We start from the raw sequence: 461,373 nt of genomic DNA, 5'->3' as shown, positions 1-461,373 counted from the left end.
TGGGGATTTTTTTATGTGGGACCTTGAGGGAACACAGATTGCTTTTCGTTTGTACATGGGGGATCTGTATGTAGCTATTTCTAACGAAGCTATTGTACCCAAAATGATTGAGATTGCAACGGATCTACGTGCAGACATCGTTGAAGGATAAGAAGTAGAGAACTAGGGTTTGATAAAAATGTAATCATGTTAGTTGTAGTATACTTTAGACATTCCTGTAAAAATGAGACTAAAGGTTCATTTATATTCCATATGTTAGATTGTAATATATGGAATATAAAACATTTTACAGGAGAGTGAATGAAGTGAAAAAGACCAAATTAATACTTGTTGCATTCATGAGTATGATCCTTGCCTTATCAATAACTGGAATAGGATCGAGTTCAAAGGCTTCTGCAGCTACGGCACGTACACCCATTGTATTGGTACATGGATTGACTGGTTCAGATAGCAATTTTACAGCAATTGAGAGTTATTTGCGTAGCCAAGGGTGGACAAGAGACGAATTATTCGCGATTGACCTTCCTAGCAAACAAGGAAACCAGCTGTTGAACTCCGCAGCAATTAGTCGATTCGTAGATGATGTTCTGCGCGAAACGGGTCATACAAAAGTCAATATTATAGCTCATAGCATGGGTGGAGCGAATAGTCTCTATTACATACTTAACCGTGGAGGCGCTTCCAAAGTGGATAAGTTGATTACCCTTGGCGGGGCTAATCGATTGACCACAACGACAGCTCCGAGTGGAATAAAGGTGACTTCGATCTATTCCACCAGTGACACGATTGTGTCCCCGGTACTTTCCCGGTTGAACGGGGCGAACAACGTTTCGGTTTCCCTCGTATCCCATATCGGTCTGCTGTTTAACTCACGGGTGAATGCCCTGATCAAAACTGCGTTGAATGAGTAGCTAACATTGTAAAATGGCAAACAAATGTGCATTTTTTCATAATATACTGAATGATTGACTTGAACACGACTGGCCATTTATAGGCAGTCGTGTTTTCGTATGATCCGGAAATGGCTCGCTGAGGTAAGATTCAAAAATAGGTACATTCATTCTATAATTAGAAATCAGAATAAAAATGGAACAAGCTAAAGGAGTCTGGATGCATGCAATCTCAACCGAATGATCGAATTAAAGTTCACCCAGGCTTTTGGGCCGGATTACATCAAATAGGGATTGGTGCAGAAGACATCGCTCGCACAGCACAATTATCTCTTGAGACAATAAATAAACCTGTAGTTACCCAATCTCAGTACTTTGCAATCTGGCAGGCCTACTCTGATCTCATTGGGGACACCGCTGAGGGCATCATCAAACTTGCAACCGGATATGAGATATCCAAGTATCCTCCGCCTGTGCTGGCGATGTACCATGCTCGTGATTATCGTGATGCGTTGAATCGAATGGTCCGTTACAAGCAGATGTGTCCTCCCGAGAGTTTGCAGATTACCGAAGCAGGGGAGGAGTGTATCATTGAACTCGAATGGTTACATAAGGAGCTACCAGGTCCGCCATTACTGGTCGGTATTACACTGGCATTTTTGCTTGAACTTGGACGGAGGGGTACAGTCCAGCCTTTGATGGCCAAAAGGGTCGAGTTCACCCAACCGATGGGCAACGTATATACCCTTGAAGCTTACTTCGGCTGTCGAGTCGATACGAATTCTAACCATAATCGGCTGACGCTAGAGCGAAAAGATCTGAATCTTCCATTTCTCTCATATAACGAGGAGTTACTGGAGATCCTGACCCCGGCTCTGGATCGGTCGCTGGACGAACAGAAGAACAGTCGTTCCGTTACTGAAGTGGTCAAATGGATCTTGAAACGTAACCTCACAGGAAAGCGCCCTGACATCCAGACGGTCGCCAAAGAGCTTTGTATGAGTGATCGTACCTTGCAACGGCGACTGACGGAAGAGAACACAAACTTCAAGCAATTATTAACCGAAGCCAGACGTGAGCAGGCCCGGGAGTACCTGGCAGATCCTTCGCTCGATATCAAAGAGGTAGCATTCCTGGTTGGATATGAAGACCAGAATTCGTTCTATCGTGCGTTCCGGACCTGGGAAGGAGATACTCCTTCGAATTGGCGTGTCAGGCATTAACTCTGGCGCAAGATGCTAGTTACTGAGCCCTTCAGACTTCGTAATATTATATCTATCCGGAGTATGAAGCTGTTGGCAATGTTCAAGAAATAGCTGCCGGATAGTTGTAATCAAGAAGGAGAAATGCAGGATGGATATGGGACTAAAAGAGAAAACAGCCTTAGTTACAGGATCAACAAAAGGAATCGGCAAAGCGATTGCTATAGAACTCGCTCGAGAAGGTGTTCATGTTCTGATTAATGGACGCAATGATGAAGAGGTGGAACGAACAGTTCGCGAAATCAAGTCCACTTTTCCGGAGACCTCTCCGCAAAAGGCTACCGCTGATCTTGTGGATCTGGCGCAACGCCAAGCTTTATTCGAGGAATTTCCTGAGGTCGATATATTAATTAATAGCATGGGTATATATGAAATCATGAGTTATGAAGACATAAATGATGAAGTGTGGGAGAAATATTTCCGTACCAATGTGTTGGCTGCCAATGGCTTGTCTCAATTTTATTTACCTAAAATGGTGAAGAACAATGACGGGCGTATTATTTTCATCGCAAGTGAAGAAGCCCTTATGCCTTCAGGTCAGATGCCCCAGTATTGCATGACCAAGTCAATGCTGCTGTCATTATCCAAAAGTTTGTCCAAACTGACAGCAGGGACCGAGGTTACGATCAATACGATCCTGCCAGGTCCAACACTGTCCGAAAACGTACAAAAAATCATTGAGGGCATATACCCTGATAAGACGTTGAATTTCGAAGAAAAAGAGAAAGACTTTATGAAGAGTAATCTGCCACAGTCCGAATTACAGCGATTCATCAAGCCAAGTGAAATAGGCAGACTTGCTGCATTTGTATGCAGCCCATATGCTTCAGCCTTCAGAGGCTCTCCCATCCGGATGGACGGGGGCATGGTTCCCACCATATTTTAAAATTGTTCAGGATACAGGAGATGTATCCATAAGGTGTCGCCAGTATTGGCGACTTTTTTATTTGTAAATGATCTATGCGAGGGGCGTCAATCGAGTTTATAATACAGGTATGATTTCCGAAAACGATTTCTGTTCATTGGAAGCGATTACTTTTATTGATTATATGAATCTAAAAGGGGACACTATCATGATAGCTGCAATAAATCTGGAAGGCATATGGAAACTCCAACTCGATGAACATAAGGTGGAACGTGGTCTGAATTTCTCAGACGATATTACATTGCCAAATACTACATCTCATGCGGCCAAGGGCAAGAAAAACGAGAATGTGTTAATCGGTGCGCTGACGGATGAGTACTTATTTGAGGGTTATGCCTGGTTTTCACGAGAGATTGAAATTCCCGAACACTTGGCTGGCAAATGTTGCTTCTTGCATCTGGAACGAACACGAGTAACCACAGTTTGGATCGATGGGGTGGAATGCGGAACACAAAACAGTCTGAACACACCTCACCGTTACGAGATTGAGGCAGGGCTAACCGCTGGGACTCATACAATTACCATTCGAGTGGACAATACCAATTATCCAACCAAAGGTGGTCACCTTACATCCGAAGACACGCAGACGAATTGGAACGGCATCACCGGGAAATTGGAACTTCAATTTTTCGAGCGTGTTTTCCTGGATAATGTTCAGGTCTACCCCGATCTTGCGACTCGATCTTTCGAGATCAAGGCAGCACTTGTTGGTGCCCCGCAAGAAGTACGAATCGTGGTTTCGGCTGTTGCAGTCAGTGCTGATCCGGTGTATACGACCGAGGAACAGATTTTCGCCCCGGATTCGCAGGAAATCCAGCTGACGTACAAGATTGGCGAAGATGCGATGTTATGGAGTGATGATGAACCTAACCTGTACCAACTTCATATTCATCTACAAGATCAGGACGGCGAAGTGCTGGATTCCACCGAAGTATGGACGGGATTACGGGAATTCCGGGCTGCTGGAGACAAATTCACCATTAATGGTCGCAAAACGTTTCTTCGAGGCAAACATGACGGGCTGATCTTTCCGCTCACGGGATACGCGCCAACAGATGTGGATGAATGGGTTCGTATTCTTGCTATCTCCAAGTCCTACGGTATTAATCACTACCGTTTCCATACCTGTTGTCCTCCGGAGGCTGCTTTTATTGCAGCGGATCTGCTCGGCATCTACATGGAGCCTGAGCTTCCGTTCTGGGGAACCATTACGGACGAATCTTCGGATGGGCATAATCAAGCCGAGCAGGATTACTTGATTAGCGAAGGATTTGCGATGCTGCGTGCTTTTGGTAATCATCCTTCGTTTGTCATGATGTCCATGGGGAATGAACTATGGGGAAGCAAGGACAGATTGAATTCGATCCTGAAGGCATACAAAGCATATGATCATCGTCATCTATACACCGAAGGTTCGAATAACTTTCAGTTTGTGCCAGACATTCTGGAGGAAAGTGAATTCTTCTGCGGGGTTCGTTTCTCCAAAGAGCGCCTGTTCAGAGGTTCATATGCGATGTGTGATGCTCCGCTCGGTCACGTGCAGACCGACCTGCCAAATACATTGAAAGATTACGATTCAAACATTGTACCTGAGCAAGGCAGCGATGCTGACCCTTCTGGTCAGACTGGGGACAAAGAGATTCAGATTCAGTATGGGACAGGTTCCAAAACAGTGCAGGCCGAAGCTGGAAGTGACCAACTTGTCTCACACGTACCAATCATCTCGCATGAAATTGGACAGTACGCCACGTTTCCTAATTTCGAGGAGATCAACAAGTATACGGGTTCTCTCAAAGCCAAGAATTTCGAAGTGTTTCGAGAGCGTCTGAATGCCAAAGGGCTGGGACATCTGGCGGAAGCCTACTTCAGAGCCTCTGGTAAACTCGCGGTCGCATGTTACAAGGAAGAACTGGAAGCTGCTTTTCGTTCGCAGCAACTAGCCGGGTTCCAGCTGCTGGATCTTCAGGATTTCAGTGGTCAGGGAACAGCGCTGGTGGGTGTACTGGACGCATTCATGGATTCCAAGGGCATGATTACACCGGAGGAGTGGAGAACGTTTTGTTCCGACGCTGTGTTGTTAGCGAGATTCCCCAAATATAATTATCAAGCGGGTGAATTGTTCGAAGCACGCATTGAACTAAGTTACTTCCGGAGACAAGCATTGGATGGACTTCAATTGAAGTGGGAAATTCAAAGCGAGCAGATCGAAGGAAGCGTCCTATTGGAAGGGAAAACAGACCTGCCAGCGACCCATGGAGAACATTATGTGAATGTCGCGGATCTCAGCATTCGTATTCCTGAAGTCTCCAATATGACCAAAGTGGAGCTTAGACTGTCCATTCCGGGCACGGATATCCGTAAGTCTTACGACCTGTGGATCTACCCGAGTCAGGAGGAAGTGGACCTGAGCGGTTTGAATCTATTTACCGAACTCTCGGAACAGGCGTTGGCGCTGCTTGAGCAGGGCGAGGATATTTTACTTTTCCCGAATCCCAATCAGCTTCAACACGCGATTCAAGGTTTCTATAGCACCGATTTCTGGTCTTACCCTATGTTCCGATCCATCTCGGAGAATATGAAAAGAGAAGTTCCTGTGGGCACAATGGGCTTGTTAATTCAACAGGATCATCCGGCCTTCGAACATTTTGTCACAGAGGAGCACTCAACTTATCCGTGGTGGAGCATCGTGTCCGAGTCGTCATCGATCATCTTGGATGAGTTGGATAAAGACTTGAATCCGATCGTGCAGACCATTGACAATTTTGAGCGAAACCACAAGCTCGGCCTTTTGATGGAGTGTCGGGTCCGGAAGGGGAGAGTGCTGATGGGAGCGCTGAATCTGGAGCGTCTGATGACTACATTGGAGGGCAGACAGTTGTTATACAGCTTCCAGCGTTATGTACAAAGTTCCGCTTACCAGCCCGTTGCACGTCTGGAAGTAGAGGAACTTCGCAAGTTGTTTAACTAAGATATAGGGAGAAGAAGTGTCAGGTTTCCCTTAATTATGCCAATGAGCCCCTTCCGCGAATGGAAGGGGCTATAAGACACGCAGATTGAATCGGTTCATTCTCCCATTAAGCGTTAGATGAACCTGCACTTTTTAGGATTACATTCCAATCTTTTTCTTCAAAAAGTATGTTGTCTTTATCCTCTGTTACTCCGATCCGGACCTCAAGGATCACCATCCTGGTTTCAGCCAGAATAGAAAAGAGACTCTCCTTGGTAATCGCGAACTGAGTGCCCATACTCAATTGCATGACCTTTCCGTTGACAAGCACTTGCCCACTGCCTGCAAGCACGGTCCATGCTCTACACCCAGTTCTATGCCAGTTCAACCCGATATGTTTGCCCGGTAGAACCGTTATGTTTAATGTGGTTACAGTTGTATTCTCATCTTCTAACGAACTCTCAATGACACGATAACTTCCCCAGGTTGCTTCCCCATACATCGGTTTTAATGGCAAGTTACCCAATTGCGCTTTAATTTCATTTGAATTATTTTTGTTGGCAATGAGAATGCCATCCGGACTTGCGGCAGCGATAATACCTGGCACGCCAATGACTTGGATGGGGTAGGGAAGCTCGTTAATAATATAGGAATCGGAGGAAGAACCCGAGATTCCACCGTGTCCGATTACATGGGTATCTAACTGTGCGCACAGCGTATCCCAGCTTCCGATATCCTGCCATACTCCCTTATAAGGCAGGACTACGGCCCGCTGCGCCTTTTCTGCAACATGTTTGTCAAAACTGCGTTCAGGCAACGCTTCATACAGGGACGACAATTGATCATAATGAACCGGAAGCCCCATTTTTTTAATATGGGATATCATAAACGCGACGGTGAATGCATACACACCGCAGTTCCATAGTGCCCCACGTTGTAGCAGAGTTTCAGCAATGGTGGCTTCGGGTTTTTCTATAAATTGTGTTATGGGCGCATAAGCTTTACGTTCTTCTCCACCGGACAGGATGTATCCATACTGTTCTGAAGCATGTGTAGGCCTTGTCCCAATTAAAGCGATATCGGCTTGAGAATGTTTCAATATGTCCGGCAGTAATTGGAAGTTGTTAAAAAAATCTTCACCTGCAAACACATCAGCTGGCGCGATACAGATCACATCGTCATCCTTGGCCATTCGGAAGGATTGCAGATATAACGTCGCTAAGGCCGCCGCAGTAAAAGTGCCTCGTTTATAAGGTTCCCCAATGACTGGTATTTTGCCTTGAGTATGTCGTGCCGTAATATTAGCCTGATCCTGATGTGAAATAATGAGTGTTGAATCCGTTAGGGATGAACTGTCAAGCTGGCGGCATACTCTGCTGATCATGGATTCCCTACCTCCAGCGGGTGATGGAAGTATATCGATGAACAGCTTGGAGCGAAGCTCATTGGATAAAGGCCAGAGCCTTTTGCCAGAGCCGCCGCACAGCAGTACGATATGCATGGGCTTCCTCCTTAAGCTCAGGGAGCTTTACTATAGATTTTCCGTTTATGAAAGGAAAGAGAACGATATTTAAGAGCCAGATTGCGGATTTGTTGCTCTTTTAACGAAGAAGCGTTCACATTCAGACTTTTATTCTTGGAACTTCTAAGGATCATGCTGCCTGGGTTTTTCGTATACATAAAATTGGCATACGTTTCATACTCGGAGAAACCAAACTGTTTCTTCTTATTGATATTGGAGATGATCGCTTTGTACCATGTCAGCTTATGAACCGCTTCAATTTTCTGTTTTAAGGCAGCGAGTTTCGATTTGTCGAACAGCATATAATGGGTGACAAAAGAGCGGGGACGCGGAGCTTTCATGCCTAACAACTTGCGGTAGGTATTGAAATATTCCGGTTGGCTCCAGTCACGGCAGTAAAAGACTGTTTTTCCTTCTACAAGAAATGAATGAGGTTTAATCAGTACGGTATCTGCATCCATGACTAGAAAGTACTTTGCCTTCACAATGGAATCTCCGTTCATTTTGAGCAGCTGCTGATATAACCAGCCTGACCGATTCCATCGGGAGGACTGGTAGTGTATGTCGTTTTTGGTTATAGGCAGGACGGATCGCTCATTAACAAAAATGCAGTTTTTAAGGGAACAAAGTTTTCTGATTTTGGTGCTGACCGGAGAAACAATATATATGCTTCCAATGGGATGTTTTACATAACGGCGAATGTTATCGATGACGAGGGGAAGAGTAGCCAAATCTTTCTCGATCACTGGTATAAGAACATCAATCTTAGGTGCATTATTCAACCGGATTCCAGGCTGTACGGACATCTTCTCAACTCCTTGCACAAATCGTGATGAATCATTATATGGTATGTGTGCAAAAGTGTTTTGGTCAGGGCATGTGCAAATATACATTTTTATGAATAGGGGCTTTTGTTGAGGGCTCCTCTATCGGTATTACATATAATGCATGCAGGATCTTGATCAAACAGCGGGCTATGATGCGGTTGCTGAAGGGAGAGTTTACGACATGGGAGTTGATAAATTGCAGCCGTTAAGAAGCAAGTGGTTAAAAACAAAATTGATCATTAATAATGAATTAATTAAACCGTTTATCCCCGACACACAGAAATATAACAAAACGAATCTGAAATCCATGATCAGCAAATATGGAATGGTCTATGTCAAACCCGAGAGAGGTACTTTCGGGATGGGCGTTATTAAGGCCGAGATGGAAAGTCATCAACATTTTGTCTATCAGATAGAGCAAAAACGTCTGACGTTTGACAGCTTTGAATCGTTTTATAGCAGTCTGACTCGCTTGGTGAATAAAAGAAGTTATCTGATTCAGAGAGGAATCCATCTTCTTAAGCACAATAACAGACGTTTTGACATCCGAGTCATGATACAGCTAAGCCCGACCAAACATTGGGAAGCTACCGGAATCATCGGCCGACTGGGTCATCCAAAGAAAATCGTAACCAATTATCATAGTGGTGGTACACCGATGGATATTCACAAGCTGCTACAATCACATGCATCCACAAAACGCAGGAATGAACTGGTTCAGGAGATGAATGAGCTTAGCCTGCGCATAGCTCGTCATATGAAAAAAAAGTACCCGTATCTAAAGCAAATCGGTGTGGATATCGGCCTTGACCACAGTCTGAAACCCTGGATTATTGAAGTGAATGTCAAACCTGACCCATATATATTTAATCAATTAAAGGACAAGACGATGTATCGCAAGGTCATACGATATTACCGCCATGCTGTGCCCAAAAAAACAGAATAACAGACCGGACTTTTCATAGAAATGGCTGGAGAAGGTTTCAAGCTCAAGAGTCGTCAATGTGGCGACTTTTTTTGTTGATCTGCATTTTAGGGTCGGAATAATGCATTTCATCCCAATTCGACTCCGAAACCTATGCTAAAATAGTATATTCGAGAGTGAAATTCTGAGTCGATGTCGATGAAAGGCGGATGTTCCCCCATGTTCAATATTGCAATCTGTGATGATGAGGAGCAGCAACGAGAACGTGTGAAAACGATGCTGGTCTCCTTATCTCTAAAAACCAATTTTGATTTTCAAATTAGCCTATTCACATCTGGTGAACAACTGCTCTCGCACTACAGAGAGGTTGGGGATACATTTCATATTCTCATCTTGGATGTGGAGATGGGCGGAATGAACGGGATTCAGACCGCTAAAGAGATCAGGAACATGAAGTTTCTGGATGTACAGATTATGTTCCTGACCAGTTACCCGGAATATATGGTGGAGAGTTTTGATGTCATCACCTTTCAATATCTGATCAAGCCAATCCAGCCGCAAGTTTTCGAGGAAAAGATGGTTAAGCTGTGTCAATATTTTCAGGCATTGGACAAAAAGTATGTACTGATCAAGTCAGACTATGATGAACTGTTGCTGAAATATGATGATATTCTCTGGATTGAGGTCGTCAAAAGTTTAACAATCAAGAACAAGTTGAATTTTGTGACACAGGAAAATGTACATGAGACCAAAGGCATTTTATCCAGCTACGCTACCGGTTTGAAAGACCATGGTTTCTTGCAGATTCATCGCTCGATTATTATCAACCTGATGCATGTTCAGAAGTTTTCCGGTACCCAAGTCGTCATGTTGAATGGAATGGAACTGCCCATAGGCCGATCCAAAGTCAAAGAAGTCAAAGATGCCTACACCAAATATATGATCATGAGGATTCAATGATATGGATGCCTATATGATCTTTTCCATCATTTTTGTGACCTTACTTATGGCATTTCAGGCGAATTTTTATTTTGATTCTGTGCTGGGCAAGTCCAAGCGGAAGACACAGAGAGCACTCTATTTCGTAGTATTTGTTATGCTGGGTTATTTTTATTTGGCATCTTCCTTCTCCGATTTTGTTTCGACTGCTGTTGCTCTGCTATTAATCTTCAGTCTGGCGCAATCCTATGAAGTGGAGTTCAAAATCAAGCTTGTTTTTACCATCCTGTATGCAGTCCTGATTACTATGGCGAATACGATAGCTGTATATATTCTCGGAGTTTTGGAATCCACAGATTTCATCTCATGGGAACAGTTCAACGGAGATGACCACTGGATTCTCTCCAAGGTGATGCTGCTTGGTTGCAGCATCATGTTCATTGTTATTCAAGTTGTCCGTCTAGTCGCCAAACGTAGAAGTTTTGCCGTTCATTATCGTTATTATTTGCTGTTTCTTATCGTACCCATTATTACAATCTATCAGATCAATGTGGCCTCCATCTATAGTGAAAAAAACATATTCTATGTCTTTTCTGTACTAGGCTCTCTTTTTCTCAATGTGTTCATTGTTTATGTATTCGATAATATGGTGGAAAAGGTACAGCTCGCGCATGAAAATGCCGACTTGCAACGTCAGATGGATTACCAGGATGCCAACTATGAGAAGACCGTTCACAGTTTCAAAAACATTAAATCCATCATCCATGATATCAATCAGCAATTTCTGTATATTGATGAATGTATCCAACGTAACGAACTGGCGGCAGCAGGTGACCATATCAAGTCTACGTTAAATACGATTGAAGGTGCATACCAGCGGGTGAACTCCGGCAATCTGGTCATTGATGCTCTCGTTACGAATACCCTGGCTATGGGGCAGGCAAACGGAATCAAAATCGACACCAAAATCCAGCTTCACTCGCAACATATCCAGATCGATCGATATGATCTGTGTGTGGTGCTTGGTAACATGCTTGATAACGCAATTGAAGCCTCCAAGAAGGTCAGACAGGCGGAGGATCGATATATCCTCATTGCCATTCATTCCACGGCATCTGCTCTCGTCATCCAGATTATGAATCATGTGGAGCAACCGATTGTTGACTTGAAAAGTGACAAGCCCAATCCGGAGTACCATGGGATCGGTCTAACCAATATATCGAGAATGTGTGAGAAATATGGTGGCCATATGAGTATTGAGCATCAGCATCGAAAGTTTAACAACATGGTTGTGCTTCCATTTCACACTGACAATCCCTGAACATACCGTTCGGGGATTGTTTTTTTCCATTCAGGGTCCGTTTGCGTTCGATCAGCCTCTTACCAGATATGATGAATTCATTCATAAGAACATTTGAGGGAGGACATGGGATGAAGAAATTAATTAGTCTTTTATGTACAGCGGTGCTTGTAATTACACCGCTGGCAGATGTCAGCGCAGAGGCGAATAACAGCGGTACGATCGAGGTACGGGCGGAGCAGATTGCCAAGGAAATGGTGAAAAATTACGGTGTCACGAGTGTGCAATATGCGATCATGGATGAAGGGGAATACATTTTATCAGATAGTGTCGGGCTGCACGATAAGGCCTCACAGAAGCCAGTGGACAAGGATAGCATGTATGGCATAGGCTCGGTTAGCAAAATGGTTGTTACGGCAGCCGCCATGAAGCTGGTCGATTCCGGTAAAGTAGATCTGGATGAGCCGCTTACTTCGTATATCAAGGACTTTAAGATGGCAGATGCGCGATATACTCAAATCACACCGCGTATGTTGATGAATCATTCATCCGGTCTTTACGGTACACATTATGGAAACAGCATGTTGTTTGACGATAATGACACCCGCAATCATGATGAACTATTGCTCAAACTTCAGTCCGAAAAACTGAAATCAAAGCCGGGTACCTATTCCGTCTACTGCAATGATGGCTTCCAGTTGCTGGAGCTTATGGTGGAACGGGTGAGTGGGTTAAGCTACAGCGAATATATCGCCAAGTACATCAGCGAGCCGTTGAAGTTGGAATCAACGAAGACACCCTTGGATTCCTTTGACAGAGCGCAGTTATCCGAAACCTATTGGCCTACACTTGAGATGAAGATGCCTACCGAAAATGCAAACATTATCGGCACAGGCGGAGTGTACTCCACCGCAGAAGAATTGAGTCAATTCGGAGAGGTTTTAATGGGGAACAGACCGGATATTCTGTCCGAATCTGCAGTGAAGGCCATGCAATCTCATGAGTATCGTAAGGGCATATGGGTATCTGATGAGCAAAATACGATCAATTATGGCTTGGGGTGGGACGCGGTTGACCTTGCACCTTTCAGCGATTATGGGATTACCGCGCTTGCCAAAGGTGGGGATACCATGTTGTACCATGCCGTGTTAATCACTATACCCGAACATGATATTTCAATGGCGGTTCTATCATCTGGTGGATCTTCCGTCTACAATCAGATGTTTGCCAGTAAAGTGCTGCTGGACGTTCTCGAGGATCAGGGCATCATCGACGATGTTCAGCCTGATCAGAAATTCTCACCACCTGTCAAAGTGAAGATGCCAACAGAATTAAATTCGTACTCCGGTCTCTATGGTACGGTAGGAGAGACATTGGATATAGCGATTAAGGATGGTGAGATGCAACTGCCTGCTTTGCTGGGAGGAATTATTCCTGAGCAGAACTATGTGTACACAGGCGACGAACATTTTACAAGTGCGGATGGCAGTGTGAAAGCTAGTTTTGTGAAGGAACGTAATGACAAGGTGTATGTTAAAGTTCAAGGCATGATAACGTTACCCGGCATAGGCCAAACGGTAATGAACACGTATGATTATCAAAAACTGGATCATAATGCGCTTGACGCAGCAACCAAAGAGAAGTGGACAACTCGTGACGGCTCGAAATATTACGCGTTGGATGAAAAAATAACATCGATCTTTTATCTGCTTCCATCGATGCTGATTAAGAATCTATCCGTTGATGCAGAAAATGGTTACGCCAATGGTACGCAAATCAAGGATACGAACAACGCAGAGAATGTCGCCCAGATTCCTGTGATGAACGGAAGAGACGCGTTTGATCTGCAATTTTACGCGAAGCATGGCGCTGAGATTTTGATTCAGGATGGACAGGAATACATTGCAGAGGATGCAATTACTCCAATCTTTGGTGGGAAAAAAGGAATTACGACTATTCCGGCAAACGGTCAAGCCCGGTGGTATGCGATCAACGCCCGATCGGGTAACAAATCCATCACGGTGGATTCTCCGAAGACCGGAGGTTATGCAGTGTATAATGATAAAGGGGAAATGGTTGACTTCTCTGTAGCAACCAATCCGGAATCGACGAAGCTCCCGAAAAGTGGTTTTATCGTTTTTGGTGGGGACGCTGGTGATGTATTCCAGATTGAATTAAAGTAAAGTAGGGAGTGCGTTACAAAATCACATTCGCAATTTGTCACATAAATAATGTCGTATTCAGGAAGTCGCCTTTATGGCGGCTTTTTTGATTTTTTTATTAGAATAATTTAACAATCTGGTAACTTTTCGGCCTCACTGCTCGTTATATTTTATGTAGTTATATATTAGGCTCATTTTTCACAGGAGGAATCACTTTCTATGATCAATCGACATAAACGTCACACAATGAAGCATATCAAAAGAAGAGCAGGCAGACCCATCGTTGCAGGCCTTACTGCCGGAATATTAATGGTTCACGGAGTCATTGGCGTGTTGCCATCTCAGGTACATGCTGAAGCATCGGATGTATCCATCCGTAACTGGTACTCGTATCAGCGCATCACAGTGCCTGAACTGAAACCTACTTGGACAGCGAAAGTAGATAACCATTTGAATATGAACGAGACGTACATCGGAGCTAATGCCATTGCAGAAGAAGGCAAAGTATTCACGTTTGCTGGATCGAAGTTGGTTGCACTTGATGCGACAACAGGTAAACGGTTGTGGACTTACGGCAAAGAACTGACACCTTATATTACTTATCAAGGCGGCGTCCTCTACGGACTTACCAGTGATCACAAGCCATATGCCTTGAATGCAAAGACAGGCAAAGCCAAATGGCAGTCAGGAACATCCACCTGGATTGATACGGTTCAACGTACGGAAGTGCTGATTCCAACGGTGGATACCCTCTACGTGATTAAGGGGAGTACAACGTTTGCACTGGATATGCAGTCAGGCAAACTGCGCTGGAAGGCAGATGAGCCATTAGGCGAAGGTCACGGTACTGAATATCTTGAAGAGTCTAATGGTATTGTACTGAGAACCTTTTTTGTCCAAGGGGCACTTACATCCGTTCAACTTAATGCGTATGACAAGAAAACGGGAAAGAAGTTATGGGGTCATTTTGGTCAGGGGGAAGGTATTCAGATCAAAGACGGTCTTGTGTATTCGGTGGATTTTTATTCTCCAATGTTGGAAGATGATGAGTCTTCACCTGAACGCAAATGGAAAGTTAATGCGTACAACCTGAAGACCGGTGTGTTGAAAGGAAGTCAGGAGTACAGGTGGACCATGCCGGGTGACCCACCGTATATGAATGGTAGAGGAGGTATACTTGTCAATAAAGACAAACTGTACATTGCGCAGGGGGACAACATAGCGGAGTATTCGTTGAATACAACCAAGTCGGCAACTACGCCAATTCGAACGTTTCACCAACCTTACGGGGACAAAATGGAGTTACTTGGCATTGTACAGCAACGGCTGGTGTACAAAAACCTCGAGACAGGTGAACTTAAAGGCATTAAGCTGGCTAATGGTCAGGAGGTTCAGTGGCATGGTGATGCCCCGGTTTCTCAGATTGATGTTTACGGTAAAGGAATGTATCGAGCGCAACGTAACGGCACCCTGCTTGCCCTCAACATGATGACGGGTCAGCCAGCTTTTCGAGTCGCTACCGGGGGAGATCTGCACAACACGACATTGAAGACAAACGGAATGATCATCATCCAAGCCGAAGGCAAACTTCTCGGCGTTAAGCTGCCAGCATCGCTGAAATAAGTGATTTAGAATGAAAAATATGTGAGAAGACTGGATTACGGCATAGCTTGCTCATAATCCGGTCTTTTTTTATTTTTGCGCATAAAACACTGCAAAGTCCAAATACTTGTACATGCAATCTGCCACACGAAACCCCGCTTCCTCCAACCACTTCAATTGATCCTCCAGCGTGGCATTGATATCCACCTTGCGTCTTTCGATCGAAGCCGAGATGGCTTCCTCAGACAAACCACTTTGTTGAATCGCTTCTAACCAGCGCTGGCGGTAATAGGTGTCCGTATCGAGGGTTCTTCCCTGAACCTGATCTGCGTTGATGAAGCATCCACCTGGTTCTAACAGCTTATGTACAGAGTCAAACACCTTTTTCTTGTCAGCGTTGGTCAGATGGTGAATAGACAGGGAGGAAATAATCATGTCGTAGGAACTGGTGAAATCGTACTTGGAGTAATCCCCGACCACATACTGCACTTGGTTCGCATCAGCAAATCTTCGACGTGCTCCTTCGAGCATATGATCACTAATATCGATCAGGGTTAATCGCGCGTTGGGATACTTTTGCAGGACCAATCCGGAGAGCAGTCCCGTTCCTGCACCCAGATCAAGAATACGTGGAGAATCGATCGGGCTTTCCATTAGATCCAGAGCCATTCCATAAAAATCATCAAAACAAGGGATAAGCTGCTTTCGCTGCACATCATAATCTTGGGCTACCTTATCAAACAGCTGCTTTACTGAGAATTCCATGTGCTCATCACTCCTTGAGGTTTTCTCCATATTTTACAAACTGGAAGGGATCAAGGGAAATACTGATTATGGATAAACTCATAGGTTGGACCTATGGGTTCCGAGTCTCTGCCATGGGTAATAACATGTAAGCGCAGAATATAGACAGGGAGGAATGAACCTGATGTTTCAACCACGTTCTATTATGATGAGTATCTCGTTAATCGTTATAGTTCTAACACTTACAGCTTGCTCTGGTAGTAATGAACCTTCGGCTATCCCTGAACCATCAATGCCAGTAGGTGAATCTGCTCCAGCACCTTCAACAGGAAATGAAACCAAGCGTCAACAGACCGAAAGTTTTGAAATGTTGACGGCAGATGGCAATCAATCACTAGAAGCGACTTTGCAACAAGGAGAAGGATTTTCCTTGTACGTATTCGAGAAATTCACATTTGATGCTGCTCAAGGCCGTCTGTCACTGACTAGTAATGCTGACTATTATGTGGATATTGAACCACTGCCTTCGGATTATAATCTGGCAGAACTGGAGACAGCGGGTAAAGAAGAATTAGAAAAAGCCGGTAAGGTATCCGATTATAGTGGAGAACTGGTAGAACACCCGCTTGGTTATGCCGAGCTCTATCTTCAGGCCTCTGGTGAAGAAGGAATTAGCGATTATATGGTCTGGAAATCAGAAGAAGGGGACGCATTTTTATTCCGTCTTCATAATCCAAAAGGAGAAGAGGCCTCTGATTTCGCCAGCCCGGTCCTTGTTTCGTTATCCACCGTTCAGGGTGATTCGTAACCTAGATGACTATAATCTTTTCAACGAAAGTCGCCAACTGGCGACTTTTTTACTTTTGCAGATTTCACGGAGAAGTTGCGAGGTGATGTATTCACTTCCATTTGACTTAGAGTACGCTCTAGGGTGTAGACTTTGAAGAAGAAGAAGAAATATTGCCAAGGAGATGAACAGAATGACACAGGAAAATAATTTTAGAACTTTACAACATAAAATAGGCTCTGGCTTCAACCATAACAGTACAGCGGAGGATGTATTGAAAGATCTGGACTTGTCAGGACAGCTTGCTATTGTAACGGGTGGATATTCCGGCCTCGGGTTGGAGACGACACGTGCGCTTGTTAATGCGGGAGCCCGTGTAGTGGTGACTGCACGTCGTCCAGCGGTTGCGAAGGAAGCACTTTCTGGTCTGGATGGTGTTGAAATAGATGCATTGGACCTCGCTGATTTATCCAGCGTTCGTGCTTTTGCCGAGCGGTTTCTGGCGAGTGATCGCAACATCGACATGCTGATTCTTAATGCGGGCATCATGGCTTGCCCGGAGACGCGGGTTGGTCCTGGCTGGGAAGCTCAATTTGCAACAAATCATCTGGGTCACTTTGCCCTGACTAATCTGTTATGGCCAGCACTCGCTAGTCAAGGGGGAGCACGTGTTGTTTCCTTGGCATCAGCGGGACATCATTTCTCACCTATTCGTTGGGATGACATCCAATTTGAACATGGCTATGAGAAATTCCCTGCCTATGGACAGTCCAAAACAGCAACTATTTTATTCAGCGTTGAGTTGGATCGTCGAGGTGCAGAGCATGGAGTACGGGCTTTCTCCGTTCATCCAGGCGGAATTATGACACCACTACAGCGTCATATGCCCAAAGAGGAAATGATTGCGCTGGGCTGGATTGATGAATCTGGACAAGTGGCCAACCCTGCGTTCAAAACACCTGAGCAGGGGGCAGCGACGCAAGTCTGGGCAGCAACTTCACCTCAGCTTGAGGGAAAAGGCGGTGTCTACTGCGAGGATTGTGACATCAGTGAAATGGCTCCAGAGGATGGAGGTTTCTACGGGGTCAAGAAGTATGCTATCGACCCTGAGCAAGCTCTTCGTCTATGGAAACTGTCCGTGGAGCTGACGGATACGGATATCCCAACCACGTAAACCCTTGATTTACACAACAATTAAATTGAGATACACACTAAACGCTACTGAAGTTGTCCGTAGCGTTTTTTTATATTTTTGCTCATACGAATTGAGAAAGTAACATCCCGCATGGTTAGGTGAATATCATATATCAGAATAGAGGGAAGAAAGGATACATTATACGGCTCAGTGAAGTGAAATAACTGTGACGGATTGTAATATGAGTGCTTTTCCATTTAAAATAGAGGAATCATGTTCTTTTTGAGAACGCAGGGAGAGAAAATCATGAATATTTTTGAGCAACACATACCTTTGGAAAAAGTGAAATTTAATGAACCGCTAAAAAATCACACGTTTATTAAAATTGGTGGTAAAGCAGATATCCTCATCCATCCAACAACGATAGACGAAATCACTAAAATCGTAGAGATTGCCAACATACATCAATTGCCGCTGACGGTTATTGGCAAAGGCTCCAACGTCATCATTAAAGATGGAGGCATCCGTGGTGTAACCATTTCCCTTAGTCATTTCGATCAAATTAAAGTGAGTGAGGACAGCATGATTGCCCAAAGCGGTGTTGATATCATTGATGTATCCAGACTTGCTTTGGAGCATAGCTTAACTGGTTTGGAGTTTGCTTGCGGTATTCCCGGCAGCACGGGGGGCGCACTTTACATGAATGCGGGTGCCTATGGCGGTCAGATCGCAGATGTTGTTGAACGTGCGACTGTGATCACCAAAGACGGTGCAGTGTTGGAGATTCCGCGAGAAGAGATGAAGTTTGGTTATCGAAATAGTCTCTTCAAGATGGATCACTATATCATACTGGAGGCCGAATTCGGGCTCAAAAAAGGAAACAAGGAAGATATTGCAAGCAAAATGAAGGAATTAACGTTCCTGAGAGAATCCAAGCAGCCGCTTGAATTCCCGTCTTGTGGAAGTGTATTTAAACGACCGGAAGGACACTTTGCTGGTAAACTGATTCAGGATTGTAACTTGCAGGGCACTCGCATCGGGGGCGCTGAAATTTCCATGAAGCATGCAGGTTTTATCGTAAATGTGGATCATGCTACTGCCCAGGATTATATGGATCTGATCCAATTTATTCAGAAGAAAGTATATGATACGTTCCAAGTTGAATTGGAAACCGAAGTCATCTTTCTGGGAGAATAGCTTCGATGAATACTTAAAAGGTCGCCATTGGTGACCTTTTTTGATTGGACGAATTGGACTCGGACAAGAATCCATATGCTAATTATGGTAATATCAGAGTGATTGTATTTAATATTTCATCGTGATTATAAGGAGTGCACTTGGAGATGTTCAAACGTAACAGGAGAATCCTGCTAATCGCGGCTATGGTAATTTTACTGTCGCCCTTGTCAGTCCTGACATATATGTATATGAATGAACGTGCAGGCGGCCTAGCCGATCAACGGATATCTAAAGTTTGGGGATTAAGTGAACCTATACAGATTCCTATAGCGAACAGTCCTGAGAGGGCAGTTCAGGAATTTAGAGGTGAGTTTTATACCTCCCAATTTATTCATCAGGAGGCTGTAGACGGAGGCATGATTTTGTTCACACAAAAAAAGGGGCGGGAAAACAACAGTAATCTTCAAATGGAGTATACCCGCAAGAACATGTTTGGATGGAAATGGGTATGGGGTGGAGGTTATTCCATAAGTGAGGGTCAACACACCAAGTTTGCTTTGGATTATATGAGTATACCGAAGTTGGATAAAGTTTCGGCCCCGTTTCCGATGTTATTTGGTAATATTAAAGATTCATCCATTAGACGTTTATATGTAGAGACCAAGGACGATGGAAAAGTGATTGAAACCGAAGCGAAACTGGTTGAGGTGAGTCCGGGACATCTAATCTGGTATGTGTTCCTTCCTCCTTCAGCGGCTATCCCATATGTAATGAAGGGATTTAACGAAGAAGGGAAACTCATTACCCATGAACAAATTAAAGATGCCAATGACAGCGGGTCGTTAACTCTGGGGAAATGATCTCGTGGACTATCTAGATACATATGGTAAAGGACAACAAACATTGATTCTTAAGAGGTCGCCTTATGGCGGCTTTTTTTGTTGCCAATGTAGTACCAACCATTCCGCCAGTGAATGAACCGATCCTGCAAACCCGCGTAACGCAAGCGATTGGCTCATGCTATGGCTGATTGAACGATTGTTGTTGACCCCGCTCTCGCTTAACATGTGAACAGAGGAGCCTGCTCGTCATTCACCATCATTCTGTCAAAGGGGGCCCGCGATCGTATGGCTGAGCTGTCGGAAACATCAACGTTGCAACCCGGGGTTACAGTCAACAAACCCGTCAAACCAAGTTATCTGCGTAACATTCGAAAACACTGGATGTTGTATGTCATGATCCTGCCCGGCATTTTGTTCTATATTATTTTCAAGTACATTCCACTTGGCGGAAGCGTGATTGCATTTCAGAATTTTCAGATTATGAAAGGCATATGGAGCAGTCCATGGGTTGGCCTGGATAACTTCAAGTTTATTTTTACGTATCAGGACTTCTATCATGTGCTTCGGAACACAGCTCTGATTGCCTTATACAAACTGGTGATCGGATTTCCTGCTCCGATCCTGCTAGCGCTATTGTTCAACGAAGTGAGAAAAATGCTTGCCAAACGCTTTTTGCAGAGTCTGTTTTATCTGCCTCATTTTCTCTCCTGGGTTGTTGTCGGGGGGATCGTGTTTGAGGTGCTAGCCTCGGGTGGTTTTGTAAACGCTGTCCGTGGATGGTTCGGGTTCGAGCCGATCCTGTATATGCAGCAGGAGCAATATTTCCGACCTATTGTTGTCTTGTCCTCCATCTGGAAAGAGGTAGGGTGGGGAACGATTATATATCTCGCTGCGGTAAGTGGCATTGATCCCACGCAATATGAAGCGGCAGTGATGGACGGAGCGAACCGCTGGAAGCAAACGATCTACATTACATTGCCTGCGTTGTTCCCGACGATCTTAACCCTGTTCCTGCTGAATATCGGCAATTTCCTGGAACTTGGCTTTGATCAGATCTATAACCTGCTGACACCGATGACCTACTCGGTAGGGGATATCATTGAAACGTACGTATACCGCTCTGGTGTCCTGCAAGGGCAATATAGCGTAACAACAGCGATTGGTCTATTTCAGTCGGTGATTGGCTTCATCCTGCTCTGGGTCTTCAATCGGCTAGCGAGAAAATCAGGAGAGGGGTTGTGGTAATGATCAAGCAGACGATTGGAGAAAAGCTGTTCCAAACCGCCAACTACATTTTCCTGACACTTGCGGCCTTTACGATGCTCCTTCCGTTGCTACATCTGCTTGCGGTTTCCCTGAGTTCGCCGGTTGCGGCAGACTCCAAAGAAGTATTTCTGTGGCCCGTTGGCTTTACTTTCGCGTCATGGAAACACATTCTACAAAGCTCGGGCTTATGGCAATCGTTCGGTGTAACCGTATTCATTACGGTAGTGGGTACTGCGCTTAGTATGTTATTTTCAGTGTTGACCGCTTTTCCGTTATCGCGCAGAGAATTCATGATTCGCAAACAAGTGATGCTGGGCATTGTAATTACGATGATTTTCAATGCCCCGATGATTCCATTCTTTCTGACGGTAAGGGAGCTGGGCATGATGAATTCCATCTGGTCCCTGATTATTCCTGGTGTAATTGGCACATTTAATATGGTCATTCTGCGTACCTTTTTCATGAGCTTGCCCAAAGAACTTGATGACACGGCCCGAATCGACGGTTGCCATGACTTCCGGATTCTGTTTCAGATTTATTTGCCGCTATCCAAGCCGGTTCTGGCTACGGTCAGTCTGTTCTATGCGGTGGGATACTGGAACACGTTCCAGCGGGCGGTACTGTTTCTACGTGATCCAGGGCTCTGGCCTCTGCAGATGAAGCTGCGAGCGTATTTAACCAGCCCGGAGGAACTGGCCCAGGTAAATATGTTTCTTGGGGATTACAACTTCAATACAACCACGTTAAAGGCAGCGACGATACTTTTTGCAAGCGTTCCCATTATTTTGGTGTATCCTTATCTACAGAAGTATTTTGTGAAAGGTTCATTGCTCGGATCACTGAAAGAATAAACCATGTTCAGGGGGATGATTTCATGAGAAAACAACTGACCCGCAAGATGATGCCGCTAATGCTCAGTCTAGCCATGCTGTTGGTCGCTGGTTGTGGATCAGCGACTACAAATTCCGGAAATGACGTTGGTAACGGCGAAGGCAGTGGTGGAGCTGCAAAAGTCAAAGTATTCAAAAGCCATATGGGCGTTGGCAGCTTGCCAACTGCGGATAATCCACATGTGAAATACATTGCTGAACAGACGGGAGTCCAGTATGAGCTCATTACAACGCCTCCCGGTTCGGAGCCATCCGAATACTTGAACCTGATGATTGCCTCCGATGAACTGCCAGATATCCTGCGTCCGATTGGAGGCATTGAGCAGACACTGATTCAGCAGGGAGGCGCGTTACCACTGGATGAACTCCTGCCTGAATATGCACCCCATGTGTGGGAGAGTATTCCTCAGGAAGCTTGGGATATCGTTCGCTCTGCTTCCCCTGATGGCAAAATCTATTATGTACCCAAGGTATTCCTTGTGCCTGAACGTGCACCGTTAATTCGTCAGGATTGGGTGGATAAGGTGGGCATGGAGATGCCAAAGACCACTGATGATTATGTCGAGCTGCTCACAGCTTTCCGTGACAAGGACCCGAATGGCAACGGCAAACCGGATGAACTGCCAACAAGCGGCAGGGAATTCGGCAGATGGATGGACCATTTGTTTGCGATGTACGGGGTAGCGATGTGGGAAGGTTATCCCGAATGGGATGAATACGATGGAAAAATCCAGTACGCAGGGACTACCGACAATATGCGGGAAGCAATCAAGTTCATTCGCATGTTATATGTGGAAAAACTGCTGGACAATGAAACCTTCCTTAACAAAGGGGAAGTGTGGCAGGCCAAAATCAATAATAACCTCGTAGGCAGCTGGTACCATTTGCCTGCAAATGTGCGAGATCGGTACAATGCGATGCTGACCCAGGCTCCAGATGCCTACATTGCAGCAATGCCGTTGCCCAAAGCCGAAGGGTTTGAAGCTTTTGTCACCCAGAAAAGCATGGGTGAACCGGAATGGATGATCCCAGCCACCAAACAGGATAATGCGCCAAATGCGCTGAAGCTGCTGGACTTCTTCTATAATCCTGAAAATGATGAGTTTGGTCGCTTCGGTCTTGAGGGTGAGCAGCATGAAGTCAAGGATGGACGCAAAGTCATTCTTCCACCTGCTGACAACAAACCGCTTGCCTTGGGTATGAAGAATCTGACCACAGCAGAAGACATGAACAAGCGGATTGAAGAGACATATCCGGAAGATCAGCAGCAAATGGTCAAAGACATGTTCAAAGTCAGCACTGCCGATGCGCGGCAAATTGCCGGTGACGGTCTGCCAGCCTCTGTGTATGAAGGTTTTCCTGATATCCAGTCTCACAAGTTGTTTCAAGAGGTATTGACCAAGATTGTCATCGGCGAGCTGCCGATCGAGGCTTATGATGAATATGTGAAAAAATGGAATGCTTCCGGGGGCGAAGTGGTCACCCAGCGTGTACAGGAATGGTATGAGAAGGTGAGAAAATGAAAAAGAGATATGCCCTATGCGGGGTCAGCGGCAGAGCATTGGGACAATTTGCAAAACCAATTCATGAGCTGTTCTCTCATAATTCAGAGGTTGTCTCTTTGCTGGATACCGATCCTGCACGATTTGAAGTCTATCGCGCCCGTTTTCCTGAGCACACAGAAGTAGCAGTATATGGAGCTTCGGATTTCGGGGTTATGGTCGATGAGACGCGGCCTGACTGTATCATCGTGGCTGGCAGGGACGATACTCATGCCCACTATATTGTTGCCGCGTTGGAGCGGGATCTCGATGTTATCACCGAAAAGCCGATGACGACTACTGGAGCTGATGCCAGACGCATTCTGGAAGCAGAAGCAAGAAGTAAAGGCAACGTTATCGTAACGTTCAATTATCGGTATATGCCGATCCACATGCGCATCAAGGAATTGATTCAGGAGGGGAAACTCGGTCGCGTCACTTCCATCGACCTTAACTGGTATATCGATACCCATCACGGCTCCAGTTATTTTAAACGGTGGAACCGTGAACGGGCATTCTCGGGCGGTCTGTCTGTCCATAAAAGTACCCACCACTTTGATCTGGTCCAGTGGTGGATCAATCAAAAGCCAGTTGAAGTTTTTGCCTATGGAGCACTGAACTATTACGGGGCTGAAGGTGAATGGAATCCGGCACAGGAGGACGGAAGACATTGCCGTACATGCCATGTCTCAGAAGATTGCGCCTATTATTCCCGCTGGACGTCCCGCAGTCGTCAGATCCGGGTACCGGATGACCATCTGAACCAGCTCGGTACAGCAAGCCAGCAGGAGTTTCCATACACTTCATACCGCCCCGACCAGTGTATCTTTGATTCCACCATTGAGATTGAAGACACGTATGCCGCAACCGTGAAATATAGTGGCGGCGCGCTGATGAGTTATTCGGTCAATTTCTCACTTCCTTACGAAGGGTACCGTTTGGCGATAAATGGCACGAAGGGCAGGCTAGAAACATTGGAGTATCATATGCCGGCCCGGACGCCTTTTCCCACACCCGTCCAGACAATCGATTACTTTCCGCTCTTTGGTTCAAAAGAAACGATCCATGTTGTTCATCGTGAAGGCGGACATGGAGGAGGAGATCCACTGCTGCTGGAGGATATTTTCCTCGGCGAAGATAAGAGACGCCCTTACCGAATTCTGTCTGGCGCTGAAGACGGCGCTTATTCCGTTGCCGCTGGAGAAGCAGTGTGGCGATCTGTGGAAGAGCATCGGCCTATTTCCATAGACGAAGTGCTGGGTGGTTGGAACAGCAGAGTGCCCACACACAAAGGGAGGGAGAAGTGACATGAGCAGACCTGTGTATTTTGAACCGGAGGAGAGTATGGCTTATCACAGTGGTGAAGACGTTATGCACGCCCTGATGAGCATTGCGGGAAGGTATATTGGCGCCAATCCTCCGCATCCCCCGGTCTACAGGGTAAGTAGATCAGGACTTGTGCGCAAGTCCGATGATCACCGCTATGATTTTCCATTGGAGGGTCTATTCCCCGACATGCAGAGAGGACAACTGGTCTATGCATGGGCCAAACTGTGGAGTGACAGTGATCAGGAATTTATTTTTCATATCACCTGCTTCGGACCTGTTAGGCTATATCATAATGGCGTGCTGATCTATGGTTCTGCACCTGAAGAGGAATATCCAGCGATTCCTGTTCTGAAACTGAAATGTGGACTGGTCAGAGGCTGGAATCATTTCGTTCTTGAATTCAAATTAGGGGAAAAGGGGGGAGGTGGCCAGTTTGGCACTGGCTCCCGGAAGAACAAACCACTTCACTTCATTGTGCCTTCGCTCGAACGAGATGGGGAAGAAGGCTGGCTCTACAGCGAGCCTTTGGATTTTCCGTTGTCGGAAATTCCTTCTGGCCCCATGCGAGAGAAGGCCACTGGCGTTAACTGGTTGCCTCGGGAGGAAGACCCCGAGAAGGCATCGCCTTATGGACAGTTGGCACGGATGTATGGACTGACCAGCGGCATGTCTGCGTATGCATGGACGAAGATAGGTGGTACGAAATGTGGCAAGGAGACTGTGCTAATCTCTGGTGAGGCCTACAGCCCGATTGAATTCTCGGTGGAGGGCAAGGTGGTATTCCATCAAGAGCATGCCGGACGCTTTCGCTTCGAACTGCCATTGTCAGCTGACGTGCAAGATCTGACAGCGAACTGTGTAGGTGGAGACCGGGATTGGGGATTCCGTATGGATGCAACTACAAATGAGATGTTGACACCCGCACTGGATGTGAAGGGGCACAGAGGCAAGTGGCTGTACCTGGGTCCTTTTCAAGCGGAACAGGAGATTGATCTGGCTTCCTGCCAGAAGATGAAGCGGACTGCTCGTAGCGGAACAGGTGAAAGCGTATACTGGCGAACAGAGCTGCCAGACGGAGAGGTACGTCCATTTCTGGAAAATGAATGGTTCGGCCGATGGAACTATCCCCTGGGCGTCACGTTATACGGATTGCTTCAGCTTGGCAAAGCGGGTCAACGATCGGATATTCGAGATTACGTGCTGAATCACATTGAATTTGCCTCTTCACGTTTCAGCTACTCCTTATGGGACAGAGAACGTTATGGTGCAGCTGGGCTGAATAATCAGCTCTCCCATATCGACAGCCTGGACGACTGTGGATCTTTCGGCGCCACCATGCTGCTTGCCGATCGGGAACGCAAGTTGGACGGCGTTTCAGAGACGGCAGCTCATATCGCTGACTATATTTTGCATCAACAGTCCCGTCTGGAAGATGGCACTTTGTACCGCAAGATTGGTGTCTCCAGATCAATGGATAACACGATGTGGTGTGATGATCTGTATATGAGCATCCCGTTCCTGTGTAGATACGCCGAATGGTCGGGTGACGATAAGCTGCTGGATGAAGCGGCAAGACAGGTTCTTTTGTATAAAAAGTATCTGTATATTCCAGAGCGTCAAATCATGTCCCATGTATTCGATGTGGAGCGAGGTGAGCCAACACGGACCCCTTGGGGCCGAGGCAACGGCTGGGTACTGTTCTCCATATCGGAGCTGCTCACGGCCCTTCCTCAACAGCATTCATCCTATATAGTTCTCATTCAGTTCTACAGGGAATTATGTGAAGGGTACTTGACATTGCAGGGCAGAAACGGACTGTGGCATCAGGTATTAACGGACCCGGAGTCGTATGAGGAAACATCCTGTACTTCCATGTTTATCTATGCGTATGCCCGAGGGGTGCGAAAGGGTTGGCTTTTAGATCCAAAACCCTATGCACAAGCGGCGTATCAAGGGTGGAAGGGGCTATCGGAGCGCACAATTGATAAAAGAGGCAATGTATACGGCGTATGTCGTGGCTCCAGCTACTCCTTCACGAATCACTATTACAAGCATGAACTGGGTTGGAATCTGAATGATACCCATGGGATCGGCATTGTACTTCTTGCTGGGCTTGAAACTATTGCCATGCAAGAATGGCAGACAAACACGCCGGTTTTCGCTGCGGAAAGGGTCGGAACACCGGAGAAATTGGAGAAATCATCTTTTTAGAGGGAGAAAATAGGCTGTTGGGCCGGGTCGTATTGGGCATATGGGAACGGTATAATATCGGTATATTGCATATGAGGTGGGATAATTGTGACCCTTTCCTTCTTAAAGTGGCTAAAATTCAATTTCACCAATACCCAGACCCGGCTGCTGCTGATTCTGACTGTTGTTGTCTTCATGATTATTATTGCGGTGGGGATGACGACGTATTATTCTTCCAAATCGGTGTTACAGCAGGAATTAAGTGAGCCGCAACACCAGATGCTGCGTATCAGCATGAATGATATTGATGAAGTGATCCGGGAAAGTGACCAGATTGCGGTGAAAATTGCACTGAACAGTAATGTATACCGATTTCTCACCAATGAAGTACAGGGATCATACCGCATCATTACGGAACTGGTACAATTTCTGGAAACCTTAATCAGTAGTACGTCTTTTATTAAGAGCGCTTACATTTTTGATATGAATCGGGAGAGCATTGTTGCCTTCCCACAAGGCTACAGCTCCAGCAAAGTTAATTTCCCGGATTCGGATTGGGTTAGCGTTGCCGATGAACTTGAAGATCGTCCCATGCTGGTCAAGCAACGTGAGATTTCCACATCTTCTGGTGTGTCCATGCCGCAAATTACACTTTACCGAAAAATAATGATCGCTGGCGAGTTGAAAGGGATTATCGCAGTTAATTTCAAGACAGAGAAGATGTTCGAGCACATGCTGCTCTCATCCGTCTCCGACCTTGACAGCCATCGGTTCATCCTCGACACCAACAACCAGCCTTTATATGATCTCGGCAATTATGCCGTCGGAGAGGATGCGGTCAGTCATGTACTCACCCAATTGGATGGTGAAAAGCTTGGTGAGTTTAAACATGAAGGTAAGCTTTTACTGGCTTCACAGACCATTTCACCGTACACCGGATGGCGTTATCTGTCCGTGATATCACAAGACAGTCTCCTGGCTAATGCACAGAAGATCCGCAATATTGTTTTTGTCGTATCTTTGTTGGCTCTTGTAGCAGGAGCGGTTACGATCACAGTTTACAATGCAGCTGCTTTTAGACCGGTAAGACGCATGAGACAACTGCTCAGCGGTTACGACCAGGAGAGAATCCATCCGGAGCAGATTGATCTGGAGAAAATAACGGGGCAACTGCTAACGGATCATGCTCAGCAGGCCATCAATCTCAGGCAGACCCTTCCGGAAGCTTCATCCAAATTTCTGACGGATATCTATAACGGACATATGACAGGAAGTCGGGAAATTAGCGAGAAATGGTGCCGTTATTTCAAGGATTGGAGCGATGAGCCACTCTCTGTTGCCTTGTTGTCGATTGATAATTATAAGGCCTGGTGTGAGCGCTTTACGAAGTCAGATCACTCCCTGCTGAAATTTGCCATTGGTAATATCATAGCTGAACTGTTGTCTGGACAATGGCGGGTGTTATCAGCCGATCTGGGCAGAGACCGGATGCTCGTGATGCTGCAACCGATTCATTCTGGCGGTAGCAAGAGCGTAGCGACAGCAATACGAGAGACGATTGGCATGATTCCTCGCTTGCTCAAGTTTCAGGTGTCGAGCGGTGTAAGCGGGGGGCACGACGGATTCATGCGACTTCAGCGAGCCATGCATGAGGCAGAAAGTGCGCTGGATTACAGATTCTACCTGGGGTATGAACGAGTTATTTCGTTTGAAGAGATCTCGGGTCTGCAACCAACCGAGAACACATTGGAAGAACTTGAATTCATGACTCAACTGACGGAGACCGTCGAAGCAGGCAGGGGTGAAGAAGCCCTGAGGACTTTTGACAAGATAGTTGGTCGAATGACCCACGAGCAATGGCATCCTTCATCAGCGCTGGCCTTTCTTGAAGCTGTTGCAGCTACACTTGAACGAATTCGCCTGAAGCGCGAGACAGAAGGTTTCGGACTCGAAATGGTGGATATGCAGACCATGCATCTGGAGGCTGTCTGTGAAGTGCTGCGAAGCCAGATCGAAGGTTTGGCAGAATGGTTCGGTAGTCTTATGCTCAGCAAGGATTTCATACTGTGTCAACTGATGATTGCATTTATGAATAACCACCTGGAAGACCCGGTAAGCATTCAGGAGATTGCCGAGCATGCCGGGATCGGAAGCAGTTTGGCAAGTCAGTTGTTCAAGCAGGAAATGGGTGATACCATCCACGGATATTTCACTAAGCTTCGCATGGAACGTGCCTGTGAACTATTGCTGGATACGGATTATAGAATTTCCGAGATCGCAACGATGGTGGGTTATCAGCATGAGAACAGCTTTATTCGTGTGTATCGAAAATACAAAGACATTACACCGGGCAAGTACAGGGAGGTAATGCGAAGCCGCAGGGGTGTACTACGGGAATCATGACCCATACTTGAACCCATAGAATGACAAGGAGGCAGAGCCATTGATGGATCGACAATCGGTCGTCACCAGGAATCATCCCGTATTAACGCAACTTGAGCCCAGATCGCCTTTATCTGTAGGTAATGGAGAATTTGCATTCAGTGCTGATTTTACGGGACTTCAGACGTATCCAGAACTGTATGAACTACCTCTTGGTACACAATCCAACTGGGGTTGGCATTATACGGGCGGTCATCATGTATTCGGAGATGAGGATATTATCTATCAGGCATTTGAGACATATGGCCGCAAAGTGCCATACCCCATGAAGCCCGAAGACAAGGAAGAAGCCTATCATTGGCTTAGGCAGAACCCGCATCGAGTTCAGCTTGGACGCATTTCATTTCGTTTGCTAGGAGAAGATGGTCAGGAGACGGACGTCACCCATGTCGTTCCGGTACGTCAGGAATTGAATCTATGGACCGGAATTCTGCACAGTGAATTTACCGTACAGGGGGAAGAAGTGCGTGTAGAGACAGCCTGTGACCCACGGCTCGATTGTATCGCCATTTGTGTACAATCCGAATTAATCCGTAAGCAGCGTCTGCAACTTTTTGTTCTATTTCCAGCGCCCGATATGACACACCGGAGCTGGTCAAAATCAGTATTCCCCGACTGGAAGCAAAATGACAGACATTCTACTGTGCTGACATCGTTCACTTCGACTTCCGCATCGTTGAAACGTGTGCTGGATGAAGATGAGTATGCATTGGAATGGATCTGGGACGCAGGCCAACTGGAACAGACGGGAACTCATGAATTCACACTATCTCCCAAGGCCGTACCAGACTCGGACATTTGGTCGTGCAGTGTATCTTTTGCTGCACATAAGCCGGAAACCTTGCCAGCAGATACAGTGTTGCGATCAAGCTCGGTCCACTGGAATCAGTTCTGGAACGATGGCGGAGTGATTGATTTTGAAGGCAGTTCAGATCCGCGTGCCGCTGAACTGGAGCGTAGAGTAGTCCTGTCCCAGTTCCTGAGTGCGGTGCACAGTGGTGGGTCCATACCACCACAAGAGACCGGATATATGTATAACAGCTGGTTCGGAAAAATGCATCTGGAGATGCATTGGTGGCATGCAGCGCATTTTCCACTCTGGAATCGGACCGATCTGTTGTGCAAGAGTCTGGACTGGTACCTGACCATCCTGCCAGAAGCACACGAACTGGCACGCTCTCAAGGTTATGTCGGTGCGCGATGGCCCAAAATGGTGGGTTATAACGGGCATCAGACTCCGTCGCCGGTAGCTCCGGGATTGATCTGGCAGCAACCACATCCCATGGCACTAGCTGAGATGTGTTATTTGTCCCGGCCTGACCCTGCTATGTTAACAAGGTATAGGGATATCGTATTTGAAGCAGCTGACTTTATGGTGTCCTATGCCCATTGGGATGGGAAAAGGCAAGCGTATGTGTTAGGTCCGCCGCTTATTCCTGCGCAGGAGAATCACGCCATGACCGATAGTTTGAATCCGCCCTATGAACTGGAGTACTGGAAATTCGGTTTGGAGATAGCCATCCTTTGGGCAGAGCGTTTAAATCATCCAGCCAATCCAGACTGGCGAAGAGTGGCTTCGCACATGGCTAAACCTCGACATGAGAACGGAGTTTATCTCGCACACGAGAATTGTCCGGACACTTACACTGTTAAAAACCATGATCATCCCTCGATGGTTGGAGCACTTGGACTATTGCCAGGTTCATTAATCGATCCGGAGATCATGAGAAATACGTTGCTCAAGGTCAAAGAATGCTGGGACTGGGAATCCGCCTGGGGTTGGGATTTTCCGATGTGCGCGATGACAGCGGCCAGATTGAATGAACCAGAGCTTGCAGTGGATTTTCTGATGATGGATGCCACGAAGAACACGTATTTGCCTAATGGACACAACTATCAGAGAGCAGGGTTGTGGGCATATCTTCCCGGGAACGGTGGTCTCCTAACCGCTGTCGCCATGATGGCCGCCGGCTGGACAGGGGCAGGAGAAAAAGCGAATCCGGGATTTCCACGGGATGGTAGCTGGACTGTGAAGTGGGAAGGTCTTCATCCTTTGATGTAATCATCAAAACGTTAAATCCCGAATGAACGGTACAGATGGCATAATCCATCAGAAGGAGGATTTCGATATGGTTGGAACTTCGACAAAGTCAGTGACACAAGAACGGAGAATGTCTGTCAAAATAGCAGATACCTTGCTTTCCGAATGCCAGAATGGCAATCATCCCAAGATTGCAGGCAAATGGGGCTATGTGGGCGGGATGACTCTGATGGCACTGGAACGCGCCGCCGAATGGAATCAAGAATCCCGCTACGCGGAACTTGTCCAGCGTCACATGGATGACCTCATCGAGAATGACGGCACCATTCGGACCTACCAGTTGAATGATTACAACCTGGATATGATCAATGAAGGCAAAAATCTGTTCAACCAGTGGAAGAATTCCGGCAATGACAAATATGCTAAGGCAATTTTGCACCTGGTTGACCAGCTTAAAGGACAGCCACGGACAAGTGAAGGTGGATTCTGGCATAAGAAAATATATCCGTTTCAGATGTGGCTGGATGGCATTTATATGTCTTCACCCTTTCTGGCGGAATATGCAAGCACCTTCGATCATCCCGAGAGCTTCGATGAAGTGGCACGACAGATTTTGTTGATCGAGCGAAAGACCCGTAATCCGCGTAATGGCCTACTCCACCATGCCTGGGATGAGAGCAGGGAACAACGCTGGTGCGCTCAAGATACTGGCCGATCCGTTCATGTTTGGGGCCGGGCCATGGGATGGTATGCAATGGCCGTGGTAGATGCACTGGAGCACTTTCCCGTGGATCACCCACAGCGAGGACAGATTATGGGCATATTTGAACGAATGGCATACGCGATTGCTCATGCTCAGGATCATGATAGTGGACTCTGGTACCAAGTGATGGATCAGAACGGAAGAGCCGGCAATTATCTGGAAGCCTCTGCTTCCTGTATGCTGACCTATGCACTCGCGAAAGGCCTTCGGTTACATTATCTGGCTGAACTGGACCGTGAAGTCGTTGATCATGCCTATGCTGGAATATTGAAGCAGTTAGTCACTGAAGATGAAAAAGGGGTTCATCTGCACCACATCTGTCATGGTGCCGGACTCGGTGGGAAGAAGTATCGGGACGGTTCTTATGAATATTACATCAGTGAACAGGTCGTTAGCGATGTGCAGATGGGCGTAGCCCCATTCTTGCTAGCCAGTATTGAGATGGAGAGACTTGGGGCGGAAAAAGCGTGAACCAACACACTGATCGCACAGACACTACAGGCATACGGCCGGACAGGAACAAGTTGTTGCTAAAATATCCTTCTTCCTGGTGGCAAGGGTTGTGGCGAGAAGCGCTTCCTTCCGGAAACGGTAAGCTTGGTGCTTCAGTGCAAGGCGGAATTCAGACGGAAACTGTGCTCTTGCAGCACAGTGAATTATGGCATTGGGGGCGCAAAGATGAACTGCCCGATGTCAGTCATACCTTATCAGAAACCCGTAAGTTAATGGATGAGGAACGATATTTGGAGGCAAGCTGGCATCTGACCCGTACACTGCAAGCAGAAGGTTACGCGTCCAAGTTGTCTTCCCGATATCCACTGGCTACAATGACGGTGGAAATGAAGTGTAATAACGCTTTTCGCAAATATCGGCGGGAACTGGATATGGACACAGGGGAAGTTCAGGTGCGCTGGCAGGACGGAAGAGACAACTATACAAGAAGTCTGTTCGTCTCGCGTGCAGACGATTGTGTTGTCTATGAGATCGAGACTCATAGAGTGAAAGATGGAACAAGTGCGCAGGGAAAAGGTTCGGCTGAGCATTCATTGCTGTCGGGGACGATAGGCCTGCATTTCCCGCAGGGCGACCGGGTAAGAGAAGATGAGGAGTTCAACGCACTAAAGTCGTCTATAACGATAAGAATTGATCGGGATGATAGTGGAGACTATCTGTGCTATGGCGGGCAAAATGACGATGGACAGGACTACGGAGCGGTGCTGCGACTGATCCAATTGAACGAAATACCTGGTGCGAGTCATGATCAACAAAAGGAAAGCGAACCTAACGAAGATATGCTTAGCAGGCAACTTCATTTCCCGACCTCTGGAAAAGTGCTTGTGCTTGTTAAAATGTTTGCTACGGGCAGACGAGCGCAGGAATGGACACGGTTGAAGCAGGAACTCGCATCGCTTGAGAGCGACTACAATACGTTGCTGGATCGGCATATCTCACTGCATCAACCGTTGTTTCGGTCCGCTGAGCTTGATCTGGGTGATAAAACGGATGACGGGCGCTGTAATGAAGACTTACTTCTGGAAGCCTATGAAGGTGAAGCACCTACAGGGTTTGTGCGCAAGATGTGGGCCTATGGTCGATATCTATTTATCAGCGGAACCTCTGAACATAGCGGATTGCCATTTGGATTATACGGCTTGTGGGGTGGTGATTATCGCTTGATCTGGGGTCACAATATGGCGAATGAGAATGTGCAAATGATGTATTGGCACACTGACGTAGGTGGTTTATCCCATCTGAATCGTTCGTTGTTCCGCTATTACAACGGATTAATGGATGACTTTCGCGACAATGCTCGCAAGTTATATGGCTGCCGAGGGATTTACATTCCCGCTGGAACAACACCGGGTATCGGTGTGCCTAACCAGATTGTTCCGGTAATTATGAACTGGACCGGAGCAGCAGGATGGATCGCCAGACATTATTATGCACATTATCAGTTCACTGGAGATAAGCAGTTTCTGCTCGAGGAAGCCCTGCCCTTCATGAAGGAGGCCCTTCAGTTCTATGAAGATTTTCTGGTGCTGGGTGAAGACGGAAAATACAAGATATACCCGTCTGTTTCGCCAGAGAATACACCTGAGAATTTTATGCCTAAGCAGGGACAGCCACTGGCACATCCTATGCCTACAGCCATTAATGCCACCATGGACATTGCTATTATTAAAGAACTGCTACAGCATGTCATTGCAGCCAGTCGACTAACTGGAGTGCATACGACTAAGATTCCGTGCTGGGAAGCCATGCTGGAGCATATGCCCGACTATCTAATTGAAGCGGAGGGAGCTGTGAAAGAATGGCTGCATCCTGCGTTTGAAGATCGACGTGATCATCGTCATCTTTCACACCTGTATCCTGTTTTTCCAGGACAGGAGGTCACCCGTGAAGAACAGCCAGAGCTGTTCCAAGCGTTCGAGAGAGCAGTTGTTCAGCGAAGGCTTGGTGCTCAGAGTGGTTGGTCCCTTACACATATGTCGTCCATATATGCTCGACTTGGCAATGGTGAGCGGGCGCTGGAAAGTCTCGATATTCTTGCGCGCTCCTGTGTTCTGAGTAATGGGTATACCTTGCATAATGACTGGCGCAATATGGGAATATGTATGTCCATGCCCGCAGCTCCGATTCAGCTGGATGCCAATATGGGCTGGGTTAATGTAGTACAGGAAATGCTGCTCTATGTGTCAGAACATCGCATCAAGCTGCTGCCGGCATTGCCAGAACGGTGGGTACGAGGTTCCATTCATGACTGGTGCATACCAGGAGGTAGGATGTCCTGTACATGGAATCGGAGCTCAGGTTTGTTCCGGGCAGAAATCATCGCCTGTCGCCGGATCAAGACGAGGCTTCATATTCCTGAATGGGTGAACGGATGCGTGATGCTCAGCAAAAGTGCCTGCTTATGTGAACTTGATGATAATGGCATCTATGAGCTTGAAATTGAAGTTGGTGGGGAACTAGTGCTGGAGCAGATAGCATCTGGACATATGCAATAAAAAGTCAACATTAGGCGCCTTTTCACGTAGCAATTATCAGTTGATGCGAATACTTTCAAAGTACTGAACAGTCTGAAGAGCAAAACAGCGGCACTCAAAGACTTATTTTCCAGTCTAGAAGTGCTGCTGTTTTTGTGATAAGGGGATGTAATGGCTCGTCAGGTTATGATTCATCTGCGGTTCGATTGGCTTTCACATATTTGAGCTGCGCAACGATGATGACGCTGATGATGACCAGCAGAAACCACGAACTAATTTTGCTAAAGCTAACCAGTTGCCAGGCATCATGCTGATCAGGATATTTCCAGGCATTGAAGAAGGTAGCGATGTTCTCAGCAGTCCAGATGAAGAAACCAACAATGATAAAAGCAAGCGATAAGGGCATTCGATAGGTCGTTGCTCGTACCCGGTAAATAATCCAGGTTTTCCAGAAGACAATAAATACAAGCGCCGTCAGCCACCAGCGAAAATCGGGAATAAAATGATGAGTGAAAAAGTTAATATAGATGGCTGCTCCCAGCAGCATGGAAGGTGCAAAACCAGGCCATCCGGTCATGTCCATTCGCAGTCTTCGCCACACCTGACACATAAAACTGGCTACACTTGCATACATGAATCCGCTATACAGAGGGACACCCAGGATTTTGGTGTAAGCTGGCTCAGGGTAAGACCAAGATCCCATCCATACTTTATAAATCTCCAGCACCAGGCCTATAATGTGAAATACACAGATGACCTTGATTTCATCCCGGGTTTCCAAGCCGCTTCGATACATCAGGTACTGCACAGCAAGTAATACGAGCAGAATGGCATCATACCGATGAAGGAAAGGAATAGGAACTACGCTGGACAGGGCCAGTGTACCAAAGATCGCTACGGGAAATATGCAGCTCATGGCCTGATGATAGCCAAAATGAAGTAGTTGTATTAGAGATTTCAAGTCGAGTTAAACTCCTTTCCAAACATGTTGGAGCAAGATTCATTTAAGATTTAAGGTTCTTCATCACGGGCATTTTTGCCTACACTTTATAATATAGATATGATCCATGAATAAAAAGAGAAAAAACCACGCAAATCTGTTCTTGTTTTCAAACTGGAATCATCATGAGAACGCTCTATAAGAGGCGATAGGGTCACTCCATGTATATTCTCTTCTGGTTATGTTAAAATGAAATTCGTACAATTACATTAGACAAGGAGGCCGCTATGCAACCGATTAAACCTCAAGATATTCAGCTCCGGATTAATGAACTTGTAGATCAGGACTTATACGTACACCTCGAACTCACGTCTGGAGCGTATGCGCATCACTATGACAGTTCGAAGCACCCAGCATCGGCATTCATTACTAATGCGGCCATACGATATACGCAGGGGTCCATTTCAGGTACGGGTCCATACCGGGTTGGTCTGAAAACCACTCAGGGATGGATTTACGCCGAGGGCCTTACACATATTGACGAACAGGACCAAGAAAGACTGATTCTGGCTGGTCACGATACCCAAGGTAAACTAGTTGTGGCGTTACAATTAAGCCGAGAGATGTTCTGATGAAAGCGGAGGATTGAATAACCATGAATACTATACACAATGAGCATGAACGAATCTTGGTGGTGTATCCACATCCGGATGATGAAGCTTTCTCAGTGTCCGGAACATTAGCCAAGTACATAGAAGGTGGCTCTCACGTTACCTATGCTTGTCTAACACTGGGCGAGATGGGACGCAACATGGGGATTCCTCCTTTTGCTAACCGCGTCACATTGCCTCAGATCCGCAAACAAGAACTGATTGAAGCTTCAGCAGCCATTGGAATTCAGGATTTAAGAATGCTTGGTTTCCACGATAAAATGATCGAATTCGAAGACCCGCAACTACTCGACGATAGCATCATGGCACTGATCAAGGAACTGAATCCATCCCTTGTGATTACCTTCTATCCAGGGTTCAGTGTACATCCCGATCATGATGCGACGGGAGAGGCCGTCATTCGGACGATTAGTCGTCTTCCTGTAGGAGAGCGTCCATTGGTTCATTGCGTTGCATTTGCCCACAACCAGGAACAATTCATTGGTAAAGCGGATGTAATCGTTGATGTATCCGGATTTTTGAAACAAAAAATGGCGTCGATCCGCGCCCACCGTTCACAGTTTCAGGCAGCCGAGCTTGTCGGGGATCGAGAGTTGAATTCAGAAGAGATCCAAGCTCGTTTTGGCAGAGAAACATTCTGGACCTACCCATTTGCCTAACACCATTACGCAGAAGTCGCCAATTTGGCGGCTTTTTTTGTTTACATCACAATATCGACACAAAAATGTAGTGTCTATAGCCTAATTGAGCTATATGGAATAAATATCATTTTAAGTACACTGTGATCAGGATTGTGATAACGCTTCATTTATTACGTTGCTTCAATGAATGAGTAACATGGAGAGTTGATTTTGAGTGAAATGGAGGGATGGTGTGTACAACCAACGTATATTTTGGATTAACGTAAGACCCGTTGAATACATTGCCACAGCAATAAGCAACTGTAACAAGAAGCCGGAATTTGCGCGGTTTGAATCATGAGTTATCCTTGGGCAGGATTGGGTGCATTCAACAGTTGTAAGAAGAGTCGGGTTACGGGTTTCATTTTTCTAATCGGAATGATGATGCTCCTACTATCCCTTCCGCACGGTGCAGTCATGGCCTCCTCCGGACAACGTGAGCTTATTCCCCTTCAGCCTATGATTGACCGTTCTGCACCTGGAGAAGTCATTGAACTTACATCAGGTCGTTATTCTGGACCCGTGACGATTGACAAAAACATCACCATTCAGGGTGATCCTGCGGTCATAGTTGTTAATGCGGAAGCCACCTCTACGATAATGATTCGCTCGGATGGAGTGAAATTGAGAGGTTTTACAATTGAACATGTTACGAATGAACAGACTGCAGCGATTCAGGTTGAAGGGAAAAACAGTGAAATCACGGATCTGCATATTCAGACCCAGGGGTATGGGATGATCATCCGGAATTCGAGTCATGCAACGATTCAGCGGAACAACATTACTTGGATTGGGGCTGATTCTGCTTCCAGTGGCCAGAAGGGCAATGGCATTGATCTGTACAACTCCCATGATAGCTATATTGAAGCCAATGAGATCAACGGCATGAGGGATGGAATCTATCTGGAGAACAGTCGCAAGTCAACGGTACAAAATAATAGGCTGTTACATACAAGGTACGGCATCCACTGTATGTACATTGACGGTTCTTCTGTCATGGACAATACCGGAGAGGAGAACATGACAGGTGCCATGATCATGGGCGTCAAGAATACGGTTATATCGGGCAATTCTTTTCGCAAACAAAGTACCAATGTTCATTCCCAAGGGATTCTGTTGTATGACGTACATCAATCCTCTGTTCACAACAATGTAGTGGAAGGTAATCGTGTCGGCATGAATATTGCAGAATCCTCAGGCAATGAGATACATGAGAATGCGGTGCTTCGGAATTTTGTTGGCATCCAGCTTGTTCTGGCAGAAGCTAATGAGTTTACACGTAACCGAATGGTGTCTAATGTCATTGAAGCTTCGGCACTGGATAGCCCGAATAATGTCCTGATGGAGAATTACTGGGACTCCTTTCAGGGGCTTGATCTGAATCAGGATGGAATCAGTGAAATTTCCTATGCCATCAATCCTTTTTATGAGCAACTGGTCAGTCGAAATTCTGCGTATCAGCTCTTTTTTCAATCACCGGGTATGGTCTTTCTGAGTGACTTGTTTACAGAAGGCAGAGAACAGTGGACTACCGACAAATCGCCACGAATGAGTATGGATACGGAATCTGATCTGCACATGTCAGTGGAAAGGGCAGCAGGTTCCAATCTGGTGTGGATGTTCGGGTTAGTTCTGTTGGGTATGGCAACTTTTATAATCATCTATATGGGGGTATTACGAAAATGAACAAAAGTTCGAACAGAAGATGGTCCATCGTTATGGTACTTATGTTTGGCATGGTATTGTTAACCGCTTGCGGAACAAAATACGCGGCATTGCCGATTAATGAAGAAGTGGATATCTGTGCGATCTGTAAAATGCAAGTGAAGGACGATGCATATGCAACACAGCTCACTACGAAAGACGGCCAAAATTACAAGTTCGATGATATCGGCTGCATGAACCAGTGGAAAACAGAAAATGGCACAGATAACATCGGCATGGACTATGTACGTGATTACAATGACAAGGAATGGATTGAATACAGCAAAGCCACGTATGTATACGACGCTTCATTGCGTACGCCTATGGCCTATGGAATTCTTAACTTTAAGGACAAGCCCTCGGCTGAAGCTTTCATTGCAGAGCAAGGTGTTGGAACCATTATGACCGCTGAGGATCTTGCCTCTCATGACTGGAAACAGAACACTGAGAATATGGACATGATGGGTGAACATGGGCATGATGAGCACGGACATGGTGAAGAAGGAGATGGTAATGAGATGCATCAGGAAGGTGAGATGAAAGAAGAGTCAGGCCACTAAGTATGACAATAGAAAATGGTGATCAATGATGTCAGATATGATACAGATTGCAAGACGAGAAGTGAAAATGGGATTTCGCAATCCTTGGGCGTATTCGTTTCTGATCCTTTTTTGCACCTTTAGCTTAAGCTTGTTACTCCTGAATTCGCAGAATTTGGTTCAAGGATATTCGGGCACAACAGGTTCGATGTTGAATCTTATTCTCTACCTTTTGCCACTAATGACGCTGTTCCTCGGTTCCTTCTCATTAACATCCGAAAAGGAAGATGGAAGTTGGCAATTGCTGGCGACATATCCCATCGGTACGATGTCCTTTATTGTGGGCAAGTATGTTGGGCTGTCGATTGTATTGATCACCATTGTTGCGTTTGGATACGGCCTGATGGGAGTCATTAGCGGAGTAATCGGGAATCCACTGGATGTCATGACATATCTTCTCTTTCTGGCATTCTCGTGTGGACTGGTGTTGTTATTCCTGACGCTGGCTCTATTTATCGGTTCGTTGTCGCGTAATCGGTGGCAGGCATTAACCATCTCGGTGACCGTATGGTTTTTCGCTGTCATTGGATGGCCGACGTTGCTGCTCTCTGTGCTGGGATTGATGCCTTATCTGTGGGTGAAACCGCTACTGGTTATGCTAACGTTCATCAATCCGGCAGAGCTGGTGCGATTGTATGTAGTCATTAAATTGGGAGGCGGCTCCATTCTGGGACCGGAATATTATCGATGGGTGGAGTGGGTGCAGCAACCAAGTGGCAGTTGGATCTTCATCGGGATATGCCTGTTCTGGATAACCTGCTCTGTCCTGACCATATACGCGATCTGGGAGAGGGGGCGTTCTCATGGATAAGGTGGGACTCGAAGTGATGGGATTGGGAAAATCCATTAAAAAGCAACCGATTGTTGAGGATATCTCCTTTCGCATGAGTTCCGGCCAAGTGCTTGCCCTCTGTGGAGGGAATGGTGCAGGAAAGAGCACGGTGCTACGTATGATCGCTGGAATTCTTCAGCCTACCAAGGGTGAAGTTGTAGTCAATAATATCCGTTGGTTGAAGGAGCGCAAGCGTTATGCACAGCAGATTGGATATATGCCGGATGATTATCAATTCAATCAGGGATTGAGTGCGGAAGAAATGCTGTTATTCTGGGCTTCTCTGAGGAAAGTTCCCAAGGAGAGAGTACAGGAAGTACTGACGCTGGTAGGTTTGGAAGATCAAAAGAAAAACCGGGTAACGACCTTCTCCAAAGGGATGCGCCAACGTGTGTTATTTGCCCAGGCTGTACTGTCCAAACCTCCACTGCTCATCATGGATGAGCCCACGAATGGATTGGACCCATTTTGGATGCAGGAATTAACTCAGCTGCTCAAGGGAATCAAACAAGATGGTCACATGGTCGTGTTCTCAACCCATCAGTTGGAGATCGCAGACCATATTGCGGATCAGGTGATATTCATGAACCATGGACGTAATGTTGGAGAGGGCTCCACTCACGACTTTTGTGATCAATTCGGTTCGCTCCATGCAGCATTTCATCAAAGTCTTGGTTTAAAGTGAAGGTGAGTTTATTGCAGAAAAAGAGTTTTAAAAGTAGACGTACACTTACAATTTTGATTGGTGTGATCGCATTGTTAGCTGGTACATGGGCCATTTTCGAAAATGTGTCGACACCCGAATCTGGGCGTGGCATCTCTATTCAAGCAGGTGCAAAAGCCCCTGAGTTCACAGCGGTTAATTCAGCAGGCGACCAGGTCAGCCTGTCCGATTATCGGGGCAAAGCCGTCATGATTAACTTTTGGGCTTCATGGTGCACGCCCTGTGTAAGGGAGATGCCGCTCGTTCACCAGATTGCTCAGAACTATCAGAACGACGTGGAAACCCTGTTTGTTAACGTGGGGGAATCGAAGGGCACGATCCGTGAGTTTATGGATAAGCAGGCGTTTGATTTTCCGGTGATCATTGATGTGACGGGCAACATATCAGGTATGTATCGTATAACGGGTTTGCCCGCAACAATGGTCATTGATAGGGATGGGGAGTTCCGTCACATACTGCTCGGTGAACTGACCGAAGATATACCATTGCAGCAATGGCTGGAAGAGAGTATCTAGTTGTAAGCGTTGGATGTTGAGAAAAGGGGCGGGAACACCAGAGATTTCCATGTTACAAGTGAAATGAATTTACGTTAAAAGTAACTACAAAAAAGTAACCAGATAAAAAGCCGAACACCCATTTAACGAAGGGATGTCCGGCTTTAATTTTGAAGTTATACTGCTTCGCAGCCGATTACAATACAGCAGCTGAAGCGTGATTGTTACGAGCGATTCTGGTTGCATCAACCATGTTACGCAGGGAAGCAACCGTTTCTTCCAGTCCGCGGGTTTTCAATCCGCAGTCCGGGTTAATCCAGAACAGCTTTGGATCAAGAACACGCAGGGCACGTTCAATCATGCTGCTCATTTCATCTACACTCGGAACTCGTGGGCTATGGATGTCATATACGCCAAGACCGATACCGAGCTCATACGTATTTTCTTCAAAGCTATGAATCAGTTCACCGTGACTACGGGATGTCTCAATGGAGATAACATCCGCATCCATAGCTTCAATGGAATCAATCATGTCATGGAATTCGCAATAGCACATATGCGTATGGATTTGAGTCGTTTCATGCACCGTGCACGTGGAGATGCGGAACGCTTTGACTGCCCAAGCCAGGTAATCGGCTTGTTCATTTTCTTTCAGCGGAAGCCCTTCACGAACAGCCGGCTCGTCAACCTGGATCATGCCAATGCCTGCCTGTTCAAGTGCTTCGACTTCCTGTCTTAGAGCATACGCTAATTGATAGGCAATCTGCTCACGAGCAATGTCTTCACGTACGAATGACCAGTTCATGATGGTAATCGGGCCAGTCAACATGCCTTTGACAGGACGCTCAGTCTGCGATTGGGCATATTTCGTTTCTTCCACCGTCATTTCACCGGTAAATGCAACATCGCCGAAGATAATAGGTGGCTTCACACAACGTGAACCATACGATTGTACCCAGCCGAACTGTGTAAAGGCAAAACCGGCAAGTTTCTCGCCAAAGAACTCAACCATGTCGGTACGCTCAAACTCACCATGTACCAATACGTCAATTCCGATCTCTTCCTGAATCTTAATCCAGATATCAATCTGCTCCCGAATGAAGGCAGCATACTGTTCGTTGCTCAACTCACCTTTGCGCCACAACTGACGTGCTTTTCTGACTTCAGCAGATTGCGGGAAACTACCAATCGTTGTTGTCGGGAAGAGTGGCAATTGCCATTTGGCCTGTTGGGCTTCATGACGCTTGGCAAAAGGACGGGAGCGCTCTGGCTGTTGAACACTGATGGAAGCAACGGCTTTCTGTACAGCGGTACGGTTCCGATCTTCGGATTGCTGAAGCGCCAGAAGAGGAAGCTCTGCTTCGTTAATTTTAGCGGTAATCTCTGCACTTGGTGAAGATAAGGCTGTAGTCAAAAGAACAATCTCATCCAGCTTTTCATCTGCAAATGCGAGTGCATTCTTCAGTTCAGATGTAAGTTTTGCCTCACGGTCTGTGGTTACTGGCACATGCAGCAGGCTGCAAGATGATTGCACGATGATACGTTCAGGCGTCACGAACTCAGACAGTTCATTCAGCAACTTCAGTTTTCCTTGAAGGGAAGCTTTCCAGATCCCACGCCCATCAATAATACCTGCACCGAGCACTTTGTCTGCCGGGAAACCGGATGTCCGAATAGATTGTGTGTTACCAGAGAGTCCGTGTACAAAATCAAGTCCTACACCTTGAACTGGCAGTGCAACAATATCGTTGTAGTTTTCGACAGATTCAAAGTACGTTTGTAACATAATATTCAGGCCTGGAACGGCTGTGGCAAAAGTTTTATATATTTTATTCAGACGCTGTACGTCTTCATCACTTAATTTGGTTACCAGAATAGGCTCGTCGATCTGCACCCACTGAACGCCTTCGCTTGCAAGTTCTTGAAGCAATTGAGTGTAAAGTGGCAGCAAGCGGTCCAGCCAAGTGTCCGTCTCGGATTTATCATAGCCTTTGGAGAGCTTCAGGAAGGTTAGGGGACCAACGATAACCGGTTTTCCTTCAATGCCGAGTTTTTCTTTTGCTTCACGATAAGCGAGAAGCGGTTTGTTCTCCGTGAGAGTTGGAGAAGCCCCGTCCAGTTCAGGTACGATGTAGTGATAGTTGGTGTTAAACCATTTTGTCATTTCGCTTGCTGCAGCATCTTTCGTTCCCCGGGCAATGCCATAATATACGGACAACGGAACGGAGCCACCATCATAAGCAAAACGTTTGGGAATAATGCCAAACATCACGGCCGTATCCAGGATATGATCATAATAGCTAAAGTCATTAACTGGAATGATGTCTATGCCTTTTGCTTGTTGCTTGCGCAAATGATCAATACGGATCTCCTGCAAACGTGCGTGAAATTCTGATTCCTCCAGCTTACCTGCCCAGAACGCTTCCAACGCTTTCTTCCATTCCCGATCAGCACCAATACGCGGATATCCCAATACACTACTTTTTGTCATCGTTTAAAACCCCTCTGCTTTTATGTTACACAAAATTTATCACAGATCCGGAGTTATAATGTAATTCCATTAAATTATATCTAGTTATAGCCTGGGGCTATATCCAAAGGTGTGTTCAGCATGAAGTATAGAACTTGAAGAAGTCATTACGTTTGAAATAGATACCACTAATGTTACAATGGTTAACTATGTTCATACGAATGATTGAAAGAAAGGAAGGCGGTACGCATGAATCTGTATCACATCCAGTCCACCGTGCACGGAGTCAACAGAGTAGCATCATTTCTGGAAGACAACTATATTGGTATTGCTTGGTCAGGTACAGGGGATCTGGAACAAACGCCCCCGGAGCTATGGAAGGAACAGCTGGTTCAACACTATAGATTGGATGAGTCAGAATTGGCGAGCACACTCGCGACACTACATATGTTTGCTAACCTCATGCAGGATGGAGATTATGTATTAATTAGCGATGATGAATGGACGTATGTTGGGGATATCGGGGATTATTATTACGACGATTCCGCTGGCACAGAAAACGACTTGATCTGTCACCGTCGCGGAGTTACATGGTTGGGTCGTATTCCTCGCGCTGAGCTGAATGACAAAGTGCAGGCACTGCAAAATGATTCAGCCATCCTTGCGAAGTTTGAGTATCCCATATCACAAGCACAGCTGGATCGAGGTCTTGCAGTCAGTATAACAGCCGAAGCAGCGAACTCTCTCTCAACAGGGGTAGATGAAGCCACGATTCAGACAGCTCTCCAGGTGCTGAGAGAAGCGTTACACAGTGAAGAAGAAGAGTTGCGAATTCGTGCGGCTACAGCCATTTTGCAGTATGCCAAACCATAGGAAGACTATGCATAATGATAGAGAATTGTAGGGGCATATACAGGAATTATTCGCAACAGCAAATTCAAATATTATAAACTCTTAACTAGCCCTGAGATCTGTTCATTTACATTCCCATGACTTAGTCCACCGTGATAACAAACCACAGATGAAATGTCGAGTTCCATATACTTCTTTAAGGAGCAACGAGCCGTTTCGATATCCAGTGTAGTAGGTTCATGAATGCCTCCAAGCATGCCGTCTACACTGTACATTGAATCTCCGGCGATGAGCGTCTTGCTGCCCATCAAATATAGACTGATATGACCTGGCGTATGACCAGGTGTATGAATAACGCGAATTCCACCGCAAAACGGCAGTTCCTGACTATCAGTCACCGTTTCATCTACTTTTCCCTTTGGAGGATGCTCAAGGTGACCGTCTTTGAGAAGAGGGAGCTGTCCCTCAATATATGGCTTATCCAGCTCATGCGCATATATCTTGACTTGTGAGCCACACTCTTTCAAAATCTCGGGAAGACACCCGATATGGTCCACATCCTGATGCGTCAAAATCACCGCTTTAAGTTGGCTGATCGGCACACCAATCTTTTCGAGTGCGATACGCAAATCGTCATATTGTCCAGGGAATCCGGTATCAATTAACACAACCATTTCTTCATCCCATATCAGAACAGGGTGAATTATATTCCCCTCAAAATCAAGCTGAAGCATCGCTATTCCCTTTGAAATTTCCATAATATCAGACCTCCGAGAGTTGAAATTCATATACATCATTGCTTGTTATATTTCTTATGTAAACGAATAAAGACGGCAATAAGATACGTTCGGATATTTATAGGGTGCACTTATAGAAATATTCAATGAATGGGGGAATTGACGATTGCTGTTGGGAATGATAATTTAGATATATCATCAAAACCAATAAGTCCAATAAGATAAAGGGGGTATGTGGGATGACACATATCGTGCATGCAGCAGCTGAAGATATTCGGAGCGAGGATTCGCTACTATTGATCAAGGAACTGAGTGAAGAACTCGGTTTGTTATATGGCGGTGATGGAACGGCGGGATTTCAACTATCAGACGTTGAGGTGCCACGTGCGGCTTTTATCGTTGCCAGGATCGACGGGTATCCGGTTGGTTGCGGAGCACTTAGACCCCTTGATGAAACATCTGTAGAAGTTAAACGCATGTATACACGCAGTGGTTACCGCCGTAAAGGGATTGCCCAGGCTATATTGGCCGAGGCAGAGCGTCTTGCGAACGAACTTGGTTATACCAATCTGAAACTACAAACAGGTCCCTTGCAACCAGAAGCTGCAGCGCTGTATGAGCGTGTAGGGTATTATCGAATTCCTGTTTTCAGTGGCAATTGGGACAGAGTGTTGGCCTACCAGAAAGATCTGGTACACGAAAAAGTATAATTCTACGAATTACAGCTTTTATTTTGCTGAACGGACAGAGGAACACAAGATAAAAGTAAAAAGTCGCCGATTGGCGACTTTTTGCATTTTACATACTGCATTTACTCCAATTATCTCATCTGAAAAAATAGACAAAAGCGTTCAATCCGTTGCGCTATTATTGACCGAAGGTTCTTGATGTTGGACACCCCATTCGCATAGTCCTTCCAAAACGGGCAATAACGTTTCAGCTTTGGCTGTCAGACGGTACTCGACTTTAGGAGGGACTTGGGGATACTCTTTCCGTTCGACCATACCATCTGCTTCCAATTCTTTGAGCTGTGAACTCAGCGTTTTATACGTGATGGCGCCGATCTGTCTTTTCAGTTCATTAAAACGGACGGGCTGGTTTTCTGCCAGGAGATACATAATCACCATTTTCCATTTGCCACCAATAACCGACAACGTATATCCAAAAGGGGTATCTTGAATGTTTTTAACTTTACCGTGATATTCAGCCATACTCATCATTCACACTATCCTTCCGGGTAGTACCTATCATAAAAGACCGTACTATTTATTTGTTTGGGCTCAGTTTATACTAACCTTACTTTGAAGTAAAGGAGATTTACGATGACTCAAAAAACAATACGTCTGCTTATGCCACAATGGCAAGGTGGAGATAATCCTAACTACTCTTTTGGAGCGGAGCTGCTTGCATGGCTTGCACCTGACAATGATCAACCTCTCATTCATGTTCCTGTTGAGGCTTATGATGGAACATCTTTGGTAAGCGAGAACGGGATAAAAGGCAGAGCACAGCTACTTCAGCAATTGCAGGCTGCCCAGCATATTATTCAAGCTCACCAGCCCGATCGCATTGTCATGTTTGGCGGTGACTGTTTGGTTGAACAAGCCCCGTTTGCTTATTTAAATGAACGATATGGCGGAGAACTTGGTTTGATATGGATTGATGCCCATGGTGATCTGGTTAGGTACGAGGGCTATGATAACGGTCATACTTTACCGCTTGGGAACCTTCTTGGGGAAGGCGATCCGGAGTTTGCCAAACATGTGAGAGTCCCCTTGAAGCCTGAACATATCTTCATGGCCGGGTTGACAACCCCCACAGAACAGGAAACCGAAGTGATTCAAAGATTGGGTATCCAAACGGCTGGAACTGAAGAATTAACCCATGGCATAGATTCGATTAAGAAGTGGATTAGAGAAAATGGGTTCAAACATCTGGCAATTCACCTTGATCTGGATGTGCTTGATCCCAACATGTTCCGTTCATTGTTATTCGCCAAACCAGGGGAACCTTATTTGTTTTCACCAGCGGGAACCATGCAATTACCTCATTTGCTTCATCTGATCAAAGAACTGTCTGAAGAAACAGATGTAGTTGGATTAGGAATAACTGAGCATATGCCGTGGGATGCCATTAACTTGAAGAATTTGCTTGGAGAAATTCCTATTTTGAACCAGTGATTTAGGATAACAAGGATATATCAGAATACTGATATAAGGAGTCAAAATATAGGAAGATCATCAATAGAAATATCAATATTATTATATGGGTGGTTCAAAGCGAATCAGAAATTAAACAAACTGAGGAGAGACACCCAGATGGTCACGTTATTGTTAATCATTATTTATCTCGCATTTATAGGGCTGGGATTACCTGATGCTTTACTTGGCAGTGCCTGGTCCGTTATGAAAAACGATATACATGCGACAACAGAAATGGCTGGCTACATATCGCTAATCATTTCATTTAGTACAGTAGTGTCAAGTCTGTCCGCCAGCCGTTTGTTACACCGATTCGGAACGGGTAAAGTCACACTATTCAGTATCCTCTCAACAACGATCGCGCTGTTGGGATTCTCATTCTCTGAGAATTTTGTGTTTTTACTGATTCTGACGATCCCTCTCGGCTTAGGTGCAGGTTCGGTGGATGCGGCACTAAGTAATTATGTAGCATTGCATTTCAAGGCCAAGCATATGAACTGGTTGCATTGTTTCTGGGGAATTGGCGCAGTGACAGGCCCACTCGTTATGGCATATTGGCTGAATCAAGCAAACAACTGGCGTGCAGGCTACGTTACTGTAGGGTTGATTCTCCTGGGGATCGCGGTGATCTTATTGTCAACGTTGTCTCTATGGAAGATCTTCGAGAAGGGGAAAATAGAAGAATCCGGCGATGAGAAGAAACGTGTGAGCAACAGGGAGGCTATACGCATCCCCGGCGTGAAGATGTCGATGCTTGCGATGCTTTGTTACAATGGTTCCGAAACTGCTGCCGGTCTGTGGATGGCTTCTTTCTTCATTGTTAGCAAAGGAGTTTCTCCAGGTACTGCCGCAGCACTATCCTCCCTATTTTTCATTGGCATTATCTTGGGACGCGTAATCTCAGGTTTTCTTTCGACTCATGTATCTAGCAAAAATCTCATCAGATATGGTGGAATCGTTGGATGCTTCGGATTGTTCATCCTGGTTATGCCGATTCCTTACTGGATTGCTGCAGGGGCTTTATTTATCGTGGGATTGGGCGGAGCACCGATCTATCCGAGCATTGTTCATGCGACACCGGAACGCTTCGGTGAGAAGTCATCCCCAAGTGTAATTGGACTTGAAATGGCCAGTGCCTATACAGGTTCAACACTCATCCCGTTAGGTATGGGACTCATAGCCAGCCAATGGGGAATGTCAATGGTACCCCTGATCCTGCTGATTCTGTTCAGTGTCATGTTCGCGGCTACAGAGCTGGTTAACAGAAGCAACAAGTCTACGCGCCTGACCGTCTAGCTCTTGCTATAGGTCATTAAGGCTCTGCCACTATACAACAAAGGAACAACCATCGCTGGTTGTTCCTTTTGGTGTGTGGACTTTTTTTATAAGAAAATCAGCAACAATGTACCTGCGGCAAAACAGTAATACGAAAAGTATTTCAGGTTGCCTTTGGCCATAATGCCCATAAACCATCTCATGGAGAAATAGGTGACGAAGAGTGTCGTGATGAATGCGATCAGATAAGGGATAGCCAGCTGTGATCGATTCGGATCATTGGCAATGTCGGATACCCCCATGATGAGTCCACCAATACTGATGGGAATGTACAGCATAAAGGAGAACTTCAAAGCTGTTTCCTGTTTCATGCCGACAGCGATGGACGCAATTACAGTTGCCCCTGAGCGGCTAATCCCCGGAATAAGAGCGACCGCCTGAGCCAGACCTACCAACAATGCATCTTTCGTAGACAGATCACCGTCTTGCTTGCGACCACGAAGATTACGAATAAGCCACAAGGCAACCCCGGTGATTAATAGCGCGATGGAAACGGTATATACGGATGAGAAAATTTCTTCAATTCGGTCCTTGAACAGGACTGCAACGACAGCAGCAGGGATCGTACCAATAATTATGTATAAGCAAAACATGAAGTCAGCTCGATATTCTTCTTTACGAGTACGCAGGTAACCTAATGCACCAATAATCAACTTTTTGATATCTTCCCGGAAAATAAAAATAATAGCGATAAGTGATGCCGTGTTCGTTAAAATCTCAAATGACAATCCGTTTTGCTTCATGCCCATGAGTCTCTGGGCGATGATCAAATGACCGCTCGAGGAGACGGGAATCGGCTCCGTTGCGCCTTGAACAATACCTAAAAATAAATACTTTAACCACAATATAATCTCTTCCATGTTGTCCTCCTTGAATACGTTTCATTGGCTTTCCAATGATCTCTCTTATTAATAAAGGTGACTTGTCTACTCTATTGATGATAGCTGTTTAAGTTGGTGACTTGCAAGTTAGAGTTCATAGAGAGAGGGAAATAAACATAGCTTGTCAAATCCTGCAGGGCATGATATCGTTGATAACGATTATCAATATCAACGAAAAGGTGGGTTTATTTTGCGTAAACAGATAAAATCTATATGGATCATGATGGCACTTATTTTGCTGATTGTACTTAGTGCATGTGGTCAGTCTGCCACGACCAATAGTACAACCGGGGACAGCACGAATGCAGCTGCGGAGACAGAAAACAAGACGAACTCGGATTCAGCTTCTTCCACTGAATCAACGGCAACTGCCGAAGAGGAACTAGTTACATATCAATCGGATGCAGGCGAAGTACAGGTACCGAAGAATCCTAAGCGCATTATTGATTTGACATCATTTTCGACAGGCTACTTTGTTGCTCTGGATGCACCGGTAGTCGGCGCTTTATCAGGAGCGATGAACAACAAATATATCAAGGATCAACTTGCAGCAGCGGGTACCATTGATCTGGGTGAAACACCTACCCCCGAGAAGCTGATCAGTTTAAAACCTGACTTATTTATCGTGTACACTGGAACAGAGGGCATCGACAAGCTGGAGCAGATTGCGCCTGTTGTACAGATTGCATATGGTAAGCGCAATTTCAAGGATCTAATGCTTGAAATGGGTAAGCTCACCAATAGAGAAGACGCTGCTAAAGCTTGGAATGCTAAATGGGAAGCGAATATCAATGAACTGAAGCCCAAGGTTCAGGAAGCTGTAGGCGATCGCACCGTTTCCATACTGAATCCATACGCCAAAGGACTATTTGTATTCGGTCATAACTATGGTCGAGGCGGTGAAATTATTTACGGGGAGTTTGATCTCAAGGCACCAGCCAAGGCCCAAGCTGAAGCGATTGACAGCGGAACTGGATGGGCTTCAATCTCCATGGAACTATTACCGGAGTATGCAGGTGATATCATCTTTACCAGCCCGTGGTCGGGAGATAAAACCGATCCCAAGATCGTATATGACAATACATTATGGAAGAACTTGCCTGCGGTAAAGGCAAATCATGTGTTCCAGCTTGATCCGACTTCAGACTCGTACAACGATCCGTTAACGTTGGAAGGTCAGCTGCAATTTATTTCCGATAGCCTGCTTACCGCGAAGTAAGATTACTGCATAAATGGTAATACTGGAGCATTTCCAAACGTCGTTACAGGACGGGGAAATGCTCTTCTTATGAGATTAGAATGTTATATACGTCGATCTTGGATGGATTTTGACCAATGTAATTAAGCTTGATACAATAGGATAACAGCTGATGAACATTAAATATCAAGTGGGGTGATCCAGATTGCAGCAAAAGAGTGAACGTTTGAATGTTTGGTTGGCTTTCTCTAACATTCATACCCATCTGAACGAGAAGCTGGAACAGGCTCTGCTTCAACAATATGACTTATCTTTGAAGGAATTTTATGTGTTAAACTTCATATATAATGCGGAGGGTAAGGAATTACGCCTACAGCAACTTCAAGATCTGGTGGGGTTGAGCCAAAGTGCTACTTCCAGGCTCGTCGTTAGGATGGAAGCCAAAGACTGTGGGGCTCTGGAAAGACATGCATGTGAAGATGATCGGCGTGGCATTTACACTCGAATTACGGAGCTTGGAGAGAATAAATACAAGAAAGCACTTCAAACGTTTAATCAGGTCTTGCAAACTGAATTGGAACAGGATGGATTTGAGACTCGATTAGAGAACCTCACTAAAGAATTGTTCTAAGACTAGGGTGAATATAGGGTAATGTAGTCATTTACCCTATAAGAAGACTTGACACTCATTAATATATCCGCTAAATTAAATGCATGCGCATGAATTTAATGTGGATGCGGTGATTCATGTATAAAGGAGGCACTGAGTAGACTTTGGTCCAAAACAAAATTTTCGACGATATCTGATGAATTAAGAGAGGGCTATACAATGATTATGTTGATGCTTTTGACCTTCATATTAGGTATCTTCATCGTTGTACGTCAATTTTGGCCACTGCGCAATCTTGAATATATAGATTATGAAGTATTTCTCAGACATGAGCGTGATTTTCGGCAGTATAAAGTGATTGATATTCGAGATGCGACGGATTATATGGCTAATCCTACTCCGGATACGATTAACATCTCACTGGGACGCCTTGCTTTCACCTGGCAAAAATACCTTCTTCGAGAAGATAACGTAATAATAATATCTCCTGGTATGCTTCAATCGAAAAAGGCTGTCCGTATTTTGCGAAAGCATGGATTTGAATGTCTTTATGTGATGAAGTAAAAGATATATGTGAGTTCTAAATCATACGGAATTATTAATTGCAGGTATTATTTCAATGCTTGCGCATGCATTTTTATTATACGTGATTCATGAAAAGGGGAGTTTTATTTTGATGACAGATTTGTTTAGTCCATATTCTTTTAAAAGCCTAGAGCTTAAAAACCGTGTTGTAATGGCTCCAATGTGCCAATATTCAGTTGAGCAAAAAGATGGTATTGCAACAGATTGGCATTACATGCACTACGTTAGTCGTGCTGTGGGAGGAACAGGTCTCATTATCATTGAAATGACAGATGTGGAGCCGGATGGCCGCATTTCAGACTTTGATCTTGGGTTATGGTCAGATGAACAGATCCCAGCTCTGAAGCGGATCGTAGATGCGTGTCACAGTTATGGTGCCAAGGTCGCTATACAGATTGCGCATGCGGGCCGCAAAGCAGAAGATGCTGAAGTTCCAGTAGCTCCTTCTGCGATCGCCTTTGATGAGAATTCCAAGCAACCAAGAGCGCTCACAACGGACGAAGTAAAAGGAATGGTTGAGAAATTCCGTAGTGCAGTAGCGCGTGCTGTGAAAGCTGGTTTTGATGCGATTGAGCTTCATGGTGCACATGGATATCTGATTCATCAGTTCCATTCTCCACTTACAAACAAGCGGGAAGACGAATATGGTCAAGATTTAACGTTATTCGGCCGGGAGATCATTCAGGCTGCAAAGGCAGAGATGCCGAAAGATATGCCTTTGATGATGCGTATTTCAGCTAAAGAATATGTAGAAGGTGGCTATGGCATTAACGAAAGTTCCGAGTTTGCCAAGGCTTATAAAGAGGCAGGTGTTGACGTATTTGATATCTCATCTGGTGGCGAGGGACCTATTGCTGCATGGGGCAGACCAGGGACTCACGCGGCGTATCAAGTACCTCTGGCTAAAGCAATCAAAGAAGCTCTTGATGTACCCGTGATTGCTGTTGGAAGACTCGATGATCCTACGTTGGCGAATGCAGTCATCGGCAATGAAGAAGCTGATCTCGTTGCGGTTGGAAGAGGTCTGTTAAGAAATCCTTACTGGGCCTTGGAAGCAGCGTCTGCTTTGCGTAAGACAACGGACGTTCCAAAACAATATAAGACTGGTTTTTAATGTATTAATGATTTAACGATTTAATCATCTTCATTAATCCTTGCATAGAGAAGGACTCCGACTGACAAAACAGAAGGAGTCCTTTTTGAGGTTAAACTAGGCGAGGTAAAGGAACGATACTAGCCAGTAACCAGTCAAGAGATGGTAGTCGTCTCATCGGTTTTACCTCGCAGGCGTTTAATGTCTTCTCTGGGTGGGAATCCAAACATGCGAGAATATTCACGACTGAATTGGGAAGGGCTCTCATAACCTACCTGAAATGCTACATCTGCTGCATCGGTGGACTTGGATAATAACAAGCGGCGAGCTTCTTGCAGCCTCAATTGTTTTTGAAACTGAATCGGGCTCATGGCGGTCACTTCTTTAAAGTGTCTGTGCAGCGAGGCAGTACTCATATTTGCTAAATCTGCCAATTCCTCAACCCGAAAATTCTGATCAGAGTGATTCATAATATATTCAATGACGTCTCTGATTCGATAGGTGTGGCTGCCCTCCATGGTAGCTTGTTCCAGGGCAATCCCATGTGGGCCCTTCAGAACTTTATAGAGAATTTCCTTTTTGAACAAAGGAGAGAGTAGTGGGATATCTTCCGAATGATCTTCCAACAAACGGGTTAACCTGACGACCGCATCCAGCAGAAACGGCTCAGCTTGGCTGACAAACATCGCACGTCTCGTTGTTTTTCGCGGTCTTGCTGGGAAATCGCAATGGTTCAATACCTCCAGAATCTCACTGGATGTGAATTCAAGTTTTAGGGCCAGATAGGGAGCCTCAGACGAGGCTTGAATCACTTGTCCACTAACCGGCAAGTCAACGGTTGCCACGATATAACTTCCTGGACCATACCGGAAACGATCTTGTCCCAGTAGGACTTCTTTCTCACCCTGAACGATAATGCAGAAGGATGGTTCATTCACTCTAAATATAGGTTCAGTGACAACGGATTCGCGGATTAAAAATAATGAGGGAATGGCAGTAGAATGCACCCCATCCTTTTCAGAAAAACGGTCAATGAGTGTGGCTAATTCGTTTTGTTGTTGTTCGTGTATTTGATCAGACATGCAAAGTTCTCCTTTTTTCCTCACACATAATAATCACATTCTATCGTATATTGACCAAAGGCGGTAGAAAACGGATAGGAATAGGCAAACATTTGATGTGAATGGATAAGACATGCAGATTGCTGGTTGCATATTCACAATTACACAGGTCATGATATACAACAAGTACAGAAGATATACACTTATGGTTCAGCTAATACATGATCAGATGAGAATGAAAAGGGTATCTGCATCTTTTATTTACTGATCGTTCCCGATGTGTTAGATTGATTTTGGGAGGGAAGTCGAATGGCTAGAAGTAAAGAGTTTGAAGTAAACGAAGTATTGGATAAAGCAATGAAGATCTTCTGGGAACAAGGTTACGAGAAAACGTCGATGAGTGACCTGGTTGAGCATATGGGAATTCATCGCAGAAGTATATATGATACATTTGACGACAAACATTCGCTGTTTTTACAGGCAATGGATCGTTACAGAGGTAAGGTCAACACCACATTACTTGCAGAAATCAAGGCATCCAAGACGGCAGTGGAAGCACTGCATAAAATTTTCGATGTTATGATCAGTGAAGCAGAGGAGACACCATCGGGTTGTTTGATCGTGAACTCGGCTGTGGAGCTAGGCGCGCGTGATCAGGAAGTGGACAACCGGTCCCTTGAATCATTTAACGATACAGAGCGAATGTTCGAGCAGATCATCGAATGGGGACAGCGGGATGGAGAATTTTCTTCAAACCATGATGCGAAGGAAATGGCAGAGTATCTGCACAATATTTCTGTCGGCATTCGAGCCATGACCAGAACCTCGACGGATAAGGAAAAATTAAATCGTATTATCAATGTATCGATGAAACTTTTGGAGAAAAGATGAGCAGAGACGTACCCAAAAAAGGAGCTTGAAATCCATTAGAGGACTTCAAGCTACTTTTTTTGTGCGCTAATTTTAGAAATTAGAAAGTATGAACCATCAATTGGTGATGGCATGTTCCATCGGTTTAATTTTATGAATCTCTTCGGTCCCAGCCTCCAAAGCTGTTTCGTAATAGGAGCGTTTGTGCTCGATGACTTCCATGGTTCTTCTTAGTTCCTCCATTTGTGCTTCCACAATAGCTTTTCGCTCCGTAAACATGTCATATCTTTGCTTCAGCGAGGAGTCCCCTTCAGAGCACCATTCAATAAAGTCCTTAATGTCTTTAATAGGCATGCCGGTCAGCTTCAGACATTGGATGATCTTTAGAAAGTCAATGTCGGAGTCTTTGAACAAACGTGTTCCACTCGTGGTACGTTCCACAAAAGGCATGAGTCCTTCCTTGTCGTAGTAACGCAATGTATATACCGTAAGGTCTAATTTTTTGGCAACTTCACCGATTGAATAGGTCATTTAGAATGAATTCCTTTCTACTAGGGGTAGACTTCGAGTTAACTCTAGGATTGATCCGAGTGAATTCTAACATGTTGGATTACTGGATGTCAAAGTACGTTGGAGATAAAAAAATAAGATAAACATTTGACCTAGAGTTAACTAGAGGGGGTAAGATTATTTTGAACTTTAAATTACTAGGAGGTTATCCCATTGATTATAGCTAAAGCCAGAGCCGTTGACGGACCAGACCAACAATTCAGAAGTGCTGAAATTAAACGACGTAATCTGGATACCAATGATGTATTAATCGAGATTAAATATGCCGGTATTTGCCATTCTGACATCCATACTGCCCACGGTGAATGGGGTCCAGTGAATTATCCACTCGTTCCTGGCCACGAAATTGCCGGGATTGTAACCGATGTAGGTAGCGGAGTCTCCAAATATAAGGTTGGTGACCGAGTAGGAGTCGGATGTATGGTCGACTCTTGTGGTGAATGTGTTAACTGCCGCAAAGGTGAAGAGCAATACTGTCTCAAAGGAAATATTCAAACTTACGCTGGAGTAGACAAATACGGTGAGCCTACGCAAGGTGGGTATTCAACTCATATTGTTGTCGTAGAGGATTTCGTCGTTTGCATCCCTGATAACATTGCACTTGATGCAGCTGCACCTTTGCTGTGTGCCGGTATTACGACATATTCACCACTTCATCACTGGGGAGCTGGCCCAGGTAAGAAAGTTGCCGTTGTAGGTATGGGCGGTCTTGGTCATATGGCTGTCAAAATTGCACATGCGATGGGTGCCGAAGTAACCGTTCTTTCCCAATCCTTGAGCAAAAAAGAAGATGGACTGCAATTTGGCGCAGATCACTACTTTGCCACAAGTGAACCGGAAACATTCGAGAAACTTGCAGGCACCTTTGATCTGATGATTAACACGGTAAGTGCGAATATTGACATTAACGCTTATTTCTCACTGCTCACACTGGATGGTACACTTGTGAACGTGGGTGCACCTGCAGAACCATTAGCCGTAAACGTATTTTCTCTGATCGGTCATCGCCGTTCATTCGCAGGTTCCATGATCGGTGGTATTCGTGAGACGCAGGAAATGCTTGATTTCTGTGCAGAACATGATATTGCACCTAACATTGAGGTCATCTCCGCAGACCAGATTGACGAAGCATACAAACGTGTATTGGCTTCCGATGTGAAATATCGCTTTGTTATTGATATCAGCACCATGTAAGTGTGAACTTTGCAAAAGTGATAGTTAAAGATAGAAGAAAGCAGCTGCCGCCAAGGTCAGCTGCTTTTTGCTTTTCAGTTTGTTAATTGCTGATCGTTCTACAACCAGCACTCTTATCGCAACGAACAGAAGATACCTGCGTCTAATAACTAGTTGGAAAAATATGAAAGGAGTGGTATGAGAAAGATGACAGTATCATTTTCACATCAGCCTGAAGGGTACGAATGTCCATTTTGTCATATTTGGGGTATTGAGCGACCTGATCAGGGAACAAAACAAAGGGATATCATCTATCAGAATGAAAAGGTAACAGCATTTATAGCAGGCAAATGGTGGCCAAACAATAAAGGACATGTTCTTATTGTTCCGAATCAACATTTCGAGAACATCTTTGAACTCCCTGCGGATTACGCTGTTGAAATTCACCACGCGGCTCAGCTTACAGCATTTGCAATGAAAAGTACATATGGATGTGATGGGATTTCGACACGGCAACATAATGAACCTGCTGGCAATCAAGACGTATGGCATTATCATCTGCATGTTTACCCTAGATACGTGAATGATCAGCTTTATCTGTCAAATGGTTCTCAATCCGATCCAGATGAACGTGCTTTCTATGCTGATCAGTTGCGTTCTTGGATAAAGGAAAACATTTAAAGTCTAGCAGGCTGCTCATTTTTTGTTGAGTTATCGGGCAGGTAAGGGTTTGAATTTGATATTCATGATAGAATGAGTTTGAATGGGGCAAATTAAATAGTATATTTCATGATATAGGGGGAAACCAATGGAGACCTTTGCAGAATTTATAGCACGCATCGATAACCCGGAACATCAGGCACGAACGGAAGAAGTTTTGAACTGGGTCACTGAAAAATTCCCGAATTTAAAGCAAAAAATAGCCTGGAATCAACCGATGTTTACTGAACATGATACCTTTATCATTGGCTTTAGTGTCTCCAAGCAACACCTGGCTGTTGCTCCCGAAAAGGCAGGAATTAATCGTTTTTCGGAAGAGATCACTCAGGCGGGGTATGATCACACCAAAGAATTGGTGCGAATGAAGTGGAAACAGGAGATTGATTTTTCGTTACTTGAAAGAATGATTGAGTTCAATATAAAGGATAAGGCAGAATGTTCAACATTCTGGCGCAAATAAATCGCGATATAAAAAGAAGACCCCAACTTCCGGATACGGAAAGATGAGGTCTTTTTATATTTTAAGAAAAAACGATTATTGAGCACCTACAACAGGGTGAGGTACATAGGGCTCTTCAAGGAATGAGACGTCTTCTGAGGTCAACTTAACAGAAAGAGCACCTACCGCATCTTCCAGATGCGATATTTTAGTAGCACCGATAATTGGTGCAACTACAGTGTCTTTTTGCAGCAACCACGCAAGTGCAATGTGAGTGCGAGGGACACCGTATTTTTCTGCAATGGATGCAACTCGTTCAACAACAAGCCGATCCGCATCGCTAGTCGCATTGTACTTGGATTTCTGAACTTTGTCTGTCTCGGATCGAAGTGTTGATACGGACCAGTCACGGGTTAACCTGCCTGAAGCTAGAGGACTGTAGGGAGTTACACCAATCTTCTCTTCCTTGCATAAAGGCAACATTTCTCGTTCCTCTTCACGGTAGATGAGATTCAAGTGGTTTTGCATGGAGACAAACTTGGTCCAACCATTTTTCTCTGCTACATGTAATGCTTTTTGGAACTGCCAAGCGAACATGGCTGAAGCCCCAATATATCTAACTTTACCGGACTTCACCACATCATGTAAGGCTTCCATGGTTTCTTCAATAGGCGTATTGTAGTCCCAACGATGAATGATATAGAGATCCACATAATCGGTTTCCAATCGTTTCAGGCTTTTATCAATCTCACTCAGGATGGCTTTTCTGGATAGCCCGGAACCGTTGGGTCCTTGATGCATTTGTCCGTGCACTTTGGTTGCAATGACAACCTCATCACGATTTGCGTAATCTTTCAACGCCCGACCAAGATACTCCTCGCTCGTACCCAGAGAATATATATTCGCTGTATCGAAGAAATTAATGCCTAGATCCAATGCTTTTTTGATCACAGGGCGAGAATTTTCTTCATTCAGTACCCATTCATGAACCCATTTACTGGCATCCCCAAATCCCATACATCCCAGGCAAAATCGAGATACGTCCAAGCCTGTATTACCAAGTTTTATATACTCCATATCATGTTCAAATCCTTTCTAGTGTTTATTATTGCCACCTGTACGGTGATCTATATACACATTATTATGTCATATCGAATGAACCAATCTGTACCACATTTCTATCAAAGTTTTGCCTAATCCTATCAGAATCTCTGAATCTGAATCAGTTGAGCCCATTAAAGTTCTCATATAAAAAGAACAAGCCATGCGTTTCTCCGTTGGAGATTCAAATGGCTTGTTCATAAATAACAGGCGAGAGGGGATTTTAAATGAAAAATATTATTTAATCATTGTTTGATGAATCCAATCGCTTATTTTGGTTAATTTAAGATTGGCTTTGATGTTATCATCCAACTCTTGATACCGTGGAAGAAGATCTGTATGCCCATCAATCCATTGGTACAATCCTTTAAGACCTGCTGCTGTCTCACTTCCCAACAAAGGCTGAATCGCTGCTTCAAAATGATCAAAAGGTAGAGACATAAAGCTGATCTTTTCACCTAATACAGCACTGAATTGTTCCGCTAATTGTGCACCTGTCAGGGCTTCTAATCCGGGTGCTGGGATAATGCTTCCTGCCAATTCCGAATGAGTCAGGGCGTAATAGTGGAATTGAGCTGCATCGTTTAAGCTAATCCAGGAGATCGGCTTGTCTGCTGGTACCGGGTAGGCCAAAACGCCATTGTTCAGTATTCCGGGAATCAGGAAGTTTTCCAGATATACAATGGGTTCCACAATGATATATGGAAGACCACTTTGCTGTAACTCATGGATAACTTCACGTTTCAATTCAATTCCTTTGGAATGGGTGATAGGGTCAGGAACATAGGTACCGGTGTTAACTACAATCAATTTAACGTTTGCCTGTATAGCAGCATCAATTGCATTTTTGGTATATTGTCTGATCTTATCCGGATTGAACTCCACCGGCAGGTTCAGGAATACTTTACTTACACCTTCATGCGCCGTATGGAGCTGTTCCACATCTGATAGATCACCGATGAAAGCTTCAATGTTTTGTTCCTTTAATGTTTTGGCTGTTTCCTCATTTCGAGTAATCGTGCGAACCTCACAACCGTGTTGAACGAGTAATTGAGCGACAGCGCCGCCTTGGGAGCCCGATGCTCCATATACTAAAAATCGATCATTCTGTGTCATAGTGGTCAATAACTTCCTTTCAATATGTCATTGGAATGGATGAGTTAACACTCAGCATTGACCTCAGCATAACGGATTTAGAATAGGAGCGTAAGTACGCACATTAATGATATAAAGTATCCCTTGAGATACTATGGGAAGGTGTTTTACATATGTTTCGATCCCCAATCACCTAGCTGAAACAAGATCGAAGTCAGGCTTTGTCCTTTTTCTGTAAGGGAATATTCGACTTTAGGCGGAACTACAGGGTGGGTAACACGGTTTATCAAACCAGCTTCTTCAAGTTCTCGTAATTGCCTGGTTAACGTGCGATGCGTAATGGGGTCAAGCATTTTCTGCAATTCATTGAATCGAATTGTTGAATGGCGGATGAGCCGATTTATAATTAATAGCTTCCATTTCCCACCAATCATATTGACTGCAAACTCAACAGGACAACGGTCCTCCACAGGTTCTATATTCATGTTTATGTATCCCTCCCAAAACATCAACTCATGTTTCATGTTTCGTTCATTTTATCGAATTTATAAAGGGGTGTATAGCTTACCACATTCAGGGTATGAACCATGCCCGAGAATAAAAAAAGATGCCCTCAGTGTAGCTCGAGACCACTGAAAAAGTCCAACATCTATATACAGATATCCCTCCTCATTTTTTGAGGAGGGATATCTGTTTTCCTGTATAATTAAATGATTAATTTCAGGTGGTGTCTCGGATGATTTCAAACCAACAATCTCTTAACCTTAGTCCATTTATGGACATATACGATATCGTCGTACCTAAAGATAATATGCTTCGTCAAATCAATGATCTCGTAGATTTTTCATTTGTTCAGGTAGAACTACAACATAAATACTGCCTCGACAATGGTCGCAATGCAGTGCCTCCCATTCGAATGTTCAAATACCTATTGTTGAAATCCATTTTCGATGTATCCGATGTGGATGTTGTGGAACGTTCTAAATATGACATGTCCTTTAAGTACTTTTTAGACATGGCGCCTGAAGACGAAGTCATTAATCCTAGTTCACTAACGAAGTTTCGCAAGCTTCGCTTGAAAGATGTGAACCTGCTCGACATACTTATTCAAAAGACCATGGAGATCGCGTTGGAAAAAGAAATTATCAAAAGCAGCGCAATTATTGTGGATGCCACCCATACGAAAGCACGATTTAATCAGCTATCACCCAAAGAAATATTAACGCAAAAGTCTAAGTTGTTGAGAAAATCCGTTTACAAGATCGATGAAAAAATGAAGGATAAATTCCCACCAAAAACAACGACGAACGAATTATCTGATGAACTGGACTTTTGCCAAAAAGTTGTAGATGCAGTAGAAAAAGAAGAATCCCTCCGTGAATACCCAAAGGTGAAAGAAAAGCTGAACTACTTAAAAGAAATCGTAGCTGATCACCATGAGCATTTTCAACTCAGCACTGATCCAGATGCACGCATAGGTCACAAAACGGCAGACTCCTCGTTCTTTGGCTACAAAACACATCTTGCTATGAATGAAGAACGAATCATTACAGCTGCGGTGATTACGACGGGTGAGAAAAATGATGGAAAACAACTTCAAATTCTCTTTGAAAAAAGTCGTGACACAGGTATGAAGATTGATACCGTTATTGGAGATACAGCCTATTCTGAAAAAGACAATATTCAGTATGCCAATCAAAACGAATTACAATTAGTGTCAAAATTAAACCCAAATATCACACAAGGAACTCGTAAAAAAGAAGATGAATTTGAGTTTAATAAAGATGCAGGTATGTACGTTTGTAAAGCTGGACATATGGCGATTCAAAAAGCGCGCACAGGTAAGAAAGGTATGAATAATAACCAAAAGAATACCTACATGTTTGACATTGAAAAATGCAAAGTATGCCCAATGAAAGATGGGTGCTATAAAGAAGGTGCGAAAAGTAAAACCTATTCTGTAACGATCAAATCGACCGAACATAAGGAACATGAGGCATTTCAAAATAGCGATGGTTTCAAAGAAAAATCGAAAGAACGTTATAAAATTGAAGCGAAAAATAGCGAACTCAAGCACAGACACGGGTATGATGTTGCATCGTCCTCAGGTCTTGTTGGCATGCAAATGCAAGGTGCCATGGCCATATTTACTGTTAATCTCAAGCGAATCATTAAACTCATGAAAGACTCAAAGTAAAAGGGATAGAGAAAAAGGCTATATTTCGTTCCAATGTGAACGAAATATAGCCTTTTTGATTTAAAATAAATCTTAACAAATTAAAATCGTAAGTTTTTCAGTGGCCTCGTGTAGCTCGAGGGACATCTTATTTAATATAAATTATTGTTCAACTCAGACAGAACAGAAAAAAAGCATTGAACGTGAAAAAAAGCCATGATATAATCTATAGCGCAATTGACATTTCTATTGAATGTAAAGGGTGAATCATTATTTCTCCTAATTTAATTTTACATCCGACATTCCGATTTGTCAATGCTCTTTTTTTGGCCCTAATAAATGGAAAAGGGAGTGGACTTATTCATGGATAAAACAAACGAATGGAAGTTGGAAGAGGAAAGACTAGTACAGGTGAGGAACAAACTTCAGGCACGACTCGACGAACTGGAGCCGAAGGTTGCAGGACTGCATGAACAGGCTGCCGAAATTCGTAAACGGTTCTGGGAAGAAGTGACGATTAATACGGGTTCGTACACGGATTTTGAAGATGCATTTTATACCATTAATCAGCAGTCCAGAGTGTTGGCCGAGAGGGAGCGCGGGCACAAGCTGTTAACACAACAATGGAAAAATACAAAGAGACTGCTTCCAACGCCGTACTTTGGCCGTTTCGACTATAAGGAAAAAGGCATGACATTGACGGAACAGATCTACATCGGCGTATCATCCTTCATGGATGATGATGGATTGAACTTTCTAATCTATGACTGGCGTACGCCAATTGCGAGTCTGTACTATGATCACTCTCCCGGACCAGCAAGTTATGACACACCTTCAGGACGAATCGACGGAAAGATGGAGCTCAAGCGTCAATTCCAGATTCAACATGGGCAGCTTCATAGCATGTTTGATTCAACTGAGACGATTGGTGACGAATTGTTGCAGCAAGTGCTCGCCAAGGGTGCAGACTCACAAATGAAGAGCATCGTAGCAACAATCCAGAAGGAACAAAACGCCATTATCCGTGATGACCGAAGCCGAATGCTTATCGTTCAAGGGGCAGCTGGCAGTGGCAAGACGTCAGCTGCGTTACAGCGAGTGGCCTACTTACTATACAAACACCGCCAGACCGTCAAAGCAGATCAGATTGTGCTTTTCTCGCCGAATCCGATGTTTACCAGTTATATTTCCACCGTGCTTCCGGAACTTGGCGAAGAGAACATGCAGCAGACAACTTTCCAGGAATATCTGAATTATTGGTTGGATTCCTCCTTACGACCAGAGGATGCCTTTGATCAGATTGAATATGTGCTGACAGCTCAGAATGATCCGGGTTATGAAGCTCGTCTGGAGGCGATTAAGTACAAAGCTTCCGAGACATTCCTGCAAGTGCTCCAAAACTACGGTAAGTGGTTAGGAAGAGAGGGGATGCTGTTTAACGGGATTCAATTTCGGGGACGTGAATTCATCACTGCGGACCGAATTAAGACTCAATTTTACAGTTTGGATCAAAATCTTACCTTGTCCAACCGTATTCTTCTTTTGCAGGAATGGTTGCTGAGAGAACTTGTTTCGCTGGAACGTCTGGAACGGGAAGCAGACTGGGTTCAGGAGGAATTGAATTATCTAGACACGGATGAGTATGTGGAAGCTTTCCGCATGTTGCACAAAGAAAAGCCTGTGTTCGATGTGGCGGAAAAATACGCAGCACGAGATAACGGTAACAACAGCGCAGAGCAAGATGAGGGTGCCTTTAACTTTGGAGTGCGGGAAGAGGAGTTGCTTCGTCAGAAACTGGTGAAAGACATGTTTAAACCTTTAAGAAAGAGTGTGCGGAAATTCCAGTTCGTGGATGTGAAAGGGATATACGAACAACTATTTGTAGATGAAGCCGCTTATCGGGAACAAACGAATGGGGCAATCCCCCCACAGCACTGGCCTGAGATTTGTAAACAGACCAAGGCCATGATCCTTCAGAACAAGCTGTTCCATGAGGATGCTACTCCGTATTTATATGTAAAAGAGATGATCGAAGGCGTCCGGACGAACACAGAGATTCGTTATGTCTTTGTCGATGAAGGCCAGGATTATTCAGCGTTTCAATACGAATATCTGAAGAAACTGTTTCCTCGTGCTCGCATGACGGTGCTGGGGGATTTCGGGCAGGCGATTTTTATGCAGGCTACGGAGTTAGCAGCGTCCAACTCGCCGTTGGTTCACCTATATGGAGAAGCCGATACTACATTGATACGCCTGGTACGCAGTTATCGTTCAACCAAAGAGATTGTTGAATTCACGAGACAGATGTTACCAGGGGGAGAAGAGATCAGACCCTTTGAAAGGGGAGATCAGAAGCCTCTTTTAACAGGATTGAAGGACGAAAAGCAGCGTGGTGCGCAGATTCTCGCAGACATCGCCGCGCTTAAGGCGGAGGGGTTTGACTCCATCGCTGTGATTACGAAGACCGCGGCTGAAAGCCGTGACGCCTATGAAAGGTTGCAAAGTCAAGGCGGCGAAGGGTTACAGCTCATAACAAAGGACACACAGATTTTCGAAAAAGGAATCATGGTTATTCCTGTGTATCTAGCCAAAGGCGTTGAGTTCGATGCTGTCCTGGTCTATGATGCTTCACCCGTTGATTACAGCCAGGAATATGATCGCAAGCTTCTGTATACGGCATGCACACGGGCCATGCACCGACTTCATCTATATACAGTGAGTGACTGGTCACCATTTGTGCAGGCGTTACCTGCGAATCTGTATGACATAAAATCATAATCCATATGTAAATCCATTCTCAATGAAGGACCAAAGAAAGATGCTCGGAGCCTTTTCAAAGGTTATCGGGCATCTTTTTTTATGAAGATATGAATCATAAAAGTTATTCTTTACTGATCGTTCTCGATGTGATAGATTGTTATTGGGAGTTATGAGAATGATCATTCTCATAACAGCTCGAAAATAAATAAATTCTCAATGAGAGGGAGTAATAATAAATGAATATTTCCAAACAAGTTGCTATTGTAAGTGGGGCTAATCGAGGGTTGGGCAAGGAACTTGCTCTTGAACTGCTGGCGAGGGGAACCAAAGTGTATGCTGGTGCACGAAACCCTGAATCCATTGATCTGCCGGGGGCTATTCCACTGCAACTCGATATTACTGATCCACAATCTGTCATGGCTGCAGCTGAGGTAGCTAGTGATGTAACCCTTCTAATCAATAATGCTGGTTCCGCTACGGGTGCTTCTCTGCTCACGGGTGAGCTGAACGATATTCACTTGGAATTCAATACACATGTATTCGGTACGCTTTCAATGATTCGTGCGTTTGCACCGGTGATAGAGAAGAATGGGGGCGGTTCGATACTGAATATCCTGTCCGCTCTATCTTGGCTCAGCCTTGGTAACTCAGGTGCATATTCAGCTGCAAAATCCGCTCAGTGGGGAATTACGAATGCATTACGTCTGGAATTAGCCCCTAAGAACGTTAGCGTTGCCGGATTGCACGTGGCGTTCATGGATACGGATATGACGGCAGGTATCGACGCACCAAAAACGAGTCCAACGGATATTGCCAAAATTGCAATAGATTCCATCGAAGCGGATCTCTACGAGATTATTGCTGATGATACCAGTCGGAACGTGCAACAGGGTCTTGCTGGTGGGGTTGCTGCCCTTTACCCGCAATTGTTTCAAAAATAGAGAGGTGTAGATGCATTTTCTCGTTATAAATAAAACAACCCCCACCAGATATGGTGGGGGTTGAGTACGTCATGAATACTCCAATTCTATGCCTTGAGAACCGTAAGAATATAAGGTTTAACCTTTAACTGCTCCGGCAGTAAGGCCGCTGACGATATATTTTTGCCCGAATAGATACAGGATGAATACAGGCAGGGAAGTAAGCACGAGATTAGCGAAGATCAGGTTCCAGTCCCGGCTATATTTGCCGTAGAAATTGTAGATCGATAGTGGCATCGTCCATGTGGAACTGTCTGTCAGGAAGTATACCGGAATCGTGATGTCATTCCAGACGGACATGAACACCATGATGGCTACCGTTGCGTTAACGGGCAGGATGAGCGGTGTGACGATGCGGAAGAACACCCCGAACACACTTGCTCCTTCCAGAAATGCCACTTCGTCCAGCGCTCGTGGAATGGTTTTGATAAATCCACTATACAAGAAGACACTGAAGGCTGTATTTAACGCGGCGTAGATCAGGATAACACTTGTGATGCTGCCGTAGAATCCCAATCCCTGTACAACACGAATGGTCGTAATAATCGACATTGGTGCAATCAGTCCCATGAAGAAATACATGTAGATCGTGCCGGATAGTTTGGTTTCCCGACGTGCCAGAATGAATGCCGCTGCCGAAGAGGCAACAATATTAATGATGGAAGATACGCCAGTAATCAAAATGCTGTTGAAGAACGCTCGCGACAGACCGCCTTCCTGGAAGACACGAACATAGTTCGAGAACTGCCATGTTTCCGGAAAACTCAGGGAGAAGCTAAGCACTTCGGCGCTGGTTTTGAATGAACCAAAGATCAGAATGACAAGCGGCAAGAGAACGATAAGAGAGGCCAGAATCAGGAAACCTTCCACGATATAGTTGCGGATGGCGAGTTTGCGTGTATAGCCCATGTTATTCCGTAACCTCCTTACGCCGCATGAAGATCAATAGCGGTATAGCGATAATGGTAACGACCACGAACAGTAGAGTGTTGACCGCGGTACCAAGTCCCCAGTTGCCTTCGCCGAAAGATCGCAGAATGATCGTACCTACGACCTGTGAAGCGTTACCCGGGCCACCACCGGTCATGACATATACTTCGGAGAATACTTTGAGTCCACCGATCAAGGTCAACATCAAGTTAATGTTAATCGCGGGCAGCAAGAGTGGTAGTGTGATTTTGAAAAAACTTCTCCACGAACTTGCGCCATCAATCTTGGCCGCTTCATAATACTCTTGAGAAATGGACTGCAGGCCCGCCAGATAGATGGCCATCTGGAACCCGGCACTCTGCCAGATTGAGACGATGGCAATCGTCCAGATCACAATCGATGGGTTGGTCAGCCAAGCTTGGCTTAACGAATGTAATCCTACAGATTCCAACAAATTGTTGATTGTACCTTCGGTACGCAACATGGGAGTGAACAGAATGCTGATCACAAGGATGCTGAGAATGGAAGGGGAGTAGAAGATCGCGCGCAGCAGGTTCTTTGTTCTTAGTCGCATGTTAAGTCCTACGGCCAGCAATAGGCCGATGACATTTTTGCCAACGACGGTGACGATTGCAAATATCGCCGTGTTTTTCAGTGCCAGAATAAGCGTTTTGTCCGAGAAAATTTTCTGGAAATTATCCCACCCGATGAACTTCAGCTCCAGCCGATCCAGCCGCCAATCCGTGAACGAGTAATAGAAAGCGGCGAGAGCAGGCACAACGAAAAAGATGGAGTAGATAATTAGTGCGGGAAATATCATGTAATACGAGTACAGATTTTTAGTCCTTTTCATGTCTCACACTCCGTTATAGCTAGGCAGTATAACGGTCGATCCTGTTATGCTGCCTTATATTTCACTCTTTAGAAACCTTCTACACCTTTATCCTGCATCAGCTGACTGAACTTCTCATCCCAGGATTTCAGTACTTCTTCCGGTGACAATCCGCCTGCAAACTGATCCTGCAATAATCGGTACAGTTCGCTGCGATCAACCAGCATGTATGCATCCGTTGTCAGCACGGTTTTCTTCGGCGTAATATAATTGTCTACAATATCCTGTTTGTAAGCTGGCAGTTCCGGTGTCGTAACGTCACTGAAATTGGATACGTATCCTTTGGAATCCACGATCTGTTGTGCGACATCCTTGGAAGCGATATAGTCCAGGAACTGTTTGGCTTCATCCAGATGTTTGGATTTCTTCGGAATGAACAGTTGTCCGCCCAGTGGACTTGCACCCAGACTGGCATTATCCGACGATGGAATCGGGAATACACCCAGTTCCATATTTGGATCTTGCTCGGCCACGCCTTCAATTAACCAATCGCCCATAAACATCATGGCAACTTCCTTGTTCAGGAATTTACCTACGGCCATGTCATAGCTGTCGCTAAGCACATCCGTGTTGGTGTACCCTTTGGTGTAAATTTCATATTGTTGTTCCAGGAATGTTTTGAATTCCGGGATATCAGACCATTTTTTCTTATTGCTGTTCAGCTCATCAAAAAAAGTCGGTTCATTTTTGGCTACAAAATCGGCAAAAGCTGCAGCAGGCCAGATGTTGGCAGCCCAGGCATCTTTGTAAGGCATGAATACAGGTGTAATGCCACTTGCTTTGATTTTTTCACAGATCGCCAGGAATTCTTCGTAGTTGGTTGGAATCGACAAACCGAGTTCTTCAAAGATTTGTTTGTTATAAACGACCCCTTGCATCCCTGTATCTTGGCTGACATGGAAGCTGTAGAGATGGCCACCAGAAGAGAGGACGTCTTTGTTCACAATTCTGCTCGCCCAAGGCTCGTTATCCAGAATCTCGAAGTTACGTTCAAGGTTCAGGTCTGTGACTGCGCTTGCCAGATTGTACTGAATAATGTCAGGCGTTTCATCTACAGCCAGTTTGGTTTGCAGTACAGTTGTTGTTTGTTCCGCTGGAATCAGCTGCAAATTGACACGAATGTTCGTTTGTTTTTCGAATGCATCAAGAATGTCCTGTTGGATAAAGGCAGAGTCCTGAGAACTTTTAGAGATTGCCAGCTCCAATGTGACTTTGCCACTCTTGCTGTCCCCACCAGCAGCTGTGCCGGAATCCGTACCTCCTGATCCACAAGCTGTTAACGAGACCGATAATAAACTGGCCAGAATAATAGAAAACGCCTTTTTTCTTTTTATTGTTTTCAATGCAAATCCCCCTCTAAAACGTTTAGTGAATCCGTTTACAAGTCCGATTATAGATTCTTTTCTCGCCCCGGTACATGTCTGTGCTTGAACGTTGATGTGTAAAATCCTGAACTTGAAATCGCTATCATTTCATGAAATACCGTGATAGAGTAGACATGAATATAAGGGATTTCACATCATGTCAGAACAGGAGGGCATCTCTGAGAATGGCAAAGCTCATACATAAAGCAACTCAATTCAGTTTGCAGACAAAGGTGTTTTTGACATTTCTGGCGCTGCTTTTGTTCGTGCTGGGCTGTTTTATCGTTTATGTGAATGTGATCGTTGTCCGCCCGCTCAAACTGAAAACAGAGCAGGATACGCTCGTTACAGCTACGAAGGTAAGAGAGCAAGTTGATCTCTACGTAGAACAACAGAACCAGATGTCGCAGCGAATATTATCCAGCAAAAATATATTTGCAGCCATGGACAAGAGCTCCTCAGCGCATAGTAATTATGAAAGGCTGAAACAGATTCGGATCATCAAAGACATTATGTTTCAGGCCATCGGGCCGAGTATGAATATCAAAGACATGTCCATCTACGACAATCACGGTGTTCTCCTGACAACATATCTGGGTTCGGTCAATCCTCCCGCAATCCTGAACACCATGATGGAGAGTAGTCAGATCGGACGAGATTGGACGGAAAGTGGTTTTGTTCTGCTGCGTCAAGACGATACGATCTCCTTTGTGCGCACGATCAATGATCAGAACGGCAAGGTGTACGGTTATCTTAGCATCCAGATGGAACAGGCCTATATACAGAATCTGACGGAGGGCATTACCGCTGGCGATGTCTATATTCTGAATGAACAAGGGGAGCAGATGACCGGCTCGGAAACGGGTGTGACATTTGCCAATTGGACAAAGCCTTCATCAGACGAGGGACTGGATGTGGACAAAAACGACAATTATATCACACATTCCACTTCACCCAGTACAGGTTGGATCACGTATATCATAACGCCCAAAAAATCTGTTCTGGGTTCGATCCATTCGGTTCAGACGATGTCCATTCTGCTGATTACAGCACTGATGCTGGTTTCGTTTGTGTATATCTTCCTGTCGACACGTAACCTGCTGCTGCCTATCCGCAAGCTACGTGGTCAGATCTGGCGCATGAACTACAGCAATATGTATCTGAAAGTGGATGAAACGCCGAAAAATAACGATCTCTTATTGCTGAATGAAGCCTTTCAGGATCTGATGGAGAGGCTGCAGCAATCCATTGACCGGGAAAAATCGGCGCTTCATGAAGAAATAAAGGCGCGTAATTCTGCGCTGCAAGCCCAGATTGCACCTCATTTTATTCATAATGTTCTATATCTGATCAGTATTGCCGCCCAAGAGGGGAAGACCAAAGTTGTATCGGATATGTGCAAACATCTTTCGGACAGTCTGCGTTATATTGTATCTTCACCATACGCGCATGTGACTTTGGCTGAGGAGCTTCAACATACGAGACATTATCTGTCCCTTGTACAACAAAAGTACGAAGAGGATCTGGAGTGGGACATCCATGCAGACGAGCTGGCGAACGAAATCCGGTTGCCACGGTTGGTTATTCAGCCGTTTGTGGAAAACTGCATTGAACATGCCTTTGCCAACACCGCGCCGCCTTGGCGTATCCAGATTACCGTGAAGCAATATAACGGATTATGGGCTTTGGAGATCAAAGATAACGGAGAGGGCTTTCCACCGGATAAGATCCAGGAGATTTTAGCCAATATTCAGGCATCGGGTTCTGGAATGAACCAGACTGCCGATCGTGGAACAGCCCTTGGTAACATGGGGATTATCAATAGTGTCAATCGACTCAAACTAATGTATAACAACCGGCTCTTTATTAATATATTTAACAATCATGGGGAAGAGCAACATGGAGCAACGATTCAAATCATCGGCTCACTGACAAAGGATTTTTACTAACTAGGAGGCATAGGTGATGTATAACGCGATGATCGTTGAGGATAGCAAACCGATATTACGTAATATTAAAATGCTCTTGGAGACGCTGAGCTTCCCGATTCGTGTAGCTGCTACGGCAACGAATGGAGAAGAAGCCTTGGCAGCGTTAAAGCAGGAACCGATTGATCTGCTGTTGACAGATATTCGAATGCCGAAAATGGATGGGCTGTCCCTGATTGAGCAAGCCAAGCTTGCCAACCCGGATCTGAAGGTCATCTTGATTAGCGGTTATAGCGATTTTGAATACACAAGAAAAGCATTGAACCTGCAAGTGTTTGACTATTTGTTAAAACCTGTCGATCGAGAGGCGCTTGAAGAAGTCATGGGTCGGGTAATTGATCAACTTGATCAACAGATGTCCAAGGAGCTGCTGGATTTGCAGGAAATCATTCATCCCCAATGTGAGACTACACCCAAACAAGGGGAGGAGTTTCCGCCTTTATTCAGCCAGATGATGATCATTATGAGCAAACAGCCTTTTACCGCAGGGCATGAACGCTGGGTACAGGTGGAACTTGAGGGCATAGTGCAGGATTTTTTTGCATTCCATCCTTGTCGTGTTTACACCTGTCAAACCCCATATCAATTTATCGCTTTTGTCAACAAGAGTGCACTTGAGGTGTACTTTTCCGTACATGAATGTCTTGAATCGTTACGACGGCATTTGGTTGCGCATGACATCGATGCGATCATTGGAGGACAACTTCTATTCGCTGAGTCTGGTAATCTGCCGGAGCTCTATCACCGCATGTCGTCCATTTTGTCTGAGCAGCAACGGTTGAAACAAGGAATAGTGCTGGATACCGGTAATCCGGTGTCGATGGCCAGATCTGAGACAGGCTGTCTGGATCCGGTGCAGGAATCTGCTTTTGTACAGATGATACAGGCTCGGCAGAAAGAACGGTTTGCTCTTAAGTTATCCGAATTGCTGAATCGATGGGCAGAGGAAAATGTACATATGACCGAGATGGATCGGTTTATTGGTTTGGTCGTAGACACGTTTGCTCATCTGTACGAGGAACAGGGGTCGGGCATGAGATTGGGCCTGGAGCTTAGGTCAAGACAATTCGCCCAGGCACAGTCCTATGCCGATTTTTGCCGGGAACTGACGGAATGGACGGGACAGTGCTTCGATATGCTGCAATCCCACGTTAGAAAAAGCAAGGCGATCCTGTTCGAACAGATTGACGATTACGTAAAACTAAATAAATACTCTCAATTATCTATCAACGACATTGCCATGAAGTTTCATATTAGCCCGTCGTACGTCAGCAGAGTGATCAAAAATGCAACACAAATTACATTTGTTCAGTATTACACCCGGCTTCGCATTCAGGAGGCCTGCAGACTGATGGAAAGTCAACCAGACATGAAGTTTAAGGAAGTTTCCGATTTACTGTCATTTAGCGACCAGCACTATTTCTCGAAGGTGTTCAAAGAGTATACGGGGCTAAGTCCTACGGATTATAAACAACAGATGTCTGGTATAAAGACCCAAGCATAGTTAACAAACCCTTTTTACTTATGTTATAATACTAACAAATACGGCTTGTTACTGAATTCATTCAGGCAATACCTATGTATATACATGCTCAAAGTTTCTTTGGGTGTGCATATATATGGGTTTTTTTGCGTTTACTTGCCGATTGATTCTACCAAAATAAATAAAGAGAGGAAGATTGAACTTGAAAAAGGAAAAGAAAAAAAGGTCATTTTATAAGAAAGGAGGAGCTGGTTTACGATTAATGAGCACTCGACTCATTGCAGCTTTCCTTGCGGTGCTTATTATCCCAACTGCACTTATCGGATATTTCTCGTATCATAGTGCTAAAGATCAGGTACAACAAAAAATGACCGATCCCATCAATACAATATTAACGATGACCGGACAACATATTAACAATCTGGTGGGGGAAAAAGCAGAATTATTGAGTTACATAGACAGCATGTATGGCTCCGATCCCAGTCAGGCGAACAACGAAGTAATACAAGTAGGAATCGACCAGTTAGCTGATACATACCCTGATATTATTGCCATAACCGTAGGCAACGACCAAGGCAGTGTTATATCTTCTCCAGCAATTGAGGATGCAACATATGATCCACGCAGCACAGAATGGTACACCAATGGTATAAGTAACAATGGATCACTCTATTTTTCGAGTATTATGAAAGATTCGGTATCCGGGAAGATTTATGTAGAGATTTCAAAAGCTCTGTCAAATGAACAAGGTGTAGCAAGTATTAAACTTGATCTGGAGCGATTAGCAAATGAAATATCGATTGTGGATGTCGGAGGTAATGGGAGTCTGATTGTGGTGGACTCCAATCGAACCATCGTGGCTTGGTCTGGTGCCATTGTAAACGGTGGGGGAGGAGAGCTTGGCGGAGCACTCATCGAGGGAATTCCAGTCCATCCGAATACGGCTTCAAGTTCAGATGAACCGATGGCATTTTCCCAATTTGTCAGAACGGATCTGGCGTATGATCTGGAGGTATATAACGGTGTTAATGCTTTGACGGGTTGGAATGTCATTGCTTTGATGGGCCATGAAGATTTTATCGCAGCAGCGAAACCCATTATGGTATCGAGTCTAACTGTCATTGCTATATCTGTATTGATTGCCGGTGTAATTATTTTCTTCATTCTGAGATCTTTTATTGTACCCATGCAAAAACTGCGAAAGGCAACCCGCAGTGTAAGCGAAGGGAATCTGTCGGAACGGGTTAATCTTAAAACAGAAAACGAATTTGGTATATTGGCCAATGATTTTGACCAAATGACCATCTCCCTTCAATCAGTGGTTGCTGAACTTCATCAGACGTCATCGTTGTTAAGCCACTCTTCCCAAATGATTCAGGAAAGTACAGAACAAACCACCCAATCGGTTCAACATGTGGCGGAAACCATGCACCAGACTGCGGAATCAGCTATCGTTGGGGCGGAAAATTCGGAACAAACCGCGAATGCCGTAGAAGAGATGGCGAGAGGCATCAGTACAATTGCAGAATCTGCGAGTGCGATTGTGGATTCGGCTGAAGAGACGGAGCGCGCTGTCGCTAACGGTGGCAAAACCATAAACCAGGTCGGAGCACAAATGGAACATATTCTCGGAGCTGTTGAAGAAACCTCGGCATTGATTAACGAGCTGTCCAGTCTATCCGCTGAAGCCAATCGAATGAATGAAGCCATTGCGGATATCTCTCGGCAAACCAATCTTCTGTCACTGAATGCTTCTATTGAAGCATCAAGAGCAGGAGAACACGGAAAAGGTTTTGCTGTCGTTGCTGGTGAGGTGCGCACGTTATCGATGCAATCCAAACAAAGTGCGGACGAGATTGGTGCTACCATTGGCAAAATGCTTGATCTGATTGCCAAATCCACATCTCTTATGAATGATAAAGTTCGTAATCAAGTCGGTGAAGGAATGCGGATCAGCCAAGAAGCTTCTGCAACCATATCCAACATTGAACAATATACAACGCATATCGTGGATCAAATTCAGGATATTTCCGCTGTCTCCGAACAGTTGTCAGCCAGTACGGAAGAAGTCTCGGCTACCGTTGCCGCGATGAGTCATATCTCTAAAGTGTCGGCTGACAGTGCTCAGACAACTTCAGCAGCAGCCCAAGAACAAATGGCGGCGATGCAGGAGATATCCGCATCATCTGCACAGCTATCCAAAACAGCTGAGAACATGCAAGAATTGGTTCGCCGGTTTAAGCTCTAGAGTAGAAGTAAGTAAATGTGTAAGGAAACGTGTTAAGCAAAAGGCGCTCTCCAAATGGAGGGCCTTTTTGCATTTAGTGAGATTAGTAACAATGTGACGCCTCATCCCCGAACATATCCTTTTGATTCTTTTTTCGGAAACTTCGTGGTGATTCACCAACCGTTTTGGTAAATAAAATCGTAAAGTAATTGGGGTTATCGTAACCGACCAGTTTGGCAATTTCCCATATTTTTTTGTTGGTTGAAACTAATAATCGGGTAGCTTCACCCATTCTTCGTTGAATCAGGTAATGATAAGGAGAAGTGCCATAGTGATTTTTATACATATGAATTAAGTAATAAAAATCGATATGAAATTGATCTGCCAATTCTTTGAGTTTAATGTTTTGCCGATAGTTGGTATCCAAATAGTCTTTAATGCTCTCAGCAAGGGTATTGCTCTCAACGATCTCCCCACTAGGAAGCTGTTGACGGGACTGCCGATCGATGATTAGAAGTATTGCTTTCAGCACATGCCCAGAGATCGACTCGTATCCATGTTCCCGGATTGAAAATTCATTAAAGAGAGTCTGCATTAACGAATGGAGCTCATCGGAATATCGGTTGGCTCGAATGATCGGATTGTTAGAGGGAGGAATGACCCAATCCTCAGGGGTCTGGGTGCCTTCTGTAAAACGAAAGCCGCAATAAAAAGTGGATAACGGGTATTCAGGATTGGACTTCTCCTCGTGAAGAGTACCCTTGTTATATATGAGCATGTCACCTTTTTGAGCCCAGTGTTTGGTGCCGTCAATGGTGAACAATCCTTTGCCTTCAGTTACGTAGATAATCTCATGCAGATCGTCATGTTTATGCGTCGGAAAGCTCCAATGGGGATTGTCGGCCAGTTTTCCTACATAAATAATGGTGCAATCTCGATTTGGATGCAGTTGGCCGAATTCGTGGTGTGTATTCATCTATGTCTTCCCTTCAGAATCAGTAATGAAAGTCTGTGTTGAAATGACAACATATATAATGTTTTGCAATAAAACCACAACAACCTTGATTGTCGCCAGGGTGTATCTGACAGTACAATTTCACTATCCAAAATGTACTATATATCGAAAGTGAAGGGATGGGAAAGCAGAAAATACATGAACTAATGATCGTAGACAGAAATGAAGCGCTTGCAACAATAGAAAGGATTAGTGAGTATTGATTTATGACTAGAAATAGAGAGAACCTACTTATTTTAACGCTTACGCTTGTTAGCTTTGTACTGGGAACAACCGAGTATGTCATCGTGGGTGTGTTGAAGGAAATTGAAAGTTACATGGAAGTATCACTTGCTGCTGCGGGTATGCTTGTCTCCGGTTTTGCGATCGCATACGCAGTGGGTACACCATTTGCTGTGGCCTTCTTGGCCAAAATATCCAGAAGGAGTTCCATATTGATTGGATTTGCAATCGTGTTGGCATTAAATCTATTGACCGTGTTCTCAACAACGTTCTCTTCACTGATGGCCATTCGCATTGTGTCGGCCGTTGCTTGTGGACTTACGATATCACTTTCGATCTCGATTGTAAGCGACGCAGTGAACCGGGAGCGAAGAGGGGAAGCTATCGCCTGGATTTTGGGCGGATTTTCAATTGCAAATGTGTTAGGTGTACCGCTCGGTACATTTATCGGACAACATCTGAGCTGGTCCATGACGTTTGTTGTTACAGCATGCATAGGTGTTGTGCCGCTGGTATTCATGTTTCGTATTCTGCCACGCCAAACAACAACGATTGCAGGTTCGTTCAGTGATCAGATGTCTCTCTTTGTGAAGCCACGGATATTGCTGGCCTGTCTGATCCCTGTACTGGGAAACAGCTGTATTTTCGTCGTTTTTACGTACATTACGCCACTCCTGAGTGAGACGATGGGTGTGCCAGTACAATGGATTAGTGCCATACTCCTGATCTATGGAGCCTGCAGCATCCTGAGTAACTGGATTGGTGCCAGAATAGCCAAGGGTGACTTCCTGCCCAAGCTCAAGGGGCTTTTCGTAATCCAAGCAATCCTCTTCCTGGGCATGAGTTTTGCCGTTTCCAATCTGTGGATCGGCTTGGCATTCCTGTTTCTGATTGGATGTGTGTCATCCTCCATGAGTGCTGCTTCCCAGTTATATTTGTTTGATGTGTCTGGAGCGATCGCGCCGGGGTCCAAAGCATTTGCATCTACACTCCTGCCCGTGGCAGCCAATGTGGGTATAGCGTTAGGCTCCGGCGTCGGGGGAATTGCCGTCAATATGGGTGGTGTCCAGTGGGTGCCTCCAGTTGCTGTGATGCTTGCCTTGCTGGCTTTTGTCGTTACCCTGATATGCCAGCGTTCCATCCAAGTGAATTCAGACGAAGCAACCACTGTAAAAGCAGCCTAGATGAGATGATGTTTAAACTAAACGGATGAATGCATATATATGGGATTGGAACTACAAACAAAGTCGCTGTTATGCGGCTTTGTTTGGTTTTTTAGTTTTCCACGCATTCCGGATGAAACGGGATCGTAGATGATAGAGGTAGGATAATGCAATAATTCAGTGAATTTATATATGAAGAGATCTGATAAAATGAATGAAAAGCTGGGAGGTAAAGCCATGAAAAAGCCCATGATCGGTGTACTGCCTTTGTATGATACTGACAAAAAAAGTTACTGGATGCTTCCAGATTATATGAACGCCATAGAAGGAGCAGGTGGGATTCCAATTATGCTGCCTTTGACAACGGATACCGAGATCATTGCAACGTTGGCTAATGAGTTCGATGGGTTCCTGTTCACCGGGGGACATGATCTCAATCCTGAGCTGTATCATGAGCATGCAGAGGTTACCTGTGGAGAGTTATGTATTGAACGCGATATGATGGAGTCGATATTATTACAAAAGGTAATCGAACTTGATAAGCCTGCCTTTGGCATATGCCGTGGACTGCAGCTATTTAACGTTATGTTGGGTGGAACGTTATATCAAGACATTCCGACTAGCCTTCAACTTCATGGGAACAAGATCGTTAATCATAAGCAAAGTCCGCCGTATACAGATCTTGTACATGATGTACATATTGAGGAAAATAATATCCTATACGATATCTTGCAATCCGATACGATAAAAGTAAACAGCTATCACCATCAGGGTATCAAGATGTTATCGGATAAGTTAACGGCCGTGGCCGTCGCTGAAGATGGACTCGTCGAATCCGCGGTCATGCCAAACCGTTCATTTATTTTGGCTGTGCAGTGGCATCCAGAGTACAGCTATAAAGTAGATGACTATAGTCAAAAGTTATTTGCGGCGTTTGTTAATGCTTCTAAATCCGCACGATATAATATCCATATTGAAGACATAACCGCATAAAATGTGAAAAAGAAAAAAGACCTCCTGTTTATAAAAACAGAGGAGGTCCTAGTATTGGTAAATGGAATCGTGAAGTAATCATGGTATCACCATTCTATTGGCAGGATTATTTTAATCCAGACTTCGTGTTGGCATGCTCTTCAGCACTCAGGGAAGCAATCAGCTTCTCGCCTTCAACATCCAGGTTTGGCAGAATGCGATCCAGCCATTTTGGAAGTGCCCAAGCTTTGTCTCCGAAAATAGCCATGATGGCAGGGACCAAGCCCATACGGATGATAAAAGCATCAATCAGAATGCCTACAGCCAAAGTGAAACCAATCTGCTTGATCATGACATCATCGGTGAATATAAATCCTGCAAATACAGAGACCATAATCACTGCTGCGGCAACAACCACGCGACTTACCTGATTGTATCCATGAACGACGGATTCAGTCCCGCGATGACCATGCACATAGGATTCCCGCATGGAGCTAACAAGGAAAACTTGATAGTCCATCGCGAGGCCATACAGGATACCTGTCACGATGATCGGCATAAAGCTCAGCAACGGGCCGCCGGTATCGAAACCAAAGAGCGAATGCAGCCAGCCCCATTGGAATACAGCAGTTGTGATCCCGAATGTAGCCAGGATACTAAGCAGGAAGCCAATCGTTGCTTTGATGGGAACGATGATCGAACGGAATACGAGTAACAGGATGATCAGCGAGAGCAGGATTATGATGCCTACATAAATAGGGAACACCTGCGCCAGTTTGGCTGACATATCGATGTTAACAGCTGTGAGTCCAGTAACTCCGAGTTTCACATCATAGGTCTGTGCGATGCTGGAATCAGCCGCACGTAGATCAGTTACCAGTGTTTTAGTGAGATTATCGTTAGGACCCGTTTTTGGAATGAGACTGAAAATAGCTAAATCTTCTGTCATACCAAGCGGTGTGACTTGTGCAACGTTGTTTTGACCTTGAAGTTCCATCATCAGACCGCCCAAGAGTTCCGGTGTAACTTTTGCGGAAGATTGATTAGGCTCTGCGACCAGAATAAGGGGTCCGTTGAATCCTTCTCCGAAGCCTTCGGAGATGGCATCATAACTTTGTCTTGCAGTTGTATCCAGATTCGCTGAGGAAGCGCCGGGGATACCCATTTCCATTTTGGTGATCGGCGTCGCGGCAAAACCAAGAATGACGATGATGGCGATAATGGTAGCCCAACGATTCTTGATAACGAATTTCACCCATCTATCCGCGACTCCGTGGCTAGTGGCTTTAGGATGTTTTGCGCTTTTCTCACGAGCTTTGGCGGAACAGATGCGTTCTCCTACCAATCCGAGTAAAGCTGGCAACAGGGTTAAAGCAACGAATACGTTGATGAGCACGGTGGCAGCTGCGACCAAAGCCATCGTAGACAAGAATGTGAGACCGATGACAAGCATACCGCACAGTGCAATAATGACGGTTAATCCGGCAAAAAATACTGCGCTGCCCGATGTACCAATGGCTCTGGCCGTTGCTTCTTTTGCGCTCAAGCCTTGATCAATAATCATTCGACGTTGGCGATTAACAATGAAGAGAGCGTAATCGATTCCAACAGCCAATCCAACCATGAGAGCCAGGACGGAAGTGACACTTGGCATTTCGATGAATTTGGAGATTGAGAATGCTCCACCTACTCCGATCGCAACACCCAGTAGTGCAGTGATCAGAGGCAGACCTGCTGCAACGACGGAGCCAAGCGTGATCAACAATACGATTACCGCAATGACCAGTCCAACAATCTCTGCGGAGCCGACCCCAATCGATACCGCTTTGAGCGTTTCGCCTGGCAAGACCGTAATGTTGGTTCCTTTCTCTACCGTCATAACCGATTGAATAACGGAATCAAATATATCCTGCGTTATGGCAGACTGCTCGATTGTAAATTGGAACTGGAACAGTGCGATACTGCCGTCTGAGGAGATCAGCATACCAGGTACAGGAACACCATCCACCATCAAAGGTCCATAGGGAGGAGGTGTGGTTGTTGCGGATTGAGCCGCACCCGCAGACTGAGCATTCTGAGCCATCTCAGCAGAAGCCCCTGAATTACTCGCTTCAGCTGCATAATCCGCAGGGTTAAGGACTTTGTCTAATGCGTAAACTTCATTAACACCTTTCATCATGGCAGCCAAACGTTCAGGCGTATCCAAACGCTCGTTGTCCGGTGCTTTGAACACAACACTTCCTTGACCGCCGGAGGCGGCTGGCAATTCTTTTGCCAATTGATCCAGAACCTTCTGCGACTCTGTGCCTTCAATCTTCATCTCAGAACTGATGTGAATACCATTGATGCTGATCATGGAGATGACAATTCCCAGAATTAAAACCCAGCCAATAATGAAGGTTGCAGGTTTGCTAAAAGCGGTTTTCCCCACTCTGTATAATAATGTAGACATTTCTCTATTTTACACTCCTCTATGATGAATGTGGATGGTTGGCATGTTCGAATCCTGCCCGTAAATGATTAAACGTGGTTTCCAAAAATTGATCGAATGTCAAAGTGCCGGGCTTGGTATCTTCAGTAATGACTTGTCCGGGCAGTAACACATTAAGTCTTCCATCAATTAATGGCAGTATTGTTCCATATAGTGCGTTGATCAAAAGATAAGTATAGATCTCGTCATACTTCCCGTTAGATAAGTCTAATAAGGTATCTTGTGCCTGCGTCTGCATCCGGTGCATGGCTCCAAGGTAATGCGGTTCAAGCACGGGATAAGTCTGGGATAGCGAGAGCAGCTGATGAAGTCTTCCAATTAGTTCTGTTGTAAGCTGCATCTTGATCAGGTTATACAGTACGTCAAGCAAGGAGACGTTGTCGGGCATTTCGGTAAGTAACTCTTCGAGTTCCGTTGTATTCTGAACGGATATTGCGCCTCTTGCTACGGCTTCTTCTTTACATGTGAAGTAGTTTGCAAATGTTCTACGTGAACAACCCACCTGATGCACAATATCTTCGACCGTAAAGCCATCAAGCCCATGTTCAAGGGTAAGTTCAAATGCAGCACTAGCAAGTGCTTTTTCAGTTGCTTCTTTCTTCAAATGTCGCAAGTTTCGTTTGATCATTATTCTCCGCTTATGCGTTCACCTCCAATACCGATGACTATGGTTTGTTTTTTAAGAAGAGCACACTTACTGAATATGCACTTTGTGAGGTTTATCATAACAACAAGTTGCTCATTGTGCAAATTTACTCATTGTGCAAATATTTTATATGACGGCTATACTATGAACCAATGCTTCAACTCCTGAGGAATGAATGATAAAATCAGATAAAAACCTGGGGCGATGATGGAAAATGAGTAGTCGTAAACAAAGTTTATTGGAAACAGCACTTGCACTATTTTTAGAGCATAGCTATGCAAATACAACAATCCAGATGATCCTGGATCAATCAGGTGTATCCAAAGGTACATTCTACAAATTCTTCAGTTCGAAAGAAGACTGTTTATATTCGATTATTGATCAGCGTATGCAGGAGGATGTTTTCATTCGCAAGGAACTTGAACAAAATCATTATACTTCGGATTATGCTCTGCTTGTTGATCAGATTGCCATTCCCATGTCTGGACCTGACAAAGAGCGAGTGTGGGAATTGTATTGGACTGGTTTTTACGCCGGAGAGATCAACTCAGCGAAACTGGCTAAAGTGCATCTAAACTGGCTGTCTACACGCTTGATTCAGGTGTATGGAAAAGACATCAGCTTATATGCTAACGAAGGTGCAATATTGTGCTATGGCATACTACATCAGATTGCCAACACCTCAAGAAGTCTAAATACTCAAAAACCGGTTTGGAGCGAAGTTGTTCCAAAAGTATTAACGTACATTGAAGTGATATTAAGAACAATGCACCAAAGAAATGAACATATTTTTGACGTTCAGTCTCTTTATTTTCTGAATGCCGATGAGCGCAACCGTGATCATGGTCTCGATATCGACAAGCTGTTGGAGGAATTGGATGAGTTCAACAAGAATGTTCAAAAATCCAAGGAATCTACATCATTAAAGCAACTTTCCAAGGGACTTTTGGCGTTATTACAGGATAAAGAGGATTTAAATATTCCTGTAATCGAAGTTGTCCTTCAAGCATTTCACAAAGAGTACAAATCAAGTGCGTTTCACTCCGAAGCCAATAGACTAACCGAAGCCTGTTGGTGGTATTTGGAACTTGTGAAGCACCATAATTAATTTGGAGGTTGGCCCCAAAGCCGACCTCTTTTTTTGCTTTTTTATGCTTGTAGTTATTATTAATATACTATTAGTATATTAATTAATTGTTGTTATAACAGTTGAATGGTGCAGTTTAAACTACGGAATTTGAAATTAATTATACGAGTAGTATATAATCGAAATGAACATATATTTCCATAGATTTCAATAACTTCACTATGAAAGGAAGATTTCAATGAATAATAACCAAACATCGGAAAAATCAGAATTCAATTTGTTTAGTGAAGAAAATGTTAAAGATCAATTTGCCATGTTTAAACAGATGCGATCCAGAGGCTCCGTTGTTCCTGTTCCCAATCCAATGGGTGGAGCAGAGCAAACCTGGATTATAACTCGGATGGACGTCGCCATGGAAGTGTTGAAAGACCACTCTCGATTTACGGTAGATATGAACTCTATCGATAATGGCAATGATATTCGAAAGAATCTTTCAGACGATCTTGGTTCATCGGAACCCCAGACCTTTTTTACCGGAAAGTCGATGCTCTTTGTTGATGAACCGGATCACCGAAGACTGCGTAGCCTAGTGTCCAAAGCATTCACTCCAAGATATATGGAAAGCCTGCGTCCGCGTGTCCAGGAAATTGCCGATGAATTAATTGATCAATTTGAAGGAAAAGGAGAGATGGATCTTGTAAAAGACTATGCCTACCCTTTCCCAATTAACGTCATATCCGAAATGCTCGGTGTACCTCAGGAAGACCGACCTCAGATCCATGTATGGTCTGAAGCTATTGCGAAAGGTCTCGGTTTTGGTAAACAAGACCCTGAAGTAGCGCAGCATTTGCGATCATTCGCAGAATACACGGCTCAGCTTGTGGCGAACAAACGAGTGGAACCTTCCGATGACCTCATCAGTCAATTAATTGTGATCGAGGAGGAGGGGGATCGACTGAATGAAGATGAATTAATATCCATGATCACGTTATTAATATTTGCTGGACATGAGACAACGTCGAATCTGATTGCGACCGGCTCTTATCTACTTCTGACACATCCTGAACAACTGGAACAACTTAAACAAGATTTGAATCTGGTTCCTTCTGCGGTGGAGGAGTTGTTACGATATAACGGCCCCGCGACTTCGTCAGGTCCTCGATATGCAACGCAGGACACGGAACTGGATGGACAACGGATTAAAAAAGGAGATGTTGTGATTCCTCTCTTGAAATCAGCGAATCGGGACGAGTTACAGTTTAACCAACCTGAAGAACTGGATCTTGAGCGCAAAATAAAACGACATTTGGCCTTTGGCCATGGTATTCATATGTGTCTTGGTGCTCCACTTGCCCGTGTGGAGGGAGACGTAGCGTTTACTACGCTATTAAGTCGACTTCCTGGTCTTCAGCTTAGTGTTCCTCCGGAAGAGATTCATTGGCACTACTCACTATTATCTGAGGGATTGGCATCATTACCAGTAAAATTTTAATAGATAAATTTAGTGTGTCTCACTGGAGTATGACGAATTGTCGTCATACTCTTTATTTATGGCTTTAGCCAGTTGAGTGCGTGTAACGCGCGAAACAAAAAACCACCCGCTATGCGGGTGGAGGGACCTGAGGTTTGACCACCAAGACCATTCCGATAAAATTGAGATGTTCAGGCTCAAAGAAAGGAATGGTCTTCAATGGCAAACAAGAGCTACAGCCTAGCTCACACAAAGTGGATGTGCAAATACCACATTGTATTCACCCCGAAGTATAGACGGAAAGAAATCTATAATCAAGTGAGAAAAGACTTAATCGAAATTTTTAGACGTCTATGTAAGTACAAGGGAGTAGAAATTATAGAAGGTCATATGATGCCCGATCATGTTCACATGTTGGTAGCGATTCCACCGAAAATAGCTGTCTCAACGTTCATGGGATATCTAAAGGGAAAAAGTTCGCTCATGATCTTCGAGAAGCATGCCCAGCTCAAGTATAAATACGGCAATCGAAAGTTTTGGGCAGAAGGGTACTATGTGAGTACAGTGGGTCTAAATGAAGCAACGGTAAGAAAGTATATTCGTGAGCAAGAAGCACATGATCAAGCGTTAGATAAGCTGAGTGTAAAAGAATACGAAGATCCATTCAGCAGTAATCGGAGCAAAAAGAAGTAAGACCAGTTTAACTGGTAAGTGAAAGTGACAAATAACACTGAGCCTGAACAGCCCTGCTGTCAGGCTAGCGTCTTTAGGCGCAGTTTGGCAACAGGGGGTTATACCCCAAGAGCAAACCACCCGTTGGACGGGTGGTCCTGATTTATAATGATGATAGAACGGTATGAGCAAGAAGCATTCCAATGGAGTGAACATGCTAATGAAAAAACATAAAATTGAGTACATAAATTTTGTTGTGGAGGTAAACTTTATGAATAAAGATGAACTATTCATGCATAAAGCCATTGAGATTGCTTTGCAAGCTCGCAAAGAAGGAAACGAACCATTCGGCCCATGATCAGTTAGCGGAAATTGCTGGCAGCAACAGTATGATCGCGTGTGGAGAAGTATATGAGAAAAGTCCTCAAAAGCTTGAAGTAGTGGGGGAATTACTGAGCGCAGAAGGCTTGAAAGTATTCGAAGGATATCAATTTCTTTCTTAGTCCTCATTCGGACAAAAAAATTTTTTTTGATTATTGCTTGATTTTTTTTTCAACGTCTGATAGTGTAAGACCTGTGATTTTGGGAAGTTAATTTATCAATATGAATTAGAGCTTTCCAGCAGATAATTTTGACCACTTCACCAGGAAGTTAAGGCCATACGGACAGCCGGGTCAAACGCCGATTGGCAACTTACGTTGCTTTATTGATTGAGTTCAAAGCTCAAATTTTATAAGTTGGTTACTTTACAACCAGTGCAATTGCACATCAACTTGTGAAACGGTCAATAAGAGTGGTAAAGGCGAATTATTTGCTATATAGACTCTGATCCAATATTGATATACATGAAGGAGCTTTCCGCCAAAGGAGTTCTTGTGAACTTTTTTGGTCATGGAGACTTCACGTCTTTTTTATGATGTATATCGATAAGCAAGTGTGATGATGCGCGATTGCGAGCATTTTTCACCTTGCTTTTTTTGTTGTCTTGTTGTCGTTACTGTATCAAACAAATTAAACCAATTAAAAAAAATACATATTGGGATAGGAGAATGTAAAATGGGAAAAGCACTAATCATCGGCGCCGGCGGCGTTGCTTCCGTGGCAGTACACAAATGCGTTCAAAACAGTGAAGTTTTTGAGGAAATCTGCATCGCGAGTCGTACAAAATCCAAATGTGATGAACTCAAAGCCAAGCTGGACGGCGGAAAAACAAAAATTACAACAGCACAAGTAGATGCTGACAATGTTGACGAACTGATCGCTCTGATCAACGAAGTTAAACCGGATATCGTTATGAACCTTGCTTTGCCGTATCAAGATCTGACAATCATGGATGCTTGCCTTGCAACGAAAACAAATTACATGGACACAGCGAACTATGAGCCACATGATACAGCGAAGTTCGAATACAGCTGGCAATGGGATTACAAAGAGCGTTTTGAACAAGCAGGCATCACTGCATTGCTCGGTAGTGGATTTGACCCAGGCGTGACAGGCGTATTCTCCGCTTATGCCCTGAAGCACTACTTCGACGAAATTGAGTACATCGACATTCTGGACTGCAATGGCGGCGACCACGGCTATCCGTTCGCAACTAACTTCAACCCTGAGATCAACATTCGCGAAGTATCTGCGAACGGTAGATACTGGGAAAATGGTGAATGGATCGAAACGAAGCCGATGGAAATCAAACGTGTCTACGACTTCAAAGAAGTTGGCGAGAAAGACATGTACCTGTTGTACCATGAGGAATTGGAATCTTTGGCAAAAAACATGCCAGGTCTGAAACGTATCCGTTTCTTCATGACATTTGGTCAAAGCTACCTGACTCACTTGAAAGCTCTTGAAAATGTAGGCATGACTTCAATCGAGCCTATTGAATATGAAGGTAAACAAATTATTCCACTGCAATTCCTGAAAGCAGTACTGCCTGATCCAGCATCCCTTGGACCACGTACTGTAGGTAAAACAAACATCGGTTGTATTTTCAAAGGTAAAAAAGATGGTCAAGACAAAACATATTATGTATACAATATCTGTGATCACCAAGAGTGTTACAAAGAAGTAGGTTCCCAAGCGATCTCTTACACAACAGGCGTTCCAGCTATGATCGGCGCAGCAATGGTCATGACAGGAAAATGGAACAAACCAGGCGTATACAATGTAGAAGAGTTCAACCCGGATCCATTCATGGAAGAGTTGAACAAATGGGGCCTCCCATGGGTAGAAGACTTCAACCCGGTACTCGTTGATGAGCTGCCAGAAGAAGTTAAAGAATCGGAGCTAGTTCGTTAAAATGCGGTTCGAGCAATTACCGACACCATGTTTTGTTGTTGACGAGGCGCTTATCGAGAGAAACCTGAAAATCCTGAACGGTGTTATGCAGCGTACAGGTGCCAAAATCGTGCTCGCTCAAAAAGCATTTTCCATGACTGCGATGTATCCGCTGATTGGAGAATACCTGAGCGGAGCTACGGCGAGTGGTTTGTATGAAGCACGCCTGGGCCACGAGGAAATGGGCAAAGAGAATCATGTCTTTGCTCCGGCATACCGCGCAGAAGAGATCGACGAGATTCTTTCCATCTGCGACCATATTATTTTTAATTCTTTTTCACAGCTTGCAAAATTCAAGGATAAGGCGCTTCAGGCTGGCCGTAAGGTCGGCTTGCGCGTCAATCCTGAATGCTCTACCCAAGAAGGACACGAGATCTACGATCCGTGTTCTCCGGGTTCGCGTTTTGGCGCGAAACAAGAGGATTTCCAAGCAGATCTGTTGGAAGGTGTCTCCGGACTACACTTCCACACACTGTGTCAGCAAAATTCAGATGATCTGGAGACTACGCTGAACGCAGTTGTTGAGAAGTTCGGACAATGGCTGCCACAAATGGAATGGATCAACTTCGGTGGTGGACACCATATCACACGTGAAGATTATGATATTCCAAGACTGGAAGCATGCATCAAACGTATGCAGAAAGACTATGGCCTGGAAGTATATCTGGAGCCGGGAGAAGCTGTTGCGCTGAACGCGGGTTATCTGGTGACCTCTGTGCTGGACTTCCATAAAAACGGTATGGACATCGCTATTCTGGATACTTCAGCAACGTGTCATATGCCGGATGTGCTGGAAATGCCATATCGTCCGCCGCTGATCGGTTCGGGAGAAGTGGGTGAGAAGGCTCATCTGTATCGCCTAGGTGGACAAACCTGTCTGTCTGGTGACGTGATTGGGGATTATTCATTCGATCAGCCTTTGCAAGAAGGCGACCGTCTGGTATTCGAAGACATGGCGATTTACTCCATGGTGAAAACCAACACGTTCAACGGCATGCCGCTTCCAGCGATTGCTGTTAAAAGAAAAGACGGCGATTGCGAGGTTGTCCGTGAATTCGGATATCAGGATTTCAAAATGAGGCTGGCATAATTACTTCATTATATAGTAAGCATTGAATATAAATACAAAGAAGGGAACCTGGAGACAGGTTCCCTTTTTAACGTTAACTGATGTTTAACGTCTCGCAGCGTATGGAAAGATCGGTTCTCTTAGTTCAAAGTCATACGTCAACCCATCCACAATGCCGACTACACTTTCACTGTCATACAACTCCAGCAAAAATCCAGCCATTTGTTCCGCCGTATGGAACTTGGGAACTCTGCCTTCATACTCAAACTCGTCTACATTAAAGGAATGTTTCGCAAACTCGGTCTCCGTTGCAGCCGGAGCGAGAACTTTGGCTTGCATTGCTGCGTTCTTGCCCTTCAACTCTTGCGCAAGCCCTTCCGTAAAGGCACTTACATAGAACTTAGTTGCGCAGTAGGTTACTGCATCGGCTACAATCGTATATCCTCCACCAGATGAAATATTAATGATCTGTGTGCCATCAACGTTTGCATAATCACGTACATACAGGGAAGAAAGAATCGTAAGAGCTTCTATATTAAGATGAAGCATCTGCTCAATCTTGGGCAGGTGTTGTTCGCCAACGGAAGCAAAATTCCCGAATCCTGCATTGTTAATCCACGTCTCAATGGAGTAAGCCTGAAGACTCTCATAGAATTCATGCACATTAGCGGCAATGGACAGATCCACTGTACGAATGACAACATCCAGATCAGGATTGATTTCAGCTACTTTTGCTTTTAATTTGTCCAATTCATCGGTTCTGCGTGCTGCCAGAATCATATTTTTGCCACGAGCTGCAAAAGCTAAAGCCGCTTCATATCCAATGCCCGAACTGGCACCGGTAATCACTGTGTATTTCATGGGAATTCCTCCTGGATCTGATTTCATTATTTATTGTGATGTGACCACGAGTTGATTATACTGATTAGAGCTTACTCTAAGTCAAGCGGGAAAATGGAGGGGAGGTTAACCATGCATACCATTGGTGAAGTGGCAGAATTACTCCATATCAGTGCACATACGTTGCGTTATTATGAGAAGGAACAGATTGTAACTCCTCTCCGAGATGCGAGTGGAGACAGGCGGTACAACGAGTCACACCTGAAATGGCTGCAATTTGTAATTAAATTAAAAGAGACTCAGATGCCCATTGCTACCATTAAGAAGTATGCGTCCTTGTTTCAGGAAGGAGAGCATACGGCGGCGGATCGTTTGAAGCTGCTGGAGGAGCATAAAGAGTCGATTCAAAAACAGATGCACATACTTAACACAGCAGATGAGATGCTTGAGCATAAAATTTCGTCGTATCGAACGCTCATCGGACAATGAACTAACACACACAAATGACGATCTATTGCCAAAACAGTGATTTTTATTATAGACTGTTTTTTATCGGTTGTTCATCAAGGGGGAAATGCAATGCATCAAAACAGAAAACAAAAATCAAACAAGTTAAAGATCCTCTCCAAAGTATTATTGATTATCATTGGGGGATTTATAACGGCATATGGTCTCGAAGCCATATTGATCCCGAATAATGTCTCAGATGGTGGTGTCACAGGTCTGAGTATCGTAGGATCACAACTGTTCGGATTACCACTGGGGATACTCATCGGGATTATTAACATTCCATTTGTGTGGCTAGGGTACAAGCAAATTGGAAAAAGCTTTGCGTTATATTCGATCATCGGTATTGCTTCACTCGCAATCAGCACCAGTCTGATGCACCATGTACCAACCATCATTGAAGGTGATACCTTGCTTGTTACGGTTGTCGGCGGGATTATTATCGGTTTTGGTATGGGACTTGCATTACGTAATGGTGGCGCATTGGATGGCATAGATATGCTGGCTGTACTCCTTTCGCGAAAAGTCCCTTTTGGAACCAGTGATCTCATTCTGTTCCTCAACATGTTTGTATTTATTGTCGTTTCTACCGTGTTTGGTCTGCAAGGTGCGATCTTGTCAGGACTTGCGTATTTCATTGCTTCTAAAGTAATACATATTGTTGAAGAGGGCTTGAGCGGCTCCAAAACATTTAAAATTATTACGAATCAACCTGAGATTATGGTTGAAACCATTCGGGACCGCTTAGGCCGTGGAGCAACATATACCGAGGCTTACGGTGGCTACTCTAATGAGCAATTCAAGGAAATTACTTGTGTCATTAACCGGATGGAAGAGAGTAAAATTAAAGATATCATTCACGAAATTGACCCAACTGCTTTTGTAGTCGTATATGATGTAGCTGAAGTCAGAGGCGGCAATTTCAAAAAGAAAGATATTCACTAACATACAAAAACGCGCTGACAGGAGAAATACTCTTGCCAGCGCGTTTTTGTTTTACCATATGTATATAAAAAAAATCAAGCTTCAGTAAAAACTGTACTGAAGCTACTGTCAACACCTTCAATATATAATGGAACAGCATATACCTTTTCAATTCCAGATAAATCATGGTTTAAATTCATATCCTCTATAAGTAGAATGAACTTGCCATCAACCCGACCTTTCCCAAGCATAATCTGATGAAAAGTGATAGCTTCTTCCACATGAATCACAGAGCCAGAAGAGATCATATCCATTCCAACTGCTCTCAATGAATCAAAAACCATCAGGTAACTTGCAGCATCTGCTGCAAACCCTGGGTTATGATCACTATAACGAACAGGGTCAGATGATCGAAACTTTCCAAAACCTGTGCGTATGAGCAGTAGATCAGAGCCAGCGATCTGGTGTTCATACGGCTCCAGGTCAGCTTTTGTAATAAGTTCATCATCACCTTTGGGAATATCGAGGATTGTTGGATGAGTAAAGATAAAGTAGTCTATTGGAATCTCGCTTATTTTTAGACCTTGCGGATTGAAATGCCAAGGCCCGTCAATATGAGTTCCATTATGGTTGAGAGATGTGATGATAAATTGGTTATACAGATCTCCTTGATATATGCTGGACTGCTGCTGAATCTCAACAGGAGGGTTATCTTTATAAACGGGAGTATTTACACTAAGAGGATAGGACAAGAGGATCCGCTTCATCTGTTGTTCTCTCCTTTATGTCACACAGGTTCTATATCATGTTTGGTGAATGTATGGACTCATATTATGAAAGGAATCGGTACTTCATGCATAAGTACAGCTCTCTTATGGAAAACTTCTATAGTGCGAATACAATGCATGATTTCATGTATGGGAGGTTAGCATAGTGACAAAACAGGACCCGCAAGAGCTTTTGAAGCAAAAACATGAACTGGATGAGCAAAAAAGACAGTTCACTAATTTTTCGCGGAATATTTCAGGTCATGGTGAGGTTGAAGCTGGTCAAGAGTTCAGTGTTGACCGGGTACCAGATGATCAAAACCGTATGAAATCGGTTGAGAACAGACGCGGCGAAGTCTAAAACGTTACAACATAAGCTGATCCTTTATTGGATCGGCTTATTCGTGCGAAGCATTTTATTGAAGAGGAAGATATAGTTGTAATTGCACATAGGACAGTATATAGGTGGTGGTCAATCGTTGTAAAAGGTCGTATATTATTAATATGTCGATTGTGGGATTGAATAGGTACCACATCGCAAAATGATAAACGATTTTACATAGAAGGACGGGAAAAAATGGACTTTAAACCGCTTGCTTCATTTATCGACCGCATTACATCCTGGCGTATACCGTGGGCAGAGGTGCTGGTGATGCATCGAAATGATACCGTTTTCCATTATCGTAATGGATACGCCAATCTGGAAGAGAAAACACCTATCGGTGATGGAGCGATCTTCAATCTATACTCCATGACCAAAATCATGACTTGCGTGGCAGGGCTGCAACTGGTGGAGAAAGGGGAAATGCTGTTAAGCGATCCCTTGTCTGATTATCTGCCAGAGTATGCTGAGATGACGGTGAAAAAAACGATGGCGAACGGGGAGATCCGACTGGAAAAGGCGACAAGAGCCATTACAGTACGTGATTTGTTCACCATGACTGCCGGGTTCTCGTATGATGTTGGTTGTCCAAGCATTCAAGAAGTTGTAAAAAGCACTGATGGAACATTGCCGACTCGTGATTTCGCGAGAGCGCTTGCCAATGAACCGTTGTTGTTTGAACCAGGAACACACTGGAATTACAGCATGTGTCATGATGTGCTGGGAGCCTTGGTGGAAGTGGTAAGTGGCAAACGCTTTGGTACGTATCTACGTGACGAAATAACCGGACCACTTGGCATGAACGATACAGCATTCAATCTGAACGATGAGCAGCAGAAGCGCCTGATTCCGCAGTATGCTTACAATGATGAGCTTGAAAAGGCTGTACGTATGGATGGTAATGGATTCCGTGTGGGTACCGAGCTGGAGAGCGGCGGTGCAGGTTTGTTGTCAACCGTTAGTGACTATGCACTTTTCTTGAACGCACTAACTGGGCGTGGTACGAGTCCCGAAGGCGTGCGCATTCTGTCACAAGCTTCAGTGGAACTGATGCGAACGGATCACCTGAACGAGATGACTCGCGGTGATTATTCGTGGGATCATATGTATGGATACGGCTATGGACTGGGTGTTCGCACACATATCTCCAAAGCAGGAAGTGGCTCACTGAGTCCAATTGGCGAATTTGGATGGAGCGGCGCTGCTGGTTGTATGGCTATTATTGATCCGGATTCAGAACTTACGGTTATGTATGCCCAGCACCTGCTGAACAGTCAGGAGCCATACGTTCAACGACGCTTACGTAATGTGGTGTACTCCTGTCTGTAAATGATATGGTATTCGAAGTTACTTGAAGAGCCGCTATATAGCGGCTTTTTTTATGTTATATGGATCGAAAACTATTGATTCAGATTGTTATATATTTCTTTATTAGAAAGGGTATGTTATCATTCTTAGGAAAATAGTACTAGTAGGAGGATATGCTTATTGAACATGAACCTATATTATTTACATAGTTTGATCAAGGCTACACTCTAGCAAGTACCTGTTTGAATGTTGAGATTGTCAAAGATTTAAAATTAGAAAAGAGCTGTTAGATTTTTATTTTTTCACTCAAAGGAGAGTCATCGATGATACACCCTAAACACAACGCAAAATGGGCTTCTCTAGCCTTATTTACCTTAATCGCCTATGTTCTGAGCGCATTGCTTCTGCTTCCACCCAATGCTGCTGCCAAAGGAGAGCAAATCTCCGCCAAACAGCTCGAAAGTATGAGCCGGCTTTCATTTACACTTCGTGATGCCAAACAAACGGCTTACACCGTTTATATTTTCGCTTATGATGAACAAAAGAGAACGCTGACCGAAGAAAATGGTTGGACCAACAATAAAAAAGGCGATAAGAGCTATTCAGGTACGTATCGTGCGGCCTTGCTGAAAAAAGGTGCAGCATACGGAACTGTCCAGGCAGCAAAACTGGATCTGAATACGATTATTTTGCCTCAAACCTGGAACTTCGTTGTGAAGAGCAAAGAGGCTAGTACATCAGACATGCTGATGATCACCGATTGGGGAACTTCTAATTTTAATGAGGTGAAAACGTATATTGTTCGTTCCGGGGAATTGCGCCGTGTAACATATGTCGATAATAAGGGGAAAAAAATCGACGATTCCTACTCTGCAAGCAGAGATGATGGAATCCGTACTCTTTCAGGTGCCCGAGTGCAGTTCAAAAATTACAACAACCTTCAATTTGTCTATGGGGTTGATACGTTTAAGCTGAATGTGAACAAATTGGAATTGCGGTTGGAAGATACGCGTAACCTCCGTTCAGACGCTTGGCCGAACTCGGGTGTTGGCGATCGCGCTTACCTGAAAAGCCTGAAGGAAGCCGCTTTAAAGGGTGTATTGCCAGGTCGGACGGACATCAAGATTGGTATGACGCTTCAAGCAATGCAAAAAAAATTGGGAAAACCCAATTCTCGTTCAAACGGGGAATGGGGAGCGTACTATTATTATTCTAAATTCGGCATCGGGTTTGTTTCATACATGCACGAGCTTAGCAAGAAATCACGTATTGCGGTTATCCAGCTGTACAATGAAAAGCAGTATCTCTCACCATGGAATGTGAAACGTTGGATGGGAAAACCCACCTCGGAATATTATAATGAAGTTGTGGGTGGTTATGAGATGGAATATGAGCTGGGTAAGCACACTATAGTTTTTAATTATTTGGAAGAAGAAGACTTAATTGACTTTACGAATATATATTAAGGTATAACATAGCGAAAACTGAACGTATTCATATACGAACTTACAAAAAAAGCCGCTGATTAGCGGCTTTTTTGTTATCCATGGAAGTGGACGCGTAGTCTATTTTATTGGGGTGTTATTAGAGCTTTGCACAGAACGTACACGATTGACTAAATAAATGCCGACCGACACAAACAGCAATGCGGCCAGATTTTTCAGTTCCAGAATCGTTTCACCTAAGAATAAAGCCGATAACAATGCGCCAAACACAGGGATTAGGAAGTTGTATACAGACACTCTTCCGACCTTGTTATACTTGAGAAGCATATTCCATAGACAAAATGCGACGGAGGACAGCAAAGCCAGGTAGATCAAGTTACTGGTGGATTCCAGGGTGAAATGGGTGACTCGACCGCCGAGTGATAGACCTAACAGCGTAAGCACCAGTCCCCCGACGAATAAGCTGACACCTGTTATGATCAGAACATCGATGGTGGCGGTGAGACGTTTTGCGTAAAGGGCTGTAACGGAAAAAACAAGTGCCGCTATAATAACGAAGCCTTCGCCTGTGAATGAAAAGGAAAAAGCAAGCAGATCCGTATGGAAGTTTACGATAATGACGCCAACGAATCCGAGCAAGCAGCCAACGATTTTATTTCTGCTTAATTTGTCGTTTTTATAGATGAAATGGGCCAGAACAACACTGAAAAAGGTTGTCGTTGCATTCATAATGGAGCCTTTGACACCCGTTGTATTGGCTACGCCGACGTAGAAAAACATATATTGCAAACCGGTTTGCAATATACCTAACATGATGAGGCTTGTCCACTGCGGCCTAGACAATTGGAGCTTCTCTTTTCTAACGATACGAGACAGGAGCAAGAGCAGCAAGCCCGCCAGTGTAAATCGATATCCGGCAAATACATACTTGGAAGCAATGTCTTCCGGTAAAATGTTAAATGCGATATATCCAAGTTTAATGGAAGGGTACGCACTTCCCCATAACAAGCAACACAGGCTTGCCACGAGCATAACAAAAATGGGATCACTAAATTTACTCGGTTTCTCAAGGGTATTTCTCTCTATCACTCTCAATCTTCTCCTCGCATTTCATGCACATATGTATGTACGAATCTACTATCCTCACTGACCATATCACATATCGCTAATATTTGTAATGATAATTAACTCCTTAATATAGCTGAGAAGACTGAATAAGACGGGAAGAAGCCAGGTTACAGATGAATTTCAATGTACTTTCATGTTTACTTGGAGAAATTTCCAGAATAAAAACGCTTGTCAAATCGAAAATAATATGATAATTTAATGTCTGTAACCGGTTACACATAGAGGAGAGCAACTTATGAAAACAATTAAAGACGTAGCTCAATTGGCTGGCGTATCTGTTGCCACCGTATCCAGAGTCATTAATGATAGAGGTTATGTTCATGCCGACACACGCAAGAAAGTGGAAGATGCTGTGAAGGCGCTTAATTTTTCGCCAAATGAAGTGGCCCGCTCATTATATAAGCGCAAGTCCAAACTGATTGGCCTATTGTTGCCGGATATTGCCAACCCTTACTTCCCGCAGTTGGCCCGCGGTGTAGAGGACCGGATGCAAGAGCAGGATTATAGACTGATATTTGGAAATAGTGATGAGGATGAACGGAAGGAGCAGGATTACATCCAGACGTTTATCCAGAACAATGTGGTCGGTGTGATCTCTTCAACGAACTATCCTCATTCTTCAATATATGAAAAGCTGAAGATTCCCGTTGTGTTTCTGGACAGAACATCACTCGATCGTCCATCCGTGTATGCGGACGGCAGGGAAGGTGGAAGACTAGCTGCAAGGGAGATAATCAAACGCGGCAGTCGCCGGATCACAGTTATGCAGGGACCGTCACAGATCAGACCCGCTCAAGATCGCTTTGAAGGAGCGATTGAAATCATCCGTGATGCTGGGTTAGACTACCGGGTGATCCAGACGACCTCATTTTCAATTAACGAGGCAGGTGTATGGGCTGAAGAATTATTCAGAAAGTATGCGGACACAGACGGGGTCATTGCCAGCAATGACATCGCAGCCATGGCAGTACTGCATGAGGCAGCACGAATTGGAAGAAAAGTTCCCGATGATGTACAAGTGATCGGTTTCGATGATATTCCAATGAGCAGCCTGTTGTCGCCGGCGTTGTCGACTATCCATCAGCCAGCATACGAGATGGGAAGAGAAGCGGCGGGATTACTTATCCAGCTTGTGGAACAAGCTGCAGTAGAGAACAAAAACATACAGTTGCCCGTAAGTTTCATCGAACGGGGCACTACGAGAAAGGTGAGATCAGATGGCTAAAATATGTGTAATTGGAAGCAGTTCGATGGATCTGGTTGTTACTTCGTCAAGACGGCCGGGGGCGGGTGAAACCGTTCTTGGCGATAGCTTCAAAACGGTTCCTGGCGGTAAGGGAGCCAATCAGGCTGTTGCTGCTGCACGATTGGGTGCCGAGGTTGCGATGATCGGCAGGGTAGGCGACGATGCTTTTGGCAAAGATATTTTAGAGAACTTTAGCGCAAATGCTGTAAATACGCAAAATGTGAAACCGGTTACACATTTAGAAAGTGGAACGGCTCATATCATTCTGGCAGAAGGTGATAATAGTATCGTAGTGGTTGAAGCGGCAAATCGTGAAGTCACTCCTGCATATGTCGATGAAGCAGCTGAAGTGATCCGCGGTGCAGATATCGTATTAATTCAGCAGGAAATTCCGGAGGAAACGGTTGTGCATGTGAGTGCATTGTGTGCAGAATTCGGCACACCCCTGCTGCTTAATCCCGCTCCGGCGAGAACATTACCGCAACAAGTGATCGACAATGCCGCATATATCACGCCGAACGAGCATGAAGCTGAGATTTTGTTTCAGGGCATGAGTCCGGCACAGGCATTACGTCAGTATCCAAACAAGTTGTTCATCACGGAGGGCAGTAAAGGTGTACGTTACTTTGATGGCACTGAGGAAATTCTAGTCCCAACTTATAAAGTTGAGGCTATCGATACTACTGGGGCAGGGGATACGTTCAACGCCGCGTTTGCAGTTGCTTTGGCTGAAGGAAAAGCGTTGCAAGATAGTATACGCTTCGCCAATCGGGCTGCATCGTTGTCCGTTACCAAGTTCGGAGCGCAGGGCGGCATGCCGACGCGTGATGAAGTAGAGGAGAGTTTGTAATGAAAAGAAATGGCATGTTGAATAGTCACATTTCCAAGATTTTGTCTGATCTGGGCCATACGGACATGATTGCGATTGCGGATGCAGGTCTGCCGGTACCGGATGGGGTGCTCAAAATTGATCTGGCCCTCAAACTGGGAACACCAAGTTTTCGCGAAGTGGTGGAAGCGATCGCAGAAGATATGGTCATTGAGAAAGTCATTGTGGCTGAAGAGATTCTCGAAGGCAATCCGGTAGCCATGCAATTCATCACAGAGAAATTCGGGGTAGAAGCAATCGATGCTTCCGTCAGCCATGAACAATTCAAAGCATTAACTCGGCAGGTGAAAGCGGTTATCCGCACAGGTGAAGCCACACCCTATGCCAATTGCATTTTACAATCGGGAGTCCATTTCGGTTAAAAGGAGGTTGCGTAATGCACATTCAGATGCAAGACATTCATAAAGCGTTTGGAACGAATCAGGTGCTGAGCGGAGTGGATTTTGAACTAAAAGATGGTGAGGTTCATGCCCTGATGGGGGAGAATGGAGCCGGCAAATCCACGCTGATGAACATTCTGATTGGTCTTCATCAGCGTGATCAGGGAACCATTACCATAGACGGAGAAGAAAACTATTTTGCAAGTCCGAAAGAAGCAGAGAAACTGGGTATCACCTTTATCCATCAGGAGCTGAATGTATGGCCTGAAATGACGGTGCTGGATAATCTATTTATTGGTAAGGAACTGACATCATCCATCGGGTTGCTTAATACAAGACAAATGAGAGCGCTTGCAAAAGAACAGTTCGCCAAGCTTTCCGTAGACATACCACTGGAACGTCCTGCGGGAGAGTGCTCTGTCGGGCAGCAACAGATGATCGAGATTGCCAAAGCGCTAATGACAGATGCCAAGGTCATCATAATGGACGAGCCAACAGCAGCACTTACGGAGCGCGAGATCCAGAAGCTGTTTGGTGTAATCAGCTCCCTGAAGAAGGAAGGCGTATCCATCGTGTATATTTCTCACCGAATGGAGGAGATATTCACGATCTGTGACCGGATTACCATCATGCGTGACGGAAGAACGGTAGACACACAGGCTATTCCGCAGACAAGCTTTGATGAAGTGGTTAGGAAAATGGTGGGTCGTGAACTTACCGAGCGTTATCCTGTCCGCAATCCTTCTTATGGTGAAGTTGTCCTCGAAGTAAGGAATGCAAGCAGCAAAGGTCTATTCGAGAATATTAACTTCACCGTGAGAGCGGGGGAAATACTCGGTTTCTCAGGACTCATGGGTTCTGGACGAACAGAGATCATGAGAACCATCTTTGGTTTGGATACGTTGGATAGCGGTGAAATCTTCATCCGCGGCAAAAAAGCGAACATTCGCAAACCGGCAGATGCCGTGAAACATGGAATCGGGTTTATTACAGAAGACCGCAAGGATGAAGGGCTGGTATTAGACTTCTCTATTCGCGAGAATATGGCGTTGCCAAATCTGTTCAGTTTCTCAAGCAAAGGTTTCATCTCAGCTTCGAAAGAACAAGACTTTGTAGATACACTGATCAAACGTCTACAGATCAAAACACAATCCTCCGAGACGGCGGCAAGGAATCTATCGGGGGGTAACCAGCAGAAGGTGGTTATCGCGAAATGGGTTGGGATCGGACCAAGCGTTCTTATCCTAGATGAACCTACCCGCGGAGTGGATGTCGGGGCGAAGCGTGAAATCTATGAATTGATGAATGAACTGACAGACCGCGGCGTTGCAATCATCATGGTATCGTCGGAGCTACCTGAAGTGCTCGGCATGAGCGACCGGATCGCGGTTGTGCATGAGGGACACATCAGTGGCGAGGTTGCAAGGGAAGTAGCAACACAAGAACACATTATGACATTGGCCACAGGGGGACAGTGATATGACAACAATGCAGGAAAACAAAACGGCTAAAAGCGGATTCCGTTTCTCAAACGTGATACAAAAATTGGGACCGCTACTTGGCTTAATCATTCTTATTCTCATCGTATCGGTGTTGAATCCAAGTTTCTTGGAACCGCTTAATATCTTGAATTTATTGCGTCAAGTCTCGATTAATGCGCTGATTGCCTTTGGTATGACATTTGTTATTCTGACGGGTGGAATTGATCTGTCGGTCGGCTCAATTCTGGCTTTATCCAGTGCTTTTGTAGCAAATATGATGTTGTCCGGTCTGGATCCGATCTTGTCCATCATTATCGGTGTAGCACTCGGTGGTGTCATGGGTATGGTGAACGGACTGATGATTACCAAAGGGAAAATGGCTCCGTTTATTGCTACATTGGCAACCATGACGATATTCAGAGGGTTAACGTTGGTGTACACAAATGGTAACCCAATTACAGGCCTCGGGGATAACCTGTTGTTCCAATTGTTCGGGCGCGGTTACCTGCTGGGCATTCCGGTACCTGCAATCACGATGCTGATTACCTTCATGATTCTGTGGATTGTTTTGCATAAAACGGCTTTTGGCCGCAAAACGTACGCCATCGGTGGTAATGAGAAAGCCTCCATTATCTCGGGTATCAAAGTTAATCGCGTGAAAATTATGATCTACTCCCTGACAGGTATGCTCGCTGCTCTGGCAGGTGCAATTCTGACATCGCGTTTAAATTCAGCGCAACCAACGGCAGGTACATCCTACGAGCTGGATGCAATCGCAGCAGTTGTATTGGGTGGTACAAGTCTGGCTGGAGGACGAGGACGCATCGTTGGTACACTGATCGGTGTTCTGATTATCGGCGTGTTGAATAATGGATTGAACTTGCTTGAAGTAAACTCATTTTATCAAATGGTTGTAAAAGGTATCGTCATTGCCATTGCTGTCCTGCTGGACCGCAAGAAAACAGCATAAGGAGAGAAGCGAATATGAAAAAGTGGACTGTAACACTCGTAAGTATGCTGATGATCATCGTTCTGGCCGGGTGCTCTTTGGAGCCACCGGAATGGGCGAAACCTGACCCAAACAAAAGTAACGGACAGAAGAAAATAGGTTTGTCGATATCTACACTAAACAATCCATTCTTTGTATCACTGAAGGACGGGGTAATGGCTGAAGCCAAAAAACAGGGGGTACAGGTCATCGTGGTGGATGCGCAGAACGATTCGGCCAAACAAACCAATGATGTGGATGATCTCATTCAGCAAGGCGTTAGTGCACTTCTGATTAACCCCGCGGACTCTGCAGCGATTTCCACAGCGGTTCAATCCGCTAATAGTGTGGGCATTCCTGTAATCACGCTGGATCGCTCCGCAGATAAAGGCGAAGTGGCGGCACTAGTGGCATCTGATAACGTTAAAGGTGGTCGCATGGCAGCTGAATACTTTGTTGAACAACTGGGTGAGGGAGCAAAAGTCATTGAACTTGAGGGTGTACCTGGCGCTTCCGCAACAAGAGAACGGGGTAAAGGCTTCCATGAAGTGGCTGACAAGCAACTCGATGTGGTTTCCAAACAATCTGCTGATTTCGATCGGTCCAAAGGATTAAATGTCATGGAGAATCTGCTTCAGGGTAATCCTGACGTGCAGGCCGTATTTGCCCATAATGACGAGATGGCACTTGGTGCGATTGAAGCGATTCAAAGCTCGGGTAAAGACATTCCGGTCATCGGATTCGACGGAAATGATGATGCAATCAAATCCATTAAAGATGGAAAATTGACGGCAACAGTCGCTCAGCAGCCTGTACTGATTGGACAACTGGCGCTGCAAGCTGCTTTGGATGTGCTCAGTGGCAAGCAGGTGGAGTCATCGATTCCCGCTGAATTGAAGCTGGTAACCAAGGAAAATGTGAATGAGTAAATCATCATAAAACATGTATCTTCTTGGACATGAACATAGGACTAAACCAAGCCGCTAAATTAGCGGCTTTTCTCATTTCAGAAGAAGCGTGCGGGCATCACATCAATCACATTATTGACTTTTGAAAGCATATTAAAGATGACCCAATTGATTTATGTCCACTTTATCGTTTTGGACTGCTCAAAAAGAGCATTTTTGGACATTTATATCCAATCCATCCGTTGCTATACTAGCATGACGTTCCACACAGTCTTCACAATACATAAGGAGGAGCTAATCTCATTGATTCATTCCTGTTTGGAATAGAAAGAAGGTGGCTGACATGAAACATCTAGTAGAAAAAAATCTTCAAGCTGTAAGACAGCAAATGGCACTGGCCTGCCGAACTTCCGGTCGCAACATAGAGGAAATTCAGTTGCTGCTCGCTACCAAAACGGTACCGCTAGAGAAATTACAAATGGCTATTCAAGCAGGTGAGGTCCTGTTTGGAGAAAACAAAGCTCAAGAACTCCGAGACAAATTCCCACTCATGGAACAAAGCAAGCAGGTGGAATGGCATTTTATCGGACATCTGCAAACAAATAAAGTAAAGGACGTTCTTAAATATGTTACGCTCATCCATTCCGTAGATCGTCTGAAACTGGGTCAAGCGTTACATAACCAGCTTCTCAAAGAGAATAAGACCTTAGACATTCTTGTGCAAATTAATACGTCCTACGAAGAAAGTAAATTTGGTGCCTCTCCAGAAACAGCCGTTGAGCTTGTAGAACAGTTGTCTCAATTCGAGACATTAAACGTGAAAGGTTTAATGACTATTGGAAAACTGAATGCGACGAACGAAGAAACACGGCATTGTTTTCGATTGTTAAACCAGATCCGTACACAGATTAAAGAGAAAAATATTCCACGCGTAGAAATGGATATTTTATCGATGGGTATGTCTGGTGACTTCCAAGTCGCCATTGAAGAAGGAGCTACAATGATCCGGGTAGGGACAAGTGTATTTGGTCAACGCTACTTACCGGACGAGTATTACTGGAATGAAAACACACGCATCGATGATTAAGTGAGAGGTAGTGTTAAATATGAAGACAGCATCCCCTTCGTTACGTGGCCGTGATCTGATATCGCCGGTGATCGCCGCTTTAATATCCGTAATTGTTAATTACGGGGGTACGTTTATTCTTGTTTTTCAAGCAGCAAAAGTGGCTGGTTTAAGCCCGGAAATGACCGCTTCCTGGATTTGGTCCATCTCGATTGGGGTAGGAGTGACAGGAATTTGGCTCAGTTATCGATACAAGGAGCCGATTATTACAGCCTGGTCGACACCGGGTGTGGCGTTTCTCGTTTCAGCATTAGCGGTAACGCCTTATCCAGAAGCTATTGGCGCTTACATGATTTCGGCAGTTGGATTTATTATTTTAGGTTTGTCAGGCATGTTTGAACGTTTCGTTCGACTTATTCCCCCAGGCATCGCTTCCGGATTGTTAGCTGGCATTTTACTACAGTTTGGTATTTCGGCCTTTGGAGGGGCGAAGGTAGATCCTTTGCTTGTAATTGTACTGTTTGCAGGCTATATCGTGCTAAGAAGGTTTACTTCCCGTTACGCCATTGTTGGCATATTGGTAATCGGTTTGATTTATTTGATATGTATGGGGAAAACAGACTTCAGTACGATCCAATTGGCTGTAGCATCGCCTGTATTTGTTGTTCCAGCATTTTCGTTAAATGCTTTACTTGGCGTTGCGTTACCGCTGTTCATTATTACCTTGACGGGGCAGTATATGCCCGGAATGCTTGTTCTGCGTAATGATGGATTCAAGACAAGTGCCAATCCTATTTTAGCTGTAACAGGTTTGGGTTCGCTTCTTGCAGCCCCATTCGGATCACATGCTTTTAATGTGGCAGCTATTACAGCAGCGATTTGTACAGGGAAAGATGCACATGAGGATTCAACGAAGCGGTATATTGCAGGAATTGCTTGTGGTGTTTTTTATATTTTTGTCGGCATTTTTGGCGTAACATTGGCTGCTCTGTTTTTGATTCTTCCTGCTACTTTTATTGCAACATTAGCGGGATTGGCCTTACTTGGAACCATCGGTGGCAGTCTTGCCAATGCATTAACGGACCCTAAGGGACGTGAAACTGCATTGATTACGTTTTTGGCGACAGCAGCGAATGTGACTTTGCTTGGTGTGGGTGGTGCATTTTGGGGACTGTTTGCAGGAATGATGGCACATCTACTGATGAATAGTAAATTTCCCAAAAAACAATTTGGAACGAATAAATAACCGTAATATTGAGAGGAAGATGTTCATGAAACATTTGGAGAAGCAAGACAAAGTATTAGGAATGGCTGTCCAGCAAGAGCTTGGAAGGCAGCAGGACACGATAGAACTGATTGCATCAGAGAATTTTGTAAGTCAAGCTGTGATGGAAGCAACAGGTTCGGTATTGACCAATAAATATGCGGAGGGGTATCCGGGCAGAAGATATTATGGCGGATGTGAGCATGTCGATACAATCGAAGAGATAGCAAATAGCCGCCTTAAAGCACTTTTTGGTGCTGAACATGCGAATGTGCAGCCTCACTCCGGTTCTCAGGCTAACATGGCAGTATATTTTGCCTCGGTTGAGATTGGGGACACAATACTTGGCATGAATCTATCCCAAGGTGGTCATCTAACACACGGAAGTACTGTTAATTTTTCAGGGAGGTTTTACAATTTTGTTCCATATGGTGTCGATGCACAGACGGGCCGCATTGACTTTGACGAAGTACGTAAACTTGCTTATAAGTTTCGTCCACGCATGATCGTTGCAGGTGGAAGTGCATACCCGCGGACCATTGAGTTTGAATTATTTGCCCAGATTGCCGCCGAAGTGGGAGCTCTTTTCTTTGTAGATATGGCGCATATAGCAGGAATTATTGCGGCAGGTTTGCATCCTAACCCGGTACCGCATGCCCATTTTGTTTCAACTACCACACACAAGACCTTACGAGGACCACGAGGGGGAGCCATTTTGTGCCGGGAGTCGTGGGCAAAGACGATTGACAAAGCTGTATTCCCGGGGACTCAGGGCGGGCCATTCATGCACGTTATCGCGGGGAAAGCGGTGGCATTAGGTGAGGCATTGCAATCCGATTTCACAACATATATTGAAGGTGTTTTGAATAACGCCAACGTATTGGCAGAAACTTTGATGTATGAAGGGCTCACCCTTGTATCGGGAGGAACAGATAATCATATCGTGTTGGTTGACTTACGAACTATGGGCCTTACAGGCAAAGAAGCCGAAGCTTTACTGGATGAAGTAGGGATTACGGCGAATAAAAATGCAATCCCTCACGATACGGCAAGTCCTTTGGTTACAAGCGGTATTCGTTTTGGAACTCCGGCTGTGACTTCAAGAGGGCTTGGAGCCAGGGAAATGAAAGAAATTGCTCAGCTGATAGGGCTTGCTTTCAAAAATCCAAAGAACTCGGATGTAAAAAATCAAATATTAGGTAATGTCCGTGAAATCACTTCGCAATTTCCTCTATATGAAGGACTTAAATAGCTCAACAGCAGACACAAATAGAGCCTGCAATTGTTCCTAATGGATAACAGTGGCAGGCTCGTAAATTGCTTGTTTATATTGAAACTTACTTTTTTGAACGAAGAGATATACCTTAATTGAGATTTAGGAGACACCCTAGTAGGCTATGCCTACACGTGACTGTACATACTCATCAGACATTAATTGTTGATAAGCAAACTCTGCCGTATCGATTACAGATATTGAAGTTCCACCGTCAGGCAAGTAGTCGCGCTCAACCCGGTACTTACCAAGAGATTTTCCATCAAATAAGTAGGTAGGACACACGATGGTCCATTCTAAATTTGAAGCTTTGAGAATGTTGTACATCTCCAGATGCTCCTCAGCTGCTCGAGTGGACTTACGTTTGGATTCGGAGGATTGAAAACGAAGCAAGCCAGGATCAGTTCGACTTTCCAATATTCCTGCTGTACCAATGGTAATGATTCTTTTGATACGCTCCTGAGCCATAGCCTCAATAATATGTCCCATGGATTGCGATAATGTAGTCGTTCCATCGGTACTTAAGGAACTAACAACGAGATCCACACCCTGTATGGCTTGATGAATATCCTCTTTGACTAACGCGTTTCCTTGATGCAGAACGAAATTGTCATCGCTGATTTGTAGCTTTTCCGGGCTTCTAACCAGTGCAGTTACATGATGCTTGGAACGTAGGGCATTAGTGACGAAATGACTTCCAACCCGTCCGGTGGCTCCTAACACTAAAATTTTCATTACAAAAAACATCCTTTCGAATCCGATTGGAGAGCATGTTCTCCATCATAATACAATCTTTGCAAGCCGGCGTATGCCGTCCTCAATCTGCTCCTCATCCACTTTCGCAAAACCTAATATCCATCCTTTTCGATGACTCTCCAAGCAATACCTACTAAGTGGATACACGCGTACACCTTGATCAAGGGCGGCATTCGTCAGCGCTTCTTCGTCAAATGACGTTTCAGATTCTAGAAGCATATGTAATCCCGTCTCCACACCACTTAATGTAAATCGTGAGCCCAGCCCTGAAGCAACAATGGCTTTGGTCATGACTTCGTGTCTGCGTCGATATATGTTCCGAACTCTTCTCATATGGCGCATAAAATGACCACGCTCAATAAAATGAGTTAGCGTTAATTGTTCCATAATCGGCAGATGACGATAGGTTAATTCATGAACTTGGGTAAGGCGATTGATGGCTATTTTGGGACCGATGATAGCGGATAGTCGAATGCCTGGTGCAACCATTTTGGAAAAACTCATCATATAAAGCGTATTCTGAGGTTGTTGACTAAATATAGTTGGAAGTGGATCTCCACGGTACCTAAATTCGCTATCGTAGTCATCCTCAACAATCCAATATCGATGATGAGCTGCCAAGTGCATCAATTGTTGCCTGCGTGGCTCCGACATAATAACACCAACGGCGCATTGATGAGAAGGTGTGACAAATACAAGTTTCGTCTGTGGGTGAATATGATCTACACTTAATCCATACTCATCGACTGGAATCGGATCCACTTGCATCCGGCGGTATTTCATCGCCATCCAAGCGGCAGGGAAGCCGGGATCTTCTACGGAAACTCTGTCTCCCTCACTTAAGAGTGCCTGGGCAATTAAATCAATGCTATGTTGTGCACCTGAGGTTAACAAGATTTGATCAACATCGATATGAATGCCTCGTTCAAGTGACAAATAACGCTGAATCTGTTCTCTTAACGCCAGTAACCCTCTGGCATCGCCATAAGCCCATATATCCAGATTAGGTTCAGTGGAAGCTTGTAAAAAGGATTGCCTCCAGGCTTTTGTGAAACTTTCATCCAGATAAGGCTCGTGGGGATTAAAATCAATTTCTATTTTGCGATTGTCTCTATTTCCGAACCAACTATGCAGATGACCAATCGATTCGTTTAGTGTAGGCAGTTCGGGCGGAATAGGCCCTTGCATCGTGACGTCTTCTGATGAACGAGGTGCATAAGTCCAATCACTAACCCTTGTCCCGGCTCGTCGGGAGGTTACCGTATACCCTCGGCTGAATAATTCCTCGTACACAATCTGTATGGTTGAGCGTGAAACACCAATTAATTGAGCAAGTTCGCGTGAGGGGAGCAGCAATTCGCCTGGTTGCCATTTCCCGGTTGTGATATTATGAATCGCTTGATCCAAAAGTTGCTGCCAGATCGGGCGTTGGTCATTCCGATTAACTTTTAGCATTGCTTCAACTCCAGTGCTCATACTGACATTATGGATTGCAGTTACTTATGTAGTTATGGATGTTATTGGCAGTCCATTGATTGATAACCATTATAGCAAAAGTTTAATTTGCAAACAAAACAAAGCTGGACTAAAGCGATTTTCACCGTGTGTCCTACCTATTTGGGTTGATCCTGCTTGGTTCATACTCGATTCATATTCAAGCCACAGACAGTTCATCTTCTTCGGTTACACTGCTGGAGTACTAACACAGAGATTCCTAATCCATAGACTAGACAGGAGAAGATGAGATTGACACGAAAGAAACGAACTTCTATCGCCGCCATAACTTTGGTGTTTGCAATGATGTCCCCAATGTCGGCCATGGCCACACCCGCTACCAGTAACGGTAGTAGCCCTACGTATGATGTAACTAAAAAGGCAGCAAGTGCTAAGGCGAAGATACTTACCGAATCATACGCTACGACAAGTGTGCAGTACGCACTGATGGATGATGGTGAGATTGTGATCTCCGGTCAGGCAGGCAAAAATGATCTGAAAAACAACATCCCGCTTTCTTCAGATACCATGTATGGCATTGGTTCAACCAGCAAAATGGTGCTCACCACCGCCGTAATGAAGCTCGTTGATCAGGGCAAGATCGATCTTGATGAGCCTGCCGTGAAGTATATTCCAGACTTTAAAATGAAAGACAAACGTTACCAACAAATCACCCCGCGCATGTTACTGAATCATTCATCCGGACTTCTCGGAACGTCAAGTAACAGTGCAATACTGTTTGGAGATAATGATACCTATGCACATGATACGTTATTGGAACAATTGGCGACGCAACATCTGAAGGCCGATCCTGGCACATACTCGGTGTATAGTAATGATGGTTTTACATTAGCTGAGATTCTGGTTGAGCGGGTCAGCGGCATGAGTTTTACCGATTTCATGCACCGGTACATAACAGAACCCCTTGGTATGGAGCATACCAAAACACCGCAGGATATTGTGGACCTTAGCCAGATGGCAGCAACATATTCCCCATCGCATGAGGAGCAACTTCCATTAGAGACTACAAATATGATTGCCTCGGGAGGCATCTATTCCACCGCTGAAGATCTGGTTCAGTTCTCGAAAATCTTTACCGGTGAGGTTGAAATTGTTCTTTCACAGGAGTCTGTAGAGGCCATGGAGCAAGAAGAATACAAAAGAGGCATGTGGCCGGAAGAAGGCGATTCGTCCATTGGCTATGGCCTGGGATGGGACAGCGTGAACCTGTTTCCTTTTAATGATTACGGCATCCAGGCAGTAAGCAAAGGCGGCAATACAATAACCTATCACTCCTCATTGATTGTGCTACCGGAATATAATATGGCTGCTGCCGTAACTTCTTCGGGTGGTCATAGCTCAACGGATCAATTGCTGGCAACTGAGCTGTTGCTTGGCGCGCTTGAGGAGAAGAATATCATTCCAGAGCGTAAGCCGGAGAAGTCACATGATGCACCGGTGAAAACAACCATGCCGAAGGAACTTACACAGCACACAGGCATGTACGCTGGTGGGGCAAACATGTTAATGAAGATGGACGTAACAGATGACGGGCAATTAACGCTATCTAATCTGTCGTCTCCTAACAGTCCTGATCAGACCTATACGTACACCATTGATGGCTCATTTGTTAATGATGCGGCTACGGAAAAGCTGAAGTTCGTTCAGGAAGTCAATGGGAACACTTACTTGTGGTCTCGCTCGTATCAGTCTGTTCCTGGGCTTGGGCAAGTTGCTTCTTCGGAATATAAGGCAGAAAAGCTTGAAACCAATGAATTGTCGGAAGAAGTAAAGGCCGCATGGCAGAAACGGGAAGGCAAAGCCTACGTGTTGGTCAATGAAAAATACACATCAACACTGTACAACGCAGCGATGCCGATGATTCCCATTCATACTTTTAATGAGCTACCGGGTTATGTCTACACGAATAAAATCGTTGGAGCTAACCAAGCTGTGAACCAATTACAAATTCCTGGATTGGCGGGCCGTGACACGATGGAGTTCAATTTCTATGAGGAAAATGGCGTGGAATACGTTACAGCTGGAGGCAACGTCTATGCTGCTCAAGAAATTATAAAACCGATCTATACGGGAAAACAATCGAAGACAACCATTCAAGCGAATGGCCATACCACATGGTTTTCAATTCCGGCATCCGTTGCAGGTAAAGAAATGAAGGTCAAGATGTCGTCAAACAGCGCATTTGCTGTATACGACCAAGCGGGCGTAGGCATTAATCATACAGTGGTCAGTGGACAAAACGAAATTGTATTGCCTGAGAACGGAACCATTGTGTTCGCGGGTAAAGCTGGTTCGAAGTTCGAGATTGTATTGACAACCAGAGCAAATTAATAGATGATAAAAAAACTGTACAACAAAAAGTCGCGGAAATCGCGGCTTTTTTTGAGTTTTAAATTTTAAATAATACGTTTTAAAGTAAATGTACCTTTTTTCAGATTCACAATGTAATATTGGGTTTCGCAAAGCTTACCTAAAGGGTAAGTATTAAAAGGACTTTTACTGGTTGGAAAAAATGATGGAGGAAAATGTTGCAAGTGGAAAGGCAAAGCATTGATTGTTAATATACAGTAAATAATAACAATCAAATGGGCAGAAAAACGAGAGAAAGCATAACCGTAATACCGATTCCAAAGAAAATAATGATTATTCGGACAACACCGAGACGGGGAGGACACATGAAAACAACGAAGATCTCATTTTTTATACTTTCACTGATGCTGCTCTTGGTGAGCGGTCTATCAGGATGGGTAGGGAACGCTGCTGCAGCGTCCGATTCCGGTAAAACTTATGTTATCGGAACTGATGTCACATTTGCTCCATTCGAATATGAAGATGAGAATGGTGATTTTGTTGGTATCGATATGGATTTGCTGGATGCAATCGCCAAAGATCAAAATTTTAATTATCAAATTAAATCTCTGGGATTTAACGCAGCTGTACAGGCACTTGAGGCGAATCAAGTCGATGGTGTGATCGCAGGGATGAGTATTACGGATGAAAGAAAAGCGAAATTTGATTTTTCTGATACTTATTTTGAATCAGGTGTCGTTATGGGTGTTAGTGCCAACAATGACACAATTAAGAGTTATGAAGACCTTCGTGGACAGAAGGTAGCTGTAAAAACCGGAACAGAAGGGTTTAGTTTTGCAGAGTCCATCGCTTCAGAGTACGGATTTACGATCGTTCCGTTCGATGAGTCATACCAAATGTATGAAGACGTAAAAACTGGTAATTCCGTAGCCTGTTTTGAAGATTATCCTGTACTGGCCTATGGGGTTAATCAGAACAACGGTTTGAAAATTGTTACCGACAAAGAAGACGGCGCGCCTTACGGTTTTGCAGTAAGCAAGGGGAAAAACCAGGAGCTTCTGGAGATGTTTAATACAGGTCTCGCCAATATCAAAGCTAACGGCGAGTATAAGCGCATTACCGAGAAATATCTTGGTGAGAACGCGCCGACTGTCGCCAATCAAGGACGCTGGGAGCTAATTCAGAAATCTCTTCCTGCCCTGTTTAAAGGTCTGGGAAACACACTCGTTTACACGATTGTGTCACTGTTCTTCGCGTTTATCATCGGTCTGATTTTCGGATTTATGAAGGTGGGACAGAATAAATTCCTTCGTGGTGTTGCCACTGTATTTGTAGATATCTTCCGCGGCATTCCGCTGATTGTCTTAGCATTCTTTATCTATTTCGGGATTCCACAGGCGATGGGCTTCACGATGCCATTGTTCCTGGCGGCTATTCTGACACTTAGTCTGAATGCAGGGGCGTACGTAACCGAAATTATCCGAGGCGGGATTCAATCGATTGATCGTGGTCAGATGGAAGCTGCCCGTTCATTGGGACTTCCTTATCGCAAAGCGATGATAAAGATTGTCATTCCGCAGGCAGTGCGGGTTATGATTCCGTCCTTCATTAACCAGATGGTTATCACGTTGAAGGATACGTCAATCTTATCCGTTATTGGTCTCGTAGAGTTGACACAATCGGGTAAAATTGTAATTGCAAGAACGTTCTCCTCTTTTGACATTTGGTTAACGGTTGCGGTTATGTACCTGATTGTTATCATCACATTGACCAAAATTGCTGATTATCTGGAGGTGAAGGTTCGTCGTGGCTAAAATAAAAGTTGAAGGTTTGAAAAAAAGTTTCGGCACAAATCAGGTTCTCAAGGGAATTGATGTGGCGGTCAACGAAGGAGAAGTCGTCTGTGTCATCGGGCCTTCCGGTTCAGGAAAAAGTACCTTCTTGCGCTGCATCAACCAATTAGATGCCATTACGGCAGGGCGGGTTATCGTGGATGATCAGGATCTGAATGACCCTAAAACGAACCTGAACAAAGCTCGCGAAAATATTGGAATGGTATTTCAACATTTTAACTTGTTCCCTCATTTTAGTGTACTTAAGAACATTATGTTTGCGCCAAGAGAACTCGGGATATTAAATGCCCAGCAGGCGCGTGATACAGCACTCAAATTACTTGAGCGTGTGGGTCTGTCTGATAAAGCAGATAGCTTCCCAACACAACTGTCAGGTGGACAAAAGCAACGGGTTGCGATTGCTCGTGCACTTGCTATGAATCCGGACGTTATGTTATTTGATGAACCAACTTCGGCGCTCGACCCTGAGATGGTAGGAGAAGTCCTTGGTGTTATGAAGGACCTCGCGAGCGAAGGCATGACGATGATGATCGTTACCCATGAGATGGGTTTTGCCCGTGAAGTAGCTGATCGCGTAATCTTCATGGACGGTGGTTATATTGTCGAGCAGGGCACTCCTGAAGAGATATTTGGAAATCCGAAGAATGAACGGACGATCAGCTTTTTGGAAAAGGTACTCTAGAACTGATCAAGACTATACAGTTATCACATTGAAAGTCGCTAGTTTTAGCGGCTTTTTTTGTTATATTTATGAGGTGATTTAATATATTTGAATACCGTCCAAATCTAGCAAGAAAGAGAGGTCTGTCCTCCATGGATAATGTGTCACAAGAAGATCAACTTGAATCGATCAAAGCCTTTCAATCAACCATCCGCAAATCGGAAAATGCCTTAGTGAATATGACTCAGAATAGGAATAACACGACATTGTTACAGAAACGTCTCCAAGCTTTTTACATCGGCCTCGCACTGTTGGATAAACAGTGGAATCAAAAAGCTCATTCATACACCAAGGAAGATATAGCAGAAGCCCGTCTTGTCTTGATTGGATTGTTTCCATCCCTTGAGAACATGTATGCCAAGTCCAAAGAAGGTAGCCCTCAAAAGACTCTTCTGGAAAGAAGGATTAAAGCATTTCATCTGGCCGTTCAAGCCATGGATGATCTCGCAATTTAAGTATTCCAACATTCTGCTTATTTTGATTGAAACCACTGAAAATGGTTTACGTATCATTGTTTTGACGGGAAGACTGGGTATGCGTAATTGACCATGGATACACATATGTCTATCGAATGGAGAATGATCATGGAAGAAGAAACGAATCAAGCAGGATTACCCGGAGAGCAGATCAACTCAATGAATGCTATGGTGTATGATACTTACGGAACCCCAGACGTACTTCGATTGGAGAAGGTGTCCATTCCTGTGCCTAAAGATCACGAAGTGTTAATTGAGGTCTATGCCACTTCGGTAAATTCATGGGATTGGGATCTATTGCGCGGGAAACCACTCGTTAACCGTATCGGCGCGGCAAGGCAGCCTCGTTATCGAATTCTTGGCGCAGATGTGGCAGGGCGCGTAATCGCCGTTGGAGCTTCTGCTACACGGTTCAAACCAGGAGACGAGGTGTTCGGAGATCTTTCCGGTTGCGGGTGGGGTGGATTCGCGGAATATGTATGTGCAGCTGAGAAGGCCTTGACACCCAAACCCGCCGGTATCAACTATGTGCAAGCGGCAGCTATTCCTCAGGCAGCCGTTTTGGCTTTGCAAGGTTTACGTGATCGGGGAGAGCTGCAAAAGGGACAGCGTGTTCTGATTAATGGCGCAGGTGGTGGAGTCGGGACATTTGCCATCCAATATGCCAAATTGCTTGGGGCTGAGGTGACTGGCGTTGACAGTGCTGAAAAGCTCGACATGCTGCATGCTGTGGGAGCTGACTATGTGTTGGATTATAGGAAAGCGAATTTCACTGCAGTAGGTGTACAATACGACCTGATTCTGGATGTCATCGGGAAGCATTCGGTTTTTGCTTTGAAACGTGCACTAGTTAGCGGAGGCAGGTACGTGATGATCGGAGGTCCAATGCCGCAAATTCTTCTCAATCTGATATGTGCACCGTTCATTGCCAAATTTGAACATAAGAAAATAATGCTTCTCATCCATAAACCGAATCATGAGGATCAAGAGGTATGGAGAGAACTTGTTGAATCAGGCCATGTCTTGCCGATTGTTCACCGCGAGTACGCATTAAATGAAGCAGCTCAGGCCATTCAAGATCTTGGAGAAGGTCGTGTGAAAGGAAAAGCCGTCATCTCCATCAAGAAAATAGATTTATGAATAGAAGGGCATCATGAAGGTAGCTTGTCATTCGATATCAAAATTATAAGATCATATTTCCTTCGAGGTCGCTAAGTTAGCGGCTTTTTTTGTGCGTTCAAGTATTATTGGAAATATACCTTGACAACAACAAGCTCATTAGTTATTATTTCATCCATGACAGTGATTACTGACATCCAGAGAGGAGGTATATAGACATGTCCATTAGCAGCAATCTTAGCAGTAAAGAAAAATTAATGTTGACGGCTATCGATTTAATTTCAAAAAAAGGCTATAAAAGTGTGACGACACAGGAAATAGCCACAACAGCCGGACTAAGTGAGAAAACCTTGTTTCGTCTCTTTGGAACCAAACAAAACTTGTTAGAGACTGCCTTTGACCAATATCATTATGCAGAAGAGATGACCAGAATCTTCAATGAAAAACTCGTATGGGACCTGTATACAGATTTGATGCTAATCAGCAAGACATATCATAATATCATGAACCGTAATCGAAAATTGTTTATGATTAGCCTGAAAGAAGTAGAGAATCTACCCGGTTATAGAGAGAGAACGGTAAAGCATCCTCAACAACTTTTGGATATTTTAACCAATTACTTTAATATCATGTATGATAAAGGAAAGTTGGCTAAAATCAATCCTGAACTGCAAGCTTTTTCATTCATGTCATTGAATTATGGCGTATTCATAAATAATCTCGAAGAAGAAGTGCTTTTTCCAGGGCTCTCATTGGAAGGCATCATTACAGAGAGTGTATGGACGTTTACTAGGGCATTAACTCCCTAGTTTTTTTAAGCTTTTTAATGACAGTAAGTACTGACAGACTAAATATATTCAAAAGAATTGAGGAGAGTATGATGAACACCAATAAAGAAGCGTTATTACTCCGTGTTCTTGTTTTCACACTGATTATATCAGTCATGAATGGAATGATGTTTAATGTTGTATTACCTGTGATTGGTGAAGAGTTCCAACTTACTGCTTCTCAAGCGAGCTGGATCGTTACAGGTTATTTAGTTGTATATGCGATTGGTACAGTGACTTACGGGAAACTTACCGATAAATACAGTATGAAGGTTCTAATTTCGTTTGGTCTTTGGATATTGGCAGCAGGCTCTCTTCTGGGGATTGTGGCAACAGAGTATTGGATGGTTATTATCGCACGGATCGTACAGGCTGCTGGTGCAGCGGTCATACCTGCATTGGCCATGATTATTCCCGTTCGATACTTCGCACCGGAGAAACGCGGGCAAGCCTTGGGTACCTCTGCCATTGGTATAGCTCTTGGAAATGCCCTTGCTCCGATCGTGGCCGGATTTGTATCGAGCGCTTTGAGTTGGGAATTTCTTTTTGTAATCCCATTACTTTCTCTTGCTACGCTTCCTTTTTATCGAAAATACCTGGATGAAGAAAAAGGCGGCAGTGAAAAAATGGATTATTTGGGTGGAGCGTTATTAGCAGGAACAGTTGCTACACTGTTGCTCTCATTAACCCAATCTAATGCATGGTTTCTATTAATAGGAATGGTCTTATTAATACTGTTCATCATGCGTATTCGTTATGCGGAAGTGCCGTTTGTAAAACTGGCCGTATTTCAAAACAAGGCATATTCAGCTGGAATGGGAATTGCATTCCTTCTGGTCGCTATCAGTCCTGCTATTCCATTTACTACGCCACAATTGCTCTCGGAAGTACATGGTCTATCTCCAGCATTGACAGGTGTCATTATGCTACCTTCTGCGCTCGTAGCTGCACTTCTCGGACGCAGAGGTGGAAGGCTTGCGGATGAAAAAGGGAATCCTTTTTTACTGTATACGGCATCTTCACTACTTGTTGTTGGTTTTATAAGCTTATCGTTCGTTGTAGGTGCTGCACCGGTCTTGATTTCCTTTTTTCTTGTTTTTGGTGTTCTGGGTCAGTCTTATTTGCAAATTGCGGTATCAAATACCATTGCTCAGACGCTTCCCAAAGAGCAAATTGGAATAGGGATGGGGTTGCTATCCATGTTTAACTTCATTGCAGTGTCTGTGTCTACTGCTGCCCTAGGAAAGGTGCTTGACGGGGGAACAGACACGCTTCAACTTAACCCTCTGATTCAAGATAAGACAGCTTTTGTGTACAGTAATATATTTATTGTGCTCGCCTTGTTTGTTATTGCGATAACTATGCTATATGTGCTTCAGTTTGGACGTATGTCCAAAACTGTTCATCATTCGAGTTCATCTTAACGATGAACAAGATATGAGAGAGAGGTCTGTCTATTTAAAACGACAGACCTCTCTTTTTCTTTTGGAAGCTTAGGAAAAGCGATAGAGACGCACACCGTGCGAAGGTACAGTCGTTACTAAGGAATTCTTTGTAAATTCAGCTGCTTCTTGGCTCCACAATTCAGTACCTTCGGTAATGCCGGACAATCCGACCTCATCAATGGACAGATTCACAGGTAGAGCATTCTCACCGATGTTAAACACAGCCACGTAAGACGAGCCATCCGCATGCTGGGCAGTCCACACAATAAGATCGTCTTTGCGTAAGGCTTCTTTGGCTCCGTAACTCTCACGATGCATTCGCAGAACCTCACGATTGGTTAACAGGGATAGTGTCCAGTCATCATTATCTCGCAGTTCACCACCAAAAATGAGCGGGGAACGGAAGATACTCCACAGTGACATCATCGTCAATTGCTCGTCAGGCGTGAACCGAGTCCAACGATCTGCTCCACCACCGTCTACAGAACGGATACCGATATGACCCAAAGGCAACATATCACAGTCTGGCCAGCAGCCTGCTTGAGGAACGCCCTGCCACGTCTGGCAGCGGTCGAACATATCCAATAACAGCGGCCAAAGGTCCCAGAAATCGTCCGTGACACGCCACATGTTGGCATGATCAGCTAAGAATTCTGAGTATTCCACCGGAGCTGGGCCAGGAGAGAGACTTAGTACCATGGGCCGACCTGAGCGCTCAATCGCTTTGGATATCATTTCGATCTCGGGCTGATGGGTGTCATAGAGCCTTGAAGCAGCAATATCGTCTACCTTCACCAAGTCAACGCCCCATTGTGCATACAGTTCAAAAAGGGAATCGTAGTAGGCTTGTGCGCCTTCTTTCGAGCTATCGACACCATACATATCTGTATTCCACGGACAGATGGAGTTCGGATGAGCAATATCGCGCGCAGTGGCGGTTGTACCCAGGATCGGAGTAGCCGCATGTGCAGCTTGACGTGGAATACCGCGCATGATGTGAATGCCAAATTGCAGCCCAAGACTATGGACGTAGTCGGCTAATGGCTTAAATCCCTGTCCACCTGCAGCGGAGGGAAACCGATTCTCGGCAGGCATAAGCCGCGAATATTCATCCATGATGAGTGGAACGAACGGACGATATTGCGAAGAATTGGCCAAAGGCTCGTACCATTGAATGTCGACCGTAATATAGCTCCAGCCGAAGTCTTTAAGATGTTCTGCCATGTACTCGGCGTTGCCACGAATTTCGTCTTCCGTAACGGCCGCGCCGTAACAATCCCAGCTGTTCCAGCCAAGCGGTGGAGTTGATGCTGCAAGCGTATGATTCATGGGAATGCTCCTTTATGGATTAATTATTGCTCTCGCACAATTCATCATAATAAAGGATTTTATTAATATCTACAGTGATGTTGAGTGTGGAATAGCAAAATATTGCGGTTAATCGAAGAATAATTTACGGTACACAAGGCTTTCTCCGCCACTGCGAAATTCACCTGGCGTAACGCCTGTTATGCTGCGAAAGGCTTTGATAAAATAACTTCCGCTGGAATACCCGACTTGCTCGGCGATGACTTCTATGCTAAGAGTAGTTCCACGCAGCAGTTCCATTGCTTTCTCGGTACGTACACGAGTCAGATAAACACCTGGCGTCAAGCCCGTACTGGAGGAAAAGCGACGTATAAAGTGATATTTGGAAAGGGAAACATGCTCCGCGAGCTGATCCATACTGATCATCTTGGAGTAGTTGTTTTCTATGTATTCCACGGCTATTTGAATGCTTTTAGACCAATTTTCCCTGTTGCGCAATGTTGTTTTCTGTAATCGAGTCAATTCTGTCATGAACTGATATACGCTCGATGATGCGATCAGAGGATCAGTGATTCTGCCTGCCGCCGCATCAGTCACGATCATCCGCAACAGTCGGATGGGTGTACAATCAGCGGGTAAATAGGGAACTTCTCCAGCTTCCCGAAGGAATTTTCGCCAATGGGGCAGAATAAGAGTGGGCCTGAACAGCAGGAACAGAAACGCCCAAGGTTCTTTGGATGCTGAATGATAGTAATAGCGATGTGGCCCTGGAATTTCCGCTAAAAAAGCTTGTCCTGCGTTAACCTGATGAATGCGATTATTCGACTCAAATACACCTTCACCCGAAATTGTATATTGGAATAACAGGAGAGGCCCGTCCGAACGTTCGAGTCCATCCCAATGATAAGAAGGATCGGTTATTGAATCACATCCAGCCGCATACAGTACACACAATTGGAGCTCCTTGTTTTCCGCAAATCGAAACCCATAGGTTCCTCTAGGGATATTCATGTCAGCACTCCTTGTTGCCCTGAATTTTTACTGCGCTCCGCGAATGAAAATATCTACTAGTCTTTGGCCTAGTGAAAAATTGGAACATATTTATGCAGGTTATCTTCCCGATTACCCATTAGCATCAATGTCGAGAAGGTCTCTGCCAGGAAAAACGGATCGTCCGTCCGCAGTCTGTTTTCATCCATTGCCCGTTGGAAATGAGAGGCTAACACTTCGTGAATCTGATGCTCCGCGTTGCGTATATCCTGAATTTGAGTTGGTTCAAGAAAAAGCTCAGCTTCTCTGAGCATGGTTTCAATCTCCGCATGGGGATTGCCCAGTCTGGCCTCTGCCAGACGAACAAGCCCCGACTCCAGATTCTCGGCTTGATCAAGGATAAGCGAGGTTAACCGGCTCACATTCTGTAGCATCGTTGTAAAGGCAACCTTAAAAAGCTCTGGTTTGCTGGTGAAATGATAATAAATGGTTGGTTTTGATACGCTACATGTTTTGCCAATTTGCTGAAGCGTGACTGTTTCGTAGCCATACTCCATGAATAACTGTGAAGCCGTTTGAATAATGGTTTGCTGAATTGAGATATCGTCGTTGCCATGTTTGGGTCTTCCAGGCAATCGTTTGGGTGATTTTTCTGTCATTGAACTTCCCTCCATGAATATTTTATGACAAATAACGATAGTAAGCAAAATCATCTTGTAATTATACTTACCGGTAAGTATAATTATGGAGAGTTAAAAAAGACATATCATTATCCTCATACTAAGGTGGTTTTAAGGTTGAAAACGACACAACGTACTAACAAATGGAAAAAAATAATCATGTGGACCATCTTGTCCATCGTTGTCATCGTGGCCGGCGTTTACGTATATCTCAATTCGGTTACGTATAGTCCCTCTGAGCGAGCTGAAACGGCGATGACAAGTGATGCTCAGGTTAATGTCGCCAAGATTAAGGACGGTTACCGATTTGAACCCGTGGGTACAGAGATAACCAAATCAAATATTATTTTTTATCCAGGCGGTCTGGTTGAACCTGAAAGTTATTCTCCACTTGCCAGAGAAATGGCAGAACAGGGTCACCGCGTCTATATCGCGAACATGCCAATAAACTTGGCGATTTTCGGTCAGAACAAGGCCGATTCCTTTATCGAGGAACATCCTGACGAAGCGTTTGTTATTGGTGGCCATTCTTTGGGAGGGTCATTTGCATCACGGTATGCTGCGGAGCACAATGAGAAGTTGGAAGGTGTCTTTTTCATGGCTTCTTATGCAGATGAAGGAGGTAGCTTGAAGAATACGGATTTGTCTATCTTACTAATTACAGGCTCGGATGACGGAGTGCTTAATAGAGAAGACTGGGAGAACTCCAAAGCAAATCTTCCGGAAGACACGACATATGTGAGTATTGAGGGTGGAAATCACGGTCAATTTGGCTCATACGGCATGCAAAAAGGAGATAATCAACCTGCAATTACAGAAGAAAAGCAGTTGGAAGAGGTAGTTATAGCCCTAGAGAACTGGATGGGTAAATTAAAATAATGTACTAAATGAATGTGTTGAATGGTAATGATCATGGTACGATTAAAGTCGCTATTTTAGCGGCTTTTTTTGTTGTAGAATAAGAATAATGCTTCAATGGAGCAGAGCAGGCTTAGCTGCTTTTACCGATTGGATTTGTCTCAATGATTGGTTTATAGAATTGCTTTAATTAGCACAAATCGTTAACATTAGAAGCATTGTCATCGAATTAGCACCAAAACGGAAGACAGCAAGAGCAAGAACATCAAAAGGAGAAAAGATAATGTTTTTCAGAAAATTTGCTTACACGTTAGTGATCATCCTCGCTGCATTATTGTTCTCAGGTTGTACGTCAGAGTCTTTGCGTGATCTTGGATCACCTCAAGTTTCGGAGGATATGGGATTTGATGAGGTTGCCGACTATATCTCGGAGCACAATGAACTCCCACCAAATTATATTACCAAGAAAGAGGCAAGAGATCTGGGATGGGAACCAAGCGAAGGTAACCTGCGAGAAGTCGCTCCAGGCAAAAGCATCGGCGGCGACGTATTCAGGAACCGGGAAGGATTACTCCCCAACAAAAAAGGCCGGATCTGGTACGAAGCCGATATAAATTACTCAGGAGGACGGCGCGGAAGCGACCGAATTCTATACTCGAATGACGGTCTAATCTACCAGACGACAGATCATTACAAGTCATTTGAACAGTTAAAATAAACGGAGGAAATGATATGAGCATCATTCAGATTAACGGAAACGACTTTCACAGCAAGGAAGAGCTTCATCAAATTTTGCAGAACCAGCTTGAGTTAGACGAGAGCTATGGAGGCAATTTGGACGCTCTATGGGATGTCTTAACTGGGGCTGTAAGCATGCCGCTTACTGTTCAATGGATTGGTTTTGAGAAAAGCAAAGAGATTCTTGGAGATTACGCTGACCAAGTCATGGAATTGTTGCGTGATGTGGAAGGTGAGATCCAAGGATTTACGTTGGAATTATATTACTGAAAAGTATTATGGGTGTTATGAGGCGATGGGCAACCATCGCTTTTTTGGTCTTCACATTTTTACTGAGACACATGTCTAGATCATGCTATTTTCATGGCTTAATAATCAAGGTTGGGGTGATTAGACTTCCTTATACTTTAAACATGGAATAGGGTAGGCAGGATTGTAATCGTTTACTAACGATTGAATATGTAAGCGTATACTATTTCAAAGTGAACCATCGTAATGTCTGGATTGGTTATTACGACTAACACCATTTAGGGGGCAGAAAAATAATGAGAGCTATTTCAAAAATGCTAGGAGCATGTCTCGTAACAAGTGTTGTGTTAGTTTCCGCCGGTTGCGGAAACCCTGGAGAGAATTCTGAATCAAATACGAGTGACCCCAACAGCCCAATTACATTTACCTTCTTCGGTGCAGATGCAAGTCCCAACTGGAACAAAATGCAGGATGCGGTAGGGAAGAAAATTACGGAAGAAACCGGTGTAAGTATTGATGCAGAATTCGATATTTCGAGCGGAGGCGGAAACGACCGCATTTCCTTGATGGCTGCCAGCGGCGATTATCCGGATTTGATTTTCCCCAAAGGTAACTTGACCAGACTCGTTGATGCCGGGGCAATGATTGATTTGACGGATCTGATCGAAGAACACGCCCCCAATTTGAAAAAGATCTACGGTGAGCACTTCAATCGGTTGAAATACAGTAATGACGATCCTTCAATCTATTGGATTCCAACGAATGGTGCGATCGATCAGGTCAGCTTTGATGCGACGAATGGTACCGCCATTCAACATCGTGTAGTCAAGGAACTCGGGTATCCTGAGATCAAAACCTTAAACGATTTCGAAAATGTGCTACGTGAATATTACGAGAAACATCCGACCACAGATGATGGCCAACCCACAATTCCGCTGACGCTTAGTGCAGATGGATGGCGGCGAATGATCACTGTTACTGATCCAGCTGTCATGTCTACTGGAGGACCTGGAGATGGTGAGTATTTCATCAATCCGGACACCTACGAAGCCGTTCTGCATTACAAACGTCCCGAGGAGAAGGAATATTTCCGGTGGTTGAACAAGATGTACAATGAAGGTTTGCTGGACAAGGACAGTTTTGTTCAGAAGGATGACCAGTATAAGTCCAAAATCGCCAGTGGTCGCGTGTTATCCTTGCTTGATCCAAGCTGGGGATTCAGTGATGCGGAAAATGCTTTGAAAAGTGCAGGAAAAGATGATATGACCTACGGATTCTATCCGGTAACGTTAGATGACAGTTTTCAGCGTAAAGATTTCCAGAATATTGGCTTTGATGGTTATGGCATTGGCATTACAGTCGATTGTGAAGATCCTGTCCGTGCCATCAAATTTTTGGATTGGATGTCTTCTGAAGAAGGGCAAGTATTGAGAAACTGGGGCGTTGAAGGCGAGCAATATAACGTGGAAGACGGTGATCGCACCATCCCGGCCGATGTACAGGAACGTAAAAACAAAGACAATAACACATTCACCAAAGAAACCGGAGTAGGCTTGTATTACATTTTTGGTGCTCATTACGGGGATGGCGTCAAAGATTCAACGGATAACTACTATACAACGAATTATCCTGAACAGATTCAGCAAAGTTATTCTGATGAGGAGAAAGAAGCTCTGAAAGGTTATGGCATCACTACATGGAAGGACTTGTTCCCATCGGAAGAGGAGTTCCCGGTGAAAGAGTGGGGCGCTGCTTACAATATGCCGATTCCTTCGGATAGCGGGGATTATAACGTTGTGTACCAGAAAACGCAGGATATTATTCAGAAACGGATCGCCGAAGCGATTACATCCTCTCCAAGTGCCTTTGAAGGCATATACGACAATATGATTACCGAACTTGATAATGCAGGTGCAGTAGCCATGGAACAGCAGTATACGGAGTGGATTAAAGATCGCGTTCGATTGTGGACGGGTAAAGAGATCAATTAACTAGCGTATAATTACAATAATGAGTTGTTTGCAGATCCGAAATATATCAAGAACTAAAAAACATCGAGCCATGCAGGATGGCTTGATGTTTTTTAGTTTAAATTGAATGAGCTCATCATTATCTTGGCAGTGCTTCCATTGCATCACGTCTTTGTTTGATATATCTACCGGGGGAGATGCCGACCATTTTGGTAAAACTGCGAATAAAATTGGCATAGTCACTAAAGCCCGATTGAAAGCATGCATCCGTAATACTCATTCCTTCAGACAGGTGGAATTTGGCCCGTTCAATACGACGACCCAAAATGTAGGAACGGATTGTTAATCCAGTATGCTTTTTGAACTGGCGGCTGATATAAGTACTGTTCATGTAGAACACTTCGGCAAGTTTGCGAAGTGTAATATCTTGATTCAGATGTGTTTCAATATAATCCATGGTTTCACGAACCAGTTCAGGCATAATGTCATTGGGAACAAAGGAATTGTTATGAAACCAGACGTTAATCATGACCAACAATTGGGCTACGGCTGCATTTATTTTGATATCGGTGCCATAAGCATCGGAAGCAAGCAATCTTTCCAGTTCGTTCGTACATTGCAGCATCTGCTTCAAGTTATAGTCGTCTAAATGCACGATGTTGCCTGTTCCTTTGGGGCGATGATCAAAACATGATGATAGATTGGTTGATGGTGTGGAAAGCTGAAATAGATATTTTTTTTTGAGATTGATTGTAATTCGCTCATACTCAGATTCATCCAGAATAAAGGCTCGGTGCATCTCCTCGGGTGACATCACAAGCAGATCACCAGGCTGTACATGGTAACATCGATTTTCTACATAAAAGTGAACGTTGCCACGAAGAAACAGGTAGATCTCGTATGCATTATGGCGATGATAGATTGTTTCCAGCTTATACGTCGTTACGCTGTGTAGATATAAGAGCTCAGGCTGGATGGGATCATAAAAACACTCAGAGGATCCACTCATGAAGTACCTCCCGTCATTTCACGCAATAAATAGAGCGGTTAACGCAATGAAATTGTACTCAGCTTACCTTAAAATGTAATCATCCTATCATGATACCTTTTGTATTGCAAACGCTTTCTCGTAAAAAGCACAACTAAAACAATTATAGGGGGATTCTTTTGATGAATCATCATTCTACACCACAAGCTGGTGAGCAAAAGCAAGATCAAGCTGCCACTCTGGAGAGTATTCCAGGGGAGATTGGAAAGCTTCGTCCCAACGGTAACCCTCTGGTGGCCCACAAATTCGGAGCCGATCCCTATGCTTTGGTATTTAACAATCGAGTCTACTTATATATGACTAGTGATAAGCTGGAATATGATAAAGACGGCCTTCCTCAGAAAAACAGCTACAGTTCAATCAACCGGATTACGGTCATTTCTTCGGATGACTTAATCAACTGGACCGATCATGGAGAGATCAGAGTTGCTGGACCTCAAGGCGCAGCAACATGGGCTTCGCAATCCTGGGCCCCGGCAGCTGCTCATCGAATCTTGGATGGAAAGGACTGTTTCTTTCTTTATTTCGCCAACAATGCCAGTGGAATAGGTGTACTGTCTGCACCCACACCTGTAGGTCCATGGATAGACCCTATAGGAAAAGCACTTATTACAAGAGAGACTCCGGGAGTGGAGGAAGTCACCTGGTTATTCGATCCAGCTGTTATAGTAGATGATGATCATCAGGCTTACATATACTTCGGGGGTGGGATTCCGCAGGGGAAAGCAGGAAGACCTGATACGGCAAGAGTTATGCGATTGGGAGATGATATGATCAGCGTTGCAGGCACAGCGAAGGTGATTCAGGCGCCTTATATGTTTGAAGATGCAGGGATACATAAATATAATAATAATTACTACTTTACGTATTGTTCCAATTTTGTTGAGGGTGATCGGCCAGAGGGCAGTCCACCACCCGGTGAAATTGCATATATGACCAGTGTTCAGCCGATGGGGCCATGGACATATCAGGGAACGTTGCTCCAGAATCCGGGCCACTTTTTTGATGTTGGCGGCAATAACCATCATGCTATATTCCAACTGGCCGATCAGTGGTACGTTGCCTATCATGCTCAGACACTAAGCCAGGCCATGAATATTCCCGATGGTTACCGTTCAACACATCTGAATCGAGTCGAGCATGATGAGGCCACGGGTAAGATCCGGAAGGTACATGCAGATTATCAGGGCGTAGATCAAATCAAGTGCTTCAATCCTTATGAGTGGGTAAGCGGTTCGACGATTGGATGGAGCAGCAGAGTAACAACAGAGCAATATCTTGACTCTGCTGAGATATCTGGATCCGATTCGAATATCATGTCCGCTAAGCTGCAAAATGACAGTTGGATAGCTGTATCCAAGGTCGACTTTGAAAGTGAAGGACCCACAACCTTTACAGCTATTATTGCGAATCAAGGAAGCGAAGGTACGTTGGAACTTCGGCTTGATCGTGCAGACGGACCGTTAATAGCCGAAATCATTGTTCCGTCTTCGACCGGATCTCTTCAATGGATTGAACTAACAACGAAAGTTACGGGTGCAAAAGGTGTACAAGATTTGTATATTAAGCTTAAGAATTCAACAGACAGCTCCATCATCCTTTTAAGAGAATGGAAGTTTAACAGAAAAAATGAGGTGTAATTGAAACATGTATCCAAATCCGATTATTTGGGCTGATTACCCGGATCTTGACGTTATTCGTGTAGAGGACACATATTATATGGTTAGTACAACCATGCATATGATGCCGGGATGTGTCATCCTGCGTTCATATGACCTGATCCATTGGGAAGTAGCCACATATGTATACGACACATTGGACGATACACCTGCACAGCGGCTGGTGGATGGTCAGCACATTTATAGCAAAGGCATGTGGGCTGCATCGCTCCGCTATCATCAAGGGATGTTCTATGTGATCTTTGTGGCGAATGATACCCGAAAAACATACTTGTACACGTCACCCACCATCTCGGGAGTGTGGAAAAAACAAGTAGTCGAAGGGTTTTACCATGATTGCTCCTTATTTTTCGACGATGATGAACGAGCATATCTCGTGTACGGGAATACCGAGATTTATCTGACCGAATTAAGCTCTGATCTGTCCGGGCCCAAACCTGGTGGAGTGCATCGCTTGATTGCAAAAGACGAGCAGCCTCATCACCTTGGTTATGAAGGAGCACATTTTTACAAGATCAATGGTAAATATATAGTGTTCCTGATTCATATAACAAAAGCTTGCGGACGGAGAACACAGGCGTTTTATATGGCAGACTCTCTGGAAGATGTCTTCACTGGTGGAGAAGTATTCAATGACGATATGGATTATTTCAATTCAGGTGTTGCTCAGGGGGGTATCGTGGATACGCCGGATGGAGACTGGTATGCAATGCTGTTTCAGGATCATGGGGCTGTTGGCCGGGTTCCTGTTTTGGTTCCTCTACACTTTGATCAAGGTATACCGGTCTTTGCAAGCAAAGCGCCGAAGCAGATTGATATCCCAAGCACGAGACCAGAGCACCGTTATAACCCGTTAGTGGGTAGCGACAGTTTCAATTATGAACCTGCGGAAGATGGAAGCATCCGACTCCGTGATTTTTGGCAATGGAATCATACACCTAATCATGAACTCTGGTCCGTCACAGAGAAACCGGGGGTGTATCGTGTTCGAACGGGACAGATCAGCCCAAATCTGACGTTTGCGGTAAATACTCTAACCCAGCGTTCAATGGGGCCCGCTTGCGAAGCAATAGTTACGCTTGACGGCAGTCGTCTGAATGATGGGGATTATGCCGGGTTGTGCTTTCTGATCGGTTCGTACGGTATGATTGCTCTTACGAAGCAGGATAGCAAGTTTTACTTGGTCATGCATGCCAGAGATAGTGAGGATTCCACCATATTTGGCAATCTGATCGACCAGAAGCCAGCCACTGAACATGAACGTATCCCGGTATCAGATCCAGTAGTTAAACTAAAAGCATTCGGAAATTTTGAGAACAATCTGGATGAGTGCTCTTTTGCCTATTTCAATGGGGTTGAATGGAGAGATATAGGGATTGTCCACAAAATGATATATAAACTGGATCATTTTATGGGTTGCCGAACGGGGTTGTTTGTATATTCAACTGAAATAGCTGGAGGAACAGCTGACTTTTCAAATTTTGAATATCGCGTGATTAATCCTGTTGAGTAACAATGAAAACACGTAAAAGCCGCCCAACGGCGGCTTTTCGTATTCAATGAGTACAAGTTGTTGTACAATGATATGGATTAAAGTTGACAGAGAGAAGAGAGTTGTTCAAACCGAACTGGGGGCATGTCGTCATGTATAAGAGATGTCTGGACATAACAAAATGGACCTTCATTCTGTTCCTTGCTGTATCCATACCAGCAGGTCATACCGAAGGTAATACCAAACAACATCATCCGCAGCAAGATGGGCAGCAGATTCAACTTCCCGCTACGTTTGAGAGGTATTCTCCTCCCATCGTGGTCTCTTTTGTCAGGGAAACTGGAGATGACCTTGAGCGCATGATTAGTCAGTTACCTGGTGAGACGATACGGGATAATCGCTGGACTCGTTTGTACGAGAAAGAGCTAGGTATTCAAATTCACTATGACTGGACTGCTAATGGAGATGTATACAATCAGAAGTTGGGTGTATCCCTCGCTGCAGGACGTTTTCCAGATGTGGTGAAAGTTAATCCATATCAACTTAGACAACTGAGCAACGCTGGAATGATCGAAGATTTAACTCATGTGTACCAAGAGTATGCTTCCCCACTTACAAAGAGTATATTGGAGGCGGAGGGAAGAGGCGCATTTGATGCGGCAACCATTGATGGCAAACTCATGGCTATTCCCGAATCATCTTCCTCCATTGAGACAGCGCAGTACCTGTGGATTAGAACCGATTGGTTGGAGCAACTGGGGCTACGGCCGCCTGAAACGATGGAAGAGCTTCTCCAGGTTTCGAAAGCGTTTACAGAGGAGGACCCCGACGGGAACGGAGAGCAGGATACGTACGGACTTGCGCTAACAAACCATCTATGGGATCCAGTTATGGGAGCTGCAGGGTTGATGTCCGGCTACGGTGCCTACCCTAATATATGGGTTAAAGATGCAGAAGGAAACCTCACTTATGGAGGTATACAGCCTGAAGTTCGGGAGGCTCTGAAAGTACTGCAAACGTTGTACCGTGAAGGCCAACTTGACCCGGATTTCGGTTATAAAAGTGGAAACAAGGCGTTTCGTCTAGTTCAAGATGGAAAAATAGGGATGCTTTACGGCGAACAGTGGACATCCTTTATGCTTCAGAGCACCCGTGATACAGATACAGATGTAGAATGGCAGGCATATCCCATTGTTGCCAAGTCGGACCGGAGTCTGTTCGTACCGCTACGTTCCAACACTGGGCAATACTTTGCTGTAAAAAAGGGCTTCTCTAATCCGGAAGTTGTTGTAAAGCTCATGAATCTGCATCTGGACATTAACTGGGGGGATCAGGCAGAGTATGAAACATACTACAATGACGACTCCCGAGCTGTGTGGATGCTTTCACCAGTAACTCCTTTTCCCGGTAATAAAAATATAGATGCATACAAACAAATTCGGGATGCCAGAAGTACAGGAGACTTCTCGGCTCTGCAGAATGAAGCTCTCGCCATTCACAAACGCATTGTGGCCTATGAATTGGAAGATGTAGAGAGCGGCTGGGGTTGGAAACAAACCTATGGGCCTTCGGGTGCTTTTAGCATTGCAGATTCTTACGAAAAGAACGGCCAACTTCTCTATGATCAATTCACGGGCGGAATTACGGACACGATGGTTGATCGACAAATTATTCTTCGGGATCTTCAGCTTGAAGCCTATATGAACATTATTCTAGGCAGGTCGATAGATGAGTTTGATCAATTCGTTGAGAACTGGCGCAAGCTGGGGGGAGATCAGATCACATCGGAGGTTAACGCGTGGTTTCGCACCAGCAAGCCAAAGGAGCGCTAATGTTCACTTTATTCTTACAAGGAACCCACTCAGCCCTTGGCATTGGAGGTGAATGTATTGATCAAGATCCCTGCTAAATCATGGTTTAACAGTATATTTGCGCGATTAATAATCACGTATCTGGTATTTGTACTCCCCCTTATTCTTCTTGGCGTGTATCTGTATCATTGGAGTTATGACAATGCAAGCCAGGAAATATCGTTGTCAACGGAAAGACGATTGAACCAATATGTGGTGGAATTGAACAGAGAGATAGAATGGATGGAATTACAGCAGTTTGATATCGTTGAGGATCGAAAACTCAATCGTCTCGCCATTCTCTGGGACATGATGGATCAGGTTGAGCGGCGTGATACATTAAATTACCTGACTGAACGACTCGCTTCATTCAAGAATAGCACTGCTTATATCAAAAACGTTCATGTACATATCCCTTCTGTTGGCAAGAGTATATCCGCGATCCAAGGCATCGACGATTTCGATAAAAGTTCATATCAGTATTTCAGTTCAGGCATGCAAGGAAAAGGTACACGTTTCACTGTGAAAGAGGACGCCTTGAACTTAAGTGCCGTCAGGCTGACAGGCACGAGAGGAGAACCCCCGCTTTTTGTCATTCAAGTGGAGCTAGATACATACCATTTTCAGAATGAACTCACACGGCTTAATTTGTACCCGGAGAGTTCAACTTTTCTGATTGAGGACAAAACGGGGCATGCCATCACAGATAAACATCAAGCTAGTATTATTCTCGCGAATTACCGTGAGCACAGTGTAAAGGGTACACTTGATGGCTTTCGGATGAAAGTCGAGGACACCATGTACCATGTTAGTCAGTTGCATATGGACTCCCTGGGCTTGTCCGTAGCTACATATCTACCTGAGGCAATTGTTACCAAGCCACTTAGCAAGTTCTATCATTGGGCTTGGCTGTTTGCAATTACATCATTTGTTGCCATCACGGCGTATCTCTATTCAAGTTACAAGTTGATTCATATCCCGTTACTGTTGTTGGTGAAAAGATTCAAAAAAATGGAGGGAGGCATGCTTGATGTCCCCATTGCGCATAACCGAAAGGATGAATTTGGCTTCCTCTACACCCGTTTCAATCTAATGATTGAAAATCTTCAATCCCTTATCGATCGAGATTTTAAGAAAACACTGATGATGCAGCGGGCCGAGTTGAAACAGCTTCAATCACAGATTAATCCTCATTTTCTGTACAATAGCTTCTTTATTCTGAATTCACTGGCAAGGACAGGAGAAACCGAACGTATTGAGCAATTCACGAACATGCTCGGAGAGTATTTCAGGTTCATTACCCGGAATGAAACAGATCATGTGAAGTTGAAAGTGGAAGTTGAGCATTCACGAATCTATACAGAGATTCAACAATTACGATTCTCCAGACGAATCAAAGTTGATTTTGGGTCACTACCTGTTGAGATGGAACATATTAAAGTTCCCAGACTCATCATTCAACCCATTATTGAGAATGCCTACGAACACAGCCTTGAAAAGAATACGGACTCCGGGCTTCTAATTATTGGGTTTAATATGGAAGGTTCATATGCCGAGATTACCGTAGAGGATAATGGAAGCGAATTGGATGAGCAACATATTGAAGCTCTTCAACAACGCTTGCATAAGGACGGAGGTACAGACGAAATGACCGCATTAATAAATATTCATCGACGTCTGGTCCTGACGTATGGAGAAGGAAGTGGCCTTTTCCTATCCAGAAGTGAACTACAAGGGTTAAAAGTCACAATTCGAATCCAGTGGAAAGAGGGAGAAAACGAATGTATCGACTTTTGATTGTAGATGACGAGGAGATTATTACAGATAGTCTCTATGAAACGTTCGCCAGACATATACCCGACCAGCTTGACGTATGTAAAGCTTACTCTGCAACAGAAGCATTGTCCTGGATGCAACGTTCGAGAATTGACATTGTTCTAACGGACATCCGCATGCCGGGCATGAGTGGCTTGGAACTGACAGAGCGGATTCAAGCCAGTTGGCCGAATTGTCGCGTCATTTTTCTGACAGGACATAGCGATTTTGATTATGCTTATCAAGCTTTTCAGATGGCGAATGTGCGTTACTTGCTCAAAACGGAAGGTTATGACAAGGTAATGTCAGTTGTAGAAGATGTGATGGAAGAGATCCGGCGAAGTCACAGCATGGTTGAGTTGTTGGAACATTCTCATAAAGTTAATTCGCAGCTTGCACTGATACAGCAAAAAGAGTATTTGCGGAAACTACTTCAAGACTGTACAGCAATTATAGATTCTACTATGGATATGCAGGACGAATTATCCAAACGAGATATAAAATTACAGATCAACTCGCCTGTTTATCTCATATTGGGTCGGTTCAATAATCTGCCAGAGAAGGGTTCGGACCTCACACAAGTTCAGGAATCTGTACGCATTATCGGCTCATCTCTGATGAATGAGCGTACAGTGTGCGCAAGTGTAACGGACCATTATGGGGATACGATCTGGCTGCTTCAGCCGAAGCAGGAGGAAGAGATGACTAATGATAAACTTGTGCGATTTCTAGAAGGTACACTTGAACTGGTGCAGGAAGCATGCATGGTCTCACTCGGCGTATCCATTGCTTTTTCATTAAGTAGTCGAAGCTGCAATTGGTCCGAGTTAACCAAACAATATGAACGTCTGAGATTACTCCAGTGGATGAAAATTGGGGATGGTGTATCCATGGTACTCACGGATCATCGCAATGATCTCTCATCTGATGTACCCAAAGAATCCATGCGGATCTCAAACCGGATCGAGATTATGTCAGGATATTTGGAAACGGGAAGAATTCAGCCATTTTACGATATATTTGAGGAGCTTGCAGGCGAACTGCTGCAACAGGAAATTACGATGGAACGTGCCATGGAGACATACTACAATCTGGCCTTATTATTGCATTCAACGATCAATCGCTGGGGTCTTCAACAGAAGATCCCGGATCAACGAAGCTTGCTGCACTTAGGGGAGTATACATGCATGAAGGATGCAGTACAATTTCTATATCGTGCTGCCGATGAATTAGTCCGCTACAAAAGATCAAATGAACAGGAACGCGCTAACGTTGTAATTCATTCCTTATGCAGTTACGTCAAGGAGAACCTGGAGAAAGATCTCTCTCTGGTGAGATTGGCAGAACTTCATCATTTTAATCCATCCTATCTGTCGCGATTCTTTAAGCAGGAAATGGGAATAAACGTGTCAGAGTTCATTGACGACTGCCGAATACGGAAAGCCAAAGAATTGCTTCAGAACACAAATCTTATGGTACGTGAGGTCGCACTTCAAGTGGGGTATGAGGCTGCACATTCGTTTACCCGACTTTTTAAGAAAATAACGGGAATGACTCCCCAAGAATACCGGGAATCCCTTTTGGTACGTTAATGGTGAATCCTTTGGAAGTGATCAAACCCAAACAACCACAAAAAAACGCAGGAAGAAGAATACATCCTGCGTTTTTTTGTGGTTATTATCTAATTGATAAACAAACCGATTGGGCAATCCACCTTTAGGCCGTGTGGATTTTTTGTCTTCTATAAGCATTGGGACTCGATCCGGCATACGCTTTGAACTTTTTATAGAACCAATCAATATCCTTATAGCCTACCTCAATAGCAATCTCATATATTCGCAGATTCGTGGAAGACAATAACTGCTGGGCCTTTTCCATACGTTGCTGGAGCATATAATCATTGAAAGACATCTTCTCTTCCAACTTGAACTTCTGTCCAAGGTACGCACAGTTAAAATGAAGCATGTCAGAGATCTTCTTCAGCGTGATTTCATCACTCAGATGATCCCGTACATAGGCCTTGACGATACGAATAACATGACTGGAGTGCATGGGTTTACCATTCATTTGAACGGGTGTTTTGAAGAACGACGACGTTTTGTGTGCCGGGTCGGTTTCAAGGTGGGATCTAAGTCCATGCAGACTGTTAAGTAAAGAAGAGGGACTAACAGGATACGGGAGATAATCATTTACCTGATACGTCAGGGCTTTGCGTACGAACCTGAAGTGATCTCTTCCACCCATAAGGAGGATAGGTATCTGACTTTTTTTTCGAATGTCGTTGCATAACCAGAGCCCCGCGGTATCAAACCTCTCTGTATGTACCATAACAAGGGAAAAGTCTCGTTCTGACAATGCGGTCAAAGCCTCGGCCGATGAGAACACACAATTTGCGATAGTATATTGAGCTTTGCTCCGTAGCAACATCTGTTGCAACTCTCCGCACAAACGACGGCTGAAATCCACAAGTAAAATATCATACATGAAGCAATACCTCACCTTCTGCTGAATTGTAGTGCGCTAGATTAACTGAAATTTGACTTAATTTCATTATGGTAATAAAAGAAAGCGCATACAATGTGCATATTTTTGTAGACAGTGCATTTCTTTACCAATTAAAACCTATAATGCAATTTACTTGAGCAAAATTACGCAAATCTATATTCAGCCCGGGTAAACATCTGTATTCTGGCAGGTTGTTTGCGCTTTCATTTGGACGATACACTGTGATAGCAAACGACAATCAGGGGGGAAGACGATGAGAAAAAACAAGTTCATGCTACTGAGCCTGGTATTTGCGGTCTTGTTGGTGATTGCTGCATGCAGTTCTGCACCTACCGCTCAACCCGAGCCGGAAAAGACAACACCACAGGAGGAACAAAAACCCGCGGAAACCGAGCCAAAGAATGAAAACTCCACGCCAGAAATGGACTTTGACATGGGCGGCAGAACCATCAAGGTTGTTGCTTGGTGGGACATGGAAATACAGGGGAACAACCCGGACAACATTCAACGCCTTGAGAATCTCGAAGCGCTGAAGAAAAAACACAACTTTAATATTGAATATGTTTCCATCGATTTCGGTGAATATCAGGAAAAAGTAGTTGCTTCCCTGATGGCCGGTGAACCGCTTGGCGATCTGGTGAGACTGGGCAAAAACTATGCCATCCCGGCATTGACCAAACAGGATCTGTTATGGCCGGTGGATGATTATATTAAAAACGACAAGGTATTCAACCAGAAAACAACCAAGGAATACATGCAGTATGAAGGCAAAGGTTACGGCTTTACCGAGGACCAGTCCTCGTTTATCAACGGGATTTTCTATAATCGTACACTCATGCAAGAGCTCGGCTTGAAGCCACTTCAGGAGTATGTGGATGCCGATGAATGGAACTGGGATACATTCCTCAGCGTTGCAAAGCAAGCGAACAAGGATCGAAACAATGATGGCAAGCTGGATACTTGGGGACTCGCTCAAACGGGCTTGCTGGAACCGATTCTGTATTCCAACGAGGCTTCTCTGACCAAAGATGATAAGCAGAACCTGGAAGATCCAAAAACGAAAGAAGCGTTGAACTTCCTGTCCAAACTGGCTACCGAGAAGGTCGGCAGAGCTTCTGAGGGCGGCGACTGGACAGAGCCATCCACGTTCTTCCGTCAAGGCAACACCTTGATGTATTCAGGTGCCATGTACGAAGTCGAAGGCATTATGACGGATATGCAGGACTACGATATTGGTTTTGTACCATTTCCAAAAGGTCCAAGTGCAACAGCGTATCACTCCGGTGAGTCGCGTTACCAAGCTATAACGATTCCTAAAGCGGTAGAGAATCCGGAACAACTGATGTACATCTGGGAGAAAATTAACGAGATCGATTCGATCTATGAGTATCCGGGACAATCCACACTGGAGACACATCTGACTGATGAAGCAGATATCAACAACGCCAGAGAGGTCGCGGAAGGTATGTTGGTTCTCGACCATAACACATTCCCGTCCTTGCCGTTCTGGGACTTTGATGGGGAGCTCAAAGAAGGGGTATCCGTATCTACGCTGATCGAGAAATACAAGGCTCCTTTCCAGGCAGCGATTGATGAGGTTTACAAATAAGTATTACGTTACACGGGCAGAACGCACCAGTGAAGGTGCGGTCTGTCCGGGTTAGTCAATCGTTCAGTTCTCTCAACGCTTACAGGAAAGGGGATACATTCAAACATGCGGTCACGTAAGAAAAAGGGACTAATCCTGGTGCTTGTCCTGGCCTTGGTGCTCTCCATATGGACACTATATCCATCGCGGGATCGTAATCCGGGAACGGTACATGCGCTTGAGGACTTTGAGGCGGTATCGGGAACCGAGGATTCATTCAGTTATGAGCATTATCTGACTGCTCATGACAATACGGCCAAACCGGGTGAAATTGTACGCATCGAAGGCGAATCTTATGTTCAGGCAGAGGATGGGGAATTTGAGGTTGTGCAAGGGTACGCCGGATTAGATGGAAATGCCGTAATTACGCCGGAAACTGGAACCATTCGTTGGGATGTTCCCGTTCAAGTGAGCGGTTTGTACAACATTCGCATTCACTATTATCCCGTAGAAGGCAAAAGCTCCGGGATCGAACGTAGGCTTGAGCTTAATGGTAAGGTCCCGTTCAGAGGGGCCGATATTCTTCTGTTTGACAGGGTATGGGGGAATCGCGAGGATAACGTCCGGCAGGACGATCGTGGCAACGAGCTTAGACCAAGACAAGTAGAACAGCCTGAATGGCAACTGACTTCCTTCAAGGACAGCGCAGGGTACTTCGAGGAACCGTTTCAGTTTTATTTTGAAAAAGGCAGTCAGAAGTTATCGCTCACTTCATTAAGAGAAAGCATGGCGATCGATTATATTGAGCTATATCAAGAAAGCGAAGTTCCTTCCTATGCAGAGCTGGAGCAGACCTATGCCTCACTCGGCTTGAAACAATCGGCTCCTGTCATGTTGAAAGTTCAGGGGGAGGAAGCTGTTAGCAAATCATCTCCTACACTGGCACCAATCTCGGACCGATCAAGTCCTTCACTCGAGCCTTATAATGTATCGAAAATTCGGATGAACGCCATCGGGGGCATTAACTGGAAACTGCCGGGCGAATGGATTGAATGGGAAATTGACGTGCCTGAAGACGGACTATATCAACTGGCGCTTAAGGTGAAGCAGGATCAATTGCGTGGCATCTATGCCACCCGCAGTCTGACGATTAACGGCGAAGTACCGTTTAAGGAAATGAAACGCATTCGATTTAATTACAGCCCGGCTTGGCAAACTCAGGTGTTGGGTTCGGGAGAGGATAAGCCATATCAGTTTCATCTTGAAAAAGGGAAACACCGAATCCGAATGACGGTTACACTTGGCGACATCGCTCCGCTGCTGCGGACCGTGGAATCCAGCGTGCTGGAACTGAATGAGATGTATCGCAAAATATTAATGATCACCTCCAACAGTCCGGACCCACTGCGGGATTACCAGCTGGAACGGCGTATTCCGGAGATGACGGAGGTGTTTGAACGACAAGCTGACACCTTGCGCTCCGTTGCAGATTACCTGGAAAAGGCCACGGGTGAGCAAAGTGACAAAGTGGCCGTACTTCACGCTATGGTATTGCAGCTTGAAGATATGGCGGCCAGACCAGAGACGGTTCCCAAACGGCTGGATACGTTCAAAATTAACGTAGGTGGTCTCGGCACATGGATTCTATCGGTACGTGAACAGCCGATTACGTTGGATTACCTTGTCGTATCTCCGCCGGGTGAATCGCTGCCAAAAGCGGAAGCAAGCACCGTCCAGCAGGTGAAGCACGAACTGGGCGCATATGTTGCCTCGTATACCGAAGATTACGACAGCATTGGCAACGTGGAACAAAAGAAGGATGCCATCACCGTATGGATCACGACCGGACGAGATCAGGCTCAAGTACTGAAAGGCATGATCGACGATTCGTTTACCCCCGATACGGATGTGTCCGTGCAGTTACGTCTCGTTCCGCCTAATATTTTGCTGCCCGCAACACTCTCGGGGGAAGGACCGGATGTAGCCATGCAGATGGGCGAAGACATTCCGGTGAACTATGCGATGAGGAATGCAACAGCGGATCTGAGCCAGTTCCCCGATTTCGAGGAAATTTCGGGCAGGTTCCGTGAAAGCGGATTGACGCCTTACCGCTATAACGACGGGGTATATGCCCTTCCGGAGCAACAGCATTTTCCAATGCTCTTTTACCGCAAAGATATTCTGAATGAACTGGGCCTCGAACCGCCGAAAACGTGGCAAGACGTATATAACGCCATCGCTGTGCTGCAGAAGCATAACATGGAGTTTTATCTGCCGATTGAGGATACGCTGAACAATGCCAACCTGGTTCCGAATTCAACGTTTGCGATGTTGTTATATCAGAATGACGGAACGTTCTACACCGAAGACCAGAAGAAAAGTGCACTGGATTCGGAGATTTCAATGGACGCGTTCAAACGCTGGACGCAATTTTATACCAATTACAAGTTTCCGCTCAAAGCCGACTTTCCGAACCGCTTCCGTACTGGGGAAATGCCGATCGGGATTGCTGATTACACCACGTATAACATGCTGACGGTTATGGCTCCGGAAATCCGCAATCTCTGGGACTTTACGATTGTTCCGGGTACACAGCTTCCGGATGGGTCCATACGGCATGAAGTGGCCAGCGCTACGAGCGCGGTGATGATGCTTGAAAATGCCGACAACAAGGAAGCGGCGTGGAAGTTCATGAAGTGGTGGACTGATGATCAGACCCAGATTGAATATGGGAGAGAAATGGAAGGCCTTATGGGAGCGGCTGCCCGTTACCCGACGGCCAATATCGAAGCCTTGAAGCAATTGCCTTGGCCTGTGAAGGATTATCAAAATCTAGAGAAACAATGGGAATGGGTACAGGGAATCCCACAGCTTCCTGGAGGTTATTTCACGGGACGACATCTGGACAACGCATTCCGCAAGGTGGTCAATGCTAATGAAAATCCGCGTGAAGCCTTATCGGACTATGTGTTGTACATTGATGATGAAATTGAGTTGAAACGCAAGGAATTTAATCTGAAATAGAGGAAAGGGAGGGTAACGGTTGCAAGCTAAAACTACCAAGACAGCCGCCGCTCCTGCCGTCCATACCCGCCAGGTCGGCTGGTGGTCCCTATTGAAGCGGGATCTGTATCTCAGCAGGCATTATTATGTATTGATGGCACCGTTTATGCTGATTTTTTTCATGTTTACTGTCATTCCGGTCGGCATTTCACTCGGGCTCAGCTTTTTTCACTTCAATATGCTGGAGCTGCCGCGATTTGTCGGCTGGCAGAACTATTCCCGGCTTTTCCTGAACGATGACGTATTTCTGATCGCGCTCAAAAACACGCTGCTTTTTGCCGTGATTACAGGCCCTATCAGTTATATTGCCTGCTTTTTGTTTGCGTGGATCATCAATGAGCTGTCTCCTAAAATTCGAGCGGTCATGACGCTGGTTTTCTATGCCCCATCCATATCGGGCAACGTCTTTTTCATCTGGCTGATCATCTTCTCGGGTGACAGCTACGGGTATATGAACGGCTTCCTAATGCGCCTTGGCGTCGTACTGGAACCGATCCAATGGCTCGCAGACGAGAAGTATGTACTGGCAATCGTCATTATTGTACAGCTGTGGCTGAGCCTGGGAACCAGCTTCCTGGCCTTTATTGCAGGACTGCAAACCATTGATCGTTCTCTGGTTGAAGCAGGAACCGTAGACGGGATCAAAAACCGCTGGCAGGAGCTCTGGTACATCACCTTGCCTTCGATGAGACCGCAGCTGATGTTTGGTGCGGTAATGCAGATTACTGCTTCCTTCGCCGTAGCTGAGATCTCCATCGCACTGGCAGGTTTCCCGAGTGTAAACTATGCGGCACACACAGTTGTCACGCATCTGATGGACTTCGGAACCATTCGTTTCGAGATGGGGTATGCCTCGGCCATCGCAACGGTTCTGTTTGCCCTGATGCTGGGTACAAACGTTTTCACGCAAAAAATGCTTAGAAAGATAGGTGAATGACGATGACCAGCAAAGTACGTGCCGTGTTTGGCATGCCAAAAAGGCTCAATCGGTCATTTACCGTCAGCCTGATGTTATTTGCATTGCTGGGCGTGTTCGGCTCCTTTATGGTGCTTCCGCTCATCTATGCTGTCAACAATGCATTCAAGCCGCTGGATGAGCTGTTTATTTTTCCGCCGCGCTTCTGGGTGAACAATCCGACAACGGAGAATTTTGCCGATCTGATCAACCTCATGGGCAATTCGTGGGTGCCGTTATCCCGCTATATTGCCAACACATTGCTCATTACGATACTTGGCACAGCGGGGCATATCCTTCTTGCATCTGCAGCGGCTTATCCGCTGGCGAAATATCGTTTTCCGGGTTCCAAAGTGTTGTTCACCATTGTCATTCTGTCCCTGATGTTCTCGCCGCATGTTACGGCGATTCCGAACTACATGGTCATGTCCTGGCTTGGCTGGATTAACACTCATGCGTCCATTATTGTGCCATCACTTGCGTTCTCGCTGGGACTTTTCCTGATGAAACAGTTCATGGAACAGATTCCCGATGCTTTGCTGGAGGCAGCCAAAATCGACGGAGCCAATGAATACCGGATATTCTGGAGCATCGTGATGCCTAATGTGAAGCCGGCATGGCTCACGCTCATGATCCTTCAGTTTCCAGCGTTATGGGGAACGGATGGCGGGAGTTTCATTTACAGTGAAAATCTCAAAACACTGCATTATGCGCTCAGTCAGATTGTGCAGGGAGGGATTGCAAGAGCCGGTGTAGGTGCGGCTGTTGCCTTGCTGCTGATGATCGTACCGATCACCCTGTTTATCATCTCTCAGAGCAGTGTTATGCAGACGATGGCCACTTCGGGCATGAAAGAATAGAAAGGAGGCAGCGAGGTGCGGAGAAGCACATGGAAAAAACGTAAATCGATCATCATGGGCATGATCTGCCTCCTGTTGTTCGTTCAAGAGGCGCCCTACGTGAGTGCAGACGGTAAAACGGATGCGTATCATTATTCATTCTGGGGTGACGCAGTTCCGGCACCGGCGGCATATGAGGCAACAACCATTATCACCGGCAAGAAGCTGAACACAACTCCTATGAAAGAGCCTAGCGACATGCATGTTACCGCCAATCAGCACGTCTTTGTGCTCGATTCGGGTAACGGCCGCATCATTGAGATGGATCGCAACTTCAAGTTGGTACGGACCATTGATTCATTTGAGCAGGAAGGCAAGGAAGATCATTTTAAAAATCCACAGGGATTGTACGTCACGGAAAAAGGTCATCTGCTGGTCGCTGATTCGGATAATCACCGGGTGGTGCATCTGGATGAACAGGGGAAGCTGGTCAAGATCGTGTCTGAACCAAAATCGGATCTGTTAAAAGCAGACTTCCAGTTCAAACCGATGCGCATTGTTATGGACAAAGGGGAGCGTATCTACGTCATGGCCGAAGGCGTATTTGATGGATTCATGGAGTTCAGCGCCGACGGTACATTCTCTTCCTTCATTGGAGCGAACAGAGTTCAGGTGGACCCGGTGGAGTATCTGTGGAAACGGTTTGCAACACGGGAGCAGCGCAGTCAGATGGTGATGTTCACTCCAACGGAATTTACCAATCTGGATATGGATGAAGAGGGCTTTATCTACGCCACTAGCGGGGATCGCGGTAAAGATCCGGTCAAGAAGCTGAATGCCCAGGGTACAGACATTTTGCGAAGAGAAGGCTATCAGACTCCGCAGGGTGATTTGCTGTATACCCAGGAAGCAGGACCATCCCGCCTGATTGATGTGGATGTGGGTGACAGTGACATGTATTCCGTACTGGATTCCAGCAAGGGCCGAATCTTCACCTACAATGGAGACGGATACCTGCTCCATATTTATGGCGGCATTGGTAACCGATTGGGCCAGTTTAATACACCTGTTGCTCTGGAACGTGCGGGAGACCGGATGTTAGTTCTGGATAAAGCGCTGGGTGAAATCACCGTCTTTCAAACAACTGAATACGGACGTACGCTCCACGAAGCGGTGCGCAGCTATTATAACGGTGATGAAGATCAATCTTCGGTGCTGTTTGCCCAAGCTGCCGAGATGAACGCTAACTTGGAATACGCGTATGCGGGAATTGGCAAAGCACTGCTTCGTCAGAAGGAATACGCCGAGTCTGCGAAATATTTCAAGCGTAGCATGGAGCCCAAAGGGTATTCCAAAGCTTTTCTTTTGTACCGCAAAGAGCTGATGCGTGAGCATTTTTCATGGATGATGTCCGGTATATTCCTGGCTGTCGCTGCGATTGTCACCGTCATCATCGTTCGCAGGCAGAAAAGGAGGACTAAGAATGCAGGCATCAAGTAAGCAACTATACCAGTACCCGCTGCATCTGATTTTTCATCCGTTTGACGGATACTGGGAATTGAAGTATGAACGGAACCAGAGAAACTCACTGCTGATTGCTTTCATGATCCTGGTGCTTCTGGTCATCACCAAAATTTTGCATGCCCAGTACAGCGGTTTTCTCATTAATCTCAGTAATCCAAAGTACCTGAACAGTCTGCTCGAAATGTTATATGTCATTATACCGGTACTGTTTTGGTGTGTGGCTAACTGGTCGTTAACCACATTGATGGACGGGGAAGGCAAGTTCTCCGAAATTTTCATGTCAACGTGTTTTGCACTGGTACCGTTGTTACTCATTCATTTCCCATGGATCTGGCTGAGTCTTGTGATCTCTGCGCAGGAAACTGCCTTTTATTATTTCTCCAATGCACTCGCCGTTGCATGGACGGTATATCTGTTATTTGTGGGGAATATGACGGTTCATCAGTACACACCAGCCAAAACGGTGCTCACCATGCTACTGACACTTGTAGCGATGGCGTTTATGGCATTTCTGTGCCTGTTATTCTTTAGTCTTGTACAGCAGATTGTATCGTTTGTCGTAACCATCTATCAGGAATTAGTGCTTCGGGGCTAAGGGAGGAGGAAATTGTTATGAATTATACCGTAGCCAAAAAAATAACAGGAATGCTGCTCGCGGGTAGTCTGCTTCTTGGCGGTTGTCAATTCTCGCCAACACCGCTCGCTCACGAGACAGTGACTGCCGCAGATCCGACGGACTTTCCCTCCCTGCCTCCCGGAGAGAAACTGAAATCATCTTTCAGCGATGTCCGCCTTCCCGGCATGGTAGGCATTGCGCAGAATGCTGCGCTGCAGTTGTTCATTAACGAAGAGACTGCTGAGATTGCCGTGATTCACACGCAGAGCGGCCAGATCTGGCGCAGCAATCCTGCAGATCGTGAGCAGGATGGGGTTGCAGCCGGGATAAACAAAGACCTTTTGTCATCACAAACGAAGCTCAGCTTCTTCAACAGCCTCGGACAGAGCAGCACCGTGAATTCCTTCACGGATAGTGTTGCACACAAGCAGATAAGCTATGAGGTGCTGCCAAGCGGCGTGCGGGTCCACTACCAGTTTGGAAGCACTGAGCGATCCATAGAAGACTTGCCGATGAAGATCAGCAAGGAGCGATTTGAACAAAAGCTGCTTGCACAGCTAGACAAGGCCGGGCAGCGGGCCTTGAAGGTCGGCTATGCGGAAGACAAGGATGAAGGCGCTTACGTCCGGATTGATAAGGCGATGCAAGGATTGCAATTGTCCCGGGCTTTGAAGGCTTTTGACACAGCCGGTTACACATCGGAGGATCTGGCTCAGGATCATGCCGAGTTCGGCATTGAAGAGGAACGAAGTGGACCACGACTATTTATGCTTACGATGGAATATGAGCTGGATGGAGAGGATCTGCTCGTGCGTGTTCCGTCCTCAGGCATTCATTTTCCGGAGGAATATCCGATCAACAGCATATCTGTAATGGATTACTTCGGGGCCGGGGGTTTAGAAGAAGAGGGCTCCATACTGGTGCCGGACGGTTCGGGAGCGCTGATCCATTTTAACAATGGCAAGCTGCAGTATCCTGCCTATCAACAAGATATATACGGACCGGATATGACCATGAAACTGCGGGAAGCAAGTTCGAATGAAGCCAGAGCCAGGTTGCCGGTATTTGGACTGATTCGGAAAGAGGGGGCTTTCCTGGGCATTATTGAACAAGGGGATGCCGTCGCAGTTGTGAATGCCGATATCAGCGGTAAGCTGAACAGTTACAACAACGTATATCCCAGCTTCTATGTAGTGAACAAGAGCGATGTGACGCTTCAGGCAAGTGATATGGTTCGTACACTTCCGAAATTCCAGAAGAAACCGACCGCGTCTGATTTCGTCGTTCGATATGCTTTTGTCGGGGCGGATAAGGCCTCGTACTCGGGGCTTGCATCTCTCTATCGGGATTATCTGATGCAAAACGGCGGACTTCCCGAGTTGAACGCCAGCAAGGAGCAAAGTAACGTTCCCTTTTATCTTCAACTGTTCGGCGGCATGACAACAAGGCAGCATATGCTGGGCATACCGTATGATTCAACGGAGGCTTTGACCACGTTTGATGAAGCCAAAAACATTCTCTCCGCCTTGACGGAGAAGAAGGTATCCAATATTCAGGTGCGCTATGCGGGATGGCTTAACGGCGGGCTTCATCATCGACTGCCGGATTCCATTCAAGTAGACGGCGCGGTAGGCGGAAAAAAGGGATTGCGGGAATTCAGCGCATACACCCAAGAAGCGGGCATCGGTTTCTATCCCGATATCGCTCTGCTGAATGTGCAATCCAAAAAAGGGTTTAAACCGTCCAAAGAAGCTTCACGCACATTAACTCAGGAACCGGCGGTCTTGTATCCGATGAACCAGGCCATACAGCGGCGGGACCGGGATCGTTCACCATCCTATGTGCTATCGCCCAACTTGCTGGAGGACGTGACGGCAGACATGTTAGATGAGCTCAGGTCCCTTCAAAAGGATGGACTGTCGCTGAGCCTGAATGATCTGGCAGCTCAGTTAAACAGCGATATGAATCCGAAAAAGCTGGTGGACCGAACACAAGCGCTTGGCTCCGTGAAGAAGGCACTTGAACAGATCGGACAGCAGGCTGGCTCGCTTGTTGCTGAAGGCGGGAACGCTTATGCCCTGCCGTATGTAACTGGTCTGACAGATGCGCCAATGACCAGCAGTCGTTTCAAGCTGGAGGATGAAGAGATTCCGTTCTATCAGCTCATTGTACACGGCAGCATCGGTTATACGGGGACGCCATACAATCTCTCCACATATACCAATGCAAGGCAATATGTGCTGAAGTTGATTGAATATGGAGCCAGTCCTTACTTTGCATGGTTTAATGCGCCAAACCATGTTGTGAAAGAAACGGATTATGATGATCTCTACGCGGCGAATTATGAACAATGGATCGATCTGGCTGCCGAGATCTACAACGAGGTGAACCAGGTGAACCAGCCGTTTGCCGGACGTTCTATGATATCTCATGAATCCCTGGAGGAGGGCGTCTTCCGGACAACATATGAAGGTGGCGGGTTCGTAATCGTCAATTATAACGACTTCCCTGTAGAAGTTGACAACGATACAGTGGAAGCCCAAAGCTATGTGACTGGTGGTGAGCAGCTCTGAAGACGCTCCTGAAATGGAAATGGGGAAGTCGTACGTATGCTCAGCAGAAAGCCATGTGGGGCGTAATCTACGTGCTTCCCTGGCTCATTGGTTTTGTGTTGTTTTTCTTCATTCCGCTGTTAGCCTCTCTGCGATACAGCATGAGTACAATTCAGGCTAACGCGGAAGGCATAGCGATTCAGTTTAACGGTGTTGCCAATTACATTCAGGCGCTGACCGTCAATACAAGCTTTAACCGTGCGTTAATTGAGGCGATCACAGACGTACTCATCAACGTACCGCTTATCGTTATATTCAGTCTGTTCCTTGCCGTCATCCTGAATCAGAAGTTCAGGGGCCGGGCTGTAGCGCGGTCGATCTTTTTCCTGCCCGTTATTCTCGCATCGGGAGTGATTATGACACTGGAGAGCACCAGCCTGATTGAAGCGGTTAATCAGAGCAGCACAGGTGGAAGCTCACTCGGGACATTTGAACTCGAAAATCTGATGGTTAACGCCGGAGTGAGCGATTGGATCGTCACGTATCTGAGCAGCGCCGTAGATCGGATCTATCAGATCGTCAGTCAATCCGGTGTACAAATTTTGATTTTTTTGGCAGGGATCCAGACGATTTCCCCTCAACTGTATGAGGCTTCGAAGATGGAAGGGGCGACGGGTTATGAAGCCTTCTGGAAAATTACGTTCCCGATGGTCAGCCCGCTTATTTTTGTCAATGCGATCTATACAATCATTGATTCGTTTGCCAATAACGCCATGACGGAACTGATCCGGGATACCGGCTTCGTCAAATTTGACTTTGGATTAAGTTCTGCCATGGCATGGGTCTACTTTCTGGCCATTGCCATCATTCTGGTTATCGTATCCATCATTTTCTCGAAGCGAGTCTTCTATCAAGATTAGAAAGGAGGGTGTCCCACTTGACAACATCACGATTATTATCGCTGGAGCATTGGAAAGGCTGGCTGTGGGCCATGATCCGATTCGTTCTGATTACCGGGCTTTCCTTCGTTATTCTGTTTCCCATATTTCAGAAGGTTTCCACATCCATCAAAGCTAAAGGTGATCTGTATTCGGCAGTGGTGGTGTGGATTCCACAGAACTTCTCCATCGACAATTTCAAAGAGGCGATACGCGTAATGGATTACTGGGCAACGCTGTTTAATACGTTTGCCCTGTCTGCAACGACTACACTGCTGACTACAGCATCCTGTGCACTTGCAGGATACGGATTCGCCAGACTGAAATTCAGGGGAAGCAACTGGCTGTTTGCTGGTGTAATTCTGACGATTCTTGTACCGCCAACGACCATTCTCATTCCGGTATATTTGAATCTGAAAAGCTTTGACCTGATGGGGCTTATGACGCTTATAGCCGGCAAACCTGTTAATTTGCTTAACACCTATTGGCCGTTTATTCTTACGGCGATTACGGCCAATTCACTTAAGGCCGGCTTGTACATCTTTATCTTCCGGCAATTCTTCAGGGGTATTCCGAAGGAAGTGGAGGAGGCGGCCTATGTGGACGGCGCGGGCATCGGACGAACATTTTCAAGAATCATGCTGCCCAATGCCATTCCGTCCATGGTAACAGTCATGCTGTTTTCCTTCGTATGGCAGTGGAACGACAGCTTCTATACGACGACTTATCTGACTTCAAGTAAAGTCATGTCGACTCAGTTATCGTCCCTTCCGTATAATCTGGCCCAGCAGGTTACTGACGGTGCAGCTTCCCAGGCCGATCCGTTCTATCTGAGTATGATCCAGGATACAGGAATTCTTCTTGCCATTCTGCCTTTGATCGTCATCTATTTGTTTGTGCAACGATATTTCGTAGAGAGTGTAGAGCGTACGGGAATCGTCGGTTAAGTTAAGTTCTTCTGTACGTTTGGAGTGGGATCAGACTGGAAGAGGGAGGAGGAACTTCATGCAACATTCTATCTGTGAAAAGGGGGCATGTAACGATCTCATGAACGTCTGCTCACAGCAGAACCGCGATCCTTCCCTGCGCAGGATCCCCCTGCTGGTGTGGAACGGGCTACGGGAGCGGGCGCCGACCTGAGCGATCTGTTTGATCAGAGATACTCTGACGCAGCTTACCCGCAATATTGCAAGGCAATATATCAGATCAGGAGGAATTAAAGTGAAGAAGTTCATGACATCTTGTAAACTTGTACTCATTCTGGCTTTATTAATTACAATTGCTCCATGGGGAGGCAGCCGCGCCGAAGCATGGGTGGGTATGCCGATGGGCAAGCTTCACGTAAACGGCAAAAACCTGGTGAACAGCAACAACCAGCCTGTGCTTCTGAACGGTTGGCATCAACCCTCAGGTGCCTACTGGACATATCAGGACAGCAATTATTATCTCAACCTGCACGGTAATAACCGTCATGCAGCTACACTGGCTTATCTGAAAGACATTACTGATACATTTGCGGACACCAGCGCGAAATACGGAAGCAATCATGGCTGGAATATGAATCAGGTACGTCTGTTCATCGATCGTCAGGACATGGGAGATGTGGCTGCTGGTACATATAACTTTGCCGGTGTGCAGACCGTTACGCAAAATGTAATTATTCCGTACATTCAATATGCCAAAACAAAAGGTGTCTATGTTGTCCTGGGACTGGACTTCACATTGAAGGATGATCAGGCAACAACACCTGCCAACCTGCAAAAATTCAACGAAATCTGGGGTTATCTCGCTTCACGCCCGGAGATCAAAAGTGCAGACAACGTTCACTTCGAACTGATCAACGAACCGGTGAAATCCTATGCCAATGGACATTGGGGTGGATACAACGGGGAAAATGACTTTGTGGATCACTGGAATGACTTGCGTAATTTCCAAAATTCCATGATTTCAACAATTCGCAGCAAAGGTGCGGACAATGTCATCTGGGCGGCAGGTCTGGGATACAACCAATTTTACAGCTTGACGGCAAGCCACCCATTGACTGATCCGCTCAATAACTATGGATATGCGGTTCACTGGTACCCTGGTTATGGCGCATATGACAACTTCTCTATCCTGCAAGACCAGTGGAATACCAACGTGAAGGCAGCAGCTGACAAATATCCGATTAACATTACCGAGGTAACCTGGTTCAAAAACAAACCTGGCGATTCGGCCTATTGGAACTTGTTTAATGGCAGCAATGAAGGGTTTGGCACCAATACCAAAACGATTTTCAACGCAGCAGGCAATGTCAGCATTGCAGCTCATATGAACGGATTCATTCTGGAGCCGGGCCAACGCAGTTCTTTTGCTGACCCAACGGCTGGACTGAAATGGGATGGAGATGCTTCACGGAGTGCCATGGGACGATTCCTGTTCAACTGGTACCATGAACGTGCCCAGACTTATCCGGGCAGTGGACAAGGTGGCGGACCGACAACGGGTCTTGTATCCGGTGCAACTTATAAAATCGTAGCCCGGCATTCCAACAAAGTTGTTGATGTTCCTGGTGGTCAAAATGAAAATAATCTTCAGCTCCAGCAGTGGAGCGATCTGGGCGGTAACCCCCAGAAGTGGGTTCTGACTTCGATCGGTAACGGCAACTATACACTGACAAGTGTGAACTCGCCGGACAAAGTCATCGACATTCGCAACGGTACCCTCACCAATGGGGAAGCGGTTCAACTCATGAGCAATCTGAACACAACCGCTCAGCATTTTAAGGTCAACGATCTTGGTAACGGTTACTGGAGTATCATTAACGTGAACAGCAATAAAGCGATTGAAGTGGCAAACGCTTCCACTTCGGACGGAGCCAAGCTGCAGCAGAACACCTACACAGGTGCTACAAACCAACAATGGAAATTTGTTGCCGTTAGCAATTAATAAGGACAATGTTAAACAAAAACCTCCCCAAGTCATTCCATGTCTTGGCGAGGTTTTTTGCGTTTATTTTTAATACTTTGGGAATGAGACCATGCGAAGGTAAAATACAACTATATTTGTGCGTCAACCCGCAGAGTGACAATTATTTTCATGCAAGCATTGTACGCTGCAGTATGTAAATGTACCATAAGGAAGAAGTTGTACCTTCACCAGGAAGAAATGCCCGGTGTATCATTGAACAGCTACCTTATCACAGAGAAATGTAAGCGCTTGATAAAAAAAGGGAGGGTACATATGCAGCTCCTATGGTCCAAATTTTCACCCGTGTTCCGCCGATTCCTCATTTCGTATCTTGTCATTCTAATGATTCCTCAAATTGCGGGATATGCCTCTTACCGAGCTTCCATTGAAGCAGCCCGTTCCAGCTCCATTGAGAACAGTTTGAAGTCGCTGAGTCTTGGCAAAGAGATCATTGAGCGAAATCTTCTTCAAGTCGAAGCTTTTACCAGACAGCTTGCCGTCAATCCCGATTTGCAAAATTTAATTGCTGGCCCAAAGCCGCATGATCTCTACAATGTCTACGGTATGAACCGCATGCAGCGGAGCCTCTCCATGTACAGCAGTACCAATGATTACTTGTCTCATTTCTTCATTCACATTCCGAACTACAATGCCATCATCACACCAAGAACTGTGTATTATCGTCCAGAGCATTATTATGCTGCCAATCAGCTGGACGGTATGTCGTTTGAACAATGGCATGACCAAATTCTCAAACAACCACACTTTAATGAAATCATACCGCTTCGAAACTATAAACGTGAAATACTGGGCACTGTGCTTGCAGACGTTCCCGCCATTACGTTTCTGCAATCTCTGCCTTTGAACAGCTTCAACAAACCGCAAGCGACGATTGGTGTCATGATTGATCAGGATCAGATGGCCAGCCTTACTCAAAATATTGTGGATCAATATGGCGGCTGGACTCTCGTCACCGATGCGGAAGGGCAGATCATTTTCTCCCTTGGCATTGAACAGGCTGAGGCTGAGCAAATGGCACAGAATCATCGGAGAGACGGTAACACCGGGGAAACGGAGTTGAACGTGCAGAATGTACAGCCTGGAAGTGATGGTCGGCTGCTGATATCGATACAGTCCAGTCAAAATGGATGGAATTACATGGCAGGGATTCCGGAGAAAGCACTCATGACAAAAGCGGACCAAATCAAACAAGTCACGCTGGTCTTTACTTTGGCAACCATTGCCTTGGGACTGTTATTCGGGCTGGTTCTGGCCTATCGGAATAGTGCACCCGTTTACAGATTGTTGGCCTCTTTTCGGGAACAAATCACCGAGTCTCCAGGCAGACGGGGCAATGAATATGATTTTTTGGCAAGCCATATTAACAATCTGATTGCTAATAATGACTCACTTAAAAACGCCATGAATGAGCAGATTCCGTTATTGAGAGACGGTTTTATCAAACGTTTGTTAACCGGAGAAGTCTATACCTCACTTGAGTTGGAGGTTATCTCATCCCAGGCGCACATTTCTCTTCATAGCAGTAAGGGCTTGGCAGGCTTAGTGAAGGTAAACGGATATGCCAATCCGGACAGTGAAGAAACTATCCATGAACTGGGTGTTGCAAGGCTGCTTATCAAACAAGTACTTACAGAATGGAATGCACAGCTGCTGATCACGGATTGGGGAACAGACCAGATCGCTTTTGCCTGTCCATTGGATGAGAACTCACTGAATGAAGCTATGGGGAGATGTGAAAAAGAGCTGAACACCTTGATGGAAGTGATCTACCAGGAGCATCGGATATCCACAACAATTGGCACAGGTGCAGCTTACGAGGTCTGGAATGATGCGGGTCGCTCCTTTGACGAAGCCAAACAAGCTCTGGATTATGCCATTCATATGGGAACAGATCATCTGGTGAGATTTGAAGATACGATGAAGGAAAATGAAATGTACTATTATCCGATTGAGTCTGAACAGCGCCTGCTGAACACGATCAAAGTCGGTGAGCCTGAAGAGGCGATACGCATTCTGGAGCAATTGTTTCTTCGTAATTTAGAGGAGCGGGAACTGTCCTACGAGATGACGCAGCAGTTCATCATGGAGCTAAAGGGAACTTTTCTGAAGCTGGACGAACCAAAATTCAAGCTGGATGCCTCCCTGCTTGAGGAATATAAATCTCGAGTGACATCCATTCAGATGACAGAAACGATTACTTCGCTGCGTGCAAAATTCAAACAGTTAACAGAAGACATCTGTGGTGATTTCCAGAGAAGAAGAGCAGGAGCACATGCGGATACTGTAAACGAAATGATTTGTTTTATCCAACATAATTATGGGGATGCAAACTTGACGATCTATCGGATTGCCGAGCACATGAGCAAGTCCGAGAAGTTTATATCCCAACTGTTCAAAGAACATACAGGAGTGAATCTTTCCGATTATGTAGAACGGGTACGCATTGATGCTGCCTCGAACTTGTTGCACTCTACCGGTCAGACCATTGACGAAATAGCGGAGGCCACCGGGTATAATAGTGCACATTCATTCCGCCGAGCTTTCAAGCGGGTACGCGGCATTTCTCCGAGTGTGTTTCGGAAAATGGACGTTCATAGCAGTTAATGTAGGCTGTTTCTCGGGAAACTATATTCGCTTTTTGTACTTTCTCAGCGTAATTGTACCTTTACGCATCCCCAGCGCAATCTTATGATTACTCAAAAAGTAAGCGCTACCAAGTCGAGTTGCAGTTCAGCACGATTTGGAGCCAAGAATGGGGGGATGATTCTGAGAACCACAATGACCAGTGAATCAAAGTCCGTGGAGAAACCAAGTAAACCGTTTGCCTTGAAGCAAGCATTATCCAGAAGCTGGAGGCGACATTGGCAGCTGTATCTGCTGATCCTGCCACCGATTGCTTACTTTATTATTTTCAAGTATGTACCCATGGTGAATGCGGTCCTGGCATTTAAAGATTACAACGTCATCAAGGGGATCTGGGGCAGTCCGTGGGCCGGAACCAAGTATTTCGAATTACTTTTTCAGAATCCGGCGTTTGTCATGCTGATCAAGAACACGCTCTACATTTCGTTTTACAGCCTGATCGTTGGTTTCCCGATTCCTATATTACTGGCGCTGGCGCTGAACGAAATCAAAAACATACGATTCAAAAAAACAGTACAAATGGTGACGTATGCTCCATATTTCATCTCTACCGTTGTTATGGTCTCCATCATTATGCTCTTTCTGTCTCCTAGGCTGGGTATTGTCAACACGATTGCAGGTGCCCTTGGTTTCGAAGGGGTGAATTTTCTCGGTGAGCCTGGACTGTTTCGATCCATCTATGTATTCTCTGATGTGTGGCAGGGAATGGGGTACTCCGCTGTGATATATCTGGCTGCTCTGGCAGGTGTTGATCCATCCCTATATGAAGCCGCCAAAGTGGACGGAGCCAACCGAATACAGAAAATCATCAATGTTGATCTGCCTGGACTACTTCCGGCAGCCGTCATCATTCTGATCCTGAGTGTAGGGAATATCATGGCTGTTGGGTTCGAAAAAATATATTTGCTGCAAAATCCGCTCAACCTGTCTGCTTCGGAGATCATCTCCACGTATGTCTATAAAATAGGATTGCTGAATGCCAATTACAGCTTCGCTACTGCGGTTGGCCTGTTCAACTCGGTGATTAACCTGATTCTGCTATTAATCGTAAACGCGGTCGCCAAGCGACTGTCCAATACAAGCTTATGGTAACGGGAGCGAAAGGAGGAGAACCAACCCATGCCTAACACACAGACAAATGCAGGTCGTTCGCGGATCAAGAGCAGCAGTACGATTCGTGAATCCTGGGGAGACCGCGTATTTATAACGGTTGTTTACTTCATGCTGACAGTGGTGCTGATTGCCGTGCTGTATCCCTTGATATATATTGTGAGTTCTTCGCTCAGCAGCCCTGCTGCCGTCTCCTCGGGAAAAGTCTGGTTGTGGCCCATTGACCTGACGTTTGACGGTTACAAGTCTGTATTGCGGAATGATCAAGTCCTTACCGGTTATGCCAATTCCCTTTTTTATACAGCCTGCGGCACCTTCATCAGCGTGGCACTGACCATTATGATTGCTTATCCATTATCCAAAAAAACGTTTGTTGGTCGCAGCTCGTTAATGATGTTTATTACCTTCACCATGCTGTTCTCGGGCGGTTTGATCCCTACCTATCTGGTGGTCAAAACCATGGGACTGATTGATACCCGCTGGGCGTTGCTGATTCCCAATGCCGTCTGGGTATGGCAAGTCATCATTGCCCGTACCTTTTTTCAGAATTCGATACCGGAAGAATTGTCCGAAGCAGCAGACATCGATGGCTGCAGTGACATCCGGTTTATCTTCAGTATTATCCTGCCACTCGCCAAACCGATTATCGCCGTGTTGTCACTTATGTACGCAGTCGGTCAGTGGAATGCATACTTTGACGCCCTCATCTATCTGAAATCACAGTCGCTCTATCCGCTACAGCTGATATTGCGCAGTATTCTTATTCTGAACAGCAGTACGGGGAACATGGATGCATCGGAAATGATCAAACAGCAGCAGATGGCTGAACTCATGAAGTACTCGTTAATTGTGATGGCCAGCTTGCCGGTGCTAATCATCTATCCTTTTGTTCAACGGTATTTCGTGCAAGGCATGTTGATTGGCTCAGTCAAAGGATAAGTTCATTTTTTCTATTATTCATGAAGGAGAGGATTGTATTGAAAAAAGCGGGATTCATCATTCTTGCCTGTATGCTGTTTACCTCGTTGGTACTTGCCGGATGTTCAAGTTCTGATAAGGGGAACGAGGAAGGCAGCGATCCATCAGGCAAGACGGCCATTAATGTGTTTGCCCACCAGGGTTCGGATACCAACCTGTCCACTAATAAATTCACGAAGAAAATGGAAGAGAAGTTTGATATTCAGTTCAACTGGACTACGGTTCCATTCGACGGTGCAGCGGAGAAAAGACAGATTTCACTGGCTTCCGGTGATTATCCGGACTTGTATCTGCTCATCCCTTGGGTAGATCGTTTCTCCCAGACAGACTTGTTGAAGTTTGGTCAGCAGGGGGTTATTTTGCCGCTGAATGATCTGATTGAGGAGCATGCTCCCAATATTAAAAAAGTGCTTGAAAGCAATGACTATTATCGGGCCATGAACACTGCTCCCGACGGAAATATCTATGGTCTGACGGGTCTGAATGAATGTTTTCACTGTTCATACCCGAACAAGATGTGGGTCAACACCAAATGGATGGAACAACTGGGCCTGACCGAACCCACGACGACAGAAGAATTTAAGGAAATGCTTCGGGCATTTAAAACGAAAGACCCGAACGGGAACGGTAAAGCCGACGAAGTACCGCTAAGCGGTTCGACTGAAAATTTCGGTGTGCACATTATTCCGTACTTGATGAACGGTTTTATCTATGACGACGATCGGAATTATCTCATTGTCAATCAGGGGAAAGTGGAGACCGTAGTGAACAAACCGGAGTGGAAAGAAGGGCTTGCCTATATTAAATCCCTGTACGATGAAGGGTTGATTGATCCAGGGGCATTTACCCAAAACGTCGGGGCCTTCAAAAAAATTGGCGATAACGCTGATGCACAGCTTCTCGGTGCGGGAGCAGCGATGCATCCATCATTATTCGTAACCACTGCCGAAGGTTCTCCTTACGGAAATGATTACAATCCCATCCCTCCATTGAAGGGACCCCATGCTGCTTATGCTACGTACAACTATCCGATTGATCCCGGAGCGTCCTTTGTACTGACAAACAAAGCCAGTGAGGAAACGCAGATCGCGGCCATAAAGCTGCTGGATTATATCTATACCCAGGAAGGAACCATGGCATCATATTTGGGAGAAGAGGGCGTAAGCTGGCGCAAACCACAAGAAGGAGAAGTGGCGCTCAATGATCAGATTGAGCCGTTATATAAAGCCATTCCTCTTCCTTCTGGAGAAGAACCTCGTAATGACAGTTGGGCTGCATTGAGTCAGTACAATCATTATCAGGCATATCGGGACTCCGAAGTACAGGGGACAGACATCTATGCCAATGATGGTGGTGAGCGACGTCTTTATGAGGCGACATTGTTAATGGAGGGCAAGGAACCAAAAGAGATTTTCCCTCATTGGGCATTGTGGGTAGATCCGTCCCAAGCTGATGAAGCCAGCATGATGCAGACCAATCTCAAGGATTACATCGATCAGAACGCCCTGCAATTTATTACAGGCGCCAAAAGTCTGGATAAGGATTGGGATGAATATGTGAAAGGCCTGGAGGGACTGAACATTAATCGATATCTGGAGATTATGCAGTCTTCCTATGATACTTCTTCTGTTTCCAAATAATTAGATAATTAAAGTATCTGAATTATATCCAGTCAGAGCGGGAAAAGTTACTGCCTGTATTTGCACAACCAAACGTTCCCGGTTCGCAGTCAACATATGCGAGCCGGGAACGTTTTTTAATTGATATAGATTAAATCGTTATATCATTGCATTCTTCTTAGAATTCTGTGATTGAACCTGTCCTGCAAGCCAAACGTTCACAGGACAGGTTCAACGGCTCGTACACATTCCCTTAGTACATGCGATATCGTCCGCTTAGAGCCAGCATGCTGAAAAAATACAGGCAATTGTCGTAATAACGTCGCTCACCCTGACGCAGAGGTGTGTTCCAGAACTTACGAACGAATGTGTCAGCATGTGGACCGTCCGCAGCAAGTGAAGCCATGGCATTGGTAGCCAGCAAACCTACAGGATGCAGTGAAGGTTCGTCGAAAGGTTCACCTTCTATTGTATAACGACGATAATCGGACATTTCAATATCACTGAAGAAGGATTGAATCCGGTTGGATTGCTCGATCTGCCAGTGATCCTTGCGGAACCATTCCCAGTCCAGCGCAATATTTGCAGCAGTACGATATGCATCACTGTAAAAATGCCTGAAATCCCCATGTGGCTGTATTGGAGCCGGAGAGCCGTCATAATTCGCATATTCAGGTGAAAGTCCGGTTACGGGGTGGCAGGCTGTATGCAGATAAGTCCGACTAGCTTCCGCCGCTTCTTTCCAAAAAGCCTGATCTTCTTCATCCGCATATTTCGCGAATAGTTCATAAAAATGAGGCAGATGGTAGGATGGGTCGCTAAACGGTGTTTCTGGAATGAATTTGATCAGTTTTGTTTTCGGGTCCCACATGGGGTCACCTTCGCCGTCTTCGCCCTGATGTATACATGCACGAAGGATCTTGCGGGCTTGTGTCTTGTAATCATAAGGTTCAGCGCCATCGCCCCAGCGGTTGGACGCAAAAAAAAGCGCCATGGCAAAAAACTCTTCACCATCAGGAGCAGGTCCTTGCGAGAGCCGGGTACCGTCAGGCTTGCAATGCCAAGCGAAGTAATCTTTGTATCGACCCTCGTTATGCTGCATAAACGTGTGGGAGAAATTCCAGAGTCGATCAAATTCTTCCTTCTTGTCCATCTGAACAGCCATCATCATGCCATAAGACATGCCTTCGGAGCGAACATCGAGATTACCGGTGTCCAGCATATATCCCTTGTCCTCGCCCATCGGGTAATATATTCGAGTATTTTCATCGCCATAAAACAACTCATTCCATGTCTCTTCCAATCTGGTCGTAATTTCATTCTCATCGTAACCTAGCTTCAGAAACAGATTCTGATAAGTGCCCGTATCCAACGCGCCTTGACCCGTGATATTCATGTGTCTCCTCCTTCATCAATGCGGTTTTTCAAAATTATAACATGGAAATAGTATACAAATTAAAGCGTTTACATGAAAAATTATAGGTGTTCTAATTTGCATGTGATTGTAGTCGAATTAAAATGATATAGTGGTGGAAATCCTATAATTTGTCAGGTTGTTGTAAAATTATGTAAGGGATACACTTTGGGGGAAGGATCACACTTGATCCAATCATAGTCAAGCTGTGATCCTTTAAATGCTGTTTGAGGATGATCAGAATCTAGCCGAAAGGATGTGATGGTGATTTATGCTCCAGGATTCAGAAGATGCAGGTGAAAACACGGAATTCACTGCACCGCGCGATCCAGTCGGAGTGACAGCGTCAGCAGCCGCTATTGACTTTGAATCACATGGATATCGCGATATGATTGGCCGGTCTCTTCTGAACAAAGGGAAAAATGTCAGATTAAAACGAGCCATTGAGAAGGCAAAAAACGGCGAACCTGTTGTTATTGCTTATATTGGAGGCTCCATTACTCAAGGTGCTGGTGCAGTACCTATTCATCTCCAAAGTTATGCATACCGGTCGTATGAGTCATTCAAATTTATGTTTGCGCTTTCAAAAGATAGTCCGATTCATCTTATTAAAGCAGGTGTGGGAGGTACTCCTTCGGAATTGGGGATTGTACGTTATGATCGTGATGTCCTGAGGGGAGGTGCCGTTCAGCCGGATATTGTCATAATCGAATTCGCAGTCAATGACGCAGATGATGAAACCCAAGGTAAATGTTACGAGAGTCTGGTACTCAAAGCACTTACTGCCGATAACAAGCCAGCGGTCATCTTGTTATTCAGTGTATTCGAAAATGACTGGAATCTACAGGATCGTCTAGCTCCGGTAGGCTGGCATTATGATCTGCCCATGGTAAGTGTGAAAGATGCTGTCGTAGATCAGTTCAACAAGACAAAAGGTGAAGGCAACGTTATTTCCAAAAAGCAATTTTTCCATGATATATATCATCCAACTAACATAGGGCATCGAATTATGGCCGATTGTTTGGAATATTTGTTCGACGTGACGAATCGTTCTGAGTGGGATGAGAAAGATCATGATATTGAAAAAGCTCCGCTAATTGGAAATGAATTTGTTAATGTGAAGCTATTGGATCGGAAAAACGGCAATAATATTGCCCGAATCGATGCAGGCTCTTTTTGTAAAACGGACACGGATCTGCAGATGGCTGAGATGGATGCTCATGACTATGGTACACCTCAGTTCCCCAACAACTGGATGCGTACAGGAGAGGGAAAAGAGGATCAGAGCAGCTTTCGTATAAGTTTGCAGTGCAAACGCCTCATTCTGATCTTCAAGGATTCGGGTAACGATGAATTCGGAACTGCACATATCAAGGTAGATGGGGTATTCGTCCAAAAAGTCGATCCGCGTCAAGTGAACTGGACCCATTGCCATGCCACACTTCTGCTTAACGAAGAGCATGTGGGGGAGCACTCCATAGAGATCGAAATGGCGGAAGGTCATGAACATAAATGCTTCACCATTCTGGGTTTTGGCTATGTGGATTAACTGAAGACTGATAGTCACTCATATGTTCGGAGGAAAAGAGAATGGAATTGATCTCACCAGCAGTAACGGGATATGACCAGTATCGGGAGAATATACCACGTGGAGTCATGGAGATGGTAGAGTATCCTTCCACCACGGTTGGCAATTCCCGTAAAGCGATGGTGTACACCCCACCAAAATTTTCTTCGACAACGATGTATCCTGTACTTTTTCTTTTGCATGGTATTGGTGGAGATGAAACCGAATGGCATACTCATGGTTCTCCCCAAATTATTCTCGATAATCTGTACAACGATAACTTGCTTGAGCCGATGGTTATTGTTTTCCCCAACGGCCGCGCAATGTCGAATGACCGAGCTGAAGGAGACCTGTTTGAACCTGAGAAAATCAAAGCATTTAAACGGTTTGAATCCGATCTGCTCAACGATTTGATACCTTACATGGAGTTGAACTACCCTTTGCATAAAAGCCGGGATAAAAGGGCGATTGCTGGTTTATCCATGGGTGGAGGTCAATCCTTAAATATCGGATTAAGTAATCTAGACCATTTTGCATGGATCGGTGCTTTCTCCGCAGCCCCAAACACCAGAAGTCCGGAGCTGCTTGTCCCTGATCTTTCGAAAGCGCCTTCATTACTCTGGCTGTTATGGATCTCTTGCGGTGAACAGGACAATCTTATAGAGATTAGTCTTGGGGTTCACCAATATTTGGCGCAACACGGAGTACCTCACATTTGGCATGAGGAAAGTGGAGGACATGATTGGCCCGTATGGAAGAACGATCTGTATCTGTTTTCGCAACGTCTTTTCAAGTGAATTTGCTGAAGAACATTCATATCGGATTGTAGCATCAACCAAATCTATTAAAATATCAGGAGGTATTATCTATGTTCAAATTTAGCAAAAAATTGTTAACCGTTGTTCTTGCAGCTTCCATGAGTTTTGGTGTCTTCGCAGCAACATCGAGCGCAGCAACAGATTATTGGCAAAATTGGACAGATGGCGGAGGAACGGTCAACGCCGTGAATGGATCGGGCGGGAATTACAGCGTGAATTGGCAAAATACCGGGAACTTTGTTGTCGGGAAAGGGTGGACATACGGTACACCTAATCGAGTAGTCAATTACAATGCTGGTGTATTTTCTCCATCAGGTAACGGATATCTGACCTTCTATGGCTGGACAAGAGGCGCACTCATTGAATACTACGTGGTGGATAGCTGGGGAACATATCGTCCGACTGGCACGTACAAGGGCTCAATGACTAGTGATGGTGGCACATATGACATCTATACAACGATGAGATACAATGCACCTTCCATTGATGGTACGCAGACTTTCCCTCAGTATTGGAGTGTTAGACAGTCCAAGAGACCAACTGGTGTCAATTCTACCATTACGTTCAGCAATCATGTGAATGCGTGGGCGAGCAAAGGGATGTACCTTGGAAATAGTTGGTCCTATCAGGTAATGGCAACGGAAGGTTATCAAAGCAGCGGAAGCGCTAACGTGACGGTTTGGTAAAAATGATGTGATGCAGTTCAACGTCTGCACCTGAATTGGAATTCAATTTTCCGGTAGCGTTGAGTAACGTTATTCTTCAGACTAACGGACCTCGACGCTGCCGGATTTAAGCTTAGTAAAGGAGAATAATTGAATGAGGAAGCTGGTATGGTTAACTTTAATCGCTATAGTTGTTAGTCTAAGTGCTTGTTCATCAAGTAATACCAAATTAAACGATGACTTGGTATTCGTCGAAGGGGGAGCCTTCAAGAGCAGTAAGCCGAGTCAGATTGATAAAAATGAAACGCTGGATTCCTTCTATATTGGCAAATACGAAGTGACTCAAAAAGAATGGATGGAGGTTATGGGGGAAAACCCTTCTGGCTTCAAGGGAGATGACCTGCCTGTTGAAATGGTCAGCTGGTATGACGCAGTGGAATACTGTAACCAAAAAAGTATAAAAGAAAACCTGAAACCTTATTACAATATAGACAAGGATAATCAGGACACGAATAATCACAATGAAAACGACAATATAAAATGGAATGTAACGATCAACGAGGATGCCAATGGTTACCGCTTACCCACAGAGGCAGAATGGGAATACGCTGCAAGCGGAGGTCAAAAGAGCTTAAATTACACATACAGCGGAAGTAATAATCCTGATGAAGTTGCTTGGTACTGGGTAAATGCCGGGGACAACATTTTGACAGGTGACTGGAGCTGGCCCGCTATTGAGAGCAACCGTAATCAAACCAAAAAAGTCGGAACTCAGAAGGCGAATGAGTTAGGAATCTATGATATGTCTGGGAATGTGAGAGAATGGTGCTGGGACTGGTACAGTGATTCGGAGAGTCCCAATCAATCCTGGCGAGTTGTAAAAGGCGGAGGCTGGATTGGCGGTGTCAATAACAATGAGATATCATTCCGCGGCAAATTTGATGCAAATGGTTTTGGTCCCGATCAAGGATTACGTATTGTACGTGGAGAATAAAATGCCCTGCTTGTTAGTGGATTACTTCTGAACTCGACCTATAATTTGTCGGGTGAAAACCTATAGTTTATCAGGTTGTTGTACAAAAATGTAAGCGTTACACTTGTATTGTCATCCCGGCGCTTCGTTATAATCGGAGCGTTCTTATAGTTAGTTCGGTCTGATAGATACATTTTTATGTTATTGATTAATGACGAGGAGACTGGTAGAAATCTCATTCTACAAGTTGTGCGAGCAGACAACATTCCTGCTGTTGTTCTGCTGTTTAGCGTTTTCAGTACAACTGGAATCTACCTATAGATATAGATAAAATACATGCAGCTGATCAAGGATAAAAGAGAGGTGAGCTAATGTACAAGGTCATTGTCGCGGATGATGAGCCGTTTATGCTAGAAGGATGGAGAACGATGATTGACTGGGGAGCTTGTGGATATGAACTCTGCGGGACGGCCACGGATGGGGAGGAAGCACTTGCTTTGTTCAACTCGGTTGAACCGGATCTTGTCGTCACTGATATTCAAATGCCTGTTATGGATGGTCTCGGTTTGATTCACACCTTGCGAGAAGATCTCGCTTATACCTCTAAAATTGTTATCGTTACAGGATACTCCGATTTTAATTACGCGAAGCAAGCCATACGGTATCAGGTCGATCAGTATGTGCTTAAACCTCTTGTTCCCGAGGAAATTCATCAAATCCTTATGGAAATGATTGAACCTCTGGACAAACGCAGAAATGAGCAAAAACAGCAAAATGGAGTCATGGTTACAGATGAAGCCTATGAAAATCATCTTAATGAATATCGAATAAGCGCAGAATATGATTTAGAGCAAATGATGAACATCTCCAAAGAGATCTTGGGGTTGATTGAAGCAGAAAACACGTATTCCATCGATATTGCAGTGAGTGGACTGTTAGAGAAGAGTGAGAAAGCAGAGGTTTCGTTGGAATGGATACATCATGTCATTCGATATATCCATGGGGAGTTGCTACGAAAATATGGAAAAAGAGAGGGTTGCAGAGAAATACTATGTGAAAAAGAATGGCATGAGGCTGCGAGTTGGTCTTCCGGCACATTGCAAGACCTGTGTGTTCGACTGTCCAAGCAACTTTCCCAGTCTGAATTGAAGCAAAAGACGGGTACGGGAGGACTGGTTGCAGAAGCAGTGAATGAATTGAAGCAACACTATCGAAGTAAAATTAAATTACAAGATGTAGCTAATCGTATTCACGTGAATTCTGCCTACCTGGGTCAACAGTTCAAGCGGGAGATGGGGGTCAGTTTCAGTGACTATGTGCACCAGCTACGTGTTGAGGAGGCCCGTAAACTCCTGCGACGTACCAATATGAAGATCACTGACATTGCATTCAGGCTAGGATATCATGATGCTGAATATTTCACCCAAAAGTTCAGAGCGCATACAGGGGAACTTCCGTCAGTCTATAAAAACAAAAACCAAGGGTGATCATATGCGTCATAAATTCTGGATGTTCCGTAAGGTTAATGATATTCCTCTCCGATCCAAATTTCTGCTTATTTATGTACTTAGTATTCTCCTTCCTGTAATAACAATTAATATCTTCTTTTATCAACGAACCTCTGCGGATATCAAGATTAGAGAACAGGAAAATCTGCGCAAATCCATCGACAGGGCTGCGGGGGAACTGCTAGGCATGATTGATGAGAGCGTTGCCCTGAGCCGAATTATTGCAGCAGACGATTCGCTCTATGAGGCACTGGATCGGACCTATCACTCCCCCGTGGATTATTACAACGTCTACCATGCATTCCTGCGAGATAAATTAACACGGTACATGTCAGCGAATATTCTGGAGGTGCGTATCTATACGGATAACGATACCATTCAGACGGGCAGTCATTATATTGTAATGAAAGACAAGAATGTACTCCCTGGATTGAAACAGCTGGAATCCACCAGTGGAGGCATTCTTGTCGTTGATTATATTGAGCCATCCGGATTTAACGCGGGAAGAAGAATCAGTGTGATTGGCAAAATGGATACCTATACTTCCTATGCCAATTACAACAAGTATTCCAAGATTGATCTGGAACTTAGCCGGGTGTATAGCATTTTAAATCGTGAATCAGACAGTCTTCAGCTGCGTCTGGTGGACAGCAACAATCGAACTGTCGTTTCAAGTGGGGAATTCAGCGAAACCGACTTATCCCCCCTTGATAATGAATCAATACTCAAGGAATCTGGCAGTTCTGCTTACACGCTCGAAAAATCGTTGGGGAATCTAGCCTACCTAAAGGGTTGGAAATTGATTGGAGTTGCCGATACGCGTCACCTTGACCACCTTTTGCAAGAAGCCTTTAAATCAATTCTGGGGTTGCTCGCATTAAGTATCGTGGTCCCTTCTGTATTGATCTACATTATTTTGCGTTCCTATCACTATCGGATTCGCAAGCTATCCAGACATATGGAGAAGGTTCGTAACGAACGATTCGATCTGATTGAAATTCACGAAGGCCGCGACGAAATTGGTGGGCTTATTCGTACATTTAACATCATGATTGGTAAAATTCATACGCTGATTAATGACGTATATAAACTGGAAATCCGTCAAAAAGATCTGGAGCTGGATCAAGTGAGGACTGAATTGTCCATGCTCCAGAGTCAGATGAATCCCCATTTTTTATTTAACACATTAAATGCCTTGCTGGTCGTCAGTACAAAGAATGGATATACGGAAGTAATTGAGATTATTAAAAGTCTGTCCAAACTGATGAGACAGTTGCTCAGTCATTCTGACAATCTGATTCCTTTGAAAGAAGAGCTGCAATTTACGAATCTTTATCTCCAGATTGAGAAGTTTCGCTTTGGAGAGCTGTTTGATTACACCTTCGAGGTTGATCCTGATGCAGCTTCGTTGCTCATTCCCCGCATGAGTATTCAACCGCTCGTTGAAAATGCCTGCAAACACGGCTTGCAGGCGCGAAAAAATGGAAGACAGATCAAGATAACGGCGAGACGAAATGCTTCTGAACTGGTTATTCAGGTGATCGATAATGGAATCGGTATGGATGCAGGGAGACTAACCGAGCTCCTGAGAGATATTCGTTCTGAAAGACCCAGGAACGGCGAGCATGTAGGACTCCGCAATGTCTACCGCAGGTTGGAACTCTTTTATGAAGGAAATGCGATATTTGATCTAAGCAGTGTACCTGGAAAGGAAACCATTGCAGGGTACCGTATACCGATCTCCAAGCTGGAACAGAGGAAATAGGAGGTGAACTCTCATGTATAAAGTACTGTTAGTCGATGATGAACCGTATGCCATTGAAGGGTTACAGCTTCTGATCAATTGGGAAAAACATGGTTTCGAAATCAGAGGTGTGTGCGCCAACGGTGAGGAAGCCATTCGGATGATGGAACAAGATCGACCTGATCTCGTGGTGACAGACATTCGTATGCCTGTGATGAATGGGCTGGAACTTGTAGAAGAAGCACGACGATTGGAACATGAGTCTGTGCTGTTTGTCATCACGAGTGGATACAGTGACTTTAATTATGCCAGACAAGCTATTCGATTAGGTGTCTCCAACTATCTAACCAAACCGGTTGACAGTACAGAAGCAGAGGATATTTTGGTCCGTCTCCGTATGCAATTGCAGGAGCGTGAAAACCAGGAGCGTATAATGGAACATGCAAACGAGCAAAGGATCAAAGCGTTTTTGTCTGCACTGATTAAGGATAAGCAAAATATATCGGAGGAGGAGTTGTCAGAGATCCTTCCTCGTTTAAACAAGTCCCATTGGGCATACCTGCGGATAGCCTTTCAGGGAGATATTCAGGAAGTCTGTTCAGTAGCCGAACAAACGGCTGAAGAAACAACTTGCTGTTATGTGATAGACAGAACAAGAGACTCATTGGGACTTGTATGGGGGGAGGAAACGAATGATAGAAATGAGACATTTGAAGCAATTAAAACTTTTACCCAGCGTTTGATGAACAATATGCAACATAACGGCTGCGAAGAAATTCATATTGCGGTTGGATTAACGGTCAACAAACTGGAGCATTTACCTGAATCCTTCCACTCCGCTCAGGAAGTTGGGCGTTATTTGTTTTTTAACCAAGAGCGTCTTTTGTTTGCCGAAGATATTCAGCTGGAGAATTGGCAGTTTGATCCGGAAACGCTGTCAGAGGTGGACCATATTTGCGATTTGCTTGAAAACGGTACTGTAGAGGAACTCTCGTCTGCGATTCGGAGTGCTTTTGAACTGTTTGTACAGATGAAGGCTGCGCCAGAGATTGTACATATTTTCTCTACCCATATTATATTCCGCGGGTTGTCCCTGTGCAGAGAATTAGGAGGAGAACCTAATGCTCTAATGAACGAATTGGCGAGCGGAATTCTGGAGAAGGGCCATCGAAATATAGAAGAGGTTGCTAACAATCTGGAACATTTCTGTTTGCAATGCAAGTCAGAACTGGCTATTTTCCGGGAGAGGCAAATGGGTGGCATCCAGGCGACGGTTGCTGAATATGTGCAGATGCATTACAGAGAGACATTTACGATCCAGGAGCTCGCAGAACGATTCTACGTGAATCCTGTCCATTTAGGGCAATCCTTTTTGCGAAAGTATGGTAAGGGTGTAATCGAGGTAGTACATGATTTAAGAATGGAAGAAGCGAAGCGTCTGCTCCAGCAGACGAATCAAACATCAAGTGCGATTGCGGAGCAAGTTGGGTACCGCAGTTACCAGCATTTTCTCAGACACTTCGAAAAACGAACCGCCATGAAACCTGTAGAATATAGGCAAAAGTATACGAATTGATCCATGAAAAAGAAGAACCCCTCCTGAATAAGACCTACAATTACAGGGGGGTAGACCTTAAATGTATATATTTTGTAACCGCATACATTTCTTCATACTAAAAACAGTAAGACATACCACTTCCAAGGAGGGCAAGTACATGGGGGGACTTAAGAAAAAGAAGCTTTGGGGTTCCGTATCACTCGTTCTGGCTTTGAGTTTGGCACTGGCAGGATGCAGCGGTGACAATGAGAAAGCGACTACAAAGGATGGGAAAGAGGTACTGAACATCACGGCCTTTATCGGAACGCCAAATCAGGCGCCAGCTAAAGATAACCGAATCTACAAGAAGATCCAGGATGAACTCGGCGTCAATCTTGAGATGGAGTTTCTTGTGGGTGATCTTCAACAGAAGCTAGGCGTTATGATTGCCGGTGGCGATTTCCCTGACTTGATCACAGCAGATACCAAATTGGTATCAGCCGGTGCGGTTATTCCGCTCGAAGATCTCATTGAAGAGCATGCACCTAATCTGAAGAAACATTTCGGTAAAGACTGGAACCGGATGAAAGACTCTAGTGACGGACATATTTACTGGTTGCCTAACTATGGAGTGTATACAGGGGAGTTCATTAGTAACTATTATTCTGGTCCTGCATTCTGGATCCAAAAGTCCATACTGAAGGATGCCGGGTACCCGACTCCTAAAACGTTGGATGATTTCACTAAGTTGATCCGTGATTATGCAGCCAAGAATCCAACTATTGATGGTCAACCGACGATTGGTTTCACTACATTGGCTTCAGACTGGCGGACGTTCCCTTTGCTTAACCCACCTGAACATCTTACGGGTCACCCCAATGACGGGGGCGTAGTCGTAGATGATAGTGGAGTCGCAACCGTGTTTGCCGACAAAGATATCTCCAAACGGTATTATAAAGAACTAAACAATCTGTACAATGAGGGATTGCTGGATAAAGAAGCCTTTGTTCAGAACTATGATCAATATCTGGCCAAAATTTCTTCAGGACGTGTGCTTAGTATGTTCGACCAGCACTGGAATTTCCAAGCCGGTGAAGACCCGCTCGTAGCACAGGGGAAAATTGGCCAGACATACGTGGGCTTCCCGCTAGTCTATGATACAAGTATTACAGATCATTATCTGGATCGTCCGGTTATCAACTTGAACAATGGTTTTGGTATCAGTAAAGATGCTGAAGATCCTGTCGCAATCATCAAATTCCTCGATAAACTTATGGACGAGAAGTACCAGAAGCTCTTGTCATGGGGTGAAGAGGGTGTAGACTATCAGGTGAATGAAGAGGGAAGATTCTATCGTACGCCAGAGCAACGTAAAGAGCAGGATGATCCGGCATGGAGACTGATCAACAAAGCAGAAGGTTTCTACGCTGCTGCACCGAAGCTCGAAGGAACATTTGAAGATGGCAATGCGATTGGAGCGATCAACCAACCTGAGGAATTCTATGACAACCTCAAACCGGAAGATAAAGAACTTCTGGATGCGTACGGCTTCAAAACGTGGAGTGATTTCTTCTCCCCTGCACCAGAGAATCCTGTGTACTATCCAGCATGGCAGGTCGATCTGAAAGAAGGCTCTGATGCTGCGGTAGCGAACAAACAAATGACAGACACTTCATTGAAATTCTTGCCTAAAGCAATCATGTCAAAACCGGATGAGTTCGATAACATTTGGACTGAATATGTAGACGCTTACAAGAAGATCGATGTTAAATCCTATGAAGACCGAATTAATGAACAACTGAAATGGAGAATCGAGAACTGGTCTGTTAAATAAAAAAATGCGGCAATGATTCTCTCGGAAGGTATCAACCAAAGGATTACTCAGGCGAGTGCCTTCCGAGGACATCATGCTTAAAGTCGCTGCAAGCCAATAGGAGGAGTGAAAGATGGCGAACACGCCTGGAGCCATACCAGAGCAAACCACCCGTACAGTCGTTCCCAAAGCACCACTGTTAAAACGATTGCGCGGACAAAGACAACTCATGTTCATGTCATTGCCCATCGTTGCGTACATTCTCGTATTCTCGTATTATCCCATTTGGGGCTGGGTTATGGCCTTTCAGAATTACAGTCCTGCGAAGAGTTTCACCCAGCAGGAATGGGTCGGGCTCAAACACTTTAAGTTTTTGCTAACAGACGATGCATTTCTTAACGTGCTTCGTAATACCATTGCGATGAGCGTCATCAATATGGTGCTCGGATTTGCGACAGCAATTATATTTGCCATTTTACTTAATGAGATCAAACATAAGTTCTATAAACGAACCATTCAAACAATATCGTATTTACCTCACTTTCTCTCATGGATTATCGTGACAGGCATCGTGGCAAGTTCACTGTCTGTAGATGGTGGGATTGTGAATGTGGTGCTCATGAAGCTGCATATCATTCAAGAACCTATCATGTGGCTTAGCGTTCCGGAATACTTCTGGGGCATTGTAGGCGCATCTCATGTATGGAAAGAAGTTGGCTGGAATGCCATTATTTATTTGGCGGCCATCACGTCTATCGATCCTTCCCTCTATGAAGCGGCAGAGATTGATGGTGCGAACCGATATAAGAAAATGCTGTATGTGACCTTACCCGGAATCAAATCCATTGTTATCATTTTGCTGATCATGAATATGGGCTGGATTTTGGAAGCTGGATTCGAGGTTCAGTATCTGTTAGGTAATGGTGTGGTTGTCGACTGGTCACAGACGATAGATATATTTGTCCTGAAATACGGACTACAGATCGGGAATTATTCTTTGGCTACTGCGGCAGGTATCTTCAAAACAGTAGTTAGTATCACGCTGATCTTTGCGGCGAATTCAATTTCCAAACGGCTCGGGGAAGACCGATTAATATAAGGGGGACTAGAGATGGGAATCAATAAATCTCGGCTTGAACCGATTGTCTTCCATACGTTAAATGGTATACTGATGATCGCAATCGCGATTGTTACCCTGTATCCGTTTGTGAATACACTCGCCGTATCATTCAATGCCGGTAATGACACCATCCGGGGTGGGATTTATCTGTGGCCTCGGGTATGGACAGATCAAAACTACAGAGCAGTATTTGCAGGAGGGACCATCTTCAGCGCCTTTGGTATATCTGTGGCGAGAACGGTTTTGGGGACAGTTTTAAGTCTATTCTTAACCTCCATGCTGGCTTACACACTAAGCCGAAAAGATTATATATTACGAAAGCCCATTACCATTACAGTTGTTCTTACGATGTATTTTAGTGCAGGTCTTATTCCAACTTACTTCCTAATGAAAGATTTGCATTTGTTAAACAACTTCCTGGTGTACATTATTCCTGGGCTGATCAGTGCCTTTAATATGATTGTTATTCGAACCTATATCCAGACACTACCCGAGGGATTGATCGAATCCGCCAAAATTGATGGTGCTGGAGATTTCAGAACATTCATTTCCATTATTCTACCGCTGTGCCAACCGGTTCTCGCTACTGTTGCACTGTTCATTGCAGTCGGTCAATGGAACTCTTGGTTTGATACGTTTCTGTATGCATCTTCCAAACAAAACTTGAGCACGCTGCAATATGAGTTGATGAAACTATTATCATCTTCCATGAATTCCAACAGCAGTGCAGCCGTTGCCAATGGCGCAGATCTTGGCGCTGCACGCAACATGGTCACACCTGTATCAATTCGGGCAGCGATTACGATTGTTGCCGCATTACCCATCTTAGTCGTATATCCATTTTTGCAGAAGTATTTCGTTCATGGCTTGCAGCTTGGAGGGGTAAAAGAGTAAACTTAATGCAGTTCCAGATAACCGATCAAAAACGGTCACTAGGTGACCGTTTTTTTACGTTTTTTAAACGGCGGGCCGTAGTATGTCAATTGCACACGAATCTACCTTATTCAATAATGTTGTTGACAATTAAATTAAAGTTACTATAATTTATATTTACTTGATTCACCAGTCAGTCTTTTTTCAGGGTGCCACTGTGCGCGAAAGCCCTATATCAAGAACTGTCCACAGCGCCTGACCATCCCGAGCTCTTACCATTTTATCAAGGAGACTGAAGAGAAAATGAAAGTATTAATCGTAGAAGACTCCATTTTCGTACAGAAATTGCTTACAAAGCTGATTGTTGATCATATTCCAGCATGCGAGATTCAGATTGCTAACAATGGAGAGCAAGGATACAACCTATTTAAGGAATTTCAACCTGATTTTATAACCACCGACCTGCTGATGCCAGGTTTGAACGGACAAGAAATGCTTCGAATGATTAGAGAAACGGATAGCAATGTCAAAATTATTATCTTATCTGCAGATATTCAGAAGACAACTAGGGATGAAGTTGAAATGTTAGGCATTTCTGGTTTTTTGAATAAACCGTTAACCGCAGAGAAGGCAACGACCATGATTCAACTGATTCAGGCGGCCTATCATGCTGAATGATTTACAGAAGGATTTGCTTACTGAACTAGTAAACGTTTACGTGGGACAAGCGGCTAACATGTTGTCGGAGATTGTGGACAAGCGTATCGTTTTGAATATTCCGGAAGTGGAACTAATCTCCATATCCGATGTTGATCCTGGAGATCGAAGATACAACATTTTCTTTAGTGAAGGTCACCTGTTTAGGTCATCTTTACAGTTTGGCTACGAATTTCAGGGAAAAGCATTTCTGATGTTTCCTGTTGAGCAGGCTAAAGTATTGGCAAACATCTGTCTTGGAGAACTGGGTGAGAGCGTTATACCGAACGATCCGAACCTGATGGACACGGATTTGGACGTTTTGAAGGAAGTTAGCAATGTCCTGCTTAACGCCATTATTGGAGAATTCGGTAATTTCCTGGAGATCAAACTGGAATATGTCCTGCCTGATATTGAACTAATCTATGTCACCAATTCCGATCAACAAATATTGCTTCAGAATGAAGTCTATGTCCTGGTTTTACATACCTCGTTTTTACTTGCCGATACGGATGTGACAGGTATCATTGTCATAGCATTAAGTATGAACTCCATATCGAGCCTGCTGGCCAAAATGGACGCTTTATTGGAGGCGGACAATGGATAATCTTATTTCACAAGCTTTGAACAAAGCCCATATGGGAATAATGATCGTGGACAGACAATTGAAAGTTGTTGTGTGGAATGGCTGGTTGGAACGCCTTACAGGCAAAAATGCGGAAGAGGTAATTGGCTTGAATCTGCTTGAGGTCTGCCCGCGGTTTAAGTCGAACATGTATCTGAATATTTTGCAAAATGCGCTGTATCATGGACAAAGCAGGTTTTGCTCAAGCGCTTTACATAAGGCATTCATTCTTCCTAATGAAGGAGAGGATGAACAATTATTCAGACAAAATATGCATGTTGAACCGCTCTATCATGAAGATCGGAGTTACGCCCTTATTCAGATTACTGACATGACAAACACCAATACAAGGGTATATAAACTTAAAAATCTGATCAAAGAACTGGAGACGGAGTACGCCAAAATCAAAATCTCCGAGAAAATGAGCAAGCATTTATCTTTGCATGATCCACTTACCGGTCTGCCTAATCGTCTTGCTTATAATGACCGTCTTGCCTGGGCCATCAGTAATGCCCAAAGAAACCATAACAAACTAGCCGTCATGTTTGTGGATGCTGATGGGTTTAAACAAGTGAATGATACATATGGACACCATGTTGGCGATCAAGTGTTGCTGGAAATGGCAAAGCGATTAAGCGAAACAATTCCAAGTGCGGACACTGTAGCTCGACTTGGCGGGGACGAATTCATCATTTTAAGCCATCTGAAAGATGATCACGATGCTGAAGTCATCGCCAAAAGATTGGAAGCTGCATTCAGTACCCATTTCAAAATTGCCGGAAACTATATCAACCTTTCGATGAGTATTGGTATCAGCCTATTTCCCAAGCATGGACAGGAGCCTTCCGAACTACTGAGACATGCGGATGGAGCCATGTACAAGATTAAAAAGAATGGCAAGAATGGTTACGGAATTTATGAACCTGAAAATGCTAAAGAAATCTAAAATGTCTTTTAATAAAGTTGCTATAATAGCAACTTTATTTGTTTATACAATTAACTTAAGAAAAAATACGTTTTTTCCTCTATTACTGTATGGAATGCCGATTATCTTAATTATAGTGGGGTATTTCATATTCAATTGAGAGCCGCCGATGAACGGCTTTTTTTGGATTTTATTAAATAAGTAGAAGTCGAACAGAGGCGATAGTCAGAACAGTACCAAAAGCAAGGAGAAAAACGCCTCTAAACTTGATGCTCATCATATCGTATTCATGAAGTTCATCCTTCGTACGATTCATCCCTCCTTTAACAATTATAAGTAATATGGAAGCCTGGTTTAAGTTACTTAGCCGTATTCTTTGCCGAAGTCCTCCATCTTTTCAAGGATCGGTAGTAACTTCATTCCCTTGTCTGTTAACGAATACTCAACTCGCGGAGGAACTTCCGGATGTACATCACGTTGAATAACACCATCATTCTCCAACTCTTTAAGCTGCTTTGTGAGGGAGCCTTGAGACAGATCTCCAAGGAATTTTTTGATATCTGTATATCGACGTGTTTCGTCTTTTAGGTACCATAAGATAAAATATTTCCAACGCCCAGAAAGGACATTCTGAGTAAAAGCTATGGCGTACATGTCACTTTTTCCATCTATAAACTCTTGTTCAAATCCTTCATTGCAAACTCTCATTCATATCACTCCTGATCCAAAGGTACAAAAAGATGTACTTTGTTCATTTAAATTGCCCTCTTTGCTAACAAAACAAATACATTTATGATGGTGTCAACACCAAAACAATTTTAGTTTACCTAAAGTGTGAAAGAATAATTAATCTTATCTCGATTGAATAGTTAGCAAGCTAAATAAATATATCATAGAAATGAGTGACTGATAAGGGCTGGAGAGAAACCGATATTCGATCATACTGTAAATTTTAACAAGGGAGATGTTTAACAATGAGCAAAAAAATTCGTACAGGTATCATAGGGGCATCCATTAATAACGGGTGGGCGAGTGGAACACATATTCCAGCTATTCAGCATTTGGATGAATTCGAGCTTACAGCGGTTGGGACAAGTAATATGGTGAGTGCAAAGAAAAGCGCAGAAGCTTTCTATGCAGATCACGGCTTTGATAATATGGAGGAGTTGGCTCAGCATCCTGATGTGGATATGGTCGTTGTCAGTATTAACGTCAAGGAACATTATAATGCAGTCAAAGCCATCGCTCCTGCGGGCAAACCAATCTATTGTGAATGGCCTTTGGGTTCTAATACAGAGGAAGCGCTTGAAATGCAGGAATGGGTATCCTCTGCCCAATTGCCAAATGCGATTGGATTACAGGCAAGACAAGCCCCGGCCGTTCAATATGTAAAAGATTTATTGGCAGAAGGTTATGTGGGTAAAGTGTTATCTGCCAACCTGAAGATCTCCATTGATGGCATGGGTGGCGTTGGTGACAAGTCGACTGCGTACTTGTATGACCGGAAAGTTGGAGGGAACTTGCTGACCATTGTAGGGGGCCATAATCTGGATGCCTTCACTTACATGCTTGGGGACTTTACAGAATTGTCTTCCACCACAGCTCAACAGTTTTCAGAAGTTGAATTGGTAGATATTCAGAAAGTCATCAAGAAAACAACGGATGATCAGATCATGATTACAGGGAAATTGACTAATGGGGCAGCAGCCAGCGTTCATATTCAAGGTGGAGTCAAACATCAGACAGGACTCACACTTGAAATTTTCGGAGACAATGGCACGATTGTTCTAAGCGCTCCTGCATCCATTCAATTCGGATCACATCAATTACGTGGTGCAGGATCTACGGACAACGAGCTTCGTGAACTAACCATTCCCGATGCCTATTACTCGGCTCCACATTCTCTATATAACGACTCCGGATTTGTTCTGAACATGGCTCAGGCTTATCGTAAGTTTGCCAAGGATATTCAAGAAGGTACTACCTTAGCACCTACTTTCGCGGATGCGGTGAAACTTCATCAGTTACTGGATGCCGTCGAGAAATCAGCCCAGACCGGTGAACGTCAATATCTATAACCCTCACTCAAGAGAACAAAAGCTGATCCATCCATATATTTAGCATGCTAAATATATTCGCACGATAGAAAGGTCACACATATCTGTGCCTTTCCAGAACGAAGGAGAAAATCGTTATGAAAAAAAGAAGTGAAATGCAACTGGCTTTACAGATGGTTTCGGGTTATGGAGCCGAATTTAGCGCATGGAGAATGCCTGGCACGGACCCTGCAGCTTACACCAATATGGATAGTTATGTAGAACGGGCTAAATTAGCTGAACAAGGAAAATTTCAAATGATTTTCATCGCTGACACTCCAGGATTATCCAACAATTTAGGCCCACAGACGCCTATGTTCCCTATGGACCCCATGTTGGCACTGATGGCAGTAGCAAGAGAGACACAACACATCGGGCTTGTTGCTACCCTCTCTACAACATTTAATTATCCCTACAACATTGCACGTCAGTTCAAAGCACTGGATGTTATCAGTCATGGACGTGTGGGATGGAATGCGGTTACCACATCCGACCCCCTAGCGGCGGCTAATTTCGGTGCCCGGGTTGAAAATCGCCAAGAACGCTATGACAAGGCACATGAAAGCATACAAATTGTTCAGGCCTTGTGGGGGAGTTGGGAACCAGACGCTTGGACGTTAGATGTAGAAGGAGGGGAATTTGCGGATATGGACAAAATCCAGCCTATAAACCTTCAGGGTCAATATTACGCATCTCGTGGTCCTTTGCCCATTCCGCCCTCTGAGCAAGGCCAGCCAGTGATTTTCCAGGCAGGGGGAGGAGGTGAAGGAGTAGAATTAGCTGGGAAATATGCTTCGGGAGTGTACGCCAATCCTTATGATATTACGTCTGCCCGTGAACACAGACAAGCGATAAGGCAAAGTGCTGCCCGTTTCGGTCGAAACCCCGATGATATCAAAATGTTTGCAGGTTTTATGTTTTCTCTGGCTTCAACGGAGGAAGAAGCTCTGGATCGTCGGAAACAGCTTATGAGCTTTAATCCTCAGGAAATTCCCAGCAGGGTAAGTTACCTCGGATCCATGGTTGGTTTACCCTTATCGGTAAACTCAGTAGATATAGATCAACCTTTAGCGGCAGACTTGTTGAAAAATGCATATGCCAACCCCATGGACCCACGTTCTCCAAGAGCCTTAAAGTTATTAAAAGAAGGACTCTCTGTAAGGGATGTTCTCGCTCACGGGGTCATCAACTATCATCCGGTCGTTGCAGGCACTCCGACACAGGTTGCTGACTTCTTGGAAGAATGGTTTCTGGCTGAAGCATGTGACGGATTCTCAGTCGTGCCCGATGTATCTTTTGATGGCGTTGCAGATTTTGTGAATCAGGTAGTTCCTATCTTGCAGGAGCGCGGTTTGTTCCATAAGGAATATGAAGGAAAAACACTACGCGAGAATATGGGCGTTCCTTACGAATACGGATTGCAGGAACATGGAATCAACGAATAAAGGAGAGGTTTTTAATGAATAACACACTCGAATTGCTTCATAACCATACATCGTTTCGTTCTTACACATCTCAACCCCTAACTGAGGAACAAATAGATGCAATATTTCAGGCGGCGAATCAAACTTCATCGTTCAGTCTTCTTCAGGCGGTATCCATTATTCGCATCACAGATCCAGTACTTCGAAAAAAAATCAGACATCTCTGTGTCGATCAACCCTATATTGAAGAAGCGGCAGAATTCTGGGTCTTCTGTGCTGATTTCAACCGAAATCATGAAATCGCTCCGGATGTGGATATTGAATATATTGAATTTCTGTTGATTGGTTCATTCGATGCCGGCCTGATGGCACAAAATGCGTTAACCGCGGCTGAATCGATGGGACTTGGCGGAGTGTTCATTGGTGCGGTCAGAGCCAATATTAGCGAACTATCTGACGTATTGAATTTACCTAAATATGTTATCCCTCTGGTGGGATTATGTATCGGTAATCCAGCTGGAGATAAGCCGGAACTGAAACCTCGCTTCCCTCAATCCATGGTATTGCTTGATAATCAATACCAACCGATGGATCAAGAGAAATTGGCAATCTATGATGAGACCATGCTGAAGTATTATGAAAATCGTCCGACGAGAGCTCCTTTCACCGTAAAAAAAGTAAAAGGATGGAGTGACCATATCAAGGATCACCTCGAAAGAAGTATTCAACCGCAAATGATGGCCTACTTGAACAAGCAAGGTTTTGCAAAAAAATAAGGACTAAACCCATCTTTCGGGTGAAACTTGGATAGGAAAAAGCCCTTAAAGACGACACTAAGGTGAATTGACACCTGTATATCCCCATGATACATTTAGTCTGCTAAATATAATTCGGATGTTAGGGAGGGATCGTTCATGACGACAGATGCAGTAGATTGTGATATTCGACAGTCTTTAGACCGAATTTCCTCCCAAATGCGTCGAAATTATAGTGAATCTCTTCGGGAACTTAATCTCTATGTAGGACAAGATAATCTGTTGTATCGGCTGTGGTTGGGTGATGGGGTAACACAGATGCAACTAAGTGAACATATGAAATGTGAACCACCAACGGTTACAAACATGGTCAAATCACTGGAACAGAACGGATTTATATATCGCAAACGTGATGTACAGGATGCAAGGATCATGCGTATCTTTCTAACCGATAAGGGCAAAGAATTAGAAAAACCGGTTGAGTATAAATGGAGAGAGCAGCAAGAGAAACTACTTCAATCCATTTCTTCGGAAGATCGGCTGATATTGAGGCAATTCATGCAACAAATGGAGCGAAATATCTTATAACTTATGCCAAGCTTTACGTAAGCTAAATGAAATGAACGAAACAGAGCCGCTATTATAGCGGCTTTTTTTATTGCCAATAGCTATACTTCCTTGCCCAGAACAAGAATTTGTACTGTCAGTTTCGAAATTTACGATTACACCTCTAATGCTGGGATAAGATTGTGATAATTCAAGTTAATTTTGTTCATTTAGATGCTTAAGAGATTACAGTACACTGAAAGAACATACAAATGGAACACACTAAACATAAAAAATGTGAGGAATTATAATTCGTTGGAGGTTTTAACGTGAAGACCAAAAATATCTGGTTTAATCAACCTGCTGGAAGATGGGAAGAGGCATTACCTATCGGAAATGGAACTCTTGGAGGCATGATTTTTGGGAAAACACAGATCGAGAGAATTCAGCTTAATGAAGATAGTCTGTGGTATGGTGGACCGATGCAGCGGAATAATCCTCAAGCACTTGAATCTTTATCTCAGATCAGAAGCCTGATTTTTGACGGTAAGATTAGGGAAGCAGAAGAACTCGCAGCAGATACTCTGGTAGGTGTTCCTGACGGGCAAAGACATTATGAGCCATTAGGGGACTTCTATATCGCTATGGATCACAGTGAACATGAACCAAATGGATATCAAAGACATCTCGATCTGGAACAAGGCAAGGTAAACGTGAATTACACCGTAGATCAATCCATTTACAGCCGAGATTATTTTGCTAGCTACCCGGATCAAGTGCTCGTTGTTCATCTCAAATCTAGCGTGCCTGGAAAGTTATCTTTCTCCACTGTTTTTGGCAGGGGAGCCGTTCTGGAATCAACATCCTATTCAGATATTCTTAAGCATCCTGTTGGTTTCCAATCCTATCTGGACCGGATCGAGAGGCGTGGAACGAATAACTTGATCATCCGGGGAAGAAGTGGGGGGGAAGAAGGAATCCGATTTTGTTGTGCGATACGCCTTATATCTGAAGGAGGGCAGGTTCATTATTCAAGCGGTCAGCTTTCTCTGAAGGATGGTAATTCAGCGACTATTCTAATCACGGCTTGCACGGATTTTCGAGTACCCAAGGAACAACTCGAAGTGGAGTGCCTCCGCAGAATTGATGCTGCTTCCGCAAAACCATATAGCGAACTGCTCGCCGATCATGTCTCGGACTATCAATCCTTATTCAAAAAGATGGATATACATCTCGAAGATGATAATAAAGATGTGATATGTTCCGAACTTCCAATCGATCAGCGCCTTGAGCGGCTTAGAGCTGGTAAGCATGATCCGGAACTCATGAGTCTATACTTTCAATTTGGTCGTTATTTGCTTATCTCAAGCAGTCGTCCAGGTTCTTTACCTGCAAACCTTCAAGGGATATGGAATAAAGACATGCTTCCTGTATGGGATAGCAAATATACGATTAATATTAATACACAGATGAACTACTGGCCTGCAGAAAGCTGCAATCTGTCTGAATGTCACATTCCATTGTTTGATTTTATAGATCGACTGCAAGTCCGGGGAAAGGAAACCGCTAGAACCATGTACGGATGCAAGGGATTCGTTGCTCATCACAATTCGGATATCTGGGCAGATGCTGCACCGCAGGATGTATGCATGACATCGACGTTTTGGACCATGGGAGGAGCATGGCTTTCATTACATCTATGGGACCACTACGAATACAATAAGGATGTTCAATTTCTCAAAAAGGTTTACTCCACGATGAAAGATGCGGCTATGTTTATTCTGGATTATCTAATAGAGGATCCTTCCGGCAATTGGGTGATATGTCCTTCGTCCTCACCGGAAAATCGCTATATATTAGATAATGGAGAGTCGGGGGCTTTATGTTTTGGTGCTTCAATGGACAATCAGATTATTAGAGAACTCTTCACGCGTTGCATTGAAAGTACCCGGATATTGCAAGAAGATCAGGAATTCGGAGAAGAACTCCGTAGTGCTTTAACCAAAATACCGGAGACCTCCATTGGCAAACATGGCCAGATCCAAGAGTGGAGTAAGGATTATGATGAAATGGAACCTGGACACAGACATATTTCCCATTTATTCGCTTTGCATCCTGGAACGCAAATTACGTTGCAATCAACGCCTGATCTGGCCAAGGCAGCTCGTGTAACACTCGACAGAAGACTGGAACACGGTGGCGGACACACAGGATGGAGCAGGGCGTGGATTCTCAATATGTGGGCCCGATTAGAGGAGTCGGAACTTGCACACGATAACATCGTGGAACTTCTACGTTCCTCCACGTTACCCAATCTGTTTTGTGACCATCCTCCATTTCAAATTGATGGGAACTTTGGAGGTACTGCAGGTATAGCAGAGATGCTTCTTCAGAGCCATAACGAAGTAATCAGATTGTTACCTGCTTTGCCGGCAGCTTGGCCAAAAGGATATATTCGTGGTATTCGGGCTCGTGGCGGATTTGAATTAGAACTGGAATGGGAAAATGGTCGTCTGTTGAATACCAGAATTCGTTCTATTGAAGAAACAAGAGTAACCGTGTCCTATCTGGACCAAAAAATAGAATTAACCTTTCCTGGCCCCAATTCTATAATTGAATTAAAAGGATATCATTGGAATTAATAGAATAATCATCAATGAGTTACTGATTTACATGAGCGAATATCATCCGACAAAATTGCCGGATGAATTCGCTCTTTTTCTTTTGTGAGCTAAGATAAAGCCATTGATTCAAGCTGAATCAATGGCTTTTTGGTGTGAAATCGATATCTTTAATAGTCCTTTCGCGCAATAAATATAACGATCTATGCAATGAAATTACAGATCACAACCTATAAAATGTAAGCATATTACATATTTGAGTATAATTAATGAAATCGCTTCCAGATAGGAGATGACTAGTTTCTGGCGGTTTATTTTCGTTGGAGGAAAGGGGGACACACGGATGTTAAAAGTATTACTGGTAGATGACGAGATGTATGTACGAAAGGGGCTGTATGAACTCATACATTGGATGGATCTTAACATGGAGATTATCGGAGAGGCAGAGAACGGTGCAGAGGCATTAAATCTGATTGAATGCCTGCAACCAGACGTGATTATAACAGATATCCGTATGCCAATCCTGGATGGACTGGAACTGATACGTGCCGTTGAGAAAATGCCACATCTGGAACCTGTGTTCATTATCATCAGTGGTTATCATGACTTCAAATATGCACAGCAGGCAATCAGGTACGGCGTTCATGACTATATCCTTAAGCCTATTGATGATGAAGAACTGACGGCGACGTTGCAGAAGTCGGCTAATCTGATTTGCAATAAAAGAAAACATATTCTTTTGGCTGAGGGACAGGCGAGTAACATCATGCTGGAGGATGTGATCAAAGGCCATGTACAGAAGGAAGATGAACATCGATATGCCGAGATGCTTGGGATCAATCGTAACTCCAGTCTGCTCATGACTTTGATTGAACTTCAGACCGGATTAGATGAAATTAAAATTACCATTGAACAGCTGCGTGAAGCAGTACATTCTCTGGAGAGTAATTTATGCAAAATGTTCATCAGTGAGCAACAACGCGGCACGTTTGCTTTATTACTGTTGTGGCCTGATCATCATCAAGGGGGCTCGGCGTTACAGGATAAACTGCATAATATTCATATAACACTGAGCAAAAGATTTAACCTGGATATCGGTCTTTACGCAGGAACACTCGTCAAAGAAATTGGTGATGTCCCACAATCACTTATGGCGGCTGAAGAAGCAGCCAAGCATAAATATGCTGAAACTGGTGGTGTCGTACGTTATACGGAGATCAAGGACAAACCGCTGTTTGTTTTCAATGTATACCAGGACGAGGTGGATCACTTAATTTTGAGCCTGGAAGAGGGGAATAGGCCTGCTTACCACAAGATTGTAGAAGAGAAATTCAAATTGTTTCATATGAGTCGGTTTTCTCCTCAGGCTGTATCGGGTTCTCTTTTGCGTTGTATAACGGGTATTCTCGCTGTGGTCCACGAAATGGGTGGTAATGATGAAGGGTTGCAGCAGCTGAAGGAGCTGGCACAACAAAGTCATGAAGGTTGGAATTTACGACTATTGAAGAATGCTTTTCTCACTGCGCTCGAGGAAGCCGAGGATTATGTCTCTCAACTGCGGATGGAGCGATCCAAAGGGGATATCAGCAAGATCAAACGGTATATTGATGCAAATTATACCGAGAACATCAATCTCAAAAGCATTGCTGCGCTCTTCTATATGAATCCCGTCTATCTTGGGCGATTATTCCGCAAAAGCTACAATCAATACTTTAATGACTATCTGCTGAACCTGCGGATTTATGAGGCGAAGAAGTTACTGCGCCAGACGGATCTGAGAATGTACGAGGTTGCTGCACGCGTAGGATTTCAGAATGCGGACTATTTTGTAACCCAGTTTGAGAAACTTGTTAAGTTATCGCCTACAGAGTATCGCAATCTCCTTATGGGAAATGAGCAGCGAGGTGCACAATGCCAAGATGGAACCTGAATTACATGAAGCTTCGAGATAAGCTACTGCTCATGTATGTCTTATCTGTGTTTATTCCCATCGTTGTTACCAATGTGGTGTTCTACAATGTCACATCCGCCAATATTCGTAGTCAGAAAACTCGTGATGCCGGCATGGCCTTGAACAATCTGAAGAACGACCTGCGGGTAACCATTGATCAGGGCGTCGGCCTCTCTTATTCGTTATATACTGACCCTGTATTCAACGACACCATCTCCCGTTCATTTCAAAGTCATTTTGAGTACATTGATGCTTATAATTCCTATCTTAAAGGGCAATTCTCCGGTCAAATGAATCAGGGAATTCGCTGGTATCAAGTGTATACCGATAATTCTACCATTTTATCTTCCGGTTATATTGATCGTTTAACTGACGATGTCCGCAACTCGGACTGGTACGTTCAATTTCAGGCATACTCCGCCCCTTATCCGGCACTGATCTCATCGGATCAGATGTTAAGTCTGGTTCAAAGGCTCGACAATCTGGACACTGGGGGGAGAGAGCAGTTACTTAAAATTGACCTGAATATGGATATGATCAAACAGTATTTTCACAACAGCGGATTTGATGGAAAAGTGTACCTTCTTGATCCGGGGGGACACATTCAATTTTCAAATGATCCTACAGCAGAAGATGCTCAGATAGGGAAACGTTACAGCGAGATCCAGTTTCCGAACAAAATGATTCCCTTTGAACTTACGTATACAGGCATTAACTATCTGGAAGGGTGGTCCCTGCAAGGGGTGATGGATGAAGAAATTGTGTTGAAGGAGGTGCGGAAGTCCCGTTCCTTCGTCGTATGGCTGGCTTGCATTAATTTTGTCCTGCCTTCTATTATCATCGCGGCTATGTCCAGAACCATCCATGTCAGGCTGGTGCGCATTCTGAAACATATGAAAAAAGTAAAAACACAGAATTTCCAGACGATTCCGCCTGAAGATGCAAGAGATGAAATAGGTCAACTCACGATGGAATTTAATCGAATGACCGAGACGATCCATAACCTGATTCATGAGGTATATCTCGCTGACATCCAAAAGAAAGACCTGGAGTTAAAGCAGCAGCAAGCACAGCTTCATGCGCTCCATAGTCAGATCAACCCGCATTTTTTGTTTAATACGCTGGAGTCGGTACGTATGCGGAGCCTCATCAAAGGCGAGAGAGAGACTGCCAAAATCGTGCATAACATGGCCAAGATGTTTCGCAAGTCGATTAGTTGGAATCAAAATGATGTGACAGTGAAGGAAGAATTGGAACTCATCGAGAGTTTTTTGCAAATTCAAAAATACCGCTTTGGAGAAAAACTTCAATATACCATTGAGGCAGATCCTGCGGTACTGATGTACCGAATCCCCAAGATGGTTATCCTTCCCTTTGTTGAAAATGCAAGTATTCATGGAATTGAGTCATCTCCGGGTGTAGGTATCATTCAACTCTTCGTTTCAATGGAAAATGACCAGCTCCATATCAGACTAACGGATAACGGTATAGGGATGTCACAACCAAAATTGGAAGAGTTGCTAAGTTACCTGGATCAAAACACCGATATGGGAGAGCATGTTGGCATGAAAAATGCGTATAGTCGCTTAAAACTTTGTTATAAAAATCACTTTACATTCGACATCCAGACATGGGAAGGAGAAGGAACACGTATTCAAATTAAGCTTCCACTTGATCCATCAGCCATACCAGGCGACTAAATATGAGGGATATACTTTTCAAAGTAGGAGGTACACTTTCATGGGTAACTTTGAAAGCGCTATCTTGATATATTGAGAAGGCTTAAAGACACAAACAATACTTTAAGGGGGCATTTGCTACATGTTTAGAAAAAGAAACATTATAACAGGTCTGGCAATTTTACTGGCTGTAACCTTGGCAGGTTGTAATAAAGCCAGCCCGGAAGCCTCTTATCCTGACAGTAATGACAACACCCCGGTCACCTTTAAATATTTCACGTTTGGCGGTGGCAAGAAGGACATTCTGGCAAGCAGCACGACCATTGGCAAGAAGTTACAGGAACAAACAGGCGTTGACTGGAAAATGGAATATCTGGTCGGCGACGGTGCAACCAAGGCGGGTGTAATGATTGCGAGTGGGGATTACCCCGACATCATCGACTCCAGTGGTGAAATGGCCAAGTTGATGGATGCAGGATCCTTTATCCCGCTGGATGAACTGATCGATCAATACGGGCCTAACATCAAGCGAGTATACGGGCCTTATATGGACAAATTCACACAGGAGGATGGAAAGATCTATTTCTTGCCATACACTGCCAACATCGGTTATGTGTCAGAGCCTAATTTTCAGACCGGCTTTTATATTCAGCGTGCTGTGTTAAAAGAGTTCAACTACCCCAAGATCAAAACACTGGACGAATATTTTGACTTGATTGAGCAATACAAGCAAAAGCATCCGCAGATCGATGGAAAAGAAACCATCGGCTTCGCCACACTTGCGGGTGAATCGGGTAGCTTCTTCACCCTGCTAAATCCGGCGATGCATCTGGCAGGTTATCCGAACGATGGCAGTGTGATGGTGGATATGCAGAGCCATGAAGCCAAACTGGTAGCCGGATCTGATTATCAGAAACAATGGATTCAGAAGCTGAGCGAGGTTAACGCACAGGGGATGTTTGATCCCGAATCCTTCACAATGAACCAGGATCAGTATCTCGCCAAGTTGACGTCCGGTCGGGTGCTGGGATATTTCAGTTACTCCTGGCAGGTTGGAGACGCAACGAACAACCTCAAGAAGGCTGGTATTGACGACAAACGTTACGTATCACTACCGATCGTATTTGATGACAGTGTCAAAGACCAGTATGTGGACCCGCCAGGTTTTGTGAACAACTACGGTGTCGGAATTACCGTAAATGCCAAAGATCCTGTGCGAATTATTAAATATTTTGATAATTTGCTCAAGGAAGAAAACCAGATTCTGGTTCAATGGGGTATTGAGGACGAGACGTATAGTGTGAATGATGAGGGTCGTTTTTATTTCAAAAATGATGACCAACGCAAGGCACATGAAGATCCTGAATTAAGTCGTAAGTTCGGCTTTGACTATTTTAATTACAGCTGGCCTCGTTACGGCAATAACTCCGTACTGGAGGATGGCAACGCCTATGGACCAGGCAATCAACCAGAAGTGGCTACCTTTAGTTACACGGACGGTGACAAGCTGTTGTTAGAGAAATATGGTGTGGAGACATTCACAGAACTATTCAGCACACCGGATGAGCGTCCTTGGTCTCCTGCTTGGTCCATTGCATTGGAGCAGGGCTCTCCTGAACAGATTTTCATCACCAAGGCAGAAGATCTCCAGAAGAAATATTTACCCAAAATGATTATGGATTCACCTTCCACTTTCGAGAACACATGGAATGAATATATGAGTCAATTGAATCAACTCGACAAGAAAACGTACGAAGCTACGATAACACAGGCAGTTAAGGATCGTGTAGCTGGCAAATGGTGATTGTAATCCATAAGAGAACACACGGAACGGGGGAATATTCACATGTTAAAACCAAAATTTAGAACAGCAGGTTTAGCTGTATTACTGACAGTTTTGCTGGCTGGGTGCAGTCAGAACAACTCGTCATCATCACCTTCAGCCACAGGTGATGATGAGAACAGTCCAGTCACGTTCTCGTATTACATGTTCTCTCCAGGCAAGAAGGATGCTCTGGCAAGCGAAACAACAATCGGTAAAGCGTTGCAAGAGCAGACGGGTGTGGACTGGAAGATGGAATATCTGGTAGGTGATAGTGCTACAAAAGCCGGTGTCATGATTGCGAGTGGAGACTATCCTGATGTCATTAGCTCCAGTGGTGAGATGTCCAAGTTACTGGATGCCGGTGCCTATATTCCGCTGGATGATCTGATTGAGGAATATGGCCCTAATATCAAAAGGGTATATGGACCATATTTCGATAAAATGAAAAATGCAGAAGACGGAAAAATCTATGCTCTGCCTTATACGGCTAATCAGGGTGAGTATTCAGGTAGTCCAAATGTGGGCGGAGGAGCTTTCTGGATTCAGCGCTCTGTGCTCAAGGAGTTTGACTATCCAAAGATTACTACACTGGATGAATATTTTGATCTGATTCAGGATTACAAGGAAAAACATCCAACTGTCGACGGTGCAGAGACAATCGGATTTGTGTCACTTGCGGGTGTAGCTAATAACTTCTTCACACTGCAAAATCCAGCGATGCATCTTGCCGGTTATCCGAATGATGGCAGTGTCATGGTGGACATGACTACCCATGAGGCAAAAGTCGTCGCGGGAACAGATGCTCAGAAAAAATGGATTCAAAAGTTAAATGAAATCAATGCTCAAGGCATGCTTGATCCGGAATCCTTTACGATGAACAAAGACCAGTATTTGGCCAAGCTGACTTCGGGTCGTGTGTTAGGATACTTCAATTATGGCTGGCAGGTTGGAGACGCATCGAAAAACCTGCTCTCGGCAGGCATTGATGAGAAACGTTATGCACCACTTCCGATTGTGTTTGATGAAGGAATTAAGGATCAGTATGTTGATCCTCCCGGCTTTGTCAACAACTATGCAACAGGTATCTCAGTGAATGCCAAAGACCCTGTTCGTATCATCAAATATTTCGATAATTTGCTGAAGGAAGAGAATCAGGTTCTGGTGCAATGGGGAATCAAGGACGAGACGTACAGTGTGGATGATAAGGGCAGATTTTATTTTGCAAATGAGGATCAACGCAAAGCCCATGATGATCTGGAGCTGAGCCGTAAATTCGGGTTCACCTACTTCGGATCAGACTGGCCGCGATATGGCGGTGAATCTACACTTACCGATGGTAACGCTTATAGCCCTGGCAACCAGCCAGAAGTAGCCGCTGCATCTTATACCGAGGGAGACAAGAAGTTCCTTGAAGCCTACGGAATCCAAACCTTTAGTGAATTATTTAACAAACCGGAAGAGCGGCCATGGTTCCCCGCATGGTCCATCGCTCTTGAGCAAGGATCACCTGAACAGATCTTCACCACCAAATCGGATGATCTGCAACGTAAATACTTACCGGAAATGATTTTGGGAGCACCATCAAATTTTGATAAGTTGTGGGATGCCTACATGGCTGAATTGAACAAATTGGACAAAGCTGGTTATGAAGCGACCATTACCAAAGTTGTGAAGGATCGTGTAGCAGGAAAATGGTAATACAAACACTTTAAAACAAACTGTTACATGCGCAGGAGAAGATGACAGAGCCTAAACTCCGGTTTCTCCTCGCATGAATAACAGCACAGGAAGGGAGCAGGTTCACCGTGGAGAAACCTAATGTCTCCCTTAACTCGATGCCTCCAGCCTCGAGTCCGAAGGGAACCAGAGCACACTCGTTCTTTAAGCGACTTGTGCAGCAACGAACCCTTGCATGGATGTGTATTCCTTTTGTCATCTGGGCTTTTATCTTCAAGTACCTGCCGTTATGGGGATGGACCATGGCTTTTCAGAATTTCAAACCGGCGAGGTCCTTCTCCGATCAGCAGTGGGTAGGCTGGCATCATTTTAGTATCTTGTTTGAGGACAATACCTTCTACCGGGTGCTGCGAAACACTCTCGTTATGAGTTCCATTAAACTGGTGTTGGGATTTGTAACAGCAATTACACTGGCCCTTTTATTGAATGAGCTGAAAAATGTCATATTTAAACGTTTTGTGCAAACCGTCAGTTATCTGCCTCACTTTATCTCGTGGGTTGTTGCTTCCAGCATTGTATTAACAGTCCTGTCACCAGACGGAATTATCAATCTGCTGCTGATGAAGCTTCACCTGATTGACAGTCCGGTACTCTGGATGGGGAAAGGAGAATACTTCTGGGGTATTCTGGGGGCAACTGAGGTCTGGAAAGATGTCGGTTGGAACACCATTATCTATCTGGCAGCGATTACGGCAATTGATCCGGCGCAATATGAGGCTGCCGAGATTGATGGAGCCAGTCGCTTCAAACGGATGTTATATATCACCCTGCCTGGCTTGAAACCGGTTATTGTGATCTTGTTGATCATGAACATGGGAAGTATTCTTGAATCCGGATTCGAACCGCAATATCTGCTGGGTAACGGGATGAATATGGACTATTCAGAGAATCTGGACATCTTTGTACTGAAATATGGATTAGGGATGGGGAACTTTTCCTTAGGTACAGCAGCCGGCATATTCAAAACGGTGGTCAGCTTCATCTTCCTTTTCTCAGCGAACTATATAGCGAAAAAAATGGGAGAGAGCAGACTATTCTAAAAGGAGGCCTATGCCATGCGAAAAGGAAACACATCCCGCTTGCGGAATAACAGCACCGGGGATCGAGCGTTTGACACCATTAACATCATCTTCATGGTATGTCTGATGATTGTGACGATCTATCCCTTTGTTAATATGATTGCCGTATCCTTCAATAATGCAAATGATGCCATTCGGGGTGGAATATATCTTTGGCCTCGTGTATGGACACTGGACAACTACAAATACATTTTTGGCGAATCCGATATTTATCACGCAACTCTGATCTCGGCACTGCGTACGCTTATCGGAACCGTGGTGTCCGTTTTCTGCACAGCCATGCTCGCATATACGGTTAGTCGTCAGGAATTTGTGCTTCGCAAGTTTGTTACGATGTTTTTTGTATTCACCATGTACTTCAGCGGGGGGTTGATCCCCGGTTATCTGCTGATTCGAGATCTTGGATTGATCGGTTCCTTCTGGGTATATATCATTCCGGGTGTAATCGGTGTCTTTAATATGATTGTCATCCGTTCATTTATTGAAGGTCTTCCTGAAGGCATTCTGGAGTCAGCCCGTATTGACGGGGCAGGGGAGTTCACGACATTTATCCACGTTGTCCTGCCGCTAACGATTCCCGCAATGGCAACCGTATCACTCTTTGTAGCTGTGGGACAATGGAATTCCTGGTTCGATGTATTCCTGTACAACTCTTCCAATAAAGAATTAAGCACATTGCAATATGAGTTGATGAAGATTCTGCAAACTTCGACGACCTCAGCGACTTCATCAGCAAGTGATGCTTATCAGTCGGCCGAGAGCAATGCAACGGCGGTCACACCAACCTCGATTCGAGCGACCATGACCATTATTGCAAGTGTTCCTATTCTGATGGTGTATCCGTTCTTACAGAAATACTTTGTACAGGGCATGACAATTGGTGGAGTGAAGGGGTAGTCATGACCTGCATATAACTTCATTTAATTTATGAAAACGCAACAAACTATACCGTATTAGCGTCTATTCATCCATAGAATTGCAACAGGAGTGAAACAAATGCATGTAAAATGGATGACAATTATTGGTGCCGTTGTTGGCTCTATGCTTATAGGGGTGGGAACGGCAGCTGCGGAAGAAACGTTTGTTGATTTAAAGTATTCAAAGTGGGCAGAGGATGGCATCACGTATATGGCGAAACGGGGAACAGTGGCCGGATATGGCAATGGGATCTTTAAGCCAGAGGCACTTGTGACAAGGGCACAAGCTGTCACTTTTATGGTGCGGGAGCTTTATCCAGATCAGCTTCAAAGAGCAGTGGAAGGCACAACTTATTCCGATGTTCCAACTACACACCCTTTCCATCGGGAAATCATGATAGCTGCTAAAAATGGACTTGCGAGTGGTTTTCCTAACGGAACCTTCCGTCCGGACGCACCGCTTAGCCGCGCAGAGACTGCTGCCTTCCTTACACGGGCATATTCACTCGCGGAAGGTAAGAACCCCGCAGAATGGACAGATACGGACAGGCATTGGGCGGCAGCACCCATTCTTATTATGAGTTCAAACGGCTTGGTCGGCGGTTATTCAGATGCCACCTTCCGTCCGAATCAAGCTGTCACGCGTGCTGAATATGCCGTATTTATGGCGAGAGTAATTCGCTTCGAACGTGAAGCGGCTATTCGGACACAAGATTGGGATAAGCTGATATCCTATATGACGGTAAGTGAGCAAGTTGGTCAGATGCTTATGCCCGACATTAGGCAATGGAATGGTAAAGCGACAACGACCGTTAATGAGGGGCTGAAACGCACTATCCATGATCAGGACTTGGGTGGACTCATTCTATTTGACAAAAATATTGCAGACGTGAGGCAGCTTACAACGTTCACACATGATATACAAAGAGAAGCAGGTGACATTCCTCTATTTCTTAGCATCGACCAAGAAGGAGGCGTTATTAAGCGAATACCAGGAGGCACGAACCTTCCCGGTCAGATGGCGCTTGGCGCAACTGGAGATGCAACGCTAGCCGAAGCAGCCGGACAGCTGACAGGGGAGGAGCTGAAGGCACTGGGACTTCAGATCAATTTTGCGCCAGTGTTAGATATCAACAGCAATCCGGATAACCCCATCATTGGTATACGCTCGTTTGGCTCGGAGCCAGATTTGGTGACGCGGCTTGGTCTCGCAACAATACAGGGCTTGCAGCAATCCGGGGTCATGGCGGCAGTGAAGCATTTTCCTGGGCACGGAGATACGAAGGTAGATTCCCATCTGGGTATGCCGGTACTAACTCATAATCGCGAGCGGCTGGATGCTGTAGAATTAAAACCGTTTCGGGCTGCAATTAAAAATGGTGTAGAGATGATTATGACCGCGCATATTGCTTTTCCTGCTATAGACAACGAACATGTCACTTCGCTCAAAGACGGTGAACGTGTGCCGATTCCTGCCACCTTATCGAAAAAGGTACTGACAGGACTTCTTCGCGGAGAGTTGGGATATGAAGGACTCATCGTGTCGGATGCTTTTACCATGAATGCAATTGCGGAGCATTTTGGGGAGAATCAATCGGTAGAGCGCGCCGTTTCCGCAGGTGTTGATATCATTCTTATGCCAAAAGATTCGGCAGCGGCCCATCAAACGCTGGTGAACGCGGTGAACAATGGAACGATCAAGGATGATACCATACATGCATCTGTGAAACGAATCTTGGAGATGAAAGCGAAATATGGTTTATTTGAACGCAGTCAAACTCTTGCGCAAAAGCTAACTCAGCTTAACGATATCATCGGATCGAAGGCGCACCGAGCAGTGGAGCAGACAATCGCAGAGCGAGCGGTCACTGTACTCAGCAGTCGCGAAGGTGTGCTTCCTGATCCAATTAAGCAAGGCGACCGGGTTGTTATTGTCGCAGCCGAGCTGGAACAGGCGAAACAGCTTGAGAAACAACTGTTGCAAGCCGCTAATAACCTGTCGTTAAAAACTGAAATATCACTTGTTGGTCAAGGTAAAATGAATGTAACGCTCCAGGCGATTGGCAAAGCCAATTATGTCATTCTTGCTTCTTACCAATTCCGGAATGTGGCCAGCCAGTTCGGTTGGAGTGAGTATCAAACCTTGATTAATGCGATGAACAAGAGTAATCAGCGATACACGCTGTTCTCACTCGGTAACCCTTACGAAACGATCTATTTGCAAAACGTGCGCTCAGGAATTGCTGTGTATGGAAAGCAGGAGCCAAATACATCTGCCGGGATCAAAGTATTGCTTGGTCAACTGAAAGCTGGAGGACAGTTGCCCGTGCTAACGGATTAACGCTAAATTAATGAAGAAAAAAACGGATTCCAATATACGGAATCCGTTTTTTATTTCAAACTTTTGTTTTATCGATCCATCTACCATGCCATCACTCGGGTATTTCCTCGCTACAAACAAAATGAAGCAGCATCTTCACAAATTGCTCCGTCATTCGCATATCCAATGAATGATCATGAGCAGCACGAATGGTTACCATGCGCTGGAGCATGCCCATCATCGTTGTGAAGATAAACTGAGCCAGATCGAGCGGAGGGGACGGATTCTTAATACTACCGTCAACAACGCCTTGGGATAAAGCGCCCATCAGGAAATGTTTTTCTTTCCCGTTCTGGTTGAACTTATCATACTCTTCTCTTAATTCAGCTCTAAAGTCATACATCTCATAGTTGATATCAAACAATTGAATAAACCTGATGTAGTCTGGATGAACCTGGGCATAAACAACCCATGCATTCAACATGACCTTGAGTTGTTCTCGTCCATTCAAGTCCTTCGTTGATGCACGGCTAACCTCATCCGTTAAATGTTCGATCAGTTGCATCTGAATGGCTAGAAGAAGCTCATCCATAGACTGAAAATGTTTATAAAAGGTCACTCTACTCAGTTCAGCTTTTGTACATACATCCTTAATTTTCACCTGGAGCAATCCATATTTCAAAAAAAGCTCCTTACCTGCTGTAATCAAATCATCACGATGTTTATTTCCCAATTGTTGATGCCAGTTTTCATTCACTTGTATACAATTGTCCTTTCTTCGAACGAAATGCGTTCAAGGTCAGTCCGAGTGAAGCGAGCAGCATAATTGCACCAAAAATATACGGGAAGTTTATGTTTTTGTCAAACAATAGTCCTGCGATCAGCGGCCCAATCACCGTTCCGAGACTGGAAAATGTCGTATTCAGACCGGATGCATAACCTTGCCGATCTCCTGCATTCTTGGATATTAATGTGCTGACCGAAGGTCGCAAAAACGAATTGAAGGCAAAGAATAACGCAGAAGCGAATAACAGAAAGACAAGGTTGACCTTAATTAACATTAACAATAAAGCTATGGGTGTGATTATTAAAGATAGACGGATCAACTTAACTTCACCGATTCTCTGTACAAACCAATCCAAAAGCCAGATCTGCACAACAATACCGATAATCGCCCCCAAGGTAATAATGATGGAGATTGTTGCAGCATCGAATCCGTATTTTTGCTCTGCAAAAAGAGCAAATACCGTCTCATAACTCATGAGACCAAAGGTCATGACAAGCAACACAATCAAGTATTTGAAATAGGGGACTTTAAAAGAACTCCAGATTTTCTTGCCCAAGTGATCTCCTTTTTGAAGACGGATGGAGACCGTTCTTTTCTCGGGGGGAAGTGTCTCAGGCAATAGCAGCGTCATTAGGGCAGCAATCAGTCCCAGACCCGCTGCGAAGAAATAGGGCATGCGAATGCCCATCTCGGCGATGAGACCGCCCAGACCAGGTCCCAGAACCATCCCCAAGTTCATAGCTGCGCCGAAATAGCCCATGCCTTTTGCACGTGTCTCTGGCGTTGTAATATCAGCGACATATGCGAGGTTGGCAGGAACCATTAAACCAAGACTGATTCCACCAATAAACCGTGCGACATAGAGGAACGGCAATGACGTTGACAGCGCAAATATGATATCTGAAATGACAGACAGAAACATACCTGCAATGATCAACTTTTTGCGTCCAAATCGATCAGACAGTTGTCCCCCGAGAGGTGAAAAGAAGAATTGAGCAGCACCGAAGGCTGCAACTAAAAATCCTGCTACTGTGCCTCCCGCATGAAAAAGCTTCAAATACTCCGGCAATATGGGGATGAGCATCCCTTGCCCCAATAAAGCAATAAACAGATTTAACATCAGAATAAACAGTGGAAAGCGAACTGATTTTGGTAATGTACTCATGTACGTCATTAACCCCTTCATTTACAACTTGTTAACCTTTACATTGTGTAAACCATTTTAAATGATTTGAAGGAAATATGTAAATCTTTTTTTTAGTGAGTAGAGGTATAATTGAATTCATATGGAGGTGGGAACACGTGAAATTAGAGGAATTGTTTACGGTGCATGTGAACATTGAGAAATCATTTGATTTGCAAAATAGCGAAGATGATTCGGTTGTTATGATTACTTTTACAGGCAGCGTAACCGGAAAGTACTTTGAGGGAATTGTGCTGGGTGGAGGAGTGGATACGCAGATTATCGGGAAGAATGGTGGTCCGCATACTCTATCGGCAAGATACATGCTCCAAGGGACCGACAACACAGGTCATTCCTGCAAAATTTATATCGAAAATAACGGAAATATTGATAAAACGCTGAAAACTGCTTTATTTCGTACTTCCCCCAAAATGATTACAGACAGCAAAGCCTTATCCTTCTTGAACCGTGAGACACTTGTTGGAGAAGGTCATCCGACGGAGTCAGGGATAGATATAAAAATATATAGAAAACCGCTGTAATGCGGGGCAAATAGCAATTATCTTTTTATTGTATGGCAGAGAAGATATCTTTTTATAACGAGAAGTCAGAGTCGCTAAGGAGCGGCTCTTTTTGTCGTATGAGATTTTACGTCAATATTTATATGTATTCTTTTACAATTAATTAACATAGGATGGATACGGCGCAGACACTTCTCACCTATAGTATGATGAGCGAAAATAAACCAATATCAGGCGGAATAAGGAGAAAACTATTCATTATGATGATCAAAAAAATCGGGATTTCAGTAGCATCACTCGCCATCTTAACGTCTGTAAGTGTGTTTGACGTATATGGCGCAGGCTCCAAACGCATGATCGAAGTGTCCGAACAATCAGCTAATGTGGTTGTGAACGGACAAAGGGTGGAAGGCGAATCATTTCTCTACAATGGGGTCACTTATGTACCTGCAAGAGCGATTGGTGAAGCCTTGGGGCAAGAGGTAGACTGGGATAACAACACCCAATCGGTGTTTGTTGGACAAAAAATGAACGATCAGCAGGGATACCGCGGTACCAAAACGCCATATCCTTTTAAGGAAACAAGTTATACAAAAGCTCCTATTGGATATGAACCCATATTTATTAACTACATAGGGAGACATGGTTCCAGACATCTATCCAGTTCCAAGTACGACAAGACGTTATTTGAACTGCTCGACATCGCTGAAAAGGACGGGCAGATCACTAATTTGGGCAAAGAGCTGAAGAAGGAAATTGGCAATCTGATGAAGGTTGAAAAAGATCATTATGGATTGTTATCCACTACGGGTGGAGAAGAACTGAAAGCAATAGGGGCCAGAGTTGGGCAGAATTTCAAAGAACTTTTTACATCGGATAAAAAAGTGATTGCACAAGCAACCTTCAAAGATCGAACGCCGCAGAGCAGAGATCAGTTTATTGACGGGTTAAAGGAAAGCTTGGGAAATAATAAGGTAGACATTCTGGCTTCAGCCTTTGAAGAAGGGAAAGACCCCTATCTACGGCCCTACGACTTGGCTACGAAGTATAACGAGTACGTAGAAGATGGAGACTGGGTTAAGTTATACGAGGATTATGTCACACAGAACACTGGAACGCGTTATGCAAAAGAGGTCCTTTTGCAATTTTTCTCTGAAGACTTTTATCAGAGATTGAATTCTGGAGAGTTTGAATTGAAGGATGAGAAAGGAAAAGTGAAGCTCAGCAACCCAACCGAGGCTGCTTCTAATCTATATGAACTCTACATCATTTCTTCGAATATTAAAGGAGAAGGTGACTTCGAATTCGGGCGATATTTCACGGCTAATCAGTTGAAATGGTACGAGAGTATTGACAATATCAATGATTTCTATGAAAAAGGTCCATCCTTAACGTCAACGGATCTGCCGCAGAATATCATTGCACCTCTGGTAAAAGAATTGATTGTGTCTACCGACCAGTCCATTCAGCAAAAAGACACGGCTGGTATATTTCGTTTTGCTCACGCAGAAACCATCATTCCACTATCTTCATTCCTGGATATCGCCGGAGCTAATGTGAGTATCGACAAACCACAGGACGTGACCCAAAACTGGAATGGCTCGGTTATCTCACCGATGGGAGCAAATATCCAATGGATTCTGTATTCCAATGGTAAGGATGTTCTCGTGAAAATGCTTAGAAATGAAGAAGAGATCGCCTTCCCGATCGAAACAAAGACCTATCCGTACTATAAATGGGAAGATGTGAAAACATATTACCAAAACAAACTGCAGAAGGTAGGCGTAAGCTTGGACAGCAGTTTGGAAGACAATATCGAGATTTTGCAGAAGAAATTCTAATCGATTGAACGATATGCATTTTATATGAAAATAAAGACGAAGATGAAGAAAGCAACTCCTTTTCATGGGGCTGCTTTCTTTTTTTGCATTTTGAATGAAATGGACCAGTAAAAAAATCCTAAAACAAAATGTGACCAAATGCCGTCCGTAAGAGTGTTAGAGGTATAAAGGAGGGCATAACAACCATGCAGCGATCAGTGCCCCAGCTGGGCGATCATGTGATGAAAGTCTATGAGACATACGCGGATACGCTGTTCCGGATTGCCATGGTGCACCTCGGCAGACGAGAAGACGCGGAGGAAGCCACTCAGGATACCTTCATCAAACTAATAGAAAAAGCCCCTACGTTCAACGATGCGGAGCATCAAAAAGCATGGTTGATTAGGGTCATCACCAATCATTGCAAATCCTTATTAGGCAGAGGCTGGCGCAAACGGGAGGTCAAGCTGGAGGGAGTCGATCCTCTTACAACAGACAACCCTGAAGATCACGCGCTGATCGAACTTGTGCTGTCACTGCCCGTCAAGTATAGATCGGTGGTTCATCTGTATTATTACGAAGATTATCCGATCCGAGAAATCAGCGAGATCCTGGAGATTAGCGAATCAGCAGTGAAAATGAGATTAAAACGAGGAAGACAGCTGTTAAAACTGGAGCTGGAAGGAGAGGAACTGTAATGAACGAAGAACAATTCAAACAAAACTACAAGAAAGCGGTGGATCATATGAAAACAAACGAACAAATGAAAAAACGGGTAGAGCAATCCTTAAACACGCAACATCAGGGACCAAAACGTCAACGTAAACCACTGTACATTGCAGCAAGTGTTGTTATAGCTGCCAGCATTGGATTGGCTGCGCCAAGTGTATGGCAACAATTCAATGGGCCAGCCGCACCAACACCACAGGTGGCAGCGGTGACTCCAGGCGCGTCGGTTGACCCGATCGTGATTCCGAAGATGGAGTTGCCGAATTCACAGGGCAAAGGCGCGATGGCTGATATGATGCAACTGGTTGTGTATGGAGGAAACGTATATACACAGTCCCCAACATTGCTTGAAGGCGTAAATGCACTCAATCTACGAGGTGAGAAGCTTGGCACTACAACTGGTGGCATCAATGAACTGAGCGGCCAGGATAAATATACGGAGCTTGCTTCCAACATTGGCGAAGCAGACATCTATGCGGTCAATGGCTACGACAAGGACTTCCGCATCATGTCTTACACCGAGATCGATGGTCAGGTGTATGCTCAGCTATTCGACAAGAACAACGGGATCACCATTGGTACGGGTGCCGACCTGATCGGCAAGCTTCATCTCGAAGGCAACATCGCCTCGGCGCAATGGGAGACGTTTAATAGCTGGAATAATGGATTGCAGCAGCTTCAGCCGTTAGTAGCAACTGACGGATCGCTGGATAGCTTCATCTCTGCGTTATCTACTGCCAAACCAATCGCAACGAGTCCGGAGTTGGAAGAGAACCTCTACGGCAAGGAAGATCGCAAGATCATCTATCTCACGCTGGAAGACAAAACGCAGGTCCCACTGGTTCTGTTTGGTGATGGTCTGGTGCGTTACGGTAATGTTCCGGCATTCCTGGAAGTGGAGAAAGGCGCGTTCCAATCATTCTGGAACAGCTTGGGCGAGTAAGGCGAAGACAGCAGTCTGGATGCATGAAGAAGAGCGAACAGAGCACGCAAGTGTTTTGTTCGCTTTTTTGATTATCGGTGAGATTAGATTAATTAGAATTTTTGTAATACACCAAGTGATCGGTCCATTCATTATTTTCGTGTATAAACCCTTTACGTAGACATTCAAATTCCATACCAACACTCTCTGCTAGTTTCATGGAAGGGGTATTATCCACATTAATATGAGCTTCTATGCGGTGGAATTTCAGATGTTCAAATGCAATATGAAGTGCTTCATTCACTGCTTCTTTCCCATAACCTTTTCGCCAATACTGATTATGGATCGTGTATCCGAAGCTTCCCCATTGAAAATGATCTCTTGCCAAGGTCGCAATATCAATCATACCCAGATGTGTACCATCATGCTTTCTAAACACACCAAATACATAAACCGCATCTGTACGCGCTAACTCCTGGTGTCGATCTACCAGATCATGAAACCAATCCAGCGTACATTCACTCATATCCATTTTCCCTTTATCATGACGGTGTTGGGAGGGCAAGCGGTTTTCAAACTCATTCAACCAATTTTCATAGTCGTCTTTCTGTAATGGTCGGATGACTAGCCGTTCTGTCTCTGAAATATGATCAAATTTTTCTGCTTTTAATATCAAAATGACAACTCCTCTGGATTGAATTTGTGCTCATGGCATAGCACTGAAATAGTCCATAACCACGCTGCGAAACTCTAAAGCGGCTTTGGAAATATACCTGTTTTTGTGCGAAAGCAAAGCGATCTCACGAACGAGTTGGTGTTCCTCTACCTGAAGATATCTAATGCGCTCATGCGGGTTTCTGGCTGTGCTAGGTATAAACGCGAGACCGATCTCCGCTTCAACAAGGGCTGTTAATCTTGCAGGCTCATCACCTTCATATACATATTTCGGTAGGAAACCAGCGGATTGACATACGGAATCTACCATATCACGAACCCCATACCCTTGCTTCACCCCAACAAACCACTCGTCCTTAAGCTCAGTTAACTGAATGCTGCTTCGGTCTGCATATCGATGCCCCGTAGGAACAGCGACTACGATCGGATCTTCATATAGTATCTGACATTCGATGTCGTCACCTTCAATCGGAGGGGAGGAGAGACAAAAGTCCACCTCGCCCCGATGTAGAAGTCTGGACATGTTTTCTAACGAAACCATTTGCACATGGAACTGAATATCCGGCTTGGTTTTCCGGAATTCCCGCAGTATACCTGGCAATGTGCTTGCCGTAGTCACCGCCAATTGCAGTGTACCCTGATCCGGATTGGAGAGGTCAGCGATTTCCCGCTTTCCTTGTTCCAATTCAAATAAGGCTTTTTCAGTTCGCTGAAGAAATGTTCTTCCAAAGTCGTTTAATCGCAGCTTTCTCCCGATTCGATCAAATAAAGGGACTCCAAGGTCGTCCTCTAATCGTTGTATCGTTTTGCTCAGGGAGGATTGCGTGACATGCAGCTTTCCCGCAGCTTCCGTAACATGTTCGCATCGGGCCACTGTCAGGAAATATTTTAGTTGAAGAAGCTCCATTTGTACCATTCCTTCATTCCTTCTAGTTCATCAAATCATAACATATAATGCGTTGGAATAAATGAATAAGTTCAATTATGATAACAACAGAAGAAGGAGTGATGCACCGATGAACGTTCGAAACAAAGGATTGATGTTAGCTGTTGGACTCGGAATTATGTTGAATCCGTTAAATTCCTCCATGATTTCTGTGGCTATTTCAAGATTGCAACAAGTGTATCAACTTAATTTTACAGCCGTTTCGTGGATTATTTTATCATTTTATATTGCCAGTGCTGTCGCTCAACCCGTCATGGGCAAGTGTAGTGATTTGTTTGGCCGCAGGAAGATCTTCCTCATGGGTCTTGTTATTGTTTTTGTTTCATCCATGTTAGCTCCATGGTCTCCCAGCTTTTCATGGCTCATCGTATTCCGAATCGTTCAATCGATTGGCACAAGCATGATGGTGGCCGTCGGAATGGCAATTGTCAGAATTAACGTGACTGAAAAACAAGCCTCAGCCTTGTCCACCTTGGCTATATTCCTTTCAGGAGCGGCTGCAGTTGGACCTTTTATTGGTGGAGTATTGATTCATTGGTGGGACTGGCACAGCATATTCTTCGTTAATATTCCGTTTGTCTTGGCAAGCTTTTGGGTCGCCTGGAAAACAATCCCGAAGGACGAGCAATCTCCGTCTATCTCTGGTCACATGTCCATTCGGCAATGGCTTGCGTTAATTGACGCACCAGGTATCCTGATGTTTACGGTAGCTTTGGTGACTCTGCTCATCGGTTTACTATCAGTAAATTCCACAGGAGATATTTCAACATGGCATCTGCTGACAGGGGGGATCGGGTTAATCGCACTCGTCATGTTTATCCGACATGAATTAAAAGCAGCCACGCCTTTTATTCCTCTGCGAACGTTTGCCTCATATCCCGAGATGACTTGGGTGAATGTGCAATACATGCTGGTGAACATCCTGTTTTACGCACTTTTTTTTGGAGTTCCTACGTATTTGAAGCAGGTACGTCATCTCAACGAAGTTCATACAGGAATGAGCATGCTGGCTTTGGGGTTATGTTCAGTCATTATTGCTCCGTTCGCAGGGCGCTGGATTGACAGATCGGGATCACGGCCTGCTTTGATCGTATCCGCTTCTTTAATGACATTTGGCTCTATATTGATCGTTGTTATGAATGAAACTTCTCCAATCTTCATAATCATTGTTGCCTTAGCTTTATTTGGCATAAGTAACGGCTTAAACGCGGTCGGCATGCAAGCTGCTCTGTTCAAAAGCACACCCAAAGAAATGATCGGAGTCGCATCGGGTATTTTTAATACATCTCGCTACCTGGGGACCATTTTATCGTCGTTATTGATTGGTATTGTTATGGGAGATACATTTAATGTGACAGGATTTCAGATGCTTGGAATCATCCTTACGGTATTAGCTGCATCACTGATCATCATGAGCGTACGTCGCGAGGCAAGTGCGGTGAGTCCGGAGCAAGTAAGCAAGTAAAATAGAGAATCTGCTGTGCAATAGCACGTTTACACCCAATGAATCAATAGCTCCATTGGGTGTATTTTTTGTTTTTCACCAAGTTGTCAGAAAGAGTTGATCCTTTCTTGAACGTTTAGGGTAGAAGACGTGTCTTTGATTGAATTAGGTAAAAATAAAGATATAATAATTTTGATTAATAGGCTTGGTTAGTACTTTAAGTGCATCAATATCAGATTTTAATTGGCATCCAATGCTTGCTATTATCGGGGGCCTACAGGAGTAAACGCATTATAGGTGTGGCAAGATATCGTCATACCTAACTTTGTGAAATTTTTCGCAACTTTGCATTGAGCTTAGCCAAAGCTGATATTGAATGTTTCTAAATTGAACAGAGTTTGAAAGGAGGCAACACAAAGAATGGCTATTGATACGGTATTATGGAGCAGGCTAGTGACTGGTTTGACGCTCGGGTTCCACGTGATTTTTGCAACGCTTGGTGTCGGTGTACCTTTGATGATTGCTATTGCAGAGTTCATCGGCATTCGGAAGAAGGATCACCATTACATACTTATGGCAAAGAGGTGGTCCAGAGGATTTGTCATATCTGTGGCGGTTGGTGTTGTCACAGGTACAGCGATATCGCTGCAATTGGCCCTGGTGTGGCCGAATTTTATGAAATTGGCCGGAAATGTTATTGCACTGCCACTATTTATGGAAGTATTCGCGTTCTTTTTTGAAGCAATCTTCTTGGGCATTTATCTGTACACGTGGGATCGGTTCAAAAATCCGTATATCCACTGGTTGCTGACCATTCCGATTGTCGCCGGGGCAGGCATGTCTGCTGTTTTTATTACAACAGTGAACGGATTCATGAACCAGCCTGAAGGTTTTGTCATGGAAGCAGGTCAATTCTTGGCAGTGAATCCTGTACAAGCGATGCTGAATACGGCGACGTTCTCCAAAGTATTTCATGTATTAAGCTCGGCTTATCTGACAGGAGCTGCTCTGTTAGCAGGAATTGCAGCCTTTGCAATGCTGAGAAAAGGGGTATCGGCCTACCACAAAAAAGGCCTGAACCTCATGATGGCCGTTGTTCTGGTATTCAGTTTATTAAATTCCTTAGCTGGGGATGTATCTGCCAAGTTTTTGGCTGAACATCAGCCGGAGAAGCTCGCAGCTGCCGAGTGGCATTTCGAGACGGAAAGCGGCGCGGATCTGATTTTATTAGGATGGCTGAATGCTGAACATGAAATCATAGGCGCACTTCATTTGCCGAAAGTGCTTAGCTTTCTTGCCTTTGGAGACTTTAACGCCGAGGTAACCGGGCTGAATGAATTTCCACCAGATGAACACCCGCCCTTACTTGTGCATTATTTGTTTGATCTAATGGCTGGAATTGGATTCGCTTTGCTTGCTATATCAAGTCTGTACTTCCTGTTTGTATTCTGGAAGAAACGAAATCAATTTAACAAGTGGATGCTTCGTATGGTTGCGCTCAGTGCACCGCTCGCTTTTCTGGCCGTTGAGATGGGTTGGTTCTATGCAGAGATCGGTCGGCAGCCATGGATCATTCGAGGTTATATGCGAGTAGAAGAGGCCGCTACTTCTTCACCGAGTGTAAGAATATTATTTTTTGTCTTTTTACTTCTGTACATCGTGCTCGGCGTCATCTGTGTTCTCGTGCTGAGACGTTTGTTTAATAACAATCCTGCTGACCTTGAGATGGAGAAATGGTTGAAAGAGAAGCATGATCAATCAGCCAAGAAAGGGGATCAGGCCTGATGAGCTATGAATTAATTGGTATATCGGTACTCTGGTTGTTTTTGTACGGCTATCTTATTGTAGCTTCCATTGATTTTGGAGCAGGTTTTTTCGCCTTTTACGCACGCCTGACAAAGCAGGATCATCTGATTAATCGTCTGATCTCCCGGTATCTATCACCGGTGTGGGAGATCACCAATGTATTTTTTGTCTTTTTCTATATTGGCATCGTTGGATTTTTCCCGGATACCGCTTACTATTATGGCTCCGCGCTGCTTGTTCCGGGAAGTATTGCCGTCATTTTGCTTGCCATTCGTGGGTCATTCTACGCCTTTGAGAATTATGGTTCCAAAAATAACATCGTATATCTGTTTTTATACGGGGCTACCGGGTTGCTTATTCCAGCGTCATTGTCAGTGGCACTGACCCTGTCTGAAGGTGGCTTTATTTTGAAACAGGGAGATACCGTTTCCCTGGATTACTGGGCACTATTTACGAATCCATTATCGTGGAGCATCGTTGGTCTAGCCATCGTGTCGGTATTGTTCATTAGCGGGTCATTTCTGACATTTTATGCATCTCGGGCAGAGGATCATTCGGCATTGAAGCTGATGCGCAATTATGCTTTGTTCTGGAGTACACCGACCATTATTCTCGCGCTGACTGCATTTATATATTTGGGTCAACACAATGAGCGTCATTTTCAAAACATGATGGATTTATGGTGGCTGCTGGCGCTATCCGTTGCATTTTTCATGATTGCCATGTGGCTGTTATATAACGGTCGTCGTTACGGATTAGCTTTTATATGTATCATGCTGCAATTTTTCACAGCCTTTTTCGCTTACGGCATTGGGCAGTATCCTTATATTCTTGATCCATTCATCACGATTCAGAGCAGTGCCACACCGCCAGCAATGGGTTTTGCGCTAGTGGTTGTGTTTATCGGTGGGCTGTGCCTGTTAATTCCTTCTCTTATTCTGGTCTTCAAACTGTTCCTGTTTGATGCGGATTATGTGAAAGGGAAAAAATAAAGGAGGAGCGTTCAATGAAGAGGAGAGGCAAATCCAATCTGATCTCGCAGCAAATGTCTTTACAACGAAAAAACAGACTTCTCCTTGCGATCATTTCGCTGGCCCTTGGTGTAGCTATTATAAGCCAGGCCACCTTGGTGGCTGAAGCAGTCCAGCGAATCTTTGTAGAGAAAGCTTCCTTTTCATCAGTGATGCTGTTGCTTGTCCTATTACTGGTTGTTATGGCTGCACGCTCACTGTTGTCGTATGGTAATGGGAAAGTGAGCTTGCATATGGCAGCACGCGCCAAGACAAATATGCGAGCATCTGTATTGCAGAACCTGACCCGCGCTTCCATGCCTTCAACCCTGAGTGGGCAGACGGGAGGAAAGGTCAGCGTTGCATTGGATGCTGTGGATGAGGCTGACAGTTATTTCAGTCAATATATGCCTCGAATGATGGAAGCCGCGGTGATCCCGATTCTGATTCTGGTTGTTACATTTACGCAGCACGCCAACACAGGCTGGATTATGCTGTTTACGGCACCGTTTATCCCGCTCTTCATGATCTTGGTTGGTCTCCAGACGAAGAACAAATCAGAAGAAAAATACGCGCAACTGGCTGAGTTTTCCGGTACATTTCTGGATTCGCTTCAAGGGCTGGTTACGTTGAAGATATTCGGACGGGCTAAACGTCAGCAACAGGAAATTGAACGCAGCAGTCTGGGGTATCGTGATGCCACCATGGGCATTTTGAAGATTGCATTTACAAATACGTTTATGCTGGAATCGATCGTGATGTTAAGCATAGGTATTGTTGCGCTTGAACTGGCTATTCAGTTACTGGTTTTCAAATCGATGAGCTTCCACACGGCCTTTCTCGTGTTGTTACTCGTTCCTGAGTTTTACAGTCTGTTGAAGAATACGGGAACGGCTTTTCACAGCGGGCGAACCAGTATGGGGGCGATTCGCAAGGTGGAACAGATGCTTGAGGAAACAAGTATCAAGAGCACAAAAACGAAGCCTGAAGAAGGATCGGATCAAAGCGATATAAACGATGTCGATGCAATGGCAAGGACGAAAGAACTCCGTACAACTCGCGCCGAGTTGATTTCAATGCCACCAACCATTGAACTAAACGATATCCGTTTCGAGTACACACCTGATTCCTTTGGACTTGATACAGGACAGATCTCGATTGGACCGGGAAAACAGTTTGCTATTGTAGGCAAAAGTGGCTCAGGTAAAACCACGCTGCTTCATCTCATTGCCGGTTTACTGAAACCAGATTCGGGAGCGGTTTTGGTTAACGGAAGCCAGCTTTCGCAACATGATGAGGCTGCATGGTTTGAACGTGTTAGCTACATTACACAGCATCCGTATATTTTTGCAGGTACATTTGCCGAAAATATCGCGATTGGGGCGGGGCGTAACGTCTCCAGAGCCGAAATTGAGCAGGCGACAGAGAAAGCAGGGCTTGCTGGCGTTGTCGCACAATTGGAGCAGGGCTTGGACACGTTTGTTGGTGAAGGTGGCCGGGGGCTGTCTGGTGGGGAAAAACAAAGACTTGCTTTGGCACGTGCTTTTCTGAAGAGACCAGCTGTTATTTTATTCGACGAACCCACCGTTGGTCTGGATCTGCACACCGAGCGGGTATTGCAACAATCCATTGCGGCATTAGCCCAAACGGCAACGATGATTACGGTGGCTCACCGTTTATATACCATTCAACATGCGGACAACATTTTGTTTATGGACAATGGGGTATTGGTGGATTCAGGACATCATGAAGCGCTTCTGGCGCGCCTGCCTCAATATGCGGAGATGGTGGATGTACAACGGAAAGGAGGGTTAGCATGAATGAGCTGACGATTCTGTCAAAAGCGATGATTCAGGAGCGCAAGGATATCTTACTTTCGATATTGGGCGGATTTATCGCCGGCATAGCAGGTGTAGCACTCTTTTCCGCGAGTGGCTATATGATATCGCAAACGGTATTTGCGCCACCGCTGTATACCTTAATTGTACTCACTTCCATGGTCAAACTGCTCGGTTTCCTTCGAGCGGCAAGTCGCTACGGAGAACGCTTGTATTCGCACAGGGCAACATTCTCCATGCTGAGCCGCTTGCGGACGTCCTTTTTTGCCAAACTGATCCCGGTAACGCCAGGTATATTAAACAAAAACCGAAGCGGGGATCTGCTTGCGCGGATCGTGGGTGATGTGGAAAGCTTGCAAAATTACTTTTTGCGGGTCGCGTATCCACCCATCATGGTCGTTATGGTGTTTTTGGCTACCATGCTGTTCACTTCGGCCTTTTCAATCTGGATTGCGTGTTTGTTAGTACTAGGTATGCTGATCACGGCATTTGTTGTACCAGGTATTGTCTTGTTAGGTCAGCGAAAAATACACGGACGTGTCCGCCAGCAACGGGCCTTGCTGTCCACGGAAGTAACCGAAGTGTTGTATGGTTTCAGGGATTTGAAAGTATATGGTCAATTGGAACAGCGTGAGCAACAGCTTCAGCAGGCTTCCGCTGCATTGGCAACGGAACAGAAACAAGCCGCTTCGCACCTGCTGCGCGGGCAATCGATGCACGTTTTTGTGACGTATCTTGTTACATGGGGTGTGCTAGCACTCAGCGCCTTCTTAATTGTGAATGGAGCGTTTGCCGGTGTATTCCTCGCCATGCTGATCCTGGCCACGCAAACCGTGTTCGAAGAAGCTGCCGCAATGGCTATATTACCTCTATATAAGCAGGACAGCGAACACGCCGCTCAGCGACTGGCGGAAACGGTGCCGACCACCGATGTACAACCTGTACAGCCAAGCGGTGAATTGTCAGCCGATCATGCAGTTTCGATCGAGTTATCTCATGTTAACTTCCAATATGAAGGGGAATGGAGACCAGCATTAAGGGAGTTATCCCTGCAGCTTGCAGCAGGCTCCAAAACAGCGATTGTCGGGCCGAGCGGGTCAGGAAAGTCAACGATTATCGATTTGTTACTCAAGCTGCGTACACCAACGTCTGGTGATATACGGTTAAACGATATTCCGGTGCAGGAACTGAATGAAGAGAGCATATGGCAAAGGGCAAATGTTGTGTTGCAGCAAAGTCATTTCTTTCGAGGAACCATCCGGGACAACCTGTTGCTGAATGGAGAAGAACATTCAGATGAACAACTGTCGGCTATGCTGGATAAAGTGCAACTGCCCAATAAATCATTGACCGACATGCTATATGAAAAGGGAGAGAACCTGTCAGATGGCGAGAAGCAGCGGCTGGCTTTGGCACGAGCCATGCTGCGCAAAGGACGGTTATGGCTTTTGGACGAACCGACTTCTTCTCTGGATTACGTCACAGAGCAACGGGTGTTGCAGCATCTTCTGGCACAGGCGGCCGAAGATACACTTCTCCTGATCTGCCATCGGCTGACGGGATTGGAAGAGATGGATCGGATTGTGGTCATGGACCAAGGCAAGATCGTGGAATCGGGTTCCTTCTCCGAGCTTATAGAGCAAAAAGGGTATTTTTATGAAATGAAACAAATTGAACGACAAATGATTGGAGACGCCGGGGCGTGAAAGGAATTTCAGTCTAGTCAAGGTGTCGATAGTACTTTCATAAAAGACTAAAGAACGTTACTGATGTTATCATCAATTCGTCGTTCTTTAGTCTTTTTGTCTATCTATTGAGAAGACTCGTTAAGCAGCAATGTTAATTTACCTTTACATCACAGCAGAGGATTCAGCCGTTTTATTTTTCATCGCAAGCGGCTTTTTCCTAAGTGTCCTATCATACAAATATGGCTTTCCGTGATATTCCCGTGCATGCTTTTGTTTCTGCTTTTTATGTATATCAACCTTGATCTCCAGATTGGCAACGTTACTCTGGAATTCAGTAGCAATTCGTTTGCACCATTTCAGGCCACTTTCTTCAGATGCACTGAAATGAACGCGTAATAGATATCCGTTCACCGTTAATTCAAACTTGTATAAATTCATGATATGTATCCTTTCCAGGCGGGCATGTTATGTTACACCATATGCGATAATCTGATTATAACAGGAACGTATGTTCTGTAAAAGTGTTATTTATGATACCCGCAATGCAATAAGGTTCGCTAGACATCTTTGCAAGAGTTCGTTTAATGGTAAAATATCTAAAAATGGTTCATGTTGGGGGATATCATGTATAAACTGATGATCGTAGATGATGAATTGCTCATGCGGGTTGGAATTCGTTCCATGCTGAATTGGGAAGAGTATAATTTCTATGTTGTTGGTGAGGCGGGAAATGGAAAAGAGGCATTAAGCCTTGCACTTGAAGTGATGCCTGATCTAATCATTACAGATATTAAGATGCCGATTATGGATGGGCTACAGCTTATACAAGAGGCCTCCTGCGTACTGAAAACCTGTAAGTATGTCATCCTGAGTAACTTTGACGAATTTCATTATGTAAAAGAGGCACTAAAACTTGGCGCTTCAGACTACTTGATTAAAAGTGAGATTACAGAAACTGCCCTTATTGACCTCCTGAGCACTGTTGGACAGAAACTGCAAAGTGAACATGTTCACCCAACCAACACACCCTCTATAACACAGGACTATTCCAAGAGCCTAAGATATCTAAAGGATAGTTTCTTCCAAGATATTGTAAGCGGATTCATTAGTGAGGAAGATATCGTCACCAAAGCGGAAGAACTGCATTTTCGTATACGTTCGGACCAGTTGGTTGTCATGAAGTTCATCGTGAATTATTACGAGGATGCAAAGCGGAAATATGTAGAGAAGGGGGAGAAGCTGCTACGATTTTCGATTCTTAATATTATGGAAGAGATTATTCCTTCGAAATGGGAGAAAGAGATTTTTGTTGAAAGTTCCTCAGAATATTGGGTGATCGTTAATGTACTTCCTGAGAGCCAATCTGTACACGCCGACTTGAATAAACTATGTAATAAATTGCTGTCTTCGATCAAGGATTTTATGAATCTATCGCTCACGGCTGGGGTAAGTAGAATGACTTCCGGTTTCCTTCACATCAGGAAGGCCTGCCAAGAGGCAGAAACGGCTCTACAACAGGGTTTCTTCACAGGAAGCAACCAGGTGTTGTATTACGATGATCTGGTTCAATCCCCAGATCGACATGAAGTTAAGGGAGCTTTAAGCCCGCAACAAGAACGAGATTTGTTGAAGTTGTGGGTAAGCAAAGACAACAAAAAGGCGGAAGAGTTCCTTGAAGGAATCCGATCCAATCTCGAACAGCTGCGAGCAGATGAGAATAGCATTCGCAAGCAATATATCATGGTAATGGAAACGATACATTCCCATCTATCCCGAGCTACGGAAAGAGGTGCACCTTCTTTAACAGAGAAATCACCCTATGAAATCGTTCTAAAGGGGGAGTATTGGGAGGATATCCACCAAGATATGCTTGCTCATATTGCGTATTACTTCCAAACCGATTCCCAAATCAAACAGGAAAGCACTTACACCGATCTCGCCACTGAATTGATCGACAAGTATTATGCGGAAGATATCTCACTGCAAAGTATCGCTAGCCAAATCAGTGTGAATCCGTCGTATCTCAGCCGTGTGTTCAAACAGGAACGAGGAGAGAACTTTATTACGTACTTGACCCGAGTTCGAATTGAACATGCGAAGGCGTATCTATTGAGCAGAGGAATGAGAGTGTATGAAATCGCAGAAAAGGTGGGCTACCATAATTACACGTACTTCAGTAAGATTTTCAAAAAATCGGTAGGTGTCACTCCTGAGGAATATCGAGAATTACAGCAGGGATGAATGTAATCGGTGAATAGAGGTGCAGCATATGAAGCATGTTCGGCCCTTCCGAATCAAGTATAAAATTATGGTGATCTGTATGACGGTCATTATCCTTCCGGTATTGGTGATGACAATCAATTCGTATTACTCCTCAGAGCGGTTGTTGGCACAGAACTATACAACGTTGCTAAACGATCTGGCCAAACAAACGAATATTCGCATTGACGAGTTCCTCAAGGAGATTGAGAAAATTTCGCTGCTAGCCAGTAATGGGCTTAGTGACAATCTGTCTGCGACTCATGAAGGGAGTTTTCCGATCCAGGATTTTCTGCGAGAGGGTGATGAACAACATGAGATTGCCGCATACAATATTCTTATGAATTACATCATGATGAAAGATCGCGTATTCTCCATTTACCTCTACAATATGAACGGGGGTCAAGACCTTTTTGTAAGTCCACATCAACCCATTGATCCAAACTTCAAAGTAGCAAACGAATTGTGGTTTAAAAAGTTCATGCATGATAACGATCGAACCATTACTCTCACAACACGAATCGATGAGCAATTGGAGAATAAAATTCTGGCAGTATCACACGCTCGCAAAATTCATGATGTGACTAGTGGAAAACTGCTTGGCGTTATCGTTGTCAGCATTGATATCAAATTCATTGAAATCGTCAACCGAAACTTGCAGGAAGGACTACGCTCCAGATTCATGATCGTTGATGAGGATGACAAGATCGTATATAACGTGAACGAACGATTAATCGGGACACTGTTCCGGGACAACGTTCGTCCGCCTGAATCACTAAATGTCGTGGTGACCAGTCCCCTTAGTCAGCAAAAATGGACAACTTACTTATATATGCCTTTGGATGAGCTTACTGCTGATGGCAAAATATTGGGCCGTAATCTGGTGACGCTTGCCATAGTCATTGTTCTTTTTGCTGCCGTCATATCTATCTTTTTATCTCACGTGATCACAACTCCCATTAAAAAACTGCTACGGAATATCGCTCTGGTCGAGAAAGGTCAGTTTGAACAAGTTGAACCTATTGGCTCCAGAGATGAGATTGGACATTTATCCATTCGATTCAACAGAATGTCACACGAATTGAAGCGAATGGTCGAACGGATGCAGCAGGAAGAAATAGAGAAAGCCAAGGCCGAGATGCGTGCGCTCCATGACCAGATCAAGCCTCATTTTCTGTATAACACCCTTGGGTCGGTGAAATGGATTGCCTCGATGCAGCAGGCTGATAAAATCGTGGAAATGACCGATGCCTTAATCTCGATGCTCCGCTATGCAACAAAATCCGATGGAACCCTCGTAACCATTCGTGAGGAACTTCATAATATAACGAATTACGTAACGATCCAGAATGTCAGGTACTATGATTGTATTCAGATGAGGTATGAGATTGAGGATAAAGTGTTGGATTATCACATGCCCAAAATGATCCTGCAACCCATTGTAGAGAACGCTATTTTTCATGGTCTGGCCGAGCTTGAGGAAGACGGAATCATTACCATTCGGATTCAACTGCGGGTGGATACAGTTGTAATCGAAATCTGCGATAATGGCGTTGGTATGGATCATCATACGATGCAGAATCTCTTGGAAGAAAAGTCCGGTGCAAGTACGGGAACCAATGGGATTGGATTGCATAATGTGCAGCGGCGGATTCAACTTCATTTTGGGAAACCCTATGGAATACAGGTGGAGAGTAAAATGGGTGAAGGTACCATTTTCTCCATTCTGCTGCCTGCCATCATTGAAGCCAAATAGTCATTCATGCTTTCATTCATGCATCTCATAATGCGGTACAACGATCATAAAAATAAGTTTAGATATAAACAAAGGGCTCGCAGTATGAACTGCAAGCCCTTTTGTTCACCCTTTGACGCTACCTAGCACCAAACCTTTGGTGAAATATTTCTGTAAAAACGGATACACGAGTAAAATCGGAATGGCACCCAAGAACATCTGAGCGGCGCGCCCCGTTCTGGCGTTCATCATGGACAACAGCTGCGTATAATCTGACCCGGATTTCAGCATGATTTGCTCAAAACTTTGCAGGAGGGTCTGGAGGTAACTTTGTAATGGATAATTAGCTGGATTGTTCATATAGATAATGCCATCGAACCACGAATTCCAGTGGGCAACGATACTGAACAAACCAACCGTAGCGAGAGCGGGCTTGAGAAGTGGGAGTAGAATACGAAGCAATACCTGTACAGGCCCAGCACCATCGATAATTGCTGATTCTTCAATCTCCTCGGGCAGCCCCCGAATGAAATTCATGAGGATAATCATACTGAATACGGGGAGGGCCCCAGGCAGGATCAGAGACCATATGGAATCGATCAGTCCCATTTTGACGACCACGAGATAGGTTGGAATTAGACCTCCACTGAATAACATGGTTATTATGAAAAATCCCATATAGATATTACGCCCCATCAATTTTTGTTTGGATTTGGAGAGGGGATAAGCGGTGAGTACGATCAGAACCAGATTCACCAACGTTCCGATAACGGTTCGTTGAATGGCTACCCAGAGAGAGGAGAAAAATGATCCTCCAGTTAATGCAAATTCATAGGCTTTTGTCGTAAATTCCACAGGCCAGAACGTAACACTCCCCGCAGATACAGCCGCGCTGCTGCTGAATGAAACAGCCAGCAGGTTGATAAACGGCAGGATACATAGGAGAGAGATTAGGAGCAATATGGTGTAGTTTATGATAAGAAATACACGTCTGCTCATACTTTTATCATAGATCATAATGTAAGTTCCTCCTTCTTAGAAGATACGATAGCCAGCCACTCTGTAAGCCAGGATGTACGATACAGCAACGAGAACACTGGAAATGATCGATTTGAATAACCCAACAGCGGTACCAATCGAATACTGTGCCTGTTGGATTCCCAACCGATATACATAGGTATCAATAATATCACCGGTCTGATAGACAACAGGGGAGTAGAGATTATAGATCTGGTCAAAGCCAGCATTGAGTACGTTTCCAAGTGAAAGTACGGTCATTAAAACAATGGTTGGCATGAGGAGAGGCAACGTAATGTAGATGGTTTGCTTCCACCGTTTCGCTCCGTCGATCACTGCAGCCTCATAAAGTCCCGGATCAATACTGGTCAGGGCTGCCAAATAAACAACCGTGCCAAATCCGAAACCTTTCCATATGTCACTCACAATCATCGTCCAAGGGAAAATAGAGGGTGTGCCAAGAAAGGAGATCGGTGCAATCCCAAATACACTTAGAAATGTATTGATAATGCCGTCGGAACTAAGGATATCCAGCATGATGCCGGCCATAATGACCCAAGAGAGGAAGTTCGGAATGTAGACCAGTGTTTGAAATGTACGTTTAATTCCACTGTGCAGTACCTCGTTAAGCAGTAATGCGAAAATTACGGGCACGATTATACCACCGATAATCTTAAAGACAGACATATACAATGTATTCCAGATCGTTCTTACGAAGTTCGGCTGATTAAATATGTGGGTAAAATTATCCCATCCTACCCATGGCGAGTCGAATCCGAGGCCCGGATTGTACTTCTGAAACGCAATAATAAGTCCGTAGAAAGGGATGTAACTAAAGATGAAGACCAAGACCAGGCTTGGAATCAACATGAGATGGTAAGGACTCTGCTGCTTCCATTTTCTCAACATACATATTCCTCCGTTCATCGTACGCCAAATGTAATCGCTATCAAATAAAGGGGAGAGATGACCCTCATCCCCTCTTTGTGACAAACGATATTATTTCTTCCCGTAGGCTTCATTAACTGCCTGGGTTGCGTTATCGCCCCCGGCTGCACGCCAATTCTGGACAATAACATCGAAATAATCGATACTTTCGCTACCCATAATGATCTTGGTGAAGCCTTCGGTCAGGATATCATCCAAGGTCGTGCCGTAGCTTGAAAGTATTTCTGGCGTAACACCCCATAAGGCCGTCTTTGTGTAGTTCTCGCTGTCCAGTACTTTCTTGGCAAGACCATACGCATTTTTGGGAGCCCCTTGTTGCAAATAATCACCAACTGCTCCTGGGGTGGCGTTCTCCATGAATTCAACACTGTTATTATATTTTTGCCACATACCCGAAGTCGTAAGTCCACTGGTATCCTTGGATTGAAGGGCAGCGGAGACCGCCTCAAATTGCTCGTAATCGGAATTCGGATTAAGTACACGGAACGCTCCAACAACATGGGCAATATCGTTATCCAGCAAAGCAGATAGCGTTTCTGTCGATTCCTTGCCATTGCCTTCATCCACAATATAAGCATAGTCGTTCAAAATTTTGATCACTTCTTCAGGGCTCTTAAATCCCTTTTTCATAACGATATAATTGTTGTTGGCGAAGAAAATGGATTGTTTGGCTTCTTTCCCATCAACGGTAGGGATGATATAAGGGTAGAAGATGGCGTCCTTACCCAGATTAGATACCGTATCGACACCCGGATTATAACCCCACCACTGGTAATAAGGCTGCATGCCCACTTTGCCGGCTACAATGTCCGCGTTCATCGCATTAAAGTCTTTGATTGCAAATTCCGGATCAATGATGCCTCGCTTGTACCATTCTGACCACTCAGCCAGCGCATTTTTCATCTCAGGCTGCACTGAACCGTACACGAGTTTTCCATTGCTATCCTCCATCCACATATCCGGATGCGCATTCCATGCAATGGCGAGCAGGTTGAGGTAATCCAACGATTGGTCTACCGCTATACCATAACCACCGTGCTTTTCCATGAATTTTAGTGCGATATTCTTGATGTCTTCCACCGATTTCGGATCTTGGAGTCCCAATTCTTCTTTCCAGTCGTTCCGGATCCAGATGAAATCCGGTTGTTCAATTAATCCCCAGTGCATCTGTGGTATCCCGTACAGCTTACCGTCCTTCTTTCCAGACTCGTAGCTGTCCGCATCTGCTTCCATGTAACCTTTGAGGCGATCTGAAGCGTGTTGATCAAAGACCGCGGAAAGGTCCATGACCATATCTGCTTCGACCAACTGTCTTAGTTGTGATGGATTAACTCTGAATACGTCAGGAAGATCGTTCGATGCGATAGCCAAATTGAGTTTTGTATCGTACTCATCGCTAACCCAGTCTGTTTTGACGTTGATATTAAACTTCTCTTTGTATCGCTTAATCCATACATTGTTGGTGATATCGTCGCCCTTTGGATATTTTGCAGAAGAGTATTCTGATGTTACGGTATGAATGGTTGTCGTTCCAGCCTCGTTGGAATCCGTGTCCGTCGTTGAACCTTTATCAGCACCGCTTCCATTGCTACAGGCTGCGAGTAATAAGGTTGACATGCACACAGACAAGACTAAAGCTTTCGTTTTCTTGTTCATTTCTTTTCCCCCTTATCAGTCGTATTTCAATAGCGCTTTCTTGAAAATATTCTAAACGAGAAAGGGGGAATGTGATATAAAGGTTATTGACGAGAACCGGTATCTTTTTTTACTTTTGAGTTGTAGCGGAGAAAAGATAAATGAGCTTTGTGCACTTTTTTTACTTTGTACTCCTTCTTTTTTTACTCATGTCTCCAAAAATTGCTTTAGATGACGATCGATAACGAGTGAATCCTCTTCGTTTGCTCCGATTCCAAAGCAGTGTCCCCACTTGGACTGTATAGGTTGATACACAGCGTTTGGCATATGTTGAACATCATACGCACTGTCTTCTGGTGTGAAGAACAAGTCACTTGATCCTGGCATAACGAGTGCAGGAGAGGTGATCTTGCTTAACGCCTGTTCGAAGTTGCCGATATCTACGGGATTATCGCTAATGTCTCCATATATTCCTGTACGCAGCATGGTAATCAAGTCGTTAGCATCGAAGGGAAGAAATACCTGATCCCAGTAATCTTCTACATAAGATTGCAAGGTGTTGTAACCCTCAGATTGATACAATTTCTCCAAAAAGTACGCCTGCGAGAACCCCCATGGAGCATAAACTCTTCCCATCGCTGCGAGACCAGCAACCGGAGGGCGTTCATATCTACCATTTTTATAATTCGAATCTGCCTGTAACGCCGCGATCATTGCTTCGAATACCAACTGTGTATGGGGTCTGCTCTTTGCCGTTCCGCCAAAGGGGGCAATACGCTCGACCATCTCAGGATAACTGGTTCCCCATTGATAAACCTGCATGGCTCCCAGAGACCAGCCCACAACGAGTTTAATTTTGGAGATACCGAATTTTTGAGTGATGAGTTGATGCTGGGCGCGCACATTGTCATACATGGAGATGAGGGGGAAGTTGTCCTTATCGTATGGGGCAGGGGTATTACTTGGAGAAGACGATAACCCGTTACCCAACATATTGGGCACAACGATAAAATAACGACTGGGGTCCAGTGCTTTGTCCGTTCCAATTAACCATTCATTATCTGTGTGAAGTCCAGCAAACCATGTTGGGACAACAATAACATTGTCCTTTGCCGCATTTAAGTTTCCATAGGTCTTGTAAGCGATAAAGGCTTGAGGGAACTGTTGCCCCGATTGAAGTAATGTATCTCCAAGGTGATATGTTTCATAATCATTCATAGATTGATTCTCCTTATAAAATAGTAATAACTTGATTTCACTCTACAATACGTCTATTATCAATTCAACGAAACGTTATCGAACATATCATTCATTTATTTTGAACTTAGGAGGTGCCTGACTCATGGAAATACGCCAGCTAAAAACCTTTTGGACACTTGCATCGACCTGCAGCTTTAGTCAAACTGCTGAATTATTGAGCTATGTACCGTCTACCATAACCATGCAAATCAAATCGCTGGAAGAAGAGCTCGGTGTGAAATTGCTGGATCGACTAGGAAAAAAGGTCGTGTTAACGGATGCTGGCCAACAGTTTCTGCCATACGCCACTAAGATATTAAACGATGTAGAGGAAGCGAAGTGCATATCCAGTCAGCACGGAGAATTGGCGGGGACGGTTGTGATCGGAGCAGACGAAGTGCTGTGTGCATATCTTCTTCCAGCCTTGTTCAAACGCTTCCGAGCGGACTATCCTGGTGTGCGGTTATTGTTCCGCCCCTTGTCTGGGCAAGAGCTTAAATCGAGTCTGAGAGAAGGGCATGCCGATGTCGTTTTTGTATTGGATGAGCCTATGAATTCCAAAGACCTTCATTCAGAGTTTTTAAAGGATGAGACCTTTCAAATGGTGGTTTCTCCCGATCATCTGTTAGCATCGCGTTCCGCGTTAGTTGCTGATGACTTCCACAAACAGCATTTTTTACTGACCGAAAAGAACTGTTCGTATCGCACTCATTTTGACCAATCCATAACGAAGAAAGGTGCGGATGCTCTGACAGAGCTGGAGTTTCATAGTGTAGAAGCCATTAAACAATGTGTTGTGGCTGGTCTAGGGATCGCTTTATTGCCTGAGATGGCGTTGAAGAAAGAGTTGAGCGAAGGGGAAGTGGTAGCTCTGCCGTGGGATTTATCAGATGTATCCTTTTCTGCGCAAATGCTCTGGCATCGGGAAAAATGGATCTCTCCGTCCATGGCTGCTTTCATGGAGGTCGCCAAAAGTGAGTTGATTTGATTGTTCAGAATTTGTTTAGATGTATGTGTTAAAATATTCTTCATGGAAATCGAGAAGTTAAATGGAATCAACCTTCAACAAGTTGATACAGATATATATGGGGGATTAGCAATGGAGAGAAAGATTAGAAATTCTGCAAAAGCATTGATCATTAAAGATGGGAGAATGCTGGCAATGAAGCAGGATGATAATGATGAAGTGATCTATATCCTGCCTGGTGGGAGCCAGAATGCAGGTGAAACGCTGACCGATGCTGTGAAGCGTGAAGTTGCGGAAGAAATCGGAATAGATGTAGAACCGTTATCACTAGAATTTGTCATTGAAGGTGTATACGGTGAAGCTCTTCATCGTGTAGATTTTGTTTTTTTGTGCGAGTACATAGGTTTGGTGGACCAAGATAGTTCTATTCTGCCAAGTGACGAAAACCAGGTGGAATATGTGTGGCTCGAAATTAAAAATGTAAATGAACTACCTTTATTTCCTTCAAAATTACGAAAGCAGATCATTAGATTGGTTGAGGGAGAAAAAACGGTTATGTATTTAGGAAATGAGGAAGATGACGACCTGAATAGTTAGATGTGCACATGTCGTAAACAAGCGGCTGTCTTGTATTTATAAAGGAAAGGCTATTTCAAAGGACGTGATGGTCCATTGTAATAGCCTTTTTGCCGTTGAACAAAGTGTACAGAACGATTAGAAAATGAACATCTATGATAAGGGGTTACATTAGGCCAGGAGTTATATCTCTTGTTCCTTCACGCCTACTTTCATATTTTTCTGACCCCACATGACCATGGATTCAATTAAGGGAACCAATTCCTTGCCTGATTCTGTGAGCGAATACTCCACTCTCGGTGGCACCTCGTTATATTGCTCCCGATGCACGATGCCGGAATGAATCAAATCCTTCAAACAGTTCGTTAACATCGTTCCGGTAATGCCAGGCAGTCTTCTTTTTAATTCATTGTAACGTATACAGTCATTTTCACTGAGGATTGCCAGGATCGGAAGATTCCACTTGCCTCCAATGACCTGAAATGCATAAGTCGCTGGACATAACTGATCGAAATTAAACTCGTACTTCACTTGATACCCTCCAATAGTATACTTTTTGATACTAAGTCAGAAAAAGAATCGTACTTGTTCAGAAGATTGTAAACATTATAATCAAACTAACACAAGAAAATCAATTCATAAGACAATATAAAGGCGGGATAAACGTGAGTAACGAATCAATGATGTGTGATCTGGAAACAGGCGTATGTGGTGTGAATGAGGAAGAGGCGATGCAAGAAATCAATCTGAATCACGTTGAGAAAAGGATAACTCTTTATTACGCAACAGATCCGATCTGCTCTCACTGCTGGGCGCTAGAGCCGGTGCTTCATCGGTTTGTTGAGGAATACGGTCATTATTTTACGTTGCAAATCAAAATGGGTGGGCTGCTGGCTAACTGGAATGGTTTCTCGGATGGCGCTAACGGAATTCAGAAGCCTTCGGACGTTGCAGGGCATTGGAAGGAAGTGGGTGAACATTCACGCATGCCCATCGACGGTTCCTTATGGCACGATAATCCAATACTTTCTTCCTATCCGCCATCTCGCGTATTTAAGGTCATTCAGAGTACACACCCTGGTAAAGAACATGAATTTTTAAGACGTGCGCGTGAAGCCGTGTTTGCATTCAATCGAAATATTGGAGAAGATGATGTGCTGACGGATATCGTCAATCAACTGGGCTTGAATGGAAAAGATGTGGTTGAGGCGGCTGCACAGCAATCTGCACAAGAGTTATTAGAGGAAGACTTTGAGAGTGTCGCTAGTTTGGGAGTTAGAGGTTTCCCATCAATTATCATTGTGAATGAAGAGAACCAGGGTATGAAAATTGTCGGAGCGCGTTCTCTTGAGACATATGTGCAAGCACTTCAGCAGGTGCTTGGTGGTGATCTGAAACCAAAACAGATAACCTCATTGGAGCAGAAAATCAATGAGGGACACCTTCTTTTCTCTAGAGAACTGGAGGTCATGTACAATATCGAAAAGAGTGATGTTGAATCATATGTGGAATCTGAATTGGCAGAGCACACATATCGTATGGGACATATTTTGAATGAGATGTATGTTGAGCATATCTGAGGGAAAACAAGAAGTCTGTAATTGCACGGCGGAATCTTCCTGCTTTCGCACACGGATGTACTATTCGCACAGGCAAGTCGTCCACCCATTGCGTAGACTGAAGTAGATCAAGTCAAGTGAGGTGAATTCCATGGCTAAAACCAGTGAAATACACGTCCGGGTGAAACGGCTAAAGGATCGCCCAGTCTGCGTGACTCTTCATAATGGCGAAACGTACGTCGGGTACATCTCTGGCGTTAACAGCGAAGGCGTAGTGCTGACCGGGGGCGGAAAGCTTACTCAGGCCGCAATCACAGCACACTCATCTGAAGGCAGTGCTCGCAAAACCAAACCTAAAGCAGGGGCTACGAGAAAAACAGCATCCTCTCGAAACCATAAACGGGTGAACAGTTCTCGTAAATCGCAGGTACGATCCCGGTCGATGTCTCGTTCAACGTCTAGGCAAGCCCAGGTATCATCTTTCATGCCTATGCTAGGCTCATTGTTAGGTGGCTTTGGCGGACTTGGCGGTGCAGGCTCGATTGGAGGTATGTTAGGCGGTGGTATGCGGTTGTTTGGCATGATCCAGCGGTTTACACCTGTGGTCAAAATGGGGTATGGCATGATTAAGCAGATTCAGCCATTTATGGGGGCGGTTCAAGGGCTGATGACTCCAGCAAGCCAGGCTGCGGCAGAAGCCGAAGGTGAAGAGGAAGCACAACGAGGATAATACTTGAAAATGAAAATCGTGAAATAGAACACAACCTTCTTTTCATTTGGGAAGGAAGTATTGCTAGTGTGTTGGGTGATTTAATCTCTTTCTGATCTGTTCTATTCCTTATCTTCTCCGCTAGATGCTTAACTGAAAGCTGCTCTCCGTACGGCAAACGGAGGGTGGCTTATTTGCTTATGCTGTATATGAGGTTCGAACCAGCTCGATTTCGCATGCTTGCTCAGTGCTAACGAACATAGCAAACCCTATTCGCTGCAAAATGCAAGCTAGAGTGAGAAAACGACGCTGATTCTGCAGCATAGCTTCTCCTGTGTTCGTTAAATTCGTTCGTAGTGAGGAATAAAAACTGAGATTTCCAATACGCACCAAACGTCTAACTTTGGAACTATGTAGTTGGGCCGACTACCCTCATTCAGCAAAAAGCACCGCGCGCAGGGAGCTGCACGCGGTGCGAAAAACAATGCTGATGTTGCAGAGTGGAAACCGATTCTATTCCGCTGTTATTAAGCCTTTATGCCTGTTTGGTTTTGAGGCGAATCACGTTCCATGATGCTTTGTTCAAGACTGCTTGCACTTTACCCTGGTCAACCGTTGTATAACCGCCATTGTGAGGAACAACGTTGCGCGGGTTTTCTTTCGTATTGGTTGCTTTCAGATCGTTGTTCTCCAGTACAATATGCTCCACGAATGTCGTTTCTCCGAAGGAGCGCAGGTCTACGTTGAGTTCCAACTGCTCATCCAGATGTCTGTTTACCGCAAAGATTGTGATCGTACCGTTCTCTTCATCATGCACACTGATCGCTTCGAGATAAGGTACATCTGTAAAGTCTTTGGAATCATATTTAGGTGAAGTTGTGATGGACCGTAACACCGTACCGCGTCCGAAGTTGGATGCATGCATGAACGGGAAATAGGTCGTCTGGAACCAGATCGCTCCGTTATTCTCGGTCATGATTGGTGCAATGGTGTTAATCAACTGAGCAAGGCAAGCCATTTTTACACGATCGGCGTGTTTGAGTATGGTAATCAGGTAACAGCCCACAGCAAGTGCATCTTCATGTGTATACACATCTTCAAACTCTGGAGGCGCAATCTGCCACCGTTCTTCCATACGGCTCGTGCCGATGGATTTCCAGACATTCCATTCATCCAGAGACAGCATTAATTTCTTTTTGCTGCGTTTTTTGGCTTGTACAAAATCACAGATTGAAGCCACACTATCAATAAATTGATCCAGATCCAGCGATGTCGCCAGGAAGTCATATGTGTTGTCTTTGTTATTGTTGTAATACTGATGCAGGGACAAGTAGTCCACATTTTCGTAGGTGAGATCCAGCACGGTTGCTTCCCAATCTGCAAATGTACTCATGTCACGGCTGGAACTGCCGCAAGCCACAAGCTCAATTTCCGGATCAACCCATTTCATCGCTTTAGCGGTCTCATTGGCAATACGGCCATATTCATATGCAGTCATTGCACCAATCTGCCAAGGGCCGTCCATTTCGTTGCCTAGACACCAGGTTTTGAATTTATGCGGGTCCTTGTAACCGTGAGAGATACGCAGATCACTCCAGTATGTGCCAGATGGGTGGTTGCAGTATTCAATCAGGTTTCTGGCCGCATCAATGCCGCGAGTACCCAGATTTACAGCCATCATCACTTCGGTTCCAACCAGTTTGGCCCAATCTGCAAATTCGTTTGTTCCTACCGCATTCGTTTCAATCGTCCACCATGCCAGTTCAAGTCTGCGTTTACGCTCCGCTACCGGACCAACGCCGTCCTCCCAATTGTAACCGGATACGAAATTTCCGCCCGGATACCGAACGATGGGTACGTTCAGAGCCTTGATCGCTTCAATGGCGTCCTGACGAAAACCTTGAGCATCGGCAGTAGGATGACCTGGATCATAAATACCGCCGTATACGGCCCGCCCCAGATGTTCTATAAATGAACCATAGACACGCGGATCTACTTCAGCAATCTGAAAGTCTTTATCGATAAGCATTTTGGATGTAAGCATGGTAAGTACCTCCATTGGATGAATTCATATTCTTGAAAGAAGTAATAGTGATATTGAATTCGCTTAAAAGCAAAATCAAATCATTGATTTGTTATCTAATATGTATCATAATGCTTATATATTGAGCAAGTTCATTTTAATGAGTTCGTAAAATAGCGAATCCTAAAATTTAAATAGATCGATTTTACTCAAAAAAGGAAGTGAACATCATGATGCTTGGGACAGATGCAGCTTCATTACTAATTTACGAGGCACTGGCAAGTGAAGCCCGTTTAAACATTGTGCGCCTGCTGCTACAAAAAAGAGAAATGCATATCAATGCGCTTGCCCAAGAGCTTTTTCTGAGCAAAGCTATTGTAAGTACACATGTAAGCAAGCTGCAAAAAGCCGGAATTGTCGGTAGCCGAATGAAACGGGAGAACGGCGGAACCTATAAGTACTGTTTTATCGTACGAGAGTTCATGACTATTAACCTGTCACCAGAGCTTGTTGACGCTCCTTACCATGAAATATCCATACCGGTAGGTCAATATACAGATTATGAAGCATGGCCGACCTGCGGGATTGCGACAACTACGCAGATGATTGGACAGTACGACACACCGGCCTGCTTTATGGACCCGGATCGGGTGAACGCGGGAATCCTTTGGATGGCACGAGGTTTTCTTGAATATAAGATTCCCAATTATCTGTACAATGATCAGCATCTTCGAGAGATTGAAATTTCCCTTGAACTAAGCTCGGAAGCGCCAAAGGTGAACGAAAACTGGCCGTCTGATATTCGCTTTACCCTTAACGGAAATGATCTCGGTACTTGGACAAGCCCTGGCGATTTCGGGGATCGGAAAGGTAAACATACTCCACTATGGTGGAAGCTGGATGTCAACCAGTATGGTGTATTGAAAATGCTGCGTATTAACGGGGAAGGCACGTTTATTGATGGTCAGCGCATCTCGGACGTGCGCGTTCAAGACCTGAATCTGGGTGCATCCACCTATTGGACCTTTGGATTAAGACCGGAAGAAGGAGTAGATGGCCGAGGCGGACTCACGCTGTTTGGCAAAGGTTTTGGCAACTATGATCAGGATATTCTGATTCGATACTATTATGATGCTCAGGAAAATAAGACTCCAGATGAATAGGTTATGCGTTTTGATAACAATTTATAGAGGGAAAGTTCCACGATGAACCACACGCAGAACAATTCCAGAGTAATGGTATTGACAACGATTACATAGCTGATATAAGATACAGCTATATAAGGAGTGTCACTGATTCGATCAGGCACCACCAAAGTCTGGATTTCACAAGTTTGTTTATTACTTGTGTATTGGACATTGGTGGTGCTTTTTGCATACTGGGGGTGATTACATCATGAGGTTTAAAAAATCGTTAAATAACAACATCGCACTGGCGGAAGACGCCGAAGGCTGTGAAGTCATTGTCATCGGAACGGGTGTTGGCTTCAAAAAAGTAAAGGGACAGCCGATTGAGCAGAGCCAGATCCAGAAAATGTTCCGAATCGGCTCGAATGATAAATATCAGCGAGTCGAGCAGTTTCTCAACGATATCCCTCTGCAAGTCATCGACATTACGGATCAGATTATTGAAGAAGGCAAGACGATGATTGGAAAAAAGCTGAATGACTCGATCCTGTTAACACTGGCGGACCATATTCATTTTGCACTGGATCGTTTCAAAAAAGGCGTGGATGTGCAAAATCCGCTTCATTGGGACATTCGCCATCTATATCCTGCCGAATACCGTGCCGGAGAATGGGCAGTTCAAAAAATCAATGATGCTTTTCTAGTCTCACTGCCATCTGGTGAATCAAGTTCAATTGCCCTTCATTTCGTGAACTCACAATTCGACTCGGGCAGTATGAACCAAACGATTAAAATTACACAGATGATTAATGACATTTTAGGTATCATGACTGAACATTTTGGAATGGCACTGAATCAGGAATCTGCTGATTTTTCCAGGTTCATCACCCATCTGAGATACTTCATTGTTCGTCAGTTGAACCGTGAAGTGCTCTCGTTCAAAGATCAACAATTTCTATATGATGTATTGTCGGAGCGGTATCCTGTCAGTTTCCAATGCGCACTCAAAATAAAGGAGGCGATGGAGCAGCAACGCGGATTTGTGATTACTCCCGATGAGATGGTATATCTCATGATCCACATCGAGAGAGTGACATCCCGTACCGATACGGATTGATCTCCATACAACCTGTTTGAAGTTATACCATCATCAAAATGAATTGAATATGGAGTGTTACTGATTCGATCAGGCACCACCAAATGTTTCCGACTCCGCATCTGCGGCGGGCCGGTATTACATTTGGTTTTTTTTTCGCCAAAAAAGGAGGAAGCAACATGAATCATCGGGAGTTGTCCAAAGAAATTATCCAGTTAACAGGAGGGCAAGAGAATATTACCCAAGCCTGGCATTGCATCACACGGCTTCGTTTCAACGTTCGAGAGCAAAACAAAGTTCAATTGGAACAGATCAAAGCGCTTGATGGTGTGCTCGGCGCACAGTTTCAGAACGATCAGTTTCAGGTGGTCATTGGCAACCAGGTTGCAGCCGTATATGAGCAGATCGAGGATCAAATGAAGCAGAGTAGCATATCGAAGCCCGAAACAGACGCGCCACGCTCTAAAGGGATTAATGCTGTTTTGGATACGATCTCCGGCATTTTCACTCCAATTCTGCCTGCCATCGTAGGTACAGGGATGTTAAAGGGGATTCTGGCACTGCTCGTTACACTTGGAGCGATACAGGAGAAAAGCGGTGAGTATCAAGTTCTGTCTTCAATAGCAAATGCGGCCTTTTATTTCTTGCCTTTTCTTCTGGCCCTATCATCAGCCCGAAAGTTCAAAGTGAATGAATATATCGCTCTGACGCTTGCAGGTACTTTATTGTATCCTACGATTCTGAACGCGTATCTGGCAAACCAGCATGAACCGATTCGTTTTCTCTCGCTACCCGTGTCCATTGTGAATTACACCCAGTCTGTTATTCCCATTATTCTGGGTGTGTGGCTTCTGAGTTATGTACATCGCTGGGTGGATCGTTTTATTCCCGGTCCGGTCAAAGTCATCTTTACCTCGATGATTGTGCTAGTCATCACGGTGCCGATTCTATTAATTGCTATTGGCCCCCTAGGGAATTACATGGGCATCTATCTGGAAATGGGCACTTCTTGGCTCTTTGCCCATTCGGGTCCGTTAACCGGCATTATTCTTGGCGGATTCATGCCGCTGATTGTTATGACGGGAATGCATTATGCGTTCTTCCCAGGCACATTGCAGAATCTGAGCAAACTCGGATATGACGTACTTTTGCTTCCGATCAACCTGATAACTAATATGAGCCAGGCTGGTGCAGTCACGGCTGTTTTCCTCAAGACCAAAGATAAAAGAATGAAATCCATTGCTTTATCCAGTGGTATATCCGCCTTGCTTGGCATTACTGAACCTGCACTGTACGGTGTCACCTTGAAGCTGAAAAAACCATTTTACGCTTCACTCATCGGTGGAGCAGCAGGGGGTGGATTTATAACCGCAGTGGGTCTGAAATGCTTCGGTTTTGCTGTACCAGGATTGCTTTCACTTCCGTTATACATTGGCCCGAATGGTGGTATGTCCAATTTCTGGTATGCATTAATCGGAATTGGCATCAGCTTTAGCGTTTCCTTCGTGGTGACTTTGCTGCTCAAATGGGATGAGCCAAATACACGCAATTCCGCCATGCCCGACTCAACACAAACATTAACCGAACAGGAACAAGATACAACCATTTCCTTTTCTCAAGAGATGGTAACACCTGTCACAGTACATTCCATTGAGGAAAAGAAAGGGGAGGTGTTCAGCCCGCTCATTGGTGAATTGGTGCCGCTCTCAGAGCTTCCGGATCAAACGTTTGCCGAGGAATTGACCGGGAAAGGTATTGCCATTCGTCCGCAGGATGGACGTGTTACAGCTCCTTTTGACGGAACCGTCACATTGGTTGCTAAAAGTAAACATGCGATTATGCTGACCTCCTCCAGTGGAATCGACATTCTCATTCATGTTGGACTAAACAGTGTGTCGCTCAAAGGAAAATATTTTGACGTGAAGGTAGTTGCCGGACAAGAAGTGAAAAAGGGTGAGTTGCTTCTGGAATTTGATATGGATGGCATTCAGGGTGCAGGTATTAATCTTGTGACACCAGTCATCGTAACCAATACGCCTGATTACCTCGATGTAGTACCTGTTCAGGTGAAGGGGGTGATTCCAATGAATGAATTGCTTCTCCTCACCGTTCGTTGACAGCTTCATGAATACCACATACAAAAAAAGGAGAGAAACAACATGACAAAAACAATTAAACACTCATTTCCTGAAGGATTTTTATGGGGCGGAGCTACCGCTGCCAATCAGCTCGAAGGTGCATATGATGCAGACGGCAAAGGACTCTCTACCTCAGACATGGCTCCATTCGTTCCTCATGAGGAGCGCAATGGCAAGGATTTCACCTTCGACGTCGATTCTGTTCAATTGGAAGAATACCTGAGCGGTAACACAGACGTATATTTCCCGAAAAGGAACGGCGTGGATTTCTACAACCGCTACAAAGAAGACATTGCCTTGTTTGCGGAGATGGGTTTCAAAGTGTTTCGTCTTTCGATCGCGTGGACACGGATCTTCCCGACAGGAGAAGAGGCTGTTCCCAATGAAGCTGGTCTGGCGTTTTATGACAACGTGCTGGACGAGCTGTTGAAATACGGGATTGAACCGCTCGTAACGATCTCGCACTACGAGATGCCCGTAGAGTTAACCCGCAAATACAACGGCTGGGAAAGCCGCGAGATGATCGATCTGTATCTGAAATTTGCCAATACGCTGTTTGACCGTTACAAAGACAAAGTGAAATACTGGATCACCTTTAATGAAATGAATATGATGCTGACAAGTCTGTATACTGGCGGCGGCATTCTGGAAGATAAAATTAAAGGTACACAGGAACAGGTGGCATATCAGGCAACTCATCATCAATTTGTTGCAAGCTCACTGGCTGTCAAAAGTGGTAAAGAGAAGATGCCCAATGCTCAGATTGGCTGTATGATCTGCCGCCTGGAAACGTATGCTGCTTCTAGTAAACCGGAAGATGTGTTGCAGACGATGAAGGAAGATCAGATGAACCTGTTCTACCCAGAGGTACAGGCACGGGGCGAATACCCATCCTATATGCAAAGATATTTTGAGGAAAATGGCATTGTACTGATTAAAGCACCTGAGGATGATGCCATTATCCGGGACAATACCGTGGACTTTATTGCTTTCAGTTATTACATGACGTATATCGGAAAATATGACCCCAATGACAACAGCAACTCTGGTATGCTGGTAAGTCAGATCAAAAACCCTCATCTGAAAGCTACTGAATGGGGATGGCCTATCGATCCAATTGGTCTTCGCGTCGCGCTGAACCGATTGTATGATCGTTACCGGATGCCGCTCTTCATCGTTGAGAACGGGCTGGGTGCTATCGACACACCGGAAGAGGACGGGGCAGTCCATGACCCTTATCGCATCAATTACTTGCGCAGCCACATTGAACAGATGAAAGAAGCTGTCGCTGACGGCGTTGAATTGATGGGTTTCACTAGCTGGGGACCTATCGATATCATTAGCTGTTCAACTTCTGAAATGGGAAAACGTTATGGATTTATTTACGTGGATCAAGACAATGCAGGACACGGTTCATTGGAAAGAACCCGCAAGGATTCCTTCTACTGGTACAAACAAGTTATTGAGTCCAATGGAGAGATTCTTTAATTATACAAAATTCTTACACGCCGCCCGTATGGGCGGTTCTTTATTTTACACTAGTAAAATAAAGGATAATTATGTAAACTTGTAATATTCAAACAAGAGGAGTGAATTCAATGTCTAATAAGGTGATTGTGCTTTAGGTTCACAGAAGGATATTTGCGTTACAGGGATTCCTTTTGTGGACATTGCAGTGCGGGAAACCGTCCAAACAATGTTTACTGGAGGAGATTATTATTAATTTTAACAAAGCTGTTGACATCAGCAATACACATGTACTTACGCTGGTACCCGATTCATCAAGTGGGGAGGCAGCCGGATCGAACGGTTGCCTCTTTGTTTGTCTGCGGCATGTTATTCAAATTTGGAAGGGGGCACGTTGTAGAATTTTTTGAATGCTTTGGAGAACGTAAAGGGATCGGGATAACCCAGAAATCCGGCAATTTGCTGGATCGTATATTTTTTCTCATACAGATAGTCTCTGGCCCGGTTCATTTTGATCTGATTGATATACTGCCCCGGTGTTATACCGAGAATTTTTTTGAACAAAGATATAAAATATTTCTCAGAGACGCCGGCAATATCTGCAAGTTCGTTAACTCGGATGGCACGATGCAGGTTCGCATCCACGTATGGGAAGACATTCTGCAGAACCTCCAGACTTCCTTCGATCTTCCTCGGTTTTCGGTCTTTCAGAAACTCACCGTGATACAGCCCTTGCCTATGTAATTCCAAAATTTTGGCGATGACGAGAAGTAAAGAGGCTTTCAAGTAAAGCGGACTTCCGGAAGCGCCGCTACTCTGCTTGAACCTTCGATAGGATGAGGTGAACAGCGTTGATTCCTCATGAATCAGATTGCCAGGTACAATACCCGGAAGTTGAAACTCGCCGAGAATTCGCTTTTGCTCAGCGATGCTGAAATCAAAGTGCATGTATACGAATCGGCACAACTCTCCGGTCGTGGAAGCCATATAGGGCATATCCGGATAAAAAAACACCACGTCACCCGGTTCTGCCATATGCTCGATTCCATTGATGGTAATCTGGACGGAGCCTGCTGTAATGAACCACAGATCATAATCGGAATGAGACTTGTGCTCCGTCCAATTGCTGTCGTGCGTTTGTTCCAAATAAGAGCTCATACGAAGTATGATATACTCCGAAAGTTCGTCGATTACACTCATATTTACAGTTCCTGCATGCATCTAACCCAACTCATTCCTCTCTACTTTATGACATCCTTTATTTTTCACTATCATATCAAAGGAATTATCTCTTGTTAACTACCGTACGATATGACATGTATTGAAAACTATCACACATTCCGATTCCAGCCCACTCACCTATAATGAACTTATATCGTTACGAGGAGGGGTTATAGATGAAGGTTAAAAGCACACAGCATCCAAAGGTAGTTGTTATTGGGGCGGGCAGCCTGTTTTTTGGTCGGCAGTCCATCTGGCAGATGGTACACTCCCCATATCTGAATCAGGGAACGCTGGCTTTGGTGGATACGGATGAGGAACGGCTCTCAAAAATGGTAACACTAGCGGAAATGGTCGCCAAGGAGAACAACGTATCCCTAAAGATTGAGGGTTCAGTGGACCGAAGACAGGTACTACCGGGAGCCGACTTCGTTGTACTCAGCTTTGCGGAAGAATCGGTAAAATATCGGGGCATCGACTGCCAGATTTCTCTAAAGTATGGGATTCGCATGTGTTCTGGCGATACGATTGGCCCGGGCGGGATCTTTCGTGCGATGCGTGAACTGCCGGTTATTATGGAATGCACTAAAGACATCGAGGAGTTGTGTCCGGATGCGTGGGTGATCAATTATATTAACCCGTCTACCGTTCATGGCATTGCATTACATCGATATGCACCGAAGCTTAAATCGTTTGCGCTGTGCGATAGTCATCATATGCCGCATAAGAAAGCCTATTATGCCGTACGAGCCGGAATCATCGAAAATACAAGCCAGTTCACCGCAGAAATAGACCAGAAATTCGATTTTCGCATCGCTGGTGTTAATCATTTCACTTGGCTGCTCAAAGCCGAGTATGAAGGAAAAAATGTGATGCCCACAATTGCAGAAGCCATGCGCAAGCTGGCAGGTGAGGAGAATAACGGCGGTGATCGCGGCGCAAAAGCTATTTTTAACGATGCAATTACCTATGAACTATATGATATTTTCGGAATCATTCCCACTTGTACGGCGCATACGAAGGAATACGTTCGGTATTGGCAAGGTCTTGGCAAAACTGAGGACGCCATTCCTCCATTATCGATCTGGGAGACAGAGGACAGGTATGAGCGTCATGACGAAATGTGGCGTCAGGTGGATGACTTTCTTGCAGGGAACATCCCCATCGCCGATTACATGAGTACTTTTGGGCCGGATCATGCGACCGACATCATTGAGAACATGGTGGGGAACTTGGGCAAAAAATTCTTCATCAATACGCTCAATCAAGGCGCTGTAACCAATATGAATACCGATTCGTTCCTGGAACTACTGTGCGATGTAGATATGGATGGAGTGAAGCCACTCCATATAGGCGAGATGCCACGTGGAATTAGAGGTATGCAAGAACTTGTACTGGATACGCATGAGCTTACGGTTGAAGCTGTTTTGGAACAGAGCTACGAGAAGCTGAGAAGGGCGATGCTCACCGACCCGCTCGTAAGTTCCATCAGTGACGCGGACAAGATCATCCATGAATTGTTGGAACTGGAGCGTAAGATGATTCCGGACGTTTGGTATAAGGATAGACTGCAGTATAGCTGAGAATAGAGAACGATAATAGACCACGTCAGCTCCTTCAAAGGGCTAATGTGGTCTTTGCTCTTTACTATTTTCAAAAAAATCCTACTCCACTTTAAACAAGCCAGCATGGTCTTCATAGTACGAAGTAATAAAATCACGAAATTCTCTTACAGCAGGAGATAACCATTTTTGTTTGACCCAGGATAGGCTAATAGGATATATCGCTGAATCATCAGCAATTTTTACATAACGTAACCCTAGTGTTCTACATACGGAGATCGGAAGTAATGCAACACCCTGATTAAGCCTGATAATTTCAAGCAGCGTATGAGAATCGACCTCAAATGCATGTTTGGGCAGGAAACCTGCTTTTTCACAGAGCATGGAGGTAAACCGGCTGTACTCCTTATTATCGGCAAGGGAAATAAAGGGCTCATTTGCAACAACACTTAATGAAATGCTTGTTTCTCCGCCGTATGTATGATCCGTGGGCACAACCAGAACAATATCCTCCTCAACCAGGACAAAACTCTCAATCTCCTCATCCTGAATCGGATGCCCCGTAATCCCCAGATGCATGTCGCCTTTCTTCAAACCTGTAATAATTTCACTGCGGGTTCCAATACCCTGATGAAGCTTGGTTTCGGGGGAAGCGTTGATATAGTCACTAATGAGACCTGTGAGGAACCGAGTATTTGTAATTGAGATCCTGATTGTATTGGATATTTGCTGTTCCTCCGCTTTAATCTCCATCTCTGCATTTTCAATTTCAATAAAAATCCTGTTCACATGTTTCAATAAAATTTCACCTGAGGAGTTCAATTGAATGTTTCGTCCTCTCCTATGAAATAGGGGGGTACCCAGTTCATCCTCAAGTCTTTTGATCGTTAAACTTAGGGAAGGTTGAGCGATATTCAATTGTGCAGCTGCCTTGGAGATGTGTTCAGTATAGGCAACAGTCTGAAAGTATTTGAGCTGAAGCAATTCCATACAAGTACACTCCTTATTTATTCTGATAAATATATATAGTACTTATTATGTATTATATTAAATTTAAATATTGATGTAGAATTTTTTTATGAGATACAGTTCAAATTTTAATATAACAAATTCAACTAAATTTATAAGGTAGGTGTCTTTGATGAAAATCGATGTGAATAACATAGCTAAAAATCTGAATACACCGCTAACAGCTCCGGCATACCCAATGCCACCGTACAAATTCGTGAATCGTGAATATTTGAATATTATTTACCGGACCGATGAAAAAGCGTTGCGGGCTACCGTACCAGAACCACTGGAAATTACTGAACCTTTGGTTAAATTCGAAGTGATGTGGATGCCGGATGTTTCTGGACTGGGGGCTTATACAGAAGCTGGACAAGTTATCCCTGTTCAATTTAATGGGGAGGAAGGCGATTATGTGCATTCGATGTACGTAGACAATTTCCCCGCGATTGCAAGTGGTCGAGAGCTCACCGCATATCCTAAAAAGCTGGGAGCGCCTAAGTTGTATACCGATTCAGATACACTGGTTGGCACACTTGATTATGGAACGCTGCGTGTAGCGACGGCAACGATGGGCTATAAACACATGGAGATGGATAAGGAGCTCGCCAAACGTGAAATATGCCGACCTAATTTTATGATTAAGATTGCTACGGACTATACCGGGAATTTAAGAATATGTGATCTGATCCGTACTCAAATTACGGACATCGAAGTGAAGGAAGCTTGGACAGGACCTGCCCGGCTTCAATTGTTCGAACATGCGTTGGCACCTCTTGCAGATCTGCCTGTGTTGGAAGTGGTGTCCGCTTCTCATATCCTTACCAACCTAACCTTAAACGCTGCACAACCTGTATATAACTACCTGGAAGAGAAATAAGGAGGAAATATAAAATGAGAATTGCAATTGTAGGCGCGGGATCTTTGGGAACCATTGTAGGCGCATATCTTGCGGATGGCGGACTGGACGTTGAGTTAATTGATGCATATCAAGAACATGTAGATGCTTTAAATCAGACGGGTGCTAAAGTGACGGGTACCACAGAGTTTCAGTCCAAAGTAAAAGCCATTACTCCTGATCAGAAATCAGGACAATATGACCTTGTCTTACTTTTAACCAAACAACTTTATAACGATTCCATTCTTCAGGAATTACTTCCATTCTTGAAAGAAGACAGTATGGTGTGTTCCTTGCAGAACGGGATTCCGGAAGAAAAAGTGGCGTCCATTGTGGGTGAAAAACGTGTCATTGCAGGCTCTGTTGAATTTGGCGCTACGTTCATTGAACCGGGTGTATCAAGTCTGACTACCGAGTACACTCAATTTAAGCAGTATGCTTTTCAGATTGGTGAATTAAATGGTGAAATCACCGAACGAATTCAACACGTGAAATCGGTGTTGGACCTTGTGGGTGGGACACATATTTCCGATAACCTGGTTGGAACCAAATGGTCCAAATTGCTGATCAACAATGCATTTAGTGGTTTGTCCGCTGCATTGAATGGGGAATACGGGGACATTATTGATCACGAAGCCGGCATTGTGAGTGCAGCTCATATTGCGGACGAGACGATTAAAGTTGCTCGCGCCAATGGGGTCACCTTGGTTAAAATGAATGGATTCGACATCGCTTCACTCGAACTGAACAGCAAAGAAGATATCCCTGAACGGGTGAAAACATTACGTTACGTGATGGAGCCCTCCAGATTGCTCAAAGCAAGCATGCTTCAAGATCTGGAGAAGAACCGCAAAACGGAGATTGATTATATTAACGGGGTTGTTTCAAGCAGAGCAGAAGGTACCGGAATTGCGACACCTTATAATGATTTAGTTGTAAAACTGGTCAAATCTGCTGAAGAAACTCATATCGTTCCTGATTTTGACACGAATATAAAAGCTTTTGAAGAACTATTAAGTGCACAATAATAATTCAATTATTTCAACTGAAAGTCGCTTATATAGCGACTTTTTTTGTTGTATCGGTAAATCCTGTCAGGCTTGATTTTGCGACAGATAGAATATTCTTCGTGATTTTGTTTCCTAAAATTATACAAAAAGGGGGATTAAATTTGATATAATATAGACTTGCTGGTTATTTTTCTATTCGAAGGAGATACATATGAGGAAATCTTGGGGGGAATTCGTCTTTTATTTGGCGGTGTTTGTCTTTGTTTTGTTTATGACCTGGAATGACTATTCACTATTTTGGACAATAGGGGTCGTAGGCGTTACCATTCTTATCGCATTTATTAAGCATGTTTTTTATCCTTTAGTATTCGATAAGCGTATAGATCGCTTAGAGTCCTTTTTATCCAAGCAGCAAAATACACCTGGAACATACATTATTTATGTTCTTGCAAACAGACTTGATAATGAGGTAGAACTAGTTATGGAGCAAATTAAGCAGAAATATAAACGAAGAACATCGCAAGCACAGTTCAAGGCAGCTTACGGATTATATCGCAAGGATATGTTTGCCATTCGGCAAGCTGTACCTCATATCGGCTTATCGGACTACCGTACATATTACGAAACCATACTACTTTTGGAGGATGGGCAAAGTAATCAGGCGCGGGAAAGACTTCAATCCATTAAAAAACAGTGGATGAGATCAACACTGCTCGCGGGTATTGAACTCAAAGTAGAAAACCGTGATACCGCCATCCAGCACGCTCATGAAGCACTTAACTCTTCCAGAGGTGTTAATCGTTATGTTTTATATAAGGAATATGAAAGAGTATTACCAGAAGTTGTTGAACACATATCGTAAACTCGACATTATTATTAGCTTGTTCCATCCACTGGTTAAGGAGGAATGATCAAAAAAATAGCTTGTTGTATATGGAATTAATAACCGTTGGATAATAATGACATTGACAACTGCAGAGTTTTCCAAAATAATAGAATGTAATTGAATACTGGTACCTTTAATTCAGTCCAGAGAGGCTGGCAAGGGCAGCGGATTTCATAATCACGCGAGAATCAGGGCTTATTCCGTCATGGGATGCTCTGTGTCTTCGCGCCGGTTATGATGCAAAAGAGGCTACTTGTCAGTGTATAACTTGACGAGTAGCCTCTTTTTTCTGCTTTTTTTGGTATCAGATACACTTTATGTTGGGGGTATTCTGATGAGCAAACAAGATCAAGAATTTTCATGGCAAGCGGTGCCGAAAGCGCAAAGAAACCAATTTTGGAAGACGTTATCCGTCATGCTCGGTTTCACTTTCTTCTCTGCAAGCATGCTGGCAGGAGGGACATTGGGTGTCAGCTTGACGTTCATGGAGTTCATTGGCATCGTGCTTGCAGGCAATCTGGTGCTCGGTATCTATACAGGGGCACTGGCACATATCGCCGCCAAAACGGGCCTGTCCACACATTTGCTCGCTAAATATGCATTCGGTGCAAAAGGGTCGTATCTGCCTTCATTCCTGCTAGGCTTCACACAAGTCGGATGGTTCGGAGTAGGCGTAGCCATGTTCGCGATTCCGGTCGCCAAAGCCATGGACTGGAACGTGTACCTGTTAATTATCGTGTTCGGACTTGCCATGACAGCATCAGCCATTTTCGGCATGAAGTCACTTGTCATTCTTGGTTATATCGCAGTTCCTGCGATTGCCATTCTCGGTGGTTACTCCATGTTCGAAGGTGCAGGTTCGCTGGGTGGTCTGCAAGGGTTGCTTGATTACACGCCGTCTCAGTCGCTTACCGCGGCGGCAGCATTAACAATCTGTATCGGATCTTTCATAAGCGGCGGAACGCTGACACCCGATTTTGCCCGGTTTTCCCGGACATCGAAACAGGCAGTTACTGCAACAGTGATTGCATTCTTCCTGGGTAACTCACTCATGTTTCTCTTCGGTGCGGTTGGCGCAATGGCCTATAACTTGGCCGATATCTCGGAGGTCATGTTCCTGCAAGGATTGATCATTCCGGCGATCATCGTTCTGGGCCTAAATATCTGGACGACCAACGATAATGCACTGTACGCTTCAGGTCTTGGTTTTGCCAACATCACCAAAATCTCAAAAAAATTCTTCGTCATCGTAAACGGCATCGTTGGTACCGTATTCGCCATGTGGATGTACAACAACTTCGTCAGTTTCCTGAACGTACTGGGTGCGGCGGTACCATCCATCGGGGCTATTATTATCGCAGATTACTTCATTGTGAAACGTAGAAACTATAAGCCATTTGCCGACATGTCATTCAAAAATGTAAACTGGGTAGCGATGGTCGCTTGGGCCATCGGCGTTGCATTCGCCCAACTGGCTCCTGGCGTAACACCATTGAACGCACTGCTTGGTACAGCAGTGGCCTATATCGTTTTGATGCTGATTGTTCCTGCCAAAGAAACCAAAGAAATGGGGAAAATAAATGATTATACAGAACGCAAAATTGCGGGGTAAAGAAGGACTATGGAATATCGTTGTGAAAGACGGAAAGTTTGAACGAATTACACAATCGCTGGAAGTGACCGAGAATGAAGAGATCCTGGATGTCAACGGATCGCTTGTGCTGCCACCTTTCATTGAGCCGCATATTCATCTCGATACAACGCTCACAGCAGGTGAGCCGGAATGGAATCTAAGCGGAACGCTGTTCGAAGGTATCCAACGCTGGTCGGAGCGCAAGGCTTTCTTGACACATGAAGATGTCAAAACACGGTCCAAAACGGCACTTAAGTGGCAATTGGCACAGGGCATCCAGCATGTACGAACACATGTGGACGTTACCGATCCAAGCTTGATCGCCGTTAAAGCGATGCTTGAAGTAAAAGAAGAAATGGCTCCATATATGGACATCCAGCTTGTTGCTTTCCCACAGGAAGGCATTCACTCTTATCCAAACGGCGCAGAATTGCTGGAAGAGTCACTGAAAATGGGCGTTGACGTGGTCGGCGGCATTCCACACTTCGAATTCACAAGGGAATACGGCGTTGATTCAATGAAAGTTGCGTTTGATCTGGCCGAAAAATACGACCGTCTGATCGACATCCATTGTGATGAAATCGATGACGAGCAATCCCGTTTTGTTGAAGTCGTTGCCAAGGAAGCTTACGAACGTGGACTGGGTTCACGCACAACGGCAAGCCACACGACAGCAATGGGGTCATACAATGACGCTTATACGTACAAGTTGTTCCGTTTGCTGAAGATGGCTGATCTGAACTTTGTCTCCAATCCGCTGGTCAACATTCACCTGCAAGGACGCTTCGACACGTATCCGAAGAGAAGAGGGCTGACGCGTGTCAAAGAGTTGCAGGAAGCAGGTCTGAATGTGTGCTTTGGTCACGATGACATCTTCGATCCATGGTATCCGCTCGGTACTGGCAACATGCTGCAAGTACTGCACATGGGGATTCATGCTTCGCAGTTGCTTGGTTACGACCAGATCGTGAATTCAATTGACCTCATTACGAAAAACAGCGCAAGAACGTTACACATTGAGGATGTATACGGTATTGAAGAAGGTAAACCTGCTAACTTCATCGTACTTGAAGCAGAGAACGAGTATGAGGCTGTTCGCAAACAAGCCGGCGTACTTTATTCCTACAGAGGCGGCCGTAAAGTTGCGGAATCGAAGCCGCGGGACACATCCATCATTTTTGAAGGCGGTACAGAAAAAGTTACTTTTAATAAATAATGAAGAAAATCTAATCCCATTAAAAGTCGCTATTTTGGCGGCTTTTTTCTTTTTTTTACTGTCTACATACAATAAGAACCAAACATTCAGCCTGCCTTAAGGGCTTCACTAGTTGCCTGCTTCCCGCCTTTTTTACGAACAAAACTAATGATCAGCAGTAGCAGTGGTAACAAGCCAAATAAAAAAATGGATATATTACCAAGAAAATCACCCAAAGCTAACGTTTCCTCCAGGTTTTTAGGCAAGTAAGCAATTACATACAAGACTGGCAACATCGCGAATTGTATGCTCGTAATATTTTTGAGACGAAACAAATCTCGGATCCCGATTGCCGCAAAATAGTGTTTAAAAGCATAAGTTGCAAAGATCTGCATCAACCAAAACACAATGAACAGTGATTCATAACGCTCAAAAAGAAATCCCTCAATTTCAAAACTCCGAACCATGTCGAACGTTGGCCACATTCGTGTTTGAATTCCTGGCAAGGATAAATTCCCCACCACGGTGACAATCGTGACCAAATATATGATCGTACAACTAAGTATGCTGTATATAGCAGCTTTATTGCTCGCTTTCACGTCCACCATGTAAGCTGTGATGATGAGTAACACTTCATATCCGGAATAGGAGAGACACGAAGGTTTAAGACCCTTCAACACAGGCATGAATCCATCGCCCAGGAGTGGTCTGAGGTTATTAAGTTCAAACATCTTGGTGCTTAAAAGGAAAACCAGCGCTAGCAATACAAGCGTAACGGGCAACACGATTGAAAAGACCCGGATGATGACCTTAAGACCACCCGTTAACATATAAATCCCAATCCACAAACTGACCATAATGGTGACCCAAGTAGGCGTGCGCTCAAGGATGTACATACTTGTAATTTCGGCCATGACTCTAACTTCGAATGAACAAAGAACAACAAAATACACGATAATTAAAAGTCCCAATAGATAAGCAATCCACTGACCTGTAATTTCGGGTATAAATTCGAATACCGTTTTACCGGGGAATCTACGACACAAGGTTACAAGGAGGATGCTGATTGTGGTTACAATTAATCCTGATAAAATGACAGAAATCCATACATCTGGTGTCCCTACTGCTTTACTAATTGTGCGAGGGAGTGTTAGAATTCCAGCTCCGAGTATGGAATTGATAACTACAATAATAACCTCGGAGGTATTAATATTAGATGTGGATTGCTTCATTGGCCTTCGCTCCAAACCGGAGAATATATTTCTAGGTAGTATCGCCCAACGCAGTTGTTTTATGTAAAATATGATGTACTGATATAATGTAGAGATATCCAATAATGAATTGAAGATGAGGATGCAGGTTATGCCAAAGAACGATAATATGTTAGCCATTCTATGGATGCTGAATTCAGGCACCAAAGTAACTGCAAAACAGATGTCCGAAAAGTTAGAAATCAATATAAGAACCGTATATCGATATATTGATGCATTATGTGCCAGTGGAGTACCGATCATTTCCGATACAGGTCACAACGGCGGGTATAGCTTGCTGAATCAGCATATCAAAGCACCTCTGTTATTTGATATTGATGAAAAAAAGGCACTTCTCCAAGCTGCTGTGTTTGCAAAAGAAGCTGGATATCCTTTGAGTGAGGCATTGGACAATGCAACATCCAAATTGAAAATGTATTCAAATCAGGATCAGGAAAACACACTTCGTCGTCATTTAGCCGGATTTAACGTTATCAATCGCATGGGAGATCCATCGGTTCAGCCGATCTTGGCGGAATTGGAGCAAGCCGTGGCTAATGACTGCTCTGTCGAAATTGATTATCGCAGAAGCCGTGATGAACAACCCAAGAATAGAGTAATAGACCCGTATGGAATGGTTTACTGGAATAATAAATGGTATACCATTGCGTTTTGCCACTTGAGGAATGAATTCCGCAGCTTTCGGGCAGATCGTATTCTTCGAGTCAAGCTTACTCCGCTCCGCTTTAAGCGTTCGGAAGCTTTTTCAGCCCGTGAATTATTTATGCAAAATTTGTTACCTGATGTAGGGGAGAAAGAGGAGGTAATTTCCTTGGTTATCAAAGGCCGATCAGAGGCATTGGATGACTTGGGGCTGCATTGGTTTATGGGACATTATCTGAAAGAACGGACTTCTAATCAAGCCATCTTTTTATTTGATGAAAAATCAATTGATACATACGTCCCCTATTTTCTCCTCTCCTATGGGAAATCCATTCAAGTCATCGAACCACAGCGTGTGAAGGACAGACTTGTTGCTGTTGTATCCGAGTTAATGGAATACTATCAACTTTAACAACTTCACTGACAGTATTTGAACTCATCGGATTTTGATCTGTGAGCTTGATAAAAAAGTTGCGAAGCTTTGCTGCTTTGGATATGATTATCTAATGTTCAATTAAAAAAATACTTATGTAATCAATTAGTGATAAAAGATAGTGAGGTAGAAAAAATGATCGCAAGAACAGAAGAAGATTTTAATGGCTTGAAGGAAATTGGCAAAATTGTTGCTTCTATTAGAGATGAATTGGTTCAAAGAACTATCCCAGGCATAACGACTAAAGAACTTGATGATTTGGCAGGAGAGCTTTTTGAGAAAGCTGGCGCAGTTTCTGCTCCAAAAAGTGAATATAATTTCCCTGGATTTACTTGTATTAGTGTTAATGAAGAAGTGGCACATGGTATTCCGGGAGATCGGGTTATTCAAGAAGGGGACATCGTCAATATTGATGTGTCTGGCTCCAAGAACAGTTATTTTGCAGATACGGGACTCTCGTTTGTCGTAGGCGAAGGTGAAGAAGTATTAACGAAAATATGCGATGTTGTTAAACTGGCATTTGAAGCAGGTCTTAAAAAAGCAAAACCGGGTTCCAAAAAAAGCGGAATCGGAAAAGCCGTATTCCAAACTGCCAGACAGCATGAATTAACGGTTATCAAAAACCTTACAGGACATGGTGTTGGACGTGGAATACATGAAGCACCTGACCACATCTACAATTATAATGATCCATCGGATGATGAATTGTTAAAAGAAGGTATGGTTATCGCATTCGAGCCATTTATCTCAACTTCAGAAGAAGAAGTAGTCCAAACTGGAGATGGCTGGACCTTTGTTACTAAAAACAGCTATGTAGCTCAAATAGAACATACCATTATTCTTACTAAAAATGGTCCAATTATTGTCACTCTTTAAGGTGTTCAAACTGAAAGTCGCTAAATTTAGCGACTTTTTTTGTTTTTGTTGTATTAATACGTTAAAGTAAATCACAATTTAAATGTTCACTTATTAATTTATGTTGAAATTATGGAAGGATTTAACGTATATTTAGATCTGATCTTTATGTTATAGACAGAGGTGATTGATTGAGCACATCAAAAAAGCGCGTTCAAGTCATTGATGGACTGCGTGGATTCAGTCTGGCCGGCATTGTGCTGGCGAATATGCTGGCTTTCCAATATGGAATGTATGGTCAGAGCAAACCCCAACTGTTCGGGATTGGCGGAGCAGATCAGGCTTTCCTCTCGTTCCTGCTGATCACTGTGGTGGGCAGTTTTATGCCGATTTTTGCATTTATGTTTGGCTTTGGAATGGTTAAGCTCTCGGAAAGCCTAAAATCACGAGATCTACGACCAAAGTGTCATCTGGCACGCCGTTTTCTACTACTGTTTGGAATCGGATTACTGCACATCATCTATCTGTGGGAAGGGGATATCCTGGCATTTTATGGCGTACTCGGTTTCTTCCTGCTCATGTTCCTTAATCGGAAGCCTATAACGCTGCTTATTTTGGCGGTACTGCTACTCGTGGGAGCGGGCATACTTGGTCTCCCGGCATCAAATCCGATGAACCCGCTGGCGATTGAATCCATTCATATGGAGAACTACATCATTCAAAGTCAGGATGTATACGGCAACGGCACATACGCGGAAATCAGGAATTTCAGTAATAACGGCGATCCCTTCGGCGGGGATTTGGAGCTGTCATTCGCCCTATTGATCCTGCTGTTAGCCCCACTCATGACAGTACCGATGTTCCTGCTCGGCATGCGCGCTGCCAGAATCGGCACGTTTAGCGATCCGCAAGCGATGAGGCGTATTTATCTTCGCCGTGCCTCGTTTTTGATTCCAGTAGGTTTAATCCTCAAAACATACGGCGTATTGGCACCACAATTGGGTGCGGAAGGTTGGCTCGGAATCGGAATCGGGGGGACGCTTGGAGGAACGTTGCTTGCACTCGGATACATTTATGCATTTGCACTGTTGTATGCGGGAAGTCGCCATTCCAGCCTGTTGGGCAGGTTCGAGGCGGTTGGCCGTCTCTCGTTGACGAATTACCTGATGCAGAGCGTGATCTGTACGACAATTTTCTATGGATACGGCCTGGGACTGTTTGGTCGTGCTGGCGTGTTTATCGGAGCAATTATTGCGCTTGCTGTGTACGGCATTCAATTGTGGCTCAGTCCGCTATATCTCAAGAAATTTAGCAATGGTCCTGTCGAGTACCTGCTACGGATTTGGACATATCTGTCCTGGAAAGGGCAGCCAAGAAAGAAGAAAAGATCGAACTTAACTACGAATGAAAACGCGCCTGGTGTTCAGTAAGCATAAAGTGCTATCGTGAAACGCAAAAAGAAGCTCGTTCTACCAAAAGAAAGGGCTTCTTTATGCCGTAACGATCATATTCCTAAACTTAAAGCAAGACACGAATTATCAACCCTAATACATAAGCTAACTATTATAGTGCGAACAGTGGTAAGGTAATGCGAAATGAAAGATGAAGCATATACATTCAACTGTTTCCACTCAAGCTTGAAAGGATCATTATTGTGCTAAAAATAATTAATTTTCTTCTTTTCTTGCTGATCATTTGGGTAGTCATCTTTTATCCTTTTCGTTTTGCTTGGTTTGAAGGTTTGAAACAGATTCCCGCAGATCTTCATGGTGTTTATTTACTTTTCTTGTTCTTTGGATATCTGATCTGTTCATCTGCTATGGGACTTATGGTTGGCAAGATGTTTTTCAAACGAAAGGAACAGTGACGAATTGAGTTAAATGCCGCCGTTCAATTGCGGTATAGTGTAACATTTAATTTGCTGATGATATTTGGATCGGAGCAAATTGTGTTATTCTACCAGGCGTATCGATAGGAGATAACGAAATTGTTGCTGCAGACGCTGTTCTGTGCAAAGATGTTCCTGATAATTTTGTTGTTCGTGGTGTACCTGCCGAAGTAATCAAATAGCTTGAATCGTAGGTTTTATAGCATCATTCAAAGTCGCTAAAGTAGCGGCTTTTTTGTTTTGAGCGGGGGAGAGCACGTACTGTCCGCAAGTTACCTTTTATTTCGGTAAACCGAAACCACGTTTGTTAAAAGCTCGCCTTTAACAAACGTGGTCGAGATGGCGGAGCTAGATAAGACGCTAGGAGCTTGAGTTTGTCCTTTCCGCCAGTTTAGTAATCAACTCGATATCTTGTTCGGTTAATTGTTCAAAAAAATGTTTGCGTATTGCCTTGGAGAGGAAGGGACGGGCATCATCTAACATTGATTTTCCAGAAGAAGTGATACTGACTTGTACTCCACGATCGTTGTCTAATGGTTTCTTCATCACGAGTCCACGTTTTTCCATACGCTTCAGATGATGAGATAACCGACTTTTATCCCAGTCCATAGAGTCAGCTAATTCCTGTTGGCGAAGGCTGCCGTCCCCAAAAAGGACTAATCGGTCCAATACTCCAAAATCACCCTCTGACAGTCCTGACTGATCGGCCATATCTTTGACGATGCGACCGAAGATGGTCTGAAAGGAACCTTTCCACATATGCCATATTCGCATTTCTTCTTCGTTAAGTTCATTTTTATCCATAGGAGCATAATAACATGGTTGACGCGTCAACTTCAATGTGTTAAATTTGATCCAAGGTTGACACGTCAACTTAGTTTATATGGACCCACCACTCACAAAAAAAGGAGACTATAACTATGCAAGATAAACCTGTCGCTCTGGTCACCGGGGCTAATAAAGGTATCGGCCTTCAAATTGCGAAGGATCTCACGGAACAAGGATTCACCGTGCTCGTTGGATCTCGCAGCCTCGAGAATGGAGAAACCGCCTCAAAAAGCATCGGTTCAAATGCACACGCTCTCCAGCTCGACGTTACAGATGAAAACTCCATCGCTGCTGCTGCAGAACGTATTCGGAACGAATTTGGTCGTCTCGATGTACTCGTGAACAATGCGGGGATCTCGCACGCAGGCAGATCGGGTGAACCGTTTCCGAACGGTGGCGCAGCGAGTGGTCTTTTGACCGTTGCTTCGCTTGAAGATATTCGTACAGTTTATGAGACTAATGTTTTTGGTGTTATTGCTGTCACGCAGGCGATGTTGCCACTTTTGCGGGAGGCCCCGGCAGCACGTATCGTCAACATAGGCAGTACCGGCGGCTCCCTTAGCTGGAACTCTATTCCGGAAAACTCGCATCGTGCGATGTTTGGTGCCTATTCGGCATCAAAATCGGCTGTTCATGCGGTGACACTTGCATTTGCATTTGCGCTTGAATCAACAAACATCAAGGTCAATGCTGCATGTCCAGGCTTCACATCGACTGCGCTTAATAATTTTGCTGGTACTCGTAGTGTCGAACAAGGGGCTCGTGAAGCAGTTCGGCTTGCGCTGATTGGAGCGGACGGTCCAACAGGAACATTCTCAGATGAGGATGGACCCATTGCTTGGTGATCACAGTTATATAATAAGGGTGAGCAACTTAAGGAGGATTTCATGATGCGCGTTTTCGTAACAGGAGCAACAGGCTACATCGGTTCCGCTGTCACCCGCGAACTTATTGAAAGGGGACATCAGGTCGTCGGTCTCGTGCGTTCAGACAGTAGTGCTGCGAAACTAGAAGAGTCCGGGGCCGAAGTACACCGCGGTGACATCAACGATCTTGACAGCCTCCGTAGTGGTGCAGCTGCTGCGGATGGCGTCATTCATCTGGCATTCCATCACGACTTCTCGAACTTCGCTGGAGCACTCACAACAGATCTGCATGCCGTAGAAGCGATGGGGGCGGCACTTGAAGGATCTGGTAAGCCGTTCGTAATTACCACGCATGTAAATGGAGTGGCAACGGAGAACATGGTGTTAGCGCTGGCAGAGCGCGGAGTACGTACATCGATTGTAGAGCTTTGTCCGTCGGTACACGGTGAGGGTGACACAGGCTTTGTACCAAGCCTCATCAATATTGCCAAGACTAAAGGCTTCTCCGCCTATGTGGAAGGAGGGAGCAACCGCTGGCCGGCTGTGCATCGCCTTGATGCAGCTCATCTATATTGCCTGGCGTTAGAAAAGGCCCCTGCTGGTTCACGACTAGATGGGGTCGCAGATGAAGGAGTACCTTTTCGCGATATCGCGAGTGCTATTGGTAAGCAATTGAACGTACCTGTAGTTAGCATTTCACGCGAAGAGGCAGATGCCCATTTTGGCTTTCTCAGCACACTCGCAGCGCTTGATATCCCGAGATCAAGCGTTGCAACTCAGGAACTTATGGGATGGCGGCCAGTGCAACCTGCACTGATTCCCGACCTTAAACAGTCTCATTACTTCAACAACTGATTGGAATTTTCACGCCTTTTTTTTAAAATAACAACCATAAAAAGTCGCTATTCAAGCGGCTTTTTATTTTAGCCATGTAGGTTTCCTATCTCAGGGGTTGAGGGGAAAACTTATTCCGATGGTCGATTAGATAATTATGCATATTGGAAAAAGGCATATCCAATATTGAAACCATTGCCGCAAATTTCAAAGAAATGCCACTTGGGAACGAAAGATTCGAAAAGGCTGTTGCAGGGACCTTTTTGTGCATTGAATTAGAGAAGTCGGTGATGCCTACTGGTTCAAGAGTTTCATCGAAGGACATGGAGGAGGAAATCATTAAGGCATGTTTTTTAATTATTAATACGATCCACTCACCGACGCAAGTTGCTAACCAACCTGTCTATATCATTACTGCACAGAAGAATAAATAAGTTCATTTATAGAAGCCACTCCATTCGTCAGGGGTGGCTTCTTCTTTTGCTAATGTATTCTTAAGACATGGGAAAAATAGGTTCTTGAATTTCTTTCCCGATGTACAGCCGAATCCGAGATTGTGTTAGGCTGTGTCTACAAAAGTATTACACGTTCTAAATAAAAGGGGATGATTTACCTGGATCAGGAACTTGCGACCACGATTGCTATCGAATTTAAGAACAATCAGAAGGTGTTGAATGCGATCGGAGACGAGACCCGGCAAGCCATCCTCATAGCCTTGATTCAAGGGCCACAAAAACCCGGCATGCGCGTAGGAGAGATCAGGATGAAGACTCACCTTTCCCGACCGACCGTATCACATCATCTGAAAATATTGAAAGAATCACAGATAATAAGTGTTCGTAAAGAAGGAACTCTCAACTATTACAGCCTTGACTCCGGTAGCAAGTTGAAATTGTTGAAAAACCTGGTGAATCAAATAGAAAAGTTGCTAGCGCAATGCGAAGAACAAGCATCGGAACAACAAATAGGAAACAGGGGGAGTTGCGAATGAATCAGACAGTCGCAGCAGCAAACGGAGTGGGCATTCCTCAACTAGGGTTCGGCCTATATAAGATCAAAGACGGGGGGACCTTCGAGAGGACTGTCGAGGAGGCTATTCGAATTGGTTATCGCCATTTCGATACGGCCAAAATTTATGGTAATGAAGCGGTGTTAGGTCGGGTCATCCAAAACAGCGGCATTCCCAGGGAGGAGTTCTTCATTACCTCCAAGGTATGGACGACAGACCTGGGGTACCGTGCGACGAAAAGGGCGTTCGAGCAGACTTGCCAGAAGCTGAACGTAACATATCTCGATATGTATTTGATTCATTTTGCTGGTCCTCAATACGTGAATGCTTGGAAGGCGATGGAAGAATTATACGACGCAGGTAAAATCAAAGTTATAGGTGTAGCCAATTTCGAGATCCGGCATCTGGAGCATCTGAAGAAACATTCCCGGATTTCGCCGATGGTAAATCAGATCGAGACCCATCCGGAATTTCCGCAACATGAATTGCATGATTATATGGTTCGGCATCGGATTCTGCATGAGGCTTGGGGACCGTTGGGGCAGGGTAGCAAAGCGCTGCTGGAGCATCCGGAGCTGGCGGCAATTTCCCTTTGTCATCAGAAGTCGGTTGCGCAAGTCATTTTGCGCTGGCATCTGCAACGTGGAATTATTGTCATCCCCAAATCATCGAATCCTCAAAGGATAAAAGAGAACAGCGAAATATTCGACTTTGAGTTGAATGAGAAGGAAATGGAACAAATACGACGGTTGGACACGGGTAAGAGATATTCCGTAAGTCCGAATGGCTACATGATCAACCCGTTTTATATCAATTTGATGAAGTTATTTATTCGCTCTCATTGATGGATCATATTTCTGCGGTACTGGTAAGGCGTAACTCCGTATTCCACTTTGAACAACAACCGAGTACTCAAATTTGGTGGTCGTTCCCTAAAAGCTTCTTTCTTCACGAACATAAAGCGACACTTCGATTCCCGAAGTCCAGTTGAATATATAAAAAAGGTGTCTATACGTAATTGTTTTATTGGGGCTGTCCGTGAGTCATGAGCATGACCGGGTACAGCCCTTTGTCAGGATTATGCAGTTCTAATGGACCTAGCAGACGCTATTTGCTCCCATTTGCATAGGATTGATTCTAACGAATCATAGAGACGTTATTTCATCGAGTTAGCGCTTGAAGAGAAGGAATTCCTTTTGAGATAGTCCCATCTTTACATTCGATGAGTTGTTCTTCAGCAATCGCTTTTAAAATATTGTAAATCCATGTAGAGACATGATAAGATGAGAAGAGATTCGTTTGAATGAGGTTACCTAAATCAAAATTTAGGAGTGTTATTATATTGAACAACAATAACATTAAAGTTGGTGTCTCTAATAAAGAAGGCCAGTTAGGTTTTGTCTTTTCGAGAGGTGGTCTGCGAGAAGGTTCCGGGAGAAAGAGTATAGGTGTGACTAAAAAAATATCTTTAACTCTAACAGAGGACATGTGGGGAAAAATCGAAAACCATTGCACAGAGCATAAACTTTCTCGTTCGGAGGCTATACGTAACATCATTGAGTCCTTCTATCATAATAATTTCTTTATTCGAGGTAGGTGAGGTCTTTGCTGGTAGAAATAACAAAAGATTCTCTTATGAATGCCATACAATATGTGATAAAAGCAGTAGCAGCAAATAGTTCGATACCAATTCTTCAAGGAATACATATTCAAGCAGGTGCAGATGGCGTTACTTTTACGGCAAGTAATACAAGTTTGACGATACAGTCTATTATTGCTCATGATGATGTTTCTCTGACTGTAAAAAGAACAGGGGCTATCGTTATACCATCGCGTTATTTTCACGATATTATTCGTAAATTTAATGGTGACAAAGTTATACTTGAAATTAAAGAGCCAATGATTCTTTCGATTGTATCCGGTCATTCTCAATTACGTTTATGCGGCATGGACTCTACAGAATTCCCTTCCATTGATGATGGAGAGGCGTTCCCTTCTACTAAACTACGCATTAATACTTCCTTACTTCGTTCGACTATTAAACAGCTAGCAATCGTAGCATCAACGTCCGAGACCAGCCCCATATTAACAGGAGTTTCTTTGGAATGCAGTAATGATTGTCTTAACTTAATTGCTACAGATGGAGTGCGGCTTGCATACCGAGCTTTAAATTTAGAAGATGCTGCCATCAACAGTGTGAACGTTATTATTCCAGCGAAAAATCTCTATGAATTGTCGAAAATGTTAAACAAAGCAGATGAAACGACTGAAATTGAAGTGATTAACAATCGAGTTAATTTCACGACAAATGGACTGAAAGTGGAGTCGGCTCTTATTGAAGGAACGTTCCCATCCATAATAAATGTAATTCCTCAATCGTATATGTGTGAAATCTCAGTTGATAAAGCATATTTGTTGAAAGCGGTTGAATGTGTAACTGTAATGGCTAGTGCACATGTGATCAAACTAGTAGCTAATGCAGACACATTAAAACTATTGTCCAAAACAGCCGATGTTGGAGATATTCAGAATGAAATTCCAATATTAGAGATGCGTGGGGAAGAATTTATGATATCACTTAATGGGAAGTTCTTTTTCGATATACTTCAAAACATGGATTGCACGAGTGTACGAATAAGATACACAGGGAAAACCAGTCCCATCGTTGTACTTCCAGATAATTCGCTTATGTCTAGTTTGTTCTTGATCACTCCAGTGATGACCCGGTGAACCGTATCATATATAAGAGCAAGCTTTCAACTGAATTTTTCGTGCAGAAATTGCAAGGTATTCATTAATTATTTCTCATAAAATTACCTTGAAGGGAGGGAGTACGATGGATTGGTTGGATAGGATGAATGGCGCCATGGAATATATCGAAACAAATCTAGCGGACACTATTTCATACGATGAGATAGCACAGCGAGCCTTTTGCTCTACCTATCATTTTCAAAGAATGTTTCCATTTATTACTGGCGTATCGTTATCGGAGTACATTCGACGTCGACGATTGACATTGGCGGCATTTGAATTGCAGACAACAAGCACAAAGGTTATTGATGTAGCTATGAAATATGGATATGATTCGCCGGAGGCGTTTGCACGGGCCTTTAAGAATCTTCATGGTATTATGCCTACATCTGCTCGCGATACAGGCGTTTCGCTAAAAGCCTATCCTCGAATGTCCTTTCATATTTCAATAAAAGGGGATGTCGAAATGAATTACCGTATTGAGCAAAGAGATTCTTTTGAGATGTTTGGAGTATATGGAATTATAAATGCAGACCAGAAAACAGCGTTCGCTGAAGTACCTCAATTCCGTATAAAATGTGATGATGATGGCAGCGTTGATCATATGAATGACTTACTGGGACGTTTTGGTGATACCATGTTACATGCCGCCCTTTATGATCACACGAAAGAATCTTTCAAATACATGATCTGTTATCATGCACCTAAAGGGCTTGAAATTCCGGAGAGATTCACAAAACTTGCTGTCCCACCATTAACGTGGGCGGTTTTCCCAGAGCCGCAGTGTGATATGCAAAAATTATGGCAACGAATCTATTCTGAGTGGTTTCCAACATCTGAATACGAACAGGTTGAGGGCCCTACTTTTGAAATGTATTATGGAATGGCACGACATGGGAATGTTTCAGGTGAGATCTGGATCCCCGTGAAGAAAAAATAACGCTTTTATATGAGCGAGATGCAGGCGTTAACGAAGAAGACAACTGAAAAATTAAGATTATAATATAGGTCATCCCCACAAAGGATGGCCTTATAACTTGCCGTTACAGACCGCGACTAGAACCTTATCACCAATAGTTATAGGTGAGATTGTCCGATTAATTTTTCTTGAGGGGGTTTAGTATGAATATTAAAATACGAGAAATTATATCCGATGATTATGCTGAAGTTGTTTTTTTATGGAATGATGTACTTGAAATTCGTAATGTTAATGATGCAAACTTCCGAGTGACTATGGAAGAGATGAATAAGGCCGGGAATTACAAAACATTTGTCGCACTAATAGATAATGATGTCGTCGGTTTTGTAACAATTGTACAGTCATTATCAGTAGGCGTTCCAATGGGTTATCTACATATTCAAGCTCTTGCTGTTAAAAGGGAGCTGCAAAATAGAGGAATAGGTACAAAACTACTAAGACAGACTGAAAATTATGCTAAAGAACGGGGAATATCAAGTATTATTTTATGTAGTGGAATGAAGCGAACCAACGCCCATGCTTTTTATGAACATAATGGCTATGACAGAGATTCATATTGCTTTGATAAGATGATCGACCTAACGTAAGGTTAAATGCTTATTAACTCACCTCCACAGCGTTCTAGACAAATAAAACAAAAATCGCTATGTCATCATGAAAGTTCTTTATATATTAATTTCACTAAAAAGACCCAACTCACTCTTTAAAATGAAGAGTGGAAGTTGGGCTTTTATGGTACTGCATTGGACATATCATTTATGTAATATATTCAACCGAAGTCATTGATGGATCATATTTCTGCGGTACTGATAGGGCGTAACTCCGTATTCCACTTTGAACAACTGGATAAAATATTGATTTTTTCGGTAACCCACCATCTGCGCTATATCGGCTACACGGAGTTCCGAATCTTGAAGCAGTTGAGAAGCCTTCTCCAACCTCTTCCTGGAAATGTAGTTTGACACATTTTCGCCCGTCTCCTGTTTAAACAGTTTGGAAAAGTAGACGGGATGGAGGTGTGCAACTTTGCCCAGTTCATCCAGGCTAAGGCCAAGTGACAGATGGTCTTCGATATACGTTTGTACTTTGTCAACGATGGTTTGAATGGACATCTGTTTGTTGTTTCTGATCCGACTGACCCGATCCATGAGAGTTGAGGATAGTTCATCAGGATAGCGTAACTGGTTGAATATCCACTCCACGGTTTCAGAGGGATCGCGATCCTTATCCGTCAGATATACATATAGAATGGTCTCCATGAGAAAGATTACTTTTTGCTTTTGGAGACGGATTTGATCATATTTTTTAATGATATTTCCCGCCGACTCCCAATCACCGCATGATGGAGAATGGTTGAATAAGCCAACAAAGTCGTCCGCGCGTACGTCCTCATTAAGGAAGAACCTGTAGAACATCTGTCGGGTCACGTTTCGATCAGTCAACAGAAATGGAGGAGACGTGACCGATTTCTCCAGTTTGATGGTCAGTTCTACAGCAGCTTCTTCCGGAACAAGACCGAACAGTCGTGCTCCCGCATTCCAAACGAGACGATCCAATTTGTCTCCGACAGCATGTTTTATAACATCCTCATGTTCCTGTGTAAAACCCTCCAGCTTGAAGCAGCAAAATCGGCGTTCCCCTAAAAATTCAGTATAAGCATCATATTGCTTCCTTAATGTCTCGTTATGACCAAGAAGCGAAAGCAAATACCCCAATCCATTGAAGTTCTCCCATGCGACAGATTGAGCGGGCCGTATCTTTGTAATATTATTGATGGCTTTGGACATGGCTTTCTCCACATCATCTTTGTCGACAGGTTTGAGCAAGTAGTCGAGCGCACCTAAACGGATTCCTTGTTGTGCATATTCGAACTCGGAGTAGCCGGAAAGGATGATCACTTTGGTTGGCAAGTTATGTTGGTGGATATGTTGAAGCAGATCAATACCAGACACCTCAGGCATTCGGATGTCAGTGATCAGAATATCGATGTGGTTTTGAGTCAACATGTCTCGGGCTTCAATCGAATTGGTCATCGTCTCGATCTGATCAATGCCAAAGGTGTTCCAATCGAGCAAGTGCTTCATATACTCAACGACATAATGTCCGTCATCCACAATTAATAATCGCATTAGTTATCTCCTTTCACCACGGGAATGCTGATGAGCAGCAGGACGGACAAGCCGCCCCAATCATTAGTAGTAAAATGTAACCCGCTAAGTTCACCGTACGTATTTTTCAGACGTTGATTTACATTCCAGAGCCCTACGCCTTTAATTCCTTCAGGCGGGGTATCACTCTCAAGCCGAGCCTCCAGGCTGCGGATATCATCGAGTGAAAGACCTTTGCCATCATCGGAGACCTTGATTGTTATTGCAGCTTCCGTCTGTTTTACATCAATCGTCACCCGATGGGCACCTTGTTGTCCTTCAATTCCATGTTGAATCGCATTTTCAACCACTGGCTGGATGATCAGCGGCATGAGGGGAAGGCAGGACAGTTCTGGCGGCAGATCAATGCTGTACTCCATTTTTTTGCTAAGAGCCATAATAATCAGGAAATGTTCCGCAAACTGAAGCTCGCTTTCCAGCGTGACTTCATGCCGGTCCAACTTCGTTAAATAACGATAATATTCAGCTAGATGTTTGCTCATGCGCATGACAGAATCAGGTGAAAATTGAGCCACCGACATGATGAAAAACAAACTGTTGTACAAAAAATGAGGATTGATCTGAGCTTGGAGTTGTTGAAGTTCCGCACTTCGTCTTAGTTCCGTTTCAGTCTTCAATGATACGAACAGATCCTGGATCTCGGTAACCATATGATTAAAACTTCTGAACAGGCTGTAAAACTCTCTATCCGTATTTTCGGTAATACGTGTATTATGATTGCCTTGTTCGACCTGTGAAAACTTTCGCTCCAACAAACGAATATTACGGTAATAGTTCCGGTAAAACGTAAAGATCACAACCAAACCAAGCGTAAAAACGGCTAAAATACTGGCAAAGAAAACTTTGCGATTGCGGTCAAGCGGCTGCAGGAAATCATTCGTCTGTGTATATGTAATCAGGTAGGCGTCGATTGATTCAATATATCGGGAAAGAACATAATAGTCGTCTGAATTGGTGTGATAATCATATTTCAAAGTGATCTCCGGCTGTGGAGAAAGCATTTCAGTAACCGCCTTCAATAGATCGTGGTCGACTTCTTTCTCACTCCATAACTGATGGGAATTAAACCAAAAAAAAGCGTTTGAGCTGTCGTTGTTCACAGCCTTTTTCAGCAGATTTTTCAAATAATCGGTATTCAGCTTTACACCAACGACGTACTGAGTCGGTTCATTTTGTCCGGATTTTTGGATGTAAGGGTAGAGCGCAAAGTAATACAAACTATTGCCAACGATCTGCCATCCCCGCTCATTAACATCCTTGAACGGAAGTCTCGCCTCCGGCGTACTGTTGGTGGACAGAAATGTTTCTTCAGACTTCCAGTAAATGCCGATCGATTCAATCGATCGACTGGATAAAAGTGTTTGCCGCAAGCGATCAACGATATCGTTTTTCTTCATTTGGGAATCGTAATTGCTCAGCTCGATAACATGCCTTTGGTAAAACCGGACATCACTGTCTGCCGCAAACTGAACCCCGTACATGTTAGCCTCGAATATAATCCCGTCAAGAATGCCTTTCACATAATCAAGCTGGTTCTTGGAAGCGCCAATCAGATTTTCTTCAAGTGTTTTGGAGCTCAATCGGTTCATCACGAAAAACAAACTTAACGTCAGCAGCAGAAAAAAAACAAAGAAATAGATAAATCGCTTCATATACATTTTTCGGATCATATGTGTTTCCTTTCATATCGCCAAACGTAGAAGTTAAACTCCAGAACGGATTAACTTTAATATAAGCCAAACCTTCACAAAGCGGAAGGGCAGCATCAACAATAAATGAAAGCGGTTTAAAATGCTTCAGGATGGGGTGATGATCTTGAAATTTTGGCATTTTGGAGTGAAAGCGCTTTTGTTAAGCTTATCTTCAAGGATCGCTTTCGAAAAGCCATCATAGAGGAGGTATGCAACATTAACGAGATTGTGCCCGCCAGATCCGCAAAAAAAACAAAAACAAAGCTTTCCCAGCGGACTTCATTCAAAAAGGAAATCAAGAAAAGCTGGCCTTTGTACGTACTGTGTATTCCCGCATTTGTGTTTGTCTGCATCTTTTCTTATGGCCCGATGGTAGGTTTGCTCATGGCATTTCAGGACTACAAACCATGGCTGGGCATTACAGGTTCACGGTGGATCGGGTTAGATAATTTCGAACGAATTTTCCAGTACAAAGAAGCCACACAAGCGATCGTTAATACGTTAATTATCGCCGTTTCTAAAATTATCGTTGGTATTATCGTTCCAATCGTCATGGCTATCCTGCTAAGTGAGATCCGAAATATGGGCATTAAGAAAAGTGTACAGACACTGGTGTATCTGCCGCATTTCTTGTCCTGGGTTACTGTGGCAGGGTTGATGATTGACATTCTCGGATTAGACGGGGGAATTAATCACATCTTGACCCGGATTTTCGGGAACGATCCCATTTACTTCTTGGGTGATCCTGATCTGTTTCGATTCACGGTTGTGATCAGCGATGTGTGGAAGAGCTTTGGTTTCGGCATGATTGTCTACTTGGCTACCATTGCCGGGATCAATCCTTCATATTACGAAGCGGCAGAGATCGACGGGGCCACACGCCGGCAGCAAATTCGATACGTCACTTTGCCTAGCATGTTGCCTATGATAATCGTCATTTCTACACTGAGTCTGGGCAATATTCTGGACGCGGGCTTTGATCAGGTCTTCAATCTGTACAATCCGCTTGTCTACAGTACAGGAGATATCATTGATACCTATGTCTACCGTTCATCCTTGTTAAACGGGCAATACGGCTTCGGGACCGCTGTAGGACTGTTCAAATCGGGAATTAGCTTGATCTTGATCGTTGTCTCTTACAGGCTGGCCTATAAATATGCCAATTACAAAATATTCTAACAAGGAGGGAGAGGGATCATGTACCATAAGACGACAGGCTATAGAGTATTTTCCTATTTTAATTACGCGTTCATGATACTGGCGGGTCTGGCGTGTTTTCTTCCACTGCTTCATCTGTTGGCACAATCGCTCAGCAGTAAAGCGGCCATTAGTGGTAATATGGTTTCATTTTGGCCGGTCGGATTCAACGTGGATGCCTATGTAAAAACGTTCAACAATTCCAATTTCAACGGTGCCATGCTGACATCCATTACTCGAACCGTGTTGGGTACAACCATCAGCATGTTTATCCTTACCTGTGCAGGATATGCCCTGTCCAAGGAATTCCGGGGACGCAACGTGCTCATGTGGTTTTTTATCTTTACCATGCTCTTCTCGGGGGGATTGATACCTTCTTACATATTGATCACCGCCCTTGGACTAAAAGATACCATTTGGGCTCTTGTGCTACCGGGAGCTTTCGGTGCTTATAATTTGATTCTTCTCGTCAATTTTTTCAAAACGATTCCCAAAGCCCTGGAAGAAGCGGCTTTCATTGACGGAGCGTCCTTTTTCGTAATTCTCAGCAAAATATATTTACCATTATCTCTGCCTGGTATAGCGACCGTATCCCTGTTCATTATGGTAGGGCACTGGAACTCCTGGTTTGACGGGATTTTGTATATGTCGGATGCAAGTAAGTATCCGTTGGCTTCGTTTTTACAGACGGTCGTCGTGCAGAGCAATATGCAGAATATGGCGATGAGCCAGTCTGAGGTGGCAGCCATGTCTGAACAGAGCATCAAGGCAGCGCAAATTTTTGTAAGCACGCTCCCGATCATTCTTGTATATCCATTTTTACAACGATATTTCGTAAAGGGGATTGTACTAGGAGCCGTCAAAGAATAGTTAGGATGACGACAAATTGGATTACTATAAGTTCATCTAAACATTTACACGATAACGGAGAGGACAGGAGACCTGAAGAAGCGGAGCGTTCGCCTTTATTACCAGAATTTCACCTTTGAAAAAGTGAATCAAAAATTCTGGTAATAACAGCGATCGGAAGGTTGTTCTGTCATCGGAGTGCCAGTGTAAATATGCAATTAGTTGAACTTATATAGAAAACAAATTGAGTATGAGTGAAGGGGGCATGTTTCCATGAAGAAAAGAACTGATTTATGGAAAATGGTAAGTATGGTTATGCTGTCGGCTATTCTTGTGGCTGGCTGTAGCAAAGGGGAGAGTGCTTCCGAGACCGCACCGGCATCGGTGCTTAAGGACGGTAAATATGATCCACCGTTTACGATCACTATCGCCAAACAACAGGATGAAAATGCTGGAAAGTACATCAATGGTGAGACGTTGAATGATAATGTGTTGACCCGCTGGGGCGAACAAAACCTGGGTATCAAAATCCAAACCACCCTGCTGGGAGGTGATGCTTCACAATATAATACCAAGCTGCGGCTGGCGTTGACGGGTTCCGAGAAGTTGCCCGACGTTCTGCCCGTCTATGACACCATGCTGGTCAATGATCTGATTGAGTCGGGGCAGGTCAAGGAGATTACGGAAGACATCTCAACCTACATGCCTGACCGGATAAAAGAAATATACAAACAATACCCGACCACCTTCAATCCAGTGGTTAGGGAGGGCAAGGTCTACGGGATGGCGATTGCGCCGAATCTGACGGAAGGCGAAGTCATGTTGATCCGCCAGGACTGGTTGGACAGATTGAATTTGGAAGCGCCAACAACGATTGATGAGTTTGAGCAAGTCATCGCGGCGTTCACCGATGAGGACCCGAATGGGAACGGCAAGAAAGACACATACGGCTTTACTTTTTCGGGCAAAGATTCCTACAATACGGGATGGGTCAGCGATCCGATCATGATATTCAGCGCATACACGGGCAAACATCTTCCAAGGCAATGGCATAACGACAACGGCAAACTCACCTATGGATCTGTGGCTCCTGGCAACAAAGAGGCACTTGCCAAGTTACGCGATTGGTATGCAGAAGGGTACTTGAACAAAGAATTGGCCACCCAAGGGGCCTGGGATGCTCTGTCCGATTTTACGGAGGGGAAAGCTGGCATCATCATTGGTCGTCCTTGGCTGTACGACAGTGTGAAGGACGTGGAGAAAAATGTAGAGGGGGCAAAAATTAGTGCTTATCCGACCATTCAAGGCGTGAACGGTGATAAGACCTATCAATCCGCCCAGTTGAACGATGGTGTGTTCATGTTTAACAAGGATTTTCAGAACATGGAAGCCTTTTTCTTGTACTACGATAAAATGTACGACGCGGCGTTCAGCACGGGGGACTTCAAATACGGCTACGCTCAGGGATACGATTACGATATCGTTAACGACGAAGTCACTTTTGATCCAACGAAATTTAATAAGCCATTAGAAGCCGTGCAAGGCGTTGGGAAAATGGCATTCACCAAAAATACACCGAGTGTTGATGGTCCCGGCCAATCGTACTATGATCTGGCGAATGGAGTTAAAGCCGACACGGGTGTCCTCATTCAGAGCGCTTCAAAAGATCAAACGACTCAGGACGGATATCGGATTTCATATGAAAACAAGGATGTTTTGCTGCCCAATGCGTTTAATGGTCCACCAACGCCAACGATGCAAAATGTGTGGGAACAGTTGACTACCATGGAACAAGAGACTTTTACCAAAATCATATATGGCAATGAGCCGCTTGAAGCATTTGATACCTTTGTGAAACAGTGGCACGAAAAAGGCGGAGACACCGTGATCGAAGAAGTGAACGAATGGTACAAGCAAGCCAGCGAGACGGATGTAATGACACTGATGAATTTGAAATAAAGTCAAGTTTACCCTGGATCAGCCTTCCGGCAACAGGAAGGTTGGTCTTCTAAAAAAGGAGATGATGAGACATGATCAAAGGTAAATCGTGGATGGCTATCGTCATTGCATTGATGTTGTTAACAGTTCATTTAACGTCCTCAGCTCAAACCGTTCATGCTGCTGCTGGTGAAGAGACCAAGATCGCTGCAACACTATTTGTCCTGAAGAATGAATCTGAAGTATCCAATGCCAAAATCCATTGGGCGCCTGTCCAGGGAGCGACTGCATACGAGTTGTACAGATCCGAGAACAATGCGCCTTATACGTTATTACAGACCTTAACCGGTACAACGACGGATGATTATGAACTCAATATAGGTAACACATACAAGTATCAAGTGAAGGCATATGCCGGAACTTCCTTGTTAACCTCCGCTGTCTCGCCAGAATGTACCCCTTACAGCCTTCCAGAGGACCTCACAACTTTTGATAACACAACGCAATCCACTCTGAAGCTCCCGAATGAACTTAAAGTGGGGGATACCTATTACAGATTCAATTTTGTACAAAAACCAACTGGTGGTTTTGGCGAAATGATTCAACAGACTTCAACAGATGATATCACGTATGGTGACGACAAAGTGGTCCTTTCCTACACGGATCACCCCGATCTGGCGAATTCCAAATTTGAAGGGATTAATATTCTATACCATGCGCCTACGAACAAATTTGTTTTTTGGGCTCACTATGAAAACAGTACAGACTACACGCTTGCCAGAGTATCGGTGGCTTCGGCCACGCCTGGAGAAGACTTTACATTTCACAAAAGCTTTCGGCCAGAAGGGAACGAGTCCAGAGATATCTCCATCTTCAAAGATGACGATGACTCAGCTTATCTGATCTCTACCGCCAATAATAATTCAGACACGATTCTGTATAAGTTAACCTCTGATTGGCTGGATGTCGATCATCAAGTTTCAGTTATTTATCAAAATCAACATAGGGAACTGCCCAAAATGATCAAAAAAGATGGCATTTATTATTTGTTCTCTTCCCAAGCGGCAGGTTGGTACCCGAGTATACCCTTGTATTCATCAGCAACAACCATTGACGGAGATTGGTCTGAATTACGGACGATTGGCAACACGTCAACCTTCTCGGCGCAGTCGGGTTCCGTCATGCGGGTGAAGCCAGATACGGGTAACAACGTGGTTATGGTTGCGTATCGCTGGATGTTCGGCTGGGCAGGCACGCAAAATGGAACAACGGAAGAACGACTGCTTCCCGTTTGGTTCTCCGATGGTTACGCATTTTATGATTATTTTGATCAAGTGCTGTACAACACAAGAGATGATGTTGTCGTTCCCGTTCAGAACGGAAAACTGCTGTCGCAAGGCAAACCTGCAACAGCCCAAACGGCTACTGGAACAAACCCGGCAAGTTATGCTAATGATGGTAGCTATCAAACTGAATGGGTCGGCACAGGCAGTTCTTGGCCACATTGGTGGAAGGTCGATCTCGGCTCTGTTCAACAGTTGAATAATGTGCAAATCTCCTGGTGGATGCAAAAAGGCTCCGAAGGTTTTTACAAATATAAAATTGAGACCAGTACGGATAATGTAAACTGGACTGTAGCATTGGATCGAACCAATAATACATCTTACGGTTTTACCTCAGACAATCTATCGAGCAATGCTGCCAGGTATGTACGAATTAATATGCAAAATGCGGCACTCCATAACAACCCCAACAATTGGTACACGCCAAGGCTATGGGAAGTGAAGGTATTTGGATCGGACACCAATTAACGATGTTCCTAAAAGAAGAGAGGTAACGGTGTGAATAATCAATTAACCAATGGTGGCATCTGGAATGATTCAAGTGGACAGCCGATCCATGCCCACGGTGGGCATATGTTATTCCATGAAGATTATTATTACTGGTATGGTGAAGATCGGAGAGACGATATATATGTTAGTTGTTATCGTTCCAAGGATCTATTCAACTGGGAGTTTAGAAACCATATCATTACGATATCTACTCCAGTGGCACCCATTCGAGTTCGGACGAATCTGAGATTAATGAGTGACAAAGGAGGAAAGGTAAATCTCGAACGGCCTAAAGTGCTGTTCAACGCGGTGACAAAGAAGTTTGTACTCTGGGTTCACTATGAGAATGGTAACAATTACAATGATGCCGCATGCGCCATCGCCACATCTGATTATCCGGATAGCCATTTTGTTTATCATGGCAGCTTTAATCCCTACGGGTATATGTCGCGTGACTGCACGCTCTTTCAGGACGATGACGGGAAGGCATATTTTATTTCGGCTGCCAGAGACAATGCGGACCTGCACATCTATCGCCTGCAGGTCGATTACCTTAATGTGGAAAGTCTTGTCGGAAAGCTGTGGCAGGGGGAATATCGGGAGGCGCCAGCTGTCTTCAAACGGAAAGGGAAGTATTATATGGTGACCTCATTTTGCACCGGTTGGGAACCCAATCAAGGAAAGTACGCGATGGCTGATACGATGGATGGACCATGGGGGATGCTCAGTGATTTTGGCGATGAAACGACGTATCGAACGCAACCAGCATTTGTGCTGAAACGATCAGAAGAGGACTACCTATACTTTTCAGATCGCTGGAACGGATCGGATTATTTTCAGTCCAGCTATGTGGTCCTGCCCATTGAATTCAATGGGGACATTCCGATTCTAGATGAGTATTCCACGTTATCTTTGCGAGAGGATGCACATCTGATTCATTTTGAACGATAATTTGAACGATAAAACGACTGATGAGAAAAGACTTTGATCCTACAGAGAATGCAGGTTCAAAGTCTTGCTGGATGAATTTTATAATTTTAAATCTAACGAATAGCGATCGCGAAGTACTGATAAATGGTGGAGCTCATGCCCAGCCATAACAAATGCAATCGATCGAGCTGAAGCAGGATTATCACTGACGATCCCTCTACAGAGCCATGCTTCCGGGGTGAGGCGACGAAGCATAAGAATGGTTGAACGGCGTGTGACGGCATATTCTTCGCTCAAGTCGGCCAGGGTATACGCATTGAAAGGGTGGGTCTGCATAAGCACGTCCTGATCGTAGCCGGGATGATTCGCTTGGTCACCTCTGGCGATGCGAAGCAATCGGCTGCTCATGATGCGTTCGTTATCCAAAAGGTGTCCGATAACCTCCTTCACGCTCCATTTGCCTTCGGCGTACCGATAATTTGCTTGCTCCTCTGTCAATGAAGAGAGCAAAGCTGGTATGATCTTGGCTTGCAGCTCTAAGCGTTCGATGATGTTCCCTTCAGGAACAAGCAGGATGTACCCTGCATAATAAGCTGCATATTCATCAGTAGTTGGTCTTTCAACCATGTAAATGCCTCCTTTAGGATTCATAACTCTGGAATATATTGTAGCATATATCTTGCAGCATGAAATTAGCCCATCCGGTTCATGAGCGGATGGGCCGTTTCATGTAATTTAGGCAGTTTTTCAAGGTTACGTGTTATACCACTTCTAATCCGTTCGTCGTATCCCCTTATTTTGAACAAATCTCTCTAAAACCTCAAAATCCTCCGTCACTTTTTGGAACGGCAACGTGTCCAGCACCTGTTCCCGGTAACTCTTTTTAGCCGCTGCGCTGAGACGGGAGTCAAGTATGCTGAGTACGCCAAGGTCCGTTTCACTACGGATCAAGCGTCCCGTTCCTTGCCGTAACCGAAGGAGCATGTCCGGTACAAACACCTCCATGAACGGATTCTCCGTTACCGATGCCTTATATTCATAAACAGGGTCTGAAGGAACAGGGAAGGGCAGCCGGAAAATAATGACCTGTGACAGGTCAGACCCCTCGATATTCACACCTTCCCAGAATACACCGGTACCCAGGAGTACACCTTTGCTTTTCCTGAAATCGGCGATGACACTGTCTTGTGATGATCCCTCTTTTTGAACATGGACTGCCCATGTGTATTCACTAGCCCTTGAGATCAACTTTTTGTGAATGTACTTCATGTCCTCTTTTGCTGAAAAAAGGACGATTGTTCTTCCCTGAGTTAGATTACAGAGTTGAACCACTTCCTTGTACGCTGCTTCAAGATAGTTTTCGCGCTGATCGTGGTGGTAATAGGGAACTTTGTTCGAAATATACATCATGGCATGGTTGCTGTAGTCAAAAGGGGAGGGTTGGCGCTCTAGGAAATCTCCCTTATAACCAAGGGAGTGCGTCATATAAGAATATTGTTCCTCCAGCGTATCCCCGCCTTGGCACAGCGTTGCTGATGTTAGGATTACAGGTACCTTGCCATTAAATAAAGCGTATTTCAGAAATTGGCTTATATCTTTGGGACAGATGCTGATTGTGGTTACTCTAAGAGGACTGCTTGCCCATAAAAGATAATTGTCCTCAATTTCAGATAAGACACTAATAAGGGTAATAAGCCCGTTGATGGCTTCAAAAGCGTCATCTATTTCCCGCTCGTGACGGGAGGTCAAAATGGAAAGGCGCAGACTGAGATCTTTTAAATCGTTTAAGACTTGGTTTAACGGTATTCCTTTGATTTCCGACACTTTGATTCGGTCGTTATCCTGCTTGGCATGGTCGAGCAAATCCGCGTTTACCTGTTTGAAGATGCGCTCAGCGCAGTTTTTGATGAACTTGGATTGTGAGAAGAGACTTTTATCCCCGGACTGCTTCGTGAGAAGCTGCACCGTGGTATCCAGAATGCGGCAAATTCCCCGATAAGTGAACTCAAGTGTTCTGGCATCCCGAACTTTTGCTTCCAGATTATGCGCTTCATCAATGACGATCAGAGCAGGCTGTTCTGAGATGATGCTCTTGGTTCCTTCTTTTTTCTTCATCAAATCCCGTATGAGCAAATCCTGGTTCACGATAATAAAATCAATCTCGTGAGCCTTTGCATTTAATTTCGCTCTCATATCGTAAAACAAACATGCATTTTTATGATGACAACGTTCAAATTTGCAATCATTCACGGAAACGTGGGACCATTCGGCATCACTAACTCCAGCTTTAATATCGGCTCTTTCATCAATTTCATAATCTAATATGCGCTGTGCAAGGGTAGATACGGAGGAGTTTGCATCATCAAGACTGATCCATTCCGCTGCTCTACTTCGACAGGCGTACTGACCCATGCCTTTCCCCACCACGGATCGAACCGTTGAGAATCCCAACCGACTACCAATGATCCTTAAATCTTTATGTATCTGTTCCGAAAGCTGAATGGAGGATGTAGCTATAATGACTGGTTTCTGAGACATTTGATTCGTGAGCAGACTTGGGATCAGGTACGCAAAAGACTTACCAATTCCGACACCAGCTTCAATCATGGCGTTATGTCCATGGATATAAGCATCGGCTATATCGAGGGACATTTCTTGCTGTCCGATCCGCTCTCTAAGGCCAATTCGGGGGAACCGGTCATAAATTCGGAAGATGGCGTTAACCAAAGAACGTTCGATTTCCTTGTCCGGTTCCTGCTTTTTAATTTTATAAAGTTCATTTAACCAATTCATAACGATCGCCCCTCTTCCGAATGATGATCTTCTTGTACTCACTTTGGAGACGATTTACCTCACAATGCAGTTGTAACGGCATTTTTTAATCTGGATACGCCTTCCTGTAATTGTTCATCCGACAAATGTGCAAAAGATAAATAGATACCATACTTCGTACCAACAGACGTTGAACTGCTGACTTCTGAGTATACCACACCTTGTGACCTAGCCGATTCCCGAAAGGCCTCATAAGTGGACACATTACCTCGCCACCAGCCAAACACGTGTAGACCCGCTTCATTCTCGACCCAATCAAACCATGTAGAGAGTTGCTTGTTCAAAAGTTTGAGTAACAGATGGAATTTACGACTGTATAATCGATTCATTCTGCGCAGGTGACGCTCATATTGACCACTTGTCATGAATGCAGCTAATGCCCGTTGTTCGATCAGGTTGACGGGTCTAGGCTCGTATAAAGCCTGTGCCTTTCTAAAGGTGTCAGCCAAGGTAGGGGGAAGAACCACATAACCAAGTCGTACTTCTAAAGGCAAGGTTTTTGTAAAGCTGCCCAGATAGATTACGCGTCCTGCTTTATCAAGTGTTTTCAGTGGTTCAACATGCATTCCGCGATATCGGAATTCACTATCATAATCATCCTCAACAATCATGGCATCATTTCGCTGCGCCCAGTCCAGCAAGGTTTGTCTGCGTTCCAGACTGAGCATTTCACCAGTAGGAAATTGTCGTGACGGCGTGACAAACAACATTCGTGCTTCCCAGTCTTGGGGCACAACTCCCTGACCATCGAGATTGGCTTCAATCAACTTTGCACCCGCAGCCAATATGGCTTTAGAAATCCCGACATAACAAGGACTTTCTGTCACTACATAATCCCCAGGATCAGCAAGTAATTGAGTGAGTAGAGCTATAGCTTGCATGGAGCCTGCAGTTACTGCAATATGATCCGGATCGACTTGAATGCCCCGCATCCTCCGAAGATAGGCAGCAATAGCTTCTCTCAATTTTGGATCCCCGGTTGAACTAACCATAGCAGAGGTTGTTTTCAGGTGATGCTCACGCTGCCTTATCTCTGCATACAATCGATTATTCCATTCATCGTAAGGAAACTTGGAGAAGTCAGGTTGATATTTGCTAAAGTCGATCACTTCGTCGCTATTCATTCTGGAATCATGTGTATGGGCATTGGCAGGTGCATTTCTTTGAGTCGTCTGTTGTTCAAACTGCTGAATACGATTTCCCCAGGCGGATAAGTGATGCGTGCAAGCTTTCACGGTGGACGCATTATTGTTCAAATCCAACTGGTAAGCAACAAAAGTTCCTCTTCCATGCTCTGAATGAATGTAACCTTGAGCAGTCAACGTATCATAGACCTGATTCACAGTTCCTCTGGAAATGTGATACGTCGTAGCTAACTCTCGAGTAGAGGGTAACTTCTCGCCATGTATAAGATTACCTTCATGAATTGCATCACGAATGGCATGATAGAGAGCCTTCATCTTCGTATATTTTCGGTTCAAATATGAACTGTAAGCTACATGAAATTGCATAGGACCTCCAGAGTTATCATTGAAGTGGTACAATAAAAACCGAAAATATTGGATCTTTTTATATGACCATTATCATTTTATACTAAATCATAGATTAGAGCGATGCCTTTATTGAAAATCACCCAAAAGTTACTTAGGAGGACTACAATCATGCAAACAGGTACAGATCGTGTAAAAAGAGGAATGGCTGAGATGCAAAAAGGTGGCGTCATCATGGACGTTATGAATGCAGAGCAAGCTAAAATTGCTGAGGCGGCAGGGGCAACAGCTGTTATGGCTCTTGAACGGGTACCTTCCGATATTCGCGCAGCCGGCGGTGTAGCTCGTATGGCAGATCCAACCATCGTTGAAGAGGTTATGAAGGTTGTATCTATTCCAGTTATGGCCAAAGCACGTATCGGTCATTACATAGAAGCCAAAGTGCTTGAATCCCTGGGTGTGGACTATCTCGATGAAAGTGAAGTTCTTACACCTGCAGACGAAGTGTTCCATATTGATAAACATGAGTTTACTGTACCATTTGTATGTGGAGCCAAAGATTTGGGAGAAGCTCTTCGCCGTATTGGTGAGGGTGCATCGATGATTCGTACAAAAGGGGAGCCTGGAACGGGTAACATTGTTGAGGCAGTTCGTCATATGCGTCTAATTAACAGCCAGCTCCGCAAAGTGCAAAACATGTCCAAGGACGAGCTGTACGCTGAAGCCAAAAATCTGGGTGTAGCTTATGAGTTGCTGCGCGAAGTTCATGAAAATGGAAAACTTCCTGTCGTTAACTTTGCAGCAGGCGGTGTAGCTACTCCGGCGGACGCAGCATTAATGATGCACCTGGGAGCAGACGGTGTGTTTGTAGGATCAGGTATTTTCAAATCCGATAGCCCTGAGAAATTCGCTCGTGCAATCGTTGAAGCTACAACACATTACACAGATTACAAACTGATTGCCGAAGTATCCAAAAACTTGGGTGCCCCGATGAAAGGGATCGAAATTTCTAAATTGGCTCCAGAAGAGCGCATGTCCAACCGCGGTTGGTAAGATAACAGGGCATCTAGTTGAATAGGTAGTTTGAACATTTATATAGAAGAGCCGATCAATTGAACCTCAATTGATCGGCTTTTTTGTTATTACTGTTTAGCTTGTTGATATCTTCAAAATGCTGTGCCTATAATAATCGGTATGAAGGAAGGTGCAGACAATTCGCTATCTATATGAGTTTATTCAACATCAGGACGATCTGCCTATGAAACTCTTCGTGAACTCGGTAAAACATATTGATTTCCATTGGCACAAGGAAGTGGAAGTTGTATATGTTCTCCACGGTTCAATCATCATGTATCTGGACCAGCAGCAATATACACTGCATGAAGATGATGTGATCGTGGTTAACAGTATGTCCGTCCACAAGATCGAACGAACCAATCAGGACAATGTGTTATTAACATTGCAGTTTGGTCCCGAGTTGATGAACAATAATGTGTTTATCTCCTGTAACTCTGCTATGAACGTGGAACAAAACGCTCCTCGCCTGCAAAGTATTAAACAATATCTTGCGCAAATGGTATGGGAGATCAACAAAAAAACGCCGGGTTATCAAAATTTTACAATGGGCAGATTACAGATGTTATGCGGATGCCTGCAGAGGTATTTTTCCAGTGGAACGAATTCCGCATTGGAAGACGGTAGCAGGGATTATGACTATAAAAGACTGAACAGGGTCCTCACATATATTGATTTACACTACAATGAGAAGATTACACTGCAGGATATGGCGCATTCCGAACATTTAAGTTTGCATTATTTCTCCCACTTCTTCACCGACAAAATCGGGATACCTTTCCAAAAGTATTTGACGCTCATTCGCTTGGAAAAGGCTCAGGCTCAGCTGGCAGCAAACGACAAAAATATTTCGGAGATCGCGCTGGATTGCGGATTTGCCAATGTGAAGCTGTTTAACAAATACTTCAAGGAAAAGTACGGCTGTACGCCAGGTTCCTATCGGGAAGCTTCTCGTACAACGGAACTCCATCAGTTGAATGTGAACCGCAAACCCAAAACATATGAGGAGTCTTCAAGCGGAGATTATTACGAGATGGAAACGCTGAATGCGATTGGCTCGCTGTATCGATATCTGGATGCTAAGGTAGACGCCGATCAGGACATGCTTCCTATACCGTCTGTACATCTGTCAGACCAAACTTATATTGAAATTCGTGCGGATCAGACGTCGTCTGTCTATGAAAAGCACTGGAATATGACCATGACGGCAGGGAGAGCCATTGAAGGTTTGCGTGAAGATTGGCGGAAGCAGTTCTCCGCGCTGAAGGGAAAAGTACCTTTTGAATATATTCGATTTCACGGCATCTTCAATGACGAGATGATGGTTTACAGCGAGAACGAGCAGGGCACGCCCCTCTATAATTGGTCTTATGTGGACAAGTTGTATGATTTTCTGCTGGATCAGGGCGTTCGGCCATTTGTGGAATTAAGCTTTATGCCGAGCCAGCTGGCGAGATCCAAAGAAACGCTGTTTTGGTGGAGGGGGAATATTAGCCCGCCATCCGACCCTGCCAAGTGGCAGGCGCTTGTTGGCGAATTCGTTCGCCATTGTTTAAATCGTTATGGAGTGGAAGAGGTGAGACGGTGGTATTTCGAAGTATGGAACGAGCCTGACCTGGCGGGTGTTTGTTGGGCAGGAAGTAAAGAAGAATACTTTGCGTTTTACGAATCGACCGTTCATGCCATCAAATCGATTTTGCCGGAACTGAAGGTGGGGGGGCCAGCTATGGGTTACGGTTCTCTCTGGAACGATACCTGGGCTGAGGAATTTTTGTCCTATTGCCGCAAGCGTGAAGTGGCTCTCGACTTTTTCTCGTTTCACATCTATTCGGAGTATCCCAAGCTAAAAGTTGAAGAGGATCGTTTAACCCAGATCATGCCGCCTGCTTTTTATAAAGAGAGTATTGAACTTATGCGGCAAAAAATGAATGCGTCATCGTACGGTCATGTTGAACTTCATGTCACTGAGTGGAACTTTTCGCTGTATGACCGGAATTTGCTGCACGATACCATGTTCATGGCTCCGTTTGTCATTTACCACACCATGCACACACTTGGTGACGTGAAAGCGATGGCTTTCTGGTCCTTTACCGATGTATTCGAAGAAAGTATCGTTCCCGCTTCTCCTTTCTACGGAGGTTTTGGCCTGATTAACCGCAATGGGCTGAAGAAACCCAGCTATTATGCATTTGAGATTATGCAAAAGCTTGGGGATGAGCTGATGGTCAAGGGAGACGGTTATGTTGGAACCCGAAAAAGGGATGGAAGCATGCAATTTTTGTTCTATCACTATGTTCACGTAGACCGGCTGTTTGCAAGTGGAGATTGGTCGGAATTATCCAGCTCAACCCGCTATGACGTCTTTGAGGAAAAAGGCAGCAAAGCTTATGAACTTACCCTGAGCAATCTCGAGGGACCTTATAAATGCACCAGTTATCAACTGGATCGGGAGCATGGATCGGTATTTGATGAGTGGACCCGCATGGGATCGCCCTATTCATTGACGGAAGAAGAAATCGCCTATCTAAACGGCAGGAGTGGACCCGTGATGGGGACAGAGATGGTAAGAGATGAAAGTTGGCGCAGAGAGATTTTTCTTCCACCGCATGGGGTAATGCTGCTCATTTTGGATAGACAATATTAAAAAAAGTGCTCTTAAGACATCCTTTCAGTTTGAAGGGATGTTTTTTGTTGTTTATTTCTTGTTCAGGCTGGCAAGCTAGAACTATAGCGATGGATTGGGCAAAAAACGAACCATGATGCGGCAAGTTCCAACAAGAAAGCGTTAACACAAATCGATATACTATGGTTGTGGCAGCTTAGAGGAAGACAGGGGGAGTTTTGGATGAAGCGTTTCATGAAATGGATGACAGATTCGTTTGCGCCGAGATTGGAGGCGTTTACGAACAATATTTGGGTTTCTTCGATTCAAGAAGCCATCATGGTCGCCATTCCGATGATTTTCATCGGTTCGATTATTACATTGATTTCGATTTTGCAGGATTTCATTCCGGGAATGCCGGACCTAACACCTATTACAACATTCAGTTTTGGTTTGCTCGGGTTGTTTATTGCTTTTCTGACACCTTATGTCGTGATGGAAAAAAGAGAACGACATAAAATCAAGTTGCTGGCGGGAATGACGGGGATATCTCTGTTCGTTATGCTGCTTAACCCGACGGTAAACGAAGACGGTACCATTCAGTTCATCCTTGAACGATTTGGACCCTCGGGGATGATTACAGCACTCTTGGTAGGTGTATTCGTCGCTCTTGTAATGATCATGTGCAACAAATTTTCGTTCTTCAAAAAGGGATCTTCACTTCCCGAATTCATTATGGACTGGTTCGATTTTCTCGTCCCGATCGCCCTGGTATTAACAACAGGATGGTTGCTTGTATATCAGCTTCATTTTGATATTTTTGGACTGATCGTGAACGTATTTGAGCCGATCAATGCGGTAGGGCAAAGTTTAACCGGATTTTTATTGTTCAATTTCATTGGTGTTGTACTGTATTCTTTCGGCGTAAGCCCGTGGGTCATGACACCGATCTGGTACGCGATCTGGATACCTGCAATCGAAGAAAATGCAGCTCTTGTGGCAGCGGGACAAGATCCCGTCAATATCAACACGTTTGAAACCTTTTTCTCCGGATGGCTGGGTATTGGAGGAATGGGAGCGACCTTGCCGTTAGTTGTTTGGTTCCTGATGGCACGTTCGAAAAAACTGAAATCTGTCGGCAAGGCGACTATTATCCCATCCTTGTTCAACATCAATGAACCCGTCGTATACGGAGCACCTATTGCCTTTAATCCATTACTCATGGTGCCGATGTGGATTAACTCACTTATCACGCCGGTGATTGTGTACTTGGCTCTCGACTGGGGTTGGGTGCGGATTCCGAGCCAGATCTTCCAGCTATGGTACACGCCGATCGGCCTCTCCACCTATATTATGTCCGGACTCAATGGGCTTATCTTGCTGGCGGTCGTCCTGGTCATTGTATTTATTGTCTGGTTTCCGTTTTTCAAACTGTATGATGCACAGGAACTGAAGAAAGAACAAGAACAAAATTGATATCAGAAGGGTGAGTACTATGGATAAATCAATCAATGAGTTGTTGTCGGCATTGACGCTGGCCGAGAAAGCTTCGCTCTGCGCAGGATTGAATATGTGGATGACAAAAGGAATTGAGCGGTTAAACATTCCGCCGGTTCATATGTACGATGGGACAAACGGTATCCGTAAAACGAACAGCGATGAAGAAATGGGGATTACAACGGAAAATGTACCCGCAACCTGTTACCCTACGGGTTCAGCCATCGGCTCTTCGTGGAATACGGAATTGTTGTATGAAGTTGGTGTGGCACTGGGACGTGAATCAAAAACCATGGACGTTGAGCTGCTGCTTGGACCTGGTGTCAATATGAAAAGAACGCCACTTGGCGGAAGAAACTTCGAATACTACTCGGAAGACCCATACTTGACAGGGGAACTTGGAGCGGCGTTTATAAACGGGATCCAAAGCGAAGGAGTGGGCGCTTCTGTCAAACACTTTGCGGGTAACAACCAGGAGTTCGAGAAGATGGTAACCAGTTCGGAAATCGATGAGCGAACGCTCCGCGAGATTTACCTGAGCGCCTTTGAACGTATTATTAAGAAATCCGATCCTTGGACGGTTATGTGTTCTTATAATTTATTGAATGGAACGTATACAAGTGAGAACGAACATTTGCTGAATGACATTTTGAGAGAAGAGTGGGGTTATGAAGGTGTTGTTCTATCCGACTGGACAGCTGTTAATGATCGCATACGCGGTCTGAAGGCTGGGCTTGATCTGGAGATGCCGGGTCCCGCCAATTACAATGCTAAAGCAATCATTGAAGCGGTTCAGAACGGAAGCCTCTCCGAAGAACAGTTGGATCGAAGCGTGGGCCGGATTTTGAAACTGGTTGAGCGGGTAACGGGCAAGAAAGACATGGATTCTTCTCCAGATTCGGACTATCATGCACTCGCACGTAAAGCGGCGGCCGAAAGTATTGTGCTTCTGAAAAATGAGAACGCGATTCTCCCGCTAGGGCAGGAGTCCATTTCGTCGATTGCCGTGATCGGACGCTTTGCCAAAAAACCGAGAATTCAGGGAGCGGGCAGTGCGAAGGTAACGCCTACAAAAGTCGATATTCCATGGGACGAGATAAAAAATCTGGCTGGCGATGCCACGACCATGAATTATGCAGAAGGGTACCCGGAGGATGACTCCATCAATGATGAGCTAATTAAGGAAAGCGTCTCATTAGCGATGAATTCCGATGTTGCTGTACTGTTTGTTGGCCAACCGGAATATGCGGAATCGGAGATGCATGATTTGCAAGGCATTGATCTTCCCGAGCATCAAGTGAAATTGATTCTCGCGGTAGCCGCAGTTCAGCCCAAGTGTATTGTCGTAACGAGCAGCGGTTCCGCACTGGCGATGCGCCCATGGGTACAGCATGTACCTGGTGTGGTTCATGCTTGGTTGTCGGGTCAAGGCATGGGTAAAGTGATTGCAGATGTATTATTCGGACAGACGAATCCTTCGGGCAAACTGTCTGAGACATTCCCTGTCAAACTGTCGGACAACCCTTCACATATGCGAATTCGCGGAGAGAACGGCAAGCTGTATTATCGCGAAGGCCTGTTCGTGGGTTATCGATATTATGACCGGAAAGAACTGGCACCTCAATTCCCGTTTGGACACGGATTGTCTTACACATCGTTCTCCTATACGGATCTGGAAGTGTCTCAGACCCATACCGGTGTTACTGTGTCTTTCCAATTGAAAAATATCGGAAAGCGCCAGGGGAGAGAAGTTGTTCAATTGTATGTTCACGATGAAGAGTGCACATGGACCCGTCCAGAGAAAGAATTGAAAGCTTTTGCCAAAGTTGAATTGGAGCCGGGTGAAAAACGCAAGATTACCTTTGAACTGGAAGAGAGAGATTTCTCATATTACAACACCAAGTATAACCGTTGGGTGGCTGAGACCGGGTTTTTCCAAATTTCACTTGGCAGCTCGTCCAAAGATCTCCGAATTACGGAACGTCTGCATTGTGACTTTGGTAAGGAAGAAATCACGTTCCACAAATTCAGTCTGCTCAGTGAGTGGATGAGTGATCCTGTAGCGAAAAAGGAATTGGAGCATCGCCTGAATGAAATGAACGAGCATGTTACGGACAAGGTATACCTTAACGAGGAGTTTGTGGGATTCTGGGCAGATTTCCCGATGATCAAAGTATTCCAAATGTTCGGTCAACAATGGATGAATGAGCGTTCACCTGATGAAATTATTAATGAACTTATCGCCAAGGTTAATCAGGCACGTAATGAATAGTTAAGTAAAAGAGAAACCAAGTTCAATCCTAAACAAAGGACATGAACTTGGTTTTTCTAACGTTTCGGGATATATCGTTATGGAACGTAACCTTCGAACCAGGATGCGGCAACAACTGTCATATTCACCGTGACGGATTTCAGCTCATGTTAGTCACCAGAGGAGAAGGGCATTGAACCTGTCACAGATTAAGTTTACGATAATGCGACGAAATGAGGCACCCATATGGGGGTTTCTTTTAATTCATCAGATAAATGATATTGATTATTGTTCTCATTTACACACTTCGACATTTACTGTATACTGACAATAGTTATTTTACATATTGCTTTAAAGACAAGAGAGAATTCAAAAGGGAGAGATTATTTACATGTTGGTATCTGTTAAAAAAGGGATGTTTCTTTGTTTGATTACTGCAATGATTCTGGTGCTCGCAGCGTGTTCAAGCAACAATGGTGGCAGCAAAGATGCAAATGGCAGCTCACAGCAAGCTGCGGAGAGCAGTGCCACGAATGCAGCAACAAATGGGGAACAAACCGACGCAGACGCTTCAGCACCTGCTAAAACAACTTACCCGGTAACCGTTTCAAATTATACAACAGAGAACGGCACATGGGTGAAGAAGGATCAAACGTTTGACAAGGCACCTGAACGAGTAGTTGCCAATACACAAGGTGCAGCCGAGCTGATGATTCGCCTTGGTTTGACAGACAAACTTGTAGGTGTAGCTGCGTTGTTTGGTAGTGTACCTGAAGATATTGCTGACGAGTTTAAACAAATTCCTGTGCTAGCTGAAGGCTATGTCGGTAAGGAAGTGACAATAGGGGCTACGCCTGACTTGGTTGTAGGGCGTGGTGGATTGTTTGAGGATGCCGATTGGGGTGTTGGTACAGTAAGCAGCTTGAATGATATGGGGATTAAAACTTACGTGCAAAGCACCAGTGTTCCTGACGCATCGTTAGATAGTCTGTATCAGGACATTACTGAATTAGGTGAGATATTCAACGTACAAGCGAACGCAGCGGCATATATTGAGAAGCTTAAAGCACGCGAGACTGCGTTGTCGGCTCGAGCTAGCACTGAAACGATCAACTATGCATCATTTTCGGATAATGGTGATGGAACCATTGGAATCTACAGCGGAAACGGTGATACGTTTATTGAAAGTGCAATGTCATTGATCAATATGCATAATATGCTGATTAATGAAACCGGCACACTCAGTCTCGAGAAGTTAATCGAGATTAATCCGGATGCGATGATTATTTCGAGGTATGCAGGGGGTATTGATCCTGAGCAGACGATTGAAAAGCTGCTTGCCAACAAACAGGTACAAAACATTAACGCAGTTAAAAACAAAAAAATCTACATTATTGATTTCAACAACTTCTGGGGTTACGGGGATTCCATCTTCACAGGTGTTGAAGGACTCGCTGATGATCTCGGGTTGTAATGAAGCCAAGAACAAAACATAGTACCATTAAAAGTCGCTATTTTAGCGGCTTTTTTTTGTTATCAGGGACCCAATTCTTGTTTCAAGCTGATCAAACTTTTATTGGAATCTAACGTTATTATTGTAAGATTAAAAATTACATGAAGTGGGTGAGTCGCTGTGAGAATGAAGCAATTGAAAAAAGGTTGCATTAGTGATGTCGGTGTTATTACCATTGGGGGCTCAAAAATCTGAAGCAGCATCCAAATATGTTGATTTGGAAATTCAGTGGGCAGACGGTCGTATTAACCATGTTCAGACGTTAATCAAGGATGGAGTCACTTACGGAAATTTTTTCTCACTGGGTATTAAGGCAGGCCTAGTGTGGGGGATGGAAGATGATAATACGGCCGTACTGAAGAGCAGTCAGAAGCATATTGTTGTGCACTTGGGAAGCAGCATTGCCGAAGAAGATGGTCAAAAAGTAGATATGGGCAGAGAACCGGTGTGGTATATTAGTCACCTTTATGTACCCATAGGATTTCTTGCATCTGCTTTGGACGGGGAAGTGACTCATCAAGATATGAAAACGAACAAGGTAACCGTGACTGGATTGAGCAATTATACCGATACTTTTTATGGCAGCAACATGGGTTACACCTATGTCATTCGCACTGCAAAAGGAGATCTTGAGATTACGAATGCTTCTACTGGACAAAAGAGTTCGATTCCCTTAGGGATCAAGGACATGAATGTGAACACTCATGATCTTAAGATAAATTTTAAGAGGAGTCCCCAAAATCTACTTATTGTCATCATTGAACACACTAATCGAAAAACGGAAGACTACGATCTTTACACGTTGGTATTCAAAAATAAAGGTCTGATTCGCAAATCCATTGCTCACGGGGTAACGGGGCAGCATGAAATTTTGAATTCAGATAGTACCATTCAACTCATCGATGACAACAGTATACGTATTATTGAAGATGGAAGTGGTAAAGTGCTTGAAGTCCTTTCTCGTTGAATAGATATCTGATCCGATATTCATGAATTACATCCCCTCACCAACTGAATAATAATACAAACATCTCAAAGAGCAGCTGATCAGAGTGATCAGCTGCTCTTGCATATTTCTTCCCGAATCTTTTCACAATCAAAAGTAGTTAAAATATCTTTTTGTAAATCTAAATACAGTGGTTTTAAATTTTTATAATGATATTAATCTTTCAAGACTAGTTGACTTGTGAATGGATTATCGGTATAATGTGAATCAGTTCACACTAAACATTAAGGAGTAGTCTATGCCAAAAAATTCGTTCTTTCGTTTAGACGAAGCAAGGCGCGAGGAAATATCGAATAGCGCTATGCATCTTTTTGTTAATAATCTCTACGAGGATATAACTATGAAGATGGTTTTGGATAGTTTGTCCATGCACCCCGGAACATTTTATCGGTATTTTGAAGACAAAGATGACCTTTATTGTCACTTAATACGTAATGTGACTCAGAAAAGAGCTGCATATTTTAATAACAGTAATGAAGATTCCCTTTACAGCTATTTCCTTACTGGCTTATTTGGTAACGTTAATGGCATGGTGACCGAGCCACTGAATGAGTTGGAAATCAAACTGACTAAAACATTTTCATATATTCCTGAGGACATTTTGCTTAAAGTATATGTGAATGTGTTAAAGGGCGAGTCATTCCCCATGATCAAGGACATTTTACGCCGAATGAGAGTTGATGGATATCTCCGACCTGATGTTGACGACGACCTGATTTCTTTTATGTTTGAGTCAATGCAGCTTAATTTAATCTTGTTTTTTAGGGAATTCGATATTAAGGACTCTAAGCTGCAACATAAGATCAGCAAATACTTTGCTGAATTTATGGGCCATGGACTGCTTGAAGATCATAAATATTCTGAAATGGTTAGCGATCTCAAGGGGGAAAGAAAATGAAAACCTATGACGTATTTCCAGAACCAATTGGCGGCTATACTGTTGGTCGAACCCAGATGGATTTTGAGTACACGGCATCAGATTACTCCAAAAGAGAACTGACCGCTTTTGTGTACTATCCGTCTGACAGTAGTGAAGGTAAGACTACATCAACGTACATGTTTCCTGAAGTCTACGGGATGTTTAATGAGCAGCCACTTGTCACTGCGTTGAAGGATGTTTTCTCTATAGATATCAAGACCCAGTGTTACGACGACCTTGCTATCTCCGGGAAGGAAAAGCGCTATCCAGTGTTATTCTATGTTTGCGGTGGAGGTGGTTCTCCAGAATGGGGTACAGTGCTCTGTACAGACTTGGCAAGCATGGGGTATGTTGTGGTAAGCATCGGCCATCAGAATAGCACGATGTATAAGCGTAAAGATGGACGCCTGTTTAATGTATCCAAGGATTTTTCGGATGTCATTACAGCGTTTGGTGAAGATCCGGAGATGCTGGCGTTGGCTGGTAAGATGGAGTTGCGTCCTGACGATGAAACTGCCATTGAGATGTGCCGTAACGTGCTTGCACAACCGATACTTTCCAAGATAACAGAGTATAGTGAATCACAGGCAGAAGATGTAAGGTATGTAGCCGATTATCTTTACAAACTGGACTCTGGAGAGCTGAATTCCATCTTTAAGGGCAGATTGCTGCTTGACATCGGCATGGGTATAGTCGGACATTCTTATGGAGGGCCTACGACGGCGATGGTTTGCCGGGATGACGACCGGTTCGCCTGCGGGATTGGCTTGGATAGCGGTGCGTTTGGACTTCTTGACAGCGATCTTAAGAAACCCTTCTTGCTACTGTTTTGTGAACCTAACTATAATATGAATGCGATTATTGGCGCTAACAATAGCATGGAAACCTATTATTTCTCAGTTGATCGTGTTGCACATTTGGATTACTGTGACATCGTGTTTACCAGTGTTAATGAGGAACTCAGAGGTGAACGGGATGCTATGGAGATGCGAAATATTGTTACAGACTATGCAAAGAACTTTTTTGATCATTACATACTGCAGAAGGCAGCAAGTGTGGAAAGCCTGGCATACGATGGTGTAGAATTGATCAAGAAGACCAGCAACAAGTGACATTACCGAGAGATTTTGATTAATGCATGTCAAAGAGCTAGCCGTACAGACGCAGAGCCGATAACCCCTATTACGCGGTTATCGGCTCTCTGACTCTGATATTGCAAATTGACATCCTGGTTCCAATAACTGACGCTTATTCGGCCTTAGTCCCGCCAGTGTTTACTTCGCTTCCAGGCTCCATCAACATGATATGACATTCCTTTTCGGAAGAAGGCTTGATCTCGACTCCCTTAGGGACAATATACATCTCGCCCTTGGAAATCTTCACTTGCCCATCACGAAAATCAATTATCATTTCCCCTTCGAGCACAAAAAATAACTTATCGGTCTCCTCATGAACATGCCACTCAAAATCTCCAGCAATCTTAACGATCTTAAATTGATAGTCATTCATTTCACCAATGAGTTTCGGAGACCAAAGATCGTTTAATTTCGAAAATTCCTCATTTAATTGAATAGCTTGATAGTGCATCGTCATTCCTCCTGTGTATTAATCCTTTATGTTCAGTATACTGATCTAGGCTTTTGTATAACATGGATACCTATTGAAATCAGGATGGATTATTGATGAACTTCAGACGATATTCACTGGGAGAAATACCATATTGTTTCTTAAACACTCTGCTAAAATAAAAGGGGTCAGCAATGCCAACGGTCTCAGCAATCTGTTGTACAGACGCATCACTTGCCAATAACATTTGCTGTGCCATGTTTATACGATATTTCAATACATATTCTGCTGGACCCATACCTGCATGTCTTCTAAACACGTAGGAAAGTCGATTTCGATTAACGTTATTTTGTTCTGCAAGCGATGCGACAGTCAGACTTTGATCATAGTATTCTTGGATATAGGTAGAGACCCGTTCGAATAAGACATCTGATTCACAACTATTTTGCCTATGATCAACACATATTAAGGTCTCATTCAGTACATCGCGAAACAGCATCTCGGTCTGAAACTTTGAAATACCTCCGTGCTGATTATACACATGCCAAAGACGCGTGATTAATTCGATCAGACGTGGGGATTGACCCGTTGATAATTCAAAATGCTGATGGGAAAAGCTTGTCTCCTCGAGGTCCGAACTACATATCCGGTATAAAACGAGAATGTATTCCCAGTCCGTTCTATGAAACACGGTTTGATCCAGTTTCATTTTCGCGCCCCCGTGTACAACTTTTCCTGGTGAAAAGATATAGGGCGTACCCTCAAATTGGAATTGAATCTTTCCTGTAAGAGGAAATACAAATCCAGGAAAAGAATCGGTATAGTCAGCCTGGGGAACCCCTGGATTTCTAGCATATCGATACACTCCTTCTACTTGAAAAGGAATGTGTGCAAAATGCGCTGCTAACTGATTAACGTCTACGTTCACATTTCGTACCTCATTTCAAAAGTGTTTGTCGGTGATTCTGAGATCAATCGTTGTGTACCTTCTCCAACATTATTGATAACGATTATCACTGTCAACATATATAATGAAAGAGAAAGCTCTTTTTACATATGGGCAATAGAATCCATCTTGTGTTAACATGTGCACTAACTAATCCAATGGCTTGTTTGAGAAGGGGAACCCATGTCAATTCGAATAAAAATGCTGCTGTCCTTCACGGGCATGCTTGTTATAAGTCTACTGTTCATCCTGCTTACGGCAAGTCTGTATACGATTGCGGCCACAGGGGATCTACAGAGTTTCCGCGATATTTACAAGGTACATTATCAGATCAACCCCCTGACTGAACAGGGAGAATCGATCTTTCAAGAGATGAAGTTCCTGGCCAAAAATGACCCGGACGACCTGCAGAACAAGGTTTTGCTGCGTGAATATGATATGAAGCTTCGAGCTGAGAAGTCAGGGCTCTACGTCAGACGGGAGAATAGCCAGATCTTCGAATCGCTGACCTTCAATCAGCCAGAACTGAAGCAAGCACTACCTGCCTATGATCTTAACAATTATCAGATTCGGAGCACCTTCAATATTGGTGAGCGATTTTATGCTTATGCAAAATTTGATTTTCAATATTCAGACGGGGAACGGGGGAGTATCTTTGTCATTCGCGAGAGAAGCCCCTTTGCGGAGCTTACTCGCAAGCTGCTGCCTGTGATGTCATTCCTGCTTATTGGCGTCCTCATCATTGCAAATCTGCTTTTGTTCCGCTGGATCACGCGCAGCTTCATTAAGCCATTGAATCAACTACGAAGTTCAGCCGAACATATTAAGGATGGCAATCTATCCTTTAAACTTCAGCTAAACTCCAATGACGAGGTTGGTCAACTCAGCGAAGCGTTTGAGAGCATGCGGAATCAATTGCAGCGCTCTTATGCGTTACGTCAGCAGGACGAAGTGAACCGCAAAGAGCTTATCTCCAACATTTCGCATGATCTCCGTACGCCGATTACCAATATCAAAGGTTATATTGAGGGCATTCGTGACGGAGTGGCTAATACTCCGGAGAAAATGGAGAGTTATGTTAATATCATTCACTCCAAAGCAGTTAGCATGGATAAGCTGGTGGATGAACTGTTTTTGTATTCAAAGCTCGATTTGAACCAAGAACCTTTCCTGTTTAAAACAGTTGATCTCGCTGATTTCCTTGAAGATAGCATTGAAGAGCTGAGATACGATTTGGAGGATAAAGGTGTTGCCCTGGATTGGAATAACCAGGTGTCTGGTCCCGCTATGGCTGCTATGGATCCGGAGAAGTTAAAACGTACCGTTGTTAATGTGGTGGATAATGCACTCAAATACATGGAGAATGAACATAAACGATTCGAGATTACACTTCAAGCCGATGAGAAATGGATTACGATGGGCTTTAAAGATAATGGCAGGGGAATACCTGAAGAGGCACTACCTTATATATTTGAACGCTTCTATCGTGCAGAACAATCCCGGAATTCCTCAACGGGCGGAAGTGGGCTCGGGCTGGCAATTGCCCGTCAAATCATTGATGGACATGGGGGCTTCATCTGGGCTAAAAGCCAGCCCAATGATGGCACGAGTATATATATCAAGCTGAAACGGCTGAGTGAAGAGAGGAACCAATAAGTAATGGCAAACATTTTGATTATTGAAGATGAAACAACGATTGCAGAACTGGAACGGGATTATTTTGAGCTCAACGGATTTTCCGTGGATCTCTGCCATACTGGAGATGAAGGCCTGAAGCAGGCACTGGAGGGGGACTATAATCTGATCATTGTTGATCTGATGCTTCCGGGACTGGACGGCTTCGAATGTTGCAGGCGCATTCGAGAGGTAAAGGAAGTGCCCATCCTTGTTGTTTCCGCAAAAAAGGAAGAAAACGATAAGATACGGACGTTCAATCTCGGAGTGGATGATTTTATTACAAAACCGTTCAGCCCAAGTGAGTTGGTTGCACGAGCAAAGGCTCATTTGACCCGATATGAGAGACTACTTGGCAAAAACAAACCAGCTGAGCAGGATGAAATCCACATTCGGGGGCTTCACATTGACAAAGGATCACGCCGCGTTTTTGTTAATGGAGAAGAGGTGGCGATTACAACCAAGGAGTTCGAGTTACTTGTATTTCTTGCGAGTCATCCCAATCGTGTATTCAGCAAATCTGATCTGTTCGAGCGGATCTGGGGCATGGATTCCACCGGAGATATTGCAACGGTAACCGTCCATATTCGCAAACTGCGTGGGAAGCTGGAGACAGACCCCAAAAAACCGGAGTATATTGAGACCGTCTGGGGCGCAGGCTACCGATTTACTGCATAAGTTTCCTGAAAATTTAGAGTCAGTTTATATTTTGTTAATAACTTTATCCTTGGGAGTTTCTTTTTGTCCTCTATTCTATAGATACAGGCAACTACAACCTATAGAGGAGGAATTCAACTATGAATTCTACAACCCGCAAAATCGCTACATTTCTAACCATAACTGCATTAGGTACAGCAGTGTTCCCGTTAACTGCGAATCACGTACATGCAGCTACATACGTCACTAACATTGCGGCAACAACCGCACAGCTTACCCAACAACAGATCGAAGCTGCTATCAAGGATCTGAATAGCTTGGGGATCATGAACGGATATGCAGATCAATCCATGGGTGAACATAGAGCGATTACCCGTGCTGAACTAGCTTCATTGATTTTCAAAACGTTTAATTTGCAGAGCAAGACGGGAGAAAGCGTAGAATTGACGGATGTGAATCCGAACGCGTGGTATGCACCTTATGCGTCAAAGCTCGTTGAACTTGGCATCATGCAGGCTAACAATGGACAATTCAATCCGCAGACTCAAGTGTCGGACGCAGAACTCGAACAGGTCGTATCCAAAGCGATGCAACGTGATGTAAAGTCCGTTCACCATTGGATGAGCGAGTTTTACTCCGAGAACGGTTCGGCAACGCGTGGCGAAACAGCAGTGTTGTTGCAAACCGCACACCAAGCTATTCCTTCGGAGAAAGCTCAAATCAAGAGCGTTAGATCGCTGAACGCCATTACGTTAATTGTCACATTCGACAAGCCGCTGACAGCAACGAATGAAGCTTTTGCCAAGGCACAAACGGACTTTGCATTTAGTGGCGGGTTGACGTTAACCAATATGCCCCGTTTGAAAACAGGGTCGATTGCGACTTACATCGTTCCAACGTCCGTACAAGATGCTGGTGAAGTGTACAACCTGACTTACAAAGGTCAAGACGCTGGTTCCTTTGAAGGCAGTGCCACGAAAATAAACATGACAACGGCTAGTCAAGTAACGAATGATACATTCGAGATTGAAGCACTGCAAGTGAACGGTGTAGTGGATTATGGTTACATTATTTCGGCTTACAGCGGTGGTCGAGGAGCTAATGCATTTGTGCTGAATGATCAAGAGCAAGCAGGAGGCAAAACGGTTCAAATCATCTCTTCCATGCAGGCAAGACAAGTTGTAATTACGCCAGAAGGTGGCGAGCCTATCGTTGCCAGATATGTTCCGTTCACGCAATCCACAGATGGCAAACAAGAACCGAAGTTCCGTTTGCCTGAGGGACAAACGCTGAAATCAGGTGTTACATATACGGTTTCTTCGGATTGGGCCAACATCGAAAATGCTTCATTTAAGGCGAAATCGTTTGATGCACTAGTGGTTGCAAGTGCTCAAGCAGTGAGCGAAACCTCCATGGAAGTTACGCTTGACCAGGACCCTGGGGATGAACTGTTCTCTGGTCGAAGTGTAACGTTAACTTCACCTAGCGGGGATGTTCTGACGGCCACTTATAAATATTCAAGTCGAAAAGGTGCGACGGGTGTATTCGACCTAACAAATGATGGGAAGTTGACTCCGGGTACTACGTATACAATAAACCCAGTTGGGGATTGGAGTATCGCTTCTTCGGTCACCTTGACACTGGAGTAAAGGAGGCAGTATGAGTAAATCGCTGATCATCGTTGTCCTGATAAGTAGTATGTTGATCGTCCAAGGCTGCGTGCCTGAAATGAGAAACGACTCTAACGAAGAGGTAAAGGCCATGACTTCAGCAGATGAACAGCTGTTCAAGGCAGTAGAGGACAGCGATACTGAACGCATCGAACAAATGATTCAAGCAGGCGCCAATATCAATGCTCAAGATCAGACTGGACGAACCGCTACAATGATTGCAACTTACAATAATGACCCAACATCAGCTAAAGTGTTAATTGAAGCGGGGGCAGACGTAAATATACAGGACGATATGAAAAACACCCCGTTTCTGTATGCTGGCGCTGAAGGATACTTGGATATTTTGAAGCTGACAATCGAGGCCGGAGCGGACCCAACGATAACGAATCGATATGGAGGGACAGCACTTATTCCAGCTTCGGAGCATGGATATGTGGATGTAGTGCAAGAATTACTGACTCAAACTTCGGTGGATGTGGACCATGTGAATCAATTGGGATGGACAGCACTACTCGAAGCGATCATTCTTAACGATGGCAATGCTCAGCAGCAGGAGACGATACAATTACTCATTGATCATGGAGCAGACGTGAACATACCGGATCGTGATGGGGTATCACCGCTCAGTCATGCAAAGAATAAAGGCTTTAAGGAAATTGAAGACATTTTGGTACGAGCTGGTGCGAAATAGACCCTTTTAGGGTGAATAAATTAACAAACATGTTGAGATATAGGTAAAAATGGTTTTCATGGAGCGCCTGATTCCTTCTATGCTGAAGGGCAGGCGCTTCATTCAATCAATCTTACGTTTATGAAACTGGCATAGTCTTAACATGACATGATTAGATACAAGAATGAGGATCTTAAAAATTGAATATCTCTGCTTTGAAGTTTGCTATAGTGTACCACTATACTTCCGGATAAAATGGAAATACCAACCATGTAAGCGCTATCTATTATTGTTCTGCTTGTACATGTTGGAATCATTCATGGAGGTGTATGATGAAAAGGAAGTCTTGGTATACTTTGGCGGTAACTGGTGTCATCTCTTTGTTTTTTTCGGTAAGCGCTTTCGCGGGTTATGTTTTCTGGGAACCTCTAACCTATTTTAACGCAAGTACGTGGCAAAAAGCGGATGGGTATTCGAATGGGAGCATGTTCAACTGTACGTGGAGGGCTAACAATGTTAATTTTACAAGTGACGGCAAGCTTAAGCTTGGTTTGACCAGCTCTGCACAGAACAAGTTTGATTGCGGAGAGTATCGTACCACAAATACGTATGGGTACGGCTTGTATGAAGTCAGTATGAAACCTGCCAAGAACACAGGTGTAGTATCGTCTTTTTTCACATACACAGGCCCTGCACATGGCACCCAATGGGATGAGATTGATATCGAATTTTTAGGAAAAGACACAACCAAAGTGCAGTTTAATTATTATACCAATGGCGTTGGTAATCATGAGAAGGTTATCAATCTAGGTTTTGATGCATCCCAGGGCTTCCATACGTATGCATTTGACTGGCAGCCTGGACACATCAAATGGTATGTTGATGGTGTATTGAAACACACGGCAACCAGCAATATTCCTAAAACACCTGGAAAAATCATGATGAACCTCTGGAATGGAACAGGTGTAGATAGCTGGCTCGGTCCTTATAACGGGGCCAATCCGCTCTATGCTGAGTACGATTGGGTTAAATATACGAGTAATTAAGCAGACTGAAGCAGCCGTTAGCGGCTGCTTTTTTCTATATTCAGGCATTGTATTTATTCAATATATGTATTCAATATCCAATATCCTAAATTAATGCAATAAATGTTGCAATATTAGTATGGGCATAAATATCAAACATTCATTATGATTAACCTGTAGGCAACATTACATAGACTGGGGGAACGAAGTTGGACACAAGTAAAAAGAGACGAGTAGGCAGTTTGGTCATGATCGGTGTATTGGCCCTATCTGCAGCCTTGAGCGGGTGTAGTAACGGGAGCGACAAGAAAACAGAATCGAGTACACCAGCGACAACGTTGGAACTCAAAAATGGGAAGTATGATCCACCAGTATCCATTACGTATTTACGACCATGGGGTCCAGATGTGAAGTTTAAGCCAGGCGAGGATCAGGATAACAACGTCCATACAAAATGGGCCAAGGAGAAACTCGGGATTGAGTTGAAAAATCAGTGGATATCTCCTTCTACCAATAATGCATTTGAGACAAAACTGCGTCTGTCACTGGCTTCCAATGCGGACATGCCGGACATTATTTCGTATCGCGGCGAATTCAATCTGGTGCGTGAATTGATTGAGTCCGGAAAATTTGTCGATGCCGGCGAGTTGTTTGACAAATATGCCAGCGACACATGGAAAGCAGCCGTAAACGAGGATCCTTCCGTATGGTATCCATACATGCAAGATGGCAAAAAGATCGGTATTCCGATTCTGGACTATTCCTATAATGGTGATCCTGTCATGTGGATCCGTGAAGACTGGATGAAGAAATTTAATCTGGAAGCACCTAAAACTATAGATGATCTTGAAGTCATTATGGAAACGTTTACGAATCAAGATCCGGATGGGAATGGGAAGCAGGACACTTACGGACTCACCATTGGCTTCAAGAACTGGCTGAACACATGGATGTCTGAAGCTGGGTGGGTATTTGGCGCTTATGGTACAATGCCAAACCAATGGAATCTGACGGCAGACGGAAAACTTGAATACGGTTCCGTTACACCTGGTGCAAAACAGGCTTTGGCCAAATTACAGAGCTGGATGAGCAAAGGTTATATCCCCGAAGAAGCCGGTGTGTATGACGAGACAAAAGCTGCTGAAGAATTTACTGCCGGAAAAGCAGGTATTGTGGTAGGTCCTCACTGGATGCCATCCTGGCCGCTGGAGGATGTGAAGAAAAACAATCCTGAGGCTGAATACAAAGCGTATCCCATTCCTTCCGGTCCAAACGGTCAAGCAGGAAGACATGGTACGTCGAACGGAAACGGCGTAGTTCTGATTAACAAAGACATGAAAAATCCGGAAGCCTTTTTCACCTATCAGAACTATCTCTTTGATCACTATGCAAATCCTAAAGAGGGCGATGAGTTTGAGCATGGATTTGCGGAAGGATACGATTGGGTTATGGTAGATGGGAAACCATCAACCGATGCAAGTCTTACGGGTGGTTATGCTCCCGAGAAGTACACTTTGACTTTTGATGGAGCGCGAATTCCGAATCTGAGCATGACAACACTCGCGAAGCTGGCAAGTGGTGAAGAACCAACAACGCCATTTGAGAAAAAAATCAAATCAGGTGTACCAGTACCTATGCTTGATGCAGCCAAGATTGTTTTGGATCAAAAGGATATCGTGTTCAATCAAATGTTTACCGGTGCACCTTCAATGACGATGCAGATGAACAATGACATTTTGACCAAGATGGAGAAGGATACCTTCTCTCAAATTGTATATGGCAAAACCTCTGTTGATGCGTTCGACTCATTTGTTGAGAAGTGGAAGTCTTCAGGTGGAGATCAGATCACGAAAGAAGTTAACGAGTGGTATGATTCCGTGAAAAGCGGAAAATAGGATGACGCAGGGATGGCTGAATTGATTCATCGCGGCCACATAAGCACCAAAAAGGCATTGCAGGAGAAGATCTCCGGCAATGCCTTTTTGTATTTGATATGGAGAAGGGGAAACCGAAGAGATTGCCAGAACGTCAAGTCTGGCTTTAGTACTCTTTTAAACCGGCAGATTTTCCCGATATTCCTGCGGTGTAAGATCATAAAATTTCTTGAAAACTCGAATGAAATATGCGGTATTGTTATAACCGACAAGTTCTGCAATCTCAAACACTTTGGCGGTTGATGTACGCAAATGATAGGCTGCTTTCTCCATTCTTAATCGGTACACATAGGCAGTAAGTGCTTCACCTGTCTCCGCTTTGTATACCTTGGACAAGTACACTGGATGCAGATGCACATGGTCGGCAATTGCAGGCAGCGATACATCTCCAGCCAGATGAAGGTCGACAAAACTTTTGACGCTGCGCACAATGGTGCTGTGATTGTCTCTAAGCTCTTGTTCAGCATCATCTCGTATGTAATGGAGTGTACGCAAGGACCAGTCCTGTAGCTGCTGCGCAGTGGAGTAGCTGGGAGCTTGAAAGTAACGATAGGACTCTGCTGGAATCAAAGAAGAGATTTGTTTGCCATTTTTATGAATGATGTACGCAAACGCGCCTGCAATAGCAAAATACACCTCGAAGGTTGACTCCGCAATATCATGATGTTCATTGGAATGCAATAGTTCCTCAAATATGTGCCCGATTTTCTGTTCCACATCCTCAAAGCGACCAGCTTCGAGCAAGCTAATCAAGGTTGGTGGCTGATACAGTGACCTGATCGTATGTAGAGGATTAGCATCCGTTTCATCGGAAGCGGTGACAAACAAACCTTGCACCTGACCCATCCGTTTACGCATGGACATAACCGTTCGCTCATAGAGTTCTCCAATTTCGTGGGGAAACTTGCCCCAACTGGAGACGGAAATGGAGATTGCACCTTTCAAGTATAACTGAACATTGGTTTGAATCTGGGCAGCATACTGCTCAAGCAATGTCTGAGGCGTCTCACTCCGGCTATAACTCATTGTTGTGGAATGTTTCATGCTTACCAGAACAACAATGTAATCGTGCACGTCACGTGTATGCCAGATATGAAAATGATTATGCATCACTTCACTTATGATATTACATATCGCATATTCCATTAGGGCCAGGTCACCGTGCGCCATATCGGATAGATGTTTCTCCATACGGATAATCAACATGCCGAGATCTTCTCCTACGGAGTAGGGAAGCTCCAGCAGATCAAGCTTGTCTGCCAGCGTCTTCTGATCATAGACTTTTCCAGTCAGCAACTCATGCAGCATCGTGGATTGAAGCAATGGCAGATGATCCTGAAAGGCATGTAAGGCTCTTTGATGAGATGCTGCTGTTTCCCACTTTTCTTTAATTCGATGAACAAGACGTTGCACGGATTCGATCAGATCTTCATCGCTAACAGGTTTCAGTAAGTAATCAAAGCTTTCCTGCGCAATTGCCTGTTTGGCATATTCAAAGTCGGCGTGACCTGATAACAGAATAGTCTGCACATGAGGCCACTTTTCATGAATCGCTGTAATCAGTGCAATGCCTGACATTTCGGGCATACGTATATCCGTAATTACAATGTCAATGTCGTGGTTGTCCATAATTTCCAGCGCTACTGCACCGGATAAGGCTTCATGAACTGTACCGATCCCGCAGCTTTCCCACGGAATGGTCTCTGCCAGCGTTTCCACGACGGAACGTTCATCGTCAACTAGTAATATTTGCAGCATGGGTCGTTCACCTACTTGTCTGTATTGTCGTGCCATGTGATGTTAACTTTAATCCCACCCATTGAAGAATGATCATAAGATAGTCCAGATCCTTCACCGTACAGAAAAGATAAACGCTGATGGACATTCCATGTACCACATCCCATATTCTCATCCAGCGGTTTAAGAAGATTATCTCTCAGATGATCAAGCTGTTTATCAGACATGCCAAGCCCGCTGTCCTCCACGATAATCGTGTACACATCATCCTCGCAGTCCGCATAGATTTTAATCTCACCATCTACCGATTTGGGCTCCAGACCATGAATAATAGCGTTCTCAATAATAGGCTGGAGGGTTAGTCTGGGAACTGTTTTATCTAAAATATCATGGGGCACGTTCATTGTAAAATGCATTCGTTCCAGACGAAGTGACTGGATTTCCAAATAATTTTTGACCATCGTCAGCTCTTCACGAAGCGTGGCTTGATCCTTTTCGGACCTGGTTATGTATCGGTAATACTCCCCCAGATTCAGTGCCATGGCTACCACGGCCTTTTCATTTTTCATTCGGGCCATGTTCTTGATATAGAACAGGCAGTTATATAGAAAATGCGGATTAATCTGCGACTGTAACTGTTTGAGTGTGGCTTCCCGACTTCGTAATTTCTCCTCATATACATTCTCGATTAATTCTTGAATTCGTTGAGCCATGATGTTGAAACGTGCAAATAACAAGCTGAACTCATTGCGTGCAGAATGATGAAGCCGAACGGAAAAATCCCCGGTGGACAAGCGATTCGTCCCTTTCACCAACTGTAAGAGTGGAAGCTGCACACTTCGGTAGAGTGTATATAATACAACAACGCTCATCACGATCAGAACGGCAATTGAAGCGTAAAAGAGATTCCGGCTGCTCGTAATCGGTTTCAAAATTTGCTGCATAGGCACGTAGTCAACATAATACCAGCCGAGGCTCTTGGATTGAATATAGGAGACGTAATATTCCGTTTTGTTTAACGTTGTGGTGAATCCACCACTGGCTTGCAGTTTTGCTCCTTTCAAAGAGGGCAGTATGGCTTTCAGCGTTTCCTTTCCAGAGCTATTGCTGATTAAACCATAATTGGGATGGAACATGAATGGATCGCCCTTATTGTTTAACTTGTTTTGATTGAGAAGGGTAGTTAAGTGATGAACTGGAAAACTGATTTTGGTAATTAATCGAGCTTTGTCGGGTTGCACCATCGCTGTCGTTGGGTCGGTCGTGTACCAGATAAACTGATTGTCGGCATAGGTCCAGGACTGCGACAGGGAATCCTTAAATTCATTATCACTGTACGGAATGTAAGCATAATAATCCGTTGATATCACTTTTTTCATCCGAGGAAAGTATAGAGTAATGGTCGAATGCCATTTGCTTGCTGCATTGTACAGATTCATCTTTTCCAGTATGGCACTTCCAACTTTCACACGTTCATAGGGAACATCCTTGTAGTCAGGGCGTTGATATTCCTGAATGCTGGAATCTTGTCCAATAGACATTCCATATAATGACAATTGGTAAATATTGGATTCTACTGAATCAGCAAATGTCGACAGGTGATTCATCGTATTGTTCTGAATCTCGTGTTCAATGACACGTACACTTTCCCGGTTCGAGTATGTGTAGAGAAACAATACCAGAATAAGCAGCATCACAAACAACAATGTAATTTTGGTAAAGACATTCATGCGTGTAAACAAAGTCCAACCTCCTAATCTCATTTAAATATTGATATCGTTGTTGCAATATTAGGATATAGATCGCAAATTTCCATTGCTATAATTTTAATATACAAGTTCACGATGACTTGTAAAATATAAATTTTAGAACATGGGGGATGCAGGAGTGAAGGAACATACGTTAGAAACGCCGCATAAACGGCGCTCCACCAGGGTCAAACAGCGCTGGAATATGCAACGGAATTGGACCTTGCATATGATGCTCGTTCCAGCCGTATTGCTGGCACTGGTGTTTCAGTACATACCGATGGGCGGCATTGTAATTGCTTTTCAGGATTTCAAACCATACTTGGGATTTTCTGAATCCAAATGGGTTGGTTGGGACAATTTTCGATATTTATTCTTATATCCAGACGTAGGTCAGGTGATCTGGAATACGCTGGTCATTGCATTTTTCAAAATCATCGCAGGACTGTTCGCTCCATTCTTGTTTGCCATTTTGCTAAATGAAGTGCGCTTGGTGGCATTCAAAAGAGTAAGTCAAACACTCGTGTATCTGCCGCATTTCCTATCATGGGTTATTCTCGGAGGGATTCTACTTGATATTCTCTCTCCACAGGGAGGCATGGTGAACCAACTTGTCGAAGCCTTTGGCGGAGAACCGATCTTCTTCCTTGGAGACGGTACATGGTTCCGAATAACGCTGATCCTCAGTGATGTGTGGAAAGAATTTGGTTTTGGTACAATCGTATTTCTGGCTTCTCTCTCAGGAATTAATCCTGCACTCTACGAGGCTGCCGAGGTGGATGGGGCCAACCGATTTAAACAGACGCTGCACATTACGATTCCGGCATTGATGCCGATCACAATTGTATTGATGACGCTCTCTATCGGCAACATCTTGAACGCCGGTTTTGATCAGGTGTTCAACTTGTACAATCCGCTTGTGTATGACAAAGGCGACATCATTGACACCTTTGTATATCGACTTGGGATTCTGAACGGGAAGATGAGTTTTGCCACAGCAGTAGGGTTGTTCAAATCTGTGGTTGCTACCATTTTGATTGTTATATCTTACAGAATGGCTTACAAACTAGCTAATTATCGAGTTTTCTAGAGAGGAGAAAAGGGCTTGTATTATAAAACAAAAGGATACCGCATATTCAGCATCGCTAACTATACTTTTCTTGGGATATTATCGATACTCTGCATTTTACCAATTATTCATATATTGGCTGTTTCATTCAGCAGTATGGCGCCAGCATCATCAAACCTGGTTACCTTCTGGCCCATCGGGTTCACTACCGACGCATACGTGAAAACATTCGGGAATTCAAACTTCATTAACTCCTTGATCGTATCACTTAAACGGACTGTAATTGCGACGATCATTGGTATGGTCATCATGCTCTTAACCGCATTTCCGTTGTCGAAGGAAGATATCAGTTTTAAAGGTCGCTCCTTATATACGTGGTTTTTCGTATTTACCATTTTGTTCAGCGGCGGTTTGATTCCAAGTTACATTCTGATCCAGAAGCTTGGCTTGATGAATACAATCTGGGCACTTATTCTGCCTGGAGCACTGTCCGTGTGGAACGTTATTCTTATGATGAACTTCTTCCGCGGACTGCCCAAAGAACTTGAAGAAGCAGCTTATTTGGATGGAGCAGGTCATATCAAAACGTTGATTCTGGTCTACGTACCACTGTCGCTTCCAGCTATCGCAACCTTGTCCTTATTTACGATGGTGTACCAGTGGAACTCCTGGTTCGACGGCATGATCTATATGTCTGATATTAAAAATTATCCACTTGCTTCTCTGCTCCAGACCATTATCGTTCAGCAAGATCTCAGCAAAATCAACGTCGATCCATCCATGTTGGAGAATATCTCGCAGCGAACCGTTCGCGCAGCACAGATCTTTATCGGTGCGCTTCCGATCCTGATGGTATACCCGTTTTTACAACGTTTCTTCGTTAAGGGAATCGTTATTGGAGCAGTCAAGGAATAGGCTATGCAAATGCAAGGATAACTGAGCTGAGGGAGGAAGAAGGATGAGAAAAGGACTGGCATGTATGGTGGCATGGAGTTTAATGGCTTCTCTCGTTTATCCAGCAACTGTTGGAGCAGAAAGTGTACAGGGTCAAGCGGAGGTGGGAAATGTGCAGGCGAAAAGCCTGCACTTCTCTGTTCCCTATACAGACCTGACCGGGCATTGGTCACAATCTGCAGTTACACGGTTGCAAGATTTGAATCTATTGAAAGGTTATACTGACGGTACATTCAAGCCCAGTCAGGTCATTAGCCGAGCTGAATTCGTGATGATTCTGGATCGAGCCTTTGGTTTCACCGGTAATGCGGCGACTGGTTCATATGTGGATGTGACTTCAGACGATTGGTACTATGACGTGATGGTACGAGCGAATGGTTCTGGCATCATCGAAGGAACAGATCGTGATCATCTGTCACCACAACAACCGATTACACGCCAAGATGCAGCGGTTATGGTAGATCGAGCTTTTCAACTTTCAGCGGCTACAAATGAAGATAGTGAACAATTGAAATTTCAGGATGAAGATGACATTTCCAGTTACGCAAAGAAAGCGCTTACCTATATGGTGAACGAAAATATTCTTAAAGGTTTCCAAGGTAAATTAAATCCCAAATCCCCGATTACACGAGCAGAGACGGCAGCAATGTTGTCGGAGATGATTGCAGATGTGAAAAGTGCTCCTGGTATTTATGAGTCCCGGGTGGATGGCAACTTGATTATTAATTCAACGGATGTCACGTTAAAAAATATGATTGTTAATGGAAATCTGCTGCTGGCAGAAGGCATTGACGAGGGATCTGTTGTTCTTCAGGGCGTAACTGTTACAGGAAGTGTCATCATTAAAGGCGGAGGAAGTCATTCCATCAACATTAGCAACTCCAAGCTGAATCGAGTAGTCGTTGACAAACGTGGGGAGCCCGTCAGAGTTGCCATTACGGAAGAAAGCAACATTCAGGAGATGCATGTAATGCAGAGATCCATTCTGGAGATCTCTTCAAACAGCCTGATTGATTCCATGAATATCCATGCAGAAGCGAGTCAGACTCGAATGGATACCAAAGGTACGATCCGAAAATTGAGTGTAGATGCCGATGAAGTTGTGATCAACGGAGAAAAAGTAAAACAAGGATTGCGCACATCCATGGTGGGTGAAGCCCAACAACCTGTTTCATCGCAGCCTGGTGGTTCAACAAATGTGACAAGCACACCCACACCATCTTCTCCAGACGGACAATCACCGTCTACACCATCAACACCAAGCAATCCGGCGGGCGAACAACCGGTTCCTGCAACAACGATTCCGCATGATCAATGGGAGCTGGTCTGGAATGATGAGTTCAACGGGCCCGCGATTGATTCTTCCAAATGGACCGTGCAGGATACAGGACTCGTTTATAACAATGAAATGCAATATTACAGCCCGGATAACACTCGCATTACGAAAGATCAGAATCGAAGCGTGTTGCAAATTGAAGCAAAAAAGGGTCCGAAAAATGGTAAGGATTACAGCTCTGGCAAACTGATCTCCATGGGAAAAGGCGACTGGACCTACGGTAAAGTAGTTGTACGTGCAAAGCTTCCGATTGAAAAAGGCATGTGGCCTGCCATATGGATGATGCCAACAGATGAAGCCCATTATGGTGGATGGCCTGCCTCTGGAGAAATCGATATTATGGAGCTAATTGGTGGCAAAGAGAGTAATAACAAGGTATATAGCACATTGCATTATGACAGTGTGAAGCCTGACGGCTCCCATGGACACGATCAGGGAAGCCTTACTCTTCCGAAGGGAGAAACTTTCGCTGACGATTATCATGATTTCCAGGTGGAATGGTTGCCGGGTATGATTCGTTTCTATGTGGATGGAAAGCTGCATCATGAAGTGACCAACTGGCAAACGAAGGCCGCGGGCCAACCCGAGTATTATACGTTCCCTGCACCATTTGATCGTCCATTCTATCTGATTCTGAATCTGGCAGTTGGAGGAGACTGGCCGGGCTCACCTGAAAGCAACTTCACTTCCGAAAAGATGAATGTTGATTTTGTGCGAGTATATTCTTACAAAAATCTAGACACATGGCCTGATGTAACAACAAATCCCATCGAGCCTGCACAACAACGTGAACCACAAGCCGATGGCAATCAAATCTACAATGATCGTTTTTCGGAAGGGTCTGCAGACAATGGAGTGCCTCTTCAGTGGAAATTCATTACAAATGCTGATGGAGCTGGCAGTGTCAAAGTTGTAACGGATGAGCAGAAAGGGAAAGCAGCAGAAGTTACCATTGATGCATCAGGAACTGAAAACTACTCGGTTCAACTCACTCAGATGCCGATGTATATCAAGAAAAACAAAAAGTACAAGATACAATTTGATGCGAAAGCATCTGCTAACCGTACAATTATGTCCAAACTGAACCAATTTGAAAAAAGCTGGACGAATTATTCGGGTGATAACACCTTTGCACTCACGACAGATTGGCAATCCTATGACTATACCTTCAATATGCGGGATGGATCGGATAACAATGCCAGATTCGAATTTAATCTGGGGCTGGATGATACAACCGTTTGGTTTGCCAATGTCAGACTGATCGAGGTGGGTGAAGCTGATCCGTTAACTGTCGAACGAAACGCGCTACCTGATGGCAACTTTATTTACAATGGCACATTCGATCAAGGCAAGGAGCGTCTGGGATTCTGGTCAAACAGCATTCAGGACAGTGCGGCAGCCAATATAAGTGTAAATAACTTTTCGAAATTCCCGATTATGGAGCGCCAGCTGGTTGTTGATGTTACTCAAACGAATGGTGACCCACAGCAAGTTTTGGTGAACCAACCGGATTTGATGCTGGAAGCGAATACAACGTATGGTTTCTCCTTAGATGCCAAGGCAGACACACCGCGAAGCCTCGACATTGATGTTGTCAGCAGTAATGGGCATACGGTGCAGGTTCATCAAGGACAAAACCTCTCCTTGAACCAAGAAATGAAAACATTCACTGGAGAAATTATCATTGGAGATGGAGCATCAATCGCACAATCCGAGTTAAGACTGTTATTCGGCAGTTCTAAAGGTAAGGTATATGTGGACAATGTTCGTCTGACGAAACGCGGAAAACCTCTGTCAGTGAATGGCTACGCACATGTACCTGCAACCGAAGCCTGGATGATGCAGGGCTTACAACTGGAGGACTCCGTAGAAGGAGGAAAACATGTCAGTTACATGGATCAGGGAGATCTGCTGCAATATAAAATCGATGTAGCTCACGACGGAGTATATGTTCTGTCTGCCCGAATGGCCAGTGGAAAAAGTGATTCCAAGGTTCAGTTCAGTATTCAGAATGAACAAGGGACAACCGTTGCACAATCAGACCTGAGTCTCGGAGACACGGGTGGATGGCAAGCATACGAAACGGTGTATTTTCCAGGGGTCAACTTGACAGCAGGCAAACCCTATTATGTGAATTTTGAAGGAGCAGATTATAATACACGCTGGGTGGATATTTCACAAAACAAAATTCAGAACAGTGAGTTAACAGCTGATCTGAATCATTGGGAGCTGACTCCTAATCATCTGACAGCCTCACATGACGAGGGCGAAGGATTAACGATTAAATTGCCTGGTACAAGTGAACATTGGTGGGATGCTTTGTTACAACAAGGTCAGATCAAACTGGATGCAAACAAAACGTACCGACTTACCTTCGAGGCATCTGCTTCAAGTCCTAAATCCATGCAAGCGGTTCTTTCTCAGAATGCAGGGGATTTTGTGAAGTATTTTGAAGAAGAAGTGGAATTAACTGCGGATCAAAAGTCGTATACTTACACCTTTACTATGGGGGATACCTCCGATTCGGCAGCCATGCTTGCATTTGGATTAGGGTATCCGCTATCTACAGGTGAACACTCGATTAACATCAATAACGTCCAGTTATATGAAGTTAATCCGAATGCAGATCAAGGAGGGCAGCCAGCTCATGTTAACCTTATTCCCAATGGAGACTTCTCCAAAGGTAAGGAAGGTTGGTTTACCCACGCGGATGGTAATGCAGCGGACCTTGAGATGCAAGTTAGCAATCAACAGCTTCAAGCCAAAATTGGTCATGCAGGCCAGCATCCATGGGATCGTCAAGTCATCAATGAAGGATTTGGCATACAGCAAGGTTTTAAATATAAATTAACGTTTAAAGCCAAAGCGGAGAAGTCCAGGAAATTGGGTTTGGGGATTGGATGGGTCGATGCCGCTGCCAACTATGAATGGCATGGGTTCTTTGGGGCACGAGTTGATTTGACTCCAGAAGAACAGGAGTTCACGTTTACATTTGATGCAACAGAAGACAGCTATGCGAATACTCGAATCTCATTTGATCTGGGTAACATTGATGGTGTGCAAGATGGCAACACAACCGTCTCATTATCCGAGGTCAGCTTGATTAATCTGGGTCCTGCCAATTAACTTCTGAATTCTCTATATATTGAGGCGCAATAAATGAAAAATCCGATTCCGAAATGCCGGAATCGGATTTTTTGACCTCCCCGTGAAGAGAAGGAATAGATTGTTATTGGATAGATAGGATTAAATATCTAGTTTGCGAGTACTAATCCATTTCACCATTTCAGGATCGTTATGGGAGAAGAATAGGCTCTGTTGGGTATCTAGCGCAGTAATCGACTCAATATCTGCTTGGCTTAATTCAAAATCAAAAATATTGAAGTTCTCAATAATTCTTTCTTTACGAACCGATTTTGGAATAACAACGACTTCACGTTGCGTCAACCAACGCAAAACCACTTGAGCAACCGATTTGTTGTACTTTTCACCAATAGATAGCAATACCTCATTCTGGAACAAGTCATTTTTCCCTTCAGCAAATGGTGCCCAAGATTCGATCTGAACATTATTTTCTTTCATGAATTGTCCAGTTGAGATCTGCTGGTTGAAAGGATGTGTTTCGACCTGGTTTACAGCAGGGGTTACTTCGTTTTGCAGAATCAAATCGATCAGACGATCTGGCTGGAAGTTACTCACTCCGATTGCACGTACTTTTCCTTCACGATACAACTCCTCCATTGCATGCCAAGAACCATGTACATCTCCAAAAGGTTGATGAATTAAATATAAATCCAAATAGTCCAATTGCAATCGTTCCAAAGATTTTTCAAATGCTTGTTTGGTACGTTCATAACCCGTATCCTGAACCCAAAGTTTTGTCGTGACAAATAATTCTTCTCTGGCCACGCCACTACGTTTGATCGCTCTGCCCACGGCTTCCTCGTTTAGATAAGAGGCAGCTGTATCAATGAGACGATACCCAGCCGATATGGCATCCATAACACTTTGTTCACATTCGTTTGCATCTGCAATCTGAAACACACCAAAGCCGAGAATAGGCATCTCAACACCATTATTTAAAATTACTTTGTGCATATATTAACCTCCAGTTGTGGCATGTCTATATTATTGCATTCCTGCTCTAAAAACCGATATCTAATTTGTCTTATATGCTTGCCTAATTCTCTTATTAGCTATGCATGCAGAATAAAGTTGTCCAGGAATGACATCATAAAGAAGTAGTATACATCTCAGTTTCCAGAGGAGGATATCTTGTATGGCTGACCAGAAGAAAAGAAAAGAAGCTGCCTGGAAGTCACGAAAGCAAGAACAGCATCCCCATGGCAAAATCAAATCGCTTAAAGAATTATCCAGCGAATATGAAGAGAAACCTACTACGAATTAAGCAAAAGACTGTCAGTGAACATTGCTGGCAGTCTTTCTTCATATATTGCAGACATTGAGCTATACGTACATACTTTATTCTAAAAACGAATGAAAGTATGATATAATGTCTGTATAGTTCGTAAATAACTGTGAACAAATCGTTTATTCATTGACATTACATGTAATTTTAATTAGAATACGAAATGGACTTCAGGTTGAAAACAGATATGAGTATCTTTATGTTTAGTTTAGAGCTTAGCTGTTGAATCTTTAAATCCTAACAACGAATATAGGAGCGACAATATTACAATCCTATATGAAGATTAGGATTTTTTGTTTTTAGCTTTGGAGTATAATTTGAAAGTTGGAGGCTGGCTTTACCATGGACAAATGGTTCAAACTTAAAGAACGAGGCACGAGCATCCCCACAGAGATTATCGCAGGGGTTACAACATTTTTCACAATGGTATACATAGTTATCGTAAACCCAGGAATACTCAGCAGCACAGGCATGGACTTTAACGGAGTATTCATAGCAACGGTACTGGCAAGTATTGTGGGAACTCTGATTATGGGAATATGGTCCAATTATCCAATCGTCATCGCGCCGGGTATGGGCCTGAATGCATTCTTTGCCTATAGCGTAGTTGCAGGGTATGGCGTGTCTTGGCAGGTTGCACTGGGAGCCGTATTTATAGCAGGGATTTTGTTTATTATTTTATCACTGACTTCATTCCGTTACATGTTGCTAGATGCAATTCCTGCTAGCTTAAAACATGCCATAACCGCAGGGATCGGATTGTTTATTACAACGGTAGGTTTGCAAAATGCCGGGATTATTGCCGATTCAGAATCGAATTTGATTACGATCGGAAACTTGGCTGAGCCAATGGCTTATCTGACTATTATCGGATTGATTATTACCGTTGTGCTGATGGCTTACAATGTGAAAGGTTACCTGTTCATCGGAATGGTGGTAACAGCGATACTTGCCTGGATCATGGGACTATTCCAAATGCCGGAATCGATTGTATCCATGCCGCATGGCCTCGCTTCAACGGCTTTGCAACTGGATCTGGCAGGGGTATTCTCGAATGGATTGTATACAATCATATTTACGTTCCTGCTGATCACGCTGTTTGATACGACAGGCACGATGCTCGGCGTTGCTGAACAAGCAGGATTGCTTAAGGATGGTAAATTCCCACGCTCGCGTGGCGCATTATTGGCAGATGCCGTAGGAAACAACCAGTGGCGCTTTGCTCGGAACAAGCCCAACATCAGCTTATATCGAGTCCAGCACAGGGGTAGCCGCAGGAGGAAGAACGGGACTGACAGCGGTAACGGTAAGTGTGCTGCTTGCGCTAACCTTGTTCTTCACACCGATCGTAAGTGTAATATCAAGCATTCCGGCGATCACTTCTCCGGCATTGATCATTGTTGGATACTTTATGATCAACGTTATCAGCAAAATCAAATGGGATGATCTCGAAGAAGCATTTCCTGCCTTCCTGATTATCATCCTTACTCCATTGACACACAGTATTGCGACTGGCATCGGAGTAGGTTTCATCTTTTATCCGGTACTTAAGCTGCTTCGTGGAAAAGGTAAAGATGTTCATCCAATCTTCTACATTTTTGCGGTATTGTTCTTCATTCAGCTTGTGTTCTTAGATCACTAAGAAACTGTCTTATCCTAAGGAGAACTGCTTGTGTAATGGCAGTTCTCCTTTTTTTTGTATCAAAAAAACGCTTACTCAAAGAAAAAGTGAATAAATTCCGACTCTACTTTGTCTATATTATATCCCCACAAGAAAGGAGTGCCGGAAGTGACCGAGCATGAACTATTCCATACGTACAACAAAGACGTATATCGCACATGTCTGTATATGCTCAAAAACGTGCAGGATGCAGAAGATGTATGCCATGATGTTTTTGTTGTCGTGTTCCGCCAAGACTGGAGAAATGTGTCACATCTAAGGACCTGGATCATGCGTATTGCCATGAATCAATGTCTGAACATTATTAGAAGAAACAAAGTTAAGGGCGAGAAACAAAACAAAATGCAGTTGCTGCATAAACAAGAAGTGTTATCTAATGATCCGGTTGACACTACTGTTATGGCTAAGCTTTCCTTTGCTGAACTGGAGCAGCAGCTCCAAAAATTGCCGGACAAGCTTCTTAGTGTTGTGACTCTCCGATATATTGGTGATCTATCCGTAGCTGAGATTGCAGAGACTTTAAACATTCGACAAGGGACAGTGCGAACGAGATTATATAAAGCTCTAAAGTTAATGCGAAAAAAAATTGAATTCTACGAAAAAGTTAACATGAGAGGAGATAACACTTATGAAGTCAGTAGAATACAAGGTTAAGAATCATTTGATTCACTCAGAACAGGTGGAGTATCCGGACTTTGAAAAGATGTTCAATAGCATTCAAACGGGAGAATTGCGAGTAGTTAATGATGTTCATAACAGACCCCAAAGGCAGAAAACGAAGGCAGCTATTGTCCTGGGTATTTCCTTAGCCGTCATGGCCACTCCTGTATATGCAGCCTTACAATATGATTGGAGCGATGTCTTGTCCAATAAATCAGGGATTGAGTCGGCCCTTAAAGCTGGTTATGGCCAGATCATTGAACAAAGCGTAACAGCCCACGGAGTTACATTAACGGTGCATAATGCATTTGTGGATGACAACCGGACCGTGTTACTATACACAGTCAAGCCAGAATTGGAAACTGAGAAACAAGAAATCAGATATAATCAAATGCTCTTAAAAGACAGTAATGGGCAACCTATTGAAGGGCACTATTATCAGAAATGGAATGCTGAACAAGGCGTTTATCAGGGGTATTTTGAGACAGACTGGGTTATGCAGGAGAAACAATCAGATCTTCAGTTCTCCATTTCTGATGTTCTTTACTTAGAAGACCTTGAGCAAGAGATTCGTCTTGACCCTAAAGATTCAAGTACGCAGCAGTTTAATATACAAAAGAATGGGATCGACAAAATAGAAGTACAGTCCTTCAAATATGCTAAAGGCGAAATCATGATTAATTCTGAGGTTACCTTCTCTGATCCAGAGGTGAAGGAACAATCTTGGGCTGGAATCAGAGCTTATGATAGTCAACAGAAGGTTATTAAAGAAACGGAGAATCCTGAGTATGGCATGGAGGGAGTATCCGGTGACTATTTCAGCAGACAAATGTATAACGAGCAGCAGTTCAAAGAAGGGAGCCGCTTCACCTTCACATACACTCATGAAAAACAACGGACAGAAGGCACATGGAACCTGAATCTACTCTTATCTCGTCAAGAAATGGAAACGGCCACCTATAAAAAAGAACTGAATATTCCAATACATTCTTTAGCTGATGAGGCAAGCATAAGTGGCATGGTAGTAACACCAACACAAATTCGCTTAACGATCGATCATGATGAAGAATACTTCAGATTGCCTTACCGGACTTATCAACTTCAAGTGGACGGCAAGGTCATGGATGGCTTGATATCGCTTGATGGAACAATGAATGCAAATCAAACCGAATTGCGCTTTGAACAATCCAATTTTCTCATGGATGTTAAGTCATTAGTAGACAAACCAATGACTTTAATCGCAAAGAAAAGGGTAGATGAACATGCAGGTAGTCGTGCATCCATTCATCTAACTGATATATCCACTGAACCGAAAACTATTGCGAGCGATTACGAAGGGTTTCCTATCATCTGGACCTATTATATCAAGGACGGTAATCTGTACGTAGAGTCAGAAAGCCCGGATAATACATTTGGAGGGGTTAACCAAACCTACTTCCTTGAAGGAGAAGAAAAACATTACTTAGTACCCCACTTTTTCTCAGAGTTAGGGAACAAGCATATGGACGTGTATAAAGATTTTAAGAAATCAGATTTAGAGCTATACGTTTGGAACTATACAACCAGGTTACAGGAGAAGGAACTTCGAGTATCACTTACTGGTAAATCGTTATAAAATCATGAAATGTGTTATGCACAGTAGTCTATGCGCCTCAACATAATTTTTGTTTGTTCATACTCCGTTCATATTCCCGTCATGAAGGGGACATCTTCCATGGTTACACTATATCTATGTCGCAAGAGCGGCTCTACAGATATAAAGGACAGGAGAAGATGGATATGGCAGAAACAGTGGATGTAACAACAACGGGGACTAAGGGCCGTAAAAAACGGAACTTATGGTTAAAAATAATAGGTGGTATTGTCGGCGCGCTGGTGCTGTTCATGGGCATCACGTTTGTCGTTCATACGATAAGTAATGGGGCCGAGAAAAAGAAAATCGAATCGTACGGCCAATATGTCAATGTCGATGGGAAGAATATGAATGTTTCCATTCAAGGTAGCGGCGAACAAACCATCGTGCTACTTCCCGGACAAGGGACCCCGTCTCCAGTGCTTGATTTCAAATTGTTAATCGATGAATTGACGCCTGATTACAAAGTTGTGGCGATTGAGCCTTTCGGTTATGGATTAAGCGACCAGACCGAAAAGGAGAGAACCACCGAGAATATTGTTAGTGAAATTCATGAAGCTGTACAGCAGCTTGGTATAGATCGGTATATTCTGATGGGGCATTCCATCACGGGACTGTACGCGGCGACTTATGTGAACACGTATTCGGATGAAGTCTCTGCTTTTGTCGGGATCGATAGCAGTGTTCCGAATCAACCTGGCATGGATGTTAAATTACCTTTGAACTTAATGAAATTCCTTCAAAAATCAGGCTTAATGAGAGTACTCAATAAAGTGAGTGGTGATTCATATGCATCACTTGCCTATGATGAACATACCAAAGAACAGATGAAGTTGATTTCGAATCAAGTCTCGACAAATCCGACATTAGTAAATGAGCTTAAACATCTGGGTTCCAATTTCAAAAATGGAGAAAAACTCACGTATCCTCGTGATCTGCCAGTGCTTCTCTTTGTTCTTTCCAATAACGAGAAAAACCCGCAGTGGATTCCGCTACATGAAGCACAAGCCAAACAATCCGCGCAGGGCAAAATGATCCCAATGGAAGGTTCACATTACCTGCATCATACGAAATACAAAGAAATCGCCGAGGAATTCAAATCTTACATGAAAGAAATCCAATAGCATAATGATCCTTATACTGCGGTGCCAAACTTGGTGCCGTGGTTTTTTTGTTATCAGAACGGCCAACAAGTTAAAACAAATATAATCATACTTTAGCTTTGGTGTAGAAACTTAGCTATGTTCAGTTAGTCCAGCTAAACGAAGAGTCTGTTCCAGCCGATCCAGATCCACGTAGAAGTCCTCCAACCCCGGAAAACGCTCCTGTGTTGTCCCGTCTTCTTGCCCATACATCATGTAATAATCAAGTTGGTTATGGTTACTGATCATCCAGTAAGTAGGTACAACATGCCGGATATGAAAAATTTCGATAACACGAGTTCCCTTAGTACAAAAAGCAAGATTGGCCAGTCCGGCTCCATGGGGTGAAACGATTGCTTTTGCGGAAGCAAAAAGCTGGACTTGTTGGGATATGGTCCAATCCTCCAGGCAAACTGGAATAAATCCGTACGCCTCTAAACGGCGGTTCGGATTCATGACCAGAGATTCAAAAGGAATATTCAGCATCCGAAGCATACCCAGTCGTGGATGACTTCATCTTCATTAGCTATTCGTCGGGCAGAGGCTTTGCTCCGAGATATGAAAATGCGAACGGGGGAATGGAGTGTTGTGTCACGTCCGGGTAGCATAAATGTCCGAAGGATAGTTGTGGCCCAAGGCGGATAGTGGGAATTCATCATTAGGGAAGGCACGATCAATTGATCGGCCTGAATTTCCAGATCATCTCTAGTACGAATCACGGCCGAATCCGAGACGCCAAACATTGCTAACGTTTCTTTCACAAAAGAACCATGAGATGACTTCCGCAAAAAGTTAAAACGGCAGCAGTCCCCTGGATATGTCGAGGTTCTTGAGATATCTCGCGATGCAAAGCGGGGTGTTCTTCCAATATCATCATTCTATTTTGTCGTGCATCGTATTCCGGGGAAAGGTCGAAGATCAGTTTTCCGTCGGATGCCAGGATAGCACCTGATGTTCCCCAAACACGCCCATTCGATATATATGCAATATACCCACCTTGGGGATGCAGGGTATATGGCATCAAATAACGGTGAATCTCCGTTTCAAGGGTTTTGGGGAGCTTGAATTCAGCAGCTCCGCCAAAATCAAAAGGGTCAAGTTTATCTTCGCCGCCGGGAGAAACGGAAGTCATCCATTCCATAATGTCTCTATAAAAACCGAACTTATTTGGATTGGCGTCTATCGATTTAACATTTTTGCATATTTCATTCATTGTTCATCCCTCCGAGACCCTTGTTACTTATGATGCTAATTTATGCAAACAGCGATCAAAGGAGACGAAGATGGGAAAATAGGTAGCAAACTTGGGGCGGTGTTATTTTTCTGAAAAACATTTGCGAAATTACTGTACCAAATGTTCCAGATCCGGCTGCAATTTTGTCCGCAAAACATATAACATGATGGCCCCAACTAGGAACGCGACGGCATCCGCAATAACGAGCGACCAGATCACTCCATGAAAGCCGTTCATTTGATTAGCGATATACAATACAGGAATTAACGTAACTCCTTGAATTATGGACATAACAAATGCGGCGGTTCCTTGGGCTGTTGCTTGGAAGATTCCCATAAACAAAGAAGTCATTCCTGTAATAAACAAGGATAAAAAGGTTACATGCAGAATGTAGCTACCCATTTCAATTAATTGCGGGTCAGTCGTAAATAAACCAATCAAGTGGTCAGAGATCAGATAAACGATAATACCGAACACGACGGCTAAACCCAAAATAGCTTTGATCGTGAATCCAATCGTTTGTTTCATGCGTAATTTGTTCGCTGTGAATGAGAAGGCAATCAACGGCACAACTCCCTCACACAAGCCCATCAGAATAAACTCAGGAAATTGCAATAAACGTGATGAGATTCCATACCCCGCAACGGCCTGATCCCCATATTCGACAAGAAAAAGGTTAAGAATAAGCGACATTGCACCCAAGAAGACACTCATAACAAAGACGGGAACACCGATTTTGAACACATTGCTCAGGATGTCCTTCGTCACCTTGAACCATTTCAGGGAAACGGTTAAGAATTGACTCTTATAACTCATATGATAAGCGTAAAATGCACTCGCAACCAAGTTGGAGATAACAGTAGCAGATGCAACGCCGATCACACCCCAATGGAAGACAAAAATGAATAATGCATCAAGAACAATATTTATAACAACACTGAGAATCATACCGGTCATTGAGGTGATTGCTGAACCTTCTGAGCGCACGATATTCTCCAGCGTGAAGAATAAGATGACGAAGGGTGAACCAATAAGCATAATCGTGACATACTCTTTCGTAAATCCGAAGGACTCTGGCGTTGCCCCCAGCCCATGAACGATTGGTTCGATCAGCGGGAGGCCAACGGCCATCACAATAATTCCGAGAACTAAACTACTGTAAAAGGCGAATGAAGATACATGTTTCAGATCATCGACTTTTTTCTCTCCCAGCAAACGAGAGATGAATGTACCGCTGCCTATACCAATTAAATTACCAAGGGCCATGATGACCGCGAATAAAGGTAAAGTTAGTGCAAGTGCAGTTAACATTGCCGTATTACCCAGTGTGCCAAGGAAATAGGCATTCAAGATGGAGTAAATAACACTCATTGACGTGCCTAGCATCATTGGGACAGCAAAGTGAGCTACGGCTTTGGCGATTGGTGCTTTTTCAAAGTAATGGAGGTTTTCTGCATCCATGTGGGTCACTACTTTCTTCGTTAATATTGATTTAATCTAACACCGTTAGATTGAACCTTACAGTGTTAGATGTTATCATGAACTTATGAACCTGTAAAGCATAAACTTACACTGTTAGATAAAAGGGCGGATACCGATGAAAAAACAACAGCCTCAGATTTCGGAAGATAAGATTTTGGAAATTTCGTGGGAGCTTCTCGGAGAAGAGGGCATCGAGAAATTCAGCATGAGACGATTGGCAGACAAGCTGGGGATTCAGGCTCCATCTCTATACTGGTACTTCAAAAGCAAGCAGACGCTCTACCAGCGTCTGGCCAACCAGATATCGAAAATTATTCTGGACGAGTTTCACACTGAAGGAGACTGGAAGGAGCAGATGGAGGGGCTTGCGGTGACGGTACGGAGCGTGCTCAGCAGATACCCGTGCTCCACACAGCTCATGATGATGACGCTGCCCCATGAACCGGACATGATCCGCTTCACCAACCGCATGTTGCTCTGCATGGAATCAACACCACTAGAGCAAGAGCAGAAATTACAGGCAGTTCTTACACTAGTCAACTATGTATTCTATTTCGTACTGGACGATTATCAGCATCAGCGCAATATATCTGCTGTCCTTAAGGACAAGGAAGCACTTGAGGGTGAAGAGATGATCCATCTTCTGGACTCTATGAGTGAGAAGGAAGCTGGACTCTTCAGTAGGATGTATAAGAATGGTCTGTTTGAGGTTATGGGAACCGACGGAGCTTTTGAGTTTGGCTTGAAGCTGATTTTGTTGGGGATAGAACAAGTGATAAAGAAACCCACCGAGAATTAAACTCCGGTGGGTTTCTTCTTGTACTCACGTTAATCCCTTTATCAGTCTAAAATTTAGCCTGAATTTCTTTTAAAAACAAATCCGCAGCAGTCGAAAAGACCTGATGTTTTTTCCAAACGATATTTAAGCCAGATTCAAGTCTTGGCTCTAGAGGTCTGAAACAAAGGTCGCTTTCACTAGACGTATTCACTATTTTATCAAGTGTTAATGCATAACCAATACCTTCTTCAACCATAATGGCAGCATTATATGCAAGATTGTATGTAGTAACCACGTTTAATTTGTCAAAATCTTCACCAAACCAATCCGCAAACTCATTTTTTGAAAATGTCTGCTTCATTGACTGTCGTGAACAGATCAATGGAACATGTAATAAGTCTGTGGATCGAATCGTATCTTTGGAGGCGAGTGGACTTTCTTTTCTCATAACCACTCCCCAAACATCTTTGTCGGAGAAATTGATATAGTTATATTTGGAAACATCCGCTGGCTGGATTAGAATACCGAAGTCAAGGAGCCCCTTGTCGAGCCGCTCAGTTACATCATCTTCATTGCCGCTGTATAGGTGATAGCGTATATTGGGATATTTATTCTGTACGTCTTTTGCCACTCTTGCAATCTGTTTCATGGCTTCCGTTTCTCCACCGCCAATATAAATATCTCCACTTATGGTTTCTTCCATGGATTCAAATTCTGCCTCTAATTTATCGACCATACCCACAATTTCTTCAGCCCTATTTCTTAAAAGCATACCTTCATCTGTGAGAATAATACTGTAACTACTGCGAATAAATAATTTCTTTCCCAACTCTTGTTCAAGGTCTTTCAATTGTCTGGACAAGGTGGGCTGCGTAACATGCAAGAAATCAGCAGCGCGTGTAATACTTCCTTCTCTGGCGACCGTAAGAAAATAACGCAATACTCTAATCTCCATTTTAACTCCTCCTTTATCCTTTATATTCTACAATAAACCTTACAGAAATGCCTTTCAAGCATAACTTGTTATAAGATATGAGTATTTGCTATGTGGTGTATAAACGCTAAACTAAAAAGCAAGGCAACTGGAGAAGAAATTGAAAGGAATGAATGATATGGATAAGACAAAAGTATGGTTTATCACTGGCGCTGGTCGAGGTATGGGCACAACTATTGCTAAGGCTGCTTTAAATGCTGGACACAAGGTTGTTGCTACCGGCCGAAATCCCGATGCAGTGGTTCGTGCGATCGGTGATTCCGAGAATGTAATGGTTGTCCCATTAGATGTTTGCGAGCCTGCTGATGCACATGCCGCAGTTAAGGCGGCAATTGAACGGTTCGGGGCGATCGATGTACTCGTAAATAATGCGGCACATTTCTGTGGAGGGTATTTTGAGGAACTGACCCCTGACCAGATTGAACATCAGCTACAGGTGGCGTTGGTTGGTTCCATGCACGTTACCCGGGCCATATTACCTGTGATGCGCACCCAACGTTCAGGACATGTTATCTCGATCTCTTCGGGCGCTGGCATTTCAGGATTTGAATATAATTCGGCATATAGTGCTGCAAAATTTGCGCTTGAGGGATGGATGGAGGCATTGGCTCCTGAGGTAGCTCCTTTCGGTATTCATACGACTATAGTCAATCCCGGATTTTTCCGAACGGAATTTCTTACCGATGCATCCTCAACTTTCGCTAAGCCTTCGATTGAGGACTATGATGATCGGAGAGCTGGTCATCTGGAATTTTTTAATAATCAGAACGGGCAACAACCTGGAGACCCAAAAAAACTTGCCAATGCTCTCCTTCAAATTGCAAACGAGGCCCAACCGCCGCAACGCTTCATTGCAGGAGCCGACGCGATAGACATTGCAGAGCAGAAAATTGCCAACCTTCAGACAGAGATCAATGCTTACCGGGATCTCTCTAAATCCATGGCATATGACAACTAAACGAAATCACCTTTTTGTATTCATTCTGACCTTTGGTGTATTCAGTATTTTAAATACGGAGATGGGCGTAATCGGAATCTTGCCTTTGATTGCAGAACATTACGAGGTCAGTATCTCAACCGCTGGTTTGATTGTGAGTCTTTTTGCGCTTGCGGTTGCTGTATCTGGTCCCACTTTACCCTTATTATTTTCGGGAATGAACCGCAAGTATGTTATGTTGTTTGTACTTGGGATTTTTATTGTGGGCAGCCTGGTCTCCGCCATCACATCGAACTTTACGGTATTGGTCATTGCACGTGTCGTTCCGGCTTTTTTCCATCCTGTCTATTGCTCATTGGCATTTACGGTCGCAGCGGCGTCAGTCCCCAAGGAAGAAGCGCCGAAGGCAGTGGCTAAAGTATTTGTAGGCGTGTCGGCAGGCATGGTACTTGGAGTACCCCTTTCGAGCTTGATTGCCACCAGCACATCGTTGTTCTATGCGATGTTGTTCTTTGCCGCCGTAACGATCGTCACATTTGTAGCAACACTTCTTTTTGTGCCCTCAATGCCAGTTACGAAAAGAATCTCTATGGGTACTCATCTGTATGTATTGAGAAGATCCGTGATGTGGCTATCCATTGCTGGCGTGATTTTCATGAACGGAGCTGTATTTGGGGTCTATAGTTACCTTGCTGAGTTTCTGAAAACCGTGACAAGATATGACTGGAACACCGTCAGTGTGTTGTTATTTCTATATGGCTTGGCCAATATGGTTGGGAACATGATAGCAGGGAAACTGCTCGCTAATTTCCCTTTAAGAACGATCAAGATGTATCCCATTGCATTAATAACGATATACATCTTGTTGTTCACCTTCGGACAATTCAGTGTGCCAACAGCCTTCCTTATTTTCATTTGGGGGATCATAGGAGGCATAGGGGGCAATATCACTCAATATTGGGTGGTATCGGCAGCACCAGAGGCACCCGAATTGTCGAATGGGATCTTTCTAACCTCTTCCAACCTGGGAACAACACTTGGTGCTAGTGTATGTGGACTAATCGTAACTGGAATAAGTACACAATATATTGTAGTTGGAGGAATCGTATTCCTTATCTTTAGTATCGTAACGAATTACTTCAGAATCTCCATGACTGGCCGATTCGAGGGTTCCAAAGTTGAAGGATAAGAGGCGGACGTAGTGATAGACGTTATATATTACCGTTTCGGCATTTTGCTCTCATCCATATACAACAGGTTCCAGCGGTGACCGTCCAGGTCGGCAAATCCCGCGCCGTACATCCAGCCGTCTATTTCACCTGGCTTGCCAAAGATGGTTCCTCCAGCTAACTCGACTTTTTTAATAAAAGCATCAACTTCTTCTCTGCTGTCAGCACCAATGGAAAATATCACTTCTGCGCTATGGGAAGTATCTGCGGTTTTAGCACCTGTAAATTTCTCAAACGTTGCATCCGGAAACAGGAGAATCGTTGTTGAGCCTATGACAAGCTGGGCTCTCTCGCTACCAACATTCTCCCCATGGAATCCAATCTCATTAAAAAAGGTAGTGGATTTCACAACATCTTTCACCGGCAGGTTCATCCAGATTTTTTGTGACATGGCTGTAGCCTCCTAGAGTATATTTTCAACACTCTTACTATACTCTACCTCAATTCAAAATTACATAATCGGGTACATACGATTATGAAAGAGTTAGTAATAACTTGTGTAATGAAGGATGATTTAGAGAAATGAAATCCGAATCGTTCTAATCAATTCAAATTCCAAACCAAAAGAGCAATCTCCAATGAGGTTGCTCTTTTGGTCATGGCTTATTTTGCCTAACGCTGTATACGCAGTTTCTTCCTCCGGCTAGAATGTATTCTCCCCGTTCAATATGAACATTATCGCCTAAAACTGTTTTGAATAAATGTAACTCATTCTTGCATAACCCGGTACATACCGCGGCCGCTTCACAGATCGGACAATGCTTCTCAATGAATAGGAGACTGCCATCCTCCTGCTCCTTAACCTCAGCCATATAACCTTCATTGGTACGAATTTCGGCCAATTTCTCCAATTTCTCTCTGACTCCTGATGCATCGCCAAGTTGCTGAAGATATTGTTCTTGCATATTTTTATTTCGAACATCCAGCAGCTTGTCCAGCCCTTCAGTACCAAAAGCTTCTTTCATCGAATTGATGAGGCTGACGGATAAATCGGAATATCCACTTGGGAAAAAACGATTAGCCGCGGGAGTTAATATCCATAACTTGGTGGGGCGACCCATGGGACGGGCCTCTTCCACAGTGGTAACCAATCCTTCTCCTTTTAGCGCATTCAGATGTTGACGAATAGCCATTCCGGATAACGAAAACTGAGAGGAGAGAGTGACTACATCCATTCCCCCGCGCTCTTTTAACAGATTAATAATTGCTCTCCGGGTACTGGTCGAGACATCCTTTTTAATTTGATTTCCGCTCATGGTGCACCTCCTTGTGACGCTACTGAATCTACATGAATAACTACATTTTAAACAAAAATGTTGACAAAGTCAAAGCCGAACTGTAGCTTAGACATTATAAACAAAAATGTTTACTAAGTATCCGGATACGATGTATACATACCAATTTTCTTGGAGGTCACATTTCATGTCGTCTAATCATCAAAGTATTTTCAGCCCGCGTTATTTTGCATTATCCATAGGAATTATTTTGTCAGTGATGGCCGTTGGATTCGAAGGTCTATCCGTCACCACCATTGCTCCTTCAATTGCTGGAGACTTAAACGGTCTTAGCCTGTTCGGGTGGATATTCAGTACATATCTGCTTGCGCAGATTATCGGGACGCTGGTCGTCGGTCGGATCATTGATAAAAGAGGACCTGCAGCACCGTTCACTTTTGCACTTCTGTTGTTTATCGTAGGGCTGATCGCTGCCGCAACCGCAGGCGACATGTATACCATGATAGGATCACGGGCCCTGCAGGGTTTGGGTGCCGGAGCTATGATGACTTGTGTGTATACAGCTATATCCTTAAGTTACCCGGATGAGTTGCGTGCCAAAATTCTTGGAGCATTTGGTACTGCCTATGTTCTTCCGTCCATGCTCGGTCCATATGTAGCAGGAGTTATCGCAGATCAGTGGTCCTGGCGCTTTGTTTTCTGGGGGATCTTACCTGTGCTGGTGGTTTCAGCATTGCTTAGTTTACCTGCCTTTAGGAAATTGAAAGTGCAGAAGACGGGAGGGGATAGCGGATCTTCATCCACTTGGATGGCGTTACTCTTAACGTTAGGTACAGGGATTTTCCTGGTTGGTCTAAGTATGCTTCCGAGCTTTATGGGATTTGTTTTAGTCGTGATTGGCCTAGTATTGATGTTATTTCCGCTCCGTAAATTGCTACCGAAGGGAACTCTTACGTTGCGAAGAGGTATGCCAGCAATTCTGGCAACACGTGGGTTGTTCTTCGCTGCCTATACCAGCACACAGAATTTCCTGGTATTAGCTCTAATCGACGTGAAAGGAATTACACCTTCACAGGCCGGATTAATTGTCGCGAGTGCTGCATTAAGTTGGTGTATCATTGCGTATCTGCAAGGACGATGGGATGCGGCAGATCAGGGCAGTGGACGTCATATGAGAATCATTCTTGGGGTATTGCTGCTTGCGATAGGGATTGCCATCGTATTTTGGGTACCTGTTGTGACCGTTACCATCGCAGTTCTTGGTCAGATCATTGCAGGCGTTGGTATTGGATTGGCGCACCCGATTAGCGGTGTTGTCGCATTTTCCCAAACGGGGGAGGAAGGTGTGGGCCAAACCTCAGCAAATCTGCAATTTGCAGATTCTTTTACACCTGGTGTAGTGATCGGCATTGGTGGTTCCATTCTTGTCGTGTGTCAGGCTGGCGGTATGTCACTTCAATCCGGCTTAATTGTAGCCATGGGTTTCCATCTCTTGTTGATCGTCACGAGTATCATTGCCAGCACTCGGATCTCACTACGCGGATGAATAAGAAAGTGGGTGTGCGAACCATTGTTCACTGAAGATCCGAATAAAATATTTACAGCTTATCGCATCATCGGAACGAAATGGACGATCCATATTTTATGTGCTCTGTCTCAAGGCCCGAAGAGATTTGGTGAAATATTTGATAGCATTCCTTCCATTTCCGAAATGATCCTCTCCAGACGTTTAAAGGGTCTTCAACATGATCATTTGGTCAAAAGAACAATACGGACACGTCCTACACAAATTATTTATGAGCTTACGCCAAAAGGAGCTGCTCTTGCGACATTCATACCCTGTCTAATGGACTGGGATACCAAATTTCAAAATGATACCAGCGGGAGGAATAAAGATGATTATTGAGGTCAGTGATTCAGCATCGGACAAAATCGTTGAGATCTTATCAAGTGCGGATATACAAAATGCCTTCCTTAGAGTAGGCGTTGATGAAGGGGGATGCAGTGGTTTATCTTATACCCTTATCGTGGATGAACAGCAGGCAGAAGAAGACATTGTGTTACATAAAAAGCAATTTAGGATATTGGTGCACGCAAAAAGTATTCCATATATTGATGGTCTTGAGATTGACTATGAAGAGAGCGGAATGTTAGGCGGATTCACCATGAATAATCCAAATGCCAAAGTTTCGTGTGGATGCGGGGCCAGTTTCAGAATGGCCAATTATCGTGGCGAAGTGAAAAAATGTGATTAATGAAAGAAGGAGTGCAATGCAATGATCTCATTTGTAATATCTGAACAAGCAATCGATTCATTTAAGAATGAATGGGAATTGGAAGAGGACCAATATGTAAGGATTTACGCAAAATATGTCGGAGGAGGCTCCGATGCTTTTACCATTGGCATAAATGCGAGTGCTACACCGGTCGATCCCGCATTGGTTCAATCCATCGGAGGATTTCATTTCTTTGTTGAAAAAACAGATGCCTGGATCCTGGAGGATGAACTTCTCCAAATTGACTGTAATGAAAATGGCATATTTTCAAGCAAAATCTCCTATTGAACATGGGAACCCTATTCTAGACCATAATCTTACTTTTTAAACATTTAACTTTACAAAGTATAACACTTCATGTATATTCAGGAAGTAAAAAGGTTTATTTTACCATAATATCCATCAAATTATGGAGGTGTAGAAGACAAATAACAATCAGATTGGGATTTTTGATGCTCAGTACAGGGCGCCTACAATTGGTATTATGCTGGTTCTGGCAACCGTAGCTTTCGAAGGACTGGCTATCACAACGATTGCCGCGAAAATGGCACAAAGTTTAGAGGGCATTCATTTATATGGTTGGATCTTCAGCGCATTTTTGTTATCTCAGCTTATTGGAACCTTGGTTATGGGTCAGCAGATTGACAAGCGCGGTGTTTTTACATCCATGCTGATATCTTTTAGTGTTTTTGTGTTAGGAACTGTGGTCTCCGCTATTTCTTTCGATATGCATATGCTTATTGCCGGAAGAGCCCTTCAAGGTTTTGGAGCAGGGGCCCTGATTACATGCGTTTATACCTGTGTGACATTACATTATCCAGATACACTTCGTACTCAAATCCTGGCCGCATTCTCCATGGCATTTGTCTTGCCTACCTTAATCGGACCTTATGCAGCAGGCCTTATTGCTTCCTACATCTCGTGGCGATATGTTTTCTGGATTGTTTTACCCTTGATTGGAATAGCGTTGAGTCTCACATTCCGTTCTTTTCGTAATTTGCAGCTTCAGCAAGATCTGACAGGTCCAGCGCGAGCAACCGACTCAAAGATTATGTATGCGATTCTGCTTGCCGTTGGAACGGGGCTGTTACTCACAGGACTTGGTATGATAACCGATTGGAAAGGTATAGTACTCACTTTGGGTGGATTAGTCGTCATGATCACACCAATGCGTAAATTGCTGCCTGTGGGCACTTTTTCAGTAAAAAAAGGATTGCCTGCTACTTTGGTTTCGAGAGGGCTATATGTTGCTTGTTATTTTACAACGGAAAGTTTTGTGATCTTGGCACTAACCGAAGTGAAGGGGTTATCAGCCGACCTTGCCGGCCTCATTGTAGCAGCAGGTTCTCTGAGCTGGTCCGCCGCAGCGTGGTTACAAGCCAAGCTTGATGCACGAGATCAAGGTCGTGCCCGAAAGGGCAGGGTCATGACGGGCATTGGGATTATGATCGTTGGAACTGTGCTTGTGATCATGGCTCTTATTTTGACGGACGGCGGGATTATACTCATCCTTCTCTCACAAATGATTACAGGGTTCGGTGTTGGCTTGGCCAACCCTACCACGGCAGCCATTGCTTTACAACATGCCTTGCCCAGGAAAGAGGGAGAAATGTCCGCGAATCTGCAATTTGTGGATTCCTTCTATATGGGAGTAAGCATTGGAGTTGGTGGCGCTCTGATTGCTTTGTCCGAAACTTTACAGTGGGGCATATCTACAGGTGTTTTGATCGTGTTAACACTACAATTACTATGGGTCTTGTTAAGTTTCTTAGCATCACTACGAATTACCAAACTCGTTCATCAAGAACATCATCCAATCAACCAAGTGAAGGATAACATCTCCATGTAACGGATGACGACCGCGTCGTTAAATACATCATGAAGAACGGGGGGACTAATTGCATTGGGAGGTGGATAAGATGGCACGTGTATTAGTAGTCATTACTCCAGCTGAAGGACATGTGAATCCGTCGTTAGGATTAGTTACTCAGTTGACAAACAATGGTGAGGAAGTCATCTATGTGTGCACGGAGGAGTACCGTTCCCGAATTGAACAAACCGGTGCCCAGATCATTACCTATCCATTTCCACAAGATGCCTTCTCTCATGATCCGGTGTTGAAACCCCAGGAATACACGCACTCTTATCAGTTCATTTATATGATGGTAAGCGGTATTATTCGGAGGATCATACCCAAGGTGCTAAAGGTGATAGAGGATCAAAAGTTCGATTATATGATCTTTGATTCCCTGATGGGATGGGGAGGGACTATTCTTGCAGAAAAACTGGGAATTCCTGCGGTGTGCTCGATTGCGTCCTTTGCTTTTGTGGAGCCTCTAGGGTCTAACTCAGTTCTAAATGAGACGGAGACGAAGGAGCTTTATGAGGCTACGATGAAGATCACAACGGAGTTAGCCGAAGAGTTTCAAGTGAGTATTCCAGCCATGGAAGAGATTCCGGCACATGCAGGTCAGTTAAAGCTCGTGTACACCAGCCGTTATTTTCAGCCTCAGGCAGAAAAGCTGGATGATCGTTTTATTTTCACGGGTCCTTCGATCATAACACGTCAAGATGCTCCAACCTTCTCGTTTGAGTTGCTTCGTGAACGGTACCCGCAAACCGTGTACATTGCTATGGGTACGATTTTAAATAAAAATTTGGATTTCTATCAGCTTTGCTTTGAAGCATTAGGGGATCTACCCATAAATGTTGTTCTATCTTCAGGAAAGTACACGGACATGACGCCGCTGGCGGATCAAGTTCCTCCTAATTTTATCGTCAAGCCATACATTGCCCAGTTGGACATGTTGCAGCATACCGATGTTTTTATTACACATGCTGGAATGAACAGCACGAGTGAGGCGTTATATTACAACGTTCCGATGGTGATGATTCCATTAACATCGGATCAGCCTCTTGTCGCCAATCGGGTACAGGAGTTGGGCGCGGGTATTGCTTTAAATAAACATAACCTCAGTGCAACTAATTTGAGAGAGGCATTAACAGAAGTACTACACAATTCGCTTTATAGACGGCAGGCTTACCTGATTGGTGAATCTTTAAGGCAGGCTAGCGGTTACAAGCGAGCTGCCGAAATGATCATGAGTCATATGGGTTCAGGCCGGGGAAGTTACACAATTTAATGGTTTTCAATGCAAAGTCGCTTAATAAGCGGCTTTTTTTGGTTTTAATAATCTAAAGACTTGACCTACAGTTAACTCTATGTCTTATACTCCGATTAGGCTTGCAAATTATATGAGGAATTGGAGATTTTATTTATTATGGCAAAGAACACGAATTGGAATGTTTTTGGACTGGCAATACTACTAGGTTTATTTTCTACATTAGGTCCATTTACGATTGATATGTATTTACCGGCTTTTCCGGAGATTGCACAAAATATGAATACAACGGCATCACTTGTACAATTTAGCCTTACTGCTTGTTTATTAGGACTCGGTGTAGGACAACTCGTTATGGGTCCTTTGAGTGACGCGTACGGTAGACGTAGACCATTATTGATCTGCATGGCAGCCTATATTATTTGTTCCTTGGCATGTGCTTTTGCTCCGAATATCGGACTATTGATTTTGTTTCGTTTCACGCAAGGATTTGCCGCATCAGCTGGAATTGTCATTTCCCGTGCGATAGCTAGAGATCTATATAGTGGACATGAACTCACTAAATTTTTCTCTTTGCTGTTGCTTGTAGGGAATTTGGGACCTCTGGCAGCACCGATTGCGGGAAGTGGGGTTCTTTCCTTCACAACATGGATTGGCGTATTTATCTGCCTTTCATTCTTGGGGATTTTCTTATTAATCATGACAAAGTGGAGCTTAAAAGAAACACACCCCGTGGAAAGACGTATGGTTCCTGACTTCAAACAGCAATTGGGAAATTACAGAATGCTTCTGCGTGACCGCAAGTTTGTTGGTTACATGCTGGCACAGGGAATCATGACGGCAGGGGTCTTTGCTTATGTGGCGGGAACACCATTTATTTACCAAAATATATATGGAGTTACACCCACGGTATTTGCTATATTGTTTGCTTCGAACGGCATCAGCTTGATCATCGGATCTCAAATCGTGGGTCGATTGGCCAAACGTATCCCTGAGCAGACGCTGCTATTATCGGGTCTATGGCTTGCTATAATAGCAAGTGTTGCTGCTTTGGTCGTAACTCTGGTTCATGGTCCACTTTTCGCGTTGGTTATTCCATTGTTCTTCTTCGTATGCTCGATCGGCATTACGTCTACAGCGGCATTCCCGCTTGCCATGGAGAGTCAAGCCAAGATGGCCGGAAGTGCAGCAGCACTGCTCGGCGTTGTGCCTTTTCTTCTGGGTGCACTGGTTGCTCCTCTGGTCGGTATCGCGGGTGAGGACACTGCCGTCCCGTTAGGACTCACTTTATTAATGACCAGTATCATTGCGATTGTTACTTATTTCCTACTCGTTAAAAACGTCCCGCAGCATACACCTAATCATGCCCAGTCTAATGCTGACTTTTAGTATAGAAGGAACAGCTCGCCAAGCATTGGCGTGAGACATGAATGAATATGAATCCATTACAAGTCGCTGTAATAGCGGCTTTTTTGGTTTTTCTTACTGAACGCCAGCCTGAATTCAGCTAAGACATTGTTAGGAAATGGAGAGACTGGGGAGGAGGGGGCTGCTCACTGCTTCATTTGGTATAAGCTTAATCTCTCTAGTACAGCATTCAGGACTTCTTCCGGAATCTCCTTGACCTTGATATCCTCACCTAGAAAAAGCAACCAATTCGTGATTTCGGTTAATTCTTCTAAGTTATGAACATTCATAAATGCTTTTAGGAGGGCCGTAGTTTGGTATGGATTTGTATAGGCAATTGAAAATTTTAAAGGATGGTATTTTTTGAATTGCGCAATTGCCTTTGGACCAAGTTCCAGGACAAGGTTGAAAACTTCCTCCTGCGTATTTCGTTTTAGTTGCTCTACAATCTTTTTTGTACTCAGTCTTTTTTTCGCCGGGTATGCTTCGACATGGATGAGGTTGTCAACGGATACGATTCGTCTTTTTTCTTCCTCCAAGTCAAAACCTTCAATGATCCAATGGCCTTTTTGATGATGAAGGTGCAAGAGAACGATGGGATAGGACTTTGTTTTCTTCTCTTCTTGGACAGAAACTAACAAATAACGTTCCATAAGCAGAATTTGGATGAGTTTTTCCAAGGTAGGGTGAGGCAGGTCTGACAGATCAAGCAAATCTGGATTATGGGGATTGGTCCCTTCAAAAAGCAATATTTGATTCAAATGCACAAGGTCATCTTGCTGATTTTCTGAGATAAGGCCCAATAATTTTTCAGCCAAAGATTGACGACTCTTCAGATAAGGAAGCTGTTGATTTCTTGTCGCCATAAAGGCAATGAATAACGCTTTGATTTCATTATCGGTAAAACGAACCGTGGGCAGGAGCGAGTTGTTCATGACAAAATAACCTCCGTCCCGCCCAACTTCAGCGACAAGTGGCATTCCCATGGCTTCAATTTCTCTGATATCTCGAATGGCTGTTGAACGAGAAATATTAAATTCTCGCATGATTTCAGAGATGGTAAAGTGTGCACGGTTATTGATATACCGCGTGATGATATTTATGCGTTCAACTTTTTTCATTGGGCCCCCTAAACAGTATCATATTCTGACATGATTTAAGGTTATTATAAACCTATCAAGTGAAAACACAAATCAATTGAAAATTTAAAGAGGACGGTGTAACCATGAGTAATTATCATTTCGAAGAAAAAGACAGCTTTATCGTTTTAGGTATTGGAACAGAGCTTAAAAGCGACTACACAGACTATGCTGGTATCAGCAAGGAGAAGGCGGATTTTTGGTCCACTGTGAAAGAGGATGGAAGCCTAGACACATTAAAGTCCATAGCTACTAATGACTATATTTTTGCTGTAAACGAAGCAGTCAATAACAAGATGATGCATTATGCTGGGGTCATGACAGAAGAATCTCTGCCAGAAGCAACGAGATTAATCCAATTTCCTAAGGGAGAATACCTTGTTGTGAAGGGAGAAGCAGAGACGGCTGATGCGCTCAGTAATATGCTTACTGGCATTGCCTTTGGTCAAGCCCTCCCCGTAGAAAAGGATTATGCCTATGTTGGCGGTCCGAATACAACAGTTGAAATGGGAGAGAAAAACGGTTTGGTATATGGTGAAATGTGGATTCCTGTTGTAAGGAATGGATAAGACGTGGAGATCTGAAAACTTTTGAGTTGAATATGAAGGAGAAAGCTCTCTTCCAAATGAAAGAGAGCTTTCCCAATTGCACGACAGCATGTTATTAATTTAAAACGCCACTTCCGACTATTGTAACCTTTACTTCCGGGTGAAAACGAACTTGGGCATATTGTTTATTCCAGTTTAGGCTTTTCCATAAGTCCGGGTGATGGGCAATTAAATGTCTGCCAATACCGAAGGAATCACAACCACTTTGCTGAAGTGTCTTGATAATTTGTTCTGCGTCCTGAGTCATGTCATCGGATAACTCGCTGTTCAGACGTTCAATCGTGTCTTTTTCCTGAAGATGATTCATTGCATACTCAACGACCGTTACTGGAAGTTCGATCTGAAGATTCACATCAATTTGGCTATCATTTGCCACCTTTACCGCGAGTTTGCGCTTAATTTGTTCGATATTCGCTTCGTAAGTGACATAGTTGCGCGGGTTGTTGGAAGGCCCCGGGTGAATCTTTTTGACAAAACGCGCCGCTTCATTCCATTTACCACTCATAATAATGTATAAAGGAGCCTGTTCGGTATTGAGACTGCCACTGAACCTTTGCCCATGAAACAAGGCGATTCCACGAGCATCAATTTCCTCTCCATCCTTATATAGATAAGGCAGTGTAAAATCCTGTCCCGGATCCAGCATGGGAGGGAGAAGAGTCTCTAACGTCATTTCAGGAAAAATACATAATTCCTCCAGACTCTTAATTTTTTTCGTAATAAAATCCCCAATCAATATGCTGCCAACTCTTTTTTGGTGTAACAAATCTCCGGCATCGCCATCCACAATCGCAACTTTCACATGTGAGGTCGGGTAATCCGGTTCCCGATATAAGACGTCCAGGTATGGGTAGATATCATTTTGTGCGAGTTTGTTTCCGTATAAGATCATCCCATATTTGAAAAACCGGATATCACCAGTCACTTTAGCGCGAATTCTATCCGTGCTTTGACGGACGGATCTCCCGGTGCCTGAATGGACTTCATTAACGCTGCTCCCTTGTTGACTCTCAAAATCATCGACAATTTCAAGCGTCTGTTTAATTTCACCCTCTGAGGTGATATCAAACGCCGAAGCATTAGCCAGTCTTGCATCTTTTAAACTATCCTGATCCCAGCATCCCGTCATCACCATGAGCAGGAACAGGGGGACAAGGATTTTTCCTCGTTTACTCATATCATCTTCTCTTTCCGTTTCATTATATAAGATAGGACCAACAACAACAGAGGCAGGATCATGAGAAAAAAGTATGCCGATCTGTTGGCAATCGTACTAATTAACTCAAGTTTTTCCTTCTGTTGTGGCAGATAGGCAATTACACAAGAAGCAAGAACGACATAAGGCACCGCTTTTTTATGGTGTTTTTGTTTGAAGAGATAACTTATACCATAGGATGCCGTATAGTAATAGCCACATATGGCCCCGAAAATTGAAATTAACCAGATAGGGAGGAACAGGAAATCCGCCCGATCCATTGTTCCGAGTGGGATAGAGCGGAGCAGATATATGACCGGTTCAGGCATTAAGTCAAGTTGCTGGGGGCTGAACGCCGTTGAACAAATGAACACGGTGAATGCATACAACACCACGACTACAGCACTTGCTGAAGCAACAGACTTGAGTTTGCCCCCGCTGCTACCTTCAACCATAGGAAACACAACGAGAAAAAATTCGAATCCGAACATAGCCATTAATGTTTCGGTTGATCCACTAATGATATTGGGCCATCCCGCTTCGGTTAAAGGCAAAATATATAACAGATTGATCTCCTTGAGTCCATAACTGATCAATACCATCATGGGCAAGACCAAAAAGGAGATGAGTACCAGTACTCGGGCAATGATTCGTAATTTTTGCCGAACCAAATAGATACTGCTGAACAAGAAGAGGGCTAATATAGCCCATCGAGGCGTATCCTGCAGCATCCAACGGTTAATCACACCGTAAGCGTTCACCAGAACAGAAGTGCCCATTAATAGGAAATATCCAACGTAGGCAATGATCAGCAACTTGCCAATCCATTTACCGGTAATCAGCGTTACAATGTGATAAATGGACGAACTCGGGAATCTTCGCATCAAAAGCCAGCACAACAGTATGACAAGTTGGATCAGGAACCCTCCAAGGAAAACAGAGATCCACCCACCTCCTTTAGAGATAAGGTGTATACGGTAAGGGAGGGACAAAATATCTATACCAATTTCAAATTTCAAAATGAGCAAGAATAATTGTCCCCGAGTGATTGTTGTTTCCTTATTCACGTTTTTTCCCACTCCTATAGAACTTCTGCTGATTCAGCCGCTGCGGGCGGGCATCATGAGGACGCTCGCGAAGCGCCCAGATGGGAAATCGAATCCATACATCCTTCATGTCAGCTAATCGGAAAGGGGCCACTGGAGCAAAATAAGGCGATCCGAAGTTTTCCATCTTACAGAGGTGAATGGTTAGAATCACCAGACCAAATGCGATGCCGATATATCCAAAAAGCGCCGCTCCAATCATCATTGGAAAGCGGAGAATACGTACTGCCGAACTCATCTCATGCGAAGGCACCAAAAACGACGAGATAGCGGTTAGTGAAACCACAATAATCATTGTATAGGATACAAGCCCCGCACGAACAATAGCATCTCCGATAACCAAACCGCCAACGATGCCGATGGTCTGGCCCACTCGGCTGGGAAGTCGGACTCCGGCTTCTCTTAATACTTCAAAGATCAGTTCAAGCAACATTGCCTCTACAAGTGCAGGAAAGGGGATGTTCTGCAATGATTTCTTGATTGTGTGTGCCAGCTCGATCGGTAAAATAGCGGAGTGAAAAGAGATGGTTGCAATATAAACAGCAGGTAATGTAAAAGCAATGACAAAACTCATCATGCGAATTAAACGTAAAAAGGAACTGACAATCCAGCGACCATGATAATCATCCGGACTTTGATAAAAAGCAAAAAACGTAACTGGAGCGATAAGAGCAGAAGGACTTCCTTCGGCAAGTATGGCGACACGTCCTTCCATCAAGTTGGCAATAACCCGGTCAGGTCTTTCTGTACTGAGCTGCTGGGGAAACAGAGAGAAGGGGTTATCCTCCACAAACTCTTCAATAAAACCTGGAGCAAGCACCATATCTGAAGATATGGATGTGATTCGCTCTTTTACTTCGTTCACCAACTCCGGATTGGCCAAGTCCTGAAGATATACAACTGCAATTTTGGTATGTGTCTTCTCGCCGACGTTAAAATATCGAACGATTAAGGATGGACTGATAATTTGTCTACGGATCAGATTCAAATTAACCGAAAGCTGCTCTACGAATCCATTGTGCGGCCCTCGAATAACGCCTTCGTTTTCCGGTTCGGTTGTGCTACGGACATACATTTTCTCGGTAGAGAGAATGTAAAACTCCGGGTGCCCGTCGATTATGTAAAGACATTTCCCTTGAATAAGTGAGACTATTCCACGTTGCAGATCCGTATCTTTTCGACTTTCTAATGTGGTGAACGATGGGTAGATTTCCGAATGAGCTTGGCCATTCAGTGCTGTTAATACATGTGTTTGAATGATCTCCTGATCTACAAGTGAATCGATATAGAGAAGCACACTCTGTACACCATTAAGTAGAAGCTGTTGTTGTTTCAAATCGTCAGTACAGTAGAGGGACTGTTCCACATAAGAAATATTCATTTTTAATTCAGAGAATGCCTGATTGGTTGGGGTCATTGATCCACCTCTTTATAAAATGCGACATGGATTATCTTGTGCAAAAGCAAGACTATTATTCAATAGGTGTTTCTTATTCAAAGAACTTATAACCAAACATTGAAAAAATAGTTGCACTAAAATCCATAATTTACAATTCAATTAGAAACTTTTTCCTAAATCTAGCGTCTAATACTATGACTTTTTGAGGGGTTATAAATTACTAGAGAGTAGAAGGAGCCAAAGACAACGCATGAATATGAAGAAGAAATTATCCATTTTTACCGCTTTAGCCGTTTTTCAAGCATTTGCAGTTGGTTCTGTGAACGCGCAATCAGCACCACAAGGGGATACTGCGTCAGTAAACACGGCCAATGTAGAATCAGTTGAAGTGTTAAAGCAAGAGCAGCCGATTGCAGAGCGTGAAGTGAAGACGGAGAGCAATAACAAATCTACCAATACTCCGCCCACTGAAGCCAAGGACACTCAAACCTCGACCGGTACTGAGGCAACACCTAAAACAGATAGTGAGAAACCTGCATTGGATGGGGGAGAGACCACTACAAACGAAACGGGTACAAAACCTGCAGTTCAAGAGGAAACACCTGAGGATGAAACGCCAGCTACACCTGCTCAAATAGAGCAACCATCCATTGATGGAACGTCTCCTGTAGCAGCAGGTGGGAATCTGACGTTGTACATGAATAGCAACAAAATGGAGCAGGATGGAAAAACGTATCTTGCTGGCCAGCCAATGGCTGTAAAAAACGGTGTATCCTATGTTGCAATCCGTGCGCTGGTTGACCGTGTGGGATACGGCGTCAAATATGATAACAAAACCAAGGAAACCATCATTATTAGTGGTGAGGATGAACTCCGATTCAAGACTAACAGCAAGGACTATACGGTAAATGGAGAGACCAGAACGATGAAAGGCCCTGCTTATCAGCAAAAAAGTACATTCATGGTGCCGTTAACTTCCATTACTCAAGCTCTGAACATCACCTATAAAGTGAATCAGTCGGCTAAAACGGTTGTGTTGAATCTTAATACAAAACCTGTTGCAAGCTTCATCATTTCTCAAAAGGAAATCTTTGCAGGAGATCAAGTGGACTACGTGACTTCTTCCAGTTCTCCAAATGGACTGGATATCGTTGACGAACGCTGGACTGGTCGCCAGGATTCATTTGATCAAGCAGGTACATATACGATTTCATATCAGGTTCAGGATTCCAATGGCCACTGGAGCGATCCCTATTCAACTACGATTGAGGTTATGAGTCCTAATCTTCCTCCTGTAGCCATGTTCGCCACGGATAAAGAACAGTATAAAATGGGCGAAAAAATAACATACACAGACCAAAGTACAGATGACGAAAATAATATTGATAAGGCGGTATGGGAGAACAATTCACTTGCGTTCTTTGAACCGGGTCCAAAAACGGTGACTCTTACGGTTACTGACAATCACGGCGCTACGAACACGTACTCCAAAGTCATTACCATAACCAATGAGACCTTATATTCATTTACCGATTTTAATTTACTCTTCACGCCAGTAGGACAGAAATTCACCTTTAACGGCGGCGAAGTGACTACGATGGAGAAAGTGCCTTATACGTACATGGATGAGCCAAGTTTGCTGATCCGCAGTAACAGTCCGGAAACTGTGAATACGGAAGGCATTGTATATAAAGAATCATCTTCGGGGCAGACCCGTTTCATGATTCACCACGTGAACAATACAGGCAAAAGAGTAAAAATGTATGTGATTGCAACCAATAACAATCCGAATCCAGCCGTATTTGAACAACAAAATATGGGATTTGCGGGACCTACACCGTATGCTACGGTAGCTGGGAAATTATCTATTGATAAATGGTTCAAGTCAATTCAGACTGGAGCGGATCAAAAGAAAGAGTACCTTCAACCTGGGGAAAGCAAATTGATTTTGACAGAACTTAATAAAACGCCGATGAAAGAAGGACAAGTCATCTCTCTCTATTCGGATGCATATAGTGATTATTCCTTGGACTATAACGTTATCCTGGTGGAAGAAAATAAAGATCCGTTCGAAGCCTTGCCATTGCTTCCCGTGCTTGATCGTGACGGCGTGCATAACCGGGGTACGTACCCGAACGCGACTCGCGTCATAAAGTACGATGAGCAAGTGGGAACCAAATCGGCCCGTCTGCCACTTGGTGACAATTCAAGCGATCCCAATCTGGTAGGAACAGATCCGATGGCTTACACAGACGCATCCAATGCGGGTAATTTCGGCGTATTGTACAAAATCACGCTGACCAATGTTGCACCGCGTACACTTATCTCCTTTAACCCTCGTGGAGGAAAGTACTCCGGAGTAGCGCTGGTGAACAACCAGTTGGTATCGATTGCTGAAGGTAACGTTGCCGTTGCCAATTCAAGTGAACAAAGCGTTCTTTACCGCACAGGGTTAACTGGAGAGAGCGTAACGATTCTATTCTCTGCCGCGCCAGGAAGCAACCTGCCGGTCAATCTGCTCTTCACACCGCTCCCATCGGAGAAGTAATGCAGTTGTCTCTTATAACGAATGGTTTGGTGGCACGTTAATCATCGACAGAAAAGACTCCATATGGAGTCTTTTCTTTTCACAACTTATTTCTACTAAGGAGGAATCAAATTCCGATGAATGTAGTCGTCAAGTTGATACGTGAATTCAAAGAGCGCGATACCCGGCGTTTGTTGAAAGATTATCGAGACAGAGTGGAGCTTATAAGGAAACGGAATTTGGAAGCTTGGGACGATCAGCACCTGCAAGCAGAATCTCTTCGGCTGCAAGAAGAAGCAAGATCAGGCATGCCTTTGGATGAGCTGCTTGTTGATGCTTATGCTTTAGTCTGCGAGGTTGCGAAGAGAACACTCGGATTACAACCTTACGATGTGCAGATTATGGCTGCTATTGCTTTGCACGAAAGATTTTTGATCGAGCAGCATACCGGTGAAGGAAAAACACTCTCTGCTGTTATGCCTGTTTATCTCAACGCATTGACAGGCAAAGGCGTTCATGTACTCACATTTAACGACTACTTGGCAAATCGAGATGCAGCGTGGATGGGCCCGATCTACCGTTTCCTCGGGTTAACGGTAAGCTCGGTTCAAGCGGGCATGAGCCTGTTAGAGAAACGGGAAGCTTACGCCAAGGACATAACCTATGTTACGGCTAAAGAAGCAGGGTTTGATTATTTGCGCGACACAATAGCATTCAATGAAGCCGATACCGTACACCGTCCTTTCCATTACGTCATCGTCGACGAAGCGGATTCATTGCTTCTTGATGAAGCGCGGGTGCCGCTAGTCATTAGTGGCGATTCGAGTGCTTCCAAGAGTGATGGCAATCTTTTCGCAGAAGTGGCCCGGCAGCTGCAGCCAGGAGAACACTACGATTTTGACGAGTTCCAGCGGAACGTTTACTTGAATGAAGCGGGTGCTGCGAAAGCGGAGTTGCTGCTGGGATGTGGCAATTTGTACGATAGCCATAACAGTCATTGGTTAACGTCATTGAATTGTGCGCTGCATGTGGAATCGTTATTAAAAAAAGACGTCGATTACATCGTCCGGGATGGTGCAATTGAACTAATCGAAGAACATACTGGCCGTGTGGCCGAGAACAGGTATTTGCCGGACGGGCTGCAAGCTGCGCTGGTGGCGAAAGAAGGATTGCAGTGGAAGGCTGGCGGGAGAATTCTCGGCACGATCACGATTCAACATTTCATTAGCCTGTATTCGGGAATCTGCGGAATGACGGCTACGGCGCACGCTTCAGCACTGGAATTCGAGGATATCTATGCGTTGCAGGTCGTTCAAATTCCACCGAACCAGCCAAACATACGGATCGACCACAAGCACCGAATATACACCCATAAGGAAGCCAAATATAAGGCACTTGTACAAGAAATCTCTTCCGTTCATAGGGTGGGACGTCCCATTCTTATTGGTACGTCAAGCGTTGAGGAGTCTGATATGCTGGCGGAGGCGCTTGCCGCTGCTAGCGTACCTTGCCAGGTTCTGAATGCAAAAAACGATGCGAGAGAAGCCGAAATCATCGCTAAAGCGGGAGAAATAGGCGCGGTAACGGTATCTACGAATATGGCAGGGCGCGGCGTCGACATTCGTCTTGGCGGTGGTAATCCTGCTCAGGCAGAAGTGGTTGCCAAGCTAGGCGGACTATATGTAATAGGTACACATGTGAATGAAAGCATGCGAATAGATAACCAGCTGCGCGGGCGTTCTGGCCGCCAAGGTGACCCGGGAGCTTCCGTATTTTATATAAGCCTGGAAGACGAGTTGATGCTTCGCTTTGGCATTCATAAACTGTTTCGCGCTCCAAATCAAGACGAGGTTCTTAATGATCCGGCGCTCCGCAGCAAAATCGAGCATATTCAGCGCGTTATTATAGGTCAAAACTTCGATATTCAGCGGGAATTGAACTGTTATTCGGATATGGTGGAGGATCAGAGGCGAATTCTATATGAAGAAAGGCTCGGGATTTTGAAAGCTGAGAGACTGATGAGTCCATCGGAGCAGCGCGTACGGCTTTTTTATATCGACGAGTTCTGGGCTGACCATCTGGCATTCGTTTCTTACATTCGTGAAAGCATCCATCTCGAGAGCATTACCAGTCGCAACCCAATCGACGAGTTTCATACGCAAATCACCCAAGCATTCGAGCAAATTCCGGCTAAAATAGATCATGAATCGGCGAATATGCTTAGAAAACTCGGAGGTTCGAATGATCCCGAGAAATGGGAACTGTTCGGTCTGAAGAGTCCTATTTCGACTCGGACTTATATGATCAACGATCAATACAGCCAAGATAAGCGCAGTTCATGGACCGGAACGACGGTATTTGCTTTTTGGGGCAGTAAGATTTTGAAGCTGTTACTGAAGCCAGTATATAGGATGTCAAAATAGTGATGGGAGCGTGACGATCGATGAACAATAGAGAACGGTTTTCGAGCCGGGTCGATTCTTATTTGAAATACCGCCCGAGTTATCCAAAAGAGGCTATTGACTATTTGTACGACATCGTTGGTTTACGTGTGAACAGTAATATAGCAGACATCGGTTCAGGTACTGGCATCATCTCAAAACTACTTCTGGAACGCGGAAGCTATGTAGTCGCAGTCGAGCCAAATCAGGCAATGCGGGAAGCCGCCGAGCAAACTTTAATAAACAGTTCGAAATTTCAGAGTACATCAGGTTCTGCTGAATCTACTGGATTACCTGATCAGTCGGTTGATTTTATTGTCTGCGCTCAGGCATTTCATTGGTTCGATCGCTCCGCAGCCCAGATCGAGTTTCGCAGAATTCTACAGCCGGGCGGGAAAGTAATACTGATCTGGAATTCTCGTCTTACTAACGGTACTCCATTTCGTGAAGAGTACAATCAACTGCTCCATACATATGGAACCGACTACAATAAAGTTAATCATAAAAATATTTCTCAGGCGATACTGCTCTCTTTTTTCAAGGAAGGTTCAATGCATGAAATGCGATTCAAAATGAGTCAGGAGTTCGATTTTGAGGGATTGAAAGGCCGGTTGTTATCATCTTCTTACAGCCCTGTACCCGGGCATGCAAATTACGATCCAATGATGACAGAACTACGGAATTTATTTGATAAAAATAATCAAAATGGTCTTGTTGAATTCGATTATGAAACTGAGATTTTTTGGGGAGAAGTATAAATAAGGCATTTGAAAGTCGCTATTATAGCGGCTTTTTTTTATTTTAGTGGAACAAGTTTTTGTCTCACTTGCCGGGATCAGCTGTTGGAACGAGCCAAAGCACACTTCCTTAAAATCTTATAAGAAATTCTTGATATTTCAGAAATTTATCCGATAGGCGGGTGCTATTATACAAATACAAACAAAGACGAGGTGATGAAATGCAAGCAAAATTGGCAGCGGACGCCGTTCCCATCTCCACAAAGCGAAAGTCATGGATAAGGACGATAAAAAAGCACAAAGTGATGTATGCTCTCTTATTACCAGCCTTAATTTATTTTGCGGTATTCAAATACATTCCTATGGCGGGAATCATGATTGCTTTTAAAAACTACAACCTGGCTTTGGGACTATGGGATAGCCCCTGGGTGGGATTCAAAAATTTTACGGATTTTATGAACGGCGTTTATTTCTGGGACATCATGAAAAATACGATCATCATTTCGCTTTATAAGCTATTGTTCGGTTTCTCCGCGCCTATCGTACTTGCTTTACTCCTCAATGAAGTGTATAGCCAATGGTTTAAGAAAATCGTACAGACAATAACTTATTTACCTCATTTTCTATCATGGGTCATTGTGTATGGAATTATGGTAGCCTTACTAGCCCCAGGCGATGGTCTCTTTAACATGATCTTGAAGGATTTTGGTGTTGAACCCATCTCGTTTCTAACGGAACCTGCCTGGGGTAGAATGCTGATCATCTTATCTGAAGTATGGAAGGATATTGGATGGGGGGCGATTTTGTACCTTGCCGCCTTGGCAGGAATCGATCCAAGCTTATATGAAGCGGCTCGAATGGATGGCGCATCCAAATGGAGACAGCTCTGGCATATCACGTTACCTGGCATTCGAGGAGTCATTATTCTGATGCTGATTCTTAAATTAAGCCATATCCTGGATGCGGGTTTTGACCAAATATTCATGTTTGCCAACACCTTTAACCAGGAGAAGATCGATATTATCGACACATGGGTATACCGTGAAGGGTTGGAGCGTCTTAAGATTGGCTTGGCTACTGCTGTAGGATTGTTTAAAGCTGTCATCGGATTTGCTTTAGTGTTGGCAGCGAACAAGCTCGCCAAAAAATTCGATGGGCAAATTTGGTGAGGTGGTCTATAGTATGATCCATTTGACAATCGGGGAAAAAGTCTGGCAAACCGTCGTTTATGTAATTCTTATTTTATTATCCCTACTGTGCGTGCTACCCTTTCTATATGTGGTTGCTGTCTCCGTAACGCCAGAATCGGAAGTATTAAGAAGAGGGATTGTGATTATACCAGAATCCTTTACCTTTCTGGCCTATAAAGAAGTATTCATCTCGCATGGGATCTGGCAGGCGTATAAAATTACGTTGTTTCGAACGATTTTAGGCACTGCGTTAAATGTGTTTTTTACGGTGATTGCGGCCTACCCGTTATCCAAAAAATATTTACCCGGAAGAAGTCCGTTTTTACTCTTCATTGTGTTTACCATGATGTTCAGTGGGGGATTAATTCCGACATATTTACTAATCCGCTCTCTGGGATTGTTAAACAGTCCTTGGGTATTGATTATTCCAAATCTCATTAGTGCATTTAATCTGGTGATTATCAAAGGTTTTTTTGAGCAATTACCTGGTGAAATCGAGGAATCAGCGAGGGTAGACGGTGCCAGTGAACTTCAGACGTTATGGCGGATCATTTTACCCCTGTCCTTACCCGTCCTTTCCACCATTTCTTTATTTTACGCAGTCGGGCATTGGAACAGTTATTTTGATGCCATTGTTTATATCAATGATTCCAACTACATGCCACTTCAAGTGATTTTGCGCAACATCCTGCTTAACGTCGCAACTCAAAGCGCTGATTCGCTCGCCAATTCCGGGGCTGTCAGTACGTTCGCTGTGCAGATGGCTACAGTTGTTGTAACTACAGTCCCGATATTGATCGTTTATCCATTTTTGCAAAAGCATTTTACCAAAGGTGTACTCCTGGGATCCGTTAAAGGATAAAAGGTGTTCCAACCTAACTTATTACGGGGAAACCGTGATAATATACAAGCAAAGGAGAGGTCAATATGCAGCGTAAAAAGATTTCATTTGCTATTCTGTCGGCAATCTTAGGACTTGGAACGCTTTTGTCAGGATGTGGGGGAAATGAAGAAGTTAAATCGACAACTTCGAGTAATTCGCAAGGCCAGTTTGCAACCAAAATGAAAATCTCAATGTTTAACCAAGGTACTTTTAATGCTGCTGCTCCCGTACCTCCACGTGATGAAGATATTCAACGCCAAATGTTGGAAGAAGAGATGAACATCGACTTGGAGATGATGATTCCTCAAGCGGGTCAAGCAACAACCAAACTGAATACACTCATTGCAGGCGGGGATATTCCAGACTTGATCTTCTTGAAGAGCCGTGCTGATCTCGCGCAATATTACGACCAAGGTGTTCTTGCGGATTTGACACCGTATATGGACCAATTCCCTGAACTACAGAAACGGTTTGGCACCGACTCCTGGGAGGCGATGTCCTATCAAGGTAAAACCATTGGAGTTCCAGGCTATGATAATGTAAACGGTATCAGTCGAAGCTTCTTCATCCGTAACGATTGGCTGAAAAAGCTGAATATGGAAGTACCAACGACACCTGATGAGTTGTTCGAAGTTATGAAAGCCTTTACAGAGAAAGATCCGGACGGGAATGGTAAAAACGATACGTACGGATTCATCGGCGGTATGAATAAAGAAGGCAATCTACAAACCTACGGCTTTGATAGCTTGATGTGGATGTTTGGCGTCAATCCTCCTTCGGCCGTTGAGATAAAAGATAATGAACCGGTATTTCTATTTATCGATCCCAAAATGAAAGAGGCGCTTGCTTACATTAATAAAATGATGGCAGCCAAGGTGGTTGACCCGGACTGGGTGACGATGAATTCGCCTGATCTGTTGGACCAAAAGATGTTTAAGGGTAAAGTTGGCTTCATGATCAGAGATGCTCGCAGGCTTGAACCGGATTATCAGCAAAAAATGAAAGAAATTAGTGGAGAGGTGCCGGAATGGATCGTTATTCCTCCGATGAAAGGCCCTTACGGGGATCAAATTGTAGAGAGAAAATCGTTCCAGGGCAATTCATGGGCCATATCCGCAAAAGCGGACGAGGATAAAATTATTCGGATCTTGTCCATGCTGAATTATCTCTTTACGGATGAAGAAGCTTATCCAAACTTTGCATACGGAATCAAAGGCATCCATTGGGATGTCGTAGAGGGCAAGATCAAAAATAAAACCTCCGAGTTATCAAAGGAAATGAAAGAAAAGTACCTGTGGGTTGATCATTATAGAATGCCACGCCGTGGTGATGATGCGGAGTACTTCAGCTTCCAGAATCCGAAGACGGCGGAAGCTTTCAAGGACAATCAGCAATATGTGGGGCCAACGTTGCCCGGAAATTTATTGACCCCTGACCCAAGCGATACCTTGGATGCTGACCGCACTCGTTTCATTAATGAAAGCTTGGTTAAATTTATGACGGGCAAAGAGCCTCTTTCCAACTGGGACAATTTCCTCCAGATGCTGGACACCAAGTTTGACATGCAGAAATATAAGGAAACAGCAATCAAACAATTTAAAGAAGCCGGCCTTATCAAGTAAAAATAAACGAAGAGAGAGTGGCTATTCGTAGCCCCTCTCTTTATTCGCATATGCTATTCTTAGTTTAAAACGGAACTAAAAGGAAGATGATGGATGCGAAGAAGAATCAGCTTGCCTTTAAAATTATTTTTTATCGTGTTTGCCTTTGTATTAGGCTGCATCATCTTGATAAGCCAATTGTCTTATCGCTATGTTCAAAAGGAAATAAGAACCAATGACATTTTTTACACCAATCAAATACTAGACAAGGTAGACCAGTATTTCACCGTTAATTTTTCCTCCTTCCAGACGATTCTCTTCTCAGTTGAAACATCAGTGAAAGCCAACATTAACAATACCGAAGTGATTAAAAAGCAATTAAGGGAGCTGTATGAACTCAACAGTATTTATGTCAGTAATATTTATTTGATCAAAAGCGATTTATCCATTCTGGGTGGAAGTACACCTACTCGAATATTCGATGAACCTTTATCGGAAAGAGCACCTTTATTTGATGCGGCTGACAAGAATAGAAGGACTACCTTTGTTAGTGAACCTTACAAATCGAAGTATTCCGGCTGGACCGTTACGATGGTTCGATATCTGAACGGTGCTCCGTCTCCTATGGCCATTGCGGTTGATTTGGATCTAAATGCCATTGAAGAAACCTTGTTCAAGATTAATAAACAGGAACAAATGAATCTGGCTCTGATCACTGCGTCAGGTAAGATCATTGCCGGATTTTCTGAAAATAAAGGACCTCTGAATATCCAAGATCATTCTTTTTCGATCGGAGAGACGTCAGCGGAAGAAATTCTGGATACAACAGAAACAAACCTTCAACTGTATACCAACGATGGCACTCCGGTCTCCCTTTTGAAAAAACCAACGGAGAAATTCAACTGGACCATCATCTCGATCAACGATGAATCACGCTTAAAAGCAGCGTTATCCAGATTGGAAACCTATTATCTCGAGCTTCTCGCTGCAGGTCTTCTTTTAAGTTTGTTCATTTCTTTTTTGGTTGCCAAATATATAAGAAAACCACTCTATACGCTCAAAACAAAAATGAAGCAGGTGGAACAAGGTATCCTCACAACGACAATAACGATTAATCGAAACGATGAGTTTGGCGATCTTTCACGAGCATTCGATCGTATGCTTCAGCAGATTGTTGAACTGATTCGCCGAGCCGAGCTTCATAATGAACTTGAGCGGAAGTTGGAAATCCAGGTGTTACAGTCTCAAATTAACCCTCATTTTCTGTATAACACACTTGGTTCGATCAGCAATGTAATACGTCTCGGACAAATAGAGAAAGTAGATGTCGTGATCGGGTCGCTTATTTCATTATTGGAGTACGGGATAGATGATGCTTCTGAGAAGGTTTCCCTACGCCAGGAATTACGCAATGTAGCGGACTATATCGAGATCCAGAACATTCGGTATAACCGAAACTTCCACTTGATTGAAAATATCGAAGCAGGACTGATGGATTTTCCAGTTTTCCGAATGCTGTTACAGCCCCTTGTGGAGAATAGTATCTTCCATGGTTATAACGGAGGGGGAATTGAGGGCCCTATTACGATTCATGCGTACAGGGAGGACGGCATCGTCATCATCGAAGTTATTGATCAAGGTGAGGGAATTCCAGCTGATAAAATAAAACATATTTTAATCTCAGAACCGAGTGAAGAGGAAGTAAAAAGGAAAAGAATCGGGCTGAACAATATTCATGGTCGAATAAGACTTCACTACGGAGATCAATTCGGACTGCAAATCATTAGCATACCTAAGGAAATAACCCGTATACGCGCTGTATTCCCGGCAGAATTGCCAAAAGGAGATGCATAATGGGGAGAGACTATACCTGCTTCATTGTTGACGATGAAGACCTGATCATTCAAAGATTGGAATTGTTTTTTAATGAACTCTCTCATAGGGATAGACGTTTTGTTCTAGTGGGCAAAGCGAATAATGGGCTGAATGGGATCGAGGAGATCATAAAACTTAAACCGGATATCGTCATATCCGATATTGTAATGCCTCGAATGGACGGAATCTCCATGATTGAGCAGCTAAAGGCGGAGCTCCCCCATACCCAATACATACTGCTGACCGCCTATTCATCCTTCGAATACGCTCAGCGGGCGATTCAAGCCAACGTATTGGAGTACATTGTAAAGGTTCCGCTGAGGGAAGCCGATTTGAATCGAGCGTTGGATAAGGCAGCCGGAATTTTAAATGAGTTTGAGAAAAAAGAAGCGGAATTTCACTCGTTAAACGTATCCGTGCTTGAAAATAAATACAGAGTCCGCAAGCAATTTTTTAACGAATTGATCCGAGGTGAAATTCCTTCTCATCGGGCATCGGATTTTGCCAATCGCATGCAGTTTCATTTCTTTCAAGCCAACTATTGCTGCTTCATCGTTGAGATGAATACGTATGAAAGTTTCCGAAACGAATACGCGGCCGCAGATCAAAACATCTTGAAGTATGCGATAACAAATATCATCGAAGAAACAGTGATGAATGGTAGCAGTGGGGTAGCTGCGGATCTGTCCGATAATCGTTTTATTGGCTTTTTATCCTGGGAAAATAACCGCAGTGATATGGAAACGGAATATGCTTGCCTATCTTTGGGAGGGCAGATCATCTCTCATTTGCATCAATATTTGAATAAAAGGGTGTCTGTCGCTTTTGGAAGTCCGCACCGAGGCTGGGAATCGATCAAACAGGCGTACACGGAAGCTAAAAATGTGAGTGAGGATTTCTATTATCATACCGAGAAAGTCGTAAAAACACCGATGCATCGGTTCCAATACCATAATGACAAAAAAGCAGATTTCCAACAGAAGCTGGCTGATTTTCTTATACGCCTGAAGAGGAAGATTTCCAAGGAAGAGTTGGACAATGCACTTGCCGATCTGTCGCAATTTGTTACGGACCATAAAATCCACAAGTCCATCATGGCGCCAATGATTAGAGATTTGTACAGAGACATTACCGTGAAATTTAAATCGGGGAATAAGATGGCCACGGAAGTTCCAGACTTCCCCATGGAATTTATGGCTTTTCAGGAGCAACTCGCCTATATTGGCGACTTCACATTCGAATACGTGCATGCGGGCCAACTATTACATCGTGCAGAAATTATGAGTGCAATGCATTATATAGAGACAAACCTGAAACAACGTTTAACGTTGGAGGCAATTGCCGAGGAAGTGAATTTAGCACCATCGTATTTTAGCAGCTTATTCAAAAAAACAATGAACGAAGGCGTGATCAGCTACATCAACCGTAAAAAAATCCATCTCGCCCTCGAGTTGTTAAACGTTCGAGATTATTCTTTATTGGAATTGTGCGAGGAAGTAGGCATCGTCAATGAAGGGTACTTTTGCAAACTTTTTAAAGAATATACGGGGGATACACCTAAGCAATATCGGATAAAAATGACACGGTAGAAATCCTAATAAGGATGCAAAAAAAATGTATGATTTTTTCGCGAAATCCTGTAAAAAAAAAGGTGCCAAAACCATTACCATGATAGGAGCATCTAATCATGGAGGTTATCAAAATGGAGCTTATGAAAGCAGATGTAACCGTCATAGGTGGAGGAATTGCCGGGATATGCGCTGCCATTGCTGCCGCACGCCAAGGGCTGCAGGTTTCACTTATCAATGATCGGCCAGTTCTGGGGGGAAATGCGAGCAGTGAGGTCAGGGTTCATATCAACGGGTCGGCATATCTCGGAAACAGTCCATCCTATTATGCTCGCGAAGGCGGGTTGGTGGAAGAACTCAAACTGAAGATCTTTCATTATAATCCGTTATACAACAAAAAGCTTATGTTTTCGCTTTCGGATACAGTCTTGCTTGACATGGTTTATGATGAGCCCAACATTTCTCTATTCCTTAACACATGTGTGCATGAAACAGGCGTGGAGAACGGCAGAATCAAGTGGGTGGAGGGCCTTCAATTGGCTTCCGAAAGAAAATTTCGTTTTGAAAGCCCTACCTATATCGATTGCTCCGGCGATGGAATTGTTGGGTACCAAGCAGGTGCTCACTTCCGATGGGGAAGAGAGGCGAAGCATGAATACCAGGAGGAGCTCGCTCCAGAAGTGGCAGATCATTACACGATGGGTGATACGATTCTGTTTCAAGCCCGTGACGTAGACTATCCCGTTTCTTACAAAAGGCCAGGCTTTGCGTATGATATTACGAAGCTGGAGTTTTTTGATAGTATCCGAAAAGGATTAAACCATCGGTCTTTTCCAAGAAAAATCAACGGGCTTGGCGGATTGTGGTGGCTGGAATACGGCGGACATATGGATATTATCAAGAATAACGAAGACATCGCCTTGGAACTGCGGAAATTGGTGTATGGGATATGGGATTATATCAAAAATAGCGGTGAATTTGATGATGTAGACAATCTTATTTTGGATTATGTATGCCCGATTCCGGGAAAGCGGGAGTCGAGGCGGTTTATAGGGGAACACATGCTGTCTCAGAATGATCTTACAGCAAAACCTCATTTCGAGGATGCGGTATCCGTCGGAGGCTGGTATATGGATCTGCATGCAAATAAAGGCATCTACGATGAGGGGCCGGCTACCGCCTGGAATTTTGTGCCGGGATTGTATAATATCCCTTTCCGCAGCTTATTTTCACGCAATATCCCAAATCTCATGTTCGCTGGCCGTAATATAAGCGCTACCCATGTGGCTTTTGGGTCTACAAGGGTGATGGCAACCTGTGGTTGTATGGGGCAGGCGGTAGGAACGGCTGCTGCGTTATGCGTAAAATATGATACAGACCCCGCGGCCATCGTCAAAGCCCATATGGGTGAGCTTCAGGCGCAGCTGCTTCGAGACGGGCAAACGATTGTAGGGTTTCAAGAGCCGTTGGATCCTTATTTCGCAGACGGATTAACGATTCGTGCCTCTTCTCAGCGAAGCTATGAACAACTTCATCCAACCGAAGAGATCTCCTTGGAAAGAGCGTTATGTTTGGTCTTGCCGATCCAGACATCTCTGGTTGAAAGTGTGCAGATCAAAATTAAAAATAGATCCGAGCATTCGGAAACGTTGCAAGTGAAGCTGTTTGGCGGGGAGCGGAAGGAAAGCTATATTCCCACCAGCGAGCTGAAGGGATACAACTTGGTGATTTCAGCGGGTCACGATGACTGGATTACACTGGACCTCAGCTGCAAGAAGCCAGAAGACGACAAAATCTACATTGTATTGGAAAGTACGGCGGGCCTTACTGTACACAGCAATGAAGAGAAAATGACTGGAGCGGTTAGCTTCCTTTATAGACCGGAAGAGCCATCCAGGCTGAAGAAACTTAATAAGAGCATTTGCTTCAAAAACCTGATACCATCTCAAAATATGTATAATCCCACGAATGTCGTCAACGGTTTCTCCAGACCTTATGGTCTGCCTAACGGCTGGATATCGGAACGTACGGAAGGACAGGAATGGTTGGAATTTGGTTTTGCAAGCCCCAAGAATCTGGATGAAATCCATCTTATTTTCAATTCAGACCTGAATTTGGAGCATTTCGACGATCCGATCGAACCACTGATCCAGGATTATGATGTGACTTTAACTTTAGAAGATGGAACCAAGAGTGAAATTAAAGTCCGCGGGAATTATCTTTCGTTGAACAAACATCAGGTGAATGCACAAGGTGTAACCCAGATCCGGTTTGATTTCTGTGCAACGTATGGTTCGCCTTATTATGAAGTGTTTGCTGTAAAACTTTTTGCTCCTAAAAATGCTAATTGAGGGCGGGTGAAGTCACGATGAAGGAATTTTTCCCACGAAGTGGGCTGCCTAATGTCATTCAGAAGTTAGAAAATGGAGAAACCGTGACCATCGTTTATTTCGGCGGCAGTAATACACGTTCGGAAGGATACAGGGTCATGACGGCGGATTGGCTACGAGGGCAATATCCCCATGCCGATATCCGCGCTGTGAATGCAGGCATTGATGGGACAGGATCGGACCTCGGCTGCGCCCGTTTGGAGACAGATGTGCTTCGTCATCAGCCTGATCTGGTATTTGTTGAATTTGTTGGAAACGATGGCGGAGTGCCCGAATCCAAGGCACGGATCGAAGGCATTGTCCGACAGATCCGCAAGCAGAGCCGGTTTACCGATATCCTGTTTGTGTATACGGTTAAAGAGCGAGATTTGACCTCATTTCAATCTGGCGAATATCAGAAGGGCGCTCTTATGCAAGAGGAAGTCGCCGACTATTACGGCATTCCTTCGATTCATCTGGGCGTAGCGGTCAGACAATTGGTTTCGGACGGAAAGCTTATTTTCACCTCAAGGGCAGACGTGGCCATTCCCGGAGCCGTTATTTTTACGCATGATTCGATCCATCCGACGATTCCCGAAGGACACCAGATTTACACAGACACCATCATTCGGTCGTTTGAGAAAATGAGCAAACTTCGAGATCACGTGGGAAAAGTCGAACATCACTTGCCGCAGGACCCCTTGGTCCCGTCCAATCCTTGGGAGTATGCAACCATGCTGCCACTGGATCGTCTTACTCATTTTTCTGCAGGGTGGTCTTACGTGACCTCTGATGACTTTCCTTTAGTGCGTGAGTATGATTGGTTGTTCCCCGGTCTATGGCGAGCAGTTGATCCCGGAGAGGCGATCACAGTGGAGTTTGAGGGTACCCACATCGGGCTATTTGATATCGGGGGGCCGGATTCTGGCCGATTGAAGGTGTCGGTGGATGGAGGGGAACCATTCCTTATTGATCGATTCACACTCTATAACGATCATAATCGAAATCAATATGTTTTCTTGCCGGAGCTACCAAATGGGAATCATACAGTTCGCTTCGAGATCGATCACGAGAAAACTGACAAAGCGGCCATGTTTAAGGCAAGTGGCAATGAAAGAAGTATGGAACATGTTCGGCAGCATCCTGCTTGGTATGATCAAACCGTCATTCAGCTTGGAAAGTTGTTATTGGTTCAGCCGCCATTATAATTGTTTGGTTTTACTTGGAACACTTGGAAAACCTATATTCTATCTGACTGCAACTGAGCAATCAATTAGGATGTAGGTTTCTTTTTACTTAAAATCGTATAAGAAATTCTTAAAATGAAAGAAATTTCACCGTAATCTAACATGCTAAGATAAAAACGACAGAGCGGGATTAGGCAGAAGGGGAAGGTTAATTGCTTTTTTACAATCATTTGAGCAAAAGGCAATGTATTTATGCAAGCGTTATCATTTTAAGGAGAGGCTGTGAATTGTATGGTCAAAAGGAAGCTGTTTTTCTTCATCGTTTTCATGTTGACGATCGTAGTTCATTTCAGCCTGATCGGAATAAGGTCCGCTTATGCGGAGACCTTACCTTATCAGACGATTATCATCGATGACGGGAGTATCAAGATCAATGATGTTGTGACACCTGATGCGGGTAACGAGAACAATGGATATGCGGCTCCAAATTGGACTACAAGCACAGGGGTAAAGGGGTATGATCTTTCCAGCACCAAATATACGAGTACAGCAGGCAGAACGATAACATGGAATCCACGCTTGGAAGCAGGAACGGCGAAAATATCGTTCTATAAGTTGGATTGGGCAGATAAAGCAGATAGCAATGTGAAAATTGAGATCGTTCATAATGGAACTACGGATGTAGTCTATATGGATCTAAGACCCTCATCTGGCGAGCCGGCGGGTTGGGTTGATTTGGGAGAGTACTATTTTTCCGGGGTTGGTGAAGAGTACGTTCAATTGACCCGGTCTACCAGCACCACAAACACGATCCTTACACGTGCTGATGCGGTCAAGTTCGAAGGGAATATAAGGCAGAAAGAGCCACATAAGACAATCATCATTGATGATGGGAGCCTCACAATTGATCATGTCATCACTGTTGATTCAGGCAACGTCAGTAACGGGTTCTCCGCTCCTTATTGGACGACCAGTGCAGGAGTGAAGGGATACAATAATTCCAGTTCCAAATTTACAGACGCTGTAGGTAGAAGCATCACCTGGAATCCACGCTTGGAAGCAGGGACGGCGAGAATATCGTTCTATAAGCTGGATTGGGCGGATAAAGCAGACAGTAATGTGAAAATTGAGATTGTTCATAACGGGATTACGGATGTGAAGTTTATGGATCTTAGACCTTCGTCAGGTCCATCGGTTGGATGGGTGGATCTGGGGGAGTATGAGTTTAGTGGTGATGATAGCGAATTTGTCAGGCTGACTCGAACGCAGCCTTCTACGGGTACAATTATTACGCGGGCTGATGCAGTCAAGTTCGAGGGGAATATCCGTCAACAAGCACCACCGCTCCCCCCGCTAAGAAGCCGTACCTTAGGGAATCTCAGTTACACAGAGAAAGGCAGCATCGAAAATGCTAATTACAAGGCAACCTTCTATGAGGCAGCATGGGATGAAGGTAAATCCATCGTTCGTGACATGTTCTACAAAAACACGGAGACAGGGAACTGGGTTCCAATCAATAATGAATCGGAAAGACTTGAGGAACAATGGGTTTTATTGGACGGGAATGCGGGGAGCCGAACCAATTACTATGATACGATGAACAAACGCTGGATTACATTCGACGGGGTCCATTTTCCCGACAGCCAGACGGCGGTACTAACCGACTCTACGCATGGCAGTGATTACGATTTTGAAGTGAACTGGTCCATGGCAGGGGATAAACCAGATGTCTCTTTTGCCTTTACGCCTCGCCGCGACGGCAATTATGTGATTGGATATCAGTCCTTCACAACAGAGGCAGTCTCGGGCATTAGTGAAGTGCTAAATGGATTCAGGTCACATGCCAAAATGGTAGGTACGGTGGAATCAACAAGTTTAAGAGAGCTGAGCGCTCCGATGAGCCTGGTTGAGAAAAATGATGGTGCGGGAAATCCATTGACGTATGGCGTATTTGTACCTTCGGCAGAGCTTCCGGTTGAATTTGAACCGACGGGAGGCGTTACGAAACAACGGCTTGGCATGAGCCTGGTCAACAACGAAGGCAGCGTGCAGCCAATCCTGTATGCGCCTCAATTAGGGACTTATTCGCAAATGACCGCAGAAAGCACGTATCAATTTCATATTGGGCTAATCGCTCAAAAAAGCAATCTGTATGAGTCCTACGCGGATATTCTTCGCAATGATTATGGTTATTCAGCTTATCGGGAAAATGTGTCAGATCAGTCGCTTACTGATGCGATGTTTAATATGATCGATTTGCTTAAGGTTGAGCCGCAAGGGGACGACTCTGTGAATTATGTCCCATCACCCAGCGGGTGGTGGAGCCGTGCCAAGGGTTTTATCGATATCGAAAACGAGGATAGCGTCCGAACAAGCTCAAATGCGGTTCTTTTGGGAGCTTACTATTTAACTGGGGATGACCAGCTATACGATACGAGAGCACTGCCGTCCGTCCAGTATGGCGTATCGCGAAACGGTATCGGTTGGTCGCCAACGCAGAAGAAAGTATACGGTGTGCCTTCGTTATGGAAAATGGCTACTCTGCCGTTCGATGTTTCAAGTGTAGCCGCTGTCAATCAGATGATGGGCACTTCGGCAGGGATTGGGGCACTGGCACAGGAAGAGTACCTTGTGCGTGACCCGGATCAGAAAGACAGGGGTCCTGTCATTCAGCCCCTGATGATGTATCGGATGACGGGAGATGCGCAGTATTTGCAAGCTGCAAAGGATGCAGCCGACAGTTACATCACGCAACATATCGATACGCCTGCATCTGTCGATGTGAGTAAAAATGAGTTCATTTATTATTATAGCAAGCTATGGATGGAGATTTTGGAGCTATATGAGGAGACTCAGGATCCCAAATACTTGGATGCCGCTTATAAGGAAGCCAAACGGTATGCAACCATGTTTGTTGCTCGTCCAGTTCCTGAAGGTAACGTTACGATTCCTCAGCCGGAGACATATAATTACGCGGAGTCGTTCCATTGGCCGGAGAGTGGTAAATTTCAATATCCTAGGCTTAAGCTTCCCGAAGATATTGCCGGAGGCGTTCAAGCGGAGCGTTGGCTTGTTTCACCGAGCGGACTGACGTTTGAAGCAGGAAGTACAACCGGCTATTATCGGATGAATGCTCAGGAAGCTCCATTCATGCTGAGATTGTCGCTTTATACAGGGGATGAACTGCTACAGGATATTGCTCATAATGCGGTTATTGGCCGATATTCCAGTTATCCAGGTTATTATTATAAAGGCTTCGCCGTTAGCCAACTTGAACCGGACTTTCCTCTGGAAGGCCCAAGCGGGGCTACATCCATCTATTATCACCATATTCCGGGGCAACTCGGGCAAACGATGGATTATTTGATCAGCGAACAATCATTGAAATCGAACGGCAGTATTACGTTTCCTTCCGTTTTTGAAACGAATTTTTTATGGTTCAAATATCACCTCTATGGGAATAAACCAGGTCAATTTTATGGTAATTCGGACGTCTGGCTTTGGATGCCCAAGGGGATTATTAAGACCAACCATCCTCAATTGAATTGGATAACGGGTGAGAGCGGCGATAAATTCTACATCGGGTTAAGCAACGCATCTTCGGAAGAAGTTCAGACTCCAATTGAATTAAATGAACAAATCATTGGATACAACCCGGCACAAGATTACACCGTAACGATCATCCGTGACAATGGTACACCAGAGCAAACGATTATGAGTGGTGGAATCATTCAAGCCACGGTTTCAGGCAAGGGCATCACCGCGATCATTGTAGAGGGACTCGATATTGATGTACCTCTGCATCAGGTCAGAACGGCAGATACATCGGATGCAAGTTATTTCTTTGATACCCACAGTCCAATTGACGCGGTTAAAGGCATGCTGATCGTTAAGCCTGACGAAACGGTTTATGATGCTTATGTGCAGGCCAAAACAACGAAACCAGCGACAATCCATTATTCCCTGGATGGCGGGGCCACGTACACAACCGTGCCAGATACGATATACCCAATGGAATGGTCGATACGGGTGGATGATTTATCCCAGACCTTCACTTATTATGTGGAATCGGAGGGGAAGCAGACCCGCAAGCGGACACTCTATCTGCCTAATCAGGTATCGGAAACTCCAGTTCAACCCGATGGGCAGGATAGTTCAACCATCATTGTGGATAATACGGAGGCGGAGACAGAAGGTGTCTGGATAAGGGATACGACGGCTAACGATTATTATTATGATAACTATGTGTATGCCAAATCTACGACCGGCACAGCGACAAGCAAAATGAGATGGCGGCCTGAGCTGCCGGAAAGTGTCACTTACAGTGTGTATTACAAGATTCCGCAAATCACGGCTGCGAGTGAAAATTGGGCAACAAATGCCTCATTTACCGTTTATCATAGCGGCGGCTCCGAGACGGTGACAGTTGATGAGACAACAGCGAATGGTACTTGGGTGCACCTAGGTGATTATCCTTTTGCTGCAGGCGATAGCGGGTACGTGGAATTAACCAATAAGGCCAACAAGTCCAGAGTCGTTGCCGATGCAATCATGTGGGTGGACCCAAACAGGATACCGCAATTGGAGTCTGCTGTGATCATGTCCGATCGGAACGAGTTGCAGATGACTCAAACCGCACAACTGAGCGTAACCGGCTACTTGGATAACGGTTTGATCGGTGATCTTACACAGGCCGATGTGCAGTATTTCGTTGATCGTACGGATCTGGCTGAAGTGAATAGCAGTGGGTTGTTGACTCTTCTTAATCTCGATGGGAACACGGATCACATTGAGGTATGGGCTACTGTCACGATTGACGGAGTGACCTTAACCACACCGCCTTTGAACATCACGATCAGGGACCTAACGGTTATCGTGGACAGTACAAATACAACAGGGTTATACACGACAGAAGGGTCTTGGAGCCAAAGCAATTTAGCTGGATACAAAATTGGGGTTAAATCCCGCTATTCAACAGTTCAAGGATCATCAGCAACGTGGAAAGGCGAGTTTCCAGAGGGGAAATATACGGTCTCGATCTACAAACTTGTCCATACGACCGCAAACGATAACAATGTCAAAGTGGAAGTGAAACATAAAACGGGTACCGAGGTCACCTATATCGATGCAACGGCCGGCTCATCGGGTTGGGTTAATCTGGGAACGTTCGACTTTACAGGTGACGGCAGCGAGTATGTCCGGTTAACCAGAGTTACGCCTACAACGGTAGACCCACCAACGCTTCCTGCGGATATGATCTATACGAGAGTTGACGCTGTTATGTTCGAACGGCATTCCGATGATTCGGAGCTGCTTACCAATGAGGTGCAAGGTGAACCGACACTTTCTGAATAAGTGCAGTGATTTATGAATGGAAGTGGAACAACTGTAAGTGATGTTATACAAATTATTGCAAAATAACGCTAAGAGGCCGAGTGGATCAAAACGATCCATTCGGCTCTTTATATCTAAGTGCAAGAAAGTGTGGTTACAAGGGAAGGCAGTCGGCCAACGTCCTCTTACCACCCATTAAGCACTTAAGTTTGCCAAATCCAACTTTTTTGGATGCTCGTAAAAAAATTGCCGCTTTCAGATTATGTTTCGTCACACTCAAAACGTTTCTCTAGACCCACACAAATCTTCAATGGTACCATCATACACGTGCTAGAAATGAAGATTGCAGGAGGATATCTTTTTGGATCAACTAAAATACGATAATCTAAAGCTGGGGGAGCGCGGAGCTATCATCAGCATTATCGCCTACATATGTTTGACCTTAATAAAACTGATCGTTGGCAATATGGCCGGATCCGAAGCCCTAAAGGCGGATGGATTAAACAATGCCACCGATATTGTGGCCTCCATAGCTGTACTGATCGGTTTGAAGCTTGCCCAACGCCCAGCCGACAAAGATCATACATATGGTCACTGGAGAGCAGAGACCGTTGCGTCACTAGTTGCTTCTTTCATCATGATGGCGGTAGGTTTACAAGTACTGTTTGAAGCCATCGGTTCTGTGTTCAGGGGTACACATGAATCTCCGGATATCATCGCTGCGTACACAGGTATCTTCTGCGCGGTTGTCATGTATGTGGTCTATCGCTATAACAAGAGACTTGCTACACGTATTCAAAGTCAGGCGGTCATGGCTGCAGCTCGAGATAATATCTCCGATGCTTGGGTGAGCACTGGTGCGGTCATTGGAATCGTGGGCTCCCAGTTCGGCCTCCCATGGCTGGACCCTGTAACGGCTGTCATCGTAGGTTTCCTGATCTGCAAGACCGCTTGGGACATTTTCAAGGAAGCCACACATCATCTGACGGACGGTTTTGATGTTGAACTCATTCAGGAGTACAAAAAAACGATTGCCGGAATTGACAGCGTAGAGACAGTTAAAGACGTGAGAGCGCGGAACTATGGCAATAACGTTGTAGTAGACGTTGTCATAACAGTCCATGCTGAGCTGGATCTTCAACAAGCACATGATATCTGTACAGACGTGGAGAACGAGTTAATGGAGGAGCATGACGTATACACCGTTCACGTTCATGTGGAACCTGATATGTTGAAAGAGTGCATTTAATATCAAGATGCTATGATAAAAGAGAGACTCGGCAAAGCAAAAACCAGTGAAGTGTAATTCATTCACTGGTTTTTGCTGATTCCAATTGTTATTCTGGAAACGAATGCACGCGTTATTTATCCTCTACATGACTATCTCGGCAAATTGTAGGTAATCAGATTGTTATATTTATCCGCATGTTTCTGTTCATCCAGAATGATCCCCCACACCGTGTCTTTATATATGCCATAAGGGAGACCAAACTATATTTTCCGATACTTTTCCACGGCCGCCAATTCACCTTGAAACGCCTGTTGCAGCCCAGCAAGATAAGAGGTGACCGTCTCAACCGGCTCACTACTTACGCCCGAAATCTCCTGACCCGTTAGATCTTTGTACATTTGCCGAAACATTTGATTATGTCCGCGTTCATCATTACGGATGCTCGTGATGATGGCAGCCTGATTGGCATCAGGTGACAACTGAATCTAGTGAATCATAGAAAATTTCATCGTTTCGTTCTCCCTGTACAGCCGATTTGATTAATTCAAGTGCTTCGGCTGATGATGTTGCCCATACCGGAGTAAAAGTGTACCTGTAACCATAAGGATATGCCACATACATTACGAATCCCTCCAAGACAAATATGAGTTAAGATATGCACGTATGCCCATCAGCGTTAACCCATATCATATGTCCGGCCTTATTAGTCGAAAGTTTCAGTGAAACTTCACTTGGTATACCTCAATATTTTACTGTAACCATAAGCAAGAACAAATGGCAGGAGGTATGACAAAAAGGTCCAAAGAAGGTTCCATCCATTAAAATAAATGACATGCCCCATCATTTTGGCAAACCATTCGATTAATGTCAGCGACAATGATGCAACAAGGATCGCCAACCATGGCTTGGCACTTTTTACTAAAATAGTATACATCATCAGGCAGCCAGCGATCGGATAGATTCCAAGGTCCATTGGAAGAGCAGCCAAGGATTGATTATGAGTATTCGGAAGAATATTCCAGAAGTAATTAAACCCGATATTGTTGATGGATGCTGAAATAGCCACACCGAGTGGATAATATAGAATAAGGATTGTAAAGTTCCGACGCAGAATCCATACACCCAATATAATGGGAATGACCATACCCAGCAGAATGTTTCCTAACATGCAATTTTCCTCCAAAGCTTTGTTACTTCTGTAGTTTAACTATAAGCCGCATCACTCCGTTGTCTTCTCTTCCAGAAGGCGATCCACCTTATCTGTAAGTGCATCCAATTTTTTATCATAATGCTTGTACGTATAGAATCCAATGACTGCTTTGACTGCAAAAAAGAGCACCGCAGCAATGACAATGAGAATATAATTGTGGGCAAGCTGCCTTAACCAATCGTTAATTGCATTTATCGGATTTCTCTCCCTTCAATGCAAGTGGTTTTGTATAAGGTAACCAACTCCATGGGATATAATGCATATTAGCAAATTCGGAACAGGCATACGCCTTACTCGAAGTGAATGGACAAGTTTCGGTCATGAAAAAAGTCAAGTATAGAACGGCTACGGTTGAGGATATTCATAAAAAGGTGAGTGGCATATCAATAAAGATTTTATGAAAAAAATCCCTCCTCTTCGGATGAAAGAAGAGAAGGGATGATCGTAAACTACCGTATTATTGTCAAATTATTGGTGCTTGCTGAGGATATCAAATATGATCTTGGCATTATCTGTGTTGTCGATCAAACCGGCGAAGCGATGACTTGCGGGTCCGTAGGCATAGACAGGAACATCTTCACCTGTATGTCCACCTGTTGTCCAGCCCGTAAATGAACGGTTATCAATAATCGCTTCAATGGTATTATCAATCTTTGTTACATCCGCAGTTTGGGCTGCTTCTTTCACCGATTGAATCTCTTCAGGTTTCAACTCCAGTTTCAGATAACTTTTCAGTGTTTCTTCAACCGAAGCACCTTTCGCAATTTGTGCTGCCATGAAGTCTGGTGTTCGCAGTGCAGCTTTGATCGGGTCTACGAAGAAGTTGTATTCTCCGTCTTTTCCAAGCGTAAGTCCGCCCGTGGAGTGATCGGCAGTAGCTACGACAAGGGTTTCACCATCTTTTTTGGCAAAATCAATAGCTGCCTGAAATGCTGCTGCGAAATCTTCCATTTCACTCATTGCGCCAACGATATCATTATCATGCCCTGCCCAGTCGATCTGGCTGCCTTCGACCATTAGAAAGAACCCTTTGTCGTTCGAACTGAGGCGATCAATCGCGGTATTGGTCATCTCAGCCAATGATGGCGTTTCAGCAGTACGATCGATCATCTTGTCCAAACCTCCGTCCGCAAACAGTCCCAGCACTTGTTGATTCTTTTCGGCAAGGAGAGCGGAACGATCCGTCACATAGCTGAATCCGGCCTTTTGGAACTCCTTCGTCAGATCCCGACCCTCGCGCACAAAATTGGATTTCCCTCCACCCAGGAGGACATCAACCTTATGCTTGCCATTAATCAACTCATCATAATAATCGTCCGCAATGGCATCCATGTTTTTTCGACTGATATCATGGGCACCGAATGCAGCCGGTGTAGCATGGGTGATCTCCGATGTAGCCACGAGTCCGGTGGCTTTGCCGTTTTCTTTGGCCTGCTCCAGTACGGTTTTGACTTCCTTCTGTGCAGGGTCGACAGCTATAGCAGCATTGTAGGTTTTAACGCCTGCCGACATGGCCGTTGCTGCGGAAGCGGAATCCGTTACATTTTGTTTATCATCATCCGGATAAGTCATTTGTGCACCAACAAGATAAGGGTCGAATACGGTTTTATCCATGCCCTTAGTCGAAGGATCATCTTTCATATAACGGTAAGCTGAAGTATAAGAGGTCCCCATGCCATCCCCAATGAGGAAGATGATATTCTTGATTTGTTTTTTCTCCACACTTACAGCTTGAACGGCACTTGCTTGTCCGGCGGACAAGAGAGTAGAAGCCGATACAGCCAGAGTCAGCGCTACCGCTGGTAATACTCTTTTGGATAATTTCACAGTGATTCCTCCTCGTAATATCTCAACAACAAATAATGAATGCATGAATCTATATTCATTTGTTCATCATTAAGAAGATTAGCATTTATTTGTAAATGAAAACCAAGAATTTTGTATAACTGAGGTAAAATAAACAAAATAAGGCGATGTGTTAATTCTTTGCATGAGGAGCAAGTCAAACAACTCAATCAGGGCAATATGTTTCCCCCGAAAGATTCACATGATCTGCAACATACGAGATTATAAAAACATACTCATTCCGCTGTTTTTGAAGTATGATACAACATAAGTAGAACGCTTTCATTTTTGTATTACTGTTAATATAAAGTCAATTTCATTTCAGGAGGCTCTTTACCATTGACCAAAACAACTCCAACTTATGATGGGTATCTCTTTGTACATTTTATTGGCGAACAACCAGACGGAGAGCAGGTTTATTTCTCCTATAGCGAGGATGGTCTTCATTGGAAGGACCTTAATGACGGCTCGCCTGTACTGTTTTCCGACCTTGGAGAAAAGGGGGTGCGGGACCCATTTCTGGTTCGTTCAGTCAAGGATAATAAATTTTATCTGATTGCTACGGATCTCCGCATCGCAAGCGGCAAAGGATGGACTCATGCCGTTAATGCCGGGAGCCGTGACGTAATTATATGGGAATCCAGCAATCTCGTGAACTGGTCATCCCCATGGAACGTTACACTAGGTGTTGAGGGCGCTGGATGTGTCTGGGCACCCGAAGCTGTGTATGATGAAATAACAGATGAGTTTCTTGTATTTTGGGCTTCTGCGACGCAAGAACCTCAGGAGCAAGAACGAAAACAAAAAATATACAGCGCTCGTACAAAAGACTTTCGTTCGTTCTCGGCATCGGAAAAATACATTGAGCGGGATAATCATATTATTGATACAACGATTCTTCCTGCGGATGGCTCTTATTATCGATACTCCAAGGATGAAACAACCAAAAACATACGGGTAGAAAAAGGAGACTCTCTCGACAAAGAGGCGTTTGTTACGCTGCAAGCCCCGGTACTGGAGGCTGTGGCAGGTGTCGAGGGACCTCAAATCTTTAAATCCAATGACCGGGAGGAATGGTGCCTGATTGTTGATCGATTTGCTGAAGGCAAGGGGTATCTTCCTCTGCTGACTACAGATCTGGGAAGCGGAGAATTCCGAATCGTCCCTGATGGTGAATTCGATATGGGAACGACTCAAAAGCGGCATGGAAGTGTCCTGCCAATCACAGCTGAAGAGTGCAGCCGGCTTCTAGCGGCTTTCGGGGATGGTCATCAGGTGCTTCCCGGACAATATGCCGATCCTGATGTAGCCAAGTTTGAGGATCGTTACTATATGTATCCAACAACAGATGGCTTCGAGGGGTGGTCGGGGACACAGTTCAAGGTGTTTTCTTCTTCAGACCTGAAGCGTTGGCAAGACGAAGGTGTTATCCTTGATCTGGGAACAGAGGATGTGGCCTGGGCAACCGGTAATGCTTGGGCACCGGCAATTGCCAGTCGTAACGGAAAGTTCTATTTTTATTTCTGTGGCAAAATGCTGAACGGCGAGAGTGCCATTGGCGTTGCTGTAGCGGATACACCGATTGGTCCATTCCTGGCCGAGTCGCAACCTTTGATCACCATGGAGCAGTTGAAACGTCTGGGCATTACCATGGGCCAGGCTATTGATCCCTCCATCTATATTGAAGATGATGGAAAACCGTATCTGCTATTTGGCAATGGACATGCTGCCATTGTGGAGCTTAATGAAGACATGATAAGTGTCGTTGAGGACACAATGAGCAATCTGGCGGGCTTGCATGATTTTCGTGAGGCGGTAACCGTTTTGAAGCAGGGTGGACTTTACCACTTTACGTGGTCCTGTGATGATACAGGCAGCGAAGACTATCATGTGAATTACGGTACGTCAGAGCAGTTATACGGTCCAATTACCTATCAACACCCGATTCTGAGCAAAAATGTCGAGAAGGGCATGCTGGGCACAGGTCATCACTGTATATTTAATGATTCCGAAACGGGTCAATACCAGATTGCCTATCACCGTTTTGTGACGCCACTATCCAGGTTTTCCTCCGGAAAGGGGTATCACCGCGAAATATGTATGGACCCGCTTCTGTTTGGTAAGGACGGACTGATTCAGCCGGTTATACTCTAATATAAGACCGTTTAATTAAATCGCTATTTATAAAGACCAGATACAGCATGATTGCCTGTCAAATATCGCTTTTAGCGGTTTTGGCAGGCATTTTTATCATCCACCTGGAACAAGCCGGAACCGTAGGGTTGAGAGGGTATGTGACTTATTAAACGCATTCAGTCCAGAATACGTTTGACATGCGAATCAATAAATCGTATTATTACGATATAACGATTTAGGAGGAATACTTTTGAACACTCCCGCTTTTGACAGCAATAACATTAAGCAGTTCGATGAACCTGCTAATCTGCTGAAAGCTTTATCTCACCCCATTCGTTTATGCATTGTGCGGGGACTGATGATGAAAAAAAAATGTAATGTTTCTTATATGCAGGAATGTCTGGATCTTCCCCAATCTACAGTGTCACAACATCTCCAAAAGCTTCGTAGTGCAGGTATTGTTGCTACAGAGCGCAATGGTCTTGAAGTGAACTACGTGCTTGCTGATCCACGGGTTGAACAGATTATAAATACTTTATTTGAAAAGGATGATTGTGAATCATGAGTAAAAAAGTACTGATTGTTGGCGGGGTAGCTGGAGGTGCATCTTCAGCTGCACGTCTTCGCCGTCTGGATGAACATGCCGAAATTATTATCTTTGAGAAGGGGCCTTATATCTCATTTGCCAATTGTGGCTTACCTTATTATATAGGTGGCTCAATCGATGATCGAGAGCGTCTGCTGGTGCAAACGCCAAAAGGGATGGCAGATCGTTTTCGTATCGATGTGCGCACAAGAAGTGAGGTTGTAGCTATCGATTCGCAGAAGCGAGTGGTTCAGATACAGTCACAGGAGCGCGGTGCATATGAAGAAAGCTATGACGAGTTGATATTGTCACCAGGTGCAAAACCGATCATTCCCGATCTGCCAGGTAAGGATAATCCACTAATTTATACCGTACGTAATATTCCCGATATTGATCGGATCAAAGACCAGGTAAGTTCTTCTAACAACAAGTCTGCGATCGTCATAGGTGGTGGATTTATAGGTGTGGAAATGGCTGAGAATTTAAAGGAAGCTGGTCTGGATGTAACATTGGTTGAGGGGAACGCACAAGTACTCACACCATATGATCCCGAGTTAGCAGCCGCATTAGCACAGGAAATGGAGAATCACGGTGTGAACCTGCTGTTTTCCAAACGTGTTCAGGGATTCCATTCCCTGGAGCAGGGCATAGGGGTTGAACTTGCGGATGGTCATACGCTAACAGCTGACATGGTTATTCTTGCGATAGGTGTAACGCCGGACACCTATTTCTTGAAAAATAGCGGCGTTTCGCTAGGTGCACGTGGACATATTATCGTAAATGAAGCCTTAGAAAGTAGTGTGCCACATATATATGCTGTTGGGGATGCCATCGAAGTAACGGAAACCATTCATGGTACGAAGGCAACGATTCCACTTGCCGGACCTGCCAACAAACAAGGCCGGATTGTTGCTGACCGTATCGCAGGGCTTCATTCTACCTATAAAGGAACACAAGGTACGTCCATTATCAAAGTATTTGGAATGACCGCAGCCACAACAGGCAGTAATGAAAAAACACTACAGCGTCTCGGCGTGGAATATCAAACCGTTATCGTACACCCTGCTTCTCATGCATCGTATTATCCGGGTTCAAGCGCAATTACTCTTAAACTGCTGTTTACTCCGGAAGGTAAAATTTTGGGCGCACAAGCAGTCGGTTATGATGGAGTGGATAAACGAATTGATGATATTGCTGTAGCCATTCATTTCGGAGGACATGTCCGGGATTTGACAGAGCTTGAACTGAGTTACGCGCCACCATATTCTTCTGCCAAAGATCCCGTGAATATGGCTGGATATGCAGCAGAGAATATGATCACTGGACGTGTTCAGACGTTCACCTATAATCAACTGGCTGATCGTCAGCCGGGGCAGTCGATACTTCTGGATGTTCGCAGTGAAATTGAGCATCAAAATGGTCATATTCCGGATTCACTCTCTATTCCAGTTGATGAGCTTCGTGAGCGGTTAGATGAATTAGACCGATCCAAAGAAATTTGGCTATACTGTCAAGTCGGCTTACGTGGTTATACAGCTTCGCAAATTTTGCGTCAGCATGGTTTTAGTGTAAAAAACTTGAGTGGTGGTTATAAAACATACCGTCAAGCCCAGTTTAAACCTGCTCCATTTACTGCTGCAAAACAAGATTATCATGATCCTGCGGTGGACGTTAAGGAAAAGGAGTCTATTCCCACTCCCTCAACACAGCCGCAGCGTATTGATCATGAGTTGAACGTATGCGGATTAAGTTGTCCTGGTCCGCTAATTCAGGTTAAGCAAAAAATGGATCAACTCTCTAACGGAGAAACCCTTCGCGTGAAAGCTTCGGATCCAGGCTTCTATGAAGATGTTAAAGCATGGGCCACGATGTCAGGTTCCACCATCTTGCAGTTGGAAAGAATGAAGGGCGGTACGATTGAGTCTGTCCTTGTTAAAAATACAGCACAACCCGTGTCGGATTCCCCCATCAGCGATCCTGCCAGCACAATGGTTGTCTTCAGTGGCGATCTGGATAAAGCGATTGCCTCACTCATTATTGCAAATGGGGCCGCAGCCAGTGGACGGAAAGTAACTCTATTTTTCACATTTTGGGGATTGAGTATTATTCGTAAGCCGCAACCGCAAAAGTTATCCAAAACCATGATCGGCCGTATGTTTGATATGATGTTACCTCGCGGCAGCCAGAAGCTTGGCATGTCCAAAATGAATATGCTCGGAGCAGGCCCGAAAATAATCCGTGGTTTGATGAAAAAACATCATGTGCCTTCGTTGGAAGAATTGATAGAGAGTGTAATTGCACAAGGAGCAGAGATTGTTGCCTGCCAAATGTCCATGGATTTAATGGGAATTCAGCGTGAAGAATTAATAGACCAAGTTAAAATTGGTGGTGTAGGTTACTATCTTGGACAAGCATCACAAGCAAATCATAATCTGTTTATTTAAAAATTTATCACAAACTCAAAAAAGCGTTGATTCGAATTCGAACCAACGCTTTTTTGGACTTAATCATCAAGTAAACATTGACTTCATTTTTTTGATATTATAATATAAGCATACACTTATATGTGATTGAAGGAGGAAGTGCTATGGATTCTATGCAAGAGGTAGCGGATAAGCTTAAATTGCTCGGTGATAAAACACGCCTTACGATCCTTACACTCCTCAAAGAACGTGAATGGTGCGTGTGTGAATTTGTAGAGATTTTAGACATGTCACAACCTGGAATTAGTCAACATTTGCGCAAACTGAAGGATCAAGGCTTGGTTAAAGAAAGTAAGCGTGGTCAGTGGGTATACTACTCTTTAAATGTAGAGAATACACCCTATATTTCATCTGTCCTGGAATTGATGCCGGATACAGCAACTATTCTTAAATCGTTAAATAAAGAAAACTTTACATCAGTATGTAATTAATTTTGATCAATATATAAGCATATCATTATATACCAATGTAAATTAAGATGAACTGAAAGGGGGTGTATCGTTTTGTTTTCTACGCTGTTAGCCTGCATCATCTTTTTGATTACACTTGTACTCGTTATTTGGCAGCCTAAAAACCTGTCCATTGGTTGGTCTGCTTGCGGCGGAGCAATCCTTGCTTTACTTGTGGGTGTGGTCAATTTGGAAGATGTATGGGATGTAACACGAATCGTATGGAACGCCACGCTTGCTTTTGTCGCAATCATTCTGATCTCATTAATTCTGGATCGTATTGGTTTTTTTGAATGGGCTGCCTTACATATGGCCAAAGCCGCTCATGGCAATGGTGTACGTATGTTTATTTATGTCTCCATCCTTGGTGCAGTGGTTTCTGCTTTCTTTGCCAATGATGGAGGTGCACTGATTCTGACACCGATTGTTTTAGCCATGGTACGTGCACTGAATTTCGATGAGAAGAGAGTATTTCCATTTATTATCGCCAGTGGATTTATTGCGGATACAACTTCCTTGCCATTGGTTGTAAGTAACCTGGTCAACATAGTGTCTGCCGATTTCTTTGGTATTACGTTTATGGAGTACGCAGGAAGGATGTTTGTTCCAAATCTATTCTCACTGGCGGCGAGTATAGGTGTACTGTATCTCTTTTTCCGCAAGAGTATTCCCAAACGATTTGATGCCAGTGAATTGAAACCTCCGATAACTGCCATTAAGGATATGAAGATGTTTCGGTTGTCGTGGGTGGTGTTAGCGGTTCTTCTCATTGGATACTTTACCAGTGAATTTATCGGAATTCCCGTATCTCTTGTGGCAGGTATTGTCGCGATATTCTTCCTGATCATGGCTTCCCGCAGTTCAGCTGTACCAGCAACATTGGTTGTCAAAGAAGCGCCGTGGGCCATCGTATTTTTCTCCATCGGCATGTATGTCGTGGTTTATGGTCTACGTAACGTAGGTTTGACCGATCTGTTGGCCGTAGTCATTCAGGCTGTGGCTGATCAAGGATTGTTTGCTGCAACAATGGGTATGGGCTTTATCGCGGCAATCATCTCATCCCTAATGAACAATATGCCTACCGTGTTGATTGATGCGCTTGCCATTGATGCAACCACAGCTACAGGGACTATTCGGGAGGCGCTTATCTATGCCAATATTATTGGCTCGGACTTAGGTCCCAAGATTACCCCGATTGGTTCACTTGCGACCCTGCTTTGGCTTCATGTACTTAGCACCAAAGGTGTCAAAATCTCATGGGGCACTTACTTCAAGACGGGTATCATAATCACCATTCCGACTCTGTTTATTACGCTAGTGGGTCTGTATCTGTGGTTAAGCATTCTATAATTAAAAAAACGAGGAGACGATGACATGAGTAAAAAAACACTGTACTTCCTGTGCACAGGCAACTCTTGCCGGAGCCAAATGGCCGAAGGCTGGGCCAAGAAATATCTGAGTGAGGACTGGAATATCTATAGTGCAGGAATCGAGGCACACGGTCTGAATCCAAAAGCAGTGGAAGCCATGAAAGAAGTTGACCTGGATATTTCTACTCAAACTTCCGATATCATTGATTCAGAGTTGTTGAACAATGCTGATTTCGTAGTCACGTTGTGTGGGGATGCCGCAGATAAATGTCCAATGACGCCTCCACATGTGAAGCGAGAACACTGGGGATTTGATGATCCTGCCAAAGCGCAAGGTACAGATGAAGAGAAATGGGCGGTGTTCCAAAGAGTTCGAGACCAGATCGGGGAACGTATTAAAACATTTGCTGAAACCGGAAAATAATACAAACCTGCCTGAGCAGGATAATTGAATGAATACCGAGAGGATGCCACGATAAGTGGCATTTTTTTTGTTCAAAAAAAATGAACGTTTCATTCAGAAACGGTTCTTTGACTTACCTATAACACCAACATAGAGTTGACAAGGAGGGGGGGGTTCATTTTAGCTATCCAAATGAGAAGCATATACCCCCTTGACTTTCCCCTATACGGGAAACTATATACTCGCATTATGTTAATAGATTGGAGATGATATGTTGTTCAAAATCAGTGCGTTTTCCAGGCTAAGTAGGGTCTCATTAAAAACACTGCGTTATTATGACCAGATTGGCATACTTAAGCCGAGAAAGGTAGATCACGATACGGGTTACCGTTACTATTCCGCAGATCAGCTCCTCGAGCTCAACCGAATCTTCATTTATAAAGAATTGGGCTTCACGTTGCCACAAATCACACAGCTGTTACAGGAACATATTACATTGGAGAATATTCAAGGCATGTTTAAGCTAAAAAGAAGCGAAATTCAGCAGATTATTAACACGGAACAAGCCAAACTTGTCCGGATTGAGGAACGCATGCAGCTTATAGAGGAAGAGGGGCACGTCGAAACTGGGCAAGAAATCCGAATCAAAGAGGAAGGTGCTCGGCAGTTTCTTTTTCAGACAGGGTGCGGGAGGGAAGAGGAGATTCCGAGTTTATTTCGTCAGTTTGATCAGTCATTAACAAAAGAAATGCGCCAACTGATCAACGGACCTCAGGTTGTTTTGTGGAAAGAAATCGCAGGACAAGAGGAAGAGTTCGAGTTTGAAATAGGTTACTTCTTAACTTGTGAGTTGCGATCACCTCCCGACCCATTTCAACTGCGGACTCTTCCTGCTGAGCCCATGATGGCCACCATAGCTTATCGTTCCAATGCCACCTTTGCCTGCAAAGCCTGTGTTCATTTAGCTACATGGATTGAGAATAATAACTATCAGATCAAGGAGAACGGAGCTGGTAGGGAATTATATTTACCCTTATCTCAAGAACAAGATGTACAGTTTATAGAAATACAAATTCCAATACTAAATAGATAACTGAAGAAGACGGAGTGGATTAAAGTGAAAAATAAATGGATTATCTATATCTTGGCATTGGCTGTTTTTCTGATCGGAACCCTTGAATACATTATTACAGGAGTCATAGAAATGATCGCCTCAGACTTGAGCGTATCTACTTCCGAAGTGGGTTTACTGGTGACTGTATTCGCTCTGGCAGCGGCCATTATCGCTCCGATTCTCATTGCAATTACAATAAATATGGATCGCAAGAAGTTGCTGTTGTTTGCCCTCAGTGTGTTTATTGCCAGCAACGGACTTATGCTTGTTGACCTTTCTTACGAAACTTTACTATGGGTGCGAATTATTCAAGGGGCTAGCGGAGGAGTGGCTACCGTAGTAGCAATGGCCGTGTCGACACGACTGGTTGAAAAAGAAAAAAGGGGCAATGCCATCGGCATCATTTTGATGGGGCTAAGCAGTTCGCTAGTACTCGGTGTCCCTCTAGGCACATTTTTTAGTGAAATGTTTGGATGGAGAGTTCTATTTGTTTTAATCGGTTTGTTAAGTGTTCTTCCATTACTTATTATCTACAAAAAGGTTCCGGCAATCAAAGAGGAAGAAAAAATCACCCTCAGAATGCAGCTCTCCATTTTAAAAAATCCACTCATTCTGACTGCCTTGCTTATTACGTTATTGTATATCGGCGGCTATTCGACACTGTTCACGTATATTACGCCTTTCTTGCAAGCTACATCGACTCTTACCATGACCGAGATAAGCGGTGTTCTGTTTCTCGCGGGAATTTGCAGCTTTGTCGGATCAAAAGTTGGTGGACAATTGGCAGATGCAAAGGGATCAAAGTTTACAATTTGTCTAGGCCTTCTGTTACAAGGCGTAACTCTTCTTTTGTTTGCTCTAGCTGGAGTTAATCTTGTGATGTTAATCTTGGTTTTAATGATTTTTATGTTGGCAACGTGGAGCATATCTCCGGCCCAGCAACTATATCTGGTTACACTGGCACCTCGTAATCCCGACATTGCCCTTAGCGTAAATACGTCATTTATCCATTTTGGTTTTGCGCTGGGTTCTGGATTAGGTGGGCTTGTGATCAGTCGTACATCTGTCCTGTATTTAAATTGGTTGGGTTTTGGAGCTGTAGGAATTGCTTTACTTCTTGCCATACTGCTATTTAAGAAATCGAGAAGCAGGACTGGAACGACAGATCCAGTGTAATTTCAGTAATGTTAATTCTTGCTTCTAAAGTACTTGGCTTTGTTGAGATGCAATCATCCGTTATATGTAAAATAAAAAAGATCTCTTCAGCATTCACTGCAAAAGAGATCTTTTTGGTGTATAACAAAGTTATAATGAGAATCGCATTACATCATCATGGCAGAATAGAGCATGAGATATCAAAATAAATAAGAGCGGAGATTATTATGCGAGAATACATCATCGGAATTGACCTGGGTGGAACCAATATTAAGTCCGCCATTTTCAACCTGGAGTTTCAAAAAATTCACGAAAGATCTGACCCTACAGAAGCGGCAAAGGGACCATCTCATGTATTAAACCGAATGGTAGGCATTATTCAAGAGATGCTGACGTATGAGGGAATCCAGCCAGAATCTATTCTATGCATGGGTATGGGCATTCCTGGATTATTAGATCCTGAGCAGGGGCTCTCTCTATTTTCACCTAATTTTCCAGACTGGGAAAACATTCATGTCGTGAATCATATGAAAAATCATTTTGAATTCCCTGCTTATATCGACAATGATGTTCGGGTAAATCTCTATGGTGAATGGCTGTTCGGTGCAGGCAGCGGATATAAAAACCTGATATTGATAACGTTAGGCACTGGTCTTGGATCTGGTATTGTCAATGACGGAAAGGTTATTTACGGTACTACTTCGAGTGCGGGTGAAATCGGTCATATGAATATGTACCGAGAGGGGCGCCCATGTCGTTGTGGAAGCTCGGGCTGTCTGGGAAGATACGTGTCCTCAATAGGAATGGTCAGAACCCTTACAGACAAGCTTGAGGAAGGGCGCTCAAGCATGATTTTGAAGTGGGTGGAAGGGAATTTGACGGCAATTACTGCCCGTATGATCTCGGAAGCATACGATCTTGGAGATTCACTTGCTGTTGAGGTTATGCATGAGACCGGAGAGATTCTTGGATTTGGTCTTTCCAATGTAATTAATCTATTCAATCCGGAAGTGATTATCGTTGGTGGAGGAATGTCGGCAGCGGGTGATCGCTTGCTGAATACAGTACGAGACACGGTTAAAAATCATGCATTGCATCTCTCATCAGGTGTTTGTCATATCGTACAAGCAAAGTTAGGTGGGCAAGCAGGAATGATCGGCGCAGCTGCATATGCAAAAAATAAGTTTCCATTATAAGGTATCACAATATGATAATTGATCAATTATGCTTGAGAATATGTCATTGCATCATACAGTCTAAAACCTTAACTTAAATGACAGCAGAGAACGCTAACAACCTCGATGACGTTTATACCGGTTGGATGGCTAAGTTATGTATAAACACCCATTCGACAGCGTGGGAATTTTCCCATTGATCTACGTACATCCCGCTTAAAAGTGAGATTTATCTCCCAACTCTGTTATGTCAGCCGCGACACCTTCAGGTCGTTTATGAAACTGTTTAGGCGAGGAACCGGTCATTTGTTTGAACTGCCTGCAAAAATGCTCGACATTACGGTAACCGCATCGATCAGCAATCTCTGCAACCGTATACAGATGATGTCTGAGATATTCTTTGGCCAAACGTATTCGGCTATGAATAACATCCTCCATACACGAGAGGCCAAACGATTTCTTGTACATCAACTGCAGGTACCCCGGACTGACGTTTATGATCTTCGCCATTTCTGATATTGTCCACGGATGACTGGGATGGTTATGAATTGCCGTTCGAAGCTTCAACAGAGGATAGTGCTGAGGACTAATATCCTCTTGGACACAAGACTCAAGCAATTTATTGAACAAGGTTCGCAGCAGGCAATTGATGGACGATTCCCGGTAATCGTTCTGAAAAGAATGCTCTGCAACAAGCAGTTGGAACAGCTTATGACAGTATTCCGGATCATCCAGCGGGAAAGGTGTGCCTGACGGAAGGGAGGTATCGGTTACAAACGGTTCATCACTTTCAAAACGAATCCAATCATTAATATAGCGCTCTGAACAAGCCCGATAATATATTTTTTGATAAGGTTTGAAAAGCACAGCACAATGAGCCGGGTATTCCTTGAGTTGTCCATCAACCCAGAACTGTGCAGGGGTCTGTGTAATAACCAATAGCCAGGCGTCATGCCCTTCAGGGATATCAAAAACAAAATGGTTCTGATGTACCGCGTCACATTCCACGTAAAAAATAGAGGTCATGGTTGTTCCCCTTCTCTTTAAGTTGTAGATAAGAATAGTCAATACACTTTTTAAGCTATTTTCTATTATACGAGAGTTATCTTCATTTCATAGAACAAATGTACTATTACGATTATATGAGGAGTGTAGTTGGAATGAACAAGCAGGGGTTCAACCCTTATCTTCCATCCTGGGAGTACGTACCTGATAGTGAGCCTTATGTATTCAATGAACGAGTGTATGTGTATGGTTCACATGACCGTTTTAACGGACATGCCTTCTGTCTGAACGATTATGTATGCTGGTCTGCACCCGTGAATGACCTTGGAGATTGGAGAAATGAAGGGGTAATTTACCAAAAAACAGATGACCCGCTGAATCCCAATGGACATATGTGCCTGTATGCTCCAGATGTAACAGTGGGTCCCGATGGGCGGTATTATCTGTATTATGTGCTGGATAAGGTACCCATTGTTTCGGTGGCTGTATGTGATACACCTGCCGGCAAATATGAATTCTATGGTTATGTACAATATGGCGACGGCACTCGTCTGGGTGAAAGAGAAGGGGACGAGCCCCAGTTCGATCCAGGTGTGATGACTGAAGGACAGCACACTTATCTGTATACCGGCTTCTGTGCGGCCGGAGATCAATCAAGACATGGCGCGATGGCCACGATGTTAGGTCCGGATATGCTGACGATTGTGGAAGAACCGGTATTCGTAGCACCGAGCGAACCTTATAGTCAGGGCAGTGGTTATGAGGGCCATGAATTTTTTGAAGCGCCCTCCATCCGGAAGAGAGGGGATACTTACTACCTAGTGTATTCCTCCATCGTTATGCATGAATTATGTTATGCCACCAGCCTATTCCCAAATAGAGGATTTACATATCAGGGCGTCATCGTAAGCAACTGCGATCTCCATATCGACTCCTACAAACCTGCTGACAAACCCATGTATTATGGAGGCAATAACCATGGCAGCATTGTGGAGATCAGCGGAGACTGGTATGTCTTCTATCACCGTCATACCAATGGGGATGCATTCAACCGCCAGGGCTGTATTGAGAAGATATCATTTGAAGAGGACGGCAGCATTCCTCAGGTGGAGATGACCTCCTGTGGTCCGAGCGGGAGACCGCTTGAAGGTAAAGGCGAGTACCCCGCATATATTGCATGTAATCTTTTGACCAGAGATGATCAGAAGTACACCGGAGGTTTCGGGGCAGGAGCCTGGCTGGACAGCCGCTTTCCGAAGATCACACAGGATGGTAGAGACGGTGATGAAGAAGTCGGATATATCGCCAATATGGTTGAATCCGCGACGGCAGGTTTCAAATTCTTCGATTGCCGAGGAATTCGCCAGGTCTCGATCAAGGTACGGGGATACTGTCACGGGGTATTTGAGGTCAAAACCGCATGGGACGGTCCTGTCCTGGGTACAATCCCGGTACATTTCACAAATCATTGGAAACCCTATTCAGCCGAGATAACGATTCCGGATGGTATACAGGCTTTGTATTTTACGTACAGAGGTTCAGGAAGTGCCAGCCTTGCATCATTTATTTTAGCGTAATCCTCCAAACATGATCTGAGCAATCCAGGCAAAACAAAGCAGCTGCTGGTCATTCAGTGGCTGCTTTGTTGACCGATCAGCCTCTGCGGATCAGACAATTGAGGTTTTTTATCATTAAACTTTTAGTTATCCGCATCGTTGGATTCTCCGGCTTGCTGCGAATGACTGCGAAATTCACTTGGCGCGATGCCTGTCCACCGCTTGAACTGGCGGCTGAAATGCGCATTGGTCTTATACCCCAGCATCATCGCAATATGATCTATGTTGAGGTCGGTTTGCTTTAACAAGCGCTGCGCTTCGTTCAGAAGGGTTTCCGATAGAAACTTGCGCGGAGCGATGCCGTATACCTGCCGAAAAATACGATTAACCTGTGACGGGCTAATACTCAGCGATTTGGCAATGTCCTGAATCCAGGTTCGCTCACTCTCCTGAATTTCCCCGTGAAGATGGATATATCTTACCGAATCCTCAATGTGCTCGGCAATCTGCTGGGCAATGGTTTCTTTTCTAGACAACGTAACGGATGCTTGCTGAGATAACTGGCCGACCAGGGAACCAAGCAGTTCAAACACAGCGGCATGTACCTTCATTTGTTTGGAGGAAGATAGCGAGCTAGACAAATGCTCTGTAGCCAGACCATACAAGGTAGACAGGGAAGAAGAGAGCCCCAGAGCCAAATTCGAATTTGCCGGATAATAGATGTCTTTGCAACGGTTAAGTTCTCTGCAAAAGGATGTATCGTGTATGCTGAAATGGACGGAAAAATAAGTGAACCCCTCCGGTCCGGCTCCCGTGCAAGAGTGGGTCATACCAGGCCGGATGAACAGAAGGTCGCCAACCGACTGACGGTAAGACTGCCCGTTGACAACCATGTTCATCTGCCCGTCCATCATCCAGTGGACTTCATACATTGAATGTTCGTGAGACGGATAAGTCCAGCTGGAATCTACTTTTCTTGCATGCAGCCCCAATAATTGAAAAGACATGCGAACATCGGGCAGACGACCTAAATACACAGCATCCGAAAGCTTGGTCACAACAAGCCAACCCCCTTGTACTATTCTATATTCCAAAATCCTGTCATCGGAGTATCCTCGTAAATCATCTTTAGTTCAACGGATCTAACCTCATCTTAACAGAAAAAAAATGCGTGAAAAGGGTAAATCGTCGGAGTGATTAGAACATCGTCATGAACCATAGCGGGTGCTATGGTAGTATTATCAACCCGATGGGGAAAAATGGAGGCAAGCTTGAATGAGAATTATTCGATTTCTGGACGGACAACAGAAGTGGCTGGCAGCCGTTACGGATGATGAACAAGCGTATCGTTTGCCGCAAGCAGATTTTATGACTTTGATCTATCAAGCAAGAAAGCAGGGGGTTTCCCCAGTTCAACTTATTGAAAGCGCTTTTAAACCGTTAAACAAGTTAACTGACGATTGGACTTCCTTGCATCTAATCACTCCATTGGATGCTCCGGAAGTATGGGCGGCGGGTGTGACTTATCAGCGCAGCCGGGAAGCCCGAAATTATGAAGCAACGGAAGGCAAGCTGGATGCAAAGACCTTTTACGATAAAGTTTACGATGCCGAAAGACCGGAGATCTTTTTTAAATCTACAGCAGCCCGCACCGTCGGACCCAATGAGGCTGTCACACTTCGCAGCGATTCCAATTGGCAGATCCCGGAGCCTGAGCTGGGGTTGGTGCTTGCCGCGGATGGCAGCATTGTGGGATACATCGTTGGCAATGACATGAGCTGCCGCGATATTGAAGGGGAAAACCCGCTGTATCTGCCACAAGCAAAAATGTGGCGCAATTCTTGCTCCATAGGGCCAGCCATTCGTCTGGCGGAAACGGTGCAGAATCCATATGCGTTCAACATCGTCTGCGAGATATATCGCGAAGGTGAAGTAGTTGTCAAAAGCGAGGCAAGCACAAGTGAGTTAAACCGAAAACTCGATGAGCTGGTCTCCTTTCTGGCCAGAGATAACGATCTGTTTGACGGTACGGTGTTATTGACAGGCACAAGCATCGTGCCACCTAATGATTTTACACTTGCACCCGGGGACCGCATTGAAATATCCATTAGCGATATCGGGACACTTATTAATCCAGTCATTTCAAACTAATGTACAAGGAGGATGAATGCGATGACCACATTTCAGGTAGAGCAGACATACAGCAATTACATTAACGGAGAATGGGTGAAGGCGACGTCCGGTGAAACCGAACCGAGCATCAATCCGGCGAATCGGAAGGAGGTAGTTGGCTACGTACCCACCTCCGGCGTAGAGGATCTGAACCGGGCTGTCGCAGCGGCGAAGGAAGCAGCAAAAGATTGGCGGAGGTTATCGGGTGCGGAACGCGGCAACTATCTATTTCAAGCAGCCAATGTGCTGGAACGCCGGGCCGATGAAGTTGCAGAGGCGATGACCAGGGAAATGGGCAAAACACTCCCTGAAGCCAAAGGAGAGACACTGCGCGGTGTCGCGATCTTAAGGTATTACGCCGGAGAAGGCATGCGAAAAACCGGTGATGTCATTCCATCAACGGACAGCGAAGCGCTGATGTTTACAACCCGCGTACCCCTTGGCGTTGTAGGGGTTATTGCTCCTTGGAATTTCCCGGTAGCCATTCCGATTTGGAAAACGGCTCCGGCCTTGATTTACGGCAATACGGTTGTGTTGAAGCCTGCTCAGGAAACTGCGGTCACGGCAGCTAAAGTAATGGAGTGTTTCGAAGAGGCGGGCATTCCGGCAGGCGTTCTTAATCTGGTATGCGGTAGAGGCTCAGTGATCGGATCTGCACTTGCTGAGCATCCGGATGTGGGCGGAATAACGTTCACAGGCTCCAATGAAGTGGGCAAACGTGTCGGCGGCGCAGCACTGGCACGTGGGGCCAAGTATCAACTTGAAATGGGTGGGAAAAACCCGATTATTATCGCGGCTGACGCTGACCTGGATTTGGCTGTGGAAGCCACCATCAGCGGGGGGTTGAAATCGACCGGGCAAAAATGTACGGCCACCAGCAAGGTCATTATTGAACGAAACGTATACGATGCTTTCAAAGAAAAGCTGCTCTCGCAAATCCAGGAAATCCGGTTGGGTGACGGCATGTCTTCTGGAAGCTGGATGGGTCCATGTGCAAGTGAAGGACAGCTCAATACCGTGTTGAGTTATATTCAAAAAGGCCAGGATGAAGGTGCCGTTCTGCTCGCTGGCGGAAAAAGAGGGGACGGTCCTGGACTGGAAGAGGGATTCTATGTGCAACCGACCGTATTTGAAGGGGTCGAATCCCATATGTCCATCGCCCGGGAAGAAATCTTTGGCCCGGTTCTGGCCTTGATTGCGGTAGATTCCTTGGAGGAAGCCATCGAAGCGGCTAATGATAGCGATTATGGCTTGAGTGCTTCCATCTATACACAGAACGTCGGAGCCATGTTGTCTTTCATCCGGGATATGGATGCAGGACTGGTCAGAATTAATGCAGAAACGGCCGGCGTAGAGCTGCAGGCTCCGTTCGGCGGAATGAAGATGTCAAGTTCACATTCAAGAGAACAGGGGCAAGCGGCTATCGAATTTTTCACGGCCATCAAAACGGTCTTCGTGAAGTCATAAACTGTGGGAGGCTACCATGTACGAACAGATTACGTCGATTATGGGAGAGACCGCATCCAACTGCTTTGATATCATAGCCCATGCTCCAGGGGCTGCCGGACGTCTTCCTTTAACGGATGATTTGCTGCGGAATGCTCCAAGCGGCGACTTGTTTGGCATGTCCCAGAATGTTGGAATGGGCTGGAAGCCTGGGGAATTGAACGGAAAACAATTTCTGATCTTGAGTACACAAGGTGGAATACGCAATGAAGACGGCAGCCCGGCAGCACTCGGTTACCATACGGGCCACTGGGAGGTCGGCCTGCTGATGAAGGCTGCCGCAGAAGAACTGTCAAGCCGTGGAGGAATCCCGTTTGCCGGATATGTCAGCGATCCGTGTGACGGCAGATCACAGGGGACAACCGGCATGTTTGACTCGCTTCCGTACCGGAATGATGCCGCTATGGTATTTCGCAGACTGATTCGCTCGCTGCCAACGCGTAGAGGCGTGCTTGGTGTCGCCACTTGTGACAAAGGTCTTCCAGCGATGATGCTCGCGCTTGCCGGCATGCCTCAATTGCCTGGTGTAATCGTTCCCGGTGGCGTCACACTTCCGCCTACCGATGGAGAGGACGCCGGTAAAATTCAGACCATCGGTGCACGGTATGTCAACGGGGAACTTTCTCTGGAAATGGCGTCGGATTTAGGATGCCGAGCTTGTGCTACACCGGGAGGAGGCTGTCAGTTTCTAGGTACCGCGGCTACAGCCCAGGTTGTAGCAGAGGCATTGGGTATGACAGTGCCACATGCCGCGCTTGCACCTTCCGGGCAGCCCATCTGGTTTGAAATGGCGCGCCAATCGTCACGTGCACTCATCCATATGGAGTCTCAGGGGATGAGGATGGCAGACATTGTCACGGATGCATCCATTCGCAATGCGATGACCGTTCATGCCGCGTTTGGCGGATCGACCAATCTGCTTCTTCACATACCGGCCATTGCCCATGCTGCCGGTTTAACCGTACCCACGGTACAGGACTGGATACAGGTCAACAAAAATGTTCCGAGGCTGGTTAGTGCCCTGCCAAACGGACCGATCTTTTATCCGACCATACGTGTCTTTCAGGCCGGAGGCGTACCGGAGGTCATGCTCCACCTCAGACAGCTTGGTCTGTTGGATGAGTCTGTACCAACGGTTACAGGTACTTCATTGGGTCAGGTACTGGATTGGTGGGAATCGTCGGAACGGCGTCATCTCATGCGGAAGCAGTTAAAAGAGCAGGACGGCATTGATCCGGACAGTGTCATCATGAGTGTAGAACACGCTCAGCGGCTTGGAATCTCATCGACCGTAACATTTCCAACCGGGAATATCGCTCCAGAAGGTTCTGTCATCAAATCCACCTCTATTGATCCTGCTGTGCTGGATGAGCATGGCGTATACCGTCATCGCGGCAGAGCAAAGGTGTTTACCACTGAACGTGAGGCGATCCATGCGATTAAAACCGGAGGTATTCTGGCTGGAGATGTTGTTGTGCTTCTTGGGCGAGGTCCATCGGGAACCGGAATGGAGGAGACGTACCAGCTTACATCTGCGCTTAAACATTTGCCTTTTGGCAAATACGTGTCACTGATTACGGATGCCCGGTTCTCCGGTGTTTCCACCGGAGCGTGTATTGGTCATGTTGGCCCTGAAGCGCTGGCAGGCGGACCGATTGGCAAGCTGCGGAACGGAGACCTGATTGACATCGCGGTTGATCGTAACACGCTGGAGGGCAGCATTAACTTTGTCGGAGAAGGAGATCTGGAGTTTTCGCCGGAAGAAGGTGCTCTCATCCTGGCACAAAGACCCTTTCATCCGGATATGAGGCCTGATGAAGCTTTGCCGGATGATACAAAGCTCTGGGCTGCATTGCAATCGGTCAGTGGTGGAACATGGAGAGGGAATGTATATGATGTAGAGCGTATTATAACTGCTCTGGAAGCCGGCAAAAAAGCGCTGGGCTGGTACTGATTTCTACCTTTTGTGTATCTGCTGTTGTACAGATCATCACTTTCATACCGGAGGTTTCTTCCATGAACATGACCAAGAAAATGATCACCAATCCCATCCTCCCCGGATTTCATCCAGATCCGTCCATATGCCGGGCGGGAGAAGATTATTATATCGCCACGTCCACCTTTGAATGGTTCCCTGGTGTACGGATTCATCATTCCCGGGATCTGGTTCATTGGCGGCCAATCGCTTCTCCGCTGACTCGTGTAACGCAGTTGAACATGGAGGGCAACATTAATTCTGGAGGCGTATGGGCACCCTGTCTTAGTTACAACAACGGTGTGTTTTACCTGATCTACACCGATGTCAAAAGCCGGGTAGGCGCTTTTAAAGATACCCACAATTACCTTGTGACAGCAACGGATATCGAGGGCCCTTGGTCCGATCCGGTGTATCTGAACAGCAGCGGCTTTGATCCTTCCCTGTTTCATGATGAAGACGGGCGTAAATGGCTGGTCAATATGATATGGGATCACCGTAAGGGCAAAAATCGGTTTGCAGGCATCGTTCTTCAGGAATATTCCGTCAAGGAACATAAGCTGATCGGACCGGCCATGAACATATTTAAGGGAACAGAATTAGGCCTGACCGAAGCACCCCACCTGTATAAACACAACGACTATTATTATCTCATTACGGCTGAAGGTGGAACCGGTTATGAGCATGTGGTTACCGCAGCACGTTCCCGTACGTTACAAGGCCCTTACGAGGTCGATCCTGCCAATCCGATCCTCACTTCATATGGCAGACCGGATTTAGCTCTGCAAAAGGCAGGCCACGGTAGTCTAGTCGAAACGCATACCGGCGAATGGTACATGGCTCATCTGGTCGGACGACCCGTTCATCACAAATATTGCATTCTTGGACGTGAGACCGCACTTCAGCCCTGTACGTGGAGCGAGGACGGCTGGCTGAGACTTGCGAGCGGTGACCGATATCCGGAGGTTCAGGTGCCTGCACCGATGATCCCGTCCCATCCGTTTGAGCCGATTGCTGAAATGGATGACTTTGATCACTTTGAGCTTCGGCAGGATTGGAATACACTTCGCATTCCACCCGATTCGACTTGGGTCAGCTTGACGGAACGTCCCGGTTACTTGCGCTTGCACGGCATGGAGTCGATGAGTTCAACGCACAGGCAAAGCATGATCGCACGGAGACTTCAGGCCTTGGAGTGTGAAGCCGAGACGTGTCTGGAATTTGCGCCGGACCATCCACAGCAAATGGCAGGATTGATTTTGTACTACGATACCCAGGACTATCTCTACTTACGTGTAACTTATCATGAGGATAAAGGGCTCTGCCTGGGGATCATTCAGTCCAAATACGGGGTATACGACGAACTGCTGGAGGATATTCCGCTAGAGTCGGTGAGCACGCTCCGTTTAAAGGCTGTGGTGGATCAAGATCGCGCCCGCTTTTACTATGCGATAAATAGTGATTCATCCTGGAATACAGCAGGCGAGTGGGTTGATATCACACATCTGTCCGATGAATCTCCGGAGTATATTCGGTTTACGGGAACCTACATCGGACTTTGTGTGCAGGATCTCGGCGGAACCCGAAAACATGCCGATTTTGATTACTTTATGTATAAAGAGACAAAGCATGCAGCTGCGGGAGGGGAATGAGAGGAGAGGCCTGTCAGATTTAACCGCGCGAGATTAACTTAGAACTTTTGAAACCAAAATGGTAAAAAGACCTTACGTTCGCGGAAACGTTAAGGTCTTTTTATCATTTTGCAATAGAAAAAATCGTAGCCTATATTTTGTAATGAGGAAATTATAGAAAGCTTAAAATAGTTGATATTTAGTATGTTTTAATTGATTTGTTCAATACTCACAACCGTTCTAATGGGTGGCGAGGGTTCTAGTTGGTCAAAGCCAGCAGTGATTCTTACTCTTTGGCCTATCTCAATTGTTTCATATGTTTCTCTATCGACCAAATAATACGAAGCTTCCTGGTCTTGTGCTAGTTCTATAAAATCCTCAAGATTTCCATTCTCCAGATCTTCCTTACTTATATTTTGTAGTACAAGAAATTTGTACTTGTCATTTTCATCTGTTTTAAATACTACAGTGCCCTCGAAAACTGGATAATTCTCTTTCTCATCCTTGTTAGAACAGCCCGCAAGTATAATCATACTAATGAAGATAAACAATATTATTTTTTTCATAATAACCTCCTTGATTTGAAATAAAGTTTTCCCCTTGCTTTTAAGTATACCCTACATAAAAAAAGCAAATTATTACTAAAAGGTAGTTCATACGAGAAAAGTATGAAACATGGCTTGAGGATTCCTTTAAATAATAAGTTCCTAGAGTAGAAAAAAACAAAAAAAGAGGTCACGACGATGGATAGCCTAAAATGGATTCAAAGCTGGTATTATGAAAATTGTGACGGCGATTGGGAGCATTCATACGGTGTGCGAATTGATACGGTGGATAATCCTGGTTGGTCTGTCGAAATCGATTTGACGGATACATATTTAGAAGATGTGCCATTTGATTCGATTGAAGAAGAGAGAAATGAAGAAGATTGGTTCTACTGTATCGTGAGAGATGGCGTGTTTCACAGTGCAGGGGGAGCAAAAAATTTAGAAGAGATGCTTAATTGCTTCAAAAATTGGGCTTCAAGTTTGGATAGAAGTTAATGATGCATTGACTCAGGATGAGGCCTTGATTGGCTAAATGTCTTTTAGTTTTTTTATTAATAAACCATGGAGAGGATCAGATGATGTATCTAAAAGAATTCGATTTAGATTTACCGTATATTGTAGATGATGAAAATATTGAATCTATAATGACAAAACAAAAATGTGAGTACAACGAAGCAACAAAATTAGATTATGCATTGAATTGGAAATGGAAAAGACGCTCTTTTAGTTTGGAAACCCGCTGTATTACAGCGATGTATGAACGGCTGTTGGGGAAATACAAAACGAAAGATTGTTGGAAAGTTCTAATAGAATGTGTAGAAAACATTACGGATGAACGTATTGTTAACGATTCTGGTGTGTGTTCGGTACCAATACAATTTAGTTTGAATGACTTTAGTGCAAAAAATGAGTTGGAGAAAAAAAAGACTACGCTTCGACTGCTAATGGAAGGCATAGAGAAACTGGTTCTTTGTAATAATTGGGATATTGATCCGTTTAGGGAGATAGCTTTGCAAATCGAGGAGTTAGAGTATGTAAATGAATGGACTTGGAAAAAAGACGTAAAGAGCCCTAATAAGAAGTACATTGCTAAAGTCATATGTCATCATAACGTAGAAAGTATGAATATATTCCTATCTATTTTACAACCTGATGGCACGCAAGTACTTTTAGAGAAAGTCATATCAGAACAACCAGATGAATTTGCCTATGCTGAACATCTAAGGGAGCTTACATGGGTATCTGATTTCGAAGTTGCTTTAATTAATAAAACAGGCACTGAAAAATTTTCTGTAACCCTAGAACATTAATTATTCTGCTGTTAGAACTTCAATTAAGAAGGCTTCGTCAAATAAAAAAGAAATAGTAAGGGATAATAATAATGAAAAAAGAGTTTCGGTGAAGATAGGAGATGTCTTTTCAATAAGACTTAATCAGGATCGATATTATTATGGACAAGTTGTTTCTGAACTCGAATCTTGGTCACCTGTTAGTCTTGAAATAGCAGTCTTTGCTAGGTTTGTAACTGGAGAATGGGCCCCATATTATAATGATTTAATTTATACAGGTTAGTTTATAGCTAAGTTACTCATATTTAGAGTAGATTAGGGATTATTCCTGTATTATGGCTGGCAAACTACAACCAAAAATTTTGAAGATGTAGTTACCACTTAAAGGGAAGCAACAAAAAAGTTTAATGAATACTCAAAGAGTCTCTAGTGCTATATTAGAGACTCTTTTTTATATGATCATACGTTGATAAGTTTAGACAAATATGCACAGACTTCTAAACAATTTGTTTGTAGTCAAAGGTTATGGTTTATTTGTCATTTGCGTTGTTTGAAGCCCAAACAAGTGTTTTAGATTGTGATTAATACAATGATTATCGACACTATTCATTCCACGACCAGCAAAATGACCCCAGATTGATTGTATCGGTTTAATCATGGCATTAGAAATGGAGGCATTAACAGCATTACCTATTTAGAGTTTCATAGTGCTGAAGCCGTTAAGCAATGTGCAATTTCAAGAATCAGTATTACCTTTCTTCCTGATCTTGTCACGAAGCCGAAGTTGAATGGAAACGTTGAATACATTAAATAGGTTCAGAACTGATCACGCGTCAAACTTGCCACCCACATAATGAAAAGAGTGAATATGCGTTTTGGTGAGTTCAATCACGTTTTTAATAAATGCCTCACGTGATTCACGATATCCGCTTAATATCCAATTGTTCAACAGTCCAAAAAAACCGTAAGCGGTGTAGTACTTGAAATAGTCCATGTTGACTGGGGAATTGTTGATCGTCTCAAAGACAAATTGCTCCTGATAGATTTTGAGTATGGTTTGTGGAAAGCCTGTATGTAGACCGGGTAACGTATCATCGTATTGAATCAGTTCGAAGAAGTCACGGTGTTCGTAGATATAATCCACGATTTGAAAAGATTCAGCATCAAGCTTGTTTGTTGAAACCTTTTGACCGTGCCAATAAGGTTTACCTACTGCACCCCTCAATCCTTCGAGTGTCATAGTCAACAACTCTTCGGCGAGAATATATTTATCCTGGTAGTGTAAATAAAACGTGCTGCGATTATAACCCGCCTGATCAACGATGTCTTTGACAGAAACACCATGGAATCCTTTTTTCTTAATGAGCTGAATCAGAGCGGTTTTTAGGTGCTCCTTGGTTCGATTACGATGTTGAGCTGTCACAGTAAGTTCATTATTCATTCAAAAAAACTCCTATAAATATAGACATATTTTTATGAAGTGTCTACGAGGTAGACACTTGGTCACATCTTAATGATTGGATTGTTACAATTTTAAGCATAGAATTAGTTTTGTAAACATCATATAGCACTATTTATATAGGTGCTATTCAAAATATTATACTGGGGGATTTATTCATGGGCAAACTTCAAGATAAAGTTGCAGTCATCACAGGAGGAGCATCCGGGATTGGTGCAGCGACAGCTCGCTTATTCGTTTCCGAAGGAGCTAAAGTGGTCTTGGTGGATCTGAATGAAGAAAAAGGCAAGGCGTTTGAGCAGGAACTGAAAGCGCTTAAAGCAGAGGCTCTTTTTATTAAAGCAAACATAACAAGTGAAGAAGAGGTTTCTGAGATTTTCAAACAAACCGTAGAAGCATTTGGTCAAGTGGATATCGTATTCAACAATGCGGGCATTGGACGTGTTCATCCTACACATGAGCTTGATTATGCCGAATGGCGCAATACGGTCAATGTTGATCTGGACGGCGTTTTCTTGGTCGCTCGTGAGTCGATACGCGAAATGCTGAAAATCGGCGGAGGCACAATCGTCAACACGGCATCCATGTACGGATGGGTTGGTTCGCCTGGTTCAGCAGCATACAATGCAGCTAAAGGTGGCGTTGTGAATCTGACTCGTTCCCTCGCGCTGGAGTATGCTGAGCAGAATATTCGGGTGAACTCCCTTTGCCCAGGTTTCATCGATACACCGATTATTCCGGAAGAGAGCAAACAAGCACTTTCTGCGGCAACGCCAATGAAACGTCTGGGTCAAGCAGAAGAGATGGCGAAAGCCGTTCTATTCCTAGCTAGTGACGATTCTTCATACATGACGGGAAATAGCCTGATCATAGACGGAGGATACACCGCTCAATAAGTACAGCAATTATCGAAGCACACAAAGAACATAGCTCCATTAAAAGTCGCTATTATATAGCGGCTTTTTTTATTTTATGGGACGGATTGTAATATGAAGTGCGACACCCTACTGAAATAAAAAAATGGCTCACAGCCTGATTCGTGTAGAATGAAAGTTACCACACCAGCATTCACACAAGGAGAATCAGTCCATGAGTTATTCACATCTTAGCATAATCGAACGCAGCAAGCTAGAAATCCTCCACAGACAAGGCAAAAGCTCAAGAGCTATTGCAAAAGAACTGGGGAGACATTCGTCCACGATTTGCCGCGAACTAGATCGTGCTAATTCATCGTATCCCTATCAGGCAGAACACGCTCAGAACGCTTATGAGAAGCGTCGTCAATCCTCTGTTTCTTCAGGTAAATGGTCAAGCACCTTAGCTGCTTCACTGGAGGAAAAACTGAAGGCAACGTGGTCTCCGGAACAGATCAATCAACGCTTCCGTACCGAAGGCTTGCCAGCAGTATCCTTCAAAACGATCTATCGCTGGATCTACGCAGGTCGACTGGTTCAAGGCACGTTACAGGTTCTTCGGCACAAAGGAAAGCGTCAGAAACCCGCAGAAACTCGCGGTAAATTTGCCATTGGCAGATCCATTTCGGATCGTCCCCAAGAGGTTCGTTCTCGTGAAACGTTTGGGCACTGGGAATTGGATACCGTCGTATCTAGTCGTGGGAAAAGTAAAGGATGCATAGCCACGCTCATTGAACGCAAAACCCGTCTATATACCGCCATTCTCATGCCTGATCGCACTGCTCTGTCTATGGAAATTGCGCTTGGTGTAGCCATCTCACAGTATCCCACAGGCACTTTCCTCACAGCCACGGCTGACCGGGGAAAGGAGTTTGCATGCTATGCCAATCTGGAAACAAGCCATGACCTGCACGTTTATTTTGCTGATCCATATTCGTCTTGGCAACGCGGTTCCAATGAGAATGCGAATGGATTGCTTCGAGAGTTTTTCCCGAAAGGCGCCGATCTCGCTCAAGTCGAGGATGAAGATCTTGCCAGTTCACTAGATCTAATAAACCACAGACCACGAAAATGCTTGGGTTGGAGAACCGCTCACGAATCTTTCACAGAGGAACTGTCGCACTTGGTTTGATAATCTGTCGTAAGTATAGTTTAAATTAAATTGTTTATTACATATTTTCAAGCTTTTACTATCGTTATAATAACATATAAGAGAAGTAGTTAATTTACTTCATAAAAATTGCAGGGGGATAACAAATGAATGATTTTTTTAGATTTGATACTGATGAAGAACGGCGGGCGTTATTAATCAGAGCAAGGAAAGTCGCTTTATCTGCAATTCGAAAGTATGACGTAGAATGGGATAACATCCAGTTTATTCAACTATCCGGCGATACGATCACGTATAAAATTGAAACCAGTACAGATAACAATTATTTACTTCGCATTCATTCGGACCGATTAAGCAGAGAGGAAATTCGTTCGGAACTCCTACTGTTACAAGCACTGAACAAATCGAAAGATCTAAAAGTACCAGAAGGGATGGCAAATTGTGATAGTATTTATGTATTGGACATCGAAACAGAGACAGGATATAGGCGCCCTTATATAACGATGATGCGATGGATAGAGGGTGAAAAAGTTGTAGGTGAATTTACAGATAGTCAAGCATATAATATAGGTGTATTGATGAGCAGGCTCCATGAAGCAGCAAAGGATTTCAATCCACCTTCTGATTTTGTAAGACCTACTTGGGGAGTAGAAAGTTTTAAACGTGAAATGGCTAAGTTGGAACGTTACTATGAGCGTTTTTTATCCGAAGAGGGATGGAAGCTGTATCAAGATGCAGCTGAGAAGGTTGTATCCCAACTTACCACGATGCATCCAAGTGAACATAACTATGGGCTCATTCATGCTGATTTACATACCGGTAATATGGTTTTTGAGGATAATCAACCCTATCCGATTGATTTTGGAAGATGTGGGTACGGATATTATCTCTACGATATGGCAGGCACCATATTGGAGCTTTGGCCAAAGCATCGATGGATGCTTATCCAAGGTTATGAGAGTATTAGGAAGTTGGAAACCGACTATATTCGGGATCTGGAATGTTTTTTTGTCATGTTCATGATCGAGAACTGCTGCCATCACGCCTCTGATCCAAGAGAAACAACCAGTTTAATCGATGAACAAAAGTATGCCCAAGCATACATAAGAGAATATTTAAATGGTAATCCATTTTTATTCGAAGTGATCGAGCCTGTAAATGTGGATTAATACTAACCGATACCGGGCTAAAATAATGATATCTTATGGTGATGATTTACAATAGGTCGCTGTTTAGAGTGTTTGTTCATAACATGCTATGCCAATCTGGAAACAAGCCATGACCTGCACGTTTATTTTGCTGATCCATATTCGTCTTGGCAACGCGGTTCCAATGAGAATGCGAATGGATTGCTTCGAGAGTTTTTCCCGAAAGGCACCGATCTCGCTCAAGTTGAGGATGAAGATCTTGCCAGTTCACTAGATCTAATAAACCACAGACCACGAAAATGCTTGGGCTGGAGAACCGCTCACGAATCTTTCACAGAGGAACTGTCGCACTTGGTTTGACAATCTGTCATGGGAAAAAGTATAGCTCATGAGCCAAAGACGACTAGCAAACAGCAAGTTTAGCTATTCATAATAGATGGCCTCATAAGGAAACTCCAACTTATTCAAGCGATATTCTTTGGGCGACATGGACATATATTGCCGAAAAACTTTGCCAAAATAGCTGGGACTCTCAAAACCGCATTGTTGACCAATTTGGGAAATCGGGAGTTCCGTTGTGCGGAGTAGCCGGATTGCAACCTCAATGCGTCTGTCTTTGAGATAGGCTAGCGGTGATGTTTTCTCGGATTTCTGAAATAACCTGCACAAGTAGTGTTTATTGATATCACAATGGCTGGCTAGAAGATCCAACGTCAATGGAGATGCATAATTCTCTCGGATGAACTTTTTACATTTCTCAATCGTTGTTATGGATAGGGCACCGATATCCTTCTCCGCATCCCGACTCGTCTGTACCAGGATAAGCAACCAGCGATAGACTTGCATGGACAAGCGATACTTGTCCGTAACTTTCTCTTGATGAATCAAATGGATAATTTGCCATAACTCTTGAATCAAGGGAGAGTCCGCGTTTCGTCGAATGACATGTCCCTCATTATCATGCATCATATCCCAAATTCGGTTGGCTTCATCCCCGCGAATGTTAATCCATATAAATTCCCATGGTTCGTTGTTCTCTTGTTTATAGTAATAGCAATGTTCTCCGGATATTTTAACAAGTAGGGCATGTCCCTTTGGTAAAGGAATCGTTTGATTTTCAATATCCAGATAACCCTGACCATTAAGCGTGTATTGAAAAACGACGTGTCCCGGGTCCGGTCTATCATCACTTGGACAACGATATTCCTCGCTAGAAACGATCTGCCATCCAATAGAGTCCAGTGTCATGATTGATGTATCGTCATTACGAAAAGCATAAGAAACCGTATGAACCATCGTTTCGTCTCCTTCCTAAAAAAGTCAATTATCTTATATAATACGTCACATTTTTTAGATTGTCTGTCTTTTTTTAGACCTGTAAGATAAATGTAAGCGGTAACATAAAAAGGAGGTGGCTGTAAATTGTGTTCATATGACAACAAGCTGGGCAGGATCGAACTGATGATTCTAAAAATGAATTTTTAGATAAGGAGGAGTTAATCGAATGATCCGAAGAACTGTTTCCATCCAGAAATCGATGTTTGTATCTTTTTTAGCACTCCTTATGGTTATTTCACTGGCTGTCCCTCCGGCGCCGATACGTGCAGAGTCATCAAGCAGCCTGCCGGGTCGCCAAGCAGAGTATCTTAACCGGGGATTGGTTGCGGTTCTTGTAGACAACGGCGTTTTTCTGAGCTGGAGGTATTTAAACAACGACCCAGATGATATCGCTTTCAATATATATAAAAATGGAACCAAAGTGAATGCGTCTCCCATAAGCGACGTGACAAACTATGTGGACACCACGGGTTTCGACAGCTCGCAATATCAGATTTCCACTGTTATTGCAGGCAAAGAGCAAATGCAACCGGGGGTAGTATCAGTCTGGCATAACGATTATCTGCCTATTCCGCTCGATAAACCGGCCGATGGCCGGACGAAGGATGGTGGGACCTACTCCTACTATGCAGGAGATGCTTCCGTAGCTGACTTGGACGGGGATGGCGAATATGAAATTGTTTTCTTGTGGAGTCCGAGCAATTCCAAAGATAATTCGCAGGCCGGTTATACGGGCAATGTCTATATCGATGCCATCAAACTGGACGGCACCAAGCTGTGGAGGATTGACCTGGGAGTCAACATCCGCGCCGGAGCGCATTATACGCAGTTAATGGTGTATGACCTCGATGGCAACGGAAAGGCCGAGGTTGTTGTCAAGACGGCGGACGGCACAAAGGATGGCCAAGGCACGGTCATTGGTGACGGCACGAAGGATTATCGCAACGATGGCGGATACATACTGTCAGGACCGGAATATCTCACGCTGTTTAACGGTGAGACTGGCGCGGCTGTATCCACCGTGAATTATGATCCACCAAGAGGCAATGTCAGTGATTGGGGTGACGGCTATGGCAACCGTGTAGACCGTTTTCTTGGTGCGATTGCTTATCTGGATGGTACGAAGCCAAGTGTCGTGATGAGCCGGGGTTATTATACCCGCACAGTGCTTGTTGCTTATGATTATGTTGGCGGGGAACTCGTCAAGCGCTGGACGTTCGACACAAACGAAGCAGGATCACAATATCAATCACAGGGCAACCATAATCTAAGTGTGCTGGATGTTGACAAGGACGGCAAGGACGAAATTATGTTTGGCGCCTTGGCCATTGACGATGACGGCAGCTTGATGTACAGCACCGGACTCGGCCACGGTGACGCCATGCACGCCGGCCAGCTCAATCCGAACCGGGAGGGCTATCAGGTCGTAAGCGTGCATGAGCATTCGGATGCGGCATACGGACTGGAGATGCGCGATGCGGCAACAGGGGAAATCCTCTGGGGTGAGAAAACAGGTTTTGACACCGGTCGCGGGATGTCGGCGGACATTGATCCGAACTATCCAGGTTACGAATCATGGGCCACGACCGTTACCAACGGGCAAAGTGTACCTGTAACCAATACCTATTCAGCAGCAGGAGAGGCTATCTACACTGTGGACGAAGGGCCCAAAACCGCCAACTTTGCCATCTGGTGGGATGGAGATCTTCAGCGGGAGCTGTTGGACCATGAGTGGGATAATGGCACAGCCAAAGGAATTCCGCTCATCTATAAGTGGGATTACCAAAACAAAAAGCTGAATGAAATCTTTCGGGCAACCGGTACGTTAACGAACAACCATACCAAAGGCAATCCGGCACTTCAGGCGGACATTCTGGGCGACTGGCGTGAGGAGCTTCTGCTGCGGAGCGAAGATAGTTCGGAGTATCGTCTCTACACAACGACCATTCCTTCAGACTATCGCATCCCTACGCTGATGCAGGACCCTGTGTATCGACTTGGCATAGCCTGGCAAAATGTAGCCTACAACCAGCCGCCTCATACCGGCTTTTATCTTGGAGCGGAAGCTACAGCATTCCCTAAAGCCGATCTGGCGCTGACTCGCGAAGCTGAAATGCCGGAGCCGGTCTACCGCTTTAATTTCGGTACAGAGACTGCGTCAGGAAGTACGAACATACAGGATACGCTCTACGCACAAGATCCGGGATACGGCTTCAAGGATACAAATGGTGTTACGGTAGGGCCAAAACAGGTTTCGGTCGCGGCGGGCACGACATTTGCCGTTGATCTGCCCAATGCCAACTATAAGGTGACGCTGCGATTGGGCAATGATGCAAATGACTCGAACGTTGGAGTCAAATCCGAATTCGTCCAGAAGCTCGCCGTAACCAATGTGACAGCAGGAGCACCACTGGAGTATTCCTATGATATTGCTGTGGTGGATGGACAGCTCGATCTTCTTTTCACGGGCACAGCCATAGACATCCAAGACGTCATCATCGAGAAATATCCAGAGAAAGCGGCTGGTGCGGCAACAACGATCTATATGGCTGGTGATTCAACCATGCAATCTTACAGTGAAGCGCAGGCTCCTCAAGAAGGATGGGGTCAGCAGTTCGGACGTTATTTCTCCAATGGGGCAGTCGTCGTGAACGATGCGATCGGTGGCCGAAGCAGTAAATCCTTTATGGTAGACGGTCGTCTCGATACGATCCTGCAGCGAATTAAGCCGGGGGACTTCTTCTTCATTTCCTTTGGTCATAACGACGCCAGTGCAGGGATACCGGACCGGTACGCATCACCGGAGGACTATAAAATTTATTTGGCTCGTTATGTAAACGGTGCCAAACAGCGGGGCGCTACACCGGTATTGCTGACTCCGGTTGGGCGCAGAGATTTTAATACAGTGACTCAAGAATTCAACGTTAGCTTCCCGGCATATGTTCAGGCTGCCAAAGAAGTAGCTGAAGAGCAGGACGTGCCACTGATTGATCTCAGCAAGTTGAGTATTGCTTACTACGACAAAATTGGTAACACAGCTACGGAAAAAGTGTTCTTATATGCTAATCCGGGTGAATATCCAAAATACCCAAATGGGATCAACGATAATACGCATTTCAGCAGCTATGGTGCACAGAAAATTGCCGGACTCGTTGCTGGTGCAGTCAAAGACATGGAGCTGAGCATTTCATCACTGGTCATCGACCCGGATATTTCCGAGCCCGAACCAGAGCCGGAAGCCCAGCTATATGAGGAGAATTTTGAAGGCGACGCTGCCAACTACCAATATGCGATGGTCAATGCCACGGGTATTGCAGGAACCATGACGGGAACCGTTGTTGAACAGTCTGGAAATAAAGTACTGTCCGTCGCGGGTTCCGGATCGGGCAATCGGGCCAAGGTATTCCGTCTGTTCGATGCCGTAAACGGCGATCAGGTGAACGTGAACTTTGACTGGCAATCCGGTAATGTGAGTGCCTATCCATCAGAAGGTCACCTCACAATACAGGATTCTAACGAAAATGCCCTGTTCACGCTGTATACCAAAACCGGAAGCACCAAAATTCATTATTTTGTCGGTGCATATAACCCAGACTACGGCACAGGGGATACAGCCATACCCGAAGGGGGAACGGGTACAGATATTTCCAAGAACCAGTGGGTCAATGTGGATGCAACCGTTAATTTTGCAGAGAAAACATTGGATCTGACATTAACGAACCTAGCCGATCCGACAGTTACACAAACGATTGCAGATATCTCGCTGAGTTCCGCCGCATATGCGGACAACGTCAGATCCATGCGGTTCCTGGGAACGAGAAAAGGCGGTGGAGGCACGTTGAACTGGACTACCCAGATCGACAACGTACGAATTGAAGGTACTCAGCTCTCTTCGGAGGGCGGCGATCAGACTGCCTTAATCGCTCTGTACGATGAGATCCAAGCACTGAATCTGTCGGATTATACAGATGCATCGAAGGCCGTAGTGAACCGGGCTTTGGCAGCTGCGGAAGCTATATTCAATACGGAAGCCACGCAGGCTAAAGTTGACCATACGTTTAACATGTTAACTGTTGCGAAGGATTCATTGACAAGTGCACCGAGCGAAGAGATAAGTGAATACAAATTTGACTTTGGTTCTGGCGACGCAGCCGACGGATACATCAAGGCAGATGCCAAAAGAGCGTACATTGAAGGCAATGGGTACGGCTTTGCTGATACTGCGCTGACCAAAGATGAGAACCGGGAAACCGGAGATTTGCTCAAGGAAGATTTCACACGAGTAAACGGTACCTCTTTCCTGGCGGAGATGGAACCGGCCAATTACCGGGTAACGATGACCATCGGGGATGCGGAGGAATCAACCAGCGCAAATGTCGTTGTAGAACAGATGACAAAGCTGCCGCTTACAAGCATTGCCAAGGGCGAATTCAAAGAAATCACGTATGACATTGCCCTGATTGATGGGGTCTTTAACTTCAATTTCACCGGAAATGCACCGAAGATCAATGCGCTGAAGCTGGAGCGTCTGCCAGATCACAGTGCAAGCGATAAACCTGTTATTTATTTGGCCAGCGATTCCACTGTGGCCAATTACGCGGAAAACTATCGTCCGCAAGCAGGCTGGGGAGAAACGTTGGGTGGATTTTTTGATCCAAATGAAGTCAGTATTGATAACCGGGCAGTTGGAGGTTTGAGCAGCAAGACCTTCTTGGTCGGTGGATATCTCAACGATATTTTACTCGACATTCAAGAAGGCGATTATTTGTTCATGCAGTGGTCTCATAATGATTCCACACCTTCACGTCCAGAGCGTTATCTCACGCCCGAGCAGTTCAAGGTATATTTGAAAGAATACATTGACGGCGCTCTGCAGAGAGGTGCGATTCCGGTTCTGGTCACGCCAGTGAATCGTCGTGATTTTACCGGAGAGGTGCTGAACAAAAGCTTCCCGGAATACGTACAGGCGATGAAAGAAACAGCGCAGGAGACGGAAACACTCATCATTGATCTGAACCAAGCCAGTTGGGAGCATTTCCAGGAGCTAGGCACAGAAGGAACCAAATCGATATTCATGTGGGTAGGTACAACCGAGGACAATACACATTTGCAAATGAACGGTGCAATCAAGGTTTCTGAACTCGTGGCACGTCTTGTGAAGGAATTGAATATACCTTTATCTGATTTTGTTACGTTGGAAGGGGAATCTCCGGAGCAGAAGGCCCCGTATACTACGGCAACTGTGGAAGGAGAATTGCAGAACGACTGGTATACTTCTCCGGCACAAGTAACCTTCACAGCAAGTGATGAAGATTCCGATATCGAAGGGACCTATTATCAAATCAATGGAGGCGAAAAGGTGAGTGGCACACAGTTGACCCTAACTGAAGAAGGTACACATACCATCACCTACTGGAGTGTCGATGTTGACGGCAACAAAGAGAGTGAACAGTCTTTGTCCATATCCATTGATCTCGTACCTCCAACCATTGAAATTCATGGTCAAACTGAATACACCATTGATCAGCATGTGGAAATTGGTTATACAGCTTCCGATTCGGTATCCGGTGTGAAAGAACCGGAGGGTGTGCTTCTCGACACTCCTGCGTATACACTGGAACCCGGCCTGAACCAGGTTACGGCAACGGTCTCCGATTTGGCTGGCTGGGAACAGACGGTAGAATATCGTTTTGGCGTTATTGCTACATTCGACAGCCTGATTAATCTGACCAACGCCTTAGCTGATGAATCGATCGATCCTAATGCTGGTGTTCTTGCTGATCAGCTCACAAACACGTTACAGCAGGCCAAACAGGCAGCAAACGATCGTGAAGGAGCAAAAGCGCGTCAATTGCTTGCATCCTACGGTAATGACGTTCAATCAGCTAGAGGAACCGTATTTACGGATGAGCAGGCAAGTGTGCTGATTAAGTGGGAGGAATGGCTCTATCAGACAACGCCACTAGCAAACGGTGCCCCTGGCACTCCGGTGTTATCTGATAATAATGGTTACGACACGGGGCTCAAAGACGGAGACTATACAATCACGATGAATCTGTGGTGGGGGAATAACGGCAATCAGTTCAAGCTGTATGAGAATGGTGAATTGATTAAAGAAATTTCTCTAGTCGATCAATCCCCGTCCGCCCAATCTGTTCAAGTTGATATTACTGGAAAGAAAAATGGCACCTATATCTATACTGGAGAATTGATCAATGCACTGGGTTCAACCATGAGTGTTCCACTGACAGTCATCGTCACGGATGCTTCTCCGGGGCAAGCCGTTCTGTCGAACGACAACTGGGATGGTGACGGCAACTATAATGTCACCATGAATCTGTGGTGGGGAACAAACGCAACCGAATACGAACTTTACGAAAATGGTGTATTGATTGACACAAAATCACTGGAATCTCATTCGCCTGGTGCACAGTCTGCGGTTACCTCAATCTCTGGAAGAGTACCCGGAATCTACGAGTATGAAGCTGTACTTCGTAATTCTTCAGGGGAAACCAGATCACACAAATTAAATGTGACGGTACGAGAGTAGACTTAAATGTTTGAGCATTCCATTAACAAGAAGTGATTACAACTGAAGTAAGGTACGCATATAAAAGTGTTATTCCTCATCATTTTGAGGAGTAGCACTTTTTTATATGCGCACAGTATGAAAGCGTTTGACTTATTTGAATATCATTCTATAATGATGAAAGGAAATTGGACTTGGAGCAAGCTTCCATACGCAGGAGGCTTGCTGTTTCATTTTCAGAAGGAGAATAGGTTCCCATGACACTTAAAAAAAGAATCTTTTTACTGTTCTTTCTCAGTGCGTTTATCCCCTTTATCAGTATATTTGCGATTTCTTATTATACGATCGACTCCATTTTCGCAAATAAGATCGATGATGGCATCCGTAGCAATTTACAACAGGTGACATCCTCATTGGAGAACTCCATCACCAATCTGAATCATGTTACGCAACAATTATCTTACAGGGGTACTTTAGGCAAAAGATTAGATGAATTCTTGAATCCTTCCTCCGATATCTTCGAACTGATTGAGGCCAGGGACGAATTAAAGAACGAGTTAAGTGTTGTCACCTTCACCAATCCTAATATCGGATTAACCCTGTATTACTTTCAAAAAGAAGGTACTACTCAGTTCGGCAACTTTCCAATCAAGGATCGTTTCTCTCCTGAGTCTCTGCCTGTGCTCTTCCAAACCTATGGCATTAAGTACTATGGCCCCCATATGAGTATGAACCGATTTGATGATCAACTTGTTCTGTCTGCTATGCGTAAAGTACAACTTTCCGAGAGGAACGACGTGTTCATTTACGTAGAATCAGGCTTTCGCCTCACACAGGATATCTTGGGCTACAATCAATACAACGGCGCACTATCTCATCTCATCCTGGATGGTGAAGGCAACATTGTGTACAGCGAAATACCGGAAGCCATGAGGGTAGGGGAGAATTTCTCCAGCTTAACAGTAGATCCTGCCAAGGACGGGATATCCCGCGGGTATCACTGGTTCAAGGAGGATTCCTCACAGAAATGGAGTGTCGTATCGGTCATTTCGCAGTCTCAATATCAACAGGAGAAAAACCAGTGGTTGCTTCAAATTTTGCTGGTCGCTTTATTTTTCCTCGGCTTTACCGTGTTTCTCGCTTGGCTCCTGTGGAAGATGGTCTACAAACCACTCGGTCTGTTCCATTCGGAGATCAATGGGATGTCCAAAAATCCACAAACGAAAGGGAACCGAGCTCGCACTCAGATTCCTGAATTTGATTTTCTGTTGGGTGAATTTTCGAATATGCAGCATCAGATTGGTGACCTCTTCAAGGAAGTTCAGCAGAAAGAGAAGATACGTGCAGACCTGGAAGTGGAAAAACTGCTCTATCAGATCAACCCGCACTTTCTGATGAATACGCTCGATACGGTGCACTGGTTGGCCGTCATGAACGGACAAGGAGAGATCGACAAGCTGGTGCAGTCATTAAACAAGCTACTGTATTACAATTTGGGCAAATTAGGGCAAGTATCCACCATGGAAGAGGAGATCGATGCCCTAAGACAGTATCTGATTTTGCAGCAAATTCGCTATGATTTTGAATTTGACGTCCGTATTACTGCGGATGAACAAGTGCTTCAAATTCCTGTGCCCCGCTTCATTCTGCAACCGCTGGTTGAAAATTCGTTATATCATGGATTGAGTGACGAAGGTTTTATTCAGATTGAAGTGACATGCACTTCAACGTTGAACATTATGATACAAGATAATGGTGCAGGTATGACTGAGGATACCATTCATAATCTGCTGAACAATCGTGAAGCTGAACAACAAAAAGTAGGGATGGGCATCGGACTCAATTACGTTCACCGCATGTTGAAGGCACAATACGGGGATCAAGCACAACTGGTGATCGAGAGTGAATTGGGAACAGGGACAAGCATACTGCTCGTATTGCCTATTAAAGGAGAAGATATCTCGGCATGATTAAGGTATTGATTGTAGATGATGATAAGTTGGTACGCAAAGGCATTAGCTCTGCGATGCCATGGAACGAGTTCAACATGGAGGTTGTAGGAGAGGCCAGCAACGGGGCGAAAGCACTGGATTTCCTAAAAACCCAACCGGTCGATCTGATGCTAACGGATCTTGCGATGCCCGTCATGTCAGGAATTGAACTGATGCGAGCTGCGAGGCAGCTCTATCCGGAACTTCATATCGTTGTGTTAACACTGCATCAGGATTTCGATTATATCCAGGAAGCGCTAAGACTCGGAGCCATCGATTATATAGCCAAAGTGCAGCTGGAGAAAGAACAATTCGAACATGTTCTGCAACGGATACATACCCGAATTAGCGGGTTGACAAACACGACAAGAAAGATGCCTTCGCAGGATGAAATCAATGTCCATTATCCAAATGTGTATGCACTTGTTTCACAGGATCGTAAATCAGAGCAGAAGTGGCCACTAGAGTTAACTGCGCATGAAGATCTGATAAGGTGGGAGGTTGAGCGTCATAGCTGCATGTGGGCTGCACCCCCGTCCAAAGAGGATCAACTTTTTCATCAATTGAAGGAAGGCCTGCATCAAGTTCCCCATAGTACGTTGTTGGTTTTGTCTGATGTACAAGAGCGAACATGGTCGCAAATCAAAAACTGGATTAGGAATTATACAGAGACGACTTTATTCTATGCGTACAATCCCAATAACCAAGTCATTACCATTTCCATGAATGAGGAAGATACATTTTCAAAAGAACCGCAGGATGAGGACCTTGACCGGATTAAACAAAGTTGGTTCCAAACACCATGGACCCACCACGATAGTTACTACAACCAACTTGTTGACCAGTTCAAATCATTACGATTACATAAAGGTCAGTTGATGGGATTGCTGTACTCGATCGTAATGGAGTGGAACCGTATTTTTGCCCAAACTACGCTTGGAAGAATCTCGATGATCCATTCTTTCGAGTCTTGGTACGAGGTTGAAGAATGGATCAAACAGACTGCTGCAAGCATTCGAAAGGCTGATGAACAGACTTCATATTCACAGGAAATCATCGATGCCGTGAAAAAAGCAGTGATGATCGTGCAGCATGATTTGGAGCAGGCCTATACAGCTTCAGGTCTCTCCCAACAACTCAACATCAGCCGAAGTTATTTCAGTCAATGTTTCAAAGATCTGATGGGGAAAACCTTTAATGAGTATTCCCGCTTCATCCGGGTAGAGAAATCCAAAGAGTACTTGCTCAATACAAACAATACGATTTTCTGGATTGCGGAGCGAGTGGGTTATACGGATGAAAAATATTTCAGCCGGATTTTCCGTGAACTGACAGGTCTTCTGCCAAGCGAATATCGGCAGCTAGGTAGAGGAAATAAATAGCCGACAGCTTCCTGTTTTAGGAGCTGCCGGCTTTTGTTTTTGATCGAGAATAGAAGTAGATAGACGAATGTTGGTCAGTAGGTAGGGTAAATGATCACAAGTTAACCATACTTCATAATACAGACTGAAAACTGTAACCATTTCTCTATCCAAACGGACGTGTAATCCCTATCTCGATTGGCCTTCACTTCATTTTATAATGAAAGCGCAAACAAATATATTGAAGATCAGATAAAGGGGAATCGAACTAGATGAGAACAAAATGGTCTATTAAAAGCAAACGGGTGACAAAGCGTCTGGCCGTGCTGTCCATGTCCGCCTTGATGGTTGCAGCCCTAGCGGCATGTGGAGACTCTTCCAATCCTCCTACTGCAGAGGAAGCAGGCAAATATGAGGTAACGCCAGGAGATCCGTTTAGTGCCTATAAAGACGAAATAACCTTAACCATGGGACGGGTAACCACAGCCAACCCAAAACTGCCGGCTGGTGATACCTATGAGAACAACGCATATACTCGGCTGGTCAAAGACACGTTTAACGCTCAGATTACAGATCAATTTGAAGCCAATGGCGAAGATTATAGCCGTCAGGTTTCGCTCGCCATCGCATCCGGGGAATTGCCAGACATGATGCGTGTTGATTCCAAAGATGAATTGAAAGAACTGGTGGATAATGATCTGATTGAGGATCTGACAACCATATATGATCAATATGCAACGGATAATATCAAGCAGATATACGATTCCTATGATGGCCGTGCATTAGAAAATGCGACGATTGACGGACGTTTGATGGGACTTCCGGCGACTTCTCTGGATTCTGCACCCACGATGGTTTGGGTTCGTCAGGATTGGTTGGATCTGTTGGGGATTCAACTTGATGCAGACGGAGACGGTGCCATCTCGCTCGATGAAGTAGAGAAAACGGCACAGGAATTCCTGGAAAGAGACCCTGGCCAATCCGGAAACCCGGTAGGTATCCCCTTTGTGAACACGATGAATACAACAGATTACAATGGCTCTGCATATACGATGCTGGGTGTGGCCTCAACCGAAGGAGCCTTCCCGCAATATTGGATGAATGGTGAAGACGGCAAAATCGTGTATGGTTCCACGACAGAAGCAACGAAGAAGATGCTTGGTATCATGGCGGATTGGTTTAAGAATGGGATCATTGACCCGCAATTCGGAACTCGCACGTTTGACGATATTACCGCACTCTACGCCAATGGCCAAAGCGGTATTGCTTTTGGACCGTGGCATATCCCTGACTGGGGACTGATCAGTGCAAAACAGATGGATAAAAATGCAAAATTCTCGGCTTATACGCTGGAGGATGCAAACGGCAAAGTTAACGTGGCGCATGCCAATCCATCCAATCAGTTTATCGTGGTGAGAAAGGGATATGAACACCCTGAACTGGCCGTTAAGATTCTTAACCTGTTCTACGATAAACTGGCCAATGATAAAGATGCCGCTACAACCATGCCGGAAGCTGCCAAATATCAGGAGACCGGGGTAGACGGATCTACGAGACCTTTTAATATCGAAGTCAACTCGGCTACATCGCTGCTGGATGATTACTCTGACGTTGTTCGAGGAATCAAAGGAGAAATTTCCCTGGATGAGGTTCGCACTACCGAATCGAAAAACAATATCGGCAGCATCAAAACTTATTTGAGTGACATGGATACGGATGATGTGACTGCTTGGTCCAAATATCATTCGCGGATCAACGGAGTGGGACTAATCGACAAACTGACTCAGGAAAACAAATTTGTCTGGATGACACCTGCTTTCTCCGGCACTACACCAAGCATGAAACAGACGTGGGCCAATCTGACGAAGTTGGAGCAGGAATCGTTTATCAAAATTATAACGGGTTCAGAACCTTTGGATTACTTCGATACATTCGTGAATAACTGGAAAAAACAAGGCGGTGATCAAGTCATTCAGGAAATTGAAGAAGACATCGCATCCAAACAATAATATCCATGCACAGTAGCAGGGCTGCGATACGCAGCCTTTCTTCAACGAAAGGGGTTCATCCATGAAACAGGGGAAATTGAAAGCGAGAGGCCGGCTTGGCCCAGGTGCCATGTACCATATGATGATGCTACCAGGCATTTTGTTTTTGCTGGTATTCAGCTATGTTCCAATGGTCGGTATCATTACGGCTTTTCAGGACTATATACCGGCCAAAGGCATGTTTGGCTCTGAATTTGTAGGGCTGAAACATTTTACTTATATGTTCAAGCTGCCGGATATTGCGCAGGTCGTCAGCAATACGTTGGTGATAGCGATTGGCAAAATTTTGCTTGGAACGATGATGGCCATCATTTTTTCCGTATTGTTAAATGAAATTCGTGTCAAATACGTTAAAAAATCGGTGCAGACGATTGTTTATCTGCCGCACTTTCTATCCTGGGTTGTTCTTGCATCCGTCGTTGTCAACATGTTCAGTCTGGATGGCATTGTGAATCAAATGTTGGCGTTTTTTGGCCTCGAAAATATTAATTTCCTTGGCAGTAACACCTGGTTCCAGCCACTGATTATAGGAACAGACGTCTGGAAGGAGTTTGGTTATAGTTCCATCGTTTATCTGGCTGCGATCACGTCGATTGATCCCGGTCTGTATGAAGCAGCAGGAATGGATGGAGCCAGTTGGTGGAGAAAAGTATGGCATATAACATTGCCAGGCATGCTGCCTATTATTCTGCTCATGGGCGTAATGAGTCTGACCAACATTTTGAGCGCCGGTTTCGATCAAGTCTATAATCTGTATAACCCGGTTGTCTATGAGTCGGGCGACATTCTGGATACCTATGTCTATCGGATCGGTCTCGTTGGACGACAGTATAGCTTCGGTACAGCTGTTGGTTTGTTCAAGTCCGTAATCGGCATTGTTTTGCTCTTGTCTGCCAACCAGTTGGCCAAAAAATATACGGACCGAAAAATATTTTAAGGAGGCCAAACCTGTGTCCTATTCTGCAAACTTCAAAGATCGAATTGGCCGGTTTGTCATCTATGCCATCGTCATCATGCTGGCATTGGTCTGCCTTCTTCCGTTATGGAATATCGTCGCCATTTCATTCAGCAGCAGCGAGGCGGTATCCGCAAATGCAGTAGGTCTCGTTCCGGTCAATTTTACAACAGCGGCTTATACCAAAATCATTGATGATGCACAGTTCTGGCGTTCCTTTGGCATATCTGTTCTACGTGTCGCGCTTACCCTTGTGCTTAACATGATTTTGATTATTTTAATGGCTTATCCGCTATCCAAATCAAAGAGGGATTTCAAAGGCAGAAACATTTATATGAATATCATGATTTTTGCCATGTTGTTTAGCGGAGGCATGATTCCGAGTTACCTGCTGATCAAAAACCTGGACATGCTGAATACGATATGGGCACTCGTTCTGCCAGGCGCTGTCCCCATATTCAGTGTCATCCTCGTGATGAATTTCTTCTCCGCTGTACCTAAGGCGCTTGAAGAAGCTGCGTTCATCGATGGAGCAAATCCCATTCAGGTCTTGTTCAAAGTGTATGTCCCTGTCTCCATTCCTGCGCTGGCGACAGTTGCCTTATTCAGTATCGTGGGTACATGGAATGACTTCTTCAGTGGTTTGATCTATATGACCAAAGTCAGCAATTACCCACTAATGACCTATATTCAGTCCCTTAACGTGAATATTGCCGATTTGCTTCAAGCCGGCACCAATTCCAGTGAACTCAGCAACCTGACTGAAATTTCGAACAAAAACCTGAACGCAGCCAAAATCGTAGTTGCTGTTATCCCGCTATTGCTGATTTATCCGCTGCTGCAAAAATACTTTGTGACGGGCATTGTCGTAGGGTCGGTCAAAGAATAACATTAGAAAGGTTGAATGGAACATGGAAAATAAAAAATGGTGGAAAGAAACTGTTGTATATCAAATATATCCACGCAGCTTTCAAGATCGTAACGGTGATGGAATTGGCGACTTGAAGTGCGTTGTATCCCGATTGGATTATTTGCAGCAACTCGGCATTGGTGCGATCTGGTTATCACCCGTTTGCAAGTCTCCTCAAGATGATTACGGATATGATATTTCAGATTATCAGGACATTGATCCGATGTTTGGGTCTTTGGAAGATATGGAAACGTTAATTCTTGAAGCCGGGAAACGAGACATTCGGATCATTATGGATTTGGTGTTGAACCATACCTCGGATGAACACCCCTGGTTCCAAGAAGCCAAAAAAGGCAAAGACAATCCGTACCATGACTACTACGTCTGGAGAGATGGCGTTGAAGGAACACCTCCGAACGAATTGGGGTCCACCTTTGGTGGTTCAGCTTGGGAATGGGTGCCTGAGATCGGGCAATATTATTTGCATCTATTTTCCGTCAAACAGCCAGATCTCAACTGGGAAAACCCCAAAGTCCGGCAGGAAATATACAACATGATCAATTGGTGGATCGACAAGGGTGTGGGTGGTTTTCGACTTGACGTGATCGACTTAATCGGTAAAGAACCGGATTTGAAGATTACGGGAAATGGACCCAATCTGCATAAATATATCAGGGAACTGAGCAAGGAGACGTTTCAAAAAGCGGAAGACCTGCTAACGGTTGGAGAAACATGGGGCGCCACTCCGGAAATCGCCAAACTGTACAGCAATCCAGACGGTAGTGAGTTTTCAATGGTCTTCCAATTTGAACACATCAGTTTGGATGAACAAGAAGGCAAAGGAAAGTGGGATCTTAAACCTTTGGATGTGATGGCATTAAAAAAAGTGCTGTCCAAGTGGCAAACGGAGCTCAAGGGTGATGCCTGGAACAGTCTGTTCTGGAACAACCACGATTTGCCACGTATCGTATCACGTTGGGGAAATGATGGAGAATTCAGAGTTGAATCGGCTAAAATGTTGGCTACCCTTCTTCATGGCATGCAAGGTACGCCTTACATATATCAAGGTGAAGAGTTGGGTATGACGAATGTTCAATATTCGATCGAGGATTATCGGGATATTGAATTGCTCAACTTTTATAAGGAAAGAATGGGGAAAGGTTATCCTGAACAAAGCGTGATGGAGTCGATCTACGGCAAGGGACGTGATAATGCACGCACACCTATGCAATGGGATACTTCCGATAACGCGGGTTTTACACAAGGGGAACCTTGGATTAAGGTGAATCCAAATTATAAGCAGATCCATGCCGAGGAAAGTTTGAATAATCCCGAATCCATATTCCATTATTATCGAAAGTTAATTCAATTACGAAAAGATCATGGAGTCATTGTATATGGTGATTATGAGCTGATCTTTCCAGAGAACCCAGACGTGTTTGCATATACCCGAACGCTGAATGGTACGACAATTCTTGTGGTATGCAATTTCCAGGGATATACGACAGAACTCCCGCTTCAGGAGCAATTGACAGGGTCCCATCGGCTTTTGATAGCTAACTATACAGGTGAACTATCGGAGAGCGAATTACGTCCATACGAAGCCAGAATGTACCTTATCCATGATTAAAGCATAATACGTTATATAATGTTCAGTTCTCAAGAAAGAAGGATTGTATTCAATGAAAAGAGTATGGTGGAAAGAAGCAGTAGCTTATCAAATCTATCCGAGAAGTTTTATGGATTCCAACGGAGATGGGGTTGGTGACATCAAGGGGATCATATCTAAACTGGATTATATTCAAGATCTCGGTATTGATCTGATATGGATCTGTCCGATGTATAAGTCACCTAACGATGATAATGGTTATGACATCAGTGATTACTGTTCCATTATGGATGAATTCGGCACGATGGCTGACTTTGATCAATTACTGCATGAAGTGCATCACCGCGGCATGAAACTCATTATGGACTTGGTGATCAATCATACAAGTGACGAACACCCGTGGTTTATTGAATCCAGAGCTTCACTGGATAATCCCAAACGGGATTGGTACATCTGGAGAGATGGGAAGAATGGGGACGAACCGAACAACTGGGAGAGCATCTTTGGCGGTTCTGCTTGGGAATATGATGAAGTCTCCGGACAGTACTATCTCCATCTGTTCTCCAAAAAACAACCGGATTTGAATTGGGCAAATAAAGAAGTTCGGAAATCCATATATGAAATGATGAATTGGTGGCTGGATAAAGGGATTGATGGTTTCCGTGTGGATGCAATCAGCCATATTCACAAAGAAGAGGGCCTCTTGGACATGCCAATCCGAGAAGGCGTCAAGTACATCTCTTCTTTTGAAAAGCATATGAATGTGAAGGGAATCCAGAGTTATCTGCAAGAAATGAAAGAGAACACTTTATCCAGATATGACGTCGTGACTGTTGGGGAAGCGAATGGAGTAAAGGTGGAGGACCAAGAAGATCTGCTGGATTGGATCTGTGAAGTCAGAGGGAAATTTAATATGGTCTTTCAATTCGAACACCTGGACCTTTGGAAAAACAGTACAGACAGGCAACTGGATGTTCCCAAATTGAAAAACGTCTTGACCAAGTGGCAAAAATCATTGGAAGGCGTAGGCTGGAATGCTTTGTTTATTGAAAATCACGATCAGCCTCGCAAAGTTTCATCTTGGGGAAATGATACGGAGTATTGGTATGAAAGTGCCACAGCACTTGGAGCCATGTACTTTTTCATGCAAGGTACACCTTTCATATATCAGGGGCAAGAGATAGGCATGACAAACGTGGCTTACCCTTCCATAGAGGATTATAACGATATAGCCGATCGGAATTTATATCAGATCAAACGCGAAGAGGGAATGTCGCATGAGGAAATCATGAACATCATATGGGCTTCGAGTCGCGATAATTCCAGAACGCCGATGCAATGGTCTTCGGCCAAAGAGGGCGGGTTTACAACCGGTACGCCATGGCTACAGGTGAATGACAATTACGCCAATATTAATGTTGAGAAACAACTTCAGGAACCACGTTCTATTCTTCAATTTTATAAACAAATGATTCAGCTGCGAAAAGAGCACGATACGTTGACTTATGGTATTTATGAGCTTTTTTTGCCGGATCATCCGAGTGTATATGCATATACACGTACACTGGCAGACGAACAGGTGCTGGTAGTAATCAATCTTTCTGAACACATGGTGGAGCTTGAGGAAAATGAGCTTGGCCTCAACTTTTCAAAGATCTGGCTTACCAACTATGAGAAAGGTTTACTGCCACTGGTTTTGCGACCGTTTGAAACCATTGTTGGATTAAGCAATAAAGTAAAGTAGAGTAGGATACGGAAAAGGAAAAGGGCGCCTATATCATTCAGAAAATGATATAGACGCCTTTTATTGTTGTGTAACCACATGAAATCAGCTGCGAATATTCGTTTTATTGATGGAGAACATCCGCGTATTCAGAGATACGTTCGAAACGTCCCTTGGCAAACGGGCATAAAGGTAAAATCTTAATACCGTTTTCCCGCGCGTATTCCACCATAGCTTTGATAAGTTCATCGCCAAGCCCTTGTCCTCGGTAAGCATTTTCCACCAAAGTGTGATCAATTATGTATAGCTCTGGACTCGAGATTACATAGGTCATCACCGCAGCAATGTCACCGTTATCTTGAATAAGGAATCTTTTATTGGCAGGTTCATGTTCTACGTTATGCATGTTCATCCTCTTTCTTTGTTGAATATTCACCGTCCAGAAGCTTATACGTCAAAGCTCCGCTTGGACATGTGTCAATATGCCGGGCAATGGCCTCCGAAGTGTCACCATCAGGATCAACCCAAGGACGCTTGCTTAAATCAAAAACAGCAGGGAGACCTTTTACGCAAATACCGGAATGAATGCAGACATCCGAATTAAACATAACCTCGATATCTTTACCGTAATATAATTTCTCTTTAACCATAATGCATTCACATCTTTCACTGTTGAGTTTGTTACTGATCGATATCCCAGGCATCCATGGTAAGCCATGTCTGCCAAGCCCTTAATGTCCGAATTATAAATGAGGAATCGTTAATAAGTCAACGTGACACAGAACAAGAACACGGTCATTCTATGTGCTGACATAACCCTGGGTCCTCCGAAAACATTAACGCTCCAAGAAAGTTATGTTTCCGGCGATTCTAAGTTGTCATCTAATAATACCCTTAATGAGATTGGGAACTTATTCAGTGACTTCGATTTGAAATTGATCGGAATATGATTTGAGGTTGCCTGCAAGACCGGCGAGTTCCCCGGAGATGTTCGACAGTTCACTTGCCGATCGCTGCTGCTCCACAGCACTAGCCGTGACTTCTTCGGCCATGGCTGAAGTTTCCTCGGTTGCGGAAGCAATATAACTGAGGTTTTGTTCCAGCTCCTGACGAATAGAGTGCATATCCATCGTCCGGCTGTCTAAACTCTGAGCCAACTCATGCACTTCGGTTGATAAGCGGCTAACCTGTCCAAATGCCTGGAGACAATCAGCGATCTGTTTCTCCTGTTCCTTAACAGCTACCATATTTGCATCAAAATGACTGCCCATCCGATGTATCTCTTGAACAAATGAACCCAGGATCTCATCAATCTCCTGGATCGAACGTTCGGATTGTTGAGCGAGCTGTCCCATTTCCCCAGCAACGACTGCAAAGCCTTTACCCGCTTCTCCAGCTCGGGCTGCTTCAATTGAAGCATTCAGGGATAGTATTTGAGTTTGTTTTAAAATGTTGTGAATTTGACCGCTAATAGAGGAAGCGAGTTCGGATTGAGTCGTCAGAGACCTGGAAATATCCTGTTGATGCTCAACACGCTTGGCATTCTCTCGGCCCTTCTCAAGTAGAACCTCATGTTCACGTGTAACTTGTACTTGAACAGAAGATAGCTGCTCTGAAGTATAAGTAAACTGTTTCACATATGAACCTACTTCATCCATTATTTTGCTCAGATTCTCTGAATGCTGGACGGAGTGTTCTATCTCTTCAGCCTGTTTCATTGAACCTATGGCAATTTCCTCAATCGCTCTGGAAAGTTCTTCGCTCTGACGCTGGTTTGTCTGAGCGGTTTCCGAAATATCTTTTGATGACTGCTGTAATGTATTTGAACCTTGCTGTATTCCCATCAGAATGTTCGTCAATTGGGCAACCATGATGTTAATCAAATCACTGATGTCACCGAGTTGATCATTGGTCATATGTGTGGATACGACTTTGAGATTCCCATCAGCAACCTGCTCGAGGCTTGACTTAATATCGCGTACTTGTCTAAGAATACCTCGTACTACGAATAACATCATGACCAAAGAAAGAATCAGTACAACCACAAAAATCGGGATAATGGTCTGATAAGCATTATTCACGGATGTCGCGGAGACTTGATTCACTGCTCCAGCAGAAATATCAATGCCCAGATAGCCAATAACAGTACCTTGCGAATCCTTGATTGGTGTAAAGGAGGACAATAGCTGTCCCCAAGTTGGATCATCTACAATGCCTGTTGTGACGACTTCACCGCGTAACAAGCGTTCCTGAATCTGGGGATTAAATTCCATTGCAGTCCCGTAAGGGCTATATTCCGTATCGTCCCAATTCGCTCCATCTACGGTGTAGAACCACCCGTCCGAAGTTTTGTTATACATATAAACATACAAGGCTCCCGATTGAAGCCTAACTTTAACGAGTTCGTCCCTAAGACTTTTATATTCGTTGCTCTCCTCTGAAGCAGTAGAAGATAATGTCTTAATTAATTCCGATTCCTGACCTAGTTGAGAGGCGGTATTCACAGCCAGCTGCTGATTGTTATGCTGCATGGTCATTAGTGATGCATTTTCACTGGAGTCGATGGTGGCCCATATGATTAGACCGCCCATGGCCAGTAGCGGAACCAGAATAATCAAATACAGTTTGAACCTTAAATCCATCTTTTTTTTGCGAGTCTGTCTCACGTACGGTTCCCCCTTGGATGTAATAAAGTAATTATGGTTATTCGTATAACCCCATACTATTTATCGTAATATTGAAGGGGGAAATGAAGACTATCACTCAATTTGTATATACATATATGTAGATTATAAACTAACGTGTAAAAGTGAGAACATATCAAAATTTGTGCAATATAAGATAAAAAAACTACCAGCATCAAGCCACCACTAGGTTACAAACGCATAAGTGATATTAAAATCATCGCCGGAGAATGTGATTATTTGTGGTGCCAGTGCCTCAAACCGAATGTAGAAGTTCGTCTTGCATCAAGAAACGTTGACATTGAATCTACGTCCTATAGTGGCATAGGATAGTATATTTAAAGGCAGTTAGTATGCATGCCACCTTGCCATCTGTTCCATAGGATTCAATATATTTTGCATTATAATGAGCTACCTGTTGGGAGAAAAAGAGGCTTTCCCTAATGGGCTCGCTGGGTAATTGCATTTATTGAGATCGTTAGAAAGCATGCCTCCCTATGGTAAGAAATGAGAAGGGGGTCTTCTGCTAATTTCTCGTTAAAATACTTCTTCCACTTTGGACAAAAATGAAGAGACTATAGCTCATCGCTATGGTCTCTTTCTGCTGGTCATAAAAATTAATGAAAAATCGCCTTACTCATTTCAACTGTCCTTTATAGCCTACCATTGAACCGTTGGATTGCTTCCTCGGTCACCGGCGTGAAGAGATTAACCAGATTACCGTCAGGATCGCGAAACAGCACAGCACGATTCCCCCACGGCATTGTGGTAGGTTCCTTTACCCACTCATCGACAAACGACTTCAAGCGCTCGTATTCGGCATCCACATCGTGGACGTGGAACTCAATAATGACAGTACGATTGTTGGCCGCCACAGCGGAACCAGCGCCAAACAGTTGTACCGTCTGGGAGTGGCCGATCGCTAGAGTGCACGATGGCATAACAAGTTCGGCAAAGACAGGTGCAGGGCGTTCTGCTGAAACACCCGTAATTTTCTCATAGAACTCGACGAGACGATTCACGTCATCAGTAATGATACGCACAGAAGCAAAATTCACGAGATATCATCCTTCCTATAATAAGTAATACATTTTGGACCAAAAACAATTCGCATTTACTCCTACTCCTTTACAATTGCTTACTCCAACTATACAAATACACTACTGACAACAGTATGTCAGTAGTGTTTTATGAAGAAACCACCGTCCACTAGCCATCATTCTATAGAAAGTATTAGAGTTTCAAAGTGAGGGTAAGTGCTAAAAATCGATTGTACTTGGTGGTAAACAGTGTTACTCTAAAAGTCTGTGTTCGACAATATATTCAATACTAGCCACCAATTTAGTTATAAAGAAAGGTAACACTATGATAAAAGTTGAAAACTTATCCTTCTCATTTCCACAAAAGGAACTATATAAAAACATTTCATTTACGTTTGAAGAGGCACAACATTGTGCTTTTATCGGAACAAGCGGCAGTGGAAAAAGTACATTGATCGATATCCTGATGGATCCGGAACGATATTTGTTCGAGGGCAAGTTAGAGATAGACCCCGATTGCAGAATCGGGTATGTGAGTCAGTTTTTGCAAGTAGACAAAACAAAAGAAATGACCGTTTTTGAATATATCGCAGAAGAATTCATCAAGATACAAGATGAAATTACAGCGATTTATGCGGAGATGGCCACCACATCGGATATGGATTCCCTGATGGAAAAGCTTCAATTGGCTTTGGATGCCTTCGAAGCGATGGATGGGGACAATTTCGAAAAAAACATCAATAAACAGTTAAACCTTGCCAACCTAATGAAGCTCAAAGATCTTAGTATATCCGCCGTAAGTGGCGGGGAATTCAAACTTATTCAAGTGATGAAGGAAATGCTGAATCGTCCAGACTTCATGATTATGGACGAACCCGATGTATTTTTAGACTTTGAAAACCTGAACGCGCTTAAAAAATTGATTAACTCCCACAAGGGAATGCTGCTGGTCGTTACGCACAACCGTTATCTGTTGAATCATTGTTTCAACAAAATCATACACCTCGAAAACACAGAGCTCCAGGAGTTTGACGGGCGATATATCGATTATAACTTCTCGCTGCTTCAGACTAAAATTGAGCTGCAAGAAATCGCGGTTGCTGAAGCTGAAGAAATTGAGAGATACGATCACATCATCGACAATCTTAGAGAGATCGCCACGTATAATTCAGAAGCCTCCAGAGGCAGAGCGTTAAAAGCCAGAGTCAAGTTTCAAGAGAGATTGGAAGCACGTCGAATAAAAGAGCCATTTGTCGATATCAAACAGCCGAATATCCGTTTTGGGATCGATAAGGAAATGGAAGACACCGTTGTGGTTAACGTCAATAACTATAGCGTTTCCTTTGACGAGTTGCTTTTGGAAAATGTGAATTTTGAGATCAAATCAACAGATAAAGTAGCCCTGATCGGTCCAAACGGTACCGGGAAAACGACTTTACTCCGAGAAATTTTTAAAAACAATCAGGATTCCATTGAAATAAATACTGATGTTAAAGTGGCCTATTTATCTCAGGTTCAAGGCGAAATGCTAAAAGATTCGAATACCATACTAAATGAATTCATTGATTCCGGCTTTCAAACGTATGATGAAATTAGATCGTATCTTCCAAACTATGGCTTTGAAGGAGAAATCCTTGATCAAAAGATTGAATCATTATCTGGCGGAGAAAAAAACATGCTTCAATTGGCTAAAGTTTCTGCCAGTCAAGCCAACGTATTGCTCCTAGATGAACCGACAAGCCATTTAGACATCTATACACAAATCGCATTGGAGAAAGCCATTGAAGACTACAAAGGTGCGATTATCATGATTTCTCATGATTTCTATTCTGTTGTAAATGGTATGGATTATGTTTTAATTATCGAGGACAAAACGATTAGTAAAATGAGTATAGAAGAATTCAGACAGATGATTTATGCGAGTCATTTTGATGAAAACTATCTAGAAAATGAACAAAAGAAAAAGTCTGTTGAAATGAAAATTGAATTGGCTTTAAAAGATACCAATTTTGAACTTGCAAAGAGTTTGGTTGATGAGCTAGAAGAGCTGATTAAGTTGCTTTAGACAAGGTGAATATTCGATAAATCTAAATCCCCCTGTATGTGGATTAATCCGCATACAGGGGGATTTACTTCTAGAAACAGCTAAACGAGCTGATTCGCTGCAGATCAATGCCGGTGTATAGCCAGAAGAAGCCATTCCAACGGAAGCCAGCCACCGAATTTCTACCTACAAATACCGGGTACATCCAGAAGCCGGGACCACGATCCGGCCAAATATATGTGTAGCGAAACAGACAGCCGGATATGGCTCTTGGATCTACCGCATATAACGAAGCGGGTTGCTGTGGAATGAATGATGGTGGCGGCCCAGTAGGTGCCTGCACCCCTTGTGGCCCGCCGCCTCCACCCCCAGGGAACGATGGAGGACCAGGAATTCCACCGGGTCCTCCCGGTCCTCCGGGACCCCCAGGTCCGCCAAACCCTCCACCAGGTCCAAAAGGAGGTAAAAATGTCATATCACATCACTCCTGTTCATTAGTCTAATGTATTGTATGTAGGCAATTGAGAAGGGGAATGGGTGGAAGCCTATAGAAGGCTGCTAATAATCAAGTCGAATCAAGCAAATTAAATTGCAGAAAAATGTCGAATAAAGTGATTGCTAACTAATTTATTGTGTGATATTATGATCCAGTAAACGTTTACATCGATAACGAATTGAATATTAGCAGTGTTTGGCTGTTACTGGTAAAGCAGGCATGACCAAAATGATTTTGCATTTTCCTTATGTGAGTAGGGGAAAGCATATCGTTTTGGTCTTTTTTTATATCCAAATTCAGAAATGAGGCAATGGTATGGATTATCGCAAGTTGGGACAAGAGATTACGGAATTGGTTGGAAAGAAAGATAACATCGCTCGGCTTACGCACTGCGCAACCCGACTGCGGTTCGAACTGCACGACATCTCCAAAGCAGAGACAGAAAAACTTAAAGCACTCCCAGGAGTCATTACCGTTGTGAACAATGGTGGACAATACCAGGTTGTTGTGGGCAATGAGGTGCAGCAGGTCTACCGAGTTATTACTCAGCAGATGGGTTCGGCTAGCCGAAGTGCGGAATCCAAATCGGATTCTGGCAAAAATAACGGACCAAAGCAAAAACAGAGCTGGATTTCCAGATTCATCAGCGTGATCTCAACGACATTTACTCCGGTCATTCCGGCAATCATTGGCGCGGGTATGATCAAAGCGATATTAGCCGTACTTGTGCTGACAGGTCTCGTAACGACGGAAAGCCAAAACTACTATATCCTTAATACCATTGCGGACGCGGCTTTTTATTTCATGCCTATTCTGCTGGCTTATGGAGCTTCCATTAAGTTTGAAACAAGTCCAATTCTGGCGATGACAGTTGCCGGTGTGTTGTTACACCCGGGATGGAGCGCCCTGATGGCGGAAGGAAAAGACGTGTTTTTCATCGGTGTTCCAGTTCGACTAACCGATTACGCGGGCTCCGTGCTGCCGATTATTATCGTCGTTTGGCTCATGTCCTATATTGAACGTTTCGCGGATCGGGTATCGCCTTCAATGATCAAATTTTTCACGAAACCAATGATTGTACTATTGATTACAGCACCACTTGCATTGGTGGCGATCGGGCCTTTCGGAACGTACCTGAATGATCTGGTTGCGATGGGTGCAGAAGCGATTAATGCCAGAGCCAGTTGGCTGATTCCTTTGTTAATGGGAACTTTGCAACCATTCCTGATCGTAACAGGTACCGCATGGGCCATGACGCCGATTGCAACTAGCCAACTAACCAAAAATGGATATGAAATGATCAACGGTCCGGGAATGCTCGCGTCCAATATTGCTCAAGGTGGGGCCACGCTTGCTGTAGCATTAAAAACGAAAAACAAAAAACTCAAACAGCTCGCTGCTTCATCCGGTTTCACCGCTGTGCTGGGCATCACGGAACCATCCTTGTACGGTGTAACGCTGAAACTGAAGAAACCCTTAATTGCCGCAATGATTGGTGGTGGTGTAGCAGGGATATATGCTGGTCTGACTGGATTAGTACGTTATGCCTTCGTTTCTCCGGGTCTTGCCGCGTTACCTGCCTTCATTGGAAGCAATCCGATGAACATCGTTCATGCCATTGTGACTTGTCTGATCGCTTTTATCGTTACCTTTGCTCTGACATGGATTATTGGTTTTGAGGATCCAGTGGATGATGAAGAAGAAGGCAATACCAACGTTAACGATGACAAGACACTTTCCGGGCAGCCTGTTCAAGACAACAGCCCAGACACTAAGTATGCTGCAAAAACAAATGCAAAAGTACCACGCCAAAATGAATTACGCCCACTTACAATCGCCAGCCCGATGCAAGGGGAATTAGTCCATCTGGACCGTGTACCAGACGATGTCTTCTCTTTGGGATTACTGGGTAAAGGCGCTGCCATCATTCCTGCCAAAGGAGAACTGTATGCACCGATCACAGGTGAAGTTACGGCTTTCATGGACTCCAAACATGCGGTCAAATTAAATGGTTATGATGGAGAAGAGGTGCTCATTCATATTGGAGTGGATACCGTCAACCTGAAGGGGAGACATTTCGACTCTTCCATTAAAGTAGGGGATCGCGTACAACGGGGGGACTTGTTGATCAGCTTTGATATCGAAGCCATCAAGTCGGAAGGCTACGAAGTCATAACCCCGATTATTATCGCCAATTCGGATCGTTTCCCGGATATTAAGCTGGAGAAGCAGAGTCCTGTTGAGGTTGGAGCAACCATTATCCACCTTTCGTAACAACCGTAATACGGTCCGTCATATATCTTAATCAACATTAAAATGAAGGAGTGTTTGAGATGTTATATCATCACATCAAACCATTCCCCAATGAATTTCTGTGGGGAGGCTCTACCTCGGCCTATCAAGTGGAGGGAGCCTGGAACGAAGATGGCAAAGGCCTGTCCGTCATCGATATGTGTGATCATCCGGCTGGAACCGCCGATTTCACAGTTGCTAGTGATCACTATCACAGATTCAGAGAAGACGTGAAGCTTTTTGCAGAGCTGGGCCTCAAAGCATATCGTTTTTCAATTGCATGGACTCGAATCTTGTCTTCAGGCACAGGGGCTGTTAATGAGAAGGGACTCCAGTTTTATCACCAATTGATTGACGAATTGCTGCTCCATAACATTGAGCCTATTGTGACCATGTACCATTTTGACCTGCCCTACGAGCTTGAGAAAAACGGAGGATGGAACAACCGGGGGACGATCGATGCCTTTGTCGAGTACGGGCGTATCTTGTTTGAGCAATACGGGCATAAAGTGAAATATTGGTTGACCATTAATGAGCAAAATACGATGATTCTCCATCCAGGTGCTATTGGTACACCAAAAGGCGGACTTCTGCCTTCCAGTAAGGAACTGTATCAGCAAAATCATCATATGTTTGTGGCTCAAGGCAGAACGATGCGACTATTTCATGATATGCTACCACAAGGCAAAATCGGGCCTGCATTGAACATGACTTCCATGTACCAGGCAACCTCCAGACCAGCAGATGCAATCGCTGCACATAACTGGGAGACGATTCGTGGATGGGGTTTTCTCGACTTATCAGTGTGGGGACGGTATAATCCATTATTCTGGAGTTATTTACAGGAACGTGGCATCGAGCCGGTTATTGAGCAGGGTGACATGGAAGATATCCAGTCTGGCCGCCCCGATCTGGTAGCAATCAATTATTACTCGACGGCAACCATTGCCGCCAGTATGGGCGATGCGTCGGATGTTACGGCTCGTGCAGGGGATCAGCAAATTATGCTTGGCGAGCAGGGAGTATACCGGGCCGCGGAGAATCCTTATACGGAAAAAACGAAATATGGCTGGGTCATTGACCCGGTTGGCCTAAGGCTGACATTGCGTAAGGTATGTGAACGATATGGTCTCCCGATTTTAATTACGGAAAATGGTATAGGAGCCCCAGATGTACTGGAGGCAGATTACACCATTAACGATACGTACCGGATTGATTTTATCGAGAAACATCTGGAACAGATCAAACTGGCTCTAACGGATGGAGTAGATGTGATTGGTTATTGCCCTTGGTCCGTTATTGACGTGGTAAGCACACATCAGGGGTATGGGAAACGTTATGGAATGATCTATGTAAACCGCGGTGAACAGGATCTGAAAGACTTGAAGCGTTTGAAGAAGAAAAGCTTCTCGTGGTATCAAGAGGTCATTAAACAGAATGGCAGATGTATCGGAAATTCGGATCAGGCGGTCACGAAAGAATAAAGGATCGTGATGAATTCATGAGAGTAATCAAAATATTAAATAACAGCTTGCTTCTGATCAAAGATGAACAGGGACAAGAGATGATTGTCATGGGAAAAGGGTTGGCATTCAAAGGCAAAGTCGGCGAGCGACTCGATGAGGAGCATATCCAGAAACGATTCATTCTGCAAAATAATCCGTCTGCCCAGGCTTACGTAAGAACCATCGAAAACATGCCCGAAAAACATGTGAATGTCATAAACAAACTGATTACCAATGCAAAAGAAAAGCTGTCTCTTGACGATCAAATCTTCTTCACGCTTATGGATCACTTGTCATTTGCCATTGAACGATGGAAAAAAGGTGTAGCATTACAGAGTCGCATGTTATGGGAGATCCAGAGGTTTCATCCTGTCGAATTCGAACTGGGCCTTGAAGCTGTTCAGATGCTGAATCTAGAATTGGGTATTGAACTGCCGGAAGAAGAAGCAGGGAATATCGCTTTTCATTTTGTGAATGCCCAAACGCATGAACAGAATATGGAGCGCACGATGCAATCCGTTAAGATGTTAAAAGATATTTTTAACCTGATTCAATACACCTTTGATATGCAATTGAACAAAAATTCCATCCATTATGTGAGACTTGTCACACATCTGCAATTCTTCATCCAGCGTTTACAAGAAGGGCGTCTGGGCAATTCGGCGAAAGATTTTATATTTCAACACATGGTGAAGGAGCACCCGCTTGAATACAAGTGTGCGGAGATGATCAAAACCTACGTGCAAAATATGCTGGATATCTCCATATCGAACGAGGAATTATTATATTTGATGATTCACATTGCACGAATTGTGCAGGAGGAACAGGGTGACGAGGGACGATTATAAAACAAAGTTTATATGCCTGTTAGCAGACAGGAAAAAAGATACTTTCTAACTATGACCGTTTTCTCGTATTTTATCGGGAAACGGTCTTTTATTTTTGCAAATATGTAGCGGCTTTTTGATATTTCATGCGAACGAACTCCAGCTTCCTAAACTCACGATTACCAAATGATAACTTTTTATTATATTTATTGGAAATTTGTTATATGTAAGCGTTATCCAAAGAACTATAATCTATTTATCTGGATGTTAATCCGTTCAGAAATACTTAGACCAAATCATGAGGAGGAATTGTATGAATCGGTTAGGTCAATGGAATATAACGGCCTTGGTTCTTGTGCTGGTACTCGCCATGATGCCATTTTCGAATGTCTCATATGCAGCCAAGGCAGTTACGGAAGTGGAGGGAGGTCATTTGAGCACAAACTTTGAAGACGGTACACTTCAGGGATGGACTCCACGTATAGGTAACGAAAGGCTGACAGTGACACAGCAGGAAGCACACGAAGGTCAGTCCAGTATGCTGGTCGCCAACCGTGAGCGTTCCTATCATGGACCGATGTTATCCATGAAGGATCTGCTTAAGCGTAACCAAGAGTACGAAATTGCGGCATATGTAAGACTCACCCAGGAGCCCACCACGGATCAAACACTACAGCTTACCACATATAAAAAAACAAATGCCGAAAGCTGGAACCCGATCGGCAGCGTGAAGATTGCCAAAACAGAATGGAATACATGGCACAAGATCACCGGAAAATTTCAGTATAGCGATGATCCCACTGAATTGAATTTGTTCATCGAAACACCCTACATCTCTGAAGATAGCGTAGATACGTTATCGTTCTATGTGGATGATGTATCATTTACTCTGGCCGAGCAACTGGAGATCGAAGAAGGGATTCAGTCTCTGGAGGACCTGTATCAAGATGATTTCCCCATTGGTGCAGCGGTGTATCGCTGGCAGTTGGAAGGCGCATATGGACAACTGCTCACAAAACACTTTAACAGCTTGACCGCAACCTATGAGATGAAACCGAAGTACATGTCTCCTTCCGAAGGTGTTTATCAGTTCGAGGCAGCCGATCAATATGTTCAATTCGCCGAGGAACATGGTATGGGCGTACGCGCACATGCGTTGTTGTGGCATATTGATGCTGCAGAGTGGATGTTCAAGGATCCTCTGGGTAACCCTGCGAGTCGAGAATTACTACTTGCCCGGATTCAGGATTATGTTGAAACCGTCATGACCCGATACAAAGGTAAGATCTATGCCTGGGATGTGGTAAACGAGGCGATTGCGGATAGCAATGGTGATGCCAACGGTTTACGTAAAAGTCCCTTTTATGAACTAATCGGTCCGGATTACATTGAGAAAACCTATGAATTCGCCCGTGCAGCCGATCCGGATGCCAAATTATACTACAACGAATACTTCACGGAAATCCCTGAGAAAAGAGAGCATATGTATCGGTTGGTCAAACGACTGAAAGAGAAGGGGCTCATTGATGGTGTGGGTTTGCAATCTCACTATAACCTGGAATCCCCGCCCATCGACGAAATTGAAAAAACGATCAACATGTTCGCCGAACTTGGATTGGATATTCAGATCACGGAACTGGATGTGGATAGCGGAATTCCATTTGGTGAAGAGATGTCCGATGAAGTTGCGGTAAAGCAGGCGTATCGATATAAGGAACTGTTGGATTTGTACAAAAAACACAAAGATCACATTTCTTCAGTTACCTTATGGGGACTCCAAGATGAGAAGTCTTACAACAACCAGGCTATGCTGTTTGATTCAGCCCTGAAGGCCAAAAAAGCATACTGGGGACTCGTGGATGAATCCAGCTTGCCTGTGTTGACACAGAGAGCCGTCTCACTTTCGGGTAAACCGGATATCAAAAAACAGCCTCAAGATCTTCTCTGGAACAAAGCGGTGTCTACTCCACTGAAGGGTGATTCTTCAGGATCAGCTAGTTTCCGCACCTTATGGGATCAAAGTAACCTATATATCCTTGTGGATGTTCAGGATGCGAAGGCTGACGTGAATGACAGAGTAGATATCTTTGTTGATCTCAATAATGGCAAGACCACCTCATATGAAGCAGATGACCGACATGTAATCATTAAGCGGTCGGGCAAAGCTGAGGGCGCGGAGCAGCGTTCATATCGTGTACGTGAGAACAAAGCCGGATATCAGGTTGAATTGTCCATTCCATGGGGTGGTATCCAAGCTGGTTCAGAATATGAAGCTGGATTGGATATCCGTGTGACTGATGGCGGTACAAATGGGACACAACCTTATAATCCACTGTACTGGAATGATCGAACACAATCTCAGGAGCAAGATACAAGCAAATACGGCGTGATTCAACTCGCCCCTATGCCCAAATCTGCACAAGCTGTGCAAGGGATTGTTCAGATTGATGGGAAGAAAGACGCCCTATGGAATAAGGCTGTACCATTTGAAGTAAAACGGTTGAATGAGACCGATGGTGCAGAGGCAGTGGCTCGCGCAATGTGGTCAGGTGAGTATCTATATCTGCTGCTCGACGTCACTGATCCAAGCATCATCACAGATAACATCAACCCATGGGATCAGGATTCGGTTGAGATTTTCCTGGACGAGAATCACCAGCGCACACCGTATTTTCAATATGATGATGCCCAGTTCAGAATCAGTGCAGACAATGTGGGAACCTTTGCAGGGGGGGCCTCACCCGGACGCCTTGTAAGTGCTGTGAAGAAAACAAATAAAGGATATCTCGTAGAAGCCAGAATTCAGTTGCATTCACTGACGCCCAAAACAGGAAATGTTCTTGGTTTCGAGCTTCAAATTAACGACAACCAAGGCGGAGGTAAGCAGAACGTAGCCAAATGGAATGATAAGACCAATGAAAGCTGGAGAAACACTTCCCAGTACGGAATACTCACTTTTGTCGGAAAGAACATATTAGGACATTAAACCATCGGCAATAGTTGCAAGAATAGAAACCATCATAACAGTGGCTAAAACTCAACCATTGTTGTGATGGTTTTCATCATTTAAATGCGTCACTCAAGCTGATTATGGGGGATACAATCTGCCTTGACTATATTTAACAGCCCTTGATATACTAAATGGATGTTATTTTTTCTTTTATGCGGATAAGAAAGTAATCAACTACATACAACCGTTTGCGAGGGAGCCTTAACCGGCTGAGAGGGTGTTAAACCGACCTTACCTGATTTGGATAATGCCAACGTAGGGATGCAACGATGAAACGCTGTACTTGGGTAGCTCATGCGAACCCCCCTTGTTTTAGTGTATTTGTCTGCGAAACATCCTATGGATGTTTCGTTTTTTTTGTTTTTAAATACGTACATTATGAATTGGAGGAACATATGTTGACTATTTCAGAGAGACTATATCAGGCGGCACAGCCTGTGTGGAAGGAATGTCTTGAGCATCCCTTTGTTAAAGGGATCGGGGATGGTTCCTTACCGGTCGAACAATTTCGTTATTATTTGCTGCAAGACTACTTGTACCTGTATGATTATGCCCGTGTATTTGCACTAGGTATCGTCAAATCGCACGACCCCAAATTGATGCAGTTTTTTAGTAAAAACGTAGATAACATCCTGAATGGTGAAATGAAAATTCATCGTTCTTATATGGAGCGATTAGGAATTACAGAGGATCATGTTTTTCAGGTAAAACCTGCACTGAAAAATGCAGCCTATACTAACTATATGCTCTCTGTTTCACATGCAGGTGGCATAGCAGAAGTACTTGTATCCATTCTGGCCTGCTCATGGAGTTATGCAGAGATTGGTCAAGTCCTTGCTCAAAAACCAGGTGCAGCTGAGCATCATTTTTACGGAGAGTGGATCACAGGATATGCTTCCTATGAATACAACAACAGCAATCAATCCCTTGTGACGTTAACGGATAAGTTATTAGAAGGCTGTAGCGAGGGAACGTACCAACGGATGGAGGATATTTTCGTGATGTGCAGTCGCTTTGAGCTTGATTTTTGGGAGATGTCATGGAGGCTGGAGCCTTGAGTTCACTGGTAGTTAATTCAATTAGAGAGATTTGCATAGTGTGAATAATCAGAACGTGTTAGCTTCAAAAGACATGATTAAACACTCGAACAACAAGCTCTGATATAATAAGCAAATAGTAGCTATCTTTTTTCTATGGAGGTGAGGCTATTGAAAACAATCGGGGTAGGATTCTTACATGCACGGCTCTATGCAAAGCCAGAGAAGGATATGGCAATGCTTTGCATAGAGCCTGGGAATAATCACATTGCCAACGACGAATCGTAATATTCTACTAACTGGCTTTGCACCTTATTGATCTATTAAATAAGGAGTGAGGCCCATGAAATATTCAAAAGCCGAGTCTATTTTTCCGGAAGAATTGTTACGTATCATTCAAGAATACGTTCAAGGGGAATTGGTTTATATCCCCAAACCCAAAGAGGCGCACCTAAAATGGGGCGAGAAAACAGAGAGCAAGAGCAGGGTCTCTGCTCGAAACGCTGAGATTAAATCCTTATTCCGCAATGGAGTCAGGATAGAGGAGTTGGCGGGTCGGTATTTCTTGTCCTGCGAAAGCATAAAGAAAATAGTCTATACAAAGAACTAATGAAATCCGCTAACTCGTCGTTTCGACGGTTTAGCGGATTTTGTGCAAAGATGACTTAAATCAACTTATACATAGTAACCGTACCTCTAAATCGATAGACTCAAGTTAAGGTTGTTGTGATGAAGGACGGCCGGATCATACAAAGAGGTGTAACGAATGAACGAAATCATAAAGAAGAAGCTGCTGGACAAAAATGAACTGCTCATTAACATGGTGATTGAACGCGTAAAAAGAGATTTTCTAGATGATATCGCCATTATTGGGCTTACTGGTTCATTTAGCACCGGGGACTTTCACGAGAAGAGTGATCTTGATTTAATTATCATTAATAATACAGAAAAGGGATGGGAAATTTCCGATTGCTTCATCTTGGATGACGTTGGGTATGACATCTATTGCACGCCATGGGATTCAAGAATACAAGAGCAATCCACCTTGGAGAGTCCCAACGTATCGAGCCTAACCGAGCTCAAAGTACTCTACTATGCAAAGCCTGAGGATTTGGAGAAATTGAATGACTTCCGGCAAAAAGCTCTTGATGCACTTGCAAACCCGATAGGAGAAGCGTGTCTTAATCGAGCAAATAAATGGATCGATCTGGCTAAACAAGCATACAGCGATACGATGCTTAGTGAAGATATCGGTTCAGTGCGATATGCATCTGCTGGGGTTCTGTACAATCTAGTCAATGCCTTGGTGAGTATGAATAATACGTGTATCAAACGAGGGATCAAGCGATATTTGGAAGAGATACGCTCGTTTCGCTATGTTCCGGATGATCTCGAATCCTTATACAGGTCAATCATCGAAGCTCATACAATTGAAGATATTCGAATAACATCTTTTAATATGTTGAATAGCGTTACGCGGTTACATAGCACGATGTGTGATAACTTCATTGTTAAACCGGCTCCGACCTTTGATAATCTGAGAGGAACATATGAAGAACTGTGGTGCAACTACCGCAATAAAATTTTGAACAGTGTTACAACGAACGATGCTTCCTACGTCTTTCTTTCGGCCTTTGGAGCACATGAGTATCTTGATGAAATGGCCATGGAGAAAGGAACCAAGAAATATGATCTTATGCAGTACTTTGATGCAAGTAATTTACCAGTTATGAAAGAGAAGCTCCTTAAAGTGATGGATGATTATCGAGAAGAGTATGATAAGGTCGGCAGAACAGTCGAACGTTTTACAACCTTCGAGCAACTATATGCCCATTATATGAATCATTGACCTTACGTTCCGGGTAGTCAACCAAACATTGTTTTTACATTTGGATATCTTTAGAAAATGGAAAGTCTGACGATTTTATCGTCAACAATAACAAAATGATAATTCAATAATAGTGGATCGGGTAGACCAGTCTTGTCGTAGGTACCATCCAGCTCGCATGTTAGCACAATTTCATCACCTATTTTTTTTGCTAATGTTGGCTTTAACGTTACATTCGCCGCGAAATGGTTTTGATCACTCCATTCCCGAATCGCCTGTTTGCCATTTCGCTTTTTTCCTTCATCCAACACGACGGCATTTTCTGAGAAACAATCTACAAATACTACCGGATCTGGCTTGTTAGATGCAGTAATATATTTGGCAATTACAGACGGTAAATGATTGAGATCCATATTGTTCTCTCCCTTTAGACGGTAGGGATAGTTCCCCCATCTATGACATATTCACTACCTGTAATAGATGCTGCTCGGTCTGAGACCAGAAATGCGACCAGTTCAGCGACTTCTTCAGGAAATCCTGGTCTACCAATTGGAATACCTCCGAGTGAAGTCATAAGTTGTTCGAGCGCACTTTCTCGACTTCCGGTTTGCGTTGCGATCCGATCAATTAATGCGTCAGATGCTTCTGTCTGAATAAATCCGGGAGACAATGTATTTATGCGAATTCCTTGAGGGGAAAATTCATTCGATAATCCCTTGCTATAATTAGTCAGCGCGGCTTTGGCAGATGCATAAGCCAGTGTGGTTTCATATAAAGGCAAACGTCTCTGGATGGAAGTGAAATGAAGAATAACGCCTGAATTATTTTCTAACATAAGTGGAATTAAGCCACGATCAAGTCGAACTGCTGCGAGTAAATTCCAATTTAATGTATGAAGCCAATCCTCATCACTCAATACAAGTGCACCTCCTGGTGGTGTCGTTGATCCACCTACGCAATGGACAATAATATCGATACCTCCAAGTTGCTCTTTTACTGCTGTAATTATTTGCTCTACACCTTCAGGTGTGGCGACATCTGCTTGCACAAATTTGACCGAATTTGGCAAGTCAGCAGATAGGGAACGGGCAGTAGTAAGAACTGTAGCTCCGCCGTTTGCAAGTCTTTTGACAACTGCTTGCCCCATTCCCTTTGTTCCTCCGGTTACAAGCACCCTTTTACCTTTAAATTCTGATACAGAAAACTCAAATTCTTTATGCATAACTATTCCTCCTAGTGATGGTATTCAATGATTAATTTGAAATTGCTCTGTCTCTAGACCTTAATGTGTTGTTCGAGAGGAGCTAGAACTAATACTACACTTGCTACTTTCATAACGTCCAATTTATTATAATAATAAAAATGATGAATATTATTAATATATGGAGGGGTGTTTTAATGGAACTTACACAATTGGAATACTTTATGACCGTTGCACAGCTTGAACATATGACCTTAGCCTCCAAAAAACTCGGTATTACTCAGCCAGCGTTAAGTCATGCAATTGCCAAGCTTGAAAACGAGATAGGAGCTCCTTTATTTGAGCGAAATGGACGAAATATTAAGCTGAACCGAAACGGTACTATGTTCTCTAAATGGATTGGTCGAGCCCTACAAAATATTGAAAATGGTCTAAGGGAAATCGAAGAGTGGTCCAATCCGGATACGGGTGTGATTACGTTGTCTTATCTAAACATTCTCGGTGTTGAATTAATCCCTAGCCTGATCCGGAGTTATCAATTGAAGTATCCCAAAGTTCGGTTCGAATTGACACAAGGGAACTTAGGAGATATTGATGAACATCTGGAGCAAGGATTTTCGGATATTATGATTACATCGAGGGAATCTACTTTGGATAATCATCACTGGAAGACTATTCAGAATGTTCCTTTATACATTGTTGTTCCTTCCCAACATCGTTATGCAGATTGTAGCGCTCTTAGTTTGGCAGAGCTGTCTGGCGAGCCATTTATAGGATTGAAAAACAACTGTGGATTAAAAGCAACGATTATATCCCGGTTCCGACATACCGGATTTTTTCTTACTTCGGCTTATGAGGCGGAGGACCTGATCACTGTAGCCGGTTTTATAAAGTCGGGTCTAGGTGTATCAGTACTGCCTAAGACGCTGGGGTTGATGTTAGATGAATTGGTTTGGATCCCTATCATTGATGAAGGATGGTACTGGGAAATAGGATTAAAGTGGAGAGATGATCATAATATTTCCCCAGCAGCGAAAAGGTTTATTGAATATGTGGATACTTTACATCAAGGAGAATGACCGCCAAATTTTTTAGTTTTGAAAAGAAATTCTGAGAAAACAATCATACTTTATTGTATTTGAACACAAGGAAAAAATCCTTTTACAATGATTGTCAGTACGTTATAATACAATCACCATGTAGATTACCCAACAAAAAAGTGAAATATTGTAATATAAAGTCACACTCGGCTCATCCAAGTTCTTTGAGCCGCTTATTACAACATAATAGATATCGGAGGTATGATTATGGTTAAGAAAAAAATTTCCACAGCCCTCAGCGCAGCTTTAATCGTTTCTATGCTGGCTACTGGCCTAATAGTCACTATCCAGGGTAACACAACGTTAGAGATAGCGAAGTCAGCAGGGGATAAAAAGGTTGAAGTTGTTAAAGCATAAGCGAGCCGTTAATTTATTAAGAACATGTCAAGAGACAAGAACATATTCCTATTGAAGTCGCTATTTTAGCGGCTTTTTTTTGTTTTATCGGTACAAATTGGGTTTACTACTAACGATATTTTGTTGAACAAGTAAAGAGAAGTTTAGATGTAACCTTTTTTACATTTGTAAACTATTAGGTTAGAAATAATAAAAAAATGATTAGATCAACTTAAATGAAAATTTTTATTTTCTATAATCAGTCATAAATTGTGCAAATGTAAACAAAAACAGATATATATATATAAAAATAATGTTCATTTATCCAAAAATACTTTGACAAATGAAAACGAGTGGATTATTTTGTTAATAAGGAATGCATATTTCTTCTTTTAGATTCTAAGTAGCTTAAGGGAGCGTGAATAAAATTAAAGAAGTACATCTATCAGGTGAAAATAGTATCAGCAAAGATCCAGAAAACTTTATTTATAAAAATGAATACAGACCGCAAATACATTATTCCCCTAAGGGTAATTGGATGAACGATCCTAACGGAATGGTTTATTACGAAGGAGAATATCACCTTTTCTACCAATATACTCCCCATGATACGCAACCTGACTTCGGCAGAATGCATTGGGGGCATGCCGTAAGTAATGATTTAGTACATTGGGATGAACTTCCACCAGCCATCTCACCTGGGGAAGATGGAGCGATCTTTTCGGGAAGTGCAGTAGTCGATAAGAACAATACAAGCGGATTCTTCAACGAAGCAGGATCAGGATTGGTTGCAATTTATACTAATAATGGTAACAGCGCTCAACCCGGTAAACCGCAGGTTCAAAGCATCGCTTACAGCAAGGACAAAGGTCGAACCTGGACAAAATATGAAGGTAACCCTGTTTTATTCCCCACGGAAACGCTAGACTTTCGAGACCCAAAGGTATTCTGGCATGAAGAATCTTCAAACTGGGTAATGGTTCTTGCTGTAAGTAACCGTGTAGAATTTTACACATCTTCGAATCTTAAGGATTGGTCTTTTGCAAGCGGTTTCGGTTCTGATATTCCGGGCATCCATCGTGGAATATTTGAATGTCCTGATGTTTTTAAAATCCAAGTGGATGAGGACCCTAATACCACTAAATGGATTCTGACACTAAGTGTCGGAGATAGAAATGGCGTAAATCCCAACGATTCAGAACCACCCGCAGGCGGTTCTGGCATGATGTATTTTATAGGTCACTTTGATGGTAAGTTTTTTACATTAGATGAAACATTGGAATCATTCGATACAATCAAATGGATAGATTACGGATCTGACTTTTACGCGGCCGTGACCTGGGATGGTATCCCGAATGAGGATGGGCGAAAGATTTGGGTCGGCTGGATGAATAATTGGCGTTATGCTTCCACTCTTCCTTCTAAAGAATGGCGTGGCCATATGTCAATCCCACGAGAGATTCAGCTTAGGACGTATTCGGAAGGACTTCGCTTAATTCAAGCACCCATAACTGAGTTAAATCAACTTAGAAGTTCAATTCTGTCTCTACAAGACATTACGATTAAACCAGATATGAACGTTTTGTCTGCTGTTTCTGCTGCAAAGATGGAAATTATTGCGGAATTTGAAATCGGTAATGCAATAGAATTTGGGTTCAAGGTGCGAAAATCTTCCTCTTCCAACCAGGAGACAGTCATCGGATATAATGTCTTGGATGAGGAGTTGTTTGTCGATCGGACGAAGTCAAACACTGTTGATTTTCATCCCGATTTTGCTGCAAAACACAAGGCCCCCATGAAGCCAGAGCATAAACGGATACAGTTGAGTATCTATGTTGATTGGTCAAGTGTAGAGATCTTTGGCAACAATGGAACAACTATCATTTCAGACACGATTTTCCCCGACTTGGGAAGTAGAGGACTGGAACTCTATGCCATTGGCGGAGAACTAAAGGTCGTGTCGCTTCAAATCAATAATCTCGTTAGCATTTGGGAAAATCAGAGTGTTTAGAATTTAGCAATGGCTTGATTCCCCATATTGGTTACTGAGCGGTTTTGGGCAACCGAACTGAACTGGTTGTCCAAAACCAATTAAATTTGAACCGACTTTACAATTCTATTAGAAAAGAGGATATGGAATGAAAGATAAATCTAAATATGCAATATGTCTTCTGATGGCAACGGGATTGGCTCTGACTTCAAACGGTATTTTTACATCTAAATCAATTGCGGCTAGTGCTGTGCTCGCTGATCAGGAAACAAATAAAAAGGCAAAGGAGGAGCTTGATATTTTTGAAAGCGCATCCAAATTAAATACCAATCTGATAGGCTGGCATGTGAAAGGAAAAGGAGGATTAGAGGATACTTCAGAAGGAATTTTGCTAACTTCACAGCCTAAAGAAAATGTAATGGCCATCTCAGAGACCGTGTCCGATGATTTTATCTATGAAGCTGATGTCATGATCAGGGATACGAAGGCAGATGCAACATTGTTGTTTCGATCTAATGAGGATGGCTTTAGCTCGTACATGCTGCAAATCGTTCCGGACGCAGGTCTGATTCGGTTAAGAGATGCAAGAAATGGAGATGGGAGATTAAAGGAGGAGCGTAAAGTTTCTGTTGAAATGGGGCAAATCTATCATCTCAAAGTAAAGGCAGTGGGTTCCTCGCTAAAAGTATATTGGGGCAATCAATATAAACCATTAATTGATGTTCAAGACATTTCGTATCAAAGCGGTAAGCTTGGACTCCATGTATGGGATGGATCCGCCTTGTTTTCGAACATCGTGGTGAGCGATCTGAAAGGTAATTTGGGTACGGTGCTTTCTAACAAGGGAAAATGGCAGCCTGATATCAACGGAAAAAGAGGGACGGTAGAACAGGAGAGCAAAGCACAGCAAATCTATAATAAAGAGGCAACTGATATGGTCTATGAAGGGAATATTACCCTTCGTCCTGATTCTATTGCAGCTCTCGCATTTCGATCTTCAAGCGATGGAGCTGAGGGATATGAAGCTACTCTTACGAAGGAAGGAGATCAGGTCCGTGTAAGTTTGACGAATACAAAAGGAACAATAATTGCAAGTTCGCAACGTACTTATCCGAGTCAGATGGGAGCCAAACATCATGTGGAAATCAAGGCAAAGGGAGATCGAATTCAGGTCTTCCTGGACGGGTACACTACGGCCGCGATTGACGTGGAAGATTCAACCTACAGAAGTGGAAGTACTGGAATCGTCGTAAAAAAGGGAACGGCTTACTTTCAGGATACTTATGTGACAGAACAGAGCCAATATTACAATGAGATATATCGTCCACAATATCACTACACGCCAATACGTGGTTCAGCGAGTGATCCGAACGGACTTGTCTACTTCGAAGGAGAATATCATCTCTTCCATCAGGATGGGGGAACATGGGCGCATGCGGTAAGTAAAGATATGCTGAACTGGAAACGGCTTCCGATTGCACTTCCCTGGAATGATCACGGACATGTCTGGTCTGGGTCGGCTGTTGCGGATATGACAAATGCATCTGGTTTATTCGGAGATTCAGGAGGCAAGGGCCTTATTGCATACTACACTTCCTTTAATCCGGATAGCCCAAATGGGAACCAGCGTATAGGTTTGGCTTACAGTAAAGACCTAGGTCGTACTTGGGAGTATTCGAAGGAACGCCCGATTGTGATCGAGAACCCAGGTAAGAGCGGAAATGAAGCTGGGAATTGGGATTTTCGCGATCCGAAAGTGATCCGTGATGACGAGAATAACCGATGGGTTATGGTTGTGTCCGGAGGAGATCATATTCGTTTCTACACCTCAACGAATTTACTTGACTGGACATTGACAGATAATTGGGGATATGGGGATTACGTCCGCGGAGGAGTATGGGAATGCCCTGATTTGTTCCAGCTTCCGGTAGACGGAACGTCACAGAAGAAGTGGGTTATGATGATCAGTACAGGAGCGAATCCCAAAACAGGCGGATCAGATGCCGAGTATTTTATCGGTCATTTAACAGCTGATGGTAAATTCGTGAACGATAATCCGGCGGGTAAGGTGCTAAGAACAGATTTTGGTAAAGAATTTTACGCTTCAATGTCTTTCGCTAATATGCCTGATCATCGCACAGTGATGATGGCGTGGATGACGAATTGGGACTATCCGTTCGCTTTCCCAACGTCCAATTGGAAAGGTGAACTAACCATTCCGAGAGAAGTATCATTGGTAACGACCGAAGATGGAATTCGTATGGTGCAAAGTCCAATCAAAGAATTGGAATCACTGCGTAAACCTTTGTATTCTGCTTCTAACAAGTCGGTGAGCCCTTCTTCCGGGAATCTGCTAAAAGGTATTATTTCAGGTGCTTACGAAATTGAAGCTGAAATTGAAATCCCTGAAAACAGCACAGTGACCGAGTTTGGCTTTAACATTCGTGAGGGTGCAGATCAGAAGACGGTCGTGGGTTATAAGGCAAGCGATAGTCGTATGTTTGTGGACCGAACTGCATCGGGTGAAACGGATTTTTCTAACCTTTTCAGTAAGAAACATGAAGCACCTACGCAAATGGAGAATAATCGGATCAAGATGCGTATTCTTGTGGATGAGTCTTCCCTTGAAGCCTTTGGTAACGACGGCAAAGTCGTCTTTTCAGATGTTATATTTCCGGATCCTGCTAGTAGAGCAATGAGTTTTTACGTAAAAGGTGGGAATGTGAACGTTGTTTCCTTGAAAGTGCATCAACTTGAATCTGTCTGGAATGAGGACATTCCTTCAAAAGTTCAAATAAAGATGGATACGAGCGTTCGGGAACTGGGGGTAGGCGAGTCGGATACACTGCAGGCGATGATCGAGTACGGACCAGGTTTAGGCGTTCAACCGCTTAAGTGGAATTCTAGTAATAAAGAAGTAATAACCATAGACTTGGCAGACAACTCACACGCAGTTATTAAGGCGAAAAAAGAAGGGGAGTCCACCGTCACTGTATCTACTCCGAATGGTAAAACTTCCACTAGTGTGCTCGTTAAAGTCATAGGTGGCGAGTTCCGGACAAACCTCAGTGGATGGACTAAAGATCTGTCTGCTGCTTCATGGTTAGTTAGTGAACATGGGATTCGTGGTAAATATTTTAGCGATGCGAATTATATTGCCAAAGAGAAGGCTGGGAATTTTACGTATGAAGCAGACATGATGCTCAGTGAAACAGGAGGGGCAGGTTCTATTTTGTTCAGGACTAGCGAAGATGGTCGCAGTGGTTATTATCTGAATCTAGACCCTAACATGAAGGCAATCCGTCTGTTCTATAAAATCAATGGAGGATTTGAAGAACGGCAGGTTCTTGCAAAAGTACCAACTTTCATTCAGCCAGGTCAAACGTATAAGGTGAAAATAGAAGCGAATGGTCCGCATATTGTCGTTCACGTGGACAGTCAAAAAGTCATAGATATCATGGATGGTACTTTTGCAGAAGGCCACTTTGGACTCAATGTATTTGGCGGCTCCGCATCTTATCAGAACGTCAATGTCAGCAACGGTGAACCTGCAAACATCACCAAGTCCAGCCTTGTAAATGCCGCAACACAGAAATCCATTTATACAGTTGACCTTGTCAACGGGGAGCCGGTTGCCTTGCAGGATGCAAGTGCGGCTTCCGTCCAGAAGTGGGTATTTGTTCCGACAGGCGACGAAGCAGGTTCGTATTCAATTCGTACTACGGCCGGTCAGACGCTTGATCTGGATATAGGGCAAAACAAACTTCAGCTATATCATTACTTAGGGTACAACAACCAGCGCTGGGTCCTTCACCAGAACAAAGACGGATCAGTTCATATTACTTCAGCTCATCATCAAAAAGCATTAGAAGTATCGGAAGATGGGACCGAACTCTTCCTAAATGAACTGAATCCATCACTTGATCGACAAAAATGGATATTAACGAAGTAATTAAAATTTATAGCATGATGGCATATCTCATAGATATTCCAATAAAGAAGTGCCGCGGGACAGGAACATTGTTCTATTCAAGTCGCTATTATAGCGGCTTTTTTCTTTTAACGAGAGGAATCAATCATATATTATATTTTTTCCTTCTTCACTTAGTTTTCTCAAAGATGTAATCATGTGATTAATCTCTTCTTCAGTGTGTCTTTCCCATGAAGCTAATTCAGCTACTATTTTAAGTGGCGATTTAGATCGATATGAACGTGTTGGGTTTCCAGGAAACCTTTTATCAGTTACGTTTGGATCACTTTCAAAATCTCCTAATGGTTCTACAATGTAGATTCTTTCTTTTGCATTAGATCTTGCCAATTCAGCACCCCATTTGGCAGCATTTAATGTTGCAGTAAAGTATATATGGTTAGAATTTTTCTCTTGGTAATTTGATAAGAACTGTGGTTCTAATAAATCACCAATTTGCAGTTCTGCTTTTGTACCATGAAAAAAAGGACCTTGATCTATGATCACTTTTTTGTCATCCATACTGATCCACCTCTTTTTTAGTATTGTATTTAGCAGTATAGTGTAGGAATTTCAAAAAAAACAGTCTATAAAAAAATAAAAAATAACGGTATAATTTAAGTAGAGAGAATGATACTGAGTCCAATAACCCAAGTCTAAGAAGGCAGCCGATCAGCGTGATCGGCTGTTTTTTTTAAAACTAACGAGCAGCTTAAAAGATAATCCGTTCAAGGCAGGTCTCTGATTATCGAGTAGTGTTGTAATGCCAGAATATATAGTTGATAAGCATTATCATTCATGATATATTGTTAACCAGTAAACTAAATATAAGAATTTATTTAGAAAATCCCTATTATTTAAATGTTATTTTTGTTTACAAGTAAATAAGGAGCGATCAAAGAATGATCTCAAAAGATCGAACAAAACAGTTGCTTTATGACCAATTTATCCGTTTTTTACATGTGTATGAGAACCACAAGGATACAGAAATCGAGCATTTCCTAAGTATCGCCCAGCGAGAAAGCATCGAGAAAATCCCTCAGCATTTGACCGCGGTTCATATGATAGATTGCATTGGCAAGCATGAGCCTATTAACAACACGGGTATTGCCGAGACGATGAATTTGTCCAAAGCAAGTATCACCAAAATTGGCAACAAACTGTTGGAAGAAGGATTCGTCAAACGTACGAAAATGAACGACAACAAAAAGGAGAGCTATTTCCGGTTGTCACCGCAAGGCAAAAAAATCTTTGAACTGCATGAACGTCTGCATATACATGAGGCAGAGGGCTTCTATCGTACTCTCGACAAATATTCGGAAACGGAGCTAAAAGTAATCCATCAATTTCTTCAAGACAGCAGTATAAATATTGAATCCAGATAAACAAAGGAGAGTGAAACATTTGAGTCTGGCGGAATTGATCAGGGAGCGCAGGAGTATTCGTAAATGTAACTCTACGCCGGTGGACCAGGAGTTAATTGTTGAATTACTACGTAAGGCTATACGGCTTCAACCATTTGTTGAGTCTGGCTCATGGCGTGTAGTATATGCCGGAACGCCAGAAGCACGCAAACGGTTGGTGGACTGCATGCTGGAACAGATGTCACAAAGCAAGCTCGGCAAGCTGATTCCCGGGAAACTTCTGGATGTTTTTAAAAAGAGATTTACCGATATTCCTGCCCACGTCATTGTTATGTCGACTGTAGGACCGAATCGTCTGACCAATGACCGCAATTATTCGGCTGCCTGCGGAGTGATGCAGAGCTTCCAACTGCTGGGCTGGGAACGAGGGTTAGGCATGTTGTGGGATACAGAGTCCATGATTCAGCATGAAGGGTTCTTCAATGGTATTGGCTTACGTGAGGATGAAAGATTTGTTGGCATTCTTCATATAGGATATTACGACAAAGCGCCAAGAAGTCGGAAAAGGACACCACGCCGAGCAGAAGTGGACCGTATTGCGAGGACAGACTACATAGAAGAGGAGGATATGAAAATGAAATTGTCAGATTTGGAAGGAGACATGGACGGTCCGAGTGAGTTTTTGGATCAACCGGTATCGCAGGACCTAATCCTTGAATTGCTCAATCATGCCGTATGGGCGCCAAATGATGGCCTCCGAGAGCCGTGGCGATTCATCTTTGCTGATAACCGGTATGGGGACATCATGCAGGGATTACAAGAGCCTGCCCCTGCATATCTTCTGGTCTTAGTGAAGGAAGAGGCGGATCAACATAAGCGAGAAGAAGACTTTGCGGCTGTCTGCTGCCTAATTCAGAATTTCCGCTTGCTGGCTCATGAGCAAAGTCTGGGCGTGCGTTGTACCTTGCATGACTGGATGTACGACCCGAGCCGTACTGAAATGTTTGGTGTACTGAGTAACGAGCGCATTGCTGCGGTTCTGGAATTGGGATACGGTGCGAATCAGTGGAATGGAAATACGGAGTTACCTGAGACTCAACTTCATTTTGAACTGCTGTAGGGGTGAAGACGATGGGATGAGACTCCAAAATGTGAATAAATCCAGATATGTCAAGGGACAAGAACATATCCCCAAGGAAGTCGCTATTTTAGCGGCTTTTTTAGGTGGTGGTTCTCTTGGGGATCAGACAATTCTTATCGTGATATTTCCACCGGCTTCGAACAATGGAAGTAGGCGATTAAAGGGAGTAGGGGGGGATCAATTTTTATTGCACCAAAACATCATAACTGATTGAGCTTGCTTTCAGGCTCCTCACCATTTTCTACACGTTTTATATTCTTTATAAAGAAATCATATCTTGTTTTATGAAATTTCCGACCATCAGGCATTCCCGCTGTATGGGGAGTAAGTATTACATTACCCAGATTCCGGAGCTCACTGTCAATAGGAAGCGGTTCAGATTCAAACACATCCAGGCATGCGCCTGAAATATCCCCGTTTTTTAATGCATCAATCAAGTCTCTTTCGTTGACAATGCCGCCGCGGGCTGTATTGATAAAAAGAGTAGTGTTTTTCATTTTTTTGAATGCCGCTTTGTTGATCAGCTGTTTGGTTTGCTCATTCAAGGGTACATGTACACTGACTATGTCCGATGTGCTTACAAGAGTATCAAAATCCGTCATTTTCACAAAACCATCAGATTGTACAGTGGCATTTCTCGCATACGCCAGCACATTCATATCAAAAACCCTGCAAAACGCAGCTACTTTTTTTCCAATAGCACCCAAACCGATAATCCCAATCGTTTTGCCTTTTAATTCACTCCCTGTATAGTCCAATTGATTTTCATCCATCTTGTTTTTCATGAAAGTATCAAGAAACGGTATGTTTTTATAATAAGACAATATCAGTGCCATTACGTGCTCGGCGACTGCCTGTGCATTCACTCCTGCAGCATTGGCCACCCAAATGCCGAGCTGTGTACAGGCAGGGACATCCACATTATCAAATCCTGCACCCGTCTGTACCAATTTTAATTTTTTTGCCTTAGAAAGCAGGCTGTGATCCACTTTAATATGTTCAGGAATGATTACCTGGCAATCTTCAATATGATGCAGCATTTCTTTTCCTGGCGGAACAATTACAACGTTCCAGTCTTGCGGAAAACTCCTTGCAATATTTGATTTTGAGGTCTCGCTAAAATAGCCAACGATGAGAATCTTCATTGCTAAACCACCTTTCATAAGCAATACCATTCTTCGAATAAAACCGTTTGATGCTCGTCATTGTATCCTTTTAATTCAATTTTATCAAGAAAATCTCATCGCGTTCTATTGAACTGGAATGGAAAAGAATCTAGATAAACAATATACTAGCTATATAGTTTTTTATTGAGGTGAATATCAAATGGATGAAATCGATGAGTCAAAACAAATTGTATTACAAATCGGCGGTGCATTAAAAAAGTACAGAAAAGAAAAAAACATGACCTTAGACGACTTATCAGAATTAACAGGCGTAAGCAAACTTACTCTGGGTAATATCGAACGTGGCGAGACAAATCCAACTTTGGCAATTATATGGAAAATTTCAAAAGGAATATCTTTACCGCTATTGGCTTTGTTCACATCAGAGAAACCTGTTAGTTTGTATCGAGCAGGGGAGGGACTGCGGTTTTCTAATGATGAAAAAAATTGGATTATTGAACCCGTCTTTAAAAGCAACGATATTGAAATGTGTCGGGCATACTTACAGCCAAATAGCTCGTATTATCCTGAAGGTCATCATGTGAATACAACTGAAATTGCGACAGTAATGACTGGTTCCATTGAGTTACAAGTCAATGGAGAGATTTACACATTGAATCAATATGATACGATCAGTTTTCGTGCAGATGATCCTCACGCTTATACCAATCATACGAATAACGAAACAGTGCTCCATATATCCTTAAAATATGGTTTCTAGTAGTGAAAATCCGCTTATTAAATGCAACTCCGAATTCCATGACGGGAATTCAGAGTTGCATTTTTTTAATCAATTTTAGTATGTTATAAAATAATTATTGTTTAAAATAGTATATTATAATATACTTTCGTTATTCGCGCGAATGTTATAGCAAAGTTTTTCAACCAGCATGAAGCAAATATTATAAGTAAGAATTCAGGAAGGAGAAATAAAGAATGCCGAATAAACAAAATAAAAAATTCGTGCCATCCTCTGTAGCGCTGATCATTCTCGGCATTATTGTTATTGCAGCTAATTTACGTACTCCCTTAACCTCAGTTGGTCCTTTAGTGGGTTTTATAAGGGATGACGTCCATATTTCAAATACATTAGCAGGCCTGATCACAACCGTACCCTTGCTTGCCTTTGCTTTATTATCGCCTCTAGTACCCAAGTTAGGACGAAGATATGGGGTTGAGCGTATCATTTTGATTGCCCTAATCTTTCTGACTGTTGGTATTGTAATACGATCTTTATCTGGCGCAGTTAACCTGTTTATTGGAACAGCAGTTCTTGGATTCGCCATTGCCATATGTAATGTATTATTGCCAAGTATAATCAAAAGGGATTTTCCAAATAAAATTGGCTCCATGACAGGAGTTTACTCCATTTCGATGAATTTATGTGGAGCAATTGCATCGGGAATCAGTGTACCGCTAGCCATGAACGCTGGGCTAAAATGGCAGGGAGCATTGGGAATATGGGGGATTCTAAGCTTTGTATCGATCCTCTGTTGGTTACCCCAATTAAGAAATCAAACAAAACAAACCGCCACGACGAGTCAACAAATGGCAAGCAACGATGTGAATGTTTGGCGATCCCCGCTTGCTTGGCAAGTAACCTTGTTCATGGGTATACAGTCTATGGTTTTCTATGTATTGATCGCATGGTTGCCTGAAATTTTAAAGCAGCAAGGCATTGACTCCAACCAATCTGGATGGTACCTCTCGATCATGCAGTTAGCGATGCTTCCATTTACCTTTATTGTCCCTATTATTGCTGGGCGTATGTCTAACCAACGTTTGTTAGTAATCATCACAACCATGTTGCTTTTGACGGGGACACTCGGACTTCTTTACGGAAGTTCCAATGTCATTCTGTTGTGGATCGTCATACTCGGAATTGGTGGAGGCTTCGCCTTTAGTTTGGCCATGATGTTTTTCGGATTGCGCACTGAAAATGCACATCAAGCAGCGGAACTATCTGGTATGGCCCAATCGATCGGATATCTTCTTGCCGCAATCGGTCCAGCCCTTATAGGATATCTGCACGATGCAACAAATAGTTGGAACCTGCCACTTTTCATTCTTCTTGGGGCTTCGGTGTTACTCTTTTTAGTTGGTATAGGAGCAGCAAGTAATCGTGTTGTAGGTAGTCGAAATGGTTACGAATTGCCACGGAAAGGATGATAACTATGTTTGACAAAATTATGGTGGCCATTGATAAAGCTGAAATAACGAACAAACTCCTTGATGCAACCGTTGAAATAGCCCAAAATAAACAAACTCAAGTTACCTTGGTTAATGTCAGCCAGGATTATGTGTCAAATGGCATGACATATGTACCAGAGAATTTTTTGGAAGACATACTGAACGAAATGGAGAAAGCGAGTTTGGAACAGTTGCATCAAGCCAAATCTAAATTAAAGTCTGCGGGGATTAACCCGGAAACTGTCCATCTTAAGGGAGATCCTGGGCATGAAATATTGAATTACGCAAGGGATACCGAGCAGCAACTTATTATTATCGGAAGCCGTGGGTTAAGAGGTGTAAAAGAAATGATGCTTGGAAGTGTCAGTCACAAGGTTTCACAGCTATCAAGTTGCCCAGTCCTCATTGTACATTAACTCCTCCGGGAGCTGTTTAGATGATGCATTATTATACGGCGGGGAACGTTTATAGTATGAATTAAACAGCGGCATTCTAGGATATTTGTGTTCCTACAATGCCGCTCTTTCTATATCCCAATAGCTGCTCAAATACTGACGCTAAAGATGAATGGAGGGATGTCGAGGGACAAGAACATATTATCATTGCCGAAAAGGAAAAGAACATTGTGTCATTCACCGGGAAAATATCGCGTACTTCTTTTAATTTCTTTCGGACAAACATCTATTTCGTGTTTTTTGGCGAGTATTTTATATGGATCATATGCTCAAGAGTGCTTTTAACCTCAGGCCAGTCGTTATCTGTAATGCTATAAAAAACATTATCATGAAATCTACCTTGAGTGTCCCGCCTATGCTTCCTAAATATGCCTTCTTTAGTTGCCCCAATCCGTTCTATCGCTCGCTGTGACCTTATGTTATAGCCGCTGATGGAAAATTGCACGCGGACTAGCGCTAATTGTTCGAAGCAATAATTTAACAGTAAAAACTTACATTCCGTATTTACACCTGTACGCCAGTAAGTTGGTGTTAGCCATGTCCAGCCGATTTCCGCATTTTGATTGATCATATCAATATCTCCGATTCTTGTGGTTCCAATAATTTTTTTCGACATGAGTTCGACGATGACAAAAGGGAGTTGAGTGCCATGAAGCTGGTTTTGAATGGCTTGTTCGATTAAATGTTTAATATCATCAGAAGTTGCATTTTTTCTCCAAGTAAATTCCCATATACTTGGATTCATCAGTGTTTCAAGTAAATCTTCTTTATGTTTAGATTCAAAGGGTAAGAGTTTTATTGTCTTGCCTATTAAAGTAACATTTTGATTCATGTCATTTATACCTCCGATGATTCATTATCTTATTACGTGGTGGGATTAGTATATATTTATTGGTATCGGCGTTGAATGCATTAACCGTTGAATTATTGTACTTTCATACATCACAAATTCTCTACAGGTGTTCTATTAAATTGCACTAACGGGAAACGCTAATTGATTCCATGGTCTAAAAATCATCATTAGTTGGGACAACAATGTATCGAGAGACAACAACATAGTCTCATTGAAAGTTTCTAAATTGGTATTAGCGTCTTTTCGTATTATCAGGTTAGCCTGTAATTCCTGGTTGGCCTTTTTCGTGGTCGCTTTACGGTGGCGGCTTTAAAGGCTTGACCTATAAAGCGAAGTTATGGCTTTGGAACCCTCGGGGATTCGTCCGGCTAAATCAAAGATGAGGAGTGAGGAATTGGAACATGTGTAGGCGTGGATGTGGCCAAAGTTTCAAGTGTGGTACAGGCGTTTCGATAACGAGACGTTCCATACGGCAAAGCTGTAGAATCATGCACGGAAAGAGCGGTTTGGTTTTTCCACGGGCGGCTATGCGTTACTCGGTTTGAGCGAACCAGCATTATATGGAGTGCTGCTCCCCAATAAAAAAAGCTTATCATGGCGATTATCGAAGGTAGCGTGGGTGGTGTTTTCGGTGGTATCTTTCTTTCAATAATACTGATGTTTTACTGAAAAATAGTGTAGGATGATGACATGAGGAAGATATTATCTTTTATGGATTGGGGTATTTTTGCTCTTCGTTTGTACCATTACATTTTGCTGTCATCACGGCTGTTTACAGAAAGTGATCTGTCGAACCCCACATGGTTAAACGTCAGTTGGCTAATGGCAGCGCTTTTCGTTCCACTGATATTCTGGTTTCCTCAACGAAGGATGAACAAGGTCTGGTTTTGTATCGCAGAGCTATTACTGGGAGGTTCTTATTATGTGAACTCTGTCATCCATCCGGAACTGACTTCCAAAGCAGACTATCTGCTGCCGAGTCTAATAATGGGGTACTTATTGACCAAGCAGACACTATGGATCATTCCCGCAATTCTATTAATCCCCTTTATCTTCCAGTCTTATTTAAAGTTACCTTGGGAACAAGCCTTTAGTAGCGGGACAGATAATGTGTTATTCTGCTTCATCGGCATATGGGCAAGCTTCGTGGCCAAAGCGTATTACCAGAAAAATGAACTTGTGGTCGAAGTAGAGCAGCAAAATAAGCTGTTAACCCACTACGCTGCTGAAATTGAGAAAATGACTTTGCTTGAAGAACGCAATCGTATGTCCAAGGAACTTCATGATACCCTGGGGCATTCCTTTATCTCCATCATTATGAGTCTTGATGTTTCCATCGCTCTTATGGATCGTAAGCCTGCCGAGGTCAAGGAACGGTTAATTCGCTTAAGAGCACTGGCTGAGCAAAATCTGGACGAAATGAGAAGTATTGTTCATGAGATTGGAGAAGAAGAGGAGTCGAATCTTATACGGCAGGTTGAGGCCCATGTGGCCAATTTTCGGGAACATACAGGAATTCTCCTGACGTTAAATGTACTAGGAACAGAGCTGCACACGCATTTTGAAGTACGACAGGCGATTCTGCGAGTCATCCAGGAGTCTATTACGAACGCACTAAAACATGGAAAAGCGTCTCAACTGGATTTGGAGCTTCAATTTTCCGAATTTGTTCTGCACTTGGTTGTTCGAAATAACGGGAAACCGATTGACAAATTGGAATATGGCTTCGGGTTGACTACGATGAAACATCGAGTTGAGCGCCTGGGGGGTAGCCTGTTTGTATCATCAGAGGTAGGAGCTGAAACGATCACCGAAGTCAGATGTGAAATTCCCCTGAAAGGAGTGGGGCTACATGGGGAAAATTAAAGTATTAATTGCGGATGATCAGGAATTAATTCTGGAGAGCCTCCATATCGTACTGTCCATGGAAGATGATATAGAAATCGTTGGATTAGCTAAAAATGGGGAAGAAGCAGTCCAATGCTGTCATCAGTTTCAGCCCGATATGGTACTGATGGATATTAATATGCCAGTCATGAATGGTGTTGACGCAACAGCTCTGATCAAAGAGAGAATGCCTATAATCAAAGTGATGATGCTGACCTCCTATCAGGAAGTCGAATACGTCATGGCGGCATTAAGCCATGGAGCAGAAGGGTATCTTCTCAAGGCCATTCATCCTAGAGATCTAGCTGCAGGCATACGGGTGGTTCATGCGGGGGGAACGTTAATCTCGCAGGAGATGGCGAGTAAAATGATCAAAAGTATGAATACGGGATCCGCTATTAAACATAATGAATACGGACTTAGTAGCCGTGAGATTGAAGTATTGCAAAAGCTGGCTTCTGGCATGCGTAATCGAGATATTGCAGAGGTTTTGTTTCTTAGTGAAGGAACGGTTAAGAATTACATTTCAACGATTTACTCAAAACTTAATGTAAAGGGAAGACAAGAGGCGGCCCGCAAAGCCAGAGACTCGGGAATCATGAATTACTAAGACTCCCCCCCTAAGAAGCCGGTAACTTATATAGTTGCCGGCTTCTTAGGGGTTAGTCACATGACTTTATCATGACAAAAGTGCACTGTCACTTTATGACTTTTTCAGCCTATGCTCATAACTATCATCAAGCTATAAAGGAGCTGACTCAAGACATGAAGAAAAGATATGCACACAAAGAACATTCGCAGATGGATGAGAAATTAAGTAAATGGAGTTTGTTTTGGCGCTTTCCAATCATCTGGATGATTGTGGGGGCTATCAGCATAATTCTTGTGGATGCGTTCATCCGGCCGCTAGCAGAGCAAGTACCGGGCTTGCTTTCTCTTCTGTTGACACTAACATTGGGCTTTCTGGCCATCATAGTCTATATGCTTACCATGAAATATTTAGCCCGTCGGTCCATTCCTGAGTTATCCAGAAAGGGCGCAGGGGTTGAAGCAGTTATGGGAGCACTAACCGGGGTTATCTTTATTGCCTTATCTGCTATTATTATTGTTTCATTGGGAGGTTACTCCTTTCAATGGGCGAATGATGCGGATACGGTTACTGTTCTAATCGCTTCTGTTGAAGCCGCTTTAGGCGCAGCCATTGTCGAAGAACTTATCTTTCGTGGACTAATGTTTCAAGCCATGAATAAATTGCTGGGAAACTGGGCCGCACTCGCTGTGACTTCTCTATTCTTTGGAATAGCCCATCTTGGGAATACAGGAGCAACATTATGGAGCGCGTTCGCCATAACCTTAGAAGCAGGTGTTCTGCTTGGAGCCGCGTTTATGTGGCGACGGAACCTGTGGTTTGCCATGGGTCTGCACTTTTCCTGGAATGCACTTGAAGGTTTGCTTGGTATTCCTGTTTCTGGACACACTACAGCCGGTCTGTTAATTGTGAAAGTGCATGGTCCTTCACTTCTCACTGGAGGTGATTTTGGACTTGAGGGGTCTTTGGTTCCCGTTATCATCAGCCTTCTGATTACTATTCCCATGCTGTATGGCGCTGTTCGCAATCGCAATCTGCCAACGAATTTTACATGAGCCATATACAGAATTCTATAAGAACTGTACCGAATTGCTTCAGTTTATTAAGCTAACGGGCAGGTTAGCTCAATAAAACACGAAGATAGCCAATCAATTGATTGGCTCTTTTTGTTCACGTAACAGGAATTAATTTTTACCGAACCAAATCCTACTTGAATGTGTATATAAGATGAAAAACATCAAAAAGGGGGGGGAGAAATAATGGCACTCGAAATCACACGTGATGAAGCAGGGCAGCTATTTACCGATTATTCCAAATATATTTATCGAACCGCATTACTGTTAACGAGATCAGAGACACTCGCTGATGACATCACACAAGAGACTTTTATTCAAGTTTTTAGAAAGTTTAATACTTTTGATTCGACTAAGCCGATAAAGCCTTGGATTTACAAAATATCTATAAATACGATGCGTAACATGCTTCGCAAGCAAAAATGGTTAACATTTGTTGGGTATACACCTGAAATAGCTGATAAGGAATTGATTGAGGATATAATTATACAAAATGAAGAATCTATGCTGCTATGGAAAGAAATTGACCAGTTATCATTAAAGAGCAGAGAAATCTTAATACTCCATTATTATACTGAATTAAAGCTAATTGAAGTATCTGAAATATTAGGTGTATCTATAGGTACCTGCAAATCAAGACTGCATACTGCATTGACTACACTTCGCAGACAGATCCTGAAAAGTGAAACCATAGAATCTCGAAAAAGGAGAGCTTCCTATGAGCGAAATTAATCAAACGGAAATCAAACATGCTATACATAACAATATCAAATCTAGCCATTCATCTGTTCTATTCGAAAATGTATGGGAACAATACTCAAATAAAAATATTAGACATAAACATAAAAGGATCTATAGAAAAGGTGTTATTGCTGCATGTATTTTGGGGTTACTATTCTTTTTTGTAGTATTTCAAACACCGGTGCGAGCATTCATAGAACAGTTTTTAGAAGTCAAACTAATTAAGAACGGGAAAAACGCCGAAGTCGGATTTTCCTGGACAGATACTGCAGGCGATACTCGGTTTAAAGTTTCAAATAAAAAAGAGGCAGAGAAGTCGCTTGGGATCTCCATTCCATGGCCGCATCAATTGGAAAAAATGTCTGGTAAAAAAGAAGTTTGGATTAGAAAAGAAAGTGATAAGCCACTGGGGTACGATTATTCTATCCGTACGCAGTATCGTTACTACCAAGTCATTGCGAATTATAATATTAACAGACAGCCTGAATTTTTTGCAAAAACTACCGATGTGGTGGTCATTAAAGAATTATCAATTCAAGGTGGGACAGCTAAATTTATAACCAGTACTGAATTAAATCATGTCCCATACCTTTATTTAGAAAAGGATAATTGGAAAATTGTTATCATTGTGACTAACCACGCGAAGGAAAATATAATTAATGAACAAGAGATTCAGGACTTAGCTTCATCAATTAAATAAATAAAAAGTAGATCTGTCATGATTCTGAGAGAAACTCCTTACTCAAGAAGAGCAGCCAGGCCTACTAGCTTGGATCTCAGTCCTTCTTCATGCTCATCTTGCCCGATTCCTTCAGGCATGTTTTACTTTGATACCTTCTGAGACATTTTAAAATTCCAAGTCAAATCATTGCACCGCGTAAGAGGGATCTTTAGATTCGAAGATAAACAGGATACTATTATCTTATTGAGGAGGATGACAAGTGGAACTTTTTTACGAAATCGAAGGGGATGGATCCCCAATAGTCATGATTCACTCGGGAGGTGTCGACTCAAGGGTGTGGAGGTATATGGTGCCGGAACTAGCGCAATCCTTCAAGGTCATTACCTTCGATGGTCGAGGAACGGGGCGCTCCCCTGCTATGCAAGAGCCAACTTCACTTGTGGAGGATTTGCGCAAACTTCTCGAACATCTCGGGCTAGACCGTGCCACACTTGTCGGCCATTCCATGGGTGGGCAAGTCGCGACTGATTTTACGTTATCATATCCTTCCATGGTTGAACAACTTGTGGTGATTGCCCCTTCATTGACGGGATATGTATATTCGCAGGAATTTACCAATTATATGACATCGGTGAATGCGGCCGCTCCCGATATTTCTAAACTTGTGGAGTTGTCCTTGGCCGGACCGATCTATCGGGCTACGATGGCTAGCCCCCATGGGAGTTTTCTGAGTGAAATGCATGCTCACTACATGGCAAGGGTATTTACCGAGTGGAGATGCTTTGAGGTCCTGTGGCCAGAGCCGCCTACGATTGAACGGTTAGAGAAAATTGCAGTAAGTACTCTATTCATACAAGGAACAATAGAATGGCCGGACATGTATAATATCGCCGAGCACTTCAAGCGTGTCCCTGCAATTCAGTTTGCCGAAATCCAAGGGGCCGATCATATGCTTGTAATAACTCATGCGAAACAACTAGCAAATTGCATCCAACATTTTATACTGGGAGAGCTCGATAATGCCGTGGATCCCAAGAAGTGAATGAACGTATTTGTCAAGCCGCCGAGGGAAATATTCGTACGGCTCCAATGGATATTTTTACCTAGAAAGGATATCACAGTGCTGCGTTAACAATATGCCAAGAGAAGGAATATTCCTGGGAGCATTGACAAGAACATGGTCCGATTACCGATTAGGTGTATATCTAAATAATAAGCGATGTAGTTAAAACCTCACTAAGTACCATATTACATGAAAATGTTCACATTGTATGAGCCAACGGACACCATTGAAAGGTAAACAGGGAGTGGACCATGAGCGTATTAAATCGTCAATGAGAATTAAATTGCGTCAGAACATACAGATCCGGAGGCAAAGATCATTAGAGACTTATTTACTCTGTAAACTCCTGAACTGGCAGAAGGCACAAGCATTAACGATGTTGGTCAAACATCATTTTTCGAGCATCCTTCAGGGTGCTTTTTCTTTTGCACTCATAAAACGAAATGTGAGCTGTTTTAAGCCTGTTTCAGCTAACGCTGCCTTGATGATTTGAAAGATATCTTAACAAATTGAATGATTTTGCAATGGACGCAACTTGTGAAATCCTGCAATGTTATAGAGAATAACGAAACATCAATTCATAACGAATTGAATGGCACACAAGTCTACGACATGAAGGAGGAGTGTAAATGGCATCTCGGCAAAAGCGCGGCTTAAAAAACCAGGCCAAGTGTATTGTAATGTTTATGTTAATCGTTAGTTTGGTTGTAGCGGGTTATCCTTATCCGGTATCTGGTGAGGCATCTCTCAACGAGAATATGGCAGCAGAATATCTGCCAACGATTTATGAGGAAATTGATGCAAGCGGTTTCAAGCATCCGGGAATTGGGCTTACCAAGGACATTCTGGAGAATATGCGTACACAGGTGCTGGCAAAGCAGGAGCCTTGGTACAGTTATTTTAATCGAATGACCGAGTCTGGAGCCGCATCCAGAAACGTTACGTCCAGCAATCAGAGCAGTTCGGATCCGACAAAGCCTGGCAGCGTGAATTTTAACAGCCAATCCTTTAACTCCAAATTTATAGCAGACAGCTTAAAGGCCTACACGCAGGCCATCATGTACTATGTAACAGGGGAACAGGTGTACAGAGCTAATGCGATGGGCATCATCCGAATCTGGTCTCAGATGGACCCGGCAAAATACAGCTATTTCACCGATTCGCATATTCACACTGGAATTCCACTGAATCGGATGGTGACAGCAGCAGAGATTTTAAGATATACGAGCAGCACAACGCAAGATCTGGAATGGACAGATCAGGACACAACAGATTTTAGCAATAATCTCATCTATCCGGTCATTGATACATTCCAGCATCATAACGGGTATTTTATGAACCAGCATCTGTATCCCCTCCTTGGAGCCATGTCAGGATATATTTTCACAGGAAACCGTGACCGTTACAATGAGGGCGTGGAATGGTTTACCGTGAATGAGACCGCTGTGGATCAAGGACAAAATGGCTCGATTAAGCAGTTATTTCGATGGGTGGATACTAATATTCTGACAGGTGAAGCGGTGGTTCCACCGAGAGTTCAGCATGTGGAGATGGGTAGGGATCAGGCCCACGGCGCTGGGGATATCACCAATGTGGAGATCTTGGCCCGCCTGTTGGAAGCACAGGGAACCAAGGTCGATCCAGTCGCAGGAACGGTGTCCAGTGCGGAGAATGCGGTCACTTCCTACGAATATTTGGATCAAAGGATATTGAAGGCGGCCGATTATTTTGCACAGTTCATGCTGGGCCATGATACGCCATGGACACCGGTGGCGGCTCATACGGATGCCGATGGCAATCCGACCATTATCTATAAGGAGCTGGCTGAAGGGTACAGAGGACGTATTGGCGGCAACGTCTATGGTCTCTACTATTATTACAAATATGCGGCAGGCGTAGATATGGAAGAGGAAGCTCCCTACTATGCCGATATGTTTAAGAAGCGACTGCCTTTTTATTGGGAATCTCCAGATGGAGGCGCTGATTATTGGATGTTTATCCCTGCAGAAGCAGCGACTGAAGGTGCAACAACACTTCCTAAAGTATCGACGAATGCGGATTGGAATGAAATGGAACACCGGGCTACAAGTCTGGATTCTCATTCCGAGATCAAACAAGAGGGTGCAACATCCTTTGTAGAGATTACAGCCACGGAAGAAGGGAGTCGAGTCTCCATCGTCAGCACCAGCACTCCCGTCAAAACCATAGGACTGCGAATACGGACCAATGGTACAGCCAAGCTTGTGATCAATGGGTGGGACGATGCTCCTTTGATTTTGCCGAATACCCAGGGACAGTGGAAATATGTAACCTATACCATGCACAACCTGCGAAGTCTAAGTGATCTGACGTATTTCAAAATTCAGGGAGCGGGCACTGTAGTGAATATGGATCACATCCATCTTAAAGCGGGTGAACAGCTGACGCCACCTGTCTTTAACGATAGCGGAACCTCTCTTGATCTGTATTCGTATGTCGGGTCAGATGCTGCATTGCAGTACGATTTTTCTGCAACGGACGCAGGCGCAGGCGACACCGTCACCTACCAGATCGATCATAAGCCTGAGGGGGCTGTGTTTGACGAAAGTAGAGGGGCTTTTTCGTGGAGGCCGGAGCAGGTCGGGACCTATTCCATAGTGTTAGGAGCAACGGATGGAACCTCCATCACAGCCAAAGAAGTCAGGGTCGTTGTGAGCGCTAACCGATCATCTGCCGTTGCTGCAGTAATTGCTCCCTATAACCCGGAAACCACCTATGTATCGGCGAGTTTAACGCACTACAATAACATATATGCTGATATCATGGACGTAATAGCAGCGGCTTCGGATGACGAGTTTTTGCAAAAGCTGGTGGATTTGAGATCTGCGGTAGCAGATCTCCGGGAGTTAACACCGCAGCTTCAGGATGGAAGTATGGACTATTCCAGTATGCTGACTGCCGCAACGTTCTACAATGAAACGCTAAATTTATTGGATAATTACGCGGGGAGTTTTGCATTTTATGGTAACGCCGTCAATTTGACGCACACCATGGATTTTGGACCGGATTATAAGGTGAGTGCAGATGCCTTCTCCCTTCAGGTAAGGGCGAGTTTTCCCGAGCGGATCGGCGGTACTGCGATTTTTGGCTCCAATGATAATGAAAGCTGGACACGACTAACTCCAGAGTTAACTGTCGTGTCTGAAGATATGCAGACACTGGAGGTCAGCGAAGCACACAAGAATACGCCTTTCCGTTTCTTTAAGATTCAGATGATTGAGCCATCCAGTACCATGCTGGAGTTGTCCGAATTCAGAATATTTGGTGAACGCCATGAAACGAATAATAAACTTCAATCGCTCTCAATAAACTCTCCCCAGAGCGTACAGAACCGGGTTGATACAGGCAATACGGTTGTGCTGACCTTTGAATCCACCGAACCGATTCATGATGTGCAGGCTGTGATTCAAGGTAAGGAAGCAACGGTACATTCAACGGATCACCTGAACTGGACGGCATCGGCAGTCATGGACAATCTTGCGCCTACAGGTCCTATCCGCTTTGCCATCGATTACAAAACGGCTAATGGGCTGTCGGTAGGTCCTGCCCTCTTCACGACGGATCAATCTTCGCTGTATTTGGTGAACCAGTCCAAGCTCCTCGATGTATCCAGGCTGGCCACAGTAACAGCTTCGGATAAACAATATGGTACCGGGGGACTGAGCAAGGAACAGGTAGGGTATCTATTGTTCGATGGCAATATGGGCACTTATGGCGATCTGGCTACTGGTGCCGGAGCCTACTATACGGTGGACTTTGGACCAGATGTATCGGTTACCGTGAGCGATATGATGCTGATGCCCAGAGCCTCCTATCCTGCAAGAATGAATGGAGTCGTCCTGCAAGGATCGAACGACAATAACAGCTGGACGAACTTGATTTCAGCCGTCACAGGAACAGCAGAAGGCAAGTGGACTTACATTGGCGGGGACAGAATAATTGATCATGATGCTTACCGATACCTGAGAATTTACAACAGCGCTGCCTGGAACGGTAATGTGGCAGAAGTGGAATTGTACGGACAATATGATATTCGCAGCATCGATTCCAAGGTAGTCAGCCCGGATGGATATACCAAGGGAAGCTATTACAAATACATGCAAGAGGTTGAGCGGATTCGAGCACTCTTTAACCATCCTGCATCCGATCGGCCCGCTTTACTGGAGGAGCTGTACCAAGCTCAAGAGCAGCTGGTTTCTCTTGATTCTCTGCCTGCACAGAAGATCAGCGTAACGCCTTCCATGGTGGCGGCTTCCACGCCAGTCTATCAGAATAAGGGGACCAAAGAGCAGAATGGTTGGCGTGCCGTGGACAGCAATGTCGATACGTTTACCGATACAATGGATGCTGTATCATGGATTGATATTGATTTGGGAGAAAATCAGGCCGAGTCATTATCGAGCTTCAAGTTTTATCCGAGAAACGGTAAGGCCTCAGAAATTACGCGAGTTAACGGAGCTATTCTGCAGGGTTCTAACGATGGTACACATTACACCGATTTGAATACCATCAGCGGGATTAGCAGCGTCCAATGGTATACGGCTCAGATAACCAACGATACAGCGTTCCGATATCTGAGGTACTACTCACCGGGCGGCTATGCCAATGTGGCCGAACTGGAATTGTACAGCAAGCCCACAGACCCAACCCTGCTGGTAAAGCTACTGGAACAAACAGGTACATTAGAGGCGGAAATCTATGATGAGGCTGGGTTTACCGCCATGTTGGCGGCCAAATTACTGGCCACGGAAATAGCGGAAGATGCTGATAGCACCCAAACACAGATTGATTCCGCAGCTAATGAGTTGCTTCAGGCAATACAGGCACTGGTTATCAAGACGGAAACGAACGAAGAAGGATGAAAGGAGTTGCTGGTGCAGGATGAAAAAAACTTTGATTGTTACTATGGTGTTCAGTCTGTGTATGGGGATGTTCGGATTTGGCTTTGCGGCAAAGGCAGAAGCAGCAGCTGAATTTACGCACCCTGGTCTTCTGCATACACAGGCAGATTTCAACCGCATGCAGCAGATGGTTGGCGCAGGTGCGCAGCCTTATCTGGATGGATGGAATCAGCTGCTGAACAGTCCGCTTTCAGAGTCTGGTTGGACTCCGAGTGCGAAGTCTACAATTATCCGAGGGGGGACAGGCGACAATGTCGCCTTGCTGTATAACGATATAGCACGTGCATATCAGAATGCTCTGCGATGGAAAATCAGTGGTAATACGGCTAACGGTGATACTGCCCGTGACATTCTGAATGCATGGTCATCGACGCTAACGACACTCACCGGTAATGCCGACCGTTACTTGGCGTCCGGAATATACGGTTACCAGATGGCTAACGCAGCGGAGATCATGCGGGATTACCATGGGTTCAATGTGACCCAGATGCAAAATATGCTGTTAAATGTATTTTACAAGCCGCTTAATGAACGCTTTCTTATTGGCAATGAATTCGGCGGTGACCACAACGACGCCTACATCCAGAATTACTGGGCGAACTGGGATCTGAGCAACATGGCGGCGACGATTGCGATTGGTATTTTCTGTGACCGCCGTGACATCTATGAAGTAGGCATTGAATATTTGAAGCACGGTAATGGAAATGGCTCCATCTATAACGCAATTCCTTTCCTGCATCCGAACGGGCTTGCACAATGGCAGGAATCCGGACGTGACCAGGCACACACGATATTAGGGATTGGATTGATGGGTGCAATCAATGAAATGGCATGGAATCAAGGGGAAGATCTGTATGGATGGGCGAACAATCGTTTCCTGCGCGCTGCAGAATACGTTGCCAAGTATAACAATGGAGATGATAATGTCCCTTTTGCGACCTATGAATGGGGCTCTGGAACAAACGGTGCTGTTCAGACCCAGACTGTGATTTCGAGTGCGAGCCGTAATGAGTACCGTCCGGTTTGGGAGATGATCTATAACCACTATGCACAACGTAAGGGTCTATCCGTACCCAACATTGCTGCTCGTGCCAACCTGATGAGACCAGAGGAAGGCCCGAACACCGCTTATCCTTCAACGTTTGATCAGCTTGGATTTGGAACACTTCTATATACTCGTCCGGCGGGTAGAGGTGGTTCAGCCACACTTCCCAATGGGAATATAGCTAATGGCACGTACCGATTTGTTGTGCGTCTGGATGGCAAAGCTATGGAAGCAGCGGGTACTTCAAGCGGTGCACAAGTTCGAAAATCCACCTACACGGGGGGAGCCCATCAAAAGTGGAACGTGACTCATCTTGGCGGTGGCCAATACAGTATCAAAAATGTACAGAGCGGGCTTTCGCTGGATGTAGCAAGCGGTGCCTTGAGTCATGGGGCCAACTTTCAATTGTGGAGCAATAATGGCGGTGATAATCAGAGGTTTGCCTTCATTCCTACAGGGCAGGGTTATTATCGAATCACTCCTGTGCATTCGAACAAACCCGCTGACGTGGTGAATGCATCTTCGGCAGAAGGAGCTCTGATTCAGCAATGGAGATTTTTGTTAAGTAGTAACCAGCAGTGGAAGCTCGAACCATCCTAATAATGCATTTTGACGAATCCGCTTGTCTGCAAGAAAGCACGTGTTCAATGTTTATGTCCCGAAGTTCCTATACAAGGAGGCTTTGGGGCATTTTTTTTGCTTTGTTTTGTACCAGATAAGTGCAGGTCCGGGACAGGGTTGAAAGAAATTAGAATAAAGTTAAAGATTTTATACTGGATTTTAGAGAATGATTTTGATAGCTTAAGCAATATGAATAACCATTGTTGATCTCATTTATGATAGCGCATACATTATTGTAGGGACTGGATAGTGCACGATGAGCGAAGCTAAAGGGGATGGATGAAAATGCCTGAATACAGAAAAACCATCTTTATCAAATTTATATTGTCATATACTGTTCTGTCTGTGGTTCTGATCGGTATCATGGGTGGGTATTGGTATACCCAGGCCAATGAAATGATGGAGGATGAGATTGCCAAAGACAATAAAAACCGCCTGGTTTCCGCCAAGGATTATATCGAGCAGACGATATTAAAGAAATATGAAGACAACCTGCAGAATAAAGCACTATCCATTCGGTTTATTCAGAATAACTTCAACTTGAATCTACTGTTAACGAAGAGTTGGGAGGGGAATTTGAGTCGAATTGCATCCTTTCGGCAGGAACTGGAATTCTACAGGATTGAAAATGAAGGGCTAACCAATGTTACCGTTTATTTTCCGGCCAATCATTATGTCGTGGATGCCAGCAACTTTCATATGAAGAGTGATACATCCGAAGATGCAGCTTTCATTATGAAGCTGAACGAAGTAAAACCTAAAGAATGGCTGTTTCGGACCTTGGCGGATGGAAGCAAGGTGATGACCTATGTGATTAAACTGCCATACGAGACACCTGGCGTGCCAACCATGGGTTATTTCTTTATGGATGTAGGGGTGGAATATCTGCAGACGGCGGCTTCCCGAATTTTGAGTTCTCCGGCAGATCAGTTGTATATTTTCGACTCTTCCGGTAAAGAGCTTCTTCACACGGGGGAGTATAATGAGGCTCTCGGTGGTCTATTGCAGAATACCATTCACAACTATCAAAGCGGAGAACAGATTATTGAAGGAGCGGAAGGCAAAGCCGTGCTGTCTTATCTGGAGTCCGCGAACTCCCAGAAGGATTGGACTTATGCGATGTATCGTCCGATGAACTCGTTTGTCCTGTCCTCTGAACAGTTGAAAAACAGTCTTGTAATTAGTTGCGGCGTAGTTGTTCTATTTGGTTTGCTACTATCGTTCTTTTTCTCCAAACAACTCTACATTCCGGTAAAGAGACTGATGATGCAGATCAAAGGTTTACATACATCAAGTGCTGTCACGTCCTTAGGTAATGAGTACGCTTTTATCGGAAGCACCTTTCATCTGATGGAGGAAAAGATCGTAAACCTCGAAACCCAAGCCAGAAAAAATGATTTGAAAAACCTTTTGCTTGGCGTGAGCCTGGAGATCGAAGCGGAACAGTTCATTCAACCGGGATATCACTATTGCACCGTCTATCTCCGGATTCCAAATGAAGGCAGTGCAGGTCTGAAGATGCGTTATGAAAAGATGAATCGGTCTTTACACAGCATCTTCGTTCCATTGAATGAGAATGAGGCAGCTATCATTTATTATATTTCTCCTGATGAGCAGGACGCAGAAGACCGTATTATGGCCGATTTGCTGGAAGCTCAGTATTCTGCTGAGCAGGATTCCCGGTTTGGCGCGGCTATTGGGAGTAGGGTAGACCATCCAGAAGCGCTCGCCGATTCTTATCAGATGGCCAAGCAGGCAAGCAGATATCATTTTTTATATGGAAAAGATTCCATCGTTACGTATTCCAGAGTTCTGGCGATGAGTACAGCGCCTTATCTGTTTCAATACGATCATTTCAAAAATGCACTACAGGCAGGGGATCAGGAAGCAGTTGCTGAGTTCATTAACCACTTTCTGGAGGTTCTTCAGGATGGTCATATGCAGATCGAGACTGCGGAGCTCGCTGTGCTGCAATTAATGATGCAATTGTATCAATCGGTGCTTGAGTTGAAGTTACAGCACTTTCTGCCGCATTCCAATATCTTTGATGAATTGAAAAAGGATACGCTGATCGATACGGTTGAAGGGATACGTAGACTCTGCATGCAGATTACGGAACATTTAAAGTATGCCGGTAACCACGCACATATGGATGTGATTCGTACGTTGAAGGTGTATATTGCAGATCATCTGCATGAAGAGTTATCCCTGCAGATCCTCTCGAAGGAGGTTTCACTCGCCCCTGCTTATATTTCTACACTTTTCAGTGAAGGGACTAAAGAATCTTTTACGGAATATGTAACTCGGTTGCGGTTGGAAAAAGCTGCGGATCTGCTGCGTGATCAGCCACGTCTCTCGGTGTCGGTTATTGCAACGCAAGTCGGATACCGGAATCCTCAGTATTTTCACAGCAAATTCAAATCACGTTACGGCGTAACGCCTGTACAGTATCGGAATTCCCAGCTGGTAGCGCTGGATTCAATCTCTCTGGATAAGGAATAGCACGAGCAAGTATGGAGGTAGAAGGTAAGGTGAATATGACTGTTGTTTGGAGCATCTAACGAATGTTACCCAAGCAGCGGTCATTTTTTATGAATTCTATAGATTTTATAAGAAACCGTGAAAGAATTTATAAGGAATCGAATGAACTTGCAATAGAAAAAGCGCTTACATAATTCTAAGATTGAAGTGTGGCTTGAGGAATTTTGGATGGTTGGAAAGGAGCAGTTATCATGAACCCGGTGCACAATCCGGAAGTGGACGGCAAAAAAAATATATTTAATGGACAGCCGTCAAAATGGGCAGCAACATGGAGGGAATACAAGAAGTGCAGATATCTGTTTCTGCTGCTTGCCCCGGTGATGATTTGGTACGCGGTCTTTGCATACGGCCCAATGTACGGTATTCAACTGGCCTTCAAAGATTTCAGGATTATGGATGGAATCTGGGGAAGTCCGTGGGTGGGCTTCAAACATTTCGAGTTTTTGTTCTTTCAATCTCCTGACTTCTTGCGGATTCTGAAGAATACAATCGTCATCAGTTTTTTGCATATTTTGTTTGGATTCCCGGCGCCGATTATACTCGCACTGCTGATCAATGAGATCCGGTCAGGTGCCTTCAAAAGGGTAGCACAGTCGCTGACCTATCTACCGCATTTTTTCTCCTGGGTCATTCTTTCGGGGATATTAATCACACTGTTGTCTCCATCGTCCGGTGTGGTCAATTATCTGCTCCAGCTTGTGGGATTGGAGTCGGTCTATTTTCTGGGAGATCCGAATCATTTCCGGTCAACACTGGTCATTTCGGCGATCTGGAAAGAAGTCGGCTGGGGCACGATTATCTATTTGGCTGCGCTTGCAGGTGTACAATCCGAAATGTATGAGGCTGCTGTGATGGACGGAGCGAGTCGCTGGAGGCAGACCCTCAGTATTACGCTTCCGACAATTATGCCGGTCATTGTGCTGATGTTTATCCTGCGCATTGGCAATGTACTGGATGCCGGCTTTGATCAGATTTTGAACCTTTACTCACCTGCGACTTATAGTGTGGCGGATATTCTGGACACCTATGTTTACCGGGTAGGCTTGCAGAATTTCCAGTTCAGCCTGACGACAGCGGTCGGTCTGTTCAAGAATGTGATTGCTTTTGCGCTGGTACTGGCAACGAACTATATGGCCAAAAGGTTTGGACAGCAGGGGCTCTTCTAAACAGAATAACCAGATTGGAGGACAAGGCAGTGAAGCATAGCAGGGGCAGTAACCTTTTTCAGGCTTGTTTGATTATGTTCATGATTATTTTGTGTATTGTCATGCTGTATCCGTTTGTCCATATGCTATCGATCTCGTTCAGTACACCGGCAGAAGCATTGAGATTGGGCATCCATTTGTATCCACAGCAGGTATCTTTGTTTGCCTGGGAGAAGGTACTGGGCAATCAAGATATCTGGATGGGGTTCGGAAACACCGTTTTTCGTACAGTAGTGGGGACCGTTTGCTCAATCTTGTTCATGTCGTTTGGAGCATATCCGCTATCCCGTAAATACTTGCCGCATCGCAATGTGTATACGATGTTAATTGTGTTCACGATGTTCTTTAGCGGTGGGATGATTCCTTCCTACTTCCTGATCAAATCCCTTGGGCTGCTGGATTCGCGGCTGGTGTACATTATTCCGGGGTTAATCAGTACGTTCTCCATGCTGATTCTGCGTAATTTCTTTCAGAACATCCCTGATGAGCTGGAGGATTCGGCCAAAATCGACGGAGCGAACGATCTGCGTATTCTGTTTCAGCTGGTTCTCCCGTTATCGATGCCTGTTATTGCCACGTTGTCGCTATGGTCTGCGGTAGGGCATTGGAATGCTTGGTTTGACGCGGTGTTATACATTCAGGACCCTTCCAAGCAAGTGCTTCAGACGTTCTTGAGACGAGTGGTAATCACAGGAGAAAATCTATCCATGTTCGCGGCAGACGTTAAGGGCTCAGAATTGGGTTATCAGGAACCGATCAAAGCCGCTACACTGATGTTCACGGCATTGCCCATTATTATTGTATATCCATTTCTGCAAAAGTACTTCGTAAAAGGAACGATGGTAGGTTCACTCAAAGGCTGATAGGGGTTCATTCAAGCTGTCTCAGGGCGTCTTGATTCAATATGCAAATAGTTAGATCAAAAGGGAGGAATTCAGAAATGAAACAAAAGAAATTCATTACCGGTATGTTGGGCCTAGTGGTGTCGGTTTCATTACTTGTGAGCGGTTGCAGTGGTGGTGCGACTACTGATAACAGTACAGGTGAAACTTTCGATGGGGGCAATGAGAAGCCAATTGAGATTTCAATCGCAAACAACTGGAATATCCCCAAAGCCGATAACAATTACGTCCAGAAGTTTTTGGAAGAGAAATTTAATGTGAAGTTCAAGAATATCTCCTTCGAGACGGCAACCTGGAAAGAACAATTCAACGTCATGCTGGCTTCCGGCCAGATCCCGGATATTATTTCCGTAGACGGCACCGTAGGCGATGTGGTGCAATGGGCGGATCAAGGTATCCTTGCGAGTGTATCCCAAGAGGAGATCAAGCAATACATGCCTAAATACACGGCGGACGTGGAGAGCGTTGATCCAAATGCATGGGACCCAGGTACATACAACGGCAAGAACTGGGGTGTTCCCAAGGTATGGGGGGAAGGTGCAACGGGTTTTATTCCCGCATACAACGGACAATGGCTGAAGGCTATTGGCTATACTGAACCGCCAAAGAATCTTGCTGAGCTTGAGGATGTGCTGACCAAATTCATGAATAATGATCCGGACGGCAACGGTAAAAAAGATACGTACGGCTTGACCGGACGAGGCAAAGATGCCCAGGCACAGCTGTTCAATACGGTGTTCGCAGCTTACGGAGTAGCTCCGTACCAGTTCAAACTGGACGCGAATGGCAAAGTAACTTATGGCGCAATTACAGAGGAAGCTCGCAATGCGTTGAAGTTGCTAAATGGATGGTATAAGGCGGGCATTATTGATCCTGAATTTATCACCGATGGTAATAGCGAGATTCAAACCAAGTTTGTCAGTCTGCGAACGGGCATCATCGAGACGGGAATGTGGCACCATCTGTATGATGATGGATATTTTGGCCTGATCTCCAAAGATAAAGGCATTGAACTTGTTCCCGGTGTTCCGTTCTCTGGGCCAGATGGCAAGAAGTATGCGATGGCCAACGGAGCCTTGCAGCCTCCGTTGTTGTTTGGAGCACAGCTGGAGAAGGATGAAGCCAAACGAATCAAAATTCTGCAAATTCTTGAGTATGTCACAACGGATACGGAAGGTTACTTGACGACGGTGTTTGGCGAAAAAGGAAACTCCTATAATCTGGAGGGCGAATTGGCGGTTGTTACGGAAGCCGCGGCGGGTACGGAGTTAATGAGTGAACTGGGTGCAGGTTTCTATAATCCATTCGGTGCCAAAGTAAGTTCCATGATGAAACATCACTATTCTCCTGAAAAGCTGGCTTTCAAAGAGAAATTGACTAATGTAGAGGGCGTTACTGTCCTGAGTGATCTGATGCAGTCCACGGTAATGAAGACCAAAGCCCAGTATGAGGCCATCTTAAATACATTGCAGGCACAATATTATATTAAAGCAATCTCCGGTGAAGCCAACACAGACAAAGACTTTGATGATTTCCGGTCACAGTGGCTGAACTCGGGAGGACAGTCGGAACTGGATGAGGCCCAACAGATTTACGAGGAGCGCAGTAAATAAAAATGACTTTCAGGGATGAACACAAGATCGTTAGCAGATGAACGTGGGAACGGTGCTCATCTGCTAACTGGCTCATCTCTAGGGATGGAGGAGAACGGATATGCAGACTGTTAATACCGATTTAGTGGTTTATCCAGCCCCGGCTGGTGCCGTAGTCAACCCTGACTTCACCGTGAGTGTCCGCAAGCCGCATGGGGAGTGGCAGCCCTTGTTCAGCTACAATGTGAAGGTCGATATGCATGACATCCGCAATGCATCGATGGTGACGTTTGATTGTTCTGGACCGGTGGAACTGGAGATTGTAAAGAATGAAGGGAGTGTTCAGGCGGCGATCATCCGCCCAATCTCAACAGGGTTAAGCTGTAAGCTGGAAGCAAACCGTATGTCGCTTCATCTGGAGGGTCCGCAGCAACTATCCTTGGAAGTGAACGGAGATCGATTCCACAATCTGAACATTTTTGCTAATGCTCTGGAGCAGGATGTCCCGCAAGTCTCGGATGACGGTGTCCTGCCGCTTGAACCGGGATTACATAACATGGCAGATATTCTGGGGAATTTGGCAGATATGAGTTCAACAGTGAGATCCAAAGTGATATACTTTCAACCCGGTCTCCATCATTTTGATACATCCCGTTTAGAGGTACCTTCGAATACTATGATCTATATCGCCGGTGGCGCAGTAATCTATGGAGGATTTATTTGTAGCCGCGTGGAGGACGTGGTCATTCGTGGCAGAGGAATTCTGTACCTTTCCGATTTTGAGAAAACGACCTTTTATCGTGGGGTGGAAATCAGTTATGCCCGAAATATATCCATTGAAGGCATCACGGTCATCGATCCGCCCCATTATACAGTCCTGATCGGACAATCCAATTCTATAGATATTTGTAACATCAAAACCTTCAGCACCCGGGGATGGTCAGATGGGATTGATATGATGGCCTGTTCAGATGTAACCATCGACAGTGTGTTTCTGCGTACTTCTGATGACTGTATTGCGATCTATGCTTCACGGGATGAATATCGAGGCGATACGCGGAGGGTTCGTGTTACCCGTTCGATCTTGTGGGCAGATGTGGCGCACCCAGCCAATATAGGCACACATGGCAACTATGAAGGAGATGGAGATGTGATTGAGGATATTGTATTCAGCGATATTGATATCCTCGAGCATCACGAACCACAGCCGGATTACTGGGGATGTCTGGCAATCAATGCGGGAGACAACAATACAGTACAGAATGTGGTATATGAGAATATCCGTATTGAACCCTTCGAATTGGGAGAATTGTTCAATGTGAGAGTGCTGCAAAATCCGAAATACAATCCCGCTCCCGGTAAACAGATCCGCAATGTTCTCTTCAAAAACATTAAGTATAACGGAAGTTGTCTGAATCCTTCCCATATTGAAGGCTACGATGAAACACGCAAGGTAGAGAACGTGAGATTCGAGAATGTGGTGGTGAATGGCGAACATTTATCTAAAGACAAAGATCTTATTCTCGGACCCCACGTCGGTAATGTAAAAGTACAACGAGTATAAGTAGAATTGCGCTGAGGAACTGGAGCATAAATGTAGTAATTCCCTCCTGAAAATCTCCTCGGTCCGTTTGCACTTTTCGTTTGTAATCTCTATTGGTCAATATTAGAATGGCTCAAATGGATGACCGTTCTCTCATAAGTCTGGTTATTAATGACAACTATACGAGAGCCAAATCTAGCATTGCTACTCCTGTTTTCACAAGTGCAATTATACACAACTAAACTTCCCCCAATTTTATATGCCTAGATGAAAGAAAATTAGAAGATTGAAACGTATAACCTAAGCGGTTAGAAAGAGTAAACTATATAAGGAAAGCAGGAGAATAGCCATGTTAACCATAGGGAAATCGAGTATTTGGCTTCAAGAAGTCGTTCAACGTATAACCGAAAAAATGGACTGGGTGAGCGAGAAATCGAAGGATAAAATTCCTTATACGACCATAAATGGAGTACATGATGACAGATCAGTCCAGAATCCAAGCGGGATGCACGCTGACGGAATCAACTGGTGGACCAATGGGTTCTGGGGGGGGATGATGTGGCAAATGTATCATCTAACTGGTCAGGAGAAATACAAAAAGTATGCGAACCTCTCAGAAGATAAATTGGATGCCGGGCTGCAGCAGTATTACGGATTGCATCACGATGTGGGGTTTATGTGGCTGCCAACCAGTGTCACAAACTATAAGATCACCCAAAATCCACAGTCCCGAAAAAGGGCGCTACATGCAGCCAATCTTCTGGCGGGTCGCTATAACCTAGCAGGGGAATTTATCCGAGCATGGAACGACCTTCCTGAAGAAGATAGTCGAGGTTGGGCGATTATTGATTGTATGTTTAATATTCCGCTTCTTTATTGGGCCACTGAAGAAACCGGCGATCCTCGGTTCAAGCAGATTGCCATGAAGCATGCAGATACAGTAATGAAAACATTTGTACGTCCAGACGGATCCGTCAATCACATTGTTGAATTCGACCCATTTAATGGGGGAGTCGTTAAAACGTATGGCGGTCAGGGATATGAGGACGGCTCTTCCTGGACCAGAGGTCAGACGTGGGGACTTTACGGTTTTATGATGAGCTATATTCATACTGGCAAAGAAGAATACTTAAATACGGCAAAGCGCATTGCTCATTATTTTATCGCCAACATTCCAGAAAATGGGATTATTCCTGTTGACTTTAGGCAACCAAAAGAACCCGCATATGAAGACTCCACGGCCGCAGCGATTGCTGCATGTGGACTCATTGAAATATCCAAGGTTGTCGGGCTGCATGAGAAGGAACTTTATCTGAGCGCTGCTATCAAGCTCTTAAAAGTATTAGATGAGGCTCGGGCTGACTGGACGAAGAACTGTGACTGCATCTTAATGAATGGATCATCGGCTTATCATGCAAAAGAACATCACCAGTCCATCATTTATGGAGATTATTACTTTATTGAAGCTATTTTTAAATTAATGGGGCAAGATTTGTATCTTTGGTAAGCACTTATTATGTAGAAAATAGTATAGGGCAGCCAATCTCTTGGGCGGCTTCATATTTTTAGTTTATTACAGTGGACCTCATCAAACTAAAAGTTCACCCACGTTTTGTACTACATGGGTGAACTTTCCCTCATTTCACTAACAAATGTCGATCCATTAGGGAGTATAGCATCCATTATTTAATATACGGTCATGGGATCTACATAACTTAATATAGCAATGCTCTGACCACTAAGACCTTTCATAAATGAAAGCTGATAAATTGTTTAAGTCCCTAATTTAGCGGCTTGGTAGAGAACAGAGTTTGCTGTCCTTGTAAAAAGGTCATTAGTTTGGTCAAATCCGATTGAGTGAATGTAAGAGTTGAAAAATTACGCTACAGTCTGCATAAAAAGGCACCCGCCTTAAGGCAGGTACCATCTCTATTGAGATCAAGTATACATTACCTGCCGGAAATTTCATTCAGCGAGATTTCTTGTTCCTCCAGCAGTCGTTTCAGCTTTTGGCGCTGCCGTTTTTCCTTCTGACGGCGCTCTTTGTCCTCAGCCTTTAGAGCCTTGAGCAGGGAGAAACACATACCGATAAGGACAATAGCGAACGGCAATGCGGTTACAATGGATGCCGTCTGGAGGCCAGTTAACCCCCCGCTGATTAGCAGTACTACCGCGATGGAGGACTGCATGATTCCCCAGGTTAATTTCACTCTTGCACTTGGGTCCAGCTTGCCATCTGAAGTAAGCATACCCAGTACAAAGGTAGCTGAATCAGCCGACGTAATAAAGAAGATCATGATCAGCATTGTGGCGATGAATGCCACGATCGTGCCCAAAGGCAGCTGCTCCAGCATAAGGAATAAAGCGGTTGTTGTATCTTCCTTGACAGCCTCCGCCAGATGAGCGGCATTGAACAATTCCATGTGAAGTCCTGTTCCGCCAAAGACGGAGAACCAGATAAATCCGAAAAGACTTGGAATAACCATGACGTAAATTACAAATTCCTTTATGGTTCTTCCTCTGGATACCCTTGCGATAAAAGTGCCGACAAAAGGAGCCCACGAGATCCACCATGCCCAGTAAAATAACGTCCATGCTCCAATCCAGGTTTCTCTTGAGAACGGGGTTAGTCTCAAACTCATGTTAATAATGTTCTGCATGTAACTGCCCAAGGTTGTCGTGAATGTGTCAAATATGAAAGAAGTCGGACCAGTCGCTAAAACAAACATCATCAATAGCACAGCTATAACGAGGTTGGTGTTGCTCAGAATCTTAATCCCTTTATCCAGACCGGTGGTTGCCGAGATCAAAAACAGTACGGTTACAACTATGATAATGACAACCTGAGACAGAGTCGAGTTAGGAATACCGAATAAGTGATTCAGACCTCCGCCGATCTGAAGTGCACCCAACCCAAGCGAGGTCGCAACACCAAAAATGGTGGAAATGACCGCCAGAATATCAATGACCTTTCCAAGCCAGCCTGCAGCAAGACGCTCACCTATCAGAGGAATAAAGGTGGAACTGATCAGCCCTTTGTATCCTTTCCGGAACTGGAAGTAAGCAAGCGCTAGGCCGATGACGGTATAGATAGCCCAAGGATGCAGCCCCCAGTGGAAAAAGGAATAACGCATTGAAAGTATGGCTGCTTGCGTTGTTTCGGGTACCGCCCCCTCAGGGGCAGATAAATAGTGGGACAGCGGTTCAGCTACTCCCCAAAAAACCAGCCCAATGCCCATACCAGCGCTAAACAGCATGGACAGCCAGGAAAGCGTAGAATACTCCGGCTCATCATCGTCATCCCCAAGCCTAATACCGCCAAATCGGCTGAACGCCAGATAAAAAGCGAAGACCAGGAAGAACAGTGTCGCTAGCAAATAAAACCAGCCAAAATTCTGAATAGAGAAGTTGTAGGCAACATTAGCCACATCCGCCAGCTGATCAGGAGCGACGGCTCCCCATATTGCAAACAGTGCAACGATGATAATTGTGATTGTAAATACCATGATGAGACCTCCGTTATGTAAGCTTCAGCCAACTGTTCCTTAGTATGTGCTAGTCCGACTTGTAATATTTCGGAAAGCTAGCTTTTGATAACTTAAAACAAACTGCCATGTAATGAAACACCCGTCGGTTTATTCGTTCCCTTTTTAGTGAGGAATTAGTGACAAAGATTCAAGATTTATTAGGATATTTGTAGGTTTGAAAGCGAGGAACAAATAAATGAAATTGGTCTTACAAAATGTAGAGAAGAGTTTTGGTGAAAAAAAAGTATTAGCCAATTTAAGTTTTCAATTTGAAAAGGGAAAGATCTATGGCCTTCTTGGGCGCAATGGCGCCGGAAAAAACAACGTTATTCAATTGTTTAGGTGGCGAGATCCAAGTGGATGGCGGCAAAATGAAACTCGTCAACGGATCAAAAACGCGTGACTTGGAAATGGATGACGTAGGATACGTTTACTCATTGCCACTGTTACCAGAATTTCTGACAGGATATGAATTTGTACGTTTTTTCATCGATGTTAACGTAGATGTGATTGAAGGACGAGGAAACAATATTGATGCCCTGTTTGATATGATGCACATTGCCCAGGATGACCGACATAAACTCATTAAACATTACTCGCATGGGATGAAGAATAAAGTTCAAATGTTGTTATTTTTACTCATAAAACCTACAGTGATTCTGTTGGATGAACCTTTAACTTCCTTTGATGTCATCGTTGCGAGTGAGATGAAACAATTGTTGCGTGATTTAAAAAAAGATCATATCCTAATTTTCTCGACCCATATATTGCAATTGGCCACGGATCTGTGTGATGAGTTAATTATTTTAAATCATGGGAGTTTAACACAGATTTCACCCGAAATTCTTACTCAGCCCGACTTTGAAGAGCAGGTAATTGAATTATTACGGAATGAAAGCCAAAATGGAAGTACAAGGGAGAACGCCTATGACGGGAATGATTAGTACAATTTCTCGCATGTGGCAGTTACAGATGATTACGCTGGTCAACCGTTTGATCTATTTCACACAAAAGTTACCGTTTGTAGGTCATTTAATCAGTGAACAAACGTATGCTGCTTTTCGGACGAAACGTGCAATCGGTGCAATTGCGGTTATTTTATTATTTGTCGCTGGTTTATTGGAAAGCTTATTATATTTCGGGGGAATGTTTGCATTGCCCATGCTCTTATGGACGGAAAATGTTAAACGTACGGAGCATTTTAACCTTCTTCTTCACATGTATTTTTGCATAAGTGGCGTAATGGCTGGGGTAACGAGTGCAAAAGTGTTGGAATCAAACAAAATGAAGTATACATCTATCCGACTTATGCGGATAAACCCAACCAAATATATGCGAGCTACGCTATTTTATCGGTATACGACATTTTTCATCTATCAAGGGATTGCAATGACTCTGGTTGCGGTACTCTTTAAATTTCCAATGACTCATGCATTGCTGATTGTGGGAATGATGACTTTTTGGCGAGTGATATGTGAATTTTTACATTTGGCATTATTTAAATGGAAAGGCATTATTCTTGTACAGAAAATATGGGCTACGAGTTTGAGCATGTTGCTGGCACTGACTTTTGCTTACCTTCCCTTCACAAAACTAAACCTTCCTCTATTTGGATCTGTGATACTGGATCAACCGGGGCTTTTGATACTGATGTCGTTGTCCGGGGCTATCTGTGGGTATGTTTTACTAAAACATACGGATTTCACATCTGCAGTGCGCGCAGTAACAAACCATGCTGATCCATTGTTAAATCCAGAAATACGGATTGCTGATCTTCAACAGAGAATGGTTCAGTCAAAAGAACATGATCTTAGCACGCCTACCTCGTCTAACCTTCATGTCAACGAGCAGCGCACATTAGAAAAAAAGGGATACGAGCAATTACACGAAATTTTTGTTATTAGGCATACTACTCTCCTCCGTGCACCGTTCCACAGACGTTTATTGGCTATTATGATCATAGGCATACTCCTACCTTTGTTGGTACTCATTTTCAAAAATCATCTTTCACTAGATTCAATTGAAAGATTCTCACCTTTAATCATTATGTTCATGCTAAATCTGACCGTAGGTAGCCAAATATGCTCAAAACAATTTTAGAGTGAGATGAGAAGGGGATACCAGAGTGAATTCAACTCCAAAATAAGGTTATTATAATGAAAAAGATTCTGAAGATATGATGGTGATAGGGATGAAAAGACTTGAGTCTGGTATGTCAGTAAACAACGAATTATTTTCTGATATTGTCAGGTATGAACACGAAACGATAAGCGGAACGACCATAATAAACTCAAATGTTGGTTCACCTATATTTTGGAGCTGTGACCTGAAACATCTTATATTTGATACCTGTGATCTTACAAATGCGAGATTTTTTGCCGGTAGTACGATTGATCATTGTACATTTATTCATTCCGACTTGCGCTCTGTTGGCATTGCCAAAGAGGAAGCTGTTTTCACAAATTGCGAATTTTCCTCCTGCGATATGAGAGGGATGACATTGGAGAACGCTTCGTTTATCGACTGTACTTTTTATAAATGTAGATTCAATGACCGGATTTTACGAGCAGCGAATATCGTCAATTGTTCCTTTACCGGCAAGCTAGTGGATATTACGTTTGAGGGAAATGGCAAACAAAAGTTAATCGTCAATTTTGAAAATTGCATCCTTGACGGTGTTCGTTTTGTGAGCTGTGACCTGACACAATGTATTCCGCCAAAATCCAAAAATCATCTGTATGTTGAACAGATATCCGCACGTGTGAAAAATGCTTTGATGAAGATAGACGATGACCCTAATCTATCTGAAGATGATCGGAAGGTACTGGTACGCAGTCTTCGCAGGCTTGAGCCTATTGAACAATATATTTTTAACACAGCCCATATGAAGAAAATATATGGTGATGTTTTTGTTGAACGATTTTTCAGTAGTCTGGATTGTAACATGGCGTAGATTTTCTCGAACGATTCCGTAGAATGATGAAGCGCGTTGTATAAGTTATCGCAATAAGGGGGAGTGTAGAAGAAAAAAGGTGGAAGAGAAATGTTCCGATTATTCATTTTGATACCCTGTTTTTTTCTGTTGCTTGGAACAACTTATAGTGCCTGGGGAGCAGAGATTACCGGATCTTCTCTCATAAAAGATCTTCAAAAAGGCGGATACATCCTTTATATCCGACATGGAGATGCAACTGTAGGGGCAGATCAACAAAACTTTAGTCTAACAGATTGCACTACGCAGCGGAATTTAAGTGTATTGGGAAAGGAACAAGCTGAAAAGTATGGCGAGGCTATCCGTAAATTAAACATTCCCCTCCAAATACCTGTAGAAGCAAGTCCTTTTTGTAGAACCCTCCAAACGGCTCAGATTGCTTTTGGTACACAACAGGTAAAAGTAAATGATTTCTGGTTAAACATATATAATCTCAGTCAAAATCCGAGCACTGAAAAAATAAATAGTACATTGCAAGCATTTACAAATGAAATTGAACAAATACCTCCGACTCATGTTAACAGAGTAATTATAGCCCACTCTTTTCCTCCCGGGATAGGAGTAGGAGAACTTGCGAGTATGGAGACCGTTATTCTAAAACCACTGGGAGATCAAAAAGGGTATGAGGTTATTGGGAAATTGACATTAGAAGATGTTTTAGAGCTAGCCGGAGTGTCAAATTAGATAAAAGATTGTATTTCAAGAGGAAAAATTTAAAAAAATGGATTGAAGTAAAAGGGGAGGGGCCGCTTTTGGTGACAAAAGTTGCCCTTCTTTGATTTCCTCTTGTATTTATCTTATTTCCCGCTGGTCTTGTCCAAATCAGTTTGCCCGATAAATGGAATTCAAGTAATTCGAAATTGATGAAGTATCATCAATGGAGGTACGCATTGCAATGTAACCGTCGGGACGAATCAGTACAAGTTCTTTACTTGTAACATCGTAAATTCGATAGGCATTACCTGCTGTGTCTATTAAACCTTCCGCCGCCCCATCCACGTTGGATGGCAGGATATAATGTATATGGAGTTCGTTGTTAGTGAAGTTCTTCAGCGAAGGATCGATGCTGTTTGCAAAAGCCAAAAGCGTCCAGTGTGGGCCTCGCAATAGGTCATAGAGACTTCCTGCAAATCCGGTGCCTTGCAGGCCCGTAGCATTAGGAGCACGATCCCCAGGAAATGAACGGGTAGCATTTGTTCGAGCAGAACGACGGGTAAGCGAACTTGAGCGATAGGAAATGAGTAGCCCACTCGTCAGATCGTCGGATATGGTGCTCAAAGTTTGGGACAACCCTCCGCCTTCAGTCGCCGTTCCTATGACCACTCCCATCTTCTTCGTGCTGTCCTCAAGAACAGCTTGAGCCACTGGGCGGCGCTCCTCATCGTACGTGTCGAGTAAGGCGGTGTCCGCTCCCCGTATCACAGCCGCCAGTTTCCAGCCGAGATTGTACGCGTCCTGCATCCCCGTATTCATGCCTTGACCACCGGCCGGCGAATGAACATGAGCAGCATCGCCGGCAAGGAAGACCCGGCCGTTGCGGTAACATTCAACCATACGAACGTTGACCCGATAGATGGACAGCCAGGAAGCAGCCGTAAGCCGAACACGTCCGGCCCCTGCGCGACGGTCAAACATGGCTTGATACGCCTCTAGCGACGGCTGCTCTGGTTCTTCGATGTCTTCCGGAATTGTAGCCTGCAGTTGCCAAATATCGGATTTTGGCAGCGGCGTCACCCCGACCATCCCCTCCGAAGAAGTCCAGATATGGATATGGTCACGATCTAACCCTTCCAATCGTACATCGCCAAGATACCATCGCTCATGATCACGTGTTTCCCCAACCAACGGTAAGTGAATAAATTTGCGGATATTGCTTTTGCCTCCGTCAGCGCCGACTACATAACGAGCGCGAATTTGCTTTTCTCCTTGTGATGAATGCACGGTTATCGTTACACCATCCACATCCTGAACAAGACTTATGGCTTCCATGCCCAACTCAACTTGACCGTCAAGCTCTGCATATCGGTCGCGCAATGCTTTTTCTACATCATATTGAGCAATCCAGACCGGATCGCGATAGGGTGTTTCAAGTTCGGGGCTGGCTGCAACGGTAATAGACGGCTTGTCCACACTCCTGCCATCTGCGGTATAATAACGAACAGGCAAATCCACAACACCTGTGTCAATAATGTAGTGGACGGCCTCCAAATCATCCGCGACTTCAAGCGAGCGAGGCTGTATTCCTTTGGCGCGAGAAGCAACGTTAAATAAGGAGCTTCGTTCAATAATACGATGGTCGATGTTTCGACGGGCCAGATCACAGGCAAGTGTAAGCCCTGTAGGACCGGCCCCGACAATAAGAACATCAACAAAAGACGGCTTGGTATTCATGAATAGAATCCTCCTTGATCATTGATTTGATATGCTACATTTGTTATACTACACCGTGCAGTGTAGTTTGTAAACAGAACAAAACTCTAATCAATTTCTGATGGTATACCTATAAGGGGGCAACGTAAGAATGGATCATGCGGAAAACAAGAAAATCCGCAAAGGCTCTTCAGACAAAAGAGCTAAAATTATTGCGGCAGCACGAGACCTGTTTCTTTCCGATGGGTTTGATCGATCCAGCGTCGATGCGGTCGCAGCTAAAGCGGGAGTTTCCAAACGGACAGTTTATGATTATTATGGCGACAAACAGAATCTACTGCTTGCCGTTGTTGAAGAATCCAGTTTGGCTGTTCTTGACATGATTGAGCAAGGGATTTCAGATCACCTCTTGGAATTCGAGGATCTGAAGCAGGCGCTCATCTTATTTTGCGAACAAATCGTAGCTTCTGCGAACGGTTCGTCCGATTACATGGCTTTGATCCGTCTGGTTATGGTGGAAGCCGTCAACCTGCCAGACTCGTTTTTTGATAGGCTGGATAACGCAACTGAAGAGGGGATTATCAAAAGGTTTACAGAGTTTGGACAAACCGGATTGCTCCATGTGCCCGATCCTGAAATGGCTACAAAGCACTTCGCTGCATTAACGTTTTTATTGGTATTTAATCAACCTAGAAAAACAGAGGCATTGGAAGAGGAACAAACCAAACGTATTATCACTGAAGGCGTACGCGTCTTTCTTTGTGCTTATGCACCTCGTACCGTTTAAAACGAAAATCAACCATCATACTGAATGTGATTGGCTGAGTGGAATATACCTCACCTTCCAGTTAGTGGAGGAATCTAAAGTGTCTGTGCTAAGATGAGGATAAATGATGATTCAAGCTGGGGAACAAGGCTAGAAGGGGTGCACATTGAAGAAAATACTTGTCATTGACGATGAAGTCGCAATTCGAGATTTAATTGAGCTGGTGCTAATGCGAGAAAACTATGATGTGCAGACCGCAGAGGACGGCAAAACGGGCCTGCAGCTGCTCGACTCTTTTCAACCCGATTTAGTGGTACTTGACTTGATGCTGCCTGACTGTTCCGGATATGACCTGTGCAAGGAAATTACCGGGAAACGTGCCGTTCCTGTGATCATGCTCTCTGCCAAAAACGAGGTAATCGACAAGGTGTTGGGACTAGAGTTAGGGGCGGAAGATTACATGACCAAACCCTTTGACAATCGTGAATTGCTCGCTCGGATCAAGGTGATTCTGAGAAGAAACGAGAGCAAGGAAGAATCAAGTGAAGAAACAGAAGTTAAATCTACACGCATCATTCATGAAGAGCTGACATTTGATCTGGAAAGCCGCAGGGTGCTAAAAAACGGTGTACCCGTATCTTTAACGGCCAAAGAGTTCAAAATTCTGGAAACGTTACTCAAAAGGCCAGACAAAATTTTTACCCGGGATGAGCTGTTGCAGATCGGATGGGGATACGATTTTATGGGAGACAGTCGCAGTGTGGATATGACCATCATGCGATTACGGAAGAAGTTGGAGGATAACGCAGACGAACCGAAGTATGTCAGGACAATCTATGGATTTGGCTATCAACTTGGAGGTGGCGAGGCCTGAAGTATGCAACCCGGTTACTGCTGAATTATTTATTTTTCTCCGTGCTTTCTTTTGGCATCATCATATTTGCGGTGAATAAAGCCATCGATTACTACAGCTTCGTTACCATTGAGAAACAGATGATGGAGAAGGCAGATCTGTCGGAGTTGTCCTTCCGTGAGGTGTTGGCACAGCATAGGTCATCGTCAGGAGAGCCCCAGACGAATGAAATTGTCAGACTTGCTCTGGAGAAGCTGAAAGCTTCAGGCAAGGAAGTACGTATCTATGACAGCTCCAAGCAGCTGCTCGGCTTGGCTGTGGATGGCATCATCATTAATGATGGCAAACCGCTTATTTTTGACAAAAATATTGAGAAAGCACTGAGCGGCAGTTATGCCTACACCGTCACGGAAGATCATCTGCTTTATTTTGCGACGCCCATTCAGGATCAGTTCTACGAAAACGCTTATGTGTATGAATTCGTGGATGACATTTCCTACTTTTATGCGATCATGGATCAAATTCGTTATATCCTGTTTGTCGGTGCAGCCGGATTTATTGTGCTGATTACGTTATCCAGCCTGTGGATTGCGCGCAACACAACCAAGCCGATTAAGATACTACTTAGCGCTGCGCAAAGTTTCTCCAGACAGGAGTTTCGGAGAGTTCATCTAAAACGGAAGGATGAGCTGGGCATGCTGGCAGATGGGCTGGATTCCATGGGGCGGCAGCTTCATGATTACATTCAGTACCAGAAACAATTTGTCTCCAACGTATCTCACGAGTTAAAAACACCCTTGGCAGCCATTCGTGGTTTCTCTCAATACTTGGTTGAAGGGGAGACCGAGAACAAGGAGCTGCAAAAAATCTATGCTCATCTGTTGCAGGAATCGGATCGGCTCACCCGCTTGATTAATGAACTGTTGTTGTTATCCCGATTCGACAAGGCTGGTTCTAACGAACTGGAAGTCGAAAAGACGGAAATGAACGAACTGATTCAGCAAGTTGTCATGAATATGGGAGCCAAGGCCAAGGATAAAGGGATAAAGATCAGAGTTAGTCAGGCGGAGGAAGAACCGGATGATGAGGGTACGACAAGAGTGCACGCCAATGTGAATCCAATGCTGATGTCCCATGCGATCGCCAATCTTGTGGACAATGCCATCAAATATTCAGCTAGTCCATCGCTGATCGAATTAAGGTTGGAACATACGCCAAACGAAGTAGTTATACGGATATGTGATCAAGGCATAGGCATCGCGGGCGATGAGCTGGAGCGAGTGCAGGAACGCTTTTACCGGGCGAAAAATGCAAGTACAGCAAATGGTTCAGGTCTTGGACTTTCCATATGCAAAGAGATCGTAGAGCGGTTTAATGGATATATCGACATCGAAAGTCAACTGGGAAAAGGGACGACCGTTACAATTGTTTTGCCTCGTGCATAGACATGCATCTAAAACCCAAGCCTAAATCTTAACGTTACAAGATTGGTACATTTCTGTTATAAGACTAACAAATGTTTTATTTATAATCACTTCATAAGAACAAATCACACATTTATGGAGGGATCATGATGAAATTAACTAAGAAAGCTGCAAGTTTTATCGTACTAAGTGCTTTACTAACGGTGGCATTAACGGGCTGTCAATCCAATGAAGCTACATCTCCAGCAACCGGACAGAACACTGCAAATGAACAGAACACAGGCGAAGGTGCAACAAATGCTAATGCGCCTGCTTCCGAAAGTTCTGAAGAAAAGGGTACTGAAGCTATTAAAGAAGGTTCGATGGAGAAGGAAGGCAATGTGGTACTGAAGGAGCTTGCTTTTGTCTATAATGAGCACACCATTGCGATTTCGGATACAGCGAATGAAGATCAGATGGAACAGATGCTGGGCAAACCGGATAACCTGAAATCTCATACGTACAGTGCTGACGATGGAACAAATATGGATAGCTTAATCGGTTTTACGGAAAAAGTGTACACGTATCCCGGTCTGGAGATTAAAACCATCAGTATACCGGAGGGCAAACAAGACTCCATCTTTCATATCGAAATCACAGATCCTAAGTACGCGACAGTACGAAACATTAAAGCAGGAGACAGCCTGGACACACTCAAAAATGCCTACCCTGAGGGGAAACTGCTTGGCGATGGAGCCCCTGATGAGGAGGATGACTTCCGTTACGAGCCATCCAATTATGTGGATGTGATGTCGTTTCATATCAAGGATGCCAAGGTAGAGAGCATTCAGATCTACAGCCTTCTGGACTAATATTAAATCGAGGGACAAGAACATAACCCTATTGAAGTCGCTATTTTAGCGGCTTTTTTGCTTTGATCGCCATCTTTATGGGACGTGATTTATGAATGAGCTTCATGTTAGTCTAACATGATTTTCTCGTTAACCATTTGATAGTAATACTCATCCATCTGTTCCGCCGTAACATCTTCTTCAAGATGATATATCCACCACGTCACAAGTAAACTAATGACCCCTGAATGATATTCCGCTAAAAGTTCTATGGGAGGTGAAAATGGTTTCCCTCTTCTTTTTAGTTCCAGAAAATCTCTTTTGGATATATCTCCGATATAGTTTTTGAAAAAGTCAGTAAATTCCTTGTCATTCTTCTGGTTTTGAACAATTGGCTCCAGTAAATTCTCCAACATGAATCTAGATAGGCTTTGCAAGGGCTGCCGAAGCCGATCTTCTATACTCATTTGTAAATAATCCTGAAGAACCCACGTGAGGGTAGCGGATAACAGCGCAAATTTATCCTCAAAATGTTTGTAAAACGTTGTACGGTGAACCATCGCTTTGTCACATATCTCATTAATCGTGATATTGCTGAATAGTTTGCCTTGCTCAGATAACAGATCTCTCAAGGCCGTAATTAACAATTTATGAGTCCGGGCAACTCTTAAATCAAGCTTTTTTCCATTGATTTTCATCTACACCACTTCCATATCGTAGTTTAACTATATACCATCCCTATATTGATTCTTACTATAAAAGAAATTTTGATTATATATTGGTATTATAAGTAATATTTTGATTTCTCAACAAGTGTAGATTAAAATCTAATTTCTAGAAAGGATGAATCTTCGGTGTCCGACATGAAAAAAGCTGTGGTGATCGGAGCAGGGATTGCTGGATTAATTACTGCAAGAATGTTAGCTGATTATTATGAGGAAGTATGTGTGATTGAAAGGGATGAATTCCCTTCGGAGCCAAATAACCGACAGGGTGTACCTCAATCTTTTCATCCACACCGCGTACAACCACGCGGCGCGCTGATTATGGAACATTACTTCCCAGGATACAATGAAGAATTGATAGATTTGGGGGCAATCTCTTCACACGATGAGAGACTTGTCGTTAGCAATCGGTACGGTACATTGACTAATAAGGAGGATACCTCCTCATTTAAAATCGCATCATGCAGCAGAGCTTTACTGGAATGGGTGCTTCGCAAACGAATCAAGGATATTTCTCATATAAGCTTCCTAACCAGTATGGAAGTTACCGGGCTAATAGTCTCTAAAGATCACCGCTCCGTTACAGGCATTTACACCAAAGAGAGAAACGGTGAAAAGCGGGAAGAACAACTTCCAGCGGATATGGTTATTGATGCCTCAGGTCGTTCCTCCAAATTGATCAGGTGGCTTGATCAAATTGGATTGTTTGTGCCGGAACCGGAAGTGCTGAAGGTATCTCTTGGTTACAGCACCCGCTATTACAAAATAAAATCCTCTATTCCAAATGAATTGGTAATGTCTGATTCAGATCCTGAGCAAGGTATTCGTGCAAGCATATTTATGCGCACCGAGGATGATATCGCTGGACTCATTCTTTTCAATGCTGGAGGAGAGGCATATCCGTCCACTCAGCCCGAAGAGTTTCAAGAACAAATCAAGCATCTGTTTGCTTCAGATGAAATTGTAAAATTAATGGAGCAGTTAGAGCCATTGCAAAGGCCAAGGGGGTACCGCATTTCCGAGTCTGTTCGCCAGCATTTTGAACTTATGGAAGATTGGCCTTCTGGATTACTCGTTCTTGGCGATGCATTTTGCAGCTTTGATCCCATTCATGGACAAGGTATCACCGTCGCCGCAATCGAAGCAGAAACGATAGGAAAATGTTTGGAATCACAGCGAATGCATCCTGATCCTCAGTTTGAGCGGGAGGTATTGCTTCGGATGCAGAAGGCCATCGAACCGGCTTGGTGGCTTAGTTCTGTGGCTGACATGCGTTGGAAAGGGGTGGAACATGCTGGACCTTTCGAATTGAAAGGAGTTACTTTGGGTCAGAAATATATTAATTTATTTACCAAGCAGGCAATGAAAAAAGCTGACCAGGAAAAAAATAATCAGCTCTTCTTTATGCAATTCCTGATAAACGCGTTGATCCTTCCGCCAAGTGAATATTTTAATAGTGACGTGCTGAACATGATTCTGAACGACGATGGTTCAGAAGAGGAATTGGAATTAAGGGCAGAGCTTGGTGTACTAGATCCTGATTTGTTCCAGCAAAGGTTGGATGAGATTCTTCCATCATTTGAACTGGAGTATGATGAGCAGATTAAAAAACTGCTGGAATCACTTCAGCCTGCGATGAGCTAACCCATGGATTCATACAGTATTACCAGCTTCCTTAACCATAGAACAGCCCTCAAGAGGAATTTGACTTATCCATTAATAGTGAAAGATGAACTCAGCGCCAACCCCAAAAAACAAAAAAAGTCGCTATAGTAGCGACTTTTTTGTTTTTTGGGTATAGTACAGGCAAGAATTACTATGAGATTTTTCTTTACCGATTTATTTAGTCTTTACCAGGTCCATGATTAAATTTGGTACCTTTACCAATAGCATAGAATTGACCACCAGCAACATAGTGTATTGTTCGCAATTCATCAGGAGCATCATCAAAAATCCAATGCCCGTTGTTGAACACTCTATCATCACTCCAAGCACCGACAATTTCACCCATGAAAAGATCATGTTCTTGTTCATTTACAGCATTTGGGATAACCTTGCATACTAGCCAGCCAGCGGAACCTTCAACTAGTGGTAAATCAAACTCTTCTTGGTAAAATAGTGGGATATGATCAAGTTTGTTGTCCATTTCTTTAGAACTGTGCTCACCAACATACAACACGGTTTCCATTTGTTTAACAGTTGGAATGTGTACTACATAGTAACCACTCTTTTCAATGAGATCACGTGTGAAAGCTTGTTTTCCTATAAATGCCATCACTTTATTATTTCCAACAAGACCGACCCAAGCGGCTGCCATTACATTTTCTTCTCCATCGTGTTTAGCAGAAATCATGGTTGTTGGACCTACTTGCAATAAACGGTATGCTTTCTTTAAATCAACAGGTTTAATTGCCATTATTTGTTCTCCTTTTCATTTAAGACAGATTCATCTACTGCTATATTGACCATCTTGCCGACAGTAACTCGTAAGTAGATACCATCAAAAGTGGCATGGGATAGCCATAACCAAAAGTACGTGGACTGAATGTATAGTA

The 461,373-nt window shown here is 44.2% G+C and carries 369 protein-coding genes, 2 pseudogenes and 1 riboswitch (1 of these 372 running past the window's edge); of the genes and pseudogenes, 280 read left to right on the top strand and 91 right to left on the bottom strand.

Annotated features, from left to right (window positions below; translation table 11 throughout):
* The 5 genes from QF049_RS09205 to QF049_RS09185 all read left to right on the top strand — a co-directional run.
* A protein-coding gene (locus QF049_RS09205; RefSeq protein ID WP_307543152.1) for a hypothetical protein crosses the window boundary here: on the top strand, positions 1–151 show its 3' end. 158 nt of this gene lie to the left of the window's left edge; only the last 151 of its 309 coding nucleotides appear in the window; its start codon lies off the left edge, out of view; it ends in the stop codon at positions 149–151.
* A gap of 154 nt (positions 152–305) precedes the next feature.
* On the top strand, positions 306–911 hold the full coding sequence (locus QF049_RS09200; RefSeq protein ID WP_124114605.1) for an esterase/lipase family protein: 606 nt from the start codon (positions 306–308) through the stop codon (positions 909–911).
* A gap of 203 nt (positions 912–1,114) precedes the next feature.
* Positions 1,115–2,113, top strand: coding sequence for a helix-turn-helix domain-containing protein (locus QF049_RS09195; protein WP_307536770.1), 999 nt, complete (start codon positions 1,115–1,117; stop codon positions 2,111–2,113).
* A gap of 130 nt (positions 2,114–2,243) precedes the next feature.
* Positions 2,244–3,038, top strand: coding sequence for an SDR family NAD(P)-dependent oxidoreductase (locus QF049_RS09190; protein WP_307536768.1), 795 nt, complete (start codon positions 2,244–2,246; stop codon positions 3,036–3,038).
* 187 nt (positions 3,039–3,225) lie between these two features.
* Positions 3,226–6,045, top strand: a complete 2,820-nt coding sequence (locus tag QF049_RS09185) for a glycoside hydrolase family 2 TIM barrel-domain containing protein (RefSeq protein ID WP_307536766.1) — start codon at positions 3,226–3,228, stop codon at positions 6,043–6,045.
* 106 nt (positions 6,046–6,151) lie between these two features.
* Here the strand turns inward: QF049_RS09185 and QF049_RS09180 are convergent, their stop codons facing one another.
* Together QF049_RS09180 and QF049_RS09175 are read right to left on the bottom strand one after the other, a co-directional pair.
* Positions 6,152–7,525, bottom strand: coding sequence for a sugar phosphate nucleotidyltransferase (locus QF049_RS09180; RefSeq protein ID WP_307536764.1), 1,374 nt, complete (start codon positions 7,523–7,525; stop codon positions 6,152–6,154).
* Between the two features lie 17 nt (positions 7,526–7,542).
* Complete coding sequence (locus tag QF049_RS09175) at positions 7,543–8,352, bottom strand: DUF6492 family protein (protein ID WP_307536761.1); 810 nt, start codon at positions 8,350–8,352, stop codon at positions 7,543–7,545.
* A gap of 202 nt (positions 8,353–8,554) precedes the next feature.
* Between QF049_RS09175 and QF049_RS09170 the strand changes: the two genes are divergently transcribed.
* From QF049_RS09170 to QF049_RS09150, 5 genes are all read left to right on the top strand, one after another.
* Positions 8,555–9,319: a YheC/YheD family protein gene (locus QF049_RS09170; RefSeq protein ID WP_223869087.1), complete on the top strand. Its 765-nt coding sequence runs from the start codon at positions 8,555–8,557 to the stop codon at positions 9,317–9,319.
* Between the two features lie 198 nt (positions 9,320–9,517).
* Entirely contained in the window at positions 9,518–10,258 is a 741-nt protein-coding gene (locus QF049_RS09165) for a LytR/AlgR family response regulator transcription factor (RefSeq protein ID WP_307536756.1), read from the top strand.
* Between the two features lies 1 nt (position 10,259).
* Positions 10,260–11,558 carry a sensor histidine kinase gene (locus QF049_RS09160; RefSeq protein ID WP_307536754.1) on the top strand — a complete coding sequence of 433 codons (1,299 nt, stop codon included), beginning with the start codon at positions 10,260–10,262 and terminating at the stop codon, positions 11,556–11,558.
* A 110-nt stretch (positions 11,559–11,668) separates the two neighbouring features.
* Positions 11,669–13,720 carry a serine hydrolase domain-containing protein gene (locus QF049_RS09155; protein WP_307536752.1) on the top strand — a complete coding sequence of 684 codons (2,052 nt, stop codon included), beginning with the start codon at positions 11,669–11,671 and terminating at the stop codon, positions 13,718–13,720.
* Positions 13,721–13,918: 198 nt separating this feature from the next.
* Positions 13,919–15,322 (top strand): outer membrane protein assembly factor BamB family protein, encoded by a 1,404-nt coding sequence (locus QF049_RS09150; RefSeq protein ID WP_307536750.1) that lies wholly within the window; start codon positions 13,919–13,921, stop codon positions 15,320–15,322.
* Between the two features lie 69 nt (positions 15,323–15,391).
* Here QF049_RS09150 and QF049_RS09145 read toward each other — a convergent pair whose 3' ends face one another.
* The gene (locus QF049_RS09145; protein WP_307536748.1) at positions 15,392–16,066 is read right to left on the bottom strand and encodes a class I SAM-dependent methyltransferase; all 675 of its coding nucleotides are present in this window, start codon (positions 16,064–16,066) and stop codon (positions 15,392–15,394) included.
* Positions 16,067–16,229: 163 nt separating this feature from the next.
* On the opposite strand from QF049_RS09145, the gene QF049_RS09140 reads away from it, so the two are divergent.
* From QF049_RS09140 to QF049_RS09080, 13 genes are all read left to right on the top strand, one after another.
* Positions 16,230–16,853: a hypothetical protein gene (locus QF049_RS09140; protein ID WP_307536747.1), complete on the top strand. Its 624-nt coding sequence runs from the start codon at positions 16,230–16,232 to the stop codon at positions 16,851–16,853.
* A gap of 172 nt (positions 16,854–17,025) precedes the next feature.
* A complete protein-coding gene (locus QF049_RS09135; protein ID WP_307536745.1) occupies positions 17,026–18,006 on the top strand; it encodes an SDR family NAD(P)-dependent oxidoreductase in 981 nt (326 codons plus the stop codon).
* Positions 18,007–18,273: 267 nt separating this feature from the next.
* The gene (gene murB, locus QF049_RS09130) at positions 18,274–19,164 is read left to right on the top strand and encodes a UDP-N-acetylmuramate dehydrogenase (protein WP_091016425.1); all 891 of its coding nucleotides are present in this window, start codon (positions 18,274–18,276) and stop codon (positions 19,162–19,164) included.
* Between the two features lie 146 nt (positions 19,165–19,310).
* On the top strand, positions 19,311–20,006 hold the full coding sequence (locus QF049_RS09125; RefSeq protein WP_307536741.1) for a hypothetical protein: 696 nt from the start codon (positions 19,311–19,313) through the stop codon (positions 20,004–20,006).
* A 267-nt stretch (positions 20,007–20,273) separates the two neighbouring features.
* Positions 20,274–21,233: an ABC transporter permease gene (locus QF049_RS09120; protein WP_091016421.1), complete on the top strand. Its 960-nt coding sequence runs from the start codon at positions 20,274–20,276 to the stop codon at positions 21,231–21,233.
* 2 nt (positions 21,234–21,235) lie between these two features.
* The gene (locus QF049_RS09115) at positions 21,236–22,105 is read left to right on the top strand and encodes a carbohydrate ABC transporter permease (RefSeq protein ID WP_083679484.1); all 870 of its coding nucleotides are present in this window, start codon (positions 21,236–21,238) and stop codon (positions 22,103–22,105) included.
* Between the two features lie 23 nt (positions 22,106–22,128).
* Positions 22,129–23,667 (top strand): extracellular solute-binding protein, encoded by a 1,539-nt coding sequence (locus tag QF049_RS09110; RefSeq protein WP_307536739.1) that lies wholly within the window; start codon positions 22,129–22,131, stop codon positions 23,665–23,667.
* Positions 23,664–24,992, top strand: a complete 1,329-nt coding sequence (locus QF049_RS09105) for a Gfo/Idh/MocA family protein (protein ID WP_307536737.1) — start codon at positions 23,664–23,666, stop codon at positions 24,990–24,992. The genes QF049_RS09110 and QF049_RS09105 overlap by 4 nt, the downstream gene beginning before the upstream one ends.
* Position 24,993: 1 nt before the next feature.
* Positions 24,994–27,225: a glycoside hydrolase family 88/105 protein gene (locus tag QF049_RS09100; RefSeq protein ID WP_307536734.1), complete on the top strand. Its 2,232-nt coding sequence runs from the start codon at positions 24,994–24,996 to the stop codon at positions 27,223–27,225.
* A gap of 87 nt (positions 27,226–27,312) precedes the next feature.
* Positions 27,313–29,607 (top strand): AraC family transcriptional regulator, encoded by a 2,295-nt coding sequence (locus tag QF049_RS09095; RefSeq protein ID WP_307536731.1) that lies wholly within the window; start codon positions 27,313–27,315, stop codon positions 29,605–29,607.
* A 43-nt stretch (positions 29,608–29,650) separates the two neighbouring features.
* Positions 29,651–31,708: a glycoside hydrolase family 65 gene (locus QF049_RS09090; RefSeq protein ID WP_307543150.1), complete on the top strand. Its 2,058-nt coding sequence runs from the start codon at positions 29,651–29,653 to the stop codon at positions 31,706–31,708.
* A gap of 67 nt (positions 31,709–31,775) precedes the next feature.
* Positions 31,776–32,921: a glycoside hydrolase family 88/105 protein gene (locus tag QF049_RS09085; RefSeq protein ID WP_307536729.1), complete on the top strand. Its 1,146-nt coding sequence runs from the start codon at positions 31,776–31,778 to the stop codon at positions 32,919–32,921.
* Complete coding sequence (locus QF049_RS09080) at positions 32,918–35,458, top strand: glycosyl hydrolase family 95 catalytic domain-containing protein (protein ID WP_307536727.1); 2,541 nt, start codon at positions 32,918–32,920, stop codon at positions 35,456–35,458. The genes QF049_RS09085 and QF049_RS09080 overlap by 4 nt, the downstream gene beginning before the upstream one ends.
* Before the next feature lie 163 nt (positions 35,459–35,621).
* Here QF049_RS09080 and QF049_RS09075 read toward each other — a convergent pair whose 3' ends face one another.
* Positions 35,622–36,398, bottom strand: coding sequence for a DUF817 domain-containing protein (locus QF049_RS09075; protein WP_307536724.1), 777 nt, complete (start codon positions 36,396–36,398; stop codon positions 35,622–35,624).
* A 266-nt stretch (positions 36,399–36,664) separates the two neighbouring features.
* Here QF049_RS09075 and QF049_RS09070 point away from each other — a divergent pair, with 266 nt between their 5' ends.
* The 7 genes from QF049_RS09070 (at position 36,665) to QF049_RS09040 (ending at position 42,102) form a co-directional block, all read left to right on the top strand.
* On the top strand, positions 36,665–37,009 hold the full coding sequence (locus QF049_RS09070) for a YojF family protein (RefSeq protein ID WP_091016410.1): 345 nt from the start codon (positions 36,665–36,667) through the stop codon (positions 37,007–37,009).
* A gap of 23 nt (positions 37,010–37,032) precedes the next feature.
* Positions 37,033–37,707: a bacillithiol biosynthesis deacetylase BshB2 gene (gene bshB2 / locus QF049_RS09065; RefSeq protein ID WP_091016408.1), complete on the top strand. Its 675-nt coding sequence runs from the start codon at positions 37,033–37,035 to the stop codon at positions 37,705–37,707.
* Between the two features lie 318 nt (positions 37,708–38,025).
* Entirely contained in the window at positions 38,026–39,414 is a 1,389-nt protein-coding gene (locus QF049_RS09060; RefSeq protein WP_307536719.1) for a right-handed parallel beta-helix repeat-containing protein, read from the top strand.
* A complete protein-coding gene (locus tag QF049_RS09055; protein WP_307536716.1) occupies positions 39,411–39,992 on the top strand; it encodes a nitrous oxide reductase accessory protein NosL in 582 nt (193 codons plus the stop codon). The genes QF049_RS09060 and QF049_RS09055 overlap by 4 nt, the downstream gene beginning before the upstream one ends.
* A gap of 28 nt (positions 39,993–40,020) precedes the next feature.
* Positions 40,021–40,842 (top strand): ABC transporter permease, encoded by an 822-nt coding sequence (locus QF049_RS09050; RefSeq protein ID WP_307536713.1) that lies wholly within the window; start codon positions 40,021–40,023, stop codon positions 40,840–40,842.
* Entirely contained in the window at positions 40,835–41,548 is a 714-nt protein-coding gene (locus tag QF049_RS09045; protein WP_307536711.1) for an ABC transporter ATP-binding protein, read from the top strand. The genes QF049_RS09050 and QF049_RS09045 overlap by 8 nt, the downstream gene beginning before the upstream one ends.
* A 62-nt stretch (positions 41,549–41,610) precedes the next feature.
* On the top strand, positions 41,611–42,102 hold the full coding sequence (locus tag QF049_RS09040; RefSeq protein WP_307543148.1) for a TlpA family protein disulfide reductase: 492 nt from the start codon (positions 41,611–41,613) through the stop codon (positions 42,100–42,102).
* A gap of 175 nt (positions 42,103–42,277) precedes the next feature.
* Here the strand turns inward: QF049_RS09040 and metE are convergent, their stop codons facing one another.
* On the bottom strand, positions 42,278–44,572 hold the full coding sequence (gene metE, locus QF049_RS09035) for a 5-methyltetrahydropteroyltriglutamate--homocysteine S-methyltransferase (protein WP_307536709.1): 2,295 nt from the start codon (positions 44,570–44,572) through the stop codon (positions 42,278–42,280).
* 228 nt (positions 44,573–44,800) lie between these two features.
* On the opposite strand from metE, the gene QF049_RS09030 reads away from it, so the two are divergent.
* Complete coding sequence (locus QF049_RS09030; protein ID WP_307536707.1) at positions 44,801–45,424, top strand: hypothetical protein; 624 nt, start codon at positions 44,801–44,803, stop codon at positions 45,422–45,424.
* 71 nt (positions 45,425–45,495) lie between these two features.
* Here the strand turns inward: QF049_RS09030 and QF049_RS09025 are convergent, their stop codons facing one another.
* Complete coding sequence (locus tag QF049_RS09025) at positions 45,496–46,161, bottom strand: MBL fold metallo-hydrolase (RefSeq protein WP_307536705.1); 666 nt, start codon at positions 46,159–46,161, stop codon at positions 45,496–45,498.
* A 218-nt stretch (positions 46,162–46,379) separates the two neighbouring features.
* Here QF049_RS09025 and QF049_RS09020 point away from each other — a divergent pair, with 218 nt between their 5' ends.
* Positions 46,380–46,850 (top strand): GNAT family N-acetyltransferase, encoded by a 471-nt coding sequence (locus QF049_RS09020; RefSeq protein WP_091016394.1) that lies wholly within the window; start codon positions 46,380–46,382, stop codon positions 46,848–46,850.
* A gap of 141 nt (positions 46,851–46,991) precedes the next feature.
* On the opposite strand, the gene QF049_RS09015 is transcribed toward QF049_RS09020, so the two are convergent.
* Positions 46,992–47,357 (bottom strand): winged helix-turn-helix transcriptional regulator, encoded by a 366-nt coding sequence (locus tag QF049_RS09015; protein ID WP_307543146.1) that lies wholly within the window; start codon positions 47,355–47,357, stop codon positions 46,992–46,994.
* Between the two features lie 105 nt (positions 47,358–47,462).
* Here QF049_RS09015 and QF049_RS09010 point away from each other — a divergent pair, with 105 nt between their 5' ends.
* Complete coding sequence (locus QF049_RS09010; protein ID WP_307536702.1) at positions 47,463–48,320, top strand: arginase family protein; 858 nt, start codon at positions 47,463–47,465, stop codon at positions 48,318–48,320.
* A gap of 138 nt (positions 48,321–48,458) precedes the next feature.
* Positions 48,459–49,637 (top strand): MFS transporter, encoded by a 1,179-nt coding sequence (locus QF049_RS09005; RefSeq protein WP_307536700.1) that lies wholly within the window; start codon positions 48,459–48,461, stop codon positions 49,635–49,637.
* A gap of 86 nt (positions 49,638–49,723) precedes the next feature.
* Here the strand turns inward: QF049_RS09005 and QF049_RS09000 are convergent, their stop codons facing one another.
* Positions 49,724–50,536: an undecaprenyl-diphosphate phosphatase gene (locus QF049_RS09000; RefSeq protein WP_307536698.1), complete on the bottom strand. Its 813-nt coding sequence runs from the start codon at positions 50,534–50,536 to the stop codon at positions 49,724–49,726.
* A 211-nt stretch (positions 50,537–50,747) separates the two neighbouring features.
* Here QF049_RS09000 and QF049_RS08995 point away from each other — a divergent pair, with 211 nt between their 5' ends.
* The 4 genes from QF049_RS08995 to QF049_RS08980 all read left to right on the top strand — a co-directional run bounded on the left by QF049_RS08995 (position 50,748) and on the right by QF049_RS08980 (position 54,064).
* Complete coding sequence (locus QF049_RS08995; RefSeq protein ID WP_307536696.1) at positions 50,748–51,776, top strand: ABC transporter substrate-binding protein; 1,029 nt, start codon at positions 50,748–50,750, stop codon at positions 51,774–51,776.
* Between the two features lie 184 nt (positions 51,777–51,960).
* The gene (locus tag QF049_RS08990) at positions 51,961–52,386 is read left to right on the top strand and encodes a MarR family winged helix-turn-helix transcriptional regulator (protein WP_091016387.1); all 426 of its coding nucleotides are present in this window, start codon (positions 51,961–51,963) and stop codon (positions 52,384–52,386) included.
* Between the two features lie 198 nt (positions 52,387–52,584).
* Positions 52,585–52,929 carry a rhodanese-like domain-containing protein gene (locus QF049_RS08985; protein ID WP_307536694.1) on the top strand — a complete coding sequence of 115 codons (345 nt, stop codon included), beginning with the start codon at positions 52,585–52,587 and terminating at the stop codon, positions 52,927–52,929.
* A gap of 112 nt (positions 52,930–53,041) precedes the next feature.
* Positions 53,042–54,064: an NADH:flavin oxidoreductase/NADH oxidase gene (locus tag QF049_RS08980; protein ID WP_307536692.1), complete on the top strand. Its 1,023-nt coding sequence runs from the start codon at positions 53,042–53,044 to the stop codon at positions 54,062–54,064.
* Between the two features lie 134 nt (positions 54,065–54,198).
* On the opposite strand, the gene QF049_RS08975 is transcribed toward QF049_RS08980, so the two are convergent.
* Positions 54,199–55,125 (bottom strand): AraC family transcriptional regulator, encoded by a 927-nt coding sequence (locus QF049_RS08975; protein WP_307536690.1) that lies wholly within the window; start codon positions 55,123–55,125, stop codon positions 54,199–54,201.
* 288 nt (positions 55,126–55,413) lie between these two features.
* Between QF049_RS08975 and QF049_RS08970 the strand changes: the two genes are divergently transcribed.
* Positions 55,414–55,995: a TetR/AcrR family transcriptional regulator gene (locus tag QF049_RS08970; RefSeq protein WP_307536688.1), complete on the top strand. Its 582-nt coding sequence runs from the start codon at positions 55,414–55,416 to the stop codon at positions 55,993–55,995.
* 96 nt (positions 55,996–56,091) lie between these two features.
* Here the strand turns inward: QF049_RS08970 and QF049_RS08965 are convergent, their stop codons facing one another.
* On the bottom strand, positions 56,092–56,505 hold the full coding sequence (locus tag QF049_RS08965; protein ID WP_307536686.1) for a MerR family transcriptional regulator: 414 nt from the start codon (positions 56,503–56,505) through the stop codon (positions 56,092–56,094).
* A 192-nt stretch (positions 56,506–56,697) separates the two neighbouring features.
* Here QF049_RS08965 and QF049_RS08960 point away from each other — a divergent pair, with 192 nt between their 5' ends.
* From QF049_RS08960 to QF049_RS08950, 3 genes are all read left to right on the top strand, one after another.
* Positions 56,698–57,738, top strand: a complete 1,041-nt coding sequence (locus QF049_RS08960; RefSeq protein ID WP_307536684.1) for an NAD(P)-dependent alcohol dehydrogenase — start codon at positions 56,698–56,700, stop codon at positions 57,736–57,738.
* 153 nt (positions 57,739–57,891) lie between these two features.
* Positions 57,892–58,398, top strand: coding sequence for an HIT family protein (locus tag QF049_RS08955; RefSeq protein WP_307536682.1), 507 nt, complete (start codon positions 57,892–57,894; stop codon positions 58,396–58,398).
* A 127-nt stretch (positions 58,399–58,525) separates the two neighbouring features.
* On the top strand, positions 58,526–58,897 hold the full coding sequence (locus tag QF049_RS08950) for an iron chaperone (RefSeq protein WP_307536680.1): 372 nt from the start codon (positions 58,526–58,528) through the stop codon (positions 58,895–58,897).
* 75 nt (positions 58,898–58,972) lie between these two features.
* Here QF049_RS08950 and QF049_RS08945 read toward each other — a convergent pair whose 3' ends face one another.
* The 3 genes from QF049_RS08945 to QF049_RS08935 all read right to left on the bottom strand — a co-directional run bounded on the left by QF049_RS08945 (position 58,973) and on the right by QF049_RS08935 (position 61,557).
* The gene (locus QF049_RS08945; protein ID WP_307536678.1) at positions 58,973–59,953 is read right to left on the bottom strand and encodes an aldo/keto reductase; all 981 of its coding nucleotides are present in this window, start codon (positions 59,951–59,953) and stop codon (positions 58,973–58,975) included.
* A gap of 261 nt (positions 59,954–60,214) precedes the next feature.
* Positions 60,215–61,093: an SDR family oxidoreductase gene (locus QF049_RS08940; protein ID WP_307536676.1), complete on the bottom strand. Its 879-nt coding sequence runs from the start codon at positions 61,091–61,093 to the stop codon at positions 60,215–60,217.
* A gap of 146 nt (positions 61,094–61,239) precedes the next feature.
* The gene (locus QF049_RS08935) at positions 61,240–61,557 is read right to left on the bottom strand and encodes a winged helix-turn-helix transcriptional regulator (RefSeq protein WP_017688544.1); all 318 of its coding nucleotides are present in this window, start codon (positions 61,555–61,557) and stop codon (positions 61,240–61,242) included.
* A 251-nt stretch (positions 61,558–61,808) separates the two neighbouring features.
* Between QF049_RS08935 and QF049_RS08930 the strand changes: the two genes are divergently transcribed.
* From QF049_RS08930 to QF049_RS08920, 3 genes are all read left to right on the top strand, one after another.
* Entirely contained in the window at positions 61,809–63,269 is a 1,461-nt protein-coding gene (locus tag QF049_RS08930; protein WP_307536673.1) for an IS1182 family transposase, read from the top strand.
* A gap of 342 nt (positions 63,270–63,611) precedes the next feature.
* The gene (gene helD, locus QF049_RS08925) at positions 63,612–66,026 is read left to right on the top strand and encodes an RNA polymerase recycling motor HelD (protein WP_307536671.1); all 2,415 of its coding nucleotides are present in this window, start codon (positions 63,612–63,614) and stop codon (positions 66,024–66,026) included.
* Positions 66,027–66,244: 218 nt separating this feature from the next.
* Complete coding sequence (locus tag QF049_RS08920) at positions 66,245–66,949, top strand: SDR family oxidoreductase (protein WP_036616036.1); 705 nt, start codon at positions 66,245–66,247, stop codon at positions 66,947–66,949.
* Positions 66,950–67,066: 117 nt separating this feature from the next.
* Here the strand turns inward: QF049_RS08920 and QF049_RS08915 are convergent, their stop codons facing one another.
* The 3 genes from QF049_RS08915 to QF049_RS08905 form a co-directional block, all read right to left on the bottom strand.
* Positions 67,067–67,897: a carbohydrate ABC transporter permease gene (locus tag QF049_RS08915; protein WP_017688542.1), complete on the bottom strand. Its 831-nt coding sequence runs from the start codon at positions 67,895–67,897 to the stop codon at positions 67,067–67,069.
* 1 nt (position 67,898) lies between these two features.
* On the bottom strand, positions 67,899–68,771 hold the full coding sequence (locus tag QF049_RS08910; protein ID WP_036670879.1) for a carbohydrate ABC transporter permease: 873 nt from the start codon (positions 68,769–68,771) through the stop codon (positions 67,899–67,901).
* Positions 68,772–68,839: 68 nt separating this feature from the next.
* Positions 68,840–70,153: an ABC transporter substrate-binding protein gene (locus QF049_RS08905; protein WP_091016368.1), complete on the bottom strand. Its 1,314-nt coding sequence runs from the start codon at positions 70,151–70,153 to the stop codon at positions 68,840–68,842.
* Positions 70,154–70,359: 206 nt separating this feature from the next.
* On the opposite strand from QF049_RS08905, the gene QF049_RS08900 reads away from it, so the two are divergent.
* From QF049_RS08900 to QF049_RS08890, 3 genes are all read left to right on the top strand, one after another.
* Positions 70,360–72,123, top strand: coding sequence for a sensor histidine kinase (locus tag QF049_RS08900; RefSeq protein ID WP_307536668.1), 1,764 nt, complete (start codon positions 70,360–70,362; stop codon positions 72,121–72,123).
* Between the two features lie 16 nt (positions 72,124–72,139).
* Entirely contained in the window at positions 72,140–73,666 is a 1,527-nt protein-coding gene (locus QF049_RS08895; protein ID WP_307536666.1) for a response regulator, read from the top strand.
* Positions 73,667–73,907: 241 nt separating this feature from the next.
* Positions 73,908–75,893, top strand: coding sequence for a methyl-accepting chemotaxis protein (locus QF049_RS08890; RefSeq protein WP_307536664.1), 1,986 nt, complete (start codon positions 73,908–73,910; stop codon positions 75,891–75,893).
* 82 nt (positions 75,894–75,975) lie between these two features.
* On the opposite strand, the gene QF049_RS08885 is transcribed toward QF049_RS08890, so the two are convergent.
* The gene (locus tag QF049_RS08885; RefSeq protein WP_307536662.1) at positions 75,976–76,848 is read right to left on the bottom strand and encodes a helix-turn-helix transcriptional regulator; all 873 of its coding nucleotides are present in this window, start codon (positions 76,846–76,848) and stop codon (positions 75,976–75,978) included.
* Between the two features lie 245 nt (positions 76,849–77,093).
* Here QF049_RS08885 and QF049_RS08880 point away from each other — a divergent pair, with 245 nt between their 5' ends.
* Together QF049_RS08880 and QF049_RS08875 are read left to right on the top strand one after the other, a co-directional pair.
* Complete coding sequence (locus QF049_RS08880; protein ID WP_307536660.1) at positions 77,094–78,293, top strand: MFS transporter; 1,200 nt, start codon at positions 77,094–77,096, stop codon at positions 78,291–78,293.
* 216 nt (positions 78,294–78,509) lie between these two features.
* Positions 78,510–79,265, top strand: coding sequence for a gamma-glutamyl-gamma-aminobutyrate hydrolase family protein (locus tag QF049_RS08875; RefSeq protein WP_307536658.1), 756 nt, complete (start codon positions 78,510–78,512; stop codon positions 79,263–79,265).
* 106 nt (positions 79,266–79,371) lie between these two features.
* On the opposite strand, the gene QF049_RS08870 is transcribed toward QF049_RS08875, so the two are convergent.
* Positions 79,372–81,696: an MMPL family transporter gene (locus tag QF049_RS08870; RefSeq protein WP_307536656.1), complete on the bottom strand. Its 2,325-nt coding sequence runs from the start codon at positions 81,694–81,696 to the stop codon at positions 79,372–79,374.
* A gap of 19 nt (positions 81,697–81,715) precedes the next feature.
* Positions 81,716–82,363, bottom strand: coding sequence for a TetR/AcrR family transcriptional regulator (locus QF049_RS08865; protein ID WP_307536653.1), 648 nt, complete (start codon positions 82,361–82,363; stop codon positions 81,716–81,718).
* A 232-nt stretch (positions 82,364–82,595) separates the two neighbouring features.
* Here QF049_RS08865 and QF049_RS08860 point away from each other — a divergent pair, with 232 nt between their 5' ends.
* The 6 genes from QF049_RS08860 to nspC all read left to right on the top strand — a co-directional run bounded on the left by QF049_RS08860 (position 82,596) and on the right by nspC (position 89,035).
* Positions 82,596–83,489 (top strand): TetR/AcrR family transcriptional regulator, encoded by an 894-nt coding sequence (locus tag QF049_RS08860; RefSeq protein WP_307536651.1) that lies wholly within the window; start codon positions 82,596–82,598, stop codon positions 83,487–83,489.
* A 217-nt stretch (positions 83,490–83,706) separates the two neighbouring features.
* Positions 83,707–84,960, top strand: a complete 1,254-nt coding sequence (locus QF049_RS08855) for a cytochrome P450 family protein (protein ID WP_307536649.1) — start codon at positions 83,707–83,709, stop codon at positions 84,958–84,960.
* A gap of 198 nt (positions 84,961–85,158) precedes the next feature.
* Positions 85,159–85,632 (top strand): IS200/IS605 family transposase, encoded by a 474-nt coding sequence (tnpA, locus tag QF049_RS08850; protein WP_307536646.1) that lies wholly within the window; start codon positions 85,159–85,161, stop codon positions 85,630–85,632.
* A 163-nt stretch (positions 85,633–85,795) separates the two neighbouring features.
* The gene (locus QF049_RS08845) at positions 85,796–85,969 is read left to right on the top strand and encodes a hypothetical protein (protein WP_307536643.1); all 174 of its coding nucleotides are present in this window, start codon (positions 85,796–85,798) and stop codon (positions 85,967–85,969) included.
* Between the two features lie 698 nt (positions 85,970–86,667).
* Positions 86,668–87,906: a saccharopine dehydrogenase family protein gene (locus QF049_RS08840; protein WP_017688530.1), complete on the top strand. Its 1,239-nt coding sequence runs from the start codon at positions 86,668–86,670 to the stop codon at positions 87,904–87,906.
* Position 87,907: 1 nt separating this feature from the next.
* Positions 87,908–89,035 (top strand): carboxynorspermidine decarboxylase, encoded by a 1,128-nt coding sequence (gene nspC / locus QF049_RS08835; protein WP_307536640.1) that lies wholly within the window; start codon positions 87,908–87,910, stop codon positions 89,033–89,035.
* Between the two features lie 84 nt (positions 89,036–89,119).
* On the opposite strand, the gene QF049_RS08830 is transcribed toward nspC, so the two are convergent.
* Positions 89,120–89,875: an SDR family NAD(P)-dependent oxidoreductase gene (locus QF049_RS08830; RefSeq protein WP_307536638.1), complete on the bottom strand. Its 756-nt coding sequence runs from the start codon at positions 89,873–89,875 to the stop codon at positions 89,120–89,122.
* 111 nt (positions 89,876–89,986) lie between these two features.
* Here QF049_RS08830 and QF049_RS08825 point away from each other — a divergent pair, with 111 nt between their 5' ends.
* Positions 89,987–90,343, top strand: coding sequence for a MerR family transcriptional regulator (locus tag QF049_RS08825; RefSeq protein WP_091030600.1), 357 nt, complete (start codon positions 89,987–89,989; stop codon positions 90,341–90,343).
* 90 nt (positions 90,344–90,433) lie between these two features.
* The gene (locus tag QF049_RS08820; RefSeq protein ID WP_124114666.1) at positions 90,434–91,306 is read left to right on the top strand and encodes a YitT family protein; all 873 of its coding nucleotides are present in this window, start codon (positions 90,434–90,436) and stop codon (positions 91,304–91,306) included.
* Positions 91,307–91,380: 74 nt separating this feature from the next.
* On the opposite strand, the gene QF049_RS08815 is transcribed toward QF049_RS08820, so the two are convergent.
* The gene (locus tag QF049_RS08815) at positions 91,381–92,052 is read right to left on the bottom strand and encodes a cyclase family protein (protein WP_307536634.1); all 672 of its coding nucleotides are present in this window, start codon (positions 92,050–92,052) and stop codon (positions 91,381–91,383) included.
* Positions 92,053–92,218: 166 nt separating this feature from the next.
* On the opposite strand from QF049_RS08815, the gene QF049_RS08810 reads away from it, so the two are divergent.
* The 3 genes from QF049_RS08810 to QF049_RS08800 all read left to right on the top strand — a co-directional run bounded on the left by QF049_RS08810 (position 92,219) and on the right by QF049_RS08800 (position 95,208).
* Complete coding sequence (locus QF049_RS08810; RefSeq protein ID WP_017688524.1) at positions 92,219–92,413, top strand: hypothetical protein; 195 nt, start codon at positions 92,219–92,221, stop codon at positions 92,411–92,413.
* Between the two features lie 216 nt (positions 92,414–92,629).
* Positions 92,630–93,763, top strand: coding sequence for a serine hydrolase domain-containing protein (locus tag QF049_RS08805; RefSeq protein WP_307536631.1), 1,134 nt, complete (start codon positions 92,630–92,632; stop codon positions 93,761–93,763).
* A gap of 302 nt (positions 93,764–94,065) precedes the next feature.
* Positions 94,066–95,208, top strand: coding sequence for a DUF4309 domain-containing protein (locus QF049_RS08800; RefSeq protein ID WP_307536630.1), 1,143 nt, complete (start codon positions 94,066–94,068; stop codon positions 95,206–95,208).
* Positions 95,209–95,307: 99 nt separating this feature from the next.
* Here QF049_RS08800 and QF049_RS08795 read toward each other — a convergent pair whose 3' ends face one another.
* Positions 95,308–96,276, bottom strand: a complete 969-nt coding sequence (locus tag QF049_RS08795) for a DMT family transporter (RefSeq protein ID WP_307536628.1) — start codon at positions 96,274–96,276, stop codon at positions 95,308–95,310.
* A gap of 274 nt (positions 96,277–96,550) precedes the next feature.
* Between QF049_RS08795 and QF049_RS08790 the strand changes: the two genes are divergently transcribed.
* The 9 genes from QF049_RS08790 to QF049_RS08750 all read left to right on the top strand — a co-directional run bounded on the left by QF049_RS08790 (position 96,551) and on the right by QF049_RS08750 (position 105,789).
* Positions 96,551–97,540 carry a LacI family DNA-binding transcriptional regulator gene (locus QF049_RS08790; protein WP_307536626.1) on the top strand — a complete coding sequence of 330 codons (990 nt, stop codon included), beginning with the start codon at positions 96,551–96,553 and terminating at the stop codon, positions 97,538–97,540.
* Positions 97,533–98,411: a ribokinase gene (gene rbsK / locus QF049_RS08785; RefSeq protein ID WP_307536624.1), complete on the top strand. Its 879-nt coding sequence runs from the start codon at positions 97,533–97,535 to the stop codon at positions 98,409–98,411. The genes QF049_RS08790 and rbsK overlap by 8 nt, the downstream gene beginning before the upstream one ends.
* Positions 98,411–98,812 carry a D-ribose pyranase gene (gene rbsD / locus QF049_RS08780; protein WP_307536622.1) on the top strand — a complete coding sequence of 134 codons (402 nt, stop codon included), beginning with the start codon at positions 98,411–98,413 and terminating at the stop codon, positions 98,810–98,812. The genes rbsK and rbsD overlap by 1 nt, the downstream gene beginning before the upstream one ends.
* A gap of 14 nt (positions 98,813–98,826) precedes the next feature.
* Positions 98,827–100,308 (top strand): sugar ABC transporter ATP-binding protein, encoded by a 1,482-nt coding sequence (locus tag QF049_RS08775; RefSeq protein ID WP_307536619.1) that lies wholly within the window; start codon positions 98,827–98,829, stop codon positions 100,306–100,308.
* Between the two features lie 10 nt (positions 100,309–100,318).
* Positions 100,319–101,281 carry an ABC transporter permease subunit gene (locus QF049_RS08770; RefSeq protein WP_370511443.1) on the top strand — a complete coding sequence of 321 codons (963 nt, stop codon included), beginning with the start codon at positions 100,319–100,321 and terminating at the stop codon, positions 101,279–101,281.
* A 14-nt stretch (positions 101,282–101,295) separates the two neighbouring features.
* Positions 101,296–102,228 (top strand): ribose ABC transporter substrate-binding protein RbsB, encoded by a 933-nt coding sequence (rbsB, locus tag QF049_RS08765; RefSeq protein ID WP_307536617.1) that lies wholly within the window; start codon positions 101,296–101,298, stop codon positions 102,226–102,228.
* A gap of 322 nt (positions 102,229–102,550) precedes the next feature.
* Positions 102,551–103,294 carry a YggS family pyridoxal phosphate-dependent enzyme gene (locus tag QF049_RS08760; RefSeq protein ID WP_307536615.1) on the top strand — a complete coding sequence of 248 codons (744 nt, stop codon included), beginning with the start codon at positions 102,551–102,553 and terminating at the stop codon, positions 103,292–103,294.
* 19 nt (positions 103,295–103,313) lie between these two features.
* Positions 103,314–104,519, top strand: a complete 1,206-nt coding sequence (locus tag QF049_RS08755; protein ID WP_307536612.1) for a benzoate/H(+) symporter BenE family transporter — start codon at positions 103,314–103,316, stop codon at positions 104,517–104,519.
* Between the two features lie 25 nt (positions 104,520–104,544).
* On the top strand, positions 104,545–105,789 hold the full coding sequence (locus QF049_RS08750; protein ID WP_307536609.1) for a serine hydroxymethyltransferase: 1,245 nt from the start codon (positions 104,545–104,547) through the stop codon (positions 105,787–105,789).
* Positions 105,790–105,924: 135 nt separating this feature from the next.
* Here QF049_RS08750 and QF049_RS08745 read toward each other — a convergent pair whose 3' ends face one another.
* Together QF049_RS08745 and pdxR (QF049_RS08740) are read right to left on the bottom strand one after the other, a co-directional pair.
* Entirely contained in the window at positions 105,925–106,545 is a 621-nt protein-coding gene (locus QF049_RS08745) for an NAD(P)-dependent oxidoreductase (RefSeq protein WP_307536607.1), read from the bottom strand.
* Positions 106,546–106,590: 45 nt separating this feature from the next.
* Positions 106,591–108,021 (bottom strand): MocR-like pyridoxine biosynthesis transcription factor PdxR, encoded by a 1,431-nt coding sequence (gene pdxR, locus QF049_RS08740; protein ID WP_105598700.1) that lies wholly within the window; start codon positions 108,019–108,021, stop codon positions 106,591–106,593.
* Between the two features lie 285 nt (positions 108,022–108,306).
* Here pdxR (QF049_RS08740) and QF049_RS08735 point away from each other — a divergent pair, with 285 nt between their 5' ends.
* The 7 genes from QF049_RS08735 (at position 108,307) to QF049_RS08705 (ending at position 116,811) form a co-directional block, all read left to right on the top strand.
* Entirely contained in the window at positions 108,307–110,412 is a 2,106-nt protein-coding gene (locus QF049_RS08735; protein ID WP_307536604.1) for a serine hydrolase domain-containing protein, read from the top strand.
* A 344-nt stretch (positions 110,413–110,756) separates the two neighbouring features.
* The gene (locus QF049_RS08730; protein ID WP_307536602.1) at positions 110,757–112,205 is read left to right on the top strand and encodes an amino acid ABC transporter substrate-binding protein/permease; all 1,449 of its coding nucleotides are present in this window, start codon (positions 110,757–110,759) and stop codon (positions 112,203–112,205) included.
* A complete protein-coding gene (locus tag QF049_RS08725) occupies positions 112,198–112,926 on the top strand; it encodes an amino acid ABC transporter ATP-binding protein (protein ID WP_307536600.1) in 729 nt (242 codons plus the stop codon). The genes QF049_RS08730 and QF049_RS08725 overlap by 8 nt, the downstream gene beginning before the upstream one ends.
* A 131-nt stretch (positions 112,927–113,057) precedes the next feature.
* Positions 113,058–113,420, top strand: a complete 363-nt coding sequence (locus tag QF049_RS08720) for a hypothetical protein (protein ID WP_307536598.1) — start codon at positions 113,058–113,060, stop codon at positions 113,418–113,420.
* A gap of 93 nt (positions 113,421–113,513) precedes the next feature.
* On the top strand, positions 113,514–114,581 hold the full coding sequence (locus QF049_RS08715) for an NAD(P)-dependent alcohol dehydrogenase (RefSeq protein WP_307536595.1): 1,068 nt from the start codon (positions 113,514–113,516) through the stop codon (positions 114,579–114,581).
* Positions 114,582–114,778: 197 nt separating this feature from the next.
* A complete protein-coding gene (locus QF049_RS08710) occupies positions 114,779–115,369 on the top strand; it encodes a TetR/AcrR family transcriptional regulator (protein ID WP_307536593.1) in 591 nt (196 codons plus the stop codon).
* 71 nt (positions 115,370–115,440) lie between these two features.
* Positions 115,441–116,811 carry an MFS transporter gene (locus tag QF049_RS08705; protein WP_307536591.1) on the top strand — a complete coding sequence of 457 codons (1,371 nt, stop codon included), beginning with the start codon at positions 115,441–115,443 and terminating at the stop codon, positions 116,809–116,811.
* Positions 116,812–116,880: 69 nt separating this feature from the next.
* On the opposite strand, the gene QF049_RS08700 is transcribed toward QF049_RS08705, so the two are convergent.
* The 3 genes from QF049_RS08700 to QF049_RS08690 form a co-directional block, all read right to left on the bottom strand.
* The gene (locus tag QF049_RS08700; protein ID WP_307536589.1) at positions 116,881–118,161 is read right to left on the bottom strand and encodes a glycoside hydrolase family 27 protein; all 1,281 of its coding nucleotides are present in this window, start codon (positions 118,159–118,161) and stop codon (positions 116,881–116,883) included.
* A gap of 108 nt (positions 118,162–118,269) precedes the next feature.
* Complete coding sequence (locus QF049_RS08695) at positions 118,270–119,151, bottom strand: AraC family transcriptional regulator (RefSeq protein WP_307536587.1); 882 nt, start codon at positions 119,149–119,151, stop codon at positions 118,270–118,272.
* Positions 119,152–119,219: 68 nt separating this feature from the next.
* Complete coding sequence (locus QF049_RS08690) at positions 119,220–119,789, bottom strand: TetR/AcrR family transcriptional regulator (RefSeq protein ID WP_307536584.1); 570 nt, start codon at positions 119,787–119,789, stop codon at positions 119,220–119,222.
* Between the two features lie 138 nt (positions 119,790–119,927).
* On the opposite strand from QF049_RS08690, the gene QF049_RS08685 reads away from it, so the two are divergent.
* From QF049_RS08685 to QF049_RS08670, 4 genes are all read left to right on the top strand, one after another.
* Complete coding sequence (locus tag QF049_RS08685; RefSeq protein WP_307536582.1) at positions 119,928–120,689, top strand: alpha/beta hydrolase; 762 nt, start codon at positions 119,928–119,930, stop codon at positions 120,687–120,689.
* A gap of 262 nt (positions 120,690–120,951) precedes the next feature.
* The gene (locus tag QF049_RS08680) at positions 120,952–121,386 is read left to right on the top strand and encodes a ribonuclease domain-containing protein (protein ID WP_036615937.1); all 435 of its coding nucleotides are present in this window, start codon (positions 120,952–120,954) and stop codon (positions 121,384–121,386) included.
* 14 nt (positions 121,387–121,400) lie between these two features.
* Positions 121,401–121,676 (top strand): barstar family protein, encoded by a 276-nt coding sequence (locus QF049_RS08675; protein WP_017688496.1) that lies wholly within the window; start codon positions 121,401–121,403, stop codon positions 121,674–121,676.
* A 275-nt stretch (positions 121,677–121,951) separates the two neighbouring features.
* Positions 121,952–123,646 (top strand): ABC transporter substrate-binding protein, encoded by a 1,695-nt coding sequence (locus QF049_RS08670; protein WP_307536578.1) that lies wholly within the window; start codon positions 121,952–121,954, stop codon positions 123,644–123,646.
* A gap of 118 nt (positions 123,647–123,764) precedes the next feature.
* Here QF049_RS08670 and QF049_RS08665 read toward each other — a convergent pair whose 3' ends face one another.
* The gene (locus tag QF049_RS08665) at positions 123,765–124,634 is read right to left on the bottom strand and encodes a helix-turn-helix domain-containing protein (RefSeq protein ID WP_307536577.1); all 870 of its coding nucleotides are present in this window, start codon (positions 124,632–124,634) and stop codon (positions 123,765–123,767) included.
* Positions 124,635–124,795: 161 nt separating this feature from the next.
* Between QF049_RS08665 and QF049_RS08660 the strand changes: the two genes are divergently transcribed.
* From QF049_RS08660 to QF049_RS08640, 5 genes are all read left to right on the top strand, one after another.
* The gene (locus QF049_RS08660; protein WP_307536574.1) at positions 124,796–126,313 is read left to right on the top strand and encodes a glycoside hydrolase family 43 protein; all 1,518 of its coding nucleotides are present in this window, start codon (positions 124,796–124,798) and stop codon (positions 126,311–126,313) included.
* A gap of 7 nt (positions 126,314–126,320) precedes the next feature.
* Positions 126,321–127,865 (top strand): glycoside hydrolase family 43 protein, encoded by a 1,545-nt coding sequence (locus QF049_RS08655; protein WP_307536572.1) that lies wholly within the window; start codon positions 126,321–126,323, stop codon positions 127,863–127,865.
* 131 nt (positions 127,866–127,996) lie between these two features.
* Positions 127,997–129,676: an extracellular solute-binding protein gene (locus QF049_RS08650; protein WP_307536570.1), complete on the top strand. Its 1,680-nt coding sequence runs from the start codon at positions 127,997–127,999 to the stop codon at positions 129,674–129,676.
* A 48-nt stretch (positions 129,677–129,724) separates the two neighbouring features.
* Positions 129,725–131,491, top strand: coding sequence for a sensor histidine kinase (locus QF049_RS08645; RefSeq protein ID WP_373428339.1), 1,767 nt, complete (start codon positions 129,725–129,727; stop codon positions 131,489–131,491).
* Positions 131,476–133,101: a response regulator gene (locus tag QF049_RS08640; protein ID WP_307536566.1), complete on the top strand. Its 1,626-nt coding sequence runs from the start codon at positions 131,476–131,478 to the stop codon at positions 133,099–133,101. Before QF049_RS08645 ends, QF049_RS08640 begins: the two co-directional genes overlap by 16 nt.
* 124 nt (positions 133,102–133,225) lie before the next feature.
* On the opposite strand, the gene QF049_RS08635 is transcribed toward QF049_RS08640, so the two are convergent.
* Positions 133,226–133,993 (bottom strand): helix-turn-helix domain-containing protein, encoded by a 768-nt coding sequence (locus QF049_RS08635; protein WP_047842955.1) that lies wholly within the window; start codon positions 133,991–133,993, stop codon positions 133,226–133,228.
* Between the two features lie 274 nt (positions 133,994–134,267).
* On the opposite strand from QF049_RS08635, the gene QF049_RS08630 reads away from it, so the two are divergent.
* The 14 genes from QF049_RS08630 (at position 134,268) to QF049_RS08565 (ending at position 155,430) form a co-directional block, all read left to right on the top strand.
* Positions 134,268–135,623, top strand: coding sequence for an extracellular solute-binding protein (locus tag QF049_RS08630; RefSeq protein ID WP_307536562.1), 1,356 nt, complete (start codon positions 134,268–134,270; stop codon positions 135,621–135,623).
* Positions 135,624–135,728: 105 nt separating this feature from the next.
* Positions 135,729–138,626, top strand: a complete 2,898-nt coding sequence (locus tag QF049_RS08625) for an extracellular solute-binding protein (protein ID WP_307536560.1) — start codon at positions 135,729–135,731, stop codon at positions 138,624–138,626.
* Positions 138,627–138,645: 19 nt separating this feature from the next.
* Positions 138,646–139,602, top strand: a complete 957-nt coding sequence (locus QF049_RS08620; RefSeq protein WP_124114701.1) for a carbohydrate ABC transporter permease — start codon at positions 138,646–138,648, stop codon at positions 139,600–139,602.
* 2 nt (positions 139,603–139,604) lie between these two features.
* On the top strand, positions 139,605–140,480 hold the full coding sequence (locus tag QF049_RS08615) for a carbohydrate ABC transporter permease (RefSeq protein ID WP_026081082.1): 876 nt from the start codon (positions 139,605–139,607) through the stop codon (positions 140,478–140,480).
* A 15-nt stretch (positions 140,481–140,495) separates the two neighbouring features.
* Positions 140,496–141,959: an NHL repeat-containing protein gene (locus QF049_RS08610; protein WP_307536557.1), complete on the top strand. Its 1,464-nt coding sequence runs from the start codon at positions 140,496–140,498 to the stop codon at positions 141,957–141,959.
* Positions 141,943–142,578: a YIP1 family protein gene (locus QF049_RS08605; protein WP_036670948.1), complete on the top strand. Its 636-nt coding sequence runs from the start codon at positions 141,943–141,945 to the stop codon at positions 142,576–142,578. Before QF049_RS08610 ends, QF049_RS08605 begins: the two co-directional genes overlap by 17 nt.
* Before the next feature lie 17 nt (positions 142,579–142,595).
* Positions 142,596–145,172 (top strand): DUF5696 domain-containing protein, encoded by a 2,577-nt coding sequence (locus QF049_RS08600; protein WP_307536554.1) that lies wholly within the window; start codon positions 142,596–142,598, stop codon positions 145,170–145,172.
* 53 nt (positions 145,173–145,225) lie between these two features.
* A complete protein-coding gene (locus QF049_RS08595; RefSeq protein WP_289392559.1) occupies positions 145,226–146,071 on the top strand; it encodes a carbohydrate ABC transporter permease in 846 nt (281 codons plus the stop codon).
* Between the two features lie 17 nt (positions 146,072–146,088).
* Positions 146,089–147,036 (top strand): carbohydrate ABC transporter permease, encoded by a 948-nt coding sequence (locus QF049_RS08590; protein ID WP_105598719.1) that lies wholly within the window; start codon positions 146,089–146,091, stop codon positions 147,034–147,036.
* Between the two features lie 202 nt (positions 147,037–147,238).
* Complete coding sequence (locus QF049_RS08585; RefSeq protein WP_307536551.1) at positions 147,239–149,017, top strand: RICIN domain-containing protein; 1,779 nt, start codon at positions 147,239–147,241, stop codon at positions 149,015–149,017.
* Positions 149,018–149,311: 294 nt separating this feature from the next.
* Positions 149,312–151,663: a helix-turn-helix domain-containing protein gene (locus QF049_RS08580; RefSeq protein WP_307536550.1), complete on the top strand. Its 2,352-nt coding sequence runs from the start codon at positions 149,312–149,314 to the stop codon at positions 151,661–151,663.
* A gap of 276 nt (positions 151,664–151,939) precedes the next feature.
* Positions 151,940–152,794, top strand: coding sequence for an ABC transporter permease (locus tag QF049_RS08575; protein WP_307543144.1), 855 nt, complete (start codon positions 151,940–151,942; stop codon positions 152,792–152,794).
* Positions 152,795–152,821: 27 nt separating this feature from the next.
* Positions 152,822–153,751 carry a carbohydrate ABC transporter permease gene (locus QF049_RS08570; RefSeq protein WP_091030502.1) on the top strand — a complete coding sequence of 310 codons (930 nt, stop codon included), beginning with the start codon at positions 152,822–152,824 and terminating at the stop codon, positions 153,749–153,751.
* 20 nt (positions 153,752–153,771) lie between these two features.
* Complete coding sequence (locus QF049_RS08565; RefSeq protein WP_373428225.1) at positions 153,772–155,430, top strand: ABC transporter substrate-binding protein; 1,659 nt, start codon at positions 153,772–153,774, stop codon at positions 155,428–155,430.
* A 232-nt stretch (positions 155,431–155,662) separates the two neighbouring features.
* On the opposite strand, the gene QF049_RS08560 is transcribed toward QF049_RS08565, so the two are convergent.
* Entirely contained in the window at positions 155,663–156,805 is a 1,143-nt protein-coding gene (locus QF049_RS08560) for a family 8 glycosyl hydrolase (protein ID WP_307536546.1), read from the bottom strand.
* 289 nt (positions 156,806–157,094) lie between these two features.
* On the opposite strand from QF049_RS08560, the gene QF049_RS08555 reads away from it, so the two are divergent.
* From QF049_RS08555 to QF049_RS08495, 13 genes are all read left to right on the top strand, one after another.
* The gene (locus QF049_RS08555; protein ID WP_307536543.1) at positions 157,095–158,372 is read left to right on the top strand and encodes an SGNH/GDSL hydrolase family protein; all 1,278 of its coding nucleotides are present in this window, start codon (positions 157,095–157,097) and stop codon (positions 158,370–158,372) included.
* A gap of 41 nt (positions 158,373–158,413) precedes the next feature.
* Entirely contained in the window at positions 158,414–159,187 is a 774-nt protein-coding gene (locus tag QF049_RS08550) for an alpha/beta hydrolase (RefSeq protein ID WP_307536541.1), read from the top strand.
* A gap of 71 nt (positions 159,188–159,258) precedes the next feature.
* A complete protein-coding gene (locus QF049_RS08545; protein WP_091016268.1) occupies positions 159,259–159,894 on the top strand; it encodes a glycoside hydrolase family 11 protein in 636 nt (211 codons plus the stop codon).
* Between the two features lie 133 nt (positions 159,895–160,027).
* Positions 160,028–160,867 (top strand): formylglycine-generating enzyme family protein, encoded by an 840-nt coding sequence (locus QF049_RS08540; protein WP_307536539.1) that lies wholly within the window; start codon positions 160,028–160,030, stop codon positions 160,865–160,867.
* Between the two features lie 350 nt (positions 160,868–161,217).
* On the top strand, positions 161,218–162,333 hold the full coding sequence (locus QF049_RS08535; protein ID WP_307536537.1) for a response regulator transcription factor: 1,116 nt from the start codon (positions 161,218–161,220) through the stop codon (positions 162,331–162,333).
* Positions 162,334–162,337: 4 nt separating this feature from the next.
* Positions 162,338–164,119 (top strand): sensor histidine kinase, encoded by a 1,782-nt coding sequence (locus tag QF049_RS08530; protein WP_307536536.1) that lies wholly within the window; start codon positions 162,338–162,340, stop codon positions 164,117–164,119.
* A 13-nt stretch (positions 164,120–164,132) separates the two neighbouring features.
* Positions 164,133–165,674, top strand: coding sequence for a response regulator (locus QF049_RS08525; protein WP_307536534.1), 1,542 nt, complete (start codon positions 164,133–164,135; stop codon positions 165,672–165,674).
* A gap of 139 nt (positions 165,675–165,813) precedes the next feature.
* Positions 165,814–167,469, top strand: coding sequence for an ABC transporter substrate-binding protein (locus QF049_RS08520; protein WP_307536533.1), 1,656 nt, complete (start codon positions 165,814–165,816; stop codon positions 167,467–167,469).
* A gap of 112 nt (positions 167,470–167,581) precedes the next feature.
* On the top strand, positions 167,582–168,547 hold the full coding sequence (locus tag QF049_RS08515) for an ABC transporter permease (RefSeq protein WP_083657036.1): 966 nt from the start codon (positions 167,582–167,584) through the stop codon (positions 168,545–168,547).
* A gap of 12 nt (positions 168,548–168,559) precedes the next feature.
* Positions 168,560–169,462 carry a carbohydrate ABC transporter permease gene (locus QF049_RS08510; protein ID WP_017688457.1) on the top strand — a complete coding sequence of 301 codons (903 nt, stop codon included), beginning with the start codon at positions 168,560–168,562 and terminating at the stop codon, positions 169,460–169,462.
* A gap of 282 nt (positions 169,463–169,744) precedes the next feature.
* Complete coding sequence (locus QF049_RS08505; protein WP_091016260.1) at positions 169,745–170,119, top strand: response regulator transcription factor; 375 nt, start codon at positions 169,745–169,747, stop codon at positions 170,117–170,119.
* A complete protein-coding gene (locus tag QF049_RS08500) occupies positions 170,109–170,744 on the top strand; it encodes a hypothetical protein (protein ID WP_017688455.1) in 636 nt (211 codons plus the stop codon). The genes QF049_RS08505 and QF049_RS08500 overlap by 11 nt, the downstream gene beginning before the upstream one ends.
* Positions 170,737–171,708, top strand: a complete 972-nt coding sequence (locus tag QF049_RS08495) for a sensor domain-containing diguanylate cyclase (RefSeq protein WP_307536530.1) — start codon at positions 170,737–170,739, stop codon at positions 171,706–171,708. Before QF049_RS08500 ends, QF049_RS08495 begins: the two co-directional genes overlap by 8 nt.
* Before the next feature lie 342 nt (positions 171,709–172,050).
* Here QF049_RS08495 and QF049_RS08490 read toward each other — a convergent pair whose 3' ends face one another.
* Positions 172,051–172,395 (bottom strand): winged helix-turn-helix transcriptional regulator, encoded by a 345-nt coding sequence (locus QF049_RS08490; RefSeq protein ID WP_307536528.1) that lies wholly within the window; start codon positions 172,393–172,395, stop codon positions 172,051–172,053.
* A 266-nt stretch (positions 172,396–172,661) separates the two neighbouring features.
* Between QF049_RS08490 and QF049_RS08485 the strand changes: the two genes are divergently transcribed.
* From QF049_RS08485 to QF049_RS08430, 12 genes are all read left to right on the top strand, one after another.
* Entirely contained in the window at positions 172,662–173,765 is a 1,104-nt protein-coding gene (locus QF049_RS08485) for a Gfo/Idh/MocA family protein (protein WP_307536526.1), read from the top strand.
* Between the two features lie 116 nt (positions 173,766–173,881).
* Positions 173,882–175,228 carry an NtaA/DmoA family FMN-dependent monooxygenase gene (locus QF049_RS08480; protein WP_307536523.1) on the top strand — a complete coding sequence of 449 codons (1,347 nt, stop codon included), beginning with the start codon at positions 173,882–173,884 and terminating at the stop codon, positions 175,226–175,228.
* A 14-nt stretch (positions 175,229–175,242) separates the two neighbouring features.
* Positions 175,243–175,983, top strand: coding sequence for an oxygen-insensitive NADPH nitroreductase (nfsA, locus tag QF049_RS08475; RefSeq protein WP_307536521.1), 741 nt, complete (start codon positions 175,243–175,245; stop codon positions 175,981–175,983).
* 138 nt (positions 175,984–176,121) lie between these two features.
* Complete coding sequence (locus QF049_RS08470) at positions 176,122–176,550, top strand: MarR family winged helix-turn-helix transcriptional regulator (protein WP_091019087.1); 429 nt, start codon at positions 176,122–176,124, stop codon at positions 176,548–176,550.
* Positions 176,551–176,837: 287 nt separating this feature from the next.
* Positions 176,838–179,150, top strand: coding sequence for a glycoside hydrolase family 95 protein (locus QF049_RS08465; RefSeq protein WP_307536519.1), 2,313 nt, complete (start codon positions 176,838–176,840; stop codon positions 179,148–179,150).
* A 322-nt stretch (positions 179,151–179,472) separates the two neighbouring features.
* Positions 179,473–181,059, top strand: a complete 1,587-nt coding sequence (locus QF049_RS08460) for a response regulator (protein ID WP_307536517.1) — start codon at positions 179,473–179,475, stop codon at positions 181,057–181,059.
* A gap of 5 nt (positions 181,060–181,064) precedes the next feature.
* On the top strand, positions 181,065–182,780 hold the full coding sequence (locus QF049_RS08455) for a sensor histidine kinase (protein WP_307536515.1): 1,716 nt from the start codon (positions 181,065–181,067) through the stop codon (positions 182,778–182,780).
* A gap of 121 nt (positions 182,781–182,901) precedes the next feature.
* Entirely contained in the window at positions 182,902–184,563 is a 1,662-nt protein-coding gene (locus tag QF049_RS08450) for an ABC transporter substrate-binding protein (RefSeq protein ID WP_307536513.1), read from the top strand.
* Positions 184,564–184,605: 42 nt separating this feature from the next.
* On the top strand, positions 184,606–186,282 hold the full coding sequence (locus tag QF049_RS08445) for an ABC transporter substrate-binding protein (RefSeq protein ID WP_307536510.1): 1,677 nt from the start codon (positions 184,606–184,608) through the stop codon (positions 186,280–186,282).
* 137 nt (positions 186,283–186,419) lie between these two features.
* A complete protein-coding gene (locus tag QF049_RS08440) occupies positions 186,420–187,361 on the top strand; it encodes an ABC transporter permease (protein ID WP_051153902.1) in 942 nt (313 codons plus the stop codon).
* A 15-nt stretch (positions 187,362–187,376) separates the two neighbouring features.
* A complete protein-coding gene (locus QF049_RS08435) occupies positions 187,377–188,297 on the top strand; it encodes a carbohydrate ABC transporter permease (protein ID WP_307536508.1) in 921 nt (306 codons plus the stop codon).
* 99 nt (positions 188,298–188,396) lie between these two features.
* Positions 188,397–190,658, top strand: coding sequence for a glycoside hydrolase family 3 N-terminal domain-containing protein (locus QF049_RS08430; protein ID WP_307536507.1), 2,262 nt, complete (start codon positions 188,397–188,399; stop codon positions 190,656–190,658).
* 91 nt (positions 190,659–190,749) lie between these two features.
* On the opposite strand, the gene QF049_RS08425 is transcribed toward QF049_RS08430, so the two are convergent.
* Both QF049_RS08425 and QF049_RS08420 read right to left on the bottom strand, forming a co-directional pair.
* Complete coding sequence (locus QF049_RS08425) at positions 190,750–191,394, bottom strand: TetR/AcrR family transcriptional regulator (protein WP_307536505.1); 645 nt, start codon at positions 191,392–191,394, stop codon at positions 190,750–190,752.
* Entirely contained in the window at positions 191,387–192,589 is a 1,203-nt protein-coding gene (locus tag QF049_RS08420) for an MFS transporter (protein ID WP_036671164.1), read from the bottom strand. The genes QF049_RS08425 and QF049_RS08420 overlap by 8 nt, the downstream gene beginning before the upstream one ends.
* Before the next feature lie 137 nt (positions 192,590–192,726).
* On the opposite strand from QF049_RS08420, the gene QF049_RS08415 reads away from it, so the two are divergent.
* From QF049_RS08415 to QF049_RS08400, 4 genes are all read left to right on the top strand, one after another.
* Positions 192,727–193,149, top strand: a complete 423-nt coding sequence (locus QF049_RS08415; RefSeq protein ID WP_307536503.1) for a DUF3237 domain-containing protein — start codon at positions 192,727–192,729, stop codon at positions 193,147–193,149.
* 239 nt (positions 193,150–193,388) lie between these two features.
* Positions 193,389–194,969, top strand: a complete 1,581-nt coding sequence (locus QF049_RS08410) for a histidine-type phosphatase (protein ID WP_307536501.1) — start codon at positions 193,389–193,391, stop codon at positions 194,967–194,969.
* 185 nt (positions 194,970–195,154) lie between these two features.
* Positions 195,155–195,646, top strand: a complete 492-nt coding sequence (locus QF049_RS08405; RefSeq protein WP_036615805.1) for an RNA polymerase sigma factor — start codon at positions 195,155–195,157, stop codon at positions 195,644–195,646.
* Entirely contained in the window at positions 195,646–196,620 is a 975-nt protein-coding gene (locus QF049_RS08400) for a hypothetical protein (protein WP_307536499.1), read from the top strand. The genes QF049_RS08405 and QF049_RS08400 overlap by 1 nt, the downstream gene beginning before the upstream one ends.
* Before the next feature lie 88 nt (positions 196,621–196,708).
* Here the strand turns inward: QF049_RS08400 and QF049_RS08395 are convergent, their stop codons facing one another.
* On the bottom strand, positions 196,709–197,275 hold the full coding sequence (locus QF049_RS08395; protein WP_307536497.1) for a GNAT family N-acetyltransferase: 567 nt from the start codon (positions 197,273–197,275) through the stop codon (positions 196,709–196,711).
* A 30-nt stretch (positions 197,276–197,305) separates the two neighbouring features.
* Complete coding sequence (locus QF049_RS08390; protein WP_124115553.1) at positions 197,306–198,181, bottom strand: LysR family transcriptional regulator; 876 nt, start codon at positions 198,179–198,181, stop codon at positions 197,306–197,308.
* Positions 198,182–198,290: 109 nt separating this feature from the next.
* Here QF049_RS08390 and QF049_RS08385 point away from each other — a divergent pair, with 109 nt between their 5' ends.
* The 5 genes from QF049_RS08385 to cydC all read left to right on the top strand — a co-directional run bounded on the left by QF049_RS08385 (position 198,291) and on the right by cydC (position 206,024).
* Positions 198,291–199,685, top strand: coding sequence for an MFS transporter (locus QF049_RS08385; protein ID WP_307536495.1), 1,395 nt, complete (start codon positions 198,291–198,293; stop codon positions 199,683–199,685).
* 399 nt (positions 199,686–200,084) lie between these two features.
* Positions 200,085–201,449: a cytochrome ubiquinol oxidase subunit I gene (locus QF049_RS08380; protein WP_307536493.1), complete on the top strand. Its 1,365-nt coding sequence runs from the start codon at positions 200,085–200,087 to the stop codon at positions 201,447–201,449.
* The gene (locus QF049_RS08375; protein WP_179198615.1) at positions 201,449–202,462 is read left to right on the top strand and encodes a cytochrome d ubiquinol oxidase subunit II; all 1,014 of its coding nucleotides are present in this window, start codon (positions 201,449–201,451) and stop codon (positions 202,460–202,462) included. Before QF049_RS08380 ends, QF049_RS08375 begins: the two co-directional genes overlap by 1 nt.
* A gap of 14 nt (positions 202,463–202,476) precedes the next feature.
* Positions 202,477–204,300, top strand: coding sequence for a thiol reductant ABC exporter subunit CydD (gene cydD, locus QF049_RS08370; RefSeq protein ID WP_307536490.1), 1,824 nt, complete (start codon positions 202,477–202,479; stop codon positions 204,298–204,300).
* Positions 204,297–206,024 carry a thiol reductant ABC exporter subunit CydC gene (gene cydC / locus QF049_RS08365; RefSeq protein WP_307536488.1) on the top strand — a complete coding sequence of 576 codons (1,728 nt, stop codon included), beginning with the start codon at positions 204,297–204,299 and terminating at the stop codon, positions 206,022–206,024. Before cydD ends, cydC begins: the two co-directional genes overlap by 4 nt.
* 144 nt (positions 206,025–206,168) lie before the next feature.
* Here cydC and QF049_RS08360 read toward each other — a convergent pair whose 3' ends face one another.
* Positions 206,169–206,444 carry a hypothetical protein gene (locus tag QF049_RS08360; protein WP_307536486.1) on the bottom strand — a complete coding sequence of 92 codons (276 nt, stop codon included), beginning with the start codon at positions 206,442–206,444 and terminating at the stop codon, positions 206,169–206,171.
* Between the two features lie 186 nt (positions 206,445–206,630).
* Here QF049_RS08360 and QF049_RS08355 point away from each other — a divergent pair, with 186 nt between their 5' ends.
* Both QF049_RS08355 and QF049_RS08350 read left to right on the top strand, forming a co-directional pair.
* Complete coding sequence (locus QF049_RS08355) at positions 206,631–208,247, top strand: helix-turn-helix domain-containing protein (RefSeq protein WP_307536484.1); 1,617 nt, start codon at positions 206,631–206,633, stop codon at positions 208,245–208,247.
* A gap of 28 nt (positions 208,248–208,275) precedes the next feature.
* Positions 208,276–210,021 carry a cache domain-containing sensor histidine kinase gene (locus QF049_RS08350; RefSeq protein ID WP_124114739.1) on the top strand — a complete coding sequence of 582 codons (1,746 nt, stop codon included), beginning with the start codon at positions 208,276–208,278 and terminating at the stop codon, positions 210,019–210,021.
* 105 nt (positions 210,022–210,126) lie between these two features.
* Here QF049_RS08350 and QF049_RS08345 read toward each other — a convergent pair whose 3' ends face one another.
* From QF049_RS08345 to QF049_RS08330, 4 genes are all read right to left on the bottom strand, one after another.
* Positions 210,127–211,017 carry a carbohydrate ABC transporter permease gene (locus QF049_RS08345; RefSeq protein WP_124114740.1) on the bottom strand — a complete coding sequence of 297 codons (891 nt, stop codon included), beginning with the start codon at positions 211,015–211,017 and terminating at the stop codon, positions 210,127–210,129.
* An 18-nt stretch (positions 211,018–211,035) separates the two neighbouring features.
* Positions 211,036–211,926 carry an ABC transporter permease gene (locus tag QF049_RS08340; protein WP_307536480.1) on the bottom strand — a complete coding sequence of 297 codons (891 nt, stop codon included), beginning with the start codon at positions 211,924–211,926 and terminating at the stop codon, positions 211,036–211,038.
* Positions 211,927–212,016: 90 nt separating this feature from the next.
* Positions 212,017–213,621, bottom strand: a complete 1,605-nt coding sequence (locus tag QF049_RS08335; protein ID WP_307536478.1) for a type 2 periplasmic-binding domain-containing protein — start codon at positions 213,619–213,621, stop codon at positions 212,017–212,019.
* A 186-nt stretch (positions 213,622–213,807) separates the two neighbouring features.
* Complete coding sequence (locus QF049_RS08330; protein ID WP_307536476.1) at positions 213,808–214,818, bottom strand: alpha/beta fold hydrolase; 1,011 nt, start codon at positions 214,816–214,818, stop codon at positions 213,808–213,810.
* Between the two features lie 124 nt (positions 214,819–214,942).
* On the opposite strand from QF049_RS08330, the gene QF049_RS08325 reads away from it, so the two are divergent.
* A complete protein-coding gene (locus QF049_RS08325; RefSeq protein WP_307536474.1) occupies positions 214,943–215,827 on the top strand; it encodes a LysR family transcriptional regulator in 885 nt (294 codons plus the stop codon).
* Between the two features lie 42 nt (positions 215,828–215,869).
* Positions 215,870–216,403 carry an NUDIX domain-containing protein gene (locus QF049_RS08320; protein WP_307536472.1) on the top strand — a complete coding sequence of 178 codons (534 nt, stop codon included), beginning with the start codon at positions 215,870–215,872 and terminating at the stop codon, positions 216,401–216,403.
* Positions 216,404–216,565: 162 nt separating this feature from the next.
* Here QF049_RS08320 and QF049_RS08315 read toward each other — a convergent pair whose 3' ends face one another.
* Positions 216,566–216,913 carry a winged helix-turn-helix transcriptional regulator gene (locus QF049_RS08315; RefSeq protein ID WP_307536470.1) on the bottom strand — a complete coding sequence of 116 codons (348 nt, stop codon included), beginning with the start codon at positions 216,911–216,913 and terminating at the stop codon, positions 216,566–216,568.
* Between the two features lie 134 nt (positions 216,914–217,047).
* Here QF049_RS08315 and QF049_RS08310 point away from each other — a divergent pair, with 134 nt between their 5' ends.
* Positions 217,048–217,962, top strand: coding sequence for a DsbA family oxidoreductase (locus tag QF049_RS08310; protein WP_307536468.1), 915 nt, complete (start codon positions 217,048–217,050; stop codon positions 217,960–217,962).
* Between the two features lie 130 nt (positions 217,963–218,092).
* Positions 218,093–218,671: a hypothetical protein gene (locus QF049_RS08305; protein ID WP_307536466.1), complete on the top strand. Its 579-nt coding sequence runs from the start codon at positions 218,093–218,095 to the stop codon at positions 218,669–218,671.
* A gap of 514 nt (positions 218,672–219,185) precedes the next feature.
* Here QF049_RS08305 and arfA read toward each other — a convergent pair.
* Entirely contained in the window at positions 219,186–220,694 is a 1,509-nt protein-coding gene (gene arfA, locus QF049_RS08300) for an arabinosylfuranosidase ArfA (RefSeq protein ID WP_307536464.1), read from the bottom strand.
* Positions 220,695–220,903: 209 nt separating this feature from the next.
* Here arfA and QF049_RS08295 point away from each other — a divergent pair, with 209 nt between their 5' ends.
* The 4 genes from QF049_RS08295 to QF049_RS08280 all read left to right on the top strand — a co-directional run bounded on the left by QF049_RS08295 (position 220,904) and on the right by QF049_RS08280 (position 226,522).
* The gene (locus QF049_RS08295) at positions 220,904–221,836 is read left to right on the top strand and encodes an ArsR/SmtB family transcription factor (RefSeq protein ID WP_307536461.1); all 933 of its coding nucleotides are present in this window, start codon (positions 220,904–220,906) and stop codon (positions 221,834–221,836) included.
* 232 nt (positions 221,837–222,068) lie between these two features.
* A complete protein-coding gene (gene licT, locus QF049_RS08290) occupies positions 222,069–222,917 on the top strand; it encodes a BglG family transcription antiterminator LicT (RefSeq protein ID WP_307536459.1) in 849 nt (282 codons plus the stop codon).
* Positions 222,918–223,075: 158 nt separating this feature from the next.
* The gene (locus QF049_RS08285) at positions 223,076–225,013 is read left to right on the top strand and encodes a beta-glucoside-specific PTS transporter subunit IIABC (RefSeq protein WP_307536457.1); all 1,938 of its coding nucleotides are present in this window, start codon (positions 223,076–223,078) and stop codon (positions 225,011–225,013) included.
* A 42-nt stretch (positions 225,014–225,055) separates the two neighbouring features.
* Positions 225,056–226,522, top strand: a complete 1,467-nt coding sequence (locus QF049_RS08280; protein WP_307536455.1) for a glycoside hydrolase family 1 protein — start codon at positions 225,056–225,058, stop codon at positions 226,520–226,522.
* Between the two features lie 348 nt (positions 226,523–226,870).
* On the opposite strand, the gene QF049_RS08275 is transcribed toward QF049_RS08280, so the two are convergent.
* Entirely contained in the window at positions 226,871–227,722 is an 852-nt protein-coding gene (locus tag QF049_RS08275; protein WP_373428224.1) for an AraC family transcriptional regulator, read from the bottom strand.
* A gap of 176 nt (positions 227,723–227,898) precedes the next feature.
* Here QF049_RS08275 and QF049_RS08270 point away from each other — a divergent pair, with 176 nt between their 5' ends.
* Entirely contained in the window at positions 227,899–229,305 is a 1,407-nt protein-coding gene (locus QF049_RS08270) for a family 4 glycosyl hydrolase (protein WP_307536451.1), read from the top strand.
* 81 nt (positions 229,306–229,386) lie between these two features.
* Here QF049_RS08270 and QF049_RS08265 read toward each other — a convergent pair whose 3' ends face one another.
* Complete coding sequence (locus QF049_RS08265; RefSeq protein WP_307536448.1) at positions 229,387–230,274, bottom strand: LysR family transcriptional regulator; 888 nt, start codon at positions 230,272–230,274, stop codon at positions 229,387–229,389.
* 151 nt (positions 230,275–230,425) lie between these two features.
* Here QF049_RS08265 and QF049_RS08260 point away from each other — a divergent pair, with 151 nt between their 5' ends.
* The 5 genes from QF049_RS08260 to QF049_RS08240 all read left to right on the top strand — a co-directional run bounded on the left by QF049_RS08260 (position 230,426) and on the right by QF049_RS08240 (position 235,935).
* Positions 230,426–231,172, top strand: coding sequence for an acetoacetate decarboxylase (locus QF049_RS08260; RefSeq protein ID WP_307536446.1), 747 nt, complete (start codon positions 230,426–230,428; stop codon positions 231,170–231,172).
* A gap of 14 nt (positions 231,173–231,186) precedes the next feature.
* Complete coding sequence (locus tag QF049_RS08255; protein ID WP_307536442.1) at positions 231,187–232,218, top strand: ketopantoate reductase family protein; 1,032 nt, start codon at positions 231,187–231,189, stop codon at positions 232,216–232,218.
* A gap of 193 nt (positions 232,219–232,411) precedes the next feature.
* Positions 232,412–233,062: a hypothetical protein gene (locus tag QF049_RS08250; RefSeq protein ID WP_307536440.1), complete on the top strand. Its 651-nt coding sequence runs from the start codon at positions 232,412–232,414 to the stop codon at positions 233,060–233,062.
* Between the two features lie 358 nt (positions 233,063–233,420).
* Positions 233,421–234,698 carry a cytosine permease gene (gene codB / locus QF049_RS08245; RefSeq protein WP_307536437.1) on the top strand — a complete coding sequence of 426 codons (1,278 nt, stop codon included), beginning with the start codon at positions 233,421–233,423 and terminating at the stop codon, positions 234,696–234,698.
* Entirely contained in the window at positions 234,667–235,935 is a 1,269-nt protein-coding gene (locus QF049_RS08240) for a cytosine deaminase (RefSeq protein ID WP_124114768.1), read from the top strand. The genes codB and QF049_RS08240 overlap by 32 nt, the downstream gene beginning before the upstream one ends.
* An 86-nt stretch (positions 235,936–236,021) precedes the next feature.
* Here the strand turns inward: QF049_RS08240 and QF049_RS08235 are convergent, their stop codons facing one another.
* Positions 236,022–237,146, bottom strand: a complete 1,125-nt coding sequence (locus QF049_RS08235) for a GerAB/ArcD/ProY family transporter (protein WP_105598772.1) — start codon at positions 237,144–237,146, stop codon at positions 236,022–236,024.
* 130 nt (positions 237,147–237,276) lie between these two features.
* On the opposite strand from QF049_RS08235, the gene QF049_RS08230 reads away from it, so the two are divergent.
* The 3 genes from QF049_RS08230 (at position 237,277) to QF049_RS08220 (ending at position 240,545) form a co-directional block, all read left to right on the top strand.
* Entirely contained in the window at positions 237,277–238,239 is a 963-nt protein-coding gene (locus QF049_RS08230) for a helix-turn-helix transcriptional regulator (RefSeq protein ID WP_307536430.1), read from the top strand.
* 156 nt (positions 238,240–238,395) lie between these two features.
* Positions 238,396–239,136 (top strand): type I methionyl aminopeptidase, encoded by a 741-nt coding sequence (gene map / locus QF049_RS08225; protein WP_282321382.1) that lies wholly within the window; start codon positions 238,396–238,398, stop codon positions 239,134–239,136.
* Positions 239,137–239,306: 170 nt separating this feature from the next.
* Positions 239,307–240,545 (top strand): DUF418 domain-containing protein, encoded by a 1,239-nt coding sequence (locus QF049_RS08220; protein WP_307536427.1) that lies wholly within the window; start codon positions 239,307–239,309, stop codon positions 240,543–240,545.
* Between the two features lie 818 nt (positions 240,546–241,363).
* On the opposite strand, the gene QF049_RS08215 is transcribed toward QF049_RS08220, so the two are convergent.
* Positions 241,364–241,807 (bottom strand): MarR family winged helix-turn-helix transcriptional regulator, encoded by a 444-nt coding sequence (locus tag QF049_RS08215; RefSeq protein ID WP_307536425.1) that lies wholly within the window; start codon positions 241,805–241,807, stop codon positions 241,364–241,366.
* Positions 241,808–241,923: 116 nt separating this feature from the next.
* On the opposite strand from QF049_RS08215, the gene QF049_RS08210 reads away from it, so the two are divergent.
* The 8 genes from QF049_RS08210 (at position 241,924) to QF049_RS08175 (ending at position 248,857) form a co-directional block, all read left to right on the top strand.
* Positions 241,924–242,676 (top strand): SDR family oxidoreductase, encoded by a 753-nt coding sequence (locus tag QF049_RS08210; RefSeq protein WP_307536423.1) that lies wholly within the window; start codon positions 241,924–241,926, stop codon positions 242,674–242,676.
* A gap of 45 nt (positions 242,677–242,721) precedes the next feature.
* On the top strand, positions 242,722–243,552 hold the full coding sequence (locus QF049_RS08205; protein ID WP_307543141.1) for an SDR family oxidoreductase: 831 nt from the start codon (positions 242,722–242,724) through the stop codon (positions 243,550–243,552).
* Positions 243,553–243,695: 143 nt separating this feature from the next.
* Entirely contained in the window at positions 243,696–243,965 is a 270-nt protein-coding gene (locus tag QF049_RS08200) for a hypothetical protein (RefSeq protein ID WP_307536421.1), read from the top strand.
* A 170-nt stretch (positions 243,966–244,135) separates the two neighbouring features.
* The gene (locus tag QF049_RS08195; RefSeq protein WP_307536418.1) at positions 244,136–244,522 is read left to right on the top strand and encodes an ArsR/SmtB family transcription factor; all 387 of its coding nucleotides are present in this window, start codon (positions 244,136–244,138) and stop codon (positions 244,520–244,522) included.
* A complete protein-coding gene (locus QF049_RS08190) occupies positions 244,519–245,385 on the top strand; it encodes an aldo/keto reductase (RefSeq protein WP_307536415.1) in 867 nt (288 codons plus the stop codon). The genes QF049_RS08195 and QF049_RS08190 overlap by 4 nt, the downstream gene beginning before the upstream one ends.
* A gap of 760 nt (positions 245,386–246,145) precedes the next feature.
* Entirely contained in the window at positions 246,146–247,270 is a 1,125-nt protein-coding gene (gene dnaN, locus QF049_RS08185) for a DNA polymerase III subunit beta (protein WP_307536414.1), read from the top strand.
* A gap of 106 nt (positions 247,271–247,376) precedes the next feature.
* Complete coding sequence (locus QF049_RS08180; protein WP_307536412.1) at positions 247,377–248,231, top strand: AraC family transcriptional regulator; 855 nt, start codon at positions 247,377–247,379, stop codon at positions 248,229–248,231.
* A gap of 182 nt (positions 248,232–248,413) precedes the next feature.
* A complete protein-coding gene (locus QF049_RS08175) occupies positions 248,414–248,857 on the top strand; it encodes a GNAT family N-acetyltransferase (RefSeq protein ID WP_124114780.1) in 444 nt (147 codons plus the stop codon).
* A gap of 192 nt (positions 248,858–249,049) precedes the next feature.
* Here QF049_RS08175 and QF049_RS08170 read toward each other — a convergent pair whose 3' ends face one another.
* Genes QF049_RS08170 through QF049_RS08160 form a run of 3 tightly spaced genes read right to left on the bottom strand, consistent with a single transcriptional unit; the run spans position 249,050 to position 252,268 of the window.
* A complete protein-coding gene (locus QF049_RS08170) occupies positions 249,050–250,399 on the bottom strand; it encodes a response regulator transcription factor (protein WP_307536409.1) in 1,350 nt (449 codons plus the stop codon).
* Positions 250,399–252,027: a sensor histidine kinase gene (locus QF049_RS08165; protein WP_307536407.1), complete on the bottom strand. Its 1,629-nt coding sequence runs from the start codon at positions 252,025–252,027 to the stop codon at positions 250,399–250,401. Before QF049_RS08165 ends, QF049_RS08170 begins: the two co-directional genes overlap by 1 nt.
* Entirely contained in the window at positions 251,999–252,268 is a 270-nt protein-coding gene (locus tag QF049_RS08160; RefSeq protein WP_190945721.1) for a hypothetical protein, read from the bottom strand. The genes QF049_RS08165 and QF049_RS08160 overlap by 29 nt, the downstream gene beginning before the upstream one ends.
* Positions 252,269–252,423: 155 nt before the next feature.
* On the opposite strand from QF049_RS08160, the gene QF049_RS08155 reads away from it, so the two are divergent.
* The 5 genes from QF049_RS08155 to QF049_RS08135 all read left to right on the top strand — a co-directional run bounded on the left by QF049_RS08155 (position 252,424) and on the right by QF049_RS08135 (position 258,896).
* Positions 252,424–253,308: an ABC transporter permease gene (locus QF049_RS08155; protein ID WP_036616097.1), complete on the top strand. Its 885-nt coding sequence runs from the start codon at positions 252,424–252,426 to the stop codon at positions 253,306–253,308.
* An 18-nt stretch (positions 253,309–253,326) separates the two neighbouring features.
* Complete coding sequence (locus tag QF049_RS08150; RefSeq protein WP_017688372.1) at positions 253,327–254,196, top strand: carbohydrate ABC transporter permease; 870 nt, start codon at positions 253,327–253,329, stop codon at positions 254,194–254,196.
* A gap of 252 nt (positions 254,197–254,448) precedes the next feature.
* A complete protein-coding gene (locus tag QF049_RS08145; protein WP_307536402.1) occupies positions 254,449–256,134 on the top strand; it encodes a type 2 periplasmic-binding domain-containing protein in 1,686 nt (561 codons plus the stop codon).
* 71 nt (positions 256,135–256,205) lie between these two features.
* Positions 256,206–257,924, top strand: a complete 1,719-nt coding sequence (locus QF049_RS08140; RefSeq protein ID WP_307536400.1) for a galactose-binding domain-containing protein — start codon at positions 256,206–256,208, stop codon at positions 257,922–257,924.
* 30 nt (positions 257,925–257,954) lie between these two features.
* Positions 257,955–258,896: a family 43 glycosylhydrolase gene (locus QF049_RS08135; protein ID WP_307536399.1), complete on the top strand. Its 942-nt coding sequence runs from the start codon at positions 257,955–257,957 to the stop codon at positions 258,894–258,896.
* Positions 258,897–258,974: 78 nt separating this feature from the next.
* On the opposite strand, the gene QF049_RS08130 is transcribed toward QF049_RS08135, so the two are convergent.
* The 3 genes from QF049_RS08130 to pdxR (QF049_RS08120) form a co-directional block, all read right to left on the bottom strand.
* Positions 258,975–259,502 (bottom strand): DinB family protein, encoded by a 528-nt coding sequence (locus tag QF049_RS08130; RefSeq protein ID WP_307536397.1) that lies wholly within the window; start codon positions 259,500–259,502, stop codon positions 258,975–258,977.
* 144 nt (positions 259,503–259,646) lie between these two features.
* Positions 259,647–261,668: an ATP-dependent DNA helicase gene (locus tag QF049_RS08125; RefSeq protein WP_307536395.1), complete on the bottom strand. Its 2,022-nt coding sequence runs from the start codon at positions 261,666–261,668 to the stop codon at positions 259,647–259,649.
* A 59-nt stretch (positions 261,669–261,727) separates the two neighbouring features.
* Positions 261,728–263,188, bottom strand: coding sequence for a MocR-like pyridoxine biosynthesis transcription factor PdxR (gene pdxR, locus QF049_RS08120; protein ID WP_307536393.1), 1,461 nt, complete (start codon positions 263,186–263,188; stop codon positions 261,728–261,730).
* 177 nt (positions 263,189–263,365) lie between these two features.
* On the opposite strand from pdxR (QF049_RS08120), the gene pdxS reads away from it, so the two are divergent.
* From pdxS to QF049_RS08075, 8 genes are all read left to right on the top strand, one after another.
* A complete protein-coding gene (pdxS, locus tag QF049_RS08115) occupies positions 263,366–264,250 on the top strand; it encodes a pyridoxal 5'-phosphate synthase lyase subunit PdxS (RefSeq protein WP_200869424.1) in 885 nt (294 codons plus the stop codon).
* Between the two features lie 151 nt (positions 264,251–264,401).
* Entirely contained in the window at positions 264,402–266,915 is a 2,514-nt protein-coding gene (locus QF049_RS08110) for a GH39 family glycosyl hydrolase (RefSeq protein WP_307536391.1), read from the top strand.
* Between the two features lie 201 nt (positions 266,916–267,116).
* Positions 267,117–268,349, top strand: coding sequence for a PTS sugar transporter subunit IIC (locus QF049_RS08105; protein WP_062834547.1), 1,233 nt, complete (start codon positions 267,117–267,119; stop codon positions 268,347–268,349).
* Positions 268,350–268,368: 19 nt separating this feature from the next.
* Entirely contained in the window at positions 268,369–270,642 is a 2,274-nt protein-coding gene (locus QF049_RS08100; RefSeq protein ID WP_307536389.1) for a beta-glucosidase, read from the top strand.
* A gap of 370 nt (positions 270,643–271,012) precedes the next feature.
* Positions 271,013–272,095 (top strand): ABC transporter substrate-binding protein, encoded by a 1,083-nt coding sequence (locus tag QF049_RS08090; RefSeq protein ID WP_307536386.1) that lies wholly within the window; start codon positions 271,013–271,015, stop codon positions 272,093–272,095.
* Positions 272,096–272,291: 196 nt separating this feature from the next.
* A complete protein-coding gene (locus QF049_RS08085) occupies positions 272,292–273,101 on the top strand; it encodes a stalk domain-containing protein (protein WP_307536384.1) in 810 nt (269 codons plus the stop codon).
* 277 nt (positions 273,102–273,378) lie between these two features.
* The gene (locus tag QF049_RS08080) at positions 273,379–274,038 is read left to right on the top strand and encodes a TetR/AcrR family transcriptional regulator (protein ID WP_133384850.1); all 660 of its coding nucleotides are present in this window, start codon (positions 273,379–273,381) and stop codon (positions 274,036–274,038) included.
* Positions 274,035–275,171 (top strand): alpha/beta hydrolase, encoded by a 1,137-nt coding sequence (locus tag QF049_RS08075; RefSeq protein WP_307536381.1) that lies wholly within the window; start codon positions 274,035–274,037, stop codon positions 275,169–275,171. The genes QF049_RS08080 and QF049_RS08075 overlap by 4 nt, the downstream gene beginning before the upstream one ends.
* 136 nt (positions 275,172–275,307) lie before the next feature.
* Here QF049_RS08075 and QF049_RS08070 read toward each other — a convergent pair whose 3' ends face one another.
* Entirely contained in the window at positions 275,308–275,646 is a 339-nt protein-coding gene (locus QF049_RS08070) for a cupin domain-containing protein (protein WP_192131518.1), read from the bottom strand.
* A 79-nt stretch (positions 275,647–275,725) separates the two neighbouring features.
* The gene (locus tag QF049_RS08065; RefSeq protein ID WP_307536378.1) at positions 275,726–276,553 is read right to left on the bottom strand and encodes a helix-turn-helix transcriptional regulator; all 828 of its coding nucleotides are present in this window, start codon (positions 276,551–276,553) and stop codon (positions 275,726–275,728) included.
* A 201-nt stretch (positions 276,554–276,754) separates the two neighbouring features.
* Here QF049_RS08065 and QF049_RS08060 point away from each other — a divergent pair, with 201 nt between their 5' ends.
* The 6 genes from QF049_RS08060 (at position 276,755) to QF049_RS08035 (ending at position 284,165) form a co-directional block, all read left to right on the top strand.
* On the top strand, positions 276,755–278,227 hold the full coding sequence (locus QF049_RS08060; protein WP_307536376.1) for a sensor histidine kinase: 1,473 nt from the start codon (positions 276,755–276,757) through the stop codon (positions 278,225–278,227).
* Between the two features lie 3 nt (positions 278,228–278,230).
* The gene (locus QF049_RS08055; protein ID WP_307536374.1) at positions 278,231–278,923 is read left to right on the top strand and encodes a response regulator transcription factor; all 693 of its coding nucleotides are present in this window, start codon (positions 278,231–278,233) and stop codon (positions 278,921–278,923) included.
* A 119-nt stretch (positions 278,924–279,042) separates the two neighbouring features.
* Positions 279,043–280,551, top strand: coding sequence for an S-layer homology domain-containing protein (locus QF049_RS08050; protein WP_307536372.1), 1,509 nt, complete (start codon positions 279,043–279,045; stop codon positions 280,549–280,551).
* A gap of 10 nt (positions 280,552–280,561) precedes the next feature.
* Entirely contained in the window at positions 280,562–281,266 is a 705-nt protein-coding gene (locus QF049_RS08045; protein ID WP_307536369.1) for an ankyrin repeat domain-containing protein, read from the top strand.
* Between the two features lie 311 nt (positions 281,267–281,577).
* Positions 281,578–282,291, top strand: a complete 714-nt coding sequence (gene bglS / locus QF049_RS08040) for a beta-glucanase (protein ID WP_105598802.1) — start codon at positions 281,578–281,580, stop codon at positions 282,289–282,291.
* 227 nt (positions 282,292–282,518) lie between these two features.
* Positions 282,519–284,165: an extracellular solute-binding protein gene (locus QF049_RS08035; RefSeq protein ID WP_373428338.1), complete on the top strand. Its 1,647-nt coding sequence runs from the start codon at positions 282,519–282,521 to the stop codon at positions 284,163–284,165.
* 156 nt (positions 284,166–284,321) lie between these two features.
* On the opposite strand, the gene QF049_RS08030 is transcribed toward QF049_RS08035, so the two are convergent.
* Both QF049_RS08030 and QF049_RS08025 read right to left on the bottom strand, forming a co-directional pair.
* Positions 284,322–285,962: a response regulator gene (locus QF049_RS08030; RefSeq protein WP_124115557.1), complete on the bottom strand. Its 1,641-nt coding sequence runs from the start codon at positions 285,960–285,962 to the stop codon at positions 284,322–284,324.
* Positions 285,963–285,973: 11 nt separating this feature from the next.
* The gene (locus QF049_RS08025) at positions 285,974–287,683 is read right to left on the bottom strand and encodes a sensor histidine kinase (RefSeq protein ID WP_307536362.1); all 1,710 of its coding nucleotides are present in this window, start codon (positions 287,681–287,683) and stop codon (positions 285,974–285,976) included.
* A 145-nt stretch (positions 287,684–287,828) separates the two neighbouring features.
* On the opposite strand from QF049_RS08025, the gene QF049_RS08020 reads away from it, so the two are divergent.
* Genes QF049_RS08020 through QF049_RS08010 form a run of 3 tightly spaced genes read left to right on the top strand, consistent with a single transcriptional unit; the run spans position 287,829 to position 294,174 of the window.
* Positions 287,829–288,779 carry an ABC transporter permease gene (locus QF049_RS08020; RefSeq protein WP_373428223.1) on the top strand — a complete coding sequence of 317 codons (951 nt, stop codon included), beginning with the start codon at positions 287,829–287,831 and terminating at the stop codon, positions 288,777–288,779.
* Positions 288,780–288,794: 15 nt separating this feature from the next.
* Complete coding sequence (locus QF049_RS08015; RefSeq protein ID WP_017688354.1) at positions 288,795–289,673, top strand: carbohydrate ABC transporter permease; 879 nt, start codon at positions 288,795–288,797, stop codon at positions 289,671–289,673.
* Between the two features lie 43 nt (positions 289,674–289,716).
* Positions 289,717–294,174, top strand: coding sequence for a carbohydrate binding domain-containing protein (locus QF049_RS08010; protein ID WP_307536359.1), 4,458 nt, complete (start codon positions 289,717–289,719; stop codon positions 294,172–294,174).
* A 120-nt stretch (positions 294,175–294,294) separates the two neighbouring features.
* On the opposite strand, the gene QF049_RS08005 is transcribed toward QF049_RS08010, so the two are convergent.
* Positions 294,295–295,146, bottom strand: a complete 852-nt coding sequence (locus tag QF049_RS08005) for an aldo/keto reductase (protein WP_307536357.1) — start codon at positions 295,144–295,146, stop codon at positions 294,295–294,297.
* A gap of 181 nt (positions 295,147–295,327) precedes the next feature.
* Between QF049_RS08005 and QF049_RS08000 the strand changes: the two genes are divergently transcribed.
* The 5 genes and pseudogenes from QF049_RS08000 (at position 295,328) to QF049_RS07980 (ending at position 300,575) form a co-directional block, all read left to right on the top strand.
* Positions 295,328–295,456: a DUF6254 family protein gene (locus tag QF049_RS08000; protein WP_219845137.1), complete on the top strand. Its 129-nt coding sequence runs from the start codon at positions 295,328–295,330 to the stop codon at positions 295,454–295,456.
* A gap of 363 nt (positions 295,457–295,819) precedes the next feature.
* Positions 295,820–297,119: pseudogene (locus QF049_RS07995) on the top strand (NCS2 family permease).
* Positions 297,120–297,266: 147 nt separating this feature from the next.
* Complete coding sequence (locus QF049_RS07990; RefSeq protein ID WP_091030217.1) at positions 297,267–297,812, top strand: RNA polymerase sigma factor; 546 nt, start codon at positions 297,267–297,269, stop codon at positions 297,810–297,812.
* Entirely contained in the window at positions 297,787–299,433 is a 1,647-nt protein-coding gene (locus QF049_RS07985) for a DUF4179 domain-containing protein (RefSeq protein WP_307536353.1), read from the top strand. The genes QF049_RS07990 and QF049_RS07985 overlap by 26 nt, the downstream gene beginning before the upstream one ends.
* Before the next feature lie 164 nt (positions 299,434–299,597).
* Entirely contained in the window at positions 299,598–300,575 is a 978-nt protein-coding gene (locus QF049_RS07980) for an alpha/beta hydrolase (protein ID WP_307536351.1), read from the top strand.
* A 111-nt stretch (positions 300,576–300,686) separates the two neighbouring features.
* On the opposite strand, the gene QF049_RS07975 is transcribed toward QF049_RS07980, so the two are convergent.
* The 4 genes from QF049_RS07975 to QF049_RS07960 all read right to left on the bottom strand — a co-directional run bounded on the left by QF049_RS07975 (position 300,687) and on the right by QF049_RS07960 (position 303,288).
* The gene (locus QF049_RS07975; RefSeq protein WP_307536349.1) at positions 300,687–301,088 is read right to left on the bottom strand and encodes a glycosyltransferase family 61 protein; all 402 of its coding nucleotides are present in this window, start codon (positions 301,086–301,088) and stop codon (positions 300,687–300,689) included.
* On the bottom strand, positions 301,073–301,354 hold the full coding sequence (locus tag QF049_RS07970) for a glycosyltransferase 61 family protein (protein ID WP_307536347.1): 282 nt from the start codon (positions 301,352–301,354) through the stop codon (positions 301,073–301,075). Before QF049_RS07970 ends, QF049_RS07975 begins: the two co-directional genes overlap by 16 nt.
* Positions 301,351–301,806, bottom strand: a complete 456-nt coding sequence (locus QF049_RS07965; protein WP_307536345.1) for a hypothetical protein — start codon at positions 301,804–301,806, stop codon at positions 301,351–301,353. Before QF049_RS07965 ends, QF049_RS07970 begins: the two co-directional genes overlap by 4 nt.
* A 129-nt stretch (positions 301,807–301,935) precedes the next feature.
* On the bottom strand, positions 301,936–303,288 hold the full coding sequence (locus tag QF049_RS07960) for an MATE family efflux transporter (protein WP_307536342.1): 1,353 nt from the start codon (positions 303,286–303,288) through the stop codon (positions 301,936–301,938).
* A gap of 136 nt (positions 303,289–303,424) precedes the next feature.
* Between QF049_RS07960 and QF049_RS07955 the strand changes: the two genes are divergently transcribed.
* Positions 303,425–304,108, top strand: a complete 684-nt coding sequence (locus QF049_RS07955) for a TetR/AcrR family transcriptional regulator C-terminal domain-containing protein (protein WP_307536340.1) — start codon at positions 303,425–303,427, stop codon at positions 304,106–304,108.
* 46 nt (positions 304,109–304,154) lie between these two features.
* On the opposite strand, the gene QF049_RS07950 is transcribed toward QF049_RS07955, so the two are convergent.
* Entirely contained in the window at positions 304,155–305,042 is an 888-nt protein-coding gene (locus QF049_RS07950) for a LysR family transcriptional regulator (protein ID WP_307536338.1), read from the bottom strand.
* Between the two features lie 148 nt (positions 305,043–305,190).
* On the opposite strand from QF049_RS07950, the gene QF049_RS07945 reads away from it, so the two are divergent.
* Both QF049_RS07945 and QF049_RS07940 read left to right on the top strand, forming a co-directional pair.
* Positions 305,191–306,039 (top strand): SDR family NAD(P)-dependent oxidoreductase, encoded by an 849-nt coding sequence (locus QF049_RS07945; RefSeq protein ID WP_307536336.1) that lies wholly within the window; start codon positions 305,191–305,193, stop codon positions 306,037–306,039.
* Positions 306,029–307,207, top strand: coding sequence for an MFS transporter (locus QF049_RS07940; RefSeq protein WP_307536334.1), 1,179 nt, complete (start codon positions 306,029–306,031; stop codon positions 307,205–307,207). The genes QF049_RS07945 and QF049_RS07940 overlap by 11 nt, the downstream gene beginning before the upstream one ends.
* Positions 307,208–307,236: 29 nt before the next feature.
* Here the strand turns inward: QF049_RS07940 and QF049_RS07935 are convergent, their stop codons facing one another.
* Both QF049_RS07935 and QF049_RS07930 read right to left on the bottom strand, forming a co-directional pair.
* Positions 307,237–307,638 carry a VOC family protein gene (locus tag QF049_RS07935; RefSeq protein ID WP_307536333.1) on the bottom strand — a complete coding sequence of 134 codons (402 nt, stop codon included), beginning with the start codon at positions 307,636–307,638 and terminating at the stop codon, positions 307,237–307,239.
* A 205-nt stretch (positions 307,639–307,843) separates the two neighbouring features.
* Positions 307,844–308,503 carry a helix-turn-helix transcriptional regulator gene (locus tag QF049_RS07930; RefSeq protein WP_307536332.1) on the bottom strand — a complete coding sequence of 220 codons (660 nt, stop codon included), beginning with the start codon at positions 308,501–308,503 and terminating at the stop codon, positions 307,844–307,846.
* Between the two features lie 166 nt (positions 308,504–308,669).
* Between QF049_RS07930 and QF049_RS07925 the strand changes: the two genes are divergently transcribed.
* The 7 genes from QF049_RS07925 (at position 308,670) to QF049_RS07895 (ending at position 315,269) form a co-directional block, all read left to right on the top strand.
* The gene (locus tag QF049_RS07925) at positions 308,670–310,028 is read left to right on the top strand and encodes an MFS transporter (protein WP_307536330.1); all 1,359 of its coding nucleotides are present in this window, start codon (positions 308,670–308,672) and stop codon (positions 310,026–310,028) included.
* Positions 310,029–310,052: 24 nt separating this feature from the next.
* A complete protein-coding gene (locus QF049_RS07920; RefSeq protein ID WP_307536329.1) occupies positions 310,053–310,388 on the top strand; it encodes a winged helix-turn-helix transcriptional regulator in 336 nt (111 codons plus the stop codon).
* The gene (locus tag QF049_RS07915; RefSeq protein ID WP_124114812.1) at positions 310,378–310,737 is read left to right on the top strand and encodes a HesB/IscA family protein; all 360 of its coding nucleotides are present in this window, start codon (positions 310,378–310,380) and stop codon (positions 310,735–310,737) included. The genes QF049_RS07920 and QF049_RS07915 overlap by 11 nt, the downstream gene beginning before the upstream one ends.
* Before the next feature lie 21 nt (positions 310,738–310,758).
* Entirely contained in the window at positions 310,759–311,046 is a 288-nt protein-coding gene (locus tag QF049_RS07910) for a HesB/YadR/YfhF family protein (RefSeq protein ID WP_091018911.1), read from the top strand.
* A 196-nt stretch (positions 311,047–311,242) separates the two neighbouring features.
* A complete protein-coding gene (locus QF049_RS07905) occupies positions 311,243–312,607 on the top strand; it encodes an MFS transporter (protein WP_307536323.1) in 1,365 nt (454 codons plus the stop codon).
* A 70-nt stretch (positions 312,608–312,677) separates the two neighbouring features.
* Positions 312,678–313,901: a macrolide family glycosyltransferase gene (locus QF049_RS07900; protein ID WP_307536321.1), complete on the top strand. Its 1,224-nt coding sequence runs from the start codon at positions 312,678–312,680 to the stop codon at positions 313,899–313,901.
* A gap of 138 nt (positions 313,902–314,039) precedes the next feature.
* Positions 314,040–315,269, top strand: coding sequence for a multidrug effflux MFS transporter (locus tag QF049_RS07895; protein ID WP_307536319.1), 1,230 nt, complete (start codon positions 314,040–314,042; stop codon positions 315,267–315,269).
* A 164-nt stretch (positions 315,270–315,433) separates the two neighbouring features.
* Here the strand turns inward: QF049_RS07895 and QF049_RS07890 are convergent, their stop codons facing one another.
* Positions 315,434–316,408, bottom strand: coding sequence for a helix-turn-helix transcriptional regulator (locus tag QF049_RS07890; RefSeq protein ID WP_307536317.1), 975 nt, complete (start codon positions 316,406–316,408; stop codon positions 315,434–315,436).
* Between the two features lie 104 nt (positions 316,409–316,512).
* Here QF049_RS07890 and QF049_RS07885 point away from each other — a divergent pair, with 104 nt between their 5' ends.
* Positions 316,513–316,995, top strand: a complete 483-nt coding sequence (locus tag QF049_RS07885) for a GyrI-like domain-containing protein (protein WP_307536315.1) — start codon at positions 316,513–316,515, stop codon at positions 316,993–316,995.
* A 94-nt stretch (positions 316,996–317,089) separates the two neighbouring features.
* On the opposite strand, the gene QF049_RS07880 is transcribed toward QF049_RS07885, so the two are convergent.
* Genes QF049_RS07880 through QF049_RS07870 form a run of 3 tightly spaced genes read right to left on the bottom strand, consistent with a single transcriptional unit; the run spans position 317,090 to position 320,752 of the window.
* Entirely contained in the window at positions 317,090–318,211 is a 1,122-nt protein-coding gene (locus QF049_RS07880) for a Ger(x)C family spore germination protein (RefSeq protein WP_307536312.1), read from the bottom strand.
* Positions 318,208–319,296 carry a GerAB/ArcD/ProY family transporter gene (locus QF049_RS07875; protein WP_307536310.1) on the bottom strand — a complete coding sequence of 363 codons (1,089 nt, stop codon included), beginning with the start codon at positions 319,294–319,296 and terminating at the stop codon, positions 318,208–318,210. Before QF049_RS07875 ends, QF049_RS07880 begins: the two co-directional genes overlap by 4 nt.
* On the bottom strand, positions 319,289–320,752 hold the full coding sequence (locus tag QF049_RS07870; protein WP_307536308.1) for a spore germination protein: 1,464 nt from the start codon (positions 320,750–320,752) through the stop codon (positions 319,289–319,291). Before QF049_RS07870 ends, QF049_RS07875 begins: the two co-directional genes overlap by 8 nt.
* A gap of 232 nt (positions 320,753–320,984) precedes the next feature.
* Between QF049_RS07870 and QF049_RS07865 the strand changes: the two genes are divergently transcribed.
* The 12 genes from QF049_RS07865 to QF049_RS07810 all read left to right on the top strand — a co-directional run bounded on the left by QF049_RS07865 (position 320,985) and on the right by QF049_RS07810 (position 343,695).
* Positions 320,985–323,282, top strand: coding sequence for a copper amine oxidase N-terminal domain-containing protein (locus tag QF049_RS07865; RefSeq protein WP_307536307.1), 2,298 nt, complete (start codon positions 320,985–320,987; stop codon positions 323,280–323,282).
* A gap of 116 nt (positions 323,283–323,398) precedes the next feature.
* Positions 323,399–325,684, top strand: coding sequence for a preprotein translocase subunit SecA (locus QF049_RS07860; protein WP_307536305.1), 2,286 nt, complete (start codon positions 323,399–323,401; stop codon positions 325,682–325,684).
* Between the two features lie 20 nt (positions 325,685–325,704).
* The gene (locus QF049_RS07855) at positions 325,705–326,460 is read left to right on the top strand and encodes a class I SAM-dependent methyltransferase (RefSeq protein ID WP_307536304.1); all 756 of its coding nucleotides are present in this window, start codon (positions 325,705–325,707) and stop codon (positions 326,458–326,460) included.
* A 200-nt stretch (positions 326,461–326,660) separates the two neighbouring features.
* Positions 326,661–327,608 carry an ABC transporter permease gene (locus QF049_RS07850; protein WP_307536301.1) on the top strand — a complete coding sequence of 316 codons (948 nt, stop codon included), beginning with the start codon at positions 326,661–326,663 and terminating at the stop codon, positions 327,606–327,608.
* 13 nt (positions 327,609–327,621) lie between these two features.
* On the top strand, positions 327,622–328,491 hold the full coding sequence (locus tag QF049_RS07845) for a carbohydrate ABC transporter permease (protein ID WP_307536299.1): 870 nt from the start codon (positions 327,622–327,624) through the stop codon (positions 328,489–328,491).
* Between the two features lie 65 nt (positions 328,492–328,556).
* The gene (locus tag QF049_RS07840) at positions 328,557–330,134 is read left to right on the top strand and encodes an extracellular solute-binding protein (RefSeq protein WP_307536297.1); all 1,578 of its coding nucleotides are present in this window, start codon (positions 328,557–328,559) and stop codon (positions 330,132–330,134) included.
* 93 nt (positions 330,135–330,227) lie between these two features.
* Positions 330,228–331,967, top strand: a complete 1,740-nt coding sequence (locus QF049_RS07835) for a sensor histidine kinase (RefSeq protein WP_307536295.1) — start codon at positions 330,228–330,230, stop codon at positions 331,965–331,967.
* The gene (locus QF049_RS07830; RefSeq protein WP_047843079.1) at positions 331,967–333,577 is read left to right on the top strand and encodes a response regulator transcription factor; all 1,611 of its coding nucleotides are present in this window, start codon (positions 331,967–331,969) and stop codon (positions 333,575–333,577) included. Before QF049_RS07835 ends, QF049_RS07830 begins: the two co-directional genes overlap by 1 nt.
* 98 nt (positions 333,578–333,675) lie before the next feature.
* Positions 333,676–335,907 carry an FAD-dependent oxidoreductase gene (locus tag QF049_RS07825; protein WP_307536292.1) on the top strand — a complete coding sequence of 744 codons (2,232 nt, stop codon included), beginning with the start codon at positions 333,676–333,678 and terminating at the stop codon, positions 335,905–335,907.
* A gap of 17 nt (positions 335,908–335,924) precedes the next feature.
* Complete coding sequence (locus QF049_RS07820; protein ID WP_307536290.1) at positions 335,925–337,133, top strand: SGNH/GDSL hydrolase family protein; 1,209 nt, start codon at positions 335,925–335,927, stop codon at positions 337,131–337,133.
* A 306-nt stretch (positions 337,134–337,439) separates the two neighbouring features.
* Positions 337,440–342,467, top strand: a complete 5,028-nt coding sequence (locus QF049_RS07815) for a golvesin C-terminal-like domain-containing protein (protein WP_307536289.1) — start codon at positions 337,440–337,442, stop codon at positions 342,465–342,467.
* Positions 342,468–342,807: 340 nt separating this feature from the next.
* Complete coding sequence (locus tag QF049_RS07810; protein WP_307536287.1) at positions 342,808–343,695, top strand: cation diffusion facilitator family transporter; 888 nt, start codon at positions 342,808–342,810, stop codon at positions 343,693–343,695.
* A gap of 242 nt (positions 343,696–343,937) precedes the next feature.
* Here the strand turns inward: QF049_RS07810 and QF049_RS07805 are convergent, their stop codons facing one another.
* The 4 genes from QF049_RS07805 to QF049_RS07790 all read right to left on the bottom strand — a co-directional run bounded on the left by QF049_RS07805 (position 343,938) and on the right by QF049_RS07790 (position 346,714).
* Positions 343,938–344,156, bottom strand: a complete 219-nt coding sequence (locus tag QF049_RS07805; RefSeq protein WP_307536284.1) for a ferritin-like domain-containing protein — start codon at positions 344,154–344,156, stop codon at positions 343,938–343,940.
* Positions 344,146–344,298, bottom strand: coding sequence for a hypothetical protein (locus tag QF049_RS07800; protein WP_307536282.1), 153 nt, complete (start codon positions 344,296–344,298; stop codon positions 344,146–344,148). The genes QF049_RS07805 and QF049_RS07800 overlap by 11 nt, the downstream gene beginning before the upstream one ends.
* 106 nt (positions 344,299–344,404) lie before the next feature.
* Complete coding sequence (locus QF049_RS07795) at positions 344,405–344,845, bottom strand: hypothetical protein (RefSeq protein ID WP_307536280.1); 441 nt, start codon at positions 344,843–344,845, stop codon at positions 344,405–344,407.
* A gap of 510 nt (positions 344,846–345,355) precedes the next feature.
* Complete coding sequence (locus QF049_RS07790) at positions 345,356–346,714, bottom strand: alkaline phosphatase (protein ID WP_373428222.1); 1,359 nt, start codon at positions 346,712–346,714, stop codon at positions 345,356–345,358.
* 357 nt (positions 346,715–347,071) lie between these two features.
* Between QF049_RS07790 and QF049_RS07785 the strand changes: the two genes are divergently transcribed.
* The 9 genes from QF049_RS07785 to QF049_RS07745 all read left to right on the top strand — a co-directional run bounded on the left by QF049_RS07785 (position 347,072) and on the right by QF049_RS07745 (position 357,624).
* Positions 347,072–348,886 carry a glycoside hydrolase family 43 protein gene (locus QF049_RS07785; protein ID WP_307536276.1) on the top strand — a complete coding sequence of 605 codons (1,815 nt, stop codon included), beginning with the start codon at positions 347,072–347,074 and terminating at the stop codon, positions 348,884–348,886.
* 232 nt (positions 348,887–349,118) lie between these two features.
* Complete coding sequence (locus QF049_RS07780) at positions 349,119–349,433, top strand: ArsR/SmtB family transcription factor (protein WP_124114836.1); 315 nt, start codon at positions 349,119–349,121, stop codon at positions 349,431–349,433.
* Positions 349,430–351,898 carry an FAD-dependent oxidoreductase gene (locus QF049_RS07775; RefSeq protein WP_307536273.1) on the top strand — a complete coding sequence of 823 codons (2,469 nt, stop codon included), beginning with the start codon at positions 349,430–349,432 and terminating at the stop codon, positions 351,896–351,898. The genes QF049_RS07780 and QF049_RS07775 overlap by 4 nt, the downstream gene beginning before the upstream one ends.
* Before the next feature lie 143 nt (positions 351,899–352,041).
* On the top strand, positions 352,042–352,368 hold the full coding sequence (locus QF049_RS07770; RefSeq protein ID WP_124114838.1) for an ArsR/SmtB family transcription factor: 327 nt from the start codon (positions 352,042–352,044) through the stop codon (positions 352,366–352,368).
* A gap of 72 nt (positions 352,369–352,440) precedes the next feature.
* Positions 352,441–353,736: an arsenic transporter gene (locus tag QF049_RS07765; RefSeq protein ID WP_307536269.1), complete on the top strand. Its 1,296-nt coding sequence runs from the start codon at positions 352,441–352,443 to the stop codon at positions 353,734–353,736.
* A 24-nt stretch (positions 353,737–353,760) separates the two neighbouring features.
* On the top strand, positions 353,761–354,180 hold the full coding sequence (gene arsC, locus QF049_RS07760; RefSeq protein ID WP_094939782.1) for an arsenate reductase (thioredoxin): 420 nt from the start codon (positions 353,761–353,763) through the stop codon (positions 354,178–354,180).
* Between the two features lie 253 nt (positions 354,181–354,433).
* Positions 354,434–355,252: a MerR family transcriptional regulator gene (locus QF049_RS07755; protein ID WP_307543137.1), complete on the top strand. Its 819-nt coding sequence runs from the start codon at positions 354,434–354,436 to the stop codon at positions 355,250–355,252.
* Between the two features lie 24 nt (positions 355,253–355,276).
* On the top strand, positions 355,277–356,449 hold the full coding sequence (locus QF049_RS07750) for an MFS transporter (RefSeq protein WP_307536266.1): 1,173 nt from the start codon (positions 355,277–355,279) through the stop codon (positions 356,447–356,449).
* A gap of 206 nt (positions 356,450–356,655) precedes the next feature.
* A complete protein-coding gene (locus QF049_RS07745; protein WP_307536264.1) occupies positions 356,656–357,624 on the top strand; it encodes an ROK family protein in 969 nt (322 codons plus the stop codon).
* A 195-nt stretch (positions 357,625–357,819) separates the two neighbouring features.
* Here QF049_RS07745 and QF049_RS07740 read toward each other — a convergent pair whose 3' ends face one another.
* Complete coding sequence (locus QF049_RS07740) at positions 357,820–358,629, bottom strand: helix-turn-helix transcriptional regulator (protein WP_307536261.1); 810 nt, start codon at positions 358,627–358,629, stop codon at positions 357,820–357,822.
* Positions 358,630–358,763: 134 nt separating this feature from the next.
* Here QF049_RS07740 and QF049_RS07735 point away from each other — a divergent pair, with 134 nt between their 5' ends.
* Entirely contained in the window at positions 358,764–360,185 is a 1,422-nt protein-coding gene (locus QF049_RS07735; RefSeq protein ID WP_307536259.1) for a family 43 glycosylhydrolase, read from the top strand.
* Between the two features lie 122 nt (positions 360,186–360,307).
* Here QF049_RS07735 and QF049_RS07730 read toward each other — a convergent pair whose 3' ends face one another.
* The gene (locus QF049_RS07730; protein ID WP_307536257.1) at positions 360,308–361,222 is read right to left on the bottom strand and encodes a helix-turn-helix domain-containing protein; all 915 of its coding nucleotides are present in this window, start codon (positions 361,220–361,222) and stop codon (positions 360,308–360,310) included.
* A gap of 217 nt (positions 361,223–361,439) precedes the next feature.
* On the opposite strand from QF049_RS07730, the gene QF049_RS07725 reads away from it, so the two are divergent.
* The 4 genes from QF049_RS07725 to QF049_RS07710 all read left to right on the top strand — a co-directional run bounded on the left by QF049_RS07725 (position 361,440) and on the right by QF049_RS07710 (position 367,469).
* Positions 361,440–362,315, top strand: a complete 876-nt coding sequence (locus tag QF049_RS07725) for a fumarylacetoacetate hydrolase family protein (protein ID WP_307536255.1) — start codon at positions 361,440–361,442, stop codon at positions 362,313–362,315.
* Positions 362,316–362,336: 21 nt separating this feature from the next.
* Entirely contained in the window at positions 362,337–363,803 is a 1,467-nt protein-coding gene (gene gucD / locus QF049_RS07720) for an alpha-ketoglutaric semialdehyde dehydrogenase GucD (RefSeq protein ID WP_307536252.1), read from the top strand.
* Between the two features lie 16 nt (positions 363,804–363,819).
* The gene (locus QF049_RS07715) at positions 363,820–365,796 is read left to right on the top strand and encodes a YjhG/YagF family D-xylonate dehydratase (RefSeq protein WP_307536250.1); all 1,977 of its coding nucleotides are present in this window, start codon (positions 363,820–363,822) and stop codon (positions 365,794–365,796) included.
* Positions 365,797–365,858: 62 nt separating this feature from the next.
* Positions 365,859–367,469: a glycoside hydrolase family 43 protein gene (locus QF049_RS07710; RefSeq protein WP_307536248.1), complete on the top strand. Its 1,611-nt coding sequence runs from the start codon at positions 365,859–365,861 to the stop codon at positions 367,467–367,469.
* Between the two features lie 188 nt (positions 367,470–367,657).
* Here QF049_RS07710 and QF049_RS07705 read toward each other — a convergent pair whose 3' ends face one another.
* The gene (locus QF049_RS07705; protein ID WP_124114847.1) at positions 367,658–368,014 is read right to left on the bottom strand and encodes a DUF3221 domain-containing protein; all 357 of its coding nucleotides are present in this window, start codon (positions 368,012–368,014) and stop codon (positions 367,658–367,660) included.
* 177 nt (positions 368,015–368,191) lie between these two features.
* Here QF049_RS07705 and QF049_RS07700 point away from each other — a divergent pair, with 177 nt between their 5' ends.
* Together QF049_RS07700 and QF049_RS07695 are read left to right on the top strand one after the other, a co-directional pair.
* On the top strand, positions 368,192–368,491 hold the full coding sequence (locus QF049_RS07700) for an immunity 53 family protein (RefSeq protein ID WP_307536245.1): 300 nt from the start codon (positions 368,192–368,194) through the stop codon (positions 368,489–368,491).
* Between the two features lie 80 nt (positions 368,492–368,571).
* A complete protein-coding gene (locus tag QF049_RS07695; protein ID WP_307536244.1) occupies positions 368,572–369,306 on the top strand; it encodes a hypothetical protein in 735 nt (244 codons plus the stop codon).
* A gap of 805 nt (positions 369,307–370,111) precedes the next feature.
* Here the strand turns inward: QF049_RS07695 and QF049_RS07685 are convergent.
* The gene (locus QF049_RS07685) at positions 370,112–370,726 is read right to left on the bottom strand and encodes a TetR/AcrR family transcriptional regulator (protein WP_307536242.1); all 615 of its coding nucleotides are present in this window, start codon (positions 370,724–370,726) and stop codon (positions 370,112–370,114) included.
* A gap of 176 nt (positions 370,727–370,902) precedes the next feature.
* On the opposite strand from QF049_RS07685, the gene QF049_RS07680 reads away from it, so the two are divergent.
* The 4 genes and pseudogenes from QF049_RS07680 to QF049_RS07665 all read left to right on the top strand — a co-directional run.
* On the top strand, positions 370,903–371,640 hold the full coding sequence (locus tag QF049_RS07680; RefSeq protein ID WP_076210575.1) for an SDR family NAD(P)-dependent oxidoreductase: 738 nt from the start codon (positions 370,903–370,905) through the stop codon (positions 371,638–371,640).
* 193 nt (positions 371,641–371,833) lie between these two features.
* Complete coding sequence (locus QF049_RS07675; RefSeq protein ID WP_307536240.1) at positions 371,834–372,790, top strand: IS30 family transposase; 957 nt, start codon at positions 371,834–371,836, stop codon at positions 372,788–372,790.
* A gap of 125 nt (positions 372,791–372,915) precedes the next feature.
* Positions 372,916–373,938: a phosphotransferase enzyme family protein gene (locus QF049_RS07670; RefSeq protein ID WP_307536238.1), complete on the top strand. Its 1,023-nt coding sequence runs from the start codon at positions 372,916–372,918 to the stop codon at positions 373,936–373,938.
* 81 nt (positions 373,939–374,019) lie between these two features.
* Positions 374,020–374,277 (top strand): annotated as a pseudogene (locus tag QF049_RS07665) (IS30 family transposase); the annotation flags it as partial.
* Positions 374,278–374,340: 63 nt separating this feature from the next.
* Here the strand turns inward: QF049_RS07665 and QF049_RS07660 are convergent.
* Positions 374,341–375,213 (bottom strand): AraC family transcriptional regulator, encoded by an 873-nt coding sequence (locus QF049_RS07660; RefSeq protein WP_076210573.1) that lies wholly within the window; start codon positions 375,211–375,213, stop codon positions 374,341–374,343.
* Positions 375,214–375,421: 208 nt separating this feature from the next.
* On the opposite strand from QF049_RS07660, the gene QF049_RS07655 reads away from it, so the two are divergent.
* The 8 genes from QF049_RS07655 (at position 375,422) to QF049_RS07620 (ending at position 392,402) form a co-directional block, all read left to right on the top strand.
* A complete protein-coding gene (locus QF049_RS07655) occupies positions 375,422–381,805 on the top strand; it encodes a rhamnogalacturonan lyase family protein (protein WP_307536236.1) in 6,384 nt (2,127 codons plus the stop codon).
* Positions 381,806–382,041: 236 nt separating this feature from the next.
* The gene (locus QF049_RS07650; protein WP_307536234.1) at positions 382,042–383,754 is read left to right on the top strand and encodes a sensor histidine kinase; all 1,713 of its coding nucleotides are present in this window, start codon (positions 382,042–382,044) and stop codon (positions 383,752–383,754) included.
* Entirely contained in the window at positions 383,751–385,157 is a 1,407-nt protein-coding gene (locus QF049_RS07645; protein WP_307536232.1) for a response regulator transcription factor, read from the top strand. Before QF049_RS07650 ends, QF049_RS07645 begins: the two co-directional genes overlap by 4 nt.
* A gap of 251 nt (positions 385,158–385,408) precedes the next feature.
* Positions 385,409–387,145 carry an extracellular solute-binding protein gene (locus QF049_RS07640; RefSeq protein ID WP_307536230.1) on the top strand — a complete coding sequence of 579 codons (1,737 nt, stop codon included), beginning with the start codon at positions 385,409–385,411 and terminating at the stop codon, positions 387,143–387,145.
* Between the two features lie 61 nt (positions 387,146–387,206).
* Positions 387,207–388,121, top strand: a complete 915-nt coding sequence (locus QF049_RS07635; protein WP_091020977.1) for an ABC transporter permease — start codon at positions 387,207–387,209, stop codon at positions 388,119–388,121.
* A gap of 13 nt (positions 388,122–388,134) precedes the next feature.
* Positions 388,135–389,028 carry a carbohydrate ABC transporter permease gene (locus QF049_RS07630; RefSeq protein WP_210108229.1) on the top strand — a complete coding sequence of 298 codons (894 nt, stop codon included), beginning with the start codon at positions 388,135–388,137 and terminating at the stop codon, positions 389,026–389,028.
* Positions 389,029–389,050: 22 nt separating this feature from the next.
* Positions 389,051–390,679 (top strand): glycoside hydrolase family 13 protein, encoded by a 1,629-nt coding sequence (locus tag QF049_RS07625; protein ID WP_307536228.1) that lies wholly within the window; start codon positions 389,051–389,053, stop codon positions 390,677–390,679.
* Positions 390,680–390,731: 52 nt separating this feature from the next.
* Positions 390,732–392,402, top strand: coding sequence for a glycoside hydrolase family 13 protein (locus tag QF049_RS07620; RefSeq protein ID WP_307536225.1), 1,671 nt, complete (start codon positions 390,732–390,734; stop codon positions 392,400–392,402).
* 103 nt (positions 392,403–392,505) lie between these two features.
* Here QF049_RS07620 and QF049_RS07615 read toward each other — a convergent pair whose 3' ends face one another.
* From QF049_RS07615 to QF049_RS07600, 4 genes are all read right to left on the bottom strand, one after another.
* Complete coding sequence (locus tag QF049_RS07615) at positions 392,506–392,787, bottom strand: GNAT family N-acetyltransferase (RefSeq protein WP_036615433.1); 282 nt, start codon at positions 392,785–392,787, stop codon at positions 392,506–392,508.
* Positions 392,780–393,031, bottom strand: a complete 252-nt coding sequence (locus QF049_RS07610; protein WP_036616061.1) for a (4Fe-4S)-binding protein — start codon at positions 393,029–393,031, stop codon at positions 392,780–392,782. Before QF049_RS07610 ends, QF049_RS07615 begins: the two co-directional genes overlap by 8 nt.
* A 261-nt stretch (positions 393,032–393,292) precedes the next feature.
* Positions 393,293–395,047 (bottom strand): methyl-accepting chemotaxis protein, encoded by a 1,755-nt coding sequence (locus QF049_RS07605; protein WP_307536223.1) that lies wholly within the window; start codon positions 395,045–395,047, stop codon positions 393,293–393,295.
* 671 nt (positions 395,048–395,718) lie between these two features.
* On the bottom strand, positions 395,719–396,123 hold the full coding sequence (locus QF049_RS07600; protein WP_307536221.1) for a VOC family protein: 405 nt from the start codon (positions 396,121–396,123) through the stop codon (positions 395,719–395,721).
* A 307-nt stretch (positions 396,124–396,430) separates the two neighbouring features.
* Here QF049_RS07600 and QF049_RS07595 point away from each other — a divergent pair, with 307 nt between their 5' ends.
* On the top strand, positions 396,431–398,170 hold the full coding sequence (locus QF049_RS07595; RefSeq protein ID WP_307536218.1) for an ABC-F family ATP-binding cassette domain-containing protein: 1,740 nt from the start codon (positions 396,431–396,433) through the stop codon (positions 398,168–398,170).
* A 70-nt stretch (positions 398,171–398,240) separates the two neighbouring features.
* On the opposite strand, the gene QF049_RS07590 is transcribed toward QF049_RS07595, so the two are convergent.
* Positions 398,241–398,624, bottom strand: coding sequence for a transporter (locus QF049_RS07590; protein WP_105598863.1), 384 nt, complete (start codon positions 398,622–398,624; stop codon positions 398,241–398,243).
* A gap of 336 nt (positions 398,625–398,960) precedes the next feature.
* On the opposite strand from QF049_RS07590, the gene QF049_RS07585 reads away from it, so the two are divergent.
* The 7 genes from QF049_RS07585 to QF049_RS07555 all read left to right on the top strand — a co-directional run bounded on the left by QF049_RS07585 (position 398,961) and on the right by QF049_RS07555 (position 409,165).
* Positions 398,961–400,919 (top strand): beta-glucoside-specific PTS transporter subunit IIABC, encoded by a 1,959-nt coding sequence (locus QF049_RS07585; RefSeq protein ID WP_307536214.1) that lies wholly within the window; start codon positions 398,961–398,963, stop codon positions 400,917–400,919.
* Between the two features lie 59 nt (positions 400,920–400,978).
* Complete coding sequence (locus tag QF049_RS07580; RefSeq protein ID WP_307536211.1) at positions 400,979–402,421, top strand: glycoside hydrolase family 1 protein; 1,443 nt, start codon at positions 400,979–400,981, stop codon at positions 402,419–402,421.
* Between the two features lie 17 nt (positions 402,422–402,438).
* Entirely contained in the window at positions 402,439–403,290 is an 852-nt protein-coding gene (locus tag QF049_RS07575; protein ID WP_307536209.1) for a PRD domain-containing protein, read from the top strand.
* Positions 403,291–403,582: 292 nt separating this feature from the next.
* On the top strand, positions 403,583–406,255 hold the full coding sequence (locus QF049_RS07570; protein WP_307536206.1) for an endo-1,4-beta-xylanase: 2,673 nt from the start codon (positions 403,583–403,585) through the stop codon (positions 406,253–406,255).
* 206 nt (positions 406,256–406,461) lie between these two features.
* A riboswitch (TPP riboswitch) is annotated at positions 406,462–406,559 on the top strand.
* A gap of 115 nt (positions 406,560–406,674) precedes the next feature.
* A complete protein-coding gene (tenA, locus tag QF049_RS07565; RefSeq protein ID WP_307536204.1) occupies positions 406,675–407,337 on the top strand; it encodes a thiaminase II in 663 nt (220 codons plus the stop codon).
* 322 nt (positions 407,338–407,659) lie between these two features.
* A complete protein-coding gene (locus tag QF049_RS07560) occupies positions 407,660–407,926 on the top strand; it encodes a CD3324 family protein (RefSeq protein ID WP_210108240.1) in 267 nt (88 codons plus the stop codon).
* A 156-nt stretch (positions 407,927–408,082) separates the two neighbouring features.
* A complete protein-coding gene (locus QF049_RS07555) occupies positions 408,083–409,165 on the top strand; it encodes a nucleotidyltransferase domain-containing protein (protein ID WP_307536201.1) in 1,083 nt (360 codons plus the stop codon).
* Between the two features lie 50 nt (positions 409,166–409,215).
* Here the strand turns inward: QF049_RS07555 and QF049_RS07550 are convergent, their stop codons facing one another.
* Positions 409,216–409,557: a nuclear transport factor 2 family protein gene (locus QF049_RS07550; protein WP_307536199.1), complete on the bottom strand. Its 342-nt coding sequence runs from the start codon at positions 409,555–409,557 to the stop codon at positions 409,216–409,218.
* A gap of 14 nt (positions 409,558–409,571) precedes the next feature.
* Positions 409,572–410,366, bottom strand: coding sequence for an SDR family oxidoreductase (locus QF049_RS07545; RefSeq protein ID WP_307536196.1), 795 nt, complete (start codon positions 410,364–410,366; stop codon positions 409,572–409,574).
* 176 nt (positions 410,367–410,542) lie between these two features.
* On the opposite strand from QF049_RS07545, the gene QF049_RS07540 reads away from it, so the two are divergent.
* The 4 genes from QF049_RS07540 to QF049_RS07525 all read left to right on the top strand — a co-directional run bounded on the left by QF049_RS07540 (position 410,543) and on the right by QF049_RS07525 (position 417,723).
* On the top strand, positions 410,543–411,424 hold the full coding sequence (locus tag QF049_RS07540) for a LysR family transcriptional regulator (protein WP_307536195.1): 882 nt from the start codon (positions 410,543–410,545) through the stop codon (positions 411,422–411,424).
* A gap of 228 nt (positions 411,425–411,652) precedes the next feature.
* The gene (locus QF049_RS07535; protein ID WP_190945603.1) at positions 411,653–411,802 is read left to right on the top strand and encodes a hypothetical protein; all 150 of its coding nucleotides are present in this window, start codon (positions 411,653–411,655) and stop codon (positions 411,800–411,802) included.
* Between the two features lie 397 nt (positions 411,803–412,199).
* The gene (locus tag QF049_RS07530) at positions 412,200–413,792 is read left to right on the top strand and encodes a glycoside hydrolase family 32 protein (protein WP_307536191.1); all 1,593 of its coding nucleotides are present in this window, start codon (positions 412,200–412,202) and stop codon (positions 413,790–413,792) included.
* Between the two features lie 127 nt (positions 413,793–413,919).
* Positions 413,920–417,723: a GH32 C-terminal domain-containing protein gene (locus tag QF049_RS07525; protein ID WP_307536188.1), complete on the top strand. Its 3,804-nt coding sequence runs from the start codon at positions 413,920–413,922 to the stop codon at positions 417,721–417,723.
* Positions 417,724–417,843: 120 nt separating this feature from the next.
* Here the strand turns inward: QF049_RS07525 and arr are convergent, their stop codons facing one another.
* The gene (gene arr / locus QF049_RS07520) at positions 417,844–418,260 is read right to left on the bottom strand and encodes an NAD(+)--rifampin ADP-ribosyltransferase (protein WP_105598868.1); all 417 of its coding nucleotides are present in this window, start codon (positions 418,258–418,260) and stop codon (positions 417,844–417,846) included.
* Between the two features lie 380 nt (positions 418,261–418,640).
* Here arr and QF049_RS07515 point away from each other — a divergent pair, with 380 nt between their 5' ends.
* Positions 418,641–419,123 carry a MarR family transcriptional regulator gene (locus tag QF049_RS07515; protein ID WP_307536185.1) on the top strand — a complete coding sequence of 161 codons (483 nt, stop codon included), beginning with the start codon at positions 418,641–418,643 and terminating at the stop codon, positions 419,121–419,123.
* Between the two features lie 19 nt (positions 419,124–419,142).
* A complete protein-coding gene (locus tag QF049_RS07510; protein ID WP_307536182.1) occupies positions 419,143–420,222 on the top strand; it encodes a nitroreductase family protein in 1,080 nt (359 codons plus the stop codon).
* 221 nt (positions 420,223–420,443) lie between these two features.
* On the opposite strand, the gene QF049_RS07505 is transcribed toward QF049_RS07510, so the two are convergent.
* Positions 420,444–421,406 (bottom strand): NAD(P)-dependent oxidoreductase, encoded by a 963-nt coding sequence (locus QF049_RS07505; protein WP_307536180.1) that lies wholly within the window; start codon positions 421,404–421,406, stop codon positions 420,444–420,446.
* Between the two features lie 163 nt (positions 421,407–421,569).
* On the opposite strand from QF049_RS07505, the gene QF049_RS07500 reads away from it, so the two are divergent.
* The 3 genes from QF049_RS07500 (at position 421,570) to QF049_RS07490 (ending at position 424,015) form a co-directional block, all read left to right on the top strand.
* A complete protein-coding gene (locus QF049_RS07500; protein ID WP_124114886.1) occupies positions 421,570–422,130 on the top strand; it encodes a helix-turn-helix domain-containing protein in 561 nt (186 codons plus the stop codon).
* Positions 422,131–422,345: 215 nt separating this feature from the next.
* Positions 422,346–423,578, top strand: coding sequence for a CynX/NimT family MFS transporter (locus QF049_RS07495; RefSeq protein WP_307536176.1), 1,233 nt, complete (start codon positions 422,346–422,348; stop codon positions 423,576–423,578).
* Between the two features lie 5 nt (positions 423,579–423,583).
* The gene (locus QF049_RS07490; protein ID WP_307536174.1) at positions 423,584–424,015 is read left to right on the top strand and encodes a universal stress protein; all 432 of its coding nucleotides are present in this window, start codon (positions 423,584–423,586) and stop codon (positions 424,013–424,015) included.
* Between the two features lie 265 nt (positions 424,016–424,280).
* Here the strand turns inward: QF049_RS07490 and QF049_RS07485 are convergent, their stop codons facing one another.
* Complete coding sequence (locus QF049_RS07485; protein ID WP_307536171.1) at positions 424,281–424,886, bottom strand: GNAT family N-acetyltransferase; 606 nt, start codon at positions 424,884–424,886, stop codon at positions 424,281–424,283.
* A gap of 945 nt (positions 424,887–425,831) precedes the next feature.
* On the opposite strand from QF049_RS07485, the gene QF049_RS07480 reads away from it, so the two are divergent.
* The 14 genes from QF049_RS07480 (at position 425,832) to QF049_RS07415 (ending at position 446,838) form a co-directional block, all read left to right on the top strand.
* Positions 425,832–426,773, top strand: coding sequence for a sensor histidine kinase (locus tag QF049_RS07480; protein ID WP_307536167.1), 942 nt, complete (start codon positions 425,832–425,834; stop codon positions 426,771–426,773).
* Positions 426,760–427,404 (top strand): response regulator transcription factor, encoded by a 645-nt coding sequence (locus tag QF049_RS07475; protein ID WP_307536165.1) that lies wholly within the window; start codon positions 426,760–426,762, stop codon positions 427,402–427,404. Before QF049_RS07480 ends, QF049_RS07475 begins: the two co-directional genes overlap by 14 nt.
* Before the next feature lie 155 nt (positions 427,405–427,559).
* Positions 427,560–428,438: a CPBP family intramembrane glutamic endopeptidase gene (locus QF049_RS07470; protein ID WP_307536163.1), complete on the top strand. Its 879-nt coding sequence runs from the start codon at positions 427,560–427,562 to the stop codon at positions 428,436–428,438.
* A 204-nt stretch (positions 428,439–428,642) separates the two neighbouring features.
* On the top strand, positions 428,643–429,188 hold the full coding sequence (locus QF049_RS07465) for an RNA polymerase sigma factor (RefSeq protein WP_307536161.1): 546 nt from the start codon (positions 428,643–428,645) through the stop codon (positions 429,186–429,188).
* On the top strand, positions 429,175–429,897 hold the full coding sequence (locus tag QF049_RS07460) for a hypothetical protein (protein WP_307536159.1): 723 nt from the start codon (positions 429,175–429,177) through the stop codon (positions 429,895–429,897). Before QF049_RS07465 ends, QF049_RS07460 begins: the two co-directional genes overlap by 14 nt.
* Before the next feature lie 241 nt (positions 429,898–430,138).
* Positions 430,139–430,921: an alpha/beta fold hydrolase gene (locus QF049_RS07455; RefSeq protein WP_307536157.1), complete on the top strand. Its 783-nt coding sequence runs from the start codon at positions 430,139–430,141 to the stop codon at positions 430,919–430,921.
* A 650-nt stretch (positions 430,922–431,571) separates the two neighbouring features.
* Positions 431,572–435,843, top strand: coding sequence for a discoidin domain-containing protein (locus tag QF049_RS07450; RefSeq protein WP_307536155.1), 4,272 nt, complete (start codon positions 431,572–431,574; stop codon positions 435,841–435,843).
* 19 nt (positions 435,844–435,862) lie between these two features.
* Positions 435,863–437,527, top strand: coding sequence for an RICIN domain-containing protein (locus tag QF049_RS07445; RefSeq protein ID WP_307536153.1), 1,665 nt, complete (start codon positions 435,863–435,865; stop codon positions 437,525–437,527).
* Between the two features lie 306 nt (positions 437,528–437,833).
* On the top strand, positions 437,834–440,050 hold the full coding sequence (locus tag QF049_RS07440) for a helix-turn-helix domain-containing protein (RefSeq protein ID WP_307536151.1): 2,217 nt from the start codon (positions 437,834–437,836) through the stop codon (positions 440,048–440,050).
* Between the two features lie 230 nt (positions 440,051–440,280).
* Positions 440,281–441,255, top strand: a complete 975-nt coding sequence (locus tag QF049_RS07435; RefSeq protein ID WP_307536149.1) for an ABC transporter permease — start codon at positions 440,281–440,283, stop codon at positions 441,253–441,255.
* A 29-nt stretch (positions 441,256–441,284) separates the two neighbouring features.
* Positions 441,285–442,157 (top strand): carbohydrate ABC transporter permease, encoded by an 873-nt coding sequence (locus QF049_RS07430; RefSeq protein WP_307536147.1) that lies wholly within the window; start codon positions 441,285–441,287, stop codon positions 442,155–442,157.
* Positions 442,158–442,234: 77 nt separating this feature from the next.
* Entirely contained in the window at positions 442,235–443,809 is a 1,575-nt protein-coding gene (locus QF049_RS07425) for an extracellular solute-binding protein (protein ID WP_307536145.1), read from the top strand.
* Between the two features lie 100 nt (positions 443,810–443,909).
* On the top strand, positions 443,910–445,352 hold the full coding sequence (locus QF049_RS07420; RefSeq protein WP_307536144.1) for a glycosyl hydrolase family 28 protein: 1,443 nt from the start codon (positions 443,910–443,912) through the stop codon (positions 445,350–445,352).
* Between the two features lie 328 nt (positions 445,353–445,680).
* Positions 445,681–446,838 carry a glycoside hydrolase family 88 protein gene (locus tag QF049_RS07415; RefSeq protein WP_307536142.1) on the top strand — a complete coding sequence of 386 codons (1,158 nt, stop codon included), beginning with the start codon at positions 445,681–445,683 and terminating at the stop codon, positions 446,836–446,838.
* A gap of 442 nt (positions 446,839–447,280) precedes the next feature.
* On the opposite strand, the gene QF049_RS07410 is transcribed toward QF049_RS07415, so the two are convergent.
* Positions 447,281–448,837, bottom strand: a complete 1,557-nt coding sequence (locus tag QF049_RS07410) for a glycine betaine uptake BCCT transporter (protein WP_307536140.1) — start codon at positions 448,835–448,837, stop codon at positions 447,281–447,283.
* Between the two features lie 217 nt (positions 448,838–449,054).
* Between QF049_RS07410 and QF049_RS31360 the strand changes: the two genes are divergently transcribed.
* The 5 genes from QF049_RS31360 (at position 449,055) to QF049_RS07390 (ending at position 452,534) form a co-directional block, all read left to right on the top strand.
* Positions 449,055–449,261, top strand: a complete 207-nt coding sequence (locus QF049_RS31360; RefSeq protein WP_373428220.1) for an ATP-binding cassette domain-containing protein — start codon at positions 449,055–449,057, stop codon at positions 449,259–449,261.
* A complete protein-coding gene (locus tag QF049_RS07405; protein WP_307543135.1) occupies positions 449,164–449,802 on the top strand; it encodes an ATP-binding cassette domain-containing protein in 639 nt (212 codons plus the stop codon). The genes QF049_RS31360 and QF049_RS07405 overlap by 98 nt, the downstream gene beginning before the upstream one ends.
* Positions 449,750–450,958 carry a hypothetical protein gene (locus tag QF049_RS07400; protein WP_307536138.1) on the top strand — a complete coding sequence of 403 codons (1,209 nt, stop codon included), beginning with the start codon at positions 449,750–449,752 and terminating at the stop codon, positions 450,956–450,958. Before QF049_RS07405 ends, QF049_RS07400 begins: the two co-directional genes overlap by 53 nt.
* Before the next feature lie 76 nt (positions 450,959–451,034).
* Positions 451,035–451,811: a pentapeptide repeat-containing protein gene (locus QF049_RS07395; protein ID WP_307536136.1), complete on the top strand. Its 777-nt coding sequence runs from the start codon at positions 451,035–451,037 to the stop codon at positions 451,809–451,811.
* 90 nt (positions 451,812–451,901) lie between these two features.
* On the top strand, positions 451,902–452,534 hold the full coding sequence (locus QF049_RS07390; RefSeq protein ID WP_307536134.1) for a histidine phosphatase family protein: 633 nt from the start codon (positions 451,902–451,904) through the stop codon (positions 452,532–452,534).
* A 138-nt stretch (positions 452,535–452,672) separates the two neighbouring features.
* On the opposite strand, the gene QF049_RS07385 is transcribed toward QF049_RS07390, so the two are convergent.
* Complete coding sequence (locus QF049_RS07385; RefSeq protein ID WP_307536132.1) at positions 452,673–454,241, bottom strand: FAD-dependent monooxygenase; 1,569 nt, start codon at positions 454,239–454,241, stop codon at positions 452,673–452,675.
* A gap of 130 nt (positions 454,242–454,371) precedes the next feature.
* Between QF049_RS07385 and QF049_RS07380 the strand changes: the two genes are divergently transcribed.
* The 4 genes from QF049_RS07380 to QF049_RS07365 all read left to right on the top strand — a co-directional run bounded on the left by QF049_RS07380 (position 454,372) and on the right by QF049_RS07365 (position 458,114).
* Positions 454,372–455,007, top strand: a complete 636-nt coding sequence (locus tag QF049_RS07380) for a TetR/AcrR family transcriptional regulator (protein WP_307536130.1) — start codon at positions 454,372–454,374, stop codon at positions 455,005–455,007.
* A 145-nt stretch (positions 455,008–455,152) separates the two neighbouring features.
* On the top strand, positions 455,153–455,860 hold the full coding sequence (locus tag QF049_RS07375) for a response regulator transcription factor (RefSeq protein ID WP_307536128.1): 708 nt from the start codon (positions 455,153–455,155) through the stop codon (positions 455,858–455,860).
* Positions 455,861–455,901: 41 nt separating this feature from the next.
* Positions 455,902–457,284 carry a sensor histidine kinase gene (locus tag QF049_RS07370; protein WP_307536126.1) on the top strand — a complete coding sequence of 461 codons (1,383 nt, stop codon included), beginning with the start codon at positions 455,902–455,904 and terminating at the stop codon, positions 457,282–457,284.
* 125 nt (positions 457,285–457,409) lie between these two features.
* Positions 457,410–458,114: a hypothetical protein gene (locus tag QF049_RS07365; protein ID WP_307536123.1), complete on the top strand. Its 705-nt coding sequence runs from the start codon at positions 457,410–457,412 to the stop codon at positions 458,112–458,114.
* A gap of 107 nt (positions 458,115–458,221) precedes the next feature.
* Here QF049_RS07365 and QF049_RS07360 read toward each other — a convergent pair whose 3' ends face one another.
* Positions 458,222–458,791, bottom strand: a complete 570-nt coding sequence (locus tag QF049_RS07360; protein ID WP_307536121.1) for a TetR/AcrR family transcriptional regulator — start codon at positions 458,789–458,791, stop codon at positions 458,222–458,224.
* Between the two features lie 165 nt (positions 458,792–458,956).
* On the opposite strand from QF049_RS07360, the gene QF049_RS07355 reads away from it, so the two are divergent.
* Positions 458,957–460,462: an FAD-dependent oxidoreductase gene (locus QF049_RS07355; protein ID WP_307543133.1), complete on the top strand. Its 1,506-nt coding sequence runs from the start codon at positions 458,957–458,959 to the stop codon at positions 460,460–460,462.
* A gap of 199 nt (positions 460,463–460,661) precedes the next feature.
* Here QF049_RS07355 and QF049_RS07350 read toward each other — a convergent pair whose 3' ends face one another.
* Positions 460,662–461,234 (bottom strand): flavin reductase family protein, encoded by a 573-nt coding sequence (locus QF049_RS07350; RefSeq protein WP_307536119.1) that lies wholly within the window; start codon positions 461,232–461,234, stop codon positions 460,662–460,664.
* Positions 461,235–461,373 lie beyond the last annotated feature (139 nt).

The organism is Paenibacillus sp. W4I10 (assembly GCF_030816325.1).
Classification (GTDB): Bacteria; Bacillota; Bacilli; order Paenibacillales; family Paenibacillaceae; genus Paenibacillus; species Paenibacillus amylolyticus_B.
This window is presented reverse-complemented; position numbering and strand designations above follow the sequence as displayed.

Bases quoted from the DNA above. Each gene is read 5' to 3' on its own strand.
- QF049_RS09085 (WP_307536729.1), top strand. From the start codon at position 31,776: ATGGTTGGAACTTCGACAAAGTCAGTGACACAAGAACGGAGAATGTCT.
- QF049_RS08345 (WP_124114740.1), bottom strand. From the start codon at position 211,017: ATGATCTATGATAAAAGTATGAGCAGACGTGTATTTCTTATCATAAAC.
- QF049_RS09060 (WP_307536719.1), top strand. From the start codon at position 38,026: ATGAGTTATCCTTGGGCAGGATTGGGTGCATTCAACAGTTGTAAGAAG.
- QF049_RS08545 (WP_091016268.1), top strand. From the start codon at position 159,259: ATGTTCAAATTTAGCAAAAAATTGTTAACCGTTGTTCTTGCAGCTTCC.
- QF049_RS08790 (WP_307536626.1), top strand. From the start codon at position 96,551: ATGAAAACAATTAAAGACGTAGCTCAATTGGCTGGCGTATCTGTTGCC.
- QF049_RS07380 (WP_307536130.1), top strand. From the start codon at position 454,372: ATGGATCATGCGGAAAACAAGAAAATCCGCAAAGGCTCTTCAGACAAA.
- QF049_RS08670 (WP_307536578.1), top strand. From the start codon at position 121,952: ATGAGAGCTATTTCAAAAATGCTAGGAGCATGTCTCGTAACAAGTGTT.
- QF049_RS08680 (WP_036615937.1), top strand. From the start codon at position 120,952: ATGTTTTTCAGAAAATTTGCTTACACGTTAGTGATCATCCTCGCTGCA.
- QF049_RS08335 (WP_307536478.1), bottom strand. From the start codon at position 213,621: ATGAACAAGAAAACGAAAGCTTTAGTCTTGTCTGTGTGCATGTCAACC.
- QF049_RS08860 (WP_307536651.1), top strand. From the start codon at position 82,596: ATGAGTAGTCGTAAACAAAGTTTATTGGAAACAGCACTTGCACTATTT.
- QF049_RS08380 (WP_307536493.1), top strand. From the start codon at position 200,085: ATGGCTATTGATACGGTATTATGGAGCAGGCTAGTGACTGGTTTGACG.
- QF049_RS09145 (WP_307536748.1), bottom strand. From the start codon at position 16,066: ATGGAATTCTCAGTAAAGCAGCTGTTTGATAAGGTAGCCCAAGATTAT.
- nfsA (WP_307536521.1), top strand. From the start codon at position 175,243: ATGAATAACACACTCGAATTGCTTCATAACCATACATCGTTTCGTTCT.
- QF049_RS08440 (WP_051153902.1), top strand. From the start codon at position 186,420: ATGCCTCCAGCCTCGAGTCCGAAGGGAACCAGAGCACACTCGTTCTTT.
- QF049_RS08230 (WP_307536430.1), top strand. From the start codon at position 237,277: ATGCCAAAGAACGATAATATGTTAGCCATTCTATGGATGCTGAATTCA.
- QF049_RS08820 (WP_124114666.1), top strand. From the start codon at position 90,434: ATGCATCAAAACAGAAAACAAAAATCAAACAAGTTAAAGATCCTCTCC.
- QF049_RS07535 (WP_190945603.1), top strand. From the start codon at position 411,653: ATGGTTAAGAAAAAAATTTCCACAGCCCTCAGCGCAGCTTTAATCGTT.
- QF049_RS07865 (WP_307536307.1), top strand. From the start codon at position 320,985: ATGAATATGAAGAAGAAATTATCCATTTTTACCGCTTTAGCCGTTTTT.
- QF049_RS07910 (WP_091018911.1), top strand. From the start codon at position 310,759: ATGATCTCATTTGTAATATCTGAACAAGCAATCGATTCATTTAAGAAT.
- QF049_RS07450 (WP_307536155.1), top strand. From the start codon at position 431,572: ATGGCATCTCGGCAAAAGCGCGGCTTAAAAAACCAGGCCAAGTGTATT.
- QF049_RS08385 (WP_307536495.1), top strand. From the start codon at position 198,291: ATGAACGTTCGAAACAAAGGATTGATGTTAGCTGTTGGACTCGGAATT.
- QF049_RS08280 (WP_307536455.1), top strand. From the start codon at position 225,056: ATGACAAAAACAATTAAACACTCATTTCCTGAAGGATTTTTATGGGGC.
- QF049_RS09135 (WP_307536745.1), top strand. From the start codon at position 17,026: ATGACACAGGAAAATAATTTTAGAACTTTACAACATAAAATAGGCTCT.
- QF049_RS08890 (WP_307536664.1), top strand. From the start codon at position 73,908: ATGAGCACTCGACTCATTGCAGCTTTCCTTGCGGTGCTTATTATCCCA.
- QF049_RS07965 (WP_307536345.1), bottom strand. From the start codon at position 301,806: ATGAATGAAATATGCAAAAATGTTAAATCGATAGACGCCAATCCAAAT.
- QF049_RS08195 (WP_307536418.1), top strand. From the start codon at position 244,136: ATGATTTACCTGGATCAGGAACTTGCGACCACGATTGCTATCGAATTT.
- QF049_RS08560 (WP_307536546.1), bottom strand. From the start codon at position 156,805: ATGAATATCACGGGTCAAGGCGCGTTGGATACGGGCACTTATCAGAAT.
- tenA (WP_307536204.1), top strand. From the start codon at position 406,675: ATGTTGACTATTTCAGAGAGACTATATCAGGCGGCACAGCCTGTGTGG.
- QF049_RS08175 (WP_124114780.1), top strand. From the start codon at position 248,414: ATGAATATTAAAATACGAGAAATTATATCCGATGATTATGCTGAAGTT.
- murB (WP_091016425.1), top strand. From the start codon at position 18,274: ATGAATATTTTTGAGCAACACATACCTTTGGAAAAAGTGAAATTTAAT.
- QF049_RS08010 (WP_307536359.1), top strand. From the start codon at position 289,717: ATGAGAAAAGGACTGGCATGTATGGTGGCATGGAGTTTAATGGCTTCT.
- QF049_RS07870 (WP_307536308.1), bottom strand. From the start codon at position 320,752: ATGACCCCAACCAATCAGGCATTCTCTGAATTAAAAATGAATATTTCT.
- QF049_RS08340 (WP_307536480.1), bottom strand. From the start codon at position 211,926: ATGTTGAGAAAATGGAAGCAGCAGAGTCCTTACCATCTCATGTTGATT.
- QF049_RS07935 (WP_307536333.1), bottom strand. From the start codon at position 307,638: ATGTCACAAAAAATCTGGATGAACCTGCCGGTGAAAGATGTTGTGAAA.
- QF049_RS07650 (WP_307536234.1), top strand. From the start codon at position 382,042: ATGACACTTAAAAAAAGAATCTTTTTACTGTTCTTTCTCAGTGCGTTT.
- QF049_RS08445 (WP_307536510.1), top strand. From the start codon at position 184,606: ATGTTAAAACCAAAATTTAGAACAGCAGGTTTAGCTGTATTACTGACA.
- QF049_RS08325 (WP_307536474.1), top strand. From the start codon at position 214,943: ATGGAAATACGCCAGCTAAAAACCTTTTGGACACTTGCATCGACCTGC.
- QF049_RS08410 (WP_307536501.1), top strand. From the start codon at position 193,389: ATGATGATCAAAAAAATCGGGATTTCAGTAGCATCACTCGCCATCTTA.
- QF049_RS07940 (WP_307536334.1), top strand. From the start codon at position 306,029: ATGACAACTAAACGAAATCACCTTTTTGTATTCATTCTGACCTTTGGT.
- QF049_RS08085 (WP_307536384.1), top strand. From the start codon at position 272,292: ATGTCGGTGTTATTACCATTGGGGGCTCAAAAATCTGAAGCAGCATCC.
- QF049_RS08660 (WP_307536574.1), top strand. From the start codon at position 124,796: ATGAATCATCATTCTACACCACAAGCTGGTGAGCAAAAGCAAGATCAA.
- QF049_RS08075 (WP_307536381.1), top strand. From the start codon at position 274,035: ATGAAAACCTATGACGTATTTCCAGAACCAATTGGCGGCTATACTGTT.
- QF049_RS09070 (WP_091016410.1), top strand. From the start codon at position 36,665: ATGCAACCGATTAAACCTCAAGATATTCAGCTCCGGATTAATGAACTT.
- QF049_RS08305 (WP_307536466.1), top strand. From the start codon at position 218,093: ATGGCTAAAACCAGTGAAATACACGTCCGGGTGAAACGGCTAAAGGAT.
- QF049_RS08170 (WP_307536409.1), bottom strand. From the start codon at position 250,399: ATGCGATTATTAATTGTGGATGACGGACATTATGTCGTTGAGTATATG.
- arfA (WP_307536464.1), bottom strand. From the start codon at position 220,694: ATGCTTACATCCAAAATGCTTATCGATAAAGACTTTCAGATTGCTGAA.
- QF049_RS08985 (WP_307536694.1), top strand. From the start codon at position 52,585: ATGATTATGTTGATGCTTTTGACCTTCATATTAGGTATCTTCATCGTT.
- QF049_RS08570 (WP_091030502.1), top strand. From the start codon at position 152,822: ATGCCTAACACACAGACAAATGCAGGTCGTTCGCGGATCAAGAGCAGC.
- QF049_RS07675 (WP_307536240.1), top strand. From the start codon at position 371,834: ATGAGTTATTCACATCTTAGCATAATCGAACGCAGCAAGCTAGAAATC.
- QF049_RS08105 (WP_062834547.1), top strand. From the start codon at position 267,117: ATGAAGCGTTTCATGAAATGGATGACAGATTCGTTTGCGCCGAGATTG.
- QF049_RS07435 (WP_307536149.1), top strand. From the start codon at position 440,281: ATGAACCCGGTGCACAATCCGGAAGTGGACGGCAAAAAAAATATATTT.
- QF049_RS08755 (WP_307536612.1), top strand. From the start codon at position 103,314: ATGAAGACAGCATCCCCTTCGTTACGTGGCCGTGATCTGATATCGCCG.
- QF049_RS07880 (WP_307536312.1), bottom strand. From the start codon at position 318,211: ATGAGTAAACGAGGAAAAATCCTTGTCCCCCTGTTCCTGCTCATGGTG.
- QF049_RS07770 (WP_124114838.1), top strand. From the start codon at position 352,042: ATGGATTCTATGCAAGAGGTAGCGGATAAGCTTAAATTGCTCGGTGAT.
- QF049_RS08460 (WP_307536517.1), top strand. From the start codon at position 179,473: ATGTTAAAAGTATTACTGGTAGATGACGAGATGTATGTACGAAAGGGG.
- QF049_RS08500 (WP_017688455.1), top strand. From the start codon at position 170,109: ATGCTGAATGATTTACAGAAGGATTTGCTTACTGAACTAGTAAACGTT.
- QF049_RS07625 (WP_307536228.1), top strand. From the start codon at position 389,051: ATGGAAAATAAAAAATGGTGGAAAGAAACTGTTGTATATCAAATATAT.
- QF049_RS09050 (WP_307536713.1), top strand. From the start codon at position 40,021: ATGTCAGATATGATACAGATTGCAAGACGAGAAGTGAAAATGGGATTT.
- QF049_RS08420 (WP_036671164.1), bottom strand. From the start codon at position 192,589: ATGAGTACATTACCAAAATCAGTTCGCTTTCCACTGTTTATTCTGATG.
- QF049_RS08205 (WP_307543141.1), top strand. From the start codon at position 242,722: ATGCGCGTTTTCGTAACAGGAGCAACAGGCTACATCGGTTCCGCTGTC.
- QF049_RS08540 (WP_307536539.1), top strand. From the start codon at position 160,028: ATGAGGAAGCTGGTATGGTTAACTTTAATCGCTATAGTTGTTAGTCTA.
- QF049_RS08920 (WP_036616036.1), top strand. From the start codon at position 66,245: ATGAATATTTCCAAACAAGTTGCTATTGTAAGTGGGGCTAATCGAGGG.
- arr (WP_105598868.1), bottom strand. From the start codon at position 418,260: ATGGATGACAAAAAAGTGATCATAGATCAAGGTCCTTTTTTTCATGGT.
- QF049_RS08555 (WP_307536543.1), top strand. From the start codon at position 157,095: ATGCTCCAGGATTCAGAAGATGCAGGTGAAAACACGGAATTCACTGCA.
- QF049_RS07815 (WP_307536289.1), top strand. From the start codon at position 337,440: ATGTTGACGATCGTAGTTCATTTCAGCCTGATCGGAATAAGGTCCGCT.
- QF049_RS08510 (WP_017688457.1), top strand. From the start codon at position 168,560: ATGGGAATCAATAAATCTCGGCTTGAACCGATTGTCTTCCATACGTTA.
- QF049_RS07860 (WP_307536305.1), top strand. From the start codon at position 323,399: ATGAATGTAGTCGTCAAGTTGATACGTGAATTCAAAGAGCGCGATACC.
- QF049_RS07615 (WP_036615433.1), bottom strand. From the start codon at position 392,787: ATGCATAACGTAGAACATGAACCTGCCAATAAAAGATTCCTTATTCAA.
- QF049_RS07555 (WP_307536201.1), top strand. From the start codon at position 408,083: ATGAACGAAATCATAAAGAAGAAGCTGCTGGACAAAAATGAACTGCTC.
- QF049_RS07540 (WP_307536195.1), top strand. From the start codon at position 410,543: ATGGAACTTACACAATTGGAATACTTTATGACCGTTGCACAGCTTGAA.
- QF049_RS08600 (WP_307536554.1), top strand. From the start codon at position 142,596: ATGAATTATACCGTAGCCAAAAAAATAACAGGAATGCTGCTCGCGGGT.
- QF049_RS08295 (WP_307536461.1), top strand. From the start codon at position 220,904: ATGATGCTTGGGACAGATGCAGCTTCATTACTAATTTACGAGGCACTG.
- QF049_RS09020 (WP_091016394.1), top strand. From the start codon at position 46,380: ATGACACATATCGTGCATGCAGCAGCTGAAGATATTCGGAGCGAGGAT.
- bglS (WP_105598802.1), top strand. From the start codon at position 281,578: ATGAAAAGGAAGTCTTGGTATACTTTGGCGGTAACTGGTGTCATCTCT.
- QF049_RS08400 (WP_307536499.1), top strand. From the start codon at position 195,646: ATGAACGAAGAACAATTCAAACAAAACTACAAGAAAGCGGTGGATCAT.
- QF049_RS08480 (WP_307536523.1), top strand. From the start codon at position 173,882: ATGAAAAAAAGAAGTGAAATGCAACTGGCTTTACAGATGGTTTCGGGT.
- QF049_RS08190 (WP_307536415.1), top strand. From the start codon at position 244,519: ATGAATCAGACAGTCGCAGCAGCAAACGGAGTGGGCATTCCTCAACTA.
- QF049_RS07800 (WP_307536282.1), bottom strand. From the start codon at position 344,298: ATGTATGTGGCATATCCTTATGGTTACAGGTACACTTTTACTCCGGTA.
- QF049_RS08950 (WP_307536680.1), top strand. From the start codon at position 58,526: ATGGAGACCTTTGCAGAATTTATAGCACGCATCGATAACCCGGAACAT.
- QF049_RS08705 (WP_307536591.1), top strand. From the start codon at position 115,441: ATGAACACCAATAAAGAAGCGTTATTACTCCGTGTTCTTGTTTTCACA.
- QF049_RS09190 (WP_307536768.1), top strand. From the start codon at position 2,244: ATGGATATGGGACTAAAAGAGAAAACAGCCTTAGTTACAGGATCAACA.
- QF049_RS07985 (WP_307536353.1), top strand. From the start codon at position 297,787: ATGAAGTCAGTAGAATACAAGGTTAAGAATCATTTGATTCACTCAGAA.
- QF049_RS08855 (WP_307536649.1), top strand. From the start codon at position 83,707: ATGAATAATAACCAAACATCGGAAAAATCAGAATTCAATTTGTTTAGT.
- QF049_RS08750 (WP_307536609.1), top strand. From the start codon at position 104,545: ATGAAACATTTGGAGAAGCAAGACAAAGTATTAGGAATGGCTGTCCAG.
- QF049_RS07460 (WP_307536159.1), top strand. From the start codon at position 429,175: ATGAGCGAAATTAATCAAACGGAAATCAAACATGCTATACATAACAAT.
- QF049_RS07670 (WP_307536238.1), top strand. From the start codon at position 372,916: ATGAATGATTTTTTTAGATTTGATACTGATGAAGAACGGCGGGCGTTA.
- QF049_RS08435 (WP_307536508.1), top strand. From the start codon at position 187,377: ATGCGAAAAGGAAACACATCCCGCTTGCGGAATAACAGCACCGGGGAT.
- QF049_RS07945 (WP_307536336.1), top strand. From the start codon at position 305,191: ATGAATGATATGGATAAGACAAAAGTATGGTTTATCACTGGCGCTGGT.
- QF049_RS08515 (WP_083657036.1), top strand. From the start codon at position 167,582: ATGGCGAACACGCCTGGAGCCATACCAGAGCAAACCACCCGTACAGTC.
- QF049_RS07955 (WP_307536340.1), top strand. From the start codon at position 303,425: ATGAAAAAACAACAGCCTCAGATTTCGGAAGATAAGATTTTGGAAATT.
- gucD (WP_307536252.1), top strand. From the start codon at position 362,337: ATGACCACATTTCAGGTAGAGCAGACATACAGCAATTACATTAACGGA.
- QF049_RS08800 (WP_307536630.1), top strand. From the start codon at position 94,066: ATGATACACCCTAAACACAACGCAAAATGGGCTTCTCTAGCCTTATTT.
- QF049_RS07975 (WP_307536349.1), bottom strand. From the start codon at position 301,088: ATGCTTCGGATGCTGAATATTCCTTTTGAATCTCTGGTCATGAATCCG.
- QF049_RS08885 (WP_307536662.1), bottom strand. From the start codon at position 76,848: ATGAATACACACCACGAATTCGGCCAACTGCATCCAAATCGAGATTGC.
- QF049_RS08815 (WP_307536634.1), bottom strand. From the start codon at position 92,052: ATGAAGCGGATCCTCTTGTCCTATCCTCTTAGTGTAAATACTCCCGTT.
- QF049_RS09005 (WP_307536700.1), top strand. From the start codon at position 48,459: ATGGTCACGTTATTGTTAATCATTATTTATCTCGCATTTATAGGGCTG.
- QF049_RS08375 (WP_179198615.1), top strand. From the start codon at position 201,449: ATGAGCTATGAATTAATTGGTATATCGGTACTCTGGTTGTTTTTGTAC.
- QF049_RS08915 (WP_017688542.1), bottom strand. From the start codon at position 67,897: ATGGGCTATACACGCAAACTCGCCATCCGCAACTATATCGTGGAAGGT.
- map (WP_282321382.1), top strand. From the start codon at position 238,396: ATGATCGCAAGAACAGAAGAAGATTTTAATGGCTTGAAGGAAATTGGC.
- QF049_RS08250 (WP_307536440.1), top strand. From the start codon at position 232,412: ATGAGGAAATCTTGGGGGGAATTCGTCTTTTATTTGGCGGTGTTTGTC.
- QF049_RS09155 (WP_307536752.1), top strand. From the start codon at position 11,669: ATGAAGAAATTAATTAGTCTTTTATGTACAGCGGTGCTTGTAATTACA.
- QF049_RS08405 (WP_036615805.1), top strand. From the start codon at position 195,155: ATGCAGCGATCAGTGCCCCAGCTGGGCGATCATGTGATGAAAGTCTAT.
- QF049_RS08470 (WP_091019087.1), top strand. From the start codon at position 176,122: ATGACGACAGATGCAGTAGATTGTGATATTCGACAGTCTTTAGACCGA.
- QF049_RS08255 (WP_307536442.1), top strand. From the start codon at position 231,187: ATGAGAATTGCAATTGTAGGCGCGGGATCTTTGGGAACCATTGTAGGC.
- QF049_RS08940 (WP_307536676.1), bottom strand. From the start codon at position 61,093: ATGACACAGAATGATCGATTTTTAGTATATGGAGCATCGGGCTCCCAA.
- QF049_RS08150 (WP_017688372.1), top strand. From the start codon at position 253,327: ATGTACCATAAGACGACAGGCTATAGAGTATTTTCCTATTTTAATTAC.
- QF049_RS07365 (WP_307536123.1), top strand. From the start codon at position 457,410: ATGATGAAATTAACTAAGAAAGCTGCAAGTTTTATCGTACTAAGTGCT.
- QF049_RS07570 (WP_307536206.1), top strand. From the start codon at position 403,583: ATGAATCGGTTAGGTCAATGGAATATAACGGCCTTGGTTCTTGTGCTG.
- QF049_RS07640 (WP_307536230.1), top strand. From the start codon at position 385,409: ATGAGAACAAAATGGTCTATTAAAAGCAAACGGGTGACAAAGCGTCTG.
- QF049_RS07400 (WP_307536138.1), top strand. From the start codon at position 449,750: ATGAAAGCCAAAATGGAAGTACAAGGGAGAACGCCTATGACGGGAATG.
- cydD (WP_307536490.1), top strand. From the start codon at position 202,477: ATGAAGAGGAGAGGCAAATCCAATCTGATCTCGCAGCAAATGTCTTTA.
- QF049_RS07635 (WP_091020977.1), top strand. From the start codon at position 387,207: ATGAAACAGGGGAAATTGAAAGCGAGAGGCCGGCTTGGCCCAGGTGCC.
- QF049_RS08565 (WP_373428225.1), top strand. From the start codon at position 153,772: ATGAAGGAGAGGATTGTATTGAAAAAAGCGGGATTCATCATTCTTGCC.
- QF049_RS08485 (WP_307536526.1), top strand. From the start codon at position 172,662: ATGAGCAAAAAAATTCGTACAGGTATCATAGGGGCATCCATTAATAAC.
- QF049_RS08265 (WP_307536448.1), bottom strand. From the start codon at position 230,274: ATGGAATTGCTTCAGCTCAAATACTTTCAGACTGTTGCCTATACTGAA.
- QF049_RS08100 (WP_307536389.1), top strand. From the start codon at position 268,369: ATGGATAAATCAATCAATGAGTTGTTGTCGGCATTGACGCTGGCCGAG.
- QF049_RS07855 (WP_307536304.1), top strand. From the start codon at position 325,705: ATGAACAATAGAGAACGGTTTTCGAGCCGGGTCGATTCTTATTTGAAA.
- QF049_RS07845 (WP_307536299.1), top strand. From the start codon at position 327,622: ATGATCCATTTGACAATCGGGGAAAAAGTCTGGCAAACCGTCGTTTAT.
- cydC (WP_307536488.1), top strand. From the start codon at position 204,297: ATGAATGAGCTGACGATTCTGTCAAAAGCGATGATTCAGGAGCGCAAG.
- QF049_RS07385 (WP_307536132.1), bottom strand. From the start codon at position 454,241: ATGAATACCAAGCCGTCTTTTGTTGATGTTCTTATTGTCGGGGCCGGT.
- QF049_RS08275 (WP_373428224.1), bottom strand. From the start codon at position 227,722: ATGCATGCAGGAACTGTAAATATGAGTGTAATCGACGAACTTTCGGAG.
- QF049_RS09105 (WP_307536737.1), top strand. From the start codon at position 23,664: ATGAAAAAGAGATATGCCCTATGCGGGGTCAGCGGCAGAGCATTGGGA.
- QF049_RS09140 (WP_307536747.1), top strand. From the start codon at position 16,230: ATGTTTCAACCACGTTCTATTATGATGAGTATCTCGTTAATCGTTATA.
- codB (WP_307536437.1), top strand. From the start codon at position 233,421: ATGAGCAAACAAGATCAAGAATTTTCATGGCAAGCGGTGCCGAAAGCG.
- QF049_RS07645 (WP_307536232.1), top strand. From the start codon at position 383,751: ATGATTAAGGTATTGATTGTAGATGATGATAAGTTGGTACGCAAAGGC.
- QF049_RS08355 (WP_307536484.1), top strand. From the start codon at position 206,631: ATGTATAAACTGATGATCGTAGATGATGAATTGCTCATGCGGGTTGGA.
- QF049_RS09090 (WP_307543150.1), top strand. From the start codon at position 29,651: ATGGATCGACAATCGGTCGTCACCAGGAATCATCCCGTATTAACGCAA.
- QF049_RS08665 (WP_307536577.1), bottom strand. From the start codon at position 124,634: ATGAGTGGATCCTCTGAGTGTTTTTATGATCCCATCCAGCCTGAGCTC.
- QF049_RS08165 (WP_307536407.1), bottom strand. From the start codon at position 252,027: ATGAACCGATTGAGCTCCAAAACACTTGAAGAAAATCTGATTGGCGCT.
- QF049_RS08160 (WP_190945721.1), bottom strand. From the start codon at position 252,268: ATGCCAAAATTTCAAGATCATCACCCCATCCTGAAGCATTTTAAACCG.
- QF049_RS09180 (WP_307536764.1), bottom strand. From the start codon at position 7,525: ATGCATATCGTACTGCTGTGCGGCGGCTCTGGCAAAAGGCTCTGGCCT.
- QF049_RS07950 (WP_307536338.1), bottom strand. From the start codon at position 305,042: ATGGAGATTAGAGTATTGCGTTATTTTCTTACGGTCGCCAGAGAAGGA.
- QF049_RS07820 (WP_307536290.1), top strand. From the start codon at position 335,925: ATGAAGGAATTTTTCCCACGAAGTGGGCTGCCTAATGTCATTCAGAAG.
- QF049_RS07410 (WP_307536140.1), bottom strand. From the start codon at position 448,837: ATGGTATTTACAATCACAATTATCATCGTTGCACTGTTTGCAATATGG.
- QF049_RS07590 (WP_105598863.1), bottom strand. From the start codon at position 398,624: ATGACATTTTTACCTCCTTTTGGACCTGGTGGAGGGTTTGGCGGACCT.
- QF049_RS09015 (WP_307543146.1), bottom strand. From the start codon at position 47,357: ATGAGTATGGCTGAATATCACGGTAAAGTTAAAAACATTCAAGATACC.
- licT (WP_307536459.1), top strand. From the start codon at position 222,069: ATGAGGTTTAAAAAATCGTTAAATAACAACATCGCACTGGCGGAAGAC.
- QF049_RS08635 (WP_047842955.1), bottom strand. From the start codon at position 133,993: ATGTATGATATTTTACTTGTGGATTTCAGCCGTCGTTTGTGCGGAGAG.
- QF049_RS09055 (WP_307536716.1), top strand. From the start codon at position 39,411: ATGAACAAAAGTTCGAACAGAAGATGGTCCATCGTTATGGTACTTATG.
- QF049_RS07705 (WP_124114847.1), bottom strand. From the start codon at position 368,014: ATGAAAAAAATAATATTGTTTATCTTCATTAGTATGATTATACTTGCG.
- QF049_RS07505 (WP_307536180.1), bottom strand. From the start codon at position 421,406: ATGAAAGGTGGTTTAGCAATGAAGATTCTCATCGTTGGCTATTTTAGC.
- QF049_RS08710 (WP_307536593.1), top strand. From the start codon at position 114,779: ATGTCCATTAGCAGCAATCTTAGCAGTAAAGAAAAATTAATGTTGACG.
- QF049_RS07445 (WP_307536153.1), top strand. From the start codon at position 435,863: ATGAAAAAAACTTTGATTGTTACTATGGTGTTCAGTCTGTGTATGGGG.
- QF049_RS07515 (WP_307536185.1), top strand. From the start codon at position 418,641: ATGATCTCAAAAGATCGAACAAAACAGTTGCTTTATGACCAATTTATC.
- QF049_RS08045 (WP_307536369.1), top strand. From the start codon at position 280,562: ATGAGTAAATCGCTGATCATCGTTGTCCTGATAAGTAGTATGTTGATC.
- QF049_RS07440 (WP_307536151.1), top strand. From the start codon at position 437,834: ATGCCTGAATACAGAAAAACCATCTTTATCAAATTTATATTGTCATAT.
- QF049_RS08320 (WP_307536472.1), top strand. From the start codon at position 215,870: ATGGAAATCGAGAAGTTAAATGGAATCAACCTTCAACAAGTTGATACA.
- QF049_RS07470 (WP_307536163.1), top strand. From the start codon at position 427,560: ATGAAGAAAAGATATGCACACAAAGAACATTCGCAGATGGATGAGAAA.
- QF049_RS08005 (WP_307536357.1), bottom strand. From the start codon at position 295,146: ATGCACAAAGTAATTTTAAATAATGGTGTTGAGATGCCTATTCTCGGC.
- QF049_RS07925 (WP_307536330.1), top strand. From the start codon at position 308,670: ATGTCGTCTAATCATCAAAGTATTTTCAGCCCGCGTTATTTTGCATTA.
- QF049_RS08270 (WP_307536451.1), top strand. From the start codon at position 227,899: ATGAAGGTTAAAAGCACACAGCATCCAAAGGTAGTTGTTATTGGGGCG.
- QF049_RS07725 (WP_307536255.1), top strand. From the start codon at position 361,440: ATGAGAATTATTCGATTTCTGGACGGACAACAGAAGTGGCTGGCAGCC.
- QF049_RS08975 (WP_307536690.1), bottom strand. From the start codon at position 55,125: ATGTCTGATCAAATACACGAACAACAACAAAACGAATTAGCCACACTC.
- QF049_RS07420 (WP_307536144.1), top strand. From the start codon at position 443,910: ATGCAGACTGTTAATACCGATTTAGTGGTTTATCCAGCCCCGGCTGGT.
- QF049_RS07825 (WP_307536292.1), top strand. From the start codon at position 333,676: ATGGAGGTTATCAAAATGGAGCTTATGAAAGCAGATGTAACCGTCATA.
- QF049_RS08235 (WP_105598772.1), bottom strand. From the start codon at position 237,146: ATGAAGCAATCCACATCTAATATTAATACCTCCGAGGTTATTATTGTA.
- QF049_RS08805 (WP_307536631.1), top strand. From the start codon at position 92,630: ATGGACTTTAAACCGCTTGCTTCATTTATCGACCGCATTACATCCTGG.
- QF049_RS08945 (WP_307536678.1), bottom strand. From the start codon at position 59,953: ATGGAGTATATAAAACTTGGTAATACAGGCTTGGACGTATCTCGATTT.
- QF049_RS08000 (WP_219845137.1), top strand. From the start codon at position 295,328: ATGGCTGACCAGAAGAAAAGAAAAGAAGCTGCCTGGAAGTCACGAAAG.
- QF049_RS08720 (WP_307536598.1), top strand. From the start codon at position 113,058: ATGGATAATGTGTCACAAGAAGATCAACTTGAATCGATCAAAGCCTTT.
- QF049_RS08360 (WP_307536486.1), bottom strand. From the start codon at position 206,444: ATGAATTTATACAAGTTTGAATTAACGGTGAACGGATATCTATTACGC.
- QF049_RS08210 (WP_307536423.1), top strand. From the start codon at position 241,924: ATGCAAGATAAACCTGTCGCTCTGGTCACCGGGGCTAATAAAGGTATC.
- QF049_RS07710 (WP_307536248.1), top strand. From the start codon at position 365,859: ATGAACATGACCAAGAAAATGATCACCAATCCCATCCTCCCCGGATTT.
- QF049_RS07895 (WP_307536319.1), top strand. From the start codon at position 314,040: ATGGCAAAGAACACGAATTGGAATGTTTTTGGACTGGCAATACTACTA.
- QF049_RS08430 (WP_307536507.1), top strand. From the start codon at position 188,397: ATGCATGTAAAATGGATGACAATTATTGGTGCCGTTGTTGGCTCTATG.
- QF049_RS08240 (WP_124114768.1), top strand. From the start codon at position 234,667: ATGATTATACAGAACGCAAAATTGCGGGGTAAAGAAGGACTATGGAAT.
- QF049_RS08650 (WP_307536570.1), top strand. From the start codon at position 127,997: ATGTATAAGAGATGTCTGGACATAACAAAATGGACCTTCATTCTGTTC.
- bshB2 (WP_091016408.1), top strand. From the start codon at position 37,033: ATGAATACTATACACAATGAGCATGAACGAATCTTGGTGGTGTATCCA.
- QF049_RS07655 (WP_307536236.1), top strand. From the start codon at position 375,422: ATGATCCGAAGAACTGTTTCCATCCAGAAATCGATGTTTGTATCTTTT.
- QF049_RS08145 (WP_307536402.1), top strand. From the start codon at position 254,449: ATGAAGAAAAGAACTGATTTATGGAAAATGGTAAGTATGGTTATGCTG.
- QF049_RS09170 (WP_223869087.1), top strand. From the start codon at position 8,555: ATGGGAGTTGATAAATTGCAGCCGTTAAGAAGCAAGTGGTTAAAAACA.
- QF049_RS08550 (WP_307536541.1), top strand. From the start codon at position 158,414: ATGGAATTGATCTCACCAGCAGTAACGGGATATGACCAGTATCGGGAG.
- QF049_RS07560 (WP_210108240.1), top strand. From the start codon at position 407,660: ATGAAATATTCAAAAGCCGAGTCTATTTTTCCGGAAGAATTGTTACGT.
- QF049_RS08900 (WP_307536668.1), top strand. From the start codon at position 70,360: ATGGCAAAGCTCATACATAAAGCAACTCAATTCAGTTTGCAGACAAAG.
- QF049_RS09045 (WP_307536711.1), top strand. From the start codon at position 40,835: ATGGATAAGGTGGGACTCGAAGTGATGGGATTGGGAAAATCCATTAAA.
- QF049_RS07595 (WP_307536218.1), top strand. From the start codon at position 396,431: ATGATAAAAGTTGAAAACTTATCCTTCTCATTTCCACAAAAGGAACTA.
- QF049_RS07905 (WP_307536323.1), top strand. From the start codon at position 311,243: ATGCTGGTTCTGGCAACCGTAGCTTTCGAAGGACTGGCTATCACAACG.
- QF049_RS08505 (WP_091016260.1), top strand. From the start codon at position 169,745: ATGAAAGTATTAATCGTAGAAGACTCCATTTTCGTACAGAAATTGCTT.
- QF049_RS07465 (WP_307536161.1), top strand. From the start codon at position 428,643: ATGGCACTCGAAATCACACGTGATGAAGCAGGGCAGCTATTTACCGAT.
- QF049_RS08595 (WP_289392559.1), top strand. From the start codon at position 145,226: ATGTGGGGCGTAATCTACGTGCTTCCCTGGCTCATTGGTTTTGTGTTG.
- QF049_RS08845 (WP_307536643.1), top strand. From the start codon at position 85,796: ATGAGCAAGAAGCATTCCAATGGAGTGAACATGCTAATGAAAAAACAT.
- QF049_RS08215 (WP_307536425.1), bottom strand. From the start codon at position 241,807: ATGGATAAAAATGAACTTAACGAAGAAGAAATGCGAATATGGCATATG.
- QF049_RS07405 (WP_307543135.1), top strand. From the start codon at position 449,164: ATGGCGCCGGAAAAAACAACGTTATTCAATTGTTTAGGTGGCGAGATC.
- QF049_RS07840 (WP_307536297.1), top strand. From the start codon at position 328,557: ATGCAGCGTAAAAAGATTTCATTTGCTATTCTGTCGGCAATCTTAGGA.
- rbsK (WP_307536624.1), top strand. From the start codon at position 97,533: ATGGCTAAAATATGTGTAATTGGAAGCAGTTCGATGGATCTGGTTGTT.
- QF049_RS07900 (WP_307536321.1), top strand. From the start codon at position 312,678: ATGGCACGTGTATTAGTAGTCATTACTCCAGCTGAAGGACATGTGAAT.
- QF049_RS07580 (WP_307536211.1), top strand. From the start codon at position 400,979: ATGTTATATCATCACATCAAACCATTCCCCAATGAATTTCTGTGGGGA.
- QF049_RS07390 (WP_307536134.1), top strand. From the start codon at position 451,902: ATGTTCCGATTATTCATTTTGATACCCTGTTTTTTTCTGTTGCTTGGA.
- QF049_RS09120 (WP_091016421.1), top strand. From the start codon at position 20,274: ATGGCTGAGCTGTCGGAAACATCAACGTTGCAACCCGGGGTTACAGTC.
- QF049_RS08830 (WP_307536638.1), bottom strand. From the start codon at position 89,875: ATGAAATACACAGTGATTACCGGTGCCAGTTCGGGCATTGGATATGAA.
- QF049_RS08870 (WP_307536656.1), bottom strand. From the start codon at position 81,696: ATGTCTACATTATTATACAGAGTGGGGAAAACCGCTTTTAGCAAACCT.
- rbsB (WP_307536617.1), top strand. From the start codon at position 101,296: ATGAAAAAGTGGACTGTAACACTCGTAAGTATGCTGATGATCATCGTT.
- QF049_RS07740 (WP_307536261.1), bottom strand. From the start codon at position 358,629: ATGACCTCTATTTTTTACGTGGAATGTGACGCGGTACATCAGAACCAT.
- QF049_RS07525 (WP_307536188.1), top strand. From the start codon at position 413,920: ATGAAAGATAAATCTAAATATGCAATATGTCTTCTGATGGCAACGGGA.
- QF049_RS07700 (WP_307536245.1), top strand. From the start codon at position 368,192: ATGGATAGCCTAAAATGGATTCAAAGCTGGTATTATGAAAATTGTGAC.
- QF049_RS07745 (WP_307536264.1), top strand. From the start codon at position 356,656: ATGCGAGAATACATCATCGGAATTGACCTGGGTGGAACCAATATTAAG.
- QF049_RS07360 (WP_307536121.1), bottom strand. From the start codon at position 458,791: ATGAAAATCAATGGAAAAAAGCTTGATTTAAGAGTTGCCCGGACTCAT.
- QF049_RS07685 (WP_307536242.1), bottom strand. From the start codon at position 370,726: ATGAATAATGAACTTACTGTGACAGCTCAACATCGTAATCGAACCAAG.
- QF049_RS09165 (WP_307536756.1), top strand. From the start codon at position 9,518: ATGTTCAATATTGCAATCTGTGATGATGAGGAGCAGCAACGAGAACGT.
- QF049_RS07850 (WP_307536301.1), top strand. From the start codon at position 326,661: ATGCAAGCAAAATTGGCAGCGGACGCCGTTCCCATCTCCACAAAGCGA.
- metE (WP_307536709.1), bottom strand. From the start codon at position 44,572: ATGACAAAAAGTAGTGTATTGGGATATCCGCGTATTGGTGCTGATCGG.
- QF049_RS08350 (WP_124114739.1), top strand. From the start codon at position 208,276: ATGAAGCATGTTCGGCCCTTCCGAATCAAGTATAAAATTATGGTGATC.
- QF049_RS08735 (WP_307536604.1), top strand. From the start codon at position 108,307: ATGAGATTGACACGAAAGAAACGAACTTCTATCGCCGCCATAACTTTG.
- QF049_RS08640 (WP_307536566.1), top strand. From the start codon at position 131,476: ATGTATCGACTTTTGATTGTAGATGACGAGGAGATTATTACAGATAGT.
- QF049_RS09025 (WP_307536705.1), bottom strand. From the start codon at position 46,161: ATGGAAATTTCAAAGGGAATAGCGATGCTTCAGCTTGATTTTGAGGGG.
- QF049_RS08655 (WP_307536572.1), top strand. From the start codon at position 126,321: ATGTATCCAAATCCGATTATTTGGGCTGATTACCCGGATCTTGACGTT.
- QF049_RS08690 (WP_307536584.1), bottom strand. From the start codon at position 119,789: ATGACAGAAAAATCACCCAAACGATTGCCTGGAAGACCCAAACATGGC.
- QF049_RS08050 (WP_307536372.1), top strand. From the start codon at position 279,043: ATGAATTCTACAACCCGCAAAATCGCTACATTTCTAACCATAACTGCA.
- QF049_RS08895 (WP_307536666.1), top strand. From the start codon at position 72,140: ATGTATAACGCGATGATCGTTGAGGATAGCAAACCGATATTACGTAAT.
- QF049_RS07485 (WP_307536171.1), bottom strand. From the start codon at position 424,886: ATGAATCAAAATGTTACTTTAATAGGCAAGACAATAAAACTCTTACCC.
- QF049_RS08745 (WP_307536607.1), bottom strand. From the start codon at position 106,545: ATGAAAATTTTAGTGTTAGGAGCCACCGGACGGGTTGGAAGTCATTTC.
- QF049_RS08130 (WP_307536397.1), bottom strand. From the start codon at position 259,502: ATGGTTGAAAGACCAACTACTGATGAATATGCAGCTTATTATGCAGGG.
- QF049_RS08630 (WP_307536562.1), top strand. From the start codon at position 134,268: ATGAGAAAAAACAAGTTCATGCTACTGAGCCTGGTATTTGCGGTCTTG.
- QF049_RS07350 (WP_307536119.1), bottom strand. From the start codon at position 461,234: ATGGCAATTAAACCTGTTGATTTAAAGAAAGCATACCGTTTATTGCAA.
- QF049_RS08285 (WP_307536457.1), top strand. From the start codon at position 223,076: ATGAATCATCGGGAGTTGTCCAAAGAAATTATCCAGTTAACAGGAGGG.
- QF049_RS08605 (WP_036670948.1), top strand. From the start codon at position 141,943: ATGCAGGCATCAAGTAAGCAACTATACCAGTACCCGCTGCATCTGATT.
- QF049_RS07795 (WP_307536280.1), bottom strand. From the start codon at position 344,845: ATGTTAGGAAACATTCTGCTGGGTATGGTCATTCCCATTATATTGGGT.
- QF049_RS07890 (WP_307536317.1), bottom strand. From the start codon at position 316,408: ATGAAAAAAGTTGAACGCATAAATATCATCACGCGGTATATCAATAAC.
- QF049_RS08535 (WP_307536537.1), top strand. From the start codon at position 161,218: ATGTACAAGGTCATTGTCGCGGATGATGAGCCGTTTATGCTAGAAGGA.
- QF049_RS08090 (WP_307536386.1), top strand. From the start codon at position 271,013: ATGTTGGTATCTGTTAAAAAAGGGATGTTTCTTTGTTTGATTACTGCA.
- QF049_RS08615 (WP_026081082.1), top strand. From the start codon at position 139,605: ATGACCAGCAAAGTACGTGCCGTGTTTGGCATGCCAAAAAGGCTCAAT.
- helD (WP_307536671.1), top strand. From the start codon at position 63,612: ATGGATAAAACAAACGAATGGAAGTTGGAAGAGGAAAGACTAGTACAG.
- QF049_RS08125 (WP_307536395.1), bottom strand. From the start codon at position 261,668: ATGAATTGGTTAAATGAACTTTATAAAATTAAAAAGCAGGAACCGGAC.
- QF049_RS09195 (WP_307536770.1), top strand. From the start codon at position 1,115: ATGCAATCTCAACCGAATGATCGAATTAAAGTTCACCCAGGCTTTTGG.
- QF049_RS08390 (WP_124115553.1), bottom strand. From the start codon at position 198,181: ATGGAGCTTCTTCAACTAAAATATTTCCTGACAGTGGCCCGATGCGAA.
- QF049_RS07930 (WP_307536332.1), bottom strand. From the start codon at position 308,503: ATGAGCGGAAATCAAATTAAAAAGGATGTCTCGACCAGTACCCGGAGA.
- QF049_RS08840 (WP_017688530.1), top strand. From the start codon at position 86,668: ATGGGAAAAGCACTAATCATCGGCGCCGGCGGCGTTGCTTCCGTGGCA.
- QF049_RS08865 (WP_307536653.1), bottom strand. From the start codon at position 82,363: ATGATCAAACGAAACTTGCGACATTTGAAGAAAGAAGCAACTGAAAAA.
- tnpA (WP_307536646.1), top strand. From the start codon at position 85,159: ATGGCAAACAAGAGCTACAGCCTAGCTCACACAAAGTGGATGTGCAAA.
- QF049_RS07395 (WP_307536136.1), top strand. From the start codon at position 451,035: ATGATGGTGATAGGGATGAAAAGACTTGAGTCTGGTATGTCAGTAAAC.
- QF049_RS07680 (WP_076210575.1), top strand. From the start codon at position 370,903: ATGGGCAAACTTCAAGATAAAGTTGCAGTCATCACAGGAGGAGCATCC.
- arsC (WP_094939782.1), top strand. From the start codon at position 353,761: ATGAGTAAAAAAACACTGTACTTCCTGTGCACAGGCAACTCTTGCCGG.
- QF049_RS08715 (WP_307536595.1), top strand. From the start codon at position 113,514: ATGGATACACATATGTCTATCGAATGGAGAATGATCATGGAAGAAGAA.
- QF049_RS08580 (WP_307536550.1), top strand. From the start codon at position 149,312: ATGCAGCTCCTATGGTCCAAATTTTCACCCGTGTTCCGCCGATTCCTC.
- QF049_RS07490 (WP_307536174.1), top strand. From the start codon at position 423,584: ATGTTTGACAAAATTATGGTGGCCATTGATAAAGCTGAAATAACGAAC.
- QF049_RS08525 (WP_307536534.1), top strand. From the start codon at position 164,133: ATGTATAAAGTACTGTTAGTCGATGATGAACCGTATGCCATTGAAGGG.
- QF049_RS08530 (WP_307536536.1), top strand. From the start codon at position 162,338: ATGCGTCATAAATTCTGGATGTTCCGTAAGGTTAATGATATTCCTCTC.
- QF049_RS08060 (WP_307536376.1), top strand. From the start codon at position 276,755: ATGTCAATTCGAATAAAAATGCTGCTGTCCTTCACGGGCATGCTTGTT.
- QF049_RS09175 (WP_307536761.1), bottom strand. From the start codon at position 8,352: ATGTCCGTACAGCCTGGAATCCGGTTGAATAATGCACCTAAGATTGAT.
- QF049_RS07575 (WP_307536209.1), top strand. From the start codon at position 402,439: ATGAGAGTAATCAAAATATTAAATAACAGCTTGCTTCTGATCAAAGAT.
- QF049_RS07695 (WP_307536244.1), top strand. From the start codon at position 368,572: ATGATGTATCTAAAAGAATTCGATTTAGATTTACCGTATATTGTAGAT.
- QF049_RS09150 (WP_307536750.1), top strand. From the start codon at position 13,919: ATGATCAATCGACATAAACGTCACACAATGAAGCATATCAAAAGAAGA.
- QF049_RS08770 (WP_370511443.1), top strand. From the start codon at position 100,319: ATGCAGGAAAACAAAACGGCTAAAAGCGGATTCCGTTTCTCAAACGTG.
- QF049_RS09185 (WP_307536766.1), top strand. From the start codon at position 3,226: ATGATAGCTGCAATAAATCTGGAAGGCATATGGAAACTCCAACTCGAT.
- QF049_RS08700 (WP_307536589.1), bottom strand. From the start codon at position 118,161: ATGAATCATACGCTTGCAGCATCAACTCCACCGCTTGGCTGGAACAGC.
- QF049_RS08035 (WP_373428338.1), top strand. From the start codon at position 282,519: ATGATCGGTGTATTGGCCCTATCTGCAGCCTTGAGCGGGTGTAGTAAC.
- QF049_RS09110 (WP_307536739.1), top strand. From the start codon at position 22,129: ATGAGAAAACAACTGACCCGCAAGATGATGCCGCTAATGCTCAGTCTA.
- QF049_RS08970 (WP_307536688.1), top strand. From the start codon at position 55,414: ATGGCTAGAAGTAAAGAGTTTGAAGTAAACGAAGTATTGGATAAAGCA.
- QF049_RS08930 (WP_307536673.1), top strand. From the start codon at position 61,809: ATGATTTCAAACCAACAATCTCTTAACCTTAGTCCATTTATGGACATA.
- QF049_RS08455 (WP_307536515.1), top strand. From the start codon at position 181,065: ATGAAGCTTCGAGATAAGCTACTGCTCATGTATGTCTTATCTGTGTTT.
- QF049_RS07425 (WP_307536145.1), top strand. From the start codon at position 442,235: ATGAAACAAAAGAAATTCATTACCGGTATGTTGGGCCTAGTGGTGTCG.
- QF049_RS07775 (WP_307536273.1), top strand. From the start codon at position 349,430: ATGAGTAAAAAAGTACTGATTGTTGGCGGGGTAGCTGGAGGTGCATCT.
- QF049_RS08760 (WP_307536615.1), top strand. From the start codon at position 102,551: ATGAAACATCTAGTAGAAAAAAATCTTCAAGCTGTAAGACAGCAAATG.
- QF049_RS08910 (WP_036670879.1), bottom strand. From the start codon at position 68,771: ATGAAAAGGACTAAAAATCTGTACTCGTATTACATGATATTTCCCGCA.
- QF049_RS08775 (WP_307536619.1), top strand. From the start codon at position 98,827: ATGCACATTCAGATGCAAGACATTCATAAAGCGTTTGGAACGAATCAG.
- QF049_RS07585 (WP_307536214.1), top strand. From the start codon at position 398,961: ATGGATTATCGCAAGTTGGGACAAGAGATTACGGAATTGGTTGGAAAG.
- QF049_RS09010 (WP_307536702.1), top strand. From the start codon at position 47,463: ATGACTCAAAAAACAATACGTCTGCTTATGCCACAATGGCAAGGTGGA.
- QF049_RS08980 (WP_307536692.1), top strand. From the start codon at position 53,042: ATGACAGATTTGTTTAGTCCATATTCTTTTAAAAGCCTAGAGCTTAAA.
- QF049_RS07980 (WP_307536351.1), top strand. From the start codon at position 299,598: ATGGCAGAAACAGTGGATGTAACAACAACGGGGACTAAGGGCCGTAAA.
- QF049_RS08965 (WP_307536686.1), bottom strand. From the start codon at position 56,505: ATGACCTATTCAATCGGTGAAGTTGCCAAAAAATTAGACCTTACGGTA.
- QF049_RS07415 (WP_307536142.1), top strand. From the start codon at position 445,681: ATGTTAACCATAGGGAAATCGAGTATTTGGCTTCAAGAAGTCGTTCAA.
- QF049_RS09100 (WP_307536734.1), top strand. From the start codon at position 24,994: ATGAGCAGACCTGTGTATTTTGAACCGGAGGAGAGTATGGCTTATCAC.
- QF049_RS07960 (WP_307536342.1), bottom strand. From the start codon at position 303,288: ATGGATGCAGAAAACCTCCATTACTTTGAAAAAGCACCAATCGCCAAA.
- QF049_RS07495 (WP_307536176.1), top strand. From the start codon at position 422,346: ATGCCGAATAAACAAAATAAAAAATTCGTGCCATCCTCTGTAGCGCTG.
- pdxR (WP_105598700.1), bottom strand. From the start codon at position 108,021: ATGCTAAAAGTTAATCGGAATGACCAACGCCCGATCTGGCAGCAACTT.
- QF049_RS07830 (WP_047843079.1), top strand. From the start codon at position 331,967: ATGGGGAGAGACTATACCTGCTTCATTGTTGACGATGAAGACCTGATC.
- QF049_RS08030 (WP_124115557.1), bottom strand. From the start codon at position 285,962: ATGCTGCAAATATTACTAGTTGACGATGAACGTTCCGTCGTGGAAACG.
- QF049_RS07715 (WP_307536250.1), top strand. From the start codon at position 363,820: ATGTACGAACAGATTACGTCGATTATGGGAGAGACCGCATCCAACTGC.
- QF049_RS08140 (WP_307536400.1), top strand. From the start codon at position 256,206: ATGATCAAAGGTAAATCGTGGATGGCTATCGTCATTGCATTGATGTTG.
- QF049_RS08730 (WP_307536602.1), top strand. From the start codon at position 110,757: ATGAAAACAACGAAGATCTCATTTTTTATACTTTCACTGATGCTGCTC.
- QF049_RS08935 (WP_017688544.1), bottom strand. From the start codon at position 61,557: ATGAATATAGAACCTGTGGAGGACCGTTGTCCTGTTGAGTTTGCAGTC.
- QF049_RS07610 (WP_036616061.1), bottom strand. From the start codon at position 393,031: ATGGTTAAAGAGAAATTATATTACGGTAAAGATATCGAGGTTATGTTT.
- QF049_RS07620 (WP_307536225.1), top strand. From the start codon at position 390,732: ATGAAAAGAGTATGGTGGAAAGAAGCAGTAGCTTATCAAATCTATCCG.
- QF049_RS08875 (WP_307536658.1), top strand. From the start codon at position 78,510: ATGAAAAAGCCCATGATCGGTGTACTGCCTTTGTATGATACTGACAAA.
- QF049_RS07915 (WP_124114812.1), top strand. From the start codon at position 310,378: ATGATTATTGAGGTCAGTGATTCAGCATCGGACAAAATCGTTGAGATC.
- QF049_RS08070 (WP_192131518.1), bottom strand. From the start codon at position 275,646: ATGCACTATCAAGCTATTCAATTAAATGAGGAATTTTCGAAATTAAAC.
- QF049_RS08695 (WP_307536587.1), bottom strand. From the start codon at position 119,151: ATGAATATCCCTAGAGGAACCTATGGGTTTCGATTTGCGGAAAACAAG.
- rbsD (WP_307536622.1), top strand. From the start codon at position 98,411: ATGAAAAGAAATGGCATGTTGAATAGTCACATTTCCAAGATTTTGTCT.
- QF049_RS08180 (WP_307536412.1), top strand. From the start codon at position 247,377: ATGGATTGGTTGGATAGGATGAATGGCGCCATGGAATATATCGAAACA.
- QF049_RS08880 (WP_307536660.1), top strand. From the start codon at position 77,094: ATGACTAGAAATAGAGAGAACCTACTTATTTTAACGCTTACGCTTGTT.
- QF049_RS08330 (WP_307536476.1), bottom strand. From the start codon at position 214,818: ATGAATGATTATGAAACATATCACCTTGGAGATACATTACTTCAATCG.
- nspC (WP_307536640.1), top strand. From the start codon at position 87,908: ATGCGGTTCGAGCAATTACCGACACCATGTTTTGTTGTTGACGAGGCG.
- QF049_RS07475 (WP_307536165.1), top strand. From the start codon at position 426,760: ATGGGGAAAATTAAAGTATTAATTGCGGATGATCAGGAATTAATTCTG.
- QF049_RS08490 (WP_307536528.1), bottom strand. From the start codon at position 172,395: ATGAGAGTTTGCAATGAAGGATTTGAACAAGAGTTTATAGATGGAAAA.
- QF049_RS09125 (WP_307536741.1), top strand. From the start codon at position 19,311: ATGTTCAAACGTAACAGGAGAATCCTGCTAATCGCGGCTATGGTAATT.
- QF049_RS09030 (WP_307536707.1), top strand. From the start codon at position 44,801: ATGAATCTGTATCACATCCAGTCCACCGTGCACGGAGTCAACAGAGTA.
- QF049_RS07660 (WP_076210573.1), bottom strand. From the start codon at position 375,213: ATGGTTCATACGGTTTCTTATGCTTTTCGTAATGACGATACATCAATC.
- QF049_RS08825 (WP_091030600.1), top strand. From the start codon at position 89,987: ATGCATACCATTGGTGAAGTGGCAGAATTACTCCATATCAGTGCACAT.
- QF049_RS08450 (WP_307536513.1), top strand. From the start codon at position 182,902: ATGTTTAGAAAAAGAAACATTATAACAGGTCTGGCAATTTTACTGGCT.
- QF049_RS09160 (WP_307536754.1), top strand. From the start codon at position 10,260: ATGGATGCCTATATGATCTTTTCCATCATTTTTGTGACCTTACTTATG.
- QF049_RS08625 (WP_307536560.1), top strand. From the start codon at position 135,729: ATGCGGTCACGTAAGAAAAAGGGACTAATCCTGGTGCTTGTCCTGGCC.
- QF049_RS08675 (WP_017688496.1), top strand. From the start codon at position 121,401: ATGAGCATCATTCAGATTAACGGAAACGACTTTCACAGCAAGGAAGAG.
- QF049_RS07885 (WP_307536315.1), top strand. From the start codon at position 316,513: ATGAGTAATTATCATTTCGAAGAAAAAGACAGCTTTATCGTTTTAGGT.
- QF049_RS31360 (WP_373428220.1), top strand. From the start codon at position 449,055: ATGAAATTGGTCTTACAAAATGTAGAGAAGAGTTTTGGTGAAAAAAAA.
- QF049_RS08080 (WP_133384850.1), top strand. From the start codon at position 273,379: ATGCCAAAAAATTCGTTCTTTCGTTTAGACGAAGCAAGGCGCGAGGAA.
- QF049_RS07550 (WP_307536199.1), bottom strand. From the start codon at position 409,557: ATGGATCTCAATCATTTACCGTCTGTAATTGCCAAATATATTACTGCA.
- QF049_RS07735 (WP_307536259.1), top strand. From the start codon at position 358,764: ATGAACAAGCAGGGGTTCAACCCTTATCTTCCATCCTGGGAGTACGTA.
- QF049_RS08260 (WP_307536446.1), top strand. From the start codon at position 230,426: ATGAAAATCGATGTGAATAACATAGCTAAAAATCTGAATACACCGCTA.
- QF049_RS07835 (WP_307536295.1), top strand. From the start codon at position 330,228: ATGCGAAGAAGAATCAGCTTGCCTTTAAAATTATTTTTTATCGTGTTT.
- QF049_RS07500 (WP_124114886.1), top strand. From the start codon at position 421,570: ATGGATGAAATCGATGAGTCAAAACAAATTGTATTACAAATCGGCGGT.
- QF049_RS09000 (WP_307536698.1), bottom strand. From the start codon at position 50,536: ATGGAAGAGATTATATTGTGGTTAAAGTATTTATTTTTAGGTATTGTT.
- QF049_RS07355 (WP_307543133.1), top strand. From the start codon at position 458,957: ATGAAAAAAGCTGTGGTGATCGGAGCAGGGATTGCTGGATTAATTACT.
- QF049_RS08055 (WP_307536374.1), top strand. From the start codon at position 278,231: ATGGCAAACATTTTGATTATTGAAGATGAAACAACGATTGCAGAACTG.
- QF049_RS07545 (WP_307536196.1), bottom strand. From the start codon at position 410,366: ATGCATAAAGAATTTGAGTTTTCTGTATCAGAATTTAAAGGTAAAAGG.
- QF049_RS08495 (WP_307536530.1), top strand. From the start codon at position 170,737: ATGGATAATCTTATTTCACAAGCTTTGAACAAAGCCCATATGGGAATA.
- QF049_RS08520 (WP_307536533.1), top strand. From the start codon at position 165,814: ATGGGGGGACTTAAGAAAAAGAAGCTTTGGGGTTCCGTATCACTCGTT.